General features: G+C 66.6%; 424 protein-coding genes, 3 tRNA genes and 11 pseudogenes (2 of these 438 cut by a window edge). 224 read left to right on the top strand and 214 right to left on the bottom strand.

Annotation, left to right across the window (positions count from 1 at the left end; all coding sequences use genetic code 11):
• The 7 genes from AL346_RS25680 to AL346_RS16935 form a co-directional block, all read left to right on the top strand.
• On the top strand, positions 1–263 hold the end of the coding sequence (locus AL346_RS25680; RefSeq protein WP_245303211.1) for a hypothetical protein. It extends 298 nt beyond the left edge of the window; only the last 263 of its 561 coding nucleotides appear in the window; its start codon lies off the left edge, out of view; the stop codon is at positions 261–263.
• Between the two features lie 110 nt (positions 264–373).
• Positions 374–895 (top strand): glycosyltransferase family 4 protein, encoded by a 522-nt coding sequence (locus tag AL346_RS25675; protein WP_245303210.1) that lies wholly within the window; start codon positions 374–376, stop codon positions 893–895.
• The gene (locus AL346_RS16955; protein ID WP_019401416.1) at positions 892–2,883 is read left to right on the top strand and encodes a glycosyltransferase; all 1,992 of its coding nucleotides are present in this window, start codon (positions 892–894) and stop codon (positions 2,881–2,883) included. Before AL346_RS25675 ends, AL346_RS16955 begins: the two co-directional genes overlap by 4 nt.
• Positions 2,884–3,012: 129 nt before the next feature.
• The gene (locus tag AL346_RS16950; RefSeq protein WP_019401417.1) at positions 3,013–4,905 is read left to right on the top strand and encodes an ABC transporter ATP-binding protein; all 1,893 of its coding nucleotides are present in this window, start codon (positions 3,013–3,015) and stop codon (positions 4,903–4,905) included.
• Positions 4,902–6,866, top strand: coding sequence for an ABC transporter substrate-binding protein (locus tag AL346_RS16945; RefSeq protein ID WP_019401418.1), 1,965 nt, complete (start codon positions 4,902–4,904; stop codon positions 6,864–6,866). Before AL346_RS16950 ends, AL346_RS16945 begins: the two co-directional genes overlap by 4 nt.
• Positions 6,863–7,879, top strand: coding sequence for an ABC transporter permease (locus tag AL346_RS16940; protein WP_019401419.1), 1,017 nt, complete (start codon positions 6,863–6,865; stop codon positions 7,877–7,879). Before AL346_RS16945 ends, AL346_RS16940 begins: the two co-directional genes overlap by 4 nt.
• Positions 7,880–7,898: 19 nt before the next feature.
• Positions 7,899–9,059, top strand: a complete 1,161-nt coding sequence (locus tag AL346_RS16935) for an ABC transporter permease (protein ID WP_019401420.1) — start codon at positions 7,899–7,901, stop codon at positions 9,057–9,059.
• Positions 9,060–9,119: 60 nt separating this feature from the next.
• On the opposite strand, the gene ade is transcribed toward AL346_RS16935, so the two are convergent.
• The 7 genes from ade to lipB form a co-directional block, all read right to left on the bottom strand.
• Positions 9,120–10,823 carry an adenine deaminase gene (gene ade / locus AL346_RS16930; protein ID WP_019401421.1) on the bottom strand — a complete coding sequence of 568 codons (1,704 nt, stop codon included), beginning with the start codon at positions 10,821–10,823 and terminating at the stop codon, positions 9,120–9,122.
• 147 nt (positions 10,824–10,970) lie between these two features.
• Positions 10,971–11,612 carry a PRC-barrel domain-containing protein gene (locus tag AL346_RS16925; RefSeq protein ID WP_082312555.1) on the bottom strand — a complete coding sequence of 214 codons (642 nt, stop codon included), beginning with the start codon at positions 11,610–11,612 and terminating at the stop codon, positions 10,971–10,973.
• A gap of 228 nt (positions 11,613–11,840) precedes the next feature.
• Entirely contained in the window at positions 11,841–12,674 is an 834-nt protein-coding gene (locus AL346_RS16920) for a protein-L-isoaspartate O-methyltransferase (RefSeq protein ID WP_157672222.1), read from the bottom strand.
• A 178-nt stretch (positions 12,675–12,852) separates the two neighbouring features.
• Positions 12,853–13,203 (bottom strand): RidA family protein, encoded by a 351-nt coding sequence (locus tag AL346_RS16915; protein ID WP_019401424.1) that lies wholly within the window; start codon positions 13,201–13,203, stop codon positions 12,853–12,855.
• A gap of 95 nt (positions 13,204–13,298) precedes the next feature.
• Positions 13,299–14,057: an SDR family oxidoreductase gene (locus AL346_RS16910; protein ID WP_019401425.1), complete on the bottom strand. Its 759-nt coding sequence runs from the start codon at positions 14,055–14,057 to the stop codon at positions 13,299–13,301.
• A gap of 209 nt (positions 14,058–14,266) precedes the next feature.
• On the bottom strand, positions 14,267–15,874 hold the full coding sequence (locus AL346_RS16905; RefSeq protein WP_053193883.1) for a carboxyl transferase domain-containing protein: 1,608 nt from the start codon (positions 15,872–15,874) through the stop codon (positions 14,267–14,269).
• 138 nt (positions 15,875–16,012) lie between these two features.
• Positions 16,013–16,690: a lipoyl(octanoyl) transferase LipB gene (gene lipB / locus AL346_RS16900; RefSeq protein ID WP_019401972.1), complete on the bottom strand. Its 678-nt coding sequence runs from the start codon at positions 16,688–16,690 to the stop codon at positions 16,013–16,015.
• A gap of 322 nt (positions 16,691–17,012) precedes the next feature.
• Between lipB and AL346_RS16895 the strand changes: the two genes are divergently transcribed.
• The 6 genes from AL346_RS16895 to AL346_RS16870 all read left to right on the top strand — a co-directional run bounded on the left by AL346_RS16895 (position 17,013) and on the right by AL346_RS16870 (position 21,813).
• Positions 17,013–17,097, top strand: a tRNA-Leu gene (locus AL346_RS16895).
• A 380-nt stretch (positions 17,098–17,477) separates the two neighbouring features.
• A complete protein-coding gene (locus AL346_RS16890; protein ID WP_026015106.1) occupies positions 17,478–17,897 on the top strand; it encodes a DUF2231 domain-containing protein in 420 nt (139 codons plus the stop codon).
• Complete coding sequence (locus AL346_RS16885; protein WP_019401974.1) at positions 17,890–19,404, top strand: sorbosone dehydrogenase family protein; 1,515 nt, start codon at positions 17,890–17,892, stop codon at positions 19,402–19,404. The genes AL346_RS16890 and AL346_RS16885 overlap by 8 nt, the downstream gene beginning before the upstream one ends.
• A 748-nt stretch (positions 19,405–20,152) precedes the next feature.
• On the top strand, positions 20,153–20,869 hold the full coding sequence (locus tag AL346_RS16880; RefSeq protein WP_019401975.1) for a LuxR family transcriptional regulator: 717 nt from the start codon (positions 20,153–20,155) through the stop codon (positions 20,867–20,869).
• Between the two features lie 81 nt (positions 20,870–20,950).
• Positions 20,951–21,601 carry an acyl-homoserine-lactone synthase gene (locus AL346_RS16875; protein ID WP_019401976.1) on the top strand — a complete coding sequence of 217 codons (651 nt, stop codon included), beginning with the start codon at positions 20,951–20,953 and terminating at the stop codon, positions 21,599–21,601.
• Positions 21,598–21,813, top strand: coding sequence for a hypothetical protein (locus AL346_RS16870; protein ID WP_019401977.1), 216 nt, complete (start codon positions 21,598–21,600; stop codon positions 21,811–21,813). Before AL346_RS16875 ends, AL346_RS16870 begins: the two co-directional genes overlap by 4 nt.
• Positions 21,814–21,845: 32 nt before the next feature.
• Here the strand turns inward: AL346_RS16870 and AL346_RS25145 are convergent, their stop codons facing one another.
• A complete protein-coding gene (locus tag AL346_RS25145; RefSeq protein ID WP_156332787.1) occupies positions 21,846–22,019 on the bottom strand; it encodes a hypothetical protein in 174 nt (57 codons plus the stop codon).
• A 42-nt stretch (positions 22,020–22,061) separates the two neighbouring features.
• On the opposite strand from AL346_RS25145, the gene AL346_RS16865 reads away from it, so the two are divergent.
• The 3 genes from AL346_RS16865 to AL346_RS16855 all read left to right on the top strand — a co-directional run bounded on the left by AL346_RS16865 (position 22,062) and on the right by AL346_RS16855 (position 24,912).
• On the top strand, positions 22,062–22,556 hold the full coding sequence (locus AL346_RS16865; protein WP_157672238.1) for a CAP domain-containing protein: 495 nt from the start codon (positions 22,062–22,064) through the stop codon (positions 22,554–22,556).
• Between the two features lie 133 nt (positions 22,557–22,689).
• Complete coding sequence (mgtE, locus tag AL346_RS16860; RefSeq protein WP_019401979.1) at positions 22,690–24,093, top strand: magnesium transporter; 1,404 nt, start codon at positions 22,690–22,692, stop codon at positions 24,091–24,093.
• Positions 24,094–24,141: 48 nt separating this feature from the next.
• Positions 24,142–24,912 carry a GH25 family lysozyme gene (locus AL346_RS16855; RefSeq protein WP_019401980.1) on the top strand — a complete coding sequence of 257 codons (771 nt, stop codon included), beginning with the start codon at positions 24,142–24,144 and terminating at the stop codon, positions 24,910–24,912.
• A 52-nt stretch (positions 24,913–24,964) separates the two neighbouring features.
• On the opposite strand, the gene AL346_RS16850 is transcribed toward AL346_RS16855, so the two are convergent.
• Both AL346_RS16850 and AL346_RS16845 read right to left on the bottom strand, forming a co-directional pair.
• On the bottom strand, positions 24,965–26,146 hold the full coding sequence (locus AL346_RS16850; RefSeq protein ID WP_156332785.1) for a GNAT family N-acetyltransferase: 1,182 nt from the start codon (positions 26,144–26,146) through the stop codon (positions 24,965–24,967).
• A 47-nt stretch (positions 26,147–26,193) separates the two neighbouring features.
• Positions 26,194–27,516 (bottom strand): oligosaccharide flippase family protein, encoded by a 1,323-nt coding sequence (locus tag AL346_RS16845; RefSeq protein ID WP_019400110.1) that lies wholly within the window; start codon positions 27,514–27,516, stop codon positions 26,194–26,196.
• 234 nt (positions 27,517–27,750) lie between these two features.
• Here AL346_RS16845 and AL346_RS16840 point away from each other — a divergent pair, with 234 nt between their 5' ends.
• The 5 genes from AL346_RS16840 (at position 27,751) to AL346_RS16820 (ending at position 32,639) form a co-directional block, all read left to right on the top strand.
• Positions 27,751–28,923 carry an isovaleryl-CoA dehydrogenase gene (locus AL346_RS16840; protein WP_019400111.1) on the top strand — a complete coding sequence of 391 codons (1,173 nt, stop codon included), beginning with the start codon at positions 27,751–27,753 and terminating at the stop codon, positions 28,921–28,923.
• Between the two features lie 493 nt (positions 28,924–29,416).
• A complete protein-coding gene (locus AL346_RS16835) occupies positions 29,417–30,253 on the top strand; it encodes an aspartyl/asparaginyl beta-hydroxylase domain-containing protein (protein WP_019400112.1) in 837 nt (278 codons plus the stop codon).
• Positions 30,254–30,307: 54 nt separating this feature from the next.
• Positions 30,308–31,144 carry an aldo/keto reductase gene (locus tag AL346_RS16830; RefSeq protein ID WP_019400113.1) on the top strand — a complete coding sequence of 279 codons (837 nt, stop codon included), beginning with the start codon at positions 30,308–30,310 and terminating at the stop codon, positions 31,142–31,144.
• 150 nt (positions 31,145–31,294) lie between these two features.
• The gene (locus tag AL346_RS16825; protein ID WP_157672202.1) at positions 31,295–31,813 is read left to right on the top strand and encodes a lysozyme inhibitor LprI family protein; all 519 of its coding nucleotides are present in this window, start codon (positions 31,295–31,297) and stop codon (positions 31,811–31,813) included.
• 34 nt (positions 31,814–31,847) lie between these two features.
• Positions 31,848–32,639, top strand: coding sequence for a YdcF family protein (locus AL346_RS16820; RefSeq protein WP_019400115.1), 792 nt, complete (start codon positions 31,848–31,850; stop codon positions 32,637–32,639).
• A 95-nt stretch (positions 32,640–32,734) separates the two neighbouring features.
• Here AL346_RS16820 and AL346_RS16815 read toward each other — a convergent pair whose 3' ends face one another.
• Positions 32,735–33,010: a DUF3253 domain-containing protein gene (locus AL346_RS16815; RefSeq protein ID WP_019400116.1), complete on the bottom strand. Its 276-nt coding sequence runs from the start codon at positions 33,008–33,010 to the stop codon at positions 32,735–32,737.
• 31 nt (positions 33,011–33,041) lie between these two features.
• Entirely contained in the window at positions 33,042–33,740 is a 699-nt protein-coding gene (locus AL346_RS16810) for a DUF599 domain-containing protein (RefSeq protein WP_019400117.1), read from the bottom strand.
• A gap of 144 nt (positions 33,741–33,884) precedes the next feature.
• On the opposite strand from AL346_RS16810, the gene AL346_RS16805 reads away from it, so the two are divergent.
• Together AL346_RS16805 and AL346_RS16800 are read left to right on the top strand one after the other, a co-directional pair.
• Positions 33,885–34,313, top strand: a complete 429-nt coding sequence (locus tag AL346_RS16805) for a rhodanese-like domain-containing protein (RefSeq protein ID WP_019400118.1) — start codon at positions 33,885–33,887, stop codon at positions 34,311–34,313.
• A 37-nt stretch (positions 34,314–34,350) separates the two neighbouring features.
• Entirely contained in the window at positions 34,351–34,692 is a 342-nt protein-coding gene (locus AL346_RS16800) for a DUF6665 family protein (RefSeq protein ID WP_245258824.1), read from the top strand.
• An 88-nt stretch (positions 34,693–34,780) separates the two neighbouring features.
• Here the strand turns inward: AL346_RS16800 and rpsI are convergent, their stop codons facing one another.
• The 4 genes from rpsI to AL346_RS25140 all read right to left on the bottom strand — a co-directional run bounded on the left by rpsI (position 34,781) and on the right by AL346_RS25140 (position 36,532).
• On the bottom strand, positions 34,781–35,263 hold the full coding sequence (gene rpsI, locus AL346_RS16795) for a 30S ribosomal protein S9 (RefSeq protein ID WP_019400120.1): 483 nt from the start codon (positions 35,261–35,263) through the stop codon (positions 34,781–34,783).
• Positions 35,264–35,265: 2 nt separating this feature from the next.
• Complete coding sequence (rplM, locus tag AL346_RS16790) at positions 35,266–35,730, bottom strand: 50S ribosomal protein L13 (protein ID WP_019400121.1); 465 nt, start codon at positions 35,728–35,730, stop codon at positions 35,266–35,268.
• Positions 35,731–35,936: 206 nt separating this feature from the next.
• Positions 35,937–36,380, bottom strand: a complete 444-nt coding sequence (locus tag AL346_RS16785; RefSeq protein WP_019400122.1) for a PaaI family thioesterase — start codon at positions 36,378–36,380, stop codon at positions 35,937–35,939.
• On the bottom strand, positions 36,350–36,532 hold the full coding sequence (locus AL346_RS25140) for a hypothetical protein (protein WP_156332784.1): 183 nt from the start codon (positions 36,530–36,532) through the stop codon (positions 36,350–36,352). Before AL346_RS25140 ends, AL346_RS16785 begins: the two co-directional genes overlap by 31 nt.
• Between AL346_RS25140 and AL346_RS16780 the strand changes: the two genes are divergently transcribed.
• The 8 genes from AL346_RS16780 to AL346_RS16745 all read left to right on the top strand — a co-directional run bounded on the left by AL346_RS16780 (position 36,507) and on the right by AL346_RS16745 (position 42,357).
• Positions 36,507–37,322, top strand: coding sequence for an enoyl-CoA hydratase (locus AL346_RS16780; protein WP_019400123.1), 816 nt, complete (start codon positions 36,507–36,509; stop codon positions 37,320–37,322). The genes AL346_RS25140 and AL346_RS16780 overlap by 26 nt on opposite strands.
• A complete protein-coding gene (locus tag AL346_RS16775) occupies positions 37,319–37,900 on the top strand; it encodes a CoA-binding protein (RefSeq protein WP_019400124.1) in 582 nt (193 codons plus the stop codon). The genes AL346_RS16780 and AL346_RS16775 overlap by 4 nt, the downstream gene beginning before the upstream one ends.
• Before the next feature lie 225 nt (positions 37,901–38,125).
• The gene (locus AL346_RS16770) at positions 38,126–38,452 is read left to right on the top strand and encodes a helix-turn-helix transcriptional regulator (protein ID WP_019400125.1); all 327 of its coding nucleotides are present in this window, start codon (positions 38,126–38,128) and stop codon (positions 38,450–38,452) included.
• Complete coding sequence (locus AL346_RS16765) at positions 38,449–38,859, top strand: SRPBCC domain-containing protein (RefSeq protein ID WP_019400126.1); 411 nt, start codon at positions 38,449–38,451, stop codon at positions 38,857–38,859. Before AL346_RS16770 ends, AL346_RS16765 begins: the two co-directional genes overlap by 4 nt.
• Positions 38,860–38,911: 52 nt before the next feature.
• Positions 38,912–39,142 (top strand): hypothetical protein, encoded by a 231-nt coding sequence (locus AL346_RS16760; protein WP_019400127.1) that lies wholly within the window; start codon positions 38,912–38,914, stop codon positions 39,140–39,142.
• Positions 39,143–39,146: 4 nt separating this feature from the next.
• On the top strand, positions 39,147–39,647 hold the full coding sequence (locus AL346_RS16755) for a DUF1801 domain-containing protein (RefSeq protein ID WP_040403318.1): 501 nt from the start codon (positions 39,147–39,149) through the stop codon (positions 39,645–39,647).
• Between the two features lie 111 nt (positions 39,648–39,758).
• Complete coding sequence (locus AL346_RS16750; RefSeq protein WP_019400129.1) at positions 39,759–41,039, top strand: O-acetylhomoserine aminocarboxypropyltransferase; 1,281 nt, start codon at positions 39,759–39,761, stop codon at positions 41,037–41,039.
• A 25-nt stretch (positions 41,040–41,064) separates the two neighbouring features.
• Positions 41,065–42,357, top strand: coding sequence for an O-acetylhomoserine aminocarboxypropyltransferase/cysteine synthase family protein (locus AL346_RS16745; RefSeq protein ID WP_019400130.1), 1,293 nt, complete (start codon positions 41,065–41,067; stop codon positions 42,355–42,357).
• 10 nt (positions 42,358–42,367) lie between these two features.
• On the opposite strand, the gene AL346_RS16740 is transcribed toward AL346_RS16745, so the two are convergent.
• Together AL346_RS16740 and AL346_RS16735 are read right to left on the bottom strand one after the other, a co-directional pair.
• Positions 42,368–42,577 (bottom strand): hypothetical protein, encoded by a 210-nt coding sequence (locus AL346_RS16740; RefSeq protein ID WP_156332783.1) that lies wholly within the window; start codon positions 42,575–42,577, stop codon positions 42,368–42,370.
• Positions 42,578–42,807: 230 nt separating this feature from the next.
• Positions 42,808–43,902, bottom strand: a complete 1,095-nt coding sequence (locus tag AL346_RS16735; RefSeq protein ID WP_019401854.1) for a COX15/CtaA family protein — start codon at positions 43,900–43,902, stop codon at positions 42,808–42,810.
• A gap of 133 nt (positions 43,903–44,035) precedes the next feature.
• Between AL346_RS16735 and AL346_RS16730 the strand changes: the two genes are divergently transcribed.
• A complete protein-coding gene (locus tag AL346_RS16730) occupies positions 44,036–44,251 on the top strand; it encodes a DUF2842 domain-containing protein (RefSeq protein ID WP_019401853.1) in 216 nt (71 codons plus the stop codon).
• Positions 44,252–44,272: 21 nt separating this feature from the next.
• Here AL346_RS16730 and AL346_RS16725 read toward each other — a convergent pair whose 3' ends face one another.
• Positions 44,273–45,328: a polysaccharide deacetylase family protein gene (locus AL346_RS16725; protein ID WP_019401852.1), complete on the bottom strand. Its 1,056-nt coding sequence runs from the start codon at positions 45,326–45,328 to the stop codon at positions 44,273–44,275.
• Positions 45,329–45,436: 108 nt separating this feature from the next.
• Between AL346_RS16725 and AL346_RS16720 the strand changes: the two genes are divergently transcribed.
• The gene (locus tag AL346_RS16720; RefSeq protein WP_019401851.1) at positions 45,437–46,624 is read left to right on the top strand and encodes a GNAT family N-acetyltransferase; all 1,188 of its coding nucleotides are present in this window, start codon (positions 45,437–45,439) and stop codon (positions 46,622–46,624) included.
• 10 nt (positions 46,625–46,634) lie between these two features.
• Here the strand turns inward: AL346_RS16720 and AL346_RS16715 are convergent, their stop codons facing one another.
• Positions 46,635–48,803, bottom strand: coding sequence for a GumC family protein (locus AL346_RS16715; protein ID WP_053193877.1), 2,169 nt, complete (start codon positions 48,801–48,803; stop codon positions 46,635–46,637).
• A 171-nt stretch (positions 48,804–48,974) separates the two neighbouring features.
• Between AL346_RS16715 and AL346_RS16710 the strand changes: the two genes are divergently transcribed.
• From AL346_RS16710 to AL346_RS16695, 4 genes are all read left to right on the top strand, one after another.
• Positions 48,975–49,538: a polysaccharide biosynthesis/export family protein gene (locus tag AL346_RS16710; RefSeq protein WP_053193874.1), complete on the top strand. Its 564-nt coding sequence runs from the start codon at positions 48,975–48,977 to the stop codon at positions 49,536–49,538.
• A 26-nt stretch (positions 49,539–49,564) separates the two neighbouring features.
• Positions 49,565–50,692, top strand: coding sequence for a glycosyltransferase family 4 protein (locus AL346_RS16705; RefSeq protein WP_019401162.1), 1,128 nt, complete (start codon positions 49,565–49,567; stop codon positions 50,690–50,692).
• 119 nt (positions 50,693–50,811) lie between these two features.
• Positions 50,812–52,359 carry an undecaprenyl-phosphate glucose phosphotransferase gene (locus AL346_RS16700; RefSeq protein ID WP_019401163.1) on the top strand — a complete coding sequence of 516 codons (1,548 nt, stop codon included), beginning with the start codon at positions 50,812–50,814 and terminating at the stop codon, positions 52,357–52,359.
• A complete protein-coding gene (locus tag AL346_RS16695; RefSeq protein ID WP_019401164.1) occupies positions 52,356–53,600 on the top strand; it encodes an O-antigen ligase in 1,245 nt (414 codons plus the stop codon). Before AL346_RS16700 ends, AL346_RS16695 begins: the two co-directional genes overlap by 4 nt.
• 47 nt (positions 53,601–53,647) lie before the next feature.
• Here the strand turns inward: AL346_RS16695 and AL346_RS16690 are convergent, their stop codons facing one another.
• Both AL346_RS16690 and AL346_RS16685 read right to left on the bottom strand, forming a co-directional pair.
• Complete coding sequence (locus tag AL346_RS16690; RefSeq protein ID WP_019401165.1) at positions 53,648–53,914, bottom strand: hypothetical protein; 267 nt, start codon at positions 53,912–53,914, stop codon at positions 53,648–53,650.
• 99 nt (positions 53,915–54,013) lie between these two features.
• Entirely contained in the window at positions 54,014–55,456 is a 1,443-nt protein-coding gene (locus AL346_RS16685) for a phosphatidylserine/phosphatidylglycerophosphate/cardiolipin synthase family protein (RefSeq protein ID WP_019401166.1), read from the bottom strand.
• Positions 55,457–55,783: 327 nt separating this feature from the next.
• On the opposite strand from AL346_RS16685, the gene AL346_RS16680 reads away from it, so the two are divergent.
• Positions 55,784–56,425, top strand: coding sequence for a BA14K family protein (locus AL346_RS16680; RefSeq protein WP_019401167.1), 642 nt, complete (start codon positions 55,784–55,786; stop codon positions 56,423–56,425).
• Positions 56,426–56,494: 69 nt separating this feature from the next.
• Here AL346_RS16680 and AL346_RS24785 read toward each other — a convergent pair whose 3' ends face one another.
• On the bottom strand, positions 56,495–56,887 hold the full coding sequence (locus AL346_RS24785; RefSeq protein ID WP_082312549.1) for an RcnB family protein: 393 nt from the start codon (positions 56,885–56,887) through the stop codon (positions 56,495–56,497).
• 380 nt (positions 56,888–57,267) lie between these two features.
• Here AL346_RS24785 and AL346_RS16670 point away from each other — a divergent pair.
• The 3 genes from AL346_RS16670 to AL346_RS25855 all read left to right on the top strand — a co-directional run bounded on the left by AL346_RS16670 (position 57,268) and on the right by AL346_RS25855 (position 58,779).
• Positions 57,268–57,345, top strand: a tRNA-Pro gene (locus AL346_RS16670).
• A 763-nt stretch (positions 57,346–58,108) separates the two neighbouring features.
• Positions 58,109–58,519, top strand: a complete 411-nt coding sequence (locus AL346_RS16665) for a hypothetical protein (RefSeq protein WP_019401170.1) — start codon at positions 58,109–58,111, stop codon at positions 58,517–58,519.
• A 128-nt stretch (positions 58,520–58,647) separates the two neighbouring features.
• On the top strand, positions 58,648–58,779 hold the full coding sequence (locus tag AL346_RS25855) for a hypothetical protein (protein ID WP_256374255.1): 132 nt from the start codon (positions 58,648–58,650) through the stop codon (positions 58,777–58,779).
• A 10-nt stretch (positions 58,780–58,789) separates the two neighbouring features.
• On the opposite strand, the gene AL346_RS16660 is transcribed toward AL346_RS25855, so the two are convergent.
• The 6 genes from AL346_RS16660 to AL346_RS16635 form a co-directional block, all read right to left on the bottom strand.
• The gene (locus AL346_RS16660) at positions 58,790–59,380 is read right to left on the bottom strand and encodes a MerR family transcriptional regulator (protein WP_026014965.1); all 591 of its coding nucleotides are present in this window, start codon (positions 59,378–59,380) and stop codon (positions 58,790–58,792) included.
• A gap of 104 nt (positions 59,381–59,484) precedes the next feature.
• Positions 59,485–59,796, bottom strand: a complete 312-nt coding sequence (locus AL346_RS16655) for an integration host factor subunit alpha (RefSeq protein ID WP_019401172.1) — start codon at positions 59,794–59,796, stop codon at positions 59,485–59,487.
• A 156-nt stretch (positions 59,797–59,952) separates the two neighbouring features.
• On the bottom strand, positions 59,953–60,930 hold the full coding sequence (locus AL346_RS16650) for a beta-ketoacyl-ACP synthase III (RefSeq protein WP_019401173.1): 978 nt from the start codon (positions 60,928–60,930) through the stop codon (positions 59,953–59,955).
• Positions 60,931–60,944: 14 nt separating this feature from the next.
• On the bottom strand, positions 60,945–61,985 hold the full coding sequence (gene plsX / locus AL346_RS16645; RefSeq protein ID WP_026014966.1) for a phosphate acyltransferase PlsX: 1,041 nt from the start codon (positions 61,983–61,985) through the stop codon (positions 60,945–60,947).
• Positions 61,986–62,084: 99 nt separating this feature from the next.
• Complete coding sequence (locus AL346_RS16640; RefSeq protein WP_019401175.1) at positions 62,085–62,627, bottom strand: DUF177 domain-containing protein; 543 nt, start codon at positions 62,625–62,627, stop codon at positions 62,085–62,087.
• Positions 62,628–62,629: 2 nt separating this feature from the next.
• Positions 62,630–63,169 (bottom strand): ubiquinol-cytochrome C chaperone family protein, encoded by a 540-nt coding sequence (locus tag AL346_RS16635; protein ID WP_019401176.1) that lies wholly within the window; start codon positions 63,167–63,169, stop codon positions 62,630–62,632.
• A gap of 189 nt (positions 63,170–63,358) precedes the next feature.
• Between AL346_RS16635 and AL346_RS16630 the strand changes: the two genes are divergently transcribed.
• A complete protein-coding gene (locus AL346_RS16630; RefSeq protein WP_019401177.1) occupies positions 63,359–63,778 on the top strand; it encodes an outer membrane protein assembly factor BamE in 420 nt (139 codons plus the stop codon).
• A 73-nt stretch (positions 63,779–63,851) separates the two neighbouring features.
• Here AL346_RS16630 and AL346_RS16625 read toward each other — a convergent pair whose 3' ends face one another.
• The 13 genes and pseudogenes from AL346_RS16625 to AL346_RS16565 all read right to left on the bottom strand — a co-directional run bounded on the left by AL346_RS16625 (position 63,852) and on the right by AL346_RS16565 (position 77,369).
• Positions 63,852–65,975 carry a sodium-translocating pyrophosphatase gene (locus AL346_RS16625; RefSeq protein WP_019401178.1) on the bottom strand — a complete coding sequence of 708 codons (2,124 nt, stop codon included), beginning with the start codon at positions 65,973–65,975 and terminating at the stop codon, positions 63,852–63,854.
• Positions 65,976–66,175: 200 nt separating this feature from the next.
• Entirely contained in the window at positions 66,176–67,378 is a 1,203-nt protein-coding gene (locus AL346_RS16620) for an MFS transporter (RefSeq protein WP_019401179.1), read from the bottom strand.
• A 23-nt stretch (positions 67,379–67,401) separates the two neighbouring features.
• Positions 67,402–68,397: a thiamine-phosphate kinase gene (gene thiL / locus AL346_RS16615; protein ID WP_019401180.1), complete on the bottom strand. Its 996-nt coding sequence runs from the start codon at positions 68,395–68,397 to the stop codon at positions 67,402–67,404.
• Positions 68,398–68,404: 7 nt separating this feature from the next.
• Positions 68,405–68,869, bottom strand: a complete 465-nt coding sequence (gene nusB / locus AL346_RS16610) for a transcription antitermination factor NusB (RefSeq protein ID WP_019401181.1) — start codon at positions 68,867–68,869, stop codon at positions 68,405–68,407.
• Positions 68,866–69,360 carry a 6,7-dimethyl-8-ribityllumazine synthase gene (ribH, locus tag AL346_RS16605; protein ID WP_019401182.1) on the bottom strand — a complete coding sequence of 165 codons (495 nt, stop codon included), beginning with the start codon at positions 69,358–69,360 and terminating at the stop codon, positions 68,866–68,868. The genes nusB and ribH overlap by 4 nt, the downstream gene beginning before the upstream one ends.
• Before the next feature lie 102 nt (positions 69,361–69,462).
• The gene (locus tag AL346_RS16600) at positions 69,463–70,110 is read right to left on the bottom strand and encodes a riboflavin synthase (RefSeq protein WP_019401183.1); all 648 of its coding nucleotides are present in this window, start codon (positions 70,108–70,110) and stop codon (positions 69,463–69,465) included.
• Positions 70,110–71,222 (bottom strand): bifunctional diaminohydroxyphosphoribosylaminopyrimidine deaminase/5-amino-6-(5-phosphoribosylamino)uracil reductase RibD, encoded by a 1,113-nt coding sequence (gene ribD / locus AL346_RS16595; RefSeq protein WP_019401184.1) that lies wholly within the window; start codon positions 71,220–71,222, stop codon positions 70,110–70,112. Before ribD ends, AL346_RS16600 begins: the two co-directional genes overlap by 1 nt.
• Positions 71,223–71,225: 3 nt before the next feature.
• Positions 71,226–71,776, bottom strand: a pseudogene (gene nrdR / locus AL346_RS16590) (transcriptional regulator NrdR); the annotation flags it as partial.
• A gap of 24 nt (positions 71,777–71,800) precedes the next feature.
• Positions 71,801–73,105, bottom strand: a complete 1,305-nt coding sequence (gene glyA / locus AL346_RS16585) for a serine hydroxymethyltransferase (protein WP_019401186.1) — start codon at positions 73,103–73,105, stop codon at positions 71,801–71,803.
• Between the two features lie 297 nt (positions 73,106–73,402).
• Positions 73,403–74,683 carry a L,D-transpeptidase family protein gene (locus tag AL346_RS16580; RefSeq protein ID WP_019401187.1) on the bottom strand — a complete coding sequence of 427 codons (1,281 nt, stop codon included), beginning with the start codon at positions 74,681–74,683 and terminating at the stop codon, positions 73,403–73,405.
• Positions 74,684–74,949: 266 nt separating this feature from the next.
• Positions 74,950–75,450 (bottom strand): transcriptional regulator LdtR, encoded by a 501-nt coding sequence (gene ldtR / locus AL346_RS16575; RefSeq protein ID WP_026014968.1) that lies wholly within the window; start codon positions 75,448–75,450, stop codon positions 74,950–74,952.
• A gap of 331 nt (positions 75,451–75,781) precedes the next feature.
• Positions 75,782–76,267 carry a DUF6163 family protein gene (locus tag AL346_RS16570; protein ID WP_019401189.1) on the bottom strand — a complete coding sequence of 162 codons (486 nt, stop codon included), beginning with the start codon at positions 76,265–76,267 and terminating at the stop codon, positions 75,782–75,784.
• A 37-nt stretch (positions 76,268–76,304) separates the two neighbouring features.
• Positions 76,305–77,369: an enoyl-CoA hydratase/isomerase family protein gene (locus AL346_RS16565; RefSeq protein ID WP_245258853.1), complete on the bottom strand. Its 1,065-nt coding sequence runs from the start codon at positions 77,367–77,369 to the stop codon at positions 76,305–76,307.
• 194 nt (positions 77,370–77,563) lie between these two features.
• Between AL346_RS16565 and hemB the strand changes: the two genes are divergently transcribed.
• From hemB to AL346_RS16535, 6 genes are all read left to right on the top strand, one after another.
• A complete protein-coding gene (gene hemB, locus AL346_RS16560) occupies positions 77,564–78,703 on the top strand; it encodes a porphobilinogen synthase (RefSeq protein WP_019401191.1) in 1,140 nt (379 codons plus the stop codon).
• A 42-nt stretch (positions 78,704–78,745) separates the two neighbouring features.
• Positions 78,746–80,083: a branched-chain amino acid ABC transporter permease gene (locus AL346_RS16555; protein ID WP_053193871.1), complete on the top strand. Its 1,338-nt coding sequence runs from the start codon at positions 78,746–78,748 to the stop codon at positions 80,081–80,083.
• An 89-nt stretch (positions 80,084–80,172) separates the two neighbouring features.
• Positions 80,173–81,417, top strand: coding sequence for a threonine ammonia-lyase (locus tag AL346_RS16550; RefSeq protein WP_019401193.1), 1,245 nt, complete (start codon positions 80,173–80,175; stop codon positions 81,415–81,417).
• Between the two features lie 42 nt (positions 81,418–81,459).
• Positions 81,460–81,909 (top strand): RDD family protein, encoded by a 450-nt coding sequence (locus tag AL346_RS16545; RefSeq protein WP_040403744.1) that lies wholly within the window; start codon positions 81,460–81,462, stop codon positions 81,907–81,909.
• A gap of 80 nt (positions 81,910–81,989) precedes the next feature.
• Positions 81,990–82,736 (top strand): arginyltransferase, encoded by a 747-nt coding sequence (locus tag AL346_RS16540; protein WP_019401195.1) that lies wholly within the window; start codon positions 81,990–81,992, stop codon positions 82,734–82,736.
• A gap of 229 nt (positions 82,737–82,965) precedes the next feature.
• Positions 82,966–83,532: a biotin transporter BioY gene (locus tag AL346_RS16535; protein ID WP_019401196.1), complete on the top strand. Its 567-nt coding sequence runs from the start codon at positions 82,966–82,968 to the stop codon at positions 83,530–83,532.
• A gap of 48 nt (positions 83,533–83,580) precedes the next feature.
• Here AL346_RS16535 and AL346_RS16530 read toward each other — a convergent pair whose 3' ends face one another.
• Both AL346_RS16530 and AL346_RS16525 read right to left on the bottom strand, forming a co-directional pair.
• On the bottom strand, positions 83,581–84,903 hold the full coding sequence (locus AL346_RS16530) for a cytochrome c peroxidase (RefSeq protein ID WP_197286573.1): 1,323 nt from the start codon (positions 84,901–84,903) through the stop codon (positions 83,581–83,583).
• A gap of 48 nt (positions 84,904–84,951) precedes the next feature.
• Entirely contained in the window at positions 84,952–85,809 is an 858-nt protein-coding gene (locus AL346_RS16525; RefSeq protein ID WP_053193868.1) for a hypothetical protein, read from the bottom strand.
• A 107-nt stretch (positions 85,810–85,916) separates the two neighbouring features.
• Here AL346_RS16525 and AL346_RS16520 point away from each other — a divergent pair, with 107 nt between their 5' ends.
• The gene (locus AL346_RS16520) at positions 85,917–86,576 is read left to right on the top strand and encodes a Fe2+-dependent dioxygenase (protein ID WP_019402309.1); all 660 of its coding nucleotides are present in this window, start codon (positions 85,917–85,919) and stop codon (positions 86,574–86,576) included.
• Positions 86,577–87,380: 804 nt separating this feature from the next.
• Here AL346_RS16520 and AL346_RS16515 read toward each other — a convergent pair.
• The 8 genes and pseudogenes from AL346_RS16515 to AL346_RS16480 form a co-directional block, all read right to left on the bottom strand.
• Positions 87,381–88,133 carry an AAA family ATPase gene (locus AL346_RS16515; RefSeq protein WP_019404175.1) on the bottom strand — a complete coding sequence of 251 codons (753 nt, stop codon included), beginning with the start codon at positions 88,131–88,133 and terminating at the stop codon, positions 87,381–87,383.
• A gap of 12 nt (positions 88,134–88,145) precedes the next feature.
• On the bottom strand, positions 88,146–90,392 hold the full coding sequence (gene parC / locus AL346_RS16510) for a DNA topoisomerase IV subunit A (RefSeq protein WP_019404174.1): 2,247 nt from the start codon (positions 90,390–90,392) through the stop codon (positions 88,146–88,148).
• A 486-nt stretch (positions 90,393–90,878) separates the two neighbouring features.
• A pseudogene (recO, locus tag AL346_RS16505) lies at positions 90,879–91,583 on the bottom strand (DNA repair protein RecO); the annotation flags it as partial.
• Between the two features lie 30 nt (positions 91,584–91,613).
• Positions 91,614–92,564, bottom strand: a complete 951-nt coding sequence (gene era, locus AL346_RS16500; protein ID WP_019404172.1) for a GTPase Era — start codon at positions 92,562–92,564, stop codon at positions 91,614–91,616.
• A complete protein-coding gene (gene rnc, locus AL346_RS16495; RefSeq protein ID WP_053193865.1) occupies positions 92,557–93,264 on the bottom strand; it encodes a ribonuclease III in 708 nt (235 codons plus the stop codon). The genes era and rnc overlap by 8 nt, the downstream gene beginning before the upstream one ends.
• A 16-nt stretch (positions 93,265–93,280) precedes the next feature.
• Positions 93,281–94,051 carry a signal peptidase I gene (gene lepB / locus AL346_RS16490; RefSeq protein WP_019404170.1) on the bottom strand — a complete coding sequence of 257 codons (771 nt, stop codon included), beginning with the start codon at positions 94,049–94,051 and terminating at the stop codon, positions 93,281–93,283.
• A 211-nt stretch (positions 94,052–94,262) separates the two neighbouring features.
• A complete protein-coding gene (acpS, locus tag AL346_RS16485; RefSeq protein ID WP_019404169.1) occupies positions 94,263–94,667 on the bottom strand; it encodes a holo-ACP synthase in 405 nt (134 codons plus the stop codon).
• An 8-nt stretch (positions 94,668–94,675) separates the two neighbouring features.
• On the bottom strand, positions 94,676–95,425 hold the full coding sequence (locus AL346_RS16480) for a pyridoxine 5'-phosphate synthase (RefSeq protein WP_019404168.1): 750 nt from the start codon (positions 95,423–95,425) through the stop codon (positions 94,676–94,678).
• A gap of 272 nt (positions 95,426–95,697) precedes the next feature.
• Here AL346_RS16480 and phhA point away from each other — a divergent pair, with 272 nt between their 5' ends.
• From phhA to purF, 13 genes are all read left to right on the top strand, one after another.
• A complete protein-coding gene (gene phhA / locus AL346_RS16475; protein WP_019404167.1) occupies positions 95,698–96,573 on the top strand; it encodes a phenylalanine 4-monooxygenase in 876 nt (291 codons plus the stop codon).
• A 104-nt stretch (positions 96,574–96,677) separates the two neighbouring features.
• A complete protein-coding gene (locus tag AL346_RS16470; RefSeq protein WP_026015480.1) occupies positions 96,678–97,199 on the top strand; it encodes a cytochrome c in 522 nt (173 codons plus the stop codon).
• 672 nt (positions 97,200–97,871) lie between these two features.
• Positions 97,872–99,545: a DUF262 domain-containing protein gene (locus AL346_RS24780; RefSeq protein WP_082312545.1), complete on the top strand. Its 1,674-nt coding sequence runs from the start codon at positions 97,872–97,874 to the stop codon at positions 99,543–99,545.
• 286 nt (positions 99,546–99,831) lie between these two features.
• On the top strand, positions 99,832–100,290 hold the full coding sequence (gene rpsF, locus AL346_RS16465) for a 30S ribosomal protein S6 (protein WP_019404165.1): 459 nt from the start codon (positions 99,832–99,834) through the stop codon (positions 100,288–100,290).
• A gap of 3 nt (positions 100,291–100,293) precedes the next feature.
• Positions 100,294–100,530, top strand: coding sequence for a 30S ribosomal protein S18 (gene rpsR / locus AL346_RS16460; RefSeq protein WP_019404164.1), 237 nt, complete (start codon positions 100,294–100,296; stop codon positions 100,528–100,530).
• A gap of 193 nt (positions 100,531–100,723) precedes the next feature.
• Positions 100,724–101,719 (top strand): DUF2232 domain-containing protein, encoded by a 996-nt coding sequence (locus AL346_RS16455; protein ID WP_019404163.1) that lies wholly within the window; start codon positions 100,724–100,726, stop codon positions 101,717–101,719.
• An 18-nt stretch (positions 101,720–101,737) separates the two neighbouring features.
• Positions 101,738–102,304: a 50S ribosomal protein L9 gene (gene rplI / locus AL346_RS16450; protein ID WP_019404162.1), complete on the top strand. Its 567-nt coding sequence runs from the start codon at positions 101,738–101,740 to the stop codon at positions 102,302–102,304.
• 193 nt (positions 102,305–102,497) lie between these two features.
• A complete protein-coding gene (locus tag AL346_RS16445) occupies positions 102,498–103,751 on the top strand; it encodes a cyclopropane-fatty-acyl-phospholipid synthase family protein (RefSeq protein ID WP_026015479.1) in 1,254 nt (417 codons plus the stop codon).
• 383 nt (positions 103,752–104,134) lie between these two features.
• Complete coding sequence (locus tag AL346_RS16440) at positions 104,135–105,625, top strand: replicative DNA helicase (protein WP_019404160.1); 1,491 nt, start codon at positions 104,135–104,137, stop codon at positions 105,623–105,625.
• A 39-nt stretch (positions 105,626–105,664) separates the two neighbouring features.
• Positions 105,665–106,816, top strand: coding sequence for an alanine racemase (gene alr, locus AL346_RS16435; protein WP_245258950.1), 1,152 nt, complete (start codon positions 105,665–105,667; stop codon positions 106,814–106,816).
• A gap of 349 nt (positions 106,817–107,165) precedes the next feature.
• A complete protein-coding gene (gene radA / locus AL346_RS16430) occupies positions 107,166–108,578 on the top strand; it encodes a DNA repair protein RadA (RefSeq protein WP_019401922.1) in 1,413 nt (470 codons plus the stop codon).
• A gap of 103 nt (positions 108,579–108,681) precedes the next feature.
• The gene (locus AL346_RS16425) at positions 108,682–109,323 is read left to right on the top strand and encodes a CvpA family protein (protein ID WP_019401923.1); all 642 of its coding nucleotides are present in this window, start codon (positions 108,682–108,684) and stop codon (positions 109,321–109,323) included.
• Between the two features lie 136 nt (positions 109,324–109,459).
• Positions 109,460–110,908, top strand: a complete 1,449-nt coding sequence (purF, locus tag AL346_RS16420; protein WP_040404223.1) for an amidophosphoribosyltransferase — start codon at positions 109,460–109,462, stop codon at positions 110,906–110,908.
• A gap of 329 nt (positions 110,909–111,237) precedes the next feature.
• Here the strand turns inward: purF and AL346_RS16415 are convergent, their stop codons facing one another.
• Both AL346_RS16415 and AL346_RS16410 read right to left on the bottom strand, forming a co-directional pair.
• On the bottom strand, positions 111,238–111,846 hold the full coding sequence (locus AL346_RS16415) for a L,D-transpeptidase (RefSeq protein WP_019400462.1): 609 nt from the start codon (positions 111,844–111,846) through the stop codon (positions 111,238–111,240).
• A 160-nt stretch (positions 111,847–112,006) separates the two neighbouring features.
• Positions 112,007–112,399: a hypothetical protein gene (locus AL346_RS16410; protein WP_019400463.1), complete on the bottom strand. Its 393-nt coding sequence runs from the start codon at positions 112,397–112,399 to the stop codon at positions 112,007–112,009.
• A gap of 216 nt (positions 112,400–112,615) precedes the next feature.
• Here AL346_RS16410 and AL346_RS16405 point away from each other — a divergent pair, with 216 nt between their 5' ends.
• The gene (locus AL346_RS16405; protein ID WP_019400464.1) at positions 112,616–113,356 is read left to right on the top strand and encodes an SDR family NAD(P)-dependent oxidoreductase; all 741 of its coding nucleotides are present in this window, start codon (positions 112,616–112,618) and stop codon (positions 113,354–113,356) included.
• A 46-nt stretch (positions 113,357–113,402) separates the two neighbouring features.
• Here AL346_RS16405 and der read toward each other — a convergent pair whose 3' ends face one another.
• From der to AL346_RS16390, 3 genes are all read right to left on the bottom strand, one after another.
• Positions 113,403–114,761 (bottom strand): ribosome biogenesis GTPase Der, encoded by a 1,359-nt coding sequence (gene der / locus AL346_RS16400; protein ID WP_019400465.1) that lies wholly within the window; start codon positions 114,759–114,761, stop codon positions 113,403–113,405.
• An 18-nt stretch (positions 114,762–114,779) separates the two neighbouring features.
• Complete coding sequence (locus tag AL346_RS16395; RefSeq protein ID WP_019400466.1) at positions 114,780–115,442, bottom strand: tetratricopeptide repeat protein; 663 nt, start codon at positions 115,440–115,442, stop codon at positions 114,780–114,782.
• A 124-nt stretch (positions 115,443–115,566) separates the two neighbouring features.
• Positions 115,567–116,475, bottom strand: coding sequence for a DMT family transporter (locus AL346_RS16390; protein WP_040403455.1), 909 nt, complete (start codon positions 116,473–116,475; stop codon positions 115,567–115,569).
• Positions 116,476–116,628: 153 nt separating this feature from the next.
• Between AL346_RS16390 and AL346_RS16385 the strand changes: the two genes are divergently transcribed.
• From AL346_RS16385 to AL346_RS16375, 3 genes are all read left to right on the top strand, one after another.
• Positions 116,629–117,066: an Lrp/AsnC family transcriptional regulator gene (locus AL346_RS16385; RefSeq protein WP_019400468.1), complete on the top strand. Its 438-nt coding sequence runs from the start codon at positions 116,629–116,631 to the stop codon at positions 117,064–117,066.
• A 91-nt stretch (positions 117,067–117,157) separates the two neighbouring features.
• The gene (locus tag AL346_RS16380) at positions 117,158–117,598 is read left to right on the top strand and encodes a hypothetical protein (RefSeq protein ID WP_019400469.1); all 441 of its coding nucleotides are present in this window, start codon (positions 117,158–117,160) and stop codon (positions 117,596–117,598) included.
• Between the two features lie 12 nt (positions 117,599–117,610).
• Positions 117,611–118,432 (top strand): MBL fold metallo-hydrolase, encoded by an 822-nt coding sequence (locus AL346_RS16375; protein WP_019400470.1) that lies wholly within the window; start codon positions 117,611–117,613, stop codon positions 118,430–118,432.
• Positions 118,433–118,438: 6 nt separating this feature from the next.
• Here AL346_RS16375 and AL346_RS16370 read toward each other — a convergent pair whose 3' ends face one another.
• The 4 genes from AL346_RS16370 to AL346_RS16355 form a co-directional block, all read right to left on the bottom strand.
• Entirely contained in the window at positions 118,439–119,071 is a 633-nt protein-coding gene (locus AL346_RS16370; protein WP_019400471.1) for a LysE family translocator, read from the bottom strand.
• 79 nt (positions 119,072–119,150) lie between these two features.
• On the bottom strand, positions 119,151–120,023 hold the full coding sequence (gene panB / locus AL346_RS16365; protein WP_019400472.1) for a 3-methyl-2-oxobutanoate hydroxymethyltransferase: 873 nt from the start codon (positions 120,021–120,023) through the stop codon (positions 119,151–119,153).
• Positions 120,024–120,042: 19 nt separating this feature from the next.
• Positions 120,043–120,618: an NnrU family protein gene (locus AL346_RS16360; protein ID WP_019400473.1), complete on the bottom strand. Its 576-nt coding sequence runs from the start codon at positions 120,616–120,618 to the stop codon at positions 120,043–120,045.
• 436 nt (positions 120,619–121,054) lie between these two features.
• Entirely contained in the window at positions 121,055–122,518 is a 1,464-nt protein-coding gene (locus tag AL346_RS16355; protein ID WP_019400474.1) for a catalase, read from the bottom strand.
• Between the two features lie 101 nt (positions 122,519–122,619).
• On the opposite strand from AL346_RS16355, the gene AL346_RS16350 reads away from it, so the two are divergent.
• Positions 122,620–123,552, top strand: coding sequence for a hydrogen peroxide-inducible genes activator (locus tag AL346_RS16350; protein ID WP_019400475.1), 933 nt, complete (start codon positions 122,620–122,622; stop codon positions 123,550–123,552).
• 66 nt (positions 123,553–123,618) lie between these two features.
• Here AL346_RS16350 and uxuA read toward each other — a convergent pair whose 3' ends face one another.
• The 4 genes from uxuA to AL346_RS16330 all read right to left on the bottom strand — a co-directional run bounded on the left by uxuA (position 123,619) and on the right by AL346_RS16330 (position 127,698).
• Positions 123,619–124,803, bottom strand: coding sequence for a mannonate dehydratase (uxuA, locus tag AL346_RS16345; RefSeq protein ID WP_019400476.1), 1,185 nt, complete (start codon positions 124,801–124,803; stop codon positions 123,619–123,621).
• 11 nt (positions 124,804–124,814) lie between these two features.
• On the bottom strand, positions 124,815–126,092 hold the full coding sequence (locus AL346_RS16340) for a TRAP transporter large permease (RefSeq protein WP_019400477.1): 1,278 nt from the start codon (positions 126,090–126,092) through the stop codon (positions 124,815–124,817).
• Between the two features lie 6 nt (positions 126,093–126,098).
• Complete coding sequence (locus tag AL346_RS16335; RefSeq protein WP_019400478.1) at positions 126,099–126,629, bottom strand: TRAP transporter small permease; 531 nt, start codon at positions 126,627–126,629, stop codon at positions 126,099–126,101.
• A 79-nt stretch (positions 126,630–126,708) separates the two neighbouring features.
• The gene (locus AL346_RS16330) at positions 126,709–127,698 is read right to left on the bottom strand and encodes a C4-dicarboxylate TRAP transporter substrate-binding protein (RefSeq protein WP_019400479.1); all 990 of its coding nucleotides are present in this window, start codon (positions 127,696–127,698) and stop codon (positions 126,709–126,711) included.
• A gap of 113 nt (positions 127,699–127,811) precedes the next feature.
• On the opposite strand from AL346_RS16330, the gene AL346_RS16325 reads away from it, so the two are divergent.
• Entirely contained in the window at positions 127,812–128,555 is a 744-nt protein-coding gene (locus AL346_RS16325; RefSeq protein ID WP_019400480.1) for a GntR family transcriptional regulator, read from the top strand.
• Between the two features lie 4 nt (positions 128,556–128,559).
• Here the strand turns inward: AL346_RS16325 and AL346_RS16320 are convergent, their stop codons facing one another.
• Positions 128,560–129,300, bottom strand: a complete 741-nt coding sequence (locus tag AL346_RS16320) for an SDR family NAD(P)-dependent oxidoreductase (RefSeq protein WP_019400481.1) — start codon at positions 129,298–129,300, stop codon at positions 128,560–128,562.
• A 104-nt stretch (positions 129,301–129,404) separates the two neighbouring features.
• Here AL346_RS16320 and AL346_RS16315 point away from each other — a divergent pair, with 104 nt between their 5' ends.
• On the top strand, positions 129,405–130,007 hold the full coding sequence (locus tag AL346_RS16315) for a TetR/AcrR family transcriptional regulator (RefSeq protein WP_019400482.1): 603 nt from the start codon (positions 129,405–129,407) through the stop codon (positions 130,005–130,007).
• Between the two features lie 183 nt (positions 130,008–130,190).
• Positions 130,191–131,993 carry a PAS domain S-box protein gene (locus AL346_RS16310; protein WP_082312544.1) on the top strand — a complete coding sequence of 601 codons (1,803 nt, stop codon included), beginning with the start codon at positions 130,191–130,193 and terminating at the stop codon, positions 131,991–131,993.
• 67 nt (positions 131,994–132,060) lie between these two features.
• Here the strand turns inward: AL346_RS16310 and AL346_RS16305 are convergent, their stop codons facing one another.
• Positions 132,061–133,560 carry a CoA-acylating methylmalonate-semialdehyde dehydrogenase gene (locus AL346_RS16305; RefSeq protein ID WP_019400484.1) on the bottom strand — a complete coding sequence of 500 codons (1,500 nt, stop codon included), beginning with the start codon at positions 133,558–133,560 and terminating at the stop codon, positions 132,061–132,063.
• A 128-nt stretch (positions 133,561–133,688) separates the two neighbouring features.
• Here AL346_RS16305 and AL346_RS16300 point away from each other — a divergent pair, with 128 nt between their 5' ends.
• Together AL346_RS16300 and AL346_RS16295 are read left to right on the top strand one after the other, a co-directional pair.
• Positions 133,689–134,609 (top strand): LysR family transcriptional regulator, encoded by a 921-nt coding sequence (locus AL346_RS16300; protein ID WP_019400485.1) that lies wholly within the window; start codon positions 133,689–133,691, stop codon positions 134,607–134,609.
• Between the two features lie 88 nt (positions 134,610–134,697).
• Positions 134,698–135,138 (top strand): DUF2267 domain-containing protein, encoded by a 441-nt coding sequence (locus tag AL346_RS16295; protein ID WP_019400486.1) that lies wholly within the window; start codon positions 134,698–134,700, stop codon positions 135,136–135,138.
• A 13-nt stretch (positions 135,139–135,151) separates the two neighbouring features.
• Here AL346_RS16295 and AL346_RS16290 read toward each other — a convergent pair whose 3' ends face one another.
• From AL346_RS16290 to AL346_RS16265, 6 genes are all read right to left on the bottom strand, one after another.
• The gene (locus AL346_RS16290; protein ID WP_019400487.1) at positions 135,152–136,129 is read right to left on the bottom strand and encodes a beta-ketoacyl-ACP synthase III; all 978 of its coding nucleotides are present in this window, start codon (positions 136,127–136,129) and stop codon (positions 135,152–135,154) included.
• Positions 136,129–137,415: an adenosylmethionine--8-amino-7-oxononanoate transaminase gene (locus tag AL346_RS16285; protein WP_019400488.1), complete on the bottom strand. Its 1,287-nt coding sequence runs from the start codon at positions 137,413–137,415 to the stop codon at positions 136,129–136,131. Before AL346_RS16285 ends, AL346_RS16290 begins: the two co-directional genes overlap by 1 nt.
• Complete coding sequence (bioD, locus tag AL346_RS25965; RefSeq protein ID WP_371259731.1) at positions 137,415–138,341, bottom strand: ATP-dependent dethiobiotin synthetase BioD; 927 nt, start codon at positions 138,339–138,341, stop codon at positions 137,415–137,417. Before bioD ends, AL346_RS16285 begins: the two co-directional genes overlap by 1 nt.
• A complete protein-coding gene (locus AL346_RS16275; protein WP_019402798.1) occupies positions 138,338–139,501 on the bottom strand; it encodes an 8-amino-7-oxononanoate synthase in 1,164 nt (387 codons plus the stop codon). The genes bioD and AL346_RS16275 overlap by 4 nt, the downstream gene beginning before the upstream one ends.
• Complete coding sequence (bioB, locus tag AL346_RS16270; protein ID WP_156332782.1) at positions 139,488–140,510, bottom strand: biotin synthase BioB; 1,023 nt, start codon at positions 140,508–140,510, stop codon at positions 139,488–139,490. The genes AL346_RS16275 and bioB overlap by 14 nt, the downstream gene beginning before the upstream one ends.
• An 88-nt stretch (positions 140,511–140,598) precedes the next feature.
• The gene (locus AL346_RS16265; protein WP_026015240.1) at positions 140,599–141,261 is read right to left on the bottom strand and encodes a GntR family transcriptional regulator; all 663 of its coding nucleotides are present in this window, start codon (positions 141,259–141,261) and stop codon (positions 140,599–140,601) included.
• 325 nt (positions 141,262–141,586) lie between these two features.
• Between AL346_RS16265 and AL346_RS16260 the strand changes: the two genes are divergently transcribed.
• Complete coding sequence (locus AL346_RS16260; protein ID WP_019402801.1) at positions 141,587–143,710, top strand: hypothetical protein; 2,124 nt, start codon at positions 141,587–141,589, stop codon at positions 143,708–143,710.
• A 69-nt stretch (positions 143,711–143,779) separates the two neighbouring features.
• On the opposite strand, the gene AL346_RS16255 is transcribed toward AL346_RS16260, so the two are convergent.
• Positions 143,780–144,166, bottom strand: a complete 387-nt coding sequence (locus tag AL346_RS16255; protein ID WP_019402802.1) for a helix-turn-helix domain-containing protein — start codon at positions 144,164–144,166, stop codon at positions 143,780–143,782.
• A gap of 148 nt (positions 144,167–144,314) precedes the next feature.
• Between AL346_RS16255 and AL346_RS16250 the strand changes: the two genes are divergently transcribed.
• Together AL346_RS16250 and AL346_RS16245 are read left to right on the top strand one after the other, a co-directional pair.
• The gene (locus AL346_RS16250) at positions 144,315–144,926 is read left to right on the top strand and encodes an NAD(P)-dependent oxidoreductase (protein WP_019402803.1); all 612 of its coding nucleotides are present in this window, start codon (positions 144,315–144,317) and stop codon (positions 144,924–144,926) included.
• Between the two features lies 1 nt (position 144,927).
• A complete protein-coding gene (locus tag AL346_RS16245; RefSeq protein ID WP_019402804.1) occupies positions 144,928–145,563 on the top strand; it encodes a DsbA family protein in 636 nt (211 codons plus the stop codon).
• Between the two features lie 51 nt (positions 145,564–145,614).
• Here AL346_RS16245 and AL346_RS16240 read toward each other — a convergent pair whose 3' ends face one another.
• The 3 genes from AL346_RS16240 to AL346_RS16230 all read right to left on the bottom strand — a co-directional run bounded on the left by AL346_RS16240 (position 145,615) and on the right by AL346_RS16230 (position 147,596).
• Positions 145,615–146,346: a bifunctional 2-polyprenyl-6-hydroxyphenol methylase/3-demethylubiquinol 3-O-methyltransferase UbiG gene (locus AL346_RS16240; protein ID WP_019402805.1), complete on the bottom strand. Its 732-nt coding sequence runs from the start codon at positions 146,344–146,346 to the stop codon at positions 145,615–145,617.
• 352 nt (positions 146,347–146,698) lie between these two features.
• The gene (locus tag AL346_RS16235; RefSeq protein WP_019402806.1) at positions 146,699–146,989 is read right to left on the bottom strand and encodes a DUF1330 domain-containing protein; all 291 of its coding nucleotides are present in this window, start codon (positions 146,987–146,989) and stop codon (positions 146,699–146,701) included.
• Positions 146,990–147,233: 244 nt separating this feature from the next.
• On the bottom strand, positions 147,234–147,596 hold the full coding sequence (locus tag AL346_RS16230) for a nuclear transport factor 2 family protein (RefSeq protein ID WP_019402807.1): 363 nt from the start codon (positions 147,594–147,596) through the stop codon (positions 147,234–147,236).
• A gap of 200 nt (positions 147,597–147,796) precedes the next feature.
• On the opposite strand from AL346_RS16230, the gene AL346_RS16225 reads away from it, so the two are divergent.
• The 3 genes from AL346_RS16225 (at position 147,797) to AL346_RS16215 (ending at position 149,918) form a co-directional block, all read left to right on the top strand.
• Positions 147,797–148,375 (top strand): TetR/AcrR family transcriptional regulator, encoded by a 579-nt coding sequence (locus AL346_RS16225; RefSeq protein ID WP_026015241.1) that lies wholly within the window; start codon positions 147,797–147,799, stop codon positions 148,373–148,375.
• On the top strand, positions 148,372–149,043 hold the full coding sequence (locus tag AL346_RS16220; protein WP_019402809.1) for a hypothetical protein: 672 nt from the start codon (positions 148,372–148,374) through the stop codon (positions 149,041–149,043). The genes AL346_RS16225 and AL346_RS16220 overlap by 4 nt, the downstream gene beginning before the upstream one ends.
• Before the next feature lie 236 nt (positions 149,044–149,279).
• Positions 149,280–149,918 carry an imm11 family protein gene (locus tag AL346_RS16215; RefSeq protein ID WP_019402810.1) on the top strand — a complete coding sequence of 213 codons (639 nt, stop codon included), beginning with the start codon at positions 149,280–149,282 and terminating at the stop codon, positions 149,916–149,918.
• A 142-nt stretch (positions 149,919–150,060) separates the two neighbouring features.
• Here AL346_RS16215 and AL346_RS16210 read toward each other — a convergent pair whose 3' ends face one another.
• Positions 150,061–150,810: an SDR family oxidoreductase gene (locus AL346_RS16210; protein ID WP_026015242.1), complete on the bottom strand. Its 750-nt coding sequence runs from the start codon at positions 150,808–150,810 to the stop codon at positions 150,061–150,063.
• Between the two features lie 99 nt (positions 150,811–150,909).
• Here AL346_RS16210 and AL346_RS16205 point away from each other — a divergent pair, with 99 nt between their 5' ends.
• Positions 150,910–151,824 carry an AraC family transcriptional regulator gene (locus tag AL346_RS16205; protein ID WP_019402812.1) on the top strand — a complete coding sequence of 305 codons (915 nt, stop codon included), beginning with the start codon at positions 150,910–150,912 and terminating at the stop codon, positions 151,822–151,824.
• A gap of 72 nt (positions 151,825–151,896) precedes the next feature.
• On the opposite strand, the gene AL346_RS16200 is transcribed toward AL346_RS16205, so the two are convergent.
• On the bottom strand, positions 151,897–152,529 hold the full coding sequence (locus tag AL346_RS16200) for a TetR family transcriptional regulator (protein ID WP_026015243.1): 633 nt from the start codon (positions 152,527–152,529) through the stop codon (positions 151,897–151,899).
• Between the two features lie 94 nt (positions 152,530–152,623).
• On the opposite strand from AL346_RS16200, the gene AL346_RS16195 reads away from it, so the two are divergent.
• The 6 genes from AL346_RS16195 to AL346_RS25850 all read left to right on the top strand — a co-directional run bounded on the left by AL346_RS16195 (position 152,624) and on the right by AL346_RS25850 (position 156,929).
• The gene (locus AL346_RS16195; RefSeq protein WP_019402815.1) at positions 152,624–153,280 is read left to right on the top strand and encodes an O-methyltransferase; all 657 of its coding nucleotides are present in this window, start codon (positions 152,624–152,626) and stop codon (positions 153,278–153,280) included.
• Between the two features lie 82 nt (positions 153,281–153,362).
• Positions 153,363–154,490 carry a DUF3500 domain-containing protein gene (locus AL346_RS16190; protein WP_019402816.1) on the top strand — a complete coding sequence of 376 codons (1,128 nt, stop codon included), beginning with the start codon at positions 153,363–153,365 and terminating at the stop codon, positions 154,488–154,490.
• A 222-nt stretch (positions 154,491–154,712) separates the two neighbouring features.
• Positions 154,713–155,846: an MFS transporter gene (locus AL346_RS16185; protein WP_256374259.1), complete on the top strand. Its 1,134-nt coding sequence runs from the start codon at positions 154,713–154,715 to the stop codon at positions 155,844–155,846.
• 202 nt (positions 155,847–156,048) lie between these two features.
• A complete protein-coding gene (locus tag AL346_RS16180) occupies positions 156,049–156,291 on the top strand; it encodes a type II toxin-antitoxin system Phd/YefM family antitoxin (RefSeq protein WP_019402818.1) in 243 nt (80 codons plus the stop codon).
• On the top strand, positions 156,291–156,716 hold the full coding sequence (locus tag AL346_RS16175; protein WP_019402819.1) for a type II toxin-antitoxin system VapC family toxin: 426 nt from the start codon (positions 156,291–156,293) through the stop codon (positions 156,714–156,716). Before AL346_RS16180 ends, AL346_RS16175 begins: the two co-directional genes overlap by 1 nt.
• Before the next feature lie 81 nt (positions 156,717–156,797).
• A complete protein-coding gene (locus tag AL346_RS25850) occupies positions 156,798–156,929 on the top strand; it encodes a hypothetical protein (RefSeq protein WP_019402820.1) in 132 nt (43 codons plus the stop codon).
• 145 nt (positions 156,930–157,074) lie between these two features.
• Here AL346_RS25850 and AL346_RS16170 read toward each other — a convergent pair whose 3' ends face one another.
• Complete coding sequence (locus AL346_RS16170; RefSeq protein ID WP_019402821.1) at positions 157,075–157,332, bottom strand: hypothetical protein; 258 nt, start codon at positions 157,330–157,332, stop codon at positions 157,075–157,077.
• 147 nt (positions 157,333–157,479) lie between these two features.
• Between AL346_RS16170 and AL346_RS16165 the strand changes: the two genes are divergently transcribed.
• The 5 genes from AL346_RS16165 (at position 157,480) to AL346_RS16150 (ending at position 165,283) form a co-directional block, all read left to right on the top strand.
• Positions 157,480–159,024, top strand: coding sequence for an adenylate cyclase (locus AL346_RS16165; RefSeq protein WP_245258908.1), 1,545 nt, complete (start codon positions 157,480–157,482; stop codon positions 159,022–159,024).
• Complete coding sequence (locus AL346_RS25665) at positions 158,990–159,274, top strand: hypothetical protein (protein WP_245258909.1); 285 nt, start codon at positions 158,990–158,992, stop codon at positions 159,272–159,274. The genes AL346_RS16165 and AL346_RS25665 overlap by 35 nt, the downstream gene beginning before the upstream one ends.
• Positions 159,275–159,584: 310 nt before the next feature.
• A complete protein-coding gene (locus AL346_RS16160) occupies positions 159,585–160,226 on the top strand; it encodes a hypothetical protein (protein WP_245258910.1) in 642 nt (213 codons plus the stop codon).
• Positions 160,227–160,295: 69 nt separating this feature from the next.
• Positions 160,296–162,743 carry an arylsulfatase gene (locus AL346_RS16155; RefSeq protein ID WP_019402823.1) on the top strand — a complete coding sequence of 816 codons (2,448 nt, stop codon included), beginning with the start codon at positions 160,296–160,298 and terminating at the stop codon, positions 162,741–162,743.
• 236 nt (positions 162,744–162,979) lie between these two features.
• Positions 162,980–165,283: a tetratricopeptide repeat protein gene (locus AL346_RS16150; RefSeq protein WP_019400954.1), complete on the top strand. Its 2,304-nt coding sequence runs from the start codon at positions 162,980–162,982 to the stop codon at positions 165,281–165,283.
• A 131-nt stretch (positions 165,284–165,414) separates the two neighbouring features.
• On the opposite strand, the gene AL346_RS16145 is transcribed toward AL346_RS16150, so the two are convergent.
• The 21 genes from AL346_RS16145 to AL346_RS16045 form a co-directional block, all read right to left on the bottom strand.
• Positions 165,415–165,759: a phasin family protein gene (locus tag AL346_RS16145; RefSeq protein ID WP_019400953.1), complete on the bottom strand. Its 345-nt coding sequence runs from the start codon at positions 165,757–165,759 to the stop codon at positions 165,415–165,417.
• A 122-nt stretch (positions 165,760–165,881) separates the two neighbouring features.
• On the bottom strand, positions 165,882–167,117 hold the full coding sequence (locus AL346_RS16140; protein ID WP_053193860.1) for an HlyD family secretion protein: 1,236 nt from the start codon (positions 167,115–167,117) through the stop codon (positions 165,882–165,884).
• Positions 167,110–167,613 carry a hypothetical protein gene (locus AL346_RS16135; protein ID WP_053193856.1) on the bottom strand — a complete coding sequence of 168 codons (504 nt, stop codon included), beginning with the start codon at positions 167,611–167,613 and terminating at the stop codon, positions 167,110–167,112. Before AL346_RS16135 ends, AL346_RS16140 begins: the two co-directional genes overlap by 8 nt.
• Positions 167,610–168,308 carry a 3-oxoacid CoA-transferase subunit B gene (locus AL346_RS16130; protein WP_019400950.1) on the bottom strand — a complete coding sequence of 233 codons (699 nt, stop codon included), beginning with the start codon at positions 168,306–168,308 and terminating at the stop codon, positions 167,610–167,612. The genes AL346_RS16135 and AL346_RS16130 overlap by 4 nt, the downstream gene beginning before the upstream one ends.
• 4 nt (positions 168,309–168,312) lie before the next feature.
• On the bottom strand, positions 168,313–168,960 hold the full coding sequence (locus AL346_RS16125; RefSeq protein ID WP_019400949.1) for a CoA transferase subunit A: 648 nt from the start codon (positions 168,958–168,960) through the stop codon (positions 168,313–168,315).
• Between the two features lie 13 nt (positions 168,961–168,973).
• The gene (locus AL346_RS16120; protein ID WP_019400948.1) at positions 168,974–170,101 is read right to left on the bottom strand and encodes an AI-2E family transporter; all 1,128 of its coding nucleotides are present in this window, start codon (positions 170,099–170,101) and stop codon (positions 168,974–168,976) included.
• Between the two features lie 30 nt (positions 170,102–170,131).
• A complete protein-coding gene (fabI, locus tag AL346_RS16115) occupies positions 170,132–170,938 on the bottom strand; it encodes an enoyl-ACP reductase FabI (protein WP_019400947.1) in 807 nt (268 codons plus the stop codon).
• Positions 170,939–170,954: 16 nt separating this feature from the next.
• Positions 170,955–173,300, bottom strand: a complete 2,346-nt coding sequence (locus tag AL346_RS16110) for a DUF3141 domain-containing protein (protein ID WP_019400946.1) — start codon at positions 173,298–173,300, stop codon at positions 170,955–170,957.
• Between the two features lie 110 nt (positions 173,301–173,410).
• A complete protein-coding gene (locus tag AL346_RS16105; protein ID WP_019400945.1) occupies positions 173,411–173,923 on the bottom strand; it encodes a hypothetical protein in 513 nt (170 codons plus the stop codon).
• 16 nt (positions 173,924–173,939) lie between these two features.
• Complete coding sequence (locus tag AL346_RS16100; protein ID WP_019400944.1) at positions 173,940–175,148, bottom strand: acetate/propionate family kinase; 1,209 nt, start codon at positions 175,146–175,148, stop codon at positions 173,940–173,942.
• A 3-nt stretch (positions 175,149–175,151) separates the two neighbouring features.
• The gene (locus tag AL346_RS16095) at positions 175,152–176,129 is read right to left on the bottom strand and encodes a phosphate acetyltransferase (protein WP_040403646.1); all 978 of its coding nucleotides are present in this window, start codon (positions 176,127–176,129) and stop codon (positions 175,152–175,154) included.
• Positions 176,130–176,464: 335 nt separating this feature from the next.
• Entirely contained in the window at positions 176,465–176,749 is a 285-nt protein-coding gene (locus tag AL346_RS16090; RefSeq protein ID WP_019400942.1) for a hypothetical protein, read from the bottom strand.
• A 20-nt stretch (positions 176,750–176,769) separates the two neighbouring features.
• Positions 176,770–177,510 carry a DUF2092 domain-containing protein gene (locus AL346_RS16085; protein ID WP_371179626.1) on the bottom strand — a complete coding sequence of 247 codons (741 nt, stop codon included), beginning with the start codon at positions 177,508–177,510 and terminating at the stop codon, positions 176,770–176,772.
• A 147-nt stretch (positions 177,511–177,657) separates the two neighbouring features.
• Positions 177,658–178,818, bottom strand: coding sequence for an AraC family transcriptional regulator (locus AL346_RS16080; protein ID WP_019400940.1), 1,161 nt, complete (start codon positions 178,816–178,818; stop codon positions 177,658–177,660).
• Between the two features lie 474 nt (positions 178,819–179,292).
• On the bottom strand, positions 179,293–179,817 hold the full coding sequence (locus AL346_RS16075) for a GNAT family N-acetyltransferase (RefSeq protein ID WP_019400939.1): 525 nt from the start codon (positions 179,815–179,817) through the stop codon (positions 179,293–179,295).
• Positions 179,818–180,030: 213 nt separating this feature from the next.
• Positions 180,031–180,438, bottom strand: a complete 408-nt coding sequence (locus AL346_RS16070) for a hypothetical protein (protein WP_019400938.1) — start codon at positions 180,436–180,438, stop codon at positions 180,031–180,033.
• Between the two features lie 53 nt (positions 180,439–180,491).
• The gene (locus AL346_RS16065; protein ID WP_157672213.1) at positions 180,492–181,088 is read right to left on the bottom strand and encodes a phasin family protein; all 597 of its coding nucleotides are present in this window, start codon (positions 181,086–181,088) and stop codon (positions 180,492–180,494) included.
• A 494-nt stretch (positions 181,089–181,582) separates the two neighbouring features.
• Positions 181,583–182,356, bottom strand: coding sequence for an ABC transporter permease (locus AL346_RS16060; protein WP_019400935.1), 774 nt, complete (start codon positions 182,354–182,356; stop codon positions 181,583–181,585).
• Positions 182,340–183,167: an ABC transporter ATP-binding protein gene (locus AL346_RS16055; RefSeq protein WP_053193854.1), complete on the bottom strand. Its 828-nt coding sequence runs from the start codon at positions 183,165–183,167 to the stop codon at positions 182,340–182,342. Before AL346_RS16055 ends, AL346_RS16060 begins: the two co-directional genes overlap by 17 nt.
• A 14-nt stretch (positions 183,168–183,181) precedes the next feature.
• A complete protein-coding gene (locus AL346_RS16050; protein WP_019400933.1) occupies positions 183,182–184,183 on the bottom strand; it encodes an ABC transporter substrate-binding protein in 1,002 nt (333 codons plus the stop codon).
• A gap of 47 nt (positions 184,184–184,230) precedes the next feature.
• Positions 184,231–185,313: a 4-oxalomesaconate tautomerase gene (locus AL346_RS16045; protein WP_026014914.1), complete on the bottom strand. Its 1,083-nt coding sequence runs from the start codon at positions 185,311–185,313 to the stop codon at positions 184,231–184,233.
• A gap of 104 nt (positions 185,314–185,417) precedes the next feature.
• Between AL346_RS16045 and AL346_RS16040 the strand changes: the two genes are divergently transcribed.
• Positions 185,418–186,338: a LysR family transcriptional regulator gene (locus AL346_RS16040; RefSeq protein ID WP_019400931.1), complete on the top strand. Its 921-nt coding sequence runs from the start codon at positions 185,418–185,420 to the stop codon at positions 186,336–186,338.
• Between the two features lie 36 nt (positions 186,339–186,374).
• Positions 186,375–186,470: pseudogene (locus AL346_RS25135) on the top strand (IS5/IS1182 family transposase); the annotation flags it as partial.
• A 145-nt stretch (positions 186,471–186,615) separates the two neighbouring features.
• Here AL346_RS25135 and AL346_RS16035 read toward each other — a convergent pair.
• Positions 186,616–187,425, bottom strand: a complete 810-nt coding sequence (locus AL346_RS16035) for an IclR family transcriptional regulator (protein ID WP_019400930.1) — start codon at positions 187,423–187,425, stop codon at positions 186,616–186,618.
• A 211-nt stretch (positions 187,426–187,636) separates the two neighbouring features.
• Here AL346_RS16035 and AL346_RS16030 point away from each other — a divergent pair, with 211 nt between their 5' ends.
• The 3 genes from AL346_RS16030 (at position 187,637) to AL346_RS16020 (ending at position 189,964) form a co-directional block, all read left to right on the top strand.
• The gene (locus AL346_RS16030; RefSeq protein WP_026014913.1) at positions 187,637–187,927 is read left to right on the top strand and encodes a DUF1330 domain-containing protein; all 291 of its coding nucleotides are present in this window, start codon (positions 187,637–187,639) and stop codon (positions 187,925–187,927) included.
• 217 nt (positions 187,928–188,144) lie between these two features.
• Positions 188,145–188,690: a TRAP transporter small permease gene (locus AL346_RS16025; RefSeq protein WP_019400928.1), complete on the top strand. Its 546-nt coding sequence runs from the start codon at positions 188,145–188,147 to the stop codon at positions 188,688–188,690.
• On the top strand, positions 188,687–189,964 hold the full coding sequence (locus tag AL346_RS16020; protein ID WP_019400927.1) for a TRAP transporter large permease: 1,278 nt from the start codon (positions 188,687–188,689) through the stop codon (positions 189,962–189,964). The genes AL346_RS16025 and AL346_RS16020 overlap by 4 nt, the downstream gene beginning before the upstream one ends.
• Positions 189,965–190,137: 173 nt before the next feature.
• Here AL346_RS16020 and AL346_RS16015 read toward each other — a convergent pair whose 3' ends face one another.
• Together AL346_RS16015 and AL346_RS16010 are read right to left on the bottom strand one after the other, a co-directional pair.
• Complete coding sequence (locus tag AL346_RS16015; protein WP_082312543.1) at positions 190,138–191,127, bottom strand: SDR family oxidoreductase; 990 nt, start codon at positions 191,125–191,127, stop codon at positions 190,138–190,140.
• Positions 191,128–191,166: 39 nt separating this feature from the next.
• Positions 191,167–192,294 carry an iron-containing alcohol dehydrogenase gene (locus tag AL346_RS16010; protein WP_026014911.1) on the bottom strand — a complete coding sequence of 376 codons (1,128 nt, stop codon included), beginning with the start codon at positions 192,292–192,294 and terminating at the stop codon, positions 191,167–191,169.
• Positions 192,295–192,643: 349 nt separating this feature from the next.
• Here AL346_RS16010 and AL346_RS16005 point away from each other — a divergent pair, with 349 nt between their 5' ends.
• Positions 192,644–193,588, top strand: a complete 945-nt coding sequence (locus AL346_RS16005; RefSeq protein WP_040403645.1) for an NAD(P)-dependent oxidoreductase — start codon at positions 192,644–192,646, stop codon at positions 193,586–193,588.
• Between the two features lie 285 nt (positions 193,589–193,873).
• Positions 193,874–194,869, top strand: a complete 996-nt coding sequence (locus AL346_RS16000; protein ID WP_019400923.1) for a TRAP transporter substrate-binding protein — start codon at positions 193,874–193,876, stop codon at positions 194,867–194,869.
• 173 nt (positions 194,870–195,042) lie between these two features.
• Here the strand turns inward: AL346_RS16000 and AL346_RS15995 are convergent, their stop codons facing one another.
• The 7 genes and pseudogenes from AL346_RS15995 to AL346_RS15965 all read right to left on the bottom strand — a co-directional run bounded on the left by AL346_RS15995 (position 195,043) and on the right by AL346_RS15965 (position 203,860).
• Complete coding sequence (locus AL346_RS15995; RefSeq protein ID WP_019400922.1) at positions 195,043–197,028, bottom strand: hydantoinase B/oxoprolinase family protein; 1,986 nt, start codon at positions 197,026–197,028, stop codon at positions 195,043–195,045.
• Positions 197,025–199,072, bottom strand: a pseudogene (locus AL346_RS25845) (hydantoinase/oxoprolinase family protein). The gene AL346_RS15995 and the pseudogene AL346_RS25845 overlap by 4 nt, the downstream one beginning before the upstream one ends.
• A gap of 94 nt (positions 199,073–199,166) precedes the next feature.
• Positions 199,167–200,204: an extracellular solute-binding protein gene (locus AL346_RS15985; protein WP_019400920.1), complete on the bottom strand. Its 1,038-nt coding sequence runs from the start codon at positions 200,202–200,204 to the stop codon at positions 199,167–199,169.
• Positions 200,205–200,248: 44 nt separating this feature from the next.
• A complete protein-coding gene (locus tag AL346_RS15980) occupies positions 200,249–201,073 on the bottom strand; it encodes an ABC transporter permease (protein WP_026014909.1) in 825 nt (274 codons plus the stop codon).
• On the bottom strand, positions 201,070–201,948 hold the full coding sequence (locus AL346_RS15975; RefSeq protein WP_019400918.1) for an ABC transporter permease: 879 nt from the start codon (positions 201,946–201,948) through the stop codon (positions 201,070–201,072). Before AL346_RS15975 ends, AL346_RS15980 begins: the two co-directional genes overlap by 4 nt.
• On the bottom strand, positions 201,945–203,102 hold the full coding sequence (locus tag AL346_RS15970; protein ID WP_019400917.1) for an ABC transporter ATP-binding protein: 1,158 nt from the start codon (positions 203,100–203,102) through the stop codon (positions 201,945–201,947). The genes AL346_RS15975 and AL346_RS15970 overlap by 4 nt, the downstream gene beginning before the upstream one ends.
• Before the next feature lie 119 nt (positions 203,103–203,221).
• Positions 203,222–203,860 (bottom strand): helix-turn-helix domain-containing protein, encoded by a 639-nt coding sequence (locus AL346_RS15965; protein WP_019400916.1) that lies wholly within the window; start codon positions 203,858–203,860, stop codon positions 203,222–203,224.
• Between the two features lie 234 nt (positions 203,861–204,094).
• Here AL346_RS15965 and dapA point away from each other — a divergent pair, with 234 nt between their 5' ends.
• From dapA to AL346_RS15935, 6 genes are all read left to right on the top strand, one after another.
• Positions 204,095–204,994, top strand: coding sequence for a 4-hydroxy-tetrahydrodipicolinate synthase (dapA, locus tag AL346_RS15960; RefSeq protein ID WP_053193851.1), 900 nt, complete (start codon positions 204,095–204,097; stop codon positions 204,992–204,994).
• Positions 204,995–205,005: 11 nt separating this feature from the next.
• Positions 205,006–206,433: an FAD-binding oxidoreductase gene (locus AL346_RS15955; protein WP_019400914.1), complete on the top strand. Its 1,428-nt coding sequence runs from the start codon at positions 205,006–205,008 to the stop codon at positions 206,431–206,433.
• Between the two features lie 128 nt (positions 206,434–206,561).
• The gene (locus AL346_RS15950) at positions 206,562–207,410 is read left to right on the top strand and encodes a transporter substrate-binding domain-containing protein (RefSeq protein ID WP_019400913.1); all 849 of its coding nucleotides are present in this window, start codon (positions 206,562–206,564) and stop codon (positions 207,408–207,410) included.
• Positions 207,411–207,504: 94 nt separating this feature from the next.
• Positions 207,505–208,170 carry an amino acid ABC transporter permease gene (locus AL346_RS15945; protein WP_019400912.1) on the top strand — a complete coding sequence of 222 codons (666 nt, stop codon included), beginning with the start codon at positions 207,505–207,507 and terminating at the stop codon, positions 208,168–208,170.
• Between the two features lie 12 nt (positions 208,171–208,182).
• Positions 208,183–208,944: an amino acid ABC transporter ATP-binding protein gene (locus AL346_RS15940; protein ID WP_019400911.1), complete on the top strand. Its 762-nt coding sequence runs from the start codon at positions 208,183–208,185 to the stop codon at positions 208,942–208,944.
• 32 nt (positions 208,945–208,976) lie between these two features.
• Positions 208,977–210,140 (top strand): alpha-hydroxy acid oxidase, encoded by a 1,164-nt coding sequence (locus AL346_RS15935; protein ID WP_026014907.1) that lies wholly within the window; start codon positions 208,977–208,979, stop codon positions 210,138–210,140.
• A gap of 315 nt (positions 210,141–210,455) precedes the next feature.
• Here AL346_RS15935 and AL346_RS15930 read toward each other — a convergent pair whose 3' ends face one another.
• Complete coding sequence (locus tag AL346_RS15930) at positions 210,456–210,875, bottom strand: helix-turn-helix domain-containing protein (protein ID WP_019400909.1); 420 nt, start codon at positions 210,873–210,875, stop codon at positions 210,456–210,458.
• 75 nt (positions 210,876–210,950) lie between these two features.
• Between AL346_RS15930 and AL346_RS25130 the strand changes: the two genes are divergently transcribed.
• Positions 210,951–211,322, top strand: a complete 372-nt coding sequence (locus AL346_RS25130; RefSeq protein WP_156332778.1) for a hypothetical protein — start codon at positions 210,951–210,953, stop codon at positions 211,320–211,322.
• A 299-nt stretch (positions 211,323–211,621) separates the two neighbouring features.
• Here AL346_RS25130 and AL346_RS15920 read toward each other — a convergent pair whose 3' ends face one another.
• From AL346_RS15920 to AL346_RS15890, 7 genes are read right to left on the bottom strand one after another with little or no spacing between them, the layout of a single operon-like run.
• Positions 211,622–212,407 (bottom strand): SDR family oxidoreductase, encoded by a 786-nt coding sequence (locus tag AL346_RS15920; protein ID WP_053193848.1) that lies wholly within the window; start codon positions 212,405–212,407, stop codon positions 211,622–211,624.
• Complete coding sequence (locus AL346_RS15915) at positions 212,407–213,339, bottom strand: dihydrodipicolinate synthase family protein (RefSeq protein ID WP_026015546.1); 933 nt, start codon at positions 213,337–213,339, stop codon at positions 212,407–212,409. The genes AL346_RS15920 and AL346_RS15915 overlap by 1 nt, the downstream gene beginning before the upstream one ends.
• 12 nt (positions 213,340–213,351) lie before the next feature.
• Positions 213,352–214,791 carry an FAD-binding oxidoreductase gene (locus AL346_RS15910; RefSeq protein ID WP_019404515.1) on the bottom strand — a complete coding sequence of 480 codons (1,440 nt, stop codon included), beginning with the start codon at positions 214,789–214,791 and terminating at the stop codon, positions 213,352–213,354.
• A complete protein-coding gene (locus AL346_RS15905; RefSeq protein ID WP_019404516.1) occupies positions 214,788–215,489 on the bottom strand; it encodes an aspartate/glutamate racemase family protein in 702 nt (233 codons plus the stop codon). Before AL346_RS15905 ends, AL346_RS15910 begins: the two co-directional genes overlap by 4 nt.
• A complete protein-coding gene (locus tag AL346_RS15900; protein WP_019404517.1) occupies positions 215,486–216,142 on the bottom strand; it encodes a flavin reductase family protein in 657 nt (218 codons plus the stop codon). The genes AL346_RS15905 and AL346_RS15900 overlap by 4 nt, the downstream gene beginning before the upstream one ends.
• A gap of 5 nt (positions 216,143–216,147) precedes the next feature.
• Entirely contained in the window at positions 216,148–217,395 is a 1,248-nt protein-coding gene (locus tag AL346_RS15895) for a Zn-dependent hydrolase (protein WP_053193845.1), read from the bottom strand.
• A 10-nt stretch (positions 217,396–217,405) separates the two neighbouring features.
• The gene (locus AL346_RS15890; RefSeq protein WP_019404519.1) at positions 217,406–218,755 is read right to left on the bottom strand and encodes a dihydroorotase family protein; all 1,350 of its coding nucleotides are present in this window, start codon (positions 218,753–218,755) and stop codon (positions 217,406–217,408) included.
• 80 nt (positions 218,756–218,835) lie between these two features.
• Between AL346_RS15890 and AL346_RS15885 the strand changes: the two genes are divergently transcribed.
• The 12 genes and pseudogenes from AL346_RS15885 (at position 218,836) to AL346_RS15840 (ending at position 229,113) form a co-directional block, all read left to right on the top strand.
• The gene (locus tag AL346_RS15885; RefSeq protein ID WP_082312541.1) at positions 218,836–219,813 is read left to right on the top strand and encodes a LysR family transcriptional regulator; all 978 of its coding nucleotides are present in this window, start codon (positions 218,836–218,838) and stop codon (positions 219,811–219,813) included.
• Positions 219,814–219,950: 137 nt separating this feature from the next.
• Positions 219,951–220,820: an ABC transporter substrate-binding protein gene (locus tag AL346_RS15880; RefSeq protein WP_157672282.1), complete on the top strand. Its 870-nt coding sequence runs from the start codon at positions 219,951–219,953 to the stop codon at positions 220,818–220,820.
• 12 nt (positions 220,821–220,832) lie between these two features.
• Positions 220,833–221,597 (top strand): amino acid ABC transporter ATP-binding protein, encoded by a 765-nt coding sequence (locus tag AL346_RS15875; protein WP_019404522.1) that lies wholly within the window; start codon positions 220,833–220,835, stop codon positions 221,595–221,597.
• A 6-nt stretch (positions 221,598–221,603) separates the two neighbouring features.
• Positions 221,604–222,278 carry an amino acid ABC transporter permease gene (locus AL346_RS15870; RefSeq protein ID WP_019404523.1) on the top strand — a complete coding sequence of 225 codons (675 nt, stop codon included), beginning with the start codon at positions 221,604–221,606 and terminating at the stop codon, positions 222,276–222,278.
• Complete coding sequence (locus AL346_RS15865; protein ID WP_019404524.1) at positions 222,278–222,946, top strand: amino acid ABC transporter permease; 669 nt, start codon at positions 222,278–222,280, stop codon at positions 222,944–222,946. The genes AL346_RS15870 and AL346_RS15865 overlap by 1 nt, the downstream gene beginning before the upstream one ends.
• A 50-nt stretch (positions 222,947–222,996) precedes the next feature.
• Positions 222,997–223,179 (top strand): annotated as a pseudogene (locus tag AL346_RS24770) (type II toxin-antitoxin system VapC family toxin); the annotation flags it as partial.
• A 176-nt stretch (positions 223,180–223,355) separates the two neighbouring features.
• Positions 223,356–223,484: a hypothetical protein gene (locus AL346_RS25835; RefSeq protein ID WP_256374270.1), complete on the top strand. Its 129-nt coding sequence runs from the start codon at positions 223,356–223,358 to the stop codon at positions 223,482–223,484.
• Positions 223,485–223,743: 259 nt separating this feature from the next.
• A complete protein-coding gene (locus AL346_RS15860; RefSeq protein WP_019404526.1) occupies positions 223,744–224,715 on the top strand; it encodes a helix-turn-helix transcriptional regulator in 972 nt (323 codons plus the stop codon).
• A gap of 143 nt (positions 224,716–224,858) precedes the next feature.
• Complete coding sequence (locus AL346_RS15855) at positions 224,859–225,821, top strand: AraC family transcriptional regulator (protein ID WP_019404527.1); 963 nt, start codon at positions 224,859–224,861, stop codon at positions 225,819–225,821.
• 213 nt (positions 225,822–226,034) lie between these two features.
• Positions 226,035–228,191 (top strand): autotransporter domain-containing protein, encoded by a 2,157-nt coding sequence (locus tag AL346_RS15850; protein WP_019404528.1) that lies wholly within the window; start codon positions 226,035–226,037, stop codon positions 228,189–228,191.
• 30 nt (positions 228,192–228,221) lie between these two features.
• Positions 228,222–228,587, top strand: a complete 366-nt coding sequence (locus AL346_RS15845; RefSeq protein ID WP_019404529.1) for a hypothetical protein — start codon at positions 228,222–228,224, stop codon at positions 228,585–228,587.
• Entirely contained in the window at positions 228,580–229,113 is a 534-nt protein-coding gene (locus AL346_RS15840) for a hypothetical protein (protein WP_019404530.1), read from the top strand. The genes AL346_RS15845 and AL346_RS15840 overlap by 8 nt, the downstream gene beginning before the upstream one ends.
• Before the next feature lie 176 nt (positions 229,114–229,289).
• Here AL346_RS15840 and AL346_RS25655 read toward each other — a convergent pair.
• Positions 229,290–229,504: pseudogene (locus AL346_RS25655) on the bottom strand (P-type conjugative transfer ATPase TrbB); the annotation flags it as partial.
• A 445-nt stretch (positions 229,505–229,949) separates the two neighbouring features.
• On the opposite strand from AL346_RS25655, the gene AL346_RS15835 reads away from it, so the two are divergent.
• Positions 229,950–230,396 (top strand): VOC family protein, encoded by a 447-nt coding sequence (locus AL346_RS15835; protein ID WP_019404531.1) that lies wholly within the window; start codon positions 229,950–229,952, stop codon positions 230,394–230,396.
• Here the strand turns inward: AL346_RS15835 and AL346_RS25125 are convergent.
• The 5 genes from AL346_RS25125 to AL346_RS15820 form a co-directional block, all read right to left on the bottom strand.
• Positions 230,359–230,634, bottom strand: coding sequence for a hypothetical protein (locus AL346_RS25125; protein ID WP_156332776.1), 276 nt, complete (start codon positions 230,632–230,634; stop codon positions 230,359–230,361). The two genes, AL346_RS15835 and AL346_RS25125, sit on opposite strands and share 38 nt — an antisense overlap.
• A gap of 1,334 nt (positions 230,635–231,968) precedes the next feature.
• Complete coding sequence (locus AL346_RS15830) at positions 231,969–232,301, bottom strand: hypothetical protein (protein WP_019404535.1); 333 nt, start codon at positions 232,299–232,301, stop codon at positions 231,969–231,971.
• A 57-nt stretch (positions 232,302–232,358) separates the two neighbouring features.
• Positions 232,359–232,550, bottom strand: coding sequence for a hypothetical protein (locus AL346_RS15825; protein ID WP_156332775.1), 192 nt, complete (start codon positions 232,548–232,550; stop codon positions 232,359–232,361).
• Positions 232,551–232,669: 119 nt separating this feature from the next.
• Positions 232,670–233,167 (bottom strand): hypothetical protein, encoded by a 498-nt coding sequence (locus AL346_RS25120; protein ID WP_156332774.1) that lies wholly within the window; start codon positions 233,165–233,167, stop codon positions 232,670–232,672.
• Between the two features lie 384 nt (positions 233,168–233,551).
• A complete protein-coding gene (locus AL346_RS15820) occupies positions 233,552–233,755 on the bottom strand; it encodes a hypothetical protein (protein WP_019404538.1) in 204 nt (67 codons plus the stop codon).
• Positions 233,756–233,767: 12 nt separating this feature from the next.
• On the opposite strand from AL346_RS15820, the gene msuE reads away from it, so the two are divergent.
• From msuE to AL346_RS15750, 14 genes are all read left to right on the top strand, one after another.
• The gene (gene msuE / locus AL346_RS15815) at positions 233,768–234,331 is read left to right on the top strand and encodes an FMN reductase (protein ID WP_040405549.1); all 564 of its coding nucleotides are present in this window, start codon (positions 233,768–233,770) and stop codon (positions 234,329–234,331) included.
• A 45-nt stretch (positions 234,332–234,376) separates the two neighbouring features.
• Positions 234,377–235,378: an ABC transporter substrate-binding protein gene (locus AL346_RS15810; RefSeq protein WP_053193842.1), complete on the top strand. Its 1,002-nt coding sequence runs from the start codon at positions 234,377–234,379 to the stop codon at positions 235,376–235,378.
• A gap of 33 nt (positions 235,379–235,411) precedes the next feature.
• Positions 235,412–236,284 (top strand): ABC transporter permease, encoded by an 873-nt coding sequence (locus tag AL346_RS15805; RefSeq protein WP_019404541.1) that lies wholly within the window; start codon positions 235,412–235,414, stop codon positions 236,282–236,284.
• A complete protein-coding gene (locus AL346_RS15800) occupies positions 236,281–237,021 on the top strand; it encodes an ABC transporter ATP-binding protein (protein WP_019404542.1) in 741 nt (246 codons plus the stop codon). The genes AL346_RS15805 and AL346_RS15800 overlap by 4 nt, the downstream gene beginning before the upstream one ends.
• A 29-nt stretch (positions 237,022–237,050) precedes the next feature.
• Positions 237,051–238,403, top strand: a complete 1,353-nt coding sequence (locus AL346_RS15795; protein WP_019404543.1) for an LLM class flavin-dependent oxidoreductase — start codon at positions 237,051–237,053, stop codon at positions 238,401–238,403.
• Between the two features lie 100 nt (positions 238,404–238,503).
• The gene (locus tag AL346_RS15790; RefSeq protein ID WP_019404544.1) at positions 238,504–238,953 is read left to right on the top strand and encodes an Rrf2 family transcriptional regulator; all 450 of its coding nucleotides are present in this window, start codon (positions 238,504–238,506) and stop codon (positions 238,951–238,953) included.
• Positions 238,954–239,022: 69 nt separating this feature from the next.
• Positions 239,023–240,405 carry an FAD/NAD(P)-binding protein gene (locus AL346_RS15785; RefSeq protein ID WP_019404545.1) on the top strand — a complete coding sequence of 461 codons (1,383 nt, stop codon included), beginning with the start codon at positions 239,023–239,025 and terminating at the stop codon, positions 240,403–240,405.
• A 380-nt stretch (positions 240,406–240,785) separates the two neighbouring features.
• Entirely contained in the window at positions 240,786–242,351 is a 1,566-nt protein-coding gene (locus tag AL346_RS15780) for a TIGR04028 family ABC transporter substrate-binding protein (RefSeq protein WP_245303237.1), read from the top strand.
• Positions 242,352–242,423: 72 nt separating this feature from the next.
• Positions 242,424–243,368 (top strand): ABC transporter permease, encoded by a 945-nt coding sequence (locus tag AL346_RS15775; protein ID WP_019404547.1) that lies wholly within the window; start codon positions 242,424–242,426, stop codon positions 243,366–243,368.
• Positions 243,365–244,225, top strand: a complete 861-nt coding sequence (locus tag AL346_RS15770) for an ABC transporter permease (protein WP_156332773.1) — start codon at positions 243,365–243,367, stop codon at positions 244,223–244,225. Before AL346_RS15775 ends, AL346_RS15770 begins: the two co-directional genes overlap by 4 nt.
• On the top strand, positions 244,222–245,880 hold the full coding sequence (locus tag AL346_RS15765; protein WP_019404549.1) for an ABC transporter ATP-binding protein: 1,659 nt from the start codon (positions 244,222–244,224) through the stop codon (positions 245,878–245,880). Before AL346_RS15770 ends, AL346_RS15765 begins: the two co-directional genes overlap by 4 nt.
• The gene (locus AL346_RS15760) at positions 245,877–246,938 is read left to right on the top strand and encodes a putative FMN-dependent luciferase-like monooxygenase (protein ID WP_019404550.1); all 1,062 of its coding nucleotides are present in this window, start codon (positions 245,877–245,879) and stop codon (positions 246,936–246,938) included. The genes AL346_RS15765 and AL346_RS15760 overlap by 4 nt, the downstream gene beginning before the upstream one ends.
• Positions 246,939–246,964: 26 nt before the next feature.
• Positions 246,965–247,582 (top strand): CMD domain protein, encoded by a 618-nt coding sequence (locus tag AL346_RS15755; RefSeq protein WP_019404551.1) that lies wholly within the window; start codon positions 246,965–246,967, stop codon positions 247,580–247,582.
• A 22-nt stretch (positions 247,583–247,604) separates the two neighbouring features.
• Positions 247,605–248,207, top strand: a complete 603-nt coding sequence (locus AL346_RS15750) for an alkylhydroperoxidase domain protein (RefSeq protein ID WP_019404552.1) — start codon at positions 247,605–247,607, stop codon at positions 248,205–248,207.
• Positions 248,208–248,268: 61 nt separating this feature from the next.
• On the opposite strand, the gene AL346_RS15745 is transcribed toward AL346_RS15750, so the two are convergent.
• The 8 genes and pseudogenes from AL346_RS15745 to AL346_RS15705 all read right to left on the bottom strand — a co-directional run bounded on the left by AL346_RS15745 (position 248,269) and on the right by AL346_RS15705 (position 257,325).
• Positions 248,269–249,291 (bottom strand): LLM class flavin-dependent oxidoreductase, encoded by a 1,023-nt coding sequence (locus tag AL346_RS15745; protein ID WP_019404553.1) that lies wholly within the window; start codon positions 249,289–249,291, stop codon positions 248,269–248,271.
• A 17-nt stretch (positions 249,292–249,308) separates the two neighbouring features.
• Complete coding sequence (locus AL346_RS15740) at positions 249,309–250,238, bottom strand: ABC transporter substrate-binding protein (RefSeq protein ID WP_019404554.1); 930 nt, start codon at positions 250,236–250,238, stop codon at positions 249,309–249,311.
• Positions 250,239–250,263: 25 nt separating this feature from the next.
• Positions 250,264–251,217, bottom strand: a complete 954-nt coding sequence (locus AL346_RS15735) for an ABC transporter substrate-binding protein (protein WP_019404555.1) — start codon at positions 251,215–251,217, stop codon at positions 250,264–250,266.
• A gap of 91 nt (positions 251,218–251,308) precedes the next feature.
• Positions 251,309–253,177 (bottom strand): annotated as a pseudogene (locus tag AL346_RS25910) (amino acid ABC transporter permease/ATP-binding protein).
• A 17-nt stretch (positions 253,178–253,194) separates the two neighbouring features.
• Positions 253,195–253,740 carry a GNAT family N-acetyltransferase gene (locus AL346_RS15720; RefSeq protein WP_026015551.1) on the bottom strand — a complete coding sequence of 182 codons (546 nt, stop codon included), beginning with the start codon at positions 253,738–253,740 and terminating at the stop codon, positions 253,195–253,197.
• Positions 253,741–253,767: 27 nt separating this feature from the next.
• Positions 253,768–254,955, bottom strand: coding sequence for a M20 aminoacylase family protein (locus AL346_RS15715; protein ID WP_019404559.1), 1,188 nt, complete (start codon positions 254,953–254,955; stop codon positions 253,768–253,770).
• Complete coding sequence (locus tag AL346_RS15710) at positions 254,952–256,298, bottom strand: LLM class flavin-dependent oxidoreductase (RefSeq protein WP_053193839.1); 1,347 nt, start codon at positions 256,296–256,298, stop codon at positions 254,952–254,954. The genes AL346_RS15715 and AL346_RS15710 overlap by 4 nt, the downstream gene beginning before the upstream one ends.
• 22 nt (positions 256,299–256,320) lie before the next feature.
• On the bottom strand, positions 256,321–257,325 hold the full coding sequence (locus AL346_RS15705; protein ID WP_019404561.1) for an MsnO8 family LLM class oxidoreductase: 1,005 nt from the start codon (positions 257,323–257,325) through the stop codon (positions 256,321–256,323).
• A gap of 319 nt (positions 257,326–257,644) precedes the next feature.
• Here AL346_RS15705 and AL346_RS15700 point away from each other — a divergent pair, with 319 nt between their 5' ends.
• Complete coding sequence (locus AL346_RS15700) at positions 257,645–257,905, top strand: AlpA family transcriptional regulator (protein ID WP_040405551.1); 261 nt, start codon at positions 257,645–257,647, stop codon at positions 257,903–257,905.
• Positions 257,906–258,569: 664 nt separating this feature from the next.
• On the opposite strand, the gene AL346_RS25960 is transcribed toward AL346_RS15700, so the two are convergent.
• The gene (locus tag AL346_RS25960) at positions 258,570–258,932 is read right to left on the bottom strand and encodes an autotransporter domain-containing protein (protein WP_157672284.1); all 363 of its coding nucleotides are present in this window, start codon (positions 258,930–258,932) and stop codon (positions 258,570–258,572) included.
• Positions 258,933–259,213: 281 nt separating this feature from the next.
• On the opposite strand from AL346_RS25960, the gene AL346_RS15690 reads away from it, so the two are divergent.
• Positions 259,214–261,295, top strand: a complete 2,082-nt coding sequence (locus AL346_RS15690) for a 3'-5' exonuclease (RefSeq protein WP_183315728.1) — start codon at positions 259,214–259,216, stop codon at positions 261,293–261,295.
• Between the two features lie 2 nt (positions 261,296–261,297).
• Here AL346_RS15690 and AL346_RS15685 read toward each other — a convergent pair whose 3' ends face one another.
• The 10 genes and pseudogenes from AL346_RS15685 to AL346_RS24750 all read right to left on the bottom strand — a co-directional run bounded on the left by AL346_RS15685 (position 261,298) and on the right by AL346_RS24750 (position 279,999).
• Positions 261,298–264,291, bottom strand: coding sequence for a DEAD/DEAH box helicase (locus tag AL346_RS15685; RefSeq protein ID WP_157672285.1), 2,994 nt, complete (start codon positions 264,289–264,291; stop codon positions 261,298–261,300).
• Positions 264,288–265,586, bottom strand: coding sequence for an EH signature domain-containing protein (locus AL346_RS15675; protein ID WP_019404567.1), 1,299 nt, complete (start codon positions 265,584–265,586; stop codon positions 264,288–264,290). The genes AL346_RS15685 and AL346_RS15675 overlap by 4 nt, the downstream gene beginning before the upstream one ends.
• Before the next feature lie 74 nt (positions 265,587–265,660).
• Positions 265,661–266,581, bottom strand: a complete 921-nt coding sequence (locus AL346_RS15670) for an OmpA family protein (RefSeq protein ID WP_019404568.1) — start codon at positions 266,579–266,581, stop codon at positions 265,661–265,663.
• Positions 266,578–268,725, bottom strand: a complete 2,148-nt coding sequence (gene zorA, locus AL346_RS15665) for an anti-phage ZorAB system protein ZorA (RefSeq protein WP_019404569.1) — start codon at positions 268,723–268,725, stop codon at positions 266,578–266,580. The genes AL346_RS15670 and zorA overlap by 4 nt, the downstream gene beginning before the upstream one ends.
• A gap of 305 nt (positions 268,726–269,030) precedes the next feature.
• Positions 269,031–270,410, bottom strand: coding sequence for a restriction endonuclease subunit S (locus tag AL346_RS15660; RefSeq protein WP_082312537.1), 1,380 nt, complete (start codon positions 270,408–270,410; stop codon positions 269,031–269,033).
• Positions 270,407–271,939, bottom strand: a complete 1,533-nt coding sequence (locus AL346_RS15655) for an N-6 DNA methylase (RefSeq protein ID WP_019404571.1) — start codon at positions 271,937–271,939, stop codon at positions 270,407–270,409. Before AL346_RS15655 ends, AL346_RS15660 begins: the two co-directional genes overlap by 4 nt.
• 77 nt (positions 271,940–272,016) lie before the next feature.
• Positions 272,017–275,424 carry a type I restriction-modification system endonuclease gene (hsdR, locus tag AL346_RS15650; RefSeq protein ID WP_026015556.1) on the bottom strand — a complete coding sequence of 1,136 codons (3,408 nt, stop codon included), beginning with the start codon at positions 275,422–275,424 and terminating at the stop codon, positions 272,017–272,019.
• A 449-nt stretch (positions 275,425–275,873) separates the two neighbouring features.
• Positions 275,874–276,368: pseudogene (locus AL346_RS15645) on the bottom strand (tyrosine-type recombinase/integrase); the annotation flags it as partial.
• An 838-nt stretch (positions 276,369–277,206) separates the two neighbouring features.
• Positions 277,207–278,397 (bottom strand): Fic family protein, encoded by a 1,191-nt coding sequence (locus AL346_RS15640; protein WP_245258964.1) that lies wholly within the window; start codon positions 278,395–278,397, stop codon positions 277,207–277,209.
• 450 nt (positions 278,398–278,847) lie between these two features.
• Positions 278,848–279,999, bottom strand: coding sequence for a DUF6551 family protein (locus AL346_RS24750; protein ID WP_197286571.1), 1,152 nt, complete (start codon positions 279,997–279,999; stop codon positions 278,848–278,850).
• Positions 280,000–280,195: 196 nt separating this feature from the next.
• Here AL346_RS24750 and AL346_RS15630 point away from each other — a divergent pair, with 196 nt between their 5' ends.
• The 6 genes from AL346_RS15630 to AL346_RS15610 all read left to right on the top strand — a co-directional run bounded on the left by AL346_RS15630 (position 280,196) and on the right by AL346_RS15610 (position 288,989).
• The gene (locus AL346_RS15630; protein ID WP_019404578.1) at positions 280,196–280,438 is read left to right on the top strand and encodes a type II toxin-antitoxin system Phd/YefM family antitoxin; all 243 of its coding nucleotides are present in this window, start codon (positions 280,196–280,198) and stop codon (positions 280,436–280,438) included.
• Positions 280,438–280,863, top strand: a complete 426-nt coding sequence (locus tag AL346_RS15625; RefSeq protein WP_019404579.1) for a type II toxin-antitoxin system VapC family toxin — start codon at positions 280,438–280,440, stop codon at positions 280,861–280,863. Before AL346_RS15630 ends, AL346_RS15625 begins: the two co-directional genes overlap by 1 nt.
• Positions 280,864–280,905: 42 nt before the next feature.
• A complete protein-coding gene (locus tag AL346_RS25645) occupies positions 280,906–281,313 on the top strand; it encodes a hypothetical protein (protein ID WP_245258965.1) in 408 nt (135 codons plus the stop codon).
• Positions 281,310–281,738 (top strand): DUF3883 domain-containing protein, encoded by a 429-nt coding sequence (locus AL346_RS25640; protein WP_245258966.1) that lies wholly within the window; start codon positions 281,310–281,312, stop codon positions 281,736–281,738. The genes AL346_RS25645 and AL346_RS25640 overlap by 4 nt, the downstream gene beginning before the upstream one ends.
• Positions 281,739–282,031: 293 nt before the next feature.
• Entirely contained in the window at positions 282,032–288,343 is a 6,312-nt protein-coding gene (locus AL346_RS15615) for a hypothetical protein (protein WP_053193837.1), read from the top strand.
• A 16-nt stretch (positions 288,344–288,359) separates the two neighbouring features.
• Positions 288,360–288,989: a hypothetical protein gene (locus tag AL346_RS15610; protein WP_019404582.1), complete on the top strand. Its 630-nt coding sequence runs from the start codon at positions 288,360–288,362 to the stop codon at positions 288,987–288,989.
• Between the two features lie 11 nt (positions 288,990–289,000).
• Here AL346_RS15610 and AL346_RS15605 read toward each other — a convergent pair whose 3' ends face one another.
• Entirely contained in the window at positions 289,001–290,515 is a 1,515-nt protein-coding gene (locus AL346_RS15605; protein ID WP_156332772.1) for a hypothetical protein, read from the bottom strand.
• Positions 290,424–290,897, bottom strand: a complete 474-nt coding sequence (locus AL346_RS15600; protein WP_156332771.1) for a hypothetical protein — start codon at positions 290,895–290,897, stop codon at positions 290,424–290,426. The genes AL346_RS15605 and AL346_RS15600 overlap by 92 nt, the downstream gene beginning before the upstream one ends.
• Before the next feature lie 98 nt (positions 290,898–290,995).
• On the opposite strand from AL346_RS15600, the gene AL346_RS15595 reads away from it, so the two are divergent.
• Complete coding sequence (locus tag AL346_RS15595) at positions 290,996–291,184, top strand: hypothetical protein (RefSeq protein ID WP_019404583.1); 189 nt, start codon at positions 290,996–290,998, stop codon at positions 291,182–291,184.
• A 207-nt stretch (positions 291,185–291,391) separates the two neighbouring features.
• Here AL346_RS15595 and AL346_RS15590 read toward each other — a convergent pair whose 3' ends face one another.
• Positions 291,392–292,714, bottom strand: coding sequence for a hypothetical protein (locus AL346_RS15590; protein WP_053193834.1), 1,323 nt, complete (start codon positions 292,712–292,714; stop codon positions 291,392–291,394).
• Between the two features lie 1,062 nt (positions 292,715–293,776).
• Here AL346_RS15590 and AL346_RS15585 point away from each other — a divergent pair.
• The 11 genes from AL346_RS15585 to AL346_RS24735 all read left to right on the top strand — a co-directional run bounded on the left by AL346_RS15585 (position 293,777) and on the right by AL346_RS24735 (position 308,363).
• A complete protein-coding gene (locus AL346_RS15585; RefSeq protein WP_026015557.1) occupies positions 293,777–294,622 on the top strand; it encodes a type IV toxin-antitoxin system AbiEi family antitoxin domain-containing protein in 846 nt (281 codons plus the stop codon).
• Positions 294,622–295,536, top strand: a complete 915-nt coding sequence (locus AL346_RS15580) for a nucleotidyl transferase AbiEii/AbiGii toxin family protein (protein ID WP_019404587.1) — start codon at positions 294,622–294,624, stop codon at positions 295,534–295,536. Before AL346_RS15585 ends, AL346_RS15580 begins: the two co-directional genes overlap by 1 nt.
• Before the next feature lie 7 nt (positions 295,537–295,543).
• Positions 295,544–296,383: a DUF3883 domain-containing protein gene (locus tag AL346_RS15575; RefSeq protein WP_019404588.1), complete on the top strand. Its 840-nt coding sequence runs from the start codon at positions 295,544–295,546 to the stop codon at positions 296,381–296,383.
• Positions 296,384–296,693: 310 nt separating this feature from the next.
• Complete coding sequence (locus AL346_RS25115; RefSeq protein WP_156332770.1) at positions 296,694–301,763, top strand: ATP-binding protein; 5,070 nt, start codon at positions 296,694–296,696, stop codon at positions 301,761–301,763.
• Positions 301,764–302,179: 416 nt separating this feature from the next.
• Positions 302,180–302,389, top strand: a complete 210-nt coding sequence (locus tag AL346_RS15565) for a hypothetical protein (protein WP_156332769.1) — start codon at positions 302,180–302,182, stop codon at positions 302,387–302,389.
• Positions 302,386–304,842: an ATP-binding protein gene (locus AL346_RS15560; RefSeq protein ID WP_019404591.1), complete on the top strand. Its 2,457-nt coding sequence runs from the start codon at positions 302,386–302,388 to the stop codon at positions 304,840–304,842. Before AL346_RS15565 ends, AL346_RS15560 begins: the two co-directional genes overlap by 4 nt.
• 232 nt (positions 304,843–305,074) lie before the next feature.
• Entirely contained in the window at positions 305,075–305,212 is a 138-nt protein-coding gene (locus tag AL346_RS25410; RefSeq protein WP_210168020.1) for a hypothetical protein, read from the top strand.
• Positions 305,191–305,409, top strand: a complete 219-nt coding sequence (locus AL346_RS25490) for a hypothetical protein (RefSeq protein WP_210168019.1) — start codon at positions 305,191–305,193, stop codon at positions 305,407–305,409. The genes AL346_RS25410 and AL346_RS25490 overlap by 22 nt, the downstream gene beginning before the upstream one ends.
• Before the next feature lie 41 nt (positions 305,410–305,450).
• A complete protein-coding gene (locus AL346_RS24745; protein ID WP_082312534.1) occupies positions 305,451–306,818 on the top strand; it encodes a DNA cytosine methyltransferase in 1,368 nt (455 codons plus the stop codon).
• A 4-nt stretch (positions 306,819–306,822) separates the two neighbouring features.
• The gene (locus tag AL346_RS24740) at positions 306,823–307,929 is read left to right on the top strand and encodes a hypothetical protein (RefSeq protein WP_082312533.1); all 1,107 of its coding nucleotides are present in this window, start codon (positions 306,823–306,825) and stop codon (positions 307,927–307,929) included.
• A gap of 35 nt (positions 307,930–307,964) precedes the next feature.
• The gene (locus AL346_RS24735) at positions 307,965–308,363 is read left to right on the top strand and encodes a hypothetical protein (protein WP_371259730.1); all 399 of its coding nucleotides are present in this window, start codon (positions 307,965–307,967) and stop codon (positions 308,361–308,363) included.
• A 78-nt stretch (positions 308,364–308,441) separates the two neighbouring features.
• Here the strand turns inward: AL346_RS24735 and AL346_RS15545 are convergent, their stop codons facing one another.
• The gene (locus AL346_RS15545; RefSeq protein ID WP_019404595.1) at positions 308,442–309,035 is read right to left on the bottom strand and encodes a DUF6088 family protein; all 594 of its coding nucleotides are present in this window, start codon (positions 309,033–309,035) and stop codon (positions 308,442–308,444) included.
• 224 nt (positions 309,036–309,259) lie between these two features.
• On the opposite strand from AL346_RS15545, the gene AL346_RS15540 reads away from it, so the two are divergent.
• The 4 genes from AL346_RS15540 to AL346_RS15525 all read left to right on the top strand — a co-directional run bounded on the left by AL346_RS15540 (position 309,260) and on the right by AL346_RS15525 (position 315,048).
• Positions 309,260–310,456, top strand: coding sequence for a hypothetical protein (locus AL346_RS15540; protein ID WP_019404596.1), 1,197 nt, complete (start codon positions 309,260–309,262; stop codon positions 310,454–310,456).
• A 172-nt stretch (positions 310,457–310,628) separates the two neighbouring features.
• A complete protein-coding gene (locus AL346_RS15535) occupies positions 310,629–312,734 on the top strand; it encodes a ParB/RepB/Spo0J family partition protein (RefSeq protein WP_019404597.1) in 2,106 nt (701 codons plus the stop codon).
• Positions 312,735–312,785: 51 nt separating this feature from the next.
• The gene (locus AL346_RS15530) at positions 312,786–313,832 is read left to right on the top strand and encodes a toprim domain-containing protein (protein ID WP_245258967.1); all 1,047 of its coding nucleotides are present in this window, start codon (positions 312,786–312,788) and stop codon (positions 313,830–313,832) included.
• 292 nt (positions 313,833–314,124) lie between these two features.
• The gene (locus tag AL346_RS15525; protein ID WP_019404600.1) at positions 314,125–315,048 is read left to right on the top strand and encodes a DUF2493 domain-containing protein; all 924 of its coding nucleotides are present in this window, start codon (positions 314,125–314,127) and stop codon (positions 315,046–315,048) included.
• A 518-nt stretch (positions 315,049–315,566) separates the two neighbouring features.
• On the opposite strand, the gene AL346_RS25405 is transcribed toward AL346_RS15525, so the two are convergent.
• Positions 315,567–315,752 carry a DUF4357 domain-containing protein gene (locus tag AL346_RS25405; protein ID WP_197286570.1) on the bottom strand — a complete coding sequence of 62 codons (186 nt, stop codon included), beginning with the start codon at positions 315,750–315,752 and terminating at the stop codon, positions 315,567–315,569.
• Between the two features lie 86 nt (positions 315,753–315,838).
• On the opposite strand from AL346_RS25405, the gene AL346_RS15520 reads away from it, so the two are divergent.
• Positions 315,839–316,177 (top strand): hypothetical protein, encoded by a 339-nt coding sequence (locus tag AL346_RS15520; protein ID WP_245258968.1) that lies wholly within the window; start codon positions 315,839–315,841, stop codon positions 316,175–316,177.
• 197 nt (positions 316,178–316,374) lie between these two features.
• On the opposite strand, the gene AL346_RS15515 is transcribed toward AL346_RS15520, so the two are convergent.
• The 9 genes from AL346_RS15515 to AL346_RS15475 form a co-directional block, all read right to left on the bottom strand.
• The gene (locus AL346_RS15515; protein ID WP_019404602.1) at positions 316,375–317,520 is read right to left on the bottom strand and encodes a cation:proton antiporter; all 1,146 of its coding nucleotides are present in this window, start codon (positions 317,518–317,520) and stop codon (positions 316,375–316,377) included.
• A gap of 48 nt (positions 317,521–317,568) precedes the next feature.
• Positions 317,569–317,991 carry a thioredoxin TrxC gene (gene trxC / locus AL346_RS15510; RefSeq protein ID WP_026015560.1) on the bottom strand — a complete coding sequence of 141 codons (423 nt, stop codon included), beginning with the start codon at positions 317,989–317,991 and terminating at the stop codon, positions 317,569–317,571.
• 52 nt (positions 317,992–318,043) lie between these two features.
• Entirely contained in the window at positions 318,044–318,877 is an 834-nt protein-coding gene (locus tag AL346_RS15505) for an ATP-dependent Clp protease proteolytic subunit (RefSeq protein WP_019404604.1), read from the bottom strand.
• Positions 318,877–319,629 (bottom strand): rhomboid family intramembrane serine protease, encoded by a 753-nt coding sequence (locus AL346_RS15500; RefSeq protein ID WP_013651414.1) that lies wholly within the window; start codon positions 319,627–319,629, stop codon positions 318,877–318,879. The genes AL346_RS15505 and AL346_RS15500 overlap by 1 nt, the downstream gene beginning before the upstream one ends.
• A 33-nt stretch (positions 319,630–319,662) precedes the next feature.
• Positions 319,663–320,241, bottom strand: a complete 579-nt coding sequence (locus AL346_RS15495; RefSeq protein WP_026015562.1) for an NADH dehydrogenase ubiquinone Fe-S protein 4 — start codon at positions 320,239–320,241, stop codon at positions 319,663–319,665.
• On the bottom strand, positions 320,238–321,431 hold the full coding sequence (locus tag AL346_RS15490) for an RNA polymerase sigma factor (RefSeq protein ID WP_245303207.1): 1,194 nt from the start codon (positions 321,429–321,431) through the stop codon (positions 320,238–320,240). The genes AL346_RS15495 and AL346_RS15490 overlap by 4 nt, the downstream gene beginning before the upstream one ends.
• Positions 321,432–321,455: 24 nt before the next feature.
• Positions 321,456–324,362 (bottom strand): ATP-dependent Clp protease ATP-binding subunit, encoded by a 2,907-nt coding sequence (locus AL346_RS15485; RefSeq protein WP_026015563.1) that lies wholly within the window; start codon positions 324,360–324,362, stop codon positions 321,456–321,458.
• A 63-nt stretch (positions 324,363–324,425) separates the two neighbouring features.
• Positions 324,426–326,258, bottom strand: coding sequence for an ATP-dependent zinc metalloprotease FtsH (gene ftsH / locus AL346_RS15480; protein ID WP_019404609.1), 1,833 nt, complete (start codon positions 326,256–326,258; stop codon positions 324,426–324,428).
• A 14-nt stretch (positions 326,259–326,272) separates the two neighbouring features.
• On the bottom strand, positions 326,273–326,704 hold the full coding sequence (locus AL346_RS15475) for a MarR family winged helix-turn-helix transcriptional regulator (RefSeq protein ID WP_019404610.1): 432 nt from the start codon (positions 326,702–326,704) through the stop codon (positions 326,273–326,275).
• 202 nt (positions 326,705–326,906) lie between these two features.
• On the opposite strand from AL346_RS15475, the gene AL346_RS15470 reads away from it, so the two are divergent.
• From AL346_RS15470 to AL346_RS15450, 5 genes are all read left to right on the top strand, one after another.
• On the top strand, positions 326,907–327,332 hold the full coding sequence (locus AL346_RS15470) for an Hsp20/alpha crystallin family protein (protein WP_019404611.1): 426 nt from the start codon (positions 326,907–326,909) through the stop codon (positions 327,330–327,332).
• 14 nt (positions 327,333–327,346) lie between these two features.
• A complete protein-coding gene (locus AL346_RS15465) occupies positions 327,347–327,745 on the top strand; it encodes an Hsp20/alpha crystallin family protein (protein WP_019404612.1) in 399 nt (132 codons plus the stop codon).
• Positions 327,746–327,765: 20 nt separating this feature from the next.
• Positions 327,766–328,257 (top strand): Hsp20/alpha crystallin family protein, encoded by a 492-nt coding sequence (locus AL346_RS15460; protein ID WP_019404613.1) that lies wholly within the window; start codon positions 327,766–327,768, stop codon positions 328,255–328,257.
• A 115-nt stretch (positions 328,258–328,372) separates the two neighbouring features.
• Positions 328,373–328,852, top strand: a complete 480-nt coding sequence (locus AL346_RS15455) for a phosphate-starvation-inducible PsiE family protein (RefSeq protein WP_053193829.1) — start codon at positions 328,373–328,375, stop codon at positions 328,850–328,852.
• Entirely contained in the window at positions 328,849–329,793 is a 945-nt protein-coding gene (locus AL346_RS15450; protein ID WP_019404615.1) for a zinc metalloprotease HtpX, read from the top strand. Before AL346_RS15455 ends, AL346_RS15450 begins: the two co-directional genes overlap by 4 nt.
• A gap of 661 nt (positions 329,794–330,454) precedes the next feature.
• Here AL346_RS15450 and AL346_RS15445 read toward each other — a convergent pair.
• Positions 330,455–331,174 carry a putative quinol monooxygenase gene (locus AL346_RS15445; protein WP_026015565.1) on the bottom strand — a complete coding sequence of 240 codons (720 nt, stop codon included), beginning with the start codon at positions 331,172–331,174 and terminating at the stop codon, positions 330,455–330,457.
• A gap of 160 nt (positions 331,175–331,334) precedes the next feature.
• On the opposite strand from AL346_RS15445, the gene AL346_RS24720 reads away from it, so the two are divergent.
• The 3 genes and pseudogenes from AL346_RS24720 to AL346_RS15435 all read left to right on the top strand — a co-directional run bounded on the left by AL346_RS24720 (position 331,335) and on the right by AL346_RS15435 (position 334,562).
• On the top strand, positions 331,335–332,207 hold the full coding sequence (locus tag AL346_RS24720; RefSeq protein ID WP_082312531.1) for a LysR family transcriptional regulator: 873 nt from the start codon (positions 331,335–331,337) through the stop codon (positions 332,205–332,207).
• Positions 332,208–333,193: 986 nt separating this feature from the next.
• Positions 333,194–333,635 (top strand): annotated as a pseudogene (locus tag AL346_RS15440) (hypothetical protein).
• Positions 333,636–334,235: 600 nt separating this feature from the next.
• Positions 334,236–334,562: a DUF736 domain-containing protein gene (locus tag AL346_RS15435; protein ID WP_019404618.1), complete on the top strand. Its 327-nt coding sequence runs from the start codon at positions 334,236–334,238 to the stop codon at positions 334,560–334,562.
• Between the two features lie 40 nt (positions 334,563–334,602).
• Here the strand turns inward: AL346_RS15435 and AL346_RS24710 are convergent, their stop codons facing one another.
• The gene (locus tag AL346_RS24710; RefSeq protein ID WP_245258973.1) at positions 334,603–334,830 is read right to left on the bottom strand and encodes a helix-turn-helix domain-containing protein; all 228 of its coding nucleotides are present in this window, start codon (positions 334,828–334,830) and stop codon (positions 334,603–334,605) included.
• 128 nt (positions 334,831–334,958) lie between these two features.
• On the opposite strand from AL346_RS24710, the gene AL346_RS15430 reads away from it, so the two are divergent.
• The 14 genes from AL346_RS15430 (at position 334,959) to AL346_RS15370 (ending at position 345,270) form a co-directional block, all read left to right on the top strand.
• On the top strand, positions 334,959–335,324 hold the full coding sequence (locus AL346_RS15430; protein WP_371259740.1) for a DNA -binding domain-containing protein: 366 nt from the start codon (positions 334,959–334,961) through the stop codon (positions 335,322–335,324).
• 116 nt (positions 335,325–335,440) lie between these two features.
• Positions 335,441–335,728 carry a transcriptional regulator domain-containing protein gene (locus AL346_RS25635; RefSeq protein WP_245258969.1) on the top strand — a complete coding sequence of 96 codons (288 nt, stop codon included), beginning with the start codon at positions 335,441–335,443 and terminating at the stop codon, positions 335,726–335,728.
• Entirely contained in the window at positions 335,661–336,206 is a 546-nt protein-coding gene (locus AL346_RS15425; protein WP_019404620.1) for a DUF2285 domain-containing protein, read from the top strand. Before AL346_RS25635 ends, AL346_RS15425 begins: the two co-directional genes overlap by 68 nt.
• A 136-nt stretch (positions 336,207–336,342) precedes the next feature.
• Entirely contained in the window at positions 336,343–336,624 is a 282-nt protein-coding gene (locus tag AL346_RS15420) for an AlpA family transcriptional regulator (protein WP_019404621.1), read from the top strand.
• Positions 336,625–336,635: 11 nt separating this feature from the next.
• Positions 336,636–337,520 carry a replication initiator protein A gene (locus tag AL346_RS15415; RefSeq protein ID WP_019404622.1) on the top strand — a complete coding sequence of 295 codons (885 nt, stop codon included), beginning with the start codon at positions 336,636–336,638 and terminating at the stop codon, positions 337,518–337,520.
• A 208-nt stretch (positions 337,521–337,728) separates the two neighbouring features.
• Positions 337,729–338,367 (top strand): ParA family partition ATPase, encoded by a 639-nt coding sequence (parA, locus tag AL346_RS15410; RefSeq protein WP_019404623.1) that lies wholly within the window; start codon positions 337,729–337,731, stop codon positions 338,365–338,367.
• Complete coding sequence (locus AL346_RS15405) at positions 338,364–338,618, top strand: hypothetical protein (RefSeq protein WP_019404624.1); 255 nt, start codon at positions 338,364–338,366, stop codon at positions 338,616–338,618. Before parA ends, AL346_RS15405 begins: the two co-directional genes overlap by 4 nt.
• The gene (locus AL346_RS15400) at positions 338,615–339,136 is read left to right on the top strand and encodes a DUF2840 domain-containing protein (RefSeq protein ID WP_019404625.1); all 522 of its coding nucleotides are present in this window, start codon (positions 338,615–338,617) and stop codon (positions 339,134–339,136) included. Before AL346_RS15405 ends, AL346_RS15400 begins: the two co-directional genes overlap by 4 nt.
• The gene (locus AL346_RS15395; protein WP_019404626.1) at positions 339,133–339,678 is read left to right on the top strand and encodes a S26 family signal peptidase; all 546 of its coding nucleotides are present in this window, start codon (positions 339,133–339,135) and stop codon (positions 339,676–339,678) included. Before AL346_RS15400 ends, AL346_RS15395 begins: the two co-directional genes overlap by 4 nt.
• 34 nt (positions 339,679–339,712) lie before the next feature.
• Positions 339,713–340,048, top strand: coding sequence for a DUF736 domain-containing protein (locus tag AL346_RS15390; protein WP_019404627.1), 336 nt, complete (start codon positions 339,713–339,715; stop codon positions 340,046–340,048).
• 3 nt (positions 340,049–340,051) lie between these two features.
• A complete protein-coding gene (locus tag AL346_RS15385) occupies positions 340,052–340,828 on the top strand; it encodes a lytic transglycosylase domain-containing protein (protein WP_019404628.1) in 777 nt (258 codons plus the stop codon).
• A gap of 244 nt (positions 340,829–341,072) precedes the next feature.
• Complete coding sequence (locus AL346_RS15380; protein ID WP_019404629.1) at positions 341,073–342,809, top strand: VirD2 family relaxase/mobilization nuclease; 1,737 nt, start codon at positions 341,073–341,075, stop codon at positions 342,807–342,809.
• Between the two features lie 27 nt (positions 342,810–342,836).
• Positions 342,837–344,828 carry a conjugal transfer protein TraG gene (locus AL346_RS15375; protein WP_019404630.1) on the top strand — a complete coding sequence of 664 codons (1,992 nt, stop codon included), beginning with the start codon at positions 342,837–342,839 and terminating at the stop codon, positions 344,826–344,828.
• Between the two features lie 7 nt (positions 344,829–344,835).
• Entirely contained in the window at positions 344,836–345,270 is a 435-nt protein-coding gene (locus AL346_RS15370) for a ribbon-helix-helix protein, CopG family (protein ID WP_019404631.1), read from the top strand.
• Positions 345,271–345,443: 173 nt separating this feature from the next.
• Here the strand turns inward: AL346_RS15370 and AL346_RS15365 are convergent, their stop codons facing one another.
• Positions 345,444–346,037, bottom strand: coding sequence for a glutathione S-transferase N-terminal domain-containing protein (locus AL346_RS15365; protein ID WP_019404632.1), 594 nt, complete (start codon positions 346,035–346,037; stop codon positions 345,444–345,446).
• 118 nt (positions 346,038–346,155) lie between these two features.
• On the opposite strand from AL346_RS15365, the gene AL346_RS15360 reads away from it, so the two are divergent.
• The 13 genes and pseudogenes from AL346_RS15360 to AL346_RS15300 all read left to right on the top strand — a co-directional run bounded on the left by AL346_RS15360 (position 346,156) and on the right by AL346_RS15300 (position 356,853).
• Complete coding sequence (locus AL346_RS15360; RefSeq protein ID WP_019404633.1) at positions 346,156–346,530, top strand: helix-turn-helix domain-containing protein; 375 nt, start codon at positions 346,156–346,158, stop codon at positions 346,528–346,530.
• Positions 346,531–346,946: 416 nt separating this feature from the next.
• Positions 346,947–347,882, top strand: a complete 936-nt coding sequence (trbB, locus tag AL346_RS15355) for a P-type conjugative transfer ATPase TrbB (RefSeq protein WP_019404634.1) — start codon at positions 346,947–346,949, stop codon at positions 347,880–347,882.
• The gene (locus AL346_RS15350; RefSeq protein ID WP_019404635.1) at positions 347,879–348,211 is read left to right on the top strand and encodes a TrbC/VirB2 family protein; all 333 of its coding nucleotides are present in this window, start codon (positions 347,879–347,881) and stop codon (positions 348,209–348,211) included. The genes trbB and AL346_RS15350 overlap by 4 nt, the downstream gene beginning before the upstream one ends.
• A complete protein-coding gene (locus AL346_RS15345) occupies positions 348,211–348,492 on the top strand; it encodes a VirB3 family type IV secretion system protein (protein ID WP_019404636.1) in 282 nt (93 codons plus the stop codon). Before AL346_RS15350 ends, AL346_RS15345 begins: the two co-directional genes overlap by 1 nt.
• Positions 348,493–348,503: 11 nt before the next feature.
• The gene (gene trbE, locus AL346_RS15340; protein WP_019404637.1) at positions 348,504–350,942 is read left to right on the top strand and encodes a conjugal transfer protein TrbE; all 2,439 of its coding nucleotides are present in this window, start codon (positions 348,504–348,506) and stop codon (positions 350,940–350,942) included.
• Positions 350,939–351,697 (top strand): P-type conjugative transfer protein TrbJ, encoded by a 759-nt coding sequence (gene trbJ / locus AL346_RS15335; RefSeq protein WP_019404638.1) that lies wholly within the window; start codon positions 350,939–350,941, stop codon positions 351,695–351,697. The genes trbE and trbJ overlap by 4 nt, the downstream gene beginning before the upstream one ends.
• 10 nt (positions 351,698–351,707) lie before the next feature.
• Positions 351,708–351,995 carry a putative entry exclusion protein TrbK-alt gene (trbK-alt, locus tag AL346_RS15330; protein ID WP_019404639.1) on the top strand — a complete coding sequence of 96 codons (288 nt, stop codon included), beginning with the start codon at positions 351,708–351,710 and terminating at the stop codon, positions 351,993–351,995.
• Between the two features lie 3 nt (positions 351,996–351,998).
• Positions 351,999–353,345, top strand: a complete 1,347-nt coding sequence (trbL, locus tag AL346_RS15325) for a P-type conjugative transfer protein TrbL (RefSeq protein WP_019404640.1) — start codon at positions 351,999–352,001, stop codon at positions 353,343–353,345.
• Complete coding sequence (trbF, locus tag AL346_RS15320) at positions 353,342–354,031, top strand: conjugal transfer protein TrbF (RefSeq protein ID WP_019404641.1); 690 nt, start codon at positions 353,342–353,344, stop codon at positions 354,029–354,031. The genes trbL and trbF overlap by 4 nt, the downstream gene beginning before the upstream one ends.
• On the top strand, positions 354,028–355,011 hold the full coding sequence (gene trbG, locus AL346_RS15315) for a P-type conjugative transfer protein TrbG (protein ID WP_050996771.1): 984 nt from the start codon (positions 354,028–354,030) through the stop codon (positions 355,009–355,011). Before trbF ends, trbG begins: the two co-directional genes overlap by 4 nt.
• On the top strand, positions 355,008–356,162 hold the full coding sequence (locus AL346_RS15310; RefSeq protein WP_019404643.1) for a TrbI/VirB10 family protein: 1,155 nt from the start codon (positions 355,008–355,010) through the stop codon (positions 356,160–356,162). The genes trbG and AL346_RS15310 overlap by 4 nt, the downstream gene beginning before the upstream one ends.
• 1 nt (position 356,163) lies before the next feature.
• Positions 356,164–356,376 (top strand): annotated as a pseudogene (locus tag AL346_RS15305) (DUF2274 domain-containing protein); the annotation flags it as partial.
• A 285-nt stretch (positions 356,377–356,661) separates the two neighbouring features.
• Positions 356,662–356,853 carry a hypothetical protein gene (locus tag AL346_RS15300; protein WP_026015570.1) on the top strand — a complete coding sequence of 64 codons (192 nt, stop codon included), beginning with the start codon at positions 356,662–356,664 and terminating at the stop codon, positions 356,851–356,853.
• A gap of 145 nt (positions 356,854–356,998) precedes the next feature.
• Here AL346_RS15300 and AL346_RS25110 read toward each other — a convergent pair whose 3' ends face one another.
• Together AL346_RS25110 and AL346_RS15290 are read right to left on the bottom strand one after the other, a co-directional pair.
• Positions 356,999–357,601 carry a hypothetical protein gene (locus AL346_RS25110; protein WP_156332768.1) on the bottom strand — a complete coding sequence of 201 codons (603 nt, stop codon included), beginning with the start codon at positions 357,599–357,601 and terminating at the stop codon, positions 356,999–357,001.
• A gap of 8 nt (positions 357,602–357,609) precedes the next feature.
• Positions 357,610–357,969 carry a hypothetical protein gene (locus AL346_RS15290; RefSeq protein ID WP_019404647.1) on the bottom strand — a complete coding sequence of 120 codons (360 nt, stop codon included), beginning with the start codon at positions 357,967–357,969 and terminating at the stop codon, positions 357,610–357,612.
• A 386-nt stretch (positions 357,970–358,355) separates the two neighbouring features.
• Here AL346_RS15290 and AL346_RS24705 point away from each other — a divergent pair.
• A pseudogene (locus tag AL346_RS24705) lies at positions 358,356–358,918 on the top strand (DUF3363 domain-containing protein).
• A gap of 128 nt (positions 358,919–359,046) precedes the next feature.
• Here AL346_RS24705 and AL346_RS15285 read toward each other — a convergent pair.
• The 7 genes from AL346_RS15285 to AL346_RS25625 all read right to left on the bottom strand — a co-directional run bounded on the left by AL346_RS15285 (position 359,047) and on the right by AL346_RS25625 (position 369,129).
• Positions 359,047–359,814, bottom strand: a complete 768-nt coding sequence (locus AL346_RS15285; RefSeq protein WP_019404650.1) for a hypothetical protein — start codon at positions 359,812–359,814, stop codon at positions 359,047–359,049.
• Between the two features lie 191 nt (positions 359,815–360,005).
• Positions 360,006–361,043, bottom strand: coding sequence for a hypothetical protein (locus AL346_RS15280; protein ID WP_019404651.1), 1,038 nt, complete (start codon positions 361,041–361,043; stop codon positions 360,006–360,008).
• A gap of 1 nt (position 361,044) precedes the next feature.
• On the bottom strand, positions 361,045–363,183 hold the full coding sequence (locus AL346_RS15275) for a helicase HerA domain-containing protein (RefSeq protein WP_019404652.1): 2,139 nt from the start codon (positions 363,181–363,183) through the stop codon (positions 361,045–361,047).
• Complete coding sequence (locus AL346_RS15270) at positions 363,170–364,372, bottom strand: SIR2 family protein (protein ID WP_019404653.1); 1,203 nt, start codon at positions 364,370–364,372, stop codon at positions 363,170–363,172. The genes AL346_RS15275 and AL346_RS15270 overlap by 14 nt, the downstream gene beginning before the upstream one ends.
• A gap of 439 nt (positions 364,373–364,811) precedes the next feature.
• Positions 364,812–366,104 (bottom strand): McrC family protein, encoded by a 1,293-nt coding sequence (locus tag AL346_RS15265; RefSeq protein WP_019404654.1) that lies wholly within the window; start codon positions 366,102–366,104, stop codon positions 364,812–364,814.
• A complete protein-coding gene (locus AL346_RS15260) occupies positions 366,101–368,230 on the bottom strand; it encodes an McrB family protein (protein ID WP_245258970.1) in 2,130 nt (709 codons plus the stop codon). The genes AL346_RS15265 and AL346_RS15260 overlap by 4 nt, the downstream gene beginning before the upstream one ends.
• 671 nt (positions 368,231–368,901) lie before the next feature.
• Positions 368,902–369,129, bottom strand: coding sequence for a helix-turn-helix transcriptional regulator (locus AL346_RS25625; RefSeq protein WP_026015572.1), 228 nt, complete (start codon positions 369,127–369,129; stop codon positions 368,902–368,904).
• Positions 369,130–369,270: 141 nt separating this feature from the next.
• On the opposite strand from AL346_RS25625, the gene AL346_RS15255 reads away from it, so the two are divergent.
• Positions 369,271–369,819: a hypothetical protein gene (locus tag AL346_RS15255; protein ID WP_019404656.1), complete on the top strand. Its 549-nt coding sequence runs from the start codon at positions 369,271–369,273 to the stop codon at positions 369,817–369,819.
• A 53-nt stretch (positions 369,820–369,872) separates the two neighbouring features.
• On the opposite strand, the gene AL346_RS25105 is transcribed toward AL346_RS15255, so the two are convergent.
• From AL346_RS25105 to AL346_RS15245, 4 genes are all read right to left on the bottom strand, one after another.
• A complete protein-coding gene (locus AL346_RS25105; RefSeq protein ID WP_156332767.1) occupies positions 369,873–370,238 on the bottom strand; it encodes a hypothetical protein in 366 nt (121 codons plus the stop codon).
• A gap of 23 nt (positions 370,239–370,261) precedes the next feature.
• Complete coding sequence (locus AL346_RS15250; RefSeq protein ID WP_256374269.1) at positions 370,262–371,689, bottom strand: RHS repeat domain-containing protein; 1,428 nt, start codon at positions 371,687–371,689, stop codon at positions 370,262–370,264.
• Position 371,690: 1 nt separating this feature from the next.
• Positions 371,691–372,032 (bottom strand): hypothetical protein, encoded by a 342-nt coding sequence (locus AL346_RS25100; protein ID WP_156332766.1) that lies wholly within the window; start codon positions 372,030–372,032, stop codon positions 371,691–371,693.
• 238 nt (positions 372,033–372,270) lie between these two features.
• Positions 372,271–372,534 carry a helix-turn-helix transcriptional regulator gene (locus AL346_RS15245; protein ID WP_019401970.1) on the bottom strand — a complete coding sequence of 88 codons (264 nt, stop codon included), beginning with the start codon at positions 372,532–372,534 and terminating at the stop codon, positions 372,271–372,273.
• A 296-nt stretch (positions 372,535–372,830) separates the two neighbouring features.
• Between AL346_RS15245 and AL346_RS15240 the strand changes: the two genes are divergently transcribed.
• Both AL346_RS15240 and AL346_RS15235 read left to right on the top strand, forming a co-directional pair.
• Complete coding sequence (locus AL346_RS15240) at positions 372,831–373,775, top strand: kinase (RefSeq protein ID WP_082312530.1); 945 nt, start codon at positions 372,831–372,833, stop codon at positions 373,773–373,775.
• Positions 373,772–374,833: a PLP-dependent cysteine synthase family protein gene (locus tag AL346_RS15235; protein WP_019401968.1), complete on the top strand. Its 1,062-nt coding sequence runs from the start codon at positions 373,772–373,774 to the stop codon at positions 374,831–374,833. The genes AL346_RS15240 and AL346_RS15235 overlap by 4 nt, the downstream gene beginning before the upstream one ends.
• On the opposite strand, the gene AL346_RS15230 is transcribed toward AL346_RS15235, so the two are convergent.
• From AL346_RS15230 to AL346_RS15205, 6 genes are read right to left on the bottom strand one after another with little or no spacing between them, the layout of a single operon-like run.
• Positions 374,826–376,319, bottom strand: a complete 1,494-nt coding sequence (locus AL346_RS15230) for a tripartite tricarboxylate transporter permease (RefSeq protein ID WP_019401967.1) — start codon at positions 376,317–376,319, stop codon at positions 374,826–374,828. The two genes, AL346_RS15235 and AL346_RS15230, sit on opposite strands and share 8 nt — an antisense overlap.
• A 4-nt stretch (positions 376,320–376,323) precedes the next feature.
• Positions 376,324–376,752 (bottom strand): tripartite tricarboxylate transporter TctB family protein, encoded by a 429-nt coding sequence (locus tag AL346_RS15225; protein WP_256374256.1) that lies wholly within the window; start codon positions 376,750–376,752, stop codon positions 376,324–376,326.
• Positions 376,749–377,711 carry a tripartite tricarboxylate transporter substrate binding protein gene (locus AL346_RS15220; protein WP_026015105.1) on the bottom strand — a complete coding sequence of 321 codons (963 nt, stop codon included), beginning with the start codon at positions 377,709–377,711 and terminating at the stop codon, positions 376,749–376,751. Before AL346_RS15220 ends, AL346_RS15225 begins: the two co-directional genes overlap by 4 nt.
• Positions 377,712–377,764: 53 nt before the next feature.
• Positions 377,765–379,024 carry a threonine synthase gene (locus AL346_RS15215; RefSeq protein ID WP_082312529.1) on the bottom strand — a complete coding sequence of 420 codons (1,260 nt, stop codon included), beginning with the start codon at positions 379,022–379,024 and terminating at the stop codon, positions 377,765–377,767.
• The gene (locus AL346_RS15210; RefSeq protein WP_026015103.1) at positions 379,024–380,211 is read right to left on the bottom strand and encodes a Xaa-Pro peptidase family protein; all 1,188 of its coding nucleotides are present in this window, start codon (positions 380,209–380,211) and stop codon (positions 379,024–379,026) included. Before AL346_RS15210 ends, AL346_RS15215 begins: the two co-directional genes overlap by 1 nt.
• Positions 380,212–380,222: 11 nt before the next feature.
• Positions 380,223–380,999 carry an IclR family transcriptional regulator gene (locus tag AL346_RS15205; RefSeq protein WP_019401962.1) on the bottom strand — a complete coding sequence of 259 codons (777 nt, stop codon included), beginning with the start codon at positions 380,997–380,999 and terminating at the stop codon, positions 380,223–380,225.
• A gap of 129 nt (positions 381,000–381,128) precedes the next feature.
• On the opposite strand from AL346_RS15205, the gene AL346_RS15200 reads away from it, so the two are divergent.
• The 5 genes from AL346_RS15200 (at position 381,129) to AL346_RS24695 (ending at position 384,682) form a co-directional block, all read left to right on the top strand.
• Positions 381,129–381,401, top strand: coding sequence for a helix-turn-helix domain-containing protein (locus AL346_RS15200; protein ID WP_019401961.1), 273 nt, complete (start codon positions 381,129–381,131; stop codon positions 381,399–381,401).
• A 180-nt stretch (positions 381,402–381,581) separates the two neighbouring features.
• Complete coding sequence (locus tag AL346_RS15195; protein ID WP_019401960.1) at positions 381,582–382,328, top strand: LuxR family transcriptional regulator; 747 nt, start codon at positions 381,582–381,584, stop codon at positions 382,326–382,328.
• 91 nt (positions 382,329–382,419) lie between these two features.
• Complete coding sequence (locus AL346_RS15190) at positions 382,420–383,073, top strand: acyl-homoserine-lactone synthase (RefSeq protein ID WP_019401959.1); 654 nt, start codon at positions 382,420–382,422, stop codon at positions 383,071–383,073.
• A gap of 13 nt (positions 383,074–383,086) precedes the next feature.
• Positions 383,087–384,088: a LysR family transcriptional regulator gene (locus AL346_RS15185; protein WP_197286569.1), complete on the top strand. Its 1,002-nt coding sequence runs from the start codon at positions 383,087–383,089 to the stop codon at positions 384,086–384,088.
• Positions 384,089–384,394: 306 nt separating this feature from the next.
• Positions 384,395–384,682 carry an AlpA family transcriptional regulator gene (locus AL346_RS24695; RefSeq protein ID WP_082312527.1) on the top strand — a complete coding sequence of 96 codons (288 nt, stop codon included), beginning with the start codon at positions 384,395–384,397 and terminating at the stop codon, positions 384,680–384,682.
• Here the strand turns inward: AL346_RS24695 and AL346_RS15180 are convergent.
• The 5 genes from AL346_RS15180 to guaB form a co-directional block, all read right to left on the bottom strand.
• A complete protein-coding gene (locus AL346_RS15180) occupies positions 384,648–385,904 on the bottom strand; it encodes a site-specific integrase (RefSeq protein WP_019401956.1) in 1,257 nt (418 codons plus the stop codon). The two genes, AL346_RS24695 and AL346_RS15180, sit on opposite strands and share 35 nt — an antisense overlap.
• A gap of 293 nt (positions 385,905–386,197) precedes the next feature.
• Entirely contained in the window at positions 386,198–387,784 is a 1,587-nt protein-coding gene (gene guaA / locus AL346_RS15175) for a glutamine-hydrolyzing GMP synthase (RefSeq protein WP_040404248.1), read from the bottom strand.
• Between the two features lie 91 nt (positions 387,785–387,875).
• Complete coding sequence (locus AL346_RS15170; RefSeq protein ID WP_019401954.1) at positions 387,876–389,183, bottom strand: RsmB/NOP family class I SAM-dependent RNA methyltransferase; 1,308 nt, start codon at positions 389,181–389,183, stop codon at positions 387,876–387,878.
• On the bottom strand, positions 389,180–389,845 hold the full coding sequence (locus AL346_RS15165) for a 5'-methylthioadenosine/S-adenosylhomocysteine nucleosidase (protein ID WP_019401953.1): 666 nt from the start codon (positions 389,843–389,845) through the stop codon (positions 389,180–389,182). Before AL346_RS15165 ends, AL346_RS15170 begins: the two co-directional genes overlap by 4 nt.
• Before the next feature lie 17 nt (positions 389,846–389,862).
• Positions 389,863–391,356, bottom strand: a complete 1,494-nt coding sequence (gene guaB, locus AL346_RS15160; RefSeq protein WP_019401952.1) for an IMP dehydrogenase — start codon at positions 391,354–391,356, stop codon at positions 389,863–389,865.
• Between the two features lie 374 nt (positions 391,357–391,730).
• Between guaB and AL346_RS15155 the strand changes: the two genes are divergently transcribed.
• Entirely contained in the window at positions 391,731–393,179 is a 1,449-nt protein-coding gene (locus AL346_RS15155; protein WP_026015101.1) for a DHA2 family efflux MFS transporter permease subunit, read from the top strand.
• Between the two features lie 4 nt (positions 393,180–393,183).
• Here the strand turns inward: AL346_RS15155 and AL346_RS15150 are convergent, their stop codons facing one another.
• Both AL346_RS15150 and AL346_RS15145 read right to left on the bottom strand, forming a co-directional pair.
• Positions 393,184–393,831, bottom strand: coding sequence for an HAD-IA family hydrolase (locus tag AL346_RS15150; RefSeq protein ID WP_019401950.1), 648 nt, complete (start codon positions 393,829–393,831; stop codon positions 393,184–393,186).
• Between the two features lie 67 nt (positions 393,832–393,898).
• Positions 393,899–394,696, bottom strand: coding sequence for a sterol desaturase family protein (locus tag AL346_RS15145; protein WP_245258884.1), 798 nt, complete (start codon positions 394,694–394,696; stop codon positions 393,899–393,901).
• A 266-nt stretch (positions 394,697–394,962) separates the two neighbouring features.
• On the opposite strand from AL346_RS15145, the gene AL346_RS15140 reads away from it, so the two are divergent.
• On the top strand, positions 394,963–395,523 hold the full coding sequence (locus AL346_RS15140) for a hypothetical protein (RefSeq protein WP_026015100.1): 561 nt from the start codon (positions 394,963–394,965) through the stop codon (positions 395,521–395,523).
• A 114-nt stretch (positions 395,524–395,637) separates the two neighbouring features.
• On the opposite strand, the gene AL346_RS15135 is transcribed toward AL346_RS15140, so the two are convergent.
• The 3 genes from AL346_RS15135 to AL346_RS15125 form a co-directional block, all read right to left on the bottom strand.
• Positions 395,638–396,327, bottom strand: coding sequence for an RlmE family RNA methyltransferase (locus tag AL346_RS15135; RefSeq protein ID WP_050996577.1), 690 nt, complete (start codon positions 396,325–396,327; stop codon positions 395,638–395,640).
• Positions 396,328–396,425: 98 nt separating this feature from the next.
• Positions 396,426–397,577: a Ppx/GppA phosphatase family protein gene (locus AL346_RS15130; protein WP_019401946.1), complete on the bottom strand. Its 1,152-nt coding sequence runs from the start codon at positions 397,575–397,577 to the stop codon at positions 396,426–396,428.
• 125 nt (positions 397,578–397,702) lie between these two features.
• Complete coding sequence (locus tag AL346_RS15125; protein WP_082312526.1) at positions 397,703–399,949, bottom strand: lysylphosphatidylglycerol synthase transmembrane domain-containing protein; 2,247 nt, start codon at positions 399,947–399,949, stop codon at positions 397,703–397,705.
• 700 nt (positions 399,950–400,649) lie between these two features.
• On the opposite strand from AL346_RS15125, the gene AL346_RS25095 reads away from it, so the two are divergent.
• On the top strand, positions 400,650–400,790 hold the full coding sequence (locus AL346_RS25095) for a hypothetical protein (RefSeq protein ID WP_156332765.1): 141 nt from the start codon (positions 400,650–400,652) through the stop codon (positions 400,788–400,790).
• Between the two features lie 109 nt (positions 400,791–400,899).
• Here the strand turns inward: AL346_RS25095 and AL346_RS15115 are convergent.
• Positions 400,900–400,973 (bottom strand) — tRNA-Gln (locus tag AL346_RS15115).
• A 251-nt stretch (positions 400,974–401,224) separates the two neighbouring features.
• Positions 401,225–401,614: a hypothetical protein gene (locus tag AL346_RS15110; protein WP_019401942.1), complete on the bottom strand. Its 390-nt coding sequence runs from the start codon at positions 401,612–401,614 to the stop codon at positions 401,225–401,227.
• A 302-nt stretch (positions 401,615–401,916) separates the two neighbouring features.
• Between AL346_RS15110 and AL346_RS15105 the strand changes: the two genes are divergently transcribed.
• Positions 401,917–402,945: a Fe(3+) ABC transporter substrate-binding protein gene (locus AL346_RS15105; RefSeq protein ID WP_019401941.1), complete on the top strand. Its 1,029-nt coding sequence runs from the start codon at positions 401,917–401,919 to the stop codon at positions 402,943–402,945.
• A 180-nt stretch (positions 402,946–403,125) separates the two neighbouring features.
• Positions 403,126–404,865, top strand: a complete 1,740-nt coding sequence (locus tag AL346_RS15100; RefSeq protein ID WP_019401940.1) for an iron ABC transporter permease — start codon at positions 403,126–403,128, stop codon at positions 404,863–404,865.
• A 178-nt stretch (positions 404,866–405,043) separates the two neighbouring features.
• On the opposite strand, the gene AL346_RS15095 is transcribed toward AL346_RS15100, so the two are convergent.
• On the bottom strand, positions 405,044–407,002 hold the full coding sequence (locus AL346_RS15095; protein WP_026015099.1) for an acetoacetate--CoA ligase: 1,959 nt from the start codon (positions 407,000–407,002) through the stop codon (positions 405,044–405,046).
• Between the two features lie 204 nt (positions 407,003–407,206).
• Here AL346_RS15095 and AL346_RS15090 point away from each other — a divergent pair, with 204 nt between their 5' ends.
• Positions 407,207–409,069 (top strand): AsmA family protein, encoded by a 1,863-nt coding sequence (locus AL346_RS15090; protein ID WP_019401938.1) that lies wholly within the window; start codon positions 407,207–407,209, stop codon positions 409,067–409,069.
• A gap of 3 nt (positions 409,070–409,072) precedes the next feature.
• Here the strand turns inward: AL346_RS15090 and AL346_RS15085 are convergent, their stop codons facing one another.
• The 3 genes from AL346_RS15085 to AL346_RS15075 are packed head-to-tail and all read right to left on the bottom strand — an operon-like array spanning position 409,073 to position 411,995.
• The gene (locus AL346_RS15085) at positions 409,073–409,864 is read right to left on the bottom strand and encodes an ABC transporter permease (RefSeq protein WP_019401937.1); all 792 of its coding nucleotides are present in this window, start codon (positions 409,862–409,864) and stop codon (positions 409,073–409,075) included.
• On the bottom strand, positions 409,861–410,814 hold the full coding sequence (locus AL346_RS15080) for an ABC transporter permease subunit (RefSeq protein ID WP_026015098.1): 954 nt from the start codon (positions 410,812–410,814) through the stop codon (positions 409,861–409,863). The genes AL346_RS15085 and AL346_RS15080 overlap by 4 nt, the downstream gene beginning before the upstream one ends.
• A gap of 5 nt (positions 410,815–410,819) precedes the next feature.
• Positions 410,820–411,995, bottom strand: a complete 1,176-nt coding sequence (locus tag AL346_RS15075; protein ID WP_053194074.1) for an ABC transporter ATP-binding protein — start codon at positions 411,993–411,995, stop codon at positions 410,820–410,822.
• A gap of 164 nt (positions 411,996–412,159) precedes the next feature.
• On the opposite strand from AL346_RS15075, the gene AL346_RS15070 reads away from it, so the two are divergent.
• Positions 412,160–413,557 (top strand): glutamine synthetase family protein, encoded by a 1,398-nt coding sequence (locus tag AL346_RS15070; protein WP_019403562.1) that lies wholly within the window; start codon positions 412,160–412,162, stop codon positions 413,555–413,557.
• 29 nt (positions 413,558–413,586) lie between these two features.
• Positions 413,587–414,867, top strand: a complete 1,281-nt coding sequence (locus tag AL346_RS15065) for an FAD-binding oxidoreductase (protein WP_019403561.1) — start codon at positions 413,587–413,589, stop codon at positions 414,865–414,867.
• 208 nt (positions 414,868–415,075) lie between these two features.
• On the opposite strand, the gene AL346_RS15060 is transcribed toward AL346_RS15065, so the two are convergent.
• The gene (locus tag AL346_RS15060) at positions 415,076–415,762 is read right to left on the bottom strand and encodes a Crp/Fnr family transcriptional regulator (RefSeq protein WP_019403560.1); all 687 of its coding nucleotides are present in this window, start codon (positions 415,760–415,762) and stop codon (positions 415,076–415,078) included.
• 162 nt (positions 415,763–415,924) lie between these two features.
• Complete coding sequence (locus AL346_RS15055; protein ID WP_026015372.1) at positions 415,925–416,617, bottom strand: aquaporin; 693 nt, start codon at positions 416,615–416,617, stop codon at positions 415,925–415,927.
• Positions 416,618–417,264: 647 nt separating this feature from the next.
• Here AL346_RS15055 and AL346_RS15045 point away from each other — a divergent pair.
• A complete protein-coding gene (locus AL346_RS15045) occupies positions 417,265–419,136 on the top strand; it encodes an ABC-F family ATP-binding cassette domain-containing protein (protein WP_019403557.1) in 1,872 nt (623 codons plus the stop codon).
• 436 nt (positions 419,137–419,572) lie between these two features.
• Here AL346_RS15045 and AL346_RS15040 read toward each other — a convergent pair whose 3' ends face one another.
• The 4 genes from AL346_RS15040 to AL346_RS15025 all read right to left on the bottom strand — a co-directional run bounded on the left by AL346_RS15040 (position 419,573) and on the right by AL346_RS15025 (position 423,619).
• Complete coding sequence (locus tag AL346_RS15040) at positions 419,573–419,941, bottom strand: hypothetical protein (protein WP_019401494.1); 369 nt, start codon at positions 419,939–419,941, stop codon at positions 419,573–419,575.
• Between the two features lie 19 nt (positions 419,942–419,960).
• Positions 419,961–421,529, bottom strand: a complete 1,569-nt coding sequence (locus AL346_RS15035) for a S10 family peptidase (protein WP_245258869.1) — start codon at positions 421,527–421,529, stop codon at positions 419,961–419,963.
• Positions 421,530–421,652: 123 nt separating this feature from the next.
• Positions 421,653–422,105, bottom strand: coding sequence for a DNA polymerase III subunit chi (locus tag AL346_RS15030; protein ID WP_019401496.1), 453 nt, complete (start codon positions 422,103–422,105; stop codon positions 421,653–421,655).
• Between the two features lie 11 nt (positions 422,106–422,116).
• A complete protein-coding gene (locus tag AL346_RS15025; RefSeq protein WP_019401497.1) occupies positions 422,117–423,619 on the bottom strand; it encodes a leucyl aminopeptidase in 1,503 nt (500 codons plus the stop codon).
• Between the two features lie 218 nt (positions 423,620–423,837).
• Here AL346_RS15025 and lptF point away from each other — a divergent pair, with 218 nt between their 5' ends.
• The 5 genes from lptF to rsmA are packed head-to-tail and all read left to right on the top strand — an operon-like array spanning position 423,838 to position 430,518.
• Positions 423,838–424,998: an LPS export ABC transporter permease LptF gene (gene lptF, locus AL346_RS15020; RefSeq protein ID WP_019401498.1), complete on the top strand. Its 1,161-nt coding sequence runs from the start codon at positions 423,838–423,840 to the stop codon at positions 424,996–424,998.
• A gap of 1 nt (position 424,999) precedes the next feature.
• Complete coding sequence (gene lptG / locus AL346_RS15015; protein ID WP_019401499.1) at positions 425,000–426,091, top strand: LPS export ABC transporter permease LptG; 1,092 nt, start codon at positions 425,000–425,002, stop codon at positions 426,089–426,091.
• A 38-nt stretch (positions 426,092–426,129) separates the two neighbouring features.
• Complete coding sequence (locus AL346_RS15010; protein ID WP_019401500.1) at positions 426,130–428,652, top strand: LPS-assembly protein LptD; 2,523 nt, start codon at positions 426,130–426,132, stop codon at positions 428,650–428,652.
• A gap of 1 nt (position 428,653) precedes the next feature.
• Positions 428,654–429,664, top strand: coding sequence for a 4-hydroxythreonine-4-phosphate dehydrogenase PdxA (pdxA, locus tag AL346_RS15005; RefSeq protein ID WP_019401501.1), 1,011 nt, complete (start codon positions 428,654–428,656; stop codon positions 429,662–429,664).
• The gene (gene rsmA, locus AL346_RS15000) at positions 429,661–430,518 is read left to right on the top strand and encodes a 16S rRNA (adenine(1518)-N(6)/adenine(1519)-N(6))-dimethyltransferase RsmA (RefSeq protein ID WP_053194072.1); all 858 of its coding nucleotides are present in this window, start codon (positions 429,661–429,663) and stop codon (positions 430,516–430,518) included. Before pdxA ends, rsmA begins: the two co-directional genes overlap by 4 nt.
• 112 nt (positions 430,519–430,630) lie before the next feature.
• Here rsmA and gmk read toward each other — a convergent pair whose 3' ends face one another.
• The 8 genes from gmk to AL346_RS14960 all read right to left on the bottom strand — a co-directional run bounded on the left by gmk (position 430,631) and on the right by AL346_RS14960 (position 439,357).
• Positions 430,631–431,302 carry a guanylate kinase gene (gmk, locus tag AL346_RS14995; RefSeq protein ID WP_019401503.1) on the bottom strand — a complete coding sequence of 224 codons (672 nt, stop codon included), beginning with the start codon at positions 431,300–431,302 and terminating at the stop codon, positions 430,631–430,633.
• Positions 431,299–432,186 carry a YicC/YloC family endoribonuclease gene (locus tag AL346_RS14990; RefSeq protein WP_019401504.1) on the bottom strand — a complete coding sequence of 296 codons (888 nt, stop codon included), beginning with the start codon at positions 432,184–432,186 and terminating at the stop codon, positions 431,299–431,301. The genes gmk and AL346_RS14990 overlap by 4 nt, the downstream gene beginning before the upstream one ends.
• Positions 432,187–432,296: 110 nt before the next feature.
• On the bottom strand, positions 432,297–433,643 hold the full coding sequence (gene mltG, locus AL346_RS14985; RefSeq protein WP_040403905.1) for an endolytic transglycosylase MltG: 1,347 nt from the start codon (positions 433,641–433,643) through the stop codon (positions 432,297–432,299).
• An 88-nt stretch (positions 433,644–433,731) separates the two neighbouring features.
• The gene (gene fabF, locus AL346_RS14980; RefSeq protein ID WP_019401506.1) at positions 433,732–434,991 is read right to left on the bottom strand and encodes a beta-ketoacyl-ACP synthase II; all 1,260 of its coding nucleotides are present in this window, start codon (positions 434,989–434,991) and stop codon (positions 433,732–433,734) included.
• A gap of 75 nt (positions 434,992–435,066) precedes the next feature.
• Positions 435,067–435,306 (bottom strand): acyl carrier protein, encoded by a 240-nt coding sequence (locus tag AL346_RS14975; RefSeq protein ID WP_019401507.1) that lies wholly within the window; start codon positions 435,304–435,306, stop codon positions 435,067–435,069.
• 262 nt (positions 435,307–435,568) lie between these two features.
• Complete coding sequence (gene fabG, locus AL346_RS14970) at positions 435,569–436,306, bottom strand: 3-oxoacyl-[acyl-carrier-protein] reductase (RefSeq protein WP_019401508.1); 738 nt, start codon at positions 436,304–436,306, stop codon at positions 435,569–435,571.
• 14 nt (positions 436,307–436,320) lie between these two features.
• On the bottom strand, positions 436,321–437,268 hold the full coding sequence (gene fabD, locus AL346_RS14965) for an ACP S-malonyltransferase (protein ID WP_026015015.1): 948 nt from the start codon (positions 437,266–437,268) through the stop codon (positions 436,321–436,323).
• Between the two features lie 52 nt (positions 437,269–437,320).
• The gene (locus AL346_RS14960) at positions 437,321–439,357 is read right to left on the bottom strand and encodes a methyl-accepting chemotaxis protein (protein WP_085953002.1); all 2,037 of its coding nucleotides are present in this window, start codon (positions 439,355–439,357) and stop codon (positions 437,321–437,323) included.
• Between the two features lie 246 nt (positions 439,358–439,603).
• Here AL346_RS14960 and AL346_RS14955 point away from each other — a divergent pair, with 246 nt between their 5' ends.
• Entirely contained in the window at positions 439,604–441,289 is a 1,686-nt protein-coding gene (locus tag AL346_RS14955) for an isovaleryl-CoA dehydrogenase (protein WP_019401511.1), read from the top strand.
• A 15-nt stretch (positions 441,290–441,304) separates the two neighbouring features.
• Here the strand turns inward: AL346_RS14955 and AL346_RS14950 are convergent, their stop codons facing one another.
• Together AL346_RS14950 and AL346_RS14945 are read right to left on the bottom strand one after the other, a co-directional pair.
• Positions 441,305–442,375 carry a M48 family metallopeptidase gene (locus tag AL346_RS14950; protein WP_019401512.1) on the bottom strand — a complete coding sequence of 357 codons (1,071 nt, stop codon included), beginning with the start codon at positions 442,373–442,375 and terminating at the stop codon, positions 441,305–441,307.
• Positions 442,365–443,438 (bottom strand): YjgN family protein, encoded by a 1,074-nt coding sequence (locus AL346_RS14945; RefSeq protein WP_019401513.1) that lies wholly within the window; start codon positions 443,436–443,438, stop codon positions 442,365–442,367. Before AL346_RS14945 ends, AL346_RS14950 begins: the two co-directional genes overlap by 11 nt.
• Before the next feature lie 357 nt (positions 443,439–443,795).
• On the opposite strand from AL346_RS14945, the gene rnr reads away from it, so the two are divergent.
• The 8 genes from rnr to AL346_RS14905 all read left to right on the top strand — a co-directional run bounded on the left by rnr (position 443,796) and on the right by AL346_RS14905 (position 452,533).
• Positions 443,796–446,132 (top strand): ribonuclease R, encoded by a 2,337-nt coding sequence (rnr, locus tag AL346_RS14940; protein WP_019401514.1) that lies wholly within the window; start codon positions 443,796–443,798, stop codon positions 446,130–446,132.
• Positions 446,111–446,551, top strand: coding sequence for a DUF983 domain-containing protein (locus AL346_RS14935; protein WP_156332763.1), 441 nt, complete (start codon positions 446,111–446,113; stop codon positions 446,549–446,551). The genes rnr and AL346_RS14935 overlap by 22 nt, the downstream gene beginning before the upstream one ends.
• Before the next feature lie 25 nt (positions 446,552–446,576).
• On the top strand, positions 446,577–447,308 hold the full coding sequence (locus tag AL346_RS14930) for an NUDIX hydrolase (protein WP_026015017.1): 732 nt from the start codon (positions 446,577–446,579) through the stop codon (positions 447,306–447,308).
• Positions 447,309–447,318: 10 nt separating this feature from the next.
• The gene (locus tag AL346_RS14925; protein WP_019401517.1) at positions 447,319–447,663 is read left to right on the top strand and encodes an MmcQ/YjbR family DNA-binding protein; all 345 of its coding nucleotides are present in this window, start codon (positions 447,319–447,321) and stop codon (positions 447,661–447,663) included.
• A 337-nt stretch (positions 447,664–448,000) separates the two neighbouring features.
• On the top strand, positions 448,001–448,384 hold the full coding sequence (rpoZ, locus tag AL346_RS14920; RefSeq protein WP_019401518.1) for a DNA-directed RNA polymerase subunit omega: 384 nt from the start codon (positions 448,001–448,003) through the stop codon (positions 448,382–448,384).
• A gap of 169 nt (positions 448,385–448,553) precedes the next feature.
• Positions 448,554–450,761 carry a bifunctional (p)ppGpp synthetase/guanosine-3',5'-bis(diphosphate) 3'-pyrophosphohydrolase gene (locus AL346_RS14915; RefSeq protein WP_019401519.1) on the top strand — a complete coding sequence of 736 codons (2,208 nt, stop codon included), beginning with the start codon at positions 448,554–448,556 and terminating at the stop codon, positions 450,759–450,761.
• A gap of 477 nt (positions 450,762–451,238) precedes the next feature.
• The gene (locus AL346_RS14910; protein WP_019401520.1) at positions 451,239–451,886 is read left to right on the top strand and encodes an NYN domain-containing protein; all 648 of its coding nucleotides are present in this window, start codon (positions 451,239–451,241) and stop codon (positions 451,884–451,886) included.
• A 14-nt stretch (positions 451,887–451,900) separates the two neighbouring features.
• Positions 451,901–452,533: a uracil-DNA glycosylase gene (locus tag AL346_RS14905; RefSeq protein WP_019401521.1), complete on the top strand. Its 633-nt coding sequence runs from the start codon at positions 451,901–451,903 to the stop codon at positions 452,531–452,533.
• Between the two features lie 7 nt (positions 452,534–452,540).
• On the opposite strand, the gene AL346_RS14900 is transcribed toward AL346_RS14905, so the two are convergent.
• Positions 452,541–453,395 (bottom strand): LysR substrate-binding domain-containing protein, encoded by an 855-nt coding sequence (locus AL346_RS14900; RefSeq protein ID WP_019401522.1) that lies wholly within the window; start codon positions 453,393–453,395, stop codon positions 452,541–452,543.
• A gap of 102 nt (positions 453,396–453,497) precedes the next feature.
• Here AL346_RS14900 and AL346_RS14895 point away from each other — a divergent pair, with 102 nt between their 5' ends.
• Complete coding sequence (locus AL346_RS14895) at positions 453,498–454,493, top strand: bile acid:sodium symporter family protein (protein WP_019401523.1); 996 nt, start codon at positions 453,498–453,500, stop codon at positions 454,491–454,493.
• A gap of 9 nt (positions 454,494–454,502) precedes the next feature.
• On the opposite strand, the gene AL346_RS14890 is transcribed toward AL346_RS14895, so the two are convergent.
• Positions 454,503–454,804, bottom strand: the 3' portion of a protein-coding gene (locus tag AL346_RS14890; protein ID WP_019401524.1) for a VOC family protein. 82 nt of this gene lie beyond the right edge of the window; only the last 302 of its 384 coding nucleotides appear in the window; its start codon lies off the right edge, out of view — the gene reads right to left on this strand; the stop codon is at positions 454,503–454,505.

The following is a 454,804-nucleotide window of genomic DNA, read 5'->3' as shown; positions in this document are numbered from 1 at the left end:
ATTGGACCGGGCCGCGCGTGGCCGCGGCACTCGGCATCCCCTATGTCGTCGCGGAAGGCTCACGAGCGGCCAAGCGCGCCGGCGGGCCGTGGGCGCTGGGGCACGAGGGGGCCGAGCGTGCCCTCGACGCCGCGCGCCTCATCTTCGTCATGACGCAGAACGACCGGCCGTCGCTCGAGGCCGCCCGCCCCGCAGGACAGGATCTGGTCGACCTGCCGCCGTTCGTCGGAACAGATTCCCTCCCCCTTGTGGGGGAGGGTTAGGGAGCGGGGTGGCGCAGCCTGGAGAACCGCCATCTTCCGGCAGCCCCCCCACCCCTAACCCCTCCCCACAAGGGGGAGGGGAACAGATCCGCCTGCTCACCGTGGCGATGATGCGGCCCGGCGACAAGCTGGCGAGCTATCGCCTTCTCGCGGAAGCGCTCAGCAGGCTCGGCGAGCGGCCGTGGCAGCTCACCGTCGTCGGCGACGGCCCGGCGCGGGCCGAGGTCGAGGCGCTCTTCGCGCCCTTCGGCGAACGGGTGCGCCTTGCCGGGCGCGTGGACGATGCGGGCGCCCTCGCCCGCCTCTATGCCGGTGCCGACCTCTTCGTCTGGCCGGCCGTCAACGAGGCCTACGGCATGGTGCTGCTCGAGGCGCAGGCCGAGGGCTGCCCGGTCGTCGCGGGCGACGAAGGCGGCGTTGCGAGCGTCGTCCGCCGCGGCGAGACGGGACTTCTCACCCCGGCGCGCGATGCGGATGCCTTCGCGGCGGCGGTCGCCGGCCTCATCGAGGACGGCGCGCGGCGCGAGCGCATGGCGGCAGCGGCGCGCCGTTTCGTGCAGGGCGAGCGCTCCCTCGGCCATGCCGCCATGATCATTGCGGATGCCCTTTCCGCCATCGGAGTGCGGCCTTGAAGCGCCACGTCCTCATTGCCGTCACCCATCTCCTCGGCGCCGGGCATCTCACCCGCATGGCGGCGCTCGCCCGCGGCCTCGCCCGTGCCGGCCACCACGTCACCCTCGCCTCCGGCGGCATGCCGGCGCCGCTCGTGCGGCTCGACGGCGTCACGCTGCTGCAATTGCCGTCGCTGCGCTCGGACGGTGTCGATTTCCGCACCCTGCTCGACGCCGAGGGCAACAAGGCCTCGCCGGCCCTGATGCAGGAGCGGGCCGAGCGTCTGGCAAAGGCAGTGACGGAGGGCCGGCCCGACGTCGTCATCACCGAGCTTTTTCCCTTCGGCCGCAGGATGTTGGCGGCGGAATTCATCAGATTGATTCAAGCGGCGCGCGCCCTCAAGCCGGCGCCGCTTCTGCTCGCCTCGGTGCGCGACGTGCTGGTGGCACCGGCGCGCGCCGAGCGCATCGCAGAGGCCGAGGCGCGGCTTCTCGCGGCCTATGACGGCGTGCTCGTGCATGGCGACGAGGCCGTCCTGCCGCTCTCGGCATCCTGGCCGGTGAGCGACAGACTGCGACCGCTCCTCCATTACACCGGCTATGTCGACGAGGGCGCCGACCGCCCGCAGGCGCCCGCGACGGATGCCCTGCCGGAGGGCGATCTCATCCTCGTCTCCGGCGGCGCCAGCGCCGCGGCCATGCCGCTCTACCGCGCGGCGATCGCGGCGGCCGGCCTGCTGCCGGAGCGCCCCTTCCGCCTGCTCGTCGGCCAGGGCGTGGCCCCGGCGCTGTTCGACGAGCTTGCAATGGCCGCCCCGGCCAATTGCAGCATCGAGCGCGCCCGCCCCGACTTCAGGGCCCTGCTCGCGCGCTGCGCCGCCTCCGTCAGCCTCGCCGGCTACAATACGGTGACGGACCTCATCCGCACGCGGGCGCGGGCCGTGCTCGTCCCCTTCGAGGAAGGCAACGAAACCGAACAGCGCCAGCGGGCCGAGCACCTCGCCGCCTCCGGCATCGCCGAGCTGGTGCCGCAGGCGGCGCTCACCGGCGAGCGGCTGGCGGAGGCTATCGCCCGGGCGCTCTCGCGGCCACGGCCCCAGGCGCTCGCCGTCGCGCTCGACGGGGTCGAACGAACGACGACGATCATCGAAAGGCTCTGCGCAGGCGGGAGTCCAGCCGCTGCGCCGGGCATCGTCAGCCGTGACGAGGACCGTGACGAGAACCGTGCCTGGGCCGAACTCGACGAGGCGCTCGACGTCCTCGCGCGGACCGGGCGGCGCCTCGGCCTGTGGTGGCGCGACGATGATGCCGTCCAGCCGACGCCGGCTCTCGACAGGCTGCTCGCCCTCTCCGGGCGGGCCGGCGTGCCGGTGGCGATCGCGGCGATCCCGTCGCAGGCGGGGCACGGCCTTGCCGTGCGCCTCGCGATGGCCCCGCAGGCGAGCGTGCTGGTGCACGGCTTTGCCCATGCCAACCATGCCCCGGCCGGCGAGAAGAAGGCCGAGTTCGGGCCTCACCGCGACCTGCCGGAAATGGAGCGCGAATTGCGCAGCGGCCTCGCCATGGCGCGGGCCGTCTTCGGCGAGAAGCTGGTGCCGGTCTTCGTGCCGCCCTGGAACCGCTGCGTTCCGGCGCTCGCTCCCGCCCTCGCCCGCGCGGGCTATGCGGGCCTGTCGCTCTTCGGCGACCGGACGGCGCCGGACATGGCCGGCCTGCCGCTCGTCAACACCCATCTCGACCCCATCGACTGGCACGGCACGCGCAGCCTCGCCGAGCCGACGCGCCTGCTCGCGGGCCTTGCCAGGGCCATCCTGCGGCGTGCGGGCGGCATCGCCGATGCGGACGAGCCCATCGGCCTCCTCACCCATCACGCCGTGCACGACGAGGCCGTGTGGCGGTTCTGCGAGCGGCTTCTGGCCACCTTGCGGAACAGCGGCGCCGTCGCCCCGGTTTCAGCAATCGACATATTCGGCGACTTTGGGGGACGCCGCACGGCGCCCCTGTCCTGACGGGCCTTGCCCGCGGCTTGCATATTTCGGTCGCGCAGCCGGCTTACAGGAAGAAAGACGTTTTCACTTTGGCGCGTGGCGCTTTAGTGTTGAAACCTGCCATGCAGGGGTGGCTTCGGGAGGAGCTGCATGACGCCGGGACGGGAGCAAAGGAACCGCATACTGCTCAGTGTCCGCGATCTCGCCGTCGATTTCGCGAGTGACGGCGGCGGACGCTTTCGTGCGCTCGACGGCATCTCCTTCGACATCCCGGCCGGCAGCACCGTCGCCCTCGTCGGGGAATCCGGCTCCGGCAAGTCGGTGACCGCCCAGGCGATCATGCGCATCCTGTCCAAGAAAGGGTGCATCGCGGCGGGCAGCATCCTCCTCGACGAGCCGCAGCACGGCGCGCCCGTCGACATCGCGCAGCTCGATCCCGGGGGCGACGCGATGCGCGCCCTGCGCGGCGGGCGCATGGCCATGATCTTCCAGGAGCCGATGACCTCGCTGTCCCCCCTGCACACCGTAGGGGACCAGGTGAGCGAAGCGCTGCTGCTGCACCGCAACGTCACGCCGCAGGAGGCGCGCGCCGAGGCCGAGAACGTCTTTGCCCGCGTCGGCTTTCCCGACCCGAAGCGCACCTTCGTCACCTATCCCTTCGAGCTGTCGGGCGGCATGCGCCAGCGGGCGATGATCGCCATGGCGCTCATCTGCAAGCCCGCGCTCCTCATCGCCGACGAGCCGACGACGGCGCTCGACGTGACGACGCAGGCGCAGATCCTCGATCTCATCCGCGAATTGCAGGCCGAGACCGGCATGGCGGTGCTGATGATCACCCACGATCTCGGCGTCGTCGCCAATGTCGCCGACGAGGTGGTCGTGATGTACCGCGGCCGCATCGTCGAATCCGGCCCGCGCGACGAGCTCTTCCGCAACCCGCAGCATCCCTACCTCAAGGCGCTGATGCGCGCCGTGCCGCGCTTCGACATGGCCCCCGGCGAACGGCTGACGCCGCTGCGCGAGGTGGCGAGCGGCGACATCATCGCCTCCGCTCCCCGCATCGAGCGGCCGGCGCCGCGCGGGCCTGTGCTCGCCGTCGAGGAGGTGTCGAAGACCTTCACCCTGCGCAGCGGCTGGTTCTCGGGCGCAATGCGCAAGGTCCACGCCGTCAATCACGTCAGCCTCAAGCTGACGCCGGGCACGACGCTCGGCCTCGTCGGCGAATCCGGCTGCGGCAAGACCACGCTGTCGAAGATGATCATGCGCGCCATCGCGCCCGACGAGGGACGCGTCTTCTTCGACGACGGCGACGGCCCGCGCGACGTGCATGCGCTCGCGGGCGACGATCTCTTCGCCTATCGCCGCGCGGTGCAGTTCGTCTTCCAGGATCCGTTCTCGTCGCTCAACCCGCGCATGACGGTCTACGAGCTCCTGACGGAGCCGCTCGTCATCCACGGCATCGGCTCGCCGCAGGAGCATTTCGCCAAGGCGAAGATGCTGATCTCGCTCGTCGGCCTCGAGAAGCAGCACCTGCGGCGCTATCCGCACTCCTTCTCCGGCGGCCAGCGCCAGCGCCTCGGCATTGCGCGCGCACTGGCCCTCTCGCCGCGGGTGCTCCTGTGCGACGAGCCGGTGTCGGCGCTCGACGTCTCGGTGCAGGCGCAGATCCTCAACCTGCTCAAGGACCTGCAGGCGGCGCTCGGCCTGTCCTATCTCTTCGTCTCGCACAATCTCGCGGTCGTCGACTACATCGCCGACGACATCGCCGTGATGTGCCGCGGCCGCATCGTGGAGCAGGCGCCGAAGCAGTCGCTCTTCAGGCGTCCGCTGCATCCCTACACGCAGGCGCTCCTGGCCGCCGTGCCGAGCCCGGACCTCAACCATCCGCTCGACTTCGCCAAGCTGCGCAGCGACCGGTTCTCGCATCCTTCCGAATGGCCGGAGCCCTACCGGCTGACGGCGGACAGCCCCGGCGAGATGATGGAGGTCGAGCCCGGCCACCTCGTGCGCGTCACCGATGCAAGCGCGAGGATTGCGGCATGACGGCACTCGGGTTCCCGGCCGCTCCCCTACGCCGCGCGGTGGCGGGCCTCGCCCTCTGCCTCGCCGCGGCCATCGCCGGTCCCGGTGCGGGCGAGGCCGCGCCGGGCCTCAAGGAGACGCCGCTCTTTGAAAAGGCCGTCGAGGACGGCCGCTTGCCGCCGGTCGCGGAGCGGGTGCCGCAGGAGCCTCTGGTCGTCGACCTCGAGGCCCGCGGCCGCGTCACGGGCCAGCCGGGCGGCGCCATCACCACCTTGGCCGCCAAGGCACGCGACATCCGCTACCTGTCGGTCATCGCCTATGCCCGGCTCGTCGGCTACGACGAGGACCTCAACCTCGTGCCGGATATCCTCGCCTCCTATGAGATTGAGGACGGCCGGCGCTTCACCCTGCACCTGCGTAAGGGGCACCGGTGGTCGGACGGGCAGCCCTTCACCGCCGAGGACTTCCGCTACTGGTGGGAGGACGTGGCGCTGAACCGCTACCTCATGCCGGCCGGGCCGCCGGATTTCATGCTGGTCGACGACGAGCCGCCGACCTTCGAGGTGCTGGACGAGACCACCGTGCGCTACACGTGGTCGAAGCCCAACCCCCGCTTCCTGCCGACGCTCGCCAAGCCGCTCGACCCGCATATCTACCGGCCGGCGCATTTCCTGAAGCGCTTCCATGCGCGCTACACCGACCCGGAGACGCTCGCGCAGGCGGCCTCGCGGCAGAAGCTGAAGTCCTGGGCCGCGCTGCACAACCGCGTCGATTCCATGTCGGACTTCTCCGATCCCGAGCTGCCGACCCTCGACCCCTGGAAGGTCGACAACGCGGGGCCGACGAGCCGCTTCGTCTTCTCGCGCAACCCCTACTACCACCGCATCGACAAGGCCGGGCAGCAGCTGCCCTACGTCGACAAGGTCTATGTCGACATCGCCTCGAGCGGGCTGCTCGCCGCCAAGGCCAATGCCGGCGAGGTCGACGTCCTCGCGCGCGGCCTGACCATGGCGGACATTCCCGTGCTCAAGCAGGGCGAGAAGGCCAAGGGCTACCGCACGCTGCTGTGGCCCATCGCCCGCGGCTCCGAGGTCGTGCTCTACCCCAACCTCAATACCGCCGACCCCGTGTGGCGCGACCTGAACAGGGACGTGCGCTTCCGCCGGGCGCTCTCGCTCGGCATCGATCGGCGCACCGTCAACAATGCCCTGTTCTTCGGCCTCGGCATGGAGGGCAACAACACGGTGCGCGAGGGCTCGCACCTGTTCGAGGAGCCGTTCCGCAAGCTCTACGGCACCTACGATCCGGACGAGGCCAACCGCCTGCTCGACGAGATCGGCCTCGACCAGCGCGACGGCTCGGGCCTGCGCCTCCTGCCGGACGGGCGCCTGCTCGAGATCGTCGTCGAGGTCGAGGGCGACATGACGATGCTCGTCGACACCCTGCAGCTCATCGGCGAGTTCTGGCGCGAGATCGGGGTCAAGCTCTTCATCAAGCCGCAGGACCGGACCGTGCTGCGCAACCGCGCCTATTCCGGCCTGCCGGTGATGACCGCCGCCCCAGGTCTCGACAACGCCATCCCGACCCCCGCGATGCCACCTGGCGAGCTCGCCCCCATCAGCCAGTATCACCTGTCCTGGCCCAAGTGGGGGCAGTATGTGGAGACGCACGGCAAGGTCGGCGAAGCCTGCGACATGGACAAGCCCAAGGAGCTGCTCAGCCTCTACAAGCAGTGGCTGCACACGACCGACGCGGCCGAACAGGCCCGCATCTGGCGCGAGATGCTCGCGCTGCATGCGCAGAACCAGTGGACGATCGGCACGGTGGCGGGCGCGATCCAGCCCATCGTGCTGCGCAACGGCCTCGCCAACTTTCCGCACAAGGCGCTCTACAGCTGGGAGCCCACGGCGCTCATCGGCATCTACCGGGTCGATGAGATGTTCTGGGACCGTGCCGACCGGCGCGTGGCGGCGGCGCAATGATCGGCTTCGTCGCTCGCCGGCTGGTCACGATGGCGCTGACGCTGCTCGTCATCAGCCTTCTCATCTTCGTCATCATCAAGCTGCCGCCCGGCGACTTCCTGACCAACCAGATCGCCGAGCTGCGCGCCCAGGGCGAGGCGGCGGCCATGGCCAAGGCCGAGTTCCTGATCAAGCAATACGGCCTCGACAGGCCCGTCTGGGAGCAATACCTCGTCTGGATCGGCGTCTGGCCGGGCCCCAACGGCTTCTCCGGCCTGCTGCAGGGCGACTGGGGCTGGTCCTTCGAGTATGACCGCCCGGTCAACCAGGTCGTCGGCGACGCGCTGTGGCTGACGCTGCTCGTCAACTTCACCACCGTGATCTTCGTGCATGTGGTGGCCATCCCCATCGCCATCTATTCGGCGACGCGGCAATATTCGTTCGGCGACTACCTCGCCACCTTCGTCGGCTATATCGGCCTTGCCACGCCGAACTTCCTGCTGGCGCTCGTGCTGCTCTACTACATGAACCGCTGGTTCGGCATTTCCATCGGCGGCCTGTTCGACGCCCATTACGCCAACGAGCCGTGGAGCCTCGCCAAGGTGGGCTCGCTGCTGCAGCACCTCATCGTGCCGACCATCGTCATCGGCCTGTCCGGCACGGCGGCGATGATCCGGCGCATGCGCGCCAACCTCCTCGACGAATTGTCGAAGCAATATTACGTCACCGCCACGGCCAAGGGCCTGCCGCAGACGCGGGCGCTGCTGAAATATCCCTTCCGCATGGCCCTCAACCCCTTCATCGCCGACATCGGCAACCTCCTGCCCAACCTTGTCTCCGGCTCGGTGCTGGTGTCGCTCGTGCTCAGCCTGCCGACGGTCGGGCCGATCCTGCTCGCGGCCCTCAAGTCGCAGGACCAGTTCCTCGCCGGCTTCATCCTCATGTTCGTCGCGGTGCTCACCGTCGTGGGCATGTTGATCTCCGATCTCCTGCTCGCGTGGCTCGATCCGCGCATCCGCCTCGGACAGCGCTGAGATGACGAATGTGAGCGAAATGCCCTCCCGCCGCCGCAGTGCGCATTTCGTCGACGACGCACCCTTCGATCCCGGCGCGAGCGAGCCCGGTGGCCGCGAGGACGAGCGCTTCTTCCGCGCCTCCTCGCTGACCCTCATCTGGTGGAAGTTCCGCCGGCACAGGCTGGCCGTCATCTCGGCCTTCGTCCTCATCGCCCTCTATGCGGCCATTCCCTTCGTCGAGGTGATCGCGCCCTACGGGCAGGCGCAGCGCAACGGCGACTTCCTCTATGCGCCGCCGCAGCGGGTGCATCTCTTTCACGAGGGCTCGCTCGTCGGCCCCTTCGTCTATCCCTACAGCTTCAAGTTCAACCTCGAGACCTTCACCCGCGACTACGACATCGACACGAGCCGCCCGCAGCGGCTGCGCTTCTTCTGCTCCGGCGAGCCCTACCGCTTCTGGGGGCTGTTCGATGCGCGCTTCCATCTCGTCTGCCCGCCGGAGGGCGGCACGTTCTTCCTGCTCGGCACGGACAGGCTGGGACGCGACGTATTCTCGCGCATCGTCTACGGGGCGCGCATCTCGCTCACCATCGGCATCGTCGGCATCGCGGTGTCGTTCGCGCTCGGCCTGTTCTTCGGCGGCATTGCCGGCTATCTGGGCGGCTGGGTGGACAATGCCATCCAGCGCCTCATCGAGATCCTGCGCTCGCTGCCGGAGCTGCCCCTGTGGCTCGCGCTGTCGGCCGCCCTGCCGCCGAACTGGAGCCCGCTGCTCGTCTTCTTCGGCATCACCATCATCCTCGGCCTGCTCGACTGGCCGGGCCTTGCCCGCGCGGTGCGCTCGAAGCTGCTCGCCCTGCGCGAGGAGGATTTCGTCAAGGCGGCGGAGCTCATGGGCGCCTCGCGGGCCCGCATCATCGGCCGCCACCTCATCCCCAACTTCATGAGCCACCTGATCGCCTCGGCGACGCTGTCGATCCCCTCGATGATCCTGGGCGAGACGGCGCTGTCCTTCCTCGGCCTCGGCCTCAGGCCGCCGATCACCAGCTGGGGCGTGCTGCTCAACGAGGCGCAGAACCTTGCGGCGGTGAACCTCTACCCGTGGCTGCTGTGGCCCATCGCCCCCGTCATCATCGTCGTCCTCGCCTTCAACTTCATGGGCGACGGGCTGCGCGACGCGGCCGATCCATATCATTAAGGCGGCAGTCGGCAGTCGGCATTAGGCAGTCGCTTCGACGGATTGCCGACCGCCGATTGCCTACTGCCCCACCAGTTCCATCCGGTCCACGTCGACGAGGCCGAAGTCGCTGATCTTGAGATGCGGGATCACCGGCAGGGGCAGGAAGGCGACCTGCAGGAAGGGCTCCGGCAACGTCACGCCGAGCGCCTTGGCCGCCGCGCGCAGGGGGCCGAGGCCGGCATGCACCTCCTCGTAGGGCCGGTCGCTCATCAGGCCGGCGACCGGCAGGGGCAGCTCCGCGCGCACCGCTCCGCCCTCGACGACGACGAAGCCGCCGCGGATGGCGCCGAGCCGGTTGACGGCGAGCGCCATATCCGCGTCATCGACGCCGACGACGCAGATGTTGTGGCTGTCGTGACCGACGGAAGAGGCGATGGCGCCGCGCTGCATACCGAAACCCGAGACGAAGCCGCGGCCGATATTGTCGTTGCGCCCGTGGCGGGCGACGACCGCGACCTTGGCGATGTCGGCGGCCGGATCGGCGACAAGGGCGCCGTCGCGCTCGGGCACGGCCAGGCTCAGCCGCTGCGTGATGATCTTGCCGGGAATGACGCCGATGACCGGATGTTCGCCCGCCGCGCCGGCGATGACGAAGTCCGTCGCGGAGACCTCGCGCGCCTTCATGCTGGCAAGGCCGATCGGCGCCACCGGCTCGCGTTCCGCGAACAGCTCCGGCCGCACGAGCCGGCCACCGACGATCACGTCCGACACGCGGCATTCCTCGAGATGGTCGAGGAGGACGATGTCGGCCCGCCTGCCGGGGGCGATCATACCGCGGTCGACGAGCCCGAAGGCAGCCGCGGCCGTGAGCGAGGCCGAGCGATAGGCGGCGAGCGGCGGCACGCCGAGGGCAATGGCGCTGCGGATGAGGAAATCGATATGCCCCTCCTCCGCGATGTCGAGCGGGTTGCGGTCGTCGGTGCAGAAGGCGAGGAACGGCGAGGTCGCGAGGGTGAGCAGCGGCGCGAGCGCATGGAGGTCCTTCGACACCGAGCCCTCGCGGATGAGCACGGTCATGCCCTTGCGGATCTTCTCGAGCGCCTCCTCGGCGCTCGTCGCCTCATGCTCGGTGCGGATGCCCGCGGCGCAATAGCCGTTGAGATCCTTGCCACCGAGCAGGGGCGCATGGCCATCAATATGGCCGTTGGCGAAGGCCTGCAGCTTGGCGGTGCAGGCGGGATCGAGGGCGAGGACGCCGGGAAAGTTCATGAACTCGGCGAGCCCGATGACCTTCGGATGGGCCCAGTAGGGCAGGAGATCGTCGGCATCGAGCCGCGCACCCGAAGTCTCCAGCGCGGTCGCCGGCACGCAGCTCGACAACTGCACGAAGAGGTCCATCACCATGCGCTCGGCCGAGGCGAGGAAGAAATCGAACGCCGGGGCGCCGAGCACGTTCGCCATCTCGTGGGGGTCGCAGACCGCGCTCGTCACACCGTGCGGCAGGACGCAGCGCTCGAACTCCTGCGGCATCACGAGCGACGATTCGACATGGCAGTGGGTGTCGATGAAGCCGGGAACGGCGATGCGCCCGCCGCCCTCGATGATCTCGCGTCCGTCGTAACGGTCGTAGGTCCCGACGATCGTATCGCCGCAGAGCGCGATATCCGTCGGGACGAGATCACCCGTCACGAGATCGAGCAGCCTGACGTCGCGCACCACGACATCCGCCGCCGTGGCGCCCCTGCCCTGCGTCACCCGCTCGCTCAAGCCAGCCCGCGACATCGCACCCCCCGCTCGCCGCAATTCGTTGCCTCATCCTAGACGCGACCCTGACCGACGCAACGCCCGCCGGACGCAAAAAGGCGGCCCGCCGAAGCGGGCCGCCCGGTGCCGGCGCGTGGGATGACACGCGCCCCACCTCACCTGCGCTTACTGCGGAGGCGCGGCCGGCGGCGGCGCGGCCGGCGCCGGCGGGGCAGTCGGATCGGCCGGACGGGTGGAACCCGTGCTCATCCGATCCTGCTCGGAGCGAATGTCCGCGAGGGTCTTGAAGGCCGGGGCCTGCTCAAGCTGCTCGCGGGTGGCCGACAGCGTGATCTTCTCGACATCGCCCTCGGCGTCCTTCGTCACCTGCAGCTCCGTGAACGGAATGGCGACATTCTTCTGGCCGATGCCGAGGAAGCCGCCGACACCGATCACGGCCGCGTCGGCCTTGCCTTCCTGATCGAGCACGACGTCGTTAATCTCGCCGATGGTCTTGTCATCCATGCCGACCACGGACTTGCCCATCAGTTTCGAGACCATCCACTGGGATTCGGCCTGCGCGGTCACGAAGCCGGCCGGAGCACCCGTGGCCGGGGCGGCGGCCGATGTATCCGGCGCCTTCATCTCAGTGCCGCCCTGCATGTTCGGCGCAGTGCTCGGCGCGCTCTCAGGCGCAGCGCCAGGCGCTTGCGGCTGGGTGGCCGGGGGAGTCGGCTCGGGAGTCGCCGGAGCCGTGGTCTGGGCGACCGCCGGCACAGCCAGCAGCAGGGCTGCGGTTGCAACAGTGATACCGAACTTGGTTCGCATGACGGAATCCTCTCTTCTGCTGACCTTTCGCGGGGACACACGGTCCCTTCACGACGCGCCGCTTCGGGCGCGCGCGCTCAGGTCGGCCTGGTTCGCGTGCTTTCCGTTTTCGAACCGTGGATGCATGTTCACGCCTCGCTATCCACGTTCGCCAGATCAACCCCCGAACGGAGCCGTTGGTTCCGGCGGATCGACGAAAAGTTGTCGGAATTGCGTCCGGCGGCTGCGCTAGAGATCAAGCGGGCGCGAGGAAAGCCACCAGCCGTCGCCCCGGACGACCGCCGGATCGGAGACGGACGGCGCCCCCCGGTAGAGCGCCCGAACGGACATGAGCCTGCCGGCTGCCGAAGCCTCGGCGAGACGCGCATCGACCCCGGCGCCGCCCGGCAAGGCCGGCGGCGTGACGGTGACGCGCGCGAGCGGCGCCACGGCAAAGACGTCGCCCCGGCGCGACAGGCAGACGAGCGCGCCGCGCCCGAAGGCGTCCGTCAGCGGAAAGACGATCCGTCCGCCGTCCTTCACCGCCGCGAGCCACGCCTCGTCGGGGCCGGTTCCGGCCGCCTCGCAATAGACCGCGTCGTAGGCCGGCAACGGCTCCGCCGGCTTTTCCGTCACGCTCGCCTGCGGCCACGGCGCGAGGGCGGACCTTGCCCGCTCCGCGAGCACGCGGTCGCCCTCATGGGCGTCCACGCGGCCGGCGCCGCCCACGAGCTCGGCCATGACCGCACTGTAGTAGCCCGTGCCACAGCCGGCATGGGCGACGGCCTGGCCGGCGCCAAGGCCGAGGGCCGCGATGCCGAGGGCGTGCAGCGAGGGCTCGCCATCGTCCCTGCCGCGCACCGGATGGCACTCGATCGCGATGTCGGAATAGACGTGCCGCAGGTCGGCATCGGGCGTCATCTCGCTGCCGAACGGCGTCACGAGGCGCCAGGGGCCTGGTCCCACGAAGCGCTCGCGCGGGACCGCGGCAAAGGCGTCGCGAAGCCGCTCGTCGCTCGCGACGAGCCGCATCGTGACCTGCCGCGCGTAGCGGTGCCTCAGACGGGCGACGTCGGCCTGCACCTTGCCTCCGGTCGGTTGCGGCATCTTCTGCAATGAGGGGGCCGAGTGAGGCGCTGCTCCTAGCCCGACATTCTGACAGTCTGATGAAGCTGCCGCGCCGCGGCAAGGGCGATGCGCCCCAAAGAAAAGGCGCGGCACCGGGGCGCCGCGCCTTTCGTTCTCAGCCGCTGGCCGGGGCTCAGCGCGCCGCGACCACCATGATCTCGACCCGGTAGGCCGGGGTCGCGAGCTTGGCCTCGACGGTGGCGCGGGCCGGCGTGTTGCCCTGCGGCACCCAGGCGTCCCACACCTCGTTCATCTTGGCGAAATCGGCCATGTCGGCCAGCCAGATGTTGGCCTTGAGGATCTTGGTCTTGTCGGTGCCGGCCTTCTTCAGCGTCTCGTCGATCTGGGCGAGGATCTGGCGCGTCTGGCCGGCCGTGTCCTGCGAGGTGTCGTCCGCGACCTCGCCGGAGAGGAAGACGAGATTGCCGAAGGCCACCGCCTCGCTCATGCGCGGGCCGACGCCGATGCGTTCGATCGAAGACATGTTCACTCCTGAAGGTCAGAGAAACGGACGCCCCCGCTTACCCTGCCCGGCCCGCCGCGGGAAGCCCCCGGCGGGCGCAACGGGCCTCGTGCCGCTCACCCGCGGCCGACGAAGGGCATCTTCGTCGCCATCACGTTCATGAAGAGGACATTGGCCTCGAGCGGCAAGCTCGCCATGTGCAGCACCGCGTTGGCCACGTGGGTCACGTCCATCAGCGGCTCCTTCCTGATGGAGCCGTCCGCCTGCGGCACGCCCTCGGCCATCTTGGCGGCCATGTCGGTCGCCGCATTGCCGATGTCGATCTGCCCGCAGGCGATGTCGTACTTGCGCCCGTCGAGCGACGTCGAGCGCGTGAGGCCCGAGATCGCGTGCTTCGTCGCCGTATAGGGCGCGGAATTCGGCCGCGGCGCATAGGCCGAGATGGAACCGTTGTTGATGATGCGGCCGCCGCGCGGGCTCTGGTCCTTCATCAGCTTGAAGGCCTCCTGCGTGCACAGGAAGGGCCCGGTCAGGTTGGTGTCGACCACCGCCTTCCACTGCTCGAAGGTCAGGTCCTCGAGCGGCAGGCCCGGCGCCGAGACACCGGCGTTGTTGAACAGCACGTCGAGCCGCCCGAAGCGCTCCTTGCAGGCGGCGAAGAGCGCCTTGACGGAGGCCGGATCGGTCACATCGGTGGACACCGCGAGCGCTTGGTCGGCGGGAACACCCGCGAGGCGGATCGTCTCCTCCAGCGCCTCCTTGCGGCGGCCGGCGAGGACGACGCTGTAGCCGTCCTTCAGGAAGGCGAGCGCCACCCCTCGCCCGACGCCGGATCCCGCCCCCGTGATGAGTGCCACCTTGCCCTTCGATGCCATGCGACGTCTCCCTGTCCCCGGCCGCTCCTGCGGCGCTTGTCCGATCTGAAACGGTTTAATGGGAGGAAGACTAGCCGGTCACAGCGGCAATGTGGAGGCCGGCAGGCGGAATGCCGGCAATGTGGAGAGGGAATGCACGGCCGTGCGAGGACGGTGCCGGACGGTCGCTCCTTCTCCCCGCCTGCGAAGAGAGGGCGCCGTTTGCACCTTCACATCCGGAACACGCCGAAACGCGTTTCCTCGACCGGGGCGTTGAGGCAGGCAGAGAAGGCGAGGCCCAGCACGCGGCGCGTCTCGGAGGGCAGGATGATGCCGTCGTCCCACAGGCGCGCGGTGGCGTGGTAGGGGTTGCCCTCCTCCTCGTAGCGGTCGCGGATGGGCGCCTTGAAGGCCTCCTCCTCCTCCGCGCTCCACGTCTTGCCCTCGGCCTCGATGTTGTCGCGCCTGACGGTGGCGAGCACGCTCGCCGCCTGCTCGCCGCCCATCACCGAGATGCGGCTGTTGGGCCAGGTGAAGAGGAAGCGCGGCGAATAGGCCCGCCCGCACATGCCGTAGTTGCCGGCGCCGAAGGAGCCGCCGACGAGCACCGTGATCTTCGGCACGCGGGCGCAGGCCACCGCCGTGACGAGCTTCGCCCCGTCCTTGGCGATGCCGCCGGCCTCGTACTGCCGCCCCACCATGAAGCCGGAGATGTTCTGCAGGAAGAGCAGCGGGATGCGGCGCTGGCAGCACAATTCGATGAAATGGGCGCCCTTCAGCGCCGATTCGGAGAAAAGAATGCCGTTGTTGGCGATGATGCCGACGGGGACGCCCCAGATGCGGGCAAAGCCGGTCACCAGCGTCGTGCCGTAGAGGCGCTTGAACTCGTCGAACTCGGAACCGTCGACGAGCCGGGCGATGACCTCGCGGATGTCGTACTGCTTCTTGAGGTCGGTGGGCACGAGGCCCTCGAGCTCGGCCGGGTCGTAGACGGGCTCGGCCGGCGTCGTCAGGGCGATGTCACTCCTCTTCACCGTATTGATGTTGGCGACGATGCGACGGGCGAGCGCCAGGGCGTGCACGTCGTCGACCGCGTAGTGGTCCGCGACGCCGGACTGGCGGGCGTGCACGTCGGCCCCGCCGAGGTCTTCGGCCGAGACGACCTCGCCGGTCGCCGCCTTCACCAGCGGCGGGCCGCCAAGGAAGATGGTGCCCTGCCGGCGCACGATGATGGTCTCGTCGGACATGGCCGGCACATAGGCGCCGCCGGCCGTGCACGAGCCCATGACGACGGCGATCTGCGGGATGCCGAGCGAGGACAGCGTCGCCTGGTTGTAGAAGATGCGGCCGAAATGCTCCCGGTCGGGGAACACCTCCGTCTGGTGCGGCAGGTTGGCCCCGCCCGAATCGACCAGATAGATGCAGGGCAGCCTGTTCTCGCGCGCGATCTCCTGGGCGCGCAGGTGCTTCTTCACCGTCATCGGGTAGTAGGTGCCGCCCTTGATGGTCGAATCGTTGCACACGATCATGACCTCACGGCCCTCGACCCGGCCGATCCCCGCGATCAGCCCGGCGCCGTGGATGGCATCGCCATACATGCCGAAGGCCGCAAGCGGCGCGATCTCGAGGAAGGGCGAACCTGGATCGATGAGGCGCATGACGCGCTCGCGCGGCAGGAGCTTGCCGCGCGCCAGGTGCCGCTCGCGCGCCTTCGCCGGCCCGCCGGCCGCCACCTCGGCCCGCCGGGCGTCGAGTTCCGCCCTGAGCTCGGCCCAGGCGGCGGCATTGGCGCGAAAATCGGCGGATGTCGAATCGATCGCGCTCTCGATGGCCGGCACGCGTCCCTCCCCAACGGCTGTCGCCCGCAGTGCGGGCCGTTGGCCGGACTATGGCGCCGTGCCCGCGATCCGGCAACGTGCGCCGATGCCAAGGCGCATTTGGAGAGGGTGTTTCCGGGACCGACGGACGGGCCGGCTTCAGGCCGGGACGGGAACGGCCGGCCCGAAGATGTCCTCGAAGCTCGCCCTGAGCGCGGCATCCACCTCCGGCATGGTGACGGGGATGCCGAGATCGACGAGGCTCGTGACGCCGTGCTGGCGCACGCCGCAAGGCACGATGCCGGAGAAATGCGAAAGGTCCGGCTCCACGTTGAGGCTGATGCCGTGGAAGGTGACCCAGCGGCGCACGCGGATGCCGATGGCGGCGATCTTGTCCTCAGCCGCCGCGCCCTTCTCCGGCCGGCGCACCCAGACGCCGACACGGTCCTCGCGCCGCTCGCCGCGCACGTTGAAGCCGTCGAGCGTGGCGATCAGCCAGGCCTCCAGCGCCGCGACGAAGGCCCTCAGGTCCTGCGTGCGCCGCGAGAGGTCGAGCATGACATAGGCCACGCGCTGGCCGGGCCCGTGATAGGTGAACTGGCCACCGCGGCCGGAGCGGAAGACGGGGAAACGCCCCGGCTCGACGAGATCGGCGTCGTTGGCCGAGGTCCCGGCGGTATAGAGCGGCGGATGCTCCAGCAGCCAGACGCATTCGGCCGCCTCGCCCGCCGCGATCGCCGCGACGCGCGCCTCCATCGCCGCCACGGCCTCCTCATAGCCGACATAGCCGTCGCTGATGCGCCATTCGACGGGCGGTGCGCCCGCCTGCGGCAGCATCAGGCCGCCCAACTCGTCTCTCGCCTTCAGCAACGAACGTCGTCCCCATCCCGTGGCAAGCCGACGCAACCGCGCGGCTCCGCCGCAGAAAGTGGGGCGGGATTTGGCGTTCGACAAGTTCGAAAGTAGCGGCACTGCCCCGCAGTCCCGGCGGAATAGCCTGAGGGAACGAGGAAAACGCCGGGGAGAGCGCCGCTGGAGCTGGCCCGTGCAGCACCTGTGGGGAGTTTTTGCACAGGCCGCAACGGGGCACTTGTGGAGCCGACATCGATCTGTTACATCCCAGCCCGCTTCCGGAGACGGACGTCTCCACGAAGCGGTTGCGGTCGTGGCGGAACTGGTAGACGCGCTACCTTGAGGTGGTAGTTCCGAGAGGAGTGGAGGTTCGAGTCCTCTCGACCGCACCACGATTTCGAGCCGAAGGCTCCGAACGGCGATCCCGCAAGGGATCGCCGTTTTTGTTTTGGCCGGGCCAGCTGCAACTGTGGTGGATTCCACCGCTCTGGCGCGCAAGCCGGAGTGGCAGGCTGCCCTCGTTCAGCTGCTCACGTTGACGGCGCCGATCGCGCCTCGCAGGTCCGCTGCTCGCGGCCCGGGCGCAAAGTGCAAATTACGGTCGCAGCAAGCACGTAGAGCAGAACGATCGAAAACATAGCCGTGTCGCCGATCTGCTGTACTGCACCGTCTGGTTTTTTCGCCGGCCGCCCGTTGATGCGAAGATGACGGGAACAAAAGCGGCTCCCATTAGTATCCCCCTTTAGACCGAAACCACACGGCAGGTGAGCCGATGACGTACGACCGCCCATGGCCCGCGCGGGCCTCGGCGATGGATCTGGTCCACGCCGTCCTTCTTTCATTTCCGATCGCCTGCTTCAGCCTCACGGTTCTGACCGACATCGCCTACTGGCACACGCTGAACCTGCTCTGGCTCCACTTCTCCGAATGGTTGCTGTTTGCGGGGCTGGTTTTCGGCATCCTCGCGGCAATCGCCCTCCTGCTCGACTGGGCCTTCCGCCGGATATGGCTCTCCTGGCCGGCGGTGAGCGGCGGCATCGTCGTGCTGCTGCTCGCCACGCTCAACAATTTCATCCACACAGCCGACGGGTGGACGGCGGTTGTCCCCTGGGGAATGACGGTGTCGATCCTGACCGTCTTCGCCATGTTGGTCACCGGACTGTTCGGACGCTGGGGAGCGCGTCATGTCTAGAACTTTCGCCCTCTCCACAATCGTCGGTGCCGCTCTCCTGATCTCCGGCTGCGGCGACGAGAATTTCGACGTGTCGCAGCAATACGGTCCCGACCCCGTCCTGCCCGCGCCGCGGAACGACCTGCTTCCGGACCTCAAGGTGGCGGAAGTCGTGGGCTGGCATGAAGGCGAGAAGCCGGCCGTCCCCGAGGATCTAGTCGCCACGCCCTATGCGACGGATCTCGCCAATCCGCGCACCGTGCACACGCTGCCCAACGGCGACGTGCTCGTCGTCCAGTCCAAGGCGCCTCCGGACAAGCCGCTCAACCGCCCGAAGGACATCATTCGCGACTTCATCATGGACATGGCCGCCGGTGGCGGCGGCGACGAAAAGGAAACGAACCTCATCACGCTCCTGCGCGACACCAACCGCGACGGCGTGGTCGATGAACGCGTCGACCTTTTGACCGGCCTCAACTCGCCCTTCGGCGTGGCGTGGTACGAGGACACGCTCTACGTCGCCGCCGCCGACGCCATCCTGGCCTATCCCTACCGGCTCGGCGAGACGGCGATCGACGCGCGGCCGACCGTGCTGACGCCGCTTCCCGGCGGCCCGATCAACCATCACTGGACCAAGGACCTCGCGCTCAGCCCGGACGGCCGCTTTCTCTACGCCTCCGTCGGCTCCAACTCCAATGCCGGCGAGCGCGGGCTGGAGGCCGAGAAAGGGCGCGCGGCGATCTGGCAGGTCGACCGCGTGACCGGCGCGGCGCGCATCTTCGCGTCCGGCCTGCGCAATCCCAACGGGCTCAACATCCATCCCGAAACAGGGGAATTGTGGACGGTGGTCAACGAGCGCGACGAGCTCGGCCCCAACCTCGTGCCCGACTATCTGACCTCGGTGCGGGACGGCGGCTTCTACGGCTGGCCCTGGAGCTATTTCGGGCAGCATGTCGACGAACGGGTCGTGCCGCCGCGTCCGGATCTCGTCGAAAAGGCGATCAAGCCGGACTATGCGCTCTCCAGCCACGTCGCAGCCCTCGGCCTCGCCTTCACCAACAATTCGGCGATGCCGGAGGCTTATCGCAACGGCGCCTTCGTCGGGCACCGGGGCAGCTGGAACCGCAGAGCCTTCAACGGCTACAAGGTCGTCTACATTCCCTTCGAGAACGGCCGCCCGGCCGGCATGGCCCGGGACGTCGTGACCGGCTTCCTCGAGGGCGACGAGGCGCGCGGCCGGCCGGTCGGCCTCGCCATTGACGGCACCGGCGCGCTGCTCATCGCCGACGACGCCGGCAACACGGTCTGGCGCGTCGCGGCCGCCGACGGCTCGGTGACGCCGGAGCCGATGCCGAGCGACCCCGTCACCAGCGCCACGGTCCCGGAAGCAGCGCCGCAGGACCCGGGCGCGCCGCCGGCCAACGGTCGGGCAGCGCCCGCCGAAGGGGCAGTGCCCGAGCCGCCGCAGACCGACATAGCGCCGGCCGTCGGTCCCGAAGACGGTCAGGTTCCGGCCCCGGCCGAATGACGGCGTTCACACCCAGAGCATTCCGCTCGCCAGGCATCATGAAGTCCATGACACGCGTCGCGCTCTTCGCAGACTCACTCATCGCAGGCAGCGCATCCCCCGGCCGCTGACCGGCGGGGGATTCTCGAAACCCGCCCCTGCCGCTTCGAGCGGAACGGTCGAGAAAAGCGATGCAAGCCACACCGGAAAGGTGACCGCCGAAGCTTGCCGCAGCACATTGTTCGCCGTCACGGCCCGCTGCCCGCGTGCTTCCTCTCGCCCAGCATCGCCATGGGAGCGCATCACATGGCGCACACCGGCCGGAGGGTGAGCCCCTGCGGACCGCCTTGTCGACGGCCGCGGCGAGGTCGGCGAGCAAGTCCGCCTTCATGGCGCCGGCACCATGAAGGCCGAATCGTGCGCCTCGCGCTCCAGGTCGCGCCACATGCGTGTCGGCACGAGATTGGCGAGCTTGCCGTGGAAGAACGCGACCTGTTCCGGGAACGGCCTCTTGAAGGTCCCGGTCAGGTCCGCCTGAAGCGCGGTCCCTTCGGGCGCCCCGAGGACGCGCGTTCACGCCAATTCCCGGCCATTCCCGCCCCCTACGCTCTGATCTTGCACGTCACAACAAGCCGAAACCAGCCCGGCGCAAGAACGCCCCTGCCCCGCGTGTCTGCGCCCGTGAATTCCACATCAATACGGCGTTAATAAAATGCGGCAAATTAAGAGCAGCCTCGGGGCCGTTGCAGCCCCGGAGGGGGATGGTCGGATGCCCAGAGAAGCAGTTGCCGCCGAAGTCCTTAGATCGATCGAGGACCTGGAATCGACGACCGACACCGATACCATCATGAACGGTGTCGTGCAGTTCGCCGAGCGCTATGGCGCCACATACTTCATCTTCACGAGAATACCCAATAAATATCAGAACTTCCGCGATATGATCTACGCAAAGCGGTGGTCCGATCCGTGGTACGACTTCTATACCCGGCACCGCCTCATCGACAGCGATCCAGTCGCGGAGCATTGCTTCAAGACGAACGACCCCTTCTTCTGGAGCGACTGCCCGATCCCGAGGGGGCGGTCCAGGACCGTCATGACGTCGGCGCGCGACTATGGTTTGAAGGAAGGCTGGAGCGTCCCCCTGCACGGCTTCGACGGCACCGGATGCGCCTCGTTCGCCGGCGCGTCGCTGTCGCTGACGGGTGAAGCAAGGCGCGGATTGCATCTTCTGACGATGTATGCGGCCGAACGGCTCCGGGTCGTCGACGAGACGAGAAAGGCCCAGTCGGTTCAGCTGACAGACCGCGAGAAGGACGTGCTGCTGCTGACCGCATGGGGCAAGACGGTTCTGGAGGTCGGAGAAATCCTCGGGCTGACGCCGAGGACCATCGGCCACCACATTCGCACCGCAGCCGAGAAACTCGGCGCCAACACCAAGGCCCAGGCCGTGGTCATGGCCATGCAGCGGCGCTGCATCTACCCCTAGGTTGCATACAAGTACAATTAATTAACCATAAATTTTATGATTCCCTCTCCGTGCGAACAACGCAGCGGAAAAGGGATACCCGTGATCCACGTCGTAGACGCGATAAACAGGCACAAATACGGCGACATGATAGAAAGGTCATACCGCATCCGGCACGAGATCTTCGTCGATGAACGAAAATGGCAGAACCTGGACAGAGGAAACGGCATCGAACAAGACAGCTATGACACCGCGGACACGGTCTATTTCCTTGCCATCGAAAACGGCAGAATAGCCGGTGGACATAGATTATTTCCCACAACCCGGTCGCATATGCTGTCGGAGGTCTTTCCGCATCTGGCAGCCGAGCGCGGCATCCCCCAGGGCCTCGACATCATGGAGTGGTCGCGCTTCTTCGTGGTGAAGGAGTTTCGCGGCGGCCGCGTCAACATGGAACTCATGGCTGCCCTGCAGGAATATGGCCTGCGGAACGGATTGCAGGCCGTCTCCGCGGTGTTCGAGACCTGGTGGCTGCCACGCTTTCATGAGGCCGGGTTCCGCGTTCAGCCTCTCGGGCTGCCCGATGAGGTGGACGGCGCCATGACCATGGCCGGGCTGATCGAGATTTCTCCTCAGGCCCTGCGCAAGGTCCGAACGGTCGGCGGCTTGACGGGACCGGTCCTTGCCCCGCTCGACGGCCGGGACAGATCAACGCGAGAACCAGTTCAGCATTCCGAGGGGCTGCACTTATGACGTTCGACGAAGTCATGGACGCCATAATCTTCTGGAAAAGGACCGACGACAAGAGTCGCGCGATGGCGGAAATAGCCACCGACATTCCTGACGCGGCCTATGGGCGGATCATTCACTTTCTTTACATGAATCAAGATGCAATCGATTACCTCGATGCGGAAATTGAGGAAGACGAAAGCAGTCTCACACTGACCATTCGAACCGTTGGCTAGCCAGCCGCGGACAACCGATCACAAGTCGCCGATCATTTTTCAATCACCTGAGAATTTTGAGCTCCAGTCGGAGGACTGGCCGGCCAACGCCCGTGCAGCCGGCCACCACATTTTTCTCCCCTGCCGTTCATCGGTGAGCCGACGGCTTCCCGCAGGCCCGCGTTTTCGCCGAGCCTTGCCACAAAGAGGCCGGCAACGTCGGACATGGATCGGGGCTCTCCTCCCTCCCCACCCTGCCGATGACCTTCATGAAGATCCCTGCCCTGCTCGTTTCGCTCGCCCTCGCGCTCAGTGCCTGCACCATGGCCGCCTCCAAGCGCCAGAGCGTCGAAACCGTTTCCTCGGAGGCCGCCCCGGCGGCAGCGGGCGCGGTTTCGCGCTTTCGTGCCGCGAGCGGCCTCGGGCCGGTGACGCCGGACGAGGCGCTCAATGCGGCGGCGCGGCAGCAGGCCCGCGCCATGGCCGAGAAGGATGTGCTCTCGCACGAGGCCGCCGGCTCGTTCTGGAGCCGCATGGACGGGACCGGGCGGCGTTTCACCCACGGGGCGGAGAACATCGCCATGGGACAGCGCTCCCTCGAGGAAGCGATGGAGGACTGGCGCCGCTCGCCGGAGCACCGCCGGAACATGCTGCAGAACCCCGCCTCCCACATCGGCTTCGCCCGTGCCCGGGCGGGCGGGCGCGACTATTGGGTGCTCGTCGTCGGCGGCACGGCGCCGCGCGGGCCGCAACTCGGCCTGTGAGACGCCGCCTGCGCCCGTGAGGCAGCCGGGCCACAGGGCCTCGATCGTGCAACAAAGCCGCGTGTGGGCGGTTGTCTTCCGCAGGGACCGCACCTAGAAGGGCGTCGAACCTCACACCAGCGGGCGGATCAGCATGGTGAACGTCGAGCACGAGACGGCGCCCGAGGCGCTCGCGTTCCGGGACGAGGAAGGCAACGTCAATCCGAGCTTCCTGGGAAGCGTCTCCGAGGCCATTGCCGACGGCGATGCCGAAGATCTGCGCCGCCTCGCCGCCCCGCTCCACGAGGCCGATCTCGGCGCCCTCATCGAGGCGCTCGACTATGACGACCGCCCGCGGCTCGTCGCGCTGCTCGGCAGCGACTTCGACTTCGCGGCCCTCACCGAGGTCGACGACGCGATCCGCGAGGAGCTGCTCGAGAGCATCCCGAACGCCAACATCGCCGAGGGCGTGCGCGAGCTCGACGTCGACGATGCCGTCTACATTCTCGAGGACCTCGACGAGGCCGACAAGGCCGAGGTGCTCGGGCAACTGCCGCCGCCCGAGCGCGTGGCGCTGCAGCGCTCGCTGGACTATCCGGAGGATTCGGCCGGGCGGCGCATGCAGACGGAGTTCATCGCCGTGCCGCCGTTCTGGACGGTGGGGCAGACCATCGACTACATGCGCGACACCGAGGACCTGCCCGACACCTTCTACGAGATCTTCGTCGTCGACCCTTCCTACCAGCTGATCGGCACGGTGCCGCTCGACCGCCTTCTGCGCACCAAGCGGCCGGTGAAGATCAGCGACGTCATGAACGAGGACCAGCACCTCATCGAGGCGACCGACGACCAGGAGAAGGCGGCGCGGCTGTTCCAGCGCTACAACCTCGTCTCCTGCGCCGTCGTCGACGAGGCCAAGCGCCTCGTCGGCGTGATGATGATCGACGATATCGTCGACGTCATCGAGGAGGAGGCGGACGAGGACCTCAAGGCGCTCGGTGGCGTCAAGGGCGACGAGGAGCTGTCGGATACCATCTGGTACACGGTGCGCAGCCGCTTTCCGTGGCTCTTCGCCAATCTCATCACGGCCATCGTGGCGGCCAATGTCATCCACCTGTTCGAGGCCTCGATCCAGCAGATGGTTGTGCTCGCCGTCCTCATGCCGATCGTCGCCTCCATCGGCGGCAATGCCGGCACGCAGACGATGACGGTGACGGTGCGCGCGCTCGCGACGCAGGAGCTACGCCGCTCCAACACCTGGCGCATCATCCGCCGCGAGGTCGCGGTCGGCATCTGCAACGGCGTCGGCTTCGCCATCATCCTCGGCACGGTGGCGGTGATGTGGTTCGGCATCCGTGACCTCGGCTTCGTCATCGGCCTCGCCATCCTCACCGTCTTGTCGGTGGCGGCGCTGGGCGGCATCCTCATCCCGCTGACCCTGAACCGGCTCGGGGTCGACCCCGCCGTATCGTCAGGCCCCTTCGTGACGACGACGACGGACGTGATCGGGTTCTTCGCCTTTTTGGGGATCGCCACCCTGTGGTTCGGGCTGTCGTAAAGGGTTCGTCAATCTATTGAAACGAATCGTCGCGGCATGTCCCTTCCAATGAGCGCCCGCCGCCCGATGCTCCGCCGCCTCGCCGTCACCTCCCTCACCGCCCTCGCCCTCGTCGCCTGCTCCTCCATCGACACGTTCTATCCCGACAAGGGCGATCGCAAGCCGCATCCCGGCGTCGCCAAGGCGCACCGCTACCCGATCCAGGGCATCGACGTGTCGCGCTGGCAGGGCGAGATCGACTGGGCGGCCGTGCGGCGCGCCGGCACCCAGTTCGTCTTCATCAAGGCGACCGAAGGCGGCGACCACATCGACCCGAGCTTCTACAAGAACTGGGCGGGAGCGCGTGCGGCCGGCATCCCCCGCGGCGCCTATCACTTCGTCTACTGGTGCCGCCCGGCGCACGAGCAGGCGCAGTGGTTCCGCCAACACATCCCGAACGACCCCGACGCGCTGCCGCCCGTCCTCGACGTCGAGTGGAACGGCCATTCCAAGACCTGCCCGCAGAAGGTGCCGCGCGAGGTGGCGCTCGAAAAGATCCGGCTGATGCTGGCCGAGCTCGAGGCGCATACGGGCAAGCGGCCCATCATCTACACCGACATCACCTTCCACCAGGAGGTGCTGGAGAACGAGCTGCCGGGCTATCACTTCTGGCTGCGCTCCGTCGCCGCCGAGCCGGAGGAACGCTACAACGGCCGGCGCTGGAGCTTCTGGCAGTTCACCACCACGGGCCGCGTACCGGGCGTGACGGGCGACGTCGACCGCAACGCCTTCTACGGCACGGCGGACATGTGGGAAAAGTTCAAGGCGGGCGAGCTCTGAGGACCGGCCGGCGGGCGCTCGCGGGCCGGCGCGCCGGCCCGCCTTCCGTCGCCTACTGCCAGAAGCGCTCGATCAGCTCCTTCGCCTGCTCGCGCAGGCGCCGTGTCTGGCGCACGGTGAGGAGCATCATGTCGAAATACCAGCGCGGCGTGCTCGCCGTCGTGGCGAGGAATACGGCACCGACCTCCTGCTCCTCCAGCCAGTAGGCGGCGAGCGGATGGTTGTGCTGGGCGCAGGAATCGAGCCGCGCGTAAGCCTTCTCGTCCAGCGTGCGGCGCAGGAGGTGAAGATCGAGCAGCGTGCCCGGGCTCGCCTGCGACAGGCTCTCGTCATAGGCGCTCTTGGCCGCATAGACGACGCCGCCACGCACGAGATTGACGTTGATCGCCACGGCCCGGCCGGCGACGGCCAGCACGTCGAAGGCGACGCCATCGGCCACGCGCTGCGGCCCGAACAGGTGCTCGCCGAAACCCTGGGTGGCCTCGCTCTTGGCGAGGGCGGTGCCTGCGGCCCCCTTCCAGCCGGCGGCCTCGAGGGCGAGGAAATCCGCATAGGCGCGCGCCGCCTCGGGCCCCGGCCCCCGGACGCTGTGGAAGGTCACCTCGCCCTGGGCCGCCAGAAGCTGCTCGGCGCGGCGCAGGTTGCGCCGGCGCTTGGGCGAATAGCGCGCGACATAGGCGTCGTAGGAGAGGTCGCTCTCGACCGCCGGCCGCGTGTATCCGTACAGCCATGCGTGGCTGAGGCCCTGCCTGGCCATGACGTTCTCGAGCGCGATCGACGCGCCGCGCCCGCGCGGCAGGCGGGGGCACTTGAGGACCGCGCCGCCCCGGCAGAGGTTGCCGAGATCACCGAGGAAGGCTTCCCACACGCCTTCCGGATCGCTTTCGGAGATCAGGGGCGCGCTGGTGGCGGAGAACATGTGGTTGACGTAGAGGCTCGGCAGCGGCCAGAGGACGCCCTGCCTCAGGGCGCCGAACTGCAGCGGGAACAGCCCGGCGAGCTCGCCTCCTTCCCTCCCGTCGCGCCAGATGGCGACGACCCAGAGCGTGCCCCCCTCGACATAGCGGGCGGCCGCCAGCAAGGCGTCCGGCTCATAGAACGGATTGGGCTCGACCGCCGACTTCGCCAGCCTCTCCCAGGCTTCGCGGTGCGGCAGCAGGTCCGCCACCGTCGTCATGACGCATCGGTAGGTGGCATTGGGCGGATGCGTGCTTCCGTGAAATGCGACTCTCATCATTCCCTCCCCCGAACCCGGCATGCTCCTCAGTCCCGATCCCCCGATCACGCTTGCCCCCCCGGCCCGATACGGCCGCCCGATGCCGTCCCGCCGCGCAGGTGACCGCCGAGAAGGAGCCACGCGCCGATGCCGAGGATGGCCGTCGTCGCCGCCATGGCGGCAAGGGAGGCGAGCCCCGCCCCCACGATGCCGAGGACCGGCACCAGGGCGAGCCCCGTCGCGACATTGACGACGAGCCCGGCGAGCTGGCCGATGAAGGTCCAGCGCTCGCGCCCGAGCACGTTGAGCAGGTCGTCGGCCGGCCCGACCGCGGCGCGGAGCACCTGCGCGGCGATGAGCAGCGGCAGCACCGCCGTGCCGGCCACGAAGGCCTCGCCGAAGAGGCGGAGGACGAAGCCGCCGATGAGCCACAGCACGAGGCCGCCGACGAGCACCGGCACCAGCGTGACGACGGCCGCATGGACCGCGCGGCGCGCGAGAGCATGCCGGTCGCCGCTCGCCGCCATGGTGGCGAAGCGGTAGCCCATCGCGGCGCTGACGGAATATTCGACGAAGCCCAGCACCGAGGCGACACGGGTCGCGGCGAAGTAGATGCCGACCGCCGCCGGCGGCAGGAAGGCGCTGAGCACGATGGTATCGCCATAGGTGCGCAGGAGCCGCGCACCGTCAGCGAGAAAGAGGAGCCCGCCCGAGCGCAGCCACAGCGGCAGTACGCGGCGCAGGTTCTTCTTCGGCACGTCCGCCTTGGGCAGCCGGCGCGTGAGGAGGACGTGCTGGACGGCCGCCGCGATGACGAGCGCGACGAAAGTGGCGGCCATCGCCGTGACGGCCGTGCCCGGCCAGCCGAGGCCGTAGGCACCGGCGACCAGGCCGAGCACGAGGAGCTGCCGCAGGATGTAGGGCGGGATGAAGGCGAGGCCGAGCCAGCCGCGCGAGCGTGCCGTGCCCTCGAGCAGGTCAGCATAGGCGAAGACGGGCACGCAGGCGGCCGCGATGAGGAAGGGCGCAACCCCGCCGGCCCAGCCGCCGGCCAGAAGCGTCACAGCGGCGCCGACAAGGGCGAGAACGCCGGAGACGAGGGCGACGACCCGCCGCCCGACGGTGAGGAAGGCGTCGTGCAGGGCCATGTCGCCCTTCTGCCGGTAGCGCGGCAGGAAGCGCACCACTGTCTGGCTGAAGCCGAAGCAGCCGGCGAAACCGCCGATCGTCACCCACAGCCACGCGAGGGCGAAGATGCCGTATTCCGACGCGCCGAGGGCCCGCGCCAGCGCGAACTGCACCACGTAGCCGATACCCGCCGAGGCGACGCGAATGGCGAGCGTGGTCGCCGCCGACAGCACCTGGCGCGAGGCGAGCCTTTGTGCCACGCGGCGCCATCCCGCGGGAGCCTTCGGCTCGAGATGCTGCGGGGACAGTTGCAAGGGCGCTCCGGGGCTTTCGACATAAAGATGGCTGGACGCTAGCAGCGCCCGCTTAATGACGGGCTAATGGGTGTGCGCGAGGCCGAGGCGCCGGCTTGGCATCGGCGCACGGCCCAGTGCGCTGACAGGCTTCCGCCCATGCGCGTATAAGAGGGACCAAGATCAGAGGAGGAGGCCGCCATGCTCAGCAACCGTCCGCAGGACTTCAACTTCGACCTCGGCGAGACGGCCGACGCCATCCGCGAGACGGTGCACGCCTTCGCGCAGGACAAGATCGCCCCGCGCGCCGAGGAGATCGACCGCACCAACACCTTCCCGCGCGACCTGTGGCCCGAGATGGGCGCGCTCGGCCTGCACGGCATCACCGTGGAGGAGGAGTTCGGCGGGGCCGGCCTCGGCTATCTGGAGCATTGCGTGGCGATGGAGGAGGTCTCCCGCGCCTCCGCTTCGGTTGGCCTCAGCTACGGCGCCCATTCCAACCTCTGCGTCAACCAGATCCGCCGCAACGGCACGGCCGAGCAGAAGCGCCGCTACCTGCCCAAGCTCATCTCCGGGGAGCACGTCGGCGCGCTCGCGATGTCGGAGCCCGGCGCAGGCTCCGACGTCGTCTCGATGAAGACGCGGGCGGAGAAGCGCGGCGACCGCTATGTCCTCAACGGCAACAAGATGTGGATCACCAACGGGCCCGTCGCCGAGACGCTCGTCGTCTATGCCAAGACGGACCCCGAGGCCGGGTCGCGCGGCATCACAGCCTTCCTCATCGAGAAGGGCATGAAGGGCTTCTCCACCGCCCAGAAGCTCGACAAGCTCGGCATGCGCGGCTCCGACACCTGCGAACTCGTGTTCGAGGATTGCGAGGTGCCCGAGGAGAACGTGCTCGGCAGCGTCGGCAAGGGCGTCAACGTGCTGATGTCGGGCCTCGACTACGAGCGCGTGGTGCTGGCGGCCGGGCCGATCGGCATCATGCAGGCCTGCCTCGACGTGGCGATGCCCTATGTCCACGAGCGCAAGCAGTTCGGCCAGCCGATCGGCTCCTTCCAGCTCGTGCAGGGCAAGCTCGCCGACATGTATGTGACGATGAACGCCTGCAAGGCTTACGTCTATGCCGTGGCGAAGGCGTGCGACCGGGGCGAGACGACGCGCGAGGACGCGGCCGGCGCCATCCTCTACGCCGCCGAGAAGGCGACGCAATGCGCCCTCGACGCCATCCAGCTCCTCGGCGGCAACGGCTACATCAACGATTATGCGACCGGCCGCCTGCTGCGCGACGCCAAGCTCTACGAGATCGGCGCCGGCACCAGCGAGATCCGCCGCATGCTCATCGGCCGCGAGCTCTTCGAGAAGACGAAGTAGCGCGGCGCTGGGCGCGAATCACAACCGCCGCGCTGCAATCGGCCATGACGCGCGACGGCTCCCCGCGTCATGCCCGCGCCTGTCGCGGGCATCCACGCTTTTAAGACAAAGAGCAACGTCAAAGACGTGGATGGCCGGGACGAGCCCGGCCATGACCTTGCAGAGTGGAACACAAGCGCTTTCAAACTAGAGACAGCGCTTTCAAAGTATTGGCTGATCTTCAGCCTGCATCAGCGCGGCCGTTCTCCCGTCATAAAATCGCCATCGCCGACGATCGAACTGCCCGCGGTCGCAGCGGCGGGCGCGAGCGCTCGTTGCTGTTTCGAACAGCTCCAATCTGCTGTCGGCCCCGCTTCTTTTGCATGCAGCGGACGGTAGAATCGCATTCAGGGCCGTTGCGGCCAACGGCGGCTATCATTAGCTAACTACGGTTGAGCGCGGTCGAAACCGCAAGACCATTGGCGCGGGGCACCCAGGACCGGGAGCAGGAACTTTGAAGCAGGAAGCCCACACCTCCACGGCCACGGCCGGCGGCGCGACGCAGACCTTCGGCACCGAGGGCATCGCCCCGATGGACCGGCCGAGCCTCGTCACGCGCGTGCTCATGGGCATCGTCGCCTGGGCCGAGAAGCTCAACCTCAACTATTCCAAGGTCGGCAACCCGCCCGTCTACGACAACGCCACCTTCCCCTGGGTGGCGGAGATCGAGCGCGAGTGGCCCCTCATCCGCACCGAACTGGAGAAGGTGCTGGTGCGCCAGGCGGACCTGCCCTCCTTCCAGGACATCTCGACGGATGTGAAGACCATCAGCAAGGACACGGGGTGGAAGACCTTCTTCCTCGCCGGCTACGGCCTCACGTCGGAGCAGAACATCAAGCAGTGCCCCGAGACCTGGCGCATCGCGCAGAAGATCCCGGGCCTCAAGACGGCGATGTTCTCCATCTTCGAGCCCGGCAAGCACCTGCCGGCGCACCGCGGGCCCTACAACGGCGTGCTGCGCCTGCACCTCGGCCTCATCGTGCCCGAGCCGCGCGACAAGCTCGCCATCCGCGTCGACAAGCAGATCTGCCACTGGGAAGAGGGCAAGGCGCTCGTCTTCGACGACGCCTACAACCACGAGGCCTGGAACCATACGGACAAGACGCGCGTCGTCCTCTTCGTCGACTTCGTCAAGCCGCTGCGCTTCCCGGCGAACCTCGTCAACTGGCTGCTGCTCAACATCGCCGTCTTCACGCCCTTCATCCGCGAGGGGCTCGACAATCACAAAGAGTGGGAAAAGCGCTTCTATGCTCAGGCCGAGGCGCTGCGCAACAGCAAGGCCGCCGGCTGAGCCGCGCCCGCGGCCGGCCCCGCAACCGACGTCCGAACGAACGAGGTATCCCGCATGACCGCTCCGCTCGTCGAAGCCAACGGCGCCGCCATTCCCGCTCTCGGGCTCGGCACCTGGGAAGCAACGAATGACGCCTGCATCGCTGCCGTCCAGTGGGCGATCGAGGCGGGCTACCGCCACATCGACACCGCCGCCCGCTACGGCAACGAGGAGGCCGTTGGCCAGGGCATCCGCGCCTCCGGCATCTCCCGCGACAAGCTCTTCGTGACGACGAAGGTCTGGTACGAGGACCTCTCGGAGAGCAACGTGATGCGCTCGGCCGAAGCGAGCCTCAGGCGCCTCGGCCTCGACGCGGTCGACCTGCTGCTCATCCACTGGCCGAACGCCAGCATCCCGCTGAAGGAGACGATCAAGGCGCTCGGCCGGGCGAGGCGCGACGGGCTCACGCGCCACATCGGCGTCTCCAACTTCCCCGTCGCGCTCCTCAACGAGGCGGTGGCGCGCTCGGACGAGCCGCTGGTGGCCAACCAGTGCGAATATCACCCCTACCTCGACCAGTCGAAGGTCCTCGACGCCTGCCGTCGCCACGGCCTCGCCTTCACGGCCTATTGCCCGCTCGGCCGCGGCCAGCTGCTCGACGAGCGTGCGATCATCGAGATCGCCGAGCGGCACGGCAAGACGCCGGCCCAGGTGGTGCTGCGCTGGCACGTCCAGCAGCCGGGCGTCGTCGCCATCCCGAAGTCCGCCAACCGCGAGCGCATCGCGCAGAACATCGACATCTTCGACTTTGCGCTCGACGAGGACGAGATGGCGCGCATCAGCGCCCTCGCCAGGCCCGACGGTCGCATGATCGACCCTTCCTGGGCGCCCGCCTGGGACAAGGCCGCCTGAGGACGCGAGCGGCGGCGGTTGCCTAGATCCTTCTCGCCCGGCGCGGCGGCTTCTCGCCAGTCCGGCGCAGGCATCGCCGCTTGACGCGGGGCTGCAGCCTGACGCCATGATCCCACCATGCAGGAACGGGATTCGATGCCGCAGCCTCCCATGCCGAGATCTGGCCGCCGCACCGCCGCGGCGGTTGCCGGCCTTCTCGCGCTCGCCGCGGCGGGACTTCCCGCCCCCGCGGCTGCGACGGAGCTGAAAAGCGCCGGTGAGGTCATCGCCGCCGATCGTGACGCGATGGCCCAGTGCCTCGGCGAGAGCGGCCGCGCCCCGTCGGCCTGCATCGGCTCCATCGCGCTCGTCTGCGCCCGGCGCGACGAGGGCGATCGCCGCGCGGCGGAGATCGCCTGCTCACGCCGTGAGGTCGCCGTCTGGCGCGAGCGCATGACGAGCGCGATCGCCGCCCTCGACGGCAAGCTCGACGGGGCGGCGCGCACCCATTTCACGGCCGTGCAGCAGGCCTGGGAGAGCTATGCGGACCTCAACTGCAGCTTCATCTCTCAGGCCTTCCCCGCCTCGCCGCGCGCGGCGGTCTTCGAGGCGGGCTGCGAGCTCAGGGAGGTGGCCGAGCGCACCATCCATGTCGAGCGGCTGCTGCGGCGGCTGAGCGAGACCCGCTGATCGCGGGCACCAGGCGGGGCAATACGGGGCGGTCATGTTTTTCTATCTCTCGAAGATCTTCTGGTTCTTCGTCACGCCGAGCAACGTGCTGACCGTCATCGCGCTTATCGGGCTCGTGCTGCTCTTCTCGCGCTACCGCCGCCTCGGCCGCGGCCTCGTGGCCATCGGCATCATCGGCTTCCTGATCGTCGGGGCCTCGCCGCTCGCCCGCATCTCGATGCGGGTCCTCGAGGACCGCTTCGCGGCCGTGCCGCGCCTCGATGGCGAGCCCGTCGCCGGCGTCATCGTGCTCGGCGGCGCCATCGGCATGAACCGCCATCAGATCAAGTTCACCGATGCCGCCGCGCGCATGACGGCGACGATCGAGCTCGCGCGCCTTCTGCCCGAGGCCCGCATCGTCTTCACCGGCGGCTCGGCCAGCCTGCTGACGGAAGAGGAATATACGGAGGCCGATGCGGCGCGGGCGCTGTTCACGGCCGTCGGCATGCGGACGGAGAATGTCCTCTACGAGGACCGCTCCCGCAACACGCGGGAGAATGCGCTCTTCACCCGCGACCTGGTGCAGCCGCGGCCGGGCGAGCGCTGGCTGCTCGTCACCTCGGCCTATCACATGCCACGCGCCGTCGGCTGCTTCGAGGCCGTCGGCTTCGATGTCGTACCCTATCCCGTCGACTTCCATGCCGACGGCAAGCCGGACGACTTTTATCGCCCCTTCCGCACCTTCTCGGAGGGGCTGCGCCTCGCGGACCTCTCGGCCAAGGAATGGGTCGGCCTCGTGGCCTACCGCCTGATGGGCTACACGCCGACGCTGCTTCCCAGGGGATGATCCCCGGCGCGGATCGAGGGCGGGAGCCTCCCCGCCCAGCGGGAGAGGGAATCAGCGCACGCGCCGCGCCCGTCGCGCTGCGGTATTGGAAATGATCACTCCACGCGCGGCAGGCCGATGCGATAGATGCCGCGGAAGTCGTCAGGGTCGACCGGCTTGCCCTTGCGGTAGATGACGAGGCGTCCCTCGTGCGCGAGGGCCACGGCGACGCGCCGGACGGGCTGCATCAGCGGGCCCCAGGCATCCGGGTGCGGGCCGGCGTGGGCGCGGGCGACCGCGGTGGGGTCGAGCGTCTTGCCCGGTCCGCATTCAGCGGCGAGCGTGAGCATGAGGGTGGCGATTTCGGCGTCGCGAGTCGCATCGGCTGTCATCGCTCCTGCCTGCCCCTCCCGGGCCGCCGCGTCAATCGCGTTCCCGCACGTCGAGCGCGGCCCGCGCCTCCGACGAGAACTGGCGCCGCGCCATGACGACGAGCACCGCGGCCGTCGAGAAGAAGAAGAGATAGGGGCTGAGGAACCAGCCGAGATAGGCGAGCGCGAAGAAGAAGGCGCGCTGGCCGCGGTTGAAGTGGCGCCCGGCGACGACCGCCATCTGCCCCGCCCGCGCGGCGGCCGCCCGGGCCGCGGCATCTGCGGCCCTGTCCTTCTCCGCCGCCGGCGTCGCGCCGATGAGGATCGCGGCATAGTTGAACAGGCGGTAGGACCAGGAGAACTTGAAGAAGGCGTAGCCGAAGATGATGACGATGCCGATGACCTTCAGCTCCCAGGCGATGCGTGTGGTCTGCAGGCCGAAGGGCAGGTCGGCGACGAGGCTGAGCACCTCGTCTGTCGAGCGCAGCAGGGCGAGCGCGCCGCCGATGACGATGAGCGAGGTGGAGGCGAAGAAGGCGGTGCCGTTCTGCAGCGTCGCCATGATGGTGGTGTCGACGATGCGCAACTCGCGCTCGAGCATCCGCGCCATCCAGACGTGGCGATAGTTGTTCATCATCACGTTGAGGCTCTGCTCGGCGAAGCGCGAGTGCTCGACGACGATCTTGTAGCCGATCCAGGCGACGACGAAAAAGCCGAGGGCGACATAGTCCGCCGGGCTGAAAACCTCCACGTGCCATCCCCATATAGATGTCCAATCACGAACATCGTGCCCGATGGCTGGTGCGGGAACAATCTGCGCGCCGCGATCTCCCCAAGGAAGAGGCGACCGCGCTAGCATGGCGTGCCAGCCGCGGGCGACGGGAGGATCGAGACGATGCCGCAGAACATCACCCTGGGTTACAAAAAGATGCTCGCCGAGGCCGAGCGCGCGGTCGAGACCCTCGACGCGCCGGCGGCCATCGCCCTGCACGGCCGCGACGACGTCGTCTTCGTGGACCTGCGCGACCCGCGCGAGCTGGAGCGCGAGGGCACCATTCCCGGTGCCTTCCATTGCCCGCGCGGCATGCTGGAGTTCTGGATCGACCCGGAGAGCCCCTATCACAAGTCGGTCTTCTCGCAGGACAAGCGCTTCATCTTCTTCTGTGCCGGCGGCTGGCGCTCGGCGCTCGGCGCGGCGACGGCCGCGCGGATGGGGCTCAAGCCCGTCGCCCATCTCGGCGGCGGCTTCGCCGCCTGGCGCGAGGCCGGCGGGCCGACCGGGCGCTTCGAACTGCGGGAGCAGCGGCCGGTGGCCGCGAAGTGATGCGGCAGCGATAAAGGCAACGTGAGCCGGGCAGCCGATGAGCCTGCGTCCCCCTCGCCTCACCTCCCGCGCCGATGCAACCGGCATGGCCTATGACGCCCTGCAGCAGGAGATGCTGCAGGAAAGCGCCTCCGCCCTCGGGCGTCTGGGGCGGGCGCTCGAAGCCGCGCTCGCCGCCATCGAGGCCTGCGATGCGGGACGCGGCGCCGACACCGACAGAGGGCGGCTGGTGCGGCAGGCGGGCACCGCGCTGTGGCACCTCGTCGTCCAGCGCGAGGCCTGCGGCCTGCGCTCGAGCGCCCAGCTCTACCGCGACTACCGGGTGCCGCAGGAGGTGATCAACGCCATGGGAATGGGGCCGCCGGCGGATAGGCGATAGTGGCCCGGTGCGCCACAGGCGAGAGCCGAAAACAAAAGGGCGGCCCGAGGGCCGCCCTTTTCGCGTGAAAGCGTGAAACGCGAGGCGATCAGCGCTTCGAGAACTGGAAGGAACGGCGGGCCTTGGCGCGGCCGTACTTCTTGCGCTCGACGACGCGGCTGTCGCGCGTCAGGAAGCCCTGCTTCTTGAGGACGGAGCGCAGCTCCGGCTCGTAGTGGGTCAGCGCCTTGGCGAGGCCGTGGCGCACGGCACCGGCCTGGCCGGAGAGGCCGCCGCCGGTGACGTTGACCATCACGTCGTACTGGCCGACGCGCTCGGTCAGCACGAGCGGCTGCTGCAGGATCATGCGCAGCACCGGACGCGCGAAATAGACGTCGAGCTCGCGGTCGTTGACGACGATCTTGCCGGCGCCGGGCTTGATCCAGACGCGCGCGATGGCGTCCTTGCGCTTGCCGGTGGCATAGGCGCGGCCGAGCTTGTCGAGCTTCTGCTCGTGCACGGGCGCCTCGGACACGGCCTGCGGGGCAACCGCCTGGCCGAGATCGGAAAGGCTCTGGAGGGTCTCGGCCATGATCAGGCGCTCCTCACGTTCTTCGAATTGAGCGCGGCGACGTCCAGCGCCTCGGGCTGCTGAGCCTCGTGCGGATGCTGCGAACCGCCGTAGACGCGCAGGTTGCCGAGCTGCTTGCGGCCCAGGGGGCCGCGCGGGAGCATGCGCTCCACCGCCTTCTCGACGACGCGCTCGGGGAAGCGGCCCTCGAGGATGAACTTGGCGGTGCGCTCCTTGATGCCACCCGGATAGCCGGTGTGGTGGTAGTACACCTTCTGCTCACGCTTGCGGCCGGTGAGCACCACCTTGTCCGCGTTGATGACGATCACGTTGTCGCCGCAGTCGACGTGAGGCGTGAAGGAGGGCTTGTGCTTGCCACGCAGGCGCATGGCGATGATCGAGGCGAGGCGGCCGACGACGAGGCCCTTCGCATCGATGAGCACCCACTTCTTCTCGACGTCGGCCGGCTTTGCCGAATAGGTCTTCATGGGTCTCTTCCGAGATGATGCGGAGACCTTCTCGAGGACCCCGCGGGAACACTGCAACGGCGCCGCACGGGGCAGCGCCGTTCAAGGTGGGCGTGCTCTACATGAGGCCGGCGCCCGCGTCAAGCGCGGCGGCGAGGCGACAACGCGGACAAACCATTAAATATCAATCACTTACCTATAACGGTATTATAATACCGCAATTTTCTTCACCGCGGCGGGATGGAATAGGTCCCTGTCGCATGGGCGACGGGCTCCTCCTCCCCGTCCGAGAAGATGGTGACCTCGCCGACAGCGAGGCGCTTGCCGAGCTTGAGCAGGCGGCAGTCGGCGAGAAGGTCGCGCCGGCCCGGCTTGCGCAGGAAGTTGAAGGACAGGTTGGTGGTGACGGCGAGGCCGACCGGGCCGATGGCGCCGAGGATGGCGACATAGAGCGCAAGATCGGCGAGCGCCATGATGGTCGGCCCCGAGATGGTGCCGCCGGGGCGGATGTGGCGCTCGTCATAGGCGCAGCGCAGGCGCGCCGACATCGGCCCCACCGCCTCGACGCCATAGATGCGCCCGCCGGCGTGGATCTGGGGAAATTCCCTGTCCAGGAACGCCTCGAGCTCGGCCACGCTCATCACCGGCTGCAACTCTGCCCATGCCGCCATGCGCGCATCCCCCTTCCCGTTTCATGGATCTCGACCATATTGCCTTGGTTGCAGCATGCCGTGACGCCGCCGACAATAGGCAGATCGGCAAACCGGCCTTCGGCGCCCGCGCCCGGCGAGGAATGCATGAATACCGAGACGACGATCGACACGCCCGTGCTCCTCGTGGAGGAGCCCGAGGAGGGCATCGCACTCCTCACGCTCAACCGGCCGAAGGCCCGCAACAGCCTGAGCGAGGCGCTGATGGCCGCCGTCAGCGAGGAGCTTGACGCAATTGCTAGCCGGCAGGACGTGCGCGTCGTCGTCCTTGCGGCCGCGGGCCCGGTCTTCTCGGCGGGGCACGACCTCAAGGAGATGACCGCCCGCCGCGCGGATCCCGACCGTGGACGCGCCTATTTCACGGAAGTGCTCGGCACCTGCTCGGCCATGATGCAGCGCATCGTGCGCCTGCCGCAGCCAGTGATCGCCGCCGTCGAGGGCGTTGCGACCGCCGCCGGCTGCCAGCTGGTGGCGAGCTGCGACCTCGCCGTCGCGGGAGCGGCGGCACGGTTCTGCACGCCGGGCGTCCACATCGGCCTCTTCTGCTCGACGCCGATGGTCGCGCTGTCGCGCAACATCTCGCGCAAGCACGCCATGGAGATGCTGCTGACGGGAGAGATGGTCGACGCGCAGGACGCGGCGCGCTTCGGCCTCGTCAACCGCGTGGTCGCCGAAGGCGAGGCGCTCGCGGCGGCGCTCGCCATGGCGCGCACCATCGCCGCCAAGTCGCCGCTGACCCTGAAGATCGGCAAGCGCGCCTTCTACGAACAGCTCGAGATGGGCCTGAGCGACGCTTACCGGCACGCCAGCGCCGTGATGGTGGAGAACATGCTGGCGCGCGATGCCGAAGAGGGCATCGGCGCCTTCATCGAGAAACGCGAACCGAACTGGCAGGGCCGATGATCCCGAACGCCCCCTCCTCCACCCGGGCCGCGGCGCCCGGCGCTGTGGAGCATGACAACTATTCCGATGCCTATATCCGCGACATCCTGAAGAGCGTGAAGACGATCGCGCTCGTCGGCGCCTCGGCCAATCCGGCCCGGCCGAGCTATATCGTCACGAAATACCTCCTCGAACGGGGCTACGACGTCATCCCGATCAACCCGGGGCTCGCCGGCAAGACCCTGCTCGGCAAGACGGTCTACGGCCGCCTCGCGGACATTCCCCACCCGGTCGACATGGTGGAGATCTTCCGCAACTCCGAGGCCGCGGGCCCGGTGACGGACGAGGCGCTGGCGCTCTCGCCGCTGCCCAGGGTCATCTGGATGCAGCTGTCGGTGCGCAACGATGCGGCGGCCGAGCGGGCCGAGGCGCGGGGGCTCAAGGTGGTCATGAACCGCTGCCCGAAGATCGAATACGGGCGTCTCTCCGGCGAGATCGGCTGGCAGGGCATCAATTCGCGCATCATCTCGGCCAAGAAGCCGGCCATGGCCGACAAGGGCTTCCAGAAGCGCACCATCTTCAAGCCGGGCGACCGATAGGCCGTTCGTTGGAGCGAACGGCGGAACGCTCCGGCAGAGCCGTTCCCCTTCCCGCTCTTTCCAATCGCCAATGACCCGCCAGGGCAGTTCCCGGCGGATCGACGGCGCCTGCCTTCGCCGGAAGCATCCCCATCGAGCACGCGCCAGCGCCCTCGGCCAGGAAGCCCATTGACTCACCCATAGCTCGCCAGTTATGGATTATTCATAGCTGGAAAGTTATCGATCGTGACATCGCAAGCCCACGACCTCCTCTTCAGGACGCTCGCCGATCCGACGCGGCGCGCCATCTTCGAGCGGCTGTGCCGCGACGGAGACCAGACGGTCGCCGCGCTGACGGCCAAGGCGGGGGTCTCCCAGCCGGCGGTCTCGAAACATCTCGGGATCCTGAAGCGGGCGGGGCTGGTGCGCGACCGTCACGAGGGCCGCCAGACGCATTACAGCGCGCAGCGCGCCGCCCTCGCCCCGCTGGTTGACTGGACCAGGCAGATGTCGGGTTTCTGGCAGGCCAGGTTCGATGACCTTGAAGACCTGCTCAAGAGAATGGACCAATGAGCGACACAGCCACCGAACGCCTTTCCGTCGTCGTCGAACGGGAATTCCCCTATCCGCCGGAAAAGCTCTGGCGCGCCCTCACACAGCCGCACCTCATCGAGGAATGGCTCATGAAGAACGACTTCAAGCCGGTGGTGAACCACCGCTTCAACCTCACCGCCGACTGGGGCGCGGTCGACTGCCGGGTCGAGACCGTCGAGCCCGACAAGCGGCTGTCCTATAGGTGGGACACCAAGGACCTCGAGAGCGTCGTCACCTGGACACTGACGCCGACGGAGACCGGCACCCACCTGCGCATGGAGCAGACGGGATTCCGGCCGGATCAGCAGCCCTATTACCGGGGTGCCATGGCGGGCTGGCCGCGGTTCCTCTCGGCGCTGGAAGAAGTCCTGACGCGGATCGATTGAGGCAGAGGCCGCCGGCCGTCGAAGCCGTTCCGGAAGAAAAAAGGACCTCCCGATGAACTGGAGCGCGTCGATCCGCCGTTTCCACCGGTGGCTGTCGGTTGCTTTCACCGTGGGCTTCATCGCCAACATCGTCGCCATGTGGGGCGGCACGGAGCCGCGCTTCTGGGTCTATCTCCTGGCGCTCGTCCCGCTCTTCCTGCTGTTTCCCACGGGCCTCTACATGTTCGTGCAGCCCCATGCCGCGCGGTGGCGTACCATGCGCCACATCCCGCAGGAGCAGTGAACGGATGACGAAGCCCCCCGCCAAACCTGCGAAAGCGGCCAAACCTGCGAAAGCGGCAAGGACGAAGACCGCCACCGGGGCTGCAACGGAAGCGGCGCAGCCGGGCGGGGTCGTTCTTCTCTCCGGGGGCAATCCCCAGATCCCCAAGGGATACGGCGATGCCCCCGTAGAGGCCTATATCGCGGCCATGCCGGGCTGGAAGAGCGAGCTCGGCCGCCGTCTCGACACGCTGATCGTGCGGACGGTTCCGGACGTGGCCAAGGCCGTCAAATGGAACTCGCCCTTCTACGGCATGGAGGGCCAGGGCTGGTTCCTGAGCTTTCATTGCTTCACGAAATACGTGAAGGTGACGTTCTTCCGCGGCGCGTCGCTCGATCCCCTTCCGCCCGGCCCGTCCAAGCACAAGGATGTGCGCTACCTCGACATCCACGAGGGCGGCCTCGATGAAGAGCAGTTCGCCGACTGGGTGAAGCAGGCCAGCCGCTTGCCCGGCGAGAAGATCTGAGCGGACGGCGCGCGCAGGCTTCACTCCTTCTCTCCTCCTCGTTGACGCCAAACGCGTCGTTCGTTATTACGAACGAACGCCTTTTAAAGCGAATGCCGGAGGAGATGTTCCATGGCCGACCGTGTGCCCGGGTTCAATACGCTTGCCATCCACGCCGGTGCCCAGCCTGATCCGGCGACCGGCGCGCGTGCCACGCCCATCTACCAGACGACGTCCTTCGTCTTCGACGACGTCGACCACGCGGCCTCGCTCTTCGGCCTGCAGGCCTTCGGCAACATCTACACCCGCATCGGCAACCCGACCTGCGCGGTGCTGGAGGAGCGCGTGGCGGCGCTCGAGGGCGGCACGGCGGCGCTCGCCGTCGCCTCCGGCCATGCGGCGGAGTTCCTGACCTTCCACGCCCTGCTGCAGCCGGGCGACGAGTTCATCGCCTCGAAGAAGCTCTACGGCGGCTCGATCAACCAGTTCAACCATTCCTACAAGAGCTTCGGCTGGAACGTGGTGTGGGCCGACCCGGACGACCTGTCCACCTTCGAGCGGGCCCTGACGCCCAAGACCAAGGCGATCTTCGTCGAGTCGATCGCCAATCCGGGCGGCGTCATCGTCGACATCGCCGCCATCTCGGCCATCGCCAAGCGGGCCAACATCCCGCTCATCGTCGACAACACGATGGCGACGCCCTATCTGTGGCGCCCCTTCGAGCACGGGGCCGACATCGTCGTCCATTCGGCCACCAAGTTCCTCGGCGGCCACGGCAATTCCATCGCCGGCCTCATCGTCGACGGCGGCACCTTCAACTGGGTCGGCGACGAGCGCTATCCGATGCTGTCGAAGCCGCGGCCGGAATATGGCGGCATGGTGCTGGGTGAGACCTTCGGCAACTTCGCCTTCGCCATCGCGACGCGGGTGCTCGGCCTGCGCGACCTCGGCCCGGCTTTGTCGCCCTTCAACGCCTTCCTCATCCTCAACGGCATCGAGACGCTGCCGCTGCGCATGCAGCGCGTCTCGGATTCGACGCTCACGGTGGCGCAGCACCTCGCCAGCCATCCGGCCGTCGCCTGGGTGAGCTATTCCGGCCTCGAGGGCGACCGCTATTACACGCTCGCCAGGCGCTACTGCCCGAAGGGCGCCGGCGCCGTCTTCACCTTCGGCCTCAAGGGCGGCTACGAGGCGGGCGTCAATCTCGTCTCGAAGCTGCAGCTCTTCTCGCACCTCGCCAATATCGGCGACACGCGTTCGCTCGTCATCCACCCGGCCTCGACCACCCACCGCCAGCTCAGCGACGAGCAGAAGGTCGCCGCCGGCGCCGGGCCGGACGTGGTGCGCCTGTCCATCGGCCTCGAAGACCCGGCCGATCTCATCGCCGACCTCGACCAGGCCCTGTCGGCCTGAGCCTGCCCGTTGCGGAGCGTGACCCATGAGCGTTGAGTGTAACAAGACGGGCTTTGCCACGCGGGCGGTGCATGCGGGTGCGGCGCCCGACCCGGCGACCGGAGCCCGGACGACGCCGATCTATCTGACGAACGGCTTCGTCTTCGACGATCCCGAGGAGGCGGCCGACATCTTCGCCCTGCGCAAGATCGGCTTCTCCTATTCGCGCGGCAGCAACCCGACGACGGCGGCGCTGGAGCGCCGCGTCACTGATCTCGAGGGCGGCACCCTATCGGTCGCCATCGGCTCCGGCCAGGCGGCACTCCTCGTCATCCTCCTGACGCTCATGGAAAGCGGCGACGAATATGTCGCCGCCAGCCGCCTCTTCGGCGGCTCGCTCGGCCTCATGCGCCGCCTCGAGCAGCGCCATGGCCTCAAGGTCCATTTCGCCGACCCGACCGACCCCGCCAGCATCGCGGCCGCCGTGACGGGGAAGACGAAGGCGATCGTCGTCGAATCCATCGTCAATCCCTGCGGCAGCGTGGTAGACCTTCAGGCGATCTCGGCCATCGCCAGGCGCCACAAGGTGCCGCTCATCGTCGACAACACGCTGGCGAGCCCCTATCTCATCCGGCCGTTCGAGCACGGGGCCGACATCGTCTTCCATTCGACGTCGAAGTTCCTCGGCGGCCACGGGCAGGTCATCGGCGGCATCATCGTCGACGGTGGCAGCTTCGACTGGGCGGGCGACGCGCGCTACCCGCTCATCTCGGCGCCCTGGGGCGACTACGAAGGCATCGTGCTCGCCGAGGCCTTCCCGAAGAACGCCTTTGCCGTCGCGGCCCGCCTCTATGGCCTGCGCGACCTCGGCCCGGGCATCTCGCCGGCCACCGCCTTCCTGACGCTGACCGGCATCGAGACGCTGCCGCTGCGTATGGCGCGCCACTGCGCCAATGCCAAGGCCGTGGCGCAGCACCTTGCCACCCATCCGGCCGTGGCGGAGGTGAGCTATCCCTCCATCGAGGGCCATCCCGGCAAGGCGATCGCCGACCGCTACAGCCCGGAAGGGGCAGGCTCCGTCTTCACGGTGGCGCTCAAGGGCGGGGACCAGGCTGCGACGCGCTTCATCGCGGCACTGAAGCTGTTCTCGCATATCGCCAATATCGGCGAGACGCGCTCGCTCGCCATCCATCCGGCGACGACCACGCACCGCAACATGCCGCCGCAGGAACGGGCGAAGGCAGGGGTTGGTGGAAATGTGGTGCGCCTGTCGATCGGGCTCGAGGATGCGGCGGACATCATCGCCGACCTCGATCAGGCGTTGGCGGCGGCCTCCTGAGCCGCCGCTCTCAGCAGTGATAGCCTGAATCGGCGGGCGGCCGGGCGCGGCGGCCCGCCTCGGACACCGTGGCGACAACCGGCCGCGGCTGGAAGAGTTCGCGTGCAGCTGAGTGCGGGCGGCCCGTGCGCCGGCGCGTCGCGCCCTCCGCGAGCTCGGCCATGCAGATGCAGGATGCAGCGATCCCGGGCCACAAACCCGCGTGGAAGATCGTCACCATGCCCGCCATCGACGTGCCCTCCATCAGCCACGGCCGTCGTCCGCCTGAAGCGAACCTTAACGCAGCTTTATCCTGAGCGCGACCGCCGCCCGCGGACGTGCGCGAGCACACGACTCATCCATTCGGACTAAAGCCGTCGACATCCGATGGGATGTCGCCCGAGGATTAACGGGGAAAGGCTTGCGCCGGCCTGCCGGCGCAGCGGCGCACAGCGGAAAAGGCTCGCGGCCTCAGGCCCGGGCCGGCACCACGAGCGGCGCCGGCTCGGGCATCCGGCGCCGGTGATGGACGCAGGCGCCGAGCAGCAGCACGGCGAGACCCTGGTGCAGCAGCGCGGCCCACAAAGGCACGACGAGCAGCAGGGTGGTGATGCCGACGAGTGCCTGGGCGACGACGAAGGCCGCGAGCAGCGTGGCCCGTCGCGCCGCCGCGCTCCCCGGCGCGCTGCGCAGCGCGTCCACCGCATGCCACAGGGCGAGTGCGAGCAGCAGATAGGCGCCGAGGCGGTGGTTGAACTGTACGAGGGCGATGCTCTCGACGAAGTTCTCCGCCCAGGGCGTGATCGGAAAGAGCGTCCCGGCGGCGGGCACGAGACGCCCGTCCATCAGCGGCCAGGTGTTGTAGGAGAGGCCCGCGTCGAGCCCGGCGACGATGGCGCCCAGCGCGATCTGCAGCACGGTGAGGCCGATCAGCAGGGAGGCGGTGCGCCTGAGGCGCGCCGGCGCATCCTCCGACGCGAAGCGGCCGAGCCCGGTCGCCACCCAGACGAGGGCGCCGAGGATGCCGCAGGCGATGAGCATGTGCAGCATGAGCTTGACCGGCGCGACCGCCGTCATGCCCGGCTTCAGGCCGGAGGCCACCATGATCCAGCCGACAGTGGCCTGCAGCCCGCCCATGGCGCCGATGGCGGCGATGGTCAGCAGCAGGCGCCCGCGCACCTGCCCACGCCAGGCGAAGAACGCGAGCGGCAGGAAGAAGGCGAGCCCGATGAAGCGGCCGAGCTGGCGATGCCCCCACTCCCACAGATAGATCGACTTGAACTCGGCGAGCGTCATGCCCTTGTTGACGAGCTCGTATTGCGGGATCTGGCGGTAGAGGTCGAACTCGCGCTGCCAGGCCTCCTCGCTCATCGGCAGGAGGGCGCCGGTGACCGGCTTCCATTCGGTGATCGACAGGCCGGAATCCGTGAGGCGCGTCGCGCCGCCGACGAGGATCATGACGAGCACGAGGCCGGCGAGCAGCCAGAGCCATGCCCGGACCGGCGCCATGCGGCGCGAGGCCTCCCGGTCGACCTGCGGGGCGGAAATGGAAACGGCACTGTTCATGGCGCGTGAAACTGTCTACTTCCTGCGGCTGCAAGGCCCTTGCGGCCTCGTTCGTCCCGCGAGACATAGGCCTTTGCAGGCGGCGGCACAACGAGCCGCACCGCCGCACCCTGGAACCGGATGAGGAGCCCCCATGCAACGGCGCACACGCAAGCTCGTCGGCACCATCGCGATGCTGATCTTCGTCTGCGTCTATGCGCTCGTCGTCATGGCACTCGCGCAGAGCCGCCTGCCCGAGATGGCGAAGGGCGTCGAGCTCCTCTTCTACGCCGTTGTCGGCATCGGCTGGATCATTCCGCTGCTGCCGCTGGTGCGATGGATGGAGCGCAAGGACAAAAGCGAGACTTGAGAATCCCTTGCGCAGACCTGTTCAAGCGACGTCGAGCTTGCGCCCCCGGTTCCACAAGAGGAAGGGCACGCCCGACAGGAGCGCCCGCGCCGCCACCCTCGTCTGGTAGAGGCCATTGAGGGACACGCGCGGCAGCGCGGTCAGATGCTGCGCGTGCTCCACGAAGAGATGGCCCGGACGCGTCGTCACGGCGGTCGCGAAGCCGGCCTCCCGGGTGATGGCGAATTCCCGCGGTCCCGCCGACGTCGGATCGCCGACGGGATAGGCGAAGTGCCGCACCGGCTGCCCGACACGCTCGGCGATGATGGCCCGGGAGCGCTCGATCTCCTCGCACGCCCGCGCCGCATCGTGTTTCGCCAGCATCGGATGGGTCAGCGTGTGGGCGCCGATGGTGACGCCCGGCACGCGCGCCAGCGCCGCGATCTCCGCCCAGTCGAGGCAGAGTTCCTCGACGAGCGCACGGCCATCGACGCCCGCCCGCTCGGCAAGACCCGCGATGACCGCGAGCAGCCGCTCTTCCGGCCCGCGCCGCAGCACCCAGTAGAGCTGCTCGAAGGCCGCGCTCTTTTCGGCATCGGTCCGGGCCGGATGGTCGAAGGCGAGGTCACCATCGTCGACCGCCACGTGATCGAGACGGCGCACGGCCTCCTCCAGCTCCAGCCACCACAGCCGTGCCGTGCGGTCGGCGAAACCGGTGGTGACGAAGACCGTCCAGGGGGCGCCGTGCCGCTCGAGGACCGGCTGCGCATGGACGACATTGTCGCGGTAGCCGTCGTCGAAGGTCAGCGCCAGGAAGGGCGCGGCGCCCGGGCGAGGATCGGCGAGCCGCTCCGGCACCTCGTCGAGCGGCACGAAGACGAAGCCCTCCGCCTTCGCGAGCGTCAGCACCTCGTCGAGAAAGCCGGGCGTCACCTCCAGAAGGGCATTGGGCGCAAAGCCGCGGCCGGCATCCGGGCGCACATGGTGCAGCATCAGGATCGCCCCCCTGCCCCGCGCCGCGCCGGCCAGCCAGCGGTCCGCCCCCGTCAGGCTGATCGCCTGCATCCCGAAGCTGATGATCGTGCTGCGTAGATTCATGCTTCCTTGGCCGTTTCCTTGCTAGGGGAAGGACAGAACCGCCCGCGCACCGGCGCGGATGCGGAATATTGCGTCATTCTGGAACAGGTCTTTGCAGGAATGGGAGCGATGACGACTACCCTCGACGTCTTCGACGATGCCCCGGCGGCAGTGCAGGACGCAAGCGTCGGCCTTGAGGTCGACGTCCTCGACGATCCGGCGGCCATCGCCTCCTGCTGGCGCGACTTCGAGCGCAAGGCGCTCATGTCGCCCTACCAGTCCCATGCCTGGGTCAGCGCCTACGACCATTGCTGGCAGGAGAGCCGGCGGCCGAAGCGGATGCTCCTTAGGGTGCGCGACGGTGCCGGCGCGGTGCGGGCGCTGCTGCCGCTCGACGTCTTCTCTCGCCTGGGACTGACGATGGCGACCATGCCGGGCGCCGGCCATGCCAATTTCCACATGCCGCTCCTGGCCCATGGGGCCGCGCCGTCCGCGGACGAATGGGCAGAAGTGCTGCAGCGGGCCGGCCAGGCTGCCGGCATCGACCTCTTCACCTTCCGCCATCAGCCGCAGGCGTGGCACGGGCAGGAGAACGCGCTCGCCGCCGTCATGTCCCAGCCGAGCCCGAGCAACGGCTATCAGCTCACGGTCGACTTCCCGGCCGCCGAGGCGCGCACGCGCATCCTGAGCCCCAAGCGCCGTCGCGTCTTCAAATCGAAGGAACGGGCCCTGTCGGAGCGCGGGGCATTCGTTCCCCGCCTGATGGAGAGCGAGGAGGACGTGCGGCGCGCGCTTGCCGCCTTCCTCGCCCAGAAGGCCGAGCGCTTCGCCGCGCAGAAGATCGCCAATCCCTTCGCCGATCCGGGCATCCAGGCCTTTCTGCTGGCCGCCTGCCTGCCGCAGCCCGACGGCAGCCCGCCGCCGCTCCGGCTCTACGCCCTGCTCATCGGCGACGAGATCGTCGCGACGCGGGCGGGCACCGTCTGGGGCACGCATATCAGCGTGATGTTCCACTCCTTCGACCAGCGGCCGGAGATCTCGCGCTCGAGCCCGGCGGAGGTCCTGTTCGTCTACATGATCGAGGCGATGGCCGCCGAAGGCTTCACGCATTTCGATCTCGGCGTCGGCGATCTGCCGTACAAGCGCGTCTTCTGCAAGGAGGTGATGGAGCTGCGCGACGGCATCGTCCCCGTGTCGGCGAAGGGACGGCTCCTTGCCCCGCCGCTCAAGGCCGCGGTCTGGGCCAAGCGTCGCGTCAAGCAGTCGGAAAGACTGTCGGCGCTCTACCAGCGGCTGAAGCCCTCTCCCGCAGCCTGACAGGATGCCGTCAGGCTGCGGCGCGCGCGCCGCCCGCCTGCGGCACGACGACGATGATGTCGCGCGCCTTCGCATCGGCGAGGCGCCCGTAGGCCGCGCGCGTCGCCTCGGCCTGCTCGGCCTCTTCCGAGACGAGCACCGCATGGTCGACATGCGGCAGGACATGCGCGGCGAGCGCCTCGAGACCCGCCGCATCGACGACGAGAATCACCCATTCATAGGTCTGGTCGAGGGCGAGCAGCGGCAATTCGAGCGCGCCGGGCTTCGCGGCGAGGGCAGCGGCGAGGTTCGTGCCGGCCGAGACGTGGTGCAGCCGGGTGCCGGCATCACGCCCGATGACGTCGGAAAAGGAAGCGCTGCCCGAGGCAAGCTCGGCGAGGCCCGGACGTCCTGTACCGCGCGCCGCTCCCTCCGCCGTGAGGTCGAGCAGGATCGTGCGTTCGGTCCTGACGCGGTCATCGGCCAGCGTGCGCGCGAGCGGGGCGGCGCCGGCACCGGCCGCGGCCTCCGTCACCAGCACGCGCCGGCCCCGTCCCTCCGCGGGACGATCACCGAGCCGTGCCAGCAGCGGCGCCAGCGCTCCGGAGGCCGCGCCTGCCTCCGCCGTCGCGGCAGCACTCCCCTCATCGCGCGGCTGCGGAGGCGCCTGCGCTTCGGCCGCTGCAACGACCGGCTCGTCCGCCACGGGCGGCGCGGCCGGAGCAGGCTCGACGCGCGGCGGCTCGGAGACGGCCTGCGCCGGCGGCAGGTAGGCCAGCGGTGCGGCCGCCGGGACGAAGGCCCGCCCGGACAGGAGTTCCAGCGCGATGACGAGCGTCGCCGCCAGCGAGAAGGCCACCAGGGTGACGATGGCGATGATCGGCACCTTCTTGGGGAAGTTCGGCGTGCCCGGCACCACGGCGCGCGAGACGATGCGCGCATCCGCCGGGCTCGCGTTCTCCACTTCGCGCGCCTGCGCCTCGCGATAGCGGGTCAGGTAGGTCTCGAGCTGCTCGCGCTGGGTGCGCGCCTCGCGCTCGAGCGCACGCAGCTCCACCTCCGATTCCTTGGCCTTCGCGGCCACGGCGCTCTGGGTGTCGAAGGCCTTCTGCACGCTTTCGACGCGCGCAGCGGCGAGGCTCGCCTCGTTCTCCAGCGAACGCACGGTGCGCTGGGCCTCCTGCCGGAGCTGGTTTTCCAGGTCCGCGATCTGGGCGTTGAGCTGCTTGATGCGCGGGTGGGCCGGCAGAAGCGTCCGCTCCTCGAGGGCGAGTTGCGCCCGCAGCGCGATGCGCTGTTCCAGGAGGCGACGGATGAATTCGTTGTTGGCGACATCGGGAATGTCGAAAACCCGGCCGGAGGCGATCATGTCGCGGATCAGACGCGCCTTCGCCTCGGCCTCGGCCTGGACCGAGCGGGCGGCGGAGAGTTGCGCCGAGAGCTCGGCGAGCTGCTGGGCCGGCAGCGTCACCTCGCCGGCACTGCCGCTCATGAGGCCGTGGCGGGCGCGGAAATCCTCCACCTTCGCCTCGGCCTCGGCGACCTGCTTGCGCAGCGGCTCGATGGTTTCGGCCAGCCATTGGGAGGCGGCCTGCGTCGCGCTCTGCTTCACGGCGCGCTGGAAGTCGAGATAGGATTCGGCGATCGTGTTGGCGGCGCGGGCGGCGAGGTCCGGGTCGGCCGACGAGAACTCGATGGCCACGACCCGCGATCGCGGCAGCGGGAAGACATTGAGACGCTGGTAGTAGGTGGCGAGCACCCGCTCCTCTGGCGGGCGCGCCTTGCCCGAGCCGCCGAGGCCGATCCACTGCATGACGCGCTGGCTGAGGCCGAGCACCCGCGCATCCGGGTCGAACTCGGGATTGCCGACGAGGCCGAGCTTGCCGATGACGTCGCGCGCCAGATCGCGCGACATGATGACCTGCACCTCGCTCTGCACCGCTTCCTCGTCGAACTGGGAAGCGGCACCGGCACCGCCTTCCGGGCGCGTGTAGAAGGTGTCGCCGCTGACGAGGAGAACGCTCGTCTCTGCCTTGTAGCGCGGCGTGATGAGATTGACGATCAGGAACGCCCCGACGAAGGCGAGAAGGGTCGGCAACGCGATCCACATCCGGCGCCGCACCAGCGCGCGCCAGATCACCCCCAGATCGAGATCGTCCCCGCCGGCCGGAGCCCCCCCGGCCGCGACTTCCTTCGACATCGGCGCCTCAAAATACGAAAAAGCAACGCCTCAACGTTGCACACAAGGCGTTGCCGCCAGGTTAAGCCAGCCTGATGGACGGCAAAGGCCATCGGCATACGCAAAAATCAACTTTTGTTAACCATAGCGGCGTTAGATGCGTCTCGTCCTGCAGTTTCCGATGACGGTCACATGTCGCGCTTTCCGGCCATCGCCCTCGCCCTCCTCTGCGCCTCGCTCGGCGCCTGTACCCAGACGTCGCGTGAACCGATGACGGTGGAGGCGGTGCCCCGTCCGCAGGTCTACACGCTCGACAGCGGCGACCGCCTGCGCATCATCGTCTTCGGGCAGGACAGCCTGTCCAATATCTATACCGTGGATGCCTCGGGCAAGATCGCCATGCCGCTCGTCGGCACCATCCCGGCGCGTGGCCTGACGACGCAGCAGCTCGCCAAGGCCATCGAACGCAAGCTCGCCGCCGGCTATGTGCGCGAACCGTCGGTCAGCGTGGACGTCGAGGCCTACCGGCCGTTCTTCATCCTCGGCGAGGTGCGCAATCCCGGCCAATATCCCTTCGTGGCCGGCATGACGGTGCAGACCGCCGCCGCCATCGCCGGCGGCTTCACCCCCCGCGCGGTGGAGAGCGAAGCGCTCGTCACCCGCCAGGCGCCGGGCAAGGCCGTCACCGGGCCGCTGCCGGCGACCTATCCGATCAAGCCGGGCGACACCATCGTCATCAAGGAGCGGTGGTTCTGAGCCGCCGCCAGCCCGGACGAAACGCCATGCCCGATCCCGCATCCCTGCGCATCCTGCACGTCCTGCGCGCGCCCGTCGGCGGCCTGTTCCGCCACGTCGTCGACCTCGCGCGCGGGCAGGCGCAGCTCGGCCACCGGGTGGGCATCGTCTGCGACGCCACGACCGGCGGCGAGCGGGCGGAAGCAACCCTCGCCGCGCTCGGCGGCGATCTCTCGCTCGGCGTCACGCGCCTGCCCATGGCGCGCCTGCCGGGGCTCGGCGACCTTGCGGGCGCCCTACGCGTGCGCGCGCTCGTGTCCCATCTCGGACCCGACGTGGTGCACGGCCACGGCGCCAAGGGCGGCCTTTACGCCCGGCTGGCTGCGCGGACCGACGGGCGCCGTCCCGCGCGCGTCTATACGCCGCATGGCGGCAGCTTCCACTATCCGCCGGGCACGGCGCAGCACTGGCTCTACATGGCCGCCGAGCGCGCCCTTGCCCGCAGGACCGACTTCTTCCTGTTCGAGAGCGCCTATATCGCACGGCTCGCCGCCGAGGCGCTCGGCTCCCTCGCGGCCCGTTCCGCCGTCGTCTACAACGGCCTCCACGAGGCCGAGTTCGACGAGGTGCCACGTTCCGGCACGCGAGACGTGCTCTATATCGGCGAGCTTCGCCACCTCAAGGGCATCGACACGCTGATCGACGCGCTGGCGCAGTTGCGCGCCGAAGGCCGCCAGCTCACCGCCGTCTTCGTCGGCGCCGGCCCGGACGAGGAGGCCATCCGCGCCCATGCCGCGGACCGCGGGCTCGGCGAGGCCGTGACCTTCCAGCGGCCCATGCCGATCCGCGAGGCGCTCGCGTTGGCGCGGGTGATGGTCGTGCCGTCGCGGGCCGAGTCCCTGCCCTATGTCGTGCTGGAAGCCACGGCCGCCGCGATGCCGCTCGTCGCGACCGCTGTCGGCGGCATCCCCGAGATCTTCGGGCCGCAGGCGGGCCGGCTCGTCCCCGCCGATGCGCCCGAAGCCCTTGCTGGCGCGCTGCGCCGCCGCCTCGACATGCCGGAGGCCGAAGCCCAGGCCGAGGACGCCGCGCTGCGCGCCTTCGTGCGCGAGCGCTTCTCGCTGCCGCAGATGGTCGCCTCGGTGCTCGACGCCTACCGCGCGGCCCTGCGTTAAGACATTCGCCAGACGCCCGTGCTAGGCCATCGCCGCGGGAATGGGCCCCGCCCGAGCGGTGGCATACAACTTGCGATTGCCTCGGCGAGACCTCCCTTTTGTCCTGCCGAAGTTCAAGCATGTCCAATTTTGATATTCGCGATCTGCTCGACCACGCCGCCGCGGCCGAACCGGCACAGCCTGCGCCCGCTTCCGCGGACGAGAAGGAGCCACGCCTGTCGCCGCTCGCCGAGCGCATGGCGGCGCTGCCCGTGCGGCCGACTTATTCGCCCGTGATCATCACGGGTGCGGCCCGCCTCGCCGACATCGCCGTGGTTCTCGCCACGGGCTACGCCGCGCTCGCGATCTATATCGCGCCGAACCACGGCTATCCCCTCTCCTACCTCGGTCTCCTGCCGGTCTTCGCCCTCGCGACGGTCGCGGCGCTGCAGGCGGCGGGCCTGTATCATATCGGGGCAATGCGCTCCGTCCTGACGCAGGCCTTCCGGGTCCTGGCGAGCTGGAGCGTCATCTTCCTCCTCGCCGTCGCGGCCCTCTTCTTCACCAAGACGAGCGAGGAGTACTCCCGGGTCTGGCTGCTCGGCTGGTACGGTTCCGGACTTGCCGGGCTCTTCCTCGTCCGGCTCGTCCTCGGCCTCGCCGTGACGCATCTGACGCGTGCCGGCCGGCTCGACCGGCGCACCGTCATCGTCGGCGGCGGAGAGGCGGCCGAGCGGCTCATCGAGGCCCTGGCGGCGCAGCGCGACACGGGCGTGCGCATCTGCGGCTTCTTCGACGACCGCAGCGACGACCGCTCGCCCGATGTCGTGGCCGGCTATCCCAAGCTCGGCACGGTCGACGATCTCGTCACCTTCGCCCGGCGCACGCAGGTCGACCTCATCATCTTCACGCTGCCGATCACGGCCGAGGCGCGCATCCTGCAGATGCTGCGCAAGCTGTGGGTGCTGCCGACGGACATCCGGCTCGCTGCCCACATGAGCCAGCTCAGGCTGCGCCCGCGCGCCTATTCCTACATCGGCTCGGTGCCGGTGCTCGACGTCTTCGACAAGCCGATCGCCGATTGGGACCTTGTGCTCAAGTGGCTCTTCGACAAGGTCGTGGGCGCCATCCTGCTCATGCTGCTGTCGCCGCTGCTGCTTCTCACGGCGCTTGCGGTGAAGCTCGATTCCCCCGGGCCGGTGCTCTTCCGCCAGAAGCGGTACGGCTTCAACAACGAGCTCATCGAGGTCTTCAAGTTCCGCTCGATGTACGTGGACCAGAGCGATGCCACGGCCGCGCGGCTCGTCACCAAGGGGGACCCGCGCGTCACCCGCGTCGGCCGCATCATCCGCAAGACCTCGCTCGACGAACTGCCGCAGCTCTTCAATGTCGTCTTCAAGGGCAACCTCTCGCTGGTCGGGCCGCGCCCGCACGCGCTGCACGCCAAGGCCGAGAACCGGCTCTACGACAAGGTCGTCGACGGCTATTTCGCCCGCCACAAGGTCAAGCCCGGCATCACCGGCTGGGCGCAGATCAACGGCTGGCGCGGAGAGACCGACACGGAGGAGAAGATCCAGCGCCGCGTCGAGCACGACCTGTTCTACATCGAGAACTGGTCGGTGCTCTTCGACCTGGTGATCCTCCTGAAGACACCGCCTGCCCTCCTCAAGTCGGAGAACGCCTATTGACGGCCGCGGACGACACCACCGCCGCGGGCGCGGCCGGCCTGCGCATCTCCACGCGCCGGCTGCAGCATGCGCTCCTGTGGCTGCTCGCCTTCTCGGGCTCCCTGGCCATCATCGAGCCGTCGCCCTATGAGGCGATGTTCCTCGTTGCCCTCGCCGGCTTCATGGTCACGGGCGGCATCCGGCTGCCACGGCTCGTCGTGCCGCTCATCGTTCTGCTGCTCGTCTTCAATCTCGGCGGCGTCTTCTCGCTCATTCCCTATCTCGACCACCACAAGTCGGTCACCTTCGTCGCCATCTCGATCTATCTGATGGTCACGGCGATCTTCTTCGCCACCATCCTGTGCCAGGACGGCGACGAGCGGCTGAACGCCATCCGCGGCGGCTTCGTCGCCTCGGCCTGGGTGGCGGCGATCGCCGGCATCGCCGGCTACCTGAACATCGCCGGCCTCGGCGCCCATTTCTCGCTCTACGGCCGCGCCTCGGGCACCTTCAAGGACCCGAACGTGCTCGGGCCCTACCTGACGCTCGCCGTCGCCTTCATGGTGCAGGACATCATGACCGGGCGCGGCCGGCTCCTCGTCAGCCTGATCAAACTGTCCGTGCCGACGCTGGCGCTGCTGCTGACGCTGTCGCGCGGCGCCTGGATCAATGCCATCGGCAGCGTCGGCCTGCTCGTGCTGCTCATCTATCTGACGAGCCGCAGCAGCGGCCAGCGCTCGCGGCTCGTGGGCCAGGTGGCGATGCTCTCGGCCGCCGTCGTCGTCGTGGTGCTCGCGGCCCTCTCCAGCGGCGAGATCGGCGAACTGGTCGCCCAGCGCGCGGGCCTGCAATCCTACGACATGGGCCCGACCGGGCGCTTCGGCGGGCAGATCCGCAGCCTTCCGATCCTGCTCGACCTGCCGAACGGCTTCGGGCCCCTGCGGTTTTCCTCCGAGATGTACGGCGCAGCGCCGCACAACGTGTTCCTCAACGCCTTCGCCTCCTACGGCTGGCTCGGCGGCATCACCTATCTGGTGCTGATCCTGACGACCTTCTTCGTCGGCTGGCGCACGACGCTGCGGCGCGGGCCGCTTCAGCGCCACTTCCTGCCCATCTGGAGCGTGTTCTTCATCACCGCGCTGCAAGGCATCCAGATCGACAGCGACCACTGGCGCCACTTCTACCTGCTTCTCGGGCTCATCTGGGGCATTGCGGCCGCAACGCCGCGGGAGGAAGCGAGCCGACGCGAGCTCGCATCCTGATTCCGCCTTCGCGGGCAACATTCTGACATTGCGAAGTTTCCAGCGTTTCAGATCCGGCCGAACGGATCCTCCTCGCACCGCCCCTGGAAGGCGCGCATCACGGCGCAGGCGATGGCCTTGGCGGTGGGGAAACCGATCTCCTCGTCGATCTCCTGGATGATGCCGACGAGATGCGCCTCGCAAGGCCGCAGGGCGGCAAGGCGCAGGGCTTCCGTCAGCACGTGGCGGTGCTGGGTGGCCGCATGCGTCCAGGCAACGTCGTCCGTCTCACGCAGCTCTTCCAGGGCTATGCGGGCGGCTTCGCGCATCATCATGGCTTCTCTCCCCTTTCTTGCCGGCAGCGGCGCCGGCCGTGGAAGAACCATGCGGCGCCACGCCCCGGGACGATGTGCGCTGGCGCGCGCTGCACGCCGTCACAGATAGGGCGACGCCAGCCACACCACCCGGTTGCGCAGCCGCTCCGCCAGCGGTCGCGCTGCGAGGCTCTGCAGGGTTTCGGGGACGGCATCGGCCATCCGCTCGCTGATGTGCTCCTCGATCCAGCTGGCGAGCGCCGGGTCGTGCACCTCCACGTCGAGCTCGAAATTGAGCCGGAGGCTGCGCGGATCGAGGTTGGACGAGCCGATGTAGCTCCATACGCCGTCGACCGTCATGAGCTTGGAATGGTCGAAGACGCCGCGGGCACGCCAGACGCGGCAGCCTCGCCGCAGCACCTGGTCGAGCTGGGCCGTCATGGCATAGTCGACGAGGCGCAGGTTGTTGCTGTCGGGAATGACGATGTCGACCTCGATGCCGCGGCGAGCCGCGACGCCGAAGGCGCCGACGAGTTGCTGGTCGGGCAGGAAATAGGGCGAGGAGATCATGACCCGGCGCTCGGCGGCGGCGAGCGCGCCCATGATCATGGCGTGGTTCGATTCGAGCGTGTGGTCCGGCCCGGAGGGAATCGCCCTCGCCGCCACCTCCGTCCCGCCCGCCAGCCGGGCCGCCCGCCCGAACCACATCGGCCCGTCCAGCAGCTCCCGCGTCACGAAATGCCAGTCCTCGGCGAAGACGGTGAGCAGGTGCTCGACCACCGGTCCGTCGAAGCGGAAGTGGGTGTCACGCGCGGTGTGATCGCCCATGGCCGAGGTGAGGAAATGGGCGCGGATGTTCATGCCGCCGGTGAAGCCGACCTTGCCGTCGACCACGAGGATCTTGCGGTGGCTGCGCAGGTTGGCATAGGGCAGCTTGAGGCCGATGATGTTGCCCATGAAGAGCGCCGAGGTGACGCCGCGCTGGCGCAGCAGGAGCGGCAGCGGCGGCTTGGAATAGCGCGCGCCCACCGCATCGATCAGCACGCGCACGGCGACGCCGCGCTCCTTCGCCGCCACGAGCGCCTCGACGAAGGCGAGCCCCGCCGCATCGTGGTCGAAGATATAGGTCGCGAGCGCGATCGATTTTCTGGCGCCCCGGATCGCCTCGATCATCTCGGGATAGGCCGCATCGCCGCCGACGAGGGGGGTGACCTTGTTGCCGAGCGTCAGCGGGAACTGGGAGACGTTGTCGCCGAGCCGGGCCAGCGACGCGAGCGGCAGGCGCGCCAGCGCGTCGCCAGCGCTGTCCTCGTTCTCGGCGGCCCGCCCCCGGCGCGTACGCGCCCGCTTGCGCATGACGGATGACCGGCGCACGCGGTTGATGCCGGCAACGAGATAGAGCGCGGCGCCGAAGACCGGCGACAGCATCGCGACGCCCGCCCAGCCGATCGCCGCCCGCACCTCGTCCTTCGTCATCGCCGCGTGCGCGGCCGCGGCCAGGCCGGCCATCGTGCTCAGGACAAAGAACAGGTGCGGCCAATAATCCGTCAGAAACGCCTGCATGAATCATTCCTAGAGGATTCAGCCACGGGCCGGGAAGACCCGAGCCGCACGGGCGCGGCAAAAGCGTGCGTCATGAAGGCCGCCGGCGCCGGATGCGCTCGCATCGTGCACGGATCACGCCGTCGCGCATCGCCCCCTCCCGCGCACCGTCTGCAGGAGGGTCGCGCATACGTGATCCCCCCGTTCGCCCTGCCGCCACAGTTCGTTCTATCATGAAGAAGGGCGCCACCGGAGCGTGGCCGAGACAATCGGCGCTCGAGGCAATCGGTCGGCCGGTGGCTTGTCCCCGGCGTTTGACGCCGCAGTTGCCGCGAGGAGGATCGCACCATGCCCGTCTGCAGGACACTCGCCATCACGGCCGTTGCAGCGCTGCTCGCGCTCCCTGCGATGCCTGCGAGCGCGCAGATCGTTCGCATGGACACCGCGCCGGCCGCAACGCTCATCGAGAACACCCAGTGGGGTCGCCCCGGTAACAGGTACATCGGAGGCCCGGGCGCGTGGAGCGGAGGAGGCACGCAGATCCGCGTGCCGCCCGGAACCCCCTTTGGGCAGGTCACCGGCGGCTATTATGGCCCGCGGGGCTCCGCCTATTACGGCCGGCCCTCCTATGCGCGGCCCTATTATGGCGGCCAGTACTATGGCCGGCCCTACTACGGCCGCCCCTACTACGGCCGACCCTATTACGGCCGGCCGTACTACGGGGGCTACCGCTATCGGCCCTATTATTACGGCGGCTACTACAGGCCGTATTACGGCTACGGCTATGGCTACGGCTACGACCCCGGCGCCGCGGTGGCGGCGGGCATCTTCGGCCTCGCAGCGGGCGCGATTGCCAGCAGCGCCATCGCCTCCCCGCCGCGCCGCTACGATTCCTCGTGGGTGGCCTATTGCTCGCGCAAGTACAAGTCCTTCAACCCGCGCACGGGCACCTATCTCGGCTACGACGGGCGCCGGCACGTCTGCCGGTGACGGACGGGCCGAGGCCATAAAGGAAAAGCCGCCCGAGGGCGGCTTTTCCATGCGTTCTGCGCGACGGCTTCAGTGCATCATGAAGATCGACGCGATGATGCCGGTTGCGACATTGACCATCATGAAGCGACCGTCGACCTCGACCCAGCGGTGGCCGCGCGGCGGCTCCTGCAGGCGATAACGGCGGTAGTCGCGGGCGTGGATCTCACGGTGGCGATGCTTCTTCCACTCGAAACGCTGCCCCTTCGCCCAGTGCGGCCTGCCGGGGCGATGCTGCGGCTCGACATGCCGCGGATGCCGGTCGTGGCGCTCGATCCGCACATCACGACGCTCCGTCCGGACATCGCGATGCTCGATGCGGACATCGGGGCCGCGGTGCGATGGATAGGGCTGGGCGAATGCCGCACCTGAAACAAGAACGGCGGCAGATGCGACAACCAGGGCAATCTTTTTCATGAACATCTCCTCTTCTCCCCTTTTGTTTATGAGGAGTGTTCTGAACGGTTCCTGAACAAAGGAATTACTTTTTGGTAATAGTCTCCGGCTGCCATTCGCCGTGTCTGCACGATGCGTTCGTTGCGGCGAAGCCAAGGGGCTCGGGGCGAGCCGCGGACAGCCGCAGGGCGGCGATGAACGTGCCGGCAGGCCACCCGGCAGCCTCCGCCCGTCCCCCGCGTCGGCGCGGGATATCCACAGACCTCGAAGCGGAACGGGTTCCGAGACTTTTCCGGGGCTTTCCGACGCCGGATGCGTCACGCGAGCCGCCGGCGCGGCTGGGCGCCAGAACTCCGGGCTTGCATTCCCGCGACGAAACACCTAGAGAAACAACGCCCTTCGGGTGTCGGAGCGTAGCGCAGCCCGGTTAGCGCACTAGTCTGGGGGACTAGGGGTCGTGGGTTCAAATCCCGCCGCTCCGACCATTCAAACCCGTCGTGTTCCTTCATTTTGAGGTTTCGGCCGGTCCCCGCGCGAGGAGCGGCCAGGGGGGACGAGCGGCGTCTATGTGCCGTTTCGAGGCACGAACCATCCATAAGCATCCGCAGTCCATTCGCCGTTCGTTTCCGGCCTGTTTCCCGCCGCACGAGCGGCAGGGATATGCGGGCCGCTGATGCCCCCGCATATCCCGATCGCGCAGCCTGTCGCGGACGACTGCCGCGGCACAGGCGACGATGCCGCCGGCCTCCTAGACGTTCGATTCCCGGAGGCTGCCGGCCGGATGGATGCCTCCGCCCGCGACCGGCCCTCTCTGCTGCCAGACGGCGTCGGCCGAGGTCGTTCCAGCCCCGCGCGGCTGTGCGGCGGGTGGGCTGTAGGCTGGTGGACGGTCCGACTAGCCCCGGAACTGGGCCAGATCATTCCGGTCGAGCGAATAGGCCGGAGGCGGAGAAGAGCTGCGAATACCGCTGGGCATGGATCAGGTACTCCTGTCTTGTATTCCATTACCCATTCGACTTAACAACGGCAGCTATTATATGACACAACTGAAAGTGGCGTTATAAAGCAATCAGAATTTACTACGTTCTGCATTCCGCATCGGGCCATGCCGCTTGTCATGTGGAGTGACGACCGAAGGCGGAACGATGATGGGGACATCGACGATCTTTCGGGTCGTCGGGGATGGCCTCCGCGCCTGCGTCATTTTACGGCAATGGCGCGTGGCTAGCATCGGGCCGAGGGCTCGCTATGATCCGCGCATTGCTCGAACCAAGCGATTTTGCCGAGGGTATCGTGAAAGAGATTGCCAGCGCGAAACTGGGGACGACGAACGGCGATGTGATGCTTCTGGCCGAGGACGGGACGGAGCTGCGCATGCCCGTCGGCGTGCTCGTCACGCTCGCCAACCAGGCGCGCCGCCTCGTTGCCGGCGCCGACGCATCCCCGCCGGACGGGCCGCCGGGCCCGGCGCCGACGCGAGTCCATTCCTTCACGCTCGATGCGAACGAGACGAGCGGCGATCTGGTGCTGCGCCTCGACCCCGGCACCCCGTTCGAATTCCCGGTCCTGATGGACAACGGTGTCGCGACGCGCCTCGCCTTCGACCTGCTGCGGGCTCTGAACCGCCGCACCGCGGACACCGAGACCGGCGTGGGCTGAGACGCCCGGGCCGGCAGGCGTAGGCCAGCTGTCCGAGCCAGCGACGAGAACGCCGTGGCCTGGCCGGTCCCGCCGGCCGGCGGCCGTTCGAGACCTGCCGCTTCCCGCAGCGGGCAGGAACAAATCCCGTGCCGCCGGGCTTTTCTGTCAGACCAGAGAACGAGACGGAGAGCCCCATGTTGCGTGGAGCATTGCTTTGGATCATCGGCATTCCGCTGCCGATCATCATCATCCTGTGGCTGCTCGGCTATCTGAGCTGACGGCTCAGGCTCAGTCGTCGCCCTCGGGTCCGTGGCGCGCGGCCTCGAGGAGACGCCGGCATTCCGCCAGTTCCGCCAATACGGCCTGCAAGGCGCGGAGTTGCGCTGCCGTGAGGCCGGAGGTTCCGGTTGGCGTCGGGGCGGGTGCCGGCTCGGCGGCCGGGCTGCGCGCCGCCGGCATCGCAGCAGCGGGCGCCGGTGCCTTTTGCGTCTGGGCCAGCGAGCCGTCGTCGAAGAGAAACGGCCCGTCCTCGGGCGCAGCGGCGTATTCGGAAGCGTCGTCCTCATCGTCGGCGTCGGCCCGCGGCACCGGCGCGGGTGCCGTGCCGTCCTGGCGCCAGATGGTCTCCACATAGCGCACCCCCTCCTCCTTGAGGATGCGCTGGACGCCCTTGATGGTGTAGCCCTCGCCGTAGAGCAGGTGACGGATGCCGCGCAGGAGGTCGACATCGTCCGGCCGGTAGTAGCGGCGGCCGCCGCCGCGCTTCAGCGGCTTGATCTGCGAAAAGCGCGTTTCCCAGAAACGCAGCACGTGCTGTGGCAGATCGAGGTCTTCCGCCACCTCGCTGATCGTCCGGAATGCGTCCGGCCCTTTGTCCACAACACGCCCCTACTCACTTGCGGCCCCGCCCGCCTGCCAGGAGGGCGACGCCTGCCGCATACTCACAGCCGCATCGCGGGTCCTCGGCGCGATGCGGCGGCTGCTCACTCCTCGTCGTCGACGCGCTCGCCGTTGATGCGGGCGCGCAGCACGTTCGAGGGCTTGAACACCATGACCCGGCGCGGCTCGATCGGCACCTCGACCCCGGTCTTGGGGTTGCGGCCGATGCGCTGGCCCTTGTCGCGCACCACGAAGGAGCCGAACGAGGACAGCTTTACCGTCTCGCCGCTCGCCAGGCAGTCGCAGACTTCGGAGAGCACCATTTCGACGAGCGACGCCGATTCCGTGCGGGAAAGCCCCACCTTCTGATAGACCGCCTCGCAGAGATCTGCGCGCGTAACCGTGCGACCGGCCATGACCACCTTCCCGCCCCGATTCAGAAAACAGGATTATCTATATGAATTTGCAAGGTATTGGCAGCGGCAGGCGCGGTCAATGGTGCAATCGCCCATTCGTTTGACGAAGGACGTGCACGAAAACGCCTGCCCCGAAGCGGACGATGAGGCCCGGCGCTACCAGCGGACCAGGGCGCTGCCCCAGGTGAATCCGCCGCCCATGGCCTCGAGCATGACGAGGTCGCCCTGCTTGATGCGCCCGTCCGCCCGCGCCTCCGCGAGCGCCAGCGGGATCGACGCGGCCGAGGTGTTGCCGTGCCGGTCCACCGTCACCACGACCTTTTCGGGCGCGATGCCGAGCTTGTGCGCGCTCGCGTCGATGATGCGGCGGTTGGCCTGGTGGGGCACGAACCAGTCGAGGTCCTCGGCCGTGGTGCCGGTGGCCTCGAAGGCATCCTCGATAACGTCCGTGATCATGCCGACGGCATGGCGGAAGACCTCGCGGCCCTCCATGCGCAGATGCCCGACCTCACGGTTGGAGCCGGGCCCGCCGTCGACATAGAGCTTGTCGCGATGGCGGCCGTCGGAGCGCAGGTGCGAGGTCAGCACGCCACGATCGGCGTTCGTCCCCGCCCCCTCCCCGGCCTCGAGCACGATGGCGCCGGCGCCGTCGCCGAAGAGCACGCAGGTGGTGCGGTCCTGCCAGTCGATGATGTGGGAGAAGGTCTCGGCGCCGATGACGAGCGCGCGCCGGTGCGAGCCGGACGTCAGGAACTTGTCGGCCGTGGCGACGCCGAAGACGAAGCCCGAGCACACCGCCTGCAGGTCGAAGGCCGCGCCGTGGGCCATGCCGAGCGCGGACTGGATCTGGGTGGCGGTTGCCGGGAAGGTGTAGTCCGGCGTCGACGTGGCGCAGATGATGAGGTCGATGTCGGCCGGCGTGAGGCCGGCATCGTCGAGGGCGGCCTTCGCCGCGGCAAGGCCGAGGGACGACGTCGTCTCGCCGTCGGCAGCGATGCGCCGCTCGCGGATGCCCGTGCGCTGAACGATCCACTCGTCGGAGGTCTCGACCATTCCGGCGAGCTCGGCGTTGGTCAGAACGCGTTCGGGAAGATAGGAGCCGCAACCGCGGACGACCGACCGGATTCGGGACACTTTAAGAGAACTCCTCAAGCCTCGGCCACAGCCGAGGGGTGCACCTGCGCAATCGTCTCGCGGATCGTGTCGGCGAGCGAGTGGCGCGCCATGTCGTAAGCGAGTTCGACGGCACTTGCAAAGCCGAGGGCGTCGGTGCCCCCGTGGCTCTTGATGACGACGCCGTCGAGGCCGAGGAAGACACCGCCGTTGGAGCGGCGCGGATCCATCTTCTCCCTGAGCGCGTCGAAGGCGCCCTTGGCGAAGAGATAGCCGATGCGCGCCAGCAGGGTGCGGCCCATGGCGGCGCGCAGGTAATGGGCGATCTGCTTGGCCGTGCCTTCAGCCGTCTTCAGGGCGATGTTGCCGGCGAAGCCCTCCGTCACCACCACGTCCACCGTGCCCTTGCCGAGGTCGTCGCCCTCGACGAAGCCGCGGTAGTCGATGAGCCGGATGTCGGCCTCGCGCAGGCGCTTGCCGGCCTCCTTGACCGCCTCGTTGCCCTTCACCTCCTCGACGCCGACATTGAGGAGGCCGACGGTCGGCCGCTCGATGTCGAGCACGATGCGCGCGAGGGCGGCGCCCATGACGGCGAGATCGACGAGATGCTGCGCATCGGCACCGATCGTGGCGCCGACATCGAGCACGACGCTCTCCCCGCGCAGCGTCGGCCACAGGGCGGCGATGGCGGGACGGTCCACGTTGGCCATCCGCTTGAGGCAGAAGGTGGCCATCGCCATCAGCGCGCCGGTGTTGCCGGCGGACACCGCGACGGCGGCGCGCTTGTCCTTCACCGCCTCGATGGCCCGCCACATGGACGATTTGTAGCGCCCGGCCCTGAGCGCCTGGCTCGGCTTGTCGTCCATGCGCACCGCAACGTCGGTGTGGTGCAGTTCGGAAACGGCCTTGAGCGCGGGGTGGGCATCGAGCAGCGGCTGGACGGCGGCCTCGTTGCCGTAGATGACGAAGCGCAGGTCCGGCCGCCGCTCGAGGGCGATGGCCGCACCCGGAATCACAACGGCGGCACCCTGGTCTCCACCCATGGCGTCGAGTGCGATGGTGACCGGTCGTGACATAGGTTCAGCCCGAACTCCCGAAATGCGTCCCGATGTGCGAGGGACGGCGGACAATAGCGAAGCGCACGTCACCCGCAACTCGAAAATGCCCGCCGGGGCTCATTCCTCCTCGCGCCGCGGCAGGTTCTTCAACACGGCGAAGGGCGATGTCTTGCCCTCGTCGCCGCCCTCGTAGTCGAACTGCGCACCCGGCTTGCGGGGATAGGGATCGAGCCCGAGGGCGAAGAACTCGACCGTGACGGCGCCAAGATCGACGGCCCCGCCGAGGATCTCGTCGGGCTCGTCCTCGGCCGGCGTCTCGTCCTCCTCCGGCACCGCGAAGGCGGCGCGCCAGCGCTCGAGCGCCGGCGCCGACATGAAGGTGACGTCGACCGCCTCGGACACCTTATTGGCGAACGGCTCCAGCGTGACGACGCAGGTCTGCGTCAACCCCGCCTCGACCGTCCCCGTCACATGGACGCGCTCGCTCGTCCCCGTCAGGTTGAACGAGCCGACGAGCCTGGCGATGGGGCCGGTGCCGAAGCGTCTGGCAAGCTCCGCCCGCTCGGCGTCGCTCGCCTCGACCGTGACCTCGAGCCCCGAGGCCGGAATGTCGGCAATGGCGACGGGGCGGGACAGGAGCGCATCGGGCGCCGCGGTCATGTTCAGGTCCTTTCACCGAATCGCGCGGCAGGCGGGAACGGAGCCGACTGCTGCAGCAGGGAATCGAAATTGAGTCCGTCGAGATGCGCCGCGCTCGCCCGCACATAGGCGGCCAGCGCGGCGTGGCGCTCGGCGGGTTCACCGAGACGAACCGCAAGGAGACGCCGCAGTTCCGTCTCGTCATCGGCATCGACGGCGGCCGCATAGCGCCGCATGCGGTCGTTGAAGATGCCGGCGAGCGCCTTCATGCGCTTGGGCACGGCAAGGTCGCTGGTGCCGAGCTCGCGCAGCGCGCGGTCGAGCTCGCGGAACATCACGTCGACCAGATCCTGCCCGGCATCCGGCGCCGGCGCCGGCAGCGCGTTGAGCCGCCGCACGATGAGCGCGACGTGCAGCGCCAGCGCCTCGAAGCGGCCTTCCGCCGTATCGGGAAAACCGAGCTCCAGGAACAGGGCGGGCTGGCGCGCCGCCCCGGCGACCCGTTGATAGAGGTCCTCGATGACGTCGTTGGGACGCCGGCGACGCAGAAAAGACAAGATCATGCGGACCTTCTTAACCTTCTCACCACGCCTTGCAAAAGGCCCGCGTGCGCGCTACGGCATCGGCGGGTCCCATCGCAAGTCCGGGGCGGAGCCCCCGGTCCCATAACACAGGTGGACGGTATGGCATTGCGAAAGTCTCTATCTTTCCAACGCATCGCGGCGCGTTGTTTCGTCGGCGCGACATTGGCGATGGGGCTCGCAGCCTGCAGCAGCACCACCGAGACCCTGACCAAGGGCTATGTGATCGACGAGCGCGTCGTGGCCGAGATGAAGCCCGGCACGAGCGTTGAGAAGGTGCTGGAGCGGATGGGCACGCCCTCCACCGTCTCGACGGTCGGCAACAAGACCTTCTACTACATCAGCCAGACCTTCGAGCGCCCGGTGCAGTTCATGCGCCCGCGGCTCGTCGAGCAGCGCGTGCTCGCCATCTATTTCGACAGGAACTTCAAGATCGAGCGTGTCGCCAACTACGGCCTCAAGGACGGCGTCGTGTTCGACTTCATCACCCGCACGACGCCCACGAGCGGCTCGGAGCTGTCGCTCATCGGCCAGTTGCTGCGCGCGACGGGCAGCGGCGGCGGGCCGAGCTTCAACCCCTTCGGCGCCTGAGCGGCGCCTGCCGGGAACAGGAAACCCCGCGGCAGCGATGCCGCGGGGTTTTTCTTTTGCGCGCGACGCTTCCCTACATATGCGCGAGGATCGCCAGCAGCAGCAGGGCGACGATGTTGGTGATCTTGATCATCGGGTTCACGGCCGGGCCGGCGGTGTCCTTGTAGGGGTCGCCGACCGTGTCGCCCGTCACGGCCGCCTTGTGCGCATCCGAGCCCTTGCCGCCGTGGTGTCCCTCCTCGATGTATTTCTTGGCGTTGTCCCAGGCGCCGCCGCCCGAGGTCATCGAGATGGCGACGAAGAGGCCGGTGAGGATGACGCCGAGCAGCATGGCGCCGACGGCCGCGAAGGCATTGTTCTTGCCGGCGATGACGAGCACGACGACATAGGCGACGATGGGCGAGAGCACCGGCAGGAGCGAGGGGATGATCATCTCCTTGATGGCCGCCTTGGTCAGCATGTCGACGGCGCGGCCGTAGTCCGGCCTGTCCTTGCCCTCCATGATGCCGGGCTTCTCGCGGAACTGGCGCCGCACCTCCTCGACGACGGCGCCGCCGGCCCGTCCCACCGCCGTCATGCCCATGCCGCCGAAGAGGAACGGCAGGAGGCCGCCGAACAGCAGGCCGACGACGACATAGGGGTTGGACAGGGAGAAATCGACCGAGACGCCCGCGAAATAGGGGAAACGCTCGGCATTGGCGACGAAGAAGTTGAGGTCCGAGGTGTAGGCGGCGAAGAGCACCAGGGCGCCGAGGCCCGCCGAGCCGATGGCATAGCCCTTGGTGACGGCCTTCGTCGTGTTGCCGACCGCATCGAGCGCATCGGTGGACTTGCGCACCTCGCCCGGCAGGCCGGCCATCTCGGCGATGCCGCCGGCGTTGTCCGTCACCGGGCCGAAGGCATCGAGCGCGACCACGAAGCCGGCGAGCGCCAGCATCGCCGTGACGGCGATGGCGATGCCGAAGAGGCCGGCGAGCGAATAGGTCGCCACGATGCCGGCGACGATGACGAGGGCGGGCAGCGCCGTCGACTCGAGCGAGACGGCGAGGCCCTGGATGACATTGGTGCCGTGGCCGGTGACGGAGGCCGCGGCGATGGACTTCACGGGCCGGTAGTCGGTGCCGGTGTAGTACTCGGTGATGATGACGATGAGGGCCGTGACGACGAGGCCGATCGCCCCGCACCAGAAGAGGTCGCCTGCCGTGAAGCTGGTGCCGCCGCCGGTGGTCAGCGTCGTGCCGAAGCCGCCGAAGATGAGCCAGGTGACGATGGCGAGCGCGACGAGCGACAATACGCCCGTGGCGATGAAGCCCTTGTAGAGCGCGCCCATGATCGACTGGTTGGCGCCGAGCTTGACGAAGAAGGTGCCGATGATGGACGTGACGATGCAGACGCCGCCGATGGCGAGCGGGTAGAGCAGCACGGAATCGAGCACCGGCTGGCCGGCGAAGAAGATCGCGGCGAGCACCATGGTGGCGACGATGGTGACGGCATAGGTCTCGAAGAGGTCCGCCGCCATGCCGGCGCAGTCGCCGACATTGTCGCCCACATTGTCCGCGATGGTCGCCGGATTGCGCGGATCGTCCTCCGGGATGCCGGCCTCCACCTTGCCGACGAGGTCGCCGCCGACGTCCGCGCCCTTGGTGAAGATGCCGCCGCCGAGACGAGCGAAGATCGAGATGAGCGAGGCGCCGAAGCCGAGCGCCACGAGCGCATCGACCACCGTGCGGTCGGCGACGGTGAGGCCCATCGCCTGCGTCAGCACCGTGTAGTAGCCGGCGACGCCGAGAAGGGCGAGGCCAGCGACGAGCATCCCCGTGACCGCGCCGGACTTGAAGGCGAGGTCGAGGCCTGCCGCAAGGGAGCGGGAGGCCGCCTGGGCGGTGCGCACGTTGGCGCGCACCGACACGTTCATGCCGATGAAGCCGGCCGCTGCCGAAAGAACCGCACCGATCGCGAAGCCGATGGCCACCGTGAGCCCGAGATACCAGGCGAGCGCGAGGAAGAGCACGACGCCGACGATGCCGATCGTCGAATACTGGCGCCGCAGATAGGCCTGGGCACCTTCACGGATGGCACTCGCGATTTCCTGCATGCGCTGGCTGCCGGCATCGGCCGCCATGACGGACTGAATGGTATAGATGCCGTAGACGATAGAAAGCGCGCCCGCGGCTATGATCAAAATCAGTGCGGTCATTTTTCCATCCCTAGTGAGCGGGAGGATTGCACGCACAGTTTCCGGCCGTACGGCCGGATGGCCGACGTCTCACCCCCCGAGCCTCGCCATTTTCTGGGGCTCACGCTGAGGTGAACAAAAAAACCGGGCCAAAGCAAACGACTTTACGTGGCGCAGCCCGGCTTTTTTCTGTTTGGAGGCGTTTTGGGCCGTTTGATGCTTCAGGCGGAGACCTGGCGCGTGCGCAGCCGGGTCACCAGTTCCTGCGCACCGATCATCACGAGGACGAGCGTGACGAGGGGGAAGACGATCCAGTTCACCGTCTCCCAGCCTGCGACGTCGAGCAGCTTGCCCGAGGAGAAGGAGGCGACGGCAACCGTGCCGAACATCAGGAAGTCGTTCGCGGCCTGCACCTTGGCCCGCTCCTCCGGGCGATAGCATTCGGTGACCATGGCGGTCGCGCCGATGAAGCCGAGGTTCCAGCCGACGCCGAGCAGGACGAGCGCCAGCCAGAAATGCGCCACCGCCAGCCCCGACAGGGCAACGCCCGCGGCCGCGGCGATGAGCAGCAGGCCGAGGGCGGTGGTGGCGCTGTGGCCGATGCGGTTGATGAGCCGGCCGGTGACGAAGCTCGGCCCGAACATGGCGAGCACGTGCCACTGGATGCCGAGCGTCGCCTCCCCCACCGTATGGCCGCAGCCGACCATGGCGACAGGCGCGGCCGTCATCACGAAGCTCATCAGGGCATAGGTGACGGTGCCGGCGCTGACGGCCACGATGAAGCGCGGCGCCCGCACGATCTGCCACAGGGGCCGGCCGCCGCCATGGGCAGCCGCCGGCATCGGCACCGGCCGCAACATGAAGAGGATGGGCAGGGCGATGAGCGCGAGCGCCCCCTGGCCGAGGAAGCTGCCGACAAACGGCGCCTCGGGGACGAGGTCGCGCGTGTGGATCGCGACCTGCGGCCCGATGACCGCTGCCATGAGCCCGCCCACCATGACGAAGGAGATGGCTCGCGGACGGAAGGCGAAGCTCGCCCCGTCGGTGGCCGCGAAGCGGTAGCTCTGGACGAAGGAGGAGTAGTTGCCGGCGAGGAACGTGCCGAGGCAGAAGATCAGGAAGGCGCCGACATAGATGCCGCCGGCCGCGACGAGCCCCGCGAGCGCACCGAGGACCGCCCCGACGACATAGCCCGAGCGCCGGCCGAGATGGCGCATCAGCATGGCGGCGGGGATGGTGCCGGCGGCGACGCCGAGATTGAACAGGCTCACCGGCAGGGTCGCCAGCGCCTTGTCCGGCGCCAGCCATACGCCGATGATGCCGCCGAGCGAAACGACGATGGGCGGGCTGGCGGCACCGAAGGCCTGGGCTCCCGCCAGAATGATCGCGTTGCGCCGGGCGAGCCTGTCGTCGATCTCAACCACCGTCCGCCCTCGCTTCAACCGCCTCAGAAATGCCCGTACGAGCCCCGGGCGAACTGCCGCTCGCCCGCCCCGTCGCGGATGGTCAGCCCGCCACCGGCGGCGCCCACGGTCCCGATCCGGGTCAGCGGCGTCCCGGCACTGCGGGCAGCCTCCACAAACCCATCGATTCCGCTCTCGGGGACCGTGCAGAGGATTTCATAATCGTCGCCGCCCGTCGCGATGGCTTCGACGAGGGTCTCGTCTGCGCCGAGCGCAGAGCGCGCGGCGGCGGACAAGGGCAGAAGCGCAAGGTCGATCTCGCCGCCGAGCCGGGCGGCGCGCAGCATCTTGGCGAAATCGCCGACGAGACCGTCGGAAACGTCCATCGCCGCCCGCGCATTCGCCCGGACGGCCGCGGCGAGATTGGTCCGCGGCCGGGGGTGGAGATAGCGGTCGACGAGGTGGCCCCGCTCCTCCTCCGTCAGGGCCGCCGCCCAGGCGCCGCCCTTGCCGGTGTGGAGCGCGAGGCCGAGCGCGGCATCGCCGATGGTGCCGCTGACGAGCACCGCGTCACCTTCGTGCGCCCCCGTGCGCGGCACCATCGTGCCCTGCGGCACGGCACCGAAGGCGGTGATCGACAGCGTCAGGGGCCCGGGCGTCCGCACGGTGTCGCCACCGAGCAGCGGGCAGCCATAGGCCGCCGCATCCTCGCCGAGGCCGGCGGCGAAATCGGCCATCCACCCCTCCGTCCAGCCGGGCGGCAGGGCAAGGACGAGCAGGAAGCCGCGCGGCGCGGCCCCCTTGGCGGCAAGGTCCGAGAGATTGACCCGCAAGGCCTTGCGGGCGATGGATGCCGGCGGATCGTCCGGCAGGAAGTGCACCCCGGCGACGACGGCATCAACCGTCAGGACGAGTTCCTCGCCCTCCGGCAGCGACAGGAGCGCCGTGTCGTCCCTGAGGCCGAAGCCGCCCTCCCCGGCGAGCGGCGCGAGGAAGCGCGCGATCAGCTCGTCTTCGCTGAAGGGTGAGCCGCCCGCCATGCCCGCCTCAGGGGCGCGCCGCGAGCTCGGCCGCCCGGACGCTGCGCGCCAGCGCGTCGAGCACGGCATTGACGAGGCCCGGCTCGTCCTCGTCGTAGAAGGCGCGGGCGACGTCGACATATTCCGAGATGGTGACGCGGACCGGGATGTCCTTGCGGAAGAAGAGCTCGTAGGCGCCGGCGCGCAGCACGGCCCGCAGCACCACCTCGACGCGCTTCAGCGGCCATCCCTTGGCGAGCGCCTCGTCGAGGCGGCGGTCCACGAGCTTCTGCTCGCGCACCACGCCGGCGATGAGGTCGCGGAACAGGTCCACGTCGGGCGCACGGAAGGTGACGCCCTCGATCTCGCGGCCGATCCAGTGGTTCTCGAACTCGGCGACGGCCTCCATGACACCCGTGCCGGCGATGTCCATCTCGTAGAGCGCCTGCACGGCGGCGAGCCGGGCGGCGCTGCGCATCTCGCTGCGGCTCATCGCAATACCTCCGCCAGCGCCCGCTTGTGGCGCAGCACGGCGAGCGCCGCCTCGGCCGCGCCGCCGCCCTTGTTCATCTCCGCGACACGGGCGCGGGCGAAGGCCTGCGCCTCGTTCTCCACCGTCAGGATGCCGTTGCCGAGCGGGATGCGGCGCGAAACCGACAGGTCCATCAGCGCGCGCGCGCTCTCGCCGGCGACGATGTCGTAATGGCCGGTCTCGCCGCGGATGACGCAGCCGAGCACGACCACCGCATCGAAGGGCCGGCCGGCGGCCTCGGCCGCATCGAGCGCGATGGCGACCATGGCCGGAGCCTCGAGCGCACCGGGCACGGTGATGATGTGGCTCTCGGCGCCGGCCTCGGCGATGGCGGCGCGCGCGCCGGCCAGCAGTTCGTCGGCGAGTTCGTCGTAGAAGCGTGCCTCGACGACGAGGACGCGGGCGCCCGGCAGGGGCGCAGCATGGAGTTGGGCTTGGCGTGGACCGGCCATGATGTTCTTTTCGTCTTGCGCGGCGGGAGGGAAACCCGCCCGGACAGTCGGGACAGCGGCCGTTGCGACCGCGGCTTCGTTGATCAGGAAATCTTGCTCGCGTCAGTACCCCGCCGCTCGCGCCTCCGCAAGGCGGGCGGCATAGCGCGCCATCAGATCGACCTCGATGTTGAGCGCGTCGCCCACCTTGCGGTCGCGCCACGTGGTGACCGCGATGGTATGCGGGATGAGCAGCACGGAGAAGGTGTCATCGGCAACGCCGTTGACGGTCAGCGACGTGCCGTCGAGCGTCACCGAGCCCTTCTCGGCGATGAAGGGCGCGAGCGCGCGCGGCGCGCGCACCGTCACCCGGGCGCTCGGCCCCCAGGGATCGTCCGCCCCACCGGTCTCGGTGATGTCGTCCCAGCCGACGATCTCGCCGACACCGTCGACGTGGCCGGTCACGATATGGCCGCCGAGCTCGTCGCCGATCTTCAGCGCCCGCTCGAGATTGACCCGCGTGCCGGCCTGCCAGCGCGGCACGGTGGTGCGCGCCAGCGTCTCGGCGGCGCAATCGACCTCGAACCACGAGCCGCCCTCGCGCGGGCCCACCGCGACGACGGTGAGGCACGGGCCGCCGCAGGCGATGGAGGCGCCAAGGGCGATGCCGGCCGGATCGTAGGCGGAATGGATGCGCAGGCGCCTCAGCGTGCCCTGGAAGTCCTCGGCGGCGACCACCTCGCCCACATCCGTCACGATGCCGGTGAACATCAACGCGTCCTTTCCCAAAAGGCCAGATGGTCCTCGCCCGCCAGAGCCTCGCCGAAGCGCACGAGCGCACCCTCGCCCGCGAGCGCCGCCGCGAGCGCCGGGCCGAGGGCCGCGATGCCGGCCTCGTGGCCGTCATAGGCATGGCTTGCGGTGATCAGCGTTACCTCGTCGACGAGATCGGCCCTCGCCAGCGCTTCCGCAAGGGCCGGCCCGCCCTCGCACAGGATGCGCGTCAGGCCGAGGCTGCCGAAGAGCTGCAGCATGGCGGCAAGATCCACCCGCCCGTCCGGCCCGACGGCGACGCGCATGATCTCGACGCCGGCCGCGCGCAGCTCCTTCTCCGCCGCGACCGGTGCGGTCTCGGTGGCGATGATCCATGTCGGCCAGGCGCCGGCCGTCTGCACGAGACCCGCCGTCAGCGGCGTGCGCAAGGCGCTGTCGACCACGATGCGCAGGGGCGACTGCTCGTCCATGCCCGGCAGCCGCACGGTGAGCTGCGGATCGTCGGCGAGCACGGTGCCGACGCCGACCATGATGGCGTCGGCATGGGCGCGCATCAGGTGCACCCGGCCGTTCGCCGCGCGGCCGGTGATCATGAGCCGCGTGCCGGGTCGGGCGGCGATGCCGTCCACCGTCTGCGCCAGCTTGACGTGGACGGCGGGCCGCCCCGCGGTGACGCGCAGGAAGTGGCCGCGGTGCTGGCGGAAAGCCTCCGCCTCGCCGAGGCCGACCTCGACGGCGATGCCGGCAGCGCGCAGCTGGGCGTGGCCCTGGCCGCGCACGCGCGGATCGGCATCCTCGATCGCCGAGACGACGCGGGCGATGCCGGCCTCGACGATGGCCTGGGAGCAGGGCGAGGTGCGGCCGTGGTGGGAGCACGGCTCCAGCGTGACATACATGGTCGCGCCACGGGCCGCCTCGCCGGCCCGGTCGAGCGCCACGCGCTCGGCATGCGGACGCCCGCCGGGATGGGTCACGCCGCGCCCGACGACGAGCGGGCCCGCGGCCGTGGAAGCCACGATGACCGCACCGACGGAGGGATTGGGGGCAGCATGGCCGAGGTTGCGCGCGCCGAGGGCGAGCGCCGTCGTCATGAAGCCCGTGTCGAGCATCTCTCGGGAACGCGCAGACGGCGCGGCGGAGAAGGTTTCCGGCGCGGCCGCTGGTCCGGGCACGGTCAACTTTCCTCGTGCTCCCGCCTGAGGGGAATGATCTCCCCCCCGGCCAGCTCGCCGATGATCTCCTCGAAATCCTTGGCCTCGCGGAAATTGCGATAGACCGAGGCGAAGCGGACATAGGCCACGCTGTCGAGGTTGCGCAGCCCTTCCATGACGAGTTCGCCGATCTTCTCGCTGGGGATCTCGGTCTCGCCGGAGCTTTCGAGCTGGCGCACGATGCCGTTGATCATGCGCTCCACCCGCTCCTCGTCCACCGAGCGCTTGCGCAGCGCGATGGAGACGGACTGCATCAGCTTGTCCCGGTCGAAGGGCACGCGCCGGCCCGAGCGCTTCACCACCATGAGCTCGCGCAGCTGGACGCGCTCGAAGGTCGTGAAACGCCCGCCGCAGTCGGGACAGATGCGCCGCCGGCGGATGACCGAATGGTCGTCCGTCGGGCGCGAGTCCTTCACCTGCGTGTCGAGGTTACCGCAATAGGGGCAGCGCATGGCGCGTCTCCGGCCGTGGCGGCCTCAGGGATAGATGGGGAACCGCCGCGTCAGCTCGTGAGCCTTCTCGCGCACCGCGTTCTCCACCGCCGCGTTGTTTTCCTCGCCGTTCTTGGCGAGCCCGGCAAGCACCTCGCCGATGAGCTCGCCGACACGCCGGAATTCGGCGACGCCGAAGCCGCGCGTCGTGCAGGCCGGCGTGCCGAGCCGGATGCCGGAGGTGATCGTCGGCTTCTCGGTGTCGAAGGGCACGCCGTTCTTGTTGCAGGTGATGTGCGCGCGGCCGAGCGCCGCCTCGGCCGCCTTGCCGGTGAGGCCCTTGGGGCGCATGTCGACAAGCATCAGGTGGTTGTCCGTGCCGCCGGAGACGACGGCGAAGCCCGCCTCCACCATCGTGTCGGCGAGAACCTTGGCATTCTCCACCACCGAGCGGGCATAGACCTTGAACTCGGGCCGCAGCGCCTCGCCGAAGGCCACCGCCTTGGCGGCGATGACGTGCATGAGCGGACCGCCCTGCAGGCCGGGGAAGATGGCGGAATTGATCTTCTTGGCGAGGTCCTCGTCATTGGTGAGGATCATGCCGCCGCGCGGCCCGCGCAGGGTCTTGTGGGTGGTCGTCGTCACCACATGGGCGTGCGGGAACGGCGAGGGATGCGCCCCGCCGGCCACGAGCCCCGCGAAATGGGCCATGTCGACCATGAAATAGGCACCGACAGCGTCCGCGATCTGGCGGAAGCGGGCGAAGTCCCAATGGCGCGAATAGGCCGAGCCGCCGGCGACGATGATCTTGGGCTTGTGCTCGTGGGCGAGGCGCTCGACCTCGTCCATGTCGACGCGCTGGTCGTCCTCGCGCACCGTGTAGTGCACGGGGCGGAACCACTTGCCCGACATGTTGGGCTTGGCGCCATGCGTCAGGTGCCCGCCGGCGGCGAGGTCGAGGCCCATGAACACGTCGCCCGGCTGGGCGAGCGCCATGAACACGGCCTGGTTGGCCTGCGAGCCGGAATTGGGCTGCACATTGGCGAAGCGGCAGTCGAACAGGCGGCAGGCGCGCTCGATGGCGAGTTCCTCGGCGATGTCGACGAACTGGCAGCCGCCGTAATAGCGGCGCTTGGGATAGCCCTCGGCGTACTTGTTGGTCATCACCGAGCCCTGCGCCTCGAGCACCGCCCGCGAGACGATGTTCTCGGAAGCGATGAGCTCGATCTCGGTCTGCTGGCGGCCGAGCTCGAGCTCGACGGCACGGGCGATCTCGGGGTCGGCATCTGCCAGCCCGGCCGAGAAGAAGCTGTTGGACAGATGGGACGGAACGGCGTTGCTCGCGCTCATGGCTTCACCTCGACTTCAGGTCACCTGGTCCGGGTCACCGACGATCGGGGGCCGCCCGCCTCCCGAAGCGCTGGACGGGACGTCCAGCCGGGGCGCAAGCCTTTCGTGTGATGACCTACGATATGTTGGGGCGGGCCCTCTCGTCCCGCACGAGAGGTGCATAACACTTCGCCCGGCGGGCGCCAACAGGCGCGGGACGCTCAACGGCGTCGCACCCGCTGCATGGGCGGGCGCGGGCCGCAAAAGCAAACGGCCCGCCGAAGGGCGGACCGTTTTTTCGGGAACCGGGACGGAAGGTCAGTTGACCGGTTCGGTCTCTTCCGCCTGGGCCGCGGCCATCACGTTCTGCACGCCGAGGCCGTCGCGGTTGTAGACGTCGTCGCGGAACTGCACGATGCCGTCCGGCGATGCCCAGGCGGTGATGTAGGTCCAGTAGACGTTCACCGGCCTTGCGAGGCGGGCGTCGATTCGCTCGCCCGAGGCGATCGCCTGGTCGATCGCCGCGCGATCCCAGCCGGACGTCTCCTTGAGCAGCCAGGTGATGTAGTCGCGCACGTTCTGCACGCGCACGCAGCCCGACGAGACGAAGCGGAAGTCGTCGCCGAAGATGCCCTTGGCCGGCGTGTCGTGCATGTAGACGCCGTGCGGGTTGGGAATGTTGATGCGCACGAAGCCCATCGAGTTGAGGTCCGCGCCGGGATCCTGGCGGAACATGTAGCGCGTGGCCTCGTCGGAGTTCCAGTTGATGCTCTGCGGCGGAACTTCCTGGCCCTGGCCGTTGTAGACGCGGATCTTGTTGTCCGACAGGTAGGTCGGGTCCTGCCGCATCTTCGGGATGAGGTCCTTGCGGATGATGGAGGCCGGCACCGTCCAGAACGGGTTGAAATTGATCTCGGTGATCTTGGCGTTCATGATCGGCGACTGGCGGTCGATCTTGCCGACGCCGGCGGCGTGACGGCTGACGACCTGCCCGCCCTCGACCGTCTCGACGAGCGCGGCCGGGATGTTGACGATCACGTAGCGCTCGCCGAGGTCGCCCGACAGGGCGCGCAGGCGCACCAGGTTGATCTCGAGCTGGCGCAGGCGGGTATCGACCGGCACGTTGAGCGCGGAGATGGTCGGCCCGTTGACAACGCCCGTCGCATTGAGGCCGTGCCGCGCCTGGAAGCGCTTCACCGCGGCCTCGACATAGGTGTCGAACACCGGAGAATTGCCGGCGGACGGCTCGAGGTCGCCGGACAGGATGAGACGTTCGCGCAGGGCGACGACGCCGGGGCCCTTTGCGCCGACGCGCAGCCGCTGGTTGGACGACACCTGGCCCCAGCCGCCCCGCGCCGCGATGTCGCGATAATGCGCAATGGCCTGCTCGGTGCCCGTGATCGCCTCGTGCGAGACGGTGGGCATGAAGGAGCGCTGCACGCGGATGCGCGGCGCCGCGTCGTAGCCCTGGCTCCACTCGGCCTGCGAGGCGATCACCATCGGCTGCTGGGCGGCGGCCGGAGCCGACAGGGCGGCACACGCAACGGCGACGGCACCGGCGAAGGCGGAGGCATTGATTTTGGAAACCGAAATGCGCACTGGCGGGATCCCGATCGTCGAATTCGCTCTGACTGCCGGCGGCGCGCAAGAACGCCGCCACATCGCCGCCCGTACGGACGACTGACCCTAATTAAACCGTCTACGGTTAATCAAGCGTGAGCTGTCGGGGAGCACTCGGGCCAATTTGTGGCAGGCGGCGCCATGGTTCGGCCCTGCCGCGCGCAAAAACCCGGGCGCTGCAATTATGCAACATCCGGCGGCCGTGCCAGCCGCCGGATGCCTTGCGAGCCATGGGAGAGAGAAGGTCAGAGCCGGTAGCGGATCTGATCCGTCCAGTAGCGCTCGAGCCGCACCAGGGCCTGGTTGAGGTTGCGGAAATCCTCGGCGGTGACGCCGCCGATCGTCTCGATCGTCCGCGTGTGCTTGTCGTAGAGCGTGGACACGATCTCGTGAACTTCGCGCCCGCGATCGGTCAGACTGATGCGCACCGAGCGACGGTCGACCCGCGAGCGGGCATGGTGCAGGTAGCCCATCTCGACGAGCTTCTTCACGTTGTAGGACACGTTGGAGCCGAGATAGTAGCCGCGGGTGCGCAGCTCGCTCGCCGTCAGCTCCTTGTCGCCGATGTTGTAGAGCAGGAGAGCCTGCACCGCGTTGACGTCCGTGCGCCCGCGGCGCTCGAACTCGTCCTTGATGACGTCCAGGAGACGCCGGTGCAGCCGCTCCACGAGGGTCAGAGCTTCCAAGTAGAGCGGACCGATTTCAGCGTCTATGGAATGAACCGGCGTCGGCTCTACCGTTTTCATCACAGTCCCCATCATACGCCCCATCGCCTGTTACGCAGGCCGGATTGTGATCTTCCGGCCTTTTATGAGGAGTACGATAGCCTGCGCCGATGAAGACGAATTTAAACAATACGATGAATCAAATCTTTGCGAAACGTCGTAAATCAAATCTCAACAATCGTTGACCGTTACGGCTACTCGGCGGACATGCCTCGCATACTCCTTCCCGCATTCGCTGCAGGTTCCGGCTTATTGCAACTGACGTCGACGCCCGGTGCAAGGGAAAAGATTGCCAGTCGCCGCATGGGCCTTGCGATTAGTCCGCAAACGAAGGCCCGCCACGCGCAAGACATCAGTCTTCCTGGCGCGCCGCCTTCCACGAAATCGCGAGATAGAGCAGGATGAGCGAGACGAATGCGCTCAGCGTCATGGCGTTGCTCATGACGATACGCGGAAAGAACAAGGCGAGGATGATGTGGCTCGTGACGGCCAGAAGCCACATCACGCCGCCCCACGTGCTCGTCAGCCACAGGCCGACGGCCGCCACGAGGTCGATGACGGCGAAGTAGATGATGGTGGCCTGGAAGGACAGCGAGCGCGCCTCGAAGGCGACGCCCTCCCCCGGGCCGAAGCCGAGCAGCACGGCCCAGGCGCCGAGGCCTTTCACCAGCCAGGCGCAGGCCATGACGCGCATGAACCAGACGAGCATCTGGTCCCAGCGCAGGGCCGCCGCCCGCTCGTGCAGGGCGATGGCGTCGAGCAGCCCGCGCGTGGTGCCGGGCGGCCGGCCCGGCTGCCCGCCGCCACGAGCCTCGTCGTCTCCGCTGCGCTGGAACATGCCATCACCCCTTTCCGCCCGGAAGGGGCCGGCCATCTCAATCGATGGCGAGGTCGCCTTCCGGTAACGGAGCGAAATAAGCCGCGATCGCCTCGCTTGTCACCTCCTCGACGCGCCCCGGGCGCCATTTCGGCGCCTGGTCCTTGTCGACGATCACGGCACGCACGCCCTCGTAGAAGTCGTGCCCCTCGGCGATGCGCGAGACGATGCGGTATTCGAGCTGCATGGCCTCGGCAAAGGAGAGGCCGGCGCCGCGGCGCATCTGCTCGCGGGCAATCGCCATGCTGGTCGGCGACTTGGTGCGCATGAGCGCCGCCAGCCTGCCTGCATTTTCAGAGCCTTGGCCAGTTTCGCTCAGCAATCGATTCAGGATGTCGGGGATGTCCTCCCCCGCAAAGCAGCGATCGATCATCGCCCGCTCGCCGGCGAGCGGCGGCACGCCGGGATCGACGGCATGGGCGGCGAGCACCGCCGCGATGTCGCCGCCCGCGCATAAATCGTCCAGCACCTGCCCCATGGCCGAGGAGGCGACCGCGTGGGTGGCGATGCCAAGGGCGCAGGCATCAGCAAGGCCGATGCGCTCCCCCGTCACGGCGAGATAGGTGCCGGCGGCGCCCGGCAGCCGCGGCAGGGCGTAGGTGGCGCCGACATCCGGGAAGAAGCCGATGCCGACCTCCGGCATGGCGAACATCAGCTTCTCGCTCGCCACCCGGTGGCTGCCGTGCAGGGACAGGCCGACGCCGCCGCCCATGACGATGCCGTCGATGAGCGCGACATAGGGCTTGGTGTAGCTCTTGATGCGGGCGTTGAGCTTGTACTCCTCGCCCCAGAAGGTACGCGCCGCGTCGATACGCCCTTCCCGGCCGAGATCGTGCAGCCGGCGGATGTCGCCGCCGGCACAGAAGGCCCTGCCGCCGGCCCCGGTGACGACGACGCGGGTGACGGCCGGATCCTTCTCCCAGGCGTCGAGCGCGGCGCGCATGGCGCGCACCATGCCGAGGGTGAGCGCGTTGAGCGCCTTCGGACGGTTCAGCGTGACGACACCGGCGGCGCCGCGCCGCTCGCACAGGATTTCCGCTTCCGCCGCCTGATCGGACTGCACGTCGTCTCCTCCCATAAGTTCTTGCATCGAGCACGTCTTCGACGGGCAAGGTGCCGGCGCGCGTGCCGAGCGTCAACGCGCACCGGCGCGAGGCACGGCGGGGAAAAATGCACGGCCCGGCGTCCGGCGAATGCCTGTGCGGCATCGGCACGTCTTCCGGGCCGCCGCGCGATCATGCTAGGGCAAGGGGCACGATGGACAGCGACGGCGCCATGCCGGACCTGCATGAAGCGCCCGACCTGCGGCACGAGCGAGACTTCGAGAGCGACACCATGACATCCAAGACCGTCAGCCCCCTCGACGAGCGCAAGCGTGCGGGCGGGGAGACGCTCGCTGCGCCGGCCCTGCCGGTGCCCGTCAAGCGCCCGCGCCGCAACCGCAAGGCGCCGTGGGCCCGTCGGCTGGTGCAGGAGAACGTGCTGACGACGAACGATCTCATCTGGCCGCTCTTCGTCATCGCCGGCGACAAGCTGCGCGTGCCGGTCGCCTCCATGCCGGGCGTCGAGCGGCTGTCGGTCGACATGGCCGTGCGCGACGCCGAGCGGGCGGCAGCGCTCGGCATCCCGGCGATCGCCCTCTTCCCCTATACGGACCCGGCCCTGCGCGACGAGACCGGCAGCGAGGCCCATAATCCCGACAACCTCGTGTGCCAGGCCGTGCGCGCCATCAAGCGCGCCGTGCCGGAGGTCGGCATCGTCACCGACGTCGCGCTCGATCCCTATACCAGCCATGGGCATGACGGCCTGCTCGCCGGCGAGACCATCCTCAACGATGAATCGGTCGCCCTGCTCGTGCGGCAGGCGCTGGTGCAGGCCGAAGCCGGCTGCGACATCATCGCCCCGAGCGACATGATGGACGGGCGCGTCGCCGCAATCCGCGCCGCGCTCGACGGGGCCGGCTTCCAGGACGTGCAGATCATGGCCTATGCGGCCAAATATGCCTCCGCCTTCTACGGGCCGTTCCGCGACGCCATCGGCACCAGCGCGACGCTCGTCGGCGACAAGCGCACCTACCAGATGGACCCGGCCAATTCCGACGAGGCCATGCGCGAAATCGCAACGGATCTCGAGGAAGGCGCCGACATGATCATGGTGAAGCCGGGCCTGCCCTATCTCGACATCGTGCGCCGGGCCAAGGACACCTTCGGCGTGCCGACCTTCGCCTATCAGGTGTCGGGCGAATACGCGATGATCGAGGCCGCGGCCCGCAACGGCTGGCTCGACGGCGAGCGGGCCATGGTCGAGAGCCTCCTCGCCTTCAAGCGCGCCGGCGCCGACGGCATCCTGACGTATTTCGCGCCCCGGGTTGCGGAAAGGCTCGCCCGCGCGCTCTAAAAGGCCCCTTTCCCGGCGCGCGGCGCCCGCTACAGTGCGGCCATGCTGCGCCGCGTCCTCCTGTTCCTCGCCGCCTGCCTCGCCCTTGCGGGCTGCGGGCGCGGCGTCGATGCGGAACAGGCGCGCATCTGCCGGCAGGCGATCCCGGCCCTCAATGCCGACGGCGCCAACTTTCGCCTGTCGGAGCCGCGCCCCGGGCCGGGCCGCAACGAGGTGCTGATCCATTACGAAGTCGACACCCCGCGCAGCACGCGCCGGCGCGCCATCACCTGCCGCTTCGCCGGGGCCGGCTTTGCCGCCGGCAAGGCGCGGCTCGTCGGCATCACGACCGAGCGGGGCGCGCTCAACGACGCCTCGGTCTATTTCCTGCAGCGCTTCTATCTCGAGACGCCCGAGGCGGCCGCGGCCGACCCGGAGCGGAGGGCGGCCTCGGCGCGCGTGCTGCAGCTGCCCTCGCCCCTCGCCTACGCCCTGCAGCAGGCCCTTGCCGCTCTGCCCATGGCGGCGATCTACGGCCTTCTTGCCGCCTCCTATGCGCTCATCTTCGGCCTCGTGCGGCGCATCATGCTCGGCTTCGGCGAATTCGCCGTGCTCGGCGGCATGGCGGCGACGCTGACCATAGCGCTCTCCGTCGCCGGCGGCGCCGTGACGCCGCTGCCCGGCCTCCTGTCGGGCCTCGTGGTCGCGGTGACGGCGGGAGCCCTGCACGGGCTCGTCGCGGGGCGGCTTGCCGTGGCGCCGCTGCTGCGCCTCAAGGGCCAGCAGATCGTGATCGTGACGGTCGGGCTCTCCATCGCGCTCGCCGAATACCTGCGCCTCGCCCAGGGCGAGAGCGGGCGCTGGGTGCCGCCTGTCTGGAATGCGACGCTCGGCATCGCCGGCGCCCGCGATTTCCTCGTCACCGTCACGCCCATGTCGCTCCTCGTCACGGCAACGGGCGCGCTGGCGGCCGGGCTTCTCATGCTCCTCCTGGCGCGCACGCGCTTCGGCCGCGCCTGGCGGGCCTATGCCGACGATCCCGTGGCCGCCGCCCTCTTCGGCATCGACGGGCGCGTGCTGTTCTCGATCACCTTCGCCCTCGCCACTGGCCTTGCCGCGCTCGCGGGCTTCCTGATGGTCGCGCAATATGGCGGCGTCGGCTTTTCCGGCGGCCTGGCGCTCGGGCTGAAGGCGCTCGTCGCGGCGGTCGTCGGCGGCATCGGCTCCGTCGCCGGCGCGCTCGCCGGGGGGCTCGTCATCGCCGCGGTGGAGGCCGCCTGGTCGGCGGCGCTGCCGATCGAGCTGCGCGACATCGCGGTCTACTGCCTGCTCGTGCTATTCCTCGTGCTGCGGCCGGGCGGGTTGTTCGGTGAACGCCACCTGGTGCCGCGCGAGATATGAGCCACCGCGCGCAGCATCTGCGATAGGCCGCGCGGTCGGCGTCGATTAAGGGGAGCGGCTGGCAAGCCATGCTGGAGGACGTATCGGGAATGACCGCTGAGCGGCACGCCATCACCCTCGCGGATGTCGAAGCGGCGGCGGCCATCGTCGCCGGAAAGGTGCTGCGCACCCCGATGATGCCCGCTCCGCGCCTGTCGGCGCTCACCGGCGCCGAGGTCTTCGTCAAGCATGAGAACATGCAGGCGACCGGCTCCTTCAAGGAGCGCGGCGCGCTGGTGAAGCTGACGCGCCTCACCGACGACGAGCGCCGGCGCGGCGTCATCGCCATGTCCGCCGGCAATCACGCCCAGGCGGTCGCCTATCACGCGCGGCGGCTCGGCATTCCCGCCACCATCGTGATGCCCGAGGCGACGCCCCTCGTGAAGGTGGAGAACACCCGGGCGCACGGGGCGCGCGTCGTCCTCTTCGGCGAGACGCTGTACGAATCGGCCGAGCGGGCCCGCGCCATCGCCGCCGAGGAAGGGCTCGTCTTCGTCCACCCCTACGACGACCCGGCCGTCATGGCGGGCCAGGGCACCATCGCGCTCGAGATGCTGGCCGACATGCCGGACCTCGACACGCTCATCGTGCCCATCGGCGGCGGCGGCCTGTTCTCCGGCATCGCCGTGGCGGCGAAGGCGCTGAAGCCCGGGATCGACGTCGTCGGCGTCGAGGCCCTGCTCTACCCCTCCTTCCACAATGCCATCACCGGCAGCGACCTGCCCATCGGCGGACCGACGCTGGCCGAGGGCATCGCGGTCAAGACGGTGGGCACGATGACCTTGCCGATCGTGCGGGCGCTCGCGAGCGAGATCATCCTCGTCGAGGAAGCGGCCATCGAGCGGGCGGTCAACGCCTATGCCACCCAGCAACGCACCATGGCGGAGGGCGCGGGTGCGGCCGGCCTCGCCGCCATGTTCACCCGGCCGGACCGCTTCGGCGGCAGGAAGGTGGGGCTCGTCCTGTGCGGCGGCAACATCGACGCGCGGCTCCTCGCCTCGGTGATGGTGCGCGAGCTGGAGCGGGCGGAACGGATCGTCTCCTTCCGCATTACAACGAGTGACAGGCCGGGGCTGCTCGGCCGCGTCGCCAGCCGGCTGGGGGAACTCGGTGCCAATATCCTCGAAGTCTCGCACGGGCGCCTCTATCTCGATGTCCCGGCCAAGGGGGTCACCATCGACCTCACGGTCGAGACGCGCGATGCCGAGCACACCCGCGCCATCCTCGCCGCGCTCGAGGCGGACGGGCTCGCCCCGCGCCGGGTCGATGCCCGCGGCCTGAGCGAGACGCCGTGAAGCACCGCGACCAGCCGCCTCCCTCAAGACAGGACGGGATCCATGAGTGAGAACATGCCGACGCTGCCGCCCGAGGCCACCGCGGGCGTGCTGACGCCACGCCTCTTCGCCTATCTCGTCGACATCTGCGTCATTGCCGTGCTCATGGTGATGCTGTTCGTCATCGTGGCGGTGCTCGGGGTCTTCACCTTCGGGCTCGCCTGGTTCCTGTTCCCGCTCGTCGGGGCGGGCACGGGCGTGCTCTACAGCGCGGTCACGGTGGGCGGCAGCCGGCAGTCGACCATCGGCATGCGCATGCTCGGCCTCAGGGTGATCGGCCCCGGCGGTACGCGGGTCGACTTCATCACCGCGGCCGTCCACGCGCTCCTCTTCTATGTCGCGGCCGGCACCGGGCTGGTGCTGGTGATCGACATCCTCGTCGGCCTCCTGCGCGACGACCGGCGGCTGCTGCACGACGTGCTCACGGGGCTCACGATCGTGAACGCGCGGTAACGGCGCTTGAGCGCCGTCAGGGCAGTGGTATCGTCAGTGGATACTCTCGCGGGCGATGAACGGACGGAGGGAGGAACGAGGTGACGACGCAACCGCGCGACGCGCCGCAGTTCTACCTGACGGCGCCCTCGGCCTGTCCCTACCTGCCGGGGCGGGAAGAGCGAAAGGTCTTCACCCATCTCATCGGCCGGCGGGCCGCGGAGATCAACGACATCCTGACACAAGGCGGCTTCCGCCGCTCGCAGACCATCGCCTACCGCCCGGCCTGCGAGCACTGCAAGGCCTGCGTGTCGGTGCGCATCGTCGTCGACGCCTTCCGGCCGGGGCGCAACCTGAAAAGGGTGGCCCGGGCCAATGCCGACCTCGTCGGCGCCATGGGCGAGCCGATCCCCACCTCCGAGCAATATTCGCTGTTCCGCCACTATCTCGAGGCGCGCCATTCCGACGGCGGCATGGTGGACATGACGATGCTCGACTACGCCATGATGGTGGAGGACAGCCACGTGCCGACGCGGCTCGTCGAATACCGCCGGCGCGGGCCGGATACGGGCATCAACGGCCGCGGCACGGGCGACCTCGTGGGGGTGGCGCTCACCGACGTGCTCGGCGACGGCCTGTCGATGGTCTATTCCTTCTACGATCCCGATGATGGCGAGCGCAGCCTCGGCAGCTTCATGATCCTCGACCATATCGCCAAGGCCCGGCGCCTCGGCCTGCCTTACGTCTACCTCGGCTACTGGGTCGAGGGATCGCGCAAGATGGCCTACAAGGCCCGCTTCCTGCCGCAGGAGCGGCTTTATCCGCAGGGCTGGGTGCGCTTCGGCTGAGGGTTCCCGCGACACGCCCGTTCCCCGGACACATGCAGCGAAGCGGAATGCGAGCCGGGGACCAGCGCATGAATCGCCGAAGGCGCCGCGATGAGCAGCATGCCGCCGAACATCCGGGGCACGACGGCGCACTCCGGTTTCGGCCCCTTGCCCCAGCTTTCCCACATCGACGGGCTTGACGACGGCGCACAGCCAAGGAAGTGTCGCGGCATCGATTGGGAGTCCCTTGATGTCGTACACCACCTCCACCCCTCATGCCGCGCCCCTGGCGCGTCTTGTCGGTTCCTCCGCCCTGCGCCGGGCCGCCGTCGTGCTCCTCGGCAGCTGGCTCATCGCGGCCTCGGCCTGGATCGAGGTGCCGATGTATCCGGTGCCCATGACGATGCAGACCTATGCGGTGCTGCTGGTCGGCGCGCTCTGCGGCTGGCGCCTGGCGAGCGAGACGCTGGTGGCCTACCTCGCGCAGGGCCTCGCCGGCCTGCCGCTCTTCGCCGGCGGCAATGCCGGGCTCCTCTACGCCATGGGCCCGACGGGCGGCTATCTCGTGGGCTTCCTTCTCGCCGCCGCCTTCGTCGGCTGGCTCGCCGACCAGGGCTGGAATCGCCACTACGGCAAGCTCGCCATCTCGCTCTTCGTCGGCCACCTCATCGTCTTCGTGCCGGGCGTCGCCTGGCTCGCCCAGCTGATCGGCTTCGAGAAGGCGATCGCCGCCGGTTTCGTGCCCTTCATCCTCGGCACGGTGCTGAAGTCGGCCCTCGCCTATGCGAGCGTCGTGGCGCTCGACCGCCGGCGCTGAGCACGCGACACGACCGATCAGGAAGGGCGGGCCTCGGGCCCGCCCTTTTCATTTCGGCGCCGGCTCCTGCGGCGCGACCTCGACGGTGAGACGCATCTCGGGGTGGATGCCGCAGGTGACCAGGAACTGCCCGGGCTCCTCGAAGGACAGGACCACCTTGTCGCCGGGCTCCTGCGCGCCGGAACTGTAGGTGAGGCGCGGGTCGTCGACGCGCACGTTGTGGGTGCGGGTGTCGTCGTTGACCACGGTGAGCCCCTCGCCCGCGCGGATGCGCACGTGATCCGGCGCGAAGCGCTTGCCGGCCTGGCCGATAGTAGAGACCGACACGGCCCCGGCGCTGCTCGGCGCCGCTTCCACATGCGGCGGCAGCGACGCCGACCGCGGCGGATCCTCGCTCGACAAGGTGCCGAGGAAGGCGATGAGCTGATCCCGCTCCGCCTCGCTCAGCGACAACCCCTTGGGCAGGTCGGCCGACAGCGTCGGCCGGTCGACGATGCCGTGCTCGTAATGGGCGACGACATCCTCCAGCGTCGCCAGCGCGCCGTCGTGCATGTAGGGCGCCGTCCAGGCGATCTCGCGCAGGCTCGGCGTCTTGAAGGCGTGATCGGCCGCCGCAAGGCCGAGGGCGGCGCCGCGGCCGCGGTCGTCGCCGGGAAGGCCGATGTCGTGGAAGGCCTCGTCGGTGAAGCGCCAGCCGCTGTGGCAGGCGACGCAGCCGGCCTTGCCTGTGAAGAGGTGGAAGCCGGCGATCTCGTCCGCCGTCAGCGCATCGCGCTCGCCCGCCACGAAGCGGTCGAAGCGGGTCTCCGGCGAGACGAGCGTGCGCTCGAAGGCGGCGAGCGCCCGTGACAGGTTGAGCCCGTCGACCACCGGGCGCTCGGGAAAGGTCTCGGCGAAGGCCGCGCGCATCGCCGAACCGTCGGAGAGGCGGGCAACCACCTCCTCCAGCTTCGCGCCCATCTCGACCGGGCTTTCGATGGGCCCGGTCGACTGGCTCTCCAGGCTCGTCGCCCGCCCGTCCCAGAAGAAGGTGCGGCCCCAGGCGAGGTTCCACAGCGCCGGCGTGTGGCGCGGCAGGCGGCTGCCGGCGATGCCGCGGCCGAGCGGCACGCCGTCGGCGAAGCCGAGCTGCGGATCGTGGCAGGAGGCGCAGGCGAGGCTGCCATCCCCCGACAGGCGCGTGTCGAAGAAGAGCGCCTGCCCGAGCGCGACCTGCCGCGCATCGTCGTCCTCCGCCGAGGGGCGCCGCGCAGGACGGGCGAAGGCGGCGAGGACATCGGCCGCTACGGACGGCGGCGTCTCGGCCGCCGACAGGCCGGCACAGAACACGACGGCGCAGGCGCCGGCGGCCGCGCGCCACGGCCGCCGCACCGCCCGATCAAAGGCTGCGCCGAATCTGCTGCCTGCGCGCGCCATCGCTCACATCAGCTTGCCGATCTCGATCTCGGCCTTGGCGATGAGCCCGAGCACCTCGGAGACGTCGAGCACCGGCTTGCCCGGCGCGACCGCACTGGGCCAGGCCTTCTTCAGCTCGGCCAACTCGTGCTGCAGGGCGGCATAAGCCCCGGCGTTCTTCTTCTCGAGGTCGGGCGCGACCGCCGCCAGCATCTGCTCGGCCTGAAGGATGAAGCCGCGCGAATCCTGATACTCGACCACGAGCTTGAACTTGCCGTCCTCGATGGCCGCTTCGTATTCCTCGCCGGCGGTGTTGAGCACCTCGAGCACGGCATCGAGCGTCAGGCCCGGCCAGTCGGCGGTCTTCGCCTGCACCGCCGCGTCGGCGGCCGCGAGGCGATCGCGCACCGTCTTCAGCGCCCCCTCGTAAGCCTCCTGCTTCTGCGCCTTCACCGTCTGGGCGAGCACCTTGAGCGCCGCGGCGAAGGGCGGGATGCCGAAGCTCTTGAGATCGCCGGCGATGCCGCCGTAGAGCTCCTCCGCCGGGTGGAGGAAATGCACCATCGCCTCGCTCCAGCGCCCCGCCTCGACCAGTTCGTTGCCAACGGTCAGGTGACCGCTGATGAGGGCGAGATCGCGCGTCAGGCGCAGGTCCGGCGCCAGCTCGGCACCGCCGCCCTCGCCTTCGCCATCCCCAGCCGCGGCATGGCCGGCGTGGCTCTCCGCCACGCGCAGGACGAGATCGCGAGCCGCTGACGCCTCGCCGGGCGCCGCCTGCTCGATGCCGCGCGCCAGCGGCTGCGCCTCGGCGGGGGCGCCGACGCCGGCGCCGGCGAGCACGGCCGCGCCGAGGCCGACCCAGACTTTCCGCGACTTGATCATGGCTGTTCTCCAGCTCAGAGAATGGAATTGTTACAATTAAAATTTCTATTCATTTTCATGATCTTAGCTATTTGCTATGCCCGTTCCGGTCAATGGAGACATGAAAGATGCTCGTCCTCATCGGCGATGTCCTGACGGCGGAAGACCTCACGCAGATCCGCGAAGCACTGGCCCACCTGCCCTTCGAGGACGGGCGTGCGACGGCGGGCCGCAGCGCCCGGCTCGTCAAGGACAACGAGCAGGCGCGGGAGGGCGCGGCCGTGCGGGGCCTGCGCGAGAGGATCTCGGCGCGCATCCTCGCCAATCCCGTCTTTGCGGCGGCGGTCCGGCCCAAGGCGCTGACTCCGATCCTCTTCAGCCGCTACGGCGCCGGCCGGGCCTATGGCACGCATGTCGACAACCCGATCATGCACGGGCTGCGCACGGACGTGTCCTTCACGCTCTTCCTCGCCGATCCGCAGGCCTATGAGGGCGGCGAGCTCGTCATCGAGAGCGCGGCGGGCGAGGAGGCGATCAAGCTGCCCGCCGGCCATCTCGTCGCCTATCCCGCGACGACGCTGCACCGGGTCGAGCCGGTGCGAACCGGCGAGCGCCTCGCCGCCGTCGGCTGGGCACGCAGCTACGTGCGGGACGGGGCGCGGCGGGAGCTGCTCTTCGACCTCGACACTGCGCGCACGCGGCTGTTCGAACAGCACGGCAAGACGCCGGAATACGACCTGCTTGCCAAATGCGCCGCGAACCTGACGCGCATGTGGGCGGAGGATTGAGGAAACGGGTGAGGCAGGCGGATTGGGAAAGACTGCCACATGGCCTTTCGAACCGCTTCCCCCGTCTCCGCCATTTCGCCGTTTCCACCGCTTCCGCCGTCATACCCGCGCTTGTCGCGGGCATCCACGCCGTCCACGCTCGTGCAGGGGTGAAAGGCGTGGATGGCCGGGACAAGCCCGGCCATGACGAACGGAGAGGTTGTGCCCCACGCTCTTCCCGCTTCCTTTGCGCAGCCGTCTCCACCGTCATGTCCGCGCTCGTCGCGGGCATCCACGCCATCCACGCTCGCGCAGGGTCGAAAGGCGTGGATGGCCGGGACGAGCCCGGCCATGACGGGCGGGGAGGTTGTGCCCCACTTCTCCCGTTCCCTTTGCGCAGCCGTCTCCACCGTTGTGCCCGCTCGTCGCGGGCACCCACGCCGCGACGCCCGCGCAGGGTCGAAAGGCGTGGATGGCCGGGACGAGCCCGGCTATGACTCGGGGAGGTTGTGCCGCGCTCTTCCCGCTTCCTTTGCGCAGCCGTCTCCACTGTCATGCCCGCGCTCGTCGCGGGCATCCACGCCGTGACGTTCGCGCAGGGGTGAAGGGCGAGGATGGCCAGGATGAGCCCGGCCGTGACGGGCGGAGAGGTTGTGCCTCACTCTTCCTGTTCCATTTGCGCAGCCGTCTCCACTGTCATGCCCGCGCTCGTCGCGGGCATCCACGCCGTGACGCTCGCGCAGGGGTGAAGGGCGTGGATGGCCGGGACGAGCCCGGCCGTGATGCGGGGAGGCTGCGCGTCACTCTCCAGTCCCGCCCCCGCCGTCACTCGTCCAGCATCGAATCGACGAAAAGCTCGGGGTCGAGGAAGAACTCGCGCAGGACCCGGAAATGGTCCGTGTCCTCGATGCGCGTCGGGAACAGGCCGGCGCGGGTGAGCATCCTGAGGTCGGCGCCCGGATAGGCCATGAGGAGCGGCGCGTGGGTGGCGATGACCACCTGGCAGCGGCCGGACCGCTCCATGGCGCGCAGGATCTTCATGAACTCGATCTGCCGCGAGGGCGAGAGGGCCGATTCCGGCTCGTCGAAGAAATAGACGCCCTGCCCCGCGCAGCGCTCGCGGAAGAAGGCGAGGAAGCCCTCGCCGTGCGACATCTCCAGCCAGTCGGGCGGCGGGCCGCTCAGCGGCTCCTTCGCGGCCTCGACCATGTAGCGCACGAGGGAGAAGAAGGTCTCGGCGCGAAAGAAATAGCCGCGGGTGATGCGCGGCAGCCAGGAGAGCGCGAGCGCGTCGGAAAGCGTCGCCTCATCGTCGTGGCTGCCGAGCCGGTGGCCGGTCGCGCCGCCGAAATGGCCGAAGCCGGCCTTGACGGCGATGCCCTCCAGCAGCGTCGACTTGCCCACCCCGTTCTCGCCCACGATGACGGTGACGGGATGGGTGAAGGCGATCTCGAATTCCCGCTCCCGGAACATCGGCAGGCAGAAGGGATAGGCCGCCCAGTCGCCGACCTTCTCCGGCACCAGCGCGACGCGCTTCAGATAGGGCGCCGGCAGGTTGACGGGGCGCGACCTGCGCATCTTCGCTGCCCGTCAGCCGCCGAACTTGTTGTTGCGCGGAAAGCCCTTCGGCGGCAGGCGGCCGGCATCGCCGCGGTTGCCGAGCCAGTCCTTCAGGTCGTCGCCGGCCACCGTCCAGGTGCGGCCGGAGGTGTCCTTCCAAGTCAGGCCCTCGGCGAGGGCGAAGACCTTCACGTCCGACAGGCCGCCGTCCTTGTATTTCTGCAGGCGCACGCCGCGGCCGCGCGCCATCTCGGCCACCTGCGCGAGCGGGAAGGCGAGCAGCTTGCGGTTCTCGCCGACGATGGCGACATGGTCGCCCTCCGCCGGCACGCAGGCGGCCGCCTTGTAGGGGGCGGAGACGTTGAGCACCTGCTTGCCCTTGCGGGTGTTGGCGACGACGGCATCGGCCGCGGCGACGAAGCCGCGCCCCTCGCTCGACACCAGCAGCAGCTTCGTCTCCGGCCGATACGGGAAGGCGCCGACGATGTCCGCGCCCTCGTCGAGATCGGCCATCAGGCGCACCGGATCGCCGAAGCCGCGCCCGCCAGGCAGCTTCGAGGCCTCGAGCGTGAACACCTTGCCGTTGCTGGCGAGCACCAGGATCTTGGCCGTCGTCTCCGTGTGGAAGGCCACCTTGAGGGCGTCGTCGCCCTTGAACTGCAGGGTCGAGAAATCGGCCACGTGGCCCTTGAGCGCCCGGATCCAGCCCTTCTCGGAGAGGACGACCGTGACGGGCTCGCGCTCGACCATGGCCTCCGTCAGGTCGATGGCGGCCGCCTCCGGCGCCTCGGCGAAGGTGGTGCGGCGACGCCCCAGCGGGGTCTCGGGCCCGAAGGTCTTTTTGACCTCGCGGACCTCCCAGGCCACCGTCTTCCACTGCTTGTCCTCGGAGGCGATGAGGTCCTCGATGCCGCTCTTCTCGGCGGTGAGCTCGTCGAACTCCTTGCGCAGCTCCATCTCCTCCAGCTTGCGCAGGGAGCGCAGCCGGGTGTTGAGGATGGCGTCGGCCTGCACCTCGGTGAGGGAGAAGACCTTCATCAGCTCGGCCTTCGGCTCGTCCTCCTCGCGGATGATGCGGATCACCTTGTCGAGGTCGAGATAGACGATGAGCAGGCCGCCGAGGATCTCGAGCCGGCGCTCGATCTCGCCGAGGCGGTGGCGCGAACGGCGCAGCAGCACCTCGCGGCGGTGATCGAGCCACTCGCGCAGCGCCTCGGCCAGGCCGAGCACGCGCGGCACCTGGCCGGCCGTCAGCACATTCATGTTGAGCGGCACGCGGCTCTCGAGATCGGTGAGCCGGAAGAGCGATTCCATCAGGAGGACGGGATCGACGGTGCGGGCGCGCGGCTCGAGCACGATGCGCACGTCCTCGGCCGATTCGTCGCGCACGTCGGCGAGGAGCGGCAGCTTGCGCTCCTGCAGCAGCTCCGCGATCTTCTCAATGAGGCGGGCCTTGGCGACGCCGTAGGGAATCTCGGTGACCACGGCGACCCAGCCGCCGCGGCCCGTCTCCTCCTTCTCCCAACGCGCGCGCACGCGGAAGGAGCCGCGGCCGGTGCGGTAGGCGTCGAGGATCGATTCGCGCCCGTCGACAATGATGCCGCCGGTCGGCAGGTCCGGCCCCTGCACGAAGGTGAGAAGCTGCTCCGAGGACGCGCGCGGGTGGCCGATGAGGTAGAGCGCGGCATCGCACAGTTCGGCAACGTTGTGCGGCGGGATCGACGTCGCCATGCCGACGGCGATGCCCTGGCTGCCGTTGGCGAGGAGGTTCGGGAAGGCCGCCGGCAGGACGATGGGCTCGCGGTTAGCCTCGTCGTAGGTCTCGCGGAAATCGACGGCGTCCTCGTCGATGCCCTGCAGGAGAAGGCGCGCCACCTCCGTCATGCGCGCCTCGGTGTAGCGCATGGCGGCGGCGTTATCGCCGTCGATATTGCCGAAGTTGCCCTGCCCCTCGACCAGCGGGTAGCGCTGGGCGAAATCCTGCGCCAGGCGCACCAGCGCGTCATAGATCGCCTGGTCGCCGTGCGGGTGGAACTGGCCCATGACGTCGCCGACGACGCGGGCGGACTTCTTGAAGGCGGCGCCGGGGTCGAGCCTCAGGAGACGCATGCCGTAGAGGATGCGCCGGTGGACCGGCTTCAGGCCGTCGCGCGCATCAGGCAGCGCCCGGTGCATGATGGTGGACAGCGCATAGGCGAGGTAGCGCTCCTCGAGCGCGTCCTTGAGATTGATGTTCTCGATGCTGCCACCGGACGGCGGATCGACAGGCTTGCCCATTCCCAATTCCTCTCTCGGGGAACGGGTAGCGAACATGGCGCCGCACCGCAAGTGCGACGGGGTGGTTTACGGCTGCCGCAGCATTGCTTCGCGGGATCGGGCGACCGCGTCATCTCTCCCACCAGCGGCGGCGAGCTATCGCATATGCACGTCGAGGTCTTGATCCTCCCCCGCACAGGAGAGGTGGCACCGCGAAGCGGTGACGGAGGGGGCCGCGCGGCTGAGATTGCAAGCACCGTTCCCGGCCTTGACCCCACCCGTCTCGGTCCTGCGGACCGATCCACCCTCCCCTGAAGGGGAGGGATCAATGTCGCTCGTTCGCTGGCGATAGCCCTGCCGCCAGCATGGAGCGGGTCCAGGGAAGAGGCAAAGGCCGATGGAGCAAGGCAGACATCGGCCTTGCGGGAATGGCCGCCCCTCACCCTGCCCTCTCCCCGCTCGTGGGGAGAGGGTCCTGTCCGGCCCCTCGCCGCGCGCGAGAAACTCGATCAGGCGCCGGCGGGCGTCGGGCTCGGTAAGGCCGCGCGGCTCGTAGACGTGGCGGGCGAAGAAGAGCCCCGTCAGCTGGAAGCCGGCGAGCACGTCGGCGGTGCCGATCGTGTCGACGAGGCCGCCCTCGCGCAGGAAGGAGGGCAGCGGCAGCAGCCGGTCGCGGTAGGGCTCGCCCGCCGCGCGCGAGACGGCGCGGCCGGACTTCGGCGAGACATAGACGAGCTCCTGCGTGCCGCCGGTGGCGGCGCAGCTCGAAAGGTCGAGGCCGAAGCCGAGCTCGGCGAGCATGGCGAGCTCGAAGCGCACGATGAGCGCCGGGGCGATGGCGGGATCGTCCATGTGCTCCATGAGCACGGTCAGCGCCTCGTAGAGGCCGGGATGCGGGTCCCGCTCCGGCATCAGGCGCAGCAGGGCCGTCAGGGTGCCGAGGCCGTGGAGCGCGAGCGGGGATGCGATGAAGCGGGCGGCGCGCATGGCGGTCGCCTCCACCGCATAGAGGCCGAGGTGCTCCTCGATGCGGGCGCGCCAGACGACGGCGACGCTATTGCCCGGCTGCAGGACGGGCTGCAGGCGGCGCGAGCGCCCGCCGCGCACGAGGCCCATGTGGCGGCCGTGCGCCGCCGTCATCAGCTCGAGGATGACATTGGCCTCGCCGTGGCGCCTGGCGCCGAGCACGATGCCTTCGTCCTGCCATTCCATGGCTCACCCGGATGGCACGCCCGGCGGGGCTCAGCCCTTCGGAAACTCCAGCCCCATCTCGCGGTAGCGGGCGGGATCGTCGCTCCAATTCTCGCGCACCTTGACGAAGAGGAACAGGTGCACCTTCGTCTCGGCGACCTCGGCGATCTCGGCCCGGGCGAGCGAGCCGATGGTCTTGATGGCCTGGCCGCCCTTGCCGAGCACGATCTTGCGCTGGCTCTCGCGCTCCACGTAGATCGTCTGCTCGATGCGCACCGAGCCGTCCTTCATCTGCTGCCACTGCTCGGTCTCAACCGTGGAGGAATAGGGCAGCTCGTCGTGCAGGCGCTCGAACAGCTTCTCGCGCGTGATCTCGGCGGCGAGCATGCGCAGCGGCGCGTCCGAAACCTGGTCTTCCGGGTAGAGCCAGGGGCCCGGCGGCATCATGGTAGCGAGCTTGGCGCGCATGCCGGCGACGCCGCTGCCGGACAGCGCCGAGACCATGAAGGTCTCGGCGAAGGGCTGGCGGGCGTTGATGTCGGCGGCGAGCTGGAGGAGCTTCTCCTTCTGCACCACGTCGACCTTGTTGAGGATGAGCACCTTCGGCTGGCGGATGTCCGCGAGCTTGCCGAGGATGGCCTCGCTCTCCTCGTCGAGGCCCTTGCGCGCGTCGATGAGGAGGCAGACGACATCCGCGTCCCCCGCCCCGCCCCAGGCCGAGGTCACCATGGCGCGGTCGAGCCGGCGCTTGGGCCGGAAGATGCCCGGCGTATCGACGAAGATGATCTGGCTCTCGCCTTCGAGCGCGATGCCGCGCACGAGGGCGCGCGTCGTCTGCACCTTGCGCGAGACGATGGACACCTTGGTGCCGACGAGGGCGTTGACGAGCGTCGACTTGCCGGCGTTGGGCGCGCCGATCAGGGCCACGAAGCCGCAGCGCGTCGCCCCGCCTGCCGGAGAAGCGTTTTCTGCAGCGTTTTCGCCAGCGTTCTCGTCAGACATCCTGATTCACCGTCCAGATCCTCTCGCGCAGCAGGAAGGCCTCGGCCGCAGCCTGCTCGGCGTTGCGCTTGGCCGTGCCGCGCCCTTGCGCCTGCACCATGCCCTCGACATTGACGCCGATGACGAACTCGGGCGCATGGTCCGGCCCGGAGCGCTCGACGAGCTCATAGGTCGGCGCCGGCAGGCCGCGCCCCTGCGCCCACTCCTGCAGCGCCGTCTTGGCGTCGCGCAGCGGGCGGCGCGGGGCATGCAGGCGCGCCGCGAAGGCCCGCTCGACCAGCGCGCGCGCCGCGTCGTAGCCCCCATCGAGGAAGACCGCGCCGACGATGGCCTCGCACACGTCGGCGAGGATAGCATGATTGCGGCGCGCACCGGAGGAGACCTCGCCGTCGCCGAGGTGCAGGTGCGGCCCGACGTCCCAGGCCTGGGCGACCTCGGCGCAGCTCTCCTTGCGCACGAGCTCGGCGAGGCGGCGCGACAGCTCGCCCTCCTCCGCCGCCGGGAAGGCGGCGAGCAGCATGTCGGCGACCGACAGGCCGAGCACCCTGTCGCCCAGGAACTCGAGGCGCTGGTAGGAGCGCGTCTTGTCGGAGGGCGAGGCGCTGACATGGGTCAGCGCGCGCTTCAGGAGATCCTTGTCGGCGAAGGAATAGGCGAGCTGCGCTTCGAGCGCGGCGGTATCGGCGGATTTGCGGCCCAACTTATTGCACCGTCTTTCACTTCACCGGGTTGAAGATGCGCTCCCAGCGCACCGTCCACGGCCATTCCCACACCTTCCAGCCGGCGCTTCCCTCCCCGATGGAGAAGAAGATGATCTCGGCGCGGCCGACGAGGTTCTCGAAGGGCACCTGGCCGACGGCGTTCTCGTCGCGGCTGTCGGTGGAATTGTCGCGGTTGTCGCCCATCATGAAGTAGTGGCCGGGCTGCACCTTGTAGACGTAGGTGTTGTCCCAGTAGCCGCGGTCGCCGTCGCGCTCGATGACGGTATGGGTGGTGCCGCCGGGCAGCGTCTCGCGGTACATCGGCACCTCGATGTCGCGGCCCCAGGAATCCTGCGTGACATAGTTGCCGACGCGCTCGCGCTTCACCGCCTCGCCGTTGATGTGCAGCACGCCGTCGATCATCTGGATGGTGTCGCCCGGCAGGCCGACGACGCGCTTGATGTAGTCGGTCGAATTGTCCTTCGGCAGCTTGAAGACGGCGATGTCGCCGCGCTTGGGCTCCGAGCCCCAGATGCGGCCGGAGAACAGCGGCGGCCCGAAGGGGAAGGAATAGCGCGAATAGCCGTAGGAATATTTCGAGACGAAGAGATAGTCGCCGATCAGCAGAGTCGGGATCAGCGAGCCCGAGGGGATGTTGAAGGGCTGGAACAGGAAGGTGCGCACCACGAGGGCGATCAGCAGCGCCTGGACGATGACCTTGACCGTCTCGAGAACGCCGCCCTGGTCGGCTTTCTTCTTCGTATCGTCCACGCGCGCCTCGTCCATCGATCGTGCCTTCTCGGGAACCCTCACCGGACCACGTTTTTCGACGCCACGTGGAGCGGCTCCAACCATTGCTCGTGACGGCCGACGGAAAGCCCGCCGCAGGCCGCGCCTGTTCAAAGAATTCGTTGCGGTCTAGCCGATACGCTCCCGCGCCGCAACGCGAACCCGCGCAGGCCATAGCGGATGTGATTGCGGCGCGAGCGTGGCACGATCAACCCGGCCGCGCCAGCGCCTCGATGATGACGAAGGCCTGCGCCAGTGGCGGATCGTCCGTCAGCGAGACGTGCACCACCGCCTCGTGGCCGGGCGGCGTCATCTCCTCGAGCCGCTGCAGCGCGCCGCCGGTCAGGCGCATGGTGGGGCGCCCGCCGGGCAGGTTGACCACCTCCATGTCGCGCCAGAAGACGCCGAGCCGCATGCCCGTGCCGAGCGCCTTGGCGCAGGCCTCCTTGGCGGCGAAACGCCGCGCATAGGAGGCGGCCCGCGCCGCCCGCCGGTCGCTCTTCGCGCGCTCGCCCTCGGTGTAGACGCGGTGGGTGAAGCGCTCGCCGAAGCGCGCCAGCGAGCGCTCGATGCGGCGGATGTCGCAGAGGTCGGAGCCTATGCCGATGATCATGGCACCCCTTACGCGCCGGCGCGCCCGGCCTCGATCGCCGCGCGCATGGCCCGCACGGCCCCTTCGAGCCCGATGAAGACGGCCTCGCCGATGATGTAGTGGCCGATGTTGAGCTCGGCCACCTCCGGGATCGCCGCGACCGGCCCGACATTGGCCGTGGTGAGCCCGTGGCCGGCGTGCACCTCGATATGGTAGTGGGCGGCGCGCGCCGCCGCCCTGCGCAGGCGCTCGAGCTCGTGGGCGATGCGCGCCTCGTCCCCCGCCAGCACCGCCTCGGCATAGGATCCGGTGTGCAGCTCGACCACCGGCGCGAGCAGCGCCGCCGCCGTCTCAAGGACGGCCTCGTCCGGCTCGATGAAGAGCGAGACGCGGATGCCGGCGCCGGTCAGTTCGGCGACCATGGGCCGCAGATGCGCATAGCCGGTCACGATGTCGAGACCGCCCTCGGTCGTGCGCTCCTCGCGCTTCTCCGGCACCAGGCAGGCGGCATGCGGCAGGGTGGCGAGGGCGATCGCCACCATCTCCTCCTCCGCCGCCATCTCGAAATTGAGCGGCACCGGCAGCTCGGCCTTGAGGCGCGCGATATCCTCGTCGCGGATGTGGCGCCGGTCCTCGCGCAGATGCGCGGTGATGCCGTCCGCCCCGGCCGCGACGGCGGCATGGGCCGCGCGCACGGGATCGGGATGGTCCCCGCCGCGCGCATTGCGGATGGTGGCGACGTGATCGATGTTGACGCCCAGTCTCACAGTGGAAGCCATGGTGACGTGCTCTCCAGGCGGGCGTCGGGCGCCGGCCGCTCGCGTGCGGCAAGGGCCCCCGCCCTGTTCTCACGGGTTTAGCCGAAGTCGCGCCGTCCAGCCATCCCGCCGCGCGGGGGGCAGCCTTGCCGCGGAGGGGGCAAGGCGCGATGATCCGAAAAGGACGTCCTGCGGGCCGGGCGGACCTGCCGCGCCGCTTCGTGCGTTATGCCGGCGGAGCCTGTCGCGAGGCCGCATCCGCAGCCGGCTCCCGCACGTCAGGGAGGCAAGCGATGTCCACGCACGCCGTGTTGAACGCGCAGAGCGTCGAAGACTGCATCATCGCGCAGGACTGGGAGCGCTACAGCGCCGAGGACCACGCCACCTGGGGCATCCTCTTCGAGCGCCAGCGCAAGACGCTGGAAGGCCATATCTGCCAGGAATATCTCGACGGGCTCGCGGCCCTCGGCATCGGCCCCGAGGGCGTGCCGGACTTCCGCGCCATGAACGAGCGCCTGAGGCGCCTCACCGGCTGGGAGGTGGTGGCCGTGCCCGGCCTCATCCCCTCGCGCCCCTTCTTCCAGATGCTGTCCGACCGGCGCTTCCCGACCGGCACCTTCATCCGCAGCCGGGCGCAGCTCGACTATCTCGAAGAACCCGACATCTTCCACGACGTCTTCGGCCACGTGCCGCTGCTCACGAACCCGGCCTATGCCGACTACATGCGCGAATACGGCCGCACGGGGCTCGTCGCCTGCGACAACAAGGGCGTGAAGTTCCTCGCCCGGCTCAACTGGTACACCATCGAGTTCGGCCTCATCCGCAAGCCCGAGGGCATCAAGGCCTACGGCGCCGGCATCGCCTCCTCCTACGGCGAGGCGAAATACGTGGTCGAGGACCCCTCCGCCAACTTCCTCGCCTTCGACCTCGAACGCGTGCTGCGCACCGGCTATTACATCGACGACTTCCAGGCCACCTACTTCGTCATCGACCGGTTCGAGGACCTGTTCGCCCTCATGCGCCAGACGGATTTTCTGGAATTGTACACGCGGCTGCGGACGGAGCCGGAGCTGACCCCGTTCGAGATCGGGCCCGAGGATGTGGTGGTGCGCGAGGGCACCGGCGAATACTGGCGCGAGTTTCCGCAGGCGAAGGCGCATCTCAAGTAACGCACGCCCGGCCGGTTGCGGCTACCGGCATGGAAGAAGACTTCAGTTTATGTTAAATTTTATCCTTCCCGGCCAAGACACGGGCAAGCGGAGGGAGAAGAGTCATGTCACGGATTCTTCTTGTGTTTCTGGCCGCCTCGGGCATCGCACAGGCATTGCCGGCGCTCGCCGAGGACGCTGAGGTCGCGCGGGGCAAATATCTCGTCACCATCGGCGGCTGCAACGACTGCCACACGCCGGGCTATCTCTTCGGTTCACCCGACATGTCGCGCTTTCTCGGCGGCTCCGACGTCGGCTTCGAGATTCCGGGCATGGGCGTCTTCGTCGGCCGCAACATCACGCCCGACAACGAAACCGGCATCGGCAGCTGGACCAAGGAGCAGATCGTGACGGCGATCCAGACCGGCGAGCGGCCGGACGGCCGCATCCTCGCGCCGATCATGCCCTGGTACGCCTTCGCCAATCTCACGCCCGACGACGCCATGGCGATCGCGGCCTATCTCAAGAGCCTGCCGCCCGTCAGCCACGAGGTTCCGGGGCCGTTTGGTCCAGGGGAAAAGGTGACGACGTTCACGTTCCGGATCTTGCCGCCAGGGGAGACGGCGGCGGCTGCGCCGGGGAAGTAGGCTGGGCAGGCGGGAACGACCGCGGGCAAGTCCGGCACACCGCCCGACAGCGCAGGGCGCCGAACGTCAACCGCTTCCTGCACACCGGCTACGACATCAACGACGGCCGGCCGCGATTTTATCATCGAGCGGTTCGAGGACCTGTTCGTGCTGATGCGAGAGCGGATTTCGCCGCGCTCTCCAAGCGGCTGCGCCACGAGCCGGAGCTGACGCCGTTCGAGATCGGGCCGGAGGATGTGGTGGTGCGTGAAGGGCACCGGCGAATACTGGCGGGGGTTCAGGGAGCGGAAGGGGGCGGTTGAAGTGAGGAGTGGCAAATGCGCCGGCGAATTGCGACAGCGGCGCAAAACGACAGCACACAGCGCGCCGTGCGCATTAAAATGCACTAACGCGCGCTGCCACTACGCATGCCACGCAATGGCGGCATGTAACGCACCCGGAACAGACATCTTCAATTGAACCGAGCCGCGCACTTGAACCTATTGCGAACACGCAGAAAATCCGCACACTGTGGTCAGAGACGACGAGGGAGACGACGCTCTCATCTTAGTGCACACCTTAGATCTCATGCAATCCTGATACACACAAATAAAGTCACACCCTCGCGGCGTGATAGTATAAATTCACCATTCTAACGCTATTCAATCGCCCTTTAAGCACCAGGGGATACAGGTGACGACACAGTTCGAATTCCAACCAACAACCCTGCTCAGCCTTCTTAAAGATCGATATCTTTCAGTGCCGAGATACCAACGATCCTACTCATGGTCACAGGACCAAATTAGCGATTATTGGTCCGATATCCTGCGAGCCATCGCAGATAATCGAGACTATTTCATGGGAACTATTGTACTCTCCGCTGAAGATGGCGGAGTATCTCAGTCGATAATTGATGGGCAGCAGAGAGCTTCGACCACAACCATATTACTTGGGGCCATTAGAGATCAATTTAGACAGGGAGGCCTAGAAGACGCCGCAAACGGACTTCAAAACCAATACATTGCCCCTTATGATGTAAACGAATTTGCGCCAAAGCCAAGAATTCGGCTAAACACCAATGATAATCCCTTTTATGAGGCAGCGATAGTGCGGGGCGAAACGCCCGCCGCCACGACAGACTCTCATCGGCTAATCGAATCCGCAAAAAGTTATTTTACCCACAGAATTAGCGAAATCGCAAACAACAATCCCACACAATGGAAGAATAAACTTGCCGATATCGTAACTTTCCTCACCAACAAGGCCCGCGTGGTGGCAGTCAAAGCCCCAACCGACGCTGACGCGTTTACAATATTTGAGACACTAAATGATCGAGGCGCGGACCTAACAATCGCCGATCTTTTAAAAAATTACCTTTTTAGCACATCTGGCAACGAAATCGAATTTGTACAAGAACGATGGATCGAAGCCGTTTCGATTCTCGACCTATATCAACCCAATCGCGAATTCGTCAACTTTATGCGCCACTTGTGGAGCTCCAAACACGGAGCGACCCGGGAACGAGACCTCTACCGCAGAATCAAGGACAAGGTCCGCACAAAGCAGGATTCTGTGGACTTTTCCAAGGAAATAGCCGAGGGAGCTAAGCTCTATGGCGCCATACTGTCGATTGATAATGAATTTTGGAGAGGCTATTCAGACAATTCAATGCAGTACATAAGCCAGCTTCAGAATCTTGACCTAGAACAAAGCCGCCCTTTATTATTGGCCATTCTGAGCTACTTTAACAAAAGCGAAATTGAGAAAAGCATTTCGGCGCTTGTTTCCTGGTCAGTCAGAGGTATTGTTGCCGGAATACTCGGCGGCGGGCAAGCGGAGCGCTACTACTGCGAGGCCGCCGTTGAGATTCGAGAAGGAAGAATTAAGGATACTGCGTCACTTCAGACGAAACTGGCACCACTTATACCAACGGACACCGCCTTCAGAGAAGCATTCAAGCGATTCAGCACGACTAGCGGCAAATTAGCACGCTATATGCTGCTTGCATTCGAACGTAGCTTAATAGGCGAGAACGAACCGGAATTAGTTCCGAACGAACTACAAAGCGAAGTTAACCTCGAACACATACTGCCAAAAAACGGAAAAGCTCCCGATTGGGGGCATTTTACGGCGGAGGAGATCAATGTATTCGCGCATCGCTTTGGCAATCTGACCCTTCTGCGAAAAAGCGAGAACGCAAAAATTGGCAACAAACCTTGGTCTGTAAAACTGCCCATGATTGCCAGCTCATCGCTTAAATTGAACTCCCTGGTTGCAGGAAACTCCAATTGGAGGCGAGAGGAAATTAACGCACGCCAGGAGGTGCTTGCGGACTTAGCTCCAAACGTTTGGCCGCTTACCACTTAACGCACGCGATTGAAAACTGGTACGCAGGTGTAGGAAGAGTTTGGCGAGCCCCCTTGCCATCCCCCTCAAAATCCCTTAAAGGCCCCGCTTCACGTTCGCTCCGGCCGGGGGCTGAACGGACGGCGGTGCCTTGCCGACGGGATCTGCTCCCGAGGTGAGGCCCGTGAGGGGCATCCGCCCCGGCGTCCCGTGTCTCCGCCTTCGAACAGCGCGCTCGGGCCTTGGCGACAGGGCTCGAAGGGCTCAGCGCCGGAGAGAACGTCGGTTGTAAAGGAAAGGCCACTCAATGGCTCTCTACGAGCACGTCTTCCTGGCACGCCAGGATATTTCCGCACAGCAGGTCGAGGCCCTCGTCGAACAGTTCAAGGGCATCGTCGAGACGAACGGCGGCTCCGTCGGCAAGACCGAGTACTGGGGCATCAAGTCGCTCGCCTACCGCATCAAGAAGAACCGCAAGGCGCATTTCACGCTGGTCAACATCGACGCCCCGGCCGCGGCCGTGGCCGAGATGGAGCGCCAGATGCGCATCAACGAGGACATCCTGCGCTTCATCACCCTTCGGGTCGAGGCGCACGAGGAAGGCCCCTCCGCAATGATGCAGAAGCGCGACCGCGACGAGCGCCGCGACCGCGACGGCGGTTTCGACCGCGGCCCGCGCGGTGACCGGGGCGATCGTGGTGACCGCGGCGACCGCGGCCCGCGCCGCGACCGCCGCGAAGACGAAACGGCGTCCGAGGAGAACTGAGCCATGTCGAGCGCACCCCGCCGCCCCTTCTTCCGCCGCCGCAAGACCTGCCCGTTCTCGGGCCCCAACGCGCCGGTCATCGACTACAAGGACACGCGCCTGCTCTCGCGCTACATCTCCGAGCGCGGCAAGATCGTGCCCTCGCGCATCACGGCCGTCTCGGCCAAGAAGCAGCGCGAGCTCGCCCAGGCCATCAAGCGCGCGCGCTTCCTGGGCCTGCTGCCCTACGTCATCAAGTAAGGTGACGTTCGACGCGGCATCCGGCTCGCCGGGTGCCGCGCATGAAGCCCGGGCGGACGCCTCGCCCGCCCGGACGCAGCAAGCGAACCCGAAAACCCCGTCGCTCTCCCGTCACGCTTCGTGGAGAGTTTGCTGGGACGGACGTCGGATCCGCCCCTAACCCTGCGAAAGGCAGCGGGACAGCAGGACGATGATGAGCACTCTCGTCATAGGCGCAGGCGCCGGCCTCGTATCGGCCCTCCTCTTCACCGTGGTGATCACCGGATCGCCGCTGGCGGTGATGCTGTCCTATGTCGCCCCCCTTCCCGTCATCATTGCAGCGCTCGGCTGGAACCACCGGGCCGGCCTCGTTGCCGCCGCCGTCGGCGCGCTCGCCATCGGCATCGCGCTGCGCTGGGCGGCTGCGCCGGCCTTCGCGCTCGGCGTCGCTTTGCCCGCCTGGTGGCTCGCCTATCTCGGCCTTCTCGGCCGCGCCACGGGCGACGGGCGCACCGAATGGTACCCCATCGGCCGGCTGCTCCTGTGGGTGGCGGCGGTCGCCGGGCTCGTCACCTTCGCCGGCGCCGTCTCCCTCGGCTGGTCCTACGAGGCCTATGTCGAGACCATGCGCCGCGCCATCGAATCCGTGCTGAGGGCGGAGCTCGGCGCCGGAGCCGAGGGTGCCGCAGAGGGCGCGGGCGAGTTGCCCGGCGGTCTCTCGGCCGTCGCGACGGTGGACACCATCGTCGCCGTGATGCCGCTCGCCGCCGCGGCCTCCTTCGTGCCGATGCTGGTCATCAACCTCTGGGGCGCGGCCAAGGCGGTGAGCCTCTCCGGTCGGCTGCCGCGGCCGTGGCCGCCGCTGCCGCTGATGGTGCTGCCGCGCCAGGCGCCCTTTGCGCTGGCGCTCGCACTCGCCGGCGGCTTCATGCTGACGGGCTTCGCCGGGGTCCTCGCCCAGGCACTCACCGGCGCGCTCGCCGCCGCCTTCGCGCTGCAGGGCCTCGCGGCCATCCACCGCTGGACGATGGGCAAGGGCGGACGGCCGCTGATTCTCAGCTTCGTCTATCTCGTCGTCGTCATCTTTCTCATCTGGGCGCTGCCGGTGCTCGCCATCGTCGGCGTCGCGGCGGCCTTCTTCGGCCCGCCCGAACACCAGATCACGTCGGGCACGCCGCCCGTCGCTCCCGACAGCCAGAACCGAACCTGAAACGTAAGGAGAACCACCATGGAAGTCATCCTGCTCGAACGCGTGCCGAAGCTCGGCCAGATGGGTGAGGTCGTGCGCGTGCGCGACGGTTTCGCCCGCAATTTCCTCCTGCCGCAGGGCAAGGCGTTGCGCGCCACCACCGCCAACAAGGCCCGCTTCGAACAGCAGCGCGCCCAGCTCGAGGCCCGCAACCTCGAGCTCAAGAGCGAGGCGGAGAAGGTCGCCGAGAAGCTCAACGGCGAGAGCTTCGTCATCCTGCGCCAGGCCGGCGAGACGGGCGTGCTCTACGGCTCGGTCGCCACGCGCGACATCGCCGAGGTGCTGACGGCCGGCGGCTTCACCGTCTCGCGCCAGCAGATCGTGCTCAACGCGCCGATCAAGACGCTCGGCCTCCACACCGTGCCGGTGGCGCTGCACCCGGAGGTCGAGGTGTCGATCACCGTCAACGTCGCCCGCAGCGCCGAGGAAGCCGAGCGCCAGCAGCGCGGCGAGGCCGTCTTCACGCGTGAGGAGACGAACCTCGACGACCTCGGCCTCGAGGTGGGCGCGGCGCTCGCCGACGCCGCCGGCGAAGAGGAAGTCTGAGGCAAGACGAGGCCCAAGAAACAGCGGCCGGCGGCGCATGAAGCCGCCGGTTTTGCGCCCGTTTCTTCAGCCATGTTCACAGTTCATGGGCGCCGTGATCGGCGCCCATTGCTTTTCTGGGCAACCGTTCCTAACCTTTTTCTGTCGTTCCAGCACAGTTGCAACGGTCGCGAGGCCGGGAGGAGGTGCAGGTATGGACAGGTTGCTGCGACCGTTGCTTGGCCGCCTCATCCGGCAGGGCACCCTCGAAGTGCAGGTGGCGGACACGCCGCCCTTCGTCGTCGGCGACGGCAGCGGCCCTCCCCTCGGCATCCGCATCGCGGGCCGGCGGGACGTGGCGGCTCTGATCGCCAACCCGGACCTCGCCCTCGGCGAACTCTACATGAACGGCCGCCTGACGATGCAGAAGGGCGACATCGCCGATCTCATCGCGCTCGGCATGATCAACCTGCGCCTCGCGAGCCCGCCCCTGCCGGTGCGCCTCGTCCGGCGCTGGCGCAAGTGGCTGCGCGGCATCATGCAGTGGAACCGGATGCCGCAGGCCCGGCGCAACGTCGCCCACCACTACGACCTCGACGGGCGGCTCTACAGCCTCTTCCTCGATGCCGACAGACAATATTCCTGCGCCTATTTCGAGACGCCGGACCAGTGCCTCGACGATGCGCAGCTCGCCAAGAAGCGGCACATCACGGCCAAGCTCCTCGTCGAGCCGGGGCACAAGGTGCTCGACATCGGCTGCGGCTGGGGCGGCCTCGGCCTCTATCTCGGCGCCTATGCGGAGGCCGACGTCGTCGGCATCACGCTGTCAGAGGAGCAGCTCGGCGTCGCGAGCGCGCGCGCCAAGGAGCGCAACCTGACCGACAAGGTGCGCTTCCGCCTGCAGGACTACCGCGCCGTCGAGGAGCGCTTCGACCGCATCGTCTCGGTCGGCATGTTCGAGCACGTCGGCGTGCCCTATTACCAGACCTTCTTCGACACGGCGGCGCACCTCCTCGACGACGACGGCGTCATGCTGCTGCATTCCATCGGCCGCATGGAGGAGCCGGGCGCGACCAATTCCTGGATCGCCAAGTACATCTTCCCCGGCGGCTACATCCCGGCCCTGTCAGAGGTGCTGCCGGCCATCGAGCGCGCCGGCCTGATGGTGACGGACATCGAGATCCTGCGCCTGCACTATGCCGAGACGCTGAAGGCCTGGCGCCAGCGCTTCCACGCCCGCCGGGAGGAGGCCGTCGCGCTCTACGACGAGCGCTTCGCCCGGATGTGGGACTTCTATCTCGCGGGTTCGGAGATGTCCTTCCGCCACGACGGCATGATGGTGTTCCAGATCCAGCTCGCCAAGAAGATCGACACCGTGCCGCTGACGCGCACCTACATCGCCGAGCGCGAGGCCGCGCTGCGCCGGCGCGAGGGCCAGCGCAGCCCGCTGAGGCTCGCGGGGGAGTAGCGGACGGGGAAGAGACTGCGGAGCCCCACGGCCACGGTCGCTGAAACCCGGTGCCGTCCCTTCCTGCCGTCATGCCCGCGCTTGTCGCGGGCATCCACGCCTTTGACGATTGCAAGCCCGAAGGCGTGGATGGCCGGGACAAGCCCGGCCATGACGAGGGAGCCCCCGCACCTGCATTGAACGCCGGCGTCATGGGCAATGCCCTGCCTCCCTGCGGCAGAGTCACCCGCGCGACACGGTCAACGAAAGGTTAACGACTTCTTAACGCCGTCCCCGCTTTGCTGGACTGTGCACCGCGTTTTTGCCGCCTCGCGCCCGCGCGGCTTCGGCGGGCGCGCCGACGTGTTAGTCTCATCGTCCAGCGACTCGATGACCGAAGACCGATGGCAACCGTGAATTCACTCGCAGCGCGGCTCGACGGCCCCGATGAGCCGCGCTACCGCCTTGCGCCGCACAATATCGACGCCGAGCAGGCGCTGCTCGGCGCGATCCTCGTGAACAACGAGGCGTTCTTCCGCGTCTCCGACTTTCTCGAGCCCGCCCATTTCCACGAGGAGGTGCACCGGCGCATCTACGAGGTGACGTCGAGCCTCATCAAGGCGGGCAAGATCGCGACGCCGATCACGCTGAAGACCTTCCTCGGCGACCACGACCTCGGCGGCCTCACCGTCTCGCAATATCTCGCGCGGCTCGCCGCCGAGGCCACCACCATCATCAATGCCGAGGACTACGGCCGCACGATCCACGACCTCGCGATCCGCCGCGAGCTCATCGGCATCGGCGAGGACATGGTCAACGTCGCCTATGACGCGCCGGTCGACGTCTCGCCCCGCGACCAGATCGAGGATGCGGAGCGCAAGCTCTACAGCCTGGCCGAGACCGGCCGCTACGACGGCGGCTTCCAGCGCTTCGCCGATGCGCTCACCGCGGCCATCGACGTCGCCGCCGCGGCCTACAAGCGCGAGGGCAAGCTCTCCGGGCTCGCCACCGGGCTGCACGACCTCGACCGCATGATGGGCGGCCTGCAGCCGTCGGACCTCGTCATCCTCGCCGGCCGCCCGGCCATGGGCAAGACCTCGCTCGCCACCAACGTCGCCTTCAACATCGCCAAGGCCTACCGCGGCGAGAAGCAGCCGGACGGCGCGGTGAAGGCGGTGGACGGCGGCATCGTCGGCTTCTTCTCGCTCGAAATGTCGGCCGAGCAGCTGGCCAACCGCATCATCGCCGAGCAGTCCGGCATCCCCTCCTACAAGATCCGCCGCGGCGACATCCGCGAGGAGGAGTTCTACCGGATCAGCGACGTCGCCCGGGAGATGCAGACGATCCCCTTCTACATCGACCAGACGGGCGGCCTGTCCATCGCCCAGCTTGCGGCAAGGGCGCGGCGCCTCAAGCGCCAGCGCGGGCTCGACCTCCTCGTGGTCGACTACCTGCAGCTCCTCTCCGGCTCGTCCAAGAAGGGCGAGAACCGCGTGCAGGAGCTGACCGAGATCACGACGGGCATGAAGGCGCTCGCCAAGGAGCTGCACGTGCCCATCGTCGCCCTGTCGCAGCTGTCCCGCCAGGTCGAGAACCGGGACGACAAGCGGCCGCAGTTGTCGGACCTGCGCGAATCGGGCTCGATTGAGCAGGACGCCGACGTCGTCCTCTTCGTCTACCGCGAGGAATATTACCTCAAGAACAAGGAGCCGAAGCCCGGCACCGAGGAGCATTTCAAGTGGCAGGCCGAGATGGACCAGGCCCACGGCAAGGCCGAGGTCATCATCGGCAAGCAGCGCCACGGCCCCACCGGAACCGTGCAGCTGTCGTTCCAGGCCGACGTCACGCGCTTCGGCAATCTCGCGCAGGAAGACCGCCTGCCAGAGCAGTTCTGAGTGGCGCTGAGGCCAAATTCACATGAGGCTCCGGACATCGTGACCAGTGCATCGAACGAGCCGCGCCCCGCCATCGGCGAAGACGAGGCAGGCGGGCTCCTCACCATCGATCTGGCCGCCCTCGTGGCCAACTGGCGCACCCTGGCCGCCAAGGCCGGCGGAGCCGAGACGGCGGCCGTCGTCAAGGCCGACGCCTACGGCATGGGCATCGACGAAGCGGTCCCCGCGCTCTACGCCGCCGGCTGCCGTACCTTCTTCGTCGCCCATCTCGTCGAGGCGCGGCGCACGCGCGCGGCGGCGCCGGATGCCGTGATCTACGTGCTCAACGGCCTCCTGCCCGGCACCGCCGCCGCCTATCCGGCGCATGACCTGCGGCCGGTGCTGGGCTCGCAGGAGGAAGTCGAGGAATGGGCGGCCTTCTGCCGGGCGGGCGCCGGCCGGCTGCCGGCGGCCATCCATGTCGACACGGGCATGAACCGCCTCGGCCTCAGGGCCGAGGCCGCGCTGCAGCTCGCCGAGGACGCCGAGCTTCTCGGCGCCTTCACGCCGAGCCTCGTCATGAGCCACCTCGTCTCGGCCGAGGAACCCGAGCATCCGATCAACGCCCGGCAGATCGCCGCCTTCACGCATGTGCGCGAGCGCTTTGCCGGCGTGCCGGCCTCTCTCTCCAACTCCTCCGGCATCTTCCTGCCGCAGGCGCCGCATTTCGACCTGGTGCGGCCGGGGTACGCGCTCTACGGCGGCAACCCGACGCCCGAGCGCGCCAATCCCATGCGCCCGGTGGTGCAGCTCGAGGCGCGCATCATCCAGCTGCGCTGGGCGCCGGACGGCGAGACGGTGGGTTACAACGGGCACTGGACGGCACAGGGCCGGCGGCGCATCGCGACGCTGTCGGTGGGCTATGCCGACGGCTATCTGCGCACGGCGAGCGGCACCAACCTCAAGAGCGGCGGCGAGGCGCTCGTCGCGGGCGTGCGCTGCCCGTTTGCCGGGCGCATCTCGATGGACCTGATCACGCTCGACGTCAGCGCCGTGCCCGAGGGCGCCGTGCAGCGCGGCGACAAGGTCACGCTCATCGGCAACGGCCTCACGGTCGACGAGGCCGGCAAGCGCGCCGGCACCATCGGCTACGAGATGCTGACCGACCTCGGCAAGCGGTACTACCGCCGCTACCTGCCGGCGGGCCAGTAACCGCCGGCAGCCAGAGGGACGCCGAAGGCAGGAGTGCTTCCCCTCCCCCCGCTGGCGGTGGGGAGCGGCTAGGGGTGGGGGGCTTCGCCGCCACAGCGCGACAGAGCTTTCTTTTGAAGCCATGAAGGGAACCAGACCGTGAAGGCCGTCCTCCGCCGCTCGTTTCGCGATCCATACATCGCCTTGACCAGCGCCGCCGTCAGGCCTCGGCCCGGAGCGCGTTTCGCCGGCACTCAGCTGCAGGCGCCCCCCACCCCGACCCTCCCCGCCGCTTCGCGGAGGGAGGGAGCGTGGCGCGCATGCGCCAAGCGGCCGCGCCTGCATTTCCACCCGGCGAATTGAGCGTCCCATGGCCAAGCGCGCGCCCTCCTTCATCTGCCAGAGCTGCGGCGCGTCCTATACGCGCTGGCAGGGCAAGTGCGACGCCTGCGGGGCGTGGAACAGCCTCGCCGAGGAGACGGCGAGCGCGCCGCCCATGCCCGTTCCGGGGGCGCGGATGGGCGGGCGGGCGAAGGGGCGCGTCTTCCCGCTCGAGGGCCTCACCGGCAGCGAAGCGCAGGCGCCGCGCGCGGCGAGCGGCATCGGCGAGCTCGACCGCGTGACCGGCGGCGGCTTCGTCGAGGGCTCGGTCATCCTCATCGGCGGCGACCCCGGCATCGGCAAGTCGACCCTGCTCATCCAGGCCTGCGCGGCCCTGGCGCGGGCCGGCCACCGCATCGCCTACATCTCGGGCGAAGAGGCCATCGGCCAGGTGCGCCTCAGGGCCGAGCGGCTCGGCCTCACCGACGCGCCGGTGGAACTCGCCTCGCAGACCAATGTCGAGGATATCGTCGCCACTTTGTCGCAGGGACCGGCGCCGCGGCTCGTGGTCATCGATTCGATCCAGACCATGTGGAGCGGCCTCGTCGATGCGGCGCCCGGCACCGTCACGCAGGTGCGCGGCAGCGCGCAGACGCTCATCCGCTTCGCCAAGACGACGGGTACCTGCGTCATCCTCGTCGGCCACGTCACCAAGGACGGGCAGATCGCCGGCCCGCGCGTCGTCGAGCACATGGTGGATGCGGTCGTCTCCTTCGAGGGCGACAGCGGCCACCACTTCCGCATCCTGCGCGCGGTCAAGAACCGCTTCGGCCCCACAGACGAGATCGGCGTCTTCGAGATGACGGGCAGCGGCCTTGCCGAAGTGCCCAATCCCTCCGCCCTCTTCCTCGCCGGCCGCGACCATGCGGCGCCCGGCGCGGCGGTCTTCGCCGGCATGGAGGGCACGCGCCCCCTCCTCGTCGAGTTCCAGGCGCTCGTCGCCCCGACCTCCCTCGGCACGCCGCGGCGGGCCGTGGTCGGCTGGGAGCAGAACCGCCTCGCCATGGTGCTCGCCGTGCTCGAGGCGCACGGCGGCCTCAAGCTCGGCATGCACGACGTCTATCTGAGCGTCGCGGGCGGGCTGAAGATCACGGAGCCGGCGGCGGACCTCGCCGCGGCGGCCGCCCTCGTGTCCTCCCTCGCCGGCCGGCCGCTGCCGCCGGAGGTGGTCTTCTTCGGCGAGATCGGCCTCTCCGGCGCGGTCCGGCCGGTCGCCCAGGCCGCCCAGCGCCTCAAGGAGGCGGCCAAGCTCGGCTTCCGCCGCGCCGTGACGCCCGCGGCCATCCGCGAGGCGGGCGATGCGTCGCTCGCCCTCACCGGGACGGCCCATATCGCGGATCTCGTCGCCAACGTCGCGGCCGGGCCGCGGCAAAGGGATGCCCGGCTCGTTCATGACAGGTGACGAAAGCCCATCGGCGGGCTATACAGCGCGCTGAGGCAGCAACGTGGCCAGCGGCATCAGGCGCCGAGGGCATAACGAAGACAAGGCTCAACGGCGCGCGCTCATGCCAGTTCCGCTTTTCGATCTCATCGTCCTCGGCATCGTCGTGATCTCGGCCCTGCTGGCGACCGTGCGCGGGTTCACGCGCGAGGTCCTCGCCATCGCCTCCTGGGGCGCTGCCGCGGTTGCCGCGCTGATGCTGCATCCGGCGCTGCTGCCCTACGTGAAGCAGCACATCTCGAACCCGACCATCGCGCTCGTCGTGGCCATCGCGGCCATCTTCCTCGTCACGCTGATCATCGTGTCCTTCATCACGGTGCAGCTGTCGGACCTCGTGCTCGATTCGCGCATCGGCGCGCTGGATCGCTCGCTCGGCTTCGTCTTCGGCGCCGCCCGCGGCTTCCTGATCTGCGCCGTCGCCTTCCTCTTCTTCAACTGGCTGATCACGCCCGAGATGCAGCCGGAATGGGCGCGCGACGCCAAGACGCGCGGCATCCTGCAGTCGACAGGCAACAGCCTGATGGCCCTTCTGCCTGACGATCCGGAAACGGCGATCCTGCAGCGCCTCAAGCGGACGAAGCCGGAAGGCGAGACCGAGGAGCCGCCGGCCGAAGCGGTGCCGGAGCAGCGCACCCAGCAGACGCCCGGCAGCTACGAACAGGGCGACAGGCAGGGCATTCGCGCCCTGGCCGGGGGAAACAACTGAGGAAGCCCGCGCTTTTCGCACATGCGGCATGACGTGAGTGCGGATTGCAACGACAATGGTTTGACACGACATGAGGCGTGACCGCCCGTCTCCATGACCCCATGGTCAGCGGGCTGCCGTGCGTGCGGTGGACGACATGATGGACAGCGACTTTGACGGGGATACCCTGCACGAGGAGTGCGGGGTGTTCGGCATTTACGGGCATCCTGACGCGGCGGCGATCACCGCGCTCGGCCTGCATGCGCTGCAGCACCGCGGGCAGGAGGCGGTCGGCATCGTCTCCTACGACGGCACGAAATTCCATGCGGAGAAGGGCCTCGGCCTCGTCGGCGACAATTTCTCCGACGCGGCGGTGATCGCCCGCCTGCCCGGCGCCGCCGCCATCGGCCACGTGCGCTATGCGACGACGGGCGAGACGGCGCTGCGCAACGTGCAGCCGCTCTTCGCCGAGCTGCACGGCGGCGGCTTCGCCGTGGCGCACAACGGCAATCTCACCAATGCGCTCACCCTGCGCCGCCAGCTGGTGCAGGACGGCGCCATCTGCCAGTCGACCAGCGACACCGAGGTCATCCTGCACCTTGTCGCGCGCAGCCGCCGCGGCCGCTTCATGGACCGGTTCATCGACGCGCTGCAGCGGCTCGAGGGGGCCTATTCCTTCGTCGGCCTGACCAACAAGAAGCTCATCGGCGCGCGCGACCCGCTCGGCATCCGCCCGCTGGTGCTGGGGCAGCTCGACGGGCGCTACATCCTCGCCTCCGAGACCTGCGCGCTCGACATCATCGGCGCCAAGTTCGTGCGTGACATCGAGAACGGCGAGGTCGTCGTCATCTCCGAAGAGGGGATCGAATCGATCAAGCCCTTCCCGGACCAGCCGATGCGCCCCTGCATCTTCGAGTACATCTACTTCGCCCGGCCCGATTCCATGGTGCACGGGCGCAACGTCTACGAAGTCCGCAAGCGCATGGGCGAACAGCTGGCGCGCGAGGCGCCGGCCTCGGCCGACGTCGTGGTGCCGGTGCCCGATTCCGGCGTGCCGGCGGCGATCGGCTATGCCCAAGCCTGCAACATCCCCTATGAGCTCGGCATCATCCGCAACCATTATGTCGGGCGCACCTTCATCCAGCCGACCCAGTCGGTGCGCGAGATCGGCGTGCGCATGAAGCATTCGGCCAACCGCGGCGTGGTCGCGGGCCGGCGCATCGTGCTCGTCGACGATTCCATCGTGCGCGGCACCACCTCGGTGAAGATCGTGCAGATGATGCGCGATGCCGGGGCGACCGAGGTGCACTTCCGCATCGCGAGCCCGCCGATCGCCCATCCGGACTACTACGGCATCGACACGCCCGAGCGCGACAAGCTGCTCGCCGCGACCCATTCGCTCGAGGAGATGCGGGCCTATATCGGCGCCGATTCGCTCGCCTTCCTGTCGGTCGACGGCATCTACCGGGCCGTCGGCTACGAGGGCCGCGACCCGGCGCGCCCGCAATTCACCGACCATTGCTTCACCGGCGATTATCCGACGCCGCTCACCGATATCTCGGGTGAAGCGCCGCGCCAGCTCTCGATGCTGGCCGAAGCGGGCTGAACCACCGCGTCCTTCCGATAGAAAACCCGCCTTCGCGAGAAGGCGGGTTTTTTCATGCCAGCCCCGAAGCCTCCAGACCTGCCCTCCCCGCGTCATGCCCGCGCTCGTCGCGGGCATCCACGCCTTGGCCGTCCTGTGCAACGTCAAAGGCGTGGATGGCCGGGACAAGCCCGGCCAAGACGAGAGGGAGCGCTGCGACGCAATGCTCCGGGGCGTTGCGCCTGCCGCAACCGGACGGTTCAGAAGGATGCCCTCCTCTCCCCGCCCTCGTGCAGCTGAGGAAGGCTCCTCGCCTCGCACTACGGACCTGACGACCGCAGAACCGCGGGTCAGATCACGATGACCCGCGTTCCCGTCGGCACGCGCTGGTGGAGGTCGATGATGTCGTCGTTCATCAGCCGCACGCAGCCGGAGGAGACCGCCTGGCCCATGGTCCAGGCCTCGGTCGTGCCGTGGATGCGGTAGAGCGTGTCGACGCCGTTCTGGTAGAGATAGAGGGCGCGCGCGCCGAGCGGGTTCTTGATGCCGCCCGCCATCATCACCGGCAGCTCCGGCTGGCGCTTGCGCATCTCGGGCGGCGGATACCAGGCCGGCCAGACGGCCTTGCGCGCCACCGTCGCCTCGCCCGACCAGGAGAAGCCGTCGCGGCCGATGCCGCAGCCGTAGCGCAGCGCCTCCCCATTCTGCAGCACGAGGTAGACGAAGCGCGTCTTGGTGCGCACGACGATCGTGCCCGGGCGGCCGGGACCCTCGTAGGGCACGATCTGGCGCATGTAGATGGGGTCGATGACGAAATCCTGCGGCGGACCGGCGAGAGTGTCGGGCGCCTGCTGGGCGGAAGCCCCGACGCCGGTCATGGCTGCGGCCGGCAGCCCGGCAAGCGAACAGGCGGCGGCGCTGAGGCCGATGGAGAGAAAATTGCGACGATCCATGGACATGTCTTCTTCCTCGGGAGGGACGGACGCCGCCGGCAACGGCACGGCCCGAGGCTGACCTCCAGGCACCCGCCGCGACCGCCGGGACATCGCGTGCCCGGCGGATCACTCCTGCCGCACGGCCGATGCCCTCGGGGGCGTCATGAACGAAAACGGAGAAAACTCAGGTGACGAGAAGCCGCGGCGGGCCGAGTGGCGGCGGCACCTCGTGCGTCGGCAGCATGCGGCTCTGCACGCAGCCGGCGAGATCGGAGAAGCCCCGCAGCGGCGCGGCAGCCGCAGCGGCCGGCAGGATGCCGGGCTGGCAGTGCGTCTTGGTCTCGCCTGCGGGCACCGCCTGGTCGTCCGCCGCCGACGGCACATCGAGCGACAGGACGGCAAGCTCGCTCAGGCTCGACGCCGCGAAGGTGGCAGCGAGGCGCTCGGCCACATTGCGCGTATGGGCCATCCGCCCGGCGATCATGGCCACCGCCAGGGCAACGACGAGCACGAGCCAGGCGCCGCGCACGAAGCGCTGCCACCCGACACGTCCATCGATGCGCGCCGATACCGGCATGATTGCCCCCGCCAAAGCTGCGGCTTCCAGATGCCGCCATGTACACCCGTCAGATGCTGCCGCATTGCGGCAAAACTGGGCAAATCACAGGCTGGCGAGTCGAGAAGGCAACAGTGTTGCCAAAACTCCACAATTCAGCCCGCGGCCTCGCCCGGCGGCGCAAATGGTGCTAGGGACGGGCCAGATCAGACTCGCGCCTCAACTGCAGGATCGTCCATGTCCAGCCCCCTCGCCGACCGCATCGCCCTCGTCACCGGCGCCTCGCGCGGCATCGGCCGTGCCGTCGCGCTCGAACTGGCGCGTGCCGGCGCCCATGTGATCGCCCTTGCCCGCACCAGCGGCGCACTGGAAGAACTCGACGACGAGATCCGCGCCCTCGGCGGCTCGGCGACACTCGTGCCCGTCGACCTCAAGGATTACGACGCGCTCGACCGGCTCGGCGCCGCCATCCACGAGCGCTGGGGCAAGCTCGACGTCCTCGTCGCCAATGCCGGCCTGCTCGGCGCGCTGTCGCCCCTCGGGCATATCGAGCCGAAGGTGTGGGACGACGTGATGGCCGTGAACGTCACCGCGAACTGGCGTCTCATCCGCTCGCTCGATCCGCTGCTGCGCGCCTCCGATGCCGGCCGGGCGGTCTTCGTCTCTTCCGGCGCGGCGCACAAGGGCACCGCCTATTGGGGCCTCTATGCCGTCTCCAAGGCAGCGCTCGAGATGCTGGCGCGGACCTATGCGGCCGAGACCGCCAGCACGCCGGTGAAGGTGATGCTCGCCAATCCCGGTCCGCTGCGCACGGCCATGCGCCGGGCGGCCATGCCGGGCGAGGACCCGCAGAGCCTGCGCACGCCGGAGGATTTCGCGCCCCATCTCGTCGAGCTCGTGCTGCCGGAGTGGCAGGAGAGCGGGCTCATCTACGATTTTCGCGAGGATCGGCTGCTGAAGCCGCAGATGCCGGCGTAAGGGAGGCAGTCGGCGGTAGGCAGTCGTTGATCCGACTGCCGATTGCCTATTGCCGCCCGCCCTTCTCGTACGGGTTCTTGCCCGTGCGCAGGGAGAGGCGGATGGGCACGCCCGGCAGGTCGAAGGCCTCGCGCAGGCCGTTGACCAAGTAGCGCGTGTAGGACTTCGGCAGTTCCTGCAGCTGGTTGCCGAAGATGGCGAAGTGCGGCGGGCGCGCCTTCACCTGGGTCATGTAGCGGATCTTGATGCGCCGGCCGGCCACCGCCGGCGGCGGGTGGCTCTCCAGCATGTCGCCGAGCCAGCGGTTGAGCTGGGAGGTCGACACGCGGCGGTTCCACACGTCATGCGCCGCAAAGACCGCCTTCATCAGCGCGTCGACACCCTCGCCGGCGAGGCCGGACAGCGGCACGACCGGCACGCCCTTGACCTGGGCGAGCAGGCGCGAGGCCTCTTCCTTCAATTCCTTCAGCAGGCCCGGCCGGTCGGCGACGAGGTCCCACTTGTTGAGGCCGATGACGAGCGCCCTGCCCTCGCGCTCGACGAGGTCGACGATGGTGAGGTCCTGCTTCTCGAAGGGGATGGTCGCATCGAGCAGCACGACGACGACGTCGGCGAAGCGCACGGCGCGCAGGCCGTCGGCCACGGAGAGCTTCTCGAGCTTGTCCTCGACGCGGGCGCGCTTGCGCATGCCGGCGGTGTCGAACAGCTTCACCCGTCGGCCGCGCCAATCCCAGTCGAGCGAGATGGTGTCGCGCGTGATGCCGGCTTCCGGGCCGGTGAGCAGCCGCTCCTCGCCCAGCATGCGGTTGACGAGAGTGGACTTGCCGGCATTGGGACGGCCGACGATGGCGACGCGGACGGGCCGGTCGGCCGCCTCCGTCTCCTCCTCGTCCTCATTCTCCTCCGGCTCGCGCGGCAGCAGGGCTTCGAGCGCGTCGTAGAGCTCGCCCAGGCCCTCGCCGTGCTCGGCCGAGATCGGGACGGGATCGCCGAGGCCGAGGCCGAAGGCCTCATAGGCGCCCTCGATTCCCTTGCCACCCTCCGCCTTGTTGGCGAGCAGCACCACGGGCTTGCCGGAGCGGCGCACCACGTCGGCAAAGGCGCGGTCGGTCGGCGTCAGGCCGGCCCGCACGTCGACGACGAAAAGGATGACGTCAGCATCGGCGATCGCCGCCTCGGTCTGGGCGCGCATGCGCCCGGCGAGGGAGGCCTCGTCCGCCTCCTCGAGGCCGGCCGTATCGACGATGTTGAAGGTGAGGTCGCCGAGCCGCGCCTCGCCCTCGCGCCGGTCGCGCGTCACGCCCGGCCGGTCGTCGACCAGCGCGAGCTTCTTGCCGACGAGGCGATTGAACAACGTCGACTTGCCGACGTTGGGCCGGCCGATGATGGCGACTGTGCCAGCCATGGCTTCTTACCTGTAGGCTCAGCCGGCGTTGCCGGCGGGGCCGCTGCGCACGAGTTCGAGATAGATGTTGACGCGCTGGCGCAAGGCCGGCGGGGCCTCGCGGTCGGAGGCGATCTGGTCGAACCAGCGGCCCGCCGCCTCGTAGTCGCCGGCCTTGAGGGCCGCGAGGCCGAGGAGCTCGCGCGCGCTGTGGCGCCACACGGCGGTGGGCGTGGCAAGCGGCTCGAGCTTCGCCGTCACGGCAGCAGCGTCCATCTGGCCGAAGCCCGCGACGACGGCGCGCAGGCGCGCGAGATCGCGCAGGCCGGCCGGCACGGTCGCGTCGGCCGCGATCGCCTCGTAGGCCTCGACGCCCCGGGCCGGATCCGACCGGGCGGTCTCCGCCGCCAGGCGCAGGCGTGCCACGAGGCGGTAGCCGGTCGACCCGTCGTTCTCGATCTCGCGCAGCAGCGCCGCGGCCTCGTCGCCCCGGTTCGCACCGAGAAGCTCGAGCGCCTGCTCGTAGCGGGCGCCGGTCGCCTCCGCCTGGCTGCGCTGCTGGTGCTGGTAGAACCGCCAGCCGCCAATGGCCGCGACGAACACGACCGCCAGGACGATGACCTTGGTGCCGTGCTTCTTCCAGAAGGCGAGCGCCTTGTCGCGCCGCAGCTCCTCTTCGATCTCGTGAAAGATATCAGCCATCGAGCCCGTTGACCGCTGGCCCGCGCGAGGCGCGGGCAAATTTCATCCAGCCGGTCGCCTAGCACAGTCACCGGCCAAAGGCGAGCGCCATGGACGAGCGCGCGCCGGCCGAGCCGCCGCGCGTTCAATCGCAGGCTCGCGCCGGCGCGATCCGGCGGCGCGGACGGCCGGGAAGCGACCATCCGAGGTTCATCGCCGCCGCGGCGAGAAGCACGCCGGCGGCGCCGGCGATCTGCAGCCCCTGCAGGGGATGGCCGAAGGCCAGAAGATCGACCAGCACCGCGGCGATCGGATAGATGAAGGACAGCGCCCCCGCGAGATGGGTCGGCAGCCGCTGAAGGGCGCCGTAGAGCAGGATGTACATGAGCCCCGTGTGCGCGACGCCGACCGTCGCGAGCAGCGTCCACTGCCCTCCCCCGGAGGGCGGATGCGCCAGGTCGGCGAAGGGCGCCAGCATCAGGATGCCGACGCAGACCTGCACGAGGGCGATGAGGTGCGGCGGCGTGCCGGCGAGCCTGCGCGCGACGATGGCGGCGAGCGCATAGAAGAAGGCCGCGGCAAGCGCCAGGAGGATGCCGCCGAGATAGTCGCCGCTGGCTGTGGCCGCAGCGGGCTTTCCCTCGACGATCAGCAGCATGCCGGCGAAGGCGAGCGCGAGCCAGGCGAGCTGCGCGCCGGTCACCCGCTCGCGCAGAAGGAGCGCCCCGAGCCCCACCAGCATGAAGGGCTGCGTGTTGTAGACCACCGTGGCGACGCCGATGGAGGCACGCGAATAGGCGGCGAAGAGCAGCAGCCAGTTGAGCACGATCGCCACGCCCCCGAGCGCGGCAAGGCCGAGGATGCGAAGCGGCCATTTCCCCCGCAGCAGGCCCATGGCCGCGCAGACGACGAGGAGCGTCGCGGCCCCGAAGACGCAGCGCCAGAACACCACGTCGAGCACGGGCCGACCGGACATGACGACGAACCAGCCGATGGTGCCGGAGATGACCATCGCCGCCGTCATCTCCGCCGTGCCGCGCAACCTCTCGCTCATGATCCGTCCTCCGCGGCCGCTGCCGCCGGCACCATTGCCATCGCTGCCGATGATGATGCGGCGCCCGGGCGCATTCCATGAGCTTCGAAAGGCGTGTTTTCAATTTTGCCTAATTATGCAAGGCTGACGGCTCAATCTGCCGATGGGGCCGCCATGCTGGACGATATCGACCGACGTCTCCTCGCCGTCCTCGTGGAGGATGCGCGTCTCTCCCTCAAGGAGCTCGCAGCCCGTGTCGGCCTGTCGTCGCCGAGCGTGTCGGAGCGGTTGCGGCGGCTGGAGGAACGGGGCGTCGTGCGCGCCTATACGGTGGACATCGCCCCGCAGGCGCTCGGCTACCAGCTGCAGGCGATCGTCCGTATCCGGCCGATGCCGGGCAAGCTGCACGTCGTGCAGCAGCTCATCGAGGAGACCGAGGCCTTCTGCGAATGCGACAAGGTGACGGGCGACGACTGCTTCATCGCCCGTCTCTTCGTGCGCTCCATCGAGGAACTCGACCGCATCCTCGACCGCATCGCCGACAAGGCCGAGACCAGCACCGCCATCGTCAAGTCGCAGCCGATCCGCCGGCGACCGCCGCCGCTGGCCTGAACGCGCCCTCCCTGCCACCCGCCGGCCCCCGCCTGGAACATCGGGCCACCGCCGCGGTTGGGGCCGGTCGTGACAGGAGGTTGCCGTGCACATGAAACGCTCGTCCGCGGAACAACTGGCCTACGGGCTCGGCTGGTTCTCCATCGCCCTCGGTGTCCTCGAGCTCTGCTCGTCGAGACCCGCGGCGCAGCGGGCGCGAAGCCGCACGACCGGGCTCGTCCTCGGCACCTACGGCCTGCGCGAGATCGTTCAGGGGATCGTCATCCTCGCCTCGCGCCAGCCGCAGCGCTGGGTCTGGCTGCGCGTCGCCGGCGACGTGCTCGACATGGCGACGCTCGCCTGCGGCCTCGGGCGGCACGGCCGCTGGCGGGGCGCCACCTCGGCGGGGCTCGCCTCGGTGCTGGCGGTGACGGCGGTCGACGTCCTGTGCGCCCTCGGCTCCGACCGGCGGGACGAGCCCAAGAGGCTCCGCAGCCTGCGCCGGGGCGCCGCGCAGCTGCGGCGCGCCGTAGGCTCCCGCCCCCTCGGCTGAACGGGAAGCCTCATGGCCCTGCAGATAGCGATAGACCGGGACGCGGTGATCGCAAGCCCCGGCGCCACCGAGGAGGTCGTGGTCACGCCGGACCTGTCGATCCTGCGCCTCGCCATCGTCAATGTCGTCTTCCATGGACGGCCGGATTGCGGCGACCGCGGCTGGGTGCTGATCGACGCTGGCGTTGCCGGCGCGCGCGGCACCATCGAGCGCCACGCGGCCAGACGCTTCGGCGAAGATGCGCGTCCCGCGGCCATCATCCTCACCCACGGGCATTTCGACCATATCGGAGCGCTCGAAGACCTGGCCGAGATGTGGGACGCGCCCGTCTGCGCCCATCCAGCCGAGGTCCCCTTCCTCAGCCGCCGGCAGGCCTATCCACCCGCCGATGCGGATGCCGGCGGCGGGCTGATGACGTTACTCTCGCCCCTCTTCCCGCGATCGCCCATCGACGTCTCCAACCGGCTGATGCCGCTGCCGGGCGACGGCACCGTGCCACACATGCCGGGCTGGACCTGGATCGCGACGCCGGGCCACACGCCGGGGCACGTGTCGCTGTGGCATGCGTCGCGGCGCATCCTCATCGCGGGCGACGCCGTCATCACGACGGCGCAGGAGGCGGCCTACAACGTCATGACGCAGGAGCCGGAGATGCACGGCCCGCCGCGCTATTTCACGTCGGACTGGGACGCAGCCGAACAGTCTGTCCGCCGCCTGGCGGAGCTCGATCCCGAGACGCTGCTGCCGGGCCATGGCCCGCCGCTGCGCGGGCCGGAGGTGTCCCGCGCCTTGCATGAACTGAGCCGGCGCTTCCGGGACGTCGCGGTGCCCTGACGGCCCTTACAGCAGCGGCACGGCCAGGGAGGCGACGAGCAGCAGGGCGAGTGCGACATTGGTCAGCCGCGCCCAGAGCGGATCGCGCAGGAGGCGCGACAGGAAGGTGCCCGCCAGCAGCCAGGCGGCGTGGATGAGGACGATCATGGCCGTCAGCACGGCCATCTTCACGGCTGCGTCGAGCCAGCCGCCGCTGCGAACGACGCTCGTACCGGTGAAGACCGCGGTGATCGCGAGCCAGGCCTTGGGATTGGCGAGCGCCAGGAGGAAGCCGCCGATGAAGGACGGCGCGGCGGTTTCGCCCGCCTGGCCGCCCCGCCGGTTGAGCGGCGGGGCCGTGGCGATCTTGAACGCCAGATAGAGGATGTAGAGACCGGCCGCCACGGCAAGAACCGGCGCGACCCCGGGCAGAGCCCCGAGCAGCGTTGCCATGCCGAGGGCGATGGCGAGGAGCACGGCCGTCGTACCCACCACGAGGCCGGCCGCATAGCCGAGAGACCTTCGAAAACCGAAGGCCGCGCCAACGGCGGTGACGCTGATCGTCGAGGGGCCGGGGCTGCCCATGACGACGGCGGCCGCGAGCACGAGCGGCACGAGGGCGTGTCCGGTCTCCGGCCACGACAAGGCATCCGGCATCATCGGCCTCCCCCACGTTCTCGCCAGTCCGCGCGAGGATGAGCGTGGGGTGCGGGCGCGTCTTGGACGCGCGTGCGGGTCGCTATTTCGCCGCCGCGCTCGGCTCGTCGTCGGGAAGATCGATCTCCGGCGCCTCGAAGCCGGGCTCGGCATAGGTGTTCTCGACACCCGGGAAGGCGCGGTTGCGGACGTCGCGCGCATAGCGGGCGACGGCGTCGGAGGCGATGGCGCCGACCTCCGCATAGCGCCGGACGAACTTCGGCACCCGCGGCGTGAGGCCGAGCATGTCCTCCGCAACGAGGATCTGCCCGTCGCAGACGACCGAGGCGCCGATGCCGATGGTCGGCACGGGCATGGCGCGCGTCAGGGCTGCCGCGACGCGCACCGGCACCGCCTCCACCACCAGCGCGAAGGCGCCGGCCGAAACGACCGCCTCGCCATCGGCGGCGATCGCCTCGCTCTCCATGTCGTCGCGCCCGCGCGGGCGGAAGGAGCCGAAGCTGTTGATGGACTGCGGCGTCAGGCCCACGTGCCCCATCACGGGGATGCCGCGCTCGACGAGATAGCCGACGGTGGCCGCCATATGGCAGCCGCCCTCGAGCTTCACCGCGCCGCAGCCCGTCTCCTTCATGACGCGCGAGGCCGCGCGGAAGGCGGCCTGCGGGCCCTCCTCGTAGGAGCCGAAGGGGAGATCGACGACGACGAGGGCATGGCGGGACGCGCGCACCACGGCGGCGCCGTGCGCGATCATCATGTCGAGCGTCACGGGCACGGTCGTGTCATAGCCGTAGAGGACCATGCCGAGGGAATCGCCCACGAGGAGAAAGTCGCAATGCTCGTCGGCAAGGCGCGCTCCCGGGGCATGGTAGGCGGTGAGCCCGACCACCGGCGCACCGCCCTTGCGCGCGCGAATGTCCGGCGCCGTCAGCCGGCGTACGCCACCAACAACCGACATGCTCTATTCCTTTCCCCGTTCAGGCCGGCAATACCGGTACCCCGATCAATAGCGGATGCAGCCAGAACAAAAAAGCAACGTAGACGATAGTACCAGCGACGACCGCCACCACGTCGTTGCGGGGGGAGCCGGCCGGAACGGCCGCGTCGCTGCCGGGACGGCGCTTGACGGCGATGCGGTCCGCAACCGCCCAGGCGAGGAAGGAGCCGAACAGGAGCAGGGAACCGAGATCGCCGTTGGCGAGAAGGTGGGCGAGCGCCCAGATCTTCACCGCCGCCAGCATGGGATGACGGACCTTGCGCTTGATCGCGCCGGGCGCATAGGCGGCGACGAGCAGCACGAAGACGGGCCACATCAGCGCCAGCGCCAGATGCCGGCCCCACAACGGCGGCTCCCACAGGGGAATGTAGCCCTCGGCCCGATAGCGCCCGAAGCCCCAGACGATCAGCACGAGGCCGATCAGGGATGCGAGCGAATAGAGCGCCTTGTAGCCCCCCTCGCCCAGCCTCGCGACAGCGGCGGCGCGAGGTCCGCGATACATCGTGAAGACATGGGCAGCGAAAAAGATCGCAAGGCCGATGATCAGAAGGGTCATGCCAGCGTCTCGACAGCAACGAGGCGGCACAGTGCTTCATGCCGCAGGGTGATGCAAGTGCGCTCATCCCTTGCGGGACCGGCCCCGCGCTGCCGACACCAGCCCCGCGCAAGCAGGGCCGGCGGCCGCTGCGCGGCACCGGCGCAATGCCCTCTTGCAAGCCTGGATCGTTTCTGGTTCTAATTACCTATGGTTGCATATCTAATGCCAGAAAACCACTGATTGTGCAATGCGATAGGTTTTCCGGATCTGCCTGCGTCCGCAGCGAATGGGCCGTTCGTGCGTCAAACGCGTCGGCACGCCGCGCAGCTCGTCTGCGGGCGCCACGGAGGAGGTCGTCATGCACACCGCCGGATGGCGAACGAGGGCCGCAAAGCCGTCCTGCCGCGGATGCGGGCGCACCCGCGGCAGGGGGAAGGTCATGGGCGGGGACGGCCTATTCCGCCGCCGTCGCAAGCGAGGCGACGTCGACGCCCATGCGGCGCGCGACGCCGGCGCCATAGGCCGGATCGGCACGGTGGAAATGCACGATCTGCCGGCGCACGATCTCCTCGGGCACGCCGTCCATGGCGGCGGCGATGTTGTCCATCAGCCGCTCCTGCGCGTCGGCGGGCATCAGGCGGAAGAGGTTGCCGGGCTGGGTGTAGTCATCGTTGCCCGCGCGATGGTCGTAGCGCGCCGCATCGCCCGAGATCTTCAGCGGCGGCTCCGCATAGTCCGGGTTCTGGGCCGGGCCGCCGAAGCTGTTCGGCTCGTAATAGGCGTTCGCATTGGCGTGGCCTGCGAGGCGCATAGCGCCGTCGGCGTGGTAGGTGTGCACCGGGCAGCGCGGCTGGTTCACCGGGATCTGGTGGTGGTTGATGCCGAGCCGGTAGCGATGCGCGTCCGCGTAGGAGAAGATGCGCGCCTGCAGCATCTTGTCGGGCGAGAAGCCGATGCCCGGCACGACGTTGGCGGGCGTCAGACCGGCCTGCTCGACCTCCGCGAAGTAGTTCTGCGGGTTGCGGTTGAGCTCGAGGATGCCGACCTCGATGAGCGGGTAGTCGGCGTGCGGCCACACCTTGGTGAGGTCGAAGGGATTGTACGGCGTCTTCTCGGCGTCGAGCTCCGGCATCACCTGCACGCAGAAGCGCCAGCGCGGGTGATCGCCCTTCTCGATCGATTCAAAGAGGTCGCGCTGGGCCGACTCGCGATCCTTGCCGATCACGTTCTCGGCCTCGGCATTGGTCCAGATCGCGATGCCCTGCATCGACTTGAAGTGGAACTTGACCCAGAAGCGCTCGCCCGCGGCATTGACGAAGGAATAGGTGTGCGAGCCGAAGCCGTGCATCTGCCGGTAGTTCTGCGGCAGGCCACGGTCGGACATCAGGATCGTCACCTGGTGCAGGCTCTCCGGCGACAGGGACCAGAAGTCCCACATGGCGGTGTTCGAGCGCATGTTGGTGACGGGATGGCGCTTCTGGGTATGGATGAAGTCGGGAAACTTCAGCGGGTCGCGCACGAAGAAGACCGGCGTGTTGTTGCCGACGATGTCCCAGTTGCCCTCTTCCGTATAGAAGCGCAGGGCGAAGCCGCGCACGTCGCGCTCGGCATCGGCGGCGCCGCGCTCGCCCGCCACGGTCGAGAAGCGCAGGAAGGCCTCGGTCTGCTTGCCGATCTGCGAGAAGATCTTCGCCCGGGAGTAGCGGCTGATGTCGTTGGTGATGGTCAGCGTGCCGTAGGCGCCCGAGCCCTTGGCGTGGACCGTGCGCTCGGGAATGCGCTCGCGGTTCTGATGCGCCAGCTTCTCGAGCAGCTGGAAATCCTGCATCAGGAGCGGGCCGCGCGGTCCGGCGCTGAGGCTGTTCTGGTTGTCCGCCACAGGCGCGCCGCTGGCCGTCGTCATGGTGGATTTCGACATCGAACCTCTCCTTTTCACGTTTCTAAATGCGACATTGAGGATAGTTCCGTATCAGGTCCAATTGTTTTACCTTACCCAGTTGATAAGAAAGACTGATTGCCATGATCACTCTGCGCCATCTCAGATATTTCGAGGCCCTATCCCGCCATCGTCATTTCCGCCGCGCGGCGGAAGAATGCTCGGTCACCCAGCCGGCGCTGTCGATGCAGATGCAGGAATTCGAGGCCCTGCTGGGCACGGTCCTCATCGAGCGGCGCAGGGGAGACGTCCAGCTGACGGAAATGGGCCACGAGGTGGCCCGGCGCGCACGGGAGATCCTCGTGGCGGCGCGCGATCTCATGGAATATGCCCGCACCCGTCAGGAGGTGCTGTCCGGGCCGCTGCAGCTCGGCATCATTCCCTCGATCGCGCCCTATGTCCTGCCGCGCATCCTGCCCGAGATCACCGAGGCCTATCCCGCGCTGTCGCTCAACATCCGCGAGACGCTCACGGCCCAGCTCCTCGACGAGCTGGTGGCCGGGCGGGTGGACGTCGTCCTGATGTCGCTGCCCATCGACCATCCGGATATCGACGCCGTGCCGCTGTTCGACGACAATTTCCTGCTCGCCATGCCGGCGGCGGAGGACATGCCGGCCCACCAGCGGCCGCAGCCAGAGGCGCTCGACCTCAAGCGTCTCCTCCTCCTTGAGGAGGGCCATTGCCTGCGCGAGCAGGCGCTGACCTTCTGCGGCATGCCGGGAACGACACAGCGCCAGCAGTTCGGCGCCTCCAGCCTTGCCACGATCGTGCAGCTCGTCGCCAACGGCTATGGTCTGACGCTCGTGCCGGAGATCGCCGTGCCGGTGGAGGTCGGGCAGGATGCCCGCATCCGGCTCGTGCGCTTCGCCGACCCGGAACCCTATCGGACCATCGGCCTCGCCTGGCGACGCAACTCCTCCCGCCGGCGGGATTTCGAGGCGCTCGCCGCCATCATCCGGCAGGTGGCGGGCCAGATCCTCACCGACGTCAAGCAGCGCGAGCGGGAGGCGGCCTGAAACGGCAACGCGCCGGGACGGACGCCCCGGCGCGTGCTGAACCCGGTGCGCGTGGGCCGAGCCCGCTCAGGTGAGCGCGGCCACCGCCTTCATCACGCCGCGCAGCTCGGCGAGCCCGCGCAGCCGGCCGACGAGCGGATAGCCGGGATGCGTCTTGCGGCTGCCGTCGTCGAGCAGCACCTGGCCATGGTCGGGCCGCATGGGGATCTGCCGATCCGCCCGCCCTTCCCGCGCGCGGCGCTGCTCTTCCGCATGCAGCGCCGCGATGACGGCCACCATGTCGACGTCGCCGTCGAGATGCTCGCTCTCCATGAAGCTGCCGTCGGCGTCGCGCTTCACATTGCGCAGATGGGCGAAATGGATGTGCGCTGCGAAGCGGCGCGCGATCGCCGGAAGATCGTTGCCGGCGCCGGCGCCGAGCGAGCCCGTGCACAGCGTGATGCCGTTCGCCGGCGAAGGCACGGCCTCGACGATGTAGGCGAGGTCCTCCGCATTCGAGACGATGCGCGGCAGGCCGAAGAGCGGGCGCGGCGGATCGTCCGGATGCACGCACAGGCGCACGCCCGCCTCCTCCGCCGTCGGCACCACCTCCTCGAGGAAGCGCTTGAGGTTGGCGCGCAGGTCCGCGGCGCCGAAGCCGTCGTAGCGCCCGAGCACCGTCCTGAGCCCCGGCACGTCGTAGCGCGTGTAGGCGCCCGGCAGGCCGGCCATGATCGTGTCGAGCAGGCGCTGCCGGTCGGCGCCGGTCGATGCGTCGAACCACGCCCTGGCCCGGGCCAGAACCTCGGGCGAAAACTCCGCCACGGCGCCCGGCCGCTCCAGCATGTAGCAGTCGAAGGCCGCATGGAGATGGGCATCGAAGCGCAGCGCCAGCGCGCCGCCGGGCTGCGGATAGGCGAGGTCCGTCCGCATCCAGTCGAGCAGCGGCATGAAGTTGTAGCAGACGGTGGTGACGCCCGCGGCGGCCAGGTTGCGCAGCGAGATGCGGTAGTTGTCGAAGAGCGGGCGAAGATCCCCCTCCCCGAGCTTGATGTCCTCGTGCACCGGCAGGCTCTCGACGACGCTCCAGCGCAGGCCGAGGCTCCGATCGGCCTCGATCAGGCGCTTGCGCTCCATGATCGCCTCGAGCGGCCAGACCTCGCCGTAGGGAATGTCGTGCAGCGCCGTCACGATGCCGCGCGCGCCGGTCTGCCGGATCTCGTTCAGCCGCACCGCATCCGCGGGGCCGAACCATCGGAACGTTTCTTCCATCTCAGGGAGCCTCAACCGACGATGTTGGGGAGGAACAGGACGATGCCCGGCATCAGGGCGAGCGCCAGGATGACGAGGACGATCGCGGCGAGGAACGGCAGCGATTCCCGGAAATACTCCTCGACCGGGCAGCGCAGGATGCCGCAGACCGTGTACATCGCGACGCCCACCGGCGGGGTCATGCCGCCCAGCGTGATGACGGACATCATCAGGATGCCGAAATGCACGGGATCGACCCCGAGCCGCGTGACGAGCGGCACGAAGATCGGCGTCAGCATCAGGACGAGCACGGTCGATTCGACGAAGAGCCCGGCGATGAAGAGGAAGAGGAGGATGAGCAGGATGACGAGCACCGGCTCCTGCGTCAGCCCGAGCATCGCCGCGGCGATCGTCTGCGGCGCCTGTTCGAAGATGATGGCGTAGCCGACCATGCCGGACATCAGGATGATGAGCATGATGACGCCGACGTCGAGCACCGCCTCGCCGAGCGCCTCGACGAGGCCGGACCAGGTCAGCTCCCGGTGCAGCAGCACGCCGACGAGCACGGCGTAGACCACCGCGAAGGCCCCGACCTCGGAGGCCGTGAAGATGCCGCCGCGAATGGCGACGAGCAGGATGACGGGGAAGAGCAGCGCCCATTTGGCGTCGCGGATCGCCCGCCACACGTCGCGCGCCGTCGGCAGTTCGGCGCCCTCCGCCTGGTAGCCGCGCTTGCGGGCGACGAGCCAGGCCGTGAACATCATCGCCGCCATCATGACGAGGCCGGGGATGACGCCGGCGAGGAACAGCTTGCCGATGGAGACGTTGCCGACGAAGCCGTAGAGGATGAGGCCGAGGCTCGGCGGGATGGTCGCCGTGATCAGCGAGCCGACGGCGATGACCGCGCCGGTGAAGCCGCGCGAATAGCCGCGCCGAATCATGTCCGGCCCGAGGATGCGCGCCTCCATGGCGGCATCGGCGACGGCCGAGCCGGAGACGCCGCCCATCAGGGTCGACAGCACGATGCAGACCTGGGCTAGGCCGCCGGCCATCCAGGAGACGAGCACGTTGGAGCAGGCGATGAGCCGGGTCGTGATGCCCGTGCGGTTCATCATGTGGCCGGCGAGGACGAAGAAGGGCACCGCCAGCAGCGGGAAGCTCTGCGAGGCCGTGGCCACCTGCTGCACGCCGATGGACACCGGGATCGAGCCGGCACCGAGGAAGAAGCTGAAGCCCGCGATGCCGATGGCGAAGGCGATCGGCAGGCCGGCGAACATCAGGACGAAGAAGATCACACCGAGAAGCAGCATCGCCTGTCACTCCGCGGCGTGGGCGGCGCCGGCCATGTCGTCGTCCGGGCGGGCGAAGACGAGCGGCGGGCGCAGGGAATCGCCCGTGACGGCGCCGATGAGGCTGCGCACGAGATGGGCGGCGAGCGTGACGGCGAGCAGCAGGCAGCCGGCGGGCACCGCGCCCGTCACCCAGCCGTAGGAGATGCCGCTGTCGCCATAGACGCGCTCGAGGTTGAGCATCGTCAGGCGCGCGCCCTGCCAGGCCATGGTGAGGAGGAAGGCGAGCGTCATGAGCCCCAAGAGGATCTCGAGGCCGTGGCGCAGCCTGACGGGCAGCTTGCGCACGAAGAAATCGACCCCGACATGCGCCTTGATGCGCAGCGCCTTGTTGGCCCCGAGCATGGCGAGCCAGACGAAGAAGAGCTGGGCAAGGTCCACGGACCAGATCAGCGGATGGCCGACGGTGCGGGCCATGGCCGCCAGAAAGACGAGAAGGACGATCGCGCCGAGCAGGAGCTTGGCGAGCGCATCCTCCAGCGCGAGCAAGAAGCGCATGGAGCGTCTCCGAATGGAAACGGGCCGCCGCGCAAAGCAGCGGCCCGGGCAAGTTTACCTGTAAGGCTACCCGATGAGATTACTTGAGCATCTCGTCGATGGTCTTCTTCAGGTCGGCATAGCCGAGCTTGCTGTAGACATCCGCCGTCGCCTCACGGAAGGGGGTGACGTCGATCTCGGTGATCGTCACGCCCTTGGCGGCCATGTCCTTCTCGTAGGTGCCGATGGCCTCCTCGGTCGTGCGGGAGGCGAAGTCGCCGGCGGCCAGGGCCTCTTCCTTCAGCGCGGTCTGCATGTCGGCGGGCAGGCTGTCGAACCAGCCGGCGCTGGTGACGAGGCCGGTGATGAGATTGATGTGGCCCGTCTTGGTCATGTGCTTGGTGACCTCGTAGAGGCGGGCGCCGTAGGCGGCCGGCGTCTGCGCCTCCACGGCGTCGATGGCCTGCTGCTGCAGCGCAGGATAGACTTCGGCCCAGGCCATGGGGGTCGGCGTCGCGCCCATCGCGCGGATGGTCTCGATCCACACCGGCGCGCCGGGGGTGCGCATGCGGACACCGGAGAGGTCCGCCGGCTTCGACACCGGCTTGTTGGTGAGCAGGTGCCGCTCGCCCTGCCACCAGTTGAAGGACAGCACCTCGTGGCCGGAGGCCTTGCGCAGCTTCTCTGCCCATGCGTCGAAGAGCGGCGAGGTCACGACCTTGCGCACGCCGTCGTAGCCGCTGGCGAGGAAGGGGCCGCCGAGGACGCCGAACTCGGGCACGAAGACGGCGAGGCGGCCGCCGTCGACGACGACCGCGACATTGGCGCCGGCGCGCGCCTGCTCCAGCACGTCCTCGTCCTTGCCGAGCTGCGAGCCGGAGAAGATGCGGATCTCGAACTCGCCGTTGCTGCGCTCCTTCATGCGGTCGCGCAGGCGCTCGAGCCCCTTGTAGATGGGGTCGTCCGTCGTCAGCGCCGTGTTGATGTTCAATTGATACTTGGCCGCAAGCGCGGCGCTCGACATGGTGGTGGCGGCGGCAAGCGCCGCAAGGCCCGCGCAGGCGGACAGGACGACTCGATGGATGGACATCAGCAATCTCCCAGAGGTTTCCCCGGCGAACGAGCCTTATGCCTATCCCGCTCGCTTAACTGGTATGGTAGTATGGTTATCGCAAAATGCAAGACGCCCGGGAGGAAAGCTGCGTGAGGAACGAAGTCGATCCTGCGGCGGCCATCGCGCCGCAGATCTATCGCCTGCTCAGGCAGGCGATCGTGACGCTGGAATATCTGCCGGGGCAGCGTTTGTCGGAGCAGGAGATCGGAGCCCGCTTCGGGGTCAGCCGCCAGCCGGTACGCGAGGCCTTCATCAAGCTGAGCGAGGCGGGGCTCGTGCGCATCCTGCCGCAGCGCGGCACCTTCGTGGTGCGCATCTCGCTGAAGGACGTCGCCAATGCGCGATTCGTGCGCGAGGCGGTGGAGGTGGCCGTGGCGACGGCGGCCTGCGCCGTGGCGCCGCCCGAGGCGCTCGACCGGCTCGGCGAGCTCATCGCCCAGCAGAAGGAGGCGGCGGCGAGCGACGACCAGCGTCTCTTCCTGCGCTATGACGAGGCCTTCCACCGCACCCTGGCCGAGGCGGTGGAATGCGCGAGCGCCTGGCCGTTCATCGAGGACGTGAAGGCGCAGATGGACCGGGTGCGCTACCTCAGCCTGCCGGCCGCCTCCCCCATGTCGCTGCTGATCGACCAGCATGCGGAGATCGTCAAGGCGATCGCCGCGCGCGACGCGGAGCGGGCGGGCGATGCCATGCGCCTCCACCTGCGCGAGATCCTCAACTCCCTGCCCCGGCTCGCCCGGGCGCATCCGGAGCTGTTCGAGGACGACGAGATGCCGGCCCACGCCCGCGAGGCGGCGAGCGCCACCTTCGGCCGCGACGTGGCGCCGGCCTGACGCCTCAGGCGTTGGCGCCGCCGTCGATGGTGAATTCGGCGCCCGTGACGGAAGCCGCCGTCGGCCCGGCGAGCCAGGCCACGAGATCGGCGACGTCCTCCGGCTTGCCGTAGCGCGCGATGGCCATGAGGCCGCGCTGCTGGTCGGCGCTCTCGCCGCCGGCCGGGTTCATGTCCGTATCGGTGGAGCCTGGATGGACGATATTGGCCGTGATGCCGCGCGGGCCGAGGTCGCGCGCCATGCCTTTCGTCAGGCCGACGAGCGCCGCCTTGCTCATCGCATAGAGGCTGATGCCGGGCCACGGCACGCGCACGGCGAGCGTGCTGCCGGTGGTGACGATGCGCCCGCCCTCGCCCATCGCCCGGGCCGCCCGGCTCGATGCGAGAAAGACCGCGCGCAGGTTCACGTCGACCATGCGGTCGAAATCCTCGGCTGTGAGGTCCGCGATCTCGCCCATCTCGAAGATGCCGGCGTTGTTGACGAGGATATCGATCCTCCCCTTCGCGTCGACGACGGCATCGACGGCGGCCGTGATCGCTTCGGGGTCGCGGTTGTCGGCCCGGATTGCCCGCGCCTTGCCGCCGGCAGCCTCGATGTCGGCGACGACCCGCGCCGCCTTGTCCTGCGCATGCGCATAGGTGATCGCAACATCCGCCCCCTGGGCGGCGAGGCGGCGCGCGATCGCCGCGCCGATACCGCGGCTGCCGCCGGTGACGAGCGCGACTTTATCCTGAAGATCGGCCATGGCTGGTCCTTTGTGTAACGAACGATACATAAAGGCTACGCGCTTGCCGCCAGCCGTCAAGGGCTTTATTTTATCAATCGATACATAAAATGGTGACGAGCCCGATGGCCCAGCGTGGACGCCCCCGCAGCTTCGACCGCACGGCGGCCCTCCGCCAGGCGATGGAGGTCTTCTGGCAGAAGGGCTACGACAATGCCTCGATGGCGGACCTGACCGCCGCCATGGGGCTGAACCCGCCCAGCCTCTACGCCGCCTTCGGCAGCAAGGAGGGCCTCTTTCGCGAGGCGGTGACGCTCTATGCCGAGACCGAAGGCCAAGGCATCTGGGAAGGCATCGCCGGGGCGCCGACCGCGCGGGCGGCAATGGCGCATCTGCTCGAAGCAACCGCCCTCGCCTATACGAGCGGAGCCGAACCGCGCGGCTGCCTGATCGTGCTCGGGGCGCCGCAGCCCGAATGCGCCAGCCCCACTATCCGCGACGACCTGAAGAAGCGCCGGCTGGACGGTGTCCGCATCCTCGAGGAGCGGCTGGAACGGGCTGTCACAGAGGGCGAGCTGCCGAACCATGCCGATTGCGCCGCCATCGCGAATTTCTACGCCACCGTGCAGCACGGCATGTCCATCCGGGCGCGTGACGGAGCCTCGCGCGAGACGCTGCTTTCCGTGGCCGGCGGCGCCATGGCGGCATGGGACCAGCTGGCGACCTGAGGGATCACGTAAACGCGACCCCCGTCCTGAAAGCGTAATGCCATCAGTGGGGCAACCGCAGCGCAGCGACGAATGTGCTTGCATTTCCGAGTGTGACCACCAACAACTAACGGCCATGGCACTTCGACGGAGCAAGATTATCGGCCGCCGGGCATCACGCAGTGTCGATCGGATAGGTCGCCGATGAGCAGTTCCGACGTTACCTCTTTCCCGCTGTCACAAGTGGGGAACGAGCCAACCGACAGTTCACTTGACATCGAGCGCCTGCTCGACCTTTTCCCCGGCGCTTTTTACATCTGCGACCAAGAAGGTCGCATCGTCCGTTACAATCAGGGCGCGGCGGAGCTGTGGGGTCGCAGGCCGCGGCTCCGCGACCCCAGCGAGCGGTTCTGCGGCGCCTATCGCCTGTACCAGCCGGATGGGTCGTTCCTGCCCCACGCGCAGAACCCGATGGCGGAGACGTTGCGCACGGGTACGCCTGTCCGCAACGCGGAGGTCGTCATCGAGCGGCCGGACGGAACGCGCATTCTGGCACTCGTCAACATCAACCCTTTGTTCAACGCCGCCGGCGCGATCACGGGGGCCGTCAACTGCTTCCGCGACATCACGGAGCATAGGCAGCAGCAGGAGCGCGCCTATAACGACGCCCTGCGCTCGCACGAGTTGCTGAGCCTCCTGCCGGCCGCGATCTACATGACGGACGCGGAGGGGCGGATCACCTTCTACAACGAGGCGGCGGCCGACCTCTGGGGCTGTCGCCCGGAACTGGGCAAGAGTGAGTTCTGCGGCTCGTGGAAGCTCTTCTGGCCCGACGGAACGCCATTGCCGCACGACGAATGCCCGATGGCGATGGCGCTCAAGGAAAAGCGCCCGATCCGCGGCATGGACGCGGTCGCCGAGCGGCCGGACGGCACCAGGGTGCCGTTTCTCCCCTATCCGACACCGCTGTTCGATGCATCGGGCCATCTCATCGGCGCCGTCAACGTCCTCGTCGACATCACGGAACGCCTGCATGCGGAAGAAGCCGCCCGCCGGCTCGCCCTGATCGTCGAGTCGAGTGACGACGCCATCATCAGCACCGACCTCGACGGCATCGTCACGAGCTGGAACGGCGGCGCCGAGCGCCTCTATGGCTACACCGCGGCCGAAGCCATCGGCCAGCCGGTCATGATCCTCATCCCCGAAGACCGGCCGGACGAGGAGCCCTCCATTCTCGAGCGCATCCGCCGGGGCGAACGCGTCGACCACTACGAGACCGTGCGTCGCTGCAAGGACGGCAGGCTCGTCGATGTCTCGCTCACCGTCTCCCCGATCCATGACGGTGCGGGGCGGATCATCGGGGCATCGAAGATCGCCCGCGACATCACGGACCGCCGGCGGGGCGAGGAGCAGCAGATGCTGCTGCTCCGGGAGATGAACCACCGGATCAAGAATCTCTTCGCCCTCGCGATCGGCATCGTCAGCCTCAGCGGCCGTGCGGCCGGCGCGGAAGCGGTGACGGACGCCATCCGCGAGCGGCTGGGTGCCCTCGCCCGCGCGCATGAGCTGACGCTGCACGCCTTCGACGACCGTGCGCGCGCCACGACGCTGCGGGCGCTCATCGAGGCGATCCTCGAACCCTATCGCGATGCCTCGGCGCCCGGGCGCTTCACCCTGGAGGGCGCCGATCTGCCCATCGGCGGCTCGACCCTGACAGGTGTCGCGCTGCTGGTGCATGAGTTCGCGACCAATGCCGCCAAATACGGCGCCCTCGCCAGCCCGACGGGGCGCATCGCGATCCGCTGGACGTTCGACGGCGATCGGGTGACGATCCTCTGGCAGGAGCACGATGGCCCGGCGATCGAGCACCCGCCGGCGCAGGAAGGCTTCGGCAGTTCGCTGGCACGGGCGACCGTGCGCCAGCTCGGCGGTGCCCTGGCGCGCGAATGGTCGCGCGAGGGCCTCGTCATGCGGCTCAGCATCCCGGCCGAGCGGCTCCGCGCCTGACCGTACACGACGAAGGCCGCCGCCGGCATCCGGCGACGGCCTTCGGGTGCGGCAGGTCCGGGACGCGTCAGCGCATCGTCGGCATGACGAAGTCGGCGCCGGCGCGGATGCCGGTCGGCCAGCGGCTGGTGATGGTCTTCAGTCGCGTATAGAAGCGCACGCCCTCTGGCCCGTGCATGTGATGGTCGCCGAAGAGCGAAGCCTTCCAGCCGCCGAAGGAATGGAAGGCCATCGGCACCGGGATCGGCACGTTGATGCCGATCATGCCCACCTGGATCTGGTGCGCGAACTCGCGCGCGGCGTCGCCGTCACGCGTGAAGATGGCGGTGCCGTTACCGAACTCGTGCTCGTTGATCATGCGGGCGGCCGTCTCGTAGGAATCGGCGCGGGCGACGGCGAGCACGGGGCCGAAGATCTCCTCCCTGTAGATCTTCATGTCGGTCGTGACGTTGTCGAACAGCGTGCCGCCGATGAAATAGCCGTTCTCGTAGCCCTGCATCCTGAAGCCGCGGCCGTCGACGACGAGCTTCGCGCCTTCCGCAACGCCGGCATCGACATAGCCGCGCACGCGCTCGAGATGCTGCTTCGTGACGAGCGGCCCCATCTCGGCGTCGGCATCGGTGCCGGGGCCGATCTTGAGGGCGCGGACCCGCGGCTCGAGCTTCGCGATGAGCGCATCCGCCGTCTTCTCGCCGATCGGCACCGCGACCGAGATCGCCATGCAGCGCTCGCCGGCCGAGCCGTAGGCGGCGCCCATGAGCGCGTCGACCGCCTGGTCCATGTCGGCGTCGGGCATGACGATCATGTGGTTCTTGGCGCCGCCCAATGCCTGGCAGCGCTTGCCGGTGCGCGCCGCCGTCTCGTAGATGTAGCGGGCGATCGGGGTGGAGCCGACGAAGCTGACGGCCGAGATGTCGGGGTCGAAGAGGATGGCGTCGACCGCCTCCTTGTCGCCGTGCACGACGCTGAAGACGCCGTCCGGCACGCCGGCCTCCTTCAGCCAGGCGGCGAGCAGCAGCGAGGCGGAGGGGTCGCGCTCCGACGGCTTCAGGATGAAGCAGTTGCCGCAGGCGAGCGCCACCGGAAACATCCACATCGGCACCATGGCCGGGAAGTTGAAGGGCGTGATGCCGGCGACGATGCCGAGCGGCTGGCGCAGCGAATGGCTGTCGACGCGCGTGCCGACATTCTCCGTCACTTCGCCCTTGAGGAGCTGCGGGGCGGCGGTGGCGAATTCCACCACCTCCATGCCGCGCTGGATCTCGCCCTTGGCATCGGACAGCACCTTGCCGTGCTCGGCCGTGATGACGGCGGCGAGTTCGTCCGTGCGCTCCTCGAGGATGCGCAGGAAGCGGTTGAGGATGCGCGCGCGGCGCAGCGGCGTCGTGCCGGCCCATTCGGGAAGAGCCTTCTTCGCCGCGGCGACGGCCTCGCGCACCTCGTCCGTGCTTGCGAGCGCCACGGCGCCCGTCTCTTCGCCCGTGGCCGGATTGAAGACGGCGGCGGTGCGGCCGCTGCGGCCGGCAACGCGGCGACCGCCGATGAAATGGGGAATGTCGGTCGGCATGGCAGATCCTCCCAGAAGACTCGGACCGGAGCGTCGGGCCGATTGAACCGCCCCCCTTATCGTTTCCAGAGATTTGCACATCAATGGCCGATATTGCGGCTCCGATGTGCAAAAACTATAGTCGTCCGATGGACTGGGACCGCATCCGCATCTTTCTCGCCGTGGCCCGTACCGGGCAGATCCTCGGCGCCGCCCGGCGTCTCGGGCTCAACCATGCCACGGTGGGGCGCCAGCTCACGGCCCTCGAGGAGGAACTCGCCACGAAGCTCGTCGAGCGCCAGACCAACGGCTGCGCCCTGACGCCCGCGGGCGAGGCGCTGATGGCCGCGGCAGAGCGGGCCGAATCCGAGTTCCTCAAGGTGGAGGCGCAACTGTCCGGCACGGCCGAGGCCATCGGCGGCACCGTGCGCGTCGGCGCCCCGGACGGGCTCGGCAACTATTTTCTCTCGCGCGCGCTCGGCGCTCTCGCCGCCGAACATCCCGACCTCGTCATCCAGCTCGTGCCCCTGCCGCGCACCTTCTCTTTGTCGCGGCGCGAGGCCGATCTCGTCATCACGCTCGACCGGCCGAAACAGGGCCGCGTCATCGTGAAGAAGCTCACGGATTATACGCTCAGCGTCTATGCGGCCGAGAGCTATCTCGCGCGCCACGGCGCCATCACGCGCGAGGAGGATCTCGCGGGCCATCTCTTCGTCACCTATGTGGAGGACTTCGTCTACAGCCGGGCGCTCGACTATGCGGCGACCCTCGGCCGGCTGATGCACCGGCGCTTCGAATGCGGCAGCGTCGTCGGCCAGATGGAGGCGGTGCGGGCCGGTCACGGCGTCGGCATCCTGCACGACTATGCCGCCATGCAATATCCCGAGCTCAAGCGGCTCCTGCCCCACATCCGCTTCATGCGCAGCTATTGGCTGATCGCCCATCCCGATACGCACGACACGCGCCGCGTCGCCGCCGTGGCGCGCCGCATCACGGCGAGCGTGCGCGAGGCCCGCGACGCATTCGTCGCCGCCGGCGCCGACGAAGAGCCCGAACGGACGGGTCGATAGCTGCCCGGCAGACCGGAACAAAAGCGGCGAAGCCTCGTTTGCGGCCCATGAAGCGATCACGCGCCGCAACAACGAAGGGAGATGAGGCATGAGCGCGACCGGCCTCGACGTCTTCGACAAGACGCTGCAGACAACGCATATCTGGCTCAACGAGATCACCAATGATCTGGGCCCCGACGAGCGGGTGGCCTGGAAGGTGCTCTCCATCGTCCTGCACAAGCTGCGCGACCGGCTGCCGGTCGAGCTCGCCGCCCATCTCGGCGCCGAGCTGCCGCTCCTGGTGCGCGGCGTCTACTACGACCAGTACCAGCCCGAGAAGCAGCCAACCAACCTCGACCGCGACGCATTCATCGCCGAGGTGCAGAGATGGCTGAGCGACACGCGCCCGGTCGACGCCAACGAGGCGGTCAAGACCGTCTTCCGCGTCCTATCGCGGCACGTTTCGCCGGGCGAGGTGGCCAAGGTGAAGGACGCCCTGCCGCAGGATCTGCGTGCCCTGTGGCAATCCGTGGAGCCGACGCAGCACTGACCCGATACGCCTGCTACAGGCGGTAGATGGCCGCTCCCCCGGCAAGGCCCGCGCCTGCGGCGGCAAGGAGCAGCAGGTCGCCTTGACCGAGCCTGCGCGCGGTTTTTGCCTGGGACAGGGAAAAGGGAATGGTCGCCGCGGACGTGTTGCCGAATTCGGCAAGGGTGGACAGCGTCCGCCCCGGCCCGATCGCCAGCTTCTCGGCCACCGCAGCGATCATGCGGCCGTTGGCCTGATGTGGCGCGAAACAGGTGATCTCCTTCGCCACGATGCCCGCATCCCAGAGCACCTGCCGGCAAGACGAGACCATCATGTTCACCGCCGCGGCGAAGACGGCGCGCCCGTCCCGCATCACCATGCGGCCCTCGCGCGCCGGCGTGTCCGCAGTCATCGCACGGCGGCTGCCACCGGCGGGGATCTGGATGAGGTCGTAGCCGGCGCCATCGCTGGCGAGCGCCGAGGCGAGAAGCCCGGCCTCGGGGCGGGTACTGGGCGCGAGAACGAGCGCCCCGGCGGCATCGGCGAAAAGCGCCGCCGTCATGCGATCATCCGGGTCGATGCGCCTCGACAGGATATTGGCCGCGATCACGAGTGCCGCCCGCCCCGTCGTGCGCACGAAGCCCTCCGCCAGCACGAAGGCATAGAGAAAGCCGGCACAGGCGCCCGTGAGGTCCACCGCCCCGCAGGAGAGGCCGAGCCGATGCGCGACGAGGGGCGCGGTCGGCGGCAGGAGGTGGTCGGGCGTGCTGGTGGCGAGGAGGACGAGGCCGAAGGCATCGGGCGCCATGCCTGCTTCGGCGAGCGCCATCGCCGCCGCCGGCACGGCAAGGTCGCTCACCGCCTCGTCGGGTGCCGCCCAGCGCCGCTCGCGGATGCCGGTGCGCCGGGCGATCCAGCCCTCCCCCAGGCCGAACCTCGCCTCGATCTCGGCATTCGCCACCACGCGCGCCGGGGCATGATGGCCGAGGCCGGCGATGCGGGTTCCCCCCATCACACCCGCCCGAAGCGCTCGGCCGCGGCGACGGCCGCGTAGATGCGGTCGAGGTCCTCGGCCGTCACGCAATAGGGCGGCATGACGTAGACGGTGTTGCCGAGCGGGCGCAGCAGGAGGCCCCTTTCGCGGAAGAAGGCGGCGAGCTGCGGGCCGATGCCGGCGAGATAGCCGGGATCGTCGACGGTGAGGTCGAGCGCCGCGACGGTGCCGAGGCGCCGCACCCTGGCGAAGCGCGCGTCGTCGCGGAAGCGCGCCAGCCGCTCCTCCTGCAGCGCGCCGAGAGCGGCGATGCGTTCTGCGACCGGCTCCTCGTCCCAGATGTCGAGATTGGCGTTGGCCGCCGCGCAGGCGATGGGATTGGCCGTGAACGAGCTCGAATGGAAGAAGGTGCGCCGACGGTCCTCGGAATAATGGGCGTCGAAGATCTCGCGGCGGCAGAGGGTGACGGCGAGCGGCAGTGCGCCGCCGGTGAGGCCCTTGGCGCAGCAGAGGATATCCGGCGCGATGCCGGCGTGCTCGCAGGCGAAGAGCCGACCCGTGCGGCCGAAGCCGGTCATCACCTCGTCGGCGATGAGGAGCACGCCGTGGCGGTCGCAGATGCGGCGCATCTCGGCGAGCACCCAGGCCGGATAGACCAGCATGCCCCCCGCGCCGAGGATGAGCGGCTCGACGAGGAGCGCGGCGCAGGGCGCCTCCCGGCAGGCCGCCTCGAGCGCGGCGAGCGTCGCCTCCTCGCGGCCCTCCGCTGGGAACGGCAGACGGGTGACATCGAAGAGCAGCGGCTCGTAGGCGGCATTGTAGATGCCGCGCGCGCCGGCCGACATCGTGCCGATGGTGTCGCCGTGATAGCCGTGTTCGAGGGCAAGGATGCGGCTGCGCGGCTCACCGATGTTGCGCCAGTAGCCGACCGCCATCTTGAGCGCGACCTCGACGGCGGTGGAGCCGCTGTCGGAGAAGAAGACATGGGCGAGCCCCGCCGGCGCCAGTGCCACCAGCCGGCGCGCCAGCGCCTCGGCCGCGGGATGGGTATGGCCGGCGAAGATGACCTGGTCGAGTTCCCCGGCCTGTTCGCGGATCGCCGCGACGATCCGCGGATGGCAATGGCCGTGGGTGATGACCCACCAGGACGAGATGGCATCGAGAATGCGCTCGCCCGTCGCCGTCGTCAGCCATGAGCCTTCGCCGCGCAGGACGAGCGCCGGCTCGGGCGCGAGCGCGTGCTGCGTGAAGGGATGCCAGACGGGAGACGGGCCGGCGAAGGTCGTGCGATGGTCCATGGTCATCACCGAAATTCAGCCGGATCGAAACCCGCGGCGAAGGCCGCGGCGAGCGCTTCCCGCGTCAGGGCCGGCAGAAGCGGCAGGCGGCCGAGGCGGCGCACGCTGCCGAGCTCGGCGATGATCGCCTCGCTGTCCTCGTTCGCCTCGCCGATGAAGGCGACGCCGTGGACGGGAATATCGCGCCGCTTCAGCGCTTCGAGGGCGAGCAGCGTGTGATTGATCGTGCCGAGGCGCGTCGCGGCGCACAGGATGACCGGCAGGCCCCAGGCAGCGAAGACGTCGATGAACAGCGTACCCCGCGTCAGCGGCACCATCGGCCCGCCGGCCCCCTCGACGACGAGCGGGTCGGCGACGGTGGGCAGCGTGAGCGCGCCGAGGCCGCGCGAAGAGGCCGCCGAGCCGGGAGTGCCCGGATCCCCCTCCCCCCGCCTGCGGCGGGGAGGGGCTAGGGGTGGGGGGCGCTCGGGCCAGGAGCGGGTCTGCCCGGAGTTGCTGGCGAGCTCCGCCTGGCCGGGTTCCGCCTGGCTCGATTCTGCCTGGGCGGCTTCCGCCTGGCTCGGCGAGCGCCCACGTGCGGCGGCGCCCCCCACCCCAGCCCTCCCCGCCGCTTCGCGGGGGGAGGGAGCTATGGCGCTCTCGTGCCCCATGGCGTCCCTGGAGGACCGCAGGACCGATCCCACATCAATCGTCACGCCCTCCGCCTCCGCGGCGCGGTGGGGCGAGGCCGGCAGGGCGAGGCGGTAGGCCTCGGGCAGGACATGTCCGTCCGGCAGGCCGGAGAGGCGGCGCACTGTCTCCGAATCCGTCTCGCCGTCGAGGCCGGCCTGCACCGGCTTCCAGTAGAATCCGCCGAGCGCGCCGGCGAGCGCGGCGCAGAAGACGGTCTTGCCGATGCCGGTATCGGTGCCGGTGACGATGAAGCCGCTCAAGCCGCCCTCCTCTCGATGGCGCGGCCGAGCGCCGCGATGAGCGCGTCGATGGCCGCCTCGTTCACGTTCAGCGTCAGCGCGATGCGCAGGCGCGCCGTGCCGGGCGGCACCGTCGGCGGGCGGATGGCGCGCACGTCGAAGCCCTGCTCCTGCAAGGCCGCCGCAACCGCAGTCGCCCGGCGGTCCGCGCCGAGGATGACGGGCTGGATGTGCGTCGCCGTCGCGGGCAGGCCGTAGCAGTCAAGGCCGCTCCGCGCGTGAGCGACGAGCGCCGCGAGGCGCTGCCGGCGGTCCTCGGCCGCGGAAGCGAGGCCGAGCGCCGCGCGCACCATGGCGGCGACGAGGGGCGACGGCGCGGTGGCGTAGATGAAACCGCGCGCGCGGTTGATCATGTAGTCACGCAGGGTGCGCGGCAGGCAGACGAGGGCGCCCATGACGCCGAGTGCCTTGCCGCAGGTGTGCAGGGTCACGACATTCGCCCTCCCCTCGAGCGCGGCGGCGAGGCCCCGCCCGCCGGGCCCGCAGACACCCGTCGCGTGCGCCTCGTCGAGGAGCAGCATGGCCTCGTGCCGGTCGGCGATCGCCGCAAGGTCCGCGAGCGGGGCGATGTCGCCGTCCATGCCATAGAGCGTCTCGGCGGCGATCCACACACGGCCGCGCCCGCCCGCCGCCCTGAAGCGGCGGATCGCATCGGCGACGGCATCGGCATCGTTGTGCGGCACCGCGACGGCCTCGGCCGGCGAGGCGGCGAGCCCCTCATGCACGCTGGCGTGGATCAGCGCATCGTGGACGACGAGATCGCCGCGGCGCGGCAAGGTGGCGACGAGGGCGGCATTGGCGGCAAAGCCGCCGGCGAAGAAGAGCGTGCTCTCGGCGCCGAAGAAGGCCGCCGCCTCCTCCTCCAGCGCCTCGTGCTCGGCGTGGTTGCCGCGCAGCAGGCGCGAGCCGCCCGCCCCCGCCGGCACGCCGCGGGCGAGCGCGGCGGCGGCGGCCTCGTGCAGCGCCTCGCTCTCGGCGAGGCCGAGATAGTCGTTGGAGGTGAAGTCGATGCCGCGGCGCGGCGCCAGCGCGCGCAGCCGCCCGCGGCGGCCGAGCGCCGCAAGGGCGCTCTCATGGGCGCTCTCATGGGCCGTCCCGGGGGCGGTCTCATGCGCCGGCATCGGCACCCTCACCGGCCGGCATGGCGGTGAGGCCGAGACGCGCGAAGAGCGCCGCATCCCGCTCCTCGCCCGCATTGCGGGTCGTCAGCAGCGTCTCGCCGAGGAAGAGCGAATTGGCGCCGGCGAAGAAACACAGGGCCTGCGCCTCGTCGCTCATGTATTGCCGGCCGGCCGACAGGCGCAGCACGCTTTGCGGCATCATGATGCGCGCCACCGCGACGAGACGGGCGAAGGCGATGGCATCGGGCCGCTCCGCCCGCGCGGCGACGGGCACGCCCGCCACCTCGTTCCACAGGTTGAGCGGCACGCTCTCGGGCGCGGGATCGAGATTGGCGAGCAGCACCAGCATGGCGAGCCGGTCAGCGAGCGTCTCGCCGAGGCCGACGATGCCGCCACAGCACAGCTTGAGGCCCACCTCGCGCGCGTTGGCCAGCGTCGCGAGGCGGTCTTCCAGGGTGCGCGTCGAGATGATCTCGCCGTAGAAGCCGGGCGAGGTGTCGACATTGTGGTTGTAGTAGTCGAGCCCGGCGGCGCGCAGCGCCCCGGCCTCCTCCCCGGTCAGCATGCCGAGCGTGGCGCAGGTTTCGAGGCCGAGGGCCTTCACCGCCTCGACCATGGCGGCGACACGGGCGAGATCGCGCGGCTTCGGGCTGCGCCAGGCCGCGCCCATGCAGAAGCGCGTCGCCCCCTCCGCCTTCGCGCGGCGGGCGGCGGCGACGACCTCCTCGAGCGCCATCAGCCGGGTCGCCTTGACGCCCGTGTCGTAGCGGGCGCTCTGCGAGCAATAGCCGCAATCCTCCGGGCAGCCGCCAGTCTTGATGCTCAAAAGTTGGCTGAGCTGGATGGCATTGGGGTCGAAATGGCGCCGGTGCACGGTATGGGCCCGATGGATGAGATCGTTGAACGGCAGCCCGTGGAGCGCCTCAGCCTTTTGCAATGTCCAGAAACCCGCCGGCCCGGTGCCAGCCTGCGCCGTCGCCTTGGCCTCTCCGGTTGGTCTCTCGAGCATCGGCCACTCCATTTTATAGATAAAATAGCGAATCCAGTCACCAATGGATTCCATACGATCTATAAAATGGCAACCTGATCTCTAACCGTCAGCCGAAGAGCGGATATCCGCCCTGCTCCACCCGCGCCCGCCGCGGCAGCGGACCGATGCGCTTGACGTGGCGGGCGAGCGTCGCGCAGGCGGCGTCAGCGTCCCCCTTGCGCAAGGCGGCGAGGATCGCCCGATGCTCGACATCGACGCGCGGCTCCCACGCCGCCGCCGAGCCTCCGAAGAGAAAGCGCGCGCTCGCCGCATGCAGGTCGTCGATCGTCCGCAGCAGCCGCGACATGCCGCAAGGCGCAAGGAGGAGCCGGTGAAAGCGACGGTTCGCCGCCTCCCAGGAACGGATGTCGCGACACCGATCCGCCTCGTCGGCCGCGCGCTCTGCCTCGGCGAGCATGGCCGCGGTCAGATGCGGCACGGCATGGCGCAGCGCCAGCGCCTCGAGCGCCGAGCGCATCTCGGCCACCTCGCGCATCTCGGCAGGATCGAAGGAGGCGACGCGCGTACCGCGGCGCGGCTCGCTGGTGGCCAGCCCCTGCGCCTCCAGCCGGCGGAAGGCTTCCCGTACCGGAACGTGGCTCGCGCCGAACTCGGCAGCGATATGGTCCTGCCGCAGCTTCTCCCCGGGCGCCAACGCCCCGGATACGATCCGCTCGGCGAGGATGCGGGTGATCTTGGACGCAACCGTCTCTTCAGGCTCTCGTGTCATGATTTTATAGATAAAACACGCACGCCCGGCTGTCGACAGAGGGCGGACGGCGTTGCCGGTCCAGCCACAGCGGGCAAGCGCCACACGACGGGCGCGCCCACCTTGACCGCCACGGAAAGACAGCATTCATTGAGCATTATACTTGCGTTTTCCGCCGATCTACCGCTATCGCTATAAACAGAATACAATAACGTGACCACACGCCGCCATAAAGAAAAATTCAAAATACAATATCTAAAATATATTCAACAACATCTCAGAAAAGCCGTCCGAACCCACCTTCTGATCATCAAGCCTGCAACGAGTCGATTGAAAGGAGGCCGATGTGCCATCCCTCTCACAGCTTCTGCCGTTTTCCTCACGCCCGTCCTTCCAGATCGAAAACGCCAGCGACAGGAATGCGTTCAAGGCTCCCTTCGTCGCCGCCTATGAGAACCTGCGATCGGTCGACGGGATCGACGATTTCGCCTCGCTGCTCGGCATGTCCCTGCCGCAGCTGCAGCAGGCCATCGCCACGCTCGCCATCCTCGGCGTCGCCACGCCCTTCGTCGCCGTCGGCGCCAAGGGTGCCATCGACGAATGCACCGAACGCTTCAGGGAGGATTTCCCGCAGCTCCTGCAGAAGCTGCACGAGCGCGAGGAGGCGATCATCGACCTGCTGGAGCGATCCGGCACGTCACCGGCCGATGTCGAGCGAATCAAGGGAATGTTCAGGGAATCGCAGGGCCTTCTCTCCGCCTGCGCCGGCAGGACCGTGGCGCCCCAGGACATCGCGGAAGCGGTGATGGACCTCGCGCGGAGCGCCGCGGCAGCGCGACCGGACGCCGGCGGAAACGGCGAACAGCCGGGCACCGCCCTCGCCTATCAGGCCGCCCGCTATGCACGAGACCGGTCGACGGCCACCTCCGAGAAGATCGACCGCAACTTCAGCATCCCGACGGCGGCGGCGATGACGGGCATGACGGGCGGCATGGTCCTGTCGATGGCGGATTCGGTTGCCGGCATCGTCGAGGGCGCTGCGCCCGCCGGCTCGGTGGCGAGCCAGGGTGCCGCGACCGCGGGGGCCGTGCTCGGCACGGCGGCGACGGCCGCGTTCCTGCCCTCGCAGCTCGCCATGGCCGCGGTCGGCGCGTCGAAATGCGTGACGGGCGTGATGCGCCACCGGCAGCTGAAGGGCGACCGGCAGGCGCTGCAGAGCGTCCGAGACCTCATCGATCCGGCGGTCTTCAGGGCCGTGGAACAGGGCCTCAAGCGGCTCGGCTATTACAACAAGCACCATTCCATCGTCCATGGCGCGGGCATGGCGGCCGGGCAGAGCCTGATGGCGGCCGGCAGCATCGCCTCGCTCACCGGCGTCGCCGGCCTCGTCGGCGTCCTGCTCGCGGCCGTCGGCGCGCCGCTGACGGTCGGCGCCGCGGTGGAGAAGATCCTCTACGAGAAGAAGGAGGCGCGCTTCCGTGGAGAGGGCGCATCGGAAATGGCGCATGCCGCCGCCGAGGCGTCCGCGCCGGATGAACTGGTGCGGTCCGCCGGCCCCGACGGGGCGCTCGCCGCTCTCGCCGGGCATTATGCGGATGCCCAGGGGCGCACCGTCATGGCCAAGCTGCACCGCCTGATCGATCAGGTGCTCGCCGAGGAGAAGCCGGCCGCCCCCGCCGATGCGCTGAGCCGGAGGGAGAAGATCGCCAAGCGGGTGGCGGACCTCGCCACGAGCCGCCGCACCGGGCTCCTCCCTGCCGATGTCATGCGGCTGGCGGAGCTCTTCCACAAGGACTATCCCCCGCAAGCGCTCGCGGGAGCAGCCGGCGAGGTGCGCGCGCGCCTGCGGGCGATCATGGACAGCCATCCGCAGACGCGGCTTCTCGCCGCCTCCGGCCCCGTTCAGAAGGCCATCTTTGACAAGACGATGCACCGCCTCATCAAGGACAGGGCGATCGATATCGCCGGCCATCTCAACCTGAAGGGCCGAGGCCCGCACCTCATGAAGCCGGAACATCTCGCCGCGCTGCGAGCCGCCGATCCGCGCGCCGAGGATCATTATCTGCGCAACAGCCTGAAGGTCCTCAGCAAGCAGGAGAAGAAGGACGGCAAGCTGGCGCGCGACAGGGTTGCCCAGGACATCATCGCCGTCGCCCGCGGGGCGCAGCTCGCCGCCGCCCTCCTGCCCGAAGCCGCATCCCGGACGCCGGCGCCGGCGCAACCCGAGCGGCCCTCTTCGCCTTCTGCTCCATCGCGCCCTGCCACGCCCCATCCCGCAGCGGCTGCGCCGGCCGCCGCTGCAGAGGACGCGGCCTTCCTGGCGCGCGCCCAGGCCGGCATCGCGCTCAACCGGTATGGCGCGGACGCCGATTACATCGCCTATGCGCAGCGGGGCATCGACCTGAGGCAGGAAGCCCCAGCGGAAAGACCGAACCGTGAAAGGCCGCGCGAGCGCACGCTCGCGGACTGACGGAAGGCGGAAACGGGCCCCGTCGCCTTCGGCGGGGCCCGGCAAGGGCTGCGGACGATCCACCCCGTCTCAGCGATCGGCGCCCCTGGCGCGATAATCGCCGCGGGCGTCACGGATCGCGCCGTGATTGGCGTTCGCCCAGGCGATGAGGTTCTTCATCGGCACCAGGAAGGAGCGACCGAGGTCGGTCAGCTGATATTCGACACGCGGCGGCACCTGCGGATAGAGGGTGCGGCGCACGAAGCCGTCCTCCTCCAGGCGCCGCAGCGTCTTGGAGAGCATCTGCTTGGAGATGTCGCCGATCGCCCGCTCGAGCTGGCTGAAGCGCATCGTGCCGTGGGCCAGCACCTCGAGGATGAGCAGGCTCCATTGGTCGCCGATCCTGTCGAGAACATCCCGGATCGGACAGGGCTCTTCGAACACGAACGGAATCGGAATGAGGTCGTCGCGGTTCATTCTGCTGCGCTCCAGGACCCCGGCGGTCACGCCGGGCTGACCAGATCACCCGACGGTGACGTCTTGCGGGGGCCGTCCGCATACCATAGATCCGCCCCGTCGGTCTACTTTTCAGACCTGATCGCAAGCTAGAACCATGAGGAATGATATGGCACGCATCGCGCTCATCGGCGCCTCCGGCAATGTCGGCTCGCGCATTCTGAAGGAACTGTCGGACCGGGGGCATCAGGTCAGCGCGATCGCGCGCAGCCCGGAAAAAATCTCCGCCCTGCCGGGCGTGACCGCCGTCGCGGGGGACGTCAACGACAGGTCCGGCCTTGCCGCACTGCTGGCCGGCCACGACGCGGTGGTCAGCGCGACGAGGTTCCTCGACACGCCGTTCGATGTGCTGGTCGAGGCCGTGCGCGCCTCGGGCGTGAAACGCTTCCTCGTCGTCGGCGGCGCGGGCAGCCTCGATGTCGCGCCGGGGCAGCGCCTCGTCGACCAGCCCGACTTCCCACCCCAGTACAAGGCGGAGGCGCTGCGCGGCGCGGAATTCCTCGGCTTCCTCAAGACCGTCGACGACCTCGACTGGACCTTCCTGTCGCCTTCGGCCCTGTTCGTGCCGGGCGAGCGCACGGGCAAGTTCCGCCTCGGCAAGGACCAGCTCCTCGCCACCGACAAGGGCAGCAGCATCTCCTACGAGGACTTCGCCATCGCCATGGCGGACGAGATCGAGAGCCCGAAGCACCTGCGCCAGCGCTTCACCGTCGGATATTGAGATGCGCCGCCTCACCTACCTGTTCGATCCGCTCTGCGGCTGGTGCTATGGCGCCTCCCCCGCCCTCGAAAGGCTAATGGCGCACGAGAGCCTCACGATCGATCTCGTGCCGACGGGGCTGTTTGCGGACGAGGGCGCGTTCCCCATGAATGCAGCCTTCGCCGCCCATGCCTGGGAGGCCGACCAGCGGATCGCCCGGCTCTCCGGCCAGCGCTTCACCGAGCAGTACCGCGTGAACGTGCTGGCGAGCCGCACCGCGGCCGTCGATTCCGGGCCGGCGACGCTCGGGCTCACGGCCGTCCGCCTGACGGCGCCCGAACGGGAGTTCGAGGCGCTGAAGGCCATCCAGCATGTCCGGTATGTGGAGGGGCGCGACAACGGCGATCCGGCCGTGATCGCCGACGTCCTCGCCGGCCTCGGGCTGGCGGAGGCCGCTGCGCGCTGCCATGCGGCAGACGAGGAGCTCCTCGCAGCCAACCGCGCCCGCATCGCGGAAGGCCGGGCCGAGATGCAGCGCTTCGGCGCACGGGGCGTGCCGACCCTGATCCTCGATACCGGCCGGGGCCGGGCAACGGTCGATGCGAGCGCGCTTTTTGGCGAGGTGGATCGGCTGGCTGCAGCGCTGGACGCTGCGTGAACCGGCCAGTTCAGGGACAACTCGCGGCGCGGGGACCTGCTTTCCCGCGTCTCAGGCCCGGTCTGCGGCGACGAGGAGGAACATGGGGCGCTCGCGTTCCTCCGCGAGGTCCGGCCGCGCAGCGATGTCGGCCTCGCTCGGCGCGAAATCCTCCACATGCCGGATGGCGAAGCCGTTCCGGATGAGGAGGTTGAGCGTCGTGCCGAGGGTGCGGTGATATTTGAGAACGCCCTCGGCGAGCCAATCGGTCCGGCGCGGGCCTTCCAGGTGATAGCTGTCGACGGGCCAGCTCTTGTGCCCCTCGGCATCCGTGATCCAGCCCGGCCGGCGCGAGGCCATGAAGATCGGGTGCTCGATCGAGAAGACGAAGCGCGCGCCGGGTACGAGCGCGCGGTGGACGGTCGCGAACAGCCGGCCGAGATCCTCGACATAGTGCAGCGCCAGCGAGCTGTAGGCGAGATCGAAGACGGCCTGCGGCAGGTCGAGGTGCTCGAGGTCCGCACGCTCGTAGGTGATCCCGTTATCCCGCGTCTCGCCCCTCGCCCGCGTCAGCATCCTTTCGGATATGTCGAGGCCGAGCACGCGCGCCGCGCCGGCCTCACGCGCGAAGCGGCAGAACCAGCCGAAGCCGCAGCCGAGGTCGACCACCCGCAGGCCGGTCATGTCGGGCAGGAGCGCCCGCAGCGCCGGCCATTCCGGTGCGGCGGCAAGGCCGTCCACGGAGCGCGGCAACCCGCTGTAGCCGGCGAAGAAGGTCGGATCGTCATAGATGTTCTGGGCCATGTCGTGCTCAGCGTGCCAGGGCACTCGTGGATACCACAACTTACCGGCGTCGCCCGACGATCGAAGGACACGCCTGTGGCCGGACCGATCCGCAAAGGGGGCGGTGCCCGGCGAACCCGTCTCGCCCATCCGCCAAAAATAATACTCTAGACTGAAAACCGGCCATTGAAGCGCTGGAGGGACGAAAAAACTGACCCCGCAAATACAGGTGTCAACTTCGGAGGGAAGCAGACATTTCGCTGAACGGCCGGCTCATGACCAGTTCACTTGCTCGCTGCCGCCAATGCGGGGATGCGGACATGTCCGAGATCAGCGAACCGTCTCAGGCGGGACCGGCGGTCCCACAGACGCTTCATACGCCTTCCACGATGCGAATGTCGCGCTCTGCTCCGCCAGCCAGCGCAGCCAGGGCCTCCTGATACGCCGGGCTATCATGCGCCGCTCGGGCCTGCTCGACCGAGTCGAACTCGATCACCACGGTGCGTTGCTGAAGCCCCTCTTCGTACAGGTGCACCGGCATTCCTCGCACGAGAATGCGGCCTCCGGCGGCCATAATCGCAGGGCCGCTCAGCTTGGCATAGGCGGCCAGTGCCTCAGGATTGCTGACCGAACGATAGGTGGCGACCCAATAGGCCTTGGCCATCTTCCCCTCCGCGGCTTGTCATCAGGCTACAGGCTTCTCCCGGAAGAGCCGTGTGGGCGCTTCCGGGCTCCGACAATGGAATTTTATACGAGCCTGCATCAACTCCAATGGGGATACTGACCTCATTCCCACCGGACTGTTCAGGCCACGTACAAGCAATTGAAGTGTCCGTCAGGTTTTTCCAGCGGCATCAGGCAAAGGCCCAGCCATGGACCTGCGGATGCCCGCGAGTGGAAAGGGAGCCCTATCCCTTCACATATCCAAGACCTTCGACGATCTTTCCGCCCAGGACGCGCATGATGTTCACGCCCCGGATCCGGTCGGCCTCGCGCTCGCTCCAGCGAAGCTCCCAGCGGATGATCCCGCGGTCGCCGCTCACCCAGATTTCCTCGTCTTCGAAGACAAGGTTCGGCGAGGATGCAATCCCCTTCCAGAAGGCGAGGCACGCCTCGCGCCCTTCGTAGCGAGCGCCGTCCGGAGCAGGCGTCGTATTCTCGAGAACGCAGCCCTCGCCGATCAAGTCATCGAGATCTTCCGGCCGGTGCGCCTGAAACGCACGATGGAAGCGCTCGATGATTTCGCGGGCGGTTTCGCTTTCGATGATCATTCCCAACCTCATTCGGTGGTGGAGCGGCGGAATACAGCGCGCCCTGGCGACGGGGGCTCCCTCCCACAAGGAAAGGGACGGAGTTCGCGCACGCCACCTAGAGCTCCCCGGCCTTGTCGCTGCGATATCGCCCGGCCTTCCTATACAGACAAGTCTGTCTATCGATTGAACTATACAGACCTGTCTGTTATGGTCAAGCCATGAGGCAAAAGAAATCTGACAGCCAGCCAGAAGCAGGCCCCGCGCGCCGTCGATTGCTCGAGACCGCGACACGGCTTTTCTATGAAGGGGGCATCCATGCCGTCGGCATCGACCGCATCATCGCGGAGGCGGGCGTGGCCAAAGCGACGTTCTACAATCATTTTCCATCGAAGGATGATCTCGTCGTCGCCTATCTCGAAGAGATAGACCGGGCCGGCCGGGCAGCGGTGGCGGCGCTTCCGAAGCAACCGCCTCGGAAAATGATCGCGGCCATCATGGAACGGATCAGCGAGGCCGTGGTCGCGGGAGGCTGGCGAGGGTGTCCGTTCCTCAACGCGGCAGCCGAGTACCCCGATCCGACCAGCCGCGTGCGGCAGACGATCAATGCTCGCCGCGTGTGGTATCACGACAGCCTCCGGACGCTACTTGCCGAGGACGGCGACCCAACCCCGTCCGTCACCGCCTCCCTCCTCGTCGCGCTTTCCGACGGCCTGCTGGAGAGCGCGTATCTGGACGATGCCGAAAGCGTTCCCGCTCTCGTGCGAGAGGCGGTGGCGCGGCTCCTGGACCGCCGATGAGCGCCCGTCGCCGCCAAAGCAGCACCGGTCTGCGCCAATTCGTCGATCTCCAGCAGCAGCGCGATTGGATGGAGGGCAAGACGGTCCTGCGCGACGCGGAGGAGCGCTCGGATTCCATGGAACAGCGCTTCAAATATGCCGCGCGGTATCAGAAGCTGCTTCGCCGGCCGCACGCACAAGAAGCACTAGAAATTCTTCGGATTTACGGCCGGAAATGCATCCCGGTCCCTCGGCAGACCGAGCGGCATTACTGGTCGGTGTCCTGCCTTCCATCCACCTCCGACAAGCCGCTCATCCGGGTCAATGCGAGCTGGATGGAGCTTTTCACGCTCTATGCCGACGAAGAATCCCTTCGCGCGAGATTCATCGTGCATCTGTCCGATTTCACCACCGACGGATCGCTCACGCCGGGCAATGTGGATGAAGCTTTCCTCGCGTGCAGTGTCATGGCGCCGGAGGACGTCCGCCATTTCTTCCCGCGCGGCGAGGACATTTTCGGGATCACCATTCGCGGCTCGTCCTCGATCCGCAAATTCCTCGCGTCAGGCCCCGTCCTCCGTGCCATCCGGGCTTTCAACCTCACCCATATGAACAGGGGGCGGAATGCGTACCAGGCCAGCCATTGCTACAGCCTGGCGGATCACATGCTGAGCGGCGAAGGAGATTGAAAACAGGCCGGATGCTGCAGCCTCGGCTCGAGCGCTGCCGCGGCAGCATCACCATGTCCACCGCGCTGCGCCAGGCGTGTCCCGAGCGGAGATCTCGGGCAGCAGGTCACCGCATCCATCGGCTGACTGGCAGAATTCTCATTGCTTTTGTCATTACCGCCAGTCGGCGCGCTTGCTACCTCCAGCGCCGCCGATCACAGAGTTAAGACGCTTAGACGGAGCGGTAGGACGCCCAAATGAAGATCTATCTTCCCGATGTCCTTGAGGGGCAGGAGTGGATCCTTCCGCGCCATATGGACGACCATGAGGTGTTGGAGAGGTTGTCGGGACGGATGCAGCCGCACTGGCGTCCCGTGCGGATGGATATCCTTCGAGAAGACGAGAAGGGTAATCCGCGGGCATATTCTGATTTTCCCTGGTATGGCCGACACGTTCTGATGATGAAGCCCCGCGCCGTCAGGTTGCTGCGGCCGATCCTGGAGCACGCCGGAGAATTCCTGCCGCTCCAGTCCGACGAGGATGTATCCCTGTTCAATGTCACCACCGTGGTCGACGCACTCGACGAAGACCGCTCCAGCATCGCACGCTTCGATGACGGCAGCATCATGTGGATCGACAAGCATGTACTTCGGCCGGAGGCGATCGGCGACGTCGCAATGTTCAGGTTGCCGGAGCATGTCACGCGCGTGTCCGGCATCTATATGCGGGAGACGGTGGTTCACCGCATCGCGGAGCTCGGATTGGAAGGGATTGCCTTCGAGCTGATCTGGAGCGATGAAGCCGTCTCCCCCAAAGACACCAGGGTCGAAATCGGCCGACCGGGACGCAGGTCTGGGCTGAAGAGTTTTTTCCGGCGACGACGCTCCACCGATTAGCGGGACCGGCCTGGGCGGCCCCTGTTGCGCCTCGGCGATGGCGCTGGACTTGTCTCGCGGGGATAACGGGCGCCCTGCCCCGCGTCCCGAGGCGCAGGGCGAACCCGTCACGTCGAAGAATTGTCCGGATGGCTGGCGCTGCTCAGCCCGCCAGGGCGACCGCATCGGCGCCCGCGGGCAGGCGCAGGGGGCAATCGGGCTCCGTGACGGCGCGCCAGATCGCGGCAACGACATCCCGCGGCTCGGTGACCTCCCTGTTGGCCGCCTCCGCATGGGCGGCGAAGACGCGCTCGGCCAGCGGGCGATAGGCTTCGGGAATACCTCCCGCCCCCGCGATCTTGGCCCGTGCATTCGTCGCGAAACGAGTCCCCGGGGCCTGTCCGGGCAGCACCAGCCGGGTGCGGATGCCGAACGGCGCGAGCTCCAGCGCGAGGCATTCGGTGAACGCATTCACCGCCGCCTTGCTGGCCGTGTAGACGGGCAGCAGGGGAAGCGGTTTCAGCGTCGTGCTGGAGGAGACGTTGACGATGGTCCCGCTCCCGCGCGCCCGCATCTGCGGCACGACGGCGCGAGCCATCTCCATCGCACCGAACGTGTTGGTCTCGAATAGGCCGCGGATCGTCTCTTCGGGGGTTCCTTCCAGCGGGCCCATCCATCCGATCCCGGCATTGTTGACGAGGGCATCGATTGCCCCCGCCGCCTCGACCGCAGCGGCGATCGAGCCGCGATCGGTCACGTCGAGGGGCAGAAGGCGCAGCCGGTCCGAAGCCGGCAACACGCCCTCGCGTGGAGTACGCATGGTGGCGACGACGCTCCAGCCCTTGCTGAGGAAGTGCTCGGCCGTCTCGCGGCCGAAGCCCGAGGAGCATCCGGTAATCATCACGGTGTTCATGTCTGGTCCGCCTGTCGAAAGTGGATGACCTGAATATCGACATGCGGGCCTGAACTTTCTATCATGGAAAATACATTAATCGTTAGAGAAAGTCCGAATATGGCCGATCCGCTATCGGAAATGATCTCGCTGCTGCGACCTCAGGCGCCCTATTCGAAGCTGGTGGAGGCTGCCGGCGCATGGCGGGTACGGCGCACGGAAGTCGAACAGGTCTACTACTGCATGCTGCTGGCGGGGCGGGCCTGCCTGGAGGCCGGCGCGAAAGCGCCGATCGAGTTGCGCGCCGGCGATTTCGTCCTGGTCCCGGCTGCCTCCGTCATCACGATGTCGAGCCTGGACCCCCGGCCTCCCGATGGGCTGCAGACCCAGCCGCTGCCCGGAGTGGATGGCAGCGTCCGCCTCGGGTCCCTGCAGGGGCCGGCCGCAGTTCAAATGCTCGTCGGCTATTGCCGTTTCGGAGCGCCGGACGCCGATCTCCTCGTCTCGCTCCTTCCCGACCTCGTGGTCGTCCGGGGCGAAAGCCGTCTGGCCGATCTGACCCGCCTGGTGCGCAGCGAGGCGCGCGCAGACAGGCCCGCACGCGATGTCGTACTGGAGCATCTGCTCCAGGTGCTGCTGATCGAAGCGCTGCGCTCCACCTCCGAAGCGGACGGCGCCGCCAGTCTGCTCCGCGGTCTTGCCGATCCGAGGCTGGCCGCAGCGCTGCGCTGCATGCACGCCGCCCCCGATCGCAGCTGGGGCGTTGCGGAACTGGCGCGCGAAGCGGGTCTCTCACGCTCCGCTTTCTTCACACGGTTCAGCAGGATCGTCGGTTTGCCGCCGATGGAATACCTGAAGACCTGGCGCATGGCCCTCGCCAAGAAGTACCTGCGCGAGGGCCAAGGCACTGTTGCCGAAATTGCGGCAAGGGTCGGCTACGGGTCGGGCAGCGCCTTCAGTGTCGCCTTTACGAAGCAAGTCGGACGCCCTCCTGCCCATTTTGTGCGAGATTCCAGGCAGTACGCGACTTCATGAGGGATCGTCGTGGAGCGGGCGGCTGCGGCGAGGCCTTGTGCGCAGCGAGGCGCTCAGGCGCGGTGCCGGACATCAGGCACGCTGAAGGCTTTGCAGATAGGCGCAGAACATGTCGGCCATGGCGTCGGCGTGAGCCTCGATCTCCGCCGGCGTTCGCGGCGTCTCCGAAAAGTTCTTGCCGACCGAACCCAATGTCGTGGTGATCAGGTCGCCAACCCGATCGCGGATCGGGTCAGCGGCTTCGGGCAGCACTTCCCGCATGAAGGCTTCAAAAATGCGGTCTCCGGCCGCGCGTGCCTCCCGCGCCTCGGGTGCATCGCGATAGAGCGGAGCCGCGTCGTTGAGGGCCCCGCGCACGACAGCTTCGTCACATTCCGAGCGGATGAAGGCATGGACCAGCGCTCGCAGCCGTTCGAGCGGCGGCCTCGTGACATCGCCGAGGATCGTGCTCAGCATCTCGGTCGTCTGCCGCCACTCGTCGCTCTGGAGCCGGAAGAGGATCGCGGCCTTGTTCGGAAAGTATTGATAGAGCGAACCGACACTGACGCCAGCCTTCTCGGCCACCCGCGCCGTGGTGAAGCGCTGCGCGCCCTCCGTTGCCAAAACCTGAACAGCCGCCTGGAGGATCGACGCGACAAGCTCGGTCGAGCGGGTCTGCCTGGGCTCTTTTCGTGAGGAAATCCGGGTCGTTGGGCGATCGCTCATCCGGCGCTCCGGCAATGCGAATAGGAAATGCGACTAATGAATCGTATTTTTCAATCCGACACAAGAACGCATTTCCCTCGGACCGGAGACCTTGATGAGCACCCTGACCACTGCACCGCTCGCTCCTCTTCTGGAGCGCCTGTTCAAGGAGGCCGATGCGGCGACGAGCCCGGCGTTGGCCGAAATCTCCCGCGACGAGCGGGAACGCCTGATGCGCAGCAAGACCGGATACCTCGATCTTTATGGGCGCCTGAAGGATCTCTGGCTGCCTGTCTCGCGCGAGACCGGCGTGCTCCTCTACATGCTGGCGCGGAGCTCCCGCGCGCGGACAATCGTCGAGTTCGGAACGTCGTTCGGCATCTCGACCCTGCACCTGGCTGCCGCGCTCAGGGACAATGGCGGCGGCCGCCTGATCACTAGCGAGTTCGAGCCCTCCAAGGTGGCGCGGGCGCGCAGGAACCTGACGGACGGCGGCCTCATCGATCTGGTCGAGATCAGGGAAGGTGACGCCCTCAAGACGCTGAGCGTCGACCTTCCCGAAACGATCGATCTCGTGCTGCTCGACGGCGCGAAGTCGCTCTATTCCGAGATCCTGGACCTGGTGGAGGGCCGCCTCGGGCCGGGCGCGCTCATCGTCGCCGACAATGCCGATTACTGCCCGGAATACCTGGAGCGCGTGCGCTCGCCCGCCGGGGGGTACATGTCCATGCCGTTGGCCGAGGACGTCGAGCTGTCCATGCGACTCGGCTGACGTCGATCCGCGGAAGCGCCCTCCACCGCTCAGCAACAGCATCGCGCAGACCGCGCCGGTCGCGCGAATACGGGAGAGAGACATGTCTGCATTCGCCATCGGCGCGCGCTGCACGACATTGGCAAGCGCACTCATCTTCATGCTCGACGTCGGCGGGTGCATGGCCGCCGAAACGTCAGAGCAGGCCGCGGCGCCACAGACGCCGCCCTCGACGACCGGACCCGGCAGACCTTTGTCCCACGCCTCGTCGGGCGCCGCGGTGCTCCAGCGGGCAAATGCCTTCATCGCAACCCTCAGCGAGGCACAGCGCGCCGCCCTTCTCCAGGAGTACACCTTCGCCAACGCGGCCCGGTGGCACACCTATCCGCAGTGGGCGCTCGGTCGACGACAGGCTCGGATCGGCCTGAAGCTGAGCACCCTGTCTGCCGCGCAGTGGGACGCCCTGAACGCCCTGCTCGCCGCAGCCACCGGCAGCGGCCGGAACGAGGGCTATGACGAGATTCAGCAGCATCTGGCCGCCGACGACTGGATCAGGCAGAACGGTGGCGGCAAGGGCTACGGCAGGGGCAACTTTTACGTTGCGTTCCTCGGAACTCCCTCGAAGACCGGCACCTGGCAGCTCCAGTTCGGCGGCCATCACCTGGCGCTCACCAATACCTACCGGGACGGGGTTCTGGTCGGGGCGACACCGTCGTTCCGGGGTATCGAGCCACATGCTGCCATCCGGCACGACGGTGCAATCCTCCGGCCCCAGCTCGACGAGCTGGAGGCGTTCATTGCGCTGCTCGCTTCGCTCGACCCGCGTCAAAGGGCGGCGGCCAAGCTCGCCACTGAACAGGACAAGATGCTGCTCGGTCCCGAAGCGCGGCACAAGGACTGGAATTTTCCTGCCAGGGCTCAGGGCATCGCGGCTTCATCACTGAGCAGGCACCAGCGCGCTCTGCTGATGAAGGCGATCAGCCTGTACGTGAACGACGTTGCGGACGCGAACGCTGCCACGATCCTCGCCCGGTACGAGCGGGAACTCGATGCCACCTATCTCAGCTTTTCCGGCTCGGCCTCGCTCACCAGAACCGGTGATTACGTCCGCATCGACGGCCCCTCGGTGTGGATAGAGCTGGTCATGGACCCTCCGTACTCGACCAACCAGCCGCACACCCATGCCGTCTGGCGCGACAAGCACACCGACTATGGTGGCACCAAGCGCTAGCTGCGCTGTCTAGACACATGCTGCCATCGCCCCGGCTTCTGCCTGGGTCCGGCCGTAAGCGTTCACGTCAGCCAACGCACCCAACCGACCTTCGCCGTACACGACACCGGCACGCCGGAGCGCCGGAGCGATGGTCGTCTTTGTGGAGTGCGCGAACATGCGTGACACCGAACGGCCTGACCTGGCCCATCGCCACGTCGTTGCTCTGACGGGGCGCTTTTCCTGTCCTATCTCACCGTCGCCATGTCGCTGCCAGCGGTGGCGGTCCATGTCGTGCAGGGGCTCGGCCTCGACAACGCCTATGGCGGGTTGGCGGTCGGCATCGCCTTCCTGTCGACGATCATGACACGCGGCCGTGCCGGCGCGTGGGCGGACGGGCTCGGCGGCAAGCTCTGCATGCAGCGCGGTCTCGTCATCTATGCGGCGGCCGGGCTGATCGGCCTTCTCGCAAGCTGGCCCGAGCTGCCGGCGACCGGCAGCTATGCGGTGCTGGTCATCGGGCGGCTCCTGCTGGGGCTTGGCGAGAGCGTGGCCATGGTCGGCATGATCAGCTGGGCCATTGGGCTGACGGGCCAGGCCCGCTCCGGTCGCGTCATGTCGCTCGTCGGCATAGGCATGTATGGCGCCTTCGCCGCCGGCGGGCCGCTGGGGCTGGCGCTCCTGGACCAGCTCGGCTTTGCCGGACTGATGGCCGCCTGCACGGTGCTGCCTCTTGTCGGGCTCGCTGCAATTCACCGGCTGCCGGCCGTGGCGCCTCAGGCCGGGCAGCGCGAATCCTTCTGGCGGATCATCGGGCGCATCTGGCGTCCCGGCGCCGCCGTCGGATTGCAAGGGGTCGGCTTTGCGGCTCTGGGCGCTTTCTTTTCCCTCTACTTCCTCAGCCGCGGATGGCCTCATGCCGGGCTCGGCCTGACCTTCTTCGGGGTGGGGTTCGTCATGGTGCGCCTCGTCTGCGGCAACCTGCCGGACCGGATCGGCGGAACACCCGTCGCCGTCGCTTCGCTCCTCGTCGAAGCCTGCGGCCAGTATCTCTTGTGGCTGGCGCCCGAGCCGTACACGGCATTGGCCGGCGCCCTGCTGACCGGGCTCGGCTGCTCGATGGTGTTCCCGGCAATGGGCGCCGAAGTCGTCAAGCAGGTGCCACCGCACCTGCGTGGGACGGCGGTCGGCGGGTTCGCGGCCTTCCAGGACCTGGCCTATGGCGCGACGGGACCGGTCGTCGGCATCCTGGCCGACCAAGCCGGCTACGCGTCCGTTTTCCTGATCGGCGGGCTTGCCGCAACGCTGGGCCTTTGCACGGCAGTATCATCACGTCAACGCGCGCACGCCGGACTGTCGCGTTCGGATGAGCGTTGATCCCGTTGCGTATATCCCTGAACTGACAGGCAGTTTGTTGGATCGTGCTGGTGAGCGATCAGGACGTGCATTCCGAACGGGCAATCTGGATGTGACTGCGTCCGGACCGGGCATGGGTTCCCGGAAGGAGGCTTTGAGAGGCAGCGCTGGAATTCTCAGACCAATTACACTATATGACCATCTATATGGTCAGGAGCGTGACATGGATGCGATCAATCTGGCCGATGCCAAGGCTCGTCTGAGCGAACTGGTCGACCGGGTCGAAGCGGGCGATTCGATCGACATCACCCGCCGCGGCAAGCCGGTCGCGCGGCTCACCGGCGTGGCCAGGCCGCGCAAGCCGATCGATGCCGCACTGCTTCAAGCGTTGACGGCAGCGATGCCGCCCCAGTCCCGGAGCGCCGCCGACCTCGTGCGGTCGATGCGGGATGGCGACCGCTATTGATGCTCTATCTCGACACGTCGCTGATCGTCGCGGCGCTCTCCAATGAAGCGATGACGCCGCGCGTCCAGATCTGGCTGGCGGAGCAGGACCCGGCGCGGCTTCTGATCAGCGACTGGACCGTCACCGAGATGTCGTCCGCCATGGCGATCAAGCTGCGGACCGGCCAGATCAGCCTGGAGCAGCGCGCCGCCGCGCTCGCCATGTTCAACAAGCTGGTCGCCGAGAGCTTTACCGTGCTGCCCGTGACGGGCGGGCAGTTCCGGGCGGCGGCGAAGTTCGCCGATCAGCATGCGCTGGGGCTCCGCGCCGGCGATGCGCTGCATCTCGCCATCGCATCGGAGCATGGCGCCACCGTGCATACGCTCGACCAGCGGCTCGCCGAGGCCGGCCCGGTGCTCGGTGTGCCGGCACGGTTGCTGGCGTGATCCAGGCCTTCTCCAGCTTGGCCGGTCCGCTCGGAAGCCGCCATGGCCGGTGGCTGATCCGACGAGCAGAACGACGCGATCGTGGCAGACTATTTCGCGATGCTCGCCGACGACATCGGCGGGCGGCCCTACAGCAAGGCAGAACATAACCGCCTGCTGCCGGCGGTGATCGATCGGCCCCGCGGCTCCGGCAGGCATTCGACGGGCGACTAGAATGACGTTACCAACTGATGAGAAATCCTGCATTCGGCGTTCATTTCTGTATTCCTAAGCCCATCAAGTCTCGTTCTGGTGCCAATCACTGACACCCCTAACCTTGACACCGGTGGCTTCGTGCCTGCTCGGCATCCCGAAGCAGCTAAAGCGCCGGACCGTTGGACGCAGCGTCGATCGCCGCCCGCAGCTCATCGACGAGGCACGCGACAAGCGTCCGATATTCCGTGCAGCGCTCTTCCTTGTTCGCAGAGGTCGAGCTTTCCCACAGCCGCAACGCCCTTTCGGCTTCCGCAAGGTCGGCGCAGATCGAGCGGAACCCCTCATCGCGAAGGGCGAGCTCCTCTATCGACTGCCTCCGATCCGGAAAGCGCCGGACCGCCGCGAACACACCCTGATCCATGTCAAGGAGGCCTCGATCCATAAGCGGAGCAATTTTAACTACCGACGCGGGCGGGCGAGAAGTATATTACGGTAACTAACACAAGCTCAGGTAGTGGAGTTGAGTTGCGGGCGCCGGGGAGAGCCGCGGCCGCGAAGGAGTAGATCAATGGGGGGCGCTGATTTACGCGTCGACGAGGTGCCCCACGATCGGCTGGACCGGCCAGCTGCGGACGAGATTCGAGCGCAGCTCGAGCGGGTGGAGTGCAGCCGCGAATTCGACGCGCCCGACCGCGTCCGCCGCTTCCTGCACTACGTGGTCGAGGAGGCGCTGGCCGGACGTTCGGACAGGATCAAAGCCTACACGATCGCCCTCGAGGTGTTTGGCCGCAGCGCCGACTTCGACGCGCGAAACGACCCCATCGTGCGCATCGAGGCGGGGCGGCTGAGACGGGCGCTGGAGCGCTATTACCTGCTGGCCGGACAGGCCGATCCGGTGTCGATCAGCATTCCCAAAGGCGGTTACGCCCCCGCCTTCGCCTTCAAGACGACCCAGCCAGTCGAGACGCTTCCGCCCGATCCGGTCGAGCTCTCTCTGCCTCCGCTGGACGAAGGACCAGCGGCGCGGCCTTTGCCCTGGCTGCGATGGACGATTGCCGCGGTGGTGGTCTTGATCACTGGCTTGCTCGGGGCGGGCCTTTGGCGAGGCGCCACCGATGCGTGGCGCCTCGGGCCGGACGGACGGGGCGACGAAACGGGGCCCGCTGGGCCGTCAGTGCTGGTCAGGCCATTCGCAAACCTTGGCGGCGATGCGGAGGGAGCGCTCTATGCCGCAGGGTTGACGGACGAGGTGTTGTCGCAGCTGTCCCGGTTCAAGGAGTTGAGGGTGGTGGGTCGCGAGACTACGAAGTCCCTCTCCGCCACGGCTGGCACCTCCGATATCCCCGCGGATCTCGGCGTTCGCTACATCCTCGAGGGTACCGTCCGGACGAGCGCACACGGACTGCGCGTCAACACCCGCGTACTGGCGGGCGAAAGCGCTGTCGTGCTCTGGGCCCATACATACGAGGCGGATTTGACCTCCGGCAACATCGTCGGCATCGTCGTGGACGTCGCCGGCCAGGTCGCATCCACCGTCGCGCAGCCCTACGGCATCATCTTCCAAGCTGACGAAAGCCGAGCGCTTCAACGTGCCCCGGATGACCTTGCCGCATACACCTGCACGCTGCGCTTCTGTCAGTATCGCGCGGTTCTAAGCGCCGAGGAGCACGCCGCAGTCCGCGACTGCCTCGAACGCGCGGTCGCCCGCTATCCCAAATACGGCACCGCCTGGGCCATGCTGTCATTCCTTTACCTGGACGAGGACCGGTTCCAGTTCAATCCGAAAGCGGGCGAGCCCCCGGCGGTCGAGCGCGCGCTCGAAGCCGCCCGTCACTCGGTGCGTATCGACCAGGACAACATCCGTGCCCTCCAGGCGTTGATGACCGCGCTGTTCTTCACCGGCGAGCCAGCGGAAGCCTTCCGCATCGGCGAGCGGGCGCTCGCGCTCAATCCAAACGACACCGAACTCCTCGGCGAATTCGGCACCCGCGTGGCGCTGGCTGGCGACTGGAAGCGCGGCTCGGAGCTGCTCGAAGGCGCTCGACATGAACCCCGGCAATTCCGGCTTCTATGCGGGCATGCTGGCTCTCGCCGCCTTCATCCGGCACGATAATGCCCGCGCAGTGACCCTGATCCGGCAGGCGGATCTCAGGAAGTTTCCCATCTTCCATCTCGTCGCGGCGCTGATCTACGCCGAGGCCGGACTGGAGGAGGAAGGTGCCAAGAGCCGGGCCCGGTTCCTTGAGATGCAGCCCCGGTTCTTCGACGCTTTCGATGCCGAACTCGCCAAGCGCAACTTCAGAGCGGAGGACCGGAGGTTCATGACCGAGGCCGCCCGCAAGGCTGGCTTTCCGGTGCCGTAGAACCCGGGTCAGGATTATCGCGCCCCGGCGCGCTGCAATCCGGAAAATCGCCTTTCGCCACGACGATGAGCCCCCTCGGCGCCCAGCGGGCCGCGATCCGCTGGTAGCTTACCGTAACTTACGCCCTCATGCAGCCTGGCGTGTTTAAGGTTTGCTCAGGCGTTGCGGTCTCGAGGACTGCTGAGCTGCCGGGCGGTCATACCTTCCCGGCGCGACATCCTGACCGGACGGCTGTCTGAACAATCAGGCTATCGGGGAGGGAATGATGTCGGCACGCGGGTCTATTCGGTTTCTCATGGGGCTCATTCTCATGGGGCTGGCAATTCTGCTCGGCCCCACAGTGGCGCTTGCGCAAGACGCAGCGCCGCACGTGCCATTGCAGAAGACGATCGGCAAGGCGAAGCCGGACATCGTCCCCTCTCTGATCGTGCTGAATTCCCGCGGGGCCACCCTCGAGGGGAACACGCTGACGCTCACCGGCGTCGCCGGCAACGCCATCATCTTTGCCGACCGTCCGGTCCGCTCGGCCGGCCACGCGCTGACGGAGCACCTCATCGAGGAATGGGCCGAGGGCAGCGACAGCTTCGCCAAGGACCCGCCGAACGCAACCGTATCGGCCTTCAGCAAGGACGGCGGCACGATCCGGGACGCGGTGGTGGTTCTGAAGTCGCCGAAGCTCGAGGGCGACAGGCTGACCTTCAATGTCGATGTCCTCGAGGGCAGCCTCGGCGGCACCGACGGGCCGGCCTCGGTGTTCATCGACATCATCGGCATGCCGTTCACGCCGCTGTCGTTCGCCGGCGTTGCTCGCCGCACCGCCTTTCGTGGTGCCTGGTATGCCGGTGCGGCGGCAGGCGCCGCGGCAGCAGCGGCGCCCTATTACCACCCCTACTACCACCCTTACTACTATCCTCCGCGCTGCGGCTACTACCCCTATCCGCCTTGCTACTGAGACGCACATGACGTGCGCCGTTCCTTTATAGGGGAGGCGAAATTGAGAACTGCGAAACTCCTGTTTTCGATGTCGGCCCTTGTGGGGCTCGCCATCGCCACCGCCCCCGCGGAGGCTCAGCAAGCCGCCGCCACACCAGGCTCGCCCGGCGCGACGACGACCATCGACGGCAGGTACCTGCCGAACCCGCCGCAGCCGTTCAAGGGCGATGTCCAGGTCAACGCCGCCCAGTCGACGCCATACTGGCCCGGGCTCGTGGTGCCGCCCGAGGGGGCGCCGAACGTCCTGCTGATCATGACCGACGTCGGCTTCTCGGCGCCGTCCACCTTCGGCGGCGTGATCCCGACGCCGGCCCTCGACCGCATCGCCGCCGAAGGGCTGCGCTACACGCGGTTCCACACGACGGCGCTCTGCTCGCCGACACGGGCCGCGCTGCTGACCGGCCGCAACCATCATTCGGTCTCCACCGGCGTCGTCGTCGACCAGGCGACGGGCTATCCCGGCTACGACAGCGTCATCAAGCGCGACACCGTCGCCATCGGCGAGATCCTGAAGCAGAACGGCTACGACACCTCGTGGTTCGGCAAGGACCACAACACGCCGCAGTGGGTGACGAGCCAGGCCGGCCCCTTCACCGACTGGCCGACCGGGCCGATCAAGGGGTTCGAGTACTACTACGGCTTCCTCGGCGACGACACGAGCCAGTGGCAACCGAACAACCTGTTCCGCAACACCACGCCGATCGAGCCCTATCTCGACAATCCCGGCTGGAACCTGACCACCGCCATGGCTGACGAGGCGATCGCGCGCATCAGGATGCTGAACGAGCTCCAGCCCGACCGGCCTTTCATGATCTACTACGCGCCGGGGGGCACGCACGCGCCGCACCATCCGACCAAGGAGTGGGTCGACAGGATCAGCGCGATGCACCTGTTCGACGAGGGCTGGAACAAGCTGCGAGAGACGATCTTCGCCAACCAGAAGAAGCTCGGCGTGATACCCGAGAGTGCCGAGCTCACGGCCTGGCCGGAAGATCTGCCGCAGTGGGACACGCTTTCGGACGAGGCGAAGAAGCTCTACATCCGTCAGGCCGATGTCTATGCCGCGTATCTGGCCTATACGGACCACGAAATCGGCCGCGTCATCCAGGCGGTCGAGGACGCAGGCAAGCTCGACAATACGCTGATCATCTACATCAGCGGCGACAACGGTGCGAGCCCCGAGGGCACGCTCCATGGCCTCTACAGCGAGTTCTCCATCCTGAACGGCATCCACCCGACGGTGGAACAGAACATGGCGTTCTACGACGCGTGGGGCACCGACCAGAGTTATCCGCACTATGCGGTGCCATGGGCCTGGGCGTGGGACACGCCGTATCAGTGGACCAAGGAGGTGGCCTCGCACTTCGGCGGCACGCGCAACGGCATGGCAATGTCCTGGCCCGCGCGCATCAAGGACGCCGGCGGCATTCGTCACCAGTTCCATCACGTCATCGACATCGTGCCGACCATCCTTGAGGCGGCCGGCCTGCCGGAGCCGGTGATGGTCAACGGCGTCGCCCAGCGGCCCATCGAAGGCGTGGGCATGGCGTACACGTGGGGTGATGCCAACGCGCCGGGCCGGCGGACGACCCAGTATTTCGAGATGTTCGGCTCCCGCGCGATCTACCACGACGGGTGGATCGCCTCGGCGCCGCCGATCCTCGCCCCCTGGGCACTTTCGCTGGCGCCGCCTCCCACGGACGTCATGAACGACTTCAAATGGGAACTCTACAACCTGAACGAGGACTGGACCCAGGCGACCGATATCGCTGCCAAGATGCCGGACAAGCTGCGCGACATGGAGCAGCTGTTCGTCATGCAGGCGGAGAAATACCGGGTCTTCCCGCTCGACGACCGCACCCTTCCCCGGTTCATGGGTGTGAAGCCGAGCTACATCGAAGGCCGGACCGCGTTCGAGTTTACCGGCGAGTTGAGCAACGTGCCGTTCCCAGGCGTCGCCGGCGCTCCGAACGTGCTGAACAAGTCGTACACGATCACCGCCGAGGTCGAGATCCCGGAGGGCGGCGCCGAGGGCATGCTGGTGACCGACGGCGGCCGGTTCGCCGGCTACGGCTTCTATCTCCTGAAGGGCGTGCCGACCTTCACCTGGAACCTGATCCAGCTCGAGCGGGTGAAGTGGCAGGGCAAGGAGGCGCTCAGGCCCGGCAAGCACACGCTCGAGTTCGACTGGAAGTTCGACGGCCCCGGCCTCGGCAAGGGCGGGACCGGCACCTTGAAGGTGGACGGCCAGGTCGTCGACACCCGCGACATGCCGAAGAGCCTGCCGGTCGGCATCGGCTGGGTCGAGACGTTCAATGTCGGCATCGACACCGGCACGCCGGTGGACGATGAGGACTACCAGGTGCCGTTCCGCTTCACCGGAAAGATCAACAAGCTGACGATGAAGCTCGGGCCGGAAGAACTGACCCCCGCGGAACGGGAGATGATCTTCGGGAGCTACCGCGCGAAGCAATAGGCGTGGCGGGGTCCGCAGAAGGCACGCCGTCAGTATTGATCGACATCATGGGCAGGTCGCGCACGCCACTGGCTTGCGAGCGCGGCCTGCCGCATCGGTTCTGCCGCGGGAGGAGACGATGAGAACGCTCGATCCACTGTTCGCGACCCTCGCCCGGGCAATTGTCGGCGGTCTCCCTGTCAGCCCCCTATCGTAGAGCATCGGGAGCGATCCTCCCGGCAAAGAGGTCGCCGATCGTGCATGACAGCCCCTCTCCCTTCGGCACCTTTTCGGCTCTGTCCGGAGCGGTCATTTCGGCGCTGGCGGTCCTGCTGATCGGGTTTTCCTTCGGTGCGTCGGGCGACCCGGCGGCTGCTCCGCCCGGGCTTGCTGCCCAGCCGGCGAGCGGCGCGTCCCATTCCGCCTACGTGTCCGACGTTGCCTGCGCCGGCTGTCACGCCGTCGCGTACGACGCCTGGCGCACATCGCACCATTTCCATGCGATGGAGGTGCCGGACGAGGCGTCCGTTCGCGGCGACTTCGGCGGTGCCGCCTTCGTGGACGCCCATGCCCGCTATCGCTTCTTCCGGCGCGACGGGCGCTATTTCGTGGAAGTGGCCGGCGGCGCTGGAGCGGTCGAGCACGAGGTCCGCTACACATTCGGCTGGGAGCCGCTCCAGCAGTATCTCGTCGAGGGGGAGCGCGGCCGCCTGCAAGCCCTGACGATCGCATGGGACACCAAGCAAGGCCGCTGGTTCGATCTCGCCGAACGTGACCCGGCGCCGCCCGGCGACCCGTTGCACTGGACGGGCCGCGAGTTCACCTGGAACTTCCGCTGCGCGGACTGCCATTCGACCGATCTGCAGCGCCACTACGATGTCGCGGCGGACCGCTACGAGACGACGTTCGCCAACGTCAACGTCGGCTGCCAGGCCTGCCACGGGCCGGGCCGTGCGCACGTGGCCTGGGCGTCGGGCGACCGTAAGGCGTCCGACAAGGGCCTCGTCGCCGCGCCAGGCGAAAGCACCCGGGCGCAGCTCGATACTTGCGCGCGGTGCCACTCCCGCCGCCGGCCGATCACCGAGGTTCCCGTCCCCGGCGCGCCCTTCCTCGACCATTTCGTTCCGGACCTGCTGGGCGAGAGCCTCTATTTTTCGGACGGCCAGATCCGCGACGAGGTCTTCGAGTATGGCTCCTTCGTCCAGAGCCGCATGCACCGGAGCGGCGTCGTCTGCTCCGATTGCCATAATCCCCATTCGGGCGCGCTCCATGCCGACGGCAATGCGGTCTGTGTCGCCTGCCACAACGAGACGCCGCCCGAGCGCTTCGCCAGCATCAGGCCGCTGTCCTATGACTCACCGGCGCATCATTTCCATGAACAGGGCAAGGCGGGCTCCTTCTGCGTCGACTGCCACATGCCGGCGCGCACCTACATGCGCGTCGATCCGCGGCGCGACCACAGCCTGCGCGTGCCGCGTCCCGACCTGTCGGCGGCAACCGGCGCGCCGGACGCATGCACCGGCTGCCACAGCGATCGGAATGCGGCCTGGGCCGCCGCGCGGATCGCCGAATGGTACGGGCCTGGCCGGCGGCAGGAGCCGCATTATGGCGAGGCTCTGGCGCTCGGCCGGAAGGGCGCGCCGGGGAGCGGCGCCGCGCTCGCCGCACTCGCTGGCGACACAACCCAGCCATCGATCGCCCGCGCGACCGCCGTCGAGATGCTGCAGCGCCACCTGGACCAGGAGACCGGCCCCGCCGTGGCCGGCGCGCTCGCCGATCCCGATCCCCTGGTGCGCATGGCGGCCTTGCGGACACTCGAGGCCATCGCTCCCGGCGCGCGCGTCGATCTTGCCGCTCCGCTGCTCGACGATCCCGTGCGATCCGTCCGGATCACGGCCGCCCGGGCGCTCGCGGCGGTATCCGAGGCCGCACTCCCGGAACACCGCCGCGCGGCACATGTCCGGGCAAGCGAGGAGTATGTCGCCTCCGAGCTCGCCGCAGCCGAGCGGCCCGAAAGCCATCTCAACCTCGGCCTCTACTGGGCCGAGCGGGGCGACATCGAGAAGTCGGAGGCGGCCTACCGCACCGCGCTGAGGCTCGCACCAGACTTCATCCCGGCGATGATCAATCTTGCCGAGCTGAAGCGCGCCCAGGGGCAGAACGACGATGAGGCACGGCTGATCGAGCAGGCCCGCGACATGGCGCCCGGCGACGCATCGGCCCTGCATGCCCTCGGGCTGCTGCGTGTCAGGCAGGGCCGGCAAGCCGAGGCGCTGCCGCTTCTCGCGAGCGCGGCCGCGATGGCGCCGGGCTCGGCACGATACGCCTATGTCCATGCGGTGGCGCTCGAGTCCCTCGGGCAGGCGGACGCGGCGCGCGCGGCCTACATGACGGCGCTGCAAAGGCATCCCTACGACGTCAACCTGCTGGCCGCGCTCCTTCAGCTTCAGTTGCGCAGCAACGACCGCGATGCGGCGCGCTCAACGCTTGATCATCTGATCGAGCTGCGGCCCCGCGATGCAGGCCTTGCCCGGCTGAAGGCCCAGCTCGGCGGGCGCTGAGGACGATACGAACCGGCAAACGGGATCTCCGCCATGTCGACGGTCCGAAGTCTGTTCACCTGGCCGGCCATCCTTCTGCTGGCAGATGGACCGGCCGAACGCATGAAAATCAGCTGACGTGACCCGCCGCCTCAGCGCCGGTCACGATCCGCGCTTCCGTTGACGGAGGTCGTATAGAGGACCATCAGCTTCCCCATCTCTGCATTGTAGTCGCGAAGCGTCTCTTCGAGCCATTTCGACTGGACCGCCGACACATCCCCGACATCCCTGCAGGTCATCATCTCACGCATGGCCCGGCCGTCCTTCTCGAGGCGCATGGACATGAAGCCGAGCATCTCGCGCTGCCACTCCGCGGCCGTCGTAAACCATGTCTGGGTGGCTTCCATGAGCGCGCGCCCCTGCTCGCCGGCCATGGCGAACTGATCGACGCCCCGCGGCTTTCCATTGGTCGCGCTCTCCTGTTGGGTGATCGTCATGATATCCTCCTCATCGATATCTGCCGCCCTAACGGAGCGGCCTTGATCCGCGGCAGCCGGTCGAGGGGCACATCGCGTCGCCGGGGCTCGCCCCGCACGGAAATGCCTCCGACCGGTCGTCGTCAGTGCCCCGCAAACACGAGCGTCTGGATGGGCAGCAGCAGCGCCTGGATGCGCAGGATCGCAGCGTGCACCAGCGCGACCGCATCGACCGCATGCAGCGCGAGCGCCTTGACGTCGCCGACTTCGCCGGACGCGATACGCTCGTGGTTGCTGGAATAGGCGTTGGCGATGCAGCTGCTGCCGGGTGTCACGCCGTCGAGCCCACCGTCATAGATAGGCTCGAGAAAGACGAGGATCGACCCCGGCCGCAGCACCTGCTGCGGGTCTATCAGCTGTTCGCCGCTGCGGATCTGGCCGGCGGCGATGAAGTCCTGCACACCCGTCACGACCATCGGCACCACGACCCAGGGCTTCGACACGCAGGTGACCTCCGCGGCCATGCCGACGCGCATGACCTGCGCCTCGATCTGCCCGAATCCGGCCTGCAGGCGGCCACGCCCGGCACCTTCCGGGATGAGGATGCCCGCCGGCCGCATCAGCGGGTTGACCACATCGCCGACGCGCAGGGTGAACTGCTCGACATGCCCGCTGACGCCGGCGCGGATCACGGTCTTCGCCAGTTCCACCTCGGCTTCGGCCAGTTGCGCCTCGGCGCTTGCCTTTTCGGCGGGCAGCAGCGTCGAGAGCCGGGTCTCGGCCTGCTCCTTGCCGGCAATCACGGCATTGATCGTCCCCTGGCGTCCGTCGACGGTGACCTGCAGCCGCTCGAGCTCGCGCAGCGCGACCGTGGCCGGGTTGCGTCGATAGAGCTCCTGCCTGGTCTCCAGTTCGTCGAGCGCCTGCTGGTGGGCGCTCCTCGCCTCCTGGAGCTTCCCTTCGGAGGCGGCGATATCGGCCTGCGCCACCACCATGGCGGCGTCCGCCTCGGCGATCCTGCGCCGGGCGGTCTCCACCGCCGCAGCCTGCCTCGAGCTGTCGAGGCGGAAGATCGGCTCGCCCTGCTTCACCACGCCGCTCACCGTGTCGATATAGATTTCGGCCACCCTCCCGTTGGTCTCAGGAAGGATGGGAATGGTGCGGAAGAAGGCCGTCGCATTCGTCGTCGAGGGGTGATTGTAGAAGACGACCGTGATCAGCCCGATCGTCAGCATGAGGCAGGTGATGATGCCCCAGCGCAGCTCGAACCACACGGAGTAGAGGGTGATCTCCTTGCCGATCCGCTTTCCCTGCACGTAGCGACGGTAGAGATAGTCGGGAAGGAGCGTGAGAAGAGAGCAGAGGAGCAGTTCAAGCATTGGCCCGCTCCTTCTGAGCCGAAGCCACGGCCGCCGGTCGCTCGATGGCGTCCCCTTCCCCCTCCGCGGGCACCACGAGGGTCGGCCGGGATTCAGGAAGTGATGATCCACGATCGGGCTCGGCCGTCGCGCCGACGGCGTCCTCTTCCGGCGCCATTCCGGCAAGCCTCTCCAGGGCCCGCGCCATCCTGCGCAGCGGAGTTCCGAAGTCGGGGATGTCGATCAGGGCCAGCAGCAGGCCCAGCACCCAGAAGATGTGCATGTGGGTGAACAGCGCCAGCAGCCCCAGCACGGCGACGATCTCGAACTGCAGCTTGTGGGAGCGGTGCGCGATCCGCTCCGGCAGCGTGTGAAGGCGCAGGAACAGCAGGCCGACGGCCAGCACGGCGACGAGCAGGAAGACCGCCATGATGACCATGAGGACGTCGGTGTCGCCCGGCGCGGTGATGAACACCGGCAGATGATGAGGCGCCGCAGGGTGAATCGTCCCGTTCATAGCGCACCTCCGGTCGACGGTGCGGACAACGACCGTCGCACTGCCTCCGCACCGGCGGAAGCAAGTTCGGGGGCGATTATAAGCTCAACTTCAGTCATGTTGAGCACTTCGTTCACCGTGACACCCTCCATCGTCTCGATCAGCGTCAGGCGGCCATCGCGCACGGCGATGACGGCGAGCTCGGTGACGATGAGGTCCACCGCCCGTTCCGACGTCAGCGGCAGCGAGCTTTCCCGCACGATCTTCGGGCGGCCCTTGGCCGTATGCTGCATGGCGACGACGACGCGCCTTGCGCCGGCCACGAGATCCATCGCGCCTCCCATTCCCGGCACCATCTTGCCCGGGACCATCCAGTTCGACAGGCGCCCGTGACGATCGACCTGCAGGCCGCCCAGGACCGTGAGGTCGAGATGGCCGCCGCGGATGAGGCCAAAGGACGTCGCGCTGTCGAAGGTCGAGGCTCCCGGCAACGCCGTGACGGGCCGCCCGCCCGCATCCGTGAGCCAGGGCAGAGCCATTCCGGGCTCGGGAACCGGCCCCGTGCCGATCAGGCCGTTCTCGGACTGGAAGAACACCCGGATCCCCGCCGGAACGAAATTGGCGACGAGCGTCGGTATGCCGATGCCGAGATTGACCAGCATGCCGTCGCGCAGTTCGTCTGCGATGCGCCTTGCGATGGTGCTTTGCGGATCCATGGCTTCACCCGTTGGCAACGAGGTAGTCGACGACCGGAGCCGGCGTCATGACATGGTCGGGCGCGACGACCCCGACCGGCACGATGTTTTCGGCCTGCACGACGACCGTGTCGGCGGCCATTGCCATGAGCGGATTGAAATTGCGCGCCGTCAGGACGTAGGCGAGATTGCCCAGGTAATCGGCGATGAAGGCGTGGACGAGCGCGAAATCGGCCCGGAGCGCCGGCTCCAGCAGGTAGTCACGGCCATCGACCGCAATCTTCTGCTTGCCTTCTTCGGCGATCGTGCCGATGCCCGTCGCGGTCAGGACGCCGCCGAGCCCGAAGCCGCCGGCCCGGATGCGCTCCGCGAGCGTGCCCTGCGGCACGAGGTCGACCGTGAGGCTGCCCGCCAGCATCTGCCGCTGCGTCTCCGGATTGAGCCCGATATGGCTGACGACGACCCGCCGAAGCAGGGCTGCATCGACGAGCTTGCCGATGCCGACACCCGGGGCCGCGGTATCGTTGGCGATGACCGTGAGGTCCTTCTTCTGCTGACGGACGATTTCGTCGATCAGCGGCTCCGGCGTTCCGACGCCCATGAAGCCGCCGACCATCAGCGTGGCGCCTGCGGGGATCATCGCGACGGCATCCTGCAGCGAGATCGTCTTCATGGCCCCTTCCCTTTCACGTGGGTTCCGGCATCCCGTGGACGGTGCGCCCCCAGTCCTGGAACAGGGTGTAGAGGACCGCGAGCAGCACGGGGCCGAGGAAGACCCCGACGATCCCGAAGGCCAGGAGGCCTCCGAGCACCCCGAGGAAGATCAGCACCATCGGCATCCGGATGCCGCGACTGATCAGGTAAGGGCGCAGGAGGTTGTCGAGGCTTCCGACGAAGAGGCCGTTCCAGGCCATCACGAAGATGGCCCATCCGGTGAGCCCCTGCGACATGAGCCAGAGGCCGGCCGGCAGCCACAGCAGGGCGATGCCCATCGGCAACAGGGTCAGAACCAGGCCGATGGCGCCGAGGACCACAGCCCCCGGAACGCCGGCAAGCCAGAAGCTGAAGCCGAGCAGGATCGCCTGGACCAGCGCGGTGCCGAGAACGCCGTTGACGACGCTCTTGATGGTTGCGCCGGCCGTCGGCAGGGCGCGCCGGGCGCGCCAGCCGCCGATGCGCGACATCGCCCAGTCGAGGCGCTTCTCCGCATAGGCCCCGTCCCGGTAGACGAAGAACGACAGGATGATGGCCAGGATGACCTGGACCGTGCCGGAGAGGAGCGAGGCGCCCTGGTGCAATGCCCATTCCCGCAGCGATGGAACATAGGGAGCGAGGATCGGCCTCAGCCCCGCGCCCTGCCGCAGCGCCTCCCGCCACACCCGCTCCGCCTCGGCCCCCACCAGCGGCAGCTGCCCCAGCCAGTCGGGCGGCGGCAGACCGCTCTCCAGGGCTGTCTGGATCGCGACCGTCAACCGCGCGACGTCATCGGCGAGGTTGAGCGTCAAGGCGATCAGCGGCAGCACCAGCAGTCCGGCGATGAGGAGCGTCATCAGCAATGCCGCCGTCCCCGGCCGCCCCCTGAGGCGCCTCTCCAACGAGCGGAACAGCGGCCACGTCGACACGCAGAGCGTGACGGCGAGAAAGATGGCGGTCAGGAAGGGCCTGAGGATGAGGAGGCAGCCGACGACGAGCAGCAAAAGGAGGACGAGACCGAGCGCCTTCTCGACATAGGACATGTCCTCCGTCGCCGGACGCCGCCGCCAGGTTCTGCTGACCGGGCTCGGATCGATATGGTCTGCGGTCCCCTCGGGCATGGCTCTCTCACCCGCACCTGCGACGACGGCTCAGGCCATGATGCTGAGTCCGCCGTCGACATAGGTGGTCGTACCCGTCAGCCGCCGTGCGAACGGTGTCGTCAGGAAGGCGGCGGTCAGGCCGACATCGTCGATGTCCACGAGTTCCCCGATCGGCGCCCGCTCGACCGCCTCGGACAAGAGGACGTCGAAGTCCTTGAGCCCGGAGGCCGCCCGCGTCTTGAGCGGCCCCGGCGAGATGGCGTGCACCCGGATATGCTTGTCTCCCAGCTCATAGGCGAGATAGCGAACGGCGCTCTCCAGCGCTGCCTTGACCGGACCCATGAGATTGTAGTTCGGCACGACCTTGCTGGCGCCGTGATAGCTCATCGCCAGCAGCGTCCCGCCCTCGCGCATGAGCGGTTCGGCGAGGCGCGCCATGCGGAGGAAGGAATGGCAGGACACATCCATGGCCACCCTGAAGCCCTCGGCCGAACTGTCCACGAGCCGCCCCTGCAGATCCTCCTTCGGAGCGAAGGCGATGGAATGGAGCGCGATGTCGAGGCTGCCCCACTTCTCGCGGATCTGATCGAACACGGCTTCGAGCGCCCCCTCCCTCGCGACGTCGCAAGGGACGAGAATGCCGGCGCCGAGCTGCCTGGCGAGAGGCTCCACATGGGGAAGAGCCTTCTCGTTCAGGTAGGTCACGGCGAGGTCGGCCCCGAGCTGGCGGAAGATCCGCGCGCAGCCGTAGGCGATCGAATGTTCGTTGGCGATGCCGATCACGAGGGCGCGCTTGCCCTGCAGGATCGTGGACTGGACGGCCGCTCGTGCCGTTGCGGACGGTCGCTCGTTCATGGTCTTTCCTCTCGCATCAGGCGCCGGCGGAGCGGCCGGCCCGACCCTTGCCGCCGGAGGCAGCTGGCCGGTCCGGGTCCACGACGAGGGCGATTGCGGTCGCTCCGCCCTTCGCTTTCCTGGCCACATCGGCCGAGAGGGTGTTCCGGATCTCCCGCACCAGGGCCCGCTGTGCGGCATTGGCCTCGATCCGCCCCTCCAGACGGCCGATCAGCTCGAGCAGCTTGCCGCGGTCGGCGGACGTGCGCAGAAGCTTGGGCAGGGCGGAGAGCGCCTTCTCCGGCTCGTAATCGACGATGAGCGACTGCTCGCGGATGATGTCGCGCGCGATCTCGGCCGGCATGTCGAGCAGGCCGACATCCTTGCCGACGAGTTCGCGAGCCCGCTTCATCGCCGAGAGCCGCCTGCGCCCCGTTCCGGCCTTCATCACGAGAAGCGCGGTACGCACCATGGCGCGCGTCGGATCGCCCTCCTCGATCCGTGCGAGCGCCTCCTTGACCTGCGGGGCCTCCCGCATGGAAGCGGCTTCCTCGGTGCCCGCTGCTTCCGCCTTCGGCACGATGCCGAGGCCGAAGCTGGCCGTGCCGCAGAGGCGGAAGAACGCATGTTCCACCGCCGCGTCGCGCAAGTCGCGATAGAGGTCCCACGAGGCGGACACGGTGGCCGCCAGGCAACGCTCCATGGCGACCATCGGCCCCTTCTCATCACGCTTTGCGCGGTTCGCCTTCGCCATCGCCGCCATGCCGTCGATGGGGCCCATGAACGGATTGAGATCGGACAGGGCCCACCGCTGAACCCGTTGCGGATTGAAGGTCCTCGCAACCTTTGCTGCGGCCGGCGTGAATGCCGGCGCAACGACCGGTCGGACGAAGGTCTCGTAAGCGGAGGCAAGCGCCTCGGAGACGGTCTCGACCGCCTCGAACGGAATCTCGTCCTTGCGGCCGTATTTCTGCAGGATCTGCAGGTCCTCGACGCGGCGCTCGGTCAGCACGACGTCATAGCGCACGCCGTCCTTCGTCTTCTGCTCCTCGATCTGCATGCCGTAGAGGCCGGGCGGCAGATGCTCGAGATATTCGACGAGGTCGACGATCTGCGTGTGCTCCCGCTTTGCGACCTGGCCGGACACGAATATGCCGAGGTGCCCGATGCTCTTGTGCATCAGGCCGATGATCACCTGCCCGTTCGCCTTGAGCGCCTCCGTCGTCGGATAAAGATCTGCAACCCAGTTGAAGGCCTGCTGCGGCGGCGTGATGTTGTCGCCGAGCGATGCGAACAGGATGATGGGGGACTTGATCTCCCGCAGGTCGAATGCCCGCCCTTCCGACCACTCCGCCTCGCCGGCGGCGAGATTGTTGCCGACGAAGAGGTTCTCGACGATCCACTTGATCTCCGCCCGGTCCATCAGGAAGAAGCCGCCCCACCAGCGCTCGAATTCGAGGAAGCGCTCGGGCTCGGTGTCAATCTTGGAGAAGAGCGTGTAGTACTTGTCGAAATACGTGTTCGCCGGATTGAGATACTCGAAGTTCTCGACGAGATAGGCGCCGTCGAACGTGCCGGCACCGAGATCGCTGGCATAGAGCGCCGGCCAGACGCCGCCGAGGACGCCGCCGGCATAGCGCATCGGGTTCTCGCCGTCGTTGCCGGCCCAGTAGGACATCGGCGCCCCGTTGATGACGAGAGGGCCGACGAGGTCCGGCTCGATGGCGCCCACCAGCATCGAGGCCCAGCCGCCCTGGCAGTTGCCGACGACGACGGGTTTGCGTGTCTTCGGATGGCGCTCGCCCACGATCCGCAGGAACTCGGCCTCCGCCCGCGAGACGTCGGCGAGGATCTGCCCGGGAACAGGCTCCGGAAAGAAGATCACGAAATAGACCGGGTGGCCGGCCTTCAGCGCCACGCCGACCTGGGAATCCTGCTTGAACCCGCCGATGCCCGGTCCATGGCCGGCCCGCGGATCGATGATGACGAAGGGGCGGCGGCTCGGATCGGTCTCGATCCCGGCCGGGGGACGGATCTGGACGAGGGCATAGTTCACAGGCCGCTCGAATGTGCGGGCGTCCGCGATCATATCCCAGTCGAAGGCGAGCAGCGGCGGCTTGCCCGCCTTCTCGTGCTCGATCCAGTTATTGCCGCGCCGGCGCAGCGTATCCCAGAACAAGGTGGAGCGCTGCGCGAAGTCGAGCCAGTAGCCGCTCGCGTCACGCCACAGGTCGAGCGGCGTCGCCGCCGCCGGGCCGCCGCTGGACCATGGCTCGAAGGCGGTTTCCACGGATGCGAGGTAGCGCTGGAAGGCGCTCGATCCACGCTCCTGATAGATCTGGGCAATCTTCGATTGCACGGCGCCGAACGTGCCGAACGGCATCGGGGCGGCGTCGTCTTCGGTCCTGGTCGCTCGTTCGGCTTGTCGCACCACTGTTGGCATTTCCATCATCCGTCCATGGAGGTTTTCAGGACAGCCCCCGTCCGCCGCCTTCACTGCTTGGCATCACCCCATTTCAGGAAGAAGCCGACGTCGCCCGGCAGGCCGCCCGGCCATTCGATGATCATCGCGCTCAGCTTGAAGCCCGCCGGCCGGAGATGGTCGCGCCACAGCTCGTAGGCCTGGCGCGGGCGCCCGGTGAGGGTCTCGGGCCAATCCGGCTCCGAGTTGTTGATGGCGCGCCCCTTGTCGGTGCAGAGCACGTTCGGGAAGCGCATGACCATCAGTTCGGTCTGGCCGCGTTCCGCCGCCGAGCGCAGCTTGAACTTCAGCGGCTGCATGATTTCCTTCATCTTCTGCGGCGTGAGGTCGAGCGGCTCGGACAGGCGCTGCAACAGTTCCTCACGCGCCTTGTCCGCACGGTCCATGCCCTTCAGCGCCCGCGCCGCATGGGCCATCTGCATCTCGACCATGTATTCGCGCAGGTCGGCTGCCGACATGAACGTTTCATCGCCGAGTTCGTGGTCAACCACACCTTCTTCCGGAATAGACTTCGCCTGCTCCATGACTCCTACTCCTCGTTCAGGACGCCAGCCGGGCCCGAGCAGTTCTCAGGACGCTCGACGTCTGCCGGGCGATGACGAGTTCCTCGTTGGTAGGGATGACCCATGCCCCAGGCCCCGCTCCGCTCGAGATCAGAGGCCCGCCGGCCTTGTTCGCCGCATCGTCGAGCGTCATGCCCGTCCATGCGAGACGGGCGATCACCTCCGCCCGGGTCGCGGCGTCGTTCTCGCCAATGCCGGCCGTGAAGACGAGCCCGTCGAGACCGCCGAGGGCCGCAACGAGCGACCCGATCTCGCGGGTGATGCGGTAGACGAACAGGTCGATGGCGCGCCGCGCATCGGGGTTCTCGGCCGCCCTCTCACGCAGCACGCGCATGTCGTTGGAGAGGCCGGACACGCCGAGCAGGCCGGATTGGGAATAGAGCATGCGCTCGGCCGCATCGGGCGTCAGCTTCATCTCGCGCAGCATGAAGAACACGGCGCCCGGATCCATCGCACCGCAGCGTGTCCCCATGGGCAGGCCGTCGAGGGCGGACAGGCCCATGGTCGTCGCGATGCTGACACCTGCACGAAGGGCACAGAGGCTTGCGCCGTTGCCGAGATGGGCAACGACGACCCTGCCTGCCGCCAGGCGGGGATCGTATTCCTTCAGGACCGAGGCGATGTAGTCGTAGGAGAGGCCATGGAAGCCATAGCGCCGAACCCCGCGGTCGCGCACCTCCCGCGGCAGGGCAAACAGCGTGGCAAGATCCGGTTGCGTGCGGTGGAACGCCGTATCGAAGCAGGCGACCTGCGGCAGCGACGGCAGGCGGCGGCGCACGATGCGGATCGGCGCGAGATTGTGCGGCTGGTGCAGAGGCGCGAGCGGTGACAGGCTCTCGAGCGTCCGGATAACCTCGTCGTCGACGAGCACCGGACCGGTGAAGGCCTCGCCCCCGTGGACGACACGGTGGCCGATCGCCGCCAGCTGCCGTCCCCCCTGATGCTCCCGCAGCCACGAGACGAGGTGCATCAAGGCCTCCTCATGGCCGAAGCCGGCCTCCGGCGCCCATGCGTTTTCGCCAAGCGTCACACCGCCGGCGTCGCGGGCGATGAAGCGCGCAGCGCCGCCCAGTCCGTCGAAGGCCCCTTTGCAGGTGAGACGCGGCTCGGCGTCGCCCTCGCGTTCGAACAGCTGGAACTTGAGGCTGGACGAGCCGGCGTTGAGGACGACGAGGACCGGGATCATCGCTCAGACCTCGGGAAGGGCGAGCTTCGTGCGCTGGGCATCGGCGACGAGCGAGGCCACGGCGCAGGATGCGAGGCGCGTGATCGTCGAGTCGGCGCGGCTCGTCAGGATGATGGGAACGCGGGCGCCGAGGACGATGCCCGCCGCGTCCGCATCGGCCAGGAAGGTGAGGCTCTTGGCGAGCATGTTGCCCGCCTCGAGATCCGGCACGACGAGGACGTTGGCCTGCCCCGCCACCGGGGACCGGATCTTCTTGATCTTCGCCGCGCCGAAATCGACCGCATTGTCGAGGGCAAGCGGCCCGTCGAGAATGCCTCCGGTTATCTGCCCGCGGTCCGCCATCTTGCACAGGGCCGCCGCCTCGATGGTCGACGGCACCTTGGGATTGACGGTCTCCATGGCGGAGAGGATCGCCACGCGAATGCCCTCGAACCTCAGCGCATGGGCGAGGTCGATGGCATTCTGGACGATGTGGACCTTGTCCTCCAGGGTCGGAGCGATGTTGACGGCGGCATCCGTGATGATCAGCGCCGTCTCGTGCCCCGGAACGTCCATGACGAAACAATGGCTGATGCGGCGAGCGGTCCGCAGGCCGCCATCGCGACGAACCACCGCGGCCATGAGCTCATCCGTGTGGAGGCTGCCTTTCATCAGGGCCTCGGCCTCGCCGGAACGCACGAGGGCGACAGCGGTCTCCGCCGCGGCCTGGCTGTCAGGCGCCTCGACGACATGAAAATCGTCCAGGTCCCTGCCGAGCTCCTTCGCCGCCGATCGCATCCTGCTTTCCGGCCCGACGAGGACAGGCGCGACCAGCCCCATCCCGGCGGCTTCGAAGACCGCGCTCAGCGAAGCCCCGTCGCAAGGATGGGCCACCGCAACCCTGAGCCTTGGAAGGGATCTGGCAACGGCGACGAGCCGCTCGTATTTCTCGTGCTTGCGCCCGGCTTGCAGGGACGCCGTCGTTGGAGCCGCATCCGTCATGACTGCCTCTACGCGATACTCGATGGAGGTCGACGACCGGCCGGGCCGGCTCGACGGACGGGGCCCGAAACAGCTCCGGGCTGCTCGCCGCGCTGTCCCCTGGGCTTCTGGCCACGGCGGCAGCGCGAGTATGGCCGCTTCCTCCCTCCCCGCTTGACCCGTTGGGCCAGGGCGTTGACAGTTTGGGACTGGCCCGCCGGAAACCATGCAACCGACCGGGGATCCTTCGTGCCGACCTGACGCTCACGGCGGGAGCAACGTTCACCAGCGGCACGCGGAACCATTTCCCGAATGGCCGATTGCGGTGGTGACGTGTACGGGCTTGCGCCCAGGCCCTACGGACAGCGATAGACGATCTGGCCGTAAGCGTTCACGACCTGCTGGCAGCCCGGCGCGCCGGAATAGTAGTAGGTGCCTGCGGCAGCAGCGCCGGCAGCCGCGCCATAGGCGACGCTACGGCGTGTCGTCCGGCGGGCGACGCCGGCATAGCTCATAGGCGTTGCCGGCCGCCCCACCCGTGCCTCGGCCTGTGCGATCAGGGTGTTCGTCACGACAGGGGCCTTGCCGCTCCACACCAGCACCGCGCCACCCACGAGAAGCAGCCAGCCGGGATGTGCCATCAGCCGCAGAATGTGCGTTCTCATTTGTCGCCTCCCGGTGTCACGCCCGCCGGCACGTCGTCGATATCGTCGAGCATCGTGACCTCGACGCCGGTACTTCCCGGCGGTGGCTTGAACACGAAGGCATCCGCCGCAGGCGCTGCCCCGGTCTGCCAGTCCTTCAGCCGCAGCGTATACTGCGGCGCGGCGCCGACCGCCTTGCTGGTAATGACATATTTGCGCGGCACGGGCCGGTCGCCCGCCTCGATCCAGATCTGCCAGTCGGTATCGAGGTTGCGGAAGGCAAGGTGCTCGCATTCGGTACCGTCGATGACGCCGCGGCCGACGTGCATGGCCTCGAGCACCCCGGCCATCAGCTCGTCATAGGGCTTCGACAGAAGGAGGTCTGCGCCCGGGACCTCGACGCCCGCCTCGTTCCGGAGTTTCTCGACGACTTCATCGAAGGAACGGGCACCGGCGAGTTCTGCATAGCGGTTGCCGCCCCGGTCATGAACGGTGACCCGCGCCCCATCGGAGATCAGCTCGACATCGGCATAACCGCCGGTGCGGCTCACCCGGAACTTGTCCGGGCGGCTCATGACGAATTCTCCGGACGCACTGAACTGGATTTTCTGGATGGCCGGCGTCACCACCTCGACATCGGCATCGTATTTGACCGAAAGGTTATCCTGGCGACTGACGAAATCGGTCATCGTCTTCAGGATGCTGCGAGCGGCATCCTCGTCCGCCGCGGCCTGCCAGGGCGCACCCGTGACGGCCATGCACACGAACAGCCCCAGCGCGGTTTTCGTCATCGCGGGGCTGAGGCCCGGAAACGTCCTTCGTTCCATCGTGCGACCTCCCTGGCACGCCGGCGACAAGGCCGGACGGGACCCCAGCCTCCCGATGCGGGAGCTGAGGCAGAGGCATCACTGTAGACGGGCCCCGCTCGCCGGCTTGACCGGAGGGGACAGACGATTGTCAGTTTGGGCCACCGCCGCACCTTCGCGGCGCCTCTCGGCCCGCCAGGCGGTCGGCGTCAGGCTGGACCAGCGCCGGAACGCGCGGGTGAAGGCACTGGCCTCCGAGTAGCCGAGCGCGGCTGCGATCTGCGCAAGCGGCACGTCGGTGTCCTCCAGCAGCTGGCGCGCAATCTCGAAGCGGATCTCGTTCGCGAGGCCCCGATATCCGACACCGCAGCCCCTCAGGTGGCGGCTCAGGGTGCGCCGGTGCATGGCGAGCGAGCGGGCGATATCGGCAGCGGAACACCGGCTCTCCGTCAGCCGCGTCCGCAGCAGTCGCCGGATGTCGTCCGCGAAGATGGACTGTTTGTCCCCCTTCATCTGTCGGAGCATTTCCTCCAGAACGGCCCTTATCAGAGGGTCCGCACCAATGACCTGCCGATCGAGATCCGCGGCGGGAAAAACGATGGCCGCCGTCTCCTCGTTGAACCTGACCGGGGCTCGGAAATGGCGTCGGTAGGGCTCGTCATCCGCCGGGCGGGCACGCGGCAGCAGCACTTCCGACGGGTTCCACTCCGGTCCGCAAATCGCGCGCACGGCGTTGACGGTCACGGCGATCGAGCCGTCGGATATCTGGTCGGCACTCTCCACGTTGGGCAGGTAGACGGAACAGCTGAACACTGCCCGATCGCCGTAGACCGCCAGCGACGGCACAGCCCCGCGGTTCTGGATGCTCAGGTTCGAGACGAGGGCCCACAAGGCTTCGCCCAACGTCTGCGAGTGCTGCATCAGGCGCCCGACGATCCCCAACGACTGGATCGTCGCCCGCGAGCCGACCAGGAGCCCAAGGTGCTGACAGCCGCTTTGCGTCACGCCTAGGGTGAGGAGGCGGCCCAGAGCGGTGAACGGGATCACGTTCGAGCCGTCGTCGAACAGACGCAGATCCAGCCCGGCCTCGCGAATGAGCGGTCCGGGATCGACCCCAAGGTCCCGCAGAGCCGGCACGATCTCCTTGGCAACGCCGAGATGGATAAAGCCGGGCGGAAGGGTGCGCCGGCTCAGTTCGATCGCCCGCGACGGCGGCTCAGGGCCGTCCGTGGACGCGGGCCACGGGTTTTGCTTCGTCATGGCACCCTGCAGAAATCGCACCGATCATAAAGAGATAGTAATGAAACTCGATAAAACAGCCAATACATTGATGCAACTCAAGCAACCATAGGATGCAGCAAGATGATACGCGCTCGCAAACGCAAAATTGGCAGAAAAATGGCGAATTATTTATAGATTCAATGCGTTCCAGCAGAACTTTCCGTCCCGCTCGAAACGACCTGCGAGTTCGCCGGCTGAGAGTGAGTGCTTTCGAGTGTAGAAGGTCGTTTTGGGACGCACGACGCCGCTCATGGCGAGACAGAGCTTGGCGCGCCGCCGGCAAGGAGGTGCCCGGCGGCTCCCTCTGCTGCAGGAATGCCCCGGTGGCTTGCGTCAAGTCATCTTGCGCCAAGTGATGAAGGCGGCGGCCCAGGGACTGGAGCCCGCTTGTCGCCTTGCAATGCGCCGCTGGCACCGTTGCCGAGCTGGCCGACGTTCGTCAGGCACTTGCCCCTATCGTAGCTGCAGCGTCACGTGGCACGTGCCGGGCTCGTAGCTTGCCTTCATTCCGAGGCCGCTCTCCTTGCACAGCTTCATCATGGCGCGGTTCTCCGGCAGGATGTCCGCGACCAGTTCCCGTATTCCGGCACGCTGCGCCAGGACCGCGAGATGATGCAGGAGGAGCCCGCCTATCCCCCGCCCCTGATGAGCATCGTCGACGGCAATGGCGACCTCGGCGCGGCCGGGCCGCACCACGATGTATCGACCGCCGCCGACAATGAGCGGCTGTCCGTCTTCCTCCAGCACGGCGACCAGGGCGACATGGCCTGTAAAGTCGATGTCCACGTAGAATTCGATCTCTCGCTCGGTGAGGCAGCGCTTGAAGGCGAAGAAGCGCTGATACAGGGAGCGTTCGCTCATCCGATCGACCGCGGCGAGCATGCCGGCCCGATCGTCCTCCGCAAGGGCCCGGATCTCGACCGCAGATCCGTCGGGAAGAATTTCGATCTCCGAATGGTCGCTCGGCAGGAATGCCATCGTGGCCTCCTCGGGTTTGGGAAGGATGCCGGAGCATCGGCCGCACAGGCGCACCGTCCGCTCGAAGTCCGGCTGCGCCCGTCGACGATGGGCCGACCGGCTATGCGGTTTGCGGCCGGCCTTCGGCGCATCAGCCCCTCGCGCGAGCCAGAGGACACTCCGCCCCCGCTACGCTCGTCCCACCCTGTGGCGGGGGTGGGTGCTCCGGACCTGTCAGGGGCAGCGGAAATAGGCGCTGCCGATCGTATCCTCGGGATTGAGGAAACGCTTCAGCGAGCCATCCGGGAATGTCGCCATGAGCACGCGCATCTCCTGCCCCGCGACGGCATTGACGCAGTCGAGCGCAAACTCCTGGCGATCACCCGACGGCCGTACGGACCTGATCTGGCAGGCCGCTCCAGGTGTCGTGAGGCGGTCGCCGGAAATCACGAAGGCGGGCGCGAACAGGTCAGTCGGCTGCCTGAACGACATCCCCTTCGCTGAAGATACGTAGACCTCCGCGCAGTCGAGCCCCTTCGCCAGCCACGCCCCCTGATACGCGGCGAGCCTCTCCTCAGCGCCGGCCCTGGCCGGCGCTGAGGCGGTCGCGATGAAGCTCAGGGCAAGTGCGGCGATCCCCATGGCACCAGCAGTTCTCATCGGAGCCTCCTCCCGCGTTCATGGCGACGTCGCCATCACGGCGTTGCGTCCACCGGCTCGCGCCATAAGCCCGACCCCCACACGTCATTTGCGGATCGCAGCATCTGTTCCGTCCGGGCCTGGGCGGCCGGAATCTCGCCGGCGAAGGCCTGCGCGATCCGGGCGAAGCGTCGGCTGGTTTCGATGCTCTGTTCGAGGTGCGCGAACAGGCGGGAGCGCTGCATGTCGAGGTGCTCGCTTGTCGATCGGCAACGGCCGAACGCGTTCAACTCGTCGAGATTGCGTCGCAGAAGGACCTTGCTGAGGCGCAGCCATTCGCGGCCAACCTCCTCGAAGGCATCGGCAAGAGCCACATTGGCCTGTGTCAGATTTTGCAGTGCGTCTGCGACCTGCGAGGCCAGCCGCTGCGTCTCCGGATCACTGAGGCCCGCGCCGCGAAGGGCCTGGTCCGCGCATCGCCGGATCAATGCGGACACCGCGCTGCCGCAGCTCTCCACGGAATGCTGGGCAGTCCTGGCGATGACATCAAGGCCATCGAGATTGGCCTGCATCGCGGCGACCATGCTGTCGGCTGCACCTTGAACGCTCCTTCCGCTCCGGCTGGCCAGCCTCGGATCCTCGATCATAGTCATTGTCGGCTTCCTCCCTCGGGATCGCCAGCCCCGCCCTGCCATCTCGTCCGCCCGACGTCACTCGCAAAACGGCTTCCTTCCACGGCAGGAAGGCTACCGCTGAGCAGAACCGATGGTGATTGGAGGACTATGGAGTTCGAGCGTCGCCTGCTTGATCGAACGGGACATGTTCTTGACCGTTTGAGCCAGCTTCGTCCCGATCAAGAGCAGCTCGATGTGCACGCCCTATCGCCGAGGCCAGATACATGGGTGAGAAGCTTGCGCGCTCCTGAACATCACGCTTGCAGAGGGGCGGGCCATATATTGCCGTGGCCGCGGCGGTCACAGAACGGCCGGGCCGCGCTCGCCCCTCTGACGCAGGTGAAATCAGCCAATCGAACAGGCCCGGGCGGATATCGCTTTGCTGACAGCCGGCCCTGATCTGGTCTTCCGTCGGGTCACCGGTCAGCTGTCCGCCGACGACATTGGCCATCTGTCGGCGAGGCCCCTCCCCGTCACGCCGGTTTTTCTGCCACGTTCGGCCGCCACTTGATCAAGCGCTTCTCGGCCACGTCGAGAATGCTGTCGATCAGGAGCACGAAGACGGCGAGGACGAGAATTCCGGCGAAAACCCCGACGGCGTCGAAGTTGCCCTCCGCCTGGGCGATGAGATGCCCGAGACCGGCGGAGGAGCCGAGGTATTCGCCGATGATAGCGCCGACCACGGCAAAGCCCACGGACGTGCGCAGCGAGGAGAGAATCCAGCTCGCCGCTGCCGGGAAATAGACGTGACGCAGCAGATCCGGCCGACTGGCGCCGAGAAGCCGGGCATTGGCGAGGACGACGGGATTGACCTCGCGCACACCTTGCATGGCGTTGAAGAACGTCACGAAAAAGACGAGCGTGACGGCGAGCGCCACCTTGGACCAGAGGCCGAGGCCGAGCCAGAGCACGAAGATGGGCGCCAGTACCACCCGGGGAACGGCGTTCAGGCACTTGATGAAGGGGTCGAGAATGCGCGCGGCCGACCGGCTCAGCCCCAGCCACACGCCCGCCGCCACGCCGAGGCCGGTGCCGATGAGATAGCCGAGCACGGTTTCAGTGAGCGTGGTCGTGACGTGCACATAAAAGCCTGCGTTCGTCACCCAGGCGACCACCTGATTGAAGATGTCGACGGGTGCAGGAAAGAAGAAGACGTCGATGACCCCAAGGACGACGCCGAGCTGCCACCCGCCGAGGACGGCGACCAGCAGGGCGAGCTGGATGAGGCGTTCAGTCGTGGCGTTCATAGCTCTTCTCCACTTCGCCGCGCAGCGACGACCAGATATTGCGGTAAAGATCGGTAAAGCGCTGATCGAGCTTGATCTCGGCAACGTCGCGCGGTCGCTCCAGGGCGACGGGGAAGCTGTCGATGACGCGCGAGCGGGGACCGGCCGCGAGTACCACCACGCGGTCACCGAGCGCGATCGCCTCTTCGAGATCGTGGGTGATCATGACGACGGCGCGCCGTTCCTCCTGCCACAGCCTCAGCAGCTCGTTCTGCATGAGGTGGCGGGTATGGATGTCGAGGGCCGAGAAGGGCTCGTCCATGAGGATCACCTTCGGCCCGCTGATGAGCGCCTGCGCCATCTGTACGCGCTTGCGCTGTCCGCCGGAAAGCTGGTGCGGATAGCGATCCTCGAACCCCTTCAGCCCGACCTTGGCGAGCCAGGTCGTTGCCCTCTCGCGCCGCTCCGCGGCACCCATGCCCTTGAACAGAGGGCCGAGCTCGACGTTCTCCAGCGCCGTCTTCCAGGGCAGGAGAGCGTCCTGCTGGAAGAGATAGCCGATGTCGTTGCGCACGCCGCGGACCGGCGCCCCGTCGATGGAGACGGTGCCGCTCGCCGGCTTCAGCAGGCCGGCGATGGCGTTGAGGATGGTGCTCTTGCCGCAGCCGGTCGGGCCGACGATCGTGAGGAATTCGCCGTCGGCGACCGTCAGATCGACATTCTCGACCGCCACAAAGTCACCAAAGGACATGGTGACGGCGTCGACGCAGACCATCGGCTTCGAGGCGGACCGGGGCTGCACGGTTGTCTCTTTCACAATGGCGAGTGCCATGGCCTCCTCCCCGGTCAATTCGCGACAGCGCGCGGCGCGTCGAGAACGAACTTGTTCGTGTAGGTCTTTGACAGGTCGATCTTGGCCGCCGCGACCTTCTCGTTGAAAGTCCTGAGCACGGTGAGCGGGGTCTCGACGTCCTTTGCATCGAAGAGGCCATCGGCCGAGAAGATCGCCTTGGCTTTCTCGACCGCCTTCACATAGGTGTCGCGATCGCCCGAGATGAATTGCTGCGGCAGCTTGTCGACGATTTCTTCTGCGGAATGCGCCTTGATCCACGCCAAGGCCTTGACCGTGGCATTGGTGACCTTCTGGATGGTCTGCGGATGGGCGTCGATATAGCTCTGGGTGGCATAGAGCACCGAGGTCGGGTAGATGCCGCCATAGATCTCCCTGGCGCCGTCATCGCTGCGCCCATCGATCAGGATGGTGCCCACGCCCTTGGCCTCGATGAAGGTCGCCGCCGGATCGTAATTGACGAGCAGATCGACCTTGCCCTGTTCGAGCGCGGCCACGGCCGCGGAGCCGGAACCAACACCGATCAGCGACACGTCATCGGCTGCAAGGCCATGCCGCTGCAGATAGTAGCGCACGAAGAAGTCGGATGACGAACCGGGCGCGGTTATGCCGATCTTGGCGCCCTTGATCGTTTCCGGCTTGTCGGGGTCGAATGTGCTGCTCCTGCCGCCGGCGAGCACCAGGCCGGAGTTGCGGGCGAGTTGCACGAAGGCGACGACGTTCTTGTTCTGCGCCTGCATCTGGATCGTATGATCGTAGAAGCCGACGGCGATGTCTGTGGAGCCGGCGACGAGCGCCTGCAGCGTCTTGGAGCCGCCCGAGGCGAAATTCTCGACGGTGACGTCGAGGCCCTCCTGTTCGTACAGCCCGAGGCCGACAGCAACCGGGAACGGCAGATTGTTGAGGTTGAAGGAGCCGACGCTGATCCGCACCGGCTCCGCCAGGGCCGGACCGGCGAAAGCGGCGGTCGCCGCAAGGGCGAGTAAGAACTTGCGCATGGGTGTTTCCTCCTGGTTGTGCGGCGCCTCTGCGGGCACCGTGATCGTTAGGCTGCGCGGACGAACTGTCCGGCGGGCTTGGCGAAGACATGGCCTTCGAAGAGGCGGCGCGCCGTGCGCAGGATCCCCGCCACGACCTTGCCGTCCCGCTCCTGCAGCGCGACGTCGAGGTGACCGCTCGGATGCTCGATCGACAGGACGAGCGGCGGCTTGCGGGTGCCGATGACGCGCGATGCCAGCGTATCGTCGCTGATACAGGCCGTCACAATGCCGACGGCACCGGTCGTCGCCAGCGACGGATGGCATTGCTGCGGCATGAAATAGCGCACGCTGATGTCCCCGCCCGCCTTCGGCCGGGACATCAGCACCGGCTTGGGGATGACCTCGTTGCTCACGTCTCCCATGCCCATCCGCACGCCTGCAGCCCGCCGCAGGCTCTCGAGCCGCTCCAGAAGCGCCCCGTCGCCGTTGAGCACGGCTGCGGTCTCGTATCCGCTGACGCCGAGGGCCGCGGCCTCGACGAGCATCATTGGCATGGCGCAATCGATGCAGGTGACGGTGACGCCGTCGATGACATCGAGCGGCCGCCCGGTGGGAAACAGCTTGCCTGTGCGCGCGCCCGCCGCATCGACGAAGGTCAGCGCGATCGGCGCGGCCGAACCGGGGACCCCGTCGATGGCCGCATCGCCGAGATAGGAGACGCCGCCGTTCGGCGTCGGCACCTCGGCCTCGATCAGCTTGCCGGTATTGACGTTATGGATGCACACGCGCGTCGTCGTCCCCCGCACGGGCACGAGCCCGGCCTCGATGGCGAAGGGGCCCACAGCCGCGAGCATGTTGCCGCAGTTGGGCGAGGTATCGACGATGTTGCGATCGATCCGCACCTGCGCGAAGAGGTAGTCGACATCCGCTCCCGCAATGCTCGCCGGGCCGACAATGGCCACCTTGCTCGTCACCGGATTGCCGCCGCCGATGCCGTCGATCTGCAGCGGATGGCCGGAGCCCATCACCGACAGCAGGATCCTGTCGCGCTCGGCCTCATCCGTCGGCAGGTCCCGCGCCAGGAAGAAGGGCCCCTTCGAGGTGCCGCCGCGCATCAGAACGCACGGAATGGGCAACAGGTCGTTCATCCTTGTGCCCCCGCAGGAGTTATGCGATTGCCGTATCAATCAACGGCATTATTCCGTCGGAGCATTGATATGTTAAATGCCGATATTTCCAGAATTGATGCGCAATGAGCATCAATTGCGAGATCCTCGATCTGCGCGCCTTCCTGAGCGTCGTGGAACTGGCGAGTTTCCACCGCGCGGCGGAGGCGCTGCACATCTCACAGCCGGCCTTGAGCCGCCGCATCCAGAAGCTGGAGACGGTGATCGGCGCCCCGCTCCTTGAGCGCACCACACGCCATGTGTCGCCGACCGCGCTCGGGGTGGAACTTGTCCCACTGGTCAGGCGCATGCTGGAGGAATTCGACGGATCGCTGTTCTCCGTGCGCGAGATCGGCGTCAATCGTGGCGGGCTCGTCACCATCGCCTGCCTGCCCACGGCCGCCTTTTACTTCCTGCCGACCGTCATCCGGCAGTTCAATGCGGAGTATCCGAACATCCGCTTCCGCATCCTCGACCTGCCGGCGACGGAGGGGCTGCAGGCGGTGGCACGCGGCGAGGTCGAGTTCGGCATCAACATCATGGGCACGTCGGACCCTGACCTCGCCTTCGACCGGCTGGTGGAGGATCCCTTCGTGCTCGCGGCCCGCAAGGACCATCCGCTCGCCGCCCGGCCGGAGGTGCGCTGGGCCGATCTTGCGCCCTACCACCTCATCACGGTCTACAGGTCGAGCGCCAACCGCACCCTGCTCGATTCCGCGCTGGCGAAATCGAACATCAAGCTGCGTTGGTTCTACGAGGTGACACACCTGTCGACGTCGCTCGGGCTGGTCGAGGCCGGGCTCGGCATATCGGTACTGCCGCAGATGGCGACGCCGCAAGGCGAGCACCCGTTCCTCGTCACGCGCCCCATCCGCAACCCGGAAATCTCGCGCACGATCGGCGTCGTCCGCCGCCGAGGCGCATCGCTTTCGCCCGCGGCCGAGCGCTTCTTGCACATGCTCATGGGAACCTGGGGGAAGGCGGCGCTCGCCGGGATCAAGGCCTGAGACGGCGCTTGCGGGGCGCGAGCGCCGGACCTGCGCAACGGCATCCCGTTGCGCGTCGTCAAATAGTCCGAGGCCAAGCGCGGCTTCGTTCTCCTGCCAAGGCGCCGGGTCGTCGAGCGCTCCTTCGCCTGGGGCACCGCTTCCGACGATCGCGCGCAATGACGGGCAGGGCCCTCAGGTCAAGTGATCCAGATCCAGCGGCAGCCAAGCTGCCGGCGCCCGAGGTCACCGGGCACGAGCACGACTGTCTTTCGATGCCTTTCCCCGAACGACGGCGCTACAGAATCCTGGACAATTCGGCGGTGATCCGTTTCGCCGTCTGACGCACCAGCCTGGCGCAGAGTTCGTGACGTCGCGCGTCGTGCCGGTATACCGGCATACTGACGCTTATCGCTCCGACCGGATCCCGCTGACGATTGAAGATGGGGCTGCCGAGACAACGAATGTCCGGCTCGTTCTCCTCGTCATCGAATGCAAACCCCTGCTCGCGCGTCCGCTTCAGTTCCTCGAGCAGCGCCTCGGGCGTGGTTAGCGTCTTGGCGGTGTGGCGCTTTAACTCCAGCCCCTTGATGACTTCCAGCAACCGCTCGTCCGGCAGGCCGGACAGCCACGCCTTGCCCACGGATGTGGAGTGAAGTTCAACCTGGCCGCCAATGCTCGTCTTCATCTGAACTGTGCTGGAGCCAACCAGCTTGTCTATGTAGACCATCCGGTTGTTGCTGGGCACCGCAAGGTGCACGGCCTCATCCGTTGCGTCGCGGAGCGATACCAGAAAGTCCCTTGCGATCGTCCGCAGGTCGGAATCCTCCCAGGTCTTGGCAGCGAGCTGGAGAAGGCGCGGCCCAAGGCGAAACGTTCCGCTCTCCCCGGACTGTGTGATGAGTCCCTCGGCGACGAGCGCCGACACGAGCCGGTAGACCGTCCCCCGCGGGAAACGCGCACGCTTGGTCAGTTGGGCAATGTCCAGTGTCCCGGGGGAATCCGCGATGATCTGGAGCACCGTCATGAACTTCGAGAACGAAGCCGCTCCCTGCACGGGATGGGGAGCCCTCACATCTGCTTCGTCCTGGAGGTCACTCAGGCTCATGGCATAACTCCTCGCAAGCTTGACAACTGAACATGGCGGCACTACACGTTCGTGGACAAAATGTCCATATTGTAGTCAATGTTCCGCAATGCGCTCCTAGTCGTATGATCGGGGAGGATCAACGGCAAGCTCACGTGCACCGAAAGTGAATGCATCGGGCTGTCCGACCTTCGGCGAGAGGGGGCGGGAATTGCTGCTGGGAGGAAAAGCAATGACAAAAAAAGGTTACTGGGTTGCAATGGTCGATATTGCAGACCAGGAGGGCTACAAAGAATACATTGCCTTGAACAAGGCCGCTTTCGACAAATACGGCGCGACTTTTGTCGTTCGCGCCGGAAGACACCAGGTCATGGAAGGGCCGGACGCGAACCGCGTGGCTGTGATCGAGTTCAAGGACTACGAGACTGCCCTCGCCTGCTACAACTCCCCCGAGTATCGGAAGGCCATCGAGGCACGCGTCAAGTACGCCAAGGCACATCTGACCGTGGTGGAAGGCGTCTGACGCCGGAAGCATGGCTTGAAACCTCCTGTCGTAGTGGTTGGAGGGAACGTCGCTTTTGCCCCTGCGCGCTGTTCAACTGGAATGGCAGCACAGGCCTTACGCGACAGGGCGTTTCTTTCCCGGCCAGCATGCGGGTAGCGCCATGCTCACGGCTCTCCGTATCTCCGTCGGAGTACGGCAAGGCGTCGCATGAGCGCACAACATTCTGGAAGCAGCTATGCCCATACCATTGCAGCGGCTTTTCAAGGTTTTTGACGTCCTCATCGTCGCCGGCATGGCCGTCATGAGCCTCCTCGTCTTCTCAAATGTCGTGCTGCGGTACGGGTTCAGCTCCGGCATTGCGTTTTCCGTAGAAGTTTCCCGCGTGCTCTTCGTGTGGATCATCTTCCTCGGTTCCGCGGTTGCGCTGGCCAAGGGGGCACATCTCAGCGTCGACACCTTGGTATCCCGGTTCCCCCGAAAAGCGCGCTTCGCCTGCTTTCTTGTTTCCTACGGCCTGATGCTCTGGTGTTGCTGGCTCCTGGCGAAGGGCAGCTGGTCACTAACCGTCATCGAATGGAACAACCGCGCTGCACTGTCGGGGCTGCCCGTCGGCCTCACCTACGCGGCGGCGCTCGTCGCTGCCATCACGATGGCTCTGTGTCTCATTGTCGGGCTGTGGCAATCACTGCGCGGCAGCCTGCCCGTCACATGGGCGGGCGCAGACACCGCTGAGCCGCCGCTGACAGTGATTCCCGCGCTACCGTCGGAGAAAATGCCGTGAGCGGCGTCGTATTTCTTGGCTCCCTTCTGGGTGCGATCGGCATCGGGATTCCCATCGGCTTCGCCCTTATGCTGTCGGCGGTCGCGCTGATGATCCTGCTGGGAAATCTGGATGCGCAGATCCTCGCGCAGCGACTGGTGAATGGCGCGGACAGCTATCCGCTGATGGCGATCCCGTTTTTCCTCATTGCCGGCGAACTCATGAATGCCGGCGGCCTCTCCCGCCGCATCGTGCATATGGCCCTGGCGCTCGTCGGCCACCTGCGTGGCGGTCTCGGATACGTGGTCATCGGCACCGGCCTGCTGATGGCCAGCCTCTCCGGATCCGCCATCGCGGACACGGCGACGCTTGCGGTCATGCTGGTCCCCCTCATGCGGGATGCAGGCTACAACATGGATCGAGCGACGGGCCTGATGGCCTCGACCGGCATCATTGCCCCGGTCATCCCACCCTCTGTCGGCTTCATCATCCTGGGCGTCACCGCAAACATCTCCATCATCGGCCTGTTTCTGGCTGGAATCGTGCCAGGCATCCTGATGGGAGTGAGCCTCATCCTCGCCTGGTGGTTCGTCTCCAAGAAGGAAACCGCTGCGGTGCGCCCCAAGGTGCCGCGCAGGGATATCCCGAAAGCGATCGTGACCGCCGGCTGGGCTTTGATGCTGCCGGTGATCATCCTGGTCGGACTGCGGTTTGGCGTCTTCACCCCGACAGAAGCCGGCGTCGTTGCCGCCGCTTATGCACTGTTCGTGGGACTGGTCGTTTACCGGGAGCTGACGCCGAAGCTGCTCTACGAAGCCCTGCTCGCCGCCGGTCGCATGACGGCTGTGATCATGCTGCTGGTGGCGGCCTCGATGGTCACCGGCTTCATGATGGCGATCTCCAATCTGCCCGGCCAGCTTGTTGCTCTTCTCAGGCCATTCATCGAAACGCCGACCCTGCTGATGGCCATGATCGTCCTGGCGATCTTCATCATCGGCATGGTGCTCGATTTTGCACCTTCGATCACCATCTTGGTGCCCATCCTCATGCCGCTGGTGAATGCGGCCGGGATCGACCCGGTCTATTTCGGGGTCATCTTCATCATGACCGCTGCGGTCGGCATGACCACGCCTCCCGTCGGAACCGTTCTCAACACGGTGTGCGGGATCAGCGGGGTGAGAATGGGATCAGCCCTGAAGGGCGTCTGGCCTTTCCTTCTGGCCGAGATGATCCTCCTCGTGTTGTTGGTCATCTTCCCGCAGCTGGTGACCGTGCCAGCGTCCTGGTTGCATTGAAACGCGAAGGGTGGAGAGAGCTGGACACTGCGGGGAACTCTTTCAGCCATTAGCGCCCTGGAGTTTGCCGGTCTCCCGGTGTCGGATTTTCCTGAGCGCGCCCATTGGACCCTGCGGCCCGGGTTGATCCTTCGTCTCAATCGTCGACTTGCACAGCGGAGCCCGCCCCCCATTCAGGTACTGGCGCCGCCGTATTCCTGCGCGGCGCCACTTTCCCGTTCGTACTGTCCTGATGAAGCGGAAGGTCGGTGCAGGGAGAAGGCCCGGCCGGCACTGGCGGAGTTGCAGTTGCTGGCGCCGGTCGGCGTCGCCCCGCGCCTTGCTGCGCCTATACGATATCGTGCGATGCCAAGGGGGATCTGCAGGCTTCGCCAAGAGCCGGGCCAAGAACCGGGTCGAGGCGACGCTATCGGGGCATCAGAGCCCCCGGACACCGTGATCAGGGTGCCTGTCACGAAGCCGGACCCCGGAGACGCAAGCCACAGGGTCGCGCGCGCGATGTCTTCAGGCTCCGCGATCCTGCCCATGGGCGTTACCGCCGCAATCCTCGCCGGTCGCTCGGGGTTTCCGCCCTGCGTATGTATCCGCGTGTTGGTGGTGCCGACGCGTATGGCATTCACGCGGATGCCCTCCGGCGCCAGCTCCTTGCCCGCGCCGATGGAGATGGATTCGACCGCGCCCTTGCTCGCGGCGTAGTGCACATATTCGTTGGGGCTACCAAGGTAGGCCGCGAGGGACGACATGTTCACGATCGCCCCGCCCTTCCCGCCCCTACGGGTCGACATGCGTTTCGCGGCCTCCTGGATGCAATACATGACGCCGAATACGTTCACCCTGAAGGTTCTCTCCAGAGTTGCAGGCTGCAGATCCTCGATTCTGCAGGCGCTCCCGATGATCCCTGCATTGTTGACCAGGCAGGTCACCCGCCCGAGTGCATCGTCGCAGGCGCTGAACAGCGCCTGGATATCCTCGATCTTCCCCATGTCTCCCTGCACCGCGACCGCGCGGGCGCCTGCGGCCTTGCAGTCGTCAACGACCCTGGATGCAGCCGCAGCGTCCGAGAGATAATTTATGCAGACATCGTAGCCTTCAGCTGCGAACAGCCGAGCTGTCGCGGCGCCGATGCCGTGGCTTGCGCCTGTTACGATTGCAATCGGTCTCAAGGAATTGCCTCCCGCTCCCTGTCTGAGGGCGTTCCCGGCCTAGAAGACGGCCTCAAGGATCGCAGCGTAGTCTTCCTTGGTCAGCGGGCGTGGATTGGTGGGGTGGCTGTGATCTGCGATCGCCCGCTCACACACCCAATCGATGACATGCCGGGGCACACCCAGTTCGGACAATTTCGGCGTGATGCCCAGACTGCGGTTCAATTCGTCTAGCGCGTCCGCGAGCGTTGTCCTTTCAAGTCCTGCCAGGCTCTCGAGGTAGCGGACCTTTTCAGCCACGGCCTCGACCGTCACGTTCCACCGGACGACTGTCGGCAGCAGGATGGCGTTGAGCGTCCCATGATGGAGCTGCACCTCCTTCAGGCCACCCAGGGCGTGGCTGAGCGCATGCACGGCCCCAAGACCCTTCTGGAACGTCATGCCCCCTTCGAGGGCCCCCATCATGAGGTCGGTCCGCGCCTGCGCGTTCGAGCCATCCGCGTAGGCGACGGGCAAAGCCTTCCAGATGCGTTTGAAACCGTCGACGGCAATTGCCTCGGCAGGCGGATTGTAACGGGGAGAAAGGTACGTCTCGATGCAGTGGGACAGCGCGTCGATCCCCGTCGACGCCGTCAAAGCCGCAGGAAGCCCCATCGTCAACTCCGGGTCACAGATCGCCCTGCGCGGGATCAGATGGGGGCTGATGAACCCCAACTTCCGGCCATCATCCAGCGTAATCAGTGCTGCGCGCCCGACCTCGGATCCCGTGCCCGCGGTGGTCGGAACGGCCACGAGCGGCGCGACCGCGCCTGTGATACGTGCCACGCCGCCCAGGATCGCCGCATAGCGCTCAAGTTCGCCGTCGTGCGTGGCGAGCAGCGCAACACCCTTGGCCAGGTCAATCGGGGAGCCCCCGCCAATCGCCACCACCCCGTCGCAACCGCTTTGTCTGTATAGCTTCAGACCGGCTGCAACTGCGCCCTCGGTCGGGTTGGAGGGGACGTCCAGGAAGGTCGGCGCGGTGTTCAGAAATGCGAAAGCACGGCGCTGAAGCAGGCCAGCGGCCCGGACTCCGTGATCGCTGATCACCAGGGGGTTCGACACTCCGAGTTCGCGCAACGTTTCCGCTAACGACTCGGCCGCCCCAAGCCCGAAACTAATGCTCGTAAGATAATTTATAGTATTCACGCTGCGCGTATTCACGCTACCGATCTCCTCGATGTACCCGCCCCCAATGCACCGCCGCAGCCACCCGGTGGCACTCGGCACGTTTTGAGGAGCCGTGCAGAACGTGACGTCCCACCACTCTGGTCCACATTGTGGACATATTGCCCAAGCATCAATCGGAACGTTGCAAATGTCAAGCGTAGCGTTTCGCAAGCCCGCTGCTACGGCCATTGACAAGCGGCGTTATGAGCCTAACATCGATGTGGACATATTGACTACATTATGGACAGCTTGTCGGTGACGTTAGGGTTGCACTGATCCGCTCGCGGAAATTCGCGCCGGCGGTGACGTCCCGACGGGAGGAAAACCGTTGTCGAACCCCGCCGCGACCGTGCTGATACCAGGCTGGATGCACGAGCATGCACGGCGCATGCTCGGTACGCAGTTCAACCTGGTCGAAATCCCTGACGGGGACATTCACGCCCGTCTGCCCCAGGAGATACGGGCTTCAATTCGTGGTGTGGCCTGCCGTACCAGAATCGACAGTCAGTTCATTGACGCCCTTCCCAACCTGGAGATCATCGCCAGCTACGGCGTCGGCTACGAGGCCGTGGATGCTGCCTATGCACGCAGCAAGAACATCATCGTGACCAACACCCCTGACGTCCTGAATGAGGAGGTCGCCGATCTCACATTGGGGCTCCTTGTCAGCGTCGTGCGCGAGATACCAAAGGCGCACGCCTTCGTCCGCGAAGGCCGCTGGAAGACGTCGGAGTACCCGCTCAGCCGCAACACGCTGCGAAACCGCAGGGTAGGTATTTACGGAATGGGTCGGATCGGGCGCTGCATCGCCCGGCGGATCGAAGCATTCGGGCTTCCTGTCGCCTACTATAGCCGGCGCCCGGCCGACGGAGTCGCGTACGACTACTGTCCCTCGCTGCTCGAACTTGCCCATGCCGTCGACGTGCTCATCGCCACCGTTCCCGGGGACGCTTCGACCGCAAGGACCGTGAATGCCGACGTGCTGTCTGCCCTTGGACCGGAGGGCGTGTTCATCAATGTCGGCCGCGGAACTGTGGTGGACGAGGATGCATTGATCGACGCCCTGCGGACAGGAACCATTGCGGCCGCCGGTCTCGATGTCATTGCGGATGAGCCCAATGTCTCGGATGACATGCTGGCGCTCGATAGTCTGACGATCTTGCCGCACATCGGATCCGCGTCGGTCGCGACGCGCACCGCAATGGCTGACCTCCTCGCGCGGAACTTGATCGCCTGGTTCCAAAGCGGAGCGGCGATTACGCCTGTGCCCTAGCCCCCGATCGACAGGGAGGGCCGCGCGCCCTCAACCGGCGCGGCGGGCACGGCGTTTGCCCGACGCCAGCCATCTCGTCGCCGTGCGACGGAGCGTACCGAAGGAGCGTTGACAATCGGCGAGTAGTCTACCCATCATATCTTGCTGGACAATACGCCCATATTGTGGACGCCCCTTTTCCAGTTCAGCGTTTGGGGGCGCAATAAACGAAATACCGGACTTGTTCGCGTCTGAGGACAATCCGCACATCCTGGTTCCGTGAACCATCCTGGGGAGGAGAACTCAATGAAACATTCGCTTCTGACTGCGGCAGTTGTCGCGGGCCTTCTGGCCGCCGCTCCAGCCATGGCCCAGAGTGCCCGCCTGGGCTACGTGCCCACGGAAGATCATCCGGTGGGACAAGCTTCGCGTTATTTCGCGAAGCTTGTCGGAGAGAAGACCGGCGGTCGCATCACCATCGAGACCTTCGGCAACGGGGTGCTCGGCAGCGAGCCCGAGATGCAGGCGTCGGTTCAGGCCGGCTTCATCGACATCATGGTTGGCCCGACGCCCAATCTGGTAGGCGTCGTTCCGGAATTCATGATCTACGACCTGCCGTTCTTCTACAAGGACTTCGCCGCGGTGGATGCCGTGATGGACGGTGCTGTCGGCGAGCGCCTGTTCTCGCTGCTAAAGGAAAAGACCGGCATCGTGGGCCTTGCCTGGTGGGACAACGGGTTCCGCCACATGACCAACGCCATTCGCCCCGTCAATACAGCGGAGGATATGGCCGGGCTTAACATCCGGGTCATCCCTAACCCGCTGTTCATCGCGACCTGGAAGGCTTTGGGAACCAATCCGACGCCGCTTCCCTGGCCTGAACTTTACGCCGCTCTCGAGAATCGCGCGGTCGACGGTCAGGAGACCCCCTACGCCCTGATCTACACCGCCAGGTTCTATGAAGTGCAGAGCCATCTGGCCAAGACGGGCCATGTCTATACGCCGTTCGTCCTCCTTGCCAGCCAGAAGTGGTTTGGAAGCCTGTCGGAGGAAGACAAGGCGCTCGTCATGGAAGCGGCAAAGGAGTCGGCAACCTTCCAGCGGGACGTTTCTCGCAAGTCGGCGGAGGATCTGGAGCAGGAACTCGTGGCGAAGGGCTTCAAGATTACCCAGCCCACGCCCGAAGCCCTCGCAGCCATGCGCGAGCGCGTTGCACCTGTCGTGAAGGAATACAGCGAGAAGATCGGCGCGGATGTGGTCGAGCAGGCACGAGCGGCTATGGCTGCAGTCGCCGGTCAGTAAAGAACATGCCTATGTCGGCGATGCGGTGCAGCGCCGCATCGCCACGTCTTTAAATGCAATCGGATCTCGAACTCATGGTCATTATTTGGCCAACGCAATATTCGCGACACAGATCGTCGCCTCAAGTAAGAGCCGATGATCCGGTGTGACCGGCATATGCGATGGTCGGTCCCCTACGAAGCCTTCGGGAGATCGGCGAAGCGGTCTGTCACCTGAGTGTAGGCTCTATAGACCTCATCCACGCCATCTGATCCGTCGACGGGCGGACGCTGAATCTGCCGGAAGATTTCGTGCTTGACGAAGTAGCGCCATGTCACGGGAAGCTTAGCCAGAAGGCCAGTCAAAACACCATAGCGCGCTTCAGTCCACACCGCCTCGAAGGCCAACCTACCCGGACCGTGTCCAAACTCGGCCCAATCGGCGTCGCTGCGCATTTGTCCGCGCAACTGCGTGGTCGCTGGCTTGTCGACCCCGCCATCGACCGCGATAACGACACCGTAACCGCTCTTCGCCCGATCCGCCGAAACCAACCCTCGCCGAACGTCGGCAAGCACCTTCTCGATGGGCCGGTCCAGCGGCGAGCCGTAGCCCCCGCCACCCGGCCCTTGGATCAGGATGACGTCGCCGGGATTGCATTTCACCAGATCCTGCGATCCGAGCTCGATAGCGCCCGCCGTACCGGGATTCTTGACGAAGCGCGAGACGGCGCCCGAGCGACCGCCACGTAGCCCCCAGGCAGAAATGACGGAGCGGTCCCGGTTGCGGGCGGTCACCATGGACTGGGGCTGGTCGAGCTGGAGCTCCATTTCGAGGCCGGTCCCGCCGCGATACTTGCCTGGACCGCCTGAATCCGGCACGAGACCATAGCGCTTGATGCGAACCGGGATCTCGGCCTCGCTGATCTCGACCGGCGTATTCTTCAGGAAGGAGAGATTGGCGCCGCTTCCATCGGCGCCATCGCCGAAGGCGCTGCCGCCGGCGCCGCCGCCGACCGGGCCGACAGAGGCCATGATGGGCCGGCCCGCGCGCGTGCTGGTCTTGATGTTCATCAACGTGACGGAACTTGCCGGAGATGCCGGCATGCGATCCGGCAAGGCACGGCAGAAGGCGCCGAGGGTAACCGTCTGGGCAAGGGTGCAGGCGAGCGTCCGCATGCCGACGGCGACGGGCTCGACCGCATTCATGATCGTGCCTTCCGGCAGGATCGCGCGCGTGGGTCGCATCAGCCCCGCATTCAGCATCATCGTCGGGTCGAGGCAGTAGAGCGCATAGACCGTTCCTACCGTCACCAGCGCGTGGCGTTCCTTGCCGCCGGTCGGCATGTTGTGGGAGGTGGCCAGCTGCGGGTCGGAGCCGGTGAAGTCCAGCGTCAGCGTATCGCCATGCACCTTCAGCGTCACGGCGACGCGGACCGGATAGCCGCCGGCCTCGTCCTCGTCGGCATAATCGGCGAAGAAATACTCGCCGTCAGGAATCTCCCGGATGACGGCGCGGGCCTGATTGTCGGCGTAGTCGAGCAACTGGTCGAGGCCCGCGACGAAATTGTCCTTGCCGAAGCGGTCGAGGATCTCGTGGATCTTGCGCTCGCCGACATTGGCGCAGGCGATCTGGGCATTGAGGTCGCCCCGGTTCTGCTCGGGCAGCCGAACATTGTGGGCGATGATGTCGAGCAGGTCCTTGTTCAGCACGCCGCCGCGCATCAATCGCATCGGCGGAATGCGCAGGCCTTCCTGCTGAATCTCGGTCAGCGTGCGCGAGAGGGTCGCGGGGACTGCACCGCCGACATCGGTGTTGTGGATGTGATTGCCGACGAAGCAGACGATCTCGCCATCGCGGAAGACCGGCTTCCACATATGGATGTCGGGCGTATGCGTCGCGACATGGCCGGCGTAGGGGTCGCTAGTGATGCAGATGTCGCCTTCCTGATAGTCGAAGCGCTTGATCACATCGCCATAGTCGAGGCCGGTATACCACGTCGCGCCGAAGGTTTTGGGCGAGGCCACGGTCAAACCGTCGCGGGTCAGCACCTGGCAGGAGAAGTCCTCTGTCTCCTTGACGAAGGTGGAATAGGCCGTACGCATCAGCGTCCAGCCCATGCTCTCGGCGGCGGCCGCGCAGTAATTGGCCAGAACCTGCAGCGTGGTGTTGTCGAGTTTCACGGCCGGATCTCCGGAACGATGCGAAGGTTGGCATATTCGTCGACGCTGACAGCCATGTTCGGCAGGACGACGGTGGTGCAGTCGTCCTGGGTGACGACGGCCGGGCCCGCGAAGCTCTGGCCGGGCTTCAGATCGCTCCGGGCAAAGACCGCGACGCTGCGCAGCGCTCCGTCGAGCCAGACCTCGGCATGGCGGCGGGGGCTTGCGGCTTCCGAGACCAGCGCGTGGCGCTTGAACTCAGGGCGAGCGGTGCGCCCGCTGATGACGAGCCGCAGCGAGATGATCTGCACCGCCGCGGTGGGATCGCTGTGACCGTAGACACGTTCGTGTTCGGCATGGAAGGCTCGCGCCAAGGCAGCGGTGTCATCGGCAACGATCGCGGCCGGATCCAGCGGGGTGTCGAGCTCGAAGGACTGGCCGCGATAGCGCATCTCGGCCGAATAGATCATGTGGCTTTCACCGGAATAGCTCTGATCCTCGTGCAGCCACGCTTTCGCCTTGGTCTCCAGCCGGGCGAACTCGCCGCGGATCGTCGCCCCCATGTCGGGAACGAGATCGCTGTAGAGCGTCTTGATGAAGTCGTTCTTGATATCGGCGATCAGCCCGCCCAGTGCGGACAGTACGCCCGGTGTCGGCGGCACTACGGTCTCGCGCATGTTGAGCTCACGCGACAGGAAGCAGGCCATCATCGGGCCGGCGCCGCCGAAGGCGAGGCAGGAGAAGTCGCGCGGATCGATGCCGAAACGCGAGACCAGCGCGCTGACGTCTGTGTACATGCCGGAGACGGCGATGCGGATGATCGCCTCGGCGGTTTCCTCGACCGTGCGGCCGAGCTTGGTCGCGAGTTCGCCGACGACCGAGCGTGCCTTTTCCCGGTCGATGCTGACGGCCGAATAACCGATCTCCGACAGGCCGACGAGGCCCAGCGCCGCAAAGGCGTCCGTGATGGTGGCGCGCTCGCCGCCACGACCATAACAGGCAGGGCCGGGGCGCGAGCCGGCGCTTTCCGGGCCGACCTTGAGCACGCCCTGAGCGTCGACCCAGGCGATCGAGCCGCCGCCCTCCCCGATCGAGCTCACGGAGACCGAGGGGATGTAGATCTGGAACTCTCCGATCAATTCGCCGACGCCGTATTGGGGCTGGCCGTCGACGATGACCGCGACGTCGGCGGACGTGCCGCCGATATCCAGGCTCATGCAGTTCTTGATGCCGGAAACCTCGGCGACGTAGGCGGCTCCGATGACGCCCGAGGCGGTGCCGGACAGGATCATCTGCACGCATTCGCGCTTGCCCTGCTCGGCGGTCATGACGCCGCCGTTGGACTTGGTGAGCCGCGGCTCTGGCGTGACGCCTGCCCTCTTCAGCGCTGACTGCAGAGAGCCCAGATAATGCGAGACGCGCGGCTGCACATAGGCGCCGATGGTGGCCGTGATGGTGCGCTCGTACTCACGGATGATCGGCCAGGTCTCGCTCGAAGCGAAGACCGGGATTTCCGGAGCGAGCCGCTCGGCGGTCGCCTTGACCGCCTCCTCATGGGCGGGGTTGCGATAGGCGTGCAGAAGCGAGACGACGATGCCCTCGCAGCCCGCGGCTTTGGCCGCCTCGACCGCGCGGATCACGCTCGCCTCGTCGAGCGGGCAATCCTCGGTGCCGTCGGCCAGCAGGCGTCCGCCGATGCCGAAGACGAGATCGCGCGGGATCAGTGGATCGGGGCGCCTGGAGAGAAGATTATACATGTCCGGGATCTTGAGACGCGCGACCTCGAGGACGTCACGGAAGCCCTCGGTGGTGAACAGCGCGAGCTTCAGCCCCTTGCGCTGGATCACGGTGTTGATGCCGACCGTCGTGCCATGGGTGAAATAGGAGACCTCGGCGGGGGTGATCCCGTAGCGCTCGCCAATCAGCCTGAGGCCTTCCATGACCTCCGCCCCGGCTGGTCGGGACGGGAGAAGGTCTTCAGCGTCTTCAGGCTCTGCGTCCCTTCATCGAACACCGCGAAATCGGTGAACGAGCCGCCGATATCGACGCCCACACGATAGCCCATGGAAACCTCCAGATGGTCTCGGGCGCGAGCGCGCGCTTGCGGCGCCGCGCTCGCGGATCAGAATGGGCTGCCGCGGCCGGCAGCCCCGCCAGGCTCAACGGCCGATGTCCTTGTTCCAGGTCTCGACCCATTTCGGCATCGCGGCCGGGATCTCGGCGAAGGGCGGCCAGCGCACGTCCTCGAGCTTGGGCATTCGCGCCTTCTGCTCGGGCTTGTACTGCGCCTTGGTGCTGGCGACCGGATATTGGATCGCGGCGGCCCAGCAGGATTGCGGCTCGGACGAGAACAGGAAGTCGATGAACTCCCAGGCGGCCGGCGACCCGTTCTTGACCTTCTGCACCACCGTCGGGCTGACGACGCCGCCCGGCGCCGGATAATAGAAGTTCAGCGACTTGAAGCCGCCATCGCGAGCGGCCCAGGCCCGCCCGTCCCAGTAGATGCCGATATCGGCCTCGCCCGACTGCATCTGCGTCAGGAACTGGTTGACATCGTTCCAGAAGATCACGTTGCCGCTGTCGCGCAGGGCCTTCATCTTGGCGATAACGGGCGAGATGTCGCCGACCTTGCCGCCGAGCACGTCGTTGAAGTTCCAGATCACGGCGGTCGGCGTCGTGCTGGCGACGTTGATGCCCGGGAGGGCTGCCTGCCATTCACCCTTGAGCGTGCGCTCGATGAATTCGGCCCAGCTCTTCGGCGGATTCTTGATCTTGGCCTCGTTATAGGCCAATCCGGCCGCACCGTAATGCAGCACGACGGCATCGCCGCCGACGACCTGCTTGAGCGGCTCCGGGACGTCGGCGAGGTTGGAGACCTTGGCCGGGTCGATCTTCTCGACGAGGCCCCGCGCCTTCGCGTCCTCGGCGCCGTCGATGAGCGTCAGGAAGACGTCGATAGGCGGCTTGGCCGGGTTGGCGGCAACCTGATTGACCCATTGCGCCGGCGTGCCGAGAACCACGTCGACAGTCTTGCCGGTCTTCTTCTGGAAAGGCTCGACATAGCAGGTCCGCAACGACTTCTCCCAGACACCGCCGAAAGCGGTGACTGTCAGGTCGGCGGCGCGGGCGGGCATGGCAACCGTGAAAGCCAGCCCCGCAAGCGCGAGCAAAGGCCGATAAGGCTTCAGCGTCTTCATGGTGGTTCTCCCCATTTTTGGATGTTGTGCGGTGTGCCGCTTCGTCACGACGGCGAGCTCATGAATTTCAGGCCGACGGTGCGCTCGATCAGCAGCAGGGCGACCAGTGCGATGATCATCTGGACGGTGCCGATGGCGGCGATGGCGGGGTCGAACTGGTTCTGCAGGTAGCTCAGCATCACCACAGGCAAGGTGTTGGTCTGAGCGCTGCCGAAGAAGAGCGACAGCGACAGGTTGTCGAGCGAAATCAGCACCGCGAACAGCATGCCGCTGAAGATTCCGGAGCCGATCAGCGGGAGCGTCACATAGGTGAAGGTCTGTCGTCGCGAGGCGCCGAGGATCGCGGCCGCCTCTTCGTAATTGCGGCCGATTCCGCGATAGACCGCGACCACCGTGCGCACGACATAAGGGATCGAGACGACAGTATGGGCGATCAGCAGCGAGGTGAAGGAGATGCCGAGCCCAATCGCCGAGAGCTTGTAGAGCAGAGCGATGCCCAACAGGATCATCGGGATCGAGAGCGGCGCCAGCAGGACGGTCGAGACCAGATCGGCGAGGCCCGAACGGCTGCGGGCGAGCGCAAGCGCCGCCGGCACGCCGAAGAGCGCGGCGAGGACGGCCGATGCGCCCGCCAGCTTTAGGCTGAACCAGAGCGAATCGAGCAAGGGCCGATATTCCAGCAGCCGATGGTACCAGCGCAGGGAATAGCTGGTGACCGGAAAGGCGATGATCTCGGAATCCCCGAAGGAGACGAGGACCACGAAGACGATCGGCGCCAGCAGGAAGGCGAAGAAGATCAGCACGAAGGCGAGCAGCAGCAGAATAGGCAATCGCCGTTCAAGCCTGCGCCAAGACGCGGTCGCGGTCATGAGGCGCCTCCATCCCGCCGGATCAGGCGCAACTGGAGGAACAGCGAGATCACGGCCAACACCAGCAGGACATTGCCCATGGCGGCGGCGAAGCCGAGATTCTGGACAAGCAGGAACTGCTGATAGATCAGCAGCGGCAAAGTGACGACGCTTCCCCCGCCGAGCAGGAGCATCGTCAGGAAGCTGCCATTGGCCAGCATGAAGACGACGATGGCGCCGGTCGCGATGCCGTCGAGGCTGAGCGGCAGGGTGATCTCGCGGAAGGTGCGCCAGCGGCTGGCGCCGAGCAGCTCCGCAGCCTCCTCCAGACGCGTATCGATGCCTTTCAGCACCGCCGCGATCGAGATGACCATGAACGGCACCAGCACATGGACGAGGCCGACGATGACGGCGGACGGGTCCTGCAGAAGCCGCAGGGGACGTTCGATCAGGCCCAACGACATCAGGGTACTATTGAGCACGCCGTTGCGGGCGAGGATCACGTTCCAGCCGAAGGTGCGCATGATGATCGAGGTCAGCAGCGGCGCGACCAGGAGGAAGATCATCAGCCCGTTCCAGCGCCCGGCGTGACGGACCATGAAAAAAGCGACGGGATAGCCGATCAGGATGCAAATGATCGTCGCGAGCAAGCTGACCCAGATCGTCCAGCCGAGCACACCCAGATAATAGCCGTCGGTGAACAGGCGCACGTAATAATCGAGCGAGAAGACGGGTTCGCCCGCAGCATCGGGTACGTAAAGGCTCTGGAGGCCGTTCTCGGCCAGCGGCAGCAGGAAAAACAGGAGGAGGAAGATCATCGCCGGCAGGACCGGCCAGAGACCGGCACCGAGAGCCCGGCGGCTGCGCCGGATTGCTGTCGCCGCGGCGGCGGTCACGCCGCGCCCTCGCGCACCGGTTCATCCTCGAGCAGCCGGGCCGTACCCGGCAGCCAGGACAGGCCGACTTCCGCCCCGACCGGCAACACCGTCTCGCCGACCGGCCCGGTGATCTGCCGATAGGCCATCAACGGCCGGTCGAGACCGGGCCGTTTCAATTGGAAGACATGCGCCGCGCCGCGGAAGACATGACCCGAGACCGTCGCACGCGGCTCGTCCGCACCAGCCTGCGTTGCGGGCGCGATGCGCAGGTGCTCGGGCCGGATCGCCACGAGAGCCGTGCTGCCGGCCGGGCGAGCGGGGGCATCCGCGACAAAGAACCCGCTTCCCGCGTCACCAGGAAGCCGCAGCCGTAGGCCGCCCCCTTCCACTCCCGCCACCGTGCAGGCGATGATGTTCGAGGTGCCGAGGAATTCGGAAACGAAACGGGTGCGTGGATGCTCGTAGACCTCGGTCGGCGAGCCAGCCTGCAGGATCCGGCCGCGGTCCATCACCACGATCATGTCGCTCATGGTGAGCGCCTCCTCCTGATCATGCGTGACCAGAAGCGTGGTGATCCCGATCTCCCGCTGAAGCTGGCGGATCTCAAACTGCATCTGCTCGCGCAAGTTCTTGTCGAGGGCGCCGAGCGGCTCGTCGAGCAGCAGCATCGAAGGTTCGGTCACCAGCGAGCGAGCCAGAGCGACGCGTTGCTGCTGGCCGCCCGACAGCTGATGCGGATAGCGATCGGCATGCTGGGGCAGATGCACGATGTCGAGCATGCGGCGTGTCCGCGCTTCGGTCTCGGCCCGGTTCACCCGCGCCATCCGCAGCCCGAAGGCGACGTTCTGCGCCACCGTCATATGCGGGAACAGACTGTAGTTCTGGAAGACCATGCCGAGCTTGCGCCGCTGCGGCGGGTCATAGGTTCGGTCCTCGCCGCGGATCAAGACCTGTCCGGCATCCGGCAGCTCGAAGCCCGCGACGATACGCAGGGTCGTCGTCTTGCCGCAGCCGGAGGGACCAAGAAGCGAGCAGAGCGTCCCGGCCGGAACATCGAAGGAAGTCGGCTGGAGCGCGGCGACGCTGCCGAACGACTTACGCACGTCGCGCAGCCGCAGCCCCGGCTCGCCCGCTGTGACGGATGACTGCGCCTTTAGCGTCGCTTGCGTCATGGTCCCTCTCTGATCGAGAGGCTAACCCAAGTTTTCTCGCAGGCAATAATAAAATTCTGAAACGACAGAAATTTTCTGAAACGACATATTTTTGGAAGCCCGCGGCTCCGGCGGGCGGGCTACAGATCGACCAGCACCCACAGGACGACAGCGTTGGTTTCGCCCTTGGAGGTCCAGGTGTGCTCGGTCGTGGCGTCGTAATAGACTGAGTCCCCCTTGTTTAGCTCGAGCGGCTCGTACAGCCGGCTGTGCACGACAAGCGTACCTTCCAGCACCATCACGAAGATTTCTGCCTCGGATTTCGCCCAGGCTGCATATTCATCCGGTGACCGCGCCGTCACGGTGGTCAGGATCGGAGTCGCGCGCTTGTTCTTGAGGTCGGCACAGAGCAGCACGTTGTTGCACGTGCCTGTCGCATGCTTGCTTCCGCTCCCGGCGCGGCTGATGCTCCGCCGTCCCGGGAAACCGGGCGCAGTCCCGTTTTCTTCACTGGATAGCAGGGTCGCCAGTTCGACTTCGAGCCCCTGCGCAATGCGCTGCATCGTGGAAATGGTCGGAGACAGTTCGTTTCTCTCGATCTTCGAGAAAGCCGAAGCGGAGACGCCCGTGAGCGCGCTGACGTCTTGCAGCGTCAGACGCCGACTCTTGCGTAACTTTAGCAGACGGGCGCCGATGTCGACGCCCTGCTCGTCGGCGCCACGGCCCGCCTCTGGCGGTTCGTTGGCGTCAGTCTGCTCCGCCCATGAAAGTTCCGGCATGCCGTTTCTCCGCCGCGTCGTCCAAGCTTCTGTCATAAGCGCCCAGCGAGGGCATGAAAAGAGATCGATCGCGATCACTGGTCTGTAATTATCGTATACGACATTTTTATAGCTTTTTGTTGACATGATCTCCTATGTGAAAGAGGCTTCAATCCCAACGATGCGCCGGCAGTGAACCGCGCGTGCTCGGCGAAGGGCCGAGCGTGGCGGTCGAACGCGGCAGGGATGGTTCACATGACGCTTACGCACGACCAGTTGAACGGCCTCTACACCGCGATCGTCACGCCGCTGACCGGCGACGGCGCTGTTGACGTAAAGGCGCTGCACCGGCTCGTCCGCTTCCAGCTCGATGCTGGAGCGGCGGGCATTGTGCCCATCGGCGGCACCGGCGAGTATCCCGCCTTTTCACGCGACGAGCGTCGTAAGATCGTCGCAGCCTGCGTCGAAGCGGCCGATGGCAAGCCGGTCATTCCGGGCGTGCTCTCGACTGGTTTCGAGGATGCTCTGGAGGCTGGACGCGACTTCGCCGCCGCTGGCGCCGCCGCGGTCATGACGGTCACGCCCTATTATGCGCCAGGAACCCAGGACGGGATGCGCGCTTATTTTCGGCGCTATCGTGATGCGCTCGACCTTCCCGTCATGCTCTATCAGATCCCGCGCCGAACAACGGTTGCGGCTTTTGCCGACACCGTCCAGGCCATGGCCGAGGACGGTTCGATCATCGGCATGAAGTATTCCTCCTACGACATGCCGGACTTCATCCGGACGGTGAAATACACCGGTGACAAGATCGCGATCCTGTCCGGCGAGGAGCCTCTCTTCGCAACCCATGTCGCGCTCGGCGCGCGCGGCGGCGTGCTGGCCTCTGCCACGATCTATCCGAAGATCTGGATCGAGATTTTCGAGCTGGCCCGCCAGGGCGAGCTCAAGGCGGCCCTGAAGCTGCAGGATAAGGTCGATCCGGTCGTCGACTCTATTTATGTCGAGACCAATCCCGGACCGCTGAAGGAATACATGGCCCTGGCTGGCATGCCGGTCGGCGGAGTACGCCTGCCATTGACAGGCCCCAGCGACCAGACGATGGCCAAGCTCAAGGTCGCTGCGGCGCAGGCCAAAGCCATCAGCCTCGCCTGAGGAGAGCGACCGTGCTCAACGCGCTTCGCGCCATCGTCGGCGACAAGGGCCTGGTCACTGACCCGGCCGAGATGGAGCCTTATCTGGTCGATTGGCGCCAACGCCGGCGAGGGTCTACGCTGGCCGTGGTCCAGCCGACGTCGACAGCCGAGGTTTCCGCCGTCGTCGCGCTGTGCGCAGCGCAAGAGCAGCCAATCTTTCCGGTCGGTGGCAATACCGGCCTTTGCTTTGGTGCGGTGCCAGAGAGCAATCGTCCCGGCAAGCCCGGCATCATGCTCTCGCTGAGGCGCATGAACCGCATCCGCGGCATCGACCGCGCATCCGGCATCGCGACTGTCGATGCCGGCGTTGTGCTTGGCGATCTCCACAATGCCGCGGCCGAGGCTGGGCGACAGTTCCCGCTGCATCTCGGCAGCGAGGGTAGCGCCCAAATCGGTGGCTTGATCTCGACCAATGCCGGCGGCACCAGCGTTGTTCGCTACGGTCCGATGCGGGATCTCGTGGCCGGCCTGGAGGTGGTCCTGGCCGATGGTCGCGTGCTCAGCGATCTCACCGCGCTGCGCAAGGACAATACGGGCTATATGCTGCGCCATCTCTTCATCGGCGCGGAAGGTTCGCTCGGGGTCATCACGGGCGCGGCACTGCGGCTACACCCGCAGACCCCGAACACAGCCCATGCCTGGGTGGCTGCCGCCGATCCGGCCGATGCGGTTGCATTGCTGGCAGCGCTGCAGGATCGAGCGGGTTCCTATATCCAGGCTTTCGAGCTGGTCTCGGCCTCGCAATTCGCGCTGGTGCGCAAGCATGCCGAACGTGCGCGCTTCCCCTTCGCCGAGATCCCCGCCTGGTCGGTCCTGATCGAGCTTGGCAGCGAGGATGCGACGACGGGTCTGCGCGACATCCTCGAGGAGGTGCTGGGCGCGGCGCTGGAGCAGGGCGAACTGCTCGACGCCGTGATCGCCACCTCGGAGCAGCAGGCCGCCGAGTTCTGGCACATTCGCCACTCGGTCTCCGAGGCCAACAAGAAGGAAGGCGCCAGTATCACGCATGACGTCGCAGTGCGCTCCTCCGAAGTCGCGCCCTTCATCAAGGCCGCAGACGAGGTGGCGGCGAAGCTGTTTCCGGACGCGTATAGCGAAGTTGTCTGCCATCTCGGCGATGGCAACGTGCACTACATCCTGATGTTCACCCACGCCTTCTGGGCGGCGCTGCCCGATCCGGAAGGCTTTGCGCTGGAGGTCGAGCGGGCAATCCACGATGTCGCGGCTCACTTCGGCGGCACCTTCAGTGCCGAGCACGGCGTGGGCCGCAAGCTCACCGAAGAGCTGGAGCGTCTTGCCGATCCGCTTCGCTACGAGCTGATGATCAAGGTCAAGGCGCTGTTCGATCCGCAGAACCTGATGAATCCGGGCGTGCTGCTGGCACCCGAACACAGCTGAAAGAACGACGGAAAAATCCGCTGCCGCCTTCGGTGAGGGGCGGAAGGTCTCGGATGCCCGCAGGGGAAGCGGGAGCCTGGCTCACCAACCATGACGGGGTTCGCCCCATAACGCCGGGAGAAGAATAAATGACGACACGCAGGGATCTGGCAGGCCTCATCGGTGCTGGCGCGGTGGCCGCCGGCGCATTCGCGCTGGCCTCCAACGGGGCAAGCGCACAGACCGCGGGAAAAAATACGTTCGACCGCATCATCACCAACAAGAAGCTCCGGCTAGGCGCCGTGACCTCGAGCGCGCCATGGTTCGTCAAGGACCCCGCCTCGGGCAAGTGGAGCGGCCATTTCTACACGATCGGCTCTGCGCTCGCGAAGGACATGGAGGTCGAGCTCGAGCTGGTGGAAACCACCTGGGGCAATGCGGTGCTCGACCTTCAGGCCGACAAGATCGACATCATGTTCGGCCTCAATCCCACACCGAAGCGCGCCATGGCCGTCGATTTCTCGGTCGGCGCCTATGACAGCGCGCTGGTCGTCATCGCCAAGCCCGGCTTCGAGCCGCAGAACTGGGCCGACATGAATAGGCCGGACGTGAAAATCTCGGTCGATGTCGGCTCAGCCCATGACCAGATTGCGACGCTCCTATGCCCCACGGCGCAGATCAGCCGCTTCAAGACGATCAACGAAGCCATGCTGGCGCTGCGCACCGGTCGTGTTGACGCCCAATGCATCTTCTGGATGGGCGGCGTGCGCGCAGTGAAGGCCGACCCCGGACTCGGCAAGGTGGTCGTGCCCCAGCCCTTCTTCGGCTCAACCTCGAACGCGGCCTTCCGCCGTGAATCGGACAAGACCTGGCGGGATTTCGTCAACACCTGGATCGTCTACGCGCGCGGCCTCGGTCTCGTCCGCAGCGCGGTCGTCGAAAGCCTGGAACAGGTTGGCGTCACCTCTGAAGACATCCCGGCGGGTATTACTCTCTGAGGACCGGCCAGCTTCCCGCCATGCGGGAAGCTGGCGCGCCAAGTTCGATCGACTTTCGTCTGAAAGGCCGCGCCACGCGCAGGCAGGGTTCAGCATGTCCTATACTTGGAATTTCGACATCGTCTGGAGCTATCGCTGGATCTTCCTGACGGGAACCGGCGTCACGATCGGTATTACGATCGCGGTCGTGCTGCTTGGGCTGATCGTCGGTCTGATCGCCGGCATCGCGCAACTCTCGCGCTCGCCTACGCTACGCTGGCTGTCCTGGGCCTATATCGAGATGTTCCGGCTGACCCCGTTGCTCGTGCTGCTGCTGTGGTTCTACTACGCCCTGCCGATCCTGACCGGGATCAAGCTGGATGCGATCACCGCCTCGATCGTGACGCTGACGCTCTATGGCGGCTCCTTCTATGCGGAGGTCATTCGCGGCGGCATCGTCTCGATCGAGCCGGGGCAAAGCGAAGCGGGGCTCGCGCTCGGAATGACGCCCGCACGGGTGATGCGCCGCATCGTGCTGCCGCAGGCGATCAAGCGGATGATCCCGCCGCTGATGAACCAGTCGATCATCCAGTTCAAGAACACCTCGCTCGTCTCGGTGCTGGCGGTGCCGGATCTGCTCTATCAGGGCCAGGTGGCGGCGATGGACACCTATCGCGCGCTCGAGGTCTACACGGTGATCGCAGCGATCTACGTCGTCGTGCTGCTGCCGCTGACGGCGATCGTCAAAGGAGCCGAGAAGCGGCTCGCCCAGAGCAATTGAGGGCGTAAGGCGATGAGCTACAAGATCGAGGTCTCCGGCCTGCGCAAGAGCTTCGGCGCGCTGGCGGTGCTGCGTGACATCAACCTCAAAGTCGAGCCCGGCCAGGTCGTGGCGCTGATCGGCCCGTCCGGCTCCGGCAAGTCGACGCTGCTGCGCTGCCTCAACCTGCTCGTCATGCCCGATGGCGGGCGCATCCGCATCGGCAAGGACAGCTTCGCCTTCGGCGACGGATCGAAGCTGCCGGCCACCCGCGAGCAGGCCCGTTTCCGCTCGAATACGGGCATGGTCTTCCAGCATTTCAACCTGTTTCCGCACATGACCGTCGTCCAGAACGTGATGGAGGGCCCGGTCTCGGTGAAGGCGCTGCCCAAGCCACAGGCCGAGGCGCTCGCCGGCAAGCTGCTCGCCAAGGTCGGGCTGAGCGACAAGGTCGACGTCTTCCCGAACAAGCTCTCGGGCGGTCAGAAGCAGCGCGTCGCCATCGCGCGCGCCCTGGCGATGGAACCGGAGGTCATGCTCTTCGACGAGGCAACCTCGGCGCTCGACCCCGAGCTCGTCGGCGAAGTGCTCGGCGTGATGCGCGATCTCGCCGCCGAAGGCATGACCATGATCATCGTCACCCACGAGATCGGCTTCGCCCGCGAGGTCGCCGACCGCGTCGTCTTCATGCGCGACGGCGTCATCGTCGAGGAGGGCCCGGCGCGGGAGATCATCGGCCAGCCGAAGCAGGAGGCGACCAGGATCTTCCTCAGCCACTTCCACAATCGCGGCTGAGCCGCGTCATTTCGTGCCGGCCGTGTGGAGCGATGACTGCACTCTCCGCTTTCACCCACATCCTGAATGTCGAGGACGCCCGCAATGCTGCGCGGCGGCGTCTACCACGTGGCTTGTTCGAGTATGTCGACCGCGGCTGCGAGGACGAGGTCTCGATTCTAGCCAATCGACGCAGGCTCGACGCCATCGCACTCTCTCCGGCGGTGCTCGTCGATGTCGCCCGGACGTCGACGGAAGCGGAGCTTCTCGGCAAGCGGCAGCCTTTGCCGCTCGCCATCGCGCCGACAGCGGTGGCCGGACTGGTCTGGCACGACGGCGAAATCGCCCTCGCGCGGGCGGCGGCGCGCGCGGGCATTCCATTCTGCGTTTCGACGCAGTCGATCACCTCGATCGAACGGATCGCGGCAGACTCCGGTGCTGATCTTTGGTTTCAGCTCTATGTCTGGAAAGACCGCCGGCGCACGCTGAACCTGCTGGATCGGGCCTGGGCGGCGGGAGCGGAAACGCTGGTCCTGACGGCAGATACCGCAGTCAGCCCGAACCGCGAATACAACCTGCGGAACGGCTTCGGAATCCCGCTCAAGGCCTCGTGGCGGGCCGGTCTCGATGTCGCCCTGCATCCGCGATGGGCGGTTGCGGTCATGCTACGCGCGCTGGCGACTTCCGGAATTCCGACCTACGCACATTATCCGGCGGAGTTCCGCACGCGGCTCGGCCGCGAGGCGCTCTCGGACGAGGTCAGCCTGGCGAAGGACGTAACCTGGGACGATGTCCGCCTGCTGCGACAACGCTGGCGAGGCAAGCTCGTCGTGAAAGGGGTGCTGCGCGTCGAGGACGCGCTGACGGCCTGCTCCCATGGCGTCGATGCCATCGTGGTCTCCAACCACGGTGCCCGCAATCTCGATTGCGCACCGGGACCGACAGAGGTTCTTCCGCGGATCGCAGAGGCCGTCGGAGACCGGTTGGAAATTCTTGCGGACAGCGGAGTACGACGAGGAGCCGACATTGCCCGCTTCCTGGCGCTGGGAGCTCGTGGTGTCATGATCGGTCGCGCCACGCTTTACGGCGTCGCGCTGGGAGGCGCCGAGGGAGCCGCCCGGGTGCTCGATCTGCTGTCAGCGGAATTGCAGACGACGATGGGAATGCTCGGCGCGCAGAAATTGGCTGACATTCGGCGGGTAGAGCCGTCTCTGTAATTTTGCCTTTTCTTTAACCTGCAGCCGCGCGGCAAGCCGACTTCGTCTTCATCGCTGGCCCTAATGGCGATCGAAATCGATCCGCCTTTGACGCCTTGGGCATGCGTTGCTGGCGAGTGGTGTCTCGTTCAGTGTCTCTTGGCACCATGGGTGTAGCGATGTCCGTTGCCCGGCGACGGCACAATGACCGCTTTAGGGCGCCGACGTTCCGTTTCCAACGTCGCTCTTCCTTCGGGCCAGGCCAGTGGTCCAGGACCTTTCGATAGAGTGCCTCGATCTCGGCAGCAGCCTTGTCGCTGCGATAGAACGTGGCCGTCATTTGAGAGCACGCAGCTGCAGATCCACCAGCTCGAGCAGCTTCGCTGCGTCCGATGGACTTGCGACAAGGACGATCTTGAGATGGCGGCTCGTTGGGTCGAACGCCGTACTGAGATGCAACGGCGCCGGCCGCGCCCCGTCCGTCATGCTGGCCGCATTGAGGAGCGATGCCGTCCGCTCCGCTCCCTCGGGCGAGATGTCAGCGATTTCGACGACGCACGTCGCGCGAACATCGGCCGCACCCGAACGGCCCCGCACGACCCCGCCGAACGCGTCCAGCGCGCCGCGATCGATGCGATAGGCCTTTCCGATCTTGGTCGCCGACAAGCGCCCCTCGCGAATATAGCGGAGCACGGTCTTGGGATGCAGTCCGAGCTCTTCGGCGGCCTGCTCGACCGTAGCGAGTTTGCTCGACATTGGAGCTCCTCATGATTCCCTATTTATATATGATTAGGAATTATTGAACGCAACATTGGGAGCAATGAGGACATTATGACCGCAGAGTCTGTGAAGACCCGGCTGAGGGCCGACCTGCGACATGCCCTGAAGGAGAAGGATCGGCCGAAAATCGCATTGCTTCGAAATCTCGTCGCGGCACTCGACAATGCCGAAGCGCCGCGCGCGGCCGCGGGCCCAGCGCCGGGTGAAGATTTCTGGAGCGGCGCAGCGGAAGTGGAGCGGCTCGCCCTGGGTGACCAAGAGATCCGGCGCGTCCTGGTCTCGGAAATCGAGGAGCGCGAGGATGCGGCTGCGCAATTCGAGCGCCTGGGGCAGGCTGAACGAGCCGCGGCCTTGCGCTTCGAAGCGACGCTCGCGCGGCAGTACGTCGATTCCCAAGGGACACATCCCCGATCGCACCTATGACCCGGCTCCCGCTGGCGATTTTCGCTAAGGGCTCCACCCTCACGCGAGCTAGGGTGAAGCGCCGGCGACCAGCGCCGCCCCGCCCTAGGGGCGGTCGCCCCCATCCCCTCACCGCAATGCGCCTCCCAATCATCGAACCGCTCCACCGCCGGCGCAGCCAGGGCGCGATCGAGGCCCGCGCCGAAAGCGGCAGCCACGATGACGGGCAGGAGGACGTGAACGTGGGAGGAAAGCGCTCCCGAATGCTCTCCGAACGGCCGATGGTCGCACCGACACGCTATAAGGCGCGCCTTCCCGCCTCAGATGCCGCGGGTCGCGCCGCCGTCGATGCGGATCTTGGCGCCGGTGACGTAGGAGGCCTTTTCGCTCGCGATGAAGGCGACCACGTCGGCGAATTCCTGCGGCGTGCCGTAGCGGCCGGCCGGGATCGTCGCCTTCGAGGCCTCGGCCACCTCCTCCGGCGTCTTGCCCTGGCGCTGCGCATTGGCCGCGTCGAGCTCTTCCACCCGCTCGGTCTCGATGCGCCCGGGCAGCACCACGTTCACCGTCACGCCCTGGCCGGCCACCTCGCTCGCCAGCGTCTTCGACCAGCCCACCACCGCCGAGCGGATGCCGTTCGACAGGGCAAGGCGCGGGATCGGCTGCTCGACGCCCGAGGAGGCGATGGTGACGATGCGGCCCCACTTCTTCGCCAGCATGCCGGGCAGGAGGCGCTGGGTGAGGTGGAAGAGGTTGGCCGCCATCGCCTCGAACTGCACCAGCCAGTCGGCACGCTTGGCCTCGCGCGCATCGGCCGGCGGCGGCCCGCCGGAATTGTTGACGAGGATGTCGACGCCGCCCTCCGCGATCAGCCGCTCGACAAGCGCCTCGACGCTGGCGAGGTCGGCGAGGTCGAGCCGCGCGGCGGTGACGCGCCCGCCGACCTCGGCCGGCAGGGCGCCGGCCCAGGCCCTGATCTTCTCCTCGCTGCGCGCGGCCGCGACGACGCTCGCGCCCTCTTCCGCCAGCGTGCGGGCGATCGCCGCCCCAAGGCCGCGGCTCGCCCCCAGAACCAGCGCCCGCTTGCCCTTCAGTCCAAGATCCATCAGCCCAACTCCGAGAGGCGGCGTTCCTGCCGCGCGATGAGACGCTCGATATCGGCGATATCGGCCTGCGAGAGCTTGCCGCCCGGCTTGCGCAAGGTCGCCGAGGCGATGGCGCCGCGCCGCGCCAGCACATATTTGCGGATGGCGAGGCCGAGACCCGGCTGCTGCTCGTAGCGCGCCAGCGGCAGATAGGCGTCGAACAGATCGTGCGCCCGCTCGACATTGCCGGCGGCGTGCGCCCGCCAGACGTCGACCAACATCTCCGGGTAGGCGAAGCCCGTCATCGCGCCGTCCGCCCCGCGCGACAGCTCCTCCGGCAGGAGGATTCCGCCGTTGCCGACGAGGATCGAGATGCGCCGCGTCTCGCCGCGGTCGCTTGCGGCCCTCAGGGCCGCGATTTTCGCAAGGCCCGGCCAGTCTTCGTGCTTGAGCATGACGCAGGAGGGGATGGCCCTGACGATGCGCTGAATGACACCGGGCGCAATCTGCACCCCGGTCGCCAGGGGAAAGTCCTGCAGGACGAACGGCGTCGCCGCCCCCAGCGTCTCTGCCGCCATCTCGTAGTAGTTGTAGATCTGGTCGTCGGTGCGCAGGCTCGCGGGGGGCGCCACCATGACACCGGCGGCCCCGTCGTCCATCACCTTCTCGGCGAGTTCGCGCATCGGCGCAAAGCCGGGCGCCGACACGCCGGCGACGACCGGCACCCGTCCACCCACACGCGCCAGGACGCGGCGCACGAAGCTGCGCGCTTCCTCTGCCGTGAGCTTGGGCGCCTCGCCCATCATGCCGAGCACGGTCAGGCCCGTGGCCCCGCGCTCGAGATAGAAGTCGACGGCACGATCCGTGCTGTCGAGGTCGAGCGCCCCGTCCTCAGCGAAAGGGGTGACGCCGATCACGAAGACGCCGGAGGCGCCCTCACCCAACAAAGCCATGGGAGACTCCTCTCATTCCACCGGCCGGCGTGCCGCCATATCCGGCGGCAGCAGCTTGCCCGGGTTGAAACGCCATTGCGGGTCGAGCACGGTCTTGAGCGCGCTCATCAGTTCCAGTTCGAGCGGCGACTTGCACCCGGACATCTCGCCGACGCGCAGCTGGCCGATGCCGTGCTCGGCGCTGATCGAGCCCTGATGGCGGGCAACGACGTCGTGCACGCGGCGCGTGAGAGCCGGAGCCGCGGCGGCGAAGGCTTCCTCGCTCGCAACCTCCGGCCGCAGCACGTTGTAATGGAGGTTGCCGTCGCCGAGATGCCCGAAGACGACCGGACGCGCCCCCGGCGCACTCTCCTCGACCGCCGCCCCGGCCTCGCGCACGAAGGCGGCCATCTCAGCGACCGGCACGGAGACGTCGTGCTTGGCGGCCTTGCCGGCGCGCACCAGCGCCTCCGAGATGCCCTCGCGCAGACGCCAGAAGGCGCGAGCCTGGGTGCCGTCCTGGGCGACCACCGCGTCTTCCGCGAGCCCGGCCTCGACCGCATCGACGAGCGCCGTTTCGAGCCGTTCGGCGAGAGCCGCTTCTCCATCGGTGTCCGACAGCTCCACGAGCACGGCGGCGGCGGGCAATGACCCGAAGGGCAGACGCGCGTCAGCGACATGCCGCGTGACGAGGTCGAGGCACACGTCGGTCATGAACTCGAAGGCCGTCAGGCGATCGCCGCAGCGCTCGCGCACCACCGCAAGGAGGCCGAGCGCCGCATCGAGCCCAGGCACCGCGACGAAGGCCGCCGCTCGCGCACGCGGCTCGGGAAACAGCTTCAGCACGGCGCCAGTGATGACGCCGAGGGTGCCTTCCGATCCAATGAATAGATCCCTGAGGGAATAGCCGGAGTTATCCTTGCGCAGGGCCTTCAGCCCATCCCACATGCGGCCGTCCGGCAGCACCACCTCGAGCCCGAGCGTCAGCTCGCGCATCGTGCCGTAGCGCAGCACGGCGACGCCTCCGGCGTTGGCGGCCAGATTGCCGCCGATGGTGCAGCTGCCCTCGGCGCCGAGACTCAGCGGGAAAAAGCGCCCGGCCTCGCGCGCGGCCTCCTGCACGCGGGCGAGAACGCAGCCGGCATCGACCGTGATCGTGTTGCCGATGGGATCGATCTCGCGAATGCGGTTCATCCGCGTGAGCGACAGGACCACCGCATTGCCGCTCCCGTCCGGCGTCGCGCCGCCCGAGAGGCTGGTATGCCCGCCCTGCGGCACCACGATCGCCCCCGCCTCATGGCAGGCCGCGAGCACACGGCGCACCTCCTCGCTCGAACCGGGCCGGACGACGGCGAGCGCGCTGCCGCGATATTTGCCCAGCCAGTCGGTGACATAGGGCGCCTGCTCACCGGCCGCCGTCAGCACGTGGTCGGCACCGACGACGCGGGCGAGTTCGTCGACAAGGGAGTTCATGCCGCCGCCCCGCGTCCGGTCTTGCCGGACCAGCCGAGGCACACCCGGCCGAGAGCCATCGCGACCGCGGCCTGGGTCGGCTCCACCACCGGCACGCCGAGCGCCGCCTCGAGCGGATCGCGGAAACGCGCCATGCCGGCGCAGCCCATGACGATGACGTCCGCGCCGTCCGTATCGCGCAGGACGCGCCCCACCTCGCTCATGCGGGCGAGCGTGCGCTCCTCGTCGGCGAGTTCCGTCACGCCGAGGCCGATGGCCCGGTCGCCGGCGAGGCGCGCCGAGACGCCCATGGCGCCGAAGTAGCGCAGGTGCCGCGGGATGGAGGTCGGCAGGATGGCGATGACGCCGAAGCGCTGGCCGAGCGTCAGCGCCGTGAGGACGCCGCATTCGGCGATGCCGAGCACCGGCCGGCTGCTCTGCTCGCGCAGGGCATGGAGACCGGGATCGCTGAAACAGGCGATGACGAAGGCGCCGGCCTCGTCCTCGAGCGGCGCCGCTCGCGCGAGCAGCGGCCCGACGATGCCGTCCACGTCGCGCTGGGACTGGATGCCGGCGGGCCCTTCGGCGAGCGTCAGGCAGGCGATGGCCGGCCCGTCGGTGCTGCGCAAGGGGGCCACCGCGGCATCGATGCCCTGCGTGACCGCGGTGCTGGAGTTGGGATTGATGACGTAGACGGTTCCGTGCCGTTCGCTGCTCATGGCTCTTTCTCCGGCGGCGCGGCGGCGCCTGCCTCAAGGTCTGCTTGTGTCTTGCGCGGTTCGCGGAAGCGGTCTCGCGTCGTCACGTACCAGTCGGCGCCATGCAGGCGCCCGACGAGGTCGAGCGCATCGACATCGACATGGCCCTGCTCGTCGACGAGACCGTCGCGGATCCACAGATGGACGATCTCGCCGATGACGAGCGTCCGGTGGCGCGTGCCGAGCCCGAGCGAGACCCGTTCCCGGCACTCGAACTGGACCGGAGACGCCGCAATCCGCGGGGCCGCGACGGCCCGTGAGGGCAACGTGTCGAGCCCTGCCATGGCGAGCTCCTCCACTTCGGGCGGGAAATCGATGCCGCAGACGGTCATCGCCGGCACCAGCGCCCGGTCCACGAGATTGACGACGAAACCGCCCGTCTCGCGGATGTTGCGGAGCGTGTCCTTGCTCGGCTCCTGCCCCTCCCGCCCCTCGATGCCGAGGACGACGAGCGGCGGGGCATGGCTGAAGGCGTTGAAGAAGCTGAACGGCGCCGCATTGACCCGCCCTGCCCTGTCGCAGCTCGTGACCAGCGCGATGGGGCGCGGCAGCACCGTGTTGACGAGCAGCTTGTAGAGGTCCCGTTCCGGCAGGTCGGCGGCCGCGACATCCATGACCGTCACCGGGCGAGCGCGCGGTCGAGCTCCAGGACCGCCGCCGCGAGCGCACGCGCGCCGGTGGCCGCCTGTTCGGGCTCGATCCATTCCTCCGGCGCGTGGCTGCGCCCGTCCCGGCACGGCACGAAGATCATGCCGATGGGGCCGACACGCGAGACGAACATGCCGTCATGGCCGGCCCCGCTCGGCATGACCCGATGGTTGAGACCGAGCCCGTCGGCCGCTCGCACGATCGCGGTGCGGATCGGTTCCGCGCAGGGCGTCGGCGGGACATGGCTGATGAGGGAGGACGTGGCACTGACGCCGAGCTCGGCAAGCGCCGGTGCGGCGGCGGCAAGCAGCTCCTGCGTGAAGGCCGACACGGCCAGCTCGTCGCCGGAGCGCACCTCGAGGATCATCTCGACACGGCCCGGCACGGCATTGGCGGCGTTCGGCTGATTGACGAGATAGCCGACCGTCGCGACCATCGGCTTGTCGTCGGTGCCGCCGGCGAAGGCCTTGCGATGGGCCGCATCGATGATGCGCGCCGCGCCAACGAGCGCATCGTGCCGCAGGTTCATGGGCGTCGCGCCGGCATGATCGGCCCGGCCGGACACGACGATACGCTCGCGGCGGATGCCGACGATATCGGTGACGATGCCGATGTCGCGTCCCTCGCTCTCCAACACACGGCCCTGCTCGATGTGGACCTCGAGATAGGCCGCGATCGCGCCGCGTGGGCGCGCCGCCTCAGCGAGGGCGTCGGGGCGGCCGCCCACATAGGCGAGCCCCTCGGCGAGCGTCATGCCGTCGGGCCGCGTCATCGCCAGCATGTCCTGCGTCAATGCGCCGGCAACCGCCCGGCTGCCGATGCAGGAGAGGCCGAAGTCGCTCGGCTCCTCGGCGAGGAAGTCGATGACCTCGAGCGGGTGGTCGAGGACGATGCCCTGTTCCTGCAGCGACTGGGCCACCTCGAGCCCGGCGAGCACGCCGAGCGTGCCGTCGAAGCGCCCGCCCGCCGGCACCGTGTCGGAATGCGAACCGAGAACGATCGGCACGCGCGCCGCCTCACGGCCCGGCAGATGCCCGACGAGATTGCCGCCGGCGTCGCGCGAGACCGCGAGCCCCGCGGCCGCGAACTCCTTCTCCAGCCAGGCCCGGCCTTCGAGGAATCGCGGCGTGAAGGACCGCCGCGTCCAGGGCTCCGCCTTGTCCGTGATCTCGGCGAGCGCGGCAAGCCGCGCCCACAACCGCTCGGCATTGATCTGCATGGCCGCGCCGTCAGGCCGCCGGACGCAGGAAGCGGCCGTCCCCGCCCTTGTTGCGGATGGCCGAGCCGTCCCAGACGAGCTGGCCACGCACATAGGTTGCCGCCACACGGACGGAGAATTCGCGGCCCTCGAAGGAGCTCCACTTCACGGCCGACAGGCTCTTGCCGGGGTCGTGCACGAAGCGACCTGGATCCAGCACCACGATGTCCGCATCGGCACCCTCGGCGAGCCGTCCCTTGTCGGCGAGGAGGAAGGCCTTCGCCGGCCCCTCGCAGAGCTGCTTGACGACCATCGTCGGAGAGATGCCGTGCTCCTCGCAGCCGGTCCAGAAAGCCGGCAGCAGCGTCTCGAGACCCGGCCCCCCGGACATGTTCTTGAAGATGACCGGATCGTTCTTCGTCTCGAGCCCCCAGGAGACATGGTCCGAGGAGACGAAATCGCAGTGGCCGGCCGCGATGTGCGTCCACAGCCGCTCCATCTCGGCCCTCGGGCGGATCGGCGGATAGTGCTTCGTCTTGGCTCCGAAGCGGCGCACATGCTCCTCCTCGTTCAGCATGAGGTACTGAACGCAGGTCTCCACCGTCGCCGCGTGGCCGTTGCGCTTGTACATGTTGCAGATCTCGAAGCCACGCGAGGTCGAGACGTGCACCGCATGGGCACGCGCACCTGTTTCGGCGCCGAGTTCGTAGATGCGCGCGGTGGCGAGATTCTCGACCAGCATGTTGTTGGCGCGGCCGAAGGCGTCCCAGCCGGTGTCGCCCGTCTCCATGGCGCGGGCGATGTTCTTGCGCGTCAGCTCCTGATCCTGGTTGTGCACGCCGCACAGGAGGCCGGACGGCTTCACCCGGCGGAAAGCTTCGTAGAGCGTGTCGTCGCCGATGCGCGGGAAGCGCGTGGGATTGGCCTCGAAGGTCGAGAACTTGAAGGCGCAGGCCCCCGCCTCGACGAGGCCGGGGATGGCGTCGAGCCCGTTCTCGGGCGCGATCGTCGCGTAAAGGGCGACGTCGACATGCGCTTCGCGCTCGACGACGCCCACCTTCTCGCGGAAGAGCGCCGCGCTGGTGACGGGCTCGGGCTGGTCGTAGGGCATGTCGACCATCACGGTGATGCCGCCGGCCGCCGCGGCGCGCGAGCCTGTGCCGATGCCCTCCTCGCGCCCGGCGCTGTAGCAATGCACCTGGCCGTCGATGACGCCGGGGATGATCCAGCTGTCGCCGACATCCTGTGTTTCGCGGGCCGACGGCGGCGCACCCTCACCGACACGGGCCACCTTGCCGCCGGAAACGGCAACATAGCCGCGCTCGATGACCGCATCGGCCGTGACCACCTTGCCGCGAAGCACGAGATCGAAATCGCTCATGGACCACCTGTCGTTCATGCATGCCGCGCCCGGAGGAGCGCCCTCGCCGGCAAGATAGCGGGTGAAAGCCAGAGCGAGGCATGCTAATTTTTAGGCGATCCATAACGGAGTGTTATCGGGTGAGCCTAAACCTTCGGCAGATTGAGGTTTTTCGCGCCATCATGATCACCGGCTCGATTTCGGGAGCCGCCCGCCTCCTGTCCGTGTCGCAACCGGCCATCAGCCGGCTGCTGGCCTATACGGAGGACAGGCTGAAGCTGAAGCTGTTCGAGCGCGTGAAGGGCCGCGTGCAGCCGACGCCGGAGGCGCGGCGGCTCTTTGCCGAGGTCGACCAGGTGCATCAGGGCGTCCTGCGGGTGAACGAGATCGCGGAGGAACTGCGCCGGCGCGGCACAGGCTCCGTGCGCATCGTCGCCAGCCCCAGCATCGGCCAGGCGATCGTTCCGACGGCCATTGCCCGTTTCCGCGCCAGCTATCCGGACGTGCGCATCGAGCTCGAGATTCTGACCCTGACGGATCTCGTCGCCAGGGTCGGCGCCAACCGCGTCGATCTCGGCCTGACGGTGCTGCCCGTCGACGAGCCGACGGTCTTTTCGAGCCAGATCGCCGAGGGACGGCTCATGGTCATCTGCCCGCAGGAGCACCCGCTGGCAGCGCTCAAGTCCGTCAGGGTGGCGGACCTCGCGCCATTTCCCCTGATCGGCTACGGCCCGCAGACCCCCTACGGCCTCCACGTCGAGCAGGCGCTGCGCACCAGCCGCGCGCCCGTGCGCGTCAACACGCAGGTGCGCTTCACGCCGCAGGCCTGCGCGCTCGTGCAGGCGGGTGCGGGCGTCGCCATCGTGGACGAATTCGTCCTGTCCGGTCGCACCTGGCCCGACATCGTCGCGCGCCCCCTCGTCCCGAAGACCACGATGCGCATCCATCTGCTCTCGTCCCGCCTCGAGCCCATGTCGCACATCGCCCGCACCTTCGTGCGCGACCTGCGCCAGCTCATCGGCACACCGCCGCCTGCGGCCTCGCAGGGCGAGGACTTCGATGTCGCGCACTTAACATGACGTTATGTCCTGGCGACGAATTATCATAACCACCTCATGGCTTGTCACTGATACGCTTCGAGCCATACCGGCACTGTGAGGCACGCCCTCGAATGGCCTGCCCTTTGCTTGTCGGGACACTCTCAGAGGAGCCAGGAATGAAGAAGCCAACGTTGCGGATGTTTCGCGCCGCACTCTGCGGTCTTGCGCTCGCCGCGGCCGTGCCCGCCGCCGCGCAGGATGCCGACCACCCGCAGGATCAGAAGCTGAAGGTCGCGCTCGACGTCGGCTTCGCGCCCTTCGCCTTCAAGAAGCCGAGCGGCGAGGTGACAGGCTTTGCCTATGACTTCGCCACAGCCATCGCCGAGAAGCTGGGCCGGCCGGGCGTCGAGGTCGTCGACGTCAACTATTCGGCGATCTTCGCCGGCCTCTTCTCCAAGCGCTACGAGCTGATCGCCGCGCCGACGAACATCACCAAGGAACGCGCCGAGCAGATGCTGTTCAGCGAACCCTACATGCCGACCGGCATTGGCTTCCTCGTCGAGAAGGGCAACACCGTCTCCGGGCCCGAGGACCTGAAGGGCAAGGCGATCACCGTCAACAACGGCTCGGTCTCCGACAAGTGGGCGAGCGACAACGAGGCCAAGTACGGCTTCACGATCCAGCGCTACAACAAGAACGCGGATGCAGTGCAGGCGGTGATGATCGGCCGCGCCTTCGCCAATCTCGCCGATGCGCCGGTCTCGCGCTACATCGCCACCCAGACGCCGCACGCCGAGGTGCCGTTCGTATTGTCGACCGGCCGCAACTTCGGCCTCGCCTTCCGCAAGGATGACGTCGCCTTCCGCAACAAGATCGACGAGGCCATCGAGTGCCTCAAGCAGGACGGCACGCTCGCCGCGATCCACGAGAAGTGGTTCGGCGTGAAGCCCGAAACGGAATCGTCCGCCACGGTCGCGTTTCCCGGCTACGGGGCGCCCGACTTCGAGGGCTATGACCCCACCGAGCACAAAGCGGTCTGCAACTGACGGCGGGATGACATGACGGCCACAGCAAACGGAACCGATGCCGCCCGCGACATCGTGGTCATTAAGGACCTGCGCAAGTCCTTCGGCAACGTGGAGGTCCTCAAAGGCATCGACCTTGCCGTGGCCGCCGGCGAAGCCGTCGTCATCGTCGGCTCGTCCGGCTCGGGCAAGAGCACCTGCCTCAGGTGCATCAACCGGCTGGAGGAGCCGACGGGCGGGCGCATCACCGTCGGCGGACAGGAGATCACCGGCCGCAAGGTCGACCTCAATGCCCTGCGCCGGCGCATCGGCATGGTCTTCCAGGGCATCAACCTCTATCCGCACATGACCGCGCTCGGGAACGTCACCCTCGCCATGCGCAAGGTGGCGGGCCTGTCCAAGGCTGCGGCGGAGGAGAAGGCCCGGCACCACCTCGATCTCGTCGGCCTCGCCCACAGGGCGGACGCCTATCCCGCCCAGCTCTCCGGCGGCCAGCAGCAGCGGGTGGGCATCGCGCGGGCGATGGCGCTCGAACCGCAGGTGATGCTCTTCGACGAGCCGACCTCCGCGCTCGATCCCGAGCTTGTCGGCGAGGTGCTCAACGTGATGATGCGTACCAAGCAGCTCGGCATGACGATGATCGTCGTGACGCACGAAATGCAGTTCGCCCGCGAGGTGGCGGACCGTGTCGTGTTCATGGACGAGGGCAAGGTGCTCGATGTCGGCACGCCGCACGAAATCCTGGTCGAGCCGCGCCACCAGCGCATCCGCGATTTCGTCAACCGCACCAGGACGTGACGGGCGATGGACGAGATCATCCGCTACTTCTTCGATTTCTCGCGCCTCTCGGGCTATTGGCCGGACATCCTCCACGGCTTCCTGATCACCGTCGAGATGTCGATCCTGACGGTCGCCATCGGCATCCCGCTTGGCCTCCTGCTCGCGGTGCTGCGGCTCTACGGCATCCGCCCCCTCAACGCGCTGATCATCTTCTACATCGACCTCTTCCGCTCCATCCCGCAGCTTGTCCTCATCATCCTCGCCTATTTCGCGTTGCCCTTCTCGGGCCTCGTGCTGTCGCCCTTCACGGCCACGGTGGTGGCGCTGTCGATGGTGCTCTCAGCCTTCGCCGAGGAAATCTTCTGGGCCGGCATCACCTCGGTACCGAAGGGGCAGTGGGAAGCCGGCCGCTCGACGGGGCTCGGCTTCAACCAGACGCTGGCCTATGTCGTGCTGCCGCAGGCGATCCGGCTCGGCATCCCGCCCCTCACAAATCGTGCCATCGGCATCAGCAAGGGCACCACGCTCGGCTCCGTCGTCGCGGTGCCCGAGCTTCTCAACGTCACCTCCTCCATCCAGTCGAACGTCGCCAATCCGACGGCGCTGACCGTCGGCGCCATGCTGTTCCTCGCTCTCTTCCTCCCCTTCGTGCGCTTCACACGTTGGCTGGAGCGGGCCTACGGACACCCGAGGCACTGATGCGCGATTTCACGACCACCTTCCTCAACTTCGACATCCTGCGGGAAGTCTGGCCGCTTCTCGCCGAGGGTCTGTGGCTGACGGCCACGCTGGCTCTCGTCGCGGTGCCGCTCGCGGTGCTCTGCGGGCTGCTGGTCGCCCTGGCGCAGGAAGCGAGAAGCCCTGTCCTGCGCGGCATCATCGTGGCCTATGTCGACGTCATGCGGGCCATCCCGCCGCTCGTCCTGCTCATTTTCATCTTCTACGGCCTGCCGTTCCTCGGCCTCCAGCTTGGCGAGTTTTCCGCCGCCGTCCTTGCGCTCACACTGAACGGTTCGAGCTATTTCGCCGAGATCTTCCGCGCCGGTCTCGAGTCGGTGCCGCGCGGGCAGCGAGAGGCCGCGCGCTCGACGGGCCTGACCTGGGGCCAGAGCATGACCTATGTGGTGGTGCCGCAGGGGACGCGGAACGTGCTGCCGGATCTCGTCAGCAACACCGTGGAACTGGTGAAGCAGACATCGATCGCCTCGGCGGTCGCCCTGCAGGAGCTGCTGCGTTCGGCGCAGATCGCGCAGGGCCTCACTTACAACCCGACGCCGCTCATCGCCGCGGCCATCATCTATTTCCTGATGTTCTGGCCCTTCGTGCGCCTGGTGTCCCGGCTCCAGAACAGGACCGCCGCTGCCTGACGTCGACGCGCACCGGCACCTTCGAGGTGTTATGCGCCGAGATGTCAGCGTCAGCCGCGCTCGCCATGTTCAACAAGCTGGTCGCCGAGAGCTTTACCGTGCTGCCCGTGACGGACGGGCAGTTCCGGACGGCGGCGAAGTTCGCCGATCAGCATGCTCTCGGGCTCCGCGCCGGCGATGCGCTGCATCTCGCCGTCGCATCGGAACATGGCGCCACGGTGCATACGCTCGACCCAGTGCCGTGCTCAAGGGGCTCGGTGAGGACTGATCCCAGGCTACAAGCCGGCCTTCAATTTCCAGACCTCGCTCGTCGATGCGGTGGTGCGCTGGCTCGAACGTCATCCGATTGGCTCGCACCGGCCACGCGGATGGCAATGAGCCGGCGGCGTCAGCGCTCCGGGAGGAAACGATGCTGTGGATCGGTCCGCCATCGACGCACAGCAATGCGGCGCCGCCCGACGAACTCGAGCAGAAAGGAGCCGTGAAAATCCTGGAGAAGACCAAGCCATCCGCCGCCGACCGGTCTGCGCAACCTTGACCAGCCTCAGCCGGCCGGCAGCTTGCGGTTGCATGTGACGCAAATATGTGGACTTGCGCAGATCCACGGCTCGGCAATCGAGGACTGGCTTGACCAGATACGTTCAGTTTCAAGGAATGCGCCGCGATGCTGCTGAGGCCATGGCGTGACGCCCGGTGTCATCACCCCGGGCGAAGCGGACAAGCGCACGGCTTGCCGAACCACACGTGAAGCGGCAAAGCTGCGGGAAGAGCGGCGGCCGCTTTCCGTAGGGTTGAGCATGGACGAGGCTGGATGGGTTTTCGATCTGCCGGAGCGGAGCCTCGAGAGTACCTATGATCCGGACGGCCTTGCGCGGTGCGCAGAGGGGCCGTTCACGGGACTCCTGCAGCGCGAGATCGTTCGCCCGGGAATTGCGCTGTACCGCGTCGAGGGCGTGGTAAGCCATGCTTCTCAGCTCTCGGCGCTCGGTGACGCGCCGGCAGGCCATCTCGTCCTTGGCGCCATGCTGGCCGGCGCCGGCACGATGACGGCCGAGGGTAACGAGGATGCGGTCTGGAACGATGACGGCCGGTTCTATGCCGTCAGCCTCGCCGGACGGAAGATCTCCTACCGGCTCGCAGCAGGCAAGCCGTGGCGGGCGGTCACGCTCATCCTCACGCCTGAGGCGCTTGAGGATCTCGCCATGCGCGACGGTCTTCCACCCTTGCCCCGCGCTGTCCTTGCCAACGGACTGCTGCCGGTTGCGCGAATGCAGGCTCTCGGAGCATCGCTTGCCCGCACGGCGGCGGAGATCAGCAGGCCCGCCTATGGCGGTACCATGGGCGGCCTGTGGCGCGAGGCCAAGGCGTTGGAGCTGCTGACCCATTCCCTCGATGCCCTCGCGGAGACTTCGCAGCGGCCCGAGACGCTCAGCCCGCGCGAGATCAGCCGCGTGCACGAGGCCCGGGCGCGGCTCCTGGCGAACCTCGGCTCGCCACCGCGGCTCGATGATCTCGCCGATGAGGTCGGGCTTTCGAGCAAGCGGCTCAATTCGGGTTTCCGCCAGCTCTTCGGCATGACGGTGTTCGACTATCTCCTGGAGGCGCGGCTGCGGGCGGCGCGCCGGGCCATTGAGGAGGGGCTCGACATGCCGCTGAAGCAGCTGGCCTGGAGCCTCGGCTATCGGCAGCTGTCGAATTTCGTCACCGCCTACCGCCGCCGCTTCGGCGTCTCTCCCGGTCGCCATCGCCGGACCCGCAGCGCCGACTGAGATCGGCTGGCCGTCTCTGACCAGTTATGCGCGCCAGCAAAAGATTATGCGCACCCGACGAGCGGTTGCACGCCGCGAAAACCGCCGTCTAGCTTCCGGTCTCACCCACGGACCTATGCCTATCCGACTCGCCGGCGACCGAGATGCAGCACTATTCTTCGCAGCAGTTCCAGGAATACACCCGGAACGGCATCCGGGATGCCTATGCCCAGCTCGTCGGCATGGATGTCGATCCCGCGCCAGACAGCGCCTTTCACTTCACCTTCAAGACGCGGCGGCTGCCGAACCTCTCCGTCGCCCTCATCGCCGGCTCGGCGAGCCGCACGGTGCGCACGACCTCGCACATTCGCGATGGGCAGGACCATCTCGTCCTGTGCATTTCGCCGGACGCGCTCGTGGGCATCGGCGAGCGCTCGGAGCAGGAGCATCTCTGCATGCCGGGCGACGGGCATGTGTGGATGGCCGACCGCCCCGTCGTCTGCCATGTGCTGCAGCATTATTCGGCCGCGATCCTCACCATGCCGGTCGCCGGGCTGGCCGCCTTCGACCTCGACCTCGAGGCTCTGGCGGCGCGGCGCGTCATCCGGCGCGCCGAGGTTCCGGTCCTGTCGCTGCTCGCCGGCTATGTCCGGGGCCTGATGGACGACCCCACCCAGTGGTCCGAGGATCTTCCGGGCATTGCCGGCAGCCATCTGCGCGATCTCGCCCTGATGGCGCTCGGGGCGGCGGGCGACGTGCGCGTCGTCGCGCAGCGGCGCGGGGTGCGCGGCGCCCGGCTCGCCGCCGTCAAGAAGGACATCCGCGACCGGCTGGCGCGCCGCGAGGAGGTCTCGCTCGAGATCGTCGCCGCGGCCCACAGGGTGACCCCCCGCTACATCCGCAGCCTGTTCCAGAGCGCGGACGAGAGCTTCACCGACTATGTGCTCGGCCAGCGTCTGGCGCGAGCCTACCGGGAGCTGACGGATCCGCGCACCTCCGGCCGGTTGGTCAATGTCATCGCCTATGACGCGGGCTTCAACAACATCTCCTATTTCATCCGCGCCTTTCGCCGCCGCTTCGGCATGACGCCGTCGGAGGCGCGGGCGGGGCTTCTCGCGACCGGCTGACTTCCCTTCCGTGTCACACGTCCTGTCACCGGGTGTCGGGGCACAGACGCAGAACAACTATCACTGTCACGACGTTGCCCGGCAGCGGACGCCCCTGACGATGCCCCGCATCGCAGGGCGGCAGCCCGATCCGTTCCGAGCGACCTTCCCCGGTCCGGCGCCGCACGGCGGCCGGCACGGCATCCCCTTGCCAGTCCGACGGAGCGTTCGTTCATGCAGTCCAGCCCCACAGCCGCATTCCGCAAAGGCCGTCTCCCGCGCGGCGGCATACGGCGCCTCGCCATCCTGTGCCTTGCGACGACGGCGCTCTCGGCCGTGTCGCAGGCGCGCGCCGAAGGGACGTTCGGCGCGCTTCCGGATTTTTCGGTTGGAGCCTGGCAGAATGCATTCGCGATCAGCGGCAATGGCTCCTATGTGGCGGGAAGGGGCGACGATGTAGACGGGCGGGCCCGGGCGCTGCTCTACGATCGCATCACGGGGGCGGTCACGGACCTCGGCGATCTCGGCGGAGGCCACGCCCGTGCGAATGACGTATCCGACGGCGGCGTAGCGACCGGCGCCTCGGTCGACGCCGACGGGCGGGAACTGGCGTTCCGCTGGACGGCCTTCGGCGGCATGCAGAGCCTCGGCACCCTCAACGGCTTCGCTGATCCGGGCATGAGTGCAGGTCTCGGAATTTCCGACGACGGAAGGCGGATCGTCGGCTATTCGACGCGGCTCGACACCGGAGCGCTGCCGCACGCTTTCGTGTGGGTCGAGGGTGCGACCACCGGTGTCGTCGGTAACCCGCAAATGTTCCGGCTCGAAGGGCTCGATCCCGAGAGGGCGGCATCCGCCACCGCCATATCCGGCAATGGTATCTTTGCCGTCGGCTGGGGGGTGGACCCGGGCAGCGGTGCGTCCCGGCGCGCCTTGCGCTGGGACCTGAGCGAGGTCACGACGGTCGGTACGGCGACGCCCGAGGACCTTGGAACGCTGGGCGGCACCTTCGCCGAGGCCACCGCCGTGTCGCGCGACGGGCGCGTGGTGGTCGGGTATTCCTCCCTGAGCACGTCATGGCACAGCCATGCCTTCCGGTGGGTGGAAGGGGGAACCGGAGGCGTGTCCGGCAATCCGCAGATGCAGGACCTCGGCACGCTCGGCGGCCCCTCGAGCCAGGCGACGGCCGTTTCCGGTGACGGGGCGGTGGTGGTCGGATGGTCCGACGCACCGGGAACGAGCTTCTCCCAAGCCTTCCGCTGGACCGAGACCACCGGCATGGTGTCCGTCGCCGACTGGTTATCATCGAACGGGGTAGGCGTCGGCTCCATGGTCCTGACGGAGGCGAACGGCGTATCCGACGACGGCAGCGTCGTCGTCGGCCAGATGGAGGATCCAGACGATCCCGGCGCAGCGCACGCATACATCGCACGGGTGAGCGGCGTTGGCACCGGCCTGATGAATGTCCTCGAATACAACCGCACGCTCTACGGCGCCGCCCAGCTCTCCCGCATCGGCCAGAATCTCGCCTGGCTCCCCATGAACGGCAGCCACCACCGGCCGCTGATGGACTATCCGACCCTGCCCGGCGGCACCTGCTTCTGGGTCAACGGCGACCTCGCCCATTACGGCAACGGCCGCGACGCCACCGGCGGGCTCGCCGAGGCGGGGCTCTGCGCCGATCTCTTCCAGGGCCAGGTCCGCGTCGGGCTCGGCCTCGGCACGAGCCACGCCCGCCAGGACCTGATGACCGGCGGCAGCAGCAAGCTCGACGGCCAGTACGTGATCGGCGAGATCGACTGGCGGCCCCAGGGCATCCCCATCCTCCTGTCGCTCACCGGCCTCTATGGCGGCTGGGACGCCGACATCCGCCGCAGCTACACGAACGGCGGCTCGCTCACCACCTCGCAGGGCGACACCAGCGTGCGCGCGGGCGTCGTGCGGCTGCGGGCGGACTGGCAGAACGCCCTGACGCTGGGGGCCACCACGATCAATCCCTTCGTCTCTCTCGCCGTCGGGCGCACCGTCGTCGATGGCTATACCGAGACCTTCGGCTCCTTCCCGGCTCGCTTTGACGCCCAGACGCTCGTCACCGGCGAGGGACGCCTCGGCGTCATGGCACGCACGGCGCTCGGGGCGACGACGACGCTCGGCGGCTCGCTCGAGCTGGTGCACGGCACGGGCGACGCGACGCGGGCCAGGGGCCAGGTGCTCGGCCTCTACGGCTTCGACTACGGCGGCGGCACGACGCGCGAGACCTGGGTGCGCGTGGGCGCGGACCTCGACCAGAAGATCGGCGAACGGGCGCTGCTGTCGCTTGCGGTGCATGCCGCCACGCGCGGCTACGACGCGACCCTGTCGGGCGCCGTGCGCTTCCAGACCTCCTTCTGACCCCTACAAGCAACATTGCCCGGAGTGACCATGAAGCGACTGCTTCTCCTGTCCTGCTGCCTCCTGGTCGGAGCCTGCAACCAGACCTCGACGCCCGATGCCGGTGCTCCCGCAGGCGCCCGCGTCGCCGCTTCCGCGCCGTCGGAAACGCCCCGGCGCGGCAAGCGCAACGCCGCCGAGATCGAGCGGGCCTGCATGGAGGCGGCCAACAAGGCCGCCGAGGCCCAGACCGGCGCTGCGGTGATCGGCAGCGCCCTGTCGCTCGTCGGCGGTTTCGGCGGCTTCGGCGGGCGGGGCGGCATGATCGCAGCACAGGCCGCCTCGACCGGCGGCTCCCTCATCCAGAGCCATGCCGGCCGGCAGGCGCATGCGGCGATGGCGGATTGCTATGACTGAACTGCGCAGTGGGCTGCAGCTGCTGTGCGGCGTCGCGCTCGCCGCTGCCGTTCTCGTCGGCATGCGGTGGTGGACCGGACCGGCCTATGCGCTGTCGAGCCGCGATGCCGCTGCGGTGGTCGACCTCATCGAGCGGCTGAAGCCGCAGTTCGGCGATTTCGCCTATGACGAGGAGATTGCCGACGAGTGGTTCGACGAGGACGCCGCCGCCGGGGGGCTGATCGCCGGGGCCGGCTTCTCGCGCGAGCGCTGGAAGGTCGCCCTCGGAGAAACCATCCGGGGTTTCGTCGCCGCGATCCCCCGCGCGGAGGTTGAGGCGATGCTCTCCGGCGCCAGGGAAGGCATCAAGGCCATGAAGGAGCTCGACCCGCTGCAGAAGAAGGAGGCGCTCGACGCTGTCGACGAGCAGATCCGCGCGCTGTGGGCGATGCGCCTCGAGGGCGCTCCTTTCGCCGATACCGTCAGGCCTTACGTGCCGCGGCTGAGGGCACTTCTGACCAGCCGCGGTGGACCAGCCGAGAAATGAACCGGCCAGGTCGCCGCACGGCGGGATCGTCCGGCGTAGAAGTCCCGACTTTATCTCTGAGGTCCGAAGGGTGAAGGGATCACGCAACGCCGAGATCTTGCCCCGGTCGGCCCAACGGTCGGACGTCGACAAAGGTCCCTGCCGGCAGAACCGGAAGACTTGCTCTGCTCGGCAAATACGGCGGTTCGCAGGGTTTCGGCTTGACCTCGATCTTGATGCCGGCCGTCACATAGTCGTTGAAGGTGAATACCGCGGCCGCGGGCTTGAGAATGGCGAAGGCCGATGCCGTCTCCTCAGGGGGCAAAAACCCCTCGAACCGCTCTCAAGTTTCAGGGAGTTCCGCCAACACATGCGGGGCGCCAGGATCAATCTCAGCGCCGACATGATGCGCCCGGCGAATGGTGGGATGCCGCCCAGGGGCCCAGGAAACGATCGTCGATACGGCCCACAGCCTGTTCCGTTACGGCGTGGTAAGGCCGCATTAAGCTGCGAGGGAGCCGCGGCAGCCGGGCTCGCCTGTCCGTCGGAATGTTGGCAGGAGCGCGCATCTGAAACGTTGACACACATGTTGATATCAACATAGATGAAGGAAGGCAATCGAAGGCTGCTTTCCCTAGGATCTGACGCAGAAAGGAAGCGGACCACGCCCGTGGCACAGCCATTCCCATGTTCAGGACGGCCAGGCCGAAGGACGATGAACTTCTAAGTCTCGCCGTTCGACGACGGCGAGGTTCTCGATGTCACGCGCTGGCAGAAGGCCGAGCAGGCGGAGTGCGGTCCTGCAGTTCGATTCATTTCTGACGCGCGCCGAAGCACCAATCAAAAGGGAGACGAGCATGAAGATCGTGACCAGCCTGAGCTTCCAGGGCCAATGCCGCGAGGCATTCGAGTTCTACGCGAGGGTCCTGGGCGGAAAGATCGCCGCCGCCATGCCCTATGGCGATGCGCCTCCCGGCATGCCGATTACCGATGAGAAGTACAAAACCTGGCTGATGCACTGCTGGCTCGACGTGGGGGACCAGGCGTTGATGGGCGCCGACATGGACACCGGATGGGCCCCCAACATCGACAAACCCAAAAATGGCTTCGACGTTACGCTCCATACCGAGGACAAGGCCGAAGGCCAACGCTGGTTCGATCAGCTGTCCGAAGGCGGCAAAGGTGTCATGCCTTTCGGAGAGACCTTCTGGTCTCCCGGCTTCGGTTCCCTGATCGACAGGTTCGGGATCCCGTGGATGGTCAACGTCATTCCACCGGCCGACTGGAAGCCGTCGCAGGGCTGATCCCGTGTCCAAGCTGATAAATTCTGCCGCTTGCTCGTGAACGGCCGGCCGCCGCTTTGCACATAGGCTTAAGCAGCGGGTGCAGTTCGAACGGCTCCGTTTCCTTCACGAATGAGGCAAAGTCCTCACCGGGGAAAGCGGCGTCAAAGAACTGTTTTTGCTCCTCGTCGTCGAATGGCTCCAGATAGACGACGGCTGGTTTGGTCCCGAAGCACTCGCCCAGAAGGCGTTCGAGCACCTTCTATATAGCGTGCGGTATGGCGCGTCAGCGCCGCCATTCGGGTTCTCGTGAACCGAGCCCCAGAAGGGTCTCGGCCACTCGGCTTCGACCCCTCGCGTTGCTGCGGAGCGGCCTTCACAAGAAATGTTTGGGCAATCACCCATGCGTCTACCAGTCGATTCCTGGCAATCGGCTTTCCAACTCCGGGCGTAGCCCCGCCGCTGCACTTCCGTCGGCGATGTCTGCTCTTGGGTGCGGGCAACGGCTCCCGGAATGACCTACTTGCGGCGCAAAGCAGCCCCGCCTTTGTGCACGCCATTCCACGCCAGAGCACTCCCACCCATCGAAAAGGCTCTACATCATCCTGAGAGCGCTCTCTGATCGGTCCTGCGAGACCGAAATGGAGTACGCCAAACAATGGGAGAGAAAGACGGACGAGAACGGCAATCAAACAACGGCGAAAACCACTGCCAAACCTACGCTATTGCCGCCGTTTGTATCCGTCATTCCCACTCGATCGTCCAGAGGTTCAAGGGTTTGTATCAGTCGCGTGGCGGACACGACGGCGATCAGGCGATGGTGCAGCGATCAAGAGCGCAAATTGGAATCCGTCACGGCTGGTCCGCGAGAAAGGTCCAAGTCGCGGAGGCGACCGTGGCCACTTGGCCTGGCGTCGATGGTCGAAGTGCCGTCGCCGTCGTCGTGAGGAATCGTCCGGCAGGTCGCAATGCCGTCGATATCGGTCGACCGCATTGCCATATTCGTCGGAAACCTATCGACAGCCAAGTTCGGCGAGTATGTGCCGAGCTTGTTCCTGAGACGGCTGATCGACGCCGATGGCGACTAGCTCCACTGGCTCATCCTGCGGACGGTTCTTGCCTCGACCGAAACGCCTCGCGATGCGGAGCAGCGCGGCCCCTTCACGCTCGCCCTGACGTCGGAGTGCATCACCGCCTCGCGATCCGGAGGCGGGAGGCGGCGCAGAAGCCGGGGCAGGTCGGACCCACGAGGTAATGTGTCACCTCGACGGCCAGGTGGTCGCGCGGACGGCGCCCGAGGGCCCGATCGCCTCTAGCGCTGGTTTTCTGATCCACTGCAGCTTTTAGCGAACGACGCCGACGATGACGGCGAGCGTGAAGCCGAAGCACAGGGCGAATAGGCTGTAGGCGACCGCCATTCGTGCGGTCGCGTCCGAAAGCCACGCCCTTCGCGCCGACCGCACAGGCCGGGGGATGCTGCTCATGAAATCAGCCATATCGTCCTCCAACGCCATGCAGCCCGAAACCAACGGGCTGCATGGCGCGTTTGTTCCTTGAAGCGTCGACGAAACTTTCAGGCCTCGCCGGCGGGGCCTATGCCACCGCGCGCCGGAGCCTCCTGAGGCACATGGCGCGCAGGTGAACGGCAGCGTCTGCGAAGGTCGCACGACCGTCTTCCGCGACGGCCGCCGCGCCCCCGCCGACGACGTCGGCGACGGCTTCGCGCAAACGCAGAGGCAGAATATCGAAACATGTCCGCATGCGGCCGAATACCGAGCTGATCGGCACATCCCGGCCGTCGAAACGGACTCTGGGTTCGGCGGTCCGGCGATCCCAATGCTCGAAAGCCTCCAGGGCGTGCGCGAAAGCTTCGTGCAGCTCAATCGGAGCGTGGCCCTCATGGAGGGCCGGCAGGCGACGTGTCATCCCCTACTCTCCTCGTCAGATGGCATGAAAACGGACCGCGCGTGCGTTGCGCAGCAATTACCAGAGCCCGTGCGGCACCCAGCCCCAGAGCACATGCTCGTCGGTGAGGCGCGCGGCATCGTCGGCATCCTCACGAACCCGCACCGATTGCGGTGGCGGGGCGTCCGACTGCTCGACATTCGCGGCGGAAAAACGCGAGACGAGCAGTGCAAGCCAGGCGCGCAGGAGGTTCGGAAATGTCTCGTTCATCGTCAGATCCCCCGTCATGCCGACATGGGCGGCGATTTGCAGTAGGCACTTCCCGACATCAGTATGCGTAGCGCAATTCAAATGTCAACTAATTATATATATTTACTTCTATCGAAGGGTCAGCCCCAGACGGTCATGAGGATTTCCCTTTCCGCCCTGCGGTACAGCCGTGAGTGGTCCGACAAGATCACGCCCGAGCGCGCCGCCATGCGCTGACAGAGGCGATCGAGTTGACCGTCCCAGTCGACACGACCGTCGTTGTTCGTGTGCTGCCGCCATGCGCGAAAAATCTCGGTCGCAAGAAAGACGTTGATCTCCAGATCCGAAAGGCGTCCGAACGTCCGCGGCAGGACGACGAGCCGGCAATCTCCTCGCGCGAGAACTTGGCCGTGCCGCCATAGAAGAAAGTTGCGTGGATAAGCTGTGCGGACGAGCCACCCCTCCGCCGTGAGGCGCTCGACCAGATCGACGATTTCCGGCTCGCTGGCATATGCACCCCGCCACGGGCTGGTCGAACACCAAAGCAGGAGACGGGTTCGCCAGGGAAATGCGCCCGGACGGCCCGCCTTGGTCGGGTCGGCTCGACATTGGGCATCCACTTTGCGACCCCAATACACGACTAATCCCGTAGAGATAATAGATACGTAGCCCGCCGATCAACCCCACCGGATCGTTGCCAGGGCTTCTCTCTTCCCCCTGTCCGAGGTCTGGCGCTCGAACCGGCAGGGGAAAAGACCGTGGAACCGCGGCTCGAATCTAAAGTCTATAAAATCGATAGAGATTAGGTTGACACTCGCCGGCACCCGTGTTGCTATGAGTTGCGCCCGCTCGAACGGAGCGGGCGCCGCGGTGATTTGAGATTGCAGCTTGCGCCGCGTCATCAAACGCTAAAGCGCCACGGAGCGAACCTCCGCCTCGTGGTCTACGATCGAGAGGTTGCAGATGCCACGTTTTCTCGCGAGGGCCTGCTGTCGTAGCTGAGGCTCGGGCGTAAGGCGCCTTCACATCATCCTGAATTCCTTTCGGAACGTCGGCCCCGCGCCGATGAAGGGAGCTTCTATGCCGATTTTCGCAGCATCGATCCGCGCCGGGTCGAGCGCGCCCGTTCGCTCGTCCGCGATCGGACGCCCGAACCGGGTCCTCTCAACTTCGATCGCGAAGCCGATCGCCAGCCGGACGGCACGGCCAGTCCAGTCCGTCCACACGGGAGGCCAGCGATGAGCCGGTTGAGCATCGTCGCCGTGAGCGGCAACACGCATCGCCCGTCCCGCACGCGGTTCCTCGTTGAAGCCATCGCCGCCGAAGTGGGCGGCTGGCGCAGCATCGATCTCGATGTGTTCGATCTCCTCGACATTGGCGAGGAGATCAGCGCCTTCAGTCGCGACGCGCTCGCGCCGCGTGCCGCAGCAGTCATCCATGCGATCGAGGCGGCTGACGGCCTCATCGTCGGCAGCCCGGTCTACAAGGGCTCCTACACCGGGCTCTTCAAGCACCTCTTCGATCTCGTCGAGCCGCACGCCCTGGCGGGCAAGCCGGTGATCGCCTCGGCAACGGGCGGTGGCCATCGCCACGCGCTCGTCGTCGAACATCAGCTCCGGCCGCTGTTCGGCTTCTTCGGCGCCCAGACCGTGCCGACCGCCGTCTATGCCGGCAGAGAGGATTTCGCCGACGGTGCGCTGTCACCCCCGTTGCAGCAGCGCGTTGCGGACGCCGCCTTCGAGTTCGACCGGCTGCTGTCGCTCGGCAACACCGACCGCCGGCCGGTCGCCCGCGTCGCCTGAGCGCCGGGAACATCACGGCCAGATCACGGCCAGGAGAGATCGTCCATGACCCTCAAGATCGGGCTCGCAGCCCTCATGCTCGCCGCCGCCGTCGGATCATCGCCGGCCGGGGCAGCGAACGACGCCGTGCCGCGCGATGTGCCGCCCGGCACGAAACTGGTTGTCGCCGACCAGAACGAGGCCCTGCAGACGCTCATGAAGGCTTCCGGCGAGCAGGACAGGTTTGTTGCCGACGTCACCTACGCCAATTTTCTCGGTGGACCTGCCATCCTGGAGGCCTTCCGTGCGGGCGCCCTCGATCTCGCTTCCGTAGGCAACACGCCCCCCATCCAGGCGCAGGCGGCGGGCGAGGCCATTCCGATCGTCGCGGCGGTGACGAGCGCGGTCGTCGACTATTCGCTCGCCGTCCGGCCCGGCCTGACGGTGAAGACGCTCGAGGATCTCAAGGGCAAGCGCATCTCCTACGCCGAGGGCACCGGTCGGCAGCCGTTCGTGCTGCATGCGCTCAAGGCCGCAGGGTTGACGCGCAAGGACGTCGTCCTCGTGCCTCTGCGCGTTTCCGATTTCCCGGATGCGATCCGCACCGGGCAGGTCGATGTGGCCGTCCTGAACGAGCCCCACTTCTCGCGCTACCTCGCCGACACCGAGGGGGCAAGCGCACTTCCCGATAGCGAGCACGACCGGCTGCCGCGGCGCCTGTCCTATCTCTACGCCAGCACCAAGGCGCTCTCCGAGCCCGGCAAGGCCGCCGCTATTCGCGATTTCGTGACGCGTTGGATCACGGCGAAGCGTTGGGCCGCCGCCAACACCGACGCCTGGGTCAAGGCCTATTTCGTGGATCGCCAGCGCCTGTCGGCTGCCGACGGACGCGCCATCGCCGTCTCCGAGGGCGAGCCGACCTTCCCGCTGCTGTCCGAGCTCGTGCCGCGCCAGCAGGAGCTGGTCGACATCATCCACGAGGCGGGTGACCTGCCGGAGCGCCTCGATGCGTCCAGGCAGTTCGACCTGCGCTTTGACGCCGTCATTGCCGCGGCGACCAGAGACTGAAAAGTGCCGCGACGGATGACGAGGGAGCGAGCCATGACCATTCTGTCCCCGCACGAGTTCTACTCGGACCCCGCCTGGCACGGCTTTTCGGGCAAGGCTGTGCCTAAGCCCGGTGCGGCAGAGCGCACTGCGCGGCCCCTTACGCCGCGGCGGCTCGGCCCAGGCGGTCACCTGTTCGGCCCGGTCCTCGTTCTGGCGATCTGGGAACTCGCCTCGCTGACCGGGCTGTTGTCCCCTCGCCTGCTCGCCGCACCTTCGACGGCAGTCGTGACCGGCTATGACCTGATGATCGACGGCGTGCTGCAGCAGCACTTCCTCGCCTCGGCCGAACGGGCTTACCTCGGCCTTGCCATCGGCGTCGCCCTCGGTCTCATTCTCGCGCTCATTGCCGGCCTGACGCGACTCGGCGAGGCAACCATCGACGGTCTCGTGCAGATCAAGCGCGCCATCCCGACGCTGGCGCTCATCCCGCTCGCCATCCTGTGGCTCGGCATCGGCGAGACGATGAAGATCGCCCTCATCGTCACGAGCGTGCTGGTTCCGGTCTATATCAACACCCATGCCGCGCTGCGCGGCATCGATCTTCGCTACGTCGAGCTCGCCCGCACGGTCGGGTTGTCGCGGGCGCAGTTCATCCGCCGCGTCGCCCTGCCGGGCGCCCTGCCGGGCTTCTTCACCGGCCTGAGGCTCGCCGTAACCATGTGCTGGACGGCCCTCGTCGTTCTCGAGCAGATCAATACGACGGAAGGCATCGGCTACCTGATGAACCGCGCGCGCGACTACGGCCAGACGGACGTCATCGTGGTGGGGCTCGTCGTCTATGCCGTTCTCGGCCTTGTCTCCGACAGCGCCGTCCGCTGGTGGGAACGCCGGGCGCTCGCCTACCGTAAGGTGATCGGATCATGACCCTGCTGCGCCTCGAAACCACCGAGTCGATCGCCCGTCCCGTCGCGGTCGCACTCGATGGCCTCGCCCGGGGCTTCGGCCGCCGCCCGATCCTCGACGGCATCACGCTCTCCATCCGGGCGGGCGAGTTCGTCGCCCTTATCGGCCGCAGCGGTTCGGGCAAGAGCACTCTGCTCAGGGCACTCGCCCGGCTCGATGATGATGCGGAACGGAGCGGCAGCCTCGACGTACCGGCGAAATCGTCGGTGCTTTTCCAGGATGCGCGGCTGCTGCCCTGGGCGCGCGTCCTCGACAACGTGATGCTCGGCCTGCAGGCTTCCGACGCCCGGACGCGAGCCCTCAAGTTGCTCGCAGATGTCGGCCTCGCCGGCCGGGAGGCCGCCTGGCCGGAGACCCTGTCCGGTGGCGAGAAGCAGCGCGTCGCCCTTGCGCGCTCGCTAGCACAAGCCCCGGAACTGCTGCTCGCTGACGAACCCTTCGGTGCGCTCGACGCGCTGACCCGCCTGCGCATGCACGCGCTGCTGTTCCAGTTGATCGGCAAGTACAAGCCGACGGTGCTCCTCGTCACGCATGACGTCGACGAGGCGCTCACGCTTGCTGATCGCGTGCTCGTCATGGAGGACGGCCGCATCGTGCTCGACCGGACCGTCGACCTTCCTCACCCGCGGCGCGCCTCTGACGGCCGCCATGAAAACCTTCGCCGAAGCCTTCTCGCGGCGCTCGGCGTCTACGCCTGACAGCCGCAACCCGACCCGGGAGAACCGTCATGACCAGACAGCTCCACCTCAATCTCTTCGTCCATGGTCGCGGCCACCATGAGGCCGCCTGGCGCCATCCTGCCGCCACGCCGCAGTCCCTGACGGACATCAGCTATTATCAGGATCTGGCGCGCCGCGCCGAGGCCGCCCTGTTCGACGCAATCTTCTTCGCCGATGCGCTTGCCATCGGTCACGAAGTCGAGCACAACGCGCGCGGCGGGCTCGAGCCGCTGACGACGCTCGCGGCCCTCGCCGGCGTCACTGAACGGCTCGGCCTTATCGCCACCGCCTCGACGACCTATACCGAGCCCTATAATCTCGCGCGCCAGTTCGCCTCGCTCGATCACATCAGCAACGGTCGGATCGGCTGGAACATCGTCACCTCCTGGGTCACGGGCGCAGGGCCGAACTTCGGCTATGACCACCAGATCGAGCATGCCGAGCGTTACGAGCGAGCGACCGAGTTCGTAGAGGTCGTCTCCAAACTCTGGGACAGCTGGGCCGACGATGCCGTTCGCGACGATCGCCGCGCGGGCCGCTACGCTGAGCCGGCGCGCATCCGGCGCATTGACCACGTCGGGCGCTGGCACAAGGTGCGCGGCCCCTTGAACATCGCTCGGCCCCCCCAGGGCCGGCCCGTCTTCGTCCAGGCGGGTTCATCGACGACCGGGCGGCGCTTTGCTGCCACCCATGCCGAAGCGATCTTTACGGCCCATCTCGAGAAGGCGGCCGCCGCCGCCTTCTACGCCGACATCAAGGATCAGGCGGCTGCCCTCGGGCGGTTGCCGGACGAGATTGTCATCCTGCCCGGCATCAGCCCCGTGCTCGGCTCTACCGAGGCGGAAGCCGAGCGCCTCAACCGCGAGCTCAACGAGCTGACAGTTCCGGCCGTCGGGCTCGAGCACCTGTCCAATCGCTTCGGCGGGCACGATTTCTCCCATCTCGACCTCGACGCTGTGCTGTCGGTCGACGACTTCCCCGATCCCGAGACCGTCCAGGCCGCCCGCAGCCGCACGGAGGTGATCATCGCCCTCGTCAGGCGCGAGCGCCCGACATTGCGCGCCCTGCTCCACAGCCTAGCGGGGGCGCGGGGGCACCTGACCGCCGTCGGCACGCCCGAGCAGATTGCCGCCATCATTGCGGACTGGTTCGAGAGCGGCGCCGCCGACGGCTTCAACGTGATGCCGCCGATCCTTCCTTATCTGTTCGATGTCTTCGCGCAGGAGGTCGTCCCGATCCTGCAGAAACGCGGATTGTTCCGGACACGCTATGACGGCCGCACCCTGCGCGATCACTACGGGCTCGAGCGTCCGGCGAACCGCTTCTTCGATCCGGCGCGACAGGTGCTCGAATTCGCGTAGCTGCGGCACGGTGGCCGCTCGACGGAGCGGGGCAAAGGCCCTATTATTTCTATAACTTACCTAGAAATAATACCCTCCCGCTGGACGCTGCCGCCGTATCATGCTGACAAAAAAAGGGAAGTATGGCCTCAAGGCCCTTGTCCACCTTGCAGGTCTCGGACGTGAGGAACTAGCACAGGTTTCGGACATTGCCGAAGCGGAGAGCATTCCGAAGAAGTTTCTCGACGCGATTCTCGCCGAACTGCGCAATGCCGGCTTCGTTCAGAGCCGCAAGGGCAAGCAGGGCGGCTATCGCCTGGCCCGCCCCGCTCACGACATCTCTGTGGGGCAGGTTATTCGGGTCCTCGATGGACCTTTGGCGCCGATCCCTTGCGCCAGTCGTACACGCTACGAGCCTTGCGACGACTGCGCCTCGGAGGAGCACTGCTCCGTGCGCCTGATGATGCTGGATGTGCGTAACGCCATCGCAGCCGTGCTGGACGAGCGCAGTCTCGCGGACATGCGCGCGCTCGGCACCGTCAGAGAGTTGGAGTTCATCTACCACATCTGACGGCGCCTCGCGGGCCCGCCCGCCTCCTCGTTCCGGCGACAGAGAACGCGGACGAACCTGGAGAGGCCCATGCTGTCGACCCCGCGCGTGATCATCATCGGAGGCGGTGCAAGCGGCACCCTGCTTGCCTGCCATCTGCTGCGCGAGCCGCTCCCCGATCTCCGGATCACCCTGATCGAGCAGCGCGATGAGCCCGGTCCCGGCGTCGCCTTCTCGGCCCCGAGCAGCAACCACCTGCTCAACGTGGCGGCCGCCAATATGGGCGCCTTCGCCGACGAGCCGCAGCACTTCTGGCATTGGCTCGTCAGAACCGGCAGGCTCGCGGGTACCGAAGACGCCGAACCGTTCTTCTTCGCCCCGCGCAGCGCCTATGGGTCTTATTTGCGCAGCCTCATCGAACCGCACCTGCCCGGTACCGGTCGGCCCGGGCGGCTGTCGATCGTACAGGGCACCTGCATCGATATCGCCGAGCGGCCCTTGGGGGTCGAGGTGCGTCTGGACGACGGCACCAGCGTCCCCGGCCACGTCGCGGTCCTCGCTACCGGCCACGAGGAACCGCGCCAGGACGGCTGCCACGTCAGCCCATGGGTCTCGCCGTCCGTTTCCGGCATCGATCCCGAGGCTACGGTGCTCATCCTCGGCACGGGGCTCACGATGGTGGACTATGTGCTGTCGCTCCTCGATGCGGGGCACCGCGGCCCCATCGTCGCGATGTCGCGCCGGGGCCTCCTGCCGCAGGTGCATCGCCGCGTGGCGCCGATGACCATCGATGCCGCCGACATTCCCTTCGGCACCGATATCAGCTACTTCATGCATTGGCTGCGCGAGACGATCGCCTGGGCCGAGGGACGCGGCGAGGATTGGCGCAGCGTCATTGATGGACTGCGCCCGCATACGCAACGCATCTGGCAGAGTTTCTCGGAAGGCTCGAAGCGGCGCTTCATGGCCCACGCCCGTGCATGGTGGGACGTTCATCGCCACCGCACGCCCCCGGAGGTCGACACGCGGCTCAGGGCGGCGCTGGCGACCGGCCGCGTCCAGCTTTTCGCCGGGAAGATGGTCGCGAGCGAGGAGCGCGGCAGCGGGGCACGGGTGCGCTTCCGTCGTCGGGGCGAGCGACGCGAGGAGACGCTCGATGTCGACGCGATCGTGTCGTGTACCGGCATTGTGACGAATCCCCGGGAGACGAAGAACCCGCTTCTGCGCTCCCTCTTCGCCAGTGGCCACGCACGGATCGACCCGCTCGCCATCGGGCTCGACGTCGCGACGGACGGAGCACTGATCGCCGATGATGGCAGGGCATCCACGCGGCTGTTCGCCATCGGCCCCGTCACGCGCGCCGCCTTCTGGGAAATCGTCGCCGTCCCCGACATCAGGACGCAATGCTCCCGGCTCGCTCGGCGCATTCTCCATGACACGGCCACCCATAACGCCGCGACGCGACCTTTATAGGTGCACTGTCTCGCCTGAGGGGACAGGCCGGAAGCCCGGCGAAGGCAAGCAGTTGCGGGTATGTGCCGGTGTCTCTCAGCCTGAGCGGCATCCACAATCGAGCTTATTTATATTAATTCAGTAGACATTATGGATTTAATAGATTGTGATGGCTTGGCACCGATGCCTTGCGTCGCGTCGGCCCCAGCGACGCAACGGCGTCGCTAGGGCCGATTCGGGGCAGTCACGACATCCGTCTGCCGGAGCGGAGAGCTGCCGTCCGGCCAAGGCCGCAACAACGTCATATTCTAGGTGATCCGATGAGCGGTACTTCATCCTTCGCAACGAGACGTTCTCTGCTTGTCGCAGGTCTTTATGCTCTGTCCCTCGCCTCCCTGGCGATGGCTGCGCCTGCCTTGGCGCAACCGGTGACAGGCGGCACGCTCATCTATCTGGAGCAGCAGGCCCACACCAATCTCTATCCGCCGGCCGGCGGGTTCTATCCAAACAGCGGCATCCTCAATCAGATCACCGACAAGCTGACCTATCAGAACCCGCAGACACTCGAGATCGAACCGTGGATCGCCACGTCCTGGACGGTCAATGACACGCTGACCGAATACACGTTCAAGATCCGCCCCGGCGTCACCTTTTCCGACGGTACGCCGCTCGATGCACGGGCCGTCGCCAGGAACTTCGATACGTATGGCCGCGGCGACAAGAGCAGAAAATTCCCTGTCTCCGAGGTGATCAACAACTACGATCACAGCGAGATCATCGACGATCTCACGGTGAAGTTCGTCTTCAAGCGGCCTTCGCCCGGATTCCTTCAGGGCACCGCCGTCATCGGCTCCGGGCTCGTCTCGCCCGCGACGCTCGATCGCAGCTTCGACGAGCTCGGCGACGCCACCAAAATTATCGGCTCAGGCCCCTTCGTCGTCGAGCGCGAGACGCTCGGAAAGGAACTGAAGCTGAAGGCGCGCACCGACTACAACTGGGGACCGGCCAGGCTGGCCCATCAAGGACGCGCCTATCTCGACGGGATCACCTTCATCGTCACACCGGAAGACAGCGTGCGCATCGGCGCTCTGCTCTCAGGGCAGGCTGACGTCATCCGCCAGATTCAGGCCTATGATGAGCCGCAGGTGGAGGCGCAGAGCTTCCTGATCTATGCGCCGTCGACGCGCGGCGTGAACAATGCCCTCGTATTCCGGCCGGACAACCCGCTTGTGGCGGATGCGCGCGTGCGCAAGGCCCTCCTGCACGCAACGAACACGCAAGAGATCGTCGACACCCTGTTCTCCAGACACTATCCAAAGGCGACGTCCGTCATCGCCTCCTCAGCCGTCGGATACGAGGACCAGTCCGCCAGGCTCGCCTACGACCCGCAGAGGTCGAAGAAATTGCTGGCCGAGGCAGGATGGCAACCGGGCCACGACGGCATCCTCGCCAGGGATGGAGTGAAGCTCGAGCTCTCCATCTACGAATCCCTGCCGCAGCCGCAGAGCAAGGCCATGCTGCAGCTCGTCGCGCAGCAATGGGCCCAGATCGGCGTGAGGCTCAACGTCCTCAACGCCGATTCCGGCAGCATCGCTGTCGACTTGCTCGATCCGCTGAAGACGCCGGTCGCCCACACCATGGTGGGCCGGGCCGATCCGGACGTAATCAAGAGCAATTTTCACCCGGCGAACCGGGACGTGCTGCGGCAGAAGGGCGGCCTGAGCGACAAGATCAAGAGCTTCGTGGACGAAGCGCTCAACGGCAGGCTCGAGGCGATCGCCGCCGAGACCGACCCGGAAAAGCGCCTCGCCCTCACCCGCGAGGTGCAGGCCTATATCATCGAACAGGCCTACCAGATCCCGATCTTCGAGGAGCCGCAGGCCTTCGCCGCGGCGCCCCATGTGAAGGGCCTCGCCTTCGACGCGGTGGCGCGGCCGAGCTTCTACAGCACCTGGCTCGACAAGTGACAATGCCGCCATCGGACCCGGAGCGATCGCTTCCGGTCCGATGGGCCTCGGAATCTTCCGGAACAGACGATCATGTCGCGATATCTCATCAGCCGGATCGGGCAGGCTCTCGTGGTGCTCTGGGCAGCCTTCACGCTGTCCTTCGTCCTGCTGCAGGCGCTGCCCGGCGATGCCGTCCTCATCAAGTTCCTGAATCCGGACTTCGGACTGAACCAGGAGCAGATCGCCGACATCCGTGCGTCCTATGGAGCAGACCGGTCCGTCACCGCCCAATATCTGCACGCGCTCGGCAATGTGCTGAGTGGCGATTTCGGCTATTCCATACAGGCGGGCGTGCCGGTGCGGCAGCTCCTTGCCGAAAACCTCCCCGCCACGCTTCGGCTGGCCTGCCTTGCGTTCCTGGCCGCGGTCGTGCTCGCCTTCGCCGTTACCCTTCTCTCGACCTTCGCCACCTTCGCCTGGCTACGCTCGGCGATACAGGCCCTGCCTTCGCTCTTCATCTCGCTGCCGGTGTTCTGGCTCGGCATCATGCTGATCCAGATATTCTCGTTCCGGCTGCGTCTGGTATCCGTCATCAATCCGGGACCCTGGGAAGCGCTGATCCTGCCGGTCGCGACCATCGCCGTGCCGATCTCGGCGCCGCTCGCACAGATCCTCATGCGCAACCTCGATGCGGTGGCGCACCAGCCCTTCGTGACCGTTGCCCGGGCCAAAGGCGCTTCGCGTGCCTTCGCCTTCTGGCGACACGTGCTGCGCAACGCGCTCCTGCCGACGCTCGCCATCGCCGGCGTCCTGTTTGGCGAGCTCCTCGCAGGCGCGGTGGTGACCGAGACCGTCTTCGGGCTCAACGGCATAGGCGCCCTCACCCACAAGGCGGTGGGCAATCAGGATGCCGCCGTCCTGCAGGCGGTCGTTCTCTTCTGCGCCGTCGCCTTCGTCGTCATCACGCTCTTCGTCGACCTTGCTTCCCCGCTGCTCGACCCACGTCTGAGATCGAAGACAGGTGCTCCGGCATGACAACGCCCCCCGCAGTCACCAATGCCTTTTCCGGGCGCGGGCCCGGCCATCTCGACCGCCTGCGCGGCGCCTCGCCCGGCCTCGTCCTGGCGTGGCTCGTCATCGCCCTCGTCGTGCTGTGGGCCGCCGCACCCGCGCTCTTCACGGAATACAGCGCGACGGTCGGCGTCCCTGCGGAGAAGCTGCGCCCGCCGAGCCCAGACCATCTCCTCGGCACGGATGCCCTCGGGCGCGACCTGTTTGCGCGCATCGTACATGGCTCCGTCCACTCACTCTCGGGCGCTCTCGTGGCGGTCGCGATCGGGCTCGTCGCCGGCACGATGCTCGGCCTCGTCGCCGGTTCCATCGGCGGGCTTGTCGACGACACCCTGATGCGGATCGTGGATGTGCTCCTCGCTGTGCCGGCACTGCTCCTGTCGCTCAGCATCATCATTCTCACCGGCTTCGGCACCATCAATGCAGCGGTTGCGGTGGGCGCGGCCTCAGTGGCCGGTTTCGCGCGGCTCGTGCGTGCCGACGTGATCCGCGTGCGGCGCAGCGAATATGTGGAAGCGGCTTTCGGCAGCGGTGGCACCTACGCCGCCGTGCTGTGGCGCCATGTGCTGCCGAACTCGCTGACCTCGGCCTTCGCTTTCGCAGCGCTGCAGTTCGGCAGCGCCATCCTGTCCATTTCCACGCTCGGCTTCCTCGGCTATGGCGCGCCGCCGCCGACACCAGAATGGGGCCTGCTGATCGCCGAGGGGCGCAACTATATCTCCTCCGCCTGGTGGCTCACCGCCGCGCCCGGCCTCGTCGTTGTCGCCGTCGTACTGTCGGCCAACCGCATCAGCCGCGCGGTCGGCAGGAGCACGCCATGAGCGGGACGCCTCTGCTTTCCATCCGCGACCTGTCCGTGTCCTATCGGGAGAAGGACGACTGGAGCCGCGTCGTGCACGGGGTCTCACTCGACGTCCATCGCGGCGAGGTGGTGGCGCTCGTCGGGGAATCCGGCTCGGGCAAGACGACGACGGCGCAATCCGTGATCGGCCTTCTGCCCGGGAACGGCCGCATCGACCAAGGCGAGATCCGGCTCGACGGCACCGACATCTCGCGCTGGCCGTCGCGGCGCCTCGATGCCATCCGCGGCGCCCGCATCAGCCTCATTCCCCAAGATCCCGGCAGCGCCCTCAACCCCATCCGCACCATCGGCGCCCAGGTTGGCGAGATCCTCAAGATCCACGGCTGGCGGGACAAGAAGGCGATCGCATCGCGCGTCGTCGAGCTTCTGGCGCGCGTCGGCCTGACCGAGCCGGAGCTCAGGGCACGGCAATATCCGCACGAGCTGTCCGGCGGGATGAAACAGCGCGTCCTCATCGCCATCGCGGTCGCGCTGCAGCCCGAGCTCATCGTCGCCGACGAGCCGACAAGCGGCCTCGACGTGACGGTGCAAAGGCGCATCCTCGACCTGATCGACGAATTGCGCCTGGAGTTCGGCACCTCGGTTCTGCTCGTCACCCACGACCTCGGCGTCGCCGCCGATCGCGCGGGCCGCCTCGTCGTCATGCAGGGCGGGCGTATCCAGGAGGAGGGCCCGACCGCCGCGCTCATCGCGGCCCCCCGCAGCGCCTACGCCCGCCGCCTCCTCGCTGATGCCCCTTCGCTCGACATGACGGTGCGCCGCCAGCCCCGACCGGAACCGATCCGGGAGCGGGACGAGGCAGACGACTTCGCCGTCATCGTCGAAGATCTCACCCATGATTTCCCGCTCGCCGATGGCGGGACCTTCCGTGCCGTCGATGGCATCAGCTTCAGGCTCCGCCGCGGCACGACGCACGCGCTCGTCGGCGAATCCGGCTCGGGCAAGACCACGACAATCCGCAGCATCGTCGGTTTCGAGAAGCCGACCGCCGGCCGCATCCTTGTCGACGGCACGGACATAGCGGCGCTGCACCGAGCGGACCTGCGGCGGTTCCGGCGCAAGATTCAGCTCGTCTACCAGAACCCCTTCGCGTCGCTCGATCCGCGCCAAAACGTGTTCGAGATCATCGAGGAGCCGCTACTCAACTTCGACAAGCGCAAGAAGGACGAGCGCCGCCGCAGCGTCGAAAGCCTCCTCGACCGCGTCGGGCTTTCCCGAACGCTCCTCGGGCGTGCACCGCATGCCCTGTCCGGCGGTCAGCGCCAGCGCGTTGCGATTGCCCGCGCGCTCGTGCTCGAGCCGCAGGTGCTCGTCCTCGACGAGGCCGTGTCGGCTCTCGACGTCACCGTGCAGGCCCAGGTCCTCAAGCTTCTCGACGAGCTGCAGCGGGACCTGGGACTGACCTATCTCTTCGTCTCACATGACCTCGCCGTCGTCCGGCAGATCGCCGACAGCGTGTCCGTGCTCCATCGCGGACGACAGGTGGAGAGCGGGCCGGTCGAACGGATCTTTCACGCCCCGACGAGTTCCTACACGCGCGATCTCCTCGCCGCCATCCCGGGCCGGACGGGCGTCGAGCGAGCGCGCACCCTTTCACCGGGATCGGACAGATGACGCACGTTCCCCACCGCAAGCGGCTCGGCTTCTTTACCCGCCTTCTCGACGAGACCGGACCGGCGGAGCGCTACCGGCTGGCTGCCGCGCAGATCAGCCGCGCCGAGGAACTCGGGTTCGATACCGCCTGGGTCGCGCAGCATCATTTCCATGCCGACGAGGGCGGTCTGCCGTCGCCAGCCGTCTTTCTCGCCCATGTGGCGGCGCGGACTTCCACCATCCGCCTCGGCACCGGGGTCATCACCCTTCCGATGGAAAACCCTCTGCGCGTGGCGGAAGACACGGCCGTCGCCGACATCCTGTCCGGCGGACGCCTCGAGGTGGGCTTCGGCACAGGAGGTACGCGCGAATCCTTCGAGGCGTTCGGCGTCCCGGCGGACAAGCGGGGGGAGATCTACGGCCGCCACCTCGACGTCGTCCGTAAGGCCTGGGCCGGCGAGGACCTCGGGGCCGGCAACCGGCTCCATCCGGACGCCCCCCAACTCCTCGACCATGTCTGGCTCGCGACCTTTTCCGCCTTCGGCGCGAACCTTGCCGGCGCGACCGGCGATGGCCTGATGCTGTCGCGCACGCAGCCACGCCCTGCCGAAGCGCCGGATCTTACCCTCGACGCGATCCAGAATCCGATCATTGATGCCTATCTGGCGGCCCTGCCGGTAGCGCGCGAGCCGCGCATCCTCGCCTCGCGGAGCCTTTTCGTCGCCGAGGACCGCGGCGAGGCGCTCAGGCTGGCGGAGATCGGCCTCGAACGCGCCGCCGCACGCCTGCGGGCGGCCGGCCAGCCTGCTCCTGAAGGCTCGCTTGCCGAGATCATTGCCCGTCGGGATCTGCACGTGGGAACGCCTGACGATGTTATCGCCACGCTGAGCGCCGACAGCGCTCTCGCCCGCGCCACGGATCTCGTCTTCCAGGTGCACCCGGCCGACCCGCCCGCACCTTACGTGCTGCGCTCCATCGCGCTCCTTGCGCAAGAGGTCGCCCCGGCCCTCGGTTGGAAACGTCGCGCACCGGCTCCGCCTGTTGTGAGCCGCCCGACCATCGTAGCCACACGCCCGTAATTGCCCATTCACTGGAGCGCAACACCATGAACATCGGTCCCGACATCATAGACCATCTGGCAGGTATCGAAGCCGGCTCTCGGCTCGACCGCCTGCGGGGCGAGCGCCCGCTGACGCGCGAGAACGCTCAGGCGAGCTATCGCGCCCTGTTCGAACCGACCGATCCGGGCCGCCCGACGCTCAAGGAGCGCTTCGCGGTCGCTGCCTTCGTTGCCGGCCTGCACGGCGCAGCCCCGGCCCTAGCCTTCTATGGTCTCCAACTGCGCGAAACGGCACTCGACGACACCCTTCCCGCCGCCGTGGGGATCGCCACCGACGCCGGCCGATCGCAAGGCCCAGGCGGCCGTTATCCGGCCGGCCCCCTCAGCATCGAGAACACGGAAGGCAACGTTTTTCAGGTGCCGGAGGTTGTTCAGGCAGCGTTGGGACCGCGTCTCTCAGCCGCCTTCGAACATGCCCACCTCCTCGTCTACAGGCCTCGCGATGCAGCCGCGGCCTCACTGCAGAAGCTCCTCGACGCCGGCTTCTCGACGACCGAGATCGTGACGCTGTCGCAGATCGTCGCCTTCCTCTCCTTCCAACTGCGCGTGGTGGCCGGGCTCAAGGCGCTCGCTGCCGTTCCTGCGCCCGCACCCGCCGCCTGAAACCGCTGAACTGGAGCCCACCATGACCGAGGCCACGCTGTCGCATCAGGGCGTCAACGCGCCCGCCATCTTCACTCAGGCAGAGCTCGATTGGTTCCCCTGGCTCGAACCCCTCGCCGAGAAGGACCTCACGGAGCGGCACTGGGCGGGGCTCGTCGATGCCGGCCGCGCCAAGTCGCCCTATTTCATGCTGCTCGCCCGTGATCCCGACATCCTCGGCACCCGCACGCGGACCGACAAGGACATCTTCTACAATGTCGGCGCAGGCCTGCCGCGGGCCGAGCGCGAGCTCGCCGCGACTGCCACCTCGCGCTTTAACGGCTGCATCTACTGCGCCTCGGTCCACGCGCGCTTCGCGGCGCAATATTCCAAGCGCCGCGACGACGTCCAGCGCCTGCTCGACGAGGGTGTTGCCGTGGACATCGATCCGCGATGGAACGCCATCATCGCCGCATCGGTCGCCCTGACCGCAACACCGCTCGCCTTCGGTCCGGCCGACATCGAGAGATTGCAGGATGCCGGCCTCGACGACCTGGAGATCGCAGACGCCATCCATGGCGCCGCCTTCTTCAACTGGGCGAACCGGCTGATGCTGTCGCTCGGTGAGCCATCCCTGCCTGCATGAGACGAGCAGGAGTACCGGCTGTGGCCGGTGCTCCTGCTATGTTTCGCTTCTGGTCCACACACTATGCAGCAGAAAGCGACGCCGGTCGCCAGCCGAGCTCAGGGGCGATCCAGGTAACGAAATCGCTCAGGATCTGTCGGTACTCGGCCTCGGTGAAGTCATAGGGGAGCTCGAGCCTGAACTCGTCAACGCGCGGCAGGACCGGAGCGCGGCGCAGCTTCTCAAGAATGTCGTCGGACATGCCGACGACATCGTCTGCGAAGAGCGTGCGGCGCTCGCCTTGGGGCGAACGCGTGCGCGCCTGGCGGCTGTCGGCATAGGCACGGTAGCGGCGGCGAGCCGATTCATCGGCGCCGTCAAGGGGTATGACGACCCGACCAAGAGCAATGCGTGGCGGCCGCGGCGCCGTCCATCCCGCGAGGAAAACGTCCAGCTGCGCAAGCTGTGCTTCGGAGAAGTCGTCCGTCTTTTCGCCGCGCACGATGTTACCGATCAGGAGATTGAAGCCGTTCCGGCCCGCCCATTCTGCCGAGCCGAGAGAGCCACCGCCATACCAGAGCCGCTCGGCAAGCCCTGGCGCCCGCGGATGCAGGCGCGCACGTTGCGGACCGGCGGGGGACAGCACGACGACATCCTCCCCGCCGATCGGCTCCGCCACGATGTTGTCGCGCAGGCGCAGCAGGCGGTTGTGGGAATAATCGACGGCGTCGACAGCACCGTCGAGGAAACGTGAGCCCAGCAAATCCGCATAGGCAGGCGGGCCGGCGCTGAGCCCGACATTGAGCCGGCCACGCGACAGCAGATCCGCCGTCGCTAAGTCCTCGGCAAGGCGGAATGGATTCTCGTACCCCATCTGGATAACCGCAGTGCCGAGCATGATGCGGCGCGTACGCTGGCTGGCGGCGGCAAGAAAGGTCGCGGCGGAAGAAACGCCGCGTTCGAGATGGCGCTGACGCACCCAGGCACTGTCGAAGCCAAGCTCTTCGCCAAAGGCGAAGAGCTGCAGGGTGGCCTCCAGCCCGGCCAGTGGATCAGCCTCGGGATAATTCCCTGGGGTGAGAAAAGCGACATGGGAAACGGGCATGGCGGCGTCACCCAGCCTCAGAATTTCGGCAGGCCCGGGGGATTGGTCTCAGATTTATCGAGCGCTTCGTCGAGTAGCGCCCAGCGGGCGAGCGCCTCGCGGTAGCTGCCCGTGGCGATGAGGCCGTTGACGGCGATGGTCAGCGCTTCTGCAAGCCCGCTGCCCTTGCGCGTGGTGATGGCGACGTCCGAGCGCTCCGGCCAGCCGGCACTGAGCGTCCCTACCCGCTTGATGTTGCGATCGCGCGCCGCAATGAAGACGAGCTGCGCGTGCGGTTGGACGATCACATCCGCACGACCCGAAGCGAGTGCGACGAAACGGGTCGCCTCGTCGTCGAAATATTGCAGCTCGAGTGGTTTCAGCCCGGCCGCGACATTGGCCTTGCTCCAGGCGAGGAGGATGCGCTCCTGGTTCGTTCCCGCGCCGACGATGATCCTGAGGCCGGCCGTATCCTTCGGTTCCGTGATCGACCCGATTGGGCTGTCGGCGCGGACGAAGAAGCCGTGCAGGCCCTGCCGGTAGGTGGAGAAGTCGAACTTCTCCTTCCGCTGTTCGGTGACGCCGACATTCGAGATCACCGCATCGTACTTGCCGGACGAGAGGCCGAGCGGCCAGTCCGCCCAGGCGGTCGGCACGAGATTGAGCCGCAAGCCGAGGCTGTCGGCGATCAGTTGCGCGATATCCGGATCGGCGCCGATCACGGTCTTTGCGTCGGTGGCGTAGGTGGCGAGCGGTGGCCCGCCCGGGTTGATCGCCACCGTGAACACACCTGGCTCGACGAATTTGAAATCCTTGGCTATGGCGGCGATGGCCGCTTCGTTCTTTCCGGTGCGCGGGCGCCCACTCTGTTCGGACGAGAAGTCGAAGCCGGCGGGCTGGGCTGTTGCCGGAGACAGGGCGGCGAGCACCGCCAGAATGACCACGCTCGCGGCGATGCGAAGGCTCATGACGGTATCCTTTAGGGCCGTGGGGTCAGAACTTGGCAAGGCCGGGCGGGTTGGTGCGCGACTGCTCGACCGCCTCGGAGGAGAGGCACCAGCGGGAGAGCAGCTTGACGTAGTTGCCGTTCTTGATCTGCGCGTTGAGCGCCGTGGTCACGGCATCGGCAAGACCTGCGCCCTTGCGGGTGGCAACCGCGATTTCGGCGGTCGCCGGCCACCCCCCGGCGAAGGTACCAACGAGCCGTGTTTTCTTCTCCCGCGCCGCCTTGAAGGCCGAGGTGGCGTTTGGACCGAGATAGGCGTCGGCGCGGCCCGACTGCAGGGCGAGGTCGAGCACCGCCTCGTCGTCGTAATATTGTACCTCGGTCACCGGCAGGCCCTTGCCCTTGTTATCTTCGATCCAGCGCAGCAGGATCTGCTCCTGGTTGGTGCCGGAACTGACGATGATCTTGAGCCCGGCCACGTCTTCGGGCTTGCTGATCTCCGTGATTTTGCTCGTGGTGGCGACGTAGAAGCCGAGCAGATCCTGCCGATAGCTGGAGAAGTCGAACTTGGCCTTGCGTTCCTCCGTCACAGTGACGTTATGGATGACCGCGTCGAACTTGCCTGATTGAAGGCCGAGCGGCCAATCGGCCCAGGCGACGGGGACGAGCAGCAGTTCGAGGCCGAGGCTGTCGGCGACGAGTTGCGCAAGATCCGGCTCGGAGCCGACGGGGGTCCTGGCGTCCGTCGCATAGACCGCGAAGGGCAGGCGACCGGGAACGGAGGCGACGGTAAGCTTGCCCGGCGTCACCAACTTGTATTCCGGCGAAATCCGCGCGATGGCCTCCGGTACCTTCTCGGCGCGAATGCGGCCCGGCTGCGCAGGGCTCAGATCGACCTCCTGCGCCCCGGCCTGAGGAGCCGGGATCGAAACGGTTGCGACGAGGGCGCCCACGGCAAGCGCGGCGAGCTTCGACAGGCGGCTGGAACGGTTGCTGGTCATGAACAATCCTTTCGGTTGATGAGGGTGAGCGCGGCCATACCCGCGCCGTCACGGATGAAGCGAGCCTTCGGGCGACACGCCGGCAGGCGGTTCAGAGCACCTTGGCGAGGAACTCGGCCGTGCGGACGTGGTCCGGCCGGTTGAAGACCTTCTCCGGCGTTCCGGTCTCGAGCACGCGTCCCCGTTCCATGAAGACCACCTGGTCTGCGACCTCGCGCGCGAAGCCGATTTCATGCGTCACGATGACGAGTGTCGTTCCCGACCGCGCGAGTTCCTTGATGACGTCGAGGACCTCGTTGACGAGCTCGGGATCGAGCGCCGACGTCGGCTCGTCGAACAGCAGGACCTTGGGCTTGAGAGCGAGAGCCCGCGCGATCGCGACGCGCTGCTGCTGACCGCCAGACAACTGGCGGGGATAGGCCAGCGCCTTGTCGGCGAGCCCGACACGGGCGAGGAGATCGTGCGCCTCGGCCTCGGCCTCGGCATGGCCGATGCCGCGCACGGCCATCGGCGCCTCGATGACGTTCTCCAGGGCCGTGAGATGGGGGAACAGGTTGAAGGTCTGGAAGACCATGCCGATTTCGATCCGGCGCCGCAGGATGTCCCGCTCCTTCAATTCGTAGAGCGTGTCGCCCTCCTGCCTGTAGCCGACGAGTTCCCCGTCGATGGCGATGAATCCGTCATCCACCCGCTCCAGGTGATTGATGGCGCGCAGCAGCGTCGACTTGCCCGAGCCGGACTGCCCGAGGATGGCGGTGACGCTGCCGGCGGCAACACTCAGCGTCACGTCATCAAGCACCTTGAGATGGCCGAAGCTCTTGGACACCTGGTGGATGGTGATCTCGCCGACCGCTCCCTGCCGCCGGGGGAAGGCCGCGGCCTGCCGGCGCACCTCCGACACGGCCGACACGCGGCCATGCAGGCCAGAATCCATTGCAGGCAGCGTGGGAGCCGTGCCGCGCTCAGCCGCCTCGGCGCGCCTCTCGGTGACCTCCTGCGCGGTCTGATGCGGACGCAGGCGGGCGAGCAGCAGCGAGAGCAATGTCGGCGGCGGATTGCGCAGGGCACCGCGGGCGAAGTGCCGCTCCACCTGCGCCTGTACGATCGACAACACCGTGAGGATGATGAGATACTAGACCGTTGCCACCATCAGCAGCGGAATGACCTCGAGATTGCGCCGATAGATGACTTGGATGGTGTAGAAGAGCTCCGGCAGCGCAAGGATGTAGACGTTGGAGGTACCCTTCGCGAGGCCGATGATGTCGTTGAAGGCTGTCGGCAGGATGGTCCGCATCGCCTGAGGCAGGATGATGCGGCGTGCCTGGTGGGTGCGCGGCAGTCCGAGTGCCGCGGCCGCCTCCAGCTGGCCTTGGTCGACGGACAGAATGCCGCCGCGGATGATCTCGGAAGCAAAGGCCGCCTGATTGAGCGCAAGACCGATGACGGCGGCCGCGAAGGGGCTGATGAGCTGCGTCGTCGCGTAGCTGAAGAAGGTGATGTCCGTGTAGGGAACGCCGAGCCAGACCGTCTCGTAGAGATAGCCCAGATTGTTGAGGATGAGGAGCAGGACGATCAGCGGGATCGATCGGAAGATCCAGATATAGGTCCACGACAGGCCAGAGAGCAGCGGCGAGCGGGAGACGCGCGCCAGCGCCAGTACCGTTCCGAAGGCGAAGCCGAAGAGCGCGCCAAGGAGCGTCAGCACCAGTGTGCGAGCGAGACCTTCGAGCACCGGTGCGGCGAAGAACCATTCGGCGAAAACGTCCCAACCCCAGCGCGGATTGCCGAGGACGGAATTCAGCACCGCAGCGATGATGACGAGCGAGAAGACGGTGCCGACAGTGCGGGCCGGATAGCGCGCGGGCACGACGCGATAGTGGGAATAGTCGCCGCGAGCACGCGCCTCCGTCTGGGGTGAAGCGATCTTCTTGAAGTCGGCAAAGTCGGTGGAAGCGCTCATGGGATGTCCTCCACACCTCAGGCCGCAGGAACGCTCGTTGACACGGGGCCGGCGCGAGCAAGGTCGACCGGTTCTTTCCCCACACCGAGCACCTTCTCGAAGGGAAGCTTGCGCCGAACCGCCAGGCCCTCGTCGGGATCGAAGAGGGCCCGATAGCCGGAGGTGAGATAAAGCCCCGTCGCTTCCGGCTGCCGGAAACCGGTAGTTAAATAGATGCGCGCGTAGCCTTGACGGAGCGCCTGCGCTTCGAGCTCCGCGAGGAGCCGGCGCGCCAGGCCCTGCCGACGCAGATTGCGGCGTGTCCAGATGCGCTTGAACTCCGCTGTCGTCGCGTCATAGCGCTTGAAGGCGCCGCCACCGATGGTCTCTCCGTCGCGCAGGAGAAGCAGGAAATTTCCCTCCGGCGGCGCGAACGCCTCGGGCGGATAGCGGTTGAGCTCCACGACCGCCCCCTCGCGGTCGAAGAGATCGCCGTAGCGGCTGTCATATTCGTGGATCAGGTCCTCGATCAGCGGTGTGGCGCGGGGATCGAGCGGGGTCGTGTAGATGAACTGGTCGGTCATGCGCATCGCCTCGCGACAGATGGTCGATCAGGAAAGGAAGCTCTCGGCGAGCCTGACCCAGACGGTCGCCGCCGGGATGAGGTTTGCGTCGTTGAAATCGTAGGCCGGGCTGTGCAAGGGCGCGCTGTCGCCGTTGCCTACGAAGATGAAGGCGCCGGGCCTTTCTTCGAGGAAGAAGGCGAAGTCCTCGCTCGCCGTCCGTGGCCGGAAATCGCCGGCGATCGCAGCCACGCCGTGGCTCTCCGCCACGACGGAACGCACGATCTCGGCGTCGCCCGGACGGTTGACGACCGCCGGGAAGCCACGCTGATACGTCACCTCGGCCGTGGCGCCGAAGCTTTCGGCCTGGGCGCGCACCAGCGCCGGCACACGCGCTTCAAGCAGCGCACGCACCTCCGGCCGGAAGGAGCGCAGCGTGAGCTTCATCTCCACGCTGTCGGGAATGACGTTGGAAGCCGAGCCGCCGTGGATGGCACCCACCGTGACGACGCCGGCGTCGAGCGGATCGACGTTGCGCGCCACGATGCTCTGCAATGCGGTGATCACATGGGCGCTCGCCACGACGGGATCGACCGTCTCGTGCGGGGCCGCGCCATGGCCGCCCTTGCCGCACACCGTCACGAGCGCCTTGTCCACCGCGGCCATTGCAGGGCCGTCGATGACGGCAAAGCGGCCGTTCGCAAGGCCGGGCCAATTGTGCAGGCCGAAAACCGCATCACAGGGAAAGCGCTCAAAGAGCCCCTCCCCGATCATGCGCCGCGCACCGGCGCCGATTTCCTCGGCGGGTTGGAAGATGACGGTAAGCGCGCCGTTGAAGTCGCCGGATTCGGCGAGGTGCCGTGCCGCGGCGAGCAGAATCGCCGTGTGCCCGTCATGGCCGCAGGCGTGCATCGCGCCCGTCTGCCGGCTCGCCCAGGGCAGCCCCGTCGCCTCGGTGATGGGCAGCGCGTCCATGTCGGCCCGGAGGCCGAGATGCCGCAGCCCGTTGCCGCGCCGCAGCGTACCGACGACGCCGGTGCCGCCGATGCCGGCGGTCACCTCATATCCCCAGCGTGCAAGGAACTCCGCCACGATGGCGCTCGTGCGATGCTCCTCGAAGGCCAGTTCCGGGTGCCGGTGGAGGTCGCGCCGCAACGCCACGAATTCAACGGCGAAGGCGCCAATCGCCGCCTGGACTGCCGTGGCGCGCTCGATGCCGGAAAGTCGGCCGGTCATCGCGCCGCTCGCCTCTGCTCCGGCACGGGCGCACCGACGGCATAGCGGCTCTCCTTGCGCGGCAGGCCGAGATGGTCGCGCAGCGTTTTGCCGGGTAGCGTGCGGGCGTAGCGGCCGCGCGCCTCCAGCACCGGCAGCACGTGGACTGCGAAATCGTCGAACCCCTCGGCGATGACGGAAAAGCCGAGGATGAAGCCGTCCGCCGCCCCTTCGTCGATCCAGCGGATGATCTCGCCCGCGACCGTCTCGCCCGCGCCAATGAAGTTGGGCTTCGGCGTCGCTACCTCGAGCGCCACGTCGCGCAGGGTGGAGCCGTTGCGGCGCGCGTTCGCCTTGATGCGGTCTGTCGTGGAACGGAAGCTGTTCTTGCCGAGATCGCCGATGTCGGGGAAAGGCGCGTCCAGCGGGTACTGGCTGAAGTCGTGATGATCGAAATAGCGGCCGAGATAGGCGAGCGCCTCCTCGATGGAGATGAGATCGCGGATCACACGGTATTTCGCCTCCGCCTCGGCGTCGCTCGCCCCCACGATCGGAGCGATGCCTGGAAAGATCTTCACGTCGTCGGCATGGCGGCCGTGGGCTACAGCACTTGCCCTCACCTGCTGGCGAAAGGCGCGAGTCTCCTCGAGCGAGGGCGAATGGGTGAAGACCGCATCCGCATATTTGCCGGCCAGACCGATGCCGGCCTCCGAGGATCCCGCCTGGAAGATGACGGGCTGCCCTTGCGGCGAGCGGCCGATGTTGAGCGGACCGGCGACCTGGAAGAAACGTCCGTTGTGATCGAGCGCATGGAGCTTGCTGCTGTCGAAGAACTGCCCCCTCTCGCGGTCGCGGACGAAGGCGTCATCATCCCAGCTGTCCCACAAGCCCTGCGCGACCGTCAGATATTCGTCGGCGATCTCGTAGCGCAGCGCATGCTCCGGGTGCTGCCGGCTGTAGTTCCTGGCTGTGCCTTCCAGCGGCGTCGTCACGACGTTCCAGCCGGCACGGCCACCGCTGATGAGATCAAGCGACGCCAGCTGGCGCGCCACGGTGAAAGGGTCCGAATAGGAGGTCGAGACGGTGCCGGCGAGGCCGATCTTCGACGTCCGCGTGGCGAGCGCCGACAGGATCGTCAGCGGCTCGAAGCGGTTGAGGAAGTGCGGGATGGACTTTTCGTTGATGTAGAGCCCATCAGCGACGAAGGCGAAGGCAATGCCGTTGTCCTCGGCCTTGCGCGCTGTCTCGACGTAGAAATCGAGATTGACGCTGGCATCCGCCGGACCACTTGGATGTTTCCAGGAATTCATATGGCCACCGGCACCGTTCAACATGATGCCGAACCTGATGTCATTGGTGCTCATCGCGCTGCTCCGCTCGCGTTGTTCAGGCTGCAAGAGACGATTGGTAGACGCTCGCCAGAAGTTCGATCGACGACAGGCGGGAGATCGGGTCGGCTACGGGGAGGTCAATGACGAACTCGCGGATGCCATGACGGGCCGCCAGGCCATCGAGCTCGCGCTTCACGTGCTCAGCCGTTCCGGTCGCGACGTAGGGCACTCGCTCCTCGACGCGGTAGTCGTCCGCGCCGGCCTGACGTGCGAACTCCGCCGCCATCTCATGCGTGCCCACATTGGCGCTCTGCCCGTTCGGCAGATGCACCTTGTAGATGCGCAACCGTTCGACGCGCGCCAGCGCTTCCTCCAGCGTCTCGGCCGCGAAGGCATGGATCGCCAGCAGAGGAGCGCGGCCGGTCAGTTGACGATACGCCTCAACCGAACGGGCGAGATGGCCGGGATCGCCGTCGAAATGTCCGGCATAGGCGAAATCCCAGCCGTGCTGCGCGGCCAGGGTTGCCGTCTCGGGCCCCGTTCCGAGAAGGATGCGCTGCGGGGGCTCCGCCGGGATCGGCGTTGCCACTGCGCCCGCAAGCGGATGATCGGGCGCCGTTAAACCGGTCAGGAAAGCGTCGAGATCCGCCAGCCTCGCCGCGAAGCTCGGCGGCTCGGACCTGTCGTGAAGAACCTGCAGGGCCTTCGTCGACAGCGGTAGGCCGCCCGGAGCCTTGCCGATACCGAGGTCGACCCGGCCGGGCGCGAGTGCCGCGAGCACGTTGAAGGTCTCCGCCACCTTGTAGGGGCTGTAGTGTTGCAGCATGACCCCGCCGGAGCCGATGCGGATGCGCGACGTATGGGCCAGGAGATGGGCCACCAGTATCTCTGGCGCGGAGGAAGCGTGACGCTCCGTGCCGTGGTGCTCAGCCACCCAGAAACGCCGATAGCCCAAGGCTTCGGCGCGCTTGGCGAGCGCGATGGTGTGACCGAGCGCCTCGGCCGCGGTTGCCCCCTCGGGAACGGGGCTCTTATCAAGAAGCGAGAGTGCATATGGCATGGTGATCAGAACCGGCTCGAGCGCGCGAAATCTCCTTCGGAGAAACTCCGGCGCTGTGTCGGGGGAAGATGGACGGCGTGGATTAGAGGCGGAGGTCCGCCTCGGCGGTGTTACGGCGGGCAGCGCGCCGAGAAGCCCTGCCGCTGACAACAAGGTCGAAAGCAGGCCGCGCTCGATGGACGGCACCACCCAAGCAGGCGCCATGGAAGGATGGGCCCCTGCCTGATCGGGAAACGAAGGCGACGGCCGAACGAAATGTGCAACCCGTCATGATCATTCTATAATGTTGATAGATTTTATAGACTAATGCAAGTGCGAAATTCAGGAGCGGCTTCACCCACCCGACCGCCGAACCGAGCTGCGCGAGATCGTGCCGTTGGCGGACACGACCATCTATGAGCTGGAACAGCGGGGGGAGTTTCCGCGGCGGTTCTTCCTCACACCCCGATGCGTCGTGTGGGACCTGGCGGAGGTCGAAGCCTGGATCGAGGAACGCCGGCAGGCTTCCGAGTCGGCGACGATCAGGCGGGCGCCCTCCCCCGACGTCCGGAAACGCAAGACCAGGCCGGTTCGGCGGTAGTCGACCCAGGCGTGACTTCCAGGCCGTCCGAGTCTTCTGGTAAGGCCCCCTGGGGGCCCGGCTCGTTTTCTCCGATGCAAGGCTATGGCAGCGCAGCCCATCGACCGGATTGCGTCGTCAACGGAGCACCTTTGAATGCGGGAAACGGCCTCCAGACATCCAGCGGTGCGGCACGTACTTCGCTACGGTTCCAAGCGTAGTCACTAGCTATCAGGCAATCCTCTTTAGAGGCCAGAACCCGCCCTTTCCGAGACCATCTGGAGCGTCGCGTTTGGGGCCGGAACGAGACTGGCCGCTTCTGGAGAGCGAGTCCAAGAAAGCAGACTTACGCTTGCGGTCGATCATACGGTTGCAGTTCGAATCTCGTCCGGCGGGCCGCACTGATGAGAGGAGCAATACGTCTACGCTATAGCTCTATGAACGGGCGCACCATGGGGAGCCATGAGCGTTGTGGCGGGTCAGCCTGAAAGAACAGCAAAGCCCCATTGGGGCATCGGCCTTCTACCCGGATTGCCCCGCTTTCGACGGTCCGGGTCCGGCTATGCTCGCTTCGGCGCTTCGGCCACCCACAGCGGCGTGAGGTGTGGAGCAGAAGAGAACGGTCCGGCGGAAGGGCGTCTGGCCGTTCCGCGTGCGACCCGGAGAGGGTTGGGAGGTTATCAGGTCACACGCAAGCCGATATTGCCACGCCAGGTCTTTTGATCGGGCTCAGCGATGTCCCTGAGATAGGAGACGTTGCCCCACAGGCCCACGGTCTCCGTGACCTGCGCCGAAATCCCGCCCGCGATTTCGACCGCGGTCGCGTCCTGGCCGCCCGACGCAGCGCCGTGCCGGAAAAGGTGGTCTTGTCCGTGCCGAGAATCTCGTGCCAGAGGTTCGCCGTCAGCGACGGCTTGATCATCATGCCGCCCGCCGCGAAGGCGCCGGCGAGGCGAACGCCCAGGCGACCGGAAAGGGCGCCCGGCGTGTCGTAGTCGATGATGGCGAAGCGGTCCTGCGTGCGGTCGAAGGCCATGTGCTGCCACACGAGCTGATCCTGCGGCTCCAGCGCCAGGCCGTCCGGTCGGGCAATCTTTTTGCGCCGATCGAAAGCACCAGTGAGATTACAAACTACATCAAAGATCGGTTCGGCTAGATGAGCCGCAATTTCATGCTATATCGGTCCTTTAGCTCGGGTCAGCCCTCCTGAACAGCCAAGGATCCATGGAGGCCGATTGGGGTGTCGGTTGCAAACGGTCGGCTATCAATCGAGTCCAGAGGATAACCGCCATCGGTAGCCGGCCCCTGGCGTTTTGGTGGAGGCTGAACTTGACTCATTCTGCAGCATTGTCGGCGTCGGGTGGACTTGACCAGACCCAGCTCGCCTTCGTGAATGCCGCGGAACCCGACATCCGGCTCCTCGCGCCTGCTGGCAGCGGCAAGACGCTGTCCCTGCTACACCGGTGCACCGAACTGCATCGTCGCTCGAACGGCAGATCGTCCTACCTGATCGTATCGTTCACCCGGGCGGCGCGCGACGAATTGCGCGCCCGCCTGGGTGATCCTGCCTTCGCAGGATTCGCCAGCCGCGCCGATGTGGTCACCCTGAACGGTTGGGGGCACAGGCGGCTGCGCGCGATGTCAGGCGCTCCGCGGCTCCATGTGTCGGAGTTCGAGCTAGGATCACTGGTCAAGAACGTGCTGGCTCCGGCGTGGTCGTCCGTGCCCGCGCTTGAGAAGGGCATGAAGCACCAGCCGTTCAAGCTGCCGAAACTGCTCGCGGGCCTTCTCGACATGATGAAGACTCTCGGTTTCGACCATGAGGATGGCTCGCTGCGCATGGCCGACGACCGGCTCGATGCGCTTGAGCAGCTCGGGCTGCTGCCTCTGCTTGAGGATTACATGGTTTGCCTCGAGGATCTCGGCGTACTTGCGACCCGCCGCTGGGAACCGTTCCTCGAGGTCGCGCTGCCCTACTTCAACGCGGCCTGCCTGCAGCAGTTCGCGACGGGATCCTTCACGCTCGAGGACCAGAAATACGGGGCGTGGCTCGACCAGCGGCGACAGGTACAGGCAGGCAATCTTCCGACGCCGGACGAGCGCATCTGCGAGATCCTCGTCGATGAGTTCCAGGACATCAATCCGCTAGATCTTGCACTGATCCTTTCGATTGCCGAGCGCAACAGGTCGGCCCTCACCATCGTGGGCGACGACGACCAGGCGATCTTCGAATGGCGCGGTGCGGCTCCGGACTTCATCCTCGAGCCGGAGCGACACCTGAAGCGCCCCTTCGCAACCTATATCCTGGAGAAGAACTATCGAAGCCCACGCAACATCGTCAAGAAATCGGCGCGACTGATCGCGCACAACCAGCGTCGCGTGGAGAAGGCGATGCATCCGGTTTCGAGCGTCGATGCCCATATCACCATCTACGCGGGCGACACGTTCATCGACTCGGTGGAGAACGTCCTCGCGGAAATCCGCGACTTCGTCGGTCGCAAGTCGCCTGGTGCGCGCATGGCGCTCCTGTCGCGCAAGCGCGCCCAGTTGATCCCTTACCAAATCCTGCTGGCACGCGAGGACATTCCGTTCTGCGCAGCCGAGGATCTCCACCTCTTCCTGTCCGACACCTTCGACCGGCTGGTCGGCGCCCTCAGGACCCGCACCATGGCGGGCCTCGGCATTGCGGTGCCAACGATCGTCGACGACGTAATGGCTCTCTGTCATTCGGTACAACGCTATCCACTGCGGAAGGTGGAGGCCGATGCGATCGCCAAGCACCTGAGATCAGTGCGTCCCAAATCCTACGATGCGGCGATCGACCAGTTGCAGATCTACGAAGGGCCGATCCGGGGGCAGACGGACGATGGCGCGACCGCCGCGAGTTTCGCCAGGAAGCTGCGCCAGTTGATCCACGCGCCGACGGTCCGGACCGCGATCGAAGCGCTGCAGACGCTCTACTCGGGCTTCAAGAAGGACTATGGACGGAGCGTAGAGGACATCTTCCTTGCCGATCCACCATTTGCCTATCTGGTCGAGTTTTCCGAGAGCTATGGTGAGGACTTCCAGGGTTTCGTTGACGATCTCGAAAAGGCGAAGGATACGCTGGTGCGATTGCCGGGCATGGATTCCGACGACGGGGCGGACGCGCTGTGGAAGAAGCCGGTTCACCTCATGACGGCGCTGCGGGCCAAGGGGCGGGAGTTCGACACCGTCGCGATGCTGGACGTCGTGGACGGCATCTGGCCGCTGCGCGCAGCAAAGTCGGAGCGGGCGCTAGAGGCCGAGCGGCGGCTGTTCTATGTCGCCATGACCCGTGCCAAGAAGCGGCTGATCCTCACATCGGCGCGGCGCATCGGCGATCACGTCACCATCCCGTCGCCGTTCCTGGCTGAAGCAGCACTGCCTTGAATTCAGCTCCTCGCGATCGACTGTCCGAACAGGGTCTCTACATCTCCATCCTCGACCGGCGGCAAAAGCATGTCGCGCGACAGCCGTCGCTTCCGTTCGAGGAGGGCGTTCAGCCGCACGTCGAACGAGGATTCGCCGTAGTCCCGGTGAACGGCGATTGGGATATGCACGGTGACCGACTTCTCCTGGCCGATCCGATAGCAGCGGTCGTTGCACTGGTCCTCGACTGCCGGATTCCACCATCGCGACAGATGGATGACGTGGTTGGCGGCAGTGATCGTCAGACCGATGCCGGCGGCCTTGGGAGAGAGGACAAGAAGGTCGAAGGGCTGGGGAGAGGACTGGAAGCGATCGACGATCTCTAGCCGCTTCTCGCCAGGTATCGAGCCATTGATGGTGGCCGGTTGACGGTCCAGACCCAGGTGGGTTGCGATTGCCGAGGCGAACAGGGCCTGCACCTCAAGGTCCTCGACGAAGACCAGCACCTTTTCGCCCGATACCCGGAGCTTTTCGAGGACTTCGACGGCGTGCTGCATGCGGGCAGACCGGGCGATCCAGTTCCTCACGGACATCTTGTCGAGCGGGTCGCAATCGGAGGCGCCCGACGGATGCAGAGAAACGCCGCGAAGTGCGTGGATGGCGCGAAGCATGTCACCCTTCGTGGTGCCCCCCACCTGGGCGCGCAGCACCGCAGCAGCATAGGCCTGCGCCTGCTCTGGGGGCATAGTGACGCAAGTCGTGACGAAGTCCCGACTCGGCAGGCCTTCCAGGATCTCCGTCTTCATGCGCCTGAGAAGCACCGGCGGCGTGCTCTCCTTCTGCGGCCGGTCGAGCTTGGACTTCAACCGCTTCAGGTTCTCCTCGTCGCCATTCTCATAGGTGGCGACGAAGGCCTTCAGGTCGCCCAGGTAACCCGGGACCACCCGGTCCATGATGCACCAAAGATCGGCCAGCCGGTTCTCGATGGGCGTACCTGTGAGGCCGAGGACGAAGTCAGCGTTCATCGCCTTGGCCGACTGGGTGTTGATGGCCCCGGGTGACTTGATCTTCTGAGCTTCGTCGAAGACCGCTACGCTGAAGGCGACCCGGGCGAAGGCGCGGTGGTTGTCCGCCAGCGTCTCGTAAGTGGTCAGCACCCAGTTGGCAGCACGCAGCCTGGTTACGTCGAGCGCCGTCTCCGGGGTCCAGTGCTCGTCTTTCCGCGTCTTGAGATGCCGGAGAGAGGAGCCGAACGCATCAACCCGTTCGCCGAGCGCTCCGGGCGTCAGGTGGCGTTCGGCCTCCTCGATCCAGTTCCGCAGGAGGGCTGTTGGGGCGACGACGAGGATCGGCCTGTTCTGGGCACCCCGATCGAGCCCCTGTTGGAGGCGGTTCTTCCTTACCCAGGCAAGGAAGGCGAGTGCCTGAAAGGTCTTCCCCAATCCCATGTCGTCGGCAAGCAGAGCGCCGGGCCATCCGGCCCGATAGCAGGCGACGAGCCAGTCGAATCCCACGGTCTGATGCGGCTTCGGGCGCGTCGACACGAGCGTAGGCACTGGTAGCGCGGGGGCAATGGCGACCGCGCGCGGAGCGTAGGTGACAGCGAACTCCTCGCTGTCGAGGTTCTGCCGGATGACCAGTCGCTCGTCGGCCGCCGACGCGTCGTCGTCGCTCGTGTCTTGACCTGGCGGCTCGGGCTGGTCTTCCTCGGCGGGAGCCGGCTCGTTCCCAAGACGATCGAGACCAAGGGTCTCGAAAGCATCCTGCACGTCGTCGACCCTTAGGGAGCGATCTTCCACAGTGATGTACTCGACGCCCTCCTCGCAGGCTTGGGCGACCTCGCTCTTCAGTGTCTGGAAGAGCTCCCTGTCCATCTCGATCGTTTCCTGCCCTATCTGGACGGGAAAGCGCTCCGGCAGCCATTGGCCGGCTTTGTTTTTCAGCCAGGGAAGCGGAGGGGGCTCCCACACACCCAAGCCGAGCACACGTTCGGAATACTGCCAGGTCTCGACCAGCAGAGACATGGCCGCTTCGTGGCTTTTGTCCCCTATTGCTTCCGCGATGTCTGCACGTGGGTTCTTCAGGAAGGCGATGCGCTCCGCCTTTGGTGCAGCCCGCTTCTTGCGCACGACGTCGAGGGCGATCTTGAGCGACGGGTCGAGGACCAGATAGGTGTTCCGGTCCAGCACATAGGCGTCACGGCTCTGCGCCTCTCCGGCGAAGACCTCGCGCGCAAACCGCCGCTGCAGAGGCTCCGGCAGCAGCGCGTCCGAAACGAGATCGCGCTGGACGGGCTCAGCCTCGCCGCCGTCCGCGCCTTCCGGAGCTGGCGCATCGTCGTTGAGGCTCGCCGCTTTCTCGCGCCCCATGACGACCGGAAGGAAGTCCGGTCCATAGGGCGTCTCGAACACATCAAGGGCGACCGCGCCGGCCTGATAGACTGTGAGGCTGGTCAGGAAACGGTCGTCGGTCCGAACCTCCTCGCCGGCGGTTCGCCGCAGCGCTGCCTGCACCGGAGCCCAGGCGGCGATGCGTGTCTCGGCCTCACTGCCCTCCGTCGAATTATAGGCGTCGATCGCTTCCATCAGCTCGTAGAGCGGACCGGAAAGGCGCCCCTCCCGGGTTCCCCATCGGGCCAGGGCGCCGATGCGCTCCATCCTGACCTTGCGATCGTCCGCGTCGTACCAGCTGGCCCGGATGCGGGCGCGCGGGTCGGTCATGATGCCATCGAAGGCGAGGGTGATGGAGAGTGTGCCCAGGGACGGAAGCCCCAGCGCCTCGGCCACGGTGGCCGGAAGGGCGGCAACGGCGGGATGTGCAAGCAGAATGCCGCCGTCGCGGGCCAGGCCTTCGCCAGAGTCCAGGCAGGCGAGCAGATAGCGGGCGGCGGCGCCTTCCCGACCGTCGACCTGCGGCCAGTCCTTGACCGGGAGGAGTTCCGAGCCGAGAAGTCGACGGCGGTGGAGCATCAGGAGGACACCGTCATGCTTGGCTTCGTGGGCGTAGCTAGCCTTCACAGCATGTAGTCCCGGGCGGAGAGGCGCTCGCCGGTCATCATCTTGATCTGCTCTGCCGCCTTGTGCTGCCAGGCATTCGGGCCGGTGTGCGAGCTGTGTCGAATTTCGAGGACCGGGGCATACTGACGTCCATTCTTCAGGAACTCCGTGTCGTACTCGCGCTGGTACAGCTTCGGAGCACCAGCACGTTCCGCGTCATCCCAGAACCGGCATTGCCCGCTGTAGCTCCATTCGGCGCAGACGCCACGGCCGATCCTTAGGAGCAATACCGCGTGGCCCGACTGAACCCCGCCACGGAACCTGCCGAAAGGCGAATTCCTGCCAAACTTCCGATGCGCCTCCGCAGCTCCCTGACCGTCAAGGACGACCCAGGCCTCCCTGATGATGCCGTTGCCGTACATCGTCTCCCAGAAGCGGCGGCGGTACTTCCAGTTCTCGTTCGGATTAACCGCTTCGACAACATCGAGGAATTGTCGAAGCGCCTGTTCCGTGAGCCACAACATCGCGACGTCGCGAGCGTCCGGCGCGTTGACCCAGTTGCCGGGTCTCGTTCGTGGATCGCCCAGCCCCTCCAGTGAGATCAGGAAGTTGAGGATCTGATCCTTGACGGCTTTTTCGGGGGGCCGATCACGGCTGGGAAGCAGAAGCGCATTGGCCACCAGGCCCTTGTGCGCCGCGAAGTTGAGCTGCCGCGTGCCGCTCTTGACCGAGATCGTCTCGATGAATTCCAGTCGATCACCCGGCTGCAGGCGGCGATCCTCCACGGCACGCTCCAGCACGCGGCGCGCGCAGGGCTCGACATAGCCGCCGCCGAGGACCAGTTCCATCAGCAGTCCGTTCTCCTCAAGAACCTGGCGCGGCGACTTGCGCTCGGCGAGGGCGGTATCGCCGACCCGACGAGGACCCTCATCGACGTCGAAGATGTGAAACCGTTTGTTCAGGTCGTCGAAGGGCTTGCCCATGGCGCTCGCCAGGTCGCGCAAGGCACCAGCGACCGCCCGGAGGCCGGGCCGGTCGGGGTGAAAACTGATCAGGTAGGACAGCGCGAGCGCACGTGACGCCCCCTTGTGCCTCAGACTGCGCATTTGCTCCAAGAACGGGGAGAGTGTTGCGGCATCCGCGGCGAGTTGAGTACGCGTCGTCCAGAGGCACCATGCGCCGTCCCGCGCCTGACGGCCAGTCAGCCGCTCTCCGCGAGCCAGCCGGCGGGCGAGGTCACCCGAGACCTCGTCGTAGTCCTTGGCGGAAGGTTCATCGCCAATCATCGCCGGCAGCCGTCTCGCCGCTCTCAGCATCGCAGATTCGACCGAGCGAGGCGGAACTCCGTGTCGCGCCACGAGGTCGGCAATTGCGTCTTTGAAGGCCCCGCTCACTGGGGTACCACACGCTCGGGCTGCGTCGGTGCATCGAGTGCGGCACCCATCGGATTCTGAAGCTCGCTGACCTTTTTCTCCATCTGTTCCAGAAGGATAAGAACCTCGCTCAGCCTTTCGCGCCGGTCGGCTTCCATGACGAAGCGGAGATCGATGCGTCGGTTGATCCGATAGCCTTCGGCGTCGTCCTGTTCGATTGCCGGTCGTGTATAGGCGTAGCCGGAAACTGACAGGATTTCCCGACCCTGCGAGTTCACTAACGCTCGCAAGCCTCGAAAATTGTCGACGATCCGGCGGTAGGTGTTCACGGCACGCTCGGTGGACAACTGCCAGTTCAGGCTGTCCGACCCGGTCTTGTCCGTGTGACCTTCAATGAAGACCGTTTCGACAACATATCCGGTCGAGGGATTGCAGGTCATCCCGCCTGGACAAGCCGTGTAGTCCGGCAGAACGTCGAGCAGGACTTTGGCCACCGCATCAACATTGCGTTGCGCTTCGGCGTCGAGGCGCGAACTCTCCGGCGCGAAACGGATGGCGTCTTCGGCCAGTCGCAGGACGCCGGTATCCTTGTCAATAGTTACCTTGAGTCCGACAACGTCGAGTTTCGCCTTGATGGCTTCCAGAAGCTCGTTGCGCGCCTGGTCTGCCTTGTTGAGCTCTGTGATTTCATTGGCGATCTGCCTTCGCAACTCGGCGATCTGTTCAGCGAGCTCGTTGGCCCTGTTCAGCTGCTCCTGCTGCTCTGCTGTCAGTAGGACCGTTTCGTCGGTTAACTGCCGAAAATTAAGGGCGAAGACCATCAGCATGATGATGAAGATGAAGAGGATGCCGACCATCATATCGGTCATGGAGACGAAGTAGTTTTCGTCCTCCTCGGTATGGCTGTTGTCTTTGTCACCACTGTCCGCGATGATCATGCGCGAGCTGCCTCGCGATGGCTATGCGCGGCCTCGAGGCTGTCTGCGATGGCCTCGGCGCTGTCCTTGATTTGGGCGAGGAAGGGAGACAGTTTCCCGATCGCTTCCGACAGGCCCTGATCGACACCCCTTACATGGCTCTGCAGCCTGTCTTGCTGCTCTGAGGTCGACCGAGAGAGCGTCTCGACCGCTCGGCCGAGTGCAGTGTCCACCGCGTCGAACTTTGCAGTGAATTCCGTCCAGAAGTCGCTGGACCTCTCGTTTGCAGCGCCTAGGCCAGCGGCGAGGGTCGCAATCGCATCCCGGGCCGCCTCAATCGCCTTTAACGTCGACTCGACGCCCGTCGCCATGCGTTCAGTCGCGCCAGAAAACTTGTCGCTGACGGTCACCAAGGGTGCGGTCGCTGTACGCACGCTTGTCGCGCTCTCGCCGAAGGCTTGCGCCGTCTTCCGTGCCTCTCCAGCAGTCGTTTCGAGTGCCACCTTCTGATTCATCAGCGCGCCTTCTATCGCGCGCATCGATGTCGACAGCTCACCGAAACGCTGGCCAACGGAGGCGAGGGCCTCCTCGACCGCATTGCGCAACTGTGCTGACACCGATCCGACCGTTTCCTGCAAATCAGCCAGCACGGATTTCTGGATTTCAGCGGAATGCGAGACGGAGGCCTCGATCTGCTGCCTCGTGTAGTCTCCCTGTTCGCCCATCGTGCGTTGCATGTTCGTCAGGCTTTCGCCGATCTGGCCGATCTGCCTGTCGAGCTTTTCCATGACGAGACCCATTGCCGCCTCAAGCTTCGCAGACGCCCCGCCCGCTGCAGCCCCGAGCGAGGCATCCATTTCAGCGTTGGCCTTTTCCATAGTCTGGCGAAGGGTTTCGACGACTGCGGTCAGGGCATCGCGGCTCTGACCGGAGCTTGTTTCAAAACTCTGGCCGGCGCGTTCCACCATGCGGTTCATGTTCTCAGCTGCCTCCGACAGCTTAGCCGAGAAATCGTCGCCGCTGCCGCGCAGGCCGCCTTGCATCTCGACCATAGACATCTGCAGCTGTTTCAGCGTCGCGGCAAGTTCGCGCATTTCGGTTCCGGCGCCGTGCTGAAGTTGGTTAGTGAAGGACTCGAGCATCTTCTGCACGCCGTCTTGGCTACTTGCAGACAGGTTGCCGACGGCATTGCCGATCTGCTCGGTCACTGGTGCCATGGCATCGGCGATCGCCGCGTTCAGTCGCGGCGCGATCTCCGAACCCATGCGGGCGAAGAACTCGCCCTGCGTGATGTCCTTTAGTTGTACGAGTTGCTCCTGCATGGTGCGGCTCATCTCCATGGAGATCGCCTGTGGTGCGGCATAGAGAAGACCGCGCTCCAGCAAGGCGTTAAAGCGGCCGAAGGAACCCTCGATCAGGATGAAAAACCAGCGGAAAAATATCGACAGCACGATCGAGGCAGCGAGGCCGGCGATAGAGGTCGAGAACTTGAAGGTCGCGATCCGCAGCAGACCCGCCATCTCTGCGGCCATGATGTCCGCGTCGCCTGCGCTCGCCGCGGCGCCCGCCTTGTAGAGAGCGAAGACCAAGCCCACGAAGGTGAGCAGCAGCCCGATGCCGACGAAATATCCCGGCACAGCATTCATCATCTTCAGGCCGCCGAGCCGCTCTCGCGCGAGCCCCGGGTTGAAGAAGACCTGGGGCCGTACGGTGTTGCCGATCGCTCGGTCACTGTCCTTGTCGAAGAGCGTCTCCTCGAACTCGATCCAGGCATGGCCGATCAGCCAGTTGCTCTCAAGTCTCTGGTTCAGACTCTCGAAATTGATCGCGAAGCTCCTGCGGGTTTCCGCGCGTTTCCTATCCCGACCTTGCGCTGTGGAGACCAGCCGCGTTGCCCGCCAGAGCGTGAACAACACCGGCACGACGTGGAGCAGGAAGAACGCGACTGCAAGTCCGGCCGCGAAGCAGGCCAGAATTGCGGCCAGTGCGTAGGCGAAGGCCGGCTCACTTACGAGATCGATATTCCCGCGGATAGCATCGACGATGGTGCTCGCAGCCAGCCTATAGTTGACAAGCGGAAAAAAGATCTCGGTGCAGGCAACTGCCAAGACGGGAATCGCCCAGAAAAATGCAAGACGCAGAAGGCTAATGAAGAACTTCACCACGACACCCCCGCCCTTCTAAGGGGAGTGACTTTGGGCCAGTCGAAGGGGTCGTTGCAAGCCGCTTGTTCAACAGGTGGGTCGTGCCCGACGCGAAGGCGGCAGAGTCCCCCGGTGCTCCGCCGAAGTCGGCTCTCCCTTGGTCCCGACCGTGAAGACGTAATCTCCCTCCGACAAGGTCTTTTTTGCCTGGGTGCGGGCCGCCTTGGAGCCAAAGGTCAGCGGCCAGCAAGGATCACCCGGCGGCCCCCAGACATAGGTGAAAAAGACATTCGCCATGTTCCCCCCATCGCCGCTCCGTACCGCTCCTAATGTCGCCCCCGCCCGCGCCTCCCCTTCGGCGCCGCCGCGCGCTCGGCGCGGATGCGTTCGAGCAGTTTTTCGGCGGGCTCATCGTTTTCGTCCTGGGGAACGAGTTCGCCGCGAAAGGCCTTGGCGAGGATCGCCTCGTCCAGCTTGCCCACGAGGTTGAGCGCGCGCCGGGCTTCCGCCGCCAGCCGGTCGAGTTTGGCAAAGGCGGATTCGATGCGGCGGACAATTTCCTTCGCCTCCTCAAATGGAGGAACTGGAACCTGCATGGCGGAGAGCTTTGACTTACTGATGGAGGCAAGATTCGTCGTCTGCTTCCCCTCGTGGAAGAAGTGCTTTTGCCCGAATTCGTTGGTGTAGTAGGACAAGAAGCGCGGGGGCATTGTTCCGGGTGTCAAGCGGACCCGGAACACATGGTTCTGGTGGATACAGTCAGGGATCTGACCACTCCAAACCCAACCTCGTCCGAGTTTGTCGCGATCTCCCCCCTCATTCATGAGAACATCACCCTCACGCAGTAATAACGCTTCGGCTTCTTTGGCGGTCACCGCTACGGTCTTTATCTCCCTGAGATCCAGCCAGCCTCGCTGCACGTTCGCCACGCGCAGATACGGCAACTCCAACAACTGCTCATCTGACTTGCGCTTCTTGCCCAAAGTGATCCCAGACTTGATGTCGGCAATCTCGCCGAGTTGCATCTGTCTCCAATGTGGCGGTTGGCCAACCGTTCTGTCGACGTTCGACTCAGCAGCTTTTGCTGAAGTCAACTCCCCGCTGAACGCCTTGCTGAGCACGGCCTGCTTATAGCAGGAGACGAGGGTTTCGATGCGGGCGAGTTCGGTGCGGGCGCGGGCGGATTTCGCGTTCAGCGCATCCAGCTTGGCCACGATGCGCTTTTGCTCGGCCAAGGGTGGGAGGGGAATTGCTGTTTTTTTCGCCGCCGCGATGGTGTAAGTGCCAACAGTAGTACCGCCACCCTCATGAACCTGATCTTGAATACCTTTGGACGAGAACAGCTTGGCGACGTATTCGGATTCGACCTCAGCCTGTTTTCGAAGCCAAAGAACGCTCGCGTCCTTGAAATAAAATCGGTCACCCTCCCTCACCTGATAACATTCTCCCAAAGTGCCAACGGCAGTAACCATGAGATCTCCAGGCACTGGCGCACCGTAACCCGAAGCGTATTTCTCAAATAGAGCTTCTGAAATGAATAGCTCGTTCTCAACCGATCCAGTTCTAGCTAGTTTCTTGATTTCTCTCGCTCTGTAAAATGGAACTCCTTCTTTCGTCCACTCCTGCTGATGAACTCGTTTGCTTGATGTTATATCAAATAGGTCCCCCAGCGTCACCTCAACCCACCCCCTCGGCAGCTCGCTCATTCCGCCGCCTCCGGCAGCTCGTCACCCAGCTCCGCCAATAGCGCCTCGATCTCCAGCGTGGCGGCCTGCAGATGGCCGAGGATGGCGGCGGCGATGTCGTCGGGTTCCGTCAGGCCTTCTTCCGCCTCGTCCTCCGCCTCGCGCAGCCAGGCGATATCGAGATTGTCGCCGCGGGCGGCGATCTCCTTGCGGGTGAATTTCCGCCAGCGGCCGGCCTCGCCTTCGTCCGGGCCACGCTCGGCACCGTAAGGGCTCGCGCCGAAGGCTTTTTCGAAGCCTTCAAAATGGGCGTCCGTCAGCGGCGTGGTCTTGCCGAATTTCGGCATCTGGGCGCGCAGGTCGTAGACCCAGACGGCCTTCGTATTGCCGGTCTCGGTCTTGCCGCGCGTCAGGAAGATGACATTGGTCTTCACGCCTTGCGCATAAAAAATGCCGGTCGGCAGGCGCAGGATGGTGTGCAGATCGCACCAATCCATCATCATCCGGCGCAGCTCTTTGCCGCGCCCGTCTTCGAAGAGCACGTTATCCGGCACGACGATGGCCGCGCGGCCGCCCGGCTTCAGCGCCCGGATGCAGTGTTCGACAAAGGGAAGCTGGTAGGAGGAGACGGTGGCGGTGACGGAGAGATCGTCACGCGTCGGCGCACCACCCGACGGACCAAAGGGCGGATTGGTGAGGATGAGATCCGCCCGGCCGAGCTCCTTGCCTTTGTCAGAGAGCGTATCACCCAGATTCACGTGCTCGCTGTCGATATTGTGCAGGTAGAGGTTCATCAAAAGCAAGCGCAGCGTACCCGGCACGTTCTCCATGCCGCGGAAGGCATGTTGCTTCTGCCAGGCTGCCTTCTCCCCCAGTTCAAAATAATCGTCCGTCCGGGCGCGCATGTAGCGGTCCGCGGCAATCAGGAAGCCGCCGGTGCCGGCGGCGGGGTCCTGGATCACCTCGCCAGGCTTGGGCTGCATGAGGCGCACCAAAAGCTCGATCAGCACGCGGGGCGTGAAATACTGCCCGGCGCCGCGCTTGGTTTCCTCGGCGTTCTTCTGCAGCAGGCCTTCGTAGAGATCGCCGAACTGGTCGCGCTCCTCGGAGAACCAGTCGAGCTCGTCAATGGCGGTGACGAGCGTCGTCAGGTTCTGCGGTTCGCGGATGAAGGTCGAGGCGTTGTCGAAGATCTCCTGCACCATCTCCGGCAGCGGCCGTGCATCAGCATAGCGCTTGCGCTCGTCCGGCGCAGCGTTTTCGCCGGGCGGCAGGACGAGCGCGTCGTCCTTGCCGAGGCGGGTGCTGGTGGCGCCGAGCGTGACCAGAACCTTACGGTAATGCTCCAGCTTGGCGAGGCCATTTGCGGCGACCAGATCCGCCCAGCGCATGGTCTTCGGCAGGCTGCCCGTCTCCCGGTTGCGCTCGGCCATCATCTTCAGGAACAGCAGATAGGTCAGCTCGGTAACATATTGCTGATAGGTGATGCCGTCTTTGCGCAGGACCGTGCAGAGGCGCCAGAGTTTCTGGACGATGGCATTGGCATTCATGGCGTGATTCTACCGGATCAGGGATCGCGGCTGCGTTTGTAGCGAGCGGGAGACGGGGGTCAACTCAAGCTCGCTGCCTAAGCCGCAGGCGACGTCCAGATCGCTTCGTTGAAGGCGTGCAGCACCTCGTCGAGTTCTCCACCGAACTCCTCGGAGATGCGCTTGAAGCCGCCCTTGTCGGCAAAGACGCCCTGGTCGAGCAGGGTCGGGTCCGCTACCGGCTTGTCCTTCAGTGCCCGGCCGATGCGGCGCAGCCATTCCTTCTGCTTCTGCGTCCAGGGGCGCGAGGCCTCGATCTTCTGGATGGCGTTGTCGACACGCGTGGCATAGGGGATCAGCGGATCGCCCAAGGCCGCCTGCCGCACGAAGCCGATGATATGGGCGGCGATGTCGGCATTGCGGGCGCGGCCATAGGCGGCACGCAGCATGGCTTCGGAATAGTTCCTTTCGTCCAGCAGGCCCGCGAGTTCCGAGAGCTCCTTGCGCGTGAGGTCGCGCGGGCGCTGGGTGACGGCGATCAGCGCCGGCACCTGGTTCATGTTCTCGCGCACGAAGCGTTCGAAGCCGGTGATGTAATCCTCGGGCGTCGTGTTCTTGCCGAAGATCTCCTCGATGCGCAGCAGCTCGTCCTCATGGGTGGAGATGACGACGCCATCATTCCTGTCCGTGCGCAGCGGTCGGCGCTCCAGCAGTTCCACGGCGCGGGGATGGGCAGAGAGCCAAGCCTCAATTTCTGCGCCGGAGCGGGTGGCGAGCCGCTGCACGGCCACATCCGGCCTCTCGCCCGTGTGGCGTTCGAAGCTTTCGCAGGTTTCGGCATCCATGCGCTTTACCATGGCGCGCATGCGCACGATCACCTGACCCGCGACCCAGTTCTTGTCCTCCTCCGTCCCGGCATTCTGCAGGTCGGTAACGAGTTGGCCAAGCGAGATATCCGGCTTGACGACGACGGGGCGCATGTCCGTCATCTCCTGCAGCTCGGCATAGAGATCGACGGCATCGAAGATGCGGAAATGCTCCTTGCCGATATCCGGGCATAGCCGCGTGGCACGCCCGATCATCTGGTCATAGAGGATGCGGCTCTTCACCCGCCGCACGAAGACCAGGTTGCAGATGGAGGGCACGTCGACGCCGGTGGTCAAGAGATCGACGGTGACGACGTATTTGGGGTAAGGGTCGTTCTTGAATTTCAGGATCAGGTCGTCGGTCTTCTCGACATTGCCGGTGATCTTCATCACCATGCCATGCGGCACGGCCTCCTTGCCGTATTCCTCCTGCAGCTCCTCGATCAGCAGGCGCACGATGTCATCGGCATGGGTGTCGCGGGCGGCGAAGATCAGCGTCTTGCCCGGCTTCGCCGGCGGGATCTCGGCGGCAATCGCCCGGCAGACGATGCGGTTGAAGGCTTCCGAATAGACCCGCTTGTTGAAATCGGCGAGATCGTAATCCAGCGGGACATCATCCGGCAGTTCGAAGAGATCGATCTGGCCGGTCTTGCGGTCGATGATCTCGACTTCCTCGCCCCCATCGAAATGAATGCCGGCTTCCGACAGCGCCGTAGTGATACGCTTCGGTGGCAGGTGATCGTTAAGATAGCCTTCGACGACGGCCTGTCTGTAGCCATAATGGAAGACCGGATGGCCGAAGATTTCACGGGTGTGCAGCGCGGGCGTCGCCGTCAGCGCCACCTTGACGGCATCAAAGTAATCGAGGATCTGGCGATAGGCGGACTGGTAGTCGTCGAGATTGCGGAAGCCGATGTCGGTCTCGCGCAGCTCCGCATCCAGCGTGTAGCCGCGATGGGCCTCATCCACAATGATGCAGTCGAAGGTGCCGGGCGTCGGGCGCTTCGCGGGGTCCGGCTCGTTGAGCACACGGGCGATCAGCGACTGGACGGTCGCGACCTGCACTTCGTCATCGTCTTCCGGAACCTTCTTGTCGAGACCGGCGACCTTGTAGATCTGGGCGAAGTTCAGCATGCCCTCGATCTCGGTCGTTTCGAGGGCGTCGCTGGTCTGCTTGCCGAGCGCCCTGCGGTCCACCAGGAAGAGGATGCGGCGGAAGCGCTTGTGCTTCAGCAGGCGATACATCAACGCGATTGCAGTGCGCGTCTTGCCGGTTCCGGTTGCCATAGACACCAGGATGTCGCGTTGGCCGCCGGCCACGGCATCCTCGATCGCAGCAATCGCGTCTTCCTGGTATGGGCGCATCTTGCCCCTGCCAAAGCTTTCTTCGGCTAGACCTTGAGCTGCGGTGTCGACATCCGTGGTGAGCTTGTCCAACAGGTCCTTCGGCGAGAACCAGCTTGTCATGGCGACTGAGTGGTTGGTCTTCCGCCGCACATCGCGGTACCAGATGCCGGATTTGGTCAACCACTGCCGCACATACGGTCTGCCATTCGTGGCGAAGACGAAGGGAACCCGAAAGGGATCAGCAAGACCGTGTTTCCACGGACCGTCCGGATGGCGGTTCTCGGGCGACAGCGCGATGGTGCGAGCATACCGCTCGGCCTGCTGGAGCGTAGATGGCACATCGACGCTCTCGCGCTTCGCCTCAATGATACCCACACAGGTTAGACCGGCGAAAAGCGCATAGTCAGCCCGCCCGCCTTCGGCCAGCCATTCGGCGATCGCGAGGTTGCGGCCTTCCTCCGGCCGTGCGCCCGCTTGGTAGCTTAGTCGGTCGCTGTCAGCTTCCCAACCGGCATCAGCCAGTTGGACTTCGATCAAGCGACGGGTCTGCTTCTCATCAAGTTCAAGACGGCTTGCCGCCTGAAGACCTGCTTGCTTGAGCTCCATCTGAAGCTGCTGGGGTTGGGCCTCGGCCGCCTTCTGCAGCTCCGCAAGCTTGCGAGAGAGCTCGGCTTGGTTGGCTTCCATCTCGACGACCGTCTGCTCCCAGACGACGCTATCGGCGGCTGCCTGACGAGCCAGTTCCTGGGCCGCGGCGCGGGCCTTTGCGAGCTCTTCCGCCGAGGCATGGGCCGCGGCGAGCTTCGCCTCGGCTTCCCGAACCTGGATTCGGAGCAAGGCCAGCTCCGCCTGCGTTGCCTGATCAACATCGGCAGAGGCCTTGGGAGGCACGAAAGGTCCTGGCTTAAAGCCCGGATCGCGGCCAAAGGTTCGGCGATACCAGACGCCAAGTGCGCGACAAAACTTGAGAGCTGATAGCGCTTCTGCAGGCGAGCCGCCGAAGCCGTGGGTCGCCTCGTTGCCGCTCTTTCGCACCGCATGGAAGACGTCCGCCACCTCGCGTGGCAGAACTTGCTGAGCCGCAAGTCGTCGAAGTAGATCGTGCGTGGTCTCGCGAGCCACCGGATCGTAGACACCGGAGAGGGCTGCGATTTCCTTCACCATGTATTCGCCGAACTGGCGGCTCTTGATCAGTGAGGTGTTGGCATCTTCGGCGAAGAAGCGCTCAGCGAGCACGCCAAGACGATGGAGTTCAATACTGAGCTCCTTCAGATGATCAAAGTTCGCAGACAACGTCCCACCTAAACGCTTCCCATCGCTCGCTGCTGAAAATCGCACAGCCCGTGGGAGCTGGCAAACAGGAGCGGCGATCGCGCGTTGAAGAGGGAGGGCACCGGTGACGCGGCGCACACTGCTATTCACCGTTCAATCTGTACTCTCCGCAAGTCTGCTCCGTCGACCATGATGAGGCGCATTCCTCCCCTTGTATGGTCGCGATCGCGATGTCTGCTCATAAGTGAAGGTGCAGATTGCCCGAACGTCCCGGTACGAGGGCGCAGAGTTGCCATTCACGTCACGGCAACCGCAAAGTCGACCTTGGGTCAGTGCCGATTACGATCCGACCTCGAGCCCCGCTACCCAGGTCGGCCACGTCTTGCGACCAGGCAGCGCTTCCGACATGTGCCTGGCGATGGTCCGGGCGAAGACCTACCGGCGATGTCAAGTATCGCCGCTTATCGCCCCTAAACGCGACCGTGCTCGGCGATGCCCAGCATGTTGGGAGGATAGATGGTCGGCCTGCTCTGTTTCCCCTCGGCCCAGGCGTCGATCATGTCCGCCCATTCCTGCAACATGTGCCGTCGCTGGCGTTCGTACTCGGCCATGTTGTAGACGGAACGCGAGGAGCGGTTGTCCTCGTGGGCCAGGCACTTCTCGATCCAGTCACTGTTGAAGCCCGCTTCGTTGAGAAGCGTCGAGCCTGTACGGCGCAGATCGTGCACGGTGAAGGGCATCAGAGGCAGTTCGGCCTTCCTCGCGCGCTCGACCACGGCCGTCGTGACGCGGTTGAAGGTCGCGCGAGACAGGGGAGCGGCGGCATCGTAGCGCGACGGCAGAAGATAGCGGGAGTTTCCGGCCCACGTCTTCAGCGCCACCATGATGTCGAGGGACTGCCGGGAGAGATAGACGTTGTGCGGCTTGCGCCGCTTCAGACGCTCCTTCGGGATGGTCCAGACGGCATAGCCCCGAAAGGACGCCGGATCATTCCCACTCTAGTATTTTTTCTGCCCTAAGGGTTTGATTTTATTGTGGAAAATTCGCCTGTTGACCTGAGGCGCCGCGAATGAGGCCGTCAAAAAGTTAGCGTTTTGATTTCACTGGTTTTTTTAAGAAATGCCGACCAGAAAAAATTCTGTGAACTATCGATACCTATCGGCCAATTCGGGGGCGTCATGAACGGCGAAGGTCAAATCTAACCCTCTATAAAGTACCGTCAAAACCGACAAAATCAATACGCTCACCTCGATCCTGGATTGATGGATCGCGGGCGTTGGGTCGGTTGAGGGGGTGAAGACGGTTTCTCGCAAAGAGCGTTACGAGCAAGTCTGGTCCAGGCTCGTGACCAAAGTTCCGCAGATTACGGCGTCAGCGCTCTCTTCAGGGACGAGGCTGGCGATGTCTTTCACATCTATTCCACTTTCGGGCCGCGGTGTGGAGGTGATGATAGGCACCTACGCCATGCTCGACCTCAGGTCGCAACGAGGCCGAGGGAATGGACTGGGTGCGCCACCACGACGCTACGAGTAGCCGTCCCGGGTAGCAGCGGCATGGTGACCGGCTAGCAAACAAGAAATGAGGTGAACGCCGGAGCCCCCCCGGCGTCCCGGCAATTTGCCTCTCGTTTCTGTGAATCGCTGGCTCAGCCTCGCGCCAGCAGTCGTGACGAGGCAGACAGAATTATGTCTGGCTCCTGCGACACAAATCAGCAATTGATGCCGGCACGCCCTGCGAGGGGCGCCATAGCTGGCCGATTCGCGCAGGCACGGGCAGAGTTTCGGCGGCCATCGGCCTGCCTCTTCAGCCATTGCTGTTCAAATCCGTTCCCGCCCGCAGGCGCTCCATATAGGCGCGATAAGCGAAGCTGCGGTCGCGTTTCCTTCCCGTCGTTTCCACGAGGACGCCGACCTCGGCCAGCGCTTCGATCGCGCGAGTTGCGGTCGGCTTGCTCGCATCGATCAGCTTCATGGCCGAGGCCACCGTCACGATCGGATGGCGGGGAAGTTGCTCGAACAGCCTCAGCGCTGAGACGGAGGCGGATTCAGCACCCAGGAGCCGTGCCCGGTCCATGCTGACGAGGTTGAACAATTCGCGCGCCGAGGCGACCGCTTCATCGGCGATCGTGGCGACCCCGTCGAGAAAGAAGTCAGTCCAGCCCTCCCAGTCCCCTTCCAGCCGCACGAGGTTGAGTCGCCGATAATATTCTTCCCGGTGGCGCTTGAAAAAGAGGCTGAGATAAAGGAGCGGAGCTTTCAGCAGGCCCCAGTGCTCCAGCAGGAGCGCGACCAGCAGCCGACCGATCCGACCGTTGCCGTCGAGATAGGGATGAATGGTTTCGAACTGCACATGCAGGAGACCCATACGCACGAGCTTCGGCAGCGGGTCGTCGGCATGGATGTATTTCTCAAATTCGCTGAGGAGCTGGGGGAGCTTGTCAGGCGCCGGCGGCACGTAGGCCGCATTCCCCGGCCGGCTTCCACCGATCCAGTTCTGGGTGCGACGCACGTCGCCAGGTTGCTTGTTCGAACCGCGCACACCGCGCATCAACCGCTTGTGCGTCTCATTCAAGAGCCGCATCGAAAGCGGAAGACCGCGCTTGGAAGCGAGTTGGCCGCGCGCATAGGCGAGCGCATCGAGGTAGTTGGTCACCTCTTCGATGTCGGCATTGGGTGCAGGCTGCTCTTCGGCCTCGAAGGTGAGAAGGTCGACGAGCGATGCTTGCGTGCCCTCGATCTGCGATGAGATCACCGCCTCTTTGCGCACGAAGGCGTAGATGAACCAATCTAACGATGGCACCATCTCGCCTGCCAGATCGAGACGAACGAGCGCCTGCTCGGCTTCACGGAGGCGACGCTCGAGCTTTCCGTCAATGGCAAGCATCGGACGCGTGGGCGGCAGATCGAAGGGAATGAAGGCATTAACCTTCTCGCCGCCGGCGGTCACGCTTTCGTATCGGCCTGTGGTACGCTTCGGCATCTGTTTGCGGCTCATCCCGGGAACGACCTCGTAGGCCTTGGGAGCGGAAGGCACAACAGCGTTCCCTGCCGACTCCACTGGGAACGGATTCTTTACTAATAGCGATCATTAGTCAAGAGATCGTTCCTAGCGCCTCTCCCTTGGATACATTCCCGTTCCTTACCTTCTGGCTATATTGCTGGAAATAACTCGGAGGTTACCGCGGACAGCTCTCAAAAACGCCAACCAAAACAATCGATCTCGCCTTAGCGAGCGCGGTCTGGCGGCCCGCCGAGCTGAAACAAAGGCCATCGCATCGCACCGGTACCTATTGCTGGCGATCACCGCATTGGCGTCGGCAGGATTCCAACGACTCCAGGGCCGCAAGTGGGACCTCCTGCGCTAAGTCGGGCGGACGGGTTTCGGGACGTTGCTATGGAATGTCGCACTCGGAGCAACCGAGTGCGACACCGCCGATTGTGGAAGCTACGCCAGCACTTTGCTTTCAGCCTTTTTCACTTGGTTCAGGCTTTCGAGAATGACAGAATGAACGGCTGACGCGCGGGTATCGCCGCCGTTAAGGCCGCGCACGATCTCGCCCAGCGAGGCCATATCGAAATGTCGCAGCGCGGGCACCAGGCCATCGGGATCAAAGCTTTCTGGCGGATTTGCAAAGAGCTTGATTAAAGCGCCGAATACCGACGCACCGTAGGTAAGGGAACGGCCCTCATAGGCTTCGGCTATGCTTGTGAGGGCAGCGGATACGATCGCCGGACCGTGTCGCCGCAAGGCGGTCGCGATCGAGGATGTGAAGGCAACCTCTCCCGCCTTCCACGCGCTGGACGAGGTGTTACGGGCCATCCTCAAGCCCGCCTCAGTTATCAAACGTTGAATCTCGACGGCGTCCTCATCTGCCGCCGCCAAAGCGGCATGGAAGTCATCCAGTCGGTTCATTGGCTTGCGAGCCCGATTGGCGACGATGAACATTCGGGCTTCATCTTCGGGGCTGTCATAAGCGAAAAGGCAACACGGCAATTGCGGCAGGTCGCCCCTTCGTACTGCTGCAGCCCAACGATGCTGTCCGTCTATGATGACCTTCGATCCGTCCGGACGCCGCGAAACAACGAGCGGAGCACAGAGGCGCCAGTCGAAATTGGCGGCGATGCTCGCAATCAGGCGCCGGGAGCCTTCATTGTCGATCGAACGCTGATAGGACTGATCGACGGTCAGTTCGGTTGTATGTACCCATTCGATGCTCGGCATTTTTCCGATGGGTGGGCGGAAGCCAATCTTGCGCTTGCCCCCGCGCCTCCTTCCCTTTCCGGCTTTGCTCATCGTCCCGAACTGGGCATCCTTGCCAGGACCGATAGCGGCGATCGGCAGTGCAGCCTCTGCCCCAAAACCATCGATCAGTTGCGGGATTTCGTCCGGTGAGCGCGACCAGAGTTGGCCTTGATGCTCTATCACCACGTCGCCAAGGTGCACCCGTGCGGTGCCAACGGGTGTGACGATGAGAAAGCTGCCGTTGGATGCGATTTCGCCGGACATCTGCATCCGCACCCAATCCGGAATCGAGGACCCGTCGTTGATCCAGTTGCGTACATCTTTGAGCTGGGAGGAAGTTTGTTGGAGTATCATGCTACGTCTCCTGAAAGGTTCGCGAGCGTCGTGCTGGCGAGCGATCAGGACGTGCATTCCGAACGTGCAATCTGGATGGCTTATGACTGCCTCCGGACCACGGGCAGGGGTCGCCGGAAGGATGACGTGGAGAGGCAGCGCTGGAATTCTTAAGCTGATTGCGCTATATGACCATCTACATGGTCAGGAGCGTGACATGGACGCAGTCAATCTGGCGGATGCCAAGGCCCATCTGAGCGAACTGGTCGACCGGGTCGAGGCAGGCTATTCAATCGACATCATGCGGCGTGGCAAGCCGGTCGCGCGGCTCACCGCCGTGGCCAAGCCCCGCAAGCCCATCGATGCCGCTCTGCTTCAATCGCTGACGGCAGCAATGCCACCGCAGTCCCAGAGCGCCGCCGATCTCGTGCGGTCAATGCGGGATGGCGATCGCTACTGATGCTTTACCTCGACACGTCGCTGATCGTCGCGGCGCTCTGCAACGAAGCGATGACACCACGCGTTCAGGCCTGGCTGGCGGAGCAGGATCCGGCGCAACTTCTGATCAGCGACTGGACCGTCACCGAAATGTCGTCGGCCATGGCGATCAAGCTGCGAAGCGGTCAGATCACCCTTGAGCAGCGCGCGGCGGCGCTCGCGATGTTCCACAAGCTCGTCGCCGAGAGCTTCACCGTGCTGCCCGTGACGAGCGGGCAGTTTCGGGCGGCGGCGAGGTTTGCCGATCAGCATGCGCTTGGGCTTCGCGCCGGTGACGCGCTGCATCTTGCAATCGCGTCGGAGCATGGCGCCACGGTACATACGCTAGACCAGCGGCTCGCCGACGCCGGACCGGCGCTTGGCGTGCCGGCGCAGTTGCTGGCATGACGCGGGCCTTCTCTGTCTTGGCCGGTCCCTTCGGGAGCCGCCATGGCCGGTGACTGGTCCGACGAGCAGAACGATGCGATCGTGGCGGATTATTTCGCGATGCTTGGCGATGACATTGCTGGGCGTCCCTGCAGCAAGGCCGAACATAACCGCCTGCTGCAGGCGGTGATCGGCCGTCCTCGCGGTTCGATCGAATACAAACATCAGAACATCAGCGCCGTGCTCAAGGTGAGGCCTGGATCCCAGGCTACAAACCCGCCTTCAATTTTCAGGCATCGCTCGTCGATGCGGTGGTGCGCTGGCTTGAACGTCATCCGAATTGGCTCGCACCAACCGCGCGGATGGCGATGGGTCCGTCACCGTCAGCGCTTCGGGAAGAAGCAATGCTATGGATCGGCCCGCCGCCGACGCACAGCAATGCGCCGCCGCCCGACGAGCTCGAGCAGATGACCGCCATCGCTCGAAAGTACGATGTGGCGGAGCGCGATGCCCACAATCGCGCTCTGGGTCGCGCCGGTGAGGAGTGTGTCCTCGCCCACGAGCGCGCCAACCTGCTCGCCGCCGGCCGAACCGATCTCGCTGAGCGCATCCGCTGGGTGTCGCACGTGGATGGTGATGGTGCCGGCTATGACATCCTGAGCTTCGACACCGACGGCCGCGATCGGCTGATTGAGGTAAAGACAACCAATGGCTGGGAGCGCACGCCGTTTCACATCACGCGCAATGAGCTGGCCGTTGCCGAGGAGCGGCGTAGCGATTGGCGGCTGGTGCGGTTGTGGAATTTCGCGCGGGAGCCGAAGGCGTTCGAACTGCGTCCGCCGCTCGAAGCGCATGTGTCGCTGATCGCAACCAGCTATCAGGCAAGCTTCCCGTAGCGGCTGCCACCTTGCGGGTCGAAAAGACCCATTGTCAGACTTTCGCGGCGCCTTAGCCGCAGTCCAACTCCAGACACTCATTCAGACGCTGCTTTGCTGCTGAATTGAGCCGCTCGCTTACCGGCAGCTCTCGGCTTCCATACCGAGGAAGCGGAATTTCGTTCCGCTAGCCTTCTAAGCCGGAAAGACCCAGAGACATTATTTGGAAGTGGCTCCTGCTGCGCATTTTTGAAGCGTTCAGGAGCAAGGGGTGCTGGTGCATACGCTGGCGAATCGTTACCGTGACCTAGAACATGAAGGCAACGACTAATCCCCACGTCGATCTCGTTCGGCCCAGCCGGGACGGTGATCAGTTTCACTACGCGTGGGCGGCCCGGCGCACGCTGGCAATGCTGCCGCCCGACGCGGCGCTAGTCGCGGTTTCGATTGAAGGGGTTACACCGGGCGAAGGCGAGCAGGTGTCCGCCGGTCTCGATGCGATCGATGTGGCGGAGTATGTAGGTAGCACCGATCTCGCGTCCGCGGCGCGCGTCACGTACCTGCAGCTTAAGCATTCGACCCGCCAGGCGGATGAGCCTTGGCAGGTGAGCGGCCTCAAGCCGACCGTCGCCAAGTTTGCCCAGCGCTATGCGGCCTTGGTCGCGCGCTTCGGACGGGAAGACGTCGCTAAACGGTTTTTCTTCGCCTTTGAGACGAACCGACCGATCGCGAAGGCCATACTCGATGCGCTCGCCGCCATCGCGGCAAACGAGCCGGGCTCGGGAGAAACGAGCTTCGCAAGGGCGACTGGGCTGACCGGCGACCTCTTGCGCGGCTTCGTTGCTCAACTGGCGCTCAACGCACACACACCCGATTATCTCGAACAACGCCGGCTGCTCGGTGCTGACCTGTCAGCCTACTTGCCAGACAACGACCGGGACGCGCCGTTACAGCTGAAGGACCTGATCACCCGCAAGGCCACGTCGGAATTCGCCAGCAATCCGATCATTACGCGGCACAACGTGCTGCAAGCGATCGGCGTCACCGGCGACGAACTGTATCCGGCGCCCTCGCTCATCGAGGTGCCGGCCGCATTGGTCGAGCGCGAGCAACTGCCGGGCCTTGTCGCTCAGGTCGTCGCAAAGCGAAGCCCAGTGATTATCCAGGCCGACGGGGGCATCGGCAAGTCCGTGGTGGCGACGCAGATCGGCGAGCACATGCCGGCCGGCAGCGTCACCTTGGTTTATGACTGTTTTGGTAACGGCGCTTACCGCAGCCTAACCGGTCGCCGGCACCATCCTAGAGAGGGATTCGTCCAGCTCGCCAATGAGCTGGCCGCGCTGACGCTCTGCGATTCATTGATCCCCACGGCCAAGGCGGACCCGAAGGCCTATGCCCGCGCTTTTGCCGCGAGGTTGGAGCAAGCGAGCGTGAGCTTGCGAGAACGCGATCGGGGAGCGCTGCTATGCCTCGTAATCGACGCGGCCGACAACGCCGAGACGGAGGCGCGGGAGGCAGGCGACCAAGCCAGCTTCGCCCGAACGCTGTTGCGCGAGCCGCTGCCGGAGAATGTCCGGCTGGTGCTGACCTCGCGCACACACCGCGTCCACCTGCTCGACCCACCGCCCGCGGCGCGCAAGATCGACCTGCTGCCCTTTTCGGAGTCGGAAACGGCGAGGAACCTGCGCGCCGACTATCCCGCCGCATCGGACCGCGATGTCGAGGAGTTCCACCGGCTGACCTCCTCCAACCCGCGCGTGCAGGCGACCGCTCTTGCCGCCGCCGTCGACCTACCAGCCGTTCTCGCCGGGTTGGGACCAGAGCCGCTGACGGTGCAGGACACCATCGCCCGCCTACTCGCCGCTGCAGTGGCGAAGGCCCGGGACGACGCGCCGAAGCTCGAACAACCCCAGGTTGATCGCGTCTGTGAGGCGCTCGCCACCTTGCGGCCATTTGTGCCGCTGGCGGTTGTCGCCCGAACGGCGGCAGTGCCTGAGAGCCTGGTGACCAGCCTCGCCAACGATCTCGGCCGGCCGCTGCTGGTACGGGACGGCGCCGTGCAGTTCAGGGACGAGCCAACGGAGACCTGGTTTCGCGAACAATTTCGCCCGTCGGCGGCGAGTCTCGCCGACTTCGTCGCTCGGCTGCTGCCGCTCGCGCCGACGAGTGCATACGTCGCCGCGACCCTGCCGCAGCTGATGCTGGAGGCAGGTCAGTTCGACGCGCTTGTGCGGCTGACGCTGGAAGGCGGCGCGCTGCCGCAGGACGATCCGGTAGCGCGGCGTGACGTGGAGCTGCAGCGGCTCCGCTTCGCGCTACAGGCCGCGTTGCGTGACCGACGATACGAAGCCGCCGCCAAGCTCTGCCTCAAGGCGGGTGGCGAGGTAGCCGCGGGGGAGCGCCAAGAAAAGCTGATTGCCGCCAATACGGACCTAGGCGCCTTCTTTCTCGATACCGAGCGCATGGCGGAGCAGGTCAGTCGCCGGCAGATCAGCGGCGGTGGCTGGACTGGCTCCGAACACGCTTATGAGGCGGCATTCCTATCCGGAAGCTCCGCGCTCGCCGGCGACGCGCGGAGCCGGTTGCGCATCGCCTATGGCTGGCTGGATCATTGGAGCCGTTCGAAAGATGAGGATGGGCGGCGGGCCGAACAGGTCGAGATCGCTGACATTGCCGAGCTCGCGCTGGCGGAGCTGAACCTGCACGGGGCCGGGGCGAGCGCCCGGCAATTGCGAAGGTGGAGCCCGCGTGACCTGTCGTTCAGGGTCGGTCGCATCCTGACGACGCGGCTGATTGACGCCGCGCGGTTCGGTGATGTCGATGCGCTCGCGGTGGCGGCCGACAACGACATCGGGCTATTGCTCGCGATCACGCTGGAACTCGCCGCCGTGGGACGGGTGTCGCCGCCCGCCGTCGTCCGGCGCGCCGTCGCGCTGGTGGGGCGGCTCCACGGCAAGCTCAAATTCGATAACGGTTGGCACGGAGGCGAGCCGCTGATCGCCGCCGTGGCGGCGTTGGTGAGCGCCGCCGCTCAGCATCGGTTGCTGCCACGCCGCACGCTGGCGAGCATTCTCGGCTGCTACCTTCCCGCTCGGCCATCCCGCGCGCTGAGCGGCGACGGGAGTACGTTTGGTGAGGCTCGGACAGACCTGCTGCGGGCCTATGCGCTGCGAGCGGCGCTGGCTGGCCGCGAACTCCGGCTCCATAGCCTTGCTTCGCCGGAAATCCGCAAGGCATTGGCCAAGAAGCATCAGCATCACGAGCAGGCGCAACGCTTCCGCGAAAACGTGGGTGCGCTGCTGCCTTGGGCACAACTCTGGGCAGACGTGACGCTAGGGCGCGTTCCGTCCGCAGGGGTGGGGCAAAAGCTATCGGAGACGCTTGCAGCCTCCGCCAAAGCTGAAGGTATATCCTACCGCGAGGAGTCGGCGACCGCGAACGAAGTCGCCGCATGGTGGGGAGAGGTAATCCTCGCCAGTGGAACCGGGGCGACGGAATGGGCTATCTTCGACGCGTGGCGAGCCAAGCTGCGCAAGCCACTATTCATCCCGACCTTGCTCGGCCTCGCACGCCGAGCGGCGCGCACGGCCGGCGAGGAGCGGCGCGCTCTCGACCTTGGGCGCGCGGCGTTCGACCTTGCAGAGGGCGAGCGCGAGGACGCGGAGCTGAAGACAGATACACTGATCCGGATCGCCCGTGCGGTGTTGCCGGTCAGCGCTTCGGAAGCGAAAGCGCTGTTCGATCGGGCCGTCGAGGCGTCGGGAAAGATCGGCTCGGAGAATCTCGCGCGCTGGCAGGCGGTGCTGCACCTAGGCGAGGCCGCCGCGCGGGACGGCGGTGATGACCCTAGACTCGCCTACCGCTTGGCACGAGCGGCCGAGCTTACCTACCATTACGTTGTCCGCGACAAGCATTTCGAGTGGGAACATACCGCCGAGACGCTGGCGGACCTGTCACCGTCGTCGGCGCTTGCGGTCCTCAGCCGCTGGCTCGACCGCCTGTTCGGGCGAGAGGCGAGGCTGCTTCCGGTGGTGATCGACCGACTCGTCGGCCGCGGCCAGCTCGATCCGGGCACCGCGCTCGCCTTGCTGCCCATGAAGTGCTGGTGGAAGCCGGACCGGCTGCTTGAAGCCGCCTTGGCCGCCGAACCCGGCCCTAGCCGTCGAGCGAACGTACCGGCTTTTCTGATGCAGTATCAGCGGTTCTCGACCGACACAAAGCGGTTGCGCAGGATCAACGCTACGCTGCAGGCGAACGGCATCGACCTTCCCGAAGCCGCGGAGGCGCTGCGCCGGGCGGAATCAATCGAAGAGAATAAGCCGCGCAGTCGCGAGGAACGCTGGACGCCCTCGCTCAAGGAGACCGCGCGCGACTGGGACGGCATCTTCGCCGGGCTTTCGCTTACCTCTGCCTCTGACCTTGTAGCAGCAAACTCTCGCTTCCGGTCAGGCGAGTCGCCATATTGGAACGAAGAGTTCAATCGTCAGGCGATCGCGCGCGTCCGCGCCGGCGACGAGGCCGCATTCCTTGATGCGTTTGGGTCGAACCCTTCACTGGGCTTGCTGGACGTGCGCGGGCTGCTGGAGGTGCTGCCGGACGCCTGGACGCAACGGCTATCTGTCCGCCCCGCGCTGCAGCGGCTGCTGAGGACGGTATGTCGGCAGGATGCGGCCAGCGTGTCGGCAGATCGGCATTACGAGCGGTTGCCATGGAGTCGTGCGCTGGAGGTCAGCGGGTTGGGCACCCGCGAGCTGATGGGCGAGGCGATAGAGGCGATGGCCGCTACGGCCGTCCCGCACGACGCTGATGGCCTGTTCAGGCTCGCCGGCATCCTGTCGCACCAGCTTGACGCGAGCCAGGCCGGGGCAGCGCTCAGGTTCGGCCTTGATCTGTTCGAGCCTTCGCTGGAGCCGAGCGACGGCGATGGGCCGTGGTCGCCGCAGCTCCGCCCGCCCCCGGACGTAGAAGCGTCCGTCGCCGGCTACCTTTGGGCGGCGCTGGCATCGCCGGTTGCGGAAAGGAGGTGGGAGGCGGCCCATGCCGTGCGAGGCCTGTGCCGGTTGCGGCGCGACGCCGTGCTGCAGGCTTTGGTTGTGATGGCGGGCGCGGGCGAGGGAGGCGCTTTCGCCGATGCGGCGCTCCGGTTCTACGACCAGCATGGGCTGCTCTGGCTGTTGGTCGCGCTGGCGCGCGCCGCGGAGGAGAGCGGCCCCGCTGTCGCAACCCACGCCGCCTTTCTGCGCCGTTATGCCCGGCGTGATCACCCCCATGTTCTGCAGCGCGGCTTCGCGGCCCGCGCGCTTCTCTCGCTTGGCACCCAAAGGCTTGTTGACGTGAGCGAGGCGGAGGCGGAGGCGCTCCGGACGGTCAATGTGTCTCGCCTGCCGCCGCTCGGGAAGGAGCGGCAGACGTTCAAGGGTACCGGTCTTCTGCGCGGGTACGATGAAAAGCGGTTCTCGTTCGGGATCGACATCGGACCTTACTGGCTGGCGCCGCTCGGCCGCGCCTTCAGTCTGGACGTGGAGCGGATCGAGGAGGAAGCGGAGAAGGTCATCCACCACGATTGGGGCCTGGGCGACAACGGTCGATGGGACCGGGACGAGCGTGCGCGTCGGCACTACTTCGATCGCGCCACTCGGCATTCGCACGGCAGCACGCCCAAGGTGGACGATCTGCAATTCTACCTTTCCTATCACGCCATGATGACCGTCGCCGGAAAGCTCCTCGAGACGGAGCCGGCGATCCCCGAGTCGGACGATAGCTGGTCCAGCTTCCCGGAATGGCTGCGGGGACACGATCTGAGCCGTCGCGATGGCCTATGGCTTGCGGATCGTCGCGATCCGCCCCCCATCGACGTTTTGGCACTTCCGGCAACCGAGGATGCAGATTGGCCGCGGTCGGTTCATGTCGACGAGGCGTTCCGGTTGCTGACGCAGCCCGATGGCGCGCTGGTCGTATCCGGCTATTGGACGAGCTACTCCGGTGAGCGCGAACAGGTCGTGAGTGTCAGCAGCGCGCTGGCGTCGCCTGATCGGTCGGAGGCGCTGATGCGCGCGCTGAAAACCGCAGGTGACCCGCACGATTACAAGGTGCCCGACTTTGGGGACAGTCTCGAGATCGACCGGCCCGGCTTCGTGTTCAAGGGTTGGGTGCAGGACGGCTCCGACGAGCGCGCACTCGATGAACACGATTGGTGGGCGGCCGGTATCGGCCCGCGCGTTCTCGCTCCAGCTGCGCCGTTCGCGAGCAACCTCCATCTCGCGCCCGATAGAAGCGAACGAGTCTGGGCGGACAGCGTCGGGCGAGCGCAGCTGCGCTCGCAAACATGGAGCGAAGGGCTCGACGACGAGGATGGGAGTCGAAACGGCCAAGGTCGCCGGTTGATCGCGACGCCGGAACTGCTGGAGGCGTTGATGCGGTTCGCCGGCCTAGACTTGGTCGTGGAGGTCAGCTTGCAGCGCAGACTCGTTAAGTCCCGCTACGCACGCGAAAGGGAAGGTGAAATTGCCCGAAAGGTCACGGAGGTCGTCCTCTTCCGCCCAGGGCGCGAGCCCTGGCGCGTTCCCTTCGATCCTCGACCTCGGCCAAGCGCTGGTCGCCGAACTCGGGCTCGACGCGTCCACTGATACGCTCGGGCGGTGGATGGCGCACTACATCGCTGAACTGATGGAAGCGGCGCGAACTGCCCCGCCAGAGAGCCGGAACGTCGCCGAGGATCGTTGCGCGGCGGCGATCCTGGAGTTGTGGGACCACCGGGCTGGTTTGTCGAATAGGCGCGTCCCGATGGAGCTGGGCTCCGTCACGGAGGTGTTGCACCGCCTTGACCCCGCGAGGTCGCAGCCGGTTTATTTCCTCAGTTCATGGCGGGAGATGAGCAGCGAGGCTGCGAGCGGGAATATGGGCGAGACCTCACAGCGCTGGCTCCGCGTCGCAGAGCAGGTCGACCAAACTGCGCGCATCATGATTGTGTCCGCGCTGGGCAAAGCGGCGGAAACGGAGGCCGATCGCGCAAAGCACTGGGTCAAGCTCGCCGAGGCGGCAGGTGCCGACGGCGGGCCTGACATTCAACTGATTAGGCGCTTGATCGTCCTCACCGCACACGATCGAGGCGACAATGCTGCCGAGATTGAGGAGCTTAAGGACCGGTTGGCCAAGCTTGATGGTTTGCGAAGAGCCGCTGACGCAATCGAGTCAGAATGGCGCACAGAATTGTCGCAGCTGGAGGCAGAAACTGCTGCCGTATCGGCTGCGAGCGACGATGAAGCAGATTAGGCGATCCCTGCTCAGCGCTTCAGCGGGCGGCGCTTTCGCCCGTCCTTTGCCGGTCCGATCGATCGCACCCGCTTCCGCTGGCGCTCCGCCTCCGCGTTCACCTCGGCCCAGTCGCTCTGCAGCATGTTGGGTGCCGGCACGGTCTCGCATCTGGCGGACGCGATCACGCCGCGACGTCTGTAAGTCAGCACCAATACCAAGGCTTCGGAGGCCTGTAGAACCAAACAACTCGCCTGCGCCTTCAGTCTGAGTTCGTCCGGTGCTGGCTCCGCACCAGCGCGGCACAACCATACCTGCAGCAGATCGTCACCACTCAGGTCGAAGCGACGCCTGGGATAATTTCGGAGGGTCGGCTCAAGCCGCTCGACGTAGCCCGCAACATCCTCGCAACCAGGAATACCATAGTCGCGAAGGTGCCGATCCACCTTGAGCCAACCGTTGGGGCGGCGCTCGTCGAGGACGCGGAGGATCTCAGCAACTTTGGCAGGATAAGTTTGGGTGGGAACCGGCTTGCTCTCCCAATCCTCACCCTCGAAATGGCGGTCGACGATATCACTGAACTCTGACCACGTGACCTGGTGCGCTTCCTTAAGCTGATCTCGGATACGCAGGTCGAAGCGGTTGTCGCGTATGTATGCGCCGAGGTGGTCGACCTCGTCGAACAGCATGGCGGCTCGTATCGCGGCGATCTGCTGCCGCACGCTAAGGTAGTGGAGCAGTTCACCGGTGGTGGGCAGAAAGCGGGAAAGTACGAAGAGGTCGTCGACCGACATCGAGACGAAAGGGTGTTTACCCTGGATCGGGTCAACGCCCGGCAGCTCCTTCGCCATGGCCGAGAAAGGGGTGAACGCTTCGACGGTCAAGCCGATTGGAAGCACGACCGGGTAATCAGCGCTGCGCAGGCGGCGCACCTCTACGTACTGACCCTCCGACAACTCGAACAGCGGGACTTCACGCTCGCTCGCGAGGTATTCAACGAAGCGCCGGCACTGGCCGTAGGCCTTGAGGAGAAGTTCCCCGATCGCCCGCTCGTGGCTGGCATAGCTGGTTGCGGGCGACTGCATCGGCTGGTTGCCGGCCTTTGCCTCCACGACGATCAGGTGGTCAGCCACAAGGATGACGCGATCGGCTTCCACCCAGCGGCCTGTGCCGACCTCGCGGTAATGGACAGATCGCAGCACCTCTGCGTCGGCGAGCTGTTGGGCGAAGATCGAGGGGAAGGCGTCTTCTACGACGATCGCCTGCCGCTTGAGCCACTCGTCGCGGTAAGGAAGCCGCTTCCACAGGCCGCGCTGGATGGCGCGGTAGGCCGTATCGCGCACGAACTGTCCGTCGGTGGCGTAAACATCGCCGCCGAGCACGATGCCGGGCTTCACGCGCGCGGGCAGTGTTCGAAGCGGGGTGCCCGCAAACGCGCCCTGTGCATAGAACTCATCATTCTCGCCCGGCATCCAAGCGAGATCTTCGAGCAGGCTGCGCGGAAGGCGGCTGTGCCGGCTCAAGTTGCAGATGCCGCCGAAAAGCATGTCCCTGATCAGGTCCTACGTGCTGGTGCGGGAAATCAGGGTCCTCCGCGCTCATCTGCTCAAGCACCGCGCCCATGTCGTCGCCCGTCTCGTCGATCGCCGCTTGCACTCGCTCCATGCTTGCCTGCAGTCCCTCGACCGCATTGCTCACCCCCATGCGCAGTGCGTCAGCGATCGCCTGGATGCCAGCTGCGACGTCGACGGCGCCGACGCCATAGGCTTGGCGAAGGGCGTCGTCATGCGGCGCAAGGACGTAGCGGAAGAACTCCCCCTCCAACACCTGGTAGCGGTTCCCGCGGATCAGCGTCCATGTCGACTTGGAGTGGAACTCCAGGTCGGCCACGCCTGGTTCGCGCGCCGGATTGCTGGCCGAGTTGGCCATGCAGTAGCGCCAAGTAGCGTTCTGCAACTGTTCGAGGTCGAGAAAAGCTCGCCTGCCTTTACTTCATCCAGCGGCGCGGTTTCGGCGACCGTGGGTGCATGGCAGCTCCAGACGGCGTGCAGGTACTCGAGCGCCAACTGGAAATCTTTTATGGTTTCCTTATTCGGATGGCTGTCGGCCTGTTCGGAGGCGGGCATCATCATGGCCATGTGGAAGTGGCCCATGACGAAGCCCAGCAGCTGGATGGGGGGCTGCGCCAGCACGAGATTGCGGATTTCCGCCGCTAGCTCCTCCATCTCCAGTCGTGCAGCGTCTGCGATGCGCAGGAGCTTTTCGCGATCGAACCCGTCCTCCCCGGGAATGAGGGCGCTGGCAAAGTCCTGAAATGTGCCTCCCGGATCCGGACTTGGTACCCCCCTCATCCCTTGTCCTCTGATAGCTCTAGCTATTGGATGAGCTCGCTAGATTGCCCGCTGATCCGTCCGCCCGAATGATCACGTCCAGGCGTAGCACAGATCCTTGCGCCAGAGCACGTGCTCGACACCGTGGCGCATCGCGTAGGCGGCCGCGAGGCAGACCGCGTGGAGGTGGAAAATGCGGAGATTCTCTACCACCGACGTCACCTCCGGTTCGCTGCCCGGCCGCTCGCGGACGATCGCGATATGCGACACGTCGTTGGCCTCGTCCTGCCCGATCAGTTCGGTCAGCGCGACCATGTAGCGGGGTGGCACGATCCGAGTCCTGTCCGCCGAGCGCGCCCGCTCGATGATGAGCTTTACCTGCCCCTCGAACAGGTGGTGCGCGTACTCGGTAACGGAGCTCACCAGATCGAACGGCACCTCGCCGCCGGTCCAGGCAAGCCAGCCGTCGATGGTCACGGGGATTGTTAAGACCGGCTTCAAAGCCGTGGCGGTAGCTAGCGCCTCGTCTCGCCGCTTCAACCACGCCTCGTACGTCTCGCCTAGGTCCGATTCCCAAGGCGCAAGCTCGGTCAGCTCGGACCACTCGGACCGCGTGAGCTCTGGGTAAATAATGGCCACGGTGGGGCACACGTCTATGCCGGTCGAATTAGCGCGTGGACGGCCGCGGATGAAGAACTCGGACGACTTGCCCATTGGCGGCGCAGGCTTCACGAACCGCTTGCCGTCCAGGTCGAAGAAGGTGTCCAGCACGGCACCCTTCGTCATCTCCGGCCCGGGCCGCTCGGTGATGGCGGCCGTCATCACGCGCGTGGCGTAGCCGTTGAATGCCTCCCGGAGCTCCTCGTACTCGCGAAAGGGCCGGTCTACTGCAACGGGCACGTAAGTCATCGGCCACAGGAACACACTCTCGAAGCCGTCCCCGTGCTGGTAACAACCTGCCACCACGACGCCGTCGATCTCTCGGGTGTCGTTGCGGGCTCGCCGCCCGACCAGCGCCACGATCTCGTCGTGGTCCAACGCAGTGTTGGCGTTGTTAACGATCATCAGGATCGAGCGATCGGTGTCCGGATGCTCCGTCCGGGATTGACGCAGCTGCTTCCTGGCACTGGCGACGGCGCTCTTGAAGGTGTTTTCGAAGGCGCGATCGTACGCCCTGCGTCCAGCTTCATCCAACCGCTCACGGTCCAGCACAACCACCGGGCGCTCCGGGTCGAGCGGTACGAACAGATCGGCGAGCCGGCGCTGGCGCTCCTTCTTGCTCAATCCTTCATCTTCTAGGATCTTGAGCTCGACCACGCTCCGCCCGATGATGTAGTCGGCGTTTCGCTCGGAGCGCCGGTCGTGGTCCGGATGCGCGCGCTGGCCGCCTGCGGCCTCGACGATGCCGTCGATCACCGCCTCCGTCAGCGGATGTATGCGGCACTCAGGAAACGGTGACAAGGTAGCGCTCCTGCTCAGTCGATATCGATAGCGGTATCCACGGCGGCCGTGCGCCACATCAGCGCCTCCGCCTGCTCGGCCGTCAACCCATATACGAAAGCCACTCTTGGGAGATCCCCGACGGGAGAGCGTAGGACAAGGTTACGCCGTTATCGGCGCACGCGACTGCAGCCTTCGCCTGAAGCGCGGCCTAACGAAGGGCTAGCGCAAATCCGAACCCGCGCTTACCCGCCAGGCGCCCAAATGAATGAATGGCGGATAAGCGCGGCCGGCGCTCCAAAGTGGACTGGCTGCTTTCCATCACGCTGCCTCTTTATCGCATAACGGAGCGGCAGCTTCTGGGACCGGGCTTACGCGGCTAAGGTGGGACGACTTAGACGCAAAGCAGCCCCGCCTTTGTGCACTCTATCCTACGCCAGAGCACTCCCACTTATCGAAGTGGCTTTACATCATCTTGAGAGCGCGCGCAGATCGGTCCTGCGAGAGACAAATGGAGTAGGCCAGCACAATGGGAGTAAAAAACGTACGAGAGCAGCAATTAAGCGACGGCGAAAACCACCGCCAAAACTACGCTATTGCCACCGTTTGTATCCGTCACTCCCACTCAATCGTCCAAACTACATTTAAGCCGTTGAAATCGCAGTAAAAATTTTCCGCCAACATCGGAAATTCCGACGCATAGGTCGTCAAAAAGTTACGATGTTGATTTTAAAGGGAAAATCGTCCGAAAATTTTTTTGAGGATTTCAGCGACTATCGACGTCGATCGCCTGTTCCGACCTCTGGCAGGCCCTTCTGCCGGGCGCTTGTGAGACCATAAAATACCCGTCATCCATCGATGGTCAAGCGTCAGCCGACTGATACAAATCCTCGGCTTCCAGCCACTGAGGTTCGAGGATCTGTATCAGTCGATGGGACCATTTCAGTTTGACATGGATCGATTTTGCGAACCTAGGGGACGCCAATTTCCATATTTTTAAACTGGCGGCCGGTTTGAGAATGTGCTAAAAAGCTCACCATGAGCAAGCAAAAAACAGGGAAGCTAAACCAGCTTGAGCGCCTCCTGCCGGAGGGCCTGCTCGTCGACTCCGCTTGGCTTTCCAGTCGTGGCTACTCCACGTCCTTGCGCACCAAATATGTCGCCTCCGGCTGGCTCGAACAGCCGGCACGCCGGGTCTATCGGCGCCCCCGCGGACAGCTGAGCTGGCAGCAGGCCGTCATCTCCCTCCAGACGCTCCTCGGCTATCGCCTTGCCGTCGGTGGCCGAACGGCGCTCGAACTGCAGGGCTATGCCCACTATCTCTCGCAAGGCAGTTCCGAGGTCCACCTTCACGGGCCGGCAAAACCGCCGAACTGGCTTGCCACGCTGCCGCTTGAGGAGCGGTTCGTCTACCGCAACAGCGTGCCGCTCTTCGGGAGCGACCTTGAGGAGGCTACCTTCCCTCCCCTCGTTCCGGATCACGCCGGCATGCGCGACGAGCGATCTTTCCAGGACGCCGGATTGCGCTCGCTTGCCTGGGGACAATGGGATTGGCCGCTGACGGTTTCGGCACCTGAACGTGCGATCCTCGAGCTTCTCGACGAACTGCCCGATCATGAAAGCTTCCATCAGGTCGACGTGCTGATGGAGGGACTGAGCGATCTTGCTCCGCGGCGGCTGCAGAAGCTGCTTGTCCGCTGCCGAAGCGTGAAGGTGAAGCGCCTCTTCTTCTTCTTTGCCGATCGGCATCGCCACGCATGGCTCAAGCGCGTCGAACGTGCAGCGGTCGACCTGGGCTCGGGCAAGCGCATGCTGGTCAAGGAAGGGAAGTTCGATCCCGCTTATCAGATCACCGTGCCGAAAGAGCTGGGCGAGGCACGCTGATGGCTTTTGCTGATGCCTACCGCAACCAGGTTGCACTCCTGATCCGCACGCTGCCTTCCGTCGCAGCGGAAGAGTGTTTCGCGATGAAGGGCGGCACGGCCATCAATCTCTTTATCCGCGACCTGCCTCGGCTCTCGGTCGATATCGACCTCACCTATCTGCCCGTTCAGGATCGTGCGACCTCGCTGGCTGCGATCGATGTGGCGATGCTGCGCATCGCCGAGCGCATCACTGAAGCCGTTCGTGGCGCCCGCGTCGCACCTTCGCGCTCGCGCGAGAATGTCGTCACCAAGCTCGTAGTGCGAAGCGACGGTGCGCAGATCAAGATCGAGGTCACTCCGGTCCTGCGAGGCTGCGTGTTCGAGCCGGAGATGCGTCCCGTCTCGCCCAGCGTCGAAGACGCGTTCGGTTTTGCGGAAATGCGGATCGTCTCCTTCCCCGACCTCTATGCCGGGAAAATCGTCGCCGCGCTCGACCGGCAGCATCCGCGCGACCTGTTCGATGTACGCGATCTCCTGGCGAACGAAGGCATCGACGAGGCGCTGCGCCGGGCCTTTCTCGTCTATCTTATCAGCCACGACCGCCCCATGGCCGAGGTGCTGGCTGTGCGGCGCAAGGACATCAAGGCTGAGTTCGAGCGCGGCTTCGTCGGCATGACGCGCCAACCGGTCGAGCTCGATAATCTTCTGGCGGCGCGTGAAGCCCTGACCGGCGCAATCGTGCGCTCGATGCCCGATGCCCACCGCCAATTCCTGCTGGCATTCGAACGGGGCGAGCCCGATTGGTCCACTATCGGCTTGGATGCCGGCGCCGATCTGCCGGCTGTGCGATGGCGGCAGCAGAATCTCGACAGCTTGAGCGCCGAGAAGCGGAAAGCGTTGGTAAAACAGCTCGAAGAGATTCTGGCGAGATAAGGAAACGATGTCAGATTTGGCCGGCAACTGGACTGATGAGCAGAACGACGCGATCGTCGCGGACTATTTCGCGATGCTCGCCGATGACATCGCCGGATGCCCCTACAGCAAGGCTGAACATAACCGGAAGCTGCAAGCGGTGATCGGCCGGCCACGCGGTTCGATCGAATACAAGCACCAGAACATCAGCGCAGTGCTCAAGGGACTCGGGGAGGACTGGATACCTGGCTACAAACCCGCTTTCAATTTCCAGGCCTCACTCGTTGACGCGGTCGTGCGCTGGCTCGAGCGACACCCGGATTGGCTCGCGCGAGTGGAAACTGGCACGTCGTCATTGGCGCTTCGGGAGGAAGCGATCCTGTGGATCGGTCCACCGCCGACGCAGAGCAATGCGCCTCCCCCTGACGAGCTCGAGCAGATGACCGCCATAGCCCGGAAATATGACGTCGCCGAGCGCGACGCGCGCAATTGGGCGCTCGGCCGCGCCGGCGAAGAGCGTGTCCTCGCCCACGAGCGCGCCAGCCTGCTCGCTGCCGGCCGGACCGATCTAGCTGAGCGGATCCGATGGGTCTCGCATGTCGATGGCGACGGCGCTGGCTATGACATCCGGAGCTTCGATATGGATGGCAGCGATCGGCTGATCGAAGTGAAGACGACCAACGGCTGGGAACGCACGCCGTTTCACATCACGCGCAATGAGCTGGCCGTTGCCGAAGCTCGTCGCAACGATTGGCGGCTGGTGCGGTTGTGGAACTTTGCGCGTGAGCCGCGGGCGTTCGAGATTCACCCGCCGCTGGAGGCGCATGTGTCGCTAATGGCAACCAGCTATCAGGCAAGCTTCCTGTAATGGCCGAGATAGAACTACGACCTTCGGGGGCCTAGGTGCAGAAGGGGATCATAGCCATCGTAGGATTCTGTGTCCGTTGGACGAAGCCTGTCTTTCGCCGGGCCAATACACTCACCGAGCTTGATGTCATGCACGGACTCATGCAAGAACAATAAGTGAACGACTGCCGACGCGTGAAAAGCGCTTCAGCCCCGGAACATGGACTGTCGATGGGATTAGTGAGGAAGGTTTGAGCGGTTCTAGTCCGGCTTCGACGGGCCCGGCGGGTCCTCGGTTCGAGGGCCAGGTTGGCGCTCATTACCTCCTCACGATGCTCGCCCATTCCGAGCCTCGCGGCCTTCCTGGTACGTCTATCGATCGTGTTGCATTTCAGCGTGGCGATGACGGCTTCCCGCTCGATGACGTCACTATCCACGCGCATGAAAATACGACGGGCCGCTTGGCAACGCTGCAAATTCAAGTCAAGCGCAACATTACGTTTTCACCGGGCGATGCAGTCTTCAAAAAGGTCGCCGGTCAGATTGCAAAGGCAATCAGGGCCTCTGATTTCTGGACCGGGCGGAATGAGCTCGCGATTGCGACAAGCCGCAGCTCCCGCAAGATCGATGGCGCATACCAAGACGTGCTCAGATGGGCACGACAGCTCGGCTCGGCCCAGACGTTCTTCGATCGCCTGAACCGGTTGGGAACCGGCAACGACGATATGCGAGCCTTCGTTGCAACGCTTCGCGATCATTTGCGTGACGCCAGGGCTCCTTATGATGATGAGACGATTTGGAAGGTGCTCGAGCGCCTTCAGATACTAATCTTCGACTATGCTGCAGTCGGCTCAGCAGCTGAAGAACTGTCGCGCGAGCGGGCTGTCCGTGTGCTGCCGCCCGAAGATGCGATGAATGCTTCGTCGCTTTGGAGCACACTCACCGACCTTTCTGAGGAAATAGCCGCAGACGGCGGCGATCGTGACCTCACACATCTCACGGCCGACCTGGTCAGCAAATCAATCCGTATCGCCGGACATCGACGTTTTACAGATGTGCGCGCAGCGATCGCCGAAGCCTCTTCGCAAGCGCTTGCTGACATGGACGACCGTATTGGCGTGACGACGCTCGCTCGAACTGAAAGGGTCGAAGCCGTGAACGAGGCCCTCGATCACGGACGCTATGTGGAAATCCGTGGTGACGCCGGCGTCGGCAAGTCGGGCGTCTTAAAACATTTCGCGGAGCTGTTCTCTGCGGAGGGCCGGATAATTGTTCTCAGTCCGGGGCGGACGCAGCCTCGCGGATGGACGACCATGCGGAACGTCCTGGGGTTCAACGGAACCGCCCGGGATCTCCTCGGCGACTTGGCGTCGGACGGTGGCGCCGCGCTGTTCATCGATAACCTCGATTCCTTCGGCGACGAAGAGCGGCGAACGGTCAACGATTTAATGCGCGCTGCCGCTGAGATCCCCGGCATCTCCGTCGTCGCGACTGCCCGCCGCAACTTCGGCGTCGAGCAACCGAGCTGGCTAGATCCCAACGCCATCAAAGCGCTGGGAGCCGCCCCACCTGTGGTAATCGAGGAACTCAACCCAGCGGAGATAGTCGAGCTCAGCGAAACGGAGCCACGTCTAGCGGAGCTGTTGGCTGATAACCACCCTGCGCGCGCAGTTGTTCGGAACCTCTATCGTTTGTCACGCCTTGCGGCTCGACCTGCGTCAGCTCCGACACCGACGAGTGAGCTCGACATGGCCGAACAATGGTGGAGTTCGGCGGATGGCGAACACGACAATGGTCACCGCGAACGCGCAAGGCTTCTTCGAGCCATTGCTGGGATAGCTCTCGAAGGCACCTTTGTTCTCGACGTAAGCAGCCAAGCGTCTGCTCCAATTGATGCGCTGGTGAAGAGCGAGACGCTTCGAGACCTAGGAAGTGACCGGGTCACCTTCCGCCACGATGTGTTGCGACAGTGGGCCATCGGGAACTTGCTTGCCACAGACGGGAATGCGTTCGAGAAACTACCGCTCGACAGGCCGGCCTCAGCGGTTCTGGCGCGGGGCGTTGAACTCGCCGCACGGTTCGCACTGGAGCGAGAAGCCAATGGCGATCGCTGGGCAGCGATCCTCGAACGGCTCTCAAAGGACAGCGTACACGGATCCTGGCGACGAGCCGCGCTGCTCGCCATTGTCCATTCGGAGACCTCGGCTAATTTGCTGGACCGGGAGGCAGCACGATTTCTCAAGAACGAAGCGGCGCTTTTACATGAGCTGATTCGGACCGTAATGGCAGTCGACGTCGAACCAGCGTCGCAGCTGCTCGTGCAACTCGGAGTGAATCCTGTCCAAAGCCCGCCAAGCATGTTCGTGCCCACGAGTGCTTCCTGGGTGCACCTGATTGTTTGGCTCCTGAAGCTCGGGGCAAAGCTGCCAGCTCAAGCGCTGAACGACGTGGCGGAACTCTATACCAACTGGATGCTGGGCAATTTCGGACAAGATCCGCTCACACCCAAGCTAGTGGCCTGGCTCCACGCTTGGCTTGTTGAACTCGAGGACAATGAAAAGCTAGGCGCTACCCCGCGGACCTATAGCGGTCAGATTGGCTACCGCGACGGGCACGGGCTAACGGACAAGTTGCGTACCGGCTTCCTTCTGTTCTCCAACAAGAGGCCGGACCTTGCAGTCGACTACCTGACCCGCGTGCGGGCGTACAAACATGATCGGGGTGTCGTCTCTAGCATCATGAAGTTCCGCGGCACGCTGGCGCGGGCAGCTCCTAAGGAGCTCGCCGCGCTGACGGTTGAAAGGTTGACTAACGAGCGCAAGGAGGAGCGGAACCTCTACCATCTGCGGGAATACGAGGAACCCTTCCAGTTTCTCGACCATGACTTTCTCCCGGCGGCGCCTGCTCAGGGACCCTTCCTCGAACTGCTGACACACGCACCCGCTGAGGGACTCGCACTGGTTCGAAAACTTGTTGACCACGCGATCCAATTTACAGTGCGAGGGCGTGACCCGGGAGACAACGGCTTTCGCATTCGCTTCGATGATGGCGAGCGGTTTTTTCCGTGGACCGGCACTTATCGGTGGTCACGCGGTGAGAGCAATCATTATGCGCTCGGCTCCGGCCTCATGGCGCTGGAAGCCTGGGCTCATCAACGCATTGAGGCGGGCGAAGACTTCGATGCTGTCCTAAACGATGTGCTCGGCCCACCAGGCACTTCGGCCGCCTTCGTGCTCATAGCAGTCGATTTGATCATTTCGCATTGGCCCAAGTCGCAGGCCGCGGCCATCCCATTCCTCGGATGCCCAGAACTTGTAAGCTTGGATCGCACGCGGCAGACGCAGGATCAAATTGTATTCCCAGACTTCTTCGGCTTGACCCCCTTGGAGAAGGAGCCGACGGGTGCGGCAACGCGCGAGAGCTTGAAGCAGCGCCCGTCACGACGTGTACCTCTTGAGCAGCTTGTTGGCATTTACGGCACCTCGGGCCCAGAGGAACTCCGCGAAAAGCTCGAAAGACTGTTGCAGTTAGCTATTCAGTGTGTCGGCGCGCCTGAAGCGACGTCAAACTTCGCTGACCCAAGATTCATGGCGCAGTACGAACTGAACCTAGTCAATCCGAGGAACTGGCCCGAACGCAAAGTGCAGCGTGAGGACTGCACGATCGTCACAGGACGTGAATACGTCTCACCTGAGGCCGAAGCTAAACACCTGGCCGCGCTAACCGCTGGAGTGGCCTCTCGGCTTGAGGCGGAGAACGTGCGAGCGGCTCTTCTTCTCGCGATAGATGACCCTTCGCAGTCATCCGAGGAAATCGCTGCTCAAGGCGTCAGATGGGCTCAGGCGCAAGCGTCGGAGCCGGAGAGCGGGGACGATGATGAGGAGAAAGATTTCGTACGCGGTGAAGGGATAAGGGCCGCCGCGTTTGTTGCGATCCGCGACGGCAGCGATGATCTTCGCCGCAAACATGGGGCGTGGGCCGAGCAAACCCTGATGGGCGCGCTCAGTGCCTCTGACGACGTAGCCCACCGAATGCGCAGCGGGCTCAAGTTCAACCCGGTCGCCACGGCATTTGCCGGGATTGCAGAGCTCTATTGTCGGGATCCGATCCCGGATCGTCTCCGGACCCTTCTAGAGCTAGCCGCACGCGAGAGCCCGGCTGGCGCGCACGGTTTCGCCGTTACCGCAACCAAACTCGCCAATCTCGATGAACGGATTCCAAAGGCGATCCTGCGTTGCGCATTCGTGGCTGCCGTGAAGCCTGTTACGCAGTGGGATGTTAACGAGGATGAAGCGGCGCGGCGCATTGCGCTACGTGCCGCCCAGACCGCAAAGGCCGTCGATGATGAGCTCGCGTGGCTCAACGGATCCAGGGCAGAGCCAGACTGGCCGCACTTCGAAGCCGAGGGCATACGGCCAGTCCGACGTCGCCGAGGGCGTGGAATCCGCATCGGCGGACCTCCGCTTCAGCCAGAAACAGAACCCGAAGAACAGGCCGCACCTCCCGATACCTACGTCGACGAACAAGCTGCTGCCCTTTGGATCGGCGCCCTTCGGTCCTTGTTGGATGTATCCAAGCGCCCTTGGTTACGCGAGTTCGCCGCTACCTATGCGGATTTCTCTGCCACGCTAAACGGCCTAGGTCTCGAACCCGACGAAGAACTTTCACAGAAGCCTAGCCAGTGGAACGCCAACTACTATCCGCTGTTAGCGCGTACTCTCATCGGCTTATCGCAAGCCGAAATCGATGAGCTAGCTCTGAAGCGGATCATTGGGCTGCCTGACGAGTCCTTCTTCGACGTGACACCACAATTCCTGCGGGCCGTCGATGTCATCTATTTCAACGACCACTCCTTGGAGACCGAGGCGCCGCACATCCGCCAACGTTTTATCGATCGCCTGAAAGGTTCTTCCGGCTGGCATCGCCTTGTGGGCACTCGGTCCAGTTCCATCGAGATCCATCTTGGGCCGGCCCTCGGAACGATCTTCTTCAACGACTATGTCCTCAGACAAACCTCGACCTATCTCACGCCAAAAGCGCTCGCGCGGATCGATCCCTTCCTGCCACAACTCATAGACCTCCTGACCAGTGGCCCAAACTACTTTGCCGCCATTGTGACGATGGACCTGCTGGAAGTCGCCGCCCAGCCATCGCTCCTCCCGATCCTCGCTGCGGGCGGTAAAGCCTGGGTCAGCAAGTACGCCGAGGACACCGGGCTTTGGATCGAACACGGGATTGGTCGCCGCGTCTGCGCTTGGATCGATCGTGTTTTTGAGAGCTCGCCGGGGACGTTGTCGGCCGACATCCCTGAGCGGCAGGATATCGACTTTATCCTCGGCGCGTTGGTTCGTCTTGGCGTTCCTGAGGCAAGGCAGCTTGAGGCTAAACTCGCCGCGCATTGATCTATAATGGCTTTGGCAATCAACGTGACGAAGCTCGATCACCACTCGCCGAGGTTCATGGCCCAGGAGACGTTCGCAGATCAGATACACCGACCGGACGCGAGATCGAGGGCATTTGAGACGGCCACCCCGCTCGGGACAGTGACTTCACCGCATTGGCCGATGAGTGCCGACAGCTGGGGTAATCAGGAGGATCACTAAAAAGGTTCTCGCACGTGGCGCTTCATAGACCACGGTCCTGCCATTACTCCGGTTTGTGGCTTTTGGGAACGGAACTCGTCGAAATTGGCATCGATGCGGCGAGATTTCGTTCGTGAGGTACCGCACAACGCACATTCAGGCGTCGCGTCGTCTAGCGCGCGGCTCTCATGGTGACGCAGGCGCCTTTTCTGCTATCTTGTATCGGGGGAGGCAAGTTGGACACCGCGGAAGATAAAGATGAGGCGGCCGAGCAGCCCGCAAAGGTGAAAGCCGTCGCGGCCACGATCCTTGGTGAATTCTTCGACGTCCTGGAGAAGGAAGAAGGCTTCGGCGAAGTAGCACCGAGGCTCCGTAAGGTCATTCTGGAAGACGGCGTCTTTGCCGAGCCCTCGATCCGCGCTGTTCTGTTTCCGGACGTGTCATGATCCGGATTGACAAGATACACATCAAGGAATTTCGCGGCATCCGGGAGCTGACCCTTGAACTCAAGGGCCAGAACTTCGCCGCTTGCGGCCCAAATGGGACCGGCAAGAGTGGCATCGTCGACGCGATCGAATTCGTCTTGACGGGCAATATCTCGCGCCTGGCCGGTGCCGGTACTGGCGGCCTTTCCGTCAAGGCGCATGGCCCGCACGTCGACAGCCGCAACAAGCCCGAGGCGGCCTCGGTCACGCTCGACGTCACCATTCCTTCCCTGGGCAAGAAGAAGGCCCAGATCCGGCGTACCGTGAAATCGGCAAGCGCACCTAAGATCAAGCCTGCCGACAAAGACATCATCGCTGCGTTCGAGAGTGTCAACCTCCACCCCGAATTCGTTCTCTCGCGCCGCGAGCTGATCCGCTATGTCCTCTCCGAACCCGGCCAACGATCCAAAGAGGTTCAATCGCTGCTTCGCCTCGACGATATCGAGAAGCTCCGAGGCGTACTGCAGAAGATCGCCAATGCCTACACCAAGGACCTCCCGGGTCTGGAGCGCGCCGAGAAGGACGCGATCACCAATCTCCTAGCTGCGCTCGACGCCGCACAGCTCTCTAAGAAATCCGTCCTTGACGCAGTCAATCCACGACGGGAGCTACTCGGGCTAGCACCGCTGACCGACCTGGACGCCAACACGTCAGTCAAGGATGGGCTCACGACCACAACTGCCAGCGCGCCGAGACGCGTACCAAAAGTTCAGGCGGCGGCCGATCTCATGACATTGCGGGAAGCGCTCCGGGCGCTCCAGGCAGAATCGTTCAAACAGGCATGCTCGACCGCCGACGCCAACGCCGTCGAGCTCGGAAAGGACGCCGACAGCCTCAACGGCCTGTCTCGCGAGGCTCTTCTGAAGTCGGCGCTGGAGCTCTACGACGGCGCTGCCTGCCCAGTCTGCGACACGCCGTTCGAGCCCGAAGCGTTCACAGGTCACCTGGCCGAAAAGCTTGCTCACCTCGACGACGTGAGCAAGCGCCGCGCGGCACTTGAGGCCGAGCTGAAGCCAATCCTCGACGTCTTCCATGCCGCGGGCACTGCGCTGAACACCATGATCGATCACGCCGGCATGTTCGCGCCGAAGGTCGACGCCACGGTGCTCACCGAATTCAGGACCACTCTTCGAGGGCGATACCAGCAGTTGCAGAAGCTCCTGCCACTTGACGATACACGCGCGATCCTCGCGGCGGCCCACACTGTCCCGGACATGCAGCCGTCGCTTGCGATGCTCGAGGCGGCGATCGCTGCAGTCCCGGAGCCAAACAAGCAGGATGCAGCACGCGACTTCCTTGTCCTCGCACAAGAGCGGCTTGAAACCTATCGCGCGGCGCGGCTGAAGTTCGTGGCTGGTAAGGCCCGCGCGGATCGCGCCACGAAAATGTTCACCACCTACGGCACCGTGACGACGACCGCGCTTGGAAAAATCTACAAGGACGTCGAGACAGCGTTCGCCAGCTACTATCGAAAGATCAACGAGGAAGATGAGAAGGCGTTCACAGCGAAGCTGATGCCCTCGATAGGCAAACTCGGCTTCGACGTAGACTTTTATGGTCGTGGCCATTTTCCACCGGGCGCATACCACAGCGAGGGCCATCAGGACGGCATGGGGCTCTGCCTCTACCTCGCGCTCATGAACCATCTACTCGGAGCGAATTTCACCTTCGCGGTCCTCGACGACGTCTTGATGTCCGTAGACGCCGGCCACCGGCGTCAAGTCTGCACGCTCCTCAAGGAGATGTTCCCGACCACGCAATTCATTTTCACAACGCATGACGAAATCTGGCTGCGCCACATGAAGTCAGAAGGCCTCATCAAGGGTCGCAACTTCGCCCATTTCCGGACCTGGACCGTGGATTTCGGTCCGACCGAGTGGGAAGATCGCGACGTCTGGGCCGAACTGGAAGGTTATCTCGCTAAGAACGACGTGCGCGCCGCTGCGGCTCTGCTCCGCCACTATCTCGAGTATTTCGCTAAAGAGGCGTGCGACCGCCTGCGCGCCACTGTTGAGTTTCGGGGCGATGCTCAATTCATGCTCGGCGATCTGCTGCCAAACGCGACCAGCTCGCTGGGCGAGCTGCTGAAGAAGGCCAAGGCCGCCGCCAACTCCTGGAGTCAAAAGGAAGTCGTTGAGCGGATCAGCGCTATCGAGGCCGCCTTCGGAGAGGCTAAGACCAAGACGGGTTACGAGAATTGGCAGATCAACACGGCCATTCATTTCAACGAATGGGCGGACCTCAAGAAAGAAGACTTCACACCCGTTGTGGCGGCATTCCGCACGTTCACGGGCGCGTTCGCCTGCGGCAACTGTAACGAGATGTATTTCGTGGCTCCTGACCGCGGCAAGAAGGAAGCGCTGCGATGCGGATGTGGCACTCTTAACCTCAATCTCCTGCAGAAGGGCGCGTAGCTGCGTCCGCGCATTGGCATCGTCATTTCCGCTACGCCGTTGGCTTGGGCTGCCATTGGCCGCCTTCCGGGGCCATCTTTTTAGAGCCGGGGCTCCACGAGCAGGCTGGTACCGCCTTCCCGCTTCGAGCGGAAGTGCCACGGATTGTCTTTTGTCCGTCACTAATTAATGACAACTTGACATAAATAGGTTTCCCATATAGCGTCGGTAATATGCTCCCTGCGGTCCAGCTATGACCTACGATGAGTTCCAGCGGCACGTGGGCAAGGCCGGCCTGACACTGAAGGACTTTGCAAAGCTCGTCCGCATGAACCGCGTGTCGATCTCCAATCTCGCCAAGAAGGGGAAGTGCCGTCACATCTGGCAGTGATCGCCTGCCTTATGGGCGAAATGGCCGAGCGGGGTATCGATTTTCGGCCACTGCTGGCGGCGATCGAAATCGAGCCCAAAAAGCCCCGCGGCGCGGCCTCTAAAGGGCATTTTGGCGGCTCCAAGCAGGCCGATCTCTTTGCAGGCCGAGAACAGCGCGCTGCTTCGAAAACGCTTGGCGATCAGAATGGAACATAATAAGAACATTTGCAGTAGCAAACCTGCCCAGGGACGTGTGCATGAGCTGGAACGCCAAAAATGCGCAAGAAGGCCGCCAAGCGAGCGTTCCCATCGCCGCCCCTTTCTTGTCCGTCGTTGATCTCTTCAGCGGAGCTGGTGGGCTCTCCGAAGGTTTTCGTCAAGCAGGCTTCGCTATCTTGGCAGGAAGCGACAACGATCCGGATGCGCTCGCGACCTTCGCCGCCAATTTCCCGGAGGCACGAGCAATCCATGGCGATATCCGCCGTCCTGCCGTGAGAGAGCAGATTTTGGACTTCGCTCATCGCGCAACCGTGCTCGTGGGCGGACCGCCTTGCCAAGCGTTCTCGCAAGTCCGCAACCACACTCGGATGATCGACGATCCTCGGAATGCGCTTTACCGTGAATTTGTAGACACGCTCCGTGCAGCCCTGCCGCCAGCCTTTGTCATGGAGAATGTGACGGGTATGGATCAGATGGGGGTTCGGGAGCAGATCCTGGCCGATCTCACGCTCGACGGTGAATATGACGTGCGCGCACAAGTCGTGGATGCAGCCGACTTCGGGGTGCCACAGACGCGCAAGCGGTTATTGTTCCTAGGCGTGCGTCAGGGACTCGGAATAGCTGCCCCTGTCCTCCACGGGTCTGGCGCAACTGACTCTGTTGTTCTCGCCCGTTTCACCGGCAAGCGCCGGCCACGCTACCAGCTGGTTATTCAGCAAAATCTGCTGAGTATGCGCCTCGCTGAAGCCTTGGCAGACAGCGAGAATTTGACGGCTGTTACCGCAGCACAGGCAATTTCGGACCTCGCCTCACTTCCGGTTGGAAACCGGCAGGACGAAGTAGACTGGGCAAGTCTACCCGAACCAGCTAGCGCCTATCAGCGGATGATGCGTGCGAGCCCGCGCGAAAAGGCGATGAACGTCCAGGTGCCAAGACTTAACAAGGATACCGAGTTGCGGCTCCGGGGGATCCCCCAAGGCGGCAACCATCGCGATCTGCACGAGGAGCTTCTCGGCCGCTACCTCACAGGACAACGCTGGGGTCAAGACAACGGCAGCGGCAAGCTGTCGCGGAAGCATTTTTATGCTTACCGCCGTCTCCATCCAGCTCTCTGGGCATGGACGCTGAACACCAAAGCCGACTGCGTCTATCATTATGAAGTGACCCGAGCCCTTTCGGTACGCGAACTGGCACGGTTGCAGTCTTTTCCGGATCACTTCGTGTTCACGACTGATCCCCGGCGCGGTATGCTTGAAGGGCGCCACGACGGTGGACCTGCCCACTCACGCTACCGGCAGGTTGGCAACGCAGTACCGCCACTTCTTGCAAAAAGTGTAGCGCGGAGCCTGCTTGATGCGCTTAATGCCTCTCGTGAACCTGAAGAGATTCGCCTGAAGGCAGGATAAGCGGATGGAAGAGGAGGAAATCCTCCGAACAGAAGAGAGCGCCACAGCCGAAAAGGAAGCGGTCGACCGGGCCTTTGGTGCGGAGAACCGGAACCGGTTAATTAACCGCTATTTCGATACGTCAGCGTTAGATGGCATTAGCCCTGCCAGTGCATGGCAGCATGTCTATCGGTTGCTCTTATGGTCTGACCCAACCACCGGTCTCGCGCATTGCTACGAGAGCGATAAGTCCCAACCCGGCAAACCTTGGTATGCGCGTTCGCTTGCCTTTCACGATTGGGTGTGCCGTGGTTTAAGTGTCAGCCCCAGCAGCTTGGCGCATGAAATCGATTGGCTGTTTATACAGGCCTGCTCTGATTTAGCGGAAGCCATGCTGCGGCGGGAGGCACGTTTGACTGAGGTTGCGGCCGAACAGCGCCGACCCTACGGTGAGCGCGGATTTCCAGAGCCTGGGACCGATCCCGAACTAGCCGAAATCATTAAGAACACGCTCCAATCCTATCTGACCAGAGAGCCGCCCGAAGAGATCTGGCATGCAGTGACGCAGAAGGTTCGGCAGTTTCTTGCTGTTCAAAATAAGCGCAAGAATCTGGTCGGCGAAGGTTTTGAAGATGTGCTGGCTCAGGTAGTCCGGCGGGCGTGCGGAGTCGACGAAACTTCTGTCCAGACTCGGAGGCTGCTTTATGAAATTCCGGGGTTTAATCGCGCCCGCCAAGGTGGGAAGGAAAACAAGGTTGATCTCGCAATCGTGCGGCCGGCCATGCGTACGCTTGTGACCGCGAAATGGAGTGTTCGCGCTGATCGGGAGAAACAATTTCCGACTGAGTATGACGAGTATATCAATGCTGAATCAGAGAATCGCAAGTTCCAATATGTCTTTGTAACGAACGAATTCGACCCGGCACGCCTCATGCGCGCGTGCGAAACCTTGTTCCGGAATAACTTGATGTTTGACCACGTCGTGCACATCAACACCGACGCGGTCCGCGCTACTTATGGCGATCTAACGCAGACACGTGACAGTGCCGCAAACTCGCGCCGCCGCGTGATCGAACATATTGAGCGGGGCCGGCTGATTAGCCTAGAACAATGGCTTAATGGCTTGCGTTAATGAGAGCGGCGAACAGGCGCTGGGCGTGATAGCTCATGGATAAGCTCACCCCCAACCGGCGGAGCGCGAACATGCGCGCGATCCGTTCGAAAGACACTAGGCCCGAGCTGGTCGTACGAAAAACATTGAGAAACCTCGGCTTCACTGGATATCGGCTCCACCGCAGAGACTTGCCCGGACGGCCCGATATCGCGTTCATCGGCAGAAGAAAGGCGATCTTTGTCCACGGATGCTTTTGGCATGGGCAGACTGTCGGGAGGGCAGCCGCCGGCCACGGTCACGCCAGGATTATTGGTTACCGAAAATTTCGGGCAATCAGACTCGAGACGCCGAACACCGTGCTGCGTTGGCCGATGCTGGCTGGGAGGTTCTGGTTATCTGGGACTGCGAAACCAACAATGATGATCTCGCGAACCGCATTTCGGCATTCCTAGCACTGAATAGGAATCACGCATGATCTTGTGGTGGCTGTAGTGCAAGGCTGATCTTCGACCGAAGGTTGAAGAACGACGTCAGCCATGCGCAGCCTTCCCCACGCTGCGCGCAAGCCAGGTCGGAAGTTGCGGCGCGGCAGCGACCAGCTCGTTGAAGGCGGTTCGCGGAAGCTTCCGCTTCAACTTCTGCAGGGCGTCCTCCGCCTTCTCCGGCCCAAGCCAGGCCAACGCGCGCACCGCCTCGCCAGCAGGCCGATCCGCCATGGCGAGCTGCCAGCGTGGAGCGTGACGAAGCTCAACCACCTGCTTGCCAAGGCTCATTTTCCGGCTGCGTCCGGACGTCAGATACACCGACCGAACCGGCACCTGCGTCGTGAGACCGAGGGCGTTTGCCGCAGCTGCCCCGCTCGGAACGATGACTTCACCGCGCTGGCGGGCGAGCGCTTCGACGGTCTGCTGCACAGACGGAGCCCTCGTGCCGAACCGGCTCGTGACTGGGAGGAGATAAACCCCGCGCCCCGCCCGGATCAGTTGACCGCGTTCGGCCAAGCGCGACAAAGCTTGATCTACCGCGGCGCGATTACCGAGGTGAAGCAAGCTCTTGGCCGCGACCGGGGTGCCTTCTGGCAGCCCCTTCGCGTGCGAAAGAATCTGTTCCGTCAACCGTTGCATGGCATCCTGCTGTCAGAAATATGCGCAATTTTCTGACATTTTACAAGGAGCTGTGCCGACCCTCGGCTGAGGGAGGAAGCCTTGCCCTGCACTCGATCCTTGCGGCCTTGACAGGCCCCTTCTGCGAGGCCCGGCTGCCCCGCGAGAGTAAGAGTGCGGCCCGGGTTTCCGTGACGGGTTGAGGCTGGGAGAGAGGCTTCTGGCGCCCGTCATGGAGATGACCCATGACCCAGGTGGAAATTCTGGACGCCGATCGCGACGGACGGCAGGGCTACAAGGTGGATGTCAATCGCGGCCAGCGGATCGGCCGCGTGTCGTCGGAATGGTTCTCGCGGCCGGCAGATGAGCGCTATCTGTCGCTGTCGGAGCTATTCGCGGCCGTGCGCACCCGGACTGAGCGCAGCCGCACTCGTACGGTAGAGAGTGCGGCAATCCGAGTGGAGGCGTGCCGGGACGACGCCGAACGGCTGATGCTGATGCTGTCCGGCTCTGACGTGCCCGTCGCGCCGACACATTGGAGCTTCGGCCAGCTCGCGGGCTTGGCCGGAGCACCGGCAGCCTATCTGCGTCAGCTCCCGGCGCCGCTTGCCGGCATCAATCTGCAATATGGCCTCACCTCGCATCGCGCTGAACAGGTGAAGACGCTGGAGATCGAGGACGGGCGCGTCGAACTGCGGGCGGTCACGGGCCCTGACTACGGGCGCATCTTCGATCACGAACTGGTCACAGCCGTGCAGCGCATCGCCGGCAACGGCACGGGCGATACCCGCTGGAAGGTGCCGGGCGTGCTCGACTGGTCGACAGGAATCTACAACCCGCGCGTCGACATCACCCGGGACACAACGACGCTCTACGCTTCGGATCGGGACGTTTTCCTCTTCCTGGTTGACGACCTCAATCCCATCGAGGCGGGCCGGCTAGCGGATGGCTCGCCGGACCTTTATTTCCGCGGCTTCTATTGCTGGAATTCCGAGGTCGGCGCCAAGACGCTCGGTATGGCGAGCTTCTATCTCCGCTCCGTATGCCAGAACCGCAATCTCTGGGGCGTCGAAGATTTCGAGGAGATCACCATCCGCCATTCGAAGTACGCGGCCTCGCGCTTCGCGCATGAGGCGGCGCCGGCGTTGACCCGCTTCGCGAACTCCTCGCCCCTGCCCTTCGTCAACGGCATCAAGGCGGCGCGCGAGAAGATCGTCGCTCGCAGCGATGACGCCCGCAGCGAATTCCTTCGCAAGCGCGGCTTCTCCAAAAGCGAGACCGCCAAGATTATCGAGACGGTACTGGCCGAGGAAGGCCGCAAGCCCGAAAGCGTCTTCGATTTCGTGCAGGGTATCACTGCCGTCGCGCGCGACAAGACGCATCAGGATGCGCGGCTCGACATGGAGGCACGGGCGAAGAAGCTGCTCGATCGTGCAGCCTGAATTCCGGAAAGCCGGAGATGCGGATCACCGTATCTCCGGCTCGGCGGCTTTCCGCCTTTCCTGAACGTCGGTTCTGCGGCGCCGTCCTCCAGAGTGAGAGGGCGGCGCTGCGCTTCGTGACGGGTTGGAGGCCGAGAGAGGCTTTCGGCCGCCCGTCGCGGAGTACATCCCGATGGCTACTGCTGCCAAGAAGATCACCCTGTCGCCCTCGCGCGACATTCCTTTCAACAAGCTCGTGCTCAGTCACTCGAACGTCCGGCGTGTCAAGGCCGGCGTCTCGATCGAGGAATTGGCCGAGGACATCGCTCGTCGTGGTCTGCTTCAGGGCCTCAGCGTCCGGCCTGTCATCGACGAGGCGGGCACCGAGACCGGCATGTTCGAGATCCCGGCCGGCGGCCGGCGCTATCGGGCGCTCGAATTGCTCGTGAAGCAGAAGCGCCTGGCAAAGACCGCGCCCGTGCCCTGCGTCGTGCGCGAGGGCGGCATTGCCGAGGAGGATTCGCTCGCCGAGAACGTCCAGCGTGCGCCGCTACATCCCCTCGATCAGTTCCGCGCCTTCCTCGCGCTCAAGGAGAAGGGCCAGTCCCAGGAAGAGATCGCCGCCGCCTTCTTCGTGTCGGTGAACGTCGTCAAGCAGCGGCTCAAACTCGCTTCGGTGTCGCCGAAACTGCTCGATGTCTATGCCGAGGACGGCATGACGCTCGACCAGCTCATGGCCTTCACGGTCTCGGGGGACCACGAGCGCCAGGAGCAGGTGTTCGAGCGCCTGCAGCACTCCTACGACAAGCAGCCCTATGTCATCCGCCGCATGCTGACCGAGGGCGCCGTGCGCGCGTCGGACAAGCGCGCGCAGTTCATCGGCGTCGACGCCTATGTCGAGGCCGGCGGCACGGTGCTGCGCGATCTCTTCCAGGGTGACGACGGCGGCTGGTTGCACGACGTCGCACTGGTCGATCTGATGGTCGCCGAGAAGCTTAAGGAAGAAGCGGCAACGATCGAGGCCGAGGGCTGGAAATGGATCGAGGTCGCGCCGGACTTCGCCTACGGCCACAGCTTTGGCCTGCGCCAGCTCCGCGGTGAGCCCGTGCCGTTGATGCCCGAGGAGGAAGCGGCGCGCGATGCTCTGCAAGCAGAGTTCGATCGCTTGTCGGACGAATACCAGGACGCCGACGAGCTGTCCGACGCGGTCGATGAGCGTCTCGGCGAACTCGAGACCGCGCTCGAAGCGTTCGAGTCGCGACCGCTCGCCTTCGATCCGGTCGAGGTTGCTCGTGCCGGCGGCTTCGTCAGCATCGCCCATGACGGCCGTCTCCGCGTCGAGCGAGGCTTTATCCGTCCGGAGGACGAACTTCTTGCAGAACCGGAAACCGGTCCGGCCGACGAGCAGGATGGGCGTGCGGTCGTGGCCCGCTACGAGAGCGAGAACGCCACGATCGTTGAACCGGATGCGCCCGCCGCTGAATTCGAGGAGGATGATGAGCTGGCGCCGATCTCGGATCGGCTGATGACGGAGCTGACGGCACACCGGACGCTCGGCCTGCGCCAGGCGCTCGGCGCGCAGCCCGATGTCGCGTTCCTTACGGCGCTCCACGCCCTGACTCTCAAGGTCTTCTATCACTACGGCTCTGATAGCTGCCTCGAACTGGACCTGAAGAGCGTCAGCTTTGGCACGCAAGCCCCGGGACTGAACGACAGCGCTGCGGCCGAGGCCATCCGCACGCGGCACGAAAGTTGGGCGAAGGCGTTGCCGAAGGACTCTACGCACCTCTGGGATGCGCTCGAGGCATGGGACGGCGACAGCCGGTCATCGCTTTTCGCCCACGTCGTCAGCCTGTCGGTCAACGCGGTGCACGAGGCTTGGAACCGCCGGCCGCGCGCACTCGCCCACGCCGACCGGCTGGCGCAAGCTGTCTCTCTCGATATGGCGGTGGCTGGCTGGCGGCCCACCGTCGACGCCTTCCTCGGCCGTGTCACCAAGGCCCGCATCCTCCAGGCTGTCGCCGAGGCCAAGGGGCAGCGTGCCGCCGATCGCATCGCACACCTCAAGAAGGGCGATATGGCCGCAGAGGCGGAAACGCTGCTGGCCGACACCGGCTGGTTGCCTGAACCGCTGCGCACGCCAGGCGGCGCATCGGCCGAGGTGTCTGCCAGCGGCGAGGCCGAAGCAGGCATCGAGGAATCGGCGGCGGACGGCGGCACAACGGCCATGGTCGATGAGGAGCCTTCGGCGGAGAATAAGCTCGCCGACGACGCTCCCCACGCGATCGCGGCGGAATAACCCGTCAACGACTTGCGAGACTGGCCCGCCGGCGACGGCGGGCCTTTTTGCATGAAGGAAGCCATCATGGCGGAGAGCCCGCATGATCTGGCGCGTCGTTTGGCCGATCGAGCTGAGGCAGTCTGCCGACGCTACCTCTCAAACGGTCGCCGCCAGGGCAATTACTGGCTGGTGGGCGACGTGCGCAACACGCCCGGCCGCTCCACGTACGTGCGGCTCAACGACTCAGCTAAGGGCCCGGCCGGGAAATGGGCCGATGCCGCCACCGGCGAGCATGGCGATCTCCTCGACGTTATCCGGGAGAGCTACAGACTCGTCGACTTCAAGGACGTCGTTGACGAGGCGCATACCTTCCTCACCATGCCGCCGCCTGAGCCTATGCCAGCATCTGAGCACCAAACGTCGGCGCCGCGTGGTTCAACAGAGGCGGCCCGCCGTCTCATCCGAATGTCGCAGCCGATTACAGGCACAATCGTGGAAGCGTATCTCCGCGAACGCGGCATTACGGATTTACGCGGAACCGGAAGCCTGCATTTCCACCCGCGCTGCTACTATCGCCCTGACGAGCATTCGCCGACCGAGACATGGCCAGCGATGATCGCTGCAGTGACCGACCTCTACGGTAAGATCACCGGGGCGCATCGCACCTGGCTCGATCCTCGCCGTCGCGATAAGGCGCCGATCGACACACCGCGACGGGCGATGGGCGATCTTCTCGGCAACGCGGTCCGCTTCGGCGTCGGCGGCGAGGTCATGGCGGCCGGCGAAGGCATCGAGACCGTTCTGTCTCTCCGCCAAGTCCTGCCCGACATGCCGATGCTGGCGGCGCTCTCGGCGGCCCATCTCGCCGCCATCCTGTTCCCCGATACGCTGCGGCGCCTCTACATCGCCTGCGACAACGACCCGGCCGGTAACGGCGCGCGCGACAGCCTGATCGAACGGGCGAACGCGGCGGGCATCGAGGCGATCGTCATTTCGCCGGAGCTAGGCGACTTCAACGAGGATCTCCGCACCCTGGGCTTAGACGCGCTGCGGATGGAAGCCCGGTTGCAGGTCGCACCGCAGGATGTTGCCCGCTTCATGGCGTTGGCAGCATAGCGGCACGAGAACGGGAGTGCGGGACGCCGCAGTGCTCGGCGGATGCATCAATCCATCGGAGGGGGACCGCGCCTCGGCCTTCGAGAGGGCGATCGGCCCACAAGCCGGCCAGCCGGGCAATGGCGGCGGCCGACTATTTTCCGGCGGCGCGTGCCGCGCCTTTCCATCGCGAGACAAAATAGCCGGCCTTAGCCATCGAGCCCTGCGCTTGCGCTCGGGGTGCCCAGCCGTCCGGCCCGTGGGCTTCGTCGCCATGAAAGCCGCGACGGTCGCGGTCCAACCGGGGCATCCCATGCGCCAGCACGACGACTACGACGCTACCCAAGAATCCTCGCCGACCGACTATGTCCTCAACGAACTCCAGCTCCACGGCTACCGACCCTTCTCCGACGAACCCGACCAGCGGCCTCTGCCCGATGGCAACCACGTCGCAGGCGCCGTCGCCGACATCTTCGACGCGCTGATCGGCACCCTGGAAGACACACGTCTCGAACCCGACCTCGACGATCTCCTCTGGTCGACCGTCAACGTCTTCCACCGCGCCACCGACCGGATCGGCCGGGAACTGGACGACAACGAGCAGGCCCAGAAGCGGGCGCAGCGGGAACAGGACGGTAGCGAGGTGAAGTCGGTCGAACTGGAGCGCCTGATTGCCGAGGGCATGACGCTGATCGAGCGCCAGAACGCCTTCGAACTGATGCGCGACCAGGCCGCCGAACACTACGAACGCCACGTCGGCAAAGCTTGGCTTCCGCGCAGCGGATCGAAGGTCAACCATCGCAATCTGACCTCGGCGATGATCGACAGCCGCGATTTCCTGATGGCGAAGAAGCGCGCCGACCAGGAGGTGCTCCTGCCACCGGGCCCGAAGATCGTTGTCACCGGCGGGCTCGACTACAACGACCACCGGCTGATCTGGGCCAAGCTCGACCATGTCCACGAGAGGCATCCCGACATGGTGCTGATCCACGGCAAATCGCCCAAGGGCGCCGAGAAGATCGCCTCGCTCTGGGCCAGGAATCGCAACGTCCCGCAGATCGGCTTCGGACCAGACTGGACGAAGCACGGCCGAGCAGCCCCCTTCAAGCGCAACGACGAGATCCTGGAGATCGTGCCCAAGGGCGTGATGCACTTCCCGGGCACCGGCATTCACGACAACCTCGCCGACAAGGCCAAAAAGCTCGGTATCCCCGTCTGGAAGTTCGGCGGCGCGTAAGCGCCGCCTCTATCTTCAGGTGTCTCATATGGGGTGGCAAGCTGCCCGACCGCTTCTGGGCGCCCAAGCCGGGAAAGCGGCCGTTCAGCAGGCTACTGTACTTCGACCGCAATGCGCCCCCCTTTCTGGCCGTTCGACTGCCGCTTGCGGCGTCCCGAAAGCCGACATTGCTCACGGCGTAGCCAAGCGCAAGCCGATTACTTCGGCGTATGTTCGAATCCCACCCGGTCCGCCACTTACCCTCGCGAAAGGCGTCTCCCGATCCGGCTATGGCCAGATTTTTCAGTTGTTTTCGAGGGTTATGCGGGAAAGCCTATTCACCGGCCTCGGCGCCAGGAGGCACGGAAGCGTTCTCTCGGAGCCGATATTCTCCGGACCTATTGCCTGCGCCCTTTTGGTGAATTCCTTACAAGCAGCAGAAACTAAGGCGTCTTTCATTTGGTGTTGCTGAGCATTTCGATGTCAGCGGCGTTTGCCAGAAGGAACTGAGAGCGAACGTGTCTCTATTCGGCTCAAAGTCAGCCTTGGACGCCATTCGTCGAATCCTGGTCCGCCTCCCAGTCGGCGTAGGTGCGTCCATCGGGGAGCTTCCAAAGAATGCGCCCGTTGGCGCTTGCTCCGATGATGGTCGCCGCTGCAGCGGAGGCAGAGGTGAAACTGTAGTCGCTGGAAAACACCAGGAAATCGCCTTCCTCTCGAAGCACGCCCTTTTTCTAGGAGGATGTTTCGGATCGCGGTCGTGCCTCTAGGTATCGTTCGAGTCGTTCGGACCCTCGCCTTCGATCCGCCCTTGACGACGAAGTCCCCTGATGTTCCGAGGCATCGCCGTCACGATCTACGCTCGTCTCGACGACTGGAAGCGGGGGCGGCGGTGATCGGTGGGCTCCTCACCGGGATCGCTGCCATTCCGTGGGTGCGGGCGGCGCTGCGCTACGGCGCCATCGTCCTTGCCGTGCTCCTGTTCCTGCTTTCGCTTCGGCGGTCCGGCGAGCGAGCGGGACGCCTCGCCGAACGCCTTGAAACCACGGAGAAGGCCAATGACGTCCAACGTCGGATGCTGGAAGCGGCGGCTCGCCGTCCTCGCGATCGCAACGAGCTTTCTCAGCGGCTGCGCGGCGGTGAGTTCTGACGGGCGCGCCGTCAGAACATGTCCGCCTCTGGTCGATTATAGCTCGGAGTTCCAAGTGCGAGCGGCCGAGGAGTTGCCCCTACTACCAGAGGGGTCGGCTATCGCGGAGATGCTGGCGGACTATTCCGTGATACGGGAGCAGATACGGGCGTGCACTTAGTAAACCGAGAGATATAGTTATCTTGATGTTGACCCTACTAAACCTTTAGCCCCGCCCATCTGACCATGACACTCCCGGCCAGCATGCTCACTCCAATCGCGAGAAGGAGGGGGCCGGCGAACTCGTTGGCGACAATGCCCGATGCCGAAGAAACCGACAGCAGCATCAGGCTGAATTCTCCTCCGTGGGCCAGGATGATCCCAGTGCGCCATGAGGTCTGAAAGGACTCCCCGAATATTCGGGCGACGACCAAAACGATCAGCGTCTTGCCCGCGAATATGATCGCGAGCCAGATCAGCACGACAGGCCATGCAGATGGAATAATCCATAGTGGCAATTGCGTTCCGATGCCGACAAAGAAAATCCCGACAAACAAATCGCGGAAGGGCCGAATCTCGTTCTCGACAGCATGGTGCGCGTCACCCTCGCCGATAATCATGCCGGCGGCGAATGCGGCGAGTGCCGGAGAAAGACCGGCGAAGGCCGCGACAATCGCAGACCCTAGTGCAATCGTGAGCGCGAGGAGCTGGGCAAGCTCCGGATCGCCAAGCGACGCTACCCAACGGGCAAGCACCTGCAAAGGGCCACGGGCAATGAACAGAGCTGCAACCAATGCCATTGCACTGGCGACGACCGTTATCACGCCATACCCTTCGGCGGCTCCACTCATCGAATCGTGCAGAAGCAGGAATGCGACAGCTGCCAAGTCTTGAAACAGAAGCACTGCAATGGCCAGACGTCCTTGGGCCGATCCCAGAGCGTTCGCGCTTGCGAGCACCTTGAGGCACATGGCCGTGGATGACATGGCAACGGCCCCGCCGATGAGGATTGCGGGGACGGGCGCGAGATCGAAGATCAGACTCGCTACCAACGACACCGTTATCGTCGTGACTGCAACCTGCACGGCTCCAAGACCGAAGACATGCTTCCTGAGCGTTACGAGCTTCTCGAACGAGAATTCCAGGCCAAGAGCGAACAGCAGGAGTACCACTCCGATCTCGCCAATGCTGCTCAGGGCAGCGCTCTCCGCAATCAGGCCGAGGCCGGCAGGTCCGATGACTATGCCGGCAAGAATGTAACCGACAATGCTGGGCACGCCGATCCGTGAACATATCGTTACGAGCACGAACGCGGCAGAGACCAACAAGGCCGCACTTTCGACAAATCCGGTCACGCCATGCATGTTCTTCTCCTGATGGCATGGCGCAGGTAAGGCCAATACCTGTAAACTCTAGACGTGCGAGCGCGCCCACTGCGCTATCTGCGCGGCAGGCATTGCACCGCTCGTTCTCGCAATTTCCTTCCCGCTACTGAACAGGATCATGGTGGGAATGCCGCGGATCTCGTGGCGGCCGGCGATCTTCTGTTCGGCTTCCGTATCGAGCTTACCAAGGCGGAAATTTGGTTCGAGCGACTGCGCCGCCGCCTCGAATTGGGGCGCCATCATCTTGCATGGCCCGCACCACTCGGCCCAGAAATCGACCAGCAATGGCAGTTCGGCATTCGCATGACGGTCAAAATTAGCCGCTGTAAGCGTGACGGGCCTGCCTTGAAAGAGAGGCGCGCCGCAGCGTCCGCAATTGGGATTATCGGTCAGGCGCTCTTGCGGCACCCTGTTGGTGGAATTGCACTGCGGGCAAGCGACCGTGGGCATCCTGTATCCTTTCGTTGACGAGCCGGTCTTGGCGGCCGGCTGATGCAAGCATTCAGCGCGTGGATATGGCGCGGCGCGCCTCTCGCTGCCGCGGCTCTGGCAGGTATTCCACGCCACCGCCCTGGCGCCGAACCGGCTGCAGATAGAGCGTCATCAGCTCCAGTATTTCCTTGGGCATGTCCGTTCCAACGGGCAGGCCCATGTCGCGGGCCTCATCGGCAGAGATGGGATAGTCGTGGGTCCAGGTGCCCGTCGCCAGCAGTGCCGCCACGGACGCCGCGCGGTTCTCGTCCATCTTGTGGGACAGCAGACGTTTCGCGAATGCTTCGATCTGCGCAATGGCCTTGCGACCGACATCGGCCATGATCAGGGTCTGGTCGTCGATCTCGGCGATGGGTTTCTCCTCGACGACCTTGATGAGCGAGGCAGCGGGCAACTGGCCAAGTTGCGGATCGACGGGTCCCAGCACGGAGTGTTCACACATCACGATCTCGTCGGCAGCGAGTGCGATCAGCGTGCCACCGGACATCGCGTAATGTGGCACGAACACTGTGACCTTGCCCTTGTGTCCCTGAATGGCGCGGGCAATCTGTGTTGCCGCCAGCACAAGGCCGCCCGGTGTGTGCAGCACGATGTCGAGCGGCACTTCGTCGTCGGTCATCTGGATCGCGCGCAGGACTTCCTCCGAGTCATTGACGTCGATGTAGCGCATCAGGGGGAAACCAAGCAGGTTCATAGTCTCCTGCCGATGAATCAGCAGAATGACGCGACTGCCGCGCTTCTTCTCGATGTTGGCTATCTTACGTGTGCGCATCGCCTCAAGATATCGGCGCTGCAGAACCGGCTGCAGCGCCGAAATGATGAAGAACAGCCAGAACAGCTGCATTATGTCCATGGACCTTGTCCTCCTTCCCGTCGGCCATCCGGCAGAAAGCCATAGATGCCCTCGTCGCGATAATAGTGGCGATAGGCATCGGCGCGCCTTCGCAGGAGTGGCGTTACAAGCCAACCGGCGAGAAACCCGCCGATATGCGCCCACCAGGCGATCCCGCCCGTGGCCTGATCGCTGCCGAGCGACAGAAAGCCGGGAATGACCTGCATGAAAAACCAGATCATCGCGAAAATGACCGCGCGCACTTCGAAGAAGAGGGGAATGAACAGAATCGGCACGATCACCACCAGCCGAGCCGCCGGAAACATGCGTGCGTAGCAACCGATCACGCCCGCGATCGCCCCCGATGCGCCAAGCGCGGGAACGACTGAGTCGGGGTTCGCCAGCGCGTGAGCCAGTCCGGCTGCCACACCACAGAACAGATAGAACAGCGTGAATCTACCCGGTCCAAGCCGATCTTCGACGGCGGGGCCGAAGATCCAGAGCGTCCACATGTTCAATATGAGGTGCAGCCAGCCCCCGTGCAGGAAGATATTGGTCAGGAACGGGGTCCAGTCCGACGGGGCGACGAGGCTTAGCTGTCCGAAGAAGCGCGAGGGCACCAGCGCGAACTCGAACAGGAACCGGTCCAGCACGCGCGGCGGCAGGCTGGTCTGATAGAGAAACGCGAGAACGTTTACGCCGATGACCGCCCATACCATGACGGGCGGGTAGCGGCGCGCGACGCTGTCAAGATAGGGAAACAAGCGGCAGATCCTCGCTCGCGCTAGACATTCCGTTCATTGGTCTTTCCCGGCTATCGTCACGCCCGTCCAGGCCGGGGGATCGGAGGCCGGGAAGGATTCGAGCGAGGATTCGAGCACCGGATCGAATTCGGCCTGTTCTTGCGACGACAGGTCCACCGTGCCTTCTTGCTCGACCGCGCGGCGGAGGCGGTGATCGTAGTGCTCCCGATGCAGGCGCATCGGAATGCGATAGGCTTCCGGCGCATCGGCTCCCTTGTAGAGTCGATGCCGTACCTCGCCCCGCCAGTGGTCAGGCGCACGTCGGTGAGTCGTGTCCTCGCGCACGATGTAGCGCCAGTCCTGCCGCTCCGCGAATGCCACGGCGCTTTCGCGGTCGGGAAACTTCAGCCGGATCGGACGATAGGGATCGTCGCTGGAGGTATATCCCATCAGCGGCTCGATGTGGGGCGGGCGCGACGGCTCGAATTCCAGTATCCAGTAGTTGGGCCGCGGCGCCGATGTCATCGCGGAACGTGCCGGCCGGTAAATGATCGCGTTCGGAACGTCCCATGATCTCATGTTGGTCCCGGGTATCTTCGGCGGAAAGGGTGGACGATTGTGACCGCGCATCATGGTGCTTCCCCTCGGTTATCCCCCAGAAAAGCGCGTTCCAGCCGGGCGCGATCCCGCAGGGGCTGTGGAATTCGCACCCTCCTCTGGTGAGCACTCTCAAAAAGCGCATGAGCGGTATCGGAAGACTGACCTGAGTCACGCAGTTTATCGCGAAGATAATCGCGAGCCGACTGGACGATCCGGGTCACGTCGTCTTCAGGAATGCCGAGAACCGAAGAGGCCTTTTCAAGCGGGGTGTCGTTCAGATCGACAAGGAACAGGACCCTGCGCCATAGCGCCGGAAGACCGGCGATCGCCCGATGCAAGAACAGCGCGTCCTGCCGTTTAGCGACCGCCGTTTCGGGGTCGTCCACACCGTCGTCGGCGACGAGTTCCTCGAGCATCAGCACGTCGTCGGGCTGGTAGAACTCGAACATCTCCTCATCCGACTCAGTAGGCTCCGCGGCCGGCACCTCGGGCGCCACGTCGATCGGGGCGGCATCCTCGGGCACCGCGCGGCGCGCGGCCTGCGCCTCGGCCTCAATGGTCTCGAAGGCCAGTTGCGTCAGCCAGTCCCGGACGGAGAATTCGGTCGGCCGCCGCTCGAAGCGATCGAGCCCATTGAGGATCGTCGCATCGACGATATCGCGAACGGCAAGATAGCCCTGTGGTACCGATCCGCTGCATTCGAGATAGGTCAACTCACGCCTGACGGTGTCGTAGACCGTATCGAGATGATCCTCGATCAGGTCGAAGAAGAGCTGGCGCCGCTCCGCCTCCGCCGCATCCCGCGCGGGCGGCAGCGGGGCGCCGATCCGGCGCCGGCGGGCGGGACGCTTGTACTCCGGCTCGTGCTTGAGGCGCGCCACATGCCGATCGACCTGGTGGCGCAGGTCGGCAAAGGCCTTGCGCAGGACAGGCTCGATCTCGAACCCCTCTTCCTGCGCCGCGATCACGCCCGATGGCAGTTGCAAGCGCAGGCTGACCTGGATGCGCGTCTTGCCCCTCGTCTGGGAGGCGACGACTTCGAGCCGGACGAGATTCTCGCGGAAGCGCGCAAGGTGCGGTTCAAGTTGCCGCACCTCTTCCTCGATGACCTCGGGCGCGCGCTGTTGCCCGTGCCGGTCGAGATTGCGAAATGCTCTGATTACTTCCATGCCGTGTGACCTTGCTTGTCGCTTTTTAACGAGATGAGCCGGCGCGACCGTCATCGCGCCGGCCAGTCCTTCACGACGTCACCCGGTAGACTTATCGTCCTTGGACTGCTCCTTATCCTTGGTGTCGACCGGGACATCGGGCGTCGGAGCGTCCGCCTTGTTTTCGGCAACTTCGCTGGACTCGTCGATCCCGGCCTCGGCCTGATCGTCGGGGCTGTCCTCACCGCTGTCCTTTGCGATCTTTTCGAACACCACCTTCTGTTCGCCCGGCGACCAAGCGACGCGGACCTTGTCACCATCCTCGATCCGCCCGGAGAGCATCTCACGGGCTAGCTCGGTCTCCAGCTCCGACCGGATCAGCCGGCGCAGCTCGCGGGCGCCGAATTCAGGGCGGAAGCCCACTGCGCCGAAGTGGTCCACCACGCCCACGTCGAACTCGAGTTCGACGCCCTGGCCGAGGGCGGTCCGCTTCACCCGGTTCAGCTGCAACTCGACGATCTGGCGGATTTCCGACTGGTTCAGCGAGTGGAAGACGATGATCTCGTCGATCCGGTTGATGAACTCGGGCCGGAAATGGCCGCGCAACACTTCCATCAGTTCGGACTTCTGCTTTGCCTCGTCGAACTCCTTGGTGCCGCGTTTCTTAAGGTTACGCTGGATGATGTCCGAACCGAGGTTCGAGGTGGCGATGATGATGGTGTTGGTGAAGTCCACCACTCGCCCCTTGCCGTCGGTCAGCCGGCCGTCGTCGAACACCTGCAACAGAATGTTGTAGACATCCGGGTGCGCCTTCTCGATCTCGTCGAGCAGCACGACCGAATAGGGCCGACGGCGCACCTTCTCGGTCAGTTGCCCGCCTTCGTCGTATCCGACGTAGCCGGGAGGCGCGCCCACCAGCCGGGCGACCGAATGGCGCTCGCCATACTCGGACATGTCGATGCGGATGATTGCGTCCTGATCGCCAAAGATTACTTCGGCGAGCGTCTTGGCCAGTTCCGTCTTGCCAACCCCGGTCGGCCCGAGGAACAGGAAGGTCGCGGTCGGGCCACGTCCCTCGCGCAGTCCTGCGCGCGCGAGGCGCACCGCATCGGCCACGGCGCGGATGGCCTCTTCCTGGCCGATGACGCGCTCGTGCAGCTTCTCCTCGAGCTTGAGGAGCTTGTCCTTCTCCTCGGTGGTCAGATCAGTGACCGGAACGCCGGTGATCTTCGAGACGATCTGCGCGACATGATCGGCGCGCACCTCGGCGGTCGCCGAAGCCTGGTCGCGCTTCCAGATCTCCAGAAGCTCGTCCAGCTCCTTCTGCTTCTGTTCGAGTTCCCTCTTCAATTCCGCTGCCCGGTCGAATTGCTTGCGGGCTGCGGCATAGTCCTGCTCGCGCTTGATCTGCGCGACCTCGGCCTCCAGCTCCTGGACGTCCACGGGGCGCGCTGTGGCGCTGATCTTCACACGTGCGGCGGCCTGATCGATCAGGTCGATCGCTTTGTCAGGCATGAAGCGGCCAGTGATGTAGCGGTCCGAAAGCTCGGCCGCCGCGACGATGGCCTCGTCGGTGATCGTCACCTTGTGATGCGCCTCCAGCGTGTCGCGCAGACCCCGCAGGATCATGATGACCTGAGCGACCGTGGGTTCCTCGACATAAACCGGCTGGAAGCGGCGTTCGAGTGCTGCGTCCTTCTCGATGTATTTCTGGTACTCGTTGAGCGTCGTCGCACCGATCAGGTTCAGCTCGCCCCGCGCCAACGCCGGCTTGAAGGTGTTGGCGATGTCTAGACCGCCTTCGCCACCGCCCTGACCGGCGCCGACGATGGTATGGATCTCGTCGATGAACAGGATCAGACTGTCCTTCTCCTCGGTGATCTCCTTGAGGATCTTCTGGACTCGCTCCTCGAACTCGCCGCGATACTTCGACCCGGCCACCATCGAGTTGATGTTGAGCTCCACGAGCCGCTTGTCGCGCAGCGCCTCTGGCACTTCCCCCGCGACGATCCGTTGTGCAAGTCCCTCGACGATGGCGGTCTTGCCCACTCCGGGCTCGCCGATCAGCACCGGGTTGTTCTTTTTCCGGCGGGCCAGCACTTCGATCGTCGTCTCGATCTCGCGGGCACGGCCGATGACGGGGTCGAGCTTGCCCTCGCGGGCGAGCTTCGTCAGGTCACGGCTGAACTGGTCCAGATCGGGCGTGCTGGAAGGCGCCTCCACCCGGCCTTCTTCGGCTCCCTTGCCCACGACCTTGGTCACCTGCTGGCGAAGCGCCTGTGGCGTCAAACCGTATTTGCGCAGGATCGACGCGGCCAGGCCTTCACCTTCCTCGGCAAGGCCGATCAGCAGGTGCTCGGGACCGACATAGGAATGGCCGAGTTCGTTCGAGGCGATGAAGGCCCGGTTCAGCGCGTCCTTCAGGCGAGGACTGACGCCGATTTCGCCCTCCGTCTTGGCCTCTCCACGCTTCGCTTCCTTCTCGATCTGGCGCCGCAGATCGTCCACATCGACCTTGAACTGCTCCAGGATCGTCTTGACGACGTCAGACGAGGTCAATGCCAGAAGCAAATGTTCGGTATCAACCTCGCTGCGCCCGAATTCTCCGGCGTTCTGTGCGGCATCCTGCAACAGCTTGTTGCCCTGTTCGCTCAGCCGGTCAGCGATGGTGCGTCCGCCGCCGCGCCGCGATCCACGCCGCGGCGCACCCTCACCGAAAGTGGCCTCGACGACATCGTCATCGCCGTCACCCATGGAGCCGAGCGTGCCGCCCCGCAGCGGGCTGTCACCAAAGAGGCTGCCGAATCCGCTGTCGCCGAAGAACTCGTCAAAAAGGGAATGCCGCCCGAACAGGGACTCCAGCGGCGAGGCGCTGCGGCCCGACCGGCGCACCATCTCGCGGTAATGCTGGTCGCAAAGCTCCATGTTCTGAATTCTGCCGTTCACCGAGGCGCGCACGCGCGCCGTCGCCGGGCGACCGCAAATATCGCAAGCTCCGTTTGCCATTCGTCTTCTCCGTTTCTTTATCCAGTCAGGGTTGTCCGCCGATCATCTGCGCCAGTGACAGTGTCACGCAGCGACGGCTTCCGTTCTTTTCACCTTGGACCCAATTGCCACCAGATCGGGCTCGTCCAGTGTCTCTCGTTGCAGGAGATCCTGCGCCGATTGCTCGAGCAGCGCCCGGTTGGCTTCGAGAAGCGAGAGGGTGCGCTTGAACACGCCATCCACGATGTCGCGAACCTTCGCGTCCATCCGCTCGGCAGTGGCGTCGCTGTAGCGGCGGTTCAGGCACGACGACTGGTCGCCGGTGCCGAGAAAGCCGGGCCGATCGGTGTCGTAGCTGACATGCCCGAGGTCTTCGTCCATCCCGTACCGCGCGACCATGGCGCGGGCGATATCGGTGGCCTTGACCAGATCGTCGGCCGCCCCGGTCGAGACATGATTGTAGATGATCTTCTCGGCCGCGCGCCCGCCAAGCAGGACTGCGATCTTGTTCTCCAGCTCCTCCCGCGTCATCAGGAAGCGGTCCTCGGTCGGGCGCTGGATAGTGTAGCCGAGCGCGCCAATTCCGCGCGGGATGATCGAGACCTTGTGCACCGGGTCCACCCCCGGCAGAGCCATCGCCACAAGCGCGTGCCCCATCTCGTGGTGCGCCACGATCTCGCGCTCGCGCGGGTTCAGAACGCGGTTCTTCTTCTCCAACCCGGCGATGATGCGCTCCACGGCATTGTTGAAGTCGTCCATCGTCACCGCATCGGCCTTGCGGCGCGTGGCGAGCAATGCTGCCTCGTTGACGAGATTGGCAAGATCGGCGCCCGAGAAGCCGGGCGTGAGCGCTGCGACCTTCTCGGCATCGACGTCCGGGGCGAGCTTCACCTTTTTCATGTGAACGCCAAGAATCTGCACACGTCCCTTCTTATCCGGCCGATCCACCAACACCTGCCGGTCAAAGCGTCCGGCCCGCAACAGCGCCGGATCGAGAATCTCCGGGCGATTCGTGGCCGCAAGCAGCACGATGCCGACTGATGGGTCGAAGCCATCGAGCTCGGTCAGAAGCTGGTTCAGCGTCTGCTCACGCTCATCGTGGCCACCGGCGATCTGTCCGGAGGAGCGCGCCCGCCCAAGAGCGTCGAGTTCGTCGATGAAGATGATCGCCGGCGCGGATTTCCGGGCCTGCTCGAACAGGTCGCGCACCCGTGCGGCACCGACGCCCACGAACATCTCGACGAACTCTGATCCCGAGATCGAAAAGAAGGTCACGCCCGCCTCACCCGCCACCGCGCGCGCGAGAAGCGTCTTGCCGGTGCCCGGCGGCCCAACGAGCAATATGCCTTTGGGGATATGTGCGCCCAGCTTTCCGTATTCGGCCGGGTTCTTGAGGAACTCCACGACCTCCTCCAACTCGGCCTTGGCCTCATCCACGCCGGCCACGTCAGCGAAACTGACGCCGGTTTCCTTTTCCATGTAAACTTTGGCCTTGCTGCGGCCGACCTGCATGAACCCGCCGAAACCCTGCTTGTCGGCGAACTTGCGGAACAGCAGCATCCAGATTCCGAAGAAGACAAGCGCTGGCGCCACCCAGGAAATCAGCGTGCCGAGAAAAGTGTTTTGCGGAACGCCAGTGATCTCGACGCCAGAGCGGTCGATCCGCTGCAGGATCGCGGGATCCACTACCGTGGTGACGAACTGGCTCTTGCCGTCGACGGGTTCGGTGAAGGTGCCGGTGATGGTGTCTGACCCGACCGCGACAGACGCGACCCTGCCATCCTCGAGATAGCTCTCGAACTGGCTGTAGCTGATCGGGGCGACACTCTGCCAGCCGGCGATCAGATCCTGGATGAAGATCACGGCTATGAAAGCCACCACCCAGTACCAGACGTTGTATTCGGTCTTCTTTTCCATGCCGCTTGTCCCTTTCACTGGCGCCCGAGCCGCGCCCTGATCCGCTCGAGCAGCGCCAGCAGGATGCGCCTTTCGTCCGCCGACAAATCCTGCAGGATTTCATGTTCGAGCACCGATTGCCGCGGCGCGAGTTCCTCCAGCATCGCCCGGGCCTTCGATGTTGCCGTGACGATCTGCGACCGCCTGTCGTCGGGCGAGGGCGACCGCTCGACCCAGCCGCCCCGGACCATGCGATCGACGAGCTGGCCCGCAGTGGCCGGCCCGACCTCAAGCCGGTCGGCCAGATCGCCGATGGTCAGCCCGGACGCATCCTCGACATGCGCCGCCGCCATCCAGGACAGGCGGGTCAGGCCGCTGTCGCGGATGTCTTGGTCGATCCGCTGCTGGATGAGCTGCGCGACCCGGTGGATCGTCGTCCCGATCAGGGCAAGATCAGAAGAGATCATGGGTATCCTTCCTCCGGTTGCATGAGACACAGCATAGACCGCACTCCATCCAAAGTGCAATGCATGCATCATATATGCTTGCATAACAAATGGAACCGCCTATCTTGATGGGCGGTCTCCGAACCCACATCCGGCCGGCGCCGTTGCCCGGTCCCTCCATGCCGACGGTTCGGGGGCATCGATCAGCAACAGGAGGCCAGCAATGCTCTACCCGACATATCTGCGCCGCAGCGATCCCTTTGCGCTGATGCGCTCCATGATGCGCGATCTCGACCGCGGTTTCTGGCCGCCGTCCCGCGCGGCGTTCCCGGCGGTGAATGTCTGGCAAGGCCCTGAGGCCGTTGCCATCGCCGCTGAACTTCCCGGCCTCGAACCGGGCGACATCGAGATTTCGGTTAAGGACAACGTCCTGAAGCTTTCGGGCGAACGCAAGGCGCCCGAGGTTCCCGACGGTGCGCGCTGGCACCGCAACGAACGCGGTTTCGGCAGGTTTTCCCGCGCGATCCGCCTGCCGTTCGCGGCCTCGGATGACAAGGTCGAGGCGAGGATGACGAACGGCGTATTGCGGATCGTCATCTCCCGGCCCGAGGAAGAGAAGCCGAAGAAAATCGAGATCAAGGCAGCTTGAGAGGAGCTGGAACGATGAGCACCGACATCACGCAAGCCGCCGAAAAGACGCCGACCGACTCGCCCGAGACCACCGGCGGCGGACGCATCTACCGTCCGTTGACCGATATCGTCGAGACCGATCAGGGCGTCTCCATGATGCTCGAGATGCCCGGCGTCAGCCCCGACGACGTCGAAATCACTCTTGAAAACCGCGTGCTGACGATCCGCGGCAAGGTTGACCCGGTGCGGCCGGAAAACATGGAACTTGCCTATGCCGAATATGGCGAGGGCGATTTCGAGCGTGCCTTCACGCTTTCCGAGGACTTCGACCCCGACCGGATCGAAGCCGAGATGCGTGGAGGCGTCCTCACTTTGACGCTCCCCCGAGCCCCTGAAGCGCAGCCGAAGAGGATCGCCGTCAAGGGCGCCTGAAAACCGAAGGAGACCAGACCATGCAGATCAAGGACCTCATTCCCTGGGCGCGCAAGGACGGCGCGCCGGATGCCAAGAGCAGCGAAGACAACCCGATCGCGACACTCCAGCGCGAAATGAACCATGTGTTCGAGAACTTCTGGAACCGGGTCGGTCATTTCGAATGGCCCTGGGGCAGCGGCGAGGCGAAATCCGACGTGGTCGAGATCGACAACGCGATCGAAATCTCGATCGAGCTTCCGGGCATGGAGATGAAGGACATCGAGGTGACGGTCAGCGACGACATCCTGACCGTGAAGGGCGAGAAGCGCATCGAGCGCCAGGAGGAGAAGAAGGGATACTATCTCTCCGAGCGCAGCTACGGCGCGATCTACCGCACAATCCCGCTACCCCCCGGTGTGGATGGCGAAAAGGCGCAAGCATCCTTCAAGAACGGGGTTCTGACGATCAAGCTGCCCCAGACTCCCGAGGCGCAGGCGAAGGTCAAGCGCATCGAGGTCAAGAACGGCTGATTTGCCACATTGGGTGTCGCCGGTTTGCGGCGTCCCCTCCGCTCTGTGCGAAATCGCACCGTCTGGTGAAGCCCCGGGGAGCTTGTCTCTCCGGGGCGGCTTTCGAGGGACAATCATGAAAGACTCGCAACGATCCGGGCTGACCCGTGAACAATGGTCGGCGATGACGTTCTACGAGAAGTTCGAACAAGTTGTCATCTTCGTCCTCAGCATCATCATTGCGGCGATCGTGGTTGCGTCGGTCTGGGCGCTGATGCGCGAAGTCGTGAACCGCCTGGTTCTGGGGGCATTCGACACTCTCGATTACGCCACCTTTCAGGTGGTGTTCGGCATGATCTTCACCGTGGTGATCGCGCTCGAGTTCAAGCGCTCCCTTCTTGTTGCGACCGAACGCAGCTTCGGCATCCTTCAGGTCCGCACGATCGTGCTGATCGCGCTCCTCGCCATCGCGCGCAAATTCATCATCCTGGACCTCGGCGAGACGGAATCATCCAAGATTGCCGCACTCGCGGGCGCGGCGCTTGCGCTCGGGGTTGTCCATTGGCTCGTGCGCGATCAGGACCGGCGCGAACTCGGAGACCGTACGACGACATGACCGCGACCTCCGCCCGTCACCGTCTGCTCAATCTCCTGCAATCGGCGCTGCTGCTCGGACTCATGGCGGCGCTCGCCTGGGTTTCGGTCACCGTGATCCTGGGGCCCGGAACGGGGCTGCTCGTCGCGCTCGGCATGGTCGCCGGCCTGTTTCTGGCCCCCGACCTGTCCCGACGAATGCTTCTGTCGGCCTATCGCGCCCAGCGTCTGACGGGGCGCGAGGCCCCCGGTCTCATCGCAGCACTTGCCGAGCTCGCGCGCCGCGCCGGCCTGCCGCGCACCCCGGCGCTTTATCGCGTCCCGAGCCGGTTGCCGAACGCCTTTGCCATGGGCAGCCCCGAGGACAGCACGATCTGCGTCACCGACGGGCTGCTCGAGATCCTCGATGGCCGCGAACTTGCCAGCGTCCTCGCGCATGAGATCGGCCACATCGCCCATCGCGACCTCTGGATTATGGGACTCGCAGACGTGATGTCGCGGCTGGTGTCGTTGGCCAGCTGGGTAGGGCAATTCCTGCTGCTTCTGAACCTGCCGCTCGTGATGGCGGGCATGGTCCATGTGCCCTGGTCGGTCGTGGTGCTCCTGATCTTCGCGCCCACGCTGATGGCGCTGGTCCAGCTCGGCCTGTCGCGGACGCGCGAATACGACGCCGACCGCGCCGCCGCGGAGCTGACCGGCGACCCAGAGGGCCTCGTGCGCGCGCTCGTCAAGCTCGAGCGCCGGGTCGGTCGGTTCTGGGAGGAGATCTTTCTTCCCGGCCGACGCATTCCCGACCCGTCGCTGCTCAGGACCCATCCGCCGACCGAAAGCCGTGTCCGGCGGCTTCGCGAATTGGACCCGAACCGCTCAGTTCCATTCCCCGACATCATCGGCCACTCGGCCGGGGTCGCACACGCCTCGAACCTGACACCGCGATTCAGGCGCTTCGGGACGTACTGGTAGAAAACGAGAAGCGACGGCATCTGGTCGCGGGCGGGTGGATCTGGCCGAGTCAGGAATTCAGAGTGGGCATGGATTCTGTCGTGTTCCCCTGACGGCATCGTGATCTTCCAGGCTTGTGATGCCGGTGTACATTTACGCGCTGCGGCGGCGGACGAATCCGTTCTGCGTAGGAGGGAGTTATCGCAGCGACAATATGCGCGGTTCATGGCGTAGCCGCCGGCGTGCCTTGTGGCGATGGGGGCCTGTGCCACCGGTTCAATTTTAGTCGCAATCGAGCCATTTGTGGGATCGAACCAAAGCGCTGACGAATAAAATCAATGCGTTGCGAGCTGGAGAAGGTTCGACCCCAGACCCATCCCCTCCGCCACTTTGGTAAAAACCGGGAACGCCGATTCCAGCCGACTTCCCTCCTTTGGTGGCTACCGGCGTGCTCAATAGGGTGTTTTTTGCTGACCTTGATGTAGATCGCGTCGTCCGCGATCTCGGCGTGTTGGGCGAAGGCGCGGACATGTTCCCGCCGATAGCCGCCCTTTCCAAGCCGGAGGCGAGTGCGAGCTTCGCTTGCCAGTTCCGGCACGGCCGCTTTGGCGTGAATCTAAATTCAAACAGCAAAGCGCCCGATGGGTTGCACCGGGCACTTCTTTCTCAAGTCACCTCGAGATTACTTGGTAGCGAGGATTTTGAAATTGTGGACGTTTGCCACCACACCGTCGTCCCATCCACCTGAGATCAATTCTGAAGCCTTTTCATTCAGGAGTCCGGCGACTTGTCCGGCAAAGTGCGCTTCGCGGTCAGAGTTGTCGGCAAAGATGTCGAAGATGGCGAAGTTGGTCTCGTCAATCTGCAGCGCCGCCCAGAACAATGTCTTGGGTTCAGTTTCTGCGACGATGGGGCCGGCGGCGGTCAGCAAGGCTGCCAATTCGGGGCCTTTACCTGGAGCAGCTTTGAGCTTGATGTAAGTTGCGGTCGTTGCCGTGGAGAGATCAACCGGCGCCTTGACCGACAGGACATCGGAGTTGTTGATATTCGCGACAACACCGTCGTCCCATCCGCCGTCGACCAGCGCGTCGGCGTTTTGGTTCAAAGCCGCCGCAACCGCTCCTGAGAAGTGAGCGTCGCGTGCTTCTTCGTCTGCGAAGATGTCAAAGATTGCGAGCGTGTCATCGGCTTGCAGAGCAAACCAAAGGACGGTGCCCGGCTCTGTGTCCCGCACGATCGCTGCGGCACCAGCCAGAAACTCCGCGAAAGCTCCGGTCTGGCCTTCGGCGGCCGGCATGGCGATGTAGCTGGCTGTATGATTTACCATTGGGTTGTCCTGTGCAGTTGCAGAAGTTGTGATCAGCGCCAGTGCGGCGACTGTCTGAAGGATTTGCGTTTTCATGGCCGTCTCCTGATTTGAAGTGCTTCAGGTTTGGTTTCGATGCACTTTTGTCCCATGCCGAATGCGCCCGAACCCAATACCGAAATTCTATTTTTTGATAGACATTGACTATTGAAGTTGGTTTGATGGTGTGGCTGAAGATGTAACGGAGAATGCGGCGATGGAAATGAACCAGATCAGGTATTTTCTCGCTGTCTGCGAGCACCGAAACTTCACCCACGCAGCCAGCGCCTCCAATGTCTCCCAGCCTTCCTTGACGACTGCAATCAAGAAACTTGAAGACGAGCTTGGAGGCGACCTGTTTGTCAGGGACCGTGCGGGATGCAGGCTGACGACGCTGGGAAAACTCATGCAGCCAAGATTGCAGAAGGCTCATGATGAGACGAGACAGGCGAAGGCGGAGGCGGTCCGTCATATGCGCTTGGAGCGGGTGCCAATCTCTGTCGGCGTCGGAGAAACGATTGGCCACAACAGGATTTCGGCAGCTATGGAGCGTACTCGTACGCGATTGCCGCAAGCCGAAATAGAATTGATCGTTGCGTCAACCTCCGATCTTCTTGCCGGGTTACGAGATGGTGAATTTGACGTTGTAGTCACCGCAGAGAAGGTCAGTGAAGACCTCTATCGTATAGACCATCTCTATGAAGAGGACTACAAAGTCGTGGTGTCAAAGTCGCATCCGTTGTCTGAACTAAGTGCGATCTCTCTTTCGACTCTTGCTAAAACTGACATGCTTGACCGCCTAAATTGCGAAATGCGGGATGTTTTGCATGGGACCTGCGCGGATCATGGTCACGAACTCTACGCGGCCTATCGGTCAAATCGCGTGGATTGGTTAGTTGAACTTGCTCGGCAAGGGTCAGGTGCGGTGATCCTGCCAGCCACCGCTATTCCTTCGGACATGGGCTTGGTGTCGAAACCCATCGATGGAATTGAAATATCAAGAACTGTTTTGGCCCTTCGATATCGGCACCAAACGACGAGACCAGAGACAAATGATCTGATCCGTGAGATGACGCGCACGCTGGCGTAGTGAGGTCGGTAATCGACATTCGCCCATCGTGCAGCATTCGTCACTTTGGGCTCAGACCAGACTTTCGCGGCATCACGCTCGAACGTCCGTTCTACTTTTCTTCGAGACCTCGCCAGCAATCCGCCACTTAGCGCTGGAGAAATTGCGCCAGATTGCGGTGAAGGTCACAGCGAACCACGCCCATTGTGTGCAATGATAGTCGTCGGTGACGAGGCCGTACTCTTCAAGAAGCCACCGCGCCGCGTGAGGGGACCTTCGGCGCGGGTAACAGTGGGTGGGTTCTTTTCAATCTTGAGGAGCCGCTTGATTTCCCTGATGACCTCTTCAGCAGACGTCCCCGACTTTGCCGTCGGGTGGAAGTGAATGAACGGCAGGTTTCGGGCGCCGAACGCGGCGCTCCGAACGGCGACAATGGGTCGTCACCTGCCATTGCCAATGCCCGTAACACGATCAGATATCGCCTGTCATGTGTTAGCTGTGAGACCATCAGCCCGCTTGCTTGCGCTGATCCTTGGTCCGACTGATCGCTTGACGCAATCAACCCGTTAAGGGTCGGCTATGCGAGCATGCCGCCGCTGCGGCTTCGCCTGCGCGGTGATTGCCGCGTTCAGCCCGACACATCGCGCGCCTGTCAGCGGGGGATGGTCCTCCGCTCGAATAGGAGCCGGATCGATGTCCCTCAACGACGCTCACGCCTTCGCTTTCAGCCTCGCCATCACGCTGATGGCCGCCATTATCACTCTTCCAGGCCGGCGACGGCACGCTGTCGGTGATGCCCGCCAGCGAATATGACGGCGACATCGCCGCCATCGTCCGTGAGATCGATCCCTTCGCCCCCTGATCGGGGCGAGCCAGTCGCCAGGAGCGGAAATCGCCAACGATCTCCGCTCCTGGCGTGCGCGCTCTTGCGCTATACTTCAGCCGCGCCGTGGTGGCGGTGGTGGAAGGCGCGACCTTCAGGCCTTGTCCATACGGAGGCCACCACCATGATCATCCTCGCAATATTTGCATCCCTCGCAGCGCTCGAGCTGCTTTGCTGGCTGCTGTTCACGCTGGCCGTCTTCGCGCTGCCGGCGTTCGTCGGCGCGACCGCGGGAGCCTGGACCCACGCACGGGAGCCGGCACTCTCGGCGCCATCCTGGTCGGCGCCGTCGCGGCGGCGTCACGCTCGCGGCCGCGCATCTGCTCATCACCTTCGCTCGGCCCATGTGGCTGAAGCTGATCCCGGCCGCAGCCTTCGTCGCGCCGGCGGAGATCGCCGGCTTCCATGCGACCCATGGCATCGTGAAGCACCTCATGCCGTCCGATGCGTGGCAGATCATGTTCTCCGTCATCGACGCGGTCGCGGTCGGCATCACGGCTTTCGTGTGGGTCGCGGGAATGGCGGCGGCACCGGGCCCGTCCGGCCGGGATCTTGCACTGGCCTGATCCTCATCATTGCCGTCAGGAGGATCAGGGCAGCAGTGGCGTGATGGCCCTCCGACGTCTCATATCAGAGCGACAGGCGTGTACGGTGCGGATCGACGCTCGGCCCGGAGAAGCGGTCCTCATTGAAGCGCAGCCGGGGCGGAGCCATGTCTCGGCAGCGCACCGGACATCCGGCGCGGCGATCTCCTTGAGGGCGGCGGAAGGTCAGGATGCAGTGTCGGGCCTGCCGGGAGGAAACGAAGCCGGTGAGCATGCGGTGACGCCGGTTTGCCGATGCGGGACGGCCGCCATCCTCTCCGTCATCTGACCGTGCCTCGACCGTTCCCAAACGGCCTCTTCAATGGCCCGATCTGGCCGAAGGCCGGCTGCGCCTCGATCGCCTGTGACGCAACAGCCGCGTCAAACTTTCTTCCCCTGCCGGGACCACCCCACGCGATACATGGCGCGGGGACCCCGGATCGCCGTCATTCCTCGCGAGACAAGAATGTCCTCCTTAGCTGTCCAGCCCCTTCGGGGTGCGTCGTCGATCGTCTCCGGCCTGCCGATCGCCATCGAGGCCGCAATGGTGCGGGCTCGGGAACGGAAGAACGGAGAGTTACCATGGCCACCATCGGCACCTTCAAGAAGACCGGCTCAAACGAGTTCACCGGCGAAATCGTCACCCTCAGCGTCCAGGCCAAGAACGTGCGCATCGTCCCCGACCAGCGCGCCACCGGCGAGAACGCCCCCAGTCACCGGGTCCTGGTCGGCCGCGCCGAGATCGGCGCCGCTTGGTCCAAGCGCTCCAACGAGGGCCGCGACTATTTGGGCCTCAAGCTCGACGACCCGAGCTTCAACGCTCCGATCTACGCCAACCTCTTCAACGACGAGGACGGCGAAGGCTTCTCGCTGATCTGGTCCCGCCCCAACGGGCGGCGCGGCGACTAAGGCCAAGCAGGGACCTCGCCACAGGACGGGGTCCCTTCCATCATTTTCCGGAACGCTTGGTCCTTGTGGCCTCCTCCTTAGGGCGTTGAAGGAGATCCGCAGCCTCCATCCCAAGCACTCGGGCAAGCCGATCGACGACGTCTATTCCCGCCGCATAGACGCAGCGCTCCAAGGCGCTGATATAGGTGCGGTCAATGTCGGCGCGATGCGCCAATTCCTCTTGGAACAAGCCTTTGGCCCGCCTGCTCTTCCGCAGATGCTGCGCCAGCGCCTCTCATATACCCATGAACGAGAGGACACCGCCTGTAGAGAATTCCACCACGGTGTATTCTCTACAATCGACATTGCAGGAGCGTTCTACCGTGACCGACGTGCAGTTCGCCGGCGTCCTTCGTGATGTCCCGTGGACATCGCCTGATGCCGCCGCGGCGGCTTCCCTGCCAAGCGACAAGGTCTAGCCTTAAGGTGCGAGAGACAGGTCAGCGCGTGGAGAGCGCTAGGATGGCAGATGACTTTCTCGACAGTCCGCCGGAAAGCGAGACATTAACCGACTATGATCGCAGCCACACCAAGCTCTATCTCAGACTGCTTGATGCCGCAGCCGACGGCGCCGACTGGCGGGAGGCTGTGGCAATTCTATTCGGTATCGACCCTGACCGCGAGCCCGAGCGCGCCCGCCGCGTCCATGACAGTCATCTGGCGCGGGCGCAGTGGATGACGCACACCGGCTACCGTCATTTACTGCGCCGCTCTACCCGCTGATTCGATGTGATGCCGGGCCGGCATCACACGATGCCAATCGACAGTCTTCCTAGGCAGCGCTCGACCGAAGATCGTTCACAGCTCAACTTGCATATAAATTGCGAGGTGACTGTGACATGCGGCCCGACACATCGCGCTGGAGAGAAAACACAAGCTACGATCTTGTCGATGATCTGCCTCCCGATGGATTGGCATGGGAATACTTGCGTCGCAACGGCGCCTATCAGCAGGATTTCGCGCGACATCTGGAGATCAAGGGACTAGCAGAGCCTCTGGCGGCCGACGCTGAGACCCGTTGGGGGTTGCGATTTCGCGGCAAGGCCGAGCCGTTCCTTCTTGGATCAACCTATTCTCTGGTCCCCCAATGCGGACACCGGCGTCGTCATTCTAACGGCGGTGCCTGATTCTCTGATCTCGTTTCCAGCCGCCTTCGATGTCTCAGTCGCCAGCGGCGATACGGCCCTAGGCTTTCACGCGTTTCACACGACTGAGGCCCTTACCTCTCATCTCTTCATACTCCCCGGCGCCAAGCGCGACGCGCCGTTAGCCGCATTGATCCCACTCGACCGCGACAGCCTGGGCCGCATCGAGGCGCTCACCCGGTTCTGCTTTTCCTGGCAGCGACGGCCGGTTCCTCCGGACACCCGCCTGACTCGCCAGCAACGTCGACGGTTGCGCCTGATGCTGCAGGCCGTCGACGGCCATTTGAATGGCGCGACCTACCGGGAAATCGCGAAAGTCATCTATGGCGTCGCGCGGATCGACGACGCCCCTTGGAAGACTTCACCGCTACGCGACAGCACCATCGCCCTCGTTCGCAATGGCCTTGCGATGATCGATGGCGGTTATCGGCAACTCCTTCGCCACCGCCGCCGCTCTTAATCCGGCCGACACGCCGAGGGTGGGAATTTAACACCCCCTAACTTCCCCATCCCCCGACGACGCCTCTCGCAGCCACCGTGCGCTGACACCGCCGCCGACATCCGGCAGCCGCCCAGCACAGCACGGAGCTTCGATCATGGCCGAAAGCGCGACCGTCCAACTCCCCCCACGCTATTTGCGCACGCCGGAGGCCGCGCGCTTCCTTGGTCTCTCCGGCCGAACGCTTGAGAAGCATCGCACCTATGGCACAGGTCCGGCTTTCAAGAAGCTCGGCGGTCGCGTCGTCTATGCGGTTGCCGACCTGCAGACCTGGGCCAATCGCGGCACCAAGAATTCGACCGCCGAAGGCAACTCGGTCCTGCCCGCCAAGCGCCATGACGCCACGGCCACGGTCGGCGGCCACGCGCCCCAGCGCTGAGCGAACGGCAGATGTCGGCGCGCCATCACAGCAGCGAACGCGAGCAGCTCGATCTCTTCCGGGCGCTGCCCGGGGATCTCGCACCGCGCGACGCGCAGGACTTGATGGCGTACCCGTTCTTCGCGCTCGGCAAGTCGAAACGCCTGGCGCCGATCAACTTCAAGGCCGGCTCCATCGTCATCCGCGTCGAAGCCGTCCCCGAGCACGGCATGGCCACCATCTGGGACGCCGACGTGCTGATCTGGGCGGCCTCCCAGATCGTCGAGGCGCGCGACGCCGGACTGCGGCCATCGCGCCTGATGGCGACCACGCCCTACGAGATCCTGCAGTTCATCGGTCGGGGCGTCAGCTTGCGCGACTACGACCGGCTAAAGGCCGCGCTCGACCGTCTCCAGTCGACGACGGTGGCGACGTCGATCCGCCAGCCGACCGAACGGCGGCTGCACCGCTTCTCCTGGATCAACGAGTGGAAAGAGCGAGCCGACGGCAGAGGCCGGCCGCTCGGCCTCGAGCTGATCGTGCCGGACTGGTTCTACGCTGCCGTTCTCGACGACGCGCTCGTGCTGACCATCGACCGCGATTATTTCGGTCTGACTGGCGGGCTGGAGCGATGGCTTTACCGGCTCGTGCGCAAGCACGGCGGTCGCCAAGAATTCGGCTGGAGCTTCGACTTCCGGCATCTCCACGCGAAGTCGGGCAGCCTCTCGCCGCTCAAGCATTTCGCCTACGACCTGCGGGACATCGTCCGCCGGCAGCCGCTGCCAGGCTATCGCCTGACCATCGAGCAGTGCCTCGGCGGCCCCGAAATCCTCTCCTTCAAACCCATCGATCCGAACGCGCTCGGCATCCCTCGCCAGCGTCGCCGCTCGACCAAGCGCCCTGGGGATAAGCTGTGAATCGTCTCGTGCTATCAGGGACCGGACCCATCGTGCCATCGAGGACCCGATCCTCGTGCTATCGGGGACCGGAATCGACGAATCCGCCCGCTGAATCAGCTACTTGCGAGCCCCGTAACTTCTCTAACCTAGATTCCTTCGGAATCTTTCTAACGCGAACCGCATTTTCGCCGCGCGTGGACGAGTCCCCGATCGCCGGGAGACCGTCATGATCGTCGCGCTGCTCAACCAGAAGGGCGGCGTCGGCAAGACGACGATCGCGCTCCATCTTGCCGGCGAATGGGCAAAGCGCGGCCAGCGCGTCACCGTCATCGACGCGGACCCGCAAGGCTCGGCCCTCGACTGGTCGCAGCAGCGGGCGCGTGAAAGCCTGCCTCGGCTCTTCGGGGTCGTCGGCCTTGCGCGTGACACCCTGCATCGCGAGGCGCCGGAGATCGCCCGCGATGTCGACCACGTCATCATCGACGGACCGCCACGCGTCGCGGGACTGATGCGCTCGGCGCTGCTCGCCGCCGACCTGGTGCTGATGCCGGTGCAGCCGTCGCCCTTCGACGGTTGGGCGTCGGCCGAGATGCTGTCGCTGCTCGGCGAGGCCCGCATCTACCGACCGCAGCTCGTGGCCCGTTTCGTCCTCAATCGCTGCGCCGCGCGCACGGTCATCGCTCGCGAGACGGCGGAAACGCTCGCCGACCATGACCCGCCGCTGCTCGCCGCCAGGATCGGCCAGCGCGTCGCGTTCGCCGACACTGCACAGACCGGGCGGCTGGTCAGCGAAATCGACAGCGACAGCGCCGCCGCGCGCGAGATCGCCGCGCTTGTTACCGAGATCGGAAGGATCGCGCCATGACAGCGACGCCTCCCAAGCGCGGCTTCGCCACCCGGCCAGGCGATGCGGAGACTTGGGTCAGGTCCGCCGATGCGCCCGCGCCGCGCGTGCCTGAGGCCGCGATCTATTCGGCACGGCTGACAATCGACGTCACGCCGGCCCAGCGCGCTCGGATCAAGATCGCCGCCTTCCAGCGCGGCGTCACCGTGGCCGACATGCTGCGCGAGCTGCTCGCGCGCGAATTCCCTGAGAGCACTGGAGACGCGACATGACCGGCGCCGCCGCCATCCATGCGCGCGGCGAGCCGAGACCGGCTGCGCCGCTGCCCCACGACCTGACCGAAGTCGAACTCACCTGGATCGAAAAGCGAGTCGAGAACTGGATCAGGTTCGGCCGCGAGGTCGGCGAGCAGATCCTCGACCGCCGTCGACGCGTGCTGCGCTTCGCGCCGGACAGCGTCTTCGGCCTCGTGCGCTGGGCCGCTAACGACTACGGGACCATCGCCTCGCATCTCGACGTGCTGCGCACTGTCCCCGCCGGCGAGCCGCAACAGACCGTGCCCTTCGTGCGCCCCGGCGGCGACATCCTGCTGAAGGTCGAGGGCTGGCCCAAGGTCGCGCGGGTGCTGCAGATGATCGACGCGATCGAGGCGATCGGCATCGATCCGAGCGAGGTCTCGCCCGATCATTGGCGGCACGTCCACAACAGGATGAGCGCCGGCGAACAGCCGCGATCCTACACGGCCCAGCACCACAAGGCCTTCCTTCTGCGTCGGAGGGCCGGATCATGAGCCGCTTCGGCTACGTCATGGTCACCTACGTCCTGACCATGGGCATGGCGACCGCCGCCTTCGTCGATTTCCCGACAAAACTCATCTGGAACGCGTCGGCCAGCACGCCGATCGGGCTCTACAGCATCGCACCGGTCGACCGTTTCGAGGTCACCGATCTTGTGGCCGTGCGCGCGCCCGAACCGCTCGCCGCCTTCATGGTCGAACGCGGCTATATCGGCCGTGGCGTGCCCTTGATGAAGCGAGTGGCGGGCGTTCCCGGTCAACAAGTTTGCCGCCGCGATCACGCCATCACCGTGGACGGCGTGCCGATGGGCGATGCTCTCGACCGCGACCATCTCGGCCGCTCGCTGCCGGTCTGGCAGGGCTGCCGCCGCATCGCCGAGGGCGAGCTTTTCCTGATGAACTGGTCGGTCCGCGACAGCCTCGACGGTCGCTACTTCGGCCCGCTGCCGACCAGCGACGTGATCGGCCGGGCGACGCCGCTCTGGACCGATGAGCACGGCGACAGCCGCTACGTATGGCGCGCGCCGACCCGCTGAACTGCCGCTTCCCCCCCAACCGAAGGAGACGACCATGACCCAGATCGGCCAATTCACCCGCACCAAGTCCGGCTATTCCGGGCGACTCACCGCGCTCGGCATCGACGCCGAACTCGCCTTCGTCCCGGCCGAGCCGTCCGAAGCTGAGAACGCGCCGGACTACCGTGCCCTGCTCGGCGGCGATGACGGCATCGAGATCGGCGCCGGCTGGAAGCATGTCGGCGAGCGCGCCGGCGACTACGTCTCCGTGCAGCTCGACAGCCCGCTGTTCCCGCGTCCGCTGCGCGCCAACCTCTTCCGCTCCGGCGACGACAGCGGCACCTGGGGCCTGCACTGGTCGCGGCCCTCCAAACCGCGCAAGGAGGACTGATCGGTGCGCGGCCCGCATCGATCGCAGCATCATCGGGGCGGCACGCGGAAGTCCCTTGCCGCCTCCCGGCTGCTCCTCCTTCTCCTTTCCGGCCTGCCGCTCGCCGCTTCGCCAATGTCGCCGGTGCATGCTCAGAGCACGCTGCCGGTTCCGGCCGAGGCGAGCACCCACATCGCCGCCTTCGTGACCGAGGCCTCGCAGCGGTTCGGCATTCCGGTCGCCTGGATTCGCGCGCTCATGCGTGTCGAAAGCGCCAACGACGCGCGCGCCGTCTCGCCCAAGGGCGCGATGGGCCTGATGCAGATCATGCCCGACACCTGGGCCTACCTCCGCGCCCGCTATCGCCTTGGCAACGACCCGTTCGATCCCCGCGACAACATCATCGCGGGCACCGCCTACATGCGCGAACTCTACGATCGCTACGGCGCACCCGGCTTTCTCGCGGCCTACAACGCGGGCCCCGGACGGTACGACGATCACCTCGCGAACGGCCGCCCGTTGCCGGCCGAGACGCGCGCCTATATCGCCCATCTCGCGCCCCTTGTCGGCGGCGAACCGTCTCCGGCCGTCGTCACTGTTGCTGCCGCCGACCCGCTGGCGTGGACGCGCGCGCCGCTCTTCATCGGCGCCTCTGATCGCGGTCCGGGCGCAGGTCCGGCGCAGCCCAATGCACAGTCGCTCGACGGCGACACCGCGGCTCCACCGCGCGATGCGGCGGCCGATGCGAGCCCGACCGGCGGCCTTTTCGTCTCCCGGCGGGAGCCTGCAGGCCCGCGATGAAAGCCTCACCTGTCCATCGCAGCATGGCGAACCCCAGCGCAGATTGGCGAGCGTTGGGAGGGGACGCGCCAAGCACAGCCGCACGATGGCAGGATAAAGGGGCGCGAGGTGCGCTTCGGTTCGGTTGTGCTTTTTCAAGGGGTTATGGCGCGATTTCGCGAGGTGCGCATGATCGGCGCAGCCTGCGCATCGGCTCATTTCTCAAGAATATCATCGCGTTAGCGCGATGTGCGGAGCGTCGGGAATGACCGACGAGCACGACTTCCGCATCCGGCCAGGCCGCATCCGCTCGACGAGCGCGCAGCGGGCGCGGCCCTTCATCGCCCAGGCGCTGGCGGCCGCGCAGCGCGCCGGCGGCAGCGTCTCCCGGCAAGGGAAGATCGGGTCCGGCGCGCGGTCCCGGTTCGGGCGCGGCCAGCGCGCCTCGATCCAGGCGAACCGCCTCATCATCGCCCGCTCGCGCGGCGCGGTCATCAAGGCGCGGGTCGTCCGTCATAGCGCGCGGTCAGCGCCGCTCTCGACGCATCTCGATTACCTGCGCCGCGACGGCGTCACCCGCGACGGGGAGAAGGCCCGACTGTTCGGTCCGGGCGGCGATGACGTCGACGTCAAGAACTTCGCGGAGCGGTCCGAGGACGACCGCCACCATTTCCGCTTCATCGTCTCGCCGGACGACGCGCTGGAAATGTCCGACCTCAAGGGCTTCACTCGCGAGCTGGTCGGCCAGATGGAGAAGGATCTCGGGACAAAGCTCGAATGGGTCGCGGTCGATCACTGGAACACCGAGCATCCGCATGTCCATCTGATCGTCCGCGGCGTGCGCGATGACGGCGAAAACCTGGTCATCTCCCGCGATTATATCAAAGAGGGCATGCGCGATCGGGCGCGCGACCTCATCACCCAGGAGCTGGGACCGCGCACCGATCAGGAAATCCGGCAGACGCTCGAGCGCCAGATCGACTCCGACCGCTGGACCAACCTCGACCGCCAGCTCGCCCGCGATGCCTATCGCACCGGCGTCATCGATCTTGCACCGCATGCCGACCGCCAACCCGACGAATTCCATGCCTTGAAGGTCGGGCGTCTGCGCAAGCTCGCAGGGCTCGGGCTCGCCGATGAGATCGGCCCCGGCCAGTGGACCATCTCGGACAAGGCGGAGGCGACGCTGCGCGAACTCGGCGAGCGAGGCGACATCATCAAGCGCATCCACCATGGCCTGACCGAGCGTGGCATCGAGCGCGGCGCGGCGAGCTACGTGCTGGCGTCCGAGAGCCTCAACGATCCGGTCATCGGACGTCTCGTCGCCCGCGGCCTCGACGACGAGCTGAAGGGCACGGCCTTCGCCGTCGTGGACGGCGTCGACGGCCGCACCCACCACATCAAGCTTCCCGACCTAGACGCGGCCGGCGACAGCGCGCCGGGTTCGATCGTCGAGCTTCGGAAATTCGATGACGCGCGCGGCCAGCGCCGCGTGGCGATCGCGGTGCGCTCCGACCTCGACATCGAGCGGCAGGTCACCGCGACCGGCGCGACCTGGCTCGACCGGCAGAATATCGCCCGCGAGCTGGCCGCGCTCGGCAGCGGCTTCGGCGCCGAGGTGCGCGACGCCATGGACCGACGGGCCGAACACCTTGTCGGCCAAGGCCTCGCCGAGCGACAGAAGCGCGGCGTCAGCTTCCAGCCCGGCCTGGTCGACACGCTGCGGCGCCGCGAGCTGGAGGCGGTTGCCGAACGCATCGCCGCCGAGACCGGGCGGCCGCAGGTCAAACCTGAATCCGGCGAATATGTCACCGGCACCTACCAGCGGCGGCTGACGCTTGCGAGCGGCCGCTTCGCCATGATCGACGACGGGCTCGGCTTCAGCCTCGTACCCTGGACGCCATCACTCGAAAAGCAGCTCGGCCGTCACGTCTCCGGCGTCGCCCGAAGCGACGGCGGCGTCGACTGGAGCTTCGGCCGCCAGCGGGGGCTCGGCCTGTGACCACCACCCCAAGCGAAAGGACCAGCCATGTCCGCCACTAAAATTCTCTGGGGCCAGATCTTCACGGTCTTCGCCATCGTCGTGTTGACCACCTGGACCGCCACGGAGTGGACAGCCTACCGGCTCGGCTTCCAGTCCCAGCTCGGACCGCCGTGGTTCATGCTCGGTCATTGGCCGATCTACTATCCGTGGTCCTTCTTTCCGTGGTGGTATTTCTACGACGCCTACGCACCGCCGATCTTCGTCGAGGGCGCCTATATCGCCTCCTCCGGAGGCTTCATCTCGATCGCCGTCGCGATCGGCATGTCGGTCTGGCGGGCTCGCGAGGCGAAGAACGCCGAGACCTTCGGCTCGGCGCGTTGGGCACATGACGACGAGGTGCGCGGCGCCGGCCTGCTCGGCGAAGACGGCGTGGTGCTCGGCAAATATGACCGCGCCTATCTTCGGCACGACGGCCCCGAGCATGTCCTGTGCTTCGCGCCGACCCGGTCCGGCAAGGGCGTCGGCCTGGTCGTGCCGTCGTTGCTGACCTGGCCGGGCTCGGCCATCGTCCATGACATCAAGGGCGAGAATTGGACGCTGACCGCCGGCTTCCGCGCCCGCCACGGTCGGGTGCTGCTCTTCGATCCGACCAATGCGAAGTCGGCCGCCTATAACCCATTGCTCGAGGTGCGCCGCGGCGAATGGGAAGTCCGCGACGTTCAGAACATCGCCGACATCCTAGTCGACCCGGAAGGCAACCTCGAGAAGCGGAACCACTGGGAGAAGACCAGCCACGCGCTCCTGGTCGGCGCGATCCTCCATGTCCTCTATGCAGAGGAAGATAAGACGCTCGCCGGTGTCGCCGCCTTCCTCAGCGATCCCAAGCGGCCGATCGAATCGACCTTGGCGGCGATGATGAAGACGGCCCATCTCGGCGAGAGCGGACCCCATCCGGTGATCGCGTCGGCCGCGCGCGAGCTGCTCAACAAATCCGACAACGAACGCTCCGGCGTGCTCTCGACCGCCATGTCCTTCCTCGGCCTCTATCGCGATCCCGTCGTCGCCGAGGTGACTCGCCGCTGCGACTGGCGCATCGCCGACATCGTCGGCGCCCGCCAGCCGACCAGCCTCTACCTTGTCGTGCCGCCCTCGGACATCGCCCGGACCAAGCCGCTGATCCGGCTGATCCTCAATCAGATTGGCCGGCGCCTGACCGAAGACCTCAACGCTAAAGGCAACCGGCATCGGCTGCTCCTGATGCTCGACGAGTTTCCGGCGCTCGGGCGGCTCGACTTCTTCGAGTCCGCCTTGGCGTTCATGGCGGGCTATGGGCTGAAAAGCTTCCTGATCGCCCAGTCGCTGAACCAGATCGAGAAGGCCTACGGACCGAACAACGCGATCCTCGACAACTGCCATGTCCGGGTATCGTTCGCGACGAACGACGAGCGCACCGCCAAGCGGGTTTCCGATGCGCTCGGCACCGCGACTGAAATGCGCGCGATGAAGAACTATGCCGGCCATCGCCTCTCGCCCTGGCTCGGCCACCTGATGGTGTCGCGCTCGGAGACCGCGCGGCCGCTGCTCACCCCGGGCGAGATCATGCAACTTCCGCCGACCGACGAGATCGTCATGGTCGCCGGCACGCCGCCGATCCGCGCGAAGAAAGCCCGATACTTCGAGGACTGCCGCTTCAACGAGCGGATTATGCCGCCACCCGGGCTGATCGGTTCGACACGGCCGAGTACCGACGACTGGAGCAGCCTGCCGGTTCCGGCTCGGCCGAAAGCTGCGATAACCGAAGCGGCTATCGCGACCGGGAGCCGCGACGAAGATCCGACTGGATCGGAGCGGCGCCACCAGCCCGAGTTGGGGCGCGCCGCCCCGGTCGAGAAGAAGGTGCCGACTGAGAACGAGTTCGAGGCCGGCTTCGAAGACGAGGCCGACGAGGACATCGCGCGCATCAGCCGCGCTAACCAGATCATGCAGGGCGTCGCCCGTCAGGTTTCGCTCGATCCGAACGATGGCATGGAGCTGTGAGACGGCTATGTCCAAGCCTCCCAAGAAACAGCGCCTGTCGGTCTATCTCGAACCCGAGGTGATGAAGGCGCTCGCCGCCCATGCGGCGCGCCGCGATCAGTCGCGGTCATTGATCGCCGAAGCAGCGATCGCATCGTTCCTGTCGCCGGACGCCGCCGAGCGCCAGGAGGCCGCCGCGACCAAGCGTCTCGACCAGTTCGATCGCCGCATGACGCGGATGGAGCGTGACCTCGGCATCTCGGTCGAGACGCTCGCCGTCTTCGTGCGCTTCTGGCTCACCACCAACCCGCCTTTGCCCGAACCGGCGCAGGCCGCCGCGCGGGCCCAGGCGGGCGAGCGCTATGACGCGTTCGTTGCCGCGTTAGGGCGCAGACTCGCCAAAGGCCCGAAGCTGCGGCAGGAGATTTCCGAGGACATCAGCCCCATACCGGAGACGCGATAAAGCGTCGATGAACCTGATAAAAAAGCGGAACGGGCGGCGTGTCGGGCCGCGCACCAGGCTGCGAATGACCGGTCGTGGGACTTTGCCGCCCGACCGCTTCCCGTCGTGGGCGAAGCAAAACGTCATTGAAACGCTCGCGTCGCTCGGCGTCCCGCATCCTTGGCCGCGACCGATCATTCCGTCGGCGACAACCCCTCTTCGGCACGGGCCCGCACGACAGACGGCCTTTGATTCATCCGCTCGAAATAGACCTGAAGGCGCTCGGGTGCCGCGATCTCAAATTGTGCCGCCGCGAGCAGGCACCAGTAGAGATAGGGATCGGCTATCGAGATCGACTGGCCGAGAAGGAACGGCTTTTCTCCCATCTGCTCGTCCAGAAAGGCGAACCCCTTCGTGAGCGCATTGCGCGCCTTCGTTTGCTCCGCTTCGGCCGCTTTCTTGAAGAACGGCCCGAGGCCGCCATGAATGGTCGTTGCCATGTAGGACAGAGCCTCCAATGCCCGGCTTCGCCCCAGCGCGTCCTCCGGAAGCAATTTGCCGCTGTGATCCGCGATATGAGCAAGGATGGCGAGATTCTCGGTTAGGATCGAACCATCGTCCAATTCCAGGGCGGGCACGAAACCGCGTGGGTTGATCGCAAGATAGTCTCTACCGTCACGTGTACGCTTGTCGCGGTCGATCGGCATGAGATCGTATGGCAGATCGGCTTCGATCAACGCGATGTGATCGGCGATGCTGCACGCTGCAGGATAGAAATACAGGCGCATTTTTTGGTCTCCACACGCCGTTTCGAAGGCGCGATTACGTGGTCTGGATTGCTGACCAGCTCCAATTATGAGACAAGAGAAGACCTCACAAGAACGCATAATTTCAGGACATGGTCATATGGGCAGGACCGCCCCGCTCGCCGGACAGAATAGTTGCCGCGCCGTCAGTGAGGTTCTCAGCCGGGTCGGCGACAAATGGTCGGTCCTTGTCATCGTCGCCGTCCGGGAGCGGCCACACCGCTTCAACGAGCTGAAGCGCAAGGTCGGTGGCATATCCCAGCAGATGCTCACATCGACGCTCAAGACGCTGGAACGGGATGGCCTAGTGACAAGGACCGTCATGCCCACCACGCCGCCGCAAGTCAGCTATGCGCTGACCGATCTGGGGCGATCTCTGTCCAGCACCCTCCGGCAGCTCGCCGAGTGGTCAATCGACAACCTCGCCACGATCCAGGAAAGCCGGCGCCAATACGACGAAGGGCGTCCGACATAGGGCCCACTCGCTCTGCCGCGAGCCGCGCGCAAATGCGACCATACCGCTACTCGCGCGTGCTGACATATCGCTGATTGTCGCGACCGCTTAAGGAATCAGCACATAGCCCCCGGAATGGCCGGGCTTGGGTCGTCAGCTGTCACTCCACCATGCGGAGGTGCTGCTCGATGGTGGCCTGCTGCGTTCACCACGGCGAGCAGCCACCGGTTGCGGCAACTCAAGTATTCAGCGACCCCACCTATCACCTGTCTTTGTACGCCATGGTACGACAAGCAAAACAACCTGTTGCCGAGAGCCGATTTCCGGTTCTCTTAATCATCCCCGATCCAGGGACGGCCTGACGCGGTCCCACAAAGAACGGGGACGACGTGGCCACCTCTTCCGAGAAATCCGAGGCGATACTTCGCGGAGCCCGCATGCTGCGGACCGCACTCGGCCCCGCGATCGCCGGTTTCCTCGGAGACGCCAGCGTCGTCGAAGTGATGCTCAACCCCGACGGCCGTCTCTGGGTCGACCGGCTCTCGGAGGGATTGTCCGACACAGGCGAGCGGCTCTCGGCCGCCGATGGCGAGCGCATCGTGCGCCTGGTCGCGCACCATGTCGGCGCCGAGGTCCACGCCGCCAGTCCGCGCGTCTCGGCCGAGCTGCCGGAAACGGGAGAGCGGTTCGAGGGCCTGCTGCCACCCGTCGTCCAGGCGCCAACTTTCGCTATCCGTAAGCCCGCTGTCGCGGTCTTCACCCTGCAGGACTACGTCGCAGGTGGGATCATGACCGCCGAGCAGGCCGAGATCCTGCGCCAGGCGGTTGCCGACCGCCGCAACATCCTGGTCGCCGGTGGCACCTCGACCGGCAAGACCACGCTCACGAATGCGCTGCTCGCCGAGGTGTCCAAGACCTCGGACCGCGTCGTGCTGATCGAGGACACCCGAGAGCTTCAGTGCGTCGCGCCAAATCTCGTCGCCATGCGGACCAAGGACGGCGTGGCGACGCTCTCCGATCTCGTTCGCTCCTCGCTCCGCCTTCGCCCCGACCGGATTCCGATCGGAGAGGTCCGCGGCGCCGAAGCGCTCGATCTGCTCAAGGCCTGGGGCACGGGCCATCCCGGCGGCATCGGCACGATTCACGCGGGCACGTCGTTAGGCGCGCTGCGCCGCCTCGAGCAGCTCATCCAAGAAGCCGTCATCACCGTCCCCCGCGCGCTCATCGCCGAGACGATCGATCTCGTCGCCGTGCTCTCCGGCCGCGGCTCGACCCGACGCCTCGCCGAGCTCGGCCTCGTCGAGGGGCTCGGTTGCGATGGCGACTACCGCGTCCGCCCTGCCACCCAGCCCCTTGAAGGAGACCGCGCATGATCCGCCGAGCCCTGCAGTTCCGTCGCCACGTCGCGACCGCCGCCTCTGTCCTCTTCGTCAGCCTGATGCTGGCACCTGCCGCCCACGCATCAGGCTCCTCAATGCCATGGGAGCAGCCGCTGCAGCAGATCCTTCAGTCAATCGAAGGTCCGGTGGCCAAAATAATCGCTGTCATCATCATTATCGTCACCGGCCTGACGCTCGCCTTCGGCGACACAAGCGGCGGCTTTCGCAGGCTCATTCAGATCGTGTTCGGGCTGAGCATCGCCTTCGCAGCGTCGAGCTTCTTTTTGTCGTTCTTCTCGTTCGGCGGCGGGGTCTTGGTGTAATGGCCGCCGTCCTCGAACAGCTCGACGCGGTGCCGGGCTTTACGATCCCAGTCCACCGGGCGCTGACCGAGCACATTCTGCTCGGCGGCGCGCCGCGCTCCATTGCGATCATGAACGGGACGCTGGCCGGAGCCGTTGGCCTCGGCCTGCGCCTCTGGCTGGTCGGGCTCGCCATCTGGGCTATCGGTCACTTCGCAGCCGTTTGGGCCGCGAAGCGCGATCCGCTCTTCGTGGAGGTTGGTCGCCGGCATCTGCGCATCCCTGGCCATCTGTCGGTCTGAGGAGTGCTGCTATGCTGAACCTCGCCGAATACCGCCGCACCGCCAACCGCCTTGCCGACTATCTGCCTTGGGTCGCGCTAGTCGGCGAAGGCGTCGTGCTGAACAAGGACGGCTCTTTTCAGCGCAGCGCGAAGTTTCGCGGCCCCGATCTCGATTCCGCCGTGGCGGCCGAGCTGGTGGCGGTCGCCGGCCGCATCAACAACGCCTTCCGCCGTCTCGGATCGGGCTGGAGCATCTTTGTCGAGGCGCAGCGCAACGAGGCCGCGACCTATCCCAGCAGCACCTTTCCTGATCCGGCTTCCGCATTGGTCGATGCCGAGCGCAAGGCCGATTTCGAGGAGGAAGGCGCGCATTTCGTTTCGAGCTACTTCCTGACTTTCCTCTATTTGCCGCCAGCCGAAGACGCCGCGCGCATAGAAGCCTGGCTTTATGAGGGGCGTGAGCGGTCCGGTGTCGATCCCCATGAAGTGCTGCGCGGCTTTATCGACCGCACCGACCGGGTGCTGGCGCTGCTCGACGGCTTCATGCCGTCCTGCCGCTGGCTCGATGACGCCGAGACGCTGACCTATCTGCATTCCTGCGTTTCCCTGAGCCGCGATCGCGTGCGCGTCCCTGAAACGCCGATCTATCTCGACGCGCTGCTCGCCGACCAGCCGCTGACCGGTGGGCTGGAGCCCCGCCTTGGCGACGGACATCTGCGCATCCTCACCATCATCGGCTTCCCGACCGCCACCACGCCGGGCCTCCTGGACGAGCTGAACCGGCTGGCCTTTCCCTATCGCTGGAGCACGCGGGCGATCCTGCTCGACAAGACCGACGCGACCCGACTGCTGACCAAGATCAGGCGGCAGTGGTTCGCCAAGCGCAAGTCGATCGCAGCGATCTTCAAGGAGGTCATGACCAACGAGGCGTCCACGCTCGTGGACACCGACGCCGCCAACAAGGCCGCCGATGCCGACATGGCCTTGCAGGAGCTCGGCGCTGATGTCGCCGGCATGGCCTATGTCACGGCCACCATCACGGTCTGGGACACTGATCCTCGCGTGGCCGACGAGAAACTGCGGCTGGTCGAGAAGGTCATTCAGAGCCGTGACTTCACGGCCATGGCTGAGACGGTCAATGCCGTCGACGCCTGGCTCGGCTCGCTGCCGGGACATGCCTACGCGAACGTCCGGCAGCCCCCGATCTCGACGCTCAATCTCGCCCACATGATCCCCCTCTCTGCCGTGTGGGCGGGGCCGGAACGGAATGACCATCTCGGAGCGCCCCCCTTGCTCTACGGCAAGACCGAGGGATCGACTCCGTTCCGGCTTTCCCTCCACATCGGCGACGTGGGTCACACGCTCGTCGTTGGTCCCACCGGCGCCGGCAAATCCGTGCTGCTGGCGCTCATGGCGCTCCAGTTCCGCCGCTACGAGGGCGCCCAGGTCTTCGCCTTCGATTTCGGAGGCAGCATCCGGGCGGCGGCGCTCGCCATGGGCGGCGACTGGCACGATCTCGGCGGCGGGCTGACGGAAGGTTCGGACGCCTCCGTCTCCCTCCAGCCGCTCGCGCGTATCCACGACACCTACGAGCGTGCTTGGGCGGCCGACTGGATCGTCGCCATCCTCATGCGAGAGGGCATCCAGATCACGCCCGAGGTGAAGGAGTATATCTGGACGGCGCTGACCTCGCTCGCCTCCGCACCGCTCGAGGAACGCACCATCACCGGCCTCGCGGTGCTATTGCAGTCCAACGACCTGAAGCAGGCACTTCGGCCGTTCTGCGTCGGCGGAGCCTATGGCCGCCTACTCGACGCCGAGACGGAACATCTCGGCAGTTCGCAAGTGCAGGCATTCGAGATCGAGGGCCTTGTCGGCACGGGCGCTGCCCCGGCCGTGCTCTCCTACCTGTTCCATCGCGTCAGTGACCGGCTCGACGGACGGCCGACGCTGCTCATCATCGACGAGGGCTGGCTAGCGCTCGACGACGAGGGATTTGCCGGCCAGCTCCGCGAATGGCTGAAGACGCTGCGCAAGAAGAACGCCAGCGTGATCTTCGCCACGCAGTCGCTCAGCGACATCGACAATTCATCCATCGCACCCGCCATTATCGAGAGCTGCCCGACGCGGCTCCTGTTGCCGAACGAGCGGGCCATCGAACCGCAGATCACGGCCATCTATCGCCGCTTCGGCCTCAATGACCGGCAGATCGAAATCCTCGCGCGGGCGACACCGAAGCGCGACTATTACTGCCAGTCGCGGCGGGGCAACCGGCTCTTCGAGCTAGGCCTGTCCGAAGTTGGCCTCGCGCTCTGCGCCGCTTCCTCCAAATCCGACCAGACCTTGATCGCCGACCTCGTCGCCGAGCACGGCCGCGACGGCTTTCTCGCCGCCTGGCTGCGCCTGCGCGGCGCCGAATGGGCGCTCGACCTCATTCCCAACCTCGACAACCTGGAGACCAAACCATGATGATCCGTCACTCGCACGGGGCGCTCATTGCCGCATCGATCCTGTCCATGCCGCTGGCGCTGTCGCCGATGCTCGCGACGCCGGCTCACGCCATCATCGTCTTCGATCCGTCGAACTATGCCCAGAACGTCCTGACGGCGGCGCGCACGCTGGAGCAGATCACGCATCAGATCACCTCGCTTCAGAATGAAGCCCAGATGCTCATCAATCAGGCTCGCAACCTTGCGAGCCTGCCGTTCTCCGCTCTTCAGCAGATCCAGCAATCGGTGAGCCGCACGCAGCAGCTTCTGAGCCAAGCCCAGAACATCGCCTTCAACGTCCAGCAGATCGACCAGGCGTTCCAGCAGAAATACGGCAACGTCTTGCTCTCCGCGACCGACCAGCAGCTCGTCGCCGATGCGCGCTCGCGCTGGCAGAACACCGTCGGCGGTCTTCAGGACGCGATGCGCGTGCAGGCCGGCGTCGTCGGCAATATCGACACGAACCGCACGCAGATGTCGGCCCTCGTCGACCAGAGCCAGTCGGCAACCGGTGCGTTGCAGGCGACCCAGGCCGGTAACCAGCTTCTCGCCCTCCAATCGCAACAGCTCTCCGACCTTATCGCCCTGATCTCGGCCAATGGCCGCGCCGGCGCGCTGACGGAGGCCGAGCGGGCCGCGGCCGCCGCACAGGGGCGCGAGCAGCGCCGCCGCTTTCTGACGCCGGGCAGCGGCTACCAGCCCGGCAACGCGCAAATGTTCAACAGCGGCAATTGAGGGCGAGCGAATGGACGGCAGGATGTTCGCTCGACTCGGCGCCGTCGTGTTCGTCGCCATCGCCATCACGGCGACAGTGATTGAGCTCACCCTCGAGCAGGATCCGCCGACATCACAACCGGCGCGTCCCCTTCAGACCGAACGTGACCCGCTGCGCGAGGGTCAGCGCCGGTGCCAGCAGCTCGGACAAAAGGCGGCCGAGGATAGCGAATGTCTGCGCGTCTGGGCCGAGACCCGCGACCGGTTCTTGCGCTCCACGCCGGCGCCCGCATCGCCCGCCTCCAACGAAGGGCGGTGAACCGTGGGCGGCGCCGGCGTCATCGACAATTTCCTCGGGGTCTTCACCCGCTATATCGACTCCGGCTTCGGTCTGCTCGGCGGCGAGGTCGCCTTCATCGCGACAACGCTCATCGTCATCGACGTGACGCTCGCCGCGCTGTTCTGGAGCTGGGGCGCGGATGACGACATCATCGCGCGGCTCGTCAAGAAGACCCTGTTCGTCGGCGTCTTCGCTTATCTGATCGGCAATTGGAACAACCTGGCGAAGATCGTCTTCGATTCCTTCGCGGGGCTCGGCCTCAAGGCGTCCGGCACGGGATTCACCGCGCAGGATCTGATGCGGCCGGGAAAGGTGGCCCAAACCGGCCTCGACGCCGCCCGGCCATTGCTCGAATCCATCTCGGACCTGATGGGCTGGATCGCCTTCTTCGAGAACTTCATCCAGATCGCCTGCCTGCTGTTCGCCTGGGCGCTGGTCATTCTGGCCTTCTTCATTCTGGCCATCCAACTCTTCGTCACCCTCATTGAATTCAAGCTCAGCACCCTGGCCGGTTTCGTCCTGATCCCCTTCGGCCTGTTCGGCAAGACCGCCTTCATGGCCGAACGGGTCCTCGGCAACGTCATCTCGTCCGGCATCAAGGTGCTGGTGCTCGCCGTCATCATCGGCATCGGCTCGACACTGTTCAGCCAGTTCACGGCCGGCTTCGGCGGCGCGACACCGACCATCGATGACGCCATGGCCGTCGTGCTGGCCGCGATGTCGCTGCTCGGCCTCGGAATTTTCGGCCCCGGCATCGCATCCGGTCTCGTCAGCGGTGGTCCCCAGCTCGGGGCGGGCGCCGCGGTCGGCACCGGTCTTGCCGCCGGCGGGATAGTGCTTGCGGGCGGCGCCGCCGCCGGCTTAGCCGCGAAAGGAGGCGCTGCTGCCTTCTCGACAGGCGCGGCCGCTGTGCGTGGCGGTGCGACCGCAGCCGGCGCCGTCTCGGCCGCCTACAGCCTCGGCTCGCTTGGACAGTCCGGCGCGGCCGGTGTCGCATCCGGGCTAAGTGGTGTTGCGCGCGCGGCCGGCGGGGCGGCGACGTCACCGCTTCGCCGCGCGATGACAGGCGTCCAGTCCAGCTTCTCCGATGGCGCGAAGGCCGGTTTCGGCGCGACTGGCGGCTCCTCGACCATGGGCACGGTCGGCGACGCGGCCGAATCTCCGTCCGGATCGACCCAGCCATCCAATGCATCGCCTGGCTGGGCGCAGCGCATGCGCCAATCCAGCCATATGGGCCACGCCGTCCAAACGACCGCGCACGCCGTCCGTTCCGGCGATAGCCACGGCTCCGGCTCTTCCGTCAATCTCTCCGAAAGCGACCGCTCATGAACCTCTTTAAGCGACCGGCAACCCATTACGGCAAGACGCCGGAACCCGAGACGCCATACCAGCGCGCGGCACAGGTCTGGGACGAGCGTATCGGCTCCGCCCGCGTGCAGGCGAAGAACTGGCGTTACATGGCCTTCGGATCGCTAATCCTCTCTGCCGGTTTCGCGGCCGCGCTCGTCTGGCAGTCGGCACGCGGGACCGTCGTGCCGTGGGTGGTGCAGGTCGATAATCTCGGCCAGGCGCAGACGGTCGCCCCCGCGACCGCCGACTACCGTCCGACCGATCCTCAGGTGGCGTGGCACCTCGGCCGCTTCATCGAACAGGTCAGGAGCATCCCCGCCGACCCGATCATCGTGCGCCAGAATTGGCTGCGCGCCTATGAATGGACGACCGATCGCGGCGCTGCCGCGCTCAACGACTATGCCCGCGCCAACGACCCGTTCACCAAGGTCGGCAGGCAACAGATCGCCGTCGAGGTGTCGAGCGTCATCCGCGCTTCCCCTGACAGCTTCCGGGTCGCCTGGACCGAGCGTCACTACGAAAACGGCCAGATCTCCTCGACGCAGCGCTGGACCGCGATCCTGACCGTCGTGATCCAGCCGCCGCGTGATGCCGAACGGCTCCGAGCCAATCCGCTCGGCATCTACGTCAATGCGATCTCTTGGTCGCGGGAGATGAGCCAGTGAGCCGACCGACGATCCACACATCCGGCATTCCGGTTCTCCGTAAACCCACCTTCGCGGCTTTGCTGCTTTCCGCCACCGTGCTGTCGGGCTGCGCGACCTACAAGCCGCCAGAAATCAGCTACGACAACAACGTGCCGCCTCTGCCGGCGGTGCCCGCAGCCGCCACCGATGACCGGCCGCGGCCTCTGCACGTCCCGCCGGCCTGGACGGTCGCGCGCGGCGGCAATGCGGCCGGCACCCCGGCCGCACGTGTCGAGAACGCCAATGCCGCCGCCCGCGTCGAGCCGCGTCGCGAGGGCTATTACAACGCCATCCAGATTTATCCGTGGAGCGAGGGCGCGCTCTATCAGGTCTATGCCGCGCCGGGTCAGATCACCAACATCGCGCTGGAACCGGGCGAGAGCCTGACCGGTGCCGGCCCGATCGCGGCCGGCGACACGGCCCGCTGGATCATCGGTGACACCGAGAGCGGTTCGGGAACGACCCGCCGCGTCCATATCCTCGTGAAGCCGTCGCGCCCGGAGATATCAACCAACCTCGTCGTCACCACCGACCGGCGCACCTACATGATTGAACTGCGCGCCCGCGAAGCGCTCTACATGCCGGCCGTCGCATGGGCCTATCCGGCTCCGCCCGCAGGACAACGCCAGGCCGTTCCCGCCACGCCAGTCATCCCGGCCGTGGCGGCACGCAACTACCGCTATGGCCTGACTGGCGACAATCCGGCGTGGAAGCCGGTCGCCGTCTATGACGATGGCCGCCGGGTCTATGTCGAGTTCCCGCGCGGGATCGTGCAGGGCGAGATGCCGCCGATCTTCGTTCTCGGTTCGAATGGCGAGGCGCAGATCGTCAACAGCCGCGTTCACCAGCACATCCTGATCGTCGACCGCCTGTTCGGCGCGGCGGTGCTCCGCCTTGGCAGCGGCGACCGCCAGCAGGCCGTCAGGATTGTCCGCACCGACGGGAGGCCATCGTCATGACCGATACCGAAACCGATGCGGCCGCACCGATGCGGCTTCGCGCCGAACCGCCACGCGTCACCCGCCTGTCGCGCAAGGTGCTCGCCAGTGTTGGGGCCGTTGCGCTGGTCGGGCTCGGTGGCGCCCTGATCTACGCGCTCCAGACCCGCGATGGCAGTGGCAGCAACGAGGAACTCTATTCGACGACCAATCGGCAAACAGCCGATGGTCTCGCGGGCTTGCCGCGCGACTACACCGGGCCGGTCCTCGGCCCGCCGCTGCCCGGCGATCTCGGCCGTCCGATCCTCGACGCCCAAACGCGGGGCCAGCCGGTCGTGCCGCCACCGATGGCCGCGCCGGTCGTCGATGACGCGGAACGCCGCCGGCTGGCTGAGGAAGAGGCCGCCCGAACCTCACGCGTTTTCTTCCAGACGGCTCCGGGAACCGCGAGCACCGCCGGAACGCCGGGCGGGATGGCCTCACCGAATCTCACGGGCCTCGGCCTCAACGGCCAGCCTGGCCAGTCGACTGCGCAGGACCGCCAGTTGGCCTTCCTCAATGCCGCCGTGGACCGGCGCACGGTCGCGCCGGATCGCGTCATGCCGCCGGCCTCGCCCTATGTGCTTCAGGCCGGCGCGGTCATCCCGGCCGCGCTCATCACCGGCATCCGCTCCGATCTGCCCGGTCAGATCACCGCGCAGGTGACGGAGAACATCTACGACAGTCCGAGCGGCCGCTTCCTGCTCGTGCCCCAGGGTACCCGCATCATCGGCCAGTATGACAACAGCGTGCAGTTCGGCCAGCGCCGCGTGCTGCTCGTCTGGAACCGGCTCATTCTCCCCAATGGCCGCTCCATCGTGCTGGAACGCCAGCCCGGCGCCGACACCCAGGGCTACGCCGGTCTCGAGGATGGCGTCGATTACCACTGGTGGGATCTGATGAAGGCGGCCGGACTCTCGACGTTGCTCGCGGTTGGTGCGGAGCTCGCGACCAGCGATGAGGACCGCCTGATCCGCGCCATTCGCGACGGGACGCAGGACACCATCAACCAGGCCGGACAGCAGATCATCCAGCGCCAGTTGCAGGTGGCTCCGACGTTGACCATCCGGCCGGGCTTCCCTGTCCGCGTCATTGTCACCCGCGACCTCGTATTCGAGCCCTACGGAGGTTGACATGGCTAACCTGAAACTCGGCGCGATCGCGGATGACAAACCTGTCAAGGTCACTGTCGAGCTGCCGGCCTCGGTTCACCGCGACCTCGTTGCCTATTCCGAGATCCACGGTCGCGAAACGGGCCAGTCGGTTGCCGATCCCGCGCGCCTGATCGCGCCTATGATCGAGCGCTTCATGGCGACGGACAGGGGCTTCGCGAAGTTGCGTCGGGCGAGCGGCCGAGACGGCCGGATGGGCTCGCCGGGTCCAAGCATTCCTTCTGACCGACCTGCCGGCGCAGCGCCTCGACATGCCTCTCGCGAGGCTGAGTAATCGCCGAAAGGCAGGATTGTCGTTTCTCGGCGACCAGATAGTGCAGAACGGAAGCGTTTCACCGATCAGAGGCCGATAGGTCACGCCTGGAAGCTGCGCCGCTGTCGTGGCCTCGCTCGTCAGAGTCAGCAGTTCGCAGCCCCCGGCGGCGATCTGCATTAATGTGTCACGATAATGGTCTCGCGCATGCAGGTCGTCGAGAACAGCGTCGTCCCGCCCCTCTCGGTGGTCACCGCGTTCAGCCAGCCGCCCCGACAGCCTGTAAGCCTCGAGCAGTTGCATGTGGGAGCCACCGAGGAAGCCGATGTCGACGGCGTCGCCGTCGAGTTGCGGCGCGCTCTCGCCAGTGCCCCAGAAGTCGACGACGACCGACTGTAGCCCACGGGAAACCAGCCTCGTCCATACCAGGGCATGCAAAGATAGAAGACCAAGCTCAGACGCCGAAAGCGTTAGCCTCAATCCGCACAGAACCCCTTTGCCAACGCGCGTCTATAATTACAAGTTTTTGTTGCTCACGCTGAACTCAACTCAGTCGCATAACATGCTGTAATTTGGCTGTTCCGCAATTAAAATACTTTATGGACTCCTCCAAAATCAGCTTATCATCCTCATCCCACAGAACACCCTTAATGATATATGGACTTATTAGACGTCCATGTAATTTCAATATCTCAACAAGAGCCGCCCTGGCAATAGACTGGTCCGCATCCAGAGAATCGCATAGTATTTCTACCAACCTGCACCCTAATACATCATCTCTACATTCGATGAAGTACTCTTTGCAGAGCTGTATTGCCGCCGACCGCCTTATATCATCACTGGCCCCACTGATTATAAGCTGTCCGATCAGACCCCTGTAACGATTAACAAGCCCCAGATGACGGCAGAGGCATATCAGCGCAACATCGGCATATGCATCGTTTTCTTCACCAAGAAGGAATTGCTCCAAGAGTTCCGCGTCATCCGGATTGCCACAATATCCAATCACATAGAGCCCAGCTGTAATCGGCTCGCGGCGCTCCCGCAGCATCCGCCTAGCATACTCAACCTCATCCGGCAGAACGCCGCCCGGTGATACCCCCTGCGCCCGGTCCCGGATATCCCGAATGTCATACTTCTCGATCATTAAAGATCCTATTCGTCCCTATCCGGGCCACCCGCGGCGTCGCTGATCGCCCGCACGCTCTTCAGGTGGTCGCGGTGCAGGAAGAACGTCGCCCCGCCCACCCGCTTCACGTCCGGATGCGGGTACTTCGTCCAGGTCCCGTCCGGCGCCCGCTCCAGATCAGGCCCGAGGTACAGCGTCTGCTGGCTCGTCGTGCCGGCATAGACCCCCTTCTGCAGCCGCGCCCCGTCCGGCCCGTAGGTGAACACCACCGACTTGCCGCCGACGTAGACGCTCTTGAGCCGACGCTCCGTGTCCCAGGTGAAGGTGCGCGTGCCGTCCGACAGCACGTTGCCGACCGCGTCGTACAGGTAGCGCTTGCCCCCCACGAGCGTCGGCGCATGCTATTCGCTAGCATTCTTACCGGCAACATAGCTCATCGGCCAAGGCCACTCGCGGCTCGAATACACCCGAAATCCCCGAGTAACGGCTGCGATAGCATACGTAAATATGAGCACATCCGTCCCAAATTTATCCGCAGCCGGGCACCAGACAGAAGGATGGCCCCCTTCAATCCAACTCGCTAGAGCTATCATAATTATAACAAACACATAATACGCAATTTTATACCTGACAAAATGCCTTCCGTCAAAGGGATACCTGCCAGTTTCACCTAAAATAAATATATACACCAGAGAGAACAATATTAAAATCGGCCCGAACGAGGCTATCTCTCCCCGCTGTAACCCCGTGACCGCAAGAGCCGCGACCCCCATTGCAAACAGCCAGTATAGAATTCGTTCTCTTGACGTCGGCATCGTCTCACTCCTCGCAGAATCACTTTCACAGGCGCTATTGGCCGGCCAGCGACGGCGCCACCTGGCTCGACCGGGAGCTTCCCTCACGCGACCGCACGCCACCCGCCGAGGCCGGCTTCGGTCGCGCGGTGAGCGAGGCGATGGGCTGGCGCCGACAGGCCCTCGTCGACATGGGCCATGCCGTCCGGCACACCGACGGGAGCTTCCGCGCACCGAAGGACCTTCTCCAGCGTCTCGCGCAGGCCGAGATCGCCCGCGTCGGTCGTGCGATGGCGGCCGAGCGCGGGCTTGCCTTCGTCCAGGCCAAACCGGCGACTATGTCTCCGGCACCCTCATCGGCACGTCCACCCTCGCCTCCGGCCGCTATGCCATGATCGAAAACGGCCTCGGCTTCCAGCTCGTGCCCTGGCAGCCGGTGCTCGACGGGCGGATCGGGCAGCACATCGCCGGCGTCGCACGCGACGGTGATGGCGTCGACTGGAGCTTCGGCAGGAAGCGGGGGCGGGAGATCGGGATGTAAGTGTCGGGAGCGGGCTGTACCGGCCGGCGCTCTGGGACAGAGATAAGGTCTCAAGGGGGCCGATTGCAGACAGTCAGCTTCTGGATGCCAAAACGCGGAAGCGGACGGAGCCCGAACTTGGTGAGTCGTTAGGCGACCAGCGCGAGCAGGCTACGAATACAGGCCCAACGTTTGCCTCGAAAATAGCTGCCGGCCCGCGCTGAAGATTGTATGCCGACTAGGCGGAGCGCGCGATCCGGAGACCAGAGTTCGCCATCTCCCGTCTCGCGCATTTGCCAGATCGCACAGCCGCTCATACCCCCGATTGGCGGGATGTCGATGATCGCGCCGTCCGGGCCGATGGCATCTCGGGGGAGCTGGAGGAACAGGTCGAGCGTCGGTTCGGCGGGGGGCATGGCACCGACGAGGATGTCGTGCATTAGCGCGGTGATGATGCTGGTCGGTCGTCCGGTGATCCGCAATTCCTTCTTGTTGAGCGTCGCCGACGGAAAGCCAATGAGCATGAGCTCTCTGCTAGGGTCGACTTCGCCCCCAATCGCCGCGTCGACGACGCGCCAACCGGCTTCGACAATCTCGATTATCTGCCGGTCCAGGATTTCGATGCCGACGATGTCAATGTCAGTGCCGGGCAGATCGCACGGCTTGTGGACGAGGAGATTGCCGAGCGTATGTAAGCCAGATCCTTCCGGCGATAGCGGGATTGCGATCTGCTCGGGTTTGCAATTGTCGAGGATATGCCGAGCGGTCAGCAGTATTCGTTTCTCGCCGACGGCGACAAAGGTGCCTGTCGCCAAGTGATCTGCGTCCTCGCCAAGAGCGTGGAACAGCGGGACCGCCGCGCGAAACCCCAAGATGTCGAGCGCCTGTATCTGGTGTGCATTGATTACCGATTTCACGCTGTTTCTTGCCCTATCGGTGTCATACGCAGATTAAAAAGGATTGAGGCCGAGTGCGGACCGGCAGGTTTCAGGGGGCGATGCAACCAAAACAGCCTGCGACAGCCCATACTTATCCAAATTGTGAAACGGCTCTTTCGAGGATCGGCGCCGTCAAAGCAGATTCCGGGAGGACGCGGTAAGCCGACGACCTAAGCGCAAAGATCTCCGATCTCGCGCTCGATGGGCCTGAAGCGCTCCTTGACCTCCTCGCCCGCGTAGAAGGCGAGCATATCGTCCTTGGTAAGTGTTCCGTCGGCAAGAAATTTGACAAGGTAGCGCTGGTTGAACTCGGCCAGAAGGATGCTCTTCTCGATATGCGAAAGAACCTGCTTCATATTTTCGATATTGGCGATTACCAAATGCTTCACTAGTGCCATATCTCGCGCATCTTTGATCAGCCGGTTCACGATGATCTTGAGGATATCGGTGTCGAGCTCGATCGCCTTCGCGTTTAGCGCGATGTCGCGCGCAAGCATGTAGGCGATGGCGAGATTGCGATAATCACCCTTCTGGGAATCAATGATCGCGATCAGGCCGATACCGGGCAGAAACTTCAGGTCTTGAACGGCGCCCAGAATGCTGTTGTCAACCAGCGAGGCGTCGAACACGATGATCCCAACTTGGCCGTCGCGATTCGCCTGAGCTTCGAGTAACTGACTCCAAGCGGTATCCGCCTTCTTCGTGAAGACGTCTTTGGTGCGAATATCGCCGAGCCGGATACTCTTGTCGAACTTGCATTCGATCGCGATCCGCTTTCCGCTGTCGCCGGCCAGATGGCAGACGATGTCGCCCGTCTTATTGCGCCGGAGTGTGCCCACGCGATCGCCGGTCAACTCGATCCGGTCGGCGATTTTTTGGCGCACGAGGAACTCCGACAGGAAATCGGCGATGTCTGCCTCAGCGAGTACGCCCTTGACCGCGGAACGATAGAAAAGCTCCTTCTTCATGTCGAAGATGAGCTTCAAGCTTTCCAATTCGGTACCTAGCTCGTTCGCGGTCCTCGAGAGGAAGCTCGAAAGGCGGTCCTCCATGAGTGCGAGGACGCCGATGTAGAGCGCCTTGTAAAACTGTTCGTCGCGGTCGGTGGCGGCAACCTTGTTGAAGAACTCGAACAGGATTTTATTGTCGACCTCGAAGGCGCCGACCTGAACGCGATTGTTTTTCTGATCGAGGCTGACAAGTGGCATGTTAGACCCGGCTGTAGCGATAATGACCCTTGATGGCGGTCGCGAGGAAGTTCCCCTTGGATGCGGCCTGGTCGAAGGCTTGGGCAATATGCGCCGGCACCTCATAATACTGATAGCGGGTGCCATTAAGAAACTCGACTTCGAGCAGCAGCTGATCCTTATCGTAGCGGATTGCCGCAACGTTCGACGATGTGAAGAGGGCGAAGTCCTGCCAGGCCATATGCGTCATTCCTTCTTTGGGGGGATGGGGCGGGGTGGGCACCGGGTTCTGTTGCAGCCAGGTCTCGACGAACGATCGATAGTCCGCAGCAAAGTGCGTCTGCAGGTTCCAACCGCCGGGCGTCATTGAGACCTCCGGCGCCGCTTCGTCACAGATGAGCGGGTCCTGACTGTCAGGACGTCGATCCCTTGGAGGCGCCTGAATCATCGTGCGCATCGGCAGCCTAACCGCTTCGCCGAGGATGATCGCCTCGCCAGTACGCAGCACCGGCAACATGCTTGTCAGACCTTCGAGATTGTCGGATAGCGCGTTCGTCACATGCGAGCGATCGGTGGCATTGCTCAGGCGCATCGCAAAGAAGGTTCCGCATTGCGACAGGATCGTCGGATTTATCTCGGCGGGACGCTGACTGACGATCATCGCGCCTATACCATATTTCCGACCTTCCTTAACGATACGCTGGGTCGCGATCGAAGCGGCACTGCTGCCATTGTCGCCCAGATAGCTGTGGGCCTCCTCCATCACGACAAGCAGCGGGCGCTCGCGCCCGCCCTCGGATAGGTTCCGGGCCCAAAACAGGCCATCATAGAGAACCCGTAGAATGCTGCCGATGATGTCGTTCGTCACCGTCGAGGGAATGCCCGACAAATCTAGGATCGTGATGGGTTTTTCACTCCCAAGCCACTGCCCGACAAGATCCGCAAGGGTCTTTGTCGTCTTGCCATCTAGGCCAGGATGCCAATCGCCGGCCCTCAGCAAGAAGTCATAACGGGCAACGCGAAGGCGGGCACCGAGCGCCTCGAGCGGCCCCCGAATGTTGAGGGCATCCGGGAGATAGTTGATTTTCTCCGGATCGGACGCGACATTTTTGACCTTACGAAAGCGCGGCGGAGCACCGGCCTGCGCGTCCCCCATGATCTTCGTACCCAAAGCATCGCATTCATAGGCCCAGGTCGCCGTATCTGTGGGGTTCGCGCCTCCGGCGCTGAGATAGGTTCCGAATTCGCGGCAATATAGGTCGTACCAAAGCTTGTTGAGCGAGAAAGGCACCGGACTGTCGACCGTGATGCTTGCCGGATCGACACCGGCGATGGGTTGTGCGGCCAGGCTCGCAATCTTGGCCTCAAGGATCTGTTCGAGGATGATGTTGCGAGCCTTGCCGTCGGTCGGAAGAGATCCCAAGGTCACACGTAGAAGCTCGTCGAAGCTTAGCGCCCAGAAGGGAATGCACAGCCTGTGTTCATTGGCCTTGCGGCTGTCCGGACTGATCTTGAAGATGTTCGCACGATCGCCGAGCGCCTTGGCATATTCGCCGTGCAGGTCGAGCACCACGATCCGCGCAGAGGGGAAACGGCCTTCGTCCGACAGGACATTCAGGAGTCCTGCGACCGTTGTCGACTTGCCCGAGCCTGTCGTCCCAACGACCGCGCTATGGCGAGTCACGAGCTTGTTGACGTCGACCAGCGCGTCGATCGATTCGCTGCCCGCCACATGGCCAACGCGGACCAAATGATTCTGCTTGTCCGAGCGACCGTATATCGCTTGGAGGTCGGCCTCGGAGACAAGATGGACCTCATCTTCGAAGGTCGGATACTGCGATATGCCGCGCTGAAATCGGCCGGACCGATAGCCCTCACCGATCAGCTGGACCGTCATCCAGCGCAGGCCGTTGGGCATAGAGAGAGCGGCTTTCTCTGGCACCGCGCTTGCCCCCACTTGCGACACAATGCCGTAGAGATCGACATAGCCGACCGGTATTTTGACGAAGCTGCCGATCTGACCGATCTTATGGCCTTGGCCGTGGACGAAGCTCAGCCCCGAGAAGCGATCGGAGGTCAGGGTGACGCTGACCGACGTCCCGCTCACATCCTGTACCGTTCCGATGACGGTTGCCCGGGCGGCAAGGTCAGACCGGATCATCACTTATCCCGTCACCAGAGAGCCCGCGCAGGAGCGCGCCCAGGGCAGCAAAGTCACCGAGCCGCAGTGCGACCTTGTCGCCATCCTTCACAAGGATGCTGGGCGGCAGCCCGAGGTCACCTGCTCCGTCGCTTGCCCATTCACCCAGATTGCGGCCGATGACCGCCTTGTCGAACGCCAGCAGGCTCAGATTGGGTGTCGCCAGCGCGCATTGTCGCGCCAGCGCGTAATTCGGCGTATCGAGATTTCCGAAGACAAAAGCGAAGACATGCGCGTTTGGATTGGCCTCGAGACTGCGGCAGATGACGTCGTTGATATGCTGGTCGGCGAAGGAATAGCCGCAGATGAATAGCAGCGCGGAGGGTGCGAGCAAAAACGCTTTCAGGCGATCTAGCATCGCGAGATAAGGCATCTTACGGCTCTGGTCATACTTGAGGTGCGACGGGTAGATTAGATAGCTTTGCGCATCGGTCTTCTGGTCGCTACGCACCACCTCGGTCTTGTTTTCCAAGCGCCAGTTGAGCGACCCGTGAATTTTCCAGAGCCTTGTCCAACGCGGCGGCAACACCTCTTCATCCTCGACAGCGCCAAGGTCGAAGAACGCCTTTCGCGCTCCGATAAAGCCATCGAAGTAGGGTGCCGAACTTTCCTCGAGCGCCTGCTCCATCAGCAGATCATAGTTGGTGGTGAACAAATGGACGGGCCTCTCGCGGCGGATCGAACGACTCCAGATCGCGAGATTATGATAGGGGCTGTCGGTGCTCGGTAAAGCACGATTGACCTCCTCGGAAATTACCTTACAGACCTCGGCGTCAAGCGCGTTGAGCTCGGCGGCGGTGAGTCCGCGCACATTTCCGGCCCCCGCCACGCTCGAGAAAACGCGGATCCGGCTGAGCAGTAGTTCAATATTGCCGCCGTCGCCGCCATCTTCCTGCACGATCTGAACGATCCTGTCCCAGCTATTGGGTTTTGCGGGGTCTTTGCTCGATAGGGTCTTGTCGATAACCTTGGTCAGCCCGGCTACGTCCCAGATCAGCGGGTCGGAAACGGCTTTTCCGCTCTCCTCGCGTTCATTGACTCGGATCGACAGCGGGCAGCCTGCGCCGAGGAAGAAACCGATCGGTTTACGGTTCTGCGACAGTGCTTGCTGAATGAAGCTGATCTGGCGGACTGGGTCGTGTTTATGCATGCCCCCCTCTGTATTGTAGCATCACCGCTGGCCCGTGGATCGAACCCACATGAATCAATAGTTTACTAAAAATCAACAGCACTCCAAAGACTCGTAAGCAATAGTCTTGCTATCTCACGATCGCCTAGCGCACCCTAGTTCGTGCACTTCATCAAAAATGGCAGGGCTACGCAATAGTCATTTGGTGATTTGGGTGCTGGTCAGTTTATGACTCTGAGCCGGCCGCCGGCGCTTGAAGGCCGAACGGCCGCCTCAGGATCGTGGGTGCCGGCAGGGAATGACCGATTGCAGGGCGCAAAACGGCGGTTCGTAGAATAGAGGCTGAACGTCCGCTTTCGGGCGACGGCAAAGTTTGCCTGAATGTCCGCAATGCGGCGCGTTGCAGACTCTCGCTTCGGGGCCGGGACCAAACATTTGGAAGCGAGAGGGCCAAAGTCCTTTACACCGCTTCGTAAATCGGTGCCTGCGATGAGCGTTGCTTCCAGTGCCGCTCGATCGGAATCATCCCATCGATACCGGGGGGGATCCCGCTGCCGAAGGCTAGCTCTCGAACATCGACCGCGACGACCTCCAGTTTCGACCGCTCTTCGGTCATGAGCACGAACTCGGTTATCTTTCCAGGCAGGCAATCCGACGATGCGGGGTAGACGAGCGCGAGCCGCTTGCAGCGGTACCGACTGGCATAGGCATTCATCTGATAAGCGTCACCACTCGTAACGCCCGAGTTCGGCTCGCCGAGATCGAGGCGCTTCCATTTTGCATCGAGGATGACGACGCTCTCGTCTCCGCTCTGAATGGTGATGTCAGGCCGCAGCTGGAAGCCCGACGTGGCGAGGTCTTTCACAGGACCCTGTAGCCCGACAGAGAGGCGACCACCCCCGAGCAGCTGACACGCGTGCCGGATGCGCAGCCCAAGCACCGCCTCGAAGAGCTTTTCCATGTTGAACAGCAGCGCCGATCCAGCGGCGTCGCCGGTTCGAACATCCGGATAGAGGCCTGACAGCAGCCAGCGGGCCCGCGCAAACACTGGCTCCCAGTGCCGGATGGTCCGGTCAAGGCGGAGCGATTCAATGTCGCGAACCCTGAGCCTGCGATCGGTCACCTCGTCAAAGCGATGAAGGAATGCCGTCACCATAGCCCGGGTTCTCGGGCTCAGTGCGAATCCAAGAAGGATGCGAAGGACCGCCTTCAGCGCTTGGTTGTAGGGGTTGTCGATGCTGCGCTCGTCGAAGCGACAGAGAAGATGAGAACGGTCGAAGGCGTTCGTGCGCAGGTGCTCGGTCAGCTCGAGGCGTCCGCGGATGGCCTTGAGGTTCTCCGTCTTCTCCGAGTACCGGGCAATGGCCCCGCCTCGGAGCGCTGATTTCACTTGGCTGCAGAAATCCTCGATGAAGACGTCCAGGAGGTGGCTGCGCTGTTGCCCAAGGCCAGCATCGCCAACCCGCTTCGACCCAAGCTCACCTGCTCGCGCGAGCATGGCCACCAGAAGGCCACGCATGTCTTTGCTGCTATCACTGTCATGGTCGATCTTCGGAAGTATCTCGATTGCCAGCTGCTCGGTTTGCAGGACTCCGCAGAACGGCCCGAACTTCAATGACCGATGGCCCCATGCGAGGACCCCGGGTGGCAGACGTCCAGCGAGTTTCGCGATGCCTTCTGCCTCGAGCTCGCTGATCTCGCCGACCGGGCCGATGCTGACGCTCTCCCTCTCTCGGAAGGTCAGGCGCCTCATTCCGGTGGCTCGTAGATCTTGCGGATTGCGTCCGGGGTGATGTCGTCTTCGCGAATGATCTCGAACGCCTCACCGTCCCTGATTTCGGCCGGGTCCGCCTTGGGAAAGAGCACAGCGGCATTCTGTGTCCGCGCGCGGACCAACTGCAGCTCCTCCTCCACGGCCTGGTCGGCGAGGACGTATCGGATCTGACGCCAGTCGTCGTAGAACGCCTCTTGCAGGAACGGCAGTATCTCCCGCGCAAATACACGGCGCAGCTCGTCGAAGGACTTCACGTGGTAGAAGTAGCTGTGGCCGAGAGTCTGGTCGCGATGCAGCAGGCGGGCCAGGCGGACATTCATGGCTTGCAGAAGCTGACGCAGGTCGATCGCATTGCCCTCGCCGTCGTCGATCGATTCAAGCAGTTCCGGCTTTGGCGTGAGTTCCTCAAACCTGAACCGGCGCCGTAAGGCGCTGTCGAGCAGTGCGATCGAGCGGTCCGCGGTGTTCATGGTACCGATCACGTCGACGTTCGCGGGCACACCAAAGCGCTCACCTGAGTAAGGGAGCGTCACTTCCAAGCCCTTGCAGCTCGCCGAGCGGTTTCCCGACGCATCGATGCGGATGCGCTTGTCCACCTCGACCAGCGTGATCAACTCGCCGAAGACCTTAGCGACGTTCCCGCGATTGATCTCGTCAATGAAGAGGGCGAACCGCTTGTCCGGCGAGCGCCGGGCGCGATCGCAAAGGCGCTTCAACACTCCCGGCCGCACCTCGTAGGTGATAGCGCCGTTCTTTGTAACGGGTCGAATTCCCTCAACGAAGTCCTCGTACGCGTAGTTCTGATGGAACGTCACGAACTCGCAGCGATCTCCATCCTCGTCTTGGTATCGCGGCAGATAATCGTTCTTCAGGCGGTACGTTTTGCCGGTACCTGGAGGGCCGTAGAGAATGAGGTTCAGGGGCGGCGCGAGTGTCTTTGGAAACGAATCTCCAGATCCGGCGTCGTCCCCCGGCGTCGTAGCGCCCGATACGATAGGTGGCAGCGCCTTCCATAGGCGCTCTAGGGTGCGGGCAGCCTTTGCCTTGATCTCTATTCCAGAAGACTGCGGGTTCCATTCCTGGCCGGGTTCGCGGCTTTGCAGCTGTTCCAGAGAGACGAATTCGTCCGTCGTTGCATCGCGGACGGAGTCGAATGCCACGTCAACGAAACGCGTCGTCTCGCCGGCGTCGGCACTGGCCTGTTCCCAGTGCTCCGCTTCATAGGGTGCGCGCGTGATCTTTCCGACAGCCACGACACCTTTCGGAGGATTGCCGGTGCGGATCAAAAAGACGCGGTCGCCCTCGCGCGGCTTGCTCGAGCTGCAGCGCCAACGGTTGTCAGCTTTCTCCCCGTTGATGGTCGTGGCGCGGTCGGTCGCGAGCGTCTCCCAGTTCCATCTGGAAGGGTTCCAGCTGAGGAGCCAGTTCTTCGTCCGGTTCTTCCACTGGGCCTCGAACTCGTCTTGGTAGAAATCTATGTCCGGGCCATGCTCGTTCTCAAGTCGGCGGCGCAGCTCGCGCAAGGCGCGGTCGATCTCGACTGTGCTCCACTTCTTGATCTCCTTCTCCGTCGTGTCTCCGAAGCCGGCGAGGATCAGGCGTTTGTCGCCCTCGGAACTGATCCGCTCGAACGTGTCAGGAAACAGAAGGTGCGGCAGGATGTGGATCAGCTGTCTGTGCCGCGCCTCCGGGAGGCCGCTCAGCCATCTAGCGAATGCCCACGGGTCGGCAGCGATCTGCTCGCGGTAGGAGGAATCGTGAGCCTTGAAATCGCGCAAGGCGCCGATGAGGAATACCAGCTCGCGCCAACGGTGCGTGTTGTATGCGGTTCCGGCGGAGCCGATGCCTTCCAGGACAGAGTCTTTCAGAAGAGGGTGGGTCGTGCTCAGGTCCTCTCCTGACCAAGACCAGATCTCCAGCACGTTCTCGCGCTTCCTGGCGGCGCCGACGTTCGATGGGAAGAGCAGCGTAAGCCAAAGGCTCTCGGCCATCAGCTGGCGGCAACTAGGGGAACCCTCTGAAAGCTGCACCTTCAATTTCGAGAGGAAATCACCTTCACCGGCGTCGAGATTCTGTACGAAGCGCTGATCGAGCTCGTCGAGCAAGGTGTTCGTCCAAAGGCTTCCGCGGTCCGACAAAGCCGATCGGTCTTCGAGGAAGCAGTTTTCCTTCCATATCGCAGCAGCGTCGTAGATCGGAGCGACGTGGTGATTTGGATTGAAACGAGACAATTGTCTTCTTTCCTGGTTTTTACGGTATCGCACTCGGTCGCTTAATTCTCATTGCCGAAGAAGGATGCTTGTTGTTGCCCCGCCGGTGCGGGCTGGTTGCGAAGAAAGTGCTGAGCCAATTTTTGAACTTTCTCGAACCGTAGCCGCGAGGGACTGCGCGTTCAATCGAGAGGGGTGCGTCGGCGCACGATTATCCTAAGGTTGTCCGAGGTACTGCGCTACCGAATCCGCCGCCACTCGCCCTCGACGGCGAGGGGGCGAGTGCGCTGTGGTCTACACAGCGTGTAGCCGGTCAATTTGACAACTTGAATCGGGTACCACCTTCTTGAAGAACAGACGGTCGTCGGCGGGTTTTGTTGCAATGTCCGCTCTCAGGTTAGTAAAGGCGGTGGCTTAACGTCCGATTTGGGGGCGCGAAGCAGTCATTCGTGATGCGATCCGCTTACAGCACCCGAGGGTTTGCGGTGCCTTGGACGGAAGCACCCTCAGGCGCCTACGACCCGCCCCCCACCGAGCGCTTCTTCCAGCAATTTGATCTGCATCGATCAGCTTGGCTTCTTGAGCCGCACGCCGGGGCCGCCACCATTTTCCGGAATGAACTCGACACCCGCCCCCTCAAACGTGCGGCGAATGCGCTCGAGGGTTGCCTCCTTAAGTGCTTCTCCCCGCTCGAAGCGCACAATCGTCTGGGTGGAGACTGCTGCTTCTCGGGCGAGCTCTAAAACACCCCAACCCAGTGCGGCCCTAGCCATACGGCACTGCACCGGCATCATAGTATCACCATAATATGGTGATTTGTGTTGCTCATATGCTGCTCAAGATGTAAAAGTCACCTGCGTCAAGCGGCCGGAAGCAGGCGTTGCAGCGCCCACTTCCAGCCTGACCACAACCCAAGCTGTTCAGGAGCTCGGATCATGGCTGATTCGAAGCGTAGCACGAGTCTATCCGGCGTCACGCGCCGCGCCTTGCTGGCATCCTCCCTCGCAGCCACGGCAACGCACGTTTCTCCCCTGGTGGCGGTCACCGCCGCAACCGAAGCCGATCCGGCGTTGATGGCGTGGCAGGCGTGGCGCGCCGCCCATGCGCGCACCTTGGTGCATTGTCGTGCTCAGCAGCAGCTTGAAGGCGTGCTGCGCGACAGCGTCGGGTTTTCCGTCGGACTGGAGGATCAAGCCGCATCGAGCCAAGCCTGGACACAGGCCGATGCACTCGTCGGCTATAGCCGGGCTCTGCTCGCCGAGGCCAAGGCCGCAGATGCGGAAGAGGAAATCGCCGAGGCCCTATGGGCTACACCGGCGACCTCGCTCGCCGGTGTAGCGGCCAAGCTCGATGCCATGCTGCGGCACGGCGAATGGTGCGAGGACTGCGACGAATTCCCATGGCCGCAATTACGCGGCGTGCTCGTCGACGTCGCGCGCCTTGGCGGCTTGGAAGACTGGCAGATCGACGGCGCTGCGTCCTGATCGGCGCCTCGACTACGCCTTTATGTTCCGCTGCCTTTGCACGAGGCGCACGGCTATGGCCGTGCGCAAGCCTTCAACGATCGTATCATCTCAGAGGCCCGCTCTCTGGTTAGCTCTCCTTGCAGAACCGGATTTGCAAGGATGTACACGACCTCCAATAATTTCTCCCTATACTCCGCCTCAAACTCTACGTCCTCGCGCCCCTCGATCATATTTGCCCATTTTTCAATTTCAGCTCGATCTATACGTCCTTGATCATACATTTCCAGCACACCAATAATGTCGGAACGCATTGCGATGTACGGAGACCCTTTAAAATCCCATATGAATTGCTTAAGATCGGCCTCAATCTCCTTCAAAGATTTGGAAAGACGGACCAGTGATCTAACCGTAGAAATTCGATCTGCCGATTTATTCACGATCACCCTCCTTATCTGTCTCATCAGATGCCTTTACTGTTTTCTAATTTATCCTTCTCATGCACCACATCGCCTCTTCCGTTATATGTAGTCTTTGTATACCCGATGGTTTTTCCCTCTGGGCTCACGGTCTTGGTATAATCGGCCCACGAGTTTGGGATATTTGCTGCCGGCGACCGCGCGGTAAAGGTCGCGTTGCCATCTGGACTGATTGTTATGTTGATTTTGTCTATGGAATTTGCTGGCGCCTTTCCAACAAATGACTGCAGACTGTCAACCTGCCCCGGCGTCAGATCGGGGTTTCCCGCGATCAAACCTGCTATGATTGAGGTGCGCGACTCAAATATGGCGCCGCGATTTTCGATCGGCGCGAAGCCCGGAAGCGCACCAACAGAAGGCGCGGCATTGAAGCCTTCTGGGGGCGAGATACCAGAGATCGGCGCTGCGGGTGTTGCGATTGTAGGATCAAACTGCTGCTGTGGAGGAGTAGCCAGCGGCGTTATTTTTGTAGCGCTCTCGATTGCGATCATCATTGAAATCGCAGCCGCGAGCATGGCCTGGCACCCGCCACCGGCACATGCAGCTGCAATGGCCGGCACGAAGTGCCCGTTCGGGTCGCTTTTGTTGACTGGATCGTTTTCGGAGTAAGCGTATCGGTTGGTTCCGACGCCTGGCTTGTTGGGGTCCCACCAGTCGGGGGAGATGAAGCGCGCCAGGGCCGGGTCGTAGTAGCGGGCGTTGAGGTACATCAGCCCCGTCTCGGCGTCGAAGCGCTCGCCGATGTAGCCCTTCTCCTCCCGGTGCGCCGTCGCCGCCCCCGTGCGCTCGCCGTAGGGCCGGAAGGTGAAGCGCTGCGCCGGGCCGCCCGCGGCGTCGCTGATCGCCCGCACGCTCTTCAGGTGGTCGCGGTGCAGGAAGAACGTCGCCCCGCCCACCCGCTTCACGTCCGGATGCGGGTACTTCGTCCAGGTCCCGTCCGGCCCCCGCTCCAGGTCAGGCCCGAGGTACAGCGTCTGCTGGCTCGTCGTGCCGACATGGACCCCCTTGCGCAGCCGCGCCCCGTCCGGCCCGTAGGTGAACACCACGGACTTGCCGCCCATGTAGACGCTCTTCAGCCGCCGCTCCGTGTCCCAGGTGAAGGTGCGCGTGCCGTCCGACAGCACGTTGCCGGTGGCGTCGTACAGGTAGCGCTTGCCCGCGACGAGCGTCGGCGCATGCGGCCGCGGCGATCCCGTCGCCGGGTAGACGTAGCTCCCCACCGCCGAGTTCGACGTCATGTTGAAGGCGTCGTCGTAGGTGAAGCTCTGGTTGAGCGCCGCATTGCCGCTGTTGGTGGCGCTCAGCAGCTGGTCGAGCTCGTCGTAGGCGTAGCTCCAGCTCTCCTCCGCCACCGGGTTCGCCACCGACAGGATCCGCCCGGCGGCATCGCGCGTGTAGGTCGCCGAGAACAGCTTAATTATCTAGATGATACGATATACTCTGAAGCTCTTTCGGATCCGGGAACTTTATCAAGTTTGAAAAATCGTATTTCCATATATCAAGCTCAAATAAGAACCCCGACCTGTCCAGATTGATGCTTATGTTCACGCCTACACCGTCAGCATCAATATATTCACACTCGACAACTGAATGTGAGAAACTGGCAGATTGCTCCCTCGACACGAACCGCAAACTACCCATGCCACCGTCATCAATTTCGTAAACCTTAGCCTCGTCAAGTCCTAAGCGAAGTCCTTGTAGCTGCGCGTTTCCCGCAAGCAAATGATCGACTAGCAGGCGCTCAGAATCGGTCATATTTCTTTCAACGGGGGGGGGGGGGGGCCTGACGCTTCCAACATTTATCGTCCCATCGGGTAGCTGGTGCGCACGATAGCCGACGCCTACTCCGTTTAGCGTCGCACAACACCTTGCATGTCTTGCTGCCACATGGCGCGGTGCCGAATGTGCTCCGAATTCAGAGCGAGCGACGCGCCAAGGCTGGTCCCCACCTCAGAATTCCAGCTGGGCCCGTTAAGCACACATCGCGATCCACTTAGGTCTCGATCTTTGCGCGGCTCCGCGACGTCCGCGCCCCATCCTGCTTCTTCGCATCGAGCCTGTTCGGACGCCGGATTAGCTCCTCCAGAGCAACGTCAAGCGCCACCGCCAGTTTCCACAGTGACATGACGGTGGGATTGCGCTTGCCAGCCTCGAGGCCGCTCAGATAGGCGCGCGAGAAGCCCGAGCGAAACGATAGCTCCTCCTGCGAGAAGCCCTTTTCGCGCCGCACCCTTTGCACATTGAGGCCAACGACCATGCGCATATCCATGCGGCGAGGTCGCCAGAAGGCGCATTTTGGGACGACACACTTTAGTGAACAATCGCGCGCGAGCCACAGCGGGCGGCGGCTCCGGTCGCAGCGCGCTAATTTTGCGAAGCGTCGACTTCGCCGGAATCGCTCTTGCGTCTCTGTTCTAGCCGGCCGGCGATGCCTTGCCGCCTCCGGGAAATCCCCTATCCGATCGAATGTTCACGATCGGCGATCACCTGATCTGACGAGTGACAGGACGCGCCGCCCACGGCTTTCTCGCGAAGGCGGGCAGGAGACGGCGCATGAGCAATGCACGCAACGGGAGGCGGCCAGGCTCCAACGAAGGGCGCTTAGCGGTGGGCACGGGCCGGGCCTCGGCGCATCACGGCGAACTCCTTCAGGGAGTATTCGAGGGCGCCGACGGCCGGCTGCACCGCGGGCTCATCACCCTGCCCTGCCCTCTGTTCACCAGCACCGCGACCTTCTGGCCACGCCCCGGCGGCGGCATCACCACGCGCCCAGCCGGACGCGACAAGGCATCCCGGGCGGCGACGCTGACGCTCGAGCGCCTCGGTCTGCCGCAGATCGGTGGTGAGCTCACCATCGAGAGCACCGTGCCGATGGGGCACGGCTATGGCTCGTCCACCACCGATGTCGTTGCCGCCATCCGGGCCACGGCCGCGGCTGCCCGGATCGCCTTGCGCCAGGAAACCGTCGCCGCACTCTCCGTCGCAGCCGAGACCGCGAGCGATCCACTCGCCTACGAAGGCCTCCCGGCGCTGTTCGCACAGCGGGAGGGCCTCCTCCTCGAGCTTCTCGGCCCTGCCTTCCCGCCGCTCATCATCGTTGGATGCAATGTCGCGCCGAACCGGCCGGTCGATACCCTCCTCACGGCACCGGCGCGCTACGGAAGTGACGAGATCGAGACCTTTCGGGTCCTGCGAGGACTGGCCAGACATGCCGTGGCCAAAGGCGATACCCAATTGTTGGCGAACGTCGCGACCGCCAGCGCCCGCATCAGCCAACAGCATCTGCCGAAGCCCTACTTCGACACGCTCTCCCACATCGCACGCAGCACCGGGGCCTGCGGCCTGCAGGTCGCACACAGCGGCACCCTGGTCGGCCTCCTGTTCGATGGAGCCGAAAGCCACGCACGCAGGCGCGCGGCCGAGGCCGCAAACCAGTTGGCAGCCTATGGCCTGTCGAGCGTCATCACCTATGAGCTCGGCGTCGAGGGGACGCCATGAGCGCACGTTGGCGCCACAGCTATCTCGATGGTTACGCGACGCCGCGGCTCGCGAAGCTGGCGCCCAACCTCGTCGCCGCCTGCTTTCCGCTGATGAAGCTCCTGCCGGCGCGCTTCATGCTCAACCGGGCCGAGGCGCGTGGGGAACTCATGCCCGGCGGCCACATCGTCGAGACGACATCAGGCACCTTCGGCCTTGCGCTCGCCCTGCTCGCCGCGGTGCGCGGCTATCGGCTATCGCTCGTCAGTGCCGACACGCTCCTCGATGCATCACTGCAGCGCCGGCTCGCTGCGCTCGGCGCCCGGATCGAGATCGTTCCCGACGCAGACAAGACAGGTGCGCAGCGGGCGAGGCTCGCCCGCCTCGAGGCCATTCGCAGCGGGCATCCGGAGGCATGGTGGCCGCAGCAGTACGACAATCCGGACAATCCCCGCGCCTATGCGCGCCTCGCCGAGCTCCTGGTGCGCACCCTCGGCGCCGTCGACTGCCTGGTCGGCCCGGTCGGCTCGGGTGGATCGATATGCGGCACGAGCGCCTTCCTGCGTGAGGTCTTTCCGGCGATGCGCACCGTCGCCGTCGACACGCACCGCAGTGTCCTGTTCGGGCATGCGGCCGGATCGCGGCTCCTGCGCGGCCTCGGCAACAGCCTGGTGCCTCAGAACGTCGACCATAGCGCGTTCGACGAAGTCCATTGGGTCGGCGGACTGCAGGCCTTTGCAGCAACCCGCCGGCTCCATCGTGAGCATGGCTTCTTTGCCGGACCGACGAGCGGGGCGGCAATTCTCGTCGCGAGCTGGCACGCCCGCCGGCATCCCGACCAGCTGACGGTCGTCATTCTGCCCGACGAAGGGCACCGCTATCAGGACACCGTGCACAACGACGACTGGCTGTCGGCATTGCCGGGCTGGCCCGCGGCCGAAGCAGCGGGTCCGCTGGAACTCCAGCACCTCGCACCCCTTGGCGAGGCCACCTGGACCTGCATCGCCTGGCAGCGCCGGTCCCTCGATGCGGCCCGCCGCGACTTCGGTGACGGCCTGGCACCTGACGCGCTCACCTGACGACGGGCACGAGGCGTCGCATGACAGGAACGGACAACATGAGCACGGCGGCCGCGAGAAACGCGACGCTGATCGGGCTGTGCAGGAACACGCTCGGGCTGCCGAAGCCGAGGATGAGCGCCTGCCGCGCGTTCTGCTCGAGCAATGTGCCGAGGAGAAAGGCGAGCACCAGCGGCGCGAGATCGAACCCCGCCCGCCGCAGGCCGTAGCCGAGAAAGCCGAAGACGATCATGACGGACACGTCGAACAGGCTGTTGTTGATGCTGAAGGCGCCGACGACGCAGAAGAGCAGGATGAAGGGCGTCATGAAGGCCTGCGGGACGCGCAGCAGCATGACGAAGACGCGCACGAGCGGCACGTTGAGGATGACGAGCATGACATTGCCGATAAACATGCTGGCGACGACACCCCAGAACAGGTCGGGATGCTCGGCGACGAGCCGCGGCCCCGGCGTAACGCCCTGCATGAGCAGCGCACCCATGATGACACCGATGACGGCGTTCGACGGGATACCGAGGCACAGGAGCGGGATGAAGCTCGCCTGCGCAGCGGCATTGTTGGCGCTCTCGGGACCGGCGACTCCCTCGATCGCCCCCTTGCCGAAACGCTCCGGGTGGCGCGACAGGCGCTTTTCCATGAGATAGCTGGCGAAGCTCGCGATGAGGGCACCACCGCCGGGCAACAGCCCCAGGAGGAAGCCGAGACCGCTGCCGCGGGCGATCGGGCCTGCCGAGGCCTTCCAGTCGTCACGGTTCGGCAGCAGGTCGCGCAACCGCCGCCCGACGGCTGCGATCGGTTCGGGGGGACTGATCTTCTCGGCGGCGACAAGAACCTCGCTCATCCCGAACACGCCCATGGCGAGGATCGCGATGTTGAAGCCGTCGCGCAGCTGCGGCGTGTCGAAGGTATAGCGCTCTTCGCCGGAGACGAGATCGACACCGACCGTGGCCAGGAGCAGGCCGAGACCGACCATCGCCCAGGCCCGCACCGTCGGCCCCTCGCCGATGCCCGCGACGAGGGTCAGGCCGAACAGGACAAGGGCCGCCTTCTCGACCGGCCCGAAGGCGAGCGCCGTCTCGGCGAAGGCCGGACCGAGCAAGGCGATGCCGAAGGTGGCGACGATGCCGGCGAAGAAGCTGCCGAAAGCGCTCATGCCGAGCGCCACGCCGGCGCGGCCCTGACGGGCCATCGCATAGCCGTCGAGACAGGTGATGACGCTCGCCGCCTCCCCCGGGACGCGCATGAGGATCGAGGTGAGCGAGCCACCGTACATGGCGCCGTAGTAGATGCCGGCAAGCAGGATGATGGCGCTCGTCTGGTCGAGCATGGCGGAGATCGGCAGCAGGAGGCTGACGGTCGCGGTCGGCCCGAGGCCGGGCAGAACGCCGACGGCGGTGCCGACCACGGCTCCGACGAGGGCGACGAGAAGATTGAGAGGCGAAAGGGCGATGCCCATGCCGCCGATGAGACCGGAGAATACGTCCATGGGTTCAGTCCAGAAGGCCGCGCGGCAGCGGCACGTCGAGGAGGTAACCGAACAGCGCCCAGCTGCCGGCAGCCGCCATGAGGGAGCATGTGACGGCGCTCGCCCAGGATTGGCGTTCGATCGCGCGAAGAATGACGAGGAAGACCAGAGCCGTTGCCGCCAGCGTGCCGAGGATCGCGATCAGCAACGGATAGAGGGCGATCACCGTGCCGTAGCGCAGAAATCGTCCTGCAGCGATCGGCTCGCCCCCGGCGTCATCCGGCGCGGCGATCATGGACCCGACGCCGGCGCCAAGAAGAAGAACGGCGGCGGCAAAGGGAAAGAGCCCGGCCGAGGGCCCGCCATGCCGCCAGAGACCGTAGTCGACGGCCATCGCCGCTGCCGCAGCCGCAGTGAGGCCAAGGAGTGCCGATGCAAGACGCGCCGGGGTCACGGCTTGAGCCCCATATCGGCGATCTGCTTTCCGAGCGCCTCGTAGCCCCCGTGCACGGTCCGGGTGAAGGCCGCATGGTCCTGGAAGACGGCGGTGCCGCGCATGGTGCGCAGGAACGTGCGATAGAGCTCCGTCTCCAGCATGTTGCGCAGAACCTGCTGCCACCATTCGATGGCGGCTGGCGGCGTGCCGGCTGGACCAAAGAGGCCGTAGGAAGCGGGGATCGAAACGGGATAGCCACGGCTCCTGAAGGTCGGGATGCCGGGCGCACCCGGGATCGGCTCGGGCCCCGTCTCGATCAGCAGGCGCACGCTGCCGGCGTCGAGATGCGGCCCGTAATCCGAGGAGACGACGGCGTCGATATGGCCGCCGAGGAGCGCCGTGATGGCTTCGGCGCCGCCGGAGAAGGGGACGAAGGTCGCGCTCACCCCTTCCCGGAGGAAGGCAGCTTCCGTCGCGATATGGGCCACCCCTCTTGGCGCGGCCGTCGCCCAACGCAGCCGGCCGGGATTGGCGCGGCCATGGGCGAGCACGTCGTCCCAGCTGCCGAACGGGCTGTCGCTCCGGACGAAGAACGGAATGGCGATGGCGACGTAGCTTGCGATGTAGGTGAAGTCCTTCAAGGGATCGTAGGGCACCTTCTGCAGATGCGGAGCGACAAGGATCGGACTTGCCGAATAGAGGGACAACGTCGCGCCATCCGCTCTGGCGCGGGCGAGCTGATCGGCCGCAAGCGTTCCGCCGGCGCCGGGCCGGAAGTCGAGGCCCACGGCCACCTTATGACTGGCGCGGGCATGATCGGCGGCAACACGCGCGGCGAGATCCCCTGCCCCACCGGCTGCAAAGCCGACCGTGATGGTGATCCCGCCTGATGGATAGGCTTCGGCTGCCGCTACCTGAGAGAGGCTCAAACCGCCGGCTGAGAGTGCGGCGGTGATCAGAAGGTCGCGTCGGTTCATGGGTCCCCTCATTCTTGTTCATGGTCGCAACGCTGATGTCGGCCTCGGCGCGGTCAGCCGGTATCGGTGGCCTGGGCGACATGCCGGAGGGCCTCGGCGGCATCGTCGAAGCCCGTGCCGAACCCCTTGCGCGGCCGCGACAGCTCGATGTCCTTGAGCCCACTGGCCGTGGCGATGGCCACGACGGTATCGCCAGCCCCGATCGTGCCGTTGCGGCGCAGGAGGCTGATGGCGGCGAGCGGCGTGACAGAGGACAGTTCGGCGAACATCCCATCGAGCGAGGCGAGATCCTCCTGGAGCGCCAGAAGTCCTTCGTTGCCGACCGGGATGGCGAGGCCATCGGATTCCCGCAGCGCCGCGAGTGCCTGATAGGCGCTGCGGGAGGCGCCGAGCGACACGGCAAGCGTGGCAAAGCGCGCGCCGACGTCCGGCACACTGTCCTCCTGCCGTGCGAGGGCGGCAGCGAGCGAGCCATGCACCTCGGCCGCCACGAGCCGTGGCAGCCGATCGACCCGCCCGTGATCGCGCAGTTCCTGGAACCCCCGCCACAAGCCGGCCAGCGCATCCCCGTAGCAGACGGGAACCACACACCAGTCCGGCGCACGGCCGTCGAGCTGCTCGGCGAGCTCGTAGGCGAGCGTCTTGTAGCCTTCGATGCCGATCGGATGGCTGCCGACCACCGGCGCGCGGAAGGGGGAGGTGACGAACCAGCCATGTCGCTCCATGCCCTCAGCAAGGACCTGCCAGCGGTCGGCCTTGCGGCGCATGGGCACGATGATGGCGCCGTATTTGCGCGCCTGGTCGATCATGGTCCCGGCCGTCCCGGCGAATGTGACGACGACAGCAGTGAGGCCCGCGCGGGCGGCATAGGCCGCGAGCGACGCCCCGGCATTGCCCGAGGAACTGGTGGCGACGACGCGCGCGCCCAAGCTGCGCGCGGCCGAGACCGCCACGGTGGAGAAGCGGTCCTTGTGCGACCAGGTGGGATTGCGCGTCTCGTCCTTCACGTAGAGATCGGTGAGGCCGAGCCGGGCGCCGATCCCGGGCACCGGCACCAGTGGCGTCAGTCCTTCGCCGAGCGAGACGGCGTCGGCTTCGTCAACCGGCAGCATGGCGGCGTAGCGCCACAGCGACGGCAGGCAGCAGGGGGACTGGGACGCGGCCTCGTGACCTTCCACAGGGCCCGGATAAATTACCTGCAAGTTCACTGGCGCGGTCGCCGCGCAGTGGGGACAGCCACGCGAGTCGATCGCAATGTCCGGGCCGAAGCGCGCGGCGCAGCGCGGACAGACGAATCCGTCGAAGCGCAGCATCAGCCGACCACCCTGATATCGCCGGCGGTGGTCATGAGGCTTTCGACACCGTCGGCGCGGACGACGACCATGTCCTCGACTTGCAGGCCCCAGCGGCCGAGCACGTAGTAGGGCGTCTCCACGCACAGCACCATGCCCTCCTCGATGACGTCGGGACTGCCGGGCGACAGGTCGGGCGCATCGTAGCCATCGAGGCCGATACCGTGGCCGACATGATTACGGGCATAGTCCGGAATGCCGGACCGCCGCACCGTCTCGACCGTCACCTCGAACACCGTGGCAGCCCGCACGCCGGGCCTGATGATCTCGCAGGCACGCTCCACTCCGGCGAGCAGCGCCCTGTGGCAACGGAGGATCTCGGCATCGGGCTCACCCAGCGTGGCGATGCGTGCGATATCGGCCCGGTAGTGACAGTAGCGGCCCCCGACGTCGAAGCGAATGACATCACCATGCGCGAGGCGACGCTCGGAAGGCTGGACATTCATCAGGGCGCTGCGTGGACCGAAGCCGATGCAGCCGAGCACCGGCAGGGCATCGTCCTCGACGGTACGCGTGTGAAAGGCGCGCGCGAGCTCGAGCTCCGTCACACCCTCACGAGCAATCGCCAGGGCTGCGGCTATGGAGCGTTCGGCGATCTCCGCGGCCCGCCGCAGGCGCGCCACCTCCTCCTCCGTCTTCACGGCCCGCACCTTGCGCAGCAGCGACGCGGCGGGAACGAGCGTCGCTGCCGGCAGACGCTTCTGCAGCCGATCCCAGTACCCCGGCAGAAGGCCGAGTTCGTCGACGCCGATACGCGCGCGTGCCAGTCCGGCGTCCGTGATCGCGGCGACGAGGGCTGACAGGGCATCGCCGTCATCCGGCAACTCATGCAACGCGCGCTGCCGCGCGCTTGTTGGATCAAGTTCGCCCTCGTCCGAGACCACGCTGAAGTCGCCGAAGCGCCGTACGCGCTCCACCCAAGCGTCCTGATCAGCCACCAGATCGAGGGTCGCCGTGCTCGCGACGATGACCGGCTCGCCGTGCCCTGCGACCGGCCACAGGGCATAGGCCTGGGGTCCCCGGCGGATCCACTGCGTCATGGCCCAGAAGCCGCTTGTGTAGGTAACATTCTCCGGCGCCGTCGCGACAACGGCGGCGAGATCGTCTCGCTTCATGCACGCCGTAAGGCGCGCCTCGTTGAGCAACATGGAACGGGTCCCTATGCGTGTGGGGTTGAAGGGCCACGAAAGCCGAGGCGGAAGGAAATCCGTGCGGCGGCGGCCATGACGAGCGGCGCGACGATTGTCGTGGTCAGCGACGGCTCGAGCGCACGCGGATAGGCGACGCTGATCGCCGCCACGACGGTGCCGGCGGCGTCACAGATCCCCGCCCCCACCGAGACGATGCCCGGCAGGTTCTCCTCAACGGAGGTGGCGTGACCCGCCATGCGCGCCTTGCGCAACTGGGCCAGAAGCCGTTCCGGATCGGTCACGGTGCGCGCCGTCTTCGCCTCCAGCGGCTCAGACCCGAGAATCTGGAGCACCTGCGCATCGTCGAGGGCGGCGAGCAGAGCCTTGCCAAGCGCCGTGCTATGCAGGGCAAGTGGGTCACCGGGCGTCGCCCTGACGACGAGCGGGCCGTCGCTCTGCACCGCGATGAGATAGATGCCGCGACCGCCGCGCCGCACGCCGAGGAAGCCGTTGAGGTGATGGTCGCGTGCGAGCTGCCGCAGCTCCACAAGGGCCGCCTCGAGCATCGGGCCCTGGCGGATGACGTGATGCGCCAGCGCGAGGGCCGCATGGCCGAGCCTGTAACGTTTCGTCGCGGGATCCTGCTCGACATAGCCCCAGTCCCCGAGCGTGTTCATCAGGCGCTGGATGACCGCTGCGCTCAAGCTGCAGCGCCGCGCAATCTCCCGCACACCCAGCGGATCGGGATCATCCGACAGTATCTTCAATATGTTGAGGCCGCGTTCGAGCGACTGACTGCCCGTCACGAACGTTCCCTTTATCGGAACAGTGTTTCGTTCAATGACGAGATGCAATCCGACTTGCCGACGCGTGTCAATGCAAAATGTTCACTATAGTGTGTCGTCACATAGTGCGCGTCGTGGCGACCGTTCGGCATGGACGTTCGCGCGCTCGTCGGAATCAACGTGCTGCGGCTCCGGCGCGATCGGGGTCTGACACAGCTTGAACTGTCGCTGCAGTCAGGCTTCACGCGCGCCTATCTGAGCGGCCTTGAGGCCGGCAAACGCAACCCCAGGCTCCTGTCCCTCGACCGGCTGGCGGCATCGCTCGGCGTCACCGTGGAGGATCTGGTGCGCCGCCCCCAGACTGCGGCTGACAGAGTGCGTCGCATTGCCGGCACATCTGACGATCGCGAGGCCCCGCCGTAAGCGATGCAGATGCGCGCGGGCCGGCGGCCAGCCCCCGTCGCTCCAGCGGGGAATTCGATAGGCGGTATGCACAAAAGCGCGCCAAATTACACTGTCGTGTACATAAGATCGCCAGCTATTGCACACGCCGATCGTCGGAGATTATTTGACCGTCGGCATCAGATTATTGCACCGGCTGCCATGACGCCGACGGACGCGGTCGACAGCAATCTCCTCGAAGAACTCCTCGCGATTGGGGAGAGTGGCAGTCCGAAGCTTGTCAAAAGGCACTTCGGCATTCTGTTGCGGCGCTACGGCGTCGATTGCTGGCTCGTCACCGATCTGCAACCCCAGTCGATAGCCAACTGGCAAAACGGCATCCTGGTGAACGCATGGCCGGATGCCTGGTACCGCCGCTATATCGCCGCCGGGCACTATCGCCGCGATCCCTGCGTCGCGCGCAGCCTGAGGAGCCCGCGGCCCTTCGCGTGGCGTGAGCTCGAAAGAGAGATGGCGCAAGACGCCGCCGGCCGCCGGGTCATGGCGGAAGCCCGCGACTTCGGGCTCAAGCAGGGCATCTGCGTGCCGCTGCACATCCCGGGCGGCCCCTCGGCAGTCGTAACGATGGCGGGAGAAGCCGTCGACGACTCTCCGGGCGCGGATCGCGTCCTGCATCTTGCCGCCTTGAGCGCTTTCTGGTCGCTCACGGGCATCCGGAAGCCAATCGCAAGGCCTAGCCGCTTCGAACCCTCCGACCTGACACGTCGCGAATGCGAGGTTTTGCAATGGACTGCGGCCGGCAAGACCGCCTGGGAGGTCGGGCAGATCCTCGGCATCGCCGAGACGACGGCCATCTCGCACCTACGCAACGCCCGAAGGAAGCTCGGCGCGGCAAACGTCGTCCACGCCGTGGCCGAAGCATTACGCCTCAACCGTATACAGCTGTAGGCCGGCACACCGGGTGCAACTCCTCAGATCTGGGGATGGAGTCCCGTTCCGCCGCGCCCCATAGAATCGGAGGTCGAGGGAGCTGACCTCCATGTTCCGCATTCATGCCGTATCGGGCGATAATCAGGCGTGCTTCGCCGATCAGCTGGAACAGTATTTCCGGATCCGCCATGAGATCTACGTCGGCGAGCGCGGCTGGTCAGATGTCGCCCGCCCCGACGGACGGGAGATCGACCAGTTCGACACGGATAGCGCGATTCATCTCCTCGGCATGCATCCGTCTCTCGGACTGGTCGCCGGCTCGCGTCTCGTGCCGACACTTGCCCCGCACCTTCTCAGCGACGTCTTTCCGCAGCTTGCCCCAAACGGCATACCTCGCGCCGAGGACGCGTTCGAATGGACGCGGATCTTCGTCGTCCCGGCACTGCGCGAGCCCGGCCGGCCGAGCCGGGCCGCCGGCATGGTCTATTGCGGCATTTTGGAATTCTGCCTGTCGCGCGGGATCCGGCGGCTGAGCGTCGTCTGCGAGACCTACTGGCTCCCTCGCCTCGCCAATCTCGGCTGGCGGCCGCAACGCCTCGGTCCGGCGATCTGGCACAAGGGCGAGGAGATCATGGGTCTGATCCTGGACATGACCGAGGACGCGCTGATGCGCACACGGGCGTTCTACGGCATCACTCGCCCCGTGCTGGCGACGAAAGCACCGGCCTGTCCTGCGGCCCGCCTAGAGCGTGGCGCTTGCTGAGATGCGGCCTGCCATGCCACCCGAACACCGCTTCCCATCGCAGTTCGACGGCGATCTCGGCCGCATGACCGCATACAGGTATCTTACGGCAGCCGCCCAGAACGGCAGCTTCCGGCGCGCAGCGGAGGCACTTGGCATTCGCCAGTCGACCATCAGCCGATCCGTGCGGGCTATGGAAGACCGGCTGGGCGTGTCCCTCTTCCACCGCGGGACCGCGGGCATCCGCCTTACCAATGCCGGCAGGCGCTTCCTCGACGAGGTCCTGCCGGCGATCGAGCAGCTTGCGCTGGCTGCGGTTTCTGCGGCGGCCGCCGGGCGAGCGGCGGTCGGCTCCCTGCGCATTGGCACCTTTCCGGGCGCGTTCGGCGGTCTTTTCGGGCAGATCATGCGCAGCTTCGCGGCTCAATATCCGGATGTGCTCATCACCATCGAGGACGAGCAATGCGACGGCGATCTCGGGCGCCTTCAGCGGCGTCGGCTCGACATCGGCTTCATGGCCAGCCCAACTCCAGTCCCGGGATGTGAGGTCGTGGAACTGTGGCGCGAGCCGTTGTTCGTGGCCCTGCCGCCCGAGCACGTCCTTGCCGCTCGTGACCTGATCGACTGGAAGGCCCTGCGGCAAGAAGCCTTCCTCGTCACGAAGAGAGACCCAGGCCCGGCGATCCGGAATCACATCGTCACGCGAACGCATGGAACGGCGAGCGTGCCGGACGTCGCGCTCTGCTCCGTTTCGCCAGGAACGCTGCTCCATCTCGTCAGCCTCGGACAGGGGATCACGCTCGTGCCGGCATCCTGGACGGACGTGCAAACGGCCGGGATCCTCTGCCGGCCTCTGGCGGACAGCACGGAGGCCCTGCCTGTCCGGGCCGTATGGTCAGCGCGGAATGACAATCCGGCTTTGCGGCGTTTCCTTTCCGTCGCCCATATGCTTGCCGGGCAGCACAGGCGCGGCACGTCCGACTGGTCGGGGAGACTGCCCATCGCCGCCTCTGGGCCTAGGCCTACCCACCAGTGACGTAAACGCCCTGTACTATGCCCCCAATCCGCATGTGCTCACGTAGGCTGTTCGGGACATTGCCGTCCATCTCATTGGGAAGCGATCGATATTTCGGCCTTTCTGCTCGCGAGAGCGTCGTGACGATGATCAGCTTCTATTCGAGCCTGTGCATCTCCCAGGTCCAAATCCGCCGGCACGGGCGCCGTGCTGGCTCGTCCGATTTGCGCGCTACAGTACGATATTCCCGCATTCCTCGTGCGGGAGGCTTCCATCGTGCCAACTATCGCCTTCTTTTGATCAGAAGAACTCGATGGGAGACGTGAAATGAAACCAGCATCAACGAACCTAACATTACGACGGACGATCCGACGTCATGAATTGCGCGGCATGGTACCCTTGGCCGACAGCACCATCTACGAGATGGAGCAGCGGGGCGAATTCCCGAGACGCTTTGCCCTGTCGCCCCGCTGCATTGTCTGGGATCTCGCGGAGGTCCAGGCTTGGCTGGAGAGCCGCCGCGCATCACCGGTCATCCGAGCGAAGCACCCGGACGTGCGACAGCGGAAAACCCGCCCTGTCAAAGCGCGGGATCAAGTTCGAGCAACGTCATAGCGGGCGGCACAAGGACCGGGACGCGCTTGCTGCCTTCCACCCAAGCGTCGATGATATCTGCCCACTCCTGCAGCATATGGCGACGCTGAACTTCGTACTCCGCCTTGTTGTAGACTCCGCGAGATGATCGGCCGTCCTCGTGGGCGAGGCATTTCTCGATCCAGTCGCTGTTGAAGCCGAGTTCATTCAAGAGCGTCGATCCGGTTCGCCTCAGGTCGTGGACCGTAAACGGCTCAAGAGGGAGCCCCTCCTTCTTCGCCTGCTCGACCACCGAGTAAGTCACTCGGTTGAACGTCGCTCGCGACATCGGCGCGTCAGCGTCGTAGCGCGACGGAAAGAGATACCGCGAATTGCCCGAACAGGTCTTGAGGGCAACCATGATGTCCAAGGCCTGCCGAGAGAGATAGACATTGTGAGGCTTTGAGCGCTTCATTCTCTCCTTTGGGATGGTCCAGACAGCGTTCTCGAAATCCACCTCGTCCCATACCGCGTCCTGCAGCTCGCTCTTCCGCACCATCGTCAGGAGGTAGAGCTTCATACCTAGCCGGATGGTCGGCAGCGTAGGAACGTGTTCGAGCTGCTTGAGCATGATGCGAATTTCGGCTGGCGACAGCGCGCGGTCTCTCGGCGCGAACTTCGCGATCGCGGCGGGTCCAACCTCATCCGCCGGGTTAGGCACCTTCTCTCCGTGCAGGATCGCGAACCCGTAGATCTGCTTCAGGATGTCCCGCACATGGATCGCCGTTGCCGGAGCGCCGCGCTCGACGATCTTGGCGCAGTGCGCTCGCAGATCGTCAGGCGTGATTTCCGTCAGCAGGCGATTGCGCCAGACCGGGAGCAGCTCACGCTCGAAGATGGCACGGCGCATCGCCCGGGTGCTATCCGCCATCGGAGCGTTCACCAGCCATTTCACTCCGAACTGGCCGAAGCTCTTGGCTTCTTTCAGGCGGCGCTTCTCGCGCTGCTTCTCGATCGCCGGTGAACGCCCCTCTCTGATCGCCCGCCGTGCATCCAGACATAGCTCCCGCGCCCGCGCGAGCGAAATGCCATCACGCCCATACTTGCCGAGATAGACCGTCTCGCGCCGCCCATTTATCCGGTAATCCAGCCGGAAGGATATCTGCCCTGACGGCATGACGCGGACATACATGCCGTCGCGATCCGCGACCTTGTAGATTTTGTCCTTTGGCCTCAAGGCCTTAAGCGCAGCGTCCGTGAGCATTCTCGTGCCACCCTCGAAAAGTACCGTCACGCGGTTTTTGCGAGGCCCCGGCGAGATAAAGTACGCTATTACAATGGCTTAAGCCAAAAAAAGTACCGTCACGAGCCTCATTTCCCGTGACGGTACTTTCAAAATCAGCAGGGATCAACATGGGCAAGGGCCGTCAGCCGTGACGGTACATGCGATCTATGCCCACCGATAGGTATCGATAGGCACCATCGTAAAAATTATTTTGAATCAGTTGCTTATGTCGAACTCTGGCGTAAAATCGGCGGCGTTCGGATGGGCCTGAATCATTCCCACTCGATCGTTCCCGGCGGCTTCGAGGTCACGTCGTAGGTGACGCGGTTGATGCCGCGCACCTCGTTGATGATGCGGGTGGCGACGCGGCCGAGGAAGGCCATGTCGAAGGGGTAGAAGTCGGCCGTCATGCCGTCGACGGAGGTGACGGCGCGCAGGGCGCAGACATAGTCGTAGGTGCGGTAGTCGCCCATCACGCCCACGGTGCGCACCGGCAGGAGCACGGCGAAGGCCTGCCAGATGGCGTCGTAGAGGCCGGCGCGGCGGATCTCCTCGAGGTAGACGGCGTCGGCCTGGCGCAGGATCTCGAGCTTCTCCCGCGTGATCTCGCCGGGGCAGCGGATGGCGAGGCCCGGCCCCGGGAAGGGGTGGCGGCCGACGAAGCCTTCGGGCAGGCCGAGCTCGCGGCCGAGCGCCCTCACCTCGTCCTTGAACAATTCGCGCAGCGGCTCCACGAGCTTCATGTTCATGCGCTCGGGCAGGCCGCCGACGTTGTGGTGGCTCTTGATGGTGACCGACGGGCCGCCGGTGAAGGAGACGCTCTCGATGACGTCGGGATAGAGCGTGCCCTGGGCGAGGAAGTCGGCGCCGCCAATCTTCGTGGCCTCGGCCTCGAAGACGTCGATGAACAGGCGGCCGATGGTCTTGCGCTTGACCTCCGGGTCGGTGACGCCCTCGAGCTCCTTCAGGAAGAGCTCCTCGGCCTCCACATGCACGAGCGGGATGTTGTAGCTGTCGCGGAAGAGGGTCACCACCCGCTCGGCCTCGCCGAGGCGCAGGAGGCCGTGGTCGACGAAGACGCAGGTCAGCTGGTCGCCGATCGCCTCGTGGATCAGCACCGCCGCGACGGCGGAATCGACACCGCCGGAGAGGCCGCAGATGACCCGGCCGGAGCCCACCTGGGCGCGGATCTTCGCGATCGCCTCGGCCCGATAGGCGGCCATCGTCCAGTCGGGCGTGCAGCCGCAGATGTCGACGACGAAGTTGCGCAGCAGCCTGCCGCCGTCGGGCGTATGCACCACCTCGGGGTGGAACATCGTCGAATAGAAACGCCGCGCCTCGTCCGAGGCGACCGCGAAGGGCGCGTTCTCGGACGTCGCCTTGACGGAGAAGCCGGCCGGCAGCTCGGTGACCCGGTCGCCGTGGCTCATCCACACGGGATAGCGGCCGCCCTTGTCCCAGATGCCCTGGAACAGCGCCGAGGGAGCGACGATCTCGACGTCGGCGCGGCCGAACTCGGCGGCATGGCCGCCCTCGACGCGCCCGCCGAGCTGGTGCGCCATCGTCTGCTGGCCGTAGCAGATGCCGAGGAGCGGAATGCCGGCCGAGAACACCTCCTGAGGCGCCCGGGGCGAGCCTTCATCCGGCACCGACGCCGGCCCGCCGGAGAAGATGACGCCCTTCGGCCGCATGCGGGCGAAGGCCTCGGCCGCGGACTGGAAGGGCGCGATCTCGCAATAGACGCCGATTTCGCGCACGCGGCGCGCGATGAGCTGCGTGACCTGACTGCCGAAATCGATGATCAGGATCTTGTCGTGATCGGCGGTCGGGGCGGAGGAGGTGTCGTGAGGAGCCGTCATGGACATGGCGTTAATGGATCAGGGGGCGGGGCGCAACGGGCGCGGCAGGGAATAACACATGTGCGTGCGGCGGGGCAGTCCCGCAGGAGGGTCACAACCGCCGCAGCACGGTGACGAAGAAGCCGTCCGTGCCGGTCACGCGCGGCGTCAGCAGGATGCCGCCGGCAGGCGTTTCGCGATGCGGCAGCGACGGCAGGCCGGCGGCGGCGAGCACGTCGGCAACCGGGGCGACCGCGAAGCCGGCGTGCCGGCCCATGAAGGCGGTGACGGCGCCGTCGTTCTCCTCCGGCAGCAGCGAACAGGTGATATAGGCGATGCGCCCGCCCGGACGGACGAGCCGGGCCGCGCGATCGAGGACGACAGCCTGGTCCTTTACGCGCTCGGCGAGCGCGCCGGGCCTGAGGCGCCACTTGGCGTCCGGATTGCGCCGCCACGTGCCCGTGCCGGTACAGGGTGCGTCGACGACGACGCAGTCGATGCTGCCGGCCAGGTCGGCGAGCGGGTCGGGCCGCGCGGGGTCGTAACGGCCCTTGGGCGAGCGCACCTCCACATGGCTCGCGCCGCTGCGGGCGACGCGCCCGTGCAGCGGCACGAGGCGGCGGGTGTCGACATCGGTCGCGAAGAGCGCGCCGCCGTTCTGCATCAGGGCCGCAAGGGCCAGCGTCTTGCCGCCGGCGCCGGCGCAGAGGTCGACGATGCGCTCACCCGGCCGCGCCAGGGTGAGGCGCGCCGCGAGCTGCGAGCCCTCGTCCTGGATCTCGAACTGGCCATCGAGAAAGCTCGGCTCGCTCTGCAGCGAGGGGCCGCGGCCGTCCTCGCCCACCGTGAAGCGCAGGCCATCGGCCGAATGGGGCGTCTGCCGCGGCGCGAAGTGCTCGAGCTCCCCGGCCAGGGCCTCCCGGGTCGTCGTGAGCGTGTTGACGCGGATGTCGAGCGGCGCGCGCGCCACCATGGCCTGCATCTCGTCGATGGCGGCCTCGCCGAAGGCGGCGGCGAAGGAGGGCGCGAGCCATTCGGGGAAATCGCCCGCGACATGCGCCGGTGCATCGGCGAGCGATGGCGGAACGGAAAGGCGCGCCGCCTCCTCCTGCGTCAGCGGCTCGGGCGCGTGACGCTCGCCGGAGAACAGGCCGGCGATGGCCGCGGCATCGAGATTGCGCAGGCGGGCAAGCATGCCGATGACGACGGCACGGGGCGTGTCGGCGCCCATGAGGAAGGCGGCGGAGGCGCGGCAGCGCAGGGCGTCGTAGACGAGGCTCGCCACCGCCGCCCTGTCCTTCGAGCCGGCGAAGCGGCGGGCGAGGCCCCAGTCCTTCAGCGCGTCGGGGGCCGGGCGGCGGCGCGCCTCGATGTCGGCGAGCACCTCGATGGCGGCGGCGATACGGGCGGCAGGCGTCATGGCGCTTTCTTGCGAAGCGTGAAGGTGCCGGCCCGCACGGCTTCGGCGAAGGTGTCGAGCGCGGCGGCGAGGCGCTCGTCGATGACGTGGAGATACTCGGTCCAGTCCTCGAATTTCGTCAGTTCGGAGCGGCCGTCGCTGATGCCGCGCAGGCCGACGATGGGCAGCCCGAAGCGCCGCGCGGCGCGCAGCACGGCGAAGGTCTCCATCTCGACCATATCGGCCGCGATGGCGTCATAGGCGGCGCCCGAGACGATGTTGCCGCCGGTGGAGACGCTCGCCGCGGGAATGCCGGGGATGCGGTGGGGGATGGGGATGACCGCCGGCTCGTCGACGAAGGGCGTCCGCCCCTTCTCGAAGCCGAGGGGGGACACGTCCATGTCGCGATAGGAGACGCTCGCCACCTGGTAGACGCCAGCGTGGTCGAGCGTGCGCGAGCCGGCGGAGCCGAGGGTGAAGACGAGATCGGGCAGCCGCTCGTGATGCGCGAGCGAGGCGAGCGCCGCCGCCACGGCGATGCCGGCCTCGACCGGGCCGACGCCGGTGACGAGCGGATCGATCTTTTCCCTGAGGTGCACGCCGTATTCCTGCTCCGTCGCCATGACGAAGAGCACCTCGAGCCCGCCGACGGCGGCGATATGGCGACGCGGATCGTCCTGCACGGCCCTGCCCCCGCCGCTCAGCCGCGCGTCGAGTAGTTGGGGCTCTCGCGCGTGATGGTGACGTCGTGCACGTGGCTCTCGCGCAGGCCCGCGCCGGTGATGCGCACGAAGGTCGCCTTCTCGCGGAACTCGGCAAGGTCCTTCGCGCCGACATAGCCCATCGCCGCCCGAAGGCCGCCGGAGAGCTGGTGCAGCACGCTCGAGACCGGGCCCTTGTAGGCCACCTGCCCCTCGACGCCCTCGGGCACCAGCTTCAGCGTGTCCTTGATGTCCTGCTGGAAGTAGCGGTCGGCCGAGCCGCGCGCCATGGCGCCGACCGAGCCCATGCCGCGGTAGGCCTTGTAGGAGCGGCCCTGCCAGAGGAAGACCTCGCCCGGCGTCTCGTCCGTGCCGGCGAGGAGCGAGCCCACCATGACGCATTCGGCCCCGGCGGCGAGCGCCTTGGCGAGGTCACCCGAGGCCTTGATGCCGCCGTCGGCGATGATCGGGACGTCCTGCGCCGCGGCGACGCTCGCCGCGTCCATGATGGCGGTGAGCTGGGGCACGCCGACGCCGGCCACGATGCGCGTGGTGCAGATGGAGCCGGGGCCGATGCCGACCTTGATGGCGTCGGCGCCGGCATCGATCAGCGCCCGGGTGCCGTCCGCCGTCGCGACATTGCCGGCCACCACCTGCACGGCGTTGGAGAGCTTCTTCACGCGGGTGACGGCGTCCAGCACCTTCTGCGAATGGCCGTGCGCGGTGTCGACGACGACGACATCGACGCCGGCGTCGATGAGCATCTCGGCGCGCAGGAAGCCCTCCTCGCCTGTGGTCGTGGCGGCGGCGACACGCAGGCGGCCCTGGTCGTCCTTGGCGGCATTCGGATAGGTGACCTGCTTCTCCATATCCTTGACGGTGATGAGGCCAATGCAGCGGTAGTGATCGTCGACGACGAGCAGCTTCTCGATGCGGAACTGGTGCAGCAGGCGCCGCGCCTCGTCCTGGCTCACGCCTTCGCGGACCGTGATGAGACGGTCCTTGGTCATCAGCTCCGAGACCTTCTGGTTCGGATTGTCGGCAAAGCGCACGTCACGGTTGGTGAGGATGCCGACGAGCTTGCCATTGTGGCCGCCCGGACCGCGCTCGACCACCGGAATGCCGGAGATGCCGTGGTTCTTCATCAGCGCCAGCGCCTCGGCCAGCGTCGCCTCGGGGTGGATGGTGACCGGGTTCACCACCATGCCGGATTCGAACTTCTTGACGAGGCGCACCTCGTCCGCCTGCTGCTCGGGCGTGAGGTTGCGGTGGATGACGCCCATGCCGCCGTTCTGTGCCATGGCGATCGCCATGCGCGCCTCGGTCACCGTGTCCATCGCCGAGGCGAGGATCGGCATGTTGAGGGAAATGGAGCGCGTCAGCCGCGTGCCGACGGCGACCTGGCTGGGCAGGACGTCCGAATGGCCCGGCTGCAGCAGGACGTCGTCGAAGGTGAGCGCTTCGCGGAAGGAACCGTCGCGGATGACCGGCATCGCCAACCCTTTCATGGCCGTTTCGGCAGCCCGCTGCGGGACTCATCGGGCTCGGGCTGCGTCGTTGAGTTGGCAGCGGCCTGTAACACGCCTGTGGCAGGCGCGTCGAGTGGCATGTTGCGGTGCCGCGCGAAAAGTGTGCCACCTGTGCGTGGAAATATCTCGCCGGGCGCCCCCGCCCCGCTTCCGCAGGCGTTGGGCGGGCTCCCGTCCATGTCGCCGCCGCTTGCCCGCAGCGCGGTGCGCCATCCCTCACCTGCAGCGGTTGCATAGGTCACTGACGACCTGCCCGGTGGTCGCGGTACCGGCGCATGGGGGCTGTGCTAAGAGGAACCACCCACCGCAACGGGCCGTTGGTCTGCTGCTCCCGCCCGATGGGTCCTGCCGTGTCACGCAACGTCCTCGTCCCGCTGATCGTCGCCTGCGCCCTGTTCATGGAGAACATGGACTCGACCGTGCTGGCGACGAGCCTGCCCGTGATCGCCCGCGACCTCGCCGTCGATCCCATCGCGCTCAAGCTGGCCCTCACCTCCTATCTCGTCAGCCTCGCCGTCTTCATTCCCGTCAGCGGCTGGATGGCCGACCGCTTCGGCGCGCGCACCATCTTCCGCGCCGCCATCCTCATCTTCATGGCCGGCTCGCTGCTCTGCGCCCTCGCCAATTCGCTCGAGTGGTTCGTCTTCGCCCGTTTCGTGCAGGGCATGGGCGGGGCGATGATGGTGCCGGTCGGCCGCCTCGTCATCCTGCGCACGGTGCCGAAGGCCGAGATGGTGCAGGCCCTCGCCTATCTCACCATCCCGGCGATGATCGGCCCGGTCGTCGGCCCGCCGCTCGGCGGCTTCATCTCCACCTTCTTCGACTGGCGCTGGATCTTCTTCATCAACATCCCGATCGGCCTCGTCGGCATCGTCCTCGCCAGCGTCTTCATCGAGAACGTGCGCGAGGAGGACGTGCCGCCGCTCGACCTCGCCGGCTTCGCCATGACCGCCATCGGGCTCTCGGCGCTGATGATGGGCTTCGCCACCGGCGGGCGGCACCTCGTCTCGGAGGAGGTGTCGGTGCTGCTCGTCATCGCCGGCGCGGTGATGCTCTTCTTCTACTGGCGTCACGCCAGGCGCGCGGCGCATCCGGTGCTCGATCTCGCGCTCCTGCGCATTCCGACCTTCCGGGCCGGCGTCGTCGGCGGGTCGCTGTTCCGCATCGGCATCGGCGCCGTGCCCTTCCTGCTGCCGCTGATGCTGCAGCTCGGGTTCGGGCTCAGCGCCCTGCAGTCGGGCCTCCTGACCTTCGCCGCGGCGGCCGGCGCCATGTTCATGAAGACGCTCGCCGCCCGCATCCTGCGCATGTTCGGCTTCCGCCGCACGCTCGTCGTCAATTGCGTGATCGCCTGCGCCTTCCTCGCGGCAACGGGCCTCTTCACGCCCGAGACGCCGCACGTCGTCATCATCACGGTGCTGCTCATCGGCGGGTTCTTCCGCTCGCTGCAGTTCACCAGCATCAATGCCGTCGGCTATGCGGACGTGACGAGCCGCGACATGAGCCTCGCCACGAGCTTCGCCAGCGTGTCGCAGCAGATCTCGCTCTCCATGGGCGTCGCCATCGGGGCGCTGGCGCTGGAGGCGACCGGCTATGTGCGCGGCACCGACGGCCTGACGGCCGGTGACTTCGCGCCGGCCTTCCTCATTGTCACGCTCGTCTCCCTCACCTCGCTCGCCTACTGGCTGCGCCTCGCGCCCGATGCGGGGGCCGAGGTTTCCGGGCACGCGCGCACCTCGCGGCAGATCACGGCCGAGGCGGTGCAGGACAACATGCCGGGCCGCTGAGGCCTCAGGCCGGCGCGAAGAGACCGGTGATGGCGTCCGGCAGCTCGCCGGGCGCCGCGCAGATGTGGCGCGCGCCGGCCTCGGTCAGCTCGGCATGGCTGCCGTAGCCCCAGGCGACACCGATGCAGGGCACGCCATTGCGGGCGGCGCCGAGGACGTCGTGCTCGCGGTCGCCGATCATCAGCGTCTCGGCCGCGGCGAGCCCTTCCGTCGCGAGGATGTAGGTGATGAGCTCGCCCTTGTTGTCGTGCGTGCCGTCGAGCTCCGCCCCGTGGATGGTGATGAAGCGGCTGTCGAGGCCGAAGTGGGCGAGCACGCGCCGCGCGTAGAAGTGCGGCTTGGAGGTGGCGACGAAGAGGCGGTAGCCGTCCGTGGCGAGCCTGTCGAGGGTCTCCGGCATGCCGGGGATGACGAGCGCGTCCTTGTAGCCGGTCGCGCCGTACTGCTCGCGGTAGAGGCCGATCGCCGGCTCGACCAGCGCCTCGCCGAGCAGCGTGCGGAACGTATCCCGCAGCGGCGGGCCGATGACCCAGGCGAGATCGTCCTCGGCCGGCGCGGGCTTGCCGAGCGTCGCGAGCGCATAGCGTACGGCGCCGGTGATGCCGGGCTTGGGGTCGGTGATGGTGCCGTCGAGGTCGAAAAGCAGGTTCATGAGCGCCCTCCCGTCGGATCTGCAGCCCGGATAAGGGCTGGAACCGGCAGGAGCAAGGGCGCTGCGCTCAACCCTGGTCCCCGTTGCGCAGGGGCTGGGTGACGAGGCGGTCGAGCCAGCGCTCGCGCGGGTCGCGGAACTCATCGAGCCCGAGCGTCATGGCATCGTGCCCCTTTTCCGGCTCGGCGCGATAGGTGCCGAACAGCCTGTCCCACCACGGCAGGTTGAAGCCGAAGTTGCTGTCCGTCTCGCGGCGCAGGGTGGAATGATGCACCCGGTGCATGTCCGGCGTCACCACGAGCCAGCGCAGCACCGGCTCGAGCCTCGCGGGAATGCGGATGTTGGCGTGGTTGAACATGGAGGTGGCGTTGAGCAGCACCTCGAAGGCGAGCACCGCCGCCGCCGGCGCGCCGAGGACGAGGATGGCGACGCCCTTGATGGCGAGCGACAGGAGGATCTCGCCGGGGTGGAAGCGCCCGCCCGACGACACGTCGATCACCGTATCGGCATGGTGCATGCGGTGCAGGCGCCAGAGCAGCGGAACATGATGAAAGACAACATGTTGCGCGTAGATGACGAGATCGAGAATCACGACGCTCACGAGGAAGGCGAGCCAATAGGGCGCGCCGAGGAGCGGCAGCAGCCCCCAGCCCTTCGCCTCGACGGCGAGCGCGATGCCGACCGCCGAGGCCGGCGCGACGAGGCGCACGACGAGCGCGTCGACAAGCAGGATGCCGAGGTTGTTCGTCCACCGCACCGGCCGGTCGGCGAGATCGTGCCGGCGCGGCGCCAGCACCTCCCACAGCGCCATGGCCGCAAAGACGGCGACAAAGGCGCCGAGCCTGATCGCGACTTCGCCGGTCAACAATTGCGAGGCTCCCCTGCGTCCGTTCTCCGTCAGACAACAATGCGGCGCCGGAGGCAATCATCGACCCGGCCCCGCCGGGTGAAGTCGCAAACAAGTTCTCGCGATCACGACGCGATCGGCTGCGGCCGGCCGGCTGTCCGCATTCTCCGCAACGCCACACGACCGAGCATTCCGCAAGACAGTTCTTCCGATCCCGGTGTGGATCGCTGCCCCTTGCAGCCGGAATAATGGATGGACGGACATTCATCACCCCGGAAGACGACATGCAGCTGAAAGCCGTTCATCCCGACGCATATGCCTTCACGGAGCCTCACCGGAAGTTCCCGGACCTGACGCGCCTGACCATCGCCTGCCACGGCATCGAGGGCCAGCAGATCGAGATGAACGGGTCGCCCGTGAAGCCGGAGGAACTCGCCGCGACCATCCGCACGTGGACCGCCGCCGACCGGCTGCACAGCGTGCGCCTGGTCGCATGCCATTCGGCGAGCCTCGCGCCCGGGGGGAGCCGCCAGCGCCTCGAAGCCGCCGACCCGGGCCGGCTCTGGTCGACGGCCTTCGGCGCCCGGCTGTCCGCCGCCCTGCCCGGCGTCAAGGTCCGCAGCTATGCCGGCGAGGTCACCGCGACCTGCGAACACGACCTCATCTGGCAGACGTATCGGATGATGGGGCCGGCCTTCACAGCCGACCGGCTCGCCCGGAATTTCATGATCATCAAGGACGACCCCGGCGAGCACTACCATTCGATCACGTTCCGGGACGGCGTGGCGATCAAGCAGAGCTATCCCATTGCCAGCAACGACGGATCCGACTACGCGGTCCTTTGATCGCGGCCTTGCCGGCCACGCGCAATTGCAGCCTGCCGCGGCGCGCTCAAACACCGATTCAAGTTGCTGAGAGATCGATTCAAGCCGTTCAGAAACTGATTCAACCAGCGCCGATCAGCGAGTCTCTTCAGAATCTTGCGCGTCGTCCTTCGCGCGTCCCCTGAAGCCCGTCGCGAGCACGTAGAGCTCGGCAGAATCGGCGCGGCTCGCAGCGGGCTTCACGTGGCGGACGGTGGCGAAGTCGCGCTTCAGGTCCGCAAGGAGGGAACTCTCCGTGCCGCCCTGCAGCACCTTGGCGAGGAAGATCCCGCCCGGCGCCAGCACCTGGCGGGCGAAGTCGATCGCCGTCTCGGCGAGGCCCATGATCTTGAGGTGGTCGGTCTTCTTGTGGCCGGTGGCGTTGGCCGCCATGTCGGACATGACGACATCGGCTGGCCCGCCGAGCATGGCGACGAGCCGTTCCGGCGCCTCGGGGCTCAGGAAGTCGAGCTGCTCGAAGACGACGCCCGGGATGGGCTCGATGTCGAGCAGGTCGATGCCGACGACGCGCCCGCGCCCGGCCTCGACGCCCACCTTGCGCGCCGCGACCTGCGACCAGCCGCCGGGGGCCGCCCCGAGGTCGACCACGCGCTGGCCCGGCTTGAAGAGCTTGTACTTGTCGTCGATCTCGATGAGCTTGTAGGCGGCGCGCGAGCGGTAGCCCTCGCGCTTGGCGCGGGCGACGTAGGGATCGTTGAGCTGGCGCTCCAGCCAGCGTGTGGAGGCGACGGAGCGCTTGCCGGCCGTCTTGACGCGCACCTTCAGGCCATGCGGGCCCTCGCGCCCACCGCCGCCGGCCTTCGCGCCGCCCGCCTTCGCGCCCCCTGCCTTGCGCCCGGACTTGCCGCCGGAACCCGCATCACTCACCGTGCCGCACCCTTCTGCCAGACGCCATCCTCGCCCATCAGGCCCATGAGGATGCCTTCCCGCAAACCTCTGTCGGCGATTCGCAGCCGCTCGCAAGGGAAGGCGCGACGGATGGCCTCGAGAATGGCGCAGCCGGCGAGCACGAGGTCGGCCCGTTCGCGGCCGATGCAGGGGTTGGCGGCGCGCTCGCCGTATTCGGCGGCGATCAGCCGCTCGATGACGCGGGTGGCGTCGACATTGGCCATCCACAGGCCGTCGACGCGGCGCCGGTCGTAGCGCGGCAGGTCGAGATGCACGCCGGCGATGGTCGTGACCGTGCCGGAGGTGCCGAGAAGATGGAAGTGGCGCCCGCGGCTCGCCCCGTGCGCCCGATCCGCGAAACCGGCGAGCAGGCCGGACACCTCGTCCACCATGGCCTCGAAGATGTCGCGCGTCACGTCGATGCCGCCGTGCCGCTCGGCCAGGGTGACGACGCCGGTCGGCAGCGATTCCCACGCCTGCACATGGCTGCCGGGATCCTCGTTGAGGCCGCCGGCAAAGCCCGACACCCAGACGATCTCGGTCGAGCCGCCGCCGATGTCGAAGACGATGGCGCCGTCCGCCTGCGGGTCGAGCAGGCTGGCGCAGCCGCGCACGGCGAGGAAGGCCTCCGTCCGCCGGTCGACGACCTCGAGGGTCAGCCCCGTCTCGCGGGCGACACGCGTGACGAAGGCAGGCCCGTTGGTGGCGGAGCGGCAGGCCTCCGTCGCGATGAGCCGTGCCCGGGTGACGCCGCGCGCCTCCATCTTGGCCCGGCAGATCTTGAGCGCCTCGATGGCACGGCCGATGGCCGGCTCGCCGAGGACATTGGCCGTGCCGAGGCCCTCCCCGAGGCGCACGATGCGCGAGAAGGCATCGACCACGCGAAAGCCGCCGCGCGTCGGCTCCGCCACGAGGAGGCGGCAATTGTTGGTGCCGAGGTCGAGCGCCGCATAAGCCGGCCCGCTGCCGTCCCGGTTGCGGAAACGGCGGCGCGGCCCGCGCCGATGCGACCGTCCGTGCGAGCCGGAGCCTTCGCGCAGCGCCTCCGGCCCCCGCGACTGGCGCGTTTCGAGGGGCGGAACCGGCGATGCGCCCTCAAAGGCGCCGAGGTCGTCGATGACCGTCACGGTCGAAATATCCCGGTCAAGCGCCGCATGCCATGCGGCACGCCTGCGCGATCCATTCGCAATCAGACTACATAGAGGGGCAGCCCGTGCCAAGCGCGCAGGGCGACCTGATCCGGGAAGGCCGGTCAGGCCGGCCTCGGGGCAGCAGTGCCGACCGCCGGCCGGCGGGGAGCGCTGCAGGCCAGCGGCACCATCAGCCCCAGCACGAACCAGAACAGGCGCTGGTAGAAGAAATCCTGCGTCAGGCCGCCGAGGCAGAAGACGGCGAGGCAGATGAGCGCCGCGTTGGCGGGCACGGCCGCGCCGGGCGCCGTGCGCTGGAGGACGAGGCCGCGGACGAAGAGCAGCAGGGCCGCGGCGAACATCACGAAGCCGACGAGCCCCATCTCCGCCAGCACCCAGACGGGAACGTTGTGGATGACCTGGCTGGTCTTGCCCTGCACGAGACGGTCGTGGATGAAGCCGCCGAGCCCATGGCCGAAGACGGGCGCCTCCCGCCACAGCTCGAGCCCACGCCAGACGGTCTCCCAGCGCTCGCTGTCGGCGTGGGCGCGCTCCATGCCCTGCGCGAAGGTCTGCACGAGCGCGCCTTCTGCAACGCCGCCCCCGCCGCCCCCGCCGCCCGCCGGCGCAAGCAGCGACATGGCGACCTGGACAATAATTTCGACGAGGGGGATGGCCGCGATGAAAGCGAGCCCTGCCACGATGGACAAAGCCAGTTCCCGGCGCACCGCCGGCATCCAGAAGGCCGTGAGAACGACCGCGGTGCCCATCAGGACCCAGCCGGTGCGCGACTGGGCAAGCACGACGGCCGCAACGAGAACGGCGGGTGCGAGGTGAATGCCCGCCCTGTGCCCGCTGACGGCGGCCATGGCCCTGAGGCAGAAGAAGGCGATGAAGGCGATGACGCACTGGAAGGCGAAGGCGTTGCTGTCCGCCAGATAGCCTTCGAGCCGCACCAGATTGATGCCGGCCGGCAGGAGCCTGGTGTAGGTCCCGACGAGGTAGAGCGCGATCTGGAGCGCGGCGACGATGCTGACCGCGCTGACGACCAGATGGACGGCGCGCAGCAGGCGTGCCCGGCCGCTGTGCGCCCACAGCAGGAGCCCGACGCCGAAATAGGACAGGATGACGAACCAGCCCATCGTGCGGTTGACGAAGGCCCACGACAGGAAGCCGTGAAGGACATAGCCGAGCACCAGCGACAGGCCGATGGCGGCGGAGAGGAGCGCGAGCGGCGGCACGACCCAGCGGGCCGGGCTCACGAGCGGGCGCGTCCAGCTCCAGGTCAGCGCCAGCACCGCGGAGGCCGACACGGCAAGGAGATCGGCGAGGTTCACGTTCAGCCAGTGGCTCGGCATCGGCACCCGCAGCTGGAACACCACGGCGACGGGCAGGAAGAAGGCGGCGAGCGCAGCGAAGAGCCGGTCGATGTCGTTGCGGCTGGCCACGATCTGCGGCGCCGGCGCGCTGGCCGTCACCGGCTTCGGCCTGATCGCCATGAACGGCACGGCGATAAGGCAGCCGATGACGAGGACGAGCGACAGGAGCCCGATGGCGACCCCGACCGCAGCGCCCACCGCCGCAGGCACGCCGAGCGCGCCGAGCACGTGCGCCGCGCTCAGCTCACGGATGCCCCAGCCCGCAAAGCTGATGGGCAATGCGGCAAGGAACATGACCACCGACAGGGCGGCGAGCGCCGCAACAGTCGGCACGGGCTCGCCATAGGCCGAGAACTGCGCATAGAAGGCGCCGAGCATGGCGCAATGCGCGATGACCGAGATGAAGAAACATCCGGCGAGCACCGACCATGCCAGCTGTCCCGACAGCTGCGCGAAGAGCCGCCTGAGCTGGCGCAGGTTGGCGAAGCCGTAGAGCAGCACGACCGCGATCAGCGAGAGGACGAAATAGGCAAAGTAGCCCCCGCCGCCTTCAACGTCGAACACGATCCGGCCGAGGGTATAGGCGCCCCCGGCCAGCGCGAAGAGGAGGAGCGAGCCGAGCGCGATCATGCGCTCGAGGAAACTGAGGAAGGTGATCGCCGAAGGAGAAACGCCCGCGCCGGCGAGAACCGCGGAGCGTCCCACCGCCTGGCCGACCACGCTGAAGATGAGCTGATTGCCGAGATGGCCGAGCACGAAGGCACGCGCTGCCTGGCCCACGGGCACCCTGATGCCGAGCGCCTTGAAGGAATAGCGAAAGCGCACGAAGGACAGGTAGAAATTCAACAATATACAGAAGAAAGCGAAGATCGTCTCCCGCCCGAAGCCGCGCTCCATCGCAGCCAGCAGGCCAGACATATCGACCTGCATTGCGACGGCGATCGCCGCAAGCAGGGTAATGACGACCGTCAACCCCCGTTGAATACGCATGACATGAGCCCCTCGCCCGAATCGGACGGCTCCTCCGATAATACCGACTTGGAATATCGCCGATTTGTGGGGCAGTCTCGCCGCAATTCCAACTTTTTTGGGCAAAGCCAAAAAGCCGCAGCAGAACGGTGGGGCTAGGGATCGGGAAAAGCCGCTCGCAGGCCGGCGGCGTCAGGCCCCTGCGTGAGCCAGGCGTTGATTGGGGGCAGCCGGTACGGCCTCAACGGCCGCGGAGCAACCTCTCGAGAAACACTCGCAAGCGCCCGCCGGGCCGGTGGGCGTCGGAGGCCGAGGCGAGTTGGTCCCGTTCCCGGGCGAGCGCCCGGAGCATCTTGGCAGCGGTCACCATCCGCTCGCGCGATGACAGGCGCGTGGCCGAGGCGCTTTCCTGCATGAGCCGCTGCGCAAGCCGCTCCACCTCCTCGGTTGACGTTCCGACCATACCCGCTCCGACGCACACAATGGGTTGGAGTTATCACATGTGTTCAGGTGTTCGAACACAATTCGGGCGTCGGCCGCGCGCGATCCGGCTCGTCCGGTCCATACGTCCGGTGGAGCCGGAGGCGCACCGCGGCCGCATGTCTCAGTACGGCATGCGGGACAGCGGCTTTGCCGTCGGCATCCGGCACAGACCGTGCATAATCCGCAACGGCGCGCGCGCCGACGCGTGGCGCGGCGCCCTCGCAGATGGGAGATGGCCATGGCCAACTGGCCGGAACAGGAGCCGCCGGACGATGTCCGTGAGATGCGGCCGAGCGGCTGCCTCATCATCCTTGCCGTGATGCTGCTCGCGGCCCTCATCGCCCTCGCCATCAACTGGCTGCGCAGCGGACTGCCCTGACGCGTGTGCGGCGGAAGCCCGCCCGACGATCGGCGCAGAAGCGCCGAAACGCGTTGCAAAACGGCCGTGAAGCCGCTCGACGAAGGGACGATGGATTTGAAGCTGAGGATGGCTGGGGGACGTGGATTCGAACCACGACTAACGGAGTCAGAGTCCGCTGTTCTACCGTTAAACTATCCCCCAACGAGGACGTTGATTTCTATAATCTATTCCGGGCGGATCGAGCCGGGCCGGACGATTTTCGATCACCGTCGCTGGTGGCCTGCATATAGAGCGCGATTTATTCCCGGTCAACCACCCTGGCAGGCGAGATCCAGTGGAAGGCATGACGTTGCGGTGGATAGTCGTGCCCGGGCCGATGCATCCCGGGCGCGCTATGACACCGCATCCCCTCACAGGGCGTGAGGGAGAGCCCATCCACGGTCGACGGCGGCTCAGGCGACCTGGTCGACGGTGACCACGCGGAACGTGTGCATCTCGCCCTCGTCGTCGCGGATGGAGACATATTCCCCGGGCACCCAGACGTGATCGCCGAGCCGGAAGCCGGCCTCGTCATCGTCGGCCGCCGCGGCGTCATAGTCGAATACCCAGGTCGAGCCGCCCTTGCCGCCGGCGCGATGGACGAGATGGCCGAGTTCCGTCCGCTCGCCGGCCCAGAAGCGGCGCACGCGGCAGGCCTCGCGGTTCTTGCGCCAGGCCTCCACGTCGAGGTGGTTCGCGGCATCGAGCGGGGCGACGATCTCATAGCCATGGCGGGCGGACCCCTGCGGGAACTCCCGCGAGCGCGCCAGGTGCAGCGTGATGCGCTTGAAGCCATCGGGCATTGCCATGATCGTCTCCCCCAACCTTGCGACGCCACCGCGGCATGCCATCGCACAGCCACGCCACCTTGAACCATGATCGCGCCTGCGCCGCGGGGAAGGCAAGCGCAACCGATGCCGCAGCGCACCGGTACACCGCCGTCGGCACCCGCTTCTCGCACGACCCCTCTTTAGAGAGATTATAAACTATTGATTTGATTGGTTATTTTGTTGACGCGCCCCGCCCGTGGCGGCATACGCCTTTCTTCATACGCAAGTTGCGATCGAGGCTGGGGCCCGGTCCCGGATCGAGGGAGGCTACAATCATGCAACGCTATGCTCGCAGGCTCATCGGGGCCGTTTCTTTCGTCGCCGCGGGGATGACCGCGGGCGCGGCGCTCGCCCAGGAAGTCAACCTCTACACGACGCGCGAGCCCGGGCTCATCAAGCCGCTGCTCGATGCCTTCACCGAGAAGACCGGCGTCAAGGTCAACACCGTCTTCGTCAAGGATGGGCTCGGCGAGCGCGTGGCCGCCGAGGGCCAGAACTCGCCGGCCGACGTGCTGATGGTCGTCGACTTCGGCAACCTCATTGATCTCGTCGACCGCAACGTCACCCAGCCGGTTCAGTCGAAGGTGCTGGAGGAGGCGATCCCCGCCAACCTGCGCGACAAGGACGGCAACTGGTTCGCCCTGACGCTGCGGGCCCGCGTGCTCTACGCCTCGAAGGACCGCACCAACATCGACGCCTTCACCTATGAGGAGCTGGCCGATCCCAAGTGGCAGGGCAAGGTCTGCATCCGCTCGGGCCAGCATCCCTACAACACCGCCCTCTTCGCGACCGCCATCGCCAAGGACGGCGCCGAGAAGGCCGAGGAATGGCTGAAGGGCGTCAAGGCCAATCTCGCCCGCAAGGCCGGCGGCGGCGACCGCGAGGTGGCGCGCGACATCCTCGGCGGCATCTGCGACATCGGCATCGGCAATTCCTACTACGTCGGCCTGATGCGCTCCGGCAAGGGTGGCCCCGACCAGGAGAAGTGGGGCGAGGCCATCAAGGTCGTGCTGCCGACCTTCGCCAACGGCGGCACGCATGTGAACGTCTCCGGCGCGGCCATCGCCAAGAACGCGCCGAACAAGGACGAGGCCGTCAAGCTGCTCGAGTTCCTCGTGTCGGACGAGGGGCAGGAGCTCTACGCCCAGGCGAACTTCGAATATCCGGTGAAGGCCGGCGTGAAGGCCGACCCGATCATCGCGAGCTTCGGCGAGCTGAAGGTCGATCCGGCCCTGCTGACCGACATCGCCGAGCACCGCAAGGCGGCGAGCGAGCTCGCCGACAAGGTCGGCTTCGACAACTGAGCGGCAGCGAGGCAGGCGAAGCTCCTTCGCCCGCCTTCCGCACGAGGTTTCGATGACCAGCCCCAAGCGGACGCTTCCCCGTCCCGGTGCGCTCCTTGAGCGCTCCGGGATTGTTCGTTTCCGTCCCGTGCCGGCGGAGGCCGGTCTCCGGTCGGAACGGCGCAGCGGGACAGCCGGCCGATGACCATTGCCGCCGCCGGCGAGGGACGCGCCGGAGCACCACGGCGCCTCACCCTGCCTCCGCTCTCCGGCTGGCTCGCCGCTGCGGGCGTGATCGCGCTCGGCGTCGTCGCGCCCATCGCGGCGCTCGCCTGGTTCGCGGCGCAGGGTTCCGGGGATCTCTGGCCGCATCTCGTCGACACGGTGCTGCCGCAGGCGATCCGCGACACGGCGATCCTGCTCGTCGGCGTCGGCGCACTCGTCATCGTCCTCGGCACGGGCACGGCCTGGCTCGTGACCGCCTACGACTTCCCGGGACGATCGGTGCTCGACTGGGCGCTGCTGCTGCCCCTCGCCATCCCGACCTACATCGTCGCCTATACCTATCTCGACGTGCTGCACCCGATCGGCCCGGTGCAGACGGCCATCCGCACGCTGTTCGGGATCAGCAACCCGCGCGACCTGCCGTTTCCCGACGTCCGGTCGATGTGGGGCTGCATCCTCCTGCTCAGCCTGGTGCTCTACCCTTACGTCTACCTGTCGACGCGGGCGATGTTCCTGATGCAGGCGGCGAGCCTCGTCGAGGTGGCGCGCACCCTCGGCCACGGGCGCCGGCGCGTCTTCTTCCACGTGGCGCTGCCGCTCGCCCGCCCCGCCATCGTGGTCGGCACCAGCCTTGCGCTGATGGAAGCGCTCAACGACATCGGCGCCTCCGAATTCCTCGGCGTGCGCACGCTCACGGTGTCGATCTACGCCACTTGGATCAACCGCTCCAGCCTGCCGGGCGCGGCGCAGATCGCCCTCGTCATGCTGGCGCTCGTCATCTCCCTCATCCTCATCGAGCGCTGGGCGCGGCGCCGCCAGCGCTACGCGGCGGCCGCGCAGCAGGCGCGGCGGCTCGTGCCGCAGCGGCTCGCGGGCGCGCGCGGGCTCGGCGCGCTGGCCGTCGGCTTCCTGCCCGTCCTGTTCGGCTTCTGCGTGCCGGCGCTGCACCTCGCCCACGAGGCCTACAAGCGCGTGTCCTTCGCCGGCATCTCCCCCGGCATTCTCGAGGAGACGATCAACACGGTGACGATGGCGGCCGTCGCCACAGCCGTCACCATCGCGCTCGGCCTCGTCGTCGCCTATACGGCGCGCATCGTGCAGCGGCGGGAGGCCAATGTCCTGGCACGGCTCGCCAGCGTCGGCTACGCCATTCCCGGCACGGTGCTCGCCATCGGCCTGCTGACGCCGCTCGCCGCCTTCGACAATGCGGTCGACGGGGCGATGCGCAACCTTTTCGGCATTTCGACGGGCCTCATCCTCTCGGGCTCGGGCGTGGCGCTCGTCTATGCCTATGTCGTGCGCTTCCTCGCCATCGCCAACGGCGGCATCGAGGCGGGGCTCTCCAAGGTCCCGCACTCGCTCGACCATGCGGCGCGGGCGCTGGGACAGGGCCGGCTCGGCACCATGTTCGGCGTGCACCTGCCGCTGGTGCGCCCCGCCCTCCTCGGCGCGGCCCTGCTCGTCTTCGTCGATTGCATGAAGGAACTGCCGGCGACGCTGCTGCTGCGGCCGCTCAATTTCGAGACGCTGGCGACCCACCTCTATGCCGAGGCCTCACGCGGCACCTACGAGGACGGCGCGGTGGCCGCCCTGCTCATCGTCGTCTTCGGCCTCGTGCCCGTCATCCTGCTCGCCCGCATGAGCCGCGGGCGCTACGCCGTCTCGCTGCGCGCATCGAGTTCCGAGGTCGACCGGCCGGCCTCGTTCAGGCCGTGAGCGGCACGGACACGGCACGGTCCCTTTTCGTCATGCCCGGGCTTGTCCCGGCCATCCGCGCCGTCAGGCCTTGCGCAACGTCAAGGCATGGATGCCCGCGACAAGCGCGGGCACGACGGCGGAAAGGTTGCGTCCAAAGGCCCGGCGCCGGCGCACAGTGCAAGCCGGACAGGCGCAATCACCCCTTGAGCTCGGGCAGGTCCTTGTAGAGGTCGAGCGCCTCGGGATTGGCGAGCGCCTCCTTGTTCTTGACATCGCGGCCGTGCACCACGTCGCGCACGGCGAGCTCGGTGATCTTGCCGGACTTGGTGCGCGGGATGTCCGCCACCTGGACGATGCGCGCCGGCACGTGCCGCGGGCTCGCGCCCGAGCGCACCTCGCGGCGGATGCGGTCCTGCAGGGCCTCGTCGAGCACCGCGCCCTCCCGCAGTCGGACGAAGAGGACGACGCGCACGTCGTTGTCCCAGTCCTGGCCGATGGCGAGCGCCTCCACGACCTCGGGAATGCGCTCGACCTGGGCGTAGATCTCGGCCGTACCGATGCGCACGCCGCCGGGGTTGAGCGTGGCGTCCGAGCGGCCGTGGATGACGATGCCGCCGTGCTCGGTCCATTCGGCGAAATCGCCGTGGCACCAGATGCCGTCGAAGCGCTCGAAATAGGCGGCGTGGTACTTCTTGCCGCCCGGATCGTTCCAGAACATCACCGGCATGCAGGGAAAGGCGCGGGTGCAGACGAGCTCGCCCTTGCCGGAGCGGATGGGCCTGCCCGCCTCGTCCCACACCTCGACCGCCATGCCGAGGCCAGCGGCCTGGATCTCGCCCTTGTAGACCGGCGAGATCGGGCTGCCGCCGACGAAGCAGGAGACGATATCGGTGCCGCCGGAGATGGACGCCAGGTGCACGTCCGGCTTGATGGCCTCGTAGACGTAGTCGAAGCTCTCGGGCGCCAGCGGCGAGCCCGTCGAGGTGATGAGCCGCACGCTCGAGAGGTCATGCGTGCGGGCGGGCTCGAGCCCGGCCTTCTTGCAGGCGTCGATATATTTCGCCGAGGTGCCGAAGAGCGTGACGCGTTCGGCCTCGGCGAGATCGAAAAGCACCGACGGTTCGGGATGGAAGGGCGAGCCGTCGAAGAGGATCAGCGTCGCCTCGCTGGCGAGGCCCGAGGCCAGCCAGTTCCACATCATCCAGCCGCAGGTGGTGAAGTAGAAGAAGCGATCGCCGGCCCTGAGGTCGCACTGGAGCTGGTGCTCCTTGAGGTGCTGCAGCAGGGTGCCGCCGGCGCCGTGGACGATGCACTTGGGCACGCCCGTGGTGCCCGAGGAGAAGAGGATGCACAGCGGCTGGTTGAACGGCAGGCGCTCGTAGGTGACCGGCTTGGCCGCATATTCCGCGGTGAGCGCGGGCAATGTCGTCGCCTTGTCGCCGAGAGCCTGCGCCACCTCCTCGGCCACGCCGATGTAGGGCACCACGAGCACGGCCGCGAGGCTCGGCAGGCGCGCGACCACGTCGCGCACCTTGTCGGTCAGGTCGAGGCGCTTGCCGGCGTAGAAATAGCCGTCGATGGCGATGAAGACCTTCGGCTCGATCTGGCCGAAACGGTCGATGACGCCCTGCACGCCGAAGTCCGGCGAGCAGGAGGACCAGGTGGCGCCGAGGGAGGCGGTCGCCAGCATGGCAGCGATGGTCTCGGGCCGGTTCGGCATCATGGCCGCGACACGGTCGCCGACGCCGACGCCCTGGGCGGCGAGCCATTGCTGAAGGCGCGAGACGAGGGCGTTGAGCTCGGCCCAGGTGAGGCGCAGCGAGGAACCGTCCTCGCCGGAGAAGACCATGGCCTCGCCTGCGTCGTTACGGCGCAGGAGGTTCTCCGCGAAATTGAGGCGTGCGTCGGGGAAGAACTTCGCCCCGGGCATGCGGTCGTCCACGAGGACCTGCCCGCCCTTCTCGCCGATCACGCCGCAGAAATCCCACAGGGCCGACCAGAAGGCCTCCCGCTCGTCGATGGAGAAGGCGTGAATGTCGGCATAATCCGCAAAGCGCCGTCCGGCGCGCTCGCCGAGAAAGTCCATGAACCGCCGCAGGGTCGTGCCCGCCACGCGCTCGGGCGAAGGGGTCCACAAAGGGGCGGCAGGGGTCATCGTCATTTTCCTCCCTCGATTGTCGCCCGCGGTGATAGCGCGGCTCGCAATGTCCATAAAGCGCCAATATCAGGGAGCAAAGGAGGGCAACTGGACGAGAATCCTATGCGCGGCCGCTGAATCGGCGTAAAGGGATCAAAAATACCCGATGATTGAACTGCGCCGTTGGCCCATAGTCGGGGCCAATGCCGGACGCGAGTGGCGATGACGAGGTCCAAGCTCTTTCTCGTGACGGCCGCGGTCCTCGCGGTCTGCGCCATGGCCGTGATGCCGTGGACGCTGGCCACGAAGCCGCTTGCCGAGTCGATCGGCGAGGAGATGCGGCGCACGACCGGTCTCGGGCTCGCCACCGAGGGGCGGGCCACCTTTGCGCTCCTGCCCGTGCCGCGCGTCAAGCTGGAGAACGTCAGCCTGCAGACGCCGCAGGGCGAGGAAGTGGCGCGCGCCCGCCAACTGCGCGGCGAACTGCGGCTGCTGCCGCTTCTCCTCGGGCGGATGGAGCTCGTCGAGGTCACGCTCGTCCAGCCGCGCCTCGACCTCAGCCGTGTCGGGACGCTGCGCGAATTGTGGGCGATGCTCAACGCGCACACGGGCCGCGAGATCGAGAGCCGGCGTAACGGCACCGCCCGCGGTCGCCATGTCGGGCGTCTCATCATCATCGACGGACTCGTGCTGACGCGCGCGAAGGATGAGGCCCCGGCGCTCGCCAACCAGGTCAACCTCGTCGTCTACTGGCCCTCGCTCGCCGGACCGCTCGCCGTGGCGGGCACCACGCAGTGGCATGGCGAACCGGTGGACATCCGCCTCGATTCCCTCTCGCCCGCCGCGATCGGCGACGGCCGCGCCTCTCCCCTCGCCGTCCAGCTGCAGAGCCCGTTCGGCGATCTCGCCTTCAAGGGCGACGTGAGCGGGGCCGAGGACCCGCAGCTCAACGGCGACCTGCGCGTCTCGACGCGATCCCTGCGCTGGGCCGACAGCCAGTTCGGCGGCATCGTGCCGCTCGGCCATCTCGTCGAGTCCTTCTCGCTCGCCGGGCCGGTGTCCATGTCCTCGCGCGGCCTGTCGCTGCCGCAGGCGAGCATCGAGATCGACCGCCGCCGCATCGACGGCGCGCTGACGGCACGCTTCGAGCAGGCGCGGCTCGCCGTCTCGGGCACGCTGGCGGCGGAAGAGCTGCAGCTCGAGCGTTTCCTGCGCCCCCTCCTGCCGGCGCGCGGCGCCGACGGCAGCTGGAGCCGCGATACACTCGGCACGCGCGGCCTCGACCACGCGGACCTCGACCTGCGCCTGTCGATCAACAAGGCCTATTTCGGGCGCATGCCGATCGACAATCTCGCAGGCTCCATGCAGATCAAGAACGGGCGGCTCGAAATCGCGCTCGGACGGGCCGGCCTTCACGGCGGCACCGTCAAGGGGCGCCTCACGGCCTCGCCCTCGCCAGCGGGCTATGACGTGCGCATGTCCGGCCAGGCGGACAAGGTGGACCTGCTCGGGCTCCTCAACGACGCCGGCAACATCACCCGCCTCTCGGGGCGCGGCACGGCGCAGTTCCAGCTGGAAGCCGCGGGCACCTCCTTCGCCGAGCTCGCGCACGGCCTCCGCGGCCAGGGCCAGTTCGACATTGCGGCGGGGTCCATCTCCGGGGTGAACCTGCCGGAGCTCGCCCGGCGCGCGGAAGTGCGCCCCCTCGCCGCGGCGCTCGAATGGCGCGGAGGGCGCACGCCCTTCGAGAGCATCACGGGCCAGGTGACGATCAGCGAAGGCATCGCCGACGTCGGCACGATGGAGATGACGACGCCGGGCGTGCGCGGCCTCATGACGGGACATGTCCTCGTCGGCGATCGGCGGCTGCTGCTCGATGCGACCGTCACCCCGCCGAAGGCCGCCGCATCGGCGGTGCCGTCCGGCTTTCCGCTCAAGATCCGCGGCAGCTGGGACGATCCGGCCGTCCTGCCGGACGTCGACGCGCTCATCCAGCGCTCGAGCGCGGCGGCGCCCTTTTTCGTCACCCCGCCGCCGCAGGTGCCGCCGGCGGATCTCACCTCGGCGGGCGGCACGCTGCAGTAGGCACTACTGGCGCGCGACGGCCGAGCGCTTCGTCGCGAGCGAGGCGATGATGACGCCGATGGTGACGAGCGCCACGAGAATGGTGCAGACCGCGTTGATCTCCGGCGTCACGCCGAGGCGCACCTGGCTGTAGATGCGCATGGGCAGGGTCGTCGCGCCCGGCCCCGACGTGAAGCTCGCGATCACGAGATCGTCGAGCGACAGCGTGAAGGCGAGCAGGAAGCCCGCCAGCACCGACGGCGCGATCAGCGGCAGCGTGATGGTGAAGAAGGTCTTCAGCGGCGGGCAGCCGAGGTCCATCGCCGCCTCTTCGAGGCTGCGGTCGAAATCGACGAGGCGCGCCTGCACCACCACCGTGACGAAGCACATGGTGAAGGTCGTGTGGGCGAGGACCACCGTCCAGAAGCCGCGGTCGAAGTCCACGGCGACGAAGAGCAGCAGCAGCGACAGGCCGGTGATCACCTCCGGCATCACGAGCGGGGCATAGACCATGCCCGTGAACAGCGTGCGGCCCGGATAGCGCCCGTAGCGCACGAGCGCGAGCGCGGCCAGCGTGCCGAGCACCGTCGCCACCGCCGCCGAGAGGAAGGCGACGCGCAGCGAGATCCAGGCCGCCTGCAGCAGTTGCTCGTTCTGCAGCAGCGAGACGTACCACTGCGTGGAGAACCCGCCCCAGACCGTGACCAGCCGCGAGGCGTTGAACGAATAGACGACGAGGATGAGGATGGGCAGGTAGAGGAAGGCGAAGCCCAGCGTCAGCGCCGTCGCGTCGAAAAAGCCGAAACGCCGGTTCATTTCGCCTTCTCCCAGCGCCGCGCCTCGATGTCGCGATAGGCGACGATGGGGCCGACGAGCAGCACGAGCAGCACGACGGCGACCGCCGAGGCGAGCGGCCAGTCGCGATTGGAGAAGAACTCGCTCCACAGCGTCCGCCCGATCATCAGCGTCTCGGAGCCGCCGAGGAGATCCGGGATGACGAACTCGCCGACGACCGGGATGAAGCACAGGAGGCAGCCGGCGAGAATGCCCGGCATGGCGAGCGGCACGGTGATGCGCCAGAAGGCGCGCAGCGGCGGGCAGCCGAGGTCCTCGGCCGCCTCCAGCAAAGTGTAGTCGAACTTCTCCAGCGTCGCGTAGAGCGGCAGCACCATGAAGGGCAGGTAGGAATAGACGATGCCGATGAAGACCGCCGTGTCGGTATTCATGATCTGCAGCGGCTCGCCGATGAGCCCGAGATTGATGAGCAGCGCGCTGAGCAGCCCCTCGGGCTTCAGGATGCCGATCCAGGCATAGACGCGGATGAGGAAGCTCGTCCAGAACGGCAGGATGACGAGCATCAGCAGCGTCGGCCGCCAGCGCTCCGGCGCCTTCGCCATGGCATAGGCGATGGGAAAGCCGATGGCGAGCAGCAGGGCGGTCGAGACCGCCGCGATGCGCAGCGAGGAGATGAAGGACGAGAAATAGAGGCTGTCTTCGAGAAGCAGAGAGAAATTGTAGAAGCTGAGCTGCGAGAAGGCCTCGCTCAGGGCCTCGAGGCCGAGCGAGAGATCGAAGACCGGCCGGTAGGGCGGCTGCGCGGTCGCGGGTTCCGACAGCGCGATCTTGAAGACGATGACGAAGGGGATGAGGAAGAAGAAGGTCAGCCAGAGGAAGGGCACCGCCGGCACGAGCGCGCCAAGCGCCCGGCCGAAAGCGCCCCGGTCGGGCGGGCGCGGGGCCACGTCCATCCTTTCTTGATCGCTCATCGCCTTCACCGCGTCAGGACGACGCCCGCCTCGGGCGCGAAGTGAACGAAGACCTCGTCGTCCCAACTCAGGGGCCGCTCGACGAAACGGGTGGCATTGGCGCGCGAGACCCGCAGCGTCCTGCCGCTCGCCAGGCGCACCAGGTAGATCGTCCAGTCACCGAGATAGCCGATGTCCCAGACCGTGCCGGCGAAGACGTTCGGCGTCCCCGCCGGCGGCGCCTCGTGGGTCAGCACGAGCTTCTCGGGACGCAGGGCAAGCGCCACCTCCCGGCCGGGCTCCAGGGGCTCGGCGACGCCGGCGATCGAAACCGGGGCCGGCGCATCGGCGACGGCAAGCGTGCAGCGCCCCTCCCCGGCTTCGCTCACCTTGCCTTCGAGGATGTTCACGTCGCCGATGAACTCCGCCACATAGCGGCTCGCCGGCTGCTCGTAGATCTCGCCCGGGGTCGCGACCTGGACGATGCGGCCGTGGTCCATCACCGCGATGCGGTCGGCCATAGTCATCGCCTCCTCCTGGTCGTGCGTGACGACGAGGAAGGTCATGCCGAGCTTCACCTGCAGGTCCATCAGCTCGAACTGCGTCTCCTCGCGCAGCTTCTTGTCGAGCGCGCCGAGCGGCTCGTCGAGCAGCAGCACCTTGGGGCGCTTGGCAAGGGCACGGGCGAGCGCCACGCGCTGGCGCTGGCCGCCCGAGAGCTGGGCCGGACGGCGGCGGGCAAAGGGCTCGAGCTGCACGAGGCGCAGCATCTCGACGACCCGCTCGGCGATCTCGGCCTTCGGCAGCCTGTCCTGCTCGAGGCCGAAGGCGATGTTGCGCTCCACGCTCATGTGCGGGAAGAGCGCGTAGGACTGGAACATCATGTTGACCGGGCGCCGATAGGGCGGCACGCCGGAGAGGTCCTGGCCGGCGAGCACGATGCGCCCCTCGCTCGCCGCCTCGAAGCCCGCCAGCATGCGCATCAGCGTGGTCTTGCCGCAGCCCGAGGGCCCCAGGAGGCAGAAGAACTCACGCTCGAAGATGTCGAGCGACAGGTCGGCCACCGCGGCGACGTCGCCATAACGCTTGGTCACCCGCTCGAAGCGGATGAAGGGCGTCGCCGCAGGATCGGCCCAGGGGGCGAAATCGCGGCGCACGGCGCCGATTGCCAGCGACCCGCGCCTGCGCCCGTCGACAGCCATGGACATTCCGGCACTACCTCCCAAACCGGACCCTCGCGGGCGCGCACGTTAGTCGCAGCCGGGCCCCGCGACAACAAGCGAGAGCCACGCCTTTCGGCGATGGGGGGCAGTTGACAGGCCGGGGGGCGGCACCGTTACCTCTTCGGGCATATCAGGCGGATGACATGGCCAAGAAAAGAGCGCACCAGAACAAGGCATCCCACACCCCTCGCGGCGCCGCCTCCATCGAGGAAGCCCGCGCCTTCGTCGACAAGCGCAACATCGAGGAAATCGAGTGCGTCGTGCCGAATCAGGCCGGCGTCGCGCGCGGCAAGGTGATGCCGGCGGAGAAGTTCTTCGGCGGGCCGACCATGAGCCTGCCGGGCGCCATCTTCTACCAGACGATCGCCGGCGACTATCCGCACGAGGTTCTCGATAAAGACGCCCCGGCGGACGGCGACCTCGTGCTGGAGCCGGACTTCTCGACCATCGCCCTCGTGCCGTGGGCGAACGACCCGACGGCGCAGATCATCCACGAGGCGTTCTACCGCGACGGCCGCCCCGTGGAGCACGCCCCGCGCCAGCTGCTGAAGCGGGTGATCGAGCTCTATCACCGCCGCGGCTTGCAGCCCATCGTCGCACCCGAGATCGAGTTCTACCTCGTCAAGAAGAACCTCGATCCCGACTATCCGCTGGAGCCGCCGATCGGCCGCTCGGGCCGGGCGGAGATCGGCCGGCAGGCTTATTCAATCGCCGCGGTCAACGAGTTCGACGACCTGTTCGAGCTCATCTACGACTACTCGGAGGCGCAGGGGCTGGAGATCGACACCCTGATCCACGAGGAAGGCGCCGGGCAGATGGAGATCAACCTGCGCCACGGCGACCCGCTCGACCTCGCCGACCAGGTCTTCCTCTTCAAGCGCACCATCCGCGAGGCGGCGCTGAAGCACGACATGTACGCGACGTTCATGGCCAAGCCCATCGCGCATCAGCCGGGCTCGGCCATGCACATCCACATGTCGGTGACCGACATCGAGAGCGGCCGCAACGTCTTCTCGGACAAGGACGGCAAGCCGACGGACGAGTTCTTCTCCTTCCTCGCCGGGCTGCAGACGCACCTGCCGGCGGCCATGTCGATGCTCGCCCCTTACGTCAATTCCTACCGGCGGCTGACGCGCTATTCGGTGGCGCCGATCAATGTCGCCTGGGGCTACGACAACCGCACCACGGGCCTGCGCATCCCGCCGTCGGACCCATCCGGGCGGCGCGTCGAGAACCGGGTGCCCTCCTCCGACGCCAATCCCTATCTCGCCATCGCCGCCTCGCTCGCCTGCGGGCTGCTGGGCCTCGAGGCCGGGCTCAAGCCGAGCGATCCGGTCGTCGGCTCCGCTTATTCGCTCGACTACGACCTGCCGCGCGGCATCCTCGAGGCGGCGGCCGCGCTCGAGGAGAGCGAGGCGCTCACCGGCCTCTTCGGCGACAGCTTCGTGCGCACCTATACGGCCGTGAAGCGGGCCGAGTTCGAGACCTTCATGGAGGTGATCAGCCCGTGGGAGCGCGAGTTCCTGCTGCTGAACGTGTGACCCGCGAGCCCGCCGAAGGACGAGCGCCCGTGCCGAACCCCTCCGCCGGCGGCAATCTCTACGAAACGACGGCGCCGCCGCTCGCGCCGCAGCCGCCGCTCGACGGCCCCGCGCGGGCGGACGTCGCCATCGTCGGGGCGGGGCTGACCGGCCTCGGCGCTGCGCTGACGCTGGCGCGGGCCGGCCATGACGTCATCGTCGTGGAGAAGGGGCGCGTCGGCGCCGGCGCATCCGGCATCAACGGGGGACAGATCCATCCCGGCCAGCGGCGCGACCAGCGCTGGCTGGAGGAGAAGGTCGGCGAGATGCGCGCCCGCGCGCTCTGGGACTATGCCGGCGAGGCGCATCGCTGGCTCCTCGGGGTGATCGACGAGGAGGCCATCGCCTGCGCGTTACAGCGCGGCCTCATCACGCTGGCGCACCGCCCCGCCCTCTTCCGCGACCTCGCCGCCGACGCCGAGCATCTGGCGCGGCACTACGGCGCGAACCACCTCACGGTGGTCGACCCGGCGGATCTGCCGCGCTACACGGGCGCCGAGGGCTATCACGGCGCCGTCTTCGATGCCGAGGGCGGCCATCTCGACCCGCTGGCGCTGACGCGCGGGCTCGCCGCGGCCGCCCTTGCGGCTGGAGCCCGCATCGCCGAGGACACGCCGGCGACGGCCCTTGCGAGGATGGGCGCGGGATGGCGCCTCGCGACGCCGCGGGGCGACATCGACGCGGCTTCGGTCATCGTCACCGGCGACGGCAACAACGGCCGGCTCGTGCCGACGGTGGCCGACCACGTCATGCCGCTTGTCAATTTCATGATCGCCACCGAGCCGCTCGGGCCATTGGCGGATGCGGTCTTCACCGGGCCCTATGCGGGCGCGGACACGCGCTTCGTGGTCAATTACTTCCGCCGCACGGCGGACGGGCGGCTCGTCTTCGGTGGGGGCGAAAGCTATGGCGCCACGCTGCCACCGAACTTCGCCGAGCGTGTGCGCCGGCGCATGCTGCCCATCTTCCCCATGCTGGCCGATGCCCGCATCACCCATGGCTGGGGCGGCGTGCTCGGCATCACCGCGCCGCGCCTGCCCTTCGTGCGCCAGATCGAGCCCGGCCTCCACGTCGCTTCCGGCTACAGCGGCCAGGGCGTCATGCTCGCCCCCTTCACCGGGCGGGCCATCGCCGAAGCCATCCTCGGCGACGACCGCCGCCTGTCGGTGATGACGGATCTTCCCGTGCCGAAACTGCCCGGCGGGCGCCTGCTGCGCCGGCCGCTGCTGATTGCAGCGATGCTCGGTTTCGGCCTGCTCGACAGGCTTTAAAAGCGGCGATGCCCTCTCGGGCATCAATTATCCGCTGGTTCCCGGCTCTCGCCTCACGCCTCGCGCATGCGGGCCGGGAAACGACGGCGTATATTGAGAGGAACCTCGTTCCCCGGACGCTTGGAGCGCAAGCGCAATGCGATCCGGGGCCCAGCACACCAAGCCGAGCCGAAGGCTCGCCGCAATCATTCGCAGTGCCGGCACCCGTCTAAAGGTCTTCGCGCAGTGCCTCGGCGACGCGCGCCTCGAGCACCTCCGGCTTCTTCAGCACGAGGGCGCCGCGTGTGCGCTCCACGAGGTCCTCGCTCGACAAAGTGGTGAATTCGCGCGTCACCTGCTCGCGCCGGCAGCCGATGCGGGCCGCGAGCACGTGGTGATAGGGCGGCGGCGTCACCACGCGCTCGCCGGGATGGCCGGCGCGCGGCTGCGACAGGCGCAGCAGCTCCGAATAGAGCCGGTGCCGCAGGTCGAGCACCGAATGTTCCATGAGGCGGGCGTTGAGCTCGCGCACGCGGCCGGCGAGCAGGCGCAGAACCTTGTCGCAGACGACCTTGGAGGCGAAGACGATCTCGCGGAAGACGGCGGCCGGCATGATGCACACCTCGCCGCGCGTCAGCGCCGTCACATTGGCCGAGCGCTTGACGCCGTCGATGGCGGCAAGCTCGCCGAAATACTGGCCGCCGCGCATCTCGCCGAGGATGACCTCCTTGCCCGACTGCGTGCGCACCAGGATGCGCACGTCGCCGGCGACGAGGAAGTAGACATCCGTCGAGGCGTCCTCGAAGTCGACGAGCACCTCGTCCTCGTCGAAACGGCGCCAGTTGCAGCGCGTCTCGAAGGGGCCGAGATCGATGTCGATGTCCTTGAAAAAGGCGACCCGCGCAAGCGATGCCATGGTTCCTCCCCCCTGCGGCCGAAGCACGAAACGGACAAGCCGCGACGGCGCGGCGCGTCAGCCCCGGCCGGCAGGCGCGCCACCCCTCAGACGACACGCCGCGCTGCATCGTTCTTTCCCCGGGCCGCAAGGTCAAGACCGCGGCCGGGGACAGCGTCGTCCTCAGGCCTCGAGCGCCCGCGAGCGGAAGGTGAGCCCGGCGCACAGCCCGCCGAGGATGGGCGCGACGATGAACAGCCACAGCTGCGCCAGCGCCTGCCCGCCGACGAAGACGGCCGGGCCGAGCGAACGGGCCGGATTGACCGACACGCCGGTGACGTTGATGAAGACGATGTGGATGACGACCAGCGTCAGGCCGATGGCGAGCCCGGCTGCGGGCGTCGCGCCGGCCCTCGAGGTCGCGCCGAGGATGACCGCGGTGAAGAGGAAGGTGGCGACGAACTCCGCCACGGCGGCGGACACGGTGCCGTATGCGCCGAGATAGCCCTCCCCCCAGCCGTTCTGCCCGAGGCCGCCGGTCGCAACGTCATAGCCGCCGGCCCGGCCGCTGGCGATGAACAGGAGGATCGCCGCCCCGACGATGCCGCCGAGACACTGGGCGATGATGTAGCCGGGAACGTCGGAGGTCGGCATGCGCCCGGCCGACCAGACGGCGATCGTCACGGCCGGATTGATGTGACAGCCCGACACCGGGCCGATGCCATAAGCCATGGCCGTGACGGCAAGGCCGAAGGCAAACGCGACAGGCAGCATGCCGAGCGGAAATGTAGCCCCATAGCCGCCGAGAACGACAGATCCGCAACCGAACAGAACAAGACAAGCGGTACCAAGCAATTCAGCCAAATATTTCTTCATGTCTGCCCCCTGGGCCTATTCGCCCTATAGACAGCCGGCCCATCGGGAATCAGGCCGGCGAGCAGACGCAATGGATCACCAATCGCCAGTCAAATAAAGCACAATATCTGCAAATAGATTCGGATTGAGAACAATTGCAAAGACTGCCGATCGAAAGACTAGGCAGGGGTATGGCAGATCTTCCATTCAGCCATTGCAACGGGCGAAGCGCGCTCGCCGTCACCCGGATCGGACATCCGCCGGATCGCTCATCGCGTGATGGTCAGGACAGGCGGGCCCGCACCTGCCCCTGCGCCACGTGACGGCCGGGGTCCTCGCCTGTCGGCGCCGGACCCTCGTGCTGGGGGCGGCGGCGGGCGCGGGCGGCAGCCGCCGCGCCCAGGCGCTCTCGACCACCACGACGATGCCGGCGGCGAGCGCGAGAACGGCGAGCACAAGGGCGCCGAGGGAATGCTGGGTATCGGAACGGCGACGCAACATGGGCGCGAATCACAAGCTGTTCACACGTGTTCAACAGGCCCTGCGTGACTTATCCACAGGGCGCCTTTGCGGCGGCATTGTGGCGGCGACGTGACGGGTGGCGGCGACGTTCGCGGCATGGTCCCGCCGGGGCTTGCCCGCCGGGGCGCGGCGCGCGACAAGACGCCATGCTGCACGTCAACGATCTCACCTACCGGCTCGGCGCCCGCGTCATCCTCGACGGCGCCACCGCGGCCTTGCCGCCGGACGCCCGCATCGGCCTCGTCGGCCGCAACGGCGCCGGCAAGACCACGCTGTTCCGCATCCTGCTCGGCGAGATCGCACCGGAGAGCGGCTCCATCTCCATTCCGCGCAACCTGCGCATCGGCGCGGTCGCGCAGGAGGCGCCGGGCGGGCCGGAGCGGCTCATCGACGTCGTGCTCGCCGCGGACAAGGAGCGCACGGCCCTCCTCGCCGAGGCCGAGACGACGGGCGATCCCATGCGGCGGGCCGAGATCGAGACACGGCTCGTCGACATCGACGCCCATTCGGCGCCGGCCCGCGCGGCCGCCATCCTGCACGGCCTCGGCTTCGATGCCGAGGCGCAGCAGCGGCCGTGCTCGGACTTCTCCGGCGGCTGGCGCATGCGCGTCGCGCTCGCCGCCATCCTCTTCTCGGAGCCGGACCTGCTCCTGCTCGACGAGCCGACGAACTACCTCGACATCGAGGGCACGCTCTGGCTCTACGACTATCTCGGCCGCTATCCGCACACGGTGCTCGTCATCAGCCACGATCGCGAGCTGCTCGACACGGCCGTCGACCACATCCTGCACCTCGACCAGGGCAGGCTGACGCTCTACCGCGGCGGCTACACCTCCTTCGACCGCCAGCGACGCGAGAAGATGGCCCTGCAGGCGAAGGCGCGCGTGAAGCAGGAGGCCGAGCGCAAGCACCTCATGGCCTTCGTCGACCGCTTCCGCGCCAAGGCGTCGAAGGCGCGGCAGGCACAGTCGCGCCTCAAGCGGCTGGAGAAGATGGAGCCGATCGCCCCCGTCGCGGAGGAAGAGGCCCTGCCCTTCGACCTGCCCGGCCCCGCGCGGCCGCTCTCTCCGCCCCTCGTTGCCATGGAAGGCGTCGGCGCCGGCTATGACGGGCGCCTCGTGCTCGACCGGCTCAACCTCACCATCCTGCCGGACGACCGCATCGCGCTGCTCGGCCCCAACGGCAACGGCAAGTCGACCTTCGCCAAGCTTCTGTCCGGCCGCCTGAAGCCGGTGAAGGGCGAGGTGCGCCATTCGCCGAAGCTCACGACCGCCTATTTCGCGCAGCACCAGCTCGACGAGCTCGTGCCGCAGGAAACGCCCGTCCACCATGTGGCCAAGCTGATGCCGGATGCGCCCGAGGCGCGCCAGCGCTCGCGCGCCGCACGCATGGGCTTTCCCGGCGCCAAGGCGGATACGCCCGTCGCCAATCTCTCGGGCGGCGAGAAGGCGCGGCTGCTGATGGGCCTTGCCGCCTTCGCGGGGCCGCATCTGCTCATCCTCGACGAGCCGACCAACCACCTCGACATCGACAGCCGGCAGATGCTGATGGAGGCCATCAACGACTACGACGGGGCGGTGCTGCTCATCAGCCACGACCGGTTCCTGGTCGAGGCCTGCGCCGACCGGCTGTGGCTCGTCGCGAACGGCACGGTGAAGGCCTACGACGGCGACCTCGACGACTATCGCCGCATGGTGCTCTCCGGCCCGGACAACGGCGGGCGCGGCGAAGGCACCGGCGGCGAGAAGGCCGAGCGGCGGCGCGAGGCGGCGCAGAAGCGCATCGCGCTCGGGCCGCTCCGCAAGCGCGTCGAGGCGCTGGAGATGCGGATGGAGAAGCTCTCGACCGCCATCGCCAAGGTCGATGCAGCGCTCGCCGAGCCGGATACCTTCAAGAAGAGCCCGGAGAAGGCGGCCGAGCTGTCGCGCATGCGCGCCGAGGCGGCCGACGCCCTGGCTAGGGCGGAGGAGGAATGGCTCGCCACCTCGGCCGAGATCGAGGCCGCGACCGCCGCGTGATCCGTTGAGAGACGATCATCGAGGGAATGGGGGTGGGGTCCCTGAAAAGGGAATTTCTGCCCCACCCATTCCGGTCTTATAGCACCGGAGGCCCTTCCCGAGGGAGGGAAGGGTCTGAAATGGACCGCCCTCAACGGGCGTCCACATGGCTAGGTTAACGCCATGTGAGCTGGATTCAAAGAGTTTTCCACAGGGCGGCCCGCCGTGCACAAGGGGTGCGCTGGCGGAGGGCAGCGACTCCCTGCTTCTGATCCGGTCTGCCCCACCATTGACTGGACGCCGCCGCCGGCACCGAGCCCGCCATGCGCCGTCATGGCGGGCTTGTCCCGGCCATCCACGCCTTTCAGCCTTGCGCAACGGCGAGGCGTGGATGCCCGCGACGAGCGCGGGCATGACGGCGAGGACGTTTGCCGGCCTAACTTTCCACGATCCGGGCCTATTCGACGATCCGGGTCAGGCGGTTGTCGGTGAAGAGGTAGAGCTTCTTGCCCGTCGGCTCCTGATAGAGCACCTGCACCTCGCGCTGGCCCTTGCCGCTCTCGCCGATGAGCACGTCGGTGGGCTGGCCCTTGAGGCCGACGAGCGCGCATTCGGTCATGCCGAGCGCGATGCCGGCCGGCCCGCCGGTGGCCGGGTTGAGGCTCGCGTCCGCCGTGCAGCGGCCGTCGGCGCCGAGCACCGGCTCGCTGGTGCCGGCATGCACGGTCACCGACCGGTCGTTGACGAATGCCGTGCCGCCCACGTTGGCGCTGCAGGCGCCGAGCAGAAGGGCCGTGGCGCAGGCGAGCGCGTTCTTCATCATCATCGTGCTGTTATCCCGTCTCTCACTTGATCTCTTCGTAGAGTGGACGCACGGCGTCCGTCAGGGCGCGGCGCGAGGCGTCGCGCGTATAGAACATATGGCCGCCCGGCAGGACCTCGAGCCCGACGCGCCCGCCGTCGCTGCCGAGCGCCGGCAGCTGGTCGAGCGCGAGCTTGGAGGCGAAATAGGGCGTCACCAGATCGGTGAAGCCGTGCACGACGAGCGCCCGCGCCCGCCCATCGAGCGCCAGCGCGTCGGCGAGGTCGCCGAGCGCCTGCGGCTGGCGGCGGCCGGAGCCCCAGTTCCAGCGGCCGCTGACCTGCCGGTTGAGCAGGTGATAGCGGCCGTCGACCCTGTAGCCCAGTTCACGCGCGAGATAGTCGACGCTCGCGCTGGTGAGGGGCGCGACCGAGCCGTCGAGCACGGGATCGTCGAAATCCGACCGGGCGGCGAAGGGGTCCGGATCGAGCCCAGTGACATTGCCGTCGTAATAGCTGCCGACCCGCTCGCGATCCCTGTGCAGCTCGCGCACGAAGCTGCGCATGTCGACCCGGCCGGCGAGCCGGCGCACGAAGGCCTCCTCGAGGCCGGTGAAGCGGGTCACTTCAGCGACGAAACGCTCCGTCGCCTCCCGATCGCGCGGGCCGCGCAGGAAATCGGCGAGGAACGGCCCTCCGGCATAGCGCTCGGCCTCGGCGAGCTCGTCGCGGCTGGTGATGGTGCGGCCTCCCCTCTCCAGCGCCGTCGCGGCGAAGGAGGGCAACCGCGACGCCTTGGCGAGCGGCGACACCGCCCCGTCCTCGATGAGGTGGAAGTCGAGCACCGGCGAGATCATGACCAGCGTGCCGACGCCTACGCCGAAGCGCGTCTGCAGCGCGCGGGCGAGCTTCGGCACGCGAAAGCCGCCGTAGCTCTCGCCGACGAGCCCCTTGGGCGAGGCGAGGCGGTCATAGCGGTTGAGGAACTGCCATACGAAACTGCCGAGCGCCGAGATGTCGCCATCCACGGACCAGTAGCGGCGGCGCACCTCGCCGTCGCTCGTCAGGAAGCGGCTGAAGCCGGTGCCGACCGGATCGACGAAGACGAGATCGGTGAAGGGCAGCCAGCTCTCCGCATTGTCGCTCAGCACGGGCGGGCTCGACGGCACCTCGCCCTCGTTGCCGAAGGACAGGCGCCGCGGACCGAGCGCACCGATGTGCAGATAGGCCGAGGCCGCGCCCGGCCCGCCGTTGAACGCAAAAGTGATCGGCCGCCGCTGCGGATCGGCGCCCTTCCTGAAATAGGCGACGAAGGCGATGTCGGCCTCCTCGCGGCCGTTGGCGCCCTCCAGCACGATGCTGCCGGCGATGGCCTGGTATTCGATCGTCTCGCCGCCGATCGCGATCTGGTGCTCGGTGGTGACGGCCGGCGGCAGGCGCGGGGTCCCGGAGCGCTCGCGGCGGGCGTCGCTCCGTGGCTGGCCACCGTGGTCATCCGCCTGCGCCGCGGCGGCGGGGCTACCCTCGCCTTCCTCCTGCGCGGCCAGCGGCGCGGCAAGGCCGAGGGGAAGAAGCAGCGCAAGCAGAAGCAGGAGAGAGGCGCGTTTCAGCATGGGTCCGTCCGGCTGGCGCATTTGGAAGGGATGTTCCGCGTGCGATGGGTGGCTGCACCGACAGGGGGCCGGCAACGGCCGAGCGGCAGTGGTGCGTCGGACCCGTGGCAGGAAAAAGGCCGTTCAAGCCTTCTTGATCCAGCGGCCCGCCTCGTCCTGCTGCCAGTAGGTGGCGGCGAGGCCCATCTCGCGCGCCCGCTTCCACTCCTGGCGCGCGGCGGCGAGCGCCTCCTCGTCGTTGCCGTCGAACATCAGCACGATGCGCTCGTAGCCGTCGACGGCCTCCGGCAGGCGCGCGGCGGCGGCGAGGAAGCGCACCTGCGCGCCATTGGGGTTGTGCGCCCCGGTGGTGAGGAGAACGGGCTGGCTCGCCGCATCCCCCTCCTTCTCGGTGCCGTGGGGCAGGAAGCTCTCCTCCGAGAAGGTCCACAGGTGATCGTCGAGCGCGCCGAGACGCTCCTCGTCGGGCACCTCGACGACGACGCGCCAGCCGCGATCGAGGCTCCTCGTGACGAGCACCGGCAGCACCGCCTCGAGCGGCTGGCGCTGCAGATGATAGAAGAGCACCTCGGCCATGGCGTTCCCGGTCAGCTCTCGTAATGGTCCTTGACCAGCCGGTCGAGCAGCCGCACGCCCCAGCCCGAGCCCCAGCTCTGGTTGATGTCGTTCGCCGGCGAGGACATGCCGGTGCCGGCGATGTCGAGATGCGCCCACGGCGTGTTGTTGACGAAGCGCTGCAGGAACTGGGCCGCGGTGATGGAGCCGCCGTTGCGCCCGCCGGTGTTCTTCATGTCGGCGAACTTGGAATCGATGAGCTTGTCGTATTCGGGCGCGAGCGGCAGGCGCCACACCTTCTCGCCCGTTGCGCCGCCGGCGGCGGCGAGCCGCTCGGCGAGTTCGTCGTTGTTGGTGAAGAGGCCGGCGTGCTCGGTGCCGAGCGCCACCAGGATGGCGCCGGTCAGCGTCGCGAGGTCCACCATGAAGGCGGGGCCGTACTTGTCCTGCACGTGCCAGAGCACGTCGGCGAGCACGAGGCGACCCTCGGCGTCTGTGTTGATGATCTCGATGGTCTGGCCCGACATCGAGGTGACGATGTCGCCCGGACGCTGCGCCTTGCCGTCCGGCATGTTCTCGACGAGGCCGATCGCGCCGATGGCGTTGACCTTCGCCTTGCGTGCGGCGAGCGCGTGCATGAGGCCGACGACGCAGGCGGCGCCCGCCATGTCGCCCTTCATGTCCTCCATGCTCTGCGACGGCTTGATGGAAATGCCGCCCGTGTCGAAGGTGACGCCTTTGCCGACGAAGGCGACGGGCTTCACGTCGTCCTTGGCGCCGTTCCAGCGCATGACGACGACGCGGCTCTCGTTGTGCGAGCCCTGGCCGACACCGAGCAGCGCCCGCATGCCGAGCTTCTTCATGGCCTTCTCGTCGAGCACCTCGATGTCGACGCCGAGCCTGGCGAGCTCCGCCGCACGGTCGGCGAAGGCGGCGGGGAAGAGCACGTTCGGCGGCTCGTTGACGAGATCGCGGGCGAGGAAGACGCCGTCGGCCACCGCCGCGCGCGCCTTCCAGGCGCGCTTGGCCGCCGCCGGATCGGCGACGTGGAGCGTGACCCGCGCCGGCGCGCCGCCGTTGTCGTCGTCCTTCTTCTTCGTCTTGTAGCGGTCGAAGCGGTAGGAACGCAGGAGAAGGCCGAGCGCAAAATCAGCCGCGGCCTCGGCCGAAACGGGCGCTTCGCCCGGCGCCTCGAAGAGGACGCGCGCATGACCGCCGGCCGAGAGCTTCGCGCAGACGGCCCCACCCAGGGCAGCCCAGTCGAGCTTGGCCCGCTCCTCGCCCTCGCCGAGCCCGGCGACGATCAGCCGGTCGGCGGAAAGGCCGTGCGGAGCAGTCAGCACGAGCAGGCTCTTGGCCTTGCCCTTGAAGCGCTCGAGATCGGCAGCGCGCGCGATCGCCTCGTCGAGACCCGCCCCGACGACACCGGCAGCGGCGAGCGCGCTCTTGCGGTCGGCGCCCACGAAGACGACCACGTCGCCCCCGTCCGTCAGCTTGTCGTAAGGCTTGAACTCGAGCTTCACGTTCTGCGCCATGTCGTCGTCCCCGTTGCCGTTCTGCGCGCGGCCCGGCAGTTGCTGCCGCGAATCCGGCCCGTCGTCCGTGGCACATATAACATGCGCGGTTGCCTTGGGCAGGCCGGCGCGGGAATGACAAGAAAGCGAGGCGGCACGTCTTGCCTCTTGCCGAAGTGGCTGCGGGAGATTAGCTCCAAGCCCACGAAGGACGGACAGGGCGCGACCGGGCGAGATTGATGGGCCAGATCGAGCGATACATCATGCGCAATGCGGCCGTCGCCTTCGTGGCCTGCCTCGTGGCGCTCACGCTCGTCATCTGGGTCACGCAGATCCTCCGGGAGCTCGACCTCGTCACCGGCAAGGGGCAGACCTTCGCCATCTTCCTCACGGTGACGATGCTGTCGCTGCCGGCGCTCATCACCATCATCGCGCCCGTCGCCCTGTTCATCGCCACGCTCTATGCGCTCAACAAGCTCAACGGCGATTCGGAGCTCATCGTCATGAGCGCGGCCGGCATGGCGCCGGCGCGGCTGCTGCGGCCCTTCGCGGCCATCATGCTCGTGGTGAGCATCGTCGTCGCGGCCATGACGATCCACCTCATGCCGGCGAGCTTTGCCGCCCTGCGCGATCTCATCACGCAGATCCGCGCGGATTTCGTCGCCACGATCGTCAAGGAAGGCCAGTTCACCACGCTCGAATCGGGCCTGACGTTCCATTTCCGCCAGCGATCCGGCGATGCGCTGCTCGGCATTTTCATGCAGGACCGGCGCGATCCGGAGCGGACGACGATCTACCTCGCCGAACGCGGCCAGACGGTGGACGTCGAGGGCCAGAGCTACCTCATCCTCGAGAAGGGATCGGTGCAGCGGCAGGAGCCGAACAGCCGCGATTCCGCCATCGTCACCTTCGAGCGCTACGCCATCGACCTGTCGAGCTTCGGCCAGGACGGCGGCGACATCGTCTACAAGCCGCGCGAGCGCTCCACCATGGAGCTTCTCTTCCCCGACAGCGAGGAGACCTACTACAAGATGCAGGAGGGGCGCTTCCGCGCCGAGCTGCACGAGCGCTTCGCCGCTCCGCTCTATGCCATCGCCTTCACGCTGATCGCCTTTGCCGCGCTCGGCGAGCCGCGCACGACGCGCCAGGGCCGCGGCTCGGCCATGGCCGCCGCGCTCGTCGCCGTCGTGCTGGTGCGCATCGCCGGCTTTGCGGCCTCGAGCGCCCTGGTGCGGACCCCGGCCGCGGTCGCCGGCGTCTACGGCGCGCCGATCCTCGGCAGCCTCGGCGCGCTCTTCCTCATCTTCGGCGGGCACGGCGTCAAGCGCCGCATGTCGCGCCTCGCCGATGCCGCAGCCGCGCGCCTCACCGCCTTCCTGCCGCGGGTGCGGAGAGCCTGACATGCAGCTCATCGGCCCGACGCTGACCCGCTATTTCTCCGCCCGCTTCCTCGTCATGATCGCGGGGGTCTTCGGCACGGTCTTCGCCCTCATCTACACGCTCGATTTCGTCGAGCTGATGCGCCGCGCCGGCGACGCCCAGGGCGCCTCGAGCGGCCTGATGGCGACGCTGTCGCTGCTGCGCACGCCGGCGGTGGCCGAGCAGGTGCTGCCCTTCGCCATGCTCTTCGGGGCCATGGCGGCCCTCCTCAACCTCAGCCGCCGGCTGGAGCTCGTCGTGGCGCGCGCCGCCGGCATCTCCGTCTGGCAGTTCCTGCAGCCGGGCCTCCTGGTGGCGCTCGGCATCGGCCTTGCCTCGGTCATGCTCTACAACCCGCTGTCGGCCCTGATGAAGCAGCAGGCGAGCGCGATCGAGGGGCGCATCTTCGCGAGCGCCACCCGTTCCTCCGCTGGGCAGGAGCTGTGGCTGCGCCAGAGCAGCGTCGACGGTCAGGCCATCATCCGCGCCGATGTCGCGGTGGAGAACTCGACCACGCTCGCGCGCGTCACCGTCTTCCTGTTCGCGCCCGACGGCGCCTTCCGCGAGCGCATCGAGGCGAGCCAGGCCGAATTGAAAGAAGGTTACTGGGATCTTAAGGACGCGCGCATCCTCTCCGTCGATGCGGAGCCGCGCAGCCACGACAGCTATCATCTGGCAACGACGCTGGACCCCGCCCAGGTCAGGCAGAGCTTCACCTCGCCCGACGCCGTGCCGTTCTGGAGCCTGTCCGGCGTCATCGAGCGCACGGAGCGGGCCGGGCTCGACGCCACCCGCTACCGCCTGCAGCGCGACATGCTGCTGGCGCGGCCTTTGCTGTTCGTCGCCATGGTGCTGGTGGCCGCATCTTTTTCCTTAAGGTTTTTCCGATTTGGTGGTGTAGCGCGGATGGTTCTCGGTGGCGTCGTCGCAGGCTTCGTGCTTTATGTTGCGACCGAAGTCATGAAGGACCTCGGCGCGTCGGGCCTCGTCAGTCCGCCGGTCGCGGCGTGGTTTCCGGCAGTCGTTGGCAGCTTGCTCGGGGTGCTCGCCCTCCTCTACCAGGAGGATGGCTGATGCGCCGTGGGCCAGGCAGGAACCGGCAGGGTATGGGTATGCGCTCGAGTTACGGCACGGTCGCAGGGCTAGCGATCGCGGCGGCGCTATGCGTCGGCGCGTCGGGGCCGGCGATCGCGCAGGGCACGCTCAACGACCGCCTTACCGCGACCGCCCAGCAGAGCAGCAACCAGGACGAGCGCCTCGTCGTCGAGGCGCGGGAGATCGTCTACAACAACGACAAGAACACGGTTTCGGCCGTCGGCGACGTGCACCTCTACTACCAGGGGCGCGTGCTCGAGGCCGACAGGGTCACCTATGACCGCAACACCCGCCGCGTCCATGCCGAGGGCAATGCCCGGCTGACCGAGACCGACGGCACCGTCGCCACGGGCGAGCGATTCGAGCTGACGGACGACTTCCGGGACGGCTTCATCGATTCGCTGCGCGTCGAGACGACCGACAGGACCCGCTTCTCCGCCCCGCGCGCCGAGCGCACCAGCGGCGAATCCACCGTCTTCGAGAAGGGCACCTACACCGCCTGCGAGGCCTGCAAGAAGGACCCCACACGCCCGCCGCTGTGGCAGGTCAAGGCCGCCAAGATCATCCACAACAACAGCGAGCAGATGATCTATTACGAGGACGCCACCATCGAGTTCTGGGGCGTTCCTCTCCTCTACATGCCGTATTTCTCGACGCCCGACCCGACGGTGAAGCGCAAGACGGGCTTCCTCGCCCCGCGCTTCGTGACCTCCACGTCCCTCGGCTACGGCGCCTCGCTGCCGTTCTTCTGGAATCTGGCGCCGAACTACGACCTCACCATCACGCCGACCATCCTCAGCCGCCAGGGCCTGCTCGGCCAGGTGGAGTGGCGGCACCGGCTGATGAACGGCTCCTACAACATCCGCGCGGCCGGAATCTTCCAGCAGGACAAGGACGCCTTCCTGCAGCCGCCGTTCGGCGCCGGCGACAAGACGTTCCGCGGCTCGGTGGAGTCGACGGGCCGCTTCGACATCAACCAGCAGTGGAAATGGGGCTGGGACGTCGCCGTCCTCTCGGACAAGTGGTTCCTGCAGAACTACAAGATCAAGAGCGAGAGCCTCACCTCGACCTATTTCAAGGAATCGACCTCGACCGTCTACCTGACAGGCCGCAGCGACACCGGCTTCTTCGACCTGCGCGGCTACTACTTCCGCGCGCTGACCTACGAGGACTGGCAGAAGCAGCAGCCGATCGTGCACCCGGTCTTCGACTACAACAAGCGCCTGCCCGGCCCCAGCTTCCTCGGCGGCGAGGTCGCGATCGACGCCAACGTCACCAGCCTGACGCGCGACGCGGCCCAGTACGCGAGCGTGCCGAACGCGCTGTCGACGCCGTTGTTCACCTACACGAACGGGCAGTCGATCTACTACACCTGCTCGACGTTCACCCCGGCGGACTGCCTCGTGCGCGGCGTCGGCGGCACGACGACGCGCGCCTCCGTCGGCCTGTCCTGGCGGCGCAGCTTCATCGATCCGCTCGGCCAGGTGTGGACGCCCTTCGCCGGTGTCCGCGTCGATGCCTATGCGCTCGACATCAACACCACCCGCTACCAGAACGGCGAGATCTCGAACTTCCTCAACCCGAACGAGAACTTCCTCGCACGGGCCATGCCGGCCGTCGGCATCGAATATCGCTACCCGCTGATCGCCGCCACCAACGGCCTCGGCACGCACACCATCGAGCCGATCGGCCAGATCGTGGTGCGACCGAACGAGACGCGGATCGGGCAATTGCCGAACGAGGACGCGCAGAGCCTCGTCTTCGACGACACCAACCTGTTCGAGTGGAACAAGTTCTCGGGCTACGACCGCGTCGAGGGCGGCGTCAGGGCCAATGTCGGGATCAAGTATGCCCTGACCATGGACAACGGCGGCTATGCCGACGTGCTCTTCGGCCAGTCCTACCAGCTCGCCGGCACGAACTCCTATGCCGCGGGCGACATCGCCCATGTCGGCCTCAACTCGGGCCTCGACACCTCGCGCTCCGATTATGTCGGCCGCGTTCATCTTGCGCCGAGCTCGAAGCTGTCCTTCACCGGCCGCGGACGCTTCGACGAGGAGAATTTCGGCCTGCGTCGCCTCGAGCTGCAGGCCAATGCGGTGCTCGGGCCGGTCACGACCAGCGTGATGTATGCCCGCTACGCCGCCCAGCCGGAGCTCGGCTATCCGACGCGCCGCGAGGGCCTGCTGACGAGCGCCAACCTGAAGCTGTCCGAAAACTGGTCGCTGAACGGCTCGATCCTGCTCGATCTCGACCGCTACCTCCAGGACCGCCAGCGCTACATCGAGAACCCGAGCCAGCCCTATGCCAAGTCCAATCCCTGGACCGTGGCCGGCGTCTCGCTCGGCGCCGTCTACCAGGACGAGTGCACGCTGTTCGGCATCACCTATTCGTCAAGCTACAAGGACGCCGCCACCGGCACGAAGAACCGCGACCAGACGGTCATGTTCCGGCTGGAGCTCCGGACGATCGGCGAGGTCAGCTACCAGTACCAGATCGACAGCGGCTCCTCGGTCACGGACGGGGTGAGCAGCAACTGACATGGCTGGCGACACGGTCCTCGCGCTGACGCAGGGTGATCCCGCAGGCATCGGCCCCGAGATCACTCTCAGCGCCTGGCTGCGGCGCCGCGAAGAGGGCCTGCCGCCCTTCGCGTTCATCGGCTCACCCGCCTTCATGAAGGGCCTCGCCGGACGCCTGTCGCTCGACGTCGCGATTGAGGAGGCGACGCCGGACACCGCCGCCGCGCTGTTCGATACGGCCCTGCCCGTCATCGACATCGGGCACGCCGTCGATGCCGTTCCGGGCACCCCCTCGCCGCGCTGGGCGGCCGGCACCATCGCCGCCATCGACCTTGCGGTGCGCCTGACCCAGGAGGGCCGCTGCGCGGCCGTCGTCACCAATCCGATCGCCAAGCACGTCCTCTACGAGGCGGGCTTTGCCCATCCGGGCCACACGGAATATCTCGCCGCGCTCGCCGCCGGCCCCGGCGAGCCCGCGCCACATCCGGTCATGATGCTGTGGAGCGAGGAGCTCGCGGTCGTGCCGGTCACCGTCCACATCCCCCTTGCCGCCGTTCCGGCGGCGCTGACGCGCGAGCTGATCGTGGAGACCGGGCGCATCGTGGCGCGCGACCTCAAGGAGCGCTTCGGCATCGCCCGGCCGCGGCTCGCGGTCGCCGGCCTCAATCCGCACGCCGGCGAAAAGGGCGCGCTCGGATCGGAAGACGAGGCCGTCATCGTCCCGGCGGTCGCGGCCCTGCGCGCGGAGGGCGTCGAGGCCGGCGGCCCCTACCCCGCCGACACCATGTTCCATGCCCGGGCGCGGCGCGGCTATGACGCGGCGCTGTGCATGTATCACGACCAGGCGCTCATCCCGATCAAGGCGCTCGCCTTCGACGAGGCGGTCAACGTGACGCTCGGCCTGCCCTTCATCCGCACGTCGCCGGACCACGGCACGGCTTTCGACATCGCCGGCAAGGGCGTGGCGCGGGCGGACAGCCTGTGCGCGGCGATCAGGCTCGCGGGCCGGCTGGCGGCGGCCGGGGCATGAGCGCCATCGACGACCTGCCGCCGCTGCGCGAGGTGGTGCAGCGGCACGGGCTGATGCCGAAGAAGTCGCTCGGCCAGAACTTCCTGTTCGACCTCAACCTGACCATGCGCATCGCGCGCGCCTCCGGCCCGCTCGACGGCGTCAACGTTGTCGAGGTCGGACCGGGCCCCGGCGGGCTGACCCGCGCGCTTCTTGCCGGCGGCGCGCGGCACGTGCTCGCCATCGAGCGCGACGAGCGCTGCCTGCCGGCGCTTGCCGAGATCGCCGAGCGCTATCCCGGCCGCCTCACGGTGATCAATGCCGATGCGCTTGAGCTCGACCCCACGGCCCATCTGCCGCCCGGGCCGGCGCGCATCGTGGCCAACCTGCCCTACAATGTCGGCACCGCCCTCCTCATCGGCTGGCTGACGGCCGAGCCGTGGCCGCCGTGGTGGGAATCGCTGACGCTGATGTTCCAGCGCGAGGTCGCCGAACGCATCGTGGCCGACGAGCGGCGCCCGAAGGACTATGGCCGCCTCGGCGTGCTGACGGGCTGGCGCGCGCAGGCCGCGATCGCCTTCGACGTCTCGCCCTCGGCCTTCGTGCCGCCGCCGAAGGTCGTCTCGTCGGTGGTGCGCATCCTGCCGCGGGCGGAGCCCGAGCCCTGCCGCCTCGGCGCGCTCGAGGCGGTCACCCAGGCCGCCTTCGGGCAGCGGCGCAAGATGCTGCGCCAGAGCCTCAAGGGCATCGCCGGAGGCGACGCGACGCGCCTCATCGCGGCTGCCGGCCTCACGCCCACGGCGCGCGCCGAAGAGATCCCCGTTGCCGGCTATCTCGCCCTGGCGCGGGCGCTCGATCGGGGCCCGGACCTTTGAGCCGTTGGTCCCCTCTCCGGGGCGTCGCCGCGCTCCTCGTCCACCACCGGTTCGAGCGACCGCTGATGTGCCTGTTGCGCCGATGGGCCGCGCCAACCGCCGGCGACGAGGATCAGCGCGGCGACCGGCCCTTCTCCTCGCTGAGCAGCTTGCCGACGAAGGCTTCGAGCCCGATGCGACGCTCGCGCTTCAGCCGCTCGGCCGTGAGGATCGCGACGAGCTCGTTGAAGGCCCGGCCGAGGTCGTCATTGACGAGGACATAGTCGTAGAGCGGCCAGCGGGCGATCTCGTCGCGGGCGTTCTGCAAACGCTTCGCGATGACGTCCTCGGCATCCTCGGCGCGGCGGTCCAGCCGCGCCTTCAGCTCCGCCATCGACGGCGGCAGGATGAAGCAGGTGACCACGTCCGGGCGCATCTTCTCGACGATCTGCTGCGTGCCCTGCCAGTCGATGTCGAAGACCATGTCCTGGCCGGCGGCGAGCGCCTCCTCCACCGGCCGGCGCGGCGTGCCGTAGAAGTTGCCGTGCACCTCCGCCCACTCGATCAGGTCGCCCCGGTCGCGCATGAAGATGAACTGGTCCTTCTCGATGAAATGGTAGTGCACGCCGTCGATCTCGGACGGGCGGCGCTGGCGCGTGGTGACGGAGATGGACAGGCGCAGCCCGAGCTCCGCCTTCTCGATCATGTTGCGCGTGAGCGTGGTCTTGCCGGCGCCGGAGGGCGAGGACAGGATGAGGACGAGCCCGCGACGCTCGATCGCGGGACCGGGGGAAGGCTTGCTCATTCGACGTTCTGGACCTGCTCGCGGAACTGCTCCACCACCGTCTTGAGGTCAAGACCGATGGCCGTCAAGGAGGCATCGCCGGCCTTGGCGCACAGCGTGTTCGCCTCCCGCGACAACTCCTGGGCGAGGAAGTCGAGCCGCCGGCCGATGACGCCGCCTTCGGCGAGCAGCGCGCGCACGCTCTCCACGTGGCTCTTCAGGCGGTCGAGCTCCTCGCGGATGTCGGCCTTGGCCGCGATGAGCACCGCCTCCTGGTGGAGGCGCGTCTCGTCGAGGCGCCGGTCACTGTCGATGAGGGCGGCCACCTGCCCGGCGAGGCGGGCCTTGATCGCCTCCGGCTGGCGCGCCGGGCAGGCCTCGGCGGCGGCGGCGAGCTCCGCGATGCGGTCGATCTGGGCGGACAGGATGGCGGCGAGCGCCTCGCCCTCCGCGGTCCGCGTGCTGACGAGCGCCGCGAGCGCCCGCGTCAGCCCCGCCTCGACATCGGCCGCAAGGCGCGTCAGCAGCGCCTCGTCGTCGGCATCGTCGATGATCTCGACGACGCCGCGCACGGAGAGCAGCCCGTCGAGCGTCGCCGGCGCGATGCCCGGCGGCAGCGCGAGGCCTTTGACGGTGTCGATGAGTCCGTTCAGCATGGCCGTGTTGATGCGGGCGACCGGCGTCTGCTCGGCGCGGGCGAGCGAGAGATTGGCGTGACACGTGCCGCGGCCGAGCGCCTTGCCGATCAGCTGCCGCGCCGCCTCTCCCATCCCTTCGTGGCCGGGCGGCAGGCGCAGGCGCAGGTCGAGCCCGCGGCCGTTGACGGTCTTGATCTCCCAGGCCCAGCGATAGGGGCCCGTATCGCCCGCCTCGCGGGCGAAGCCGGTCATGCTGCGAAGGGTCATGTTGCCTCGTCGAATGAAAAATCGGGCCGGCTCTCCGGCGCGGCCCGCAAATGCCGGCGCTTCGCCGAACCGCCTGCTGTCTTCGCAGCAGCCGTGCCGGCCGGCACGGCCTAATCCGTCAGAGTGCTGACGTCCGGCACCACCTTGGGCGAGGTGAGATCGAAGGTCTTGTTCCGCAACGGATCCTTCGGTGTCCCTTCCGAGGCGTCGTAGATCTTCGGTCCGCGGGAGCCGGCGGCGCCCTGCCGCTGCGGCTCGCCCGCCGGCTTGGCGCCCTCGGCCCCCTCTTCATCGGGGTCGACCCGGTCCACCTCGGGAGCGGTGCCGGTCGGCGCGCGCTCCGCCTCGATCCGGCGCCACTGCCGCACATTGCGGTTGTGCTGGTCGAGCGTCTCCGAGAAGGCATGGCCACCGCTGCCGTCGGCGACGAAATAGAGGTCGTTCGTGTTGCTCGGCCGCGCCGCCGCCTGCAGCGCGTCGCGGCCCGGATTGGCGATGGGGCCCGGCGGCAGGCCGGGGATGACGTAGGTGTTGTAGGGCGTCGCCTGGTTGATCTCGCTGCGCCGGATGCCGCGGCCGAGCGTGCCCTTGCCGCCGACGAGGCCGTAGACGATCGTCGGGTCGGACTGCAGCTTCATGCCCTTGCGAAGCCGGTTGACGAACACGGCCGCGACCCGCGGCCGCTCGTCCGCCACGCCGGTCTCCTTCTCCACGATGGAGGCGAGCACGATCAGTTCCTCGGGGCTTTTCAGCGGCAGGTCCGGATCGCGGTTGGCCCAGACCTCCTGCACCATGCGCTTGTGGTCCGCCTTCATGCGGTCGACCAGCACCTGGCGCGGCGTGCCGCGCGCCACCTTGTAGGTCTCGGGCAGCAGCGTGCCCTCGGCCGGCACCTCGGCGATCTGGCCGGTGAGCAGGTCGTTCTCCATCAGCCGGGCGACGATCTGCTCGCTCGTCAGCCCCTCCGGCAGGGTGATGGGGTGCAGCAGCGTCCGGCCCGAGGCGATGATGTCCATCACCTCACGCAGGCTGGCTTCGCGCCTGAAGAGGTACTCGCCCGCCTTGAGCTCGTCGTTCTTGCCCGTGGCGTAAAGGCCGAGCACGAAGAGGAGCGGATAGTCGATGACGCCTTCGCGCCGCAGCGTCTCTGCGACGGTCTGCCCGCCGCCGCGCACGACCACCGCCTTGTCCTCGGCGAGGGGCCCCGGCGCATCGAACTGCCGCTGGCCGAGATAGACGGCCGCGCCGAAGGCCAGCACCGCGATCATGATGAAGGTGAAGAAGGCGCTGAGCGCAGACAACAGCCCGCCACGGCGGCGGCGGGACACACGCGGCGGTGGGGGTGGTGCTACCATTGGCTTGATCGCCTCGCTCGGACTGCGTGGGGCGACGCGCGGCGCCGGGTCCACATTGCGCGCCGGATCCTGCGCCGACGATGCGTGCTCGTTGTCGCCCATCGGAATCAGGCTGGCCCTCCCGCGAAGAACTTGCCTTCGCCTCCAACACTAGGATCGATTATGGCGAAAGCACGCCGCCCGAGACAACTCAGGCGTCGACCCTGCGAAAAGCAAGTGATGCGTTCGTCCCTCCGAAGCCGAAGGAATTCGACAGCACCACGTTGATCTCGCGCTGCCGCGCCTTGTGCGGGACAAGGTCGATCGGCGTGTCCACCGACGGGTTGTCGAGATTCAGCGTCGGCGGCGCCACCTGGTCGCGGATCGCGAGAATGGAGAAGATCGCCTCGACCGCGCCGGCCGCGCCGAGCAGGTGCCCGATGGCCGACTTCGTGGACGACATGCTGATGTTGGCCGCGGCATTGCCGACGAGCCGCTCGACGGCGCGCAATTCGATCTCGTCGGCCATGGTCGAGGTGCCGTGGGCATTGACGTAGTCGAGGTCGGCGGCAACGATCCCCGCGCGCTTCAGCGCCGCCTGCATGCAGCGGAAGGCGCCGTCGCCGTCTTCCGACGGGGCGGTGATGTGATAGGCGTCGCCCGACATGCCGTAGCCGATGACCTCGGCATAGATGCGCGCGCCGCGCGCCCTGGCATGATCGTATTCCTCGAGCACGACGACACCGGCCCCCTCGCCCATGACGAAGCCGTCACGGTCCCGGTCATAGGGCCGCGAGCCCCTGGTCGGATCGTCGTTGAAGGCGGTGCACAGGGCCCGGCAGGCGGCGAAGCCCGCGAGCGACAGGCGGTTGATGGGCGATTCGCTGCCGCCGGCGACCATGACGTCGGCATCGCCGAGCGCGATCATGCGGGCCGCATCGCCAATGGCGTGGGCACCGGTCGAGCAGGCGGTGACGACCGCGTGGTTCGGGCCCTTGAGCCCGTGCTCGATCGACACGTAACCGGACGCGAGATTGATGAGACGCCCGGGAATGAAGAAGGGAGAGATGCGGCGGGGCCCGCGCTCCTCCAGCAGCAGGGAGGCATCGTGGATGCCGCCGATGCCGCCGATGCCGGAGCCGATCAGGACGCCGCTGACGATCTGGTCCTCGTAGGAGGACGGATGCCAGTCGGCGTCATCGAGCGCCTGCTTGGCCGCCGCCATCGCATAGACGATGAAGGGATCGACCTTGCGCTGCTCCTTCGGCTCCATCCAGGCGTCGGCATCGAACTCGCCCTCGCCGGCGCCGCGCGGAATGGAGCAGGCGATCTGGCAGGGAAGGTCCGACACCTCGAATGCCTCGACGCGCGAAGCACCGCTCTCGCCGGCCAGCAGCCGACGCCAGGTCACGTCCACGCCGCTGCCGAGCGGCGTAACCATCCCGAGGCCGGTGACGACGACACGTCTCATGCAATCACTCTGTCAGCAAGCCACAAGGCCGGCGCGGCGCAGATGGGGCGCCGCACGCCGGTCGACAAGGCCGGTTCAGGCCGCGACGTTCTTCTCGAGGAACTTGATGGCGTCGCCGACGGTGACGATCGTCTCGGCGGCATCGTCCGGGATCTCGACGCTGAACTCTTCCTCGAACGCCATGACGAGCTCGACCGTGTCGAGGCTGTCGGCACCGAGATCGTCGATGAAATTGGCGCTGTCCGTCACCTTCTCGGCGTCGACGCCAAGGTGCTCGACGACGATCTTCTTCACGCGCTCGGCGATATCACTCATCGGTTTGTCCTCAGTTCCACTTGTCGGAGGTCCGGGAGCATCAGTCTCACTCACGGACCCGGGAAAACACAACTTCCAGCTTGAGGCCGAGGCGGGGCGGGTTCTCTAAAAGCCCCCCTCCCGCACCCGGCCAGCCAGCACGAAACCCTTGGGTATCGGCGGGCACGGACAGGGTTAGAACGGCTTGTTAACATACTCGGATCGTGAAGGCGAGAGGCCTTGCCGGCCCGCCGAACCGATTCCAGAAGCCGCGATAAGTTGTTCAGAACATTGCCATTCCGCCGTTCACATGCAGGGTCTGCCCGGTCACGTAAGCGGCTTCGTCGGAGGCGAGATAGACGACCGCCGCGGCCACTTCCTCACCCGTGCCGAGCCGGCCGGCCGGCACGTTGCCGAGGATCGATTCCCGCTGCTTGTCGTTGAGCGCGTCGGTCATCGGCGTCTCGATGAAGCCGGGGGCGACGCAGTTGACGGTGATGCTGCGGCTCGCGACCTCGGCGGCGAGCGCCTTCGTCATGCCGACGAGGCCCGCCTTGGCGGCGGCGTAGTTGCCCTGGCCGGGATTGCCGGTGGCGCCGACGATGGAGCCGATGCCGACGATGCGGCCGAAGCGCCGGCGCATCATGCCCTTCACCGCCGCGCGCGACAGGCGGAAGGCGGAGGTCAGGTTGACGGCGATGACCGCGTCCCACTCCTCGTCCTTCATGCGCATGAAGAGGTTGTCGCGCGTGATGCCGGCGTTGTTGACGAGGATGTCGAGCCCGCCGAGGGCCTGCTCGGCCGCCGGCACCAGCGCCTCCACTTCGGCCGTGTCGGCGAGGTTGGCCGGCACCACGTGCACCCGCTCGCCGAGCTCGCCGGCGAGCTTTTCCAAAGCCTCGCGGCGCGTGCCGGAGAGCGCCACCTCGGCGCCGCGCGCGTGCAGCGCCCGCGCGATGGCGCCGCCGATCCCGCCCGTCGCGCCCGTGACGAGCGCCTTGCGACCCTTGAGTTCGAACATGCGACCCTCCGCTGTCAGAGCCCGCGCGACGCCTTGTAGGCGGCGACGTCCTCGGGCGTGCCCACGGCCTGGGCCGAGGCCCCGGCGGCGATGCGTTTGGCAAGGCCCGTCAGCACCTTGCCGGAGCCGAGCTCATAGAATGAATCAACGCCCTCGCCGGCCATGAAGGCGACGCACTCGCGCCAGCGTACCGTGCCGGTGACCTGGCGCACGAGCCCTTCGCGGATCACCTGCGGATCGGTCACGGCGCGCGCATGGACATTGGCGACGAGCGGCGCCTTCGGCGCCGCGATCACGACCGTCGACAGCGCCTCGGCCATCACGTCGGCCGCCGGCTGCATCAGCGAGCAGTGGAAGGGGGCGGACACGGGCAGGAGCATGGCGCGCTTGGCGCCGCGCTGCGGGGCGAGCGCCACCGCCCGCTCGACCGCGGCCTTGTGGCCGGACACGACCACCTGCCCGCCGCCGTTGTCGTTGGCGGCCTCGCAGACCTCGCCCTCGGCCGCCTCGGCCGCGACCTGGGCCGCGTCCTCGAATTCCATGCCGAGGATGGCGGCCATGGCGCCCTCGCCCGCCGGCACGGCCTTCTGCATGGCGTCGCCACGGATGCGCAGCAGCCGCGCCGTATCGGCGACGGAGAGGCTGCCCGCCGCGGCGAGCGCCGAATATTCGCCGAGCGAGTGGCCGGCGACGAAGGCGACATCGCGCGCGAGGTCGAGCCCGGCCTCGCTCTCCAGCACGCGCACGACGGCGAGACTGGCGGCCATGAGGGCGGGCTGGGCGTTCGCCGTCAGCGTCAGCGCGTCCTGCGGCCCCTCCCACATCACCTGCGAGAGCTTCTGGCCGAGGGCCTCGTCGACCTCGGCGAAGACGGCACGGGCGACCGGAAAGGCCTCGGCGAGAGCCTTGCCCATCCCGACGGCCTGGCTGCCCTGGCCCGGAAAGGTGAAAGCGACTGGCATGCGGCACTCCAATAAAACGTCGCGGGGCAGTGCCATTGGTTCTGCCGCGCTGTCAAGCCGCGCCGGCTTCTCCTTGTGGACCGGAGGGCACGCCATCCTCCCCTTCCGCCGCCTCGACGCCCTCGAGAAAGGCACGGACGCTCGCCTCCAGCGCATCGGCCTGCTGCGACAGCCGCGAGGACCATTCGCTGACGGCGGCGGCGGCGGCGCCGGCGCGCACCACCTCGTTCTCGACGCTGCGCATGGACAGGGCGCCGGCGCGCGCCTCGGCCGCGACGGCCTGGGTCTTGGCCGCCATGCGGGCGACGATGCCGTGCTGCTCGCGCGCCGCTTCCGCAACACCCGTCGCCACGCCCGACACTTCCGCCACCAGGCTGTCCATGGCGCCGACGGAACGTTCCGCCGCCGCGGACGCCTCCTGGATCTCCCTGATCTTGGCCGCGATCTCGCTGGCGAACTCGGCCGTCTGGCCGGCGAGCCCCTTCACCTCCTGCGCCACGACGGCAAAGCCGCGGCCGGCATCCCCGGCCCGGGCCGCCTCGATGGCGGCATTGAGCGAAAGGAGGTTCACCTGGTCGGCGATGGCGTGGATGATGTCCGTCACCTCCTCGATGCGGGCCGCACGCTCCGCCAGGCTGCGGATCGTCTCGACCGTATGGCCGATGGCCACCACCGCCTGTTCGGCGACGGCATCGGACTGGGCCGCGCGGTTGGCGATGCCTTCCGTCGAGGAGGTGAGATGGTCCACCCCCGCCGCGACCGAGGCCACGTTGTCCGACACGCCGGTGACGGCGACCTCGGCCTCCTCGGCCTTCTGCGACACGCCCGCCGACATGTTCGTCAGGTCCGAAGCCATGTCATCGAGCAGGCGCACCCCGTCGCGCACGCTGGTGAGCGTGCGGGAGATGTCCGCCTCGAAGCGCGTGACGAGCGCCTCCAGCCGTTCCGCGCGCCGCTGCGTGACCGTGGCGCTCCTGTTCGCATCGGCGATGAGCGCGTCGCGCTGGCGCGCGTGGTCGCGGAACATGGCGACGGCCTGCGCCATCTCGCCGATCTCGTCGTGCCGGCCTTCGCCCATCACGGCCACGTCCCGCTCGCCGGCGCGCAGCCGCCGCATGGCGACGATCATGCTCTGCAGGGGCCGCGACAGGCCGCGCGCCATGAAATAAGCGACGATGCCGGAGAGGATGACGGTGATGATCAGGGCCAGGACCTGCATGTGCCGGAGGACCGAGCTCGTGGCGCCCATGGCCTCGAGCGTCGCCGCCTCGTGCTGGGCGGCAAGGCCGACCACGCGCCGGGCCACCGCAATGCCGTCGCGCAGGTGTTCCGTGAACGCCGCCTCCGCCGAGCGCCGCGCGGCGGTGTCGGCGATGTGGCGATCGAAGGCCGCGCGATAGACGCCGAGATAGGGCCTGACCTGCTCGGCGAGCCAGCGCTGATCCGCCGGCACGGCCGCAAGCTCCTGCTCGAGCGTCTGCAGGGCCTGCCGCTGCTGCCCCAGCGCCTGCTGGGTGCCGGTGATCATGTAGTCCTTCTCGTAGCGCCGCACCATCAGCAGCGCGTTCATGGCCCGCAGGCGCCACAAGGTGGCGTCCTGCGGCGCACGGGCGACGAGCCGCCGCTCCATCTCGCCGGCGGCTTCGCGGAAGGTGCCGCGCAGCCCCTCGTCGAGCGTGAAGCCGATGCGGTCCTGCGCCGCGACGAGATCGGCGAACCGCTCGCGCATGCGGGCGAGCGCCCCCTCGAGGGCGCCGATCTCACCCCGCAGCACCACCCCCGCGTCGAGAGCCGACAGGCGTGCGACAAGAATGCCGGCCTGCGCGATATGGCCCTCCACCTGGACGAGGCTCACGTCCCCCTGGGCCAGCAGAAGCTGGTCGACCGAGAGATCGATCTCCCGCAGCTCGGCCTGCATGACGAGCGCCGTCTGCTCGAGCTGGGAGGCGCGCGAGGCGTCCTGCTGGGCATCCTCGATGGCGGCGAGGCCGGCGAGCGAAATGGCGGTGACGACGAGCATGCCGAGGAAAGGCACCCCCGCCAGCAGCATGAGCCGCAGGCGCAGCGATACGCCTGATCGTCGCCGCATGAGCTCCCTCACCTTATGTCCGGTCGGCCGTCTCCGGCTTTGACGAGTGTTCACGCGCGGCTCTTAAAAATGTCGGAAAGTCGATCATTAATCTTGCAAATACTCGCTCCGTAGAGAGCCGCACGGTGACAAGCGCACGTCCGGCTTGCATTGTTTGCCGATGATGCCATGCCTCGATGGCGCGAGTGGTGAGTGGTCCGATTCGCTCGCGCATGGCGATCTTGTGGCCCGATCTCGAGGAAGAACGTGACCGATACGGCCTCCACGCACGATGTGTTCAACCAGACGCCCCCCTTCACCGACGTCAACCTGGCCGCGCTCGACCAGCCGCTCCTCGACGCGCTGAAGAGCGTCGGCGTCGATGCCATCGGCAACGGGCTCCTGTCCTTCGGCGAAAGCTGCGGCACGGCCGAGCGACTCGACCTCGGCCGCCTCGCCAACGAGAACCCGCCGCGCCTGCGCACCCACGACGCCCAGGGCCGGCGCGCCGACATAGTCGAGTTCCACCCGGCCTATCACGCGCTGATGGAGGCCGGCGTCGAGGCCGGCCTGCACGCCTCGACCTGGGAGGCGGCCGGCAACGGCCGCGCCCATCCGGCGATGAACGGCTCGTCGCACGCGGGCTCTTCTGCCGGCTCCCATGTCGCCCGCGCCGCGCGCCTCTTCATCACGGCGGAGGTGGAGAGCGGCCACGTCTGCCCGCTCACCATGACGCATGCATCGCTGGCAGCCATTGCGGCCTCGCCCGAGCGGCTGCGTGACTGGCTGCCCATGGTGCGCTCGCGCCACTACGATCCGCGCTTCGTCCCCTTCTGGGAAAAGCGCGGCGTCACCGTCGGCATGGGCATGACGGAAAAGCAGGGCGGCACGGACGTGCGCGCCAACACCACCCGCGCGGAGCCCGCGAGCGGCGACGAGTACGAGATCACCGGCCACAAGTGGTTCATGTCGGCGCCGATGTGCGACGCCTTCCTGGTGCTGGCGCAGGCGCCGGGCGGCCTCACCTGCTTCCTGCTGCCGCGCTTTCGGCCGGACGGCAACGTCAACGCGCTCCACCTGCAGCGGCTCAAGGACAAGCTCGGCAACCGCTCCAACGCCTCCTCGGAGGTGGAATTCCACAAGGCCTTCGCCTGGCGCGTCGGCGAGGAGGGCAAGGGCGTGCGCACCATCATCGAGATGGTGCAGCTGACCCGCCTCGACTGCGTCGTCGCCTCGGCCGGGCTGATGCGCATGGGCCTCGCGCTCGCCGTGCACCACGCCCGGCACCGCTCCGCCATGCAGCGCAAGCTCGTCGACCAGCCGGTGATGGCGGCCGTCCTCGCCGACCTTGCCCTCGAAAGCGAGGCGGCGACGGCGCTCGCTTTGCGGCTCGCCGCGAGCTTCGACCTCGCCGCCGAGAACGCGCGCGAGGCGGCGCGGGCGCGCATCCTGACGCCGGCGGCGAAGTTCCTCGTGTGCAAGGCGGCGCCGGCCTTCCTCTACGAGGCGATGGAATGCCTCGGCGGCAACGGCTATGTCGAGGAAAGCCCGATGCCCCGCCTCTACCGCGAGGCGCCGGTCAACGCCATCTGGGAGGGCTCCGGCAACGTCATGGCGCTCGACGTCCTGCGCGCGGCCGAGCGTGACGCCGAGGCGATGGCCTCCGTGCTCGTCACCCTCGGCGAGGAGGTCGCCGGCCTCTCCGGCGCGCGGGAGGCGCTGGCGGACGTCGAGGCGATGCTCGCCGGCAGCGAGCGGGAGCGGAACGCGCGCCGCATCGCCGAGACGCTGGCGCTGGTGGCCGCCGCCGCCGCCCTCGCCCGCTCGGCCCCACCGCCGATCGCCGAAGCCTTCGTCCGGACACGCCTCGCCGCCCCACGGCGCGGCTTCGGCGCCAACGACCTCGCGAGTGCCGGGGCGGACCTGCTGCGACGCGCCCTGCCCCTGCTCTAGGGACGGCGGCGCCGCTCAGTCGCGCAGCTGGCTCTCGGCTTCGCGGCGCAGCCGGTCGATGCGCTCGCCGGTGGCCGGGTGGGTGGAGAGCAGGCCACCGCCGCCTGCCCCGAGCTCCTCTTCCAGACGCGCGAAGAGCCGTCCGAGAGCGAGCGGATCACGGCCGGCACGCGCCATCAGCGCGGCGCTGTAGCGGTCGGCCTCATGCTCGTGGTCGCGCGAATAGGACAGCGTCACGAGCAGCGAGCCCTGCATCAGCAGGTCCTCAACCGCGGCGCCGATATCGCCGCCGGCAAGCATGATCAGCCCCGACAGGCCGGCGGCGTGATAGAGCCGACGCAGGCTGTGCTCGTGCTCCACGTGGCCGATCTCGTGCGCCAGCACGCCCAGGATCTCGTCCTCACTTTGGGCCAACTCGACGAGTTCGTCCGTGAGGATGATGGAGCCGTCCGGCAGCGCGAAGGCATTGGCACCGATGCGGCCGCCCCGCCGGAGGTGAAGGGTGAAGCCCTCGGCCTTGCGCGGGGAAAGGTCGGCGAGGTCGCGGAACTGGCGCTTCAGCGAATCCTGTACACCCTCCCCGAGCGCGGAAGGCGCCAGCAGCGAATGGTCGAGCGTCGCCAGCACGCTGCGCCCCATCATCTGCGGGGCGACCGGCGGCGTGACCGCCACGGCGATCTCGACCATCACCGGCAGGGCGTAGCGGTAGGTCGCGAAGCACAGCGCCACGATCATGGCGATGACGACGAGGAGGCGCGGATGGAAGCGCTCCAGCGCCGCGACGAAGCCGTAGCCGGCACCGTGCCGGCGCCGCAGCCAGCGGTCGATGGCGTCATTGTCGCCGGAGACGAAGACGCTGCCGTCGGGCAGGATCACGCGGCGCGGGATCGAGCCGACCCGCGCCGAAACCTCCACCTCCGGGCCCGTGGCGAGCGCCACCTCGGCCGCCAGGTCGGCGGGCACGATCTCGACGCGCCCGCGGGCTGCGACAAGCCGTGCGGGCACAGCCCGGCTGCCGCCGGGCGGATGCCACGTGCCGTCGCAGGCGAAGGGCTGCTCCGTCTCCGTCGCCGCGTCAGAGGGCAAAGTCGAAGCCTTCCACGTCCATGAACTCCGCCCCGACGGCCGAACCGCTCACGGCGATCCCGCTCAGGTAGTCGTCGAGCGAGCCGGCGACGACGAGCGCGGTCGCGGCCGCGTTGTAGCGCGCCATGCGCACCGCCGCCCAGGGCCGCGCCAGCCCGAGCGAGAAGACCGTGGCGAGGAGATTGGTGATGGCGATGAAGGCATAGCGGCCGCGCGACAGCGTGGAGCGGAAGCGATGCTGGCCGTCGAGCACCGTGGCGCCAAGCGCGACGTTGCGCACGCCGGCGTGGTAGACGAGACCCGCCGTGCCGTAGAACAGGACGAGATAGGCGACGATGCCGACGGGGATGATCACGGACAGCACGCGGCGCAGGTCGTCATAGCCCATGGCCTGCAGCAGCGACGACGCCTTCAGCGCGACGACGCCGCCGGCGACGAGCACCAGCCCGCAGACGACGAGCAGCGCCGGCAGCCACCATTGGCGGTAGAGCGCGCGCACGCTCGGCTCGCAGGCGACACCCCGGCCGCCGTAGCGCAGGTTGCCGACCACGTAGCGCCACAGCCAGCGCGAGGTGACGGGGGCGAGAATGCCGAGCGAGAGCACGGCAATGACCGGGCCGAGGATGAAGGCCCTGGCCGCGCCCCAATAGCCGCCGGCGAAATCGAACCGCACGTTGCGGAAGCTCGTGACACGGGCGTTGAAGCGCAGGCCGCGCTGCAGCAGCCAGGGCACGACCGGCAGCAGCACGAGGCTGACGACCAGGCCGGCGAGCGGGGCGAGATTGGCGAGGACGTTGTAAGCCACGATCGCCGTGACCACGATGATGCGGCCGATGAGGATCTTCACCGGCCGCGCGTGATAGTCGAAGCTGCTGCCGGCAAGACGGGTGCTGCCGTAGAAATAGCGCATGCGCCGCACCTTGGCCCAGGCGGAATAGATGCCGAGCGTCACGATCGTCAGCAGCACGTTGACGATCCAGATGCCGAAATATTCTCGGGCCGATCCTGCGAAGACGAACGGTTCGATGCGCCCGCCAGCCGGCATCGCCGCTGCGCGCGGCATTGCTGAAATATCATTCATTGCCCAACCCCGAAAACGACCGCCGTCAGCTATTGGGCAACCGCTTCACTGTCAATCGGCATGTTTTCGAGTTGTTCTCATGTGGCTGCTGAGTAAAACTTTAGGAAAACCCGGCCCAGCCGGATATTCTCACCCTGCCGTGCGCTTGGAACCCGTGCCGCTGCCACCGCATTCGGTCAGCGCAGGCCGCCGGCCGCCGCGGCGGGATGGCCGCTGTAGCCTTTGCGCGCCGCTCATGCGAGAACAGACCCAACGACCGATTGGACAAGAACCTTGGCCCGACGCCTGAAGCCCCCGAAAGCCGCCCACCACCACAGCCCCGTCCGCGGCGACACGCACATGCCGACGAAGGAGGCCATCGCCGCCTTCATCGCCGAATCGCCCGGCAAGGTCGGCAAGCGCGAGATCGCGCGCGCCTTCGGCATCGGCGGCGGCGAGCGTATCTGGCTGAAGCGCATGCTGCGCGAACTGGAGGACGAGGGCGTCATCGACCGGCGGCGCAAGGTGCTGCACAAGGCCGGGCGCCTGCCGCCCGTCGTCCTCGCCGACATCACCGGCCGCGACGCCGACGGCGAGCTCGTCGCCGAGCCGGCGGAGTGGAGCACGGAGGAGGACGGCAAGGCGCCGCGCATCATCATTGCCCCGTCCCGCCGGCAGCGCGCCGGCGAGCCGGCGCCGGGCGTCGGCGACCGGGCGCTGGTGCGCGTCGAGCCGGCCGGGGAAGAAGGCCCGCAGGTCTACACTGGGCGCATCATCAAGCTCATCGCCAAGATGAAGGCCCAGGTGCTCGGCGTCTATCGGGCGAATCGCGAGCGCGGCGGCGGCTATCTCGTGTCCGTCGACAAGAAGTCGCTCGGGCGGGAGATCATCATTCCAGCCGGCGCCGAGGGCGAGGCGGAGGACGGCGACCTCGTCAGCGTCTCCGTCGCGCGCGGCACGCGCCTCGGCCCGCCGCAGGCCAAGGTGCGCGAGCGCCTCGGCTCCCTCAAGTCCGAGCGTGCCATCAGCCTCGTCGCCATCCACGCCCATGGCATCCCGCACGTCTTCCCGCCGGCGGTGCTGCGCGAGGCGGAGGCGGCAAAGCCCGCGACGCTTGCGGGACGCGAGGACTGGCGCGCGCTGCCGCTCGTCACCATCGACCCCGCCGATGCCAAGGATCACGACGACGCCGTCCACGCGGAGCCGGACGAGGACCCGGACAATCCGGGCGGCCATGTCCTCCACGTCGCCATCGCCGATGTCGCCGCCTATGTGACGCCGGGCTCGGCGCTCGACCGGGAGGCGCTGGAGCGCGGCAACTCGGTCTATTTCCCCGACCGGGTCGTGCCGATGCTGCCCGAGCGCATCTCGAACGACCTGTGCTCGCTGCGCCCGGGCGAGGATCGGCCGGCGCTCGCCGTGCGCATCGTCATCGACGCGAGCGGCCGCAAGAAGCGCCACAGCTTCCACCGCGTGCTCATGCGCTCGGCCGCCAAGCTCGCCTATCCGCAGGCGCAGAAGGCCATCGACGGCAGGCCGGACGAGGTGACGGACACGCTCGTCGAGCCCGTTCTGAGACCGCTGTGGGCCGCCTATCACGCGCTCGCCCGCGCCCGCGACGCACGCGAGCCGCTGGCGCTCGACCTGCCGGAGCGCAAGCTCATCCTCAAGGAGGACGGCACGGTCGACCACGTGCTCATTCCCGAGCGGCTCGACGCGCACCGGCTGATCGAGGAATTCATGATCCTCGCCAATGTCTGCGCCGCCGAGACGCTGGAGAAGAGCGACCTCGCCTTCACCTACCGCGTGCACGACGAGCCCTCGCTCGAGAAGATGCGCGTGCTCGGCGAGGTGCTCGCCTCCATCGGCCTCAAGCTGCCGAAGGGCGGCGTGCTGCACCCGTCCCTCTTCAACCGCATCCTCGCCTCGGTGGACAAGACCCCGCACCGGGCCTTCATCAACGAGATCGTGCTGCGCTCGCAGGCGCAGGCCGAATATTCGACGGACAATTACGGCCACTTCGGCCTGGCGCTGCGCCGCTACGCCCACTTCACCTCGCCCATCCGCCGCTATGCCGATCTCATCGTGCACCGCTCCCTCATCCGCCACCTGAAGCTCGGCGATGGCGGTCTGCCCGCCTCGACGACGCGGGAGGAGATGGCGGAGGTCGCGGCGCGCATCTCGGCGGCGGAGCGGCGCGCCATGGCGGCCGAGCGCGAGACCATCGACCGGCTCATCGCCCACTACATGGCCGACCACGTCGGCGCGACCTTCGAGGGGCAGATCGCGGGCGTGACCGGCGCAGGGCTCTTCGTGAAGCTCGACCACACCGGCGCCGACGGCTTCATCCCGGCAGCGACGCTGGGCGCCGACTACTTCCGCTTCGACGAGCGGCAACATGCCCTCGTCGGCTCCCGCTCGGGCGAGGTCTTCCGCCTCGGCGACCGGGTGACGGTGCGCCTCGTCGAAGCCGCGCCCGTGGCCGGCGCCCTGCGCTTCGAGATGCTCAGCGACGGCAAGGCCGGCGCGCGACAGAGCGCCCAATTGCGCGCGCGCAGCCGCAATGCCAAATCCTTCCGGCCCGGCAAGAGCGCCAAGGCGGCCGAGCGGGCAGCCGCTCGCAAGGCGGCCCGGCAGAAAGGCGCGCGCAACAACCGGGCGAAACAGGATACGACATGGCCCCGACGGGACGATTGATGAATGCCTTCGAGGAGCGGCGCGACTGGCAGGGCGCGATCAAGCGCGGCCTTGCCTGCCGCTGCCCCGCCTGCGGCCGCGGCCGCCTGTTCTCGGGCTTCCTCAAGGTCAGGCCGCAGTGCGAGGCCTGCGGCGAGGACCTGTCGCACCACCGGTCCGACGACCTGCCGCCCTATATCGTCATCACCATCGTCGGCCACGTCGTCGTGGGCGCTAACCTCACCATCGAGAGCGCGGCCGAGTGGCCGCTGTGGACGCACATGGTGCTGTGGCCCCTGCTCGCCCTCGGCATGTGCCTTGCGCTGCTGCAGCCGGTGAAGGGCGGGGTCGTCGGCTACCAGTGGGCGCTGCGCATGCACGGCTTCGGCGACAACGCTGACGAGGAAGCGCCGCTGCGCATGAGCGGCTATGAAGGATAACGCGGTGAGCGACCACGCCCGGCATCTGACGACGACCGAACTCCTGACGAATGCGCCGCGGGAGCGGCGCTGGGACAACCAGCGCCCCAGGGACGCGGCGACGCTCATCATCATCGACCGGCGCGGCCGCACGCCGAAGGTGCTGATGGGCCGGCGGCACGAAGGCCACAAGTTCATGCCCGGCAAGTTCGTCTTCCCCGGCGGACGCATCGAGGCGGGGGACCGGGCGATGCCGGTGGCCGGCATGCTCAACCCGGCCGCCGAGATGCGCCTCGTCTCCCGCGTCACGCGCCCCAGCCTCGTGCGTGCCAGGGCGCTTGCGCTCGCCGCGGTGCGCGAGACCTTCGAGGAGACCGGGCTCATCATCGGCTCGCGCGACTACGGCCCGCCGGAGAGCGCGCCGGAGGGGCCGTGGCGAGCCTTTCTCGAGCACGGCATCTTTCCCGATCTCGAGACGCTGCAGTTCGTCGCCCGCGCCATCACGCCGCCGCGCCGGCCCAAGCGCTTCGACACGCGCTTCTTCGCCGTGGACGCGACCGCCATCGCCGCCACCGTTCCGGACATCGTCGGGCCGCAGTCGGAGCTCACCGAGCTCGCCTGGGTGTCGCTGCGCGACGCCAAGCGCCTCGACCTGCCCACGATCACGCATGTGATCATCGAGGAACTGGAGGCGCGCATCGCCGGCGGCTTCGCGCCGGAGCTGCCCGTGCCGTTCTATTACGAACGCCGTGGACGCTTCGTCCGCGAGGAGCTGTGAGGGTGGCCCCGTGACGGTGGAGCCGGTCGATCTGTTGCGCCGCATCTGCCTCGCCCTGCCCGAGGCCGAGGAGAAGGAAACCTGGGGCGGCCCCACGTTCCGCATCCGCGACAAGATCTTCGCCATGCCGAGGAGCGGCGACGGCCGCCCCTCGCTGTGGTGCAAGGCGCCGCCCGGCAGCCAGATGGTGCTCGTCGGCGCCGACCCGGCGCGCTTCTTCGTGCCGCCCTACGTCGGCCACAAGGGCTGGATCGGCATGCGCCTCGACGACGGCCCCGACTGGACCGAGGTCGAAGCCATCGTGCGCCGCAGCTACCGCATGACGGCGCCGAAGCGGCTCGCGGCGGGAGTGTGAGGGATCAAGCGGCAGTCGGCAGTCGGCAGTCGGCAGTCGGCAGTCGGCAGTCGAAGGGGATGGCAGACCGCGGCAACCGGAAGCAACCTCGTTTCCCGGACGCATGCAGCGAAGCGGAATGCGAGCCGGGAACCAGCGCGAGAATCCGCCGCAGGCGCTGCATGAATGGGCCCCGGCTCAGCACCGCATCATTTCATGCTGCGGTGCGTCCGGGGCACGAGCGTGTGCGCCGGCCCTTCCGCCGCCCGCCGCCTCGCCGCCCCTTGCGCTCGCGGGCCCGCGGGTGTAGGTAGCGCGTTCGATCCGTAACATTTTGTCGCTTGAGAGGGAGCCCAGCATGGCTCGCGTTACCGTCGAGGATTGCATCGACAAGGTCGACAACCGCTTCGACCTCGTGCTCCTCGCTGGCCATCGTGCCCGCATGATCTCCGCCGGCGCTCCGCTGACGGTCGACCGCGACCGTGACAAGAACCCGGTGGTGGCCCTGCGCGAGATCGCGGACGAGACCGTCTCGCCGGAAGACCTGAAGGAAGACCTCATCCACTCGATGCAGCGCTACGTCGAGGTCGACGAGCCGGAGGCGGACGCCGTGCCGCTGATCGGCACGCCGTCGTCGAGCGGCGACGACAGCGACGTGCAGTTCGACCGGATGAGCGAGGAAGACCTGCTGCGCGGCCTCGAGGGCCTCGTCCCGCCGGCCGACAGCGGCGACGACGACTGACCGGCACGCTGCGACGCCAGCGGTTGGCTGGAAAGCCCGGCACCCAGCCGGGCTTTTTTCGTTGGCGGACGCAAGCTGCGGCGTCGAGGCGCTGTGCAAGCCCTTGCGCCACCGGCCTATCTTCATGATATCTTTTGAAAAATTGAGAACTGATCCCGGTCACCGGCCCATGATGCGGCAGTATGAGCTCGTCGAGCGTGTCAAACGTTATCATCCGGATGCGGACGAGGCCTTGCTCGACCGGGCCTATGTCTATGCCATGCGGGCGCACGGCCAGCAGAAGCGCGCCTCGGGCGACCTGTTCTTTTCCCATCCCCTCGAGGTCGCGGCCATCCTGACGGACCTCAGGCTCGACGATTCAACCATCGTCGCCGCCGTCCTGCACGACACGATCGAGGACACCGACGCCACGCGCGAAGAGATCGACCGCATGTTCGGTCAGGAGATCGGCGCGCTGGTGGACGGCCTCACCAAGATCAAGAAGCTCGACTTCGTGTCGAAGAAGGCCAAGCAGGGCGAGAACTTCCGCAAGCTGCTGCTCGCCATCGCCGCCGACGTGCGCGTGCTGCTCGTCAAGCTGGCCGACCGGCTGCACAATATGCGCACCCTGCACTACGTGGTGCCGGAAAAGCGCCTGCGCGTCGCCGAGGAGACGCTGGAGATCTATGCCCCGCTCGCCGGGCGCATGGGCATCCAGGAAATGCGCGACGAACTGGAGGATCTCTCCTTCCGTTACCTGAAGCCGGAGGCCTACGAGACGATCACCCGCCGGCTCGAGGAAGTGGCCCAGCGCAACGGCCCGCTGATCGACACCATCGAGCGCGACCTGATGGCCCGGCTCGCCGAACGGGGCATCGCGGCGAAGGTGACCGGCCGGCGCAAGCGGCCCTATTCCATCTGGCGCAAGATGGAGCGCAAGTCCGTCGCCTTCGAGCAGCTCTCCGACATCTTCGGCTTCCGCGTCCTCGTCGACAGCCTCGACGACTGCTACCGGGCGCTCGGCGTGGTGCACACCACCTGGCCGATGGTGCCCGGGCGCTACAAGGACTACATCTCGACGCCGAAGCAGAACGACTATCGCTCGATCCACACGACGGTGATCGGGCCCGGGCACCAGCGCGTCGAACTGCAGATCCGCACCGCCGAGATGCACGAGATCGCCGAGTACGGCATCGCGGCCCACGCCCTTTACAAGGACGGGCGCACCGGCGCCGGCGGCACGCTGATGAACGAGAGCCGGGCCTATCAGTGGCTGCGGCGCACGGTCGATCTCCTCGCCGAGGGCGACAGCCCGGAGGAGTTCCTCGAGCACACCAAGCTCGAGCTGTTCCACGACCAGGTCTTCTGCTTCACGCCCAAGGGGCGGCTCATCGCCCTGCCCCGCGGCGCGACACCCATCGACTTCGCCTATGCGGTGCACACGGACGTCGGCAACACGGCGGTCGGCGCCAAGATCAACGGCCGAATCGCGCCGCTGCTGTCGGAGCTGCAGAACGGCGACGAGGTCGAGATCGTGCGCGCGGAGGGACAGGTGCCGCCGGCGGCGTGGGAATCGCTCGTCGTCACGGGCAAGGCGCGCGCCGCCATCCGCCGCGCGACGCGCAGCGCCGTGCGCCGGCAATATGCCGGCCTCGGCCGCCAGATCCTCGACCGGGCCTTCGAGCGCGCCGGCAAGGCCTTCTCCGACGACAAGCTGAAGGCGGCGCTGCCGCGGCTCGCACGGCAGTCGATCGACGACGTGCTCGCCGCCGTCGGACGCGGCGAGATGTTCTCGGGCGATGTGGTGCAGGCCATCTACCCGGAATACCGGGAGGACCGGAAGCCGAGCAGCGACAGCGCCAACGGCGTCGGCTGGTTCGACATCAAGGGCGGGGACAACCTGCGCTTCAAGGTGCCCGGCACCGGCGGGGAGGAAGGCCCGAGCTGCGCCATCCCCATCCGCGGCCTCAACGGCGACCTGCCGGTGCGCTTCGCGCCGGAGGGCGGCGCCGTGCCGGGGGACCGCATCGTCGGCATCCTGACGCCGGGCGAAGGCATCACCATCTACCCCATCCAGTCCCCCTCCCTCGCCGCCTTCGAGGATGCGCCGGACCGCTGGCTCGACGTGCGCTGGGCGGTGGAGGACAGCAACCGGCAGCGTTTTCCCGCGCGGATCGCGCTCAACTCCATCAACGAACCGGGCACGCTCGCTACGGTTGCGCAGGTGATCGCCGAGCATGACGGCAATATCGACAACGTCATCATGCGCCGCAGGACGCCGGATTTCACCGATCTGACGATCGATGTGTCCGTGTGGGACTTGAAACACCTCAACGCCATCATCGGCGAACTTCGCGCAAAGCGTGTGGTGAGCAAGGTAACTCGCGTCACGGGCTGAAAATTCTGCACGCGGCGTGGCACGCAGCGCATGACAAGCCCCCGCAACTCGTCTAGTAGATATAGACAAGTTTAAATGTACGGGTGACGGGCGGCCGGCTTCGCACGGAGCATGCCCGAAGTCGCCGGGAGATGCAGCAGCGGGCGCTCGGCAGGCGTGAACGAAGACCTTCCGCAGGCCTGCTCGCGCCGGCGAGCCGGATGCGGCAAGGCAGGGCTCTATTGCAGCGCAGCGTTCGCGAAGAGTCGTCCTTTGTTGACCCAGAAGCCGGGAATGGTAGAAATAACAGAATAATATTTACGATGCTGTTACGTTTAGCCGCTCTACCTTGCCCCCAAATGCTGGATAAGCCAACGGGGTCGCAGAATCTCCATGAGCGTCAATTGTTCCATAATTCGCCATGGACCGCACGAGCCGAGACGTAGACCAGAAACGCCAGCGCCCCACCTGAAACCAAAAGACCCCCGAGTATAATCCATGAGCAGCAAGCAGCGTATCGCACTGTTTATCGACGGCGCCAATCTCTACGCAACGACCAAGACACTTGGATTCGATATCGATTATAAACGGCTCTTAAAAGAGTTCCAGGACAGGGGGCGCCTGGTCAGGGCTTTCTATTACACGGCGATGATCGAGGATCAGGAATATTCTTCGATTCGACCGCTGATCGACTGGCTGGATTACAACGGCTATCGCGTGGTGACGAAGCCGACCAAGGAATTCGTGGATTCCTCCGGGCGTCGCAAGGTCAAGGGCAACATGGACATCGAGCTCGCCATCGACGCGCTCGAGCTCGCGCCCTTCATCGACGAGATGGTGCTGTTCTCCGGCGACGGCGACTTCCGTTCGCTCGTCGAGGCCATGCAGCGGCGCGGCGTGCGCGTGTCGGTGGTTTCCACCATCTCGACCCAGCCGCCGATGATCGCGGACGAGTTGCGCCGCCAGGCCGACGAGTTCGTCGAGATCATGCAGCTCGAGCCGCGCATCGGCCGGGACCCGGCCGAGCGCATGCAGCGCATGCAGCACGGCGGCTTCGAGGACAGCCCGCGCGGCCGCGGGCTCGAGCGGCGCTACGGCATCCGCCAGACGCCGCCGGAGAGGGATGACGGCGGCAACGAGGGCTGATACCTCTCCCCCGCATGATCGAACCGTCGTCCGACTGCCCGCAATGCCCGCGGCTCGTCGCCTTCCGCGACGAATGGCGCGCGCGCGAGCCCCTCTGGCACAACGCGCCCGTCCCCTCCTTCGGGGACAAGGGCGCGCGCCTTCTCATCGTGGGCCTCGCGCCCGGCCTGCGCGGGGCCAACCGCACCGGCCGGCCGTTCACCGGCGATTATGCGGGCGACCTGCTCTACGAGACGCTGTCGGACTTCGGCTTCTCGTCCGGCGTCTTCGCCGCGCGGCCGGACGACGGCCTGCAGCTCAAGGGAGCGCTGCTGACGAACGCCGTGCGCTGCGTGCCGCCGGAGAACAAGCCGACCGGCCCCGAGATCAAGACCTGCCGCAGCTATCTCGCCGCCACCATCGCCTCGCTGCCGGAGCTCAGCGCCATCCTGGCGCTCGGCCGCATCGCCCACGAGAGCACAGTGCGCGCGCTCGGCGCCTCGCCCGGCAAGGTACCCTTCGCGCACCAGGCGGCGCACGACATCGGCCGCGTGCGCCTCTTCGACAGCTATCACTGCTCACGCTACAACACGAACACCGGCCGCCTGACGCGGGACATGTTCCGCGCCGTCTTCACCGACATGAAGGCCTATCTCGACAGCCGTTGAGCGCCTCTCACATCGACAGGCGGGCGTTGCCGGCGAGGATGTCCGCCGCGAGCTCCCGCGCCGGCCCGGTGAATTCCCGGCCGGCCGCGGCCAAAACGAACTCCACCTCCTCCAGCTCCGGCAGATGACGCCCGGCGCGCAGCTCCACCAGCCCGGCGGGCAGCATGCTGCGCGGCTGCACGAGGACGCCGAGGCCGGCCACCGCAGCCGCACGCAGGCCGCTCAGGCTGCCGGAGGTGCAGACGATCCGCCACGGCACGTTCGCCCGCTCCAGCGCCTCGATGGCCACCGCCCGCGTGATGCTGGGCGGGGGAAAGGCGATGAGCGGCACCGGCCGGTCCGGGACGACGAGGGCCGGATTGGCCGCGGCCCAGACCAGCGCCTCGCGGCGCACGAGCGTGCCCTGCTCCTGGCCGATGCGCCGTTTGGCGAGCACGAGGTCGAGCTCGCCCGCCTGCAGCATCTCGTTGAGAATGCCGCTGAGCGCCACCGTGATCTCGAGATCGACGGAAGGGTTGCGCCGGGCGAAGTCGCCGAGCACCTCGGCGAGGCGCGACAGGACGAAATCCTCCGAGGCGCCGAAGCGCAGCTTGCCGCGCAGCTCCGCCCCCTCGAAATAGCGCTCGACCCGGCGGTTCATCTCCAGGATGTTGCGCGCGAAGCCCAGCATCGCCTCCCCGTCCGGCGTCAGCGTCACGGAATGGGTATCGCGCGCCACGAGCCGCCGGCCGACCGCCTCCTCCAGCCTGCGCACATGCTGGCTCACCGTGGACTGGCCGATGGCGAGGAGACGCCCGGCGCCGGTGAAGCTGCGCGCCTCGGCGACGGCGGCGAAGGTGCGCAGGAGCACGGGATCGTACATGGCTATCTCGTTTCGCGATGACTGATATCCGCATCAGCACAATTCCAAATAATCCAGCCGCAGGCTAGATGTGCCGCCGAGGCTCTCAACCGAGGTGGCATCATGTTGCGGCTCCTGGCGGACAGGTTTCTTCTCGCGCTCCTCGGCATCGTCGCGCTGTCGAGCGTCCTGCCGGTGCGCGGCGCGCTGGTGGAGCCGTTCAGCATCGCCACCGACATCGCCATCGCGCTCGTCTTCTTCCTGCAGGGCGCGCGCCTGTCGCGGGCGACCGTCATCGCGGGGTTCACGCACTGGCGGCTCCATCTCATGGTGTTCGCCGCCACCTTCGTGCTCTTCCCGCTCCTCGGGCTCGCCGCCGGTCTCCTTGTGCCGACGCTGCTCAGCCCGGCGCTCTATGCGGGCATCCTCTTCCTGTGCGTCCTGCCGTCGACGATCCAGTCGTCGATCGCCTTCACCTCGATCGCGCACGGCAACGTCTCGGCGGCCGTCTGCTCGGCCTCCGCCTCCAACATCCTCGGCATGTTCCTGACGCCGCTCCTCGTCGGGCTGCTGTTCAGCGCGCGCGGCAGCGGGCCGTCGCTGGAGGCCGTCGGCAGCATCCTCGTGCAGCTGCTCCTGCCCTTCGTCGTCGGACAGGTCCTGCAGCCGAAGATCGGCAAGTGGGTGATCGAGAACCGCCGCATCCTCGGCCTCGTCGACCGCGGCTCCATCCTGCTCGTCGTCTACATCGCCTTCAGCCACGCGGTGGTGGACGGGCTGTGGCACAAGCTATCGGCGCTCGACCTCGCGGTCATGGTCGGCGTCGACGTGGTGCTGCTCGCCCTCGTGCTCGCCGTCACGACCGCAGCCGCGCGGCTTCTCGGCTTCAGCCGCGAGGACGAGATCACCATCGTCTTCTGCGGCTCCAAGAAGAGCCTCGCGAGCGGCGTGCCGATGGCGAAGGTCATCTTCGCCGGGCAGGACACCGGCATCATCCTGCTGCCGCTGATGCTCTTCCACCAGATCCAGCTGATGGCCTGCGCCGTGCTGGCGCGACACTACGCCGACCGGCGTCTCAAGGAGATGGAAGAGGAGGAGGCGCTGCCGGCACAGGCCTGACGGCGCGCCTCAGGCGTAGGCGATGAACTCGAGCAGCGAGCCGTCGGGGTCGCGGAAATAGACGCTGGTGCCATGGCCGCGCGCGCCAAAGCGCTCCACCGGGCCGAGCTCGACGGCGACGTCATGGGCGGCGAGATGGGCGAGCGCCTCCTCGATCGTGCCGTGCCATTCGAAGCACAGATCGCTGTTGCCCGGCATCACCGGCAGCCGCGCCCGCGGCTCGCCGAGCTGGCCGGGGCCATGGCAGTTGAGCTGCATGGCGCCGAAGCGGAAGGCGAAGCCGCTGCGCACCGGCACCGCCTCGGCGCCGA

The organism is Chelatococcus sp. CO-6 (assembly GCF_001271345.1).
Classification (GTDB): domain Bacteria; phylum Pseudomonadota; class Alphaproteobacteria; order Rhizobiales; family Beijerinckiaceae; genus Chelatococcus_A; species Chelatococcus_A caeni.
Note: the sequence above shows the minus strand (reverse complement) of the source record. Positions and strands in the feature narration are given on the sequence as shown.

Excerpts from the sequence above, each read along its gene's own strand:
- mgtE (WP_019401979.1), top strand. The coding sequence starts at position 22,690 with ATGGTGAACGTCGAGCACGAGACGGCGCCCGAGGCGCTCGCGTTCCGG.
- AL346_RS15275 (WP_019404652.1), bottom strand. The coding sequence starts at position 363,183 with ATGATCCGGTCTGACCTTGCCGCCCGGGCAACCGTCATCGGAACGGTA.
- AL346_RS15150 (WP_019401950.1), bottom strand. The coding sequence starts at position 393,831 with ATGAACCTGCTTTTCGACCTCGACGGCACCATCACCGACCCCAAGCCC.
- trbB (WP_019404634.1), top strand. The coding sequence starts at position 346,947 with ATGCTGCGGACCGCACTCGGCCCCGCGATCGCCGGTTTCCTCGGAGAC.
- AL346_RS16600 (WP_019401183.1), bottom strand. The coding sequence starts at position 70,110 with ATGTTCACCGGCATCGTGACGGATGTGGGCGAGGTGGTCGCCGCCGAG.
- AL346_RS16535 (WP_019401196.1), top strand. The coding sequence starts at position 82,966 with ATGTCGTACACCACCTCCACCCCTCATGCCGCGCCCCTGGCGCGTCTT.
- rpsI (WP_019400120.1), bottom strand. The coding sequence starts at position 35,263 with ATGGCCGAGACCCTCCAGAGCCTTTCCGATCTCGGCCAGGCGGTTGCC.
- AL346_RS15880 (WP_157672282.1), top strand. The coding sequence starts at position 219,951 with ATGAAGAAGCCAACGTTGCGGATGTTTCGCGCCGCACTCTGCGGTCTT.
- AL346_RS16625 (WP_019401178.1), bottom strand. The coding sequence starts at position 65,975 with ATGACCGCACTGATTTTGATCATAGCCGCGGGCGCGCTTTCTATCGTC.
- AL346_RS16640 (WP_019401175.1), bottom strand. The coding sequence starts at position 62,627 with ATGACCGCGGCGCCCGATGCGCTCCTGTCCCGCCCCGTCGCCATTGCC.
- AL346_RS16355 (WP_019400474.1), bottom strand. The coding sequence starts at position 122,518 with ATGTCGAAATCCACCATGACGACGGCCAGCGGCGCGCCTGTGGCGGAC.
- AL346_RS25095 (WP_156332765.1), top strand. The coding sequence starts at position 400,650 with ATGGCCAACTGGCCGGAACAGGAGCCGCCGGACGATGTCCGTGAGATG.
- AL346_RS15605 (WP_156332772.1), bottom strand. The coding sequence starts at position 290,515 with ATGCTTTTCGGCGGCATCTGCAACTTGAGCCGGCACAGCCGCCTTCCG.
- rsmA (WP_053194072.1), top strand. The coding sequence starts at position 429,661 with ATGAGCGCCATCGACGACCTGCCGCCGCTGCGCGAGGTGGTGCAGCGG.
- AL346_RS15470 (WP_019404611.1), top strand. The coding sequence starts at position 326,907 with ATGCTCTACCCGACATATCTGCGCCGCAGCGATCCCTTTGCGCTGATG.
- AL346_RS16215 (WP_019402810.1), top strand. The coding sequence starts at position 149,280 with ATGAAGATCTATCTTCCCGATGTCCTTGAGGGGCAGGAGTGGATCCTT.
- AL346_RS16245 (WP_019402804.1), top strand. The coding sequence starts at position 144,928 with ATGCGCCGCCTCACCTACCTGTTCGATCCGCTCTGCGGCTGGTGCTAT.
- AL346_RS15465 (WP_019404612.1), top strand. The coding sequence starts at position 327,347 with ATGAGCACCGACATCACGCAAGCCGCCGAAAAGACGCCGACCGACTCG.
- AL346_RS16515 (WP_019404175.1), bottom strand. The coding sequence starts at position 88,133 with ATGCGCAGGTCGCGCCCCGTCAACCTGCCGGCGCCCTATCTGAAGCGC.
- AL346_RS16865 (WP_157672238.1), top strand. The coding sequence starts at position 22,062 with ATGAAGATCCCTGCCCTGCTCGTTTCGCTCGCCCTCGCGCTCAGTGCC.
- AL346_RS15055 (WP_026015372.1), bottom strand. The coding sequence starts at position 416,617 with ATGAAGAAATATTTGGCTGAATTGCTTGGTACCGCTTGTCTTGTTCTG.
- AL346_RS16410 (WP_019400463.1), bottom strand. The coding sequence starts at position 112,399 with ATGCCGGTATCGGCGCGCATCGATGGACGTGTCGGGTGGCAGCGCTTC.
- AL346_RS15095 (WP_026015099.1), bottom strand. The coding sequence starts at position 407,002 with ATGACCCCTGCCGCCCCTTTGTGGACCCCTTCGCCCGAGCGCGTGGCG.
- AL346_RS16665 (WP_019401170.1), top strand. The coding sequence starts at position 58,109 with ATGATCCGCGCATTGCTCGAACCAAGCGATTTTGCCGAGGGTATCGTG.
- AL346_RS16380 (WP_019400469.1), top strand. The coding sequence starts at position 117,158 with ATGAAACGCTCGTCCGCGGAACAACTGGCCTACGGGCTCGGCTGGTTC.
- AL346_RS25635 (WP_245258969.1), top strand. The coding sequence starts at position 335,441 with ATGCGGCCCGACACATCGCGCTGGAGAGAAAACACAAGCTACGATCTT.
- AL346_RS15670 (WP_019404568.1), bottom strand. The coding sequence starts at position 266,581 with ATGATCATCGCGGACAGTGGTGACAAAGACAACAGCCATACCGAGGAG.
- bioB (WP_156332782.1), bottom strand. The coding sequence starts at position 140,510 with ATGCTCGAGAGACCAACCGGAGAGGCCAAGGCGACGGCGCAGGCTGGC.
- AL346_RS16690 (WP_019401165.1), bottom strand. The coding sequence starts at position 53,914 with ATGATGATGCGCGAAGCCGCCCGCATAGCCCTGGAAGAGCTGCGTGAG.
- AL346_RS16935 (WP_019401420.1), top strand. The coding sequence starts at position 7,899 with ATGCCCTCCCGCCGCCGCAGTGCGCATTTCGTCGACGACGCACCCTTC.
- AL346_RS16405 (WP_019400464.1), top strand. The coding sequence starts at position 112,616 with ATGTCCAGCCCCCTCGCCGACCGCATCGCCCTCGTCACCGGCGCCTCG.
- AL346_RS16725 (WP_019401852.1), bottom strand. The coding sequence starts at position 45,328 with ATGAATCTACGCAGCACGATCATCAGCTTCGGGATGCAGGCGATCAGC.
- AL346_RS15775 (WP_019404547.1), top strand. The coding sequence starts at position 242,424 with ATGTCGCGATATCTCATCAGCCGGATCGGGCAGGCTCTCGTGGTGCTC.
- AL346_RS16815 (WP_019400116.1), bottom strand. The coding sequence starts at position 33,010 with ATGACAGCCGATGCGACTCGCGACGCCGAAATCGCCACCCTCATGCTC.
- AL346_RS15180 (WP_019401956.1), bottom strand. The coding sequence starts at position 385,904 with ATGCTCACGGACGCTGCGCTTAAGGCCTTGAGGCCAAAGGACAAAATC.
- fabD (WP_026015015.1), bottom strand. The coding sequence starts at position 437,268 with ATGCCAGTCGCTTTCACCTTTCCGGGCCAGGGCAGCCAGGCCGTCGGG.
- trxC (WP_026015560.1), bottom strand. The coding sequence starts at position 317,991 with ATGCCCACGGTCGCTTGCCCGCAGTGCAATTCCACCAACAGGGTGCCG.
- AL346_RS25145 (WP_156332787.1), bottom strand. The coding sequence starts at position 22,019 with ATGTCCGACGTTGCCGGCCTCTTTGTGGCAAGGCTCGGCGAAAACGCG.
- AL346_RS15125 (WP_082312526.1), bottom strand. The coding sequence starts at position 399,949 with ATGCGTATTCAACGGGGGTTGACGGTCGTCATTACCCTGCTTGCGGCG.
- AL346_RS16375 (WP_019400470.1), top strand. The coding sequence starts at position 117,611 with ATGGCCCTGCAGATAGCGATAGACCGGGACGCGGTGATCGCAAGCCCC.
- AL346_RS15445 (WP_026015565.1), bottom strand. The coding sequence starts at position 331,174 with ATGAAAACGCAAATCCTTCAGACAGTCGCCGCACTGGCGCTGATCACA.
- AL346_RS15245 (WP_019401970.1), bottom strand. The coding sequence starts at position 372,534 with ATGGTCGTTGGCCTCAATGTGCAAAGGGTGCGGCGCGAAAAGGGCTTC.
- panB (WP_019400472.1), bottom strand. The coding sequence starts at position 120,023 with ATGTCGGTTGTTGGTGGCGTACGCCGGCTGACGGCGCCGGACATTCGC.
- AL346_RS15755 (WP_019404551.1), top strand. The coding sequence starts at position 246,965 with ATGAACATCGGTCCCGACATCATAGACCATCTGGCAGGTATCGAAGCC.
- AL346_RS16125 (WP_019400949.1), bottom strand. The coding sequence starts at position 168,960 with ATGAAGACGATCTCGCTGCAGGATGCCGTCGCGATGATCCCCGCAGGC.
- AL346_RS15790 (WP_019404544.1), top strand. The coding sequence starts at position 238,504 with ATGCTGACAAAAAAAGGGAAGTATGGCCTCAAGGCCCTTGTCCACCTT.
- AL346_RS15265 (WP_019404654.1), bottom strand. The coding sequence starts at position 366,104 with ATGAGGCGCCTGACCTTCCGAGAGAGGGAGAGCGTCAGCATCGGCCCG.
- AL346_RS16165 (WP_245258908.1), top strand. The coding sequence starts at position 157,480 with ATGGGGGGCGCTGATTTACGCGTCGACGAGGTGCCCCACGATCGGCTG.
- AL346_RS16235 (WP_019402806.1), bottom strand. The coding sequence starts at position 146,989 with ATGGCCAAGGCCTATTGGGTCGCCACCTATCGTTCGGTCAGCAATCCT.
- AL346_RS15945 (WP_019400912.1), top strand. The coding sequence starts at position 207,505 with ATGTCCTATACTTGGAATTTCGACATCGTCTGGAGCTATCGCTGGATC.
- lptG (WP_019401499.1), top strand. The coding sequence starts at position 425,000 with ATGCAGCTCATCGGCCCGACGCTGACCCGCTATTTCTCCGCCCGCTTC.
- AL346_RS15215 (WP_082312529.1), bottom strand. The coding sequence starts at position 379,024 with ATGCTGCGCTTCGACGGATTCGTCTGTCCGCGCTGCGCCGCGCGCTTC.
- AL346_RS16340 (WP_019400477.1), bottom strand. The coding sequence starts at position 126,092 with ATGCTGCTTCTCGGTGTGATCTTCTTCGTCCTGATGTTCGCCGGCCTG.
- rplM (WP_019400121.1), bottom strand. The coding sequence starts at position 35,730 with ATGAAGACCTATTCGGCAAAGCCGGCCGACGTCGAGAAGAAGTGGGTG.
- AL346_RS16855 (WP_019401980.1), top strand. The coding sequence starts at position 24,142 with ATGAGCGCCCGCCGCCCGATGCTCCGCCGCCTCGCCGTCACCTCCCTC.
- AL346_RS15170 (WP_019401954.1), bottom strand. The coding sequence starts at position 389,183 with ATGACGCCTGCCGCCCGTATCGCCGCCGCCATCGAGGTGCTCGCCGAC.
- AL346_RS15515 (WP_019404602.1), bottom strand. The coding sequence starts at position 317,520 with ATGCATGGCGTGACCGGATTTGTCGAAAGTGCGGCCTTGTTGGTCTCT.
- nusB (WP_019401181.1), bottom strand. The coding sequence starts at position 68,869 with ATGAGCCGCAGCGAGATGCGCAGCGCCGCCCGGCTCGCCGCCGTGCAG.
- rplI (WP_019404162.1), top strand. The coding sequence starts at position 101,738 with ATGGAAGTCATCCTGCTCGAACGCGTGCCGAAGCTCGGCCAGATGGGT.
- ribD (WP_019401184.1), bottom strand. The coding sequence starts at position 71,222 with ATGCTCGACACGGGCTTCATGACGACGGCGCTCGCCCTCGGCGCGCGC.
- AL346_RS16155 (WP_019402823.1), top strand. The coding sequence starts at position 160,296 with ATGTCGGCCCTTGTGGGGCTCGCCATCGCCACCGCCCCCGCGGAGGCT.
- thiL (WP_019401180.1), bottom strand. The coding sequence starts at position 68,397 with ATGGCGGGCGGCTCACCCTTCAGCGAAGACGAGCTGATCGCGCGCTTC.
- AL346_RS15235 (WP_019401968.1), top strand. The coding sequence starts at position 373,772 with ATGAGCGCACGTTGGCGCCACAGCTATCTCGATGGTTACGCGACGCCG.
- AL346_RS16850 (WP_156332785.1), bottom strand. The coding sequence starts at position 26,146 with ATGAGAGTCGCATTTCACGGAAGCACGCATCCGCCCAATGCCACCTAC.
- AL346_RS16570 (WP_019401189.1), bottom strand. The coding sequence starts at position 76,267 with ATGTTCCAGCGCAGCGGAGACGACGAGGCTCGTGGCGGCGGGCAGCCG.
- AL346_RS16525 (WP_053193868.1), bottom strand. The coding sequence starts at position 85,809 with ATGATCAAGTCGCGGAAAGTCTGGGTCGGCCTCGGCGCGGCCGTGCTC.
- AL346_RS16275 (WP_019402798.1), bottom strand. The coding sequence starts at position 139,501 with ATGCCGGCGCATGAGACCGCCCCCGGGACGGCCCATGAGAGCGCCCAT.
- AL346_RS15010 (WP_019401500.1), top strand. The coding sequence starts at position 426,130 with ATGCGCTCGAGTTACGGCACGGTCGCAGGGCTAGCGATCGCGGCGGCG.
- AL346_RS16200 (WP_026015243.1), bottom strand. The coding sequence starts at position 152,529 with ATGAGCGATCGCCCAACGACCCGGATTTCCTCACGAAAAGAGCCCAGG.
- AL346_RS15395 (WP_019404626.1), top strand. The coding sequence starts at position 339,133 with ATGAGCCGCTTCGGCTACGTCATGGTCACCTACGTCCTGACCATGGGC.
- AL346_RS16060 (WP_019400935.1), bottom strand. The coding sequence starts at position 182,356 with ATGAACGCCACGACTGAACGCCTCATCCAGCTCGCCCTGCTGGTCGCC.
- AL346_RS24720 (WP_082312531.1), top strand. The coding sequence starts at position 331,335 with ATGGAAATGAACCAGATCAGGTATTTTCTCGCTGTCTGCGAGCACCGA.
- AL346_RS16455 (WP_019404163.1), top strand. The coding sequence starts at position 100,724 with ATGAGCACTCTCGTCATAGGCGCAGGCGCCGGCCTCGTATCGGCCCTC.
- AL346_RS14960 (WP_085953002.1), bottom strand. The coding sequence starts at position 439,357 with ATGCGGCGACGATCAGGCGTATCGCTGCGCCTGCGGCTCATGCTGCTG.
- parC (WP_019404174.1), bottom strand. The coding sequence starts at position 90,392 with ATGGGCAAGCCTGTCGATCCGCCGTCCGGTGGCAGCATCGAGAACATC.
- AL346_RS25665 (WP_245258909.1), top strand. The coding sequence starts at position 158,990 with ATGCTGGCTCTCGCCGCCTTCATCCGGCACGATAATGCCCGCGCAGTG.
- AL346_RS16755 (WP_040403318.1), top strand. The coding sequence starts at position 39,147 with ATGACGAAGCCCCCCGCCAAACCTGCGAAAGCGGCCAAACCTGCGAAA.
- AL346_RS16210 (WP_026015242.1), bottom strand. The coding sequence starts at position 150,810 with ATGAACACCGTGATGATTACCGGATGCTCCTCGGGCTTCGGCCGCGAG.
- AL346_RS15415 (WP_019404622.1), top strand. The coding sequence starts at position 336,636 with ATGTCGGCGCGCCATCACAGCAGCGAACGCGAGCAGCTCGATCTCTTC.
- AL346_RS15390 (WP_019404627.1), top strand. The coding sequence starts at position 339,713 with ATGACCCAGATCGGCCAATTCACCCGCACCAAGTCCGGCTATTCCGGG.
- AL346_RS16055 (WP_053193854.1), bottom strand. The coding sequence starts at position 183,167 with ATGGCACTCGCCATTGTGAAAGAGACAACCGTGCAGCCCCGGTCCGCC.
- rpoZ (WP_019401518.1), top strand. The coding sequence starts at position 448,001 with ATGGCTCGCGTTACCGTCGAGGATTGCATCGACAAGGTCGACAACCGC.
- AL346_RS16480 (WP_019404168.1), bottom strand. The coding sequence starts at position 95,425 with ATGGCTTCCACTGTGAGACTGGGCGTCAACATCGATCACGTCGCCACC.
- AL346_RS25640 (WP_245258966.1), top strand. The coding sequence starts at position 281,310 with ATGACCGCCATCGCTCGAAAGTACGATGTGGCGGAGCGCGATGCCCAC.
- AL346_RS15310 (WP_019404643.1), top strand. The coding sequence starts at position 355,008 with ATGACCGATACCGAAACCGATGCGGCCGCACCGATGCGGCTTCGCGCC.
- AL346_RS15985 (WP_019400920.1), bottom strand. The coding sequence starts at position 200,204 with ATGAAGACGCTGAAGCCTTATCGGCCTTTGCTCGCGCTTGCGGGGCTG.
- AL346_RS15230 (WP_019401967.1), bottom strand. The coding sequence starts at position 376,319 with ATGGACGTATTCTCCGGTCTCATCGGCGGCATGGGCATCGCCCTTTCG.
- ade (WP_019401421.1), bottom strand. The coding sequence starts at position 10,823 with ATGTCGCGGGCTGGCTTGAGCGAGCGGGTGACGCAGGGCAGGGGCGCC.
- AL346_RS16315 (WP_019400482.1), top strand. The coding sequence starts at position 129,405 with ATGGCCCAGCGTGGACGCCCCCGCAGCTTCGACCGCACGGCGGCCCTC.
- dapA (WP_053193851.1), top strand. The coding sequence starts at position 204,095 with ATGACGCTTACGCACGACCAGTTGAACGGCCTCTACACCGCGATCGTC.
- AL346_RS16030 (WP_026014913.1), top strand. The coding sequence starts at position 187,637 with ATGACAAAAAAAGGTTACTGGGTTGCAATGGTCGATATTGCAGACCAG.
- AL346_RS15380 (WP_019404629.1), top strand. The coding sequence starts at position 341,073 with ATGACCGACGAGCACGACTTCCGCATCCGGCCAGGCCGCATCCGCTCG.
- ribH (WP_019401182.1), bottom strand. The coding sequence starts at position 69,360 with ATGGCCGGTCCACGCCAAGCCCAACTCCATGCTGCGCCCCTGCCGGGC.
- AL346_RS15080 (WP_026015098.1), bottom strand. The coding sequence starts at position 410,814 with ATGAGCGATCAAGAAAGGATGGACGTGGCCCCGCGCCCGCCCGACCGG.
- AL346_RS15840 (WP_019404530.1), top strand. The coding sequence starts at position 228,580 with ATGACTGAACTGCGCAGTGGGCTGCAGCTGCTGTGCGGCGTCGCGCTC.
- AL346_RS14895 (WP_019401523.1), top strand. The coding sequence starts at position 453,498 with ATGTTGCGGCTCCTGGCGGACAGGTTTCTTCTCGCGCTCCTCGGCATC.
- gmk (WP_019401503.1), bottom strand. The coding sequence starts at position 431,302 with ATGAGCAAGCCTTCCCCCGGTCCCGCGATCGAGCGTCGCGGGCTCGTC.
- rnr (WP_019401514.1), top strand. The coding sequence starts at position 443,796 with ATGCCGACGAAGGAGGCCATCGCCGCCTTCATCGCCGAATCGCCCGGC.
- AL346_RS15460 (WP_019404613.1), top strand. The coding sequence starts at position 327,766 with ATGCAGATCAAGGACCTCATTCCCTGGGCGCGCAAGGACGGCGCGCCG.
- lptF (WP_019401498.1), top strand. The coding sequence starts at position 423,838 with ATGGGCCAGATCGAGCGATACATCATGCGCAATGCGGCCGTCGCCTTC.
- AL346_RS15795 (WP_019404543.1), top strand. The coding sequence starts at position 237,051 with ATGACCAGACAGCTCCACCTCAATCTCTTCGTCCATGGTCGCGGCCAC.
- AL346_RS16635 (WP_019401176.1), bottom strand. The coding sequence starts at position 63,169 with ATGATCTTGTCTTTTCTGCGTCGCCGGCGTCCCAACGACGTCATCGAG.
- AL346_RS16100 (WP_019400944.1), bottom strand. The coding sequence starts at position 175,148 with ATGATCCCGGTCCTCGTCGTCCTCAACGCCGGCTCGTCCAGCCTCAAG.
- AL346_RS15045 (WP_019403557.1), top strand. The coding sequence starts at position 417,265 with ATGCTGCACGTCAACGATCTCACCTACCGGCTCGGCGCCCGCGTCATC.
- AL346_RS16470 (WP_026015480.1), top strand. The coding sequence starts at position 96,678 with ATGTCACGGATTCTTCTTGTGTTTCTGGCCGCCTCGGGCATCGCACAG.
- AL346_RS15915 (WP_026015546.1), bottom strand. The coding sequence starts at position 213,339 with ATGGCTTTGTTGGGTGAGGGCGCCTCCGGCGTCTTCGTGATCGGCGTC.
- AL346_RS15200 (WP_019401961.1), top strand. The coding sequence starts at position 381,129 with ATGGACGTTCGCGCGCTCGTCGGAATCAACGTGCTGCGGCTCCGGCGC.
- AL346_RS15070 (WP_019403562.1), top strand. The coding sequence starts at position 412,160 with ATGGCCAAGAAAAGAGCGCACCAGAACAAGGCATCCCACACCCCTCGC.
- AL346_RS16035 (WP_019400930.1), bottom strand. The coding sequence starts at position 187,425 with ATGAGCCTGAGTGACCTCCAGGACGAAGCAGATGTGAGGGCTCCCCAT.
- AL346_RS15270 (WP_019404653.1), bottom strand. The coding sequence starts at position 364,372 with ATGCATAAACACGACCCAGTCCGCCAGATCAGCTTCATTCAGCAAGCA.
- rpsR (WP_019404164.1), top strand. The coding sequence starts at position 100,294 with ATGTCGAGCGCACCCCGCCGCCCCTTCTTCCGCCGCCGCAAGACCTGC.
- AL346_RS16940 (WP_019401419.1), top strand. The coding sequence starts at position 6,863 with ATGATCGGCTTCGTCGCTCGCCGGCTGGTCACGATGGCGCTGACGCTG.
- AL346_RS16285 (WP_019400488.1), bottom strand. The coding sequence starts at position 137,415 with ATGACCATGGACCATCGCACGACCTTCGCCGGCCCGTCTCCCGTCTGG.
- AL346_RS15110 (WP_019401942.1), bottom strand. The coding sequence starts at position 401,614 with ATGCCCGATGGCTTCAAGCGCATCACGCTGCACCTGGCGCGCTCGCGG.
- AL346_RS25130 (WP_156332778.1), top strand. The coding sequence starts at position 210,951 with ATGACCGCAGAGTCTGTGAAGACCCGGCTGAGGGCCGACCTGCGACAT.
- AL346_RS16180 (WP_019402818.1), top strand. The coding sequence starts at position 156,049 with ATGGATGCGATCAATCTGGCCGATGCCAAGGCTCGTCTGAGCGAACTG.
- AL346_RS16785 (WP_019400122.1), bottom strand. The coding sequence starts at position 36,380 with ATGGCGGCATGGGCAGAGTTGCAGCCGGTGATGAGCGTGGCCGAGCTC.
- AL346_RS16370 (WP_019400471.1), bottom strand. The coding sequence starts at position 119,071 with ATGATGCCGGATGCCTTGTCGTGGCCGGAGACCGGACACGCCCTCGTG.
- AL346_RS15370 (WP_019404631.1), top strand. The coding sequence starts at position 344,836 with ATGTCCAAGCCTCCCAAGAAACAGCGCCTGTCGGTCTATCTCGAACCC.
- AL346_RS16225 (WP_026015241.1), top strand. The coding sequence starts at position 147,797 with ATGAGGCAAAAGAAATCTGACAGCCAGCCAGAAGCAGGCCCCGCGCGC.
- AL346_RS14975 (WP_019401507.1), bottom strand. The coding sequence starts at position 435,306 with ATGAGTGATATCGCCGAGCGCGTGAAGAAGATCGTCGTCGAGCACCTT.
- uxuA (WP_019400476.1), bottom strand. The coding sequence starts at position 124,803 with ATGGAAGAAACGTTCCGATGGTTCGGCCCCGCGGATGCGGTGCGGCTG.
- AL346_RS16045 (WP_026014914.1), bottom strand. The coding sequence starts at position 185,313 with ATGAACGACCTGTTGCCCATTCCGTGCGTTCTGATGCGCGGCGGCACC.
- AL346_RS16095 (WP_040403646.1), bottom strand. The coding sequence starts at position 176,129 with ATGACGGATGCGGCTCCAACGACGGCGTCCCTGCAAGCCGGGCGCAAG.
- AL346_RS16745 (WP_019400130.1), top strand. The coding sequence starts at position 41,065 with ATGAGCGTTGAGTGTAACAAGACGGGCTTTGCCACGCGGGCGGTGCAT.
- AL346_RS16415 (WP_019400462.1), bottom strand. The coding sequence starts at position 111,846 with ATGTCCATGGATCGTCGCAATTTTCTCTCCATCGGCCTCAGCGCCGCC.
- AL346_RS16040 (WP_019400931.1), top strand. The coding sequence starts at position 185,418 with ATGAGCATCAATTGCGAGATCCTCGATCTGCGCGCCTTCCTGAGCGTC.
- AL346_RS16290 (WP_019400487.1), bottom strand. The coding sequence starts at position 136,129 with ATGGGGGGAACCCGCATCGCCGGCCTCGGCCATCATGCCCCGGCGCGC.
- msuE (WP_040405549.1), top strand. The coding sequence starts at position 233,768 with ATGAGCCGGTTGAGCATCGTCGCCGTGAGCGGCAACACGCATCGCCCG.
- AL346_RS16830 (WP_019400113.1), top strand. The coding sequence starts at position 30,308 with ATGACCGCTCCGCTCGTCGAAGCCAACGGCGCCGCCATTCCCGCTCTC.
- fabG (WP_019401508.1), bottom strand. The coding sequence starts at position 436,306 with ATGTTCGAACTCAAGGGTCGCAAGGCGCTCGTCACGGGCGCGACGGGC.
- AL346_RS16320 (WP_019400481.1), bottom strand. The coding sequence starts at position 129,300 with ATGGCCGATCTTCAGGATAAAGTCGCGCTCGTCACCGGCGGCAGCCGC.
- AL346_RS16910 (WP_019401425.1), bottom strand. The coding sequence starts at position 14,057 with ATGGCATCGAAGGGCAAGGTGGCACTCATCACGGGGGCGGGATCCGGC.
- AL346_RS24695 (WP_082312527.1), top strand. The coding sequence starts at position 384,395 with ATGAAACCAGCATCAACGAACCTAACATTACGACGGACGATCCGACGT.
- AL346_RS15255 (WP_019404656.1), top strand. The coding sequence starts at position 369,271 with ATGGCTGATTCGAAGCGTAGCACGAGTCTATCCGGCGTCACGCGCCGC.
- AL346_RS14945 (WP_019401513.1), bottom strand. The coding sequence starts at position 443,438 with ATGCCGCGCGCAGCGGCGATGCCGGCTGGCGGGCGCATCGAACCGTTC.
- AL346_RS15435 (WP_019404618.1), top strand. The coding sequence starts at position 334,236 with ATGGCCACCATCGGCACCTTCAAGAAGACCGGCTCAAACGAGTTCACC.
- AL346_RS16000 (WP_019400923.1), top strand. The coding sequence starts at position 193,874 with ATGAAACATTCGCTTCTGACTGCGGCAGTTGTCGCGGGCCTTCTGGCC.
- AL346_RS15455 (WP_053193829.1), top strand. The coding sequence starts at position 328,373 with ATGAAAGACTCGCAACGATCCGGGCTGACCCGTGAACAATGGTCGGCG.
- AL346_RS15405 (WP_019404624.1), top strand. The coding sequence starts at position 338,364 with ATGACAGCGACGCCTCCCAAGCGCGGCTTCGCCACCCGGCCAGGCGAT.
- AL346_RS15720 (WP_026015551.1), bottom strand. The coding sequence starts at position 253,740 with ATGACCGACCAGTTCATCTACACGACCCCGCTCGATCCCCGCGCCACA.
- AL346_RS16240 (WP_019402805.1), bottom strand. The coding sequence starts at position 146,346 with ATGGCCCAGAACATCTATGACGATCCGACCTTCTTCGCCGGCTACAGC.
- AL346_RS15610 (WP_019404582.1), top strand. The coding sequence starts at position 288,360 with ATGGCGCACTACATCGCTGAACTGATGGAAGCGGCGCGAACTGCCCCG.
- AL346_RS15350 (WP_019404635.1), top strand. The coding sequence starts at position 347,879 with ATGATCCGCCGAGCCCTGCAGTTCCGTCGCCACGTCGCGACCGCCGCC.
- ldtR (WP_026014968.1), bottom strand. The coding sequence starts at position 75,450 with ATGAAAACGGTAGAGCCGACGCCGGTTCATTCCATAGACGCTGAAATC.
- AL346_RS16950 (WP_019401417.1), top strand. The coding sequence starts at position 3,013 with ATGACGCCGGGACGGGAGCAAAGGAACCGCATACTGCTCAGTGTCCGC.
- AL346_RS15765 (WP_019404549.1), top strand. The coding sequence starts at position 244,222 with ATGAGCGGGACGCCTCTGCTTTCCATCCGCGACCTGTCCGTGTCCTAT.
- AL346_RS15345 (WP_019404636.1), top strand. The coding sequence starts at position 348,211 with ATGGCCGCCGTCCTCGAACAGCTCGACGCGGTGCCGGGCTTTACGATC.
- AL346_RS16305 (WP_019400484.1), bottom strand. The coding sequence starts at position 133,560 with ATGCCGACCGACATTCCCCATTTCATCGGCGGTCGCCGCGTTGCCGGC.
- AL346_RS15895 (WP_053193845.1), bottom strand. The coding sequence starts at position 217,395 with ATGCAGATCAATGCCGAGCGGTTGTGGGCGCGGCTTGCCGCGCTCGCC.
- AL346_RS16655 (WP_019401172.1), bottom strand. The coding sequence starts at position 59,796 with ATGGCCGGTCGCACGGTTACGCGCGCAGATCTCTGCGAGGCGGTCTAT.
- AL346_RS15900 (WP_019404517.1), bottom strand. The coding sequence starts at position 216,142 with ATGGATGTCGCGGCCGCCGACCTGCCGGAACGGGACCTCTACAAGCTG.
- AL346_RS15025 (WP_019401497.1), bottom strand. The coding sequence starts at position 423,619 with ATGGCGCAGAACGTGAAGCTCGAGTTCAAGCCTTACGACAAGCTGACG.
- AL346_RS15855 (WP_019404527.1), top strand. The coding sequence starts at position 224,859 with ATGCAGCACTATTCTTCGCAGCAGTTCCAGGAATACACCCGGAACGGC.
- AL346_RS15905 (WP_019404516.1), bottom strand. The coding sequence starts at position 215,489 with ATGAGCAGCGAACGGCACGGAACCGTCTACGTCATCAATCCCAACTCC.
- trbK-alt (WP_019404639.1), top strand. The coding sequence starts at position 351,708 with ATGGACGGCAGGATGTTCGCTCGACTCGGCGCCGTCGTGTTCGTCGCC.
- AL346_RS15540 (WP_019404596.1), top strand. The coding sequence starts at position 309,260 with ATGACCCAGGTGGAAATTCTGGACGCCGATCGCGACGGACGGCAGGGC.
- AL346_RS15030 (WP_019401496.1), bottom strand. The coding sequence starts at position 422,105 with ATGGCCGAGGTGCTCTTCTATCATCTGCAGCGCCAGCCGCTCGAGGCG.
- AL346_RS15430 (WP_371259740.1), top strand. The coding sequence starts at position 334,959 with ATGTCCCGTGGACATCGCCTGATGCCGCCGCGGCGGCTTCCCTGCCAA.
- AL346_RS25645 (WP_245258965.1), top strand. The coding sequence starts at position 280,906 with ATGGCCGGTGACTGGTCCGACGAGCAGAACGATGCGATCGTGGCGGAT.
- AL346_RS15595 (WP_019404583.1), top strand. The coding sequence starts at position 290,996 with ATGGCAGCTCCAGACGGCGTGCAGGTACTCGAGCGCCAACTGGAAATC.
- der (WP_019400465.1), bottom strand. The coding sequence starts at position 114,761 with ATGGCTGGCACAGTCGCCATCATCGGCCGGCCCAACGTCGGCAAGTCG.
- mltG (WP_040403905.1), bottom strand. The coding sequence starts at position 433,643 with ATGGGCGACAACGAGCACGCATCGTCGGCGCAGGATCCGGCGCGCAAT.
- AL346_RS15525 (WP_019404600.1), top strand. The coding sequence starts at position 314,125 with ATGCGCCAGCACGACGACTACGACGCTACCCAAGAATCCTCGCCGACC.
- AL346_RS24735 (WP_371259730.1), top strand. The coding sequence starts at position 307,965 with ATGGATAAGCTCACCCCCAACCGGCGGAGCGCGAACATGCGCGCGATC.
- AL346_RS25410 (WP_210168020.1), top strand. The coding sequence starts at position 305,075 with ATGACCTACGATGAGTTCCAGCGGCACGTGGGCAAGGCCGGCCTGACA.
- AL346_RS15835 (WP_019404531.1), top strand. The coding sequence starts at position 229,950 with ATGAAGATCGTGACCAGCCTGAGCTTCCAGGGCCAATGCCGCGAGGCA.
- AL346_RS15940 (WP_019400911.1), top strand. The coding sequence starts at position 208,183 with ATGAGCTACAAGATCGAGGTCTCCGGCCTGCGCAAGAGCTTCGGCGCG.
- AL346_RS16740 (WP_156332783.1), bottom strand. The coding sequence starts at position 42,577 with ATGGTGACGATCTTCCACGCGGGTTTGTGGCCCGGGATCGCTGCATCC.
- AL346_RS16190 (WP_019402816.1), top strand. The coding sequence starts at position 153,363 with ATGTCTGCATTCGCCATCGGCGCGCGCTGCACGACATTGGCAAGCGCA.
- AL346_RS15505 (WP_019404604.1), bottom strand. The coding sequence starts at position 318,877 with ATGCAGCTGTTCTGGCTGTTCTTCATCATTTCGGCGCTGCAGCCGGTT.
- trbJ (WP_019404638.1), top strand. The coding sequence starts at position 350,939 with ATGATGATCCGTCACTCGCACGGGGCGCTCATTGCCGCATCGATCCTG.
- phhA (WP_019404167.1), top strand. The coding sequence starts at position 95,698 with ATGTCCACGCACGCCGTGTTGAACGCGCAGAGCGTCGAAGACTGCATC.
- AL346_RS16175 (WP_019402819.1), top strand. The coding sequence starts at position 156,291 with ATGCTCTATCTCGACACGTCGCTGATCGTCGCGGCGCTCTCCAATGAA.
- AL346_RS16775 (WP_019400124.1), top strand. The coding sequence starts at position 37,319 with ATGATCCCGAACGCCCCCTCCTCCACCCGGGCCGCGGCGCCCGGCGCT.
- AL346_RS16310 (WP_082312544.1), top strand. The coding sequence starts at position 130,191 with ATGAGCAGTTCCGACGTTACCTCTTTCCCGCTGTCACAAGTGGGGAAC.
- AL346_RS15910 (WP_019404515.1), bottom strand. The coding sequence starts at position 214,791 with ATGAACTCCCTTGTCGACGAACTCGCCCGCGTCGTCGGTGCCGACCAC.
- AL346_RS15530 (WP_245258967.1), top strand. The coding sequence starts at position 312,786 with ATGAAGGAAGCCATCATGGCGGAGAGCCCGCATGATCTGGCGCGTCGT.
- AL346_RS15715 (WP_019404559.1), bottom strand. The coding sequence starts at position 254,955 with ATGACCGGCCGACTTTCCGGCATCGAGCGCGCCACGGCAGTCCAGGCG.
- AL346_RS15585 (WP_026015557.1), top strand. The coding sequence starts at position 293,777 with ATGAGCAAGCAAAAAACAGGGAAGCTAAACCAGCTTGAGCGCCTCCTG.
- AL346_RS16025 (WP_019400928.1), top strand. The coding sequence starts at position 188,145 with ATGCCCATACCATTGCAGCGGCTTTTCAAGGTTTTTGACGTCCTCATC.
- AL346_RS15185 (WP_197286569.1), top strand. The coding sequence starts at position 383,087 with ATGCCACCCGAACACCGCTTCCCATCGCAGTTCGACGGCGATCTCGGC.
- AL346_RS16265 (WP_026015240.1), bottom strand. The coding sequence starts at position 141,261 with ATGACACGAGAGCCTGAAGAGACGGTTGCGTCCAAGATCACCCGCATC.
- AL346_RS15630 (WP_019404578.1), top strand. The coding sequence starts at position 280,196 with ATGGACGCAGTCAATCTGGCGGATGCCAAGGCCCATCTGAGCGAACTG.
- AL346_RS16330 (WP_019400479.1), bottom strand. The coding sequence starts at position 127,698 with ATGTCCATCCATCGAGTCGTCCTGTCCGCCTGCGCGGGCCTTGCGGCG.
- trbF (WP_019404641.1), top strand. The coding sequence starts at position 353,342 with ATGAACCTCTTTAAGCGACCGGCAACCCATTACGGCAAGACGCCGGAA.
- AL346_RS15785 (WP_019404545.1), top strand. The coding sequence starts at position 239,023 with ATGCTGTCGACCCCGCGCGTGATCATCATCGGAGGCGGTGCAAGCGGC.
- AL346_RS15780 (WP_245303237.1), top strand. The coding sequence starts at position 240,786 with ATGGCTGCGCCTGCCTTGGCGCAACCGGTGACAGGCGGCACGCTCATC.
- AL346_RS15035 (WP_245258869.1), bottom strand. The coding sequence starts at position 421,529 with ATGCTGAAACGCGCCTCTCTCCTGCTTCTGCTTGCGCTGCTTCTTCCC.
- AL346_RS15450 (WP_019404615.1), top strand. The coding sequence starts at position 328,849 with ATGACCGCGACCTCCGCCCGTCACCGTCTGCTCAATCTCCTGCAATCG.
- AL346_RS16170 (WP_019402821.1), bottom strand. The coding sequence starts at position 157,332 with ATGGATCAGGGTGTGTTCGCGGCGGTCCGGCGCTTTCCGGATCGGAGG.
- AL346_RS15800 (WP_019404542.1), top strand. The coding sequence starts at position 236,281 with ATGACCCTGCTGCGCCTCGAAACCACCGAGTCGATCGCCCGTCCCGTC.
- AL346_RS16360 (WP_019400473.1), bottom strand. The coding sequence starts at position 120,618 with ATGACCCTTCTGATCATCGGCCTTGCGATCTTTTTCGCTGCCCATGTC.
- AL346_RS16135 (WP_053193856.1), bottom strand. The coding sequence starts at position 167,613 with ATGAACGGGACGATTCACCCTGCGGCGCCTCATCATCTGCCGGTGTTC.
- AL346_RS15875 (WP_019404522.1), top strand. The coding sequence starts at position 220,833 with ATGACGGCCACAGCAAACGGAACCGATGCCGCCCGCGACATCGTGGTC.
- AL346_RS16945 (WP_019401418.1), top strand. The coding sequence starts at position 4,902 with ATGACGGCACTCGGGTTCCCGGCCGCTCCCCTACGCCGCGCGGTGGCG.
- AL346_RS16120 (WP_019400948.1), bottom strand. The coding sequence starts at position 170,101 with ATGCCCGAGGGGACCGCAGACCATATCGATCCGAGCCCGGTCAGCAGA.
- AL346_RS16195 (WP_019402815.1), top strand. The coding sequence starts at position 152,624 with ATGAGCACCCTGACCACTGCACCGCTCGCTCCTCTTCTGGAGCGCCTG.
- AL346_RS16870 (WP_019401977.1), top strand. The coding sequence starts at position 21,598 with ATGACGTTCGACGAAGTCATGGACGCCATAATCTTCTGGAAAAGGACC.
- AL346_RS16710 (WP_053193874.1), top strand. The coding sequence starts at position 48,975 with ATGTCGCGCTTTCCGGCCATCGCCCTCGCCCTCCTCTGCGCCTCGCTC.
- AL346_RS15580 (WP_019404587.1), top strand. The coding sequence starts at position 294,622 with ATGGCTTTTGCTGATGCCTACCGCAACCAGGTTGCACTCCTGATCCGC.
- AL346_RS15300 (WP_026015570.1), top strand. The coding sequence starts at position 356,662 with ATGCAGGTCGTCGAGAACAGCGTCGTCCCGCCCCTCTCGGTGGTCACC.
- AL346_RS16075 (WP_019400939.1), bottom strand. The coding sequence starts at position 179,817 with ATGGCATTCCTGCCGAGCGACCATTCGGAGATCGAAATTCTTCCCGAC.
- AL346_RS15090 (WP_019401938.1), top strand. The coding sequence starts at position 407,207 with ATGACGAGGTCCAAGCTCTTTCTCGTGACGGCCGCGGTCCTCGCGGTC.
- pdxA (WP_019401501.1), top strand. The coding sequence starts at position 428,654 with ATGGCTGGCGACACGGTCCTCGCGCTGACGCAGGGTGATCCCGCAGGC.
- AL346_RS16425 (WP_019401923.1), top strand. The coding sequence starts at position 108,682 with ATGCCAGTTCCGCTTTTCGATCTCATCGTCCTCGGCATCGTCGTGATC.
- AL346_RS24745 (WP_082312534.1), top strand. The coding sequence starts at position 305,451 with ATGAGCTGGAACGCCAAAAATGCGCAAGAAGGCCGCCAAGCGAGCGTT.
- AL346_RS16295 (WP_019400486.1), top strand. The coding sequence starts at position 134,698 with ATGAGCGCGACCGGCCTCGACGTCTTCGACAAGACGCTGCAGACAACG.
- AL346_RS25835 (WP_256374270.1), top strand. The coding sequence starts at position 223,356 with ATGCTGTGGATCGGTCCGCCATCGACGCACAGCAATGCGGCGCCGCCC.
- AL346_RS16820 (WP_019400115.1), top strand. The coding sequence starts at position 31,848 with ATGTTTTTCTATCTCTCGAAGATCTTCTGGTTCTTCGTCACGCCGAGC.
- AL346_RS16840 (WP_019400111.1), top strand. The coding sequence starts at position 27,751 with ATGCTCAGCAACCGTCCGCAGGACTTCAACTTCGACCTCGGCGAGACG.
- AL346_RS16300 (WP_019400485.1), top strand. The coding sequence starts at position 133,689 with ATGGACTGGGACCGCATCCGCATCTTTCTCGCCGTGGCCCGTACCGGG.
- AL346_RS15970 (WP_019400917.1), bottom strand. The coding sequence starts at position 203,102 with ATGACGCAAGCGACGCTAAAGGCGCAGTCATCCGTCACAGCGGGCGAG.
- radA (WP_019401922.1), top strand. The coding sequence starts at position 107,166 with ATGGCCAAGCGCGCGCCCTCCTTCATCTGCCAGAGCTGCGGCGCGTCC.
- AL346_RS15750 (WP_019404552.1), top strand. The coding sequence starts at position 247,605 with ATGACCGAGGCCACGCTGTCGCATCAGGGCGTCAACGCGCCCGCCATC.
- lipB (WP_019401972.1), bottom strand. The coding sequence starts at position 16,690 with ATGCTGCCGCAGGCGGGCGCACCGCCCGTCGAATGGCGCATCAGCGAC.
- AL346_RS15810 (WP_053193842.1), top strand. The coding sequence starts at position 234,377 with ATGACCCTCAAGATCGGGCTCGCAGCCCTCATGCTCGCCGCCGCCGTC.
- AL346_RS16110 (WP_019400946.1), bottom strand. The coding sequence starts at position 173,300 with ATGCCGTTCGGCACGTTCGGCGCCGTGCAATCGAAGATTGCCCAGATC.
- AL346_RS15495 (WP_026015562.1), bottom strand. The coding sequence starts at position 320,241 with ATGATGCGCGGTCACAATCGTCCACCCTTTCCGCCGAAGATACCCGGG.
- AL346_RS16705 (WP_019401162.1), top strand. The coding sequence starts at position 49,565 with ATGCCCGATCCCGCATCCCTGCGCATCCTGCACGTCCTGCGCGCGCCC.
- AL346_RS15545 (WP_019404595.1), bottom strand. The coding sequence starts at position 309,035 with ATGCAACGGTTGACGGAACAGATTCTTTCGCACGCGAAGGGGCTGCCA.
- AL346_RS15805 (WP_019404541.1), top strand. The coding sequence starts at position 235,412 with ATGACCATTCTGTCCCCGCACGAGTTCTACTCGGACCCCGCCTGGCAC.
- AL346_RS16720 (WP_019401851.1), top strand. The coding sequence starts at position 45,437 with ATGACGACTACCCTCGACGTCTTCGACGATGCCCCGGCGGCAGTGCAG.
- AL346_RS15210 (WP_026015103.1), bottom strand. The coding sequence starts at position 380,211 with ATGTTGCTCAACGAGGCGCGCCTTACGGCGTGCATGAAGCGAGACGAT.
- plsX (WP_026014966.1), bottom strand. The coding sequence starts at position 61,985 with ATGTCACGACCGGTCACCATCGCACTCGACGCCATGGGTGGAGACCAG.
- AL346_RS24740 (WP_082312533.1), top strand. The coding sequence starts at position 306,823 with ATGGAAGAGGAGGAAATCCTCCGAACAGAAGAGAGCGCCACAGCCGAA.
- AL346_RS15155 (WP_026015101.1), top strand. The coding sequence starts at position 391,731 with ATGGGTCCTGCCGTGTCACGCAACGTCCTCGTCCCGCTGATCGTCGCC.
- AL346_RS16545 (WP_040403744.1), top strand. The coding sequence starts at position 81,460 with ATGAGTGAGAACATGCCGACGCTGCCGCCCGAGGCCACCGCGGGCGTG.
- AL346_RS15220 (WP_026015105.1), bottom strand. The coding sequence starts at position 377,711 with ATGAACCGACGCGACCTTCTGATCACCGCCGCACTCTCAGCCGGCGGT.
- guaB (WP_019401952.1), bottom strand. The coding sequence starts at position 391,356 with ATGCCGGTCATCCGCGACGGTTCCTTCCGCGAAGCGCTCACCTTCGAC.
- AL346_RS15830 (WP_019404535.1), bottom strand. The coding sequence starts at position 232,301 with ATGACACGTCGCCTGCCGGCCCTCCATGAGGGCCACGCTCCGATTGAG.
- AL346_RS16160 (WP_245258910.1), top strand. The coding sequence starts at position 159,585 with ATGGGGCTGGCAATTCTGCTCGGCCCCACAGTGGCGCTTGCGCAAGAC.
- AL346_RS16825 (WP_157672202.1), top strand. The coding sequence starts at position 31,295 with ATGCCGAGATCTGGCCGCCGCACCGCCGCGGCGGTTGCCGGCCTTCTC.
- AL346_RS16550 (WP_019401193.1), top strand. The coding sequence starts at position 80,173 with ATGACCGCTGAGCGGCACGCCATCACCCTCGCGGATGTCGAAGCGGCG.
- AL346_RS16890 (WP_026015106.1), top strand. The coding sequence starts at position 17,478 with ATGACGTACGACCGCCCATGGCCCGCGCGGGCCTCGGCGATGGATCTG.
- AL346_RS16070 (WP_019400938.1), bottom strand. The coding sequence starts at position 180,438 with ATGGGGATCGCCGCACTTGCCCTGAGCTTCATCGCGACCGCCTCAGCG.
- AL346_RS15825 (WP_156332775.1), bottom strand. The coding sequence starts at position 232,550 with ATGAACGAGACATTTCCGAACCTCCTGCGCGCCTGGCTTGCACTGCTC.
- AL346_RS14910 (WP_019401520.1), top strand. The coding sequence starts at position 451,239 with ATGAGCAGCAAGCAGCGTATCGCACTGTTTATCGACGGCGCCAATCTC.
- AL346_RS16255 (WP_019402802.1), bottom strand. The coding sequence starts at position 144,166 with ATGAACCGCGACGACCTCATTCCGATTCCGTTCGTGTTCGAAGAGCCC.
- AL346_RS16715 (WP_053193877.1), bottom strand. The coding sequence starts at position 48,803 with ATGTCGAAGGAAGTCGCGGCCGGGGGGGCTCCGGCCGGCGGGGACGAT.
- AL346_RS14900 (WP_019401522.1), bottom strand. The coding sequence starts at position 453,395 with ATGTACGATCCCGTGCTCCTGCGCACCTTCGCCGCCGTCGCCGAGGCG.
- AL346_RS15105 (WP_019401941.1), top strand. The coding sequence starts at position 401,917 with ATGCAACGCTATGCTCGCAGGCTCATCGGGGCCGTTTCTTTCGTCGCC.
- AL346_RS15560 (WP_019404591.1), top strand. The coding sequence starts at position 302,386 with ATGATCCGGATTGACAAGATACACATCAAGGAATTTCGCGGCATCCGG.
- AL346_RS15675 (WP_019404567.1), bottom strand. The coding sequence starts at position 265,586 with ATGCTGAGAGCGGCGAGACGGCTGCCGGCGATGATTGGCGATGAACCT.
- AL346_RS15625 (WP_019404579.1), top strand. The coding sequence starts at position 280,438 with ATGCTTTACCTCGACACGTCGCTGATCGTCGCGGCGCTCTGCAACGAA.
- AL346_RS16730 (WP_019401853.1), top strand. The coding sequence starts at position 44,036 with ATGCAACGGCGCACACGCAAGCTCGTCGGCACCATCGCGATGCTGATC.
- AL346_RS16395 (WP_019400466.1), bottom strand. The coding sequence starts at position 115,442 with ATGGCTGATATCTTTCACGAGATCGAAGAGGAGCTGCGGCGCGACAAG.
- acpS (WP_019404169.1), bottom strand. The coding sequence starts at position 94,667 with ATGATCATCGGCATAGGCTCCGACCTCTGCGACATCCGCCGCATCGAG.
- AL346_RS16800 (WP_245258824.1), top strand. The coding sequence starts at position 34,351 with ATGAGCCTGCGTCCCCCTCGCCTCACCTCCCGCGCCGATGCAACCGGC.
- AL346_RS16760 (WP_019400127.1), top strand. The coding sequence starts at position 38,912 with ATGAACTGGAGCGCGTCGATCCGCCGTTTCCACCGGTGGCTGTCGGTT.
- AL346_RS15930 (WP_019400909.1), bottom strand. The coding sequence starts at position 210,875 with ATGTCGAGCAAACTCGCTACGGTCGAGCAGGCCGCCGAAGAGCTCGGA.
- AL346_RS15850 (WP_019404528.1), top strand. The coding sequence starts at position 226,035 with ATGCAGTCCAGCCCCACAGCCGCATTCCGCAAAGGCCGTCTCCCGCGC.
- AL346_RS15060 (WP_019403560.1), bottom strand. The coding sequence starts at position 415,762 with ATGGCATCGCTTGCGCGGGTCGCCTTTTTCAAGGACATCGACATCGAT.
- AL346_RS15485 (WP_026015563.1), bottom strand. The coding sequence starts at position 324,362 with ATGGCAAACGGAGCTTGCGATATTTGCGGTCGCCCGGCGACGGCGCGC.
- AL346_RS15920 (WP_053193848.1), bottom strand. The coding sequence starts at position 212,407 with ATGGATCTTGGACTGAAGGGCAAGCGGGCGCTGGTTCTGGGGGCGAGC.
- AL346_RS16385 (WP_019400468.1), top strand. The coding sequence starts at position 116,629 with ATGCTGGACGATATCGACCGACGTCTCCTCGCCGTCCTCGTGGAGGAT.
- AL346_RS15140 (WP_026015100.1), top strand. The coding sequence starts at position 394,963 with ATGCAGCTGAAAGCCGTTCATCCCGACGCATATGCCTTCACGGAGCCT.
- AL346_RS15735 (WP_019404555.1), bottom strand. The coding sequence starts at position 251,217 with ATGACCAGCAACCGTTCCAGCCGCCTGTCGAAGCTCGCCGCGCTTGCC.
- AL346_RS16230 (WP_019402807.1), bottom strand. The coding sequence starts at position 147,596 with ATGATCATCGAAAGCGAAACCGCCCGCGAAATCATCGAGCGCTTCCAT.
- AL346_RS16220 (WP_019402809.1), top strand. The coding sequence starts at position 148,372 with ATGAGCGCCCGTCGCCGCCAAAGCAGCACCGGTCTGCGCCAATTCGTC.
- AL346_RS15195 (WP_019401960.1), top strand. The coding sequence starts at position 381,582 with ATGACGCCGACGGACGCGGTCGACAGCAATCTCCTCGAAGAACTCCTC.
- AL346_RS15420 (WP_019404621.1), top strand. The coding sequence starts at position 336,343 with ATGGCCGAAAGCGCGACCGTCCAACTCCCCCCACGCTATTTGCGCACG.
- AL346_RS15705 (WP_019404561.1), bottom strand. The coding sequence starts at position 257,325 with ATGCCATATGCACTCTCGCTTCTTGATAAGAGCCCCGTTCCCGAGGGG.
- AL346_RS16145 (WP_019400953.1), bottom strand. The coding sequence starts at position 165,759 with ATGACGATCACCCAACAGGAGAGCGCGACCAATGGAAAGCCGCGGGGC.
- AL346_RS14905 (WP_019401521.1), top strand. The coding sequence starts at position 451,901 with ATGATCGAACCGTCGTCCGACTGCCCGCAATGCCCGCGGCTCGTCGCC.
- AL346_RS15655 (WP_019404571.1), bottom strand. The coding sequence starts at position 271,939 with ATGAATGCCAATGCCATCGTCCAGAAACTCTGGCGCCTCTGCACGGTC.
- AL346_RS15075 (WP_053194074.1), bottom strand. The coding sequence starts at position 411,995 with ATGGCTGTCGACGGGCGCAGGCGCGGGTCGCTGGCAATCGGCGCCGTG.
- trbE (WP_019404637.1), top strand. The coding sequence starts at position 348,504 with ATGCTGAACCTCGCCGAATACCGCCGCACCGCCAACCGCCTTGCCGAC.
- fabI (WP_019400947.1), bottom strand. The coding sequence starts at position 170,938 with ATGAACGAGCGACCGTCCGCAACGGCACGAGCGGCCGTCCAGTCCACG.
- AL346_RS16445 (WP_026015479.1), top strand. The coding sequence starts at position 102,498 with ATGGACAGGTTGCTGCGACCGTTGCTTGGCCGCCTCATCCGGCAGGGC.
- AL346_RS15770 (WP_156332773.1), top strand. The coding sequence starts at position 243,365 with ATGACAACGCCCCCCGCAGTCACCAATGCCTTTTCCGGGCGCGGGCCC.
- AL346_RS15615 (WP_053193837.1), top strand. The coding sequence starts at position 282,032 with ATGAAGGCAACGACTAATCCCCACGTCGATCTCGTTCGGCCCAGCCGG.
- AL346_RS15085 (WP_019401937.1), bottom strand. The coding sequence starts at position 409,864 with ATGAACCGGCGTTTCGGCTTTTTCGACGCGACGGCGCTGACGCTGGGC.
- hemB (WP_019401191.1), top strand. The coding sequence starts at position 77,564 with ATGGACAGCGACGGCGCCATGCCGGACCTGCATGAAGCGCCCGACCTG.
- AL346_RS15040 (WP_019401494.1), bottom strand. The coding sequence starts at position 419,941 with ATGATGATGAAGAACGCGCTCGCCTGCGCCACGGCCCTTCTGCTCGGC.
- AL346_RS15240 (WP_082312530.1), top strand. The coding sequence starts at position 372,831 with ATGAGCAATGCACGCAACGGGAGGCGGCCAGGCTCCAACGAAGGGCGC.
- AL346_RS16885 (WP_019401974.1), top strand. The coding sequence starts at position 17,890 with ATGTCTAGAACTTTCGCCCTCTCCACAATCGTCGGTGCCGCTCTCCTG.
- AL346_RS15190 (WP_019401959.1), top strand. The coding sequence starts at position 382,420 with ATGTTCCGCATTCATGCCGTATCGGGCGATAATCAGGCGTGCTTCGCC.
- AL346_RS16250 (WP_019402803.1), top strand. The coding sequence starts at position 144,315 with ATGGCACGCATCGCGCTCATCGGCGCCTCCGGCAATGTCGGCTCGCGC.
- AL346_RS25115 (WP_156332770.1), top strand. The coding sequence starts at position 296,694 with ATGCTCGCCCATTCCGAGCCTCGCGGCCTTCCTGGTACGTCTATCGAT.
- AL346_RS15490 (WP_245303207.1), bottom strand. The coding sequence starts at position 321,431 with ATGACGGTCGCGCCGGCTCATCTCGTTAAAAAGCGACAAGCAAGGTCA.
- AL346_RS14990 (WP_019401504.1), bottom strand. The coding sequence starts at position 432,186 with ATGACCCTTCGCAGCATGACCGGCTTCGCCCGCGAGGCGGGCGATACG.
- AL346_RS16735 (WP_019401854.1), bottom strand. The coding sequence starts at position 43,902 with ATGAACAGTGCCGTTTCCATTTCCGCCCCGCAGGTCGACCGGGAGGCC.
- AL346_RS16750 (WP_019400129.1), top strand. The coding sequence starts at position 39,759 with ATGGCCGACCGTGTGCCCGGGTTCAATACGCTTGCCATCCACGCCGGT.
- AL346_RS16700 (WP_019401163.1), top strand. The coding sequence starts at position 50,812 with ATGTCCAATTTTGATATTCGCGATCTGCTCGACCACGCCGCCGCGGCC.
- AL346_RS16390 (WP_040403455.1), bottom strand. The coding sequence starts at position 116,475 with ATGAGCGAGAGGTTGCGCGGCACGGCGGAGATGACGGCGGCGATGGTC.
- glyA (WP_019401186.1), bottom strand. The coding sequence starts at position 73,105 with ATGAGCGCGAGCAACGCCGTTCCGTCCCATCTGTCCAACAGCTTCTTC.
- AL346_RS16915 (WP_019401424.1), bottom strand. The coding sequence starts at position 13,203 with ATGTCTTCGATCGAACGCATCGGCGTCGGCCCGCGCATGAGCGAGGCG.
- rpsF (WP_019404165.1), top strand. The coding sequence starts at position 99,832 with ATGGCTCTCTACGAGCACGTCTTCCTGGCACGCCAGGATATTTCCGCA.
- AL346_RS15935 (WP_026014907.1), top strand. The coding sequence starts at position 208,977 with ATGACTGCACTCTCCGCTTTCACCCACATCCTGAATGTCGAGGACGCC.
- ftsH (WP_019404609.1), bottom strand. The coding sequence starts at position 326,258 with ATGGAAAAGAAGACCGAATACAACGTCTGGTACTGGGTGGTGGCTTTC.
- AL346_RS14915 (WP_019401519.1), top strand. The coding sequence starts at position 448,554 with ATGATGCGGCAGTATGAGCTCGTCGAGCGTGTCAAACGTTATCATCCG.
- AL346_RS15660 (WP_082312537.1), bottom strand. The coding sequence starts at position 270,410 with ATGAGCGAGCTGCCGAGGGGGTGGGTTGAGGTGACGCTGGGGGACCTA.
- purF (WP_040404223.1), top strand. The coding sequence starts at position 109,460 with ATGATGGACAGCGACTTTGACGGGGATACCCTGCACGAGGAGTGCGGG.
- AL346_RS16050 (WP_019400933.1), bottom strand. The coding sequence starts at position 184,183 with ATGCGCAAGTTCTTACTCGCCCTTGCGGCGACCGCCGCTTTCGCCGGT.
- AL346_RS15365 (WP_019404632.1), bottom strand. The coding sequence starts at position 346,037 with ATGCGCCTGTATTTCTATCCTGCAGCGTGCAGCATCGCCGATCACATC.
- AL346_RS15885 (WP_082312541.1), top strand. The coding sequence starts at position 218,836 with ATGCTAATTTTTAGGCGATCCATAACGGAGTGTTATCGGGTGAGCCTA.
- AL346_RS15845 (WP_019404529.1), top strand. The coding sequence starts at position 228,222 with ATGAAGCGACTGCTTCTCCTGTCCTGCTGCCTCCTGGTCGGAGCCTGC.
- AL346_RS15600 (WP_156332771.1), bottom strand. The coding sequence starts at position 290,897 with ATGGCCAACTCGGCCAGCAATCCGGCGCGCGAACCAGGCGTGGCCGAC.
- AL346_RS16555 (WP_053193871.1), top strand. The coding sequence starts at position 78,746 with ATGCTGCGCCGCGTCCTCCTGTTCCTCGCCGCCTGCCTCGCCCTTGCG.
- guaA (WP_040404248.1), bottom strand. The coding sequence starts at position 387,784 with ATGACGGCTCCTCACGACACCTCCTCCGCCCCGACCGCCGATCACGAC.
- AL346_RS24750 (WP_197286571.1), bottom strand. The coding sequence starts at position 279,999 with ATGATACTCCAACAAACTTCCTCCCAGCTCAAAGATGTACGCAACTGG.
- AL346_RS16130 (WP_019400950.1), bottom strand. The coding sequence starts at position 168,308 with ATGGATCCGCAAAGCACCATCGCAAGGCGCATCGCAGACGAACTGCGC.
- AL346_RS16520 (WP_019402309.1), top strand. The coding sequence starts at position 85,917 with ATGCTCGTCCTCATCGGCGATGTCCTGACGGCGGAAGACCTCACGCAG.
- era (WP_019404172.1), bottom strand. The coding sequence starts at position 92,564 with ATGTCTGACGAGAACGCTGGCGAAAACGCTGCAGAAAACGCTTCTCCG.
- AL346_RS15950 (WP_019400913.1), top strand. The coding sequence starts at position 206,562 with ATGACGACACGCAGGGATCTGGCAGGCCTCATCGGTGCTGGCGCGGTG.
- AL346_RS16630 (WP_019401177.1), top strand. The coding sequence starts at position 63,359 with ATGGGGCTCGCAGCCTGCAGCAGCACCACCGAGACCCTGACCAAGGGC.
- AL346_RS16085 (WP_371179626.1), bottom strand. The coding sequence starts at position 177,510 with ATGGCCGTCACGGGTGCGCCCTGGCAGGCCGCGGCGGACGAGGATGCC.
- AL346_RS15965 (WP_019400916.1), bottom strand. The coding sequence starts at position 203,860 with ATGCCGGAACTTTCATGGGCGGAGCAGACTGACGCCAACGAACCGCCA.
- AL346_RS16090 (WP_019400942.1), bottom strand. The coding sequence starts at position 176,749 with ATGGCACATCCCGGCTGGCTGCTTCTCGTGGGTGGCGCGGTGCTGGTG.
- AL346_RS25675 (WP_245303210.1), top strand. The coding sequence starts at position 374 with ATGCGGCCCGGCGACAAGCTGGCGAGCTATCGCCTTCTCGCGGAAGCG.
- AL346_RS15375 (WP_019404630.1), top strand. The coding sequence starts at position 342,837 with ATGTCCGCCACTAAAATTCTCTGGGGCCAGATCTTCACGGTCTTCGCC.
- AL346_RS16105 (WP_019400945.1), bottom strand. The coding sequence starts at position 173,923 with ATGGAGCAGGCGAAGTCTATTCCGGAAGAAGGTGTGGTTGACCACGAA.
- AL346_RS16335 (WP_019400478.1), bottom strand. The coding sequence starts at position 126,629 with ATGCGCTTCTTGCTCGCGCTGGAGGATGCGCTCGCCAAGCTCCTGCTC.
- AL346_RS15640 (WP_245258964.1), bottom strand. The coding sequence starts at position 278,397 with ATGAGCCGCAAACAGATGCCGAAGCGTACCACAGGCCGATACGAAAGC.
- AL346_RS16350 (WP_019400475.1), top strand. The coding sequence starts at position 122,620 with ATGATCACTCTGCGCCATCTCAGATATTTCGAGGCCCTATCCCGCCAT.
- AL346_RS15980 (WP_026014909.1), bottom strand. The coding sequence starts at position 201,073 with ATGACCGCGACCGCGTCTTGGCGCAGGCTTGAACGGCGATTGCCTATT.
- AL346_RS15475 (WP_019404610.1), bottom strand. The coding sequence starts at position 326,704 with ATGATCTCTTCTGATCTTGCCCTGATCGGGACGACGATCCACCGGGTC.
- AL346_RS25110 (WP_156332768.1), bottom strand. The coding sequence starts at position 357,601 with ATGATCGAGAAGTATGACATTCGGGATATCCGGGACCGGGCGCAGGGG.
- AL346_RS16805 (WP_019400118.1), top strand. The coding sequence starts at position 33,885 with ATGCCGCAGAACATCACCCTGGGTTACAAAAAGATGCTCGCCGAGGCC.
- AL346_RS16205 (WP_019402812.1), top strand. The coding sequence starts at position 150,910 with ATGGCCGATCCGCTATCGGAAATGATCTCGCTGCTGCGACCTCAGGCG.
- AL346_RS15740 (WP_019404554.1), bottom strand. The coding sequence starts at position 250,238 with ATGAGCCTTCGCATCGCCGCGAGCGTGGTCATTCTGGCGGTGCTCGCC.
- AL346_RS14935 (WP_156332763.1), top strand. The coding sequence starts at position 446,111 with ATGGCCCCGACGGGACGATTGATGAATGCCTTCGAGGAGCGGCGCGAC.
- AL346_RS16440 (WP_019404160.1), top strand. The coding sequence starts at position 104,135 with ATGGCAACCGTGAATTCACTCGCAGCGCGGCTCGACGGCCCCGATGAG.
- AL346_RS15710 (WP_053193839.1), bottom strand. The coding sequence starts at position 256,298 with ATGAGCACCAATGACATCAGGTTCGGCATCATGTTGAACGGTGCCGGT.
- AL346_RS16680 (WP_019401167.1), top strand. The coding sequence starts at position 55,784 with ATGCCCGTCTGCAGGACACTCGCCATCACGGCCGTTGCAGCGCTGCTC.
- AL346_RS16765 (WP_019400126.1), top strand. The coding sequence starts at position 38,449 with ATGAGCGACACAGCCACCGAACGCCTTTCCGTCGTCGTCGAACGGGAA.
- AL346_RS15745 (WP_019404553.1), bottom strand. The coding sequence starts at position 249,291 with ATGCCCGTTTCCCATGTCGCTTTTCTCACCCCAGGGAATTATCCCGAG.
- AL346_RS16880 (WP_019401975.1), top strand. The coding sequence starts at position 20,153 with ATGCCCAGAGAAGCAGTTGCCGCCGAAGTCCTTAGATCGATCGAGGAC.
- parA (WP_019404623.1), top strand. The coding sequence starts at position 337,729 with ATGATCGTCGCGCTGCTCAACCAGAAGGGCGGCGTCGGCAAGACGACG.
- AL346_RS15535 (WP_019404597.1), top strand. The coding sequence starts at position 310,629 with ATGGCTACTGCTGCCAAGAAGATCACCCTGTCGCCCTCGCGCGACATT.
- AL346_RS15360 (WP_019404633.1), top strand. The coding sequence starts at position 346,156 with ATGGGCAGGACCGCCCCGCTCGCCGGACAGAATAGTTGCCGCGCCGTC.
- AL346_RS16925 (WP_082312555.1), bottom strand. The coding sequence starts at position 11,612 with ATGCGAACCAAGTTCGGTATCACTGTTGCAACCGCAGCCCTGCTGCTG.
- AL346_RS15575 (WP_019404588.1), top strand. The coding sequence starts at position 295,544 with ATGTCAGATTTGGCCGGCAACTGGACTGATGAGCAGAACGACGCGATC.
- AL346_RS15860 (WP_019404526.1), top strand. The coding sequence starts at position 223,744 with ATGGACGAGGCTGGATGGGTTTTCGATCTGCCGGAGCGGAGCCTCGAG.
- AL346_RS15760 (WP_019404550.1), top strand. The coding sequence starts at position 245,877 with ATGACGCACGTTCCCCACCGCAAGCGGCTCGGCTTCTTTACCCGCCTT.
- AL346_RS15870 (WP_019404523.1), top strand. The coding sequence starts at position 221,604 with ATGGACGAGATCATCCGCTACTTCTTCGATTTCTCGCGCCTCTCGGGC.
- AL346_RS16780 (WP_019400123.1), top strand. The coding sequence starts at position 36,507 with ATGAATACCGAGACGACGATCGACACGCCCGTGCTCCTCGTGGAGGAG.
- lepB (WP_019404170.1), bottom strand. The coding sequence starts at position 94,051 with ATGGACGAGGCGCGCGTGGACGATACGAAGAAGAAAGCCGACCAGGGC.
- AL346_RS15890 (WP_019404519.1), bottom strand. The coding sequence starts at position 218,755 with ATGAGCGATTTCGATCTCGTGCTTCGCGGCAAGGTGGTCACGGCCGAT.
- AL346_RS16080 (WP_019400940.1), bottom strand. The coding sequence starts at position 178,818 with ATGACGAAGCAAAACCCGTGGCCCGCGTCCACGGACGGCCCTGAGCCG.
- AL346_RS15280 (WP_019404651.1), bottom strand. The coding sequence starts at position 361,043 with ATGCCACTTGTCAGCCTCGATCAGAAAAACAATCGCGTTCAGGTCGGC.
- AL346_RS25625 (WP_026015572.1), bottom strand. The coding sequence starts at position 369,129 with ATGATGCCGGTGCAGTGCCGTATGGCTAGGGCCGCACTGGGTTGGGGT.
- AL346_RS24785 (WP_082312549.1), bottom strand. The coding sequence starts at position 56,887 with ATGTTCATGAAAAAGATTGCCCTGGTTGTCGCATCTGCCGCCGTTCTT.
- fabF (WP_019401506.1), bottom strand. The coding sequence starts at position 434,991 with ATGAGACGTGTCGTCGTCACCGGCCTCGGGATGGTTACGCCGCTCGGC.
- AL346_RS25100 (WP_156332766.1), bottom strand. The coding sequence starts at position 372,032 with ATGACCGATTCTGAGCGCCTGCTAGTCGATCATTTGCTTGCGGGAAAC.
- AL346_RS16065 (WP_157672213.1), bottom strand. The coding sequence starts at position 181,088 with ATGACTATGATCGAGGATCCGAGGCTGGCCAGCCGGAGCGGAAGGAGC.
- AL346_RS15100 (WP_019401940.1), top strand. The coding sequence starts at position 403,126 with ATGACCATTGCCGCCGCCGGCGAGGGACGCGCCGGAGCACCACGGCGC.
- AL346_RS16685 (WP_019401166.1), bottom strand. The coding sequence starts at position 55,456 with ATGCAGGCGTTTCTGACGGATTATTGGCCGCACCTGTTCTTTGTCCTG.
- AL346_RS16140 (WP_053193860.1), bottom strand. The coding sequence starts at position 167,117 with ATGCTTGAACTGCTCCTCTGCTCTCTTCTCACGCTCCTTCCCGACTAT.
- AL346_RS15865 (WP_019404524.1), top strand. The coding sequence starts at position 222,278 with ATGCGCGATTTCACGACCACCTTCCTCAACTTCGACATCCTGCGGGAA.
- AL346_RS15400 (WP_019404625.1), top strand. The coding sequence starts at position 338,615 with ATGACCGGCGCCGCCGCCATCCATGCGCGCGGCGAGCCGAGACCGGCT.